At 72.8% G+C, this 454,809-nt stretch carries 395 protein-coding genes, 35 tRNA genes, 1 other RNA gene and 27 pseudogenes (2 of these 458 only partly in view); 294 read left to right on the plus strand and 164 right to left on the minus strand.

From position 1 onward, the window contains the following. The 10 genes and pseudogenes from MRQ36_RS17685 to MRQ36_RS17725 all read right to left on the minus strand — a co-directional run. Positions 1 to 114, minus strand: partial view of an osmoprotectant NAGGN system M42 family peptidase gene (locus MRQ36_RS17685; RefSeq protein ID WP_242796923.1) — the beginning only. Its footprint begins 1,062 nt before the window's first position; only the first 114 of its 1,176 coding nucleotides appear in the window; it begins with the start codon at positions 112 to 114; its stop codon lies off the left edge, out of view. Then, the gene (ngg, locus tag MRQ36_RS17690) at positions 111 to 1,937 is read right to left on the minus strand and encodes an N-acetylglutaminylglutamine synthetase (RefSeq protein ID WP_242796925.1); all 1,827 of its coding nucleotides are present in this window, start codon (positions 1,935 to 1,937) and stop codon (positions 111 to 113) included. Before ngg ends, MRQ36_RS17685 begins: the two co-directional genes overlap by 4 nt. Positions 1,938 to 1,939: 2 nt before the next feature. Next, complete coding sequence (locus MRQ36_RS17695; protein ID WP_242796927.1) at positions 1,940 to 3,724, minus strand: N-acetylglutaminylglutamine amidotransferase; 1,785 nt, start codon at positions 3,722 to 3,724, stop codon at positions 1,940 to 1,942. 233 nt (positions 3,725 to 3,957) lie between these two features. Continuing rightward, a pseudogene (locus MRQ36_RS34465) lies at positions 3,958 to 4,038 on the minus strand (peptide-methionine (S)-S-oxide reductase); the annotation flags it as partial. Positions 4,039 to 4,087: 49 nt separating this feature from the next. Continuing rightward, positions 4,088 to 4,435, minus strand: coding sequence for a YciI family protein (locus MRQ36_RS17700; RefSeq protein WP_216932118.1), 348 nt, complete (start codon positions 4,433 to 4,435; stop codon positions 4,088 to 4,090). Between the two features lie 161 nt (positions 4,436 to 4,596). Beyond that, positions 4,597 to 5,268, minus strand: a complete 672-nt coding sequence (gene msrA / locus MRQ36_RS17705; RefSeq protein ID WP_242796929.1) for a peptide-methionine (S)-S-oxide reductase MsrA — start codon at positions 5,266 to 5,268, stop codon at positions 4,597 to 4,599. Between the two features lie 87 nt (positions 5,269 to 5,355). After that, positions 5,356 to 6,030, minus strand: coding sequence for a hypothetical protein (locus MRQ36_RS17710; RefSeq protein ID WP_242796930.1), 675 nt, complete (start codon positions 6,028 to 6,030; stop codon positions 5,356 to 5,358). 86 nt (positions 6,031 to 6,116) lie between these two features. Continuing rightward, positions 6,117 to 6,530 carry an HIT family protein gene (locus MRQ36_RS17715; protein ID WP_242796931.1) on the minus strand — a complete coding sequence of 138 codons (414 nt, stop codon included), beginning with the start codon at positions 6,528 to 6,530 and terminating at the stop codon, positions 6,117 to 6,119. Positions 6,531 to 6,576: 46 nt separating this feature from the next. Beyond that, the gene (locus MRQ36_RS17720; protein ID WP_242796932.1) at positions 6,577 to 7,269 is read right to left on the minus strand and encodes a nucleotidyl transferase AbiEii/AbiGii toxin family protein; all 693 of its coding nucleotides are present in this window, start codon (positions 7,267 to 7,269) and stop codon (positions 6,577 to 6,579) included. Position 7,270: 1 nt separating this feature from the next. Continuing rightward, entirely contained in the window at positions 7,271 to 7,597 is a 327-nt protein-coding gene (locus tag MRQ36_RS17725; RefSeq protein ID WP_242796934.1) for a hypothetical protein, read from the minus strand. Positions 7,598 to 7,835: 238 nt separating this feature from the next. Between MRQ36_RS17725 and MRQ36_RS17730 the strand changes: the two genes are divergently transcribed. The 6 genes from MRQ36_RS17730 to ilvA all read left to right on the plus strand — a co-directional run bounded on the left by MRQ36_RS17730 (position 7,836) and on the right by ilvA (position 13,778). Beyond that, on the plus strand, positions 7,836 to 8,465 hold the full coding sequence (locus tag MRQ36_RS17730) for a YncE family protein (protein ID WP_242796936.1): 630 nt from the start codon (positions 7,836 to 7,838) through the stop codon (positions 8,463 to 8,465). A 50-nt stretch (positions 8,466 to 8,515) separates the two neighbouring features. Continuing rightward, on the plus strand, positions 8,516 to 8,881 hold the full coding sequence (locus MRQ36_RS17735) for a hypothetical protein (RefSeq protein ID WP_242796938.1): 366 nt from the start codon (positions 8,516 to 8,518) through the stop codon (positions 8,879 to 8,881). 106 nt (positions 8,882 to 8,987) lie between these two features. After that, on the plus strand, positions 8,988 to 10,130 hold the full coding sequence (locus tag MRQ36_RS17740; RefSeq protein ID WP_242796940.1) for a cystathionine gamma-synthase: 1,143 nt from the start codon (positions 8,988 to 8,990) through the stop codon (positions 10,128 to 10,130). Positions 10,131 to 10,147: 17 nt separating this feature from the next. Then, positions 10,148 to 11,560, plus strand: coding sequence for an amidase (locus MRQ36_RS17745; RefSeq protein WP_242796942.1), 1,413 nt, complete (start codon positions 10,148 to 10,150; stop codon positions 11,558 to 11,560). A 41-nt stretch (positions 11,561 to 11,601) separates the two neighbouring features. Beyond that, entirely contained in the window at positions 11,602 to 12,561 is a 960-nt protein-coding gene (locus tag MRQ36_RS17750) for a DUF4328 domain-containing protein (protein WP_242796944.1), read from the plus strand. Beyond that, the gene (gene ilvA / locus MRQ36_RS17755; protein ID WP_242796946.1) at positions 12,558 to 13,778 is read left to right on the plus strand and encodes a threonine ammonia-lyase; all 1,221 of its coding nucleotides are present in this window, start codon (positions 12,558 to 12,560) and stop codon (positions 13,776 to 13,778) included. Before MRQ36_RS17750 ends, ilvA begins: the two co-directional genes overlap by 4 nt. 202 nt (positions 13,779 to 13,980) lie before the next feature. On the opposite strand, the gene greA is transcribed toward ilvA, so the two are convergent. Next, positions 13,981 to 14,481 (minus strand): transcription elongation factor GreA, encoded by a 501-nt coding sequence (gene greA / locus MRQ36_RS17760; RefSeq protein WP_242796948.1) that lies wholly within the window; start codon positions 14,479 to 14,481, stop codon positions 13,981 to 13,983. A 146-nt stretch (positions 14,482 to 14,627) separates the two neighbouring features. After that, the gene (locus tag MRQ36_RS17765; RefSeq protein WP_242796950.1) at positions 14,628 to 15,062 is read right to left on the minus strand and encodes a DUF4307 domain-containing protein; all 435 of its coding nucleotides are present in this window, start codon (positions 15,060 to 15,062) and stop codon (positions 14,628 to 14,630) included. Between the two features lie 212 nt (positions 15,063 to 15,274). On the opposite strand from MRQ36_RS17765, the gene mca reads away from it, so the two are divergent. The 3 genes from mca to MRQ36_RS17780 all read left to right on the plus strand — a co-directional run bounded on the left by mca (position 15,275) and on the right by MRQ36_RS17780 (position 19,208). Then, complete coding sequence (gene mca, locus MRQ36_RS17770; protein ID WP_242796952.1) at positions 15,275 to 16,156, plus strand: mycothiol conjugate amidase Mca; 882 nt, start codon at positions 15,275 to 15,277, stop codon at positions 16,154 to 16,156. A 48-nt stretch (positions 16,157 to 16,204) separates the two neighbouring features. Further along, positions 16,205 to 16,489, plus strand: a complete 285-nt coding sequence (locus MRQ36_RS17775) for a hypothetical protein (RefSeq protein WP_242796954.1) — start codon at positions 16,205 to 16,207, stop codon at positions 16,487 to 16,489. 250 nt (positions 16,490 to 16,739) lie between these two features. Beyond that, on the plus strand, positions 16,740 to 19,208 hold the full coding sequence (locus MRQ36_RS17780; RefSeq protein ID WP_242801194.1) for a bifunctional diguanylate cyclase/phosphodiesterase: 2,469 nt from the start codon (positions 16,740 to 16,742) through the stop codon (positions 19,206 to 19,208). A gap of 88 nt (positions 19,209 to 19,296) precedes the next feature. Here MRQ36_RS17780 and MRQ36_RS17785 read toward each other — a convergent pair whose 3' ends face one another. Then, a complete protein-coding gene (locus MRQ36_RS17785; protein ID WP_242796956.1) occupies positions 19,297 to 20,397 on the minus strand; it encodes a phosphatidylinositol-specific phospholipase C domain-containing protein in 1,101 nt (366 codons plus the stop codon). Between the two features lie 229 nt (positions 20,398 to 20,626). On the opposite strand from MRQ36_RS17785, the gene MRQ36_RS17790 reads away from it, so the two are divergent. The 4 genes from MRQ36_RS17790 (at position 20,627) to purE (ending at position 25,486) form a co-directional block, all read left to right on the plus strand. Then, entirely contained in the window at positions 20,627 to 21,514 is an 888-nt protein-coding gene (locus tag MRQ36_RS17790; protein ID WP_242796958.1) for a hypothetical protein, read from the plus strand. Between the two features lie 86 nt (positions 21,515 to 21,600). Then, positions 21,601 to 23,697, plus strand: coding sequence for a thioredoxin domain-containing protein (locus MRQ36_RS17795; RefSeq protein WP_242796959.1), 2,097 nt, complete (start codon positions 21,601 to 21,603; stop codon positions 23,695 to 23,697). A gap of 83 nt (positions 23,698 to 23,780) precedes the next feature. Then, positions 23,781 to 24,941: a 5-(carboxyamino)imidazole ribonucleotide synthase gene (locus MRQ36_RS17800; RefSeq protein WP_242796960.1), complete on the plus strand. Its 1,161-nt coding sequence runs from the start codon at positions 23,781 to 23,783 to the stop codon at positions 24,939 to 24,941. A 53-nt stretch (positions 24,942 to 24,994) separates the two neighbouring features. Continuing rightward, entirely contained in the window at positions 24,995 to 25,486 is a 492-nt protein-coding gene (purE, locus tag MRQ36_RS17805) for a 5-(carboxyamino)imidazole ribonucleotide mutase (protein WP_242796961.1), read from the plus strand. Between the two features lie 9 nt (positions 25,487 to 25,495). Here the strand turns inward: purE and MRQ36_RS17810 are convergent. Together MRQ36_RS17810 and MRQ36_RS17815 are read right to left on the minus strand one after the other, a co-directional pair. After that, positions 25,496 to 30,386: pseudogene (locus MRQ36_RS17810) on the minus strand (SCO7613 C-terminal domain-containing membrane protein). A 165-nt stretch (positions 30,387 to 30,551) separates the two neighbouring features. After that, a complete protein-coding gene (locus MRQ36_RS17815; protein WP_242796962.1) occupies positions 30,552 to 31,979 on the minus strand; it encodes a UDP-glucose/GDP-mannose dehydrogenase family protein in 1,428 nt (475 codons plus the stop codon). Between the two features lie 247 nt (positions 31,980 to 32,226). Between MRQ36_RS17815 and MRQ36_RS17820 the strand changes: the two genes are divergently transcribed. Continuing rightward, positions 32,227 to 33,390: an acyl-CoA dehydrogenase family protein gene (locus MRQ36_RS17820; protein ID WP_242796963.1), complete on the plus strand. Its 1,164-nt coding sequence runs from the start codon at positions 32,227 to 32,229 to the stop codon at positions 33,388 to 33,390. Between the two features lie 54 nt (positions 33,391 to 33,444). Here MRQ36_RS17820 and MRQ36_RS17825 read toward each other — a convergent pair whose 3' ends face one another. After that, positions 33,445 to 34,107, minus strand: coding sequence for a hypothetical protein (locus MRQ36_RS17825; RefSeq protein WP_242796965.1), 663 nt, complete (start codon positions 34,105 to 34,107; stop codon positions 33,445 to 33,447). Positions 34,108 to 34,130: 23 nt separating this feature from the next. Between MRQ36_RS17825 and MRQ36_RS17830 the strand changes: the two genes are divergently transcribed. Beyond that, the gene (locus MRQ36_RS17830; RefSeq protein ID WP_242796967.1) at positions 34,131 to 34,646 is read left to right on the plus strand and encodes an acyl-CoA thioesterase; all 516 of its coding nucleotides are present in this window, start codon (positions 34,131 to 34,133) and stop codon (positions 34,644 to 34,646) included. A 152-nt stretch (positions 34,647 to 34,798) separates the two neighbouring features. Beyond that, a complete protein-coding gene (locus MRQ36_RS17835; protein ID WP_242796968.1) occupies positions 34,799 to 36,784 on the plus strand; it encodes an acetoacetate--CoA ligase in 1,986 nt (661 codons plus the stop codon). 76 nt (positions 36,785 to 36,860) lie between these two features. Here the strand turns inward: MRQ36_RS17835 and MRQ36_RS17840 are convergent, their stop codons facing one another. Beyond that, positions 36,861 to 37,547 (minus strand): TIGR03089 family protein, encoded by a 687-nt coding sequence (locus MRQ36_RS17840; protein WP_242796970.1) that lies wholly within the window; start codon positions 37,545 to 37,547, stop codon positions 36,861 to 36,863. A 146-nt stretch (positions 37,548 to 37,693) separates the two neighbouring features. Here MRQ36_RS17840 and MRQ36_RS17845 point away from each other — a divergent pair, with 146 nt between their 5' ends. Next, positions 37,694 to 38,839, plus strand: coding sequence for a glycosyltransferase family 1 protein (locus tag MRQ36_RS17845; protein WP_242796972.1), 1,146 nt, complete (start codon positions 37,694 to 37,696; stop codon positions 38,837 to 38,839). Between the two features lie 63 nt (positions 38,840 to 38,902). Further along, positions 38,903 to 39,994 carry a mannose-1-phosphate guanylyltransferase gene (locus MRQ36_RS17850; protein ID WP_242796974.1) on the plus strand — a complete coding sequence of 364 codons (1,092 nt, stop codon included), beginning with the start codon at positions 38,903 to 38,905 and terminating at the stop codon, positions 39,992 to 39,994. Between the two features lie 136 nt (positions 39,995 to 40,130). Here MRQ36_RS17850 and MRQ36_RS17855 read toward each other — a convergent pair whose 3' ends face one another. Then, complete coding sequence (locus tag MRQ36_RS17855) at positions 40,131 to 40,730, minus strand: NUDIX hydrolase (RefSeq protein WP_242796976.1); 600 nt, start codon at positions 40,728 to 40,730, stop codon at positions 40,131 to 40,133. Between the two features lie 39 nt (positions 40,731 to 40,769). Between MRQ36_RS17855 and MRQ36_RS17860 the strand changes: the two genes are divergently transcribed. Both MRQ36_RS17860 and MRQ36_RS17865 read left to right on the plus strand, forming a co-directional pair. Continuing rightward, on the plus strand, positions 40,770 to 41,840 hold the full coding sequence (locus MRQ36_RS17860; RefSeq protein ID WP_242796978.1) for a DUF4185 domain-containing protein: 1,071 nt from the start codon (positions 40,770 to 40,772) through the stop codon (positions 41,838 to 41,840). Between the two features lie 269 nt (positions 41,841 to 42,109). Further along, positions 42,110 to 43,108: a helix-turn-helix transcriptional regulator gene (locus tag MRQ36_RS17865; RefSeq protein ID WP_242796981.1), complete on the plus strand. Its 999-nt coding sequence runs from the start codon at positions 42,110 to 42,112 to the stop codon at positions 43,106 to 43,108. Between the two features lie 13 nt (positions 43,109 to 43,121). Here MRQ36_RS17865 and MRQ36_RS17870 read toward each other — a convergent pair whose 3' ends face one another. Then, positions 43,122 to 44,210 (minus strand): coenzyme F420-0:L-glutamate ligase, encoded by a 1,089-nt coding sequence (locus MRQ36_RS17870; RefSeq protein ID WP_242796983.1) that lies wholly within the window; start codon positions 44,208 to 44,210, stop codon positions 43,122 to 43,124. Further along, positions 44,207 to 45,160 carry a 2-phospho-L-lactate transferase gene (gene cofD, locus MRQ36_RS17875; RefSeq protein ID WP_242796985.1) on the minus strand — a complete coding sequence of 318 codons (954 nt, stop codon included), beginning with the start codon at positions 45,158 to 45,160 and terminating at the stop codon, positions 44,207 to 44,209. The genes MRQ36_RS17870 and cofD overlap by 4 nt, the downstream gene beginning before the upstream one ends. Positions 45,161 to 45,259: 99 nt before the next feature. Here cofD and MRQ36_RS17880 point away from each other — a divergent pair. The 6 genes and pseudogenes from MRQ36_RS17880 to MRQ36_RS17905 all read left to right on the plus strand — a co-directional run. Beyond that, positions 45,260 to 46,235 (plus strand): annotated as a pseudogene (locus MRQ36_RS17880) (hypothetical protein); the annotation flags it as partial. Between the two features lie 307 nt (positions 46,236 to 46,542). Further along, positions 46,543 to 49,080 (plus strand): bifunctional FO biosynthesis protein CofGH, encoded by a 2,538-nt coding sequence (locus MRQ36_RS17885; RefSeq protein WP_242796989.1) that lies wholly within the window; start codon positions 46,543 to 46,545, stop codon positions 49,078 to 49,080. Between the two features lie 194 nt (positions 49,081 to 49,274). Further along, positions 49,275 to 49,526 (plus strand): hypothetical protein, encoded by a 252-nt coding sequence (locus MRQ36_RS17890; RefSeq protein ID WP_242796991.1) that lies wholly within the window; start codon positions 49,275 to 49,277, stop codon positions 49,524 to 49,526. 87 nt (positions 49,527 to 49,613) lie between these two features. After that, positions 49,614 to 51,005, plus strand: coding sequence for a DUF4331 domain-containing protein (locus MRQ36_RS17895; protein WP_242796993.1), 1,392 nt, complete (start codon positions 49,614 to 49,616; stop codon positions 51,003 to 51,005). 10 nt (positions 51,006 to 51,015) lie between these two features. Then, on the plus strand, positions 51,016 to 51,351 hold the full coding sequence (locus tag MRQ36_RS17900) for a phospholipase (protein ID WP_242796995.1): 336 nt from the start codon (positions 51,016 to 51,018) through the stop codon (positions 51,349 to 51,351). A gap of 493 nt (positions 51,352 to 51,844) precedes the next feature. Further along, positions 51,845 to 52,105 (plus strand): WhiB family transcriptional regulator, encoded by a 261-nt coding sequence (locus MRQ36_RS17905; RefSeq protein ID WP_013284161.1) that lies wholly within the window; start codon positions 51,845 to 51,847, stop codon positions 52,103 to 52,105. Between the two features lie 190 nt (positions 52,106 to 52,295). Here the strand turns inward: MRQ36_RS17905 and MRQ36_RS17910 are convergent, their stop codons facing one another. After that, a complete protein-coding gene (locus MRQ36_RS17910) occupies positions 52,296 to 52,745 on the minus strand; it encodes a metallopeptidase family protein (protein ID WP_088963879.1) in 450 nt (149 codons plus the stop codon). 154 nt (positions 52,746 to 52,899) lie between these two features. Between MRQ36_RS17910 and MRQ36_RS17915 the strand changes: the two genes are divergently transcribed. Next, positions 52,900 to 53,271: a DUF3499 domain-containing protein gene (locus MRQ36_RS17915; protein ID WP_242796997.1), complete on the plus strand. Its 372-nt coding sequence runs from the start codon at positions 52,900 to 52,902 to the stop codon at positions 53,269 to 53,271. A gap of 162 nt (positions 53,272 to 53,433) precedes the next feature. Here the strand turns inward: MRQ36_RS17915 and MRQ36_RS17920 are convergent. The 3 genes and pseudogenes from MRQ36_RS17920 to MRQ36_RS17930 all read right to left on the minus strand — a co-directional run bounded on the left by MRQ36_RS17920 (position 53,434) and on the right by MRQ36_RS17930 (position 56,918). After that, positions 53,434 to 54,810, minus strand: a pseudogene (locus tag MRQ36_RS17920) (NAD(P)/FAD-dependent oxidoreductase). Then, positions 54,810 to 55,397 carry a pyridoxamine 5'-phosphate oxidase family protein gene (locus MRQ36_RS17925; protein ID WP_308194974.1) on the minus strand — a complete coding sequence of 196 codons (588 nt, stop codon included), beginning with the start codon at positions 55,395 to 55,397 and terminating at the stop codon, positions 54,810 to 54,812. Before MRQ36_RS17925 ends, MRQ36_RS17920 begins: the two are co-directional and overlap by 1 nt. Before the next feature lie 174 nt (positions 55,398 to 55,571). Then, complete coding sequence (locus MRQ36_RS17930) at positions 55,572 to 56,918, minus strand: aspartate aminotransferase family protein (protein ID WP_242796999.1); 1,347 nt, start codon at positions 56,916 to 56,918, stop codon at positions 55,572 to 55,574. A 363-nt stretch (positions 56,919 to 57,281) separates the two neighbouring features. Between MRQ36_RS17930 and MRQ36_RS17935 the strand changes: the two genes are divergently transcribed. Together MRQ36_RS17935 and MRQ36_RS17940 are read left to right on the plus strand one after the other, a co-directional pair. Beyond that, a complete protein-coding gene (locus tag MRQ36_RS17935; RefSeq protein WP_242797001.1) occupies positions 57,282 to 58,091 on the plus strand; it encodes a helix-turn-helix transcriptional regulator in 810 nt (269 codons plus the stop codon). Then, complete coding sequence (locus MRQ36_RS17940) at positions 58,082 to 58,270, plus strand: DUF397 domain-containing protein (RefSeq protein WP_242797002.1); 189 nt, start codon at positions 58,082 to 58,084, stop codon at positions 58,268 to 58,270. The genes MRQ36_RS17935 and MRQ36_RS17940 overlap by 10 nt, the downstream gene beginning before the upstream one ends. A gap of 45 nt (positions 58,271 to 58,315) precedes the next feature. On the opposite strand, the gene MRQ36_RS17945 is transcribed toward MRQ36_RS17940, so the two are convergent. Beyond that, positions 58,316 to 58,828, minus strand: coding sequence for an Lrp/AsnC family transcriptional regulator (locus tag MRQ36_RS17945; RefSeq protein WP_242797005.1), 513 nt, complete (start codon positions 58,826 to 58,828; stop codon positions 58,316 to 58,318). Between the two features lie 211 nt (positions 58,829 to 59,039). Here MRQ36_RS17945 and MRQ36_RS17950 point away from each other — a divergent pair, with 211 nt between their 5' ends. The 9 genes from MRQ36_RS17950 (at position 59,040) to MRQ36_RS17990 (ending at position 68,195) form a co-directional block, all read left to right on the plus strand. Beyond that, entirely contained in the window at positions 59,040 to 60,224 is a 1,185-nt protein-coding gene (locus MRQ36_RS17950) for a spermidine/putrescine ABC transporter substrate-binding protein (protein ID WP_242797006.1), read from the plus strand. Further along, positions 60,221 to 61,396: an ABC transporter ATP-binding protein gene (locus tag MRQ36_RS17955; protein ID WP_242797008.1), complete on the plus strand. Its 1,176-nt coding sequence runs from the start codon at positions 60,221 to 60,223 to the stop codon at positions 61,394 to 61,396. Before MRQ36_RS17950 ends, MRQ36_RS17955 begins: the two co-directional genes overlap by 4 nt. Beyond that, entirely contained in the window at positions 61,393 to 62,304 is a 912-nt protein-coding gene (locus MRQ36_RS17960; protein ID WP_242797010.1) for an ABC transporter permease, read from the plus strand. Before MRQ36_RS17955 ends, MRQ36_RS17960 begins: the two co-directional genes overlap by 4 nt. After that, positions 62,301 to 63,134: an ABC transporter permease gene (locus MRQ36_RS17965; protein WP_242797012.1), complete on the plus strand. Its 834-nt coding sequence runs from the start codon at positions 62,301 to 62,303 to the stop codon at positions 63,132 to 63,134. The genes MRQ36_RS17960 and MRQ36_RS17965 overlap by 4 nt, the downstream gene beginning before the upstream one ends. Continuing rightward, positions 63,131 to 64,552 (plus strand): FAD-binding oxidoreductase, encoded by a 1,422-nt coding sequence (locus tag MRQ36_RS17970; protein ID WP_242797014.1) that lies wholly within the window; start codon positions 63,131 to 63,133, stop codon positions 64,550 to 64,552. Before MRQ36_RS17965 ends, MRQ36_RS17970 begins: the two co-directional genes overlap by 4 nt. Continuing rightward, positions 64,552 to 65,754: a saccharopine dehydrogenase family protein gene (locus tag MRQ36_RS17975; protein ID WP_242797016.1), complete on the plus strand. Its 1,203-nt coding sequence runs from the start codon at positions 64,552 to 64,554 to the stop codon at positions 65,752 to 65,754. Before MRQ36_RS17970 ends, MRQ36_RS17975 begins: the two co-directional genes overlap by 1 nt. Continuing rightward, positions 65,751 to 66,764, plus strand: a complete 1,014-nt coding sequence (gene speB, locus MRQ36_RS17980) for an agmatinase (RefSeq protein ID WP_242797019.1) — start codon at positions 65,751 to 65,753, stop codon at positions 66,762 to 66,764. Before MRQ36_RS17975 ends, speB begins: the two co-directional genes overlap by 4 nt. Before the next feature lie 92 nt (positions 66,765 to 66,856). Beyond that, a complete protein-coding gene (locus tag MRQ36_RS17985; RefSeq protein ID WP_242797021.1) occupies positions 66,857 to 67,231 on the plus strand; it encodes a hypothetical protein in 375 nt (124 codons plus the stop codon). A gap of 208 nt (positions 67,232 to 67,439) precedes the next feature. After that, complete coding sequence (locus tag MRQ36_RS17990; RefSeq protein WP_242797023.1) at positions 67,440 to 68,195, plus strand: G5 domain-containing protein; 756 nt, start codon at positions 67,440 to 67,442, stop codon at positions 68,193 to 68,195. A gap of 95 nt (positions 68,196 to 68,290) precedes the next feature. On the opposite strand, the gene MRQ36_RS17995 is transcribed toward MRQ36_RS17990, so the two are convergent. Genes MRQ36_RS17995 through MRQ36_RS18005 form a run of 3 tightly spaced genes read right to left on the minus strand, consistent with a single transcriptional unit; the run spans position 68,291 to position 72,433 of the window. Then, a complete protein-coding gene (locus tag MRQ36_RS17995) occupies positions 68,291 to 70,024 on the minus strand; it encodes a glycerol-3-phosphate dehydrogenase/oxidase (protein ID WP_374250363.1) in 1,734 nt (577 codons plus the stop codon). Further along, positions 70,021 to 71,538 (minus strand): glycerol kinase GlpK, encoded by a 1,518-nt coding sequence (glpK, locus tag MRQ36_RS18000; protein ID WP_242797025.1) that lies wholly within the window; start codon positions 71,536 to 71,538, stop codon positions 70,021 to 70,023. The genes MRQ36_RS17995 and glpK (MRQ36_RS18000) overlap by 4 nt, the downstream gene beginning before the upstream one ends. Before the next feature lie 43 nt (positions 71,539 to 71,581). Then, complete coding sequence (locus MRQ36_RS18005) at positions 71,582 to 72,433, minus strand: MIP/aquaporin family protein (RefSeq protein ID WP_242797027.1); 852 nt, start codon at positions 72,431 to 72,433, stop codon at positions 71,582 to 71,584. Positions 72,434 to 72,575: 142 nt separating this feature from the next. On the opposite strand from MRQ36_RS18005, the gene MRQ36_RS18010 reads away from it, so the two are divergent. From MRQ36_RS18010 to MRQ36_RS18020, 3 genes are all read left to right on the plus strand, one after another. Further along, on the plus strand, positions 72,576 to 73,343 hold the full coding sequence (locus MRQ36_RS18010) for an IclR family transcriptional regulator (protein WP_242797029.1): 768 nt from the start codon (positions 72,576 to 72,578) through the stop codon (positions 73,341 to 73,343). Then, on the plus strand, positions 73,343 to 74,857 hold the full coding sequence (glpK, locus tag MRQ36_RS18015) for a glycerol kinase GlpK (protein ID WP_242797031.1): 1,515 nt from the start codon (positions 73,343 to 73,345) through the stop codon (positions 74,855 to 74,857). Before MRQ36_RS18010 ends, glpK (MRQ36_RS18015) begins: the two co-directional genes overlap by 1 nt. A gap of 137 nt (positions 74,858 to 74,994) precedes the next feature. Beyond that, complete coding sequence (locus MRQ36_RS18020) at positions 74,995 to 75,345, plus strand: septal ring lytic transglycosylase RlpA family protein (protein WP_242797033.1); 351 nt, start codon at positions 74,995 to 74,997, stop codon at positions 75,343 to 75,345. A 78-nt stretch (positions 75,346 to 75,423) separates the two neighbouring features. Here the strand turns inward: MRQ36_RS18020 and gabT are convergent, their stop codons facing one another. Next, on the minus strand, positions 75,424 to 76,695 hold the full coding sequence (gabT, locus tag MRQ36_RS18025; protein WP_242797035.1) for a 4-aminobutyrate--2-oxoglutarate transaminase: 1,272 nt from the start codon (positions 76,693 to 76,695) through the stop codon (positions 75,424 to 75,426). A 3-nt stretch (positions 76,696 to 76,698) separates the two neighbouring features. Then, positions 76,699 to 78,135, minus strand: a complete 1,437-nt coding sequence (locus MRQ36_RS18030; protein WP_242797037.1) for a gamma-aminobutyraldehyde dehydrogenase — start codon at positions 78,133 to 78,135, stop codon at positions 76,699 to 76,701. Positions 78,136 to 78,277: 142 nt separating this feature from the next. Between MRQ36_RS18030 and MRQ36_RS18035 the strand changes: the two genes are divergently transcribed. Then, positions 78,278 to 79,717, plus strand: coding sequence for an aldehyde dehydrogenase family protein (locus tag MRQ36_RS18035; protein ID WP_242797039.1), 1,440 nt, complete (start codon positions 78,278 to 78,280; stop codon positions 79,715 to 79,717). A gap of 3 nt (positions 79,718 to 79,720) precedes the next feature. Here the strand turns inward: MRQ36_RS18035 and MRQ36_RS18040 are convergent, their stop codons facing one another. Both MRQ36_RS18040 and MRQ36_RS18045 read right to left on the minus strand, forming a co-directional pair. Continuing rightward, a complete protein-coding gene (locus MRQ36_RS18040; protein WP_242797041.1) occupies positions 79,721 to 80,449 on the minus strand; it encodes a VOC family protein in 729 nt (242 codons plus the stop codon). Between the two features lie 117 nt (positions 80,450 to 80,566). Then, positions 80,567 to 81,799 (minus strand): SUKH-3 domain-containing protein, encoded by a 1,233-nt coding sequence (locus MRQ36_RS18045; RefSeq protein ID WP_242797042.1) that lies wholly within the window; start codon positions 81,797 to 81,799, stop codon positions 80,567 to 80,569. 81 nt (positions 81,800 to 81,880) lie between these two features. Between MRQ36_RS18045 and MRQ36_RS18050 the strand changes: the two genes are divergently transcribed. From MRQ36_RS18050 to ahcY, 13 genes are all read left to right on the plus strand, one after another. Further along, entirely contained in the window at positions 81,881 to 82,303 is a 423-nt protein-coding gene (locus tag MRQ36_RS18050; protein ID WP_242797043.1) for a YbaB/EbfC family nucleoid-associated protein, read from the plus strand. Beyond that, positions 82,300 to 82,656 (plus strand): hypothetical protein, encoded by a 357-nt coding sequence (locus tag MRQ36_RS18055; RefSeq protein ID WP_242797044.1) that lies wholly within the window; start codon positions 82,300 to 82,302, stop codon positions 82,654 to 82,656. The genes MRQ36_RS18050 and MRQ36_RS18055 overlap by 4 nt, the downstream gene beginning before the upstream one ends. Before the next feature lie 18 nt (positions 82,657 to 82,674). Beyond that, positions 82,675 to 87,192, plus strand: a complete 4,518-nt coding sequence (locus MRQ36_RS18060) for a toxin glutamine deamidase domain-containing protein (RefSeq protein WP_242797045.1) — start codon at positions 82,675 to 82,677, stop codon at positions 87,190 to 87,192. After that, a complete protein-coding gene (locus MRQ36_RS18065) occupies positions 87,189 to 87,632 on the plus strand; it encodes a hypothetical protein (protein WP_242797046.1) in 444 nt (147 codons plus the stop codon). Before MRQ36_RS18060 ends, MRQ36_RS18065 begins: the two co-directional genes overlap by 4 nt. A gap of 47 nt (positions 87,633 to 87,679) precedes the next feature. After that, positions 87,680 to 88,267, plus strand: coding sequence for a DinB family protein (locus tag MRQ36_RS18070; RefSeq protein ID WP_242797047.1), 588 nt, complete (start codon positions 87,680 to 87,682; stop codon positions 88,265 to 88,267). Between the two features lie 20 nt (positions 88,268 to 88,287). Further along, positions 88,288 to 88,938, plus strand: a complete 651-nt coding sequence (locus MRQ36_RS18075) for a tetratricopeptide repeat protein (protein ID WP_242797049.1) — start codon at positions 88,288 to 88,290, stop codon at positions 88,936 to 88,938. Between the two features lie 322 nt (positions 88,939 to 89,260). After that, complete coding sequence (nfi, locus tag MRQ36_RS18080) at positions 89,261 to 89,956, plus strand: deoxyribonuclease V (protein WP_242801200.1); 696 nt, start codon at positions 89,261 to 89,263, stop codon at positions 89,954 to 89,956. Positions 89,957 to 90,171: 215 nt separating this feature from the next. Then, a complete protein-coding gene (locus MRQ36_RS18085; protein WP_242801202.1) occupies positions 90,172 to 91,194 on the plus strand; it encodes a hypothetical protein in 1,023 nt (340 codons plus the stop codon). Between the two features lie 93 nt (positions 91,195 to 91,287). Next, the gene (locus MRQ36_RS18090; RefSeq protein ID WP_242797051.1) at positions 91,288 to 91,473 is read left to right on the plus strand and encodes a Trm112 family protein; all 186 of its coding nucleotides are present in this window, start codon (positions 91,288 to 91,290) and stop codon (positions 91,471 to 91,473) included. Then, positions 91,470 to 92,666: an SIS domain-containing protein gene (locus MRQ36_RS18095; RefSeq protein ID WP_242797053.1), complete on the plus strand. Its 1,197-nt coding sequence runs from the start codon at positions 91,470 to 91,472 to the stop codon at positions 92,664 to 92,666. Before MRQ36_RS18090 ends, MRQ36_RS18095 begins: the two co-directional genes overlap by 4 nt. Before the next feature lie 25 nt (positions 92,667 to 92,691). Continuing rightward, on the plus strand, positions 92,692 to 93,693 hold the full coding sequence (locus tag MRQ36_RS18100) for a cation diffusion facilitator family transporter (protein ID WP_242797055.1): 1,002 nt from the start codon (positions 92,692 to 92,694) through the stop codon (positions 93,691 to 93,693). Between the two features lie 2 nt (positions 93,694 to 93,695). After that, the gene (gene manA, locus MRQ36_RS18105; protein ID WP_242797056.1) at positions 93,696 to 94,859 is read left to right on the plus strand and encodes a mannose-6-phosphate isomerase, class I; all 1,164 of its coding nucleotides are present in this window, start codon (positions 93,696 to 93,698) and stop codon (positions 94,857 to 94,859) included. Positions 94,860 to 95,152: 293 nt separating this feature from the next. Beyond that, a complete protein-coding gene (gene ahcY, locus MRQ36_RS18110; RefSeq protein WP_242797057.1) occupies positions 95,153 to 96,652 on the plus strand; it encodes an adenosylhomocysteinase in 1,500 nt (499 codons plus the stop codon). Between the two features lie 104 nt (positions 96,653 to 96,756). Here ahcY and MRQ36_RS18115 read toward each other — a convergent pair whose 3' ends face one another. From MRQ36_RS18115 to MRQ36_RS33955, 3 genes are read right to left on the minus strand one after another with little or no spacing between them, the layout of a single operon-like run. Continuing rightward, positions 96,757 to 96,918, minus strand: coding sequence for a hypothetical protein (locus MRQ36_RS18115; RefSeq protein WP_242797058.1), 162 nt, complete (start codon positions 96,916 to 96,918; stop codon positions 96,757 to 96,759). Further along, positions 96,915 to 97,784 (minus strand): tetratricopeptide repeat protein, encoded by an 870-nt coding sequence (locus MRQ36_RS33950; RefSeq protein WP_242797059.1) that lies wholly within the window; start codon positions 97,782 to 97,784, stop codon positions 96,915 to 96,917. The genes MRQ36_RS18115 and MRQ36_RS33950 overlap by 4 nt, the downstream gene beginning before the upstream one ends. Then, complete coding sequence (locus MRQ36_RS33955) at positions 97,781 to 98,224, minus strand: hypothetical protein (RefSeq protein ID WP_242797060.1); 444 nt, start codon at positions 98,222 to 98,224, stop codon at positions 97,781 to 97,783. The genes MRQ36_RS33950 and MRQ36_RS33955 overlap by 4 nt, the downstream gene beginning before the upstream one ends. 171 nt (positions 98,225 to 98,395) lie before the next feature. On the opposite strand from MRQ36_RS33955, the gene efeU reads away from it, so the two are divergent. The 8 genes and pseudogenes from efeU to hpf all read left to right on the plus strand — a co-directional run bounded on the left by efeU (position 98,396) and on the right by hpf (position 107,996). Beyond that, positions 98,396 to 99,382 carry an iron uptake transporter permease EfeU gene (efeU, locus tag MRQ36_RS18130; RefSeq protein WP_308194879.1) on the plus strand — a complete coding sequence of 329 codons (987 nt, stop codon included), beginning with the start codon at positions 98,396 to 98,398 and terminating at the stop codon, positions 99,380 to 99,382. 30 nt (positions 99,383 to 99,412) lie between these two features. Further along, positions 99,413 to 100,546: an iron uptake system protein EfeO gene (gene efeO / locus MRQ36_RS18135; RefSeq protein ID WP_242797061.1), complete on the plus strand. Its 1,134-nt coding sequence runs from the start codon at positions 99,413 to 99,415 to the stop codon at positions 100,544 to 100,546. 23 nt (positions 100,547 to 100,569) lie between these two features. Then, the gene (gene efeB, locus MRQ36_RS18140) at positions 100,570 to 101,865 is read left to right on the plus strand and encodes an iron uptake transporter deferrochelatase/peroxidase subunit (RefSeq protein WP_308194880.1); all 1,296 of its coding nucleotides are present in this window, start codon (positions 100,570 to 100,572) and stop codon (positions 101,863 to 101,865) included. Positions 101,866 to 102,149: 284 nt separating this feature from the next. After that, complete coding sequence (gene mtrA / locus MRQ36_RS18145; RefSeq protein WP_242797065.1) at positions 102,150 to 102,839, plus strand: MtrAB system response regulator MtrA; 690 nt, start codon at positions 102,150 to 102,152, stop codon at positions 102,837 to 102,839. 91 nt (positions 102,840 to 102,930) lie between these two features. After that, the gene (gene mtrB / locus MRQ36_RS18150) at positions 102,931 to 104,607 is read left to right on the plus strand and encodes an MtrAB system histidine kinase MtrB (protein WP_242801204.1); all 1,677 of its coding nucleotides are present in this window, start codon (positions 102,931 to 102,933) and stop codon (positions 104,605 to 104,607) included. Continuing rightward, positions 104,604 to 106,394, plus strand: coding sequence for an LpqB family beta-propeller domain-containing protein (locus MRQ36_RS18155; protein ID WP_242797067.1), 1,791 nt, complete (start codon positions 104,604 to 104,606; stop codon positions 106,392 to 106,394). The genes mtrB and MRQ36_RS18155 overlap by 4 nt, the downstream gene beginning before the upstream one ends. 11 nt (positions 106,395 to 106,405) lie before the next feature. After that, positions 106,406 to 107,114 (plus strand): annotated as a pseudogene (locus MRQ36_RS18160) (ComF family protein). A 249-nt stretch (positions 107,115 to 107,363) separates the two neighbouring features. Next, entirely contained in the window at positions 107,364 to 107,996 is a 633-nt protein-coding gene (gene hpf, locus MRQ36_RS18165) for a ribosome hibernation-promoting factor, HPF/YfiA family (RefSeq protein WP_242797069.1), read from the plus strand. Between the two features lie 98 nt (positions 107,997 to 108,094). On the opposite strand, the gene MRQ36_RS18170 is transcribed toward hpf, so the two are convergent. Together MRQ36_RS18170 and MRQ36_RS18175 are read right to left on the minus strand one after the other, a co-directional pair. Then, positions 108,095 to 109,216, minus strand: a complete 1,122-nt coding sequence (locus MRQ36_RS18170; protein ID WP_242797071.1) for a GNAT family N-acetyltransferase — start codon at positions 109,214 to 109,216, stop codon at positions 108,095 to 108,097. Then, complete coding sequence (locus MRQ36_RS18175; RefSeq protein ID WP_242797073.1) at positions 109,213 to 110,379, minus strand: GNAT family N-acetyltransferase; 1,167 nt, start codon at positions 110,377 to 110,379, stop codon at positions 109,213 to 109,215. The genes MRQ36_RS18170 and MRQ36_RS18175 overlap by 4 nt, the downstream gene beginning before the upstream one ends. A gap of 160 nt (positions 110,380 to 110,539) precedes the next feature. Between MRQ36_RS18175 and secA the strand changes: the two genes are divergently transcribed. After that, positions 110,540 to 113,461: a preprotein translocase subunit SecA gene (gene secA / locus MRQ36_RS18180; RefSeq protein ID WP_242797075.1), complete on the plus strand. Its 2,922-nt coding sequence runs from the start codon at positions 110,540 to 110,542 to the stop codon at positions 113,459 to 113,461. A 72-nt stretch (positions 113,462 to 113,533) separates the two neighbouring features. Here secA and MRQ36_RS18185 read toward each other — a convergent pair whose 3' ends face one another. Both MRQ36_RS18185 and MRQ36_RS18190 read right to left on the minus strand, forming a co-directional pair. Then, a complete protein-coding gene (locus tag MRQ36_RS18185) occupies positions 113,534 to 114,181 on the minus strand; it encodes an Rv3235 family protein (protein WP_242801206.1) in 648 nt (215 codons plus the stop codon). Between the two features lie 101 nt (positions 114,182 to 114,282). Further along, a complete protein-coding gene (locus tag MRQ36_RS18190; RefSeq protein ID WP_242797077.1) occupies positions 114,283 to 114,510 on the minus strand; it encodes an AlpA family transcriptional regulator in 228 nt (75 codons plus the stop codon). A gap of 196 nt (positions 114,511 to 114,706) precedes the next feature. Between MRQ36_RS18190 and MRQ36_RS18195 the strand changes: the two genes are divergently transcribed. After that, positions 114,707 to 115,216 (plus strand): hypothetical protein, encoded by a 510-nt coding sequence (locus MRQ36_RS18195; RefSeq protein ID WP_242797079.1) that lies wholly within the window; start codon positions 114,707 to 114,709, stop codon positions 115,214 to 115,216. Between the two features lie 43 nt (positions 115,217 to 115,259). Here the strand turns inward: MRQ36_RS18195 and MRQ36_RS18200 are convergent, their stop codons facing one another. Next, positions 115,260 to 116,288, minus strand: coding sequence for a hypothetical protein (locus MRQ36_RS18200; protein WP_242797081.1), 1,029 nt, complete (start codon positions 116,286 to 116,288; stop codon positions 115,260 to 115,262). Positions 116,289 to 117,340: 1,052 nt separating this feature from the next. Between MRQ36_RS18200 and pruA the strand changes: the two genes are divergently transcribed. From pruA to MRQ36_RS33960, 10 genes and pseudogenes are all read left to right on the plus strand, one after another. Continuing rightward, positions 117,341 to 118,969, plus strand: a complete 1,629-nt coding sequence (gene pruA, locus MRQ36_RS18205) for an L-glutamate gamma-semialdehyde dehydrogenase (protein ID WP_242797082.1) — start codon at positions 117,341 to 117,343, stop codon at positions 118,967 to 118,969. 178 nt (positions 118,970 to 119,147) lie between these two features. Beyond that, on the plus strand, positions 119,148 to 119,663 hold the full coding sequence (locus MRQ36_RS18210; RefSeq protein WP_242797084.1) for a PadR family transcriptional regulator: 516 nt from the start codon (positions 119,148 to 119,150) through the stop codon (positions 119,661 to 119,663). 67 nt (positions 119,664 to 119,730) lie between these two features. After that, complete coding sequence (gene prfB, locus MRQ36_RS18215; RefSeq protein ID WP_242797087.1) at positions 119,731 to 120,852, plus strand: peptide chain release factor 2; 1,122 nt, start codon at positions 119,731 to 119,733, stop codon at positions 120,850 to 120,852. 118 nt (positions 120,853 to 120,970) lie between these two features. Continuing rightward, a complete protein-coding gene (gene ftsE, locus MRQ36_RS18220) occupies positions 120,971 to 121,651 on the plus strand; it encodes a cell division ATP-binding protein FtsE (protein ID WP_043962078.1) in 681 nt (226 codons plus the stop codon). 65 nt (positions 121,652 to 121,716) lie between these two features. Next, a complete protein-coding gene (gene ftsX, locus MRQ36_RS18225) occupies positions 121,717 to 122,592 on the plus strand; it encodes a permease-like cell division protein FtsX (RefSeq protein WP_242797089.1) in 876 nt (291 codons plus the stop codon). Positions 122,593 to 122,781: 189 nt separating this feature from the next. Continuing rightward, positions 122,782 to 123,261 (plus strand): SsrA-binding protein SmpB, encoded by a 480-nt coding sequence (smpB, locus tag MRQ36_RS18230; RefSeq protein WP_242797090.1) that lies wholly within the window; start codon positions 122,782 to 122,784, stop codon positions 123,259 to 123,261. Positions 123,262 to 123,365: 104 nt separating this feature from the next. After that, positions 123,366 to 123,741: a transfer-messenger RNA gene (ssrA, locus tag MRQ36_RS18235) on the plus strand. Between the two features lie 83 nt (positions 123,742 to 123,824). Further along, positions 123,825 to 124,487, plus strand: a complete 663-nt coding sequence (locus MRQ36_RS18240) for a hypothetical protein (RefSeq protein ID WP_242797092.1) — start codon at positions 123,825 to 123,827, stop codon at positions 124,485 to 124,487. Between the two features lie 115 nt (positions 124,488 to 124,602). Continuing rightward, positions 124,603 to 125,073, plus strand: coding sequence for a hypothetical protein (locus MRQ36_RS18245; protein WP_242797094.1), 471 nt, complete (start codon positions 124,603 to 124,605; stop codon positions 125,071 to 125,073). A gap of 46 nt (positions 125,074 to 125,119) precedes the next feature. Continuing rightward, a pseudogene (locus tag MRQ36_RS33960) lies at positions 125,120 to 126,095 on the plus strand (hypothetical protein). A 4-nt stretch (positions 126,096 to 126,099) separates the two neighbouring features. Here the strand turns inward: MRQ36_RS33960 and mdlC are convergent. Together mdlC and MRQ36_RS18260 are read right to left on the minus strand one after the other, a co-directional pair. After that, positions 126,100 to 127,695, minus strand: a complete 1,596-nt coding sequence (gene mdlC / locus MRQ36_RS18255; RefSeq protein ID WP_242797098.1) for a benzoylformate decarboxylase — start codon at positions 127,693 to 127,695, stop codon at positions 126,100 to 126,102. Between the two features lie 138 nt (positions 127,696 to 127,833). Beyond that, entirely contained in the window at positions 127,834 to 128,637 is an 804-nt protein-coding gene (locus MRQ36_RS18260) for an S-methyl-5'-thioadenosine phosphorylase (protein ID WP_242797100.1), read from the minus strand. Between the two features lie 143 nt (positions 128,638 to 128,780). Here MRQ36_RS18260 and MRQ36_RS18265 point away from each other — a divergent pair, with 143 nt between their 5' ends. The 3 genes from MRQ36_RS18265 to MRQ36_RS18275 all read left to right on the plus strand — a co-directional run bounded on the left by MRQ36_RS18265 (position 128,781) and on the right by MRQ36_RS18275 (position 132,456). Continuing rightward, entirely contained in the window at positions 128,781 to 129,377 is a 597-nt protein-coding gene (locus tag MRQ36_RS18265; protein WP_374250380.1) for a YqgE/AlgH family protein, read from the plus strand. 91 nt (positions 129,378 to 129,468) lie between these two features. Then, positions 129,469 to 129,541: transfer RNA gene (locus MRQ36_RS18270), tRNA-Ala, on the plus strand. Between the two features lie 335 nt (positions 129,542 to 129,876). Further along, on the plus strand, positions 129,877 to 132,456 hold the full coding sequence (locus MRQ36_RS18275) for a SpoIIE family protein phosphatase (RefSeq protein ID WP_242797102.1): 2,580 nt from the start codon (positions 129,877 to 129,879) through the stop codon (positions 132,454 to 132,456). Positions 132,457 to 132,500: 44 nt separating this feature from the next. Here the strand turns inward: MRQ36_RS18275 and MRQ36_RS33965 are convergent, their stop codons facing one another. Next, on the minus strand, positions 132,501 to 134,162 hold the full coding sequence (locus tag MRQ36_RS33965) for a DUF4153 domain-containing protein (RefSeq protein ID WP_242797104.1): 1,662 nt from the start codon (positions 134,160 to 134,162) through the stop codon (positions 132,501 to 132,503). A gap of 986 nt (positions 134,163 to 135,148) precedes the next feature. Between MRQ36_RS33965 and MRQ36_RS33970 the strand changes: the two are divergent. Both MRQ36_RS33970 and MRQ36_RS33975 read left to right on the plus strand, forming a co-directional pair. Next, positions 135,149 to 135,510: pseudogene (locus MRQ36_RS33970) on the plus strand (lytic polysaccharide monooxygenase); the annotation flags it as partial. Positions 135,511 to 135,709: 199 nt separating this feature from the next. After that, positions 135,710 to 135,880, plus strand: a complete 171-nt coding sequence (locus MRQ36_RS33975) for a hypothetical protein (RefSeq protein ID WP_242801540.1) — start codon at positions 135,710 to 135,712, stop codon at positions 135,878 to 135,880. Positions 135,881 to 135,913: 33 nt separating this feature from the next. On the opposite strand, the gene mgrA is transcribed toward MRQ36_RS33975, so the two are convergent. Beyond that, positions 135,914 to 136,903 carry an L-glyceraldehyde 3-phosphate reductase gene (gene mgrA / locus MRQ36_RS18295; RefSeq protein WP_242797106.1) on the minus strand — a complete coding sequence of 330 codons (990 nt, stop codon included), beginning with the start codon at positions 136,901 to 136,903 and terminating at the stop codon, positions 135,914 to 135,916. A 113-nt stretch (positions 136,904 to 137,016) separates the two neighbouring features. On the opposite strand from mgrA, the gene MRQ36_RS18300 reads away from it, so the two are divergent. The 7 genes and pseudogenes from MRQ36_RS18300 (at position 137,017) to MRQ36_RS18330 (ending at position 144,565) form a co-directional block, all read left to right on the plus strand. After that, positions 137,017 to 137,985, plus strand: a complete 969-nt coding sequence (locus MRQ36_RS18300) for an aldo/keto reductase (protein WP_242797108.1) — start codon at positions 137,017 to 137,019, stop codon at positions 137,983 to 137,985. Between the two features lie 5 nt (positions 137,986 to 137,990). After that, positions 137,991 to 138,488, plus strand: coding sequence for a hemerythrin domain-containing protein (locus MRQ36_RS18305; RefSeq protein WP_242797110.1), 498 nt, complete (start codon positions 137,991 to 137,993; stop codon positions 138,486 to 138,488). Positions 138,489 to 138,559: 71 nt separating this feature from the next. Next, complete coding sequence (locus tag MRQ36_RS18310; RefSeq protein ID WP_374250383.1) at positions 138,560 to 139,843, plus strand: sensor histidine kinase; 1,284 nt, start codon at positions 138,560 to 138,562, stop codon at positions 139,841 to 139,843. Further along, a complete protein-coding gene (locus MRQ36_RS18315) occupies positions 139,840 to 140,490 on the plus strand; it encodes a response regulator transcription factor (RefSeq protein ID WP_242797114.1) in 651 nt (216 codons plus the stop codon). The genes MRQ36_RS18310 and MRQ36_RS18315 overlap by 4 nt, the downstream gene beginning before the upstream one ends. 51 nt (positions 140,491 to 140,541) lie before the next feature. Further along, positions 140,542 to 142,022: pseudogene (locus MRQ36_RS18320) on the plus strand (magnesium chelatase). A gap of 2 nt (positions 142,023 to 142,024) precedes the next feature. Then, positions 142,025 to 143,976 (plus strand): annotated as a pseudogene (locus MRQ36_RS18325) (VWA domain-containing protein). A 112-nt stretch (positions 143,977 to 144,088) separates the two neighbouring features. Next, on the plus strand, positions 144,089 to 144,565 hold the full coding sequence (locus tag MRQ36_RS18330; RefSeq protein ID WP_242797115.1) for a hypothetical protein: 477 nt from the start codon (positions 144,089 to 144,091) through the stop codon (positions 144,563 to 144,565). A gap of 43 nt (positions 144,566 to 144,608) precedes the next feature. On the opposite strand, the gene MRQ36_RS18335 is transcribed toward MRQ36_RS18330, so the two are convergent. Further along, positions 144,609 to 145,592, minus strand: a complete 984-nt coding sequence (locus MRQ36_RS18335; protein ID WP_242797116.1) for a GlxA family transcriptional regulator — start codon at positions 145,590 to 145,592, stop codon at positions 144,609 to 144,611. Between the two features lie 52 nt (positions 145,593 to 145,644). Between MRQ36_RS18335 and MRQ36_RS18340 the strand changes: the two genes are divergently transcribed. Beyond that, positions 145,645 to 146,952 carry an MFS transporter gene (locus MRQ36_RS18340; protein ID WP_242797117.1) on the plus strand — a complete coding sequence of 436 codons (1,308 nt, stop codon included), beginning with the start codon at positions 145,645 to 145,647 and terminating at the stop codon, positions 146,950 to 146,952. Between the two features lie 34 nt (positions 146,953 to 146,986). On the opposite strand, the gene MRQ36_RS18345 is transcribed toward MRQ36_RS18340, so the two are convergent. Next, on the minus strand, positions 146,987 to 147,712 hold the full coding sequence (locus MRQ36_RS18345; RefSeq protein WP_242797118.1) for an RICIN domain-containing protein: 726 nt from the start codon (positions 147,710 to 147,712) through the stop codon (positions 146,987 to 146,989). Between the two features lie 58 nt (positions 147,713 to 147,770). Continuing rightward, complete coding sequence (locus MRQ36_RS18350; RefSeq protein ID WP_242797119.1) at positions 147,771 to 148,055, minus strand: DUF427 domain-containing protein; 285 nt, start codon at positions 148,053 to 148,055, stop codon at positions 147,771 to 147,773. Between the two features lie 130 nt (positions 148,056 to 148,185). Here MRQ36_RS18350 and MRQ36_RS18355 point away from each other — a divergent pair, with 130 nt between their 5' ends. The 4 genes from MRQ36_RS18355 to MRQ36_RS18370 all read left to right on the plus strand — a co-directional run bounded on the left by MRQ36_RS18355 (position 148,186) and on the right by MRQ36_RS18370 (position 152,410). Then, on the plus strand, positions 148,186 to 149,568 hold the full coding sequence (locus tag MRQ36_RS18355) for an FAD-binding oxidoreductase (RefSeq protein ID WP_242797121.1): 1,383 nt from the start codon (positions 148,186 to 148,188) through the stop codon (positions 149,566 to 149,568). Then, on the plus strand, positions 149,565 to 150,908 hold the full coding sequence (locus MRQ36_RS18360) for a class I SAM-dependent methyltransferase (RefSeq protein ID WP_242797123.1): 1,344 nt from the start codon (positions 149,565 to 149,567) through the stop codon (positions 150,906 to 150,908). The genes MRQ36_RS18355 and MRQ36_RS18360 overlap by 4 nt, the downstream gene beginning before the upstream one ends. A gap of 97 nt (positions 150,909 to 151,005) precedes the next feature. Continuing rightward, positions 151,006 to 151,566 carry a helix-turn-helix domain-containing protein gene (locus MRQ36_RS18365; RefSeq protein WP_242797125.1) on the plus strand — a complete coding sequence of 187 codons (561 nt, stop codon included), beginning with the start codon at positions 151,006 to 151,008 and terminating at the stop codon, positions 151,564 to 151,566. Next, the gene (locus MRQ36_RS18370) at positions 151,559 to 152,410 is read left to right on the plus strand and encodes an SRPBCC domain-containing protein (RefSeq protein WP_242797126.1); all 852 of its coding nucleotides are present in this window, start codon (positions 151,559 to 151,561) and stop codon (positions 152,408 to 152,410) included. The genes MRQ36_RS18365 and MRQ36_RS18370 overlap by 8 nt, the downstream gene beginning before the upstream one ends. Before the next feature lie 55 nt (positions 152,411 to 152,465). Here MRQ36_RS18370 and MRQ36_RS18375 read toward each other — a convergent pair whose 3' ends face one another. The 3 genes from MRQ36_RS18375 to MRQ36_RS18385 form a co-directional block, all read right to left on the minus strand. Beyond that, positions 152,466 to 152,840, minus strand: a complete 375-nt coding sequence (locus MRQ36_RS18375) for a VOC family protein (RefSeq protein WP_242797128.1) — start codon at positions 152,838 to 152,840, stop codon at positions 152,466 to 152,468. 214 nt (positions 152,841 to 153,054) lie between these two features. Then, positions 153,055 to 154,257 (minus strand): RNA polymerase sigma factor, encoded by a 1,203-nt coding sequence (locus tag MRQ36_RS18380; RefSeq protein WP_242797130.1) that lies wholly within the window; start codon positions 154,255 to 154,257, stop codon positions 153,055 to 153,057. Then, positions 154,258 to 154,587, minus strand: a complete 330-nt coding sequence (locus tag MRQ36_RS18385) for a YciI family protein (protein ID WP_242797132.1) — start codon at positions 154,585 to 154,587, stop codon at positions 154,258 to 154,260. It lies immediately after the preceding gene. A 123-nt stretch (positions 154,588 to 154,710) separates the two neighbouring features. Between MRQ36_RS18385 and MRQ36_RS18390 the strand changes: the two genes are divergently transcribed. The 14 genes from MRQ36_RS18390 (at position 154,711) to MRQ36_RS18450 (ending at position 169,782) form a co-directional block, all read left to right on the plus strand. After that, on the plus strand, positions 154,711 to 154,944 hold the full coding sequence (locus MRQ36_RS18390) for a zinc-ribbon domain-containing protein (protein ID WP_242797134.1): 234 nt from the start codon (positions 154,711 to 154,713) through the stop codon (positions 154,942 to 154,944). A 2-nt stretch (positions 154,945 to 154,946) separates the two neighbouring features. Further along, the gene (locus MRQ36_RS18395; RefSeq protein ID WP_242797136.1) at positions 154,947 to 155,123 is read left to right on the plus strand and encodes a hypothetical protein; all 177 of its coding nucleotides are present in this window, start codon (positions 154,947 to 154,949) and stop codon (positions 155,121 to 155,123) included. Between the two features lie 101 nt (positions 155,124 to 155,224). Continuing rightward, positions 155,225 to 156,301, plus strand: coding sequence for a hypothetical protein (locus MRQ36_RS18400; protein ID WP_242801210.1), 1,077 nt, complete (start codon positions 155,225 to 155,227; stop codon positions 156,299 to 156,301). Next, entirely contained in the window at positions 156,298 to 157,875 is a 1,578-nt protein-coding gene (locus tag MRQ36_RS18405; protein WP_242797138.1) for a hypothetical protein, read from the plus strand. Before MRQ36_RS18400 ends, MRQ36_RS18405 begins: the two co-directional genes overlap by 4 nt. Positions 157,876 to 157,919: 44 nt before the next feature. Further along, on the plus strand, positions 157,920 to 158,558 hold the full coding sequence (locus MRQ36_RS18410; protein WP_242797140.1) for a class I SAM-dependent methyltransferase: 639 nt from the start codon (positions 157,920 to 157,922) through the stop codon (positions 158,556 to 158,558). A 113-nt stretch (positions 158,559 to 158,671) separates the two neighbouring features. Then, positions 158,672 to 160,231, plus strand: a complete 1,560-nt coding sequence (locus MRQ36_RS18415; RefSeq protein WP_242797142.1) for a glycosyl hydrolase — start codon at positions 158,672 to 158,674, stop codon at positions 160,229 to 160,231. Positions 160,232 to 160,492: 261 nt separating this feature from the next. Next, positions 160,493 to 162,769, plus strand: a complete 2,277-nt coding sequence (locus MRQ36_RS18420; RefSeq protein ID WP_242797144.1) for an EAL domain-containing protein — start codon at positions 160,493 to 160,495, stop codon at positions 162,767 to 162,769. Positions 162,770 to 162,952: 183 nt separating this feature from the next. After that, positions 162,953 to 163,591 carry a hypothetical protein gene (locus tag MRQ36_RS18425; protein WP_242797146.1) on the plus strand — a complete coding sequence of 213 codons (639 nt, stop codon included), beginning with the start codon at positions 162,953 to 162,955 and terminating at the stop codon, positions 163,589 to 163,591. 139 nt (positions 163,592 to 163,730) lie between these two features. Beyond that, the gene (locus tag MRQ36_RS18430) at positions 163,731 to 164,489 is read left to right on the plus strand and encodes a MerR family transcriptional regulator (protein ID WP_242797148.1); all 759 of its coding nucleotides are present in this window, start codon (positions 163,731 to 163,733) and stop codon (positions 164,487 to 164,489) included. 52 nt (positions 164,490 to 164,541) lie between these two features. Then, positions 164,542 to 164,826, plus strand: a complete 285-nt coding sequence (locus tag MRQ36_RS18435) for an antibiotic biosynthesis monooxygenase family protein (protein ID WP_242797150.1) — start codon at positions 164,542 to 164,544, stop codon at positions 164,824 to 164,826. A 1,679-nt stretch (positions 164,827 to 166,505) separates the two neighbouring features. Further along, complete coding sequence (locus MRQ36_RS18440; protein ID WP_242797152.1) at positions 166,506 to 167,426, plus strand: replication-relaxation family protein; 921 nt, start codon at positions 166,506 to 166,508, stop codon at positions 167,424 to 167,426. Between the two features lie 366 nt (positions 167,427 to 167,792). Then, positions 167,793 to 167,948 carry a hypothetical protein gene (locus MRQ36_RS18445; protein WP_242797154.1) on the plus strand — a complete coding sequence of 52 codons (156 nt, stop codon included), beginning with the start codon at positions 167,793 to 167,795 and terminating at the stop codon, positions 167,946 to 167,948. A 135-nt stretch (positions 167,949 to 168,083) separates the two neighbouring features. After that, positions 168,084 to 168,626 carry a helix-turn-helix domain-containing protein gene (locus MRQ36_RS34470; RefSeq protein ID WP_374250392.1) on the plus strand — a complete coding sequence of 181 codons (543 nt, stop codon included), beginning with the start codon at positions 168,084 to 168,086 and terminating at the stop codon, positions 168,624 to 168,626. A 373-nt stretch (positions 168,627 to 168,999) separates the two neighbouring features. After that, positions 169,000 to 169,782: a hypothetical protein gene (locus MRQ36_RS18450; RefSeq protein ID WP_242797157.1), complete on the plus strand. Its 783-nt coding sequence runs from the start codon at positions 169,000 to 169,002 to the stop codon at positions 169,780 to 169,782. On the opposite strand, the gene MRQ36_RS18455 is transcribed toward MRQ36_RS18450, so the two are convergent. Both MRQ36_RS18455 and MRQ36_RS33980 read right to left on the minus strand, forming a co-directional pair. After that, positions 169,730 to 171,247: a GntP family permease gene (locus MRQ36_RS18455; protein WP_242797159.1), complete on the minus strand. Its 1,518-nt coding sequence runs from the start codon at positions 171,245 to 171,247 to the stop codon at positions 169,730 to 169,732. The genes MRQ36_RS18450 and MRQ36_RS18455 overlap by 53 nt on opposite strands. A gap of 46 nt (positions 171,248 to 171,293) precedes the next feature. Beyond that, complete coding sequence (locus MRQ36_RS33980) at positions 171,294 to 172,832, minus strand: gluconokinase (RefSeq protein ID WP_242797161.1); 1,539 nt, start codon at positions 172,830 to 172,832, stop codon at positions 171,294 to 171,296. A gap of 269 nt (positions 172,833 to 173,101) precedes the next feature. Between MRQ36_RS33980 and MRQ36_RS18465 the strand changes: the two are divergent. Continuing rightward, positions 173,102 to 174,258 (plus strand): annotated as a pseudogene (locus MRQ36_RS18465) (hypothetical protein). A 6-nt stretch (positions 174,259 to 174,264) separates the two neighbouring features. Here the strand turns inward: MRQ36_RS18465 and MRQ36_RS18470 are convergent. Together MRQ36_RS18470 and MRQ36_RS18475 are read right to left on the minus strand one after the other, a co-directional pair. Next, complete coding sequence (locus MRQ36_RS18470; RefSeq protein ID WP_242797162.1) at positions 174,265 to 174,696, minus strand: VOC family protein; 432 nt, start codon at positions 174,694 to 174,696, stop codon at positions 174,265 to 174,267. 159 nt (positions 174,697 to 174,855) lie between these two features. Beyond that, a complete protein-coding gene (locus tag MRQ36_RS18475; RefSeq protein WP_242797164.1) occupies positions 174,856 to 175,431 on the minus strand; it encodes a hypothetical protein in 576 nt (191 codons plus the stop codon). A 131-nt stretch (positions 175,432 to 175,562) separates the two neighbouring features. On the opposite strand from MRQ36_RS18475, the gene MRQ36_RS33985 reads away from it, so the two are divergent. The 3 genes and pseudogenes from MRQ36_RS33985 to MRQ36_RS18490 all read left to right on the plus strand — a co-directional run. Next, positions 175,563 to 176,537 (plus strand): phosphotransferase family protein, encoded by a 975-nt coding sequence (locus MRQ36_RS33985; RefSeq protein WP_242797166.1) that lies wholly within the window; start codon positions 175,563 to 175,565, stop codon positions 176,535 to 176,537. Positions 176,538 to 176,810: 273 nt separating this feature from the next. After that, positions 176,811 to 177,488, plus strand: coding sequence for a hypothetical protein (locus MRQ36_RS18485; protein ID WP_242797168.1), 678 nt, complete (start codon positions 176,811 to 176,813; stop codon positions 177,486 to 177,488). A 277-nt stretch (positions 177,489 to 177,765) separates the two neighbouring features. Further along, positions 177,766 to 177,849, plus strand: a pseudogene (locus MRQ36_RS18490) (GntR family transcriptional regulator); the annotation flags it as partial. A 216-nt stretch (positions 177,850 to 178,065) separates the two neighbouring features. Here the strand turns inward: MRQ36_RS18490 and MRQ36_RS18495 are convergent. Both MRQ36_RS18495 and MRQ36_RS18500 read right to left on the minus strand, forming a co-directional pair. Continuing rightward, positions 178,066 to 178,926 (minus strand): AraC family transcriptional regulator, encoded by an 861-nt coding sequence (locus tag MRQ36_RS18495; protein WP_242797170.1) that lies wholly within the window; start codon positions 178,924 to 178,926, stop codon positions 178,066 to 178,068. A 161-nt stretch (positions 178,927 to 179,087) separates the two neighbouring features. Next, positions 179,088 to 180,350, minus strand: coding sequence for an ATP-binding protein (locus MRQ36_RS18500; protein ID WP_242797172.1), 1,263 nt, complete (start codon positions 180,348 to 180,350; stop codon positions 179,088 to 179,090). Between the two features lie 229 nt (positions 180,351 to 180,579). Between MRQ36_RS18500 and MRQ36_RS18505 the strand changes: the two genes are divergently transcribed. Continuing rightward, the gene (locus MRQ36_RS18505) at positions 180,580 to 180,732 is read left to right on the plus strand and encodes a hypothetical protein (protein WP_242797174.1); all 153 of its coding nucleotides are present in this window, start codon (positions 180,580 to 180,582) and stop codon (positions 180,730 to 180,732) included. Positions 180,733 to 180,773: 41 nt separating this feature from the next. Then, positions 180,774 to 181,169: a membrane protein insertion efficiency factor YidD gene (yidD, locus tag MRQ36_RS18510; RefSeq protein WP_242797176.1), complete on the plus strand. Its 396-nt coding sequence runs from the start codon at positions 180,774 to 180,776 to the stop codon at positions 181,167 to 181,169. 4 nt (positions 181,170 to 181,173) lie between these two features. Here the strand turns inward: yidD and MRQ36_RS18515 are convergent, their stop codons facing one another. From MRQ36_RS18515 to MRQ36_RS18535, 5 genes are all read right to left on the minus strand, one after another. Then, positions 181,174 to 181,908: a YqjF family protein gene (locus tag MRQ36_RS18515; RefSeq protein WP_242797177.1), complete on the minus strand. Its 735-nt coding sequence runs from the start codon at positions 181,906 to 181,908 to the stop codon at positions 181,174 to 181,176. A gap of 133 nt (positions 181,909 to 182,041) precedes the next feature. Continuing rightward, entirely contained in the window at positions 182,042 to 184,291 is a 2,250-nt protein-coding gene (locus MRQ36_RS18520; protein WP_242797178.1) for a catalase, read from the minus strand. An 80-nt stretch (positions 184,292 to 184,371) separates the two neighbouring features. Then, positions 184,372 to 185,337: an NAD(P)-dependent alcohol dehydrogenase gene (locus MRQ36_RS18525; protein WP_242797179.1), complete on the minus strand. Its 966-nt coding sequence runs from the start codon at positions 185,335 to 185,337 to the stop codon at positions 184,372 to 184,374. Next, the gene (locus MRQ36_RS18530) at positions 185,334 to 185,540 is read right to left on the minus strand and encodes a helix-turn-helix transcriptional regulator (protein WP_374251151.1); all 207 of its coding nucleotides are present in this window, start codon (positions 185,538 to 185,540) and stop codon (positions 185,334 to 185,336) included. Before MRQ36_RS18530 ends, MRQ36_RS18525 begins: the two co-directional genes overlap by 4 nt. An 11-nt stretch (positions 185,541 to 185,551) precedes the next feature. Then, positions 185,552 to 186,028: a hypothetical protein gene (locus tag MRQ36_RS18535; RefSeq protein ID WP_242797180.1), complete on the minus strand. Its 477-nt coding sequence runs from the start codon at positions 186,026 to 186,028 to the stop codon at positions 185,552 to 185,554. A gap of 80 nt (positions 186,029 to 186,108) precedes the next feature. On the opposite strand from MRQ36_RS18535, the gene MRQ36_RS18540 reads away from it, so the two are divergent. The 4 genes from MRQ36_RS18540 to MRQ36_RS18555 all read left to right on the plus strand — a co-directional run bounded on the left by MRQ36_RS18540 (position 186,109) and on the right by MRQ36_RS18555 (position 190,694). Next, a complete protein-coding gene (locus MRQ36_RS18540) occupies positions 186,109 to 186,633 on the plus strand; it encodes a PadR family transcriptional regulator (RefSeq protein WP_242797181.1) in 525 nt (174 codons plus the stop codon). Further along, positions 186,630 to 187,301: an ABC transporter ATP-binding protein gene (locus MRQ36_RS18545; protein ID WP_242797182.1), complete on the plus strand. Its 672-nt coding sequence runs from the start codon at positions 186,630 to 186,632 to the stop codon at positions 187,299 to 187,301. Before MRQ36_RS18540 ends, MRQ36_RS18545 begins: the two co-directional genes overlap by 4 nt. Then, entirely contained in the window at positions 187,298 to 189,538 is a 2,241-nt protein-coding gene (locus MRQ36_RS18550; protein ID WP_242797184.1) for an FtsX-like permease family protein, read from the plus strand. The genes MRQ36_RS18545 and MRQ36_RS18550 overlap by 4 nt, the downstream gene beginning before the upstream one ends. Positions 189,539 to 189,704: 166 nt before the next feature. Continuing rightward, a complete protein-coding gene (locus MRQ36_RS18555; RefSeq protein ID WP_242797186.1) occupies positions 189,705 to 190,694 on the plus strand; it encodes a hypothetical protein in 990 nt (329 codons plus the stop codon). A gap of 585 nt (positions 190,695 to 191,279) precedes the next feature. Here the strand turns inward: MRQ36_RS18555 and MRQ36_RS18560 are convergent. Continuing rightward, the gene (locus MRQ36_RS18560; RefSeq protein WP_242797188.1) at positions 191,280 to 191,642 is read right to left on the minus strand and encodes a hypothetical protein; all 363 of its coding nucleotides are present in this window, start codon (positions 191,640 to 191,642) and stop codon (positions 191,280 to 191,282) included. Positions 191,643 to 192,002: 360 nt separating this feature from the next. On the opposite strand from MRQ36_RS18560, the gene MRQ36_RS18565 reads away from it, so the two are divergent. The 8 genes and pseudogenes from MRQ36_RS18565 to MRQ36_RS33990 all read left to right on the plus strand — a co-directional run bounded on the left by MRQ36_RS18565 (position 192,003) and on the right by MRQ36_RS33990 (position 208,181). Continuing rightward, entirely contained in the window at positions 192,003 to 192,377 is a 375-nt protein-coding gene (locus tag MRQ36_RS18565) for a hypothetical protein (RefSeq protein ID WP_242797190.1), read from the plus strand. Between the two features lie 657 nt (positions 192,378 to 193,034). Next, positions 193,035 to 198,503: an AAA domain-containing protein gene (locus tag MRQ36_RS18570; RefSeq protein WP_242797192.1), complete on the plus strand. Its 5,469-nt coding sequence runs from the start codon at positions 193,035 to 193,037 to the stop codon at positions 198,501 to 198,503. A gap of 36 nt (positions 198,504 to 198,539) precedes the next feature. Continuing rightward, the gene (locus MRQ36_RS18575) at positions 198,540 to 200,378 is read left to right on the plus strand and encodes a DUF262 domain-containing protein (protein ID WP_278187545.1); all 1,839 of its coding nucleotides are present in this window, start codon (positions 198,540 to 198,542) and stop codon (positions 200,376 to 200,378) included. A gap of 814 nt (positions 200,379 to 201,192) precedes the next feature. Next, on the plus strand, positions 201,193 to 202,014 hold the full coding sequence (locus MRQ36_RS34475) for a hypothetical protein (RefSeq protein ID WP_374251153.1): 822 nt from the start codon (positions 201,193 to 201,195) through the stop codon (positions 202,012 to 202,014). Further along, a pseudogene (locus tag MRQ36_RS34480) lies at positions 201,951 to 202,361 on the plus strand (restriction endonuclease); the annotation flags it as partial. The gene MRQ36_RS34475 and the pseudogene MRQ36_RS34480, both read left to right, overlap by 64 nt. A gap of 251 nt (positions 202,362 to 202,612) precedes the next feature. After that, positions 202,613 to 204,226 (plus strand): ATP-binding protein, encoded by a 1,614-nt coding sequence (locus MRQ36_RS18580; RefSeq protein ID WP_242801215.1) that lies wholly within the window; start codon positions 202,613 to 202,615, stop codon positions 204,224 to 204,226. A gap of 74 nt (positions 204,227 to 204,300) precedes the next feature. Continuing rightward, positions 204,301 to 205,209, plus strand: a complete 909-nt coding sequence (locus MRQ36_RS18585) for a PD-(D/E)XK motif protein (protein WP_242797195.1) — start codon at positions 204,301 to 204,303, stop codon at positions 205,207 to 205,209. Beyond that, positions 205,206 to 208,181, plus strand: a complete 2,976-nt coding sequence (locus tag MRQ36_RS33990; RefSeq protein WP_242797197.1) for a Z1 domain-containing protein — start codon at positions 205,206 to 205,208, stop codon at positions 208,179 to 208,181. The genes MRQ36_RS18585 and MRQ36_RS33990 overlap by 4 nt, the downstream gene beginning before the upstream one ends. A 362-nt stretch (positions 208,182 to 208,543) precedes the next feature. On the opposite strand, the pseudogene MRQ36_RS18595 reads toward MRQ36_RS33990, so the two are convergent. Further along, positions 208,544 to 208,783 (minus strand): annotated as a pseudogene (locus MRQ36_RS18595) (transposase family protein); the annotation flags it as partial. Positions 208,784 to 209,362: 579 nt separating this feature from the next. Continuing rightward, complete coding sequence (locus MRQ36_RS18600) at positions 209,363 to 209,803, minus strand: very short patch repair endonuclease (RefSeq protein WP_242797199.1); 441 nt, start codon at positions 209,801 to 209,803, stop codon at positions 209,363 to 209,365. A 61-nt stretch (positions 209,804 to 209,864) separates the two neighbouring features. On the opposite strand from MRQ36_RS18600, the gene MRQ36_RS18605 reads away from it, so the two are divergent. Then, a complete protein-coding gene (locus MRQ36_RS18605; RefSeq protein ID WP_242801217.1) occupies positions 209,865 to 210,644 on the plus strand; it encodes a transposase family protein in 780 nt (259 codons plus the stop codon). A gap of 122 nt (positions 210,645 to 210,766) precedes the next feature. On the opposite strand, the gene MRQ36_RS18610 is transcribed toward MRQ36_RS18605, so the two are convergent. The 5 genes from MRQ36_RS18610 to MRQ36_RS18635 form a co-directional block, all read right to left on the minus strand. Continuing rightward, entirely contained in the window at positions 210,767 to 211,474 is a 708-nt protein-coding gene (locus MRQ36_RS18610) for a GIY-YIG nuclease family protein (RefSeq protein ID WP_242797200.1), read from the minus strand. Positions 211,475 to 211,532: 58 nt separating this feature from the next. Next, complete coding sequence (locus MRQ36_RS18615; RefSeq protein ID WP_242797201.1) at positions 211,533 to 212,711, minus strand: DNA cytosine methyltransferase; 1,179 nt, start codon at positions 212,709 to 212,711, stop codon at positions 211,533 to 211,535. Positions 212,712 to 212,859: 148 nt separating this feature from the next. Continuing rightward, positions 212,860 to 213,855 carry a DUF4928 family protein gene (locus MRQ36_RS18620; RefSeq protein ID WP_242797202.1) on the minus strand — a complete coding sequence of 332 codons (996 nt, stop codon included), beginning with the start codon at positions 213,853 to 213,855 and terminating at the stop codon, positions 212,860 to 212,862. 420 nt (positions 213,856 to 214,275) lie between these two features. Beyond that, the gene (locus MRQ36_RS18630; protein ID WP_242797203.1) at positions 214,276 to 215,073 is read right to left on the minus strand and encodes an inositol monophosphatase family protein; all 798 of its coding nucleotides are present in this window, start codon (positions 215,071 to 215,073) and stop codon (positions 214,276 to 214,278) included. After that, positions 215,070 to 216,176 (minus strand): DUF5919 domain-containing protein, encoded by a 1,107-nt coding sequence (locus MRQ36_RS18635; RefSeq protein WP_242797204.1) that lies wholly within the window; start codon positions 216,174 to 216,176, stop codon positions 215,070 to 215,072. Before MRQ36_RS18635 ends, MRQ36_RS18630 begins: the two co-directional genes overlap by 4 nt. Positions 216,177 to 216,321: 145 nt before the next feature. Here MRQ36_RS18635 and MRQ36_RS18640 point away from each other — a divergent pair, with 145 nt between their 5' ends. The 3 genes from MRQ36_RS18640 to MRQ36_RS18650 all read left to right on the plus strand — a co-directional run bounded on the left by MRQ36_RS18640 (position 216,322) and on the right by MRQ36_RS18650 (position 218,101). Beyond that, complete coding sequence (locus MRQ36_RS18640; protein ID WP_242797205.1) at positions 216,322 to 216,531, plus strand: hypothetical protein; 210 nt, start codon at positions 216,322 to 216,324, stop codon at positions 216,529 to 216,531. Between the two features lie 173 nt (positions 216,532 to 216,704). Then, complete coding sequence (locus MRQ36_RS18645) at positions 216,705 to 217,844, plus strand: FAD-binding oxidoreductase (RefSeq protein WP_242797207.1); 1,140 nt, start codon at positions 216,705 to 216,707, stop codon at positions 217,842 to 217,844. Further along, positions 217,841 to 218,101 (plus strand): DivIVA domain-containing protein, encoded by a 261-nt coding sequence (locus MRQ36_RS18650; RefSeq protein WP_242797210.1) that lies wholly within the window; start codon positions 217,841 to 217,843, stop codon positions 218,099 to 218,101. Before MRQ36_RS18645 ends, MRQ36_RS18650 begins: the two co-directional genes overlap by 4 nt. A gap of 10 nt (positions 218,102 to 218,111) precedes the next feature. Here MRQ36_RS18650 and MRQ36_RS18655 read toward each other — a convergent pair whose 3' ends face one another. Further along, positions 218,112 to 218,876, minus strand: a complete 765-nt coding sequence (locus MRQ36_RS18655) for an SDR family oxidoreductase (RefSeq protein ID WP_242797212.1) — start codon at positions 218,874 to 218,876, stop codon at positions 218,112 to 218,114. A gap of 100 nt (positions 218,877 to 218,976) precedes the next feature. On the opposite strand from MRQ36_RS18655, the pseudogene MRQ36_RS18660 reads away from it, so the two are divergent. Further along, positions 218,977 to 219,664, plus strand: a pseudogene (locus MRQ36_RS18660) (helix-turn-helix transcriptional regulator). Positions 219,665 to 219,847: 183 nt separating this feature from the next. Then, positions 219,848 to 220,405, plus strand: coding sequence for a class IV adenylate cyclase (locus tag MRQ36_RS18665; protein ID WP_242797214.1), 558 nt, complete (start codon positions 219,848 to 219,850; stop codon positions 220,403 to 220,405). Here MRQ36_RS18665 and tmk read toward each other — a convergent pair. The 4 genes from tmk to MRQ36_RS18685 all read right to left on the minus strand — a co-directional run bounded on the left by tmk (position 220,363) and on the right by MRQ36_RS18685 (position 224,460). After that, entirely contained in the window at positions 220,363 to 221,022 is a 660-nt protein-coding gene (gene tmk / locus MRQ36_RS18670) for a dTMP kinase (RefSeq protein WP_242797216.1), read from the minus strand. The two genes, MRQ36_RS18665 and tmk, sit on opposite strands and share 43 nt — an antisense overlap. After that, positions 221,019 to 222,533 (minus strand): radical SAM protein, encoded by a 1,515-nt coding sequence (locus tag MRQ36_RS18675; protein WP_374250405.1) that lies wholly within the window; start codon positions 222,531 to 222,533, stop codon positions 221,019 to 221,021. Before MRQ36_RS18675 ends, tmk begins: the two co-directional genes overlap by 4 nt. After that, the gene (locus MRQ36_RS18680; RefSeq protein ID WP_242797220.1) at positions 222,466 to 223,110 is read right to left on the minus strand and encodes a hypothetical protein; all 645 of its coding nucleotides are present in this window, start codon (positions 223,108 to 223,110) and stop codon (positions 222,466 to 222,468) included. Before MRQ36_RS18680 ends, MRQ36_RS18675 begins: the two co-directional genes overlap by 68 nt. A 402-nt stretch (positions 223,111 to 223,512) precedes the next feature. Next, complete coding sequence (locus MRQ36_RS18685) at positions 223,513 to 224,460, minus strand: hypothetical protein (RefSeq protein ID WP_242797222.1); 948 nt, start codon at positions 224,458 to 224,460, stop codon at positions 223,513 to 223,515. Positions 224,461 to 224,629: 169 nt separating this feature from the next. On the opposite strand from MRQ36_RS18685, the gene MRQ36_RS18690 reads away from it, so the two are divergent. Together MRQ36_RS18690 and MRQ36_RS18695 are read left to right on the plus strand one after the other, a co-directional pair. Beyond that, complete coding sequence (locus tag MRQ36_RS18690) at positions 224,630 to 225,028, plus strand: hypothetical protein (protein ID WP_242797224.1); 399 nt, start codon at positions 224,630 to 224,632, stop codon at positions 225,026 to 225,028. 35 nt (positions 225,029 to 225,063) lie between these two features. After that, on the plus strand, positions 225,064 to 225,573 hold the full coding sequence (locus MRQ36_RS18695; RefSeq protein WP_278187547.1) for a S1 RNA-binding domain-containing protein: 510 nt from the start codon (positions 225,064 to 225,066) through the stop codon (positions 225,571 to 225,573). 138 nt (positions 225,574 to 225,711) lie between these two features. Here the strand turns inward: MRQ36_RS18695 and MRQ36_RS18700 are convergent, their stop codons facing one another. After that, entirely contained in the window at positions 225,712 to 226,182 is a 471-nt protein-coding gene (locus MRQ36_RS18700) for a macro domain-containing protein (RefSeq protein ID WP_242797227.1), read from the minus strand. Positions 226,183 to 226,316: 134 nt separating this feature from the next. Between MRQ36_RS18700 and MRQ36_RS18705 the strand changes: the two genes are divergently transcribed. Then, a complete protein-coding gene (locus MRQ36_RS18705) occupies positions 226,317 to 227,636 on the plus strand; it encodes an AAA family ATPase (protein ID WP_242797228.1) in 1,320 nt (439 codons plus the stop codon). 296 nt (positions 227,637 to 227,932) lie between these two features. After that, positions 227,933 to 228,955, plus strand: coding sequence for an HNH endonuclease (locus tag MRQ36_RS18710; protein ID WP_242797229.1), 1,023 nt, complete (start codon positions 227,933 to 227,935; stop codon positions 228,953 to 228,955). 594 nt (positions 228,956 to 229,549) lie between these two features. On the opposite strand, the gene MRQ36_RS18715 is transcribed toward MRQ36_RS18710, so the two are convergent. Both MRQ36_RS18715 and MRQ36_RS18720 read right to left on the minus strand, forming a co-directional pair. Continuing rightward, the gene (locus MRQ36_RS18715; protein WP_242797230.1) at positions 229,550 to 229,870 is read right to left on the minus strand and encodes a GYD domain-containing protein; all 321 of its coding nucleotides are present in this window, start codon (positions 229,868 to 229,870) and stop codon (positions 229,550 to 229,552) included. Positions 229,871 to 229,948: 78 nt separating this feature from the next. Beyond that, positions 229,949 to 230,836, minus strand: coding sequence for a cellulose binding domain-containing protein (locus MRQ36_RS18720; protein WP_242797231.1), 888 nt, complete (start codon positions 230,834 to 230,836; stop codon positions 229,949 to 229,951). 195 nt (positions 230,837 to 231,031) lie between these two features. Here MRQ36_RS18720 and MRQ36_RS33370 point away from each other — a divergent pair, with 195 nt between their 5' ends. The 31 genes from MRQ36_RS33370 to MRQ36_RS18870 all read left to right on the plus strand — a co-directional run bounded on the left by MRQ36_RS33370 (position 231,032) and on the right by MRQ36_RS18870 (position 237,489). Further along, on the plus strand, positions 231,032 to 231,163 hold the full coding sequence (locus MRQ36_RS33370; protein ID WP_278189084.1) for a hypothetical protein: 132 nt from the start codon (positions 231,032 to 231,034) through the stop codon (positions 231,161 to 231,163). A gap of 73 nt (positions 231,164 to 231,236) precedes the next feature. After that, positions 231,237 to 231,309: transfer RNA gene (locus MRQ36_RS18725), tRNA-Trp, on the plus strand. Between the two features lie 110 nt (positions 231,310 to 231,419). Beyond that, a tRNA-Pro gene (locus MRQ36_RS18730) sits at positions 231,420 to 231,495 on the plus strand. A 200-nt stretch (positions 231,496 to 231,695) separates the two neighbouring features. Beyond that, positions 231,696 to 231,769 (plus strand) — tRNA-Glu (locus MRQ36_RS18735). A 112-nt stretch (positions 231,770 to 231,881) separates the two neighbouring features. Further along, on the plus strand, positions 231,882 to 233,450 hold the full coding sequence (locus MRQ36_RS18740) for an ISL3 family transposase (protein ID WP_242792175.1): 1,569 nt from the start codon (positions 231,882 to 231,884) through the stop codon (positions 233,448 to 233,450). Positions 233,451 to 233,524: 74 nt separating this feature from the next. Next, positions 233,525 to 233,597 (plus strand) — tRNA-Gly (locus MRQ36_RS18745). A 38-nt stretch (positions 233,598 to 233,635) separates the two neighbouring features. Continuing rightward, a complete protein-coding gene (locus MRQ36_RS18750) occupies positions 233,636 to 234,079 on the plus strand; it encodes an HNH endonuclease (protein WP_242797233.1) in 444 nt (147 codons plus the stop codon). Positions 234,080 to 234,115: 36 nt separating this feature from the next. Then, positions 234,116 to 234,188, plus strand: a tRNA-Gln gene (locus tag MRQ36_RS18755). Between the two features lie 6 nt (positions 234,189 to 234,194). Then, positions 234,195 to 234,273 (plus strand) — tRNA-Leu (locus MRQ36_RS18760). A gap of 1 nt (position 234,274) precedes the next feature. Further along, positions 234,275 to 234,351: transfer RNA gene (locus MRQ36_RS18765), tRNA-Thr, on the plus strand. A gap of 80 nt (positions 234,352 to 234,431) precedes the next feature. Beyond that, positions 234,432 to 234,503: transfer RNA gene (locus MRQ36_RS18770), tRNA-Met, on the plus strand. Positions 234,504 to 234,514: 11 nt separating this feature from the next. Then, positions 234,515 to 234,600, plus strand: a tRNA-Leu gene (locus MRQ36_RS18775). Positions 234,601 to 234,865: 265 nt separating this feature from the next. After that, positions 234,866 to 234,939: transfer RNA gene (locus tag MRQ36_RS18780), tRNA-Asp, on the plus strand. 14 nt (positions 234,940 to 234,953) lie between these two features. Then, positions 234,954 to 235,043, plus strand: a tRNA-Ser gene (locus tag MRQ36_RS18785). A gap of 1 nt (position 235,044) precedes the next feature. Then, positions 235,045 to 235,122: transfer RNA gene (locus MRQ36_RS18790), tRNA-Ile, on the plus strand. Position 235,123: 1 nt separating this feature from the next. Then, positions 235,124 to 235,196, plus strand: a tRNA-Arg gene (locus MRQ36_RS18795). Between the two features lie 5 nt (positions 235,197 to 235,201). Further along, a tRNA-OTHER gene (locus MRQ36_RS18800) sits at positions 235,202 to 235,274 on the plus strand. Between the two features lie 5 nt (positions 235,275 to 235,279). Beyond that, positions 235,280 to 235,353 (plus strand) — tRNA-Pro (locus MRQ36_RS18805). Positions 235,354 to 235,367: 14 nt separating this feature from the next. Continuing rightward, a tRNA-Ser gene (locus MRQ36_RS18810) sits at positions 235,368 to 235,449 on the plus strand. Between the two features lies 1 nt (position 235,450). Further along, a tRNA-Lys gene (locus tag MRQ36_RS18815) sits at positions 235,451 to 235,522 on the plus strand. 9 nt (positions 235,523 to 235,531) lie between these two features. Next, positions 235,532 to 235,603 (plus strand) — tRNA-Arg (locus MRQ36_RS18820). Between the two features lie 6 nt (positions 235,604 to 235,609). Next, positions 235,610 to 235,681 (plus strand) — tRNA-Lys (locus MRQ36_RS18825). Positions 235,682 to 235,683: 2 nt separating this feature from the next. Continuing rightward, positions 235,684 to 235,760: transfer RNA gene (locus MRQ36_RS18830), tRNA-Met, on the plus strand. Between the two features lie 2 nt (positions 235,761 to 235,762). Further along, a tRNA-Val gene (locus MRQ36_RS18835) sits at positions 235,763 to 235,834 on the plus strand. 6 nt (positions 235,835 to 235,840) lie between these two features. Continuing rightward, positions 235,841 to 235,914 (plus strand) — tRNA-Glu (locus MRQ36_RS18840). A gap of 1 nt (position 235,915) precedes the next feature. Next, positions 235,916 to 235,986 (plus strand) — tRNA-Asn (locus MRQ36_RS18845). A 70-nt stretch (positions 235,987 to 236,056) separates the two neighbouring features. Beyond that, positions 236,057 to 236,128 (plus strand) — tRNA-Val (locus MRQ36_RS18850). 20 nt (positions 236,129 to 236,148) lie between these two features. Next, a tRNA-His gene (locus MRQ36_RS18855) sits at positions 236,149 to 236,222 on the plus strand. A 193-nt stretch (positions 236,223 to 236,415) separates the two neighbouring features. Beyond that, positions 236,416 to 236,488 (plus strand) — tRNA-Arg (locus tag MRQ36_RS18860). A gap of 45 nt (positions 236,489 to 236,533) precedes the next feature. Further along, positions 236,534 to 237,361 carry a group I intron-associated PD-(D/E)XK endonuclease gene (locus MRQ36_RS18865; protein WP_242797235.1) on the plus strand — a complete coding sequence of 276 codons (828 nt, stop codon included), beginning with the start codon at positions 236,534 to 236,536 and terminating at the stop codon, positions 237,359 to 237,361. 56 nt (positions 237,362 to 237,417) lie between these two features. Beyond that, positions 237,418 to 237,489: transfer RNA gene (locus tag MRQ36_RS18870), tRNA-Cys, on the plus strand. Positions 237,490 to 238,096: 607 nt separating this feature from the next. On the opposite strand, the gene MRQ36_RS18875 is transcribed toward MRQ36_RS18870, so the two are convergent. The 4 genes from MRQ36_RS18875 to MRQ36_RS18890 form a co-directional block, all read right to left on the minus strand. Beyond that, positions 238,097 to 238,945 carry a glycosyltransferase family 2 protein gene (locus MRQ36_RS18875; RefSeq protein WP_242797237.1) on the minus strand — a complete coding sequence of 283 codons (849 nt, stop codon included), beginning with the start codon at positions 238,943 to 238,945 and terminating at the stop codon, positions 238,097 to 238,099. 25 nt (positions 238,946 to 238,970) lie between these two features. After that, complete coding sequence (locus MRQ36_RS18880; protein WP_242797239.1) at positions 238,971 to 239,519, minus strand: hypothetical protein; 549 nt, start codon at positions 239,517 to 239,519, stop codon at positions 238,971 to 238,973. A 299-nt stretch (positions 239,520 to 239,818) separates the two neighbouring features. Then, complete coding sequence (locus MRQ36_RS18885; RefSeq protein ID WP_278187548.1) at positions 239,819 to 240,385, minus strand: snapalysin family zinc-dependent metalloprotease; 567 nt, start codon at positions 240,383 to 240,385, stop codon at positions 239,819 to 239,821. 127 nt (positions 240,386 to 240,512) lie between these two features. Beyond that, positions 240,513 to 241,262, minus strand: a complete 750-nt coding sequence (locus MRQ36_RS18890; RefSeq protein ID WP_242797241.1) for an SDR family NAD(P)-dependent oxidoreductase — start codon at positions 241,260 to 241,262, stop codon at positions 240,513 to 240,515. Here MRQ36_RS18890 and MRQ36_RS18895 point away from each other — a divergent pair. Further along, positions 241,261 to 242,262 carry a helix-turn-helix transcriptional regulator gene (locus MRQ36_RS18895; RefSeq protein WP_242797242.1) on the plus strand — a complete coding sequence of 334 codons (1,002 nt, stop codon included), beginning with the start codon at positions 241,261 to 241,263 and terminating at the stop codon, positions 242,260 to 242,262. The genes MRQ36_RS18890 and MRQ36_RS18895 overlap by 2 nt on opposite strands. Here MRQ36_RS18895 and MRQ36_RS18900 read toward each other — a convergent pair. Genes MRQ36_RS18900 through MRQ36_RS18910 form a run of 3 tightly spaced genes read right to left on the minus strand, consistent with a single transcriptional unit; the run spans position 242,247 to position 245,355 of the window. Beyond that, the gene (locus MRQ36_RS18900; protein ID WP_242797244.1) at positions 242,247 to 243,101 is read right to left on the minus strand and encodes an aldo/keto reductase; all 855 of its coding nucleotides are present in this window, start codon (positions 243,099 to 243,101) and stop codon (positions 242,247 to 242,249) included. The two genes, MRQ36_RS18895 and MRQ36_RS18900, sit on opposite strands and share 16 nt — an antisense overlap. Positions 243,102 to 243,155: 54 nt before the next feature. Further along, on the minus strand, positions 243,156 to 244,340 hold the full coding sequence (locus tag MRQ36_RS18905) for an endonuclease (protein WP_242797247.1): 1,185 nt from the start codon (positions 244,338 to 244,340) through the stop codon (positions 243,156 to 243,158). A gap of 40 nt (positions 244,341 to 244,380) precedes the next feature. After that, positions 244,381 to 245,355, minus strand: coding sequence for a LysR family transcriptional regulator (locus MRQ36_RS18910; protein ID WP_242797249.1), 975 nt, complete (start codon positions 245,353 to 245,355; stop codon positions 244,381 to 244,383). Positions 245,356 to 245,396: 41 nt separating this feature from the next. Here MRQ36_RS18910 and MRQ36_RS18915 point away from each other — a divergent pair, with 41 nt between their 5' ends. Further along, positions 245,397 to 246,278: a serine hydrolase gene (locus MRQ36_RS18915; protein WP_242797251.1), complete on the plus strand. Its 882-nt coding sequence runs from the start codon at positions 245,397 to 245,399 to the stop codon at positions 246,276 to 246,278. A gap of 153 nt (positions 246,279 to 246,431) precedes the next feature. Further along, entirely contained in the window at positions 246,432 to 247,424 is a 993-nt protein-coding gene (locus MRQ36_RS18920) for an MBL fold metallo-hydrolase (protein ID WP_242797254.1), read from the plus strand. Here the strand turns inward: MRQ36_RS18920 and MRQ36_RS18925 are convergent. From MRQ36_RS18925 to MRQ36_RS18945, 5 genes are all read right to left on the minus strand, one after another. Continuing rightward, positions 247,421 to 247,972 (minus strand): DUF1697 domain-containing protein, encoded by a 552-nt coding sequence (locus tag MRQ36_RS18925; protein ID WP_242797257.1) that lies wholly within the window; start codon positions 247,970 to 247,972, stop codon positions 247,421 to 247,423. The two genes, MRQ36_RS18920 and MRQ36_RS18925, sit on opposite strands and share 4 nt — an antisense overlap. A gap of 79 nt (positions 247,973 to 248,051) precedes the next feature. Then, a complete protein-coding gene (locus MRQ36_RS18930) occupies positions 248,052 to 248,975 on the minus strand; it encodes a hypothetical protein (RefSeq protein ID WP_242797259.1) in 924 nt (307 codons plus the stop codon). Next, on the minus strand, positions 248,972 to 249,949 hold the full coding sequence (locus MRQ36_RS18935; RefSeq protein ID WP_242797261.1) for a hypothetical protein: 978 nt from the start codon (positions 249,947 to 249,949) through the stop codon (positions 248,972 to 248,974). Before MRQ36_RS18935 ends, MRQ36_RS18930 begins: the two co-directional genes overlap by 4 nt. A gap of 310 nt (positions 249,950 to 250,259) precedes the next feature. Next, a complete protein-coding gene (locus MRQ36_RS18940; RefSeq protein ID WP_242797263.1) occupies positions 250,260 to 250,697 on the minus strand; it encodes a Rho termination factor N-terminal domain-containing protein in 438 nt (145 codons plus the stop codon). Then, positions 250,694 to 251,626, minus strand: coding sequence for a ParA family protein (locus MRQ36_RS18945; protein WP_242797265.1), 933 nt, complete (start codon positions 251,624 to 251,626; stop codon positions 250,694 to 250,696). Before MRQ36_RS18945 ends, MRQ36_RS18940 begins: the two co-directional genes overlap by 4 nt. Positions 251,627 to 251,753: 127 nt before the next feature. Here MRQ36_RS18945 and MRQ36_RS18950 point away from each other — a divergent pair, with 127 nt between their 5' ends. From MRQ36_RS18950 to MRQ36_RS18970, 5 genes are read left to right on the plus strand one after another with little or no spacing between them, the layout of a single operon-like run. Beyond that, positions 251,754 to 253,376, plus strand: coding sequence for an AAA family ATPase (locus tag MRQ36_RS18950; RefSeq protein ID WP_242797267.1), 1,623 nt, complete (start codon positions 251,754 to 251,756; stop codon positions 253,374 to 253,376). Between the two features lie 31 nt (positions 253,377 to 253,407). Continuing rightward, positions 253,408 to 253,863 carry a hypothetical protein gene (locus tag MRQ36_RS18955; RefSeq protein ID WP_242797269.1) on the plus strand — a complete coding sequence of 152 codons (456 nt, stop codon included), beginning with the start codon at positions 253,408 to 253,410 and terminating at the stop codon, positions 253,861 to 253,863. Beyond that, positions 253,860 to 254,072: a DUF2997 domain-containing protein gene (locus MRQ36_RS18960; RefSeq protein ID WP_242797271.1), complete on the plus strand. Its 213-nt coding sequence runs from the start codon at positions 253,860 to 253,862 to the stop codon at positions 254,070 to 254,072. Before MRQ36_RS18955 ends, MRQ36_RS18960 begins: the two co-directional genes overlap by 4 nt. Continuing rightward, a complete protein-coding gene (locus MRQ36_RS18965; protein ID WP_242797273.1) occupies positions 254,056 to 255,042 on the plus strand; it encodes a type II secretion system protein GspK in 987 nt (328 codons plus the stop codon). Before MRQ36_RS18960 ends, MRQ36_RS18965 begins: the two co-directional genes overlap by 17 nt. Further along, positions 255,020 to 255,697 (plus strand): 4Fe-4S single cluster domain-containing protein, encoded by a 678-nt coding sequence (locus MRQ36_RS18970; RefSeq protein WP_242797275.1) that lies wholly within the window; start codon positions 255,020 to 255,022, stop codon positions 255,695 to 255,697. Before MRQ36_RS18965 ends, MRQ36_RS18970 begins: the two co-directional genes overlap by 23 nt. Positions 255,698 to 255,710: 13 nt before the next feature. Here the strand turns inward: MRQ36_RS18970 and MRQ36_RS18975 are convergent, their stop codons facing one another. Then, a complete protein-coding gene (locus MRQ36_RS18975; RefSeq protein WP_242797279.1) occupies positions 255,711 to 256,274 on the minus strand; it encodes a heme-binding protein in 564 nt (187 codons plus the stop codon). 132 nt (positions 256,275 to 256,406) lie between these two features. Here MRQ36_RS18975 and MRQ36_RS18980 point away from each other — a divergent pair, with 132 nt between their 5' ends. From MRQ36_RS18980 to MRQ36_RS18995, 4 genes are all read left to right on the plus strand, one after another. Further along, a complete protein-coding gene (locus MRQ36_RS18980) occupies positions 256,407 to 257,831 on the plus strand; it encodes a DUF234 domain-containing protein (protein ID WP_242797281.1) in 1,425 nt (474 codons plus the stop codon). A gap of 87 nt (positions 257,832 to 257,918) precedes the next feature. Then, positions 257,919 to 258,377 (plus strand): hypothetical protein, encoded by a 459-nt coding sequence (locus MRQ36_RS18985; protein ID WP_242797283.1) that lies wholly within the window; start codon positions 257,919 to 257,921, stop codon positions 258,375 to 258,377. A gap of 187 nt (positions 258,378 to 258,564) precedes the next feature. Further along, positions 258,565 to 259,206, plus strand: coding sequence for a DUF6642 family protein (locus MRQ36_RS18990; RefSeq protein WP_242797285.1), 642 nt, complete (start codon positions 258,565 to 258,567; stop codon positions 259,204 to 259,206). Positions 259,207 to 259,265: 59 nt separating this feature from the next. Then, positions 259,266 to 259,730, plus strand: a complete 465-nt coding sequence (locus MRQ36_RS18995) for a PPOX class F420-dependent oxidoreductase (RefSeq protein WP_242797287.1) — start codon at positions 259,266 to 259,268, stop codon at positions 259,728 to 259,730. 3 nt (positions 259,731 to 259,733) lie between these two features. Here the strand turns inward: MRQ36_RS18995 and MRQ36_RS19000 are convergent, their stop codons facing one another. Then, entirely contained in the window at positions 259,734 to 260,375 is a 642-nt protein-coding gene (locus MRQ36_RS19000) for an NAD(P)-dependent oxidoreductase (RefSeq protein ID WP_242797289.1), read from the minus strand. A gap of 71 nt (positions 260,376 to 260,446) precedes the next feature. Then, positions 260,447 to 261,679, minus strand: coding sequence for a serine hydrolase (locus MRQ36_RS19005; protein WP_242797291.1), 1,233 nt, complete (start codon positions 261,677 to 261,679; stop codon positions 260,447 to 260,449). A gap of 65 nt (positions 261,680 to 261,744) precedes the next feature. On the opposite strand from MRQ36_RS19005, the gene MRQ36_RS19010 reads away from it, so the two are divergent. After that, entirely contained in the window at positions 261,745 to 262,338 is a 594-nt protein-coding gene (locus tag MRQ36_RS19010) for a pentapeptide repeat-containing protein (RefSeq protein WP_242797293.1), read from the plus strand. Positions 262,339 to 262,341: 3 nt separating this feature from the next. Here MRQ36_RS19010 and MRQ36_RS19015 read toward each other — a convergent pair whose 3' ends face one another. Beyond that, on the minus strand, positions 262,342 to 265,149 hold the full coding sequence (locus MRQ36_RS19015; protein WP_242797295.1) for a M48 family metallopeptidase: 2,808 nt from the start codon (positions 265,147 to 265,149) through the stop codon (positions 262,342 to 262,344). Positions 265,150 to 265,304: 155 nt separating this feature from the next. Here MRQ36_RS19015 and MRQ36_RS19020 point away from each other — a divergent pair, with 155 nt between their 5' ends. The 5 genes from MRQ36_RS19020 (at position 265,305) to MRQ36_RS19040 (ending at position 269,179) form a co-directional block, all read left to right on the plus strand. Then, positions 265,305 to 265,757, plus strand: coding sequence for a pyridoxamine 5'-phosphate oxidase family protein (locus MRQ36_RS19020; RefSeq protein WP_242797297.1), 453 nt, complete (start codon positions 265,305 to 265,307; stop codon positions 265,755 to 265,757). 205 nt (positions 265,758 to 265,962) lie between these two features. After that, on the plus strand, positions 265,963 to 266,865 hold the full coding sequence (locus MRQ36_RS19025; protein ID WP_242797300.1) for a hypothetical protein: 903 nt from the start codon (positions 265,963 to 265,965) through the stop codon (positions 266,863 to 266,865). Between the two features lie 496 nt (positions 266,866 to 267,361). Beyond that, positions 267,362 to 267,706 carry a DUF1330 domain-containing protein gene (locus MRQ36_RS19030; protein ID WP_242797302.1) on the plus strand — a complete coding sequence of 115 codons (345 nt, stop codon included), beginning with the start codon at positions 267,362 to 267,364 and terminating at the stop codon, positions 267,704 to 267,706. Positions 267,707 to 267,784: 78 nt separating this feature from the next. Further along, the gene (locus MRQ36_RS19035) at positions 267,785 to 268,762 is read left to right on the plus strand and encodes a hypothetical protein (protein WP_242797304.1); all 978 of its coding nucleotides are present in this window, start codon (positions 267,785 to 267,787) and stop codon (positions 268,760 to 268,762) included. A 90-nt stretch (positions 268,763 to 268,852) separates the two neighbouring features. After that, positions 268,853 to 269,179, plus strand: coding sequence for a hypothetical protein (locus tag MRQ36_RS19040; protein ID WP_242797306.1), 327 nt, complete (start codon positions 268,853 to 268,855; stop codon positions 269,177 to 269,179). A 48-nt stretch (positions 269,180 to 269,227) separates the two neighbouring features. Here the strand turns inward: MRQ36_RS19040 and dacB are convergent, their stop codons facing one another. Beyond that, positions 269,228 to 270,811, minus strand: a complete 1,584-nt coding sequence (gene dacB / locus MRQ36_RS19045; RefSeq protein WP_242797308.1) for a D-alanyl-D-alanine carboxypeptidase/D-alanyl-D-alanine-endopeptidase — start codon at positions 270,809 to 270,811, stop codon at positions 269,228 to 269,230. A gap of 75 nt (positions 270,812 to 270,886) precedes the next feature. After that, a complete protein-coding gene (locus MRQ36_RS19050; protein WP_242797310.1) occupies positions 270,887 to 271,603 on the minus strand; it encodes an MIP/aquaporin family protein in 717 nt (238 codons plus the stop codon). 273 nt (positions 271,604 to 271,876) lie between these two features. Between MRQ36_RS19050 and MRQ36_RS19055 the strand changes: the two genes are divergently transcribed. Next, positions 271,877 to 272,158, plus strand: coding sequence for an iron-sulfur cluster biosynthesis family protein (locus MRQ36_RS19055; protein ID WP_242797313.1), 282 nt, complete (start codon positions 271,877 to 271,879; stop codon positions 272,156 to 272,158). Positions 272,159 to 272,160: 2 nt separating this feature from the next. Here the strand turns inward: MRQ36_RS19055 and MRQ36_RS19060 are convergent, their stop codons facing one another. After that, entirely contained in the window at positions 272,161 to 273,264 is a 1,104-nt protein-coding gene (locus MRQ36_RS19060) for a beta family protein (protein ID WP_242797315.1), read from the minus strand. Positions 273,265 to 273,460: 196 nt separating this feature from the next. Between MRQ36_RS19060 and MRQ36_RS19065 the strand changes: the two genes are divergently transcribed. The 3 genes from MRQ36_RS19065 (at position 273,461) to MRQ36_RS19075 (ending at position 277,354) form a co-directional block, all read left to right on the plus strand. Further along, entirely contained in the window at positions 273,461 to 274,840 is a 1,380-nt protein-coding gene (locus MRQ36_RS19065; RefSeq protein WP_242797317.1) for a cellulose binding domain-containing protein, read from the plus strand. 294 nt (positions 274,841 to 275,134) lie between these two features. Beyond that, positions 275,135 to 275,527: a cupin domain-containing protein gene (locus tag MRQ36_RS19070; protein WP_242797319.1), complete on the plus strand. Its 393-nt coding sequence runs from the start codon at positions 275,135 to 275,137 to the stop codon at positions 275,525 to 275,527. Positions 275,528 to 275,569: 42 nt separating this feature from the next. Beyond that, positions 275,570 to 277,354 (plus strand): glycoside hydrolase family 15 protein, encoded by a 1,785-nt coding sequence (locus tag MRQ36_RS19075; protein ID WP_242797321.1) that lies wholly within the window; start codon positions 275,570 to 275,572, stop codon positions 277,352 to 277,354. Positions 277,355 to 277,369: 15 nt separating this feature from the next. Here the strand turns inward: MRQ36_RS19075 and MRQ36_RS19080 are convergent, their stop codons facing one another. Further along, a complete protein-coding gene (locus tag MRQ36_RS19080; protein WP_242797323.1) occupies positions 277,370 to 278,557 on the minus strand; it encodes a threonine synthase in 1,188 nt (395 codons plus the stop codon). 8 nt (positions 278,558 to 278,565) lie between these two features. Then, positions 278,566 to 279,600 carry a DNA polymerase ligase N-terminal domain-containing protein gene (locus MRQ36_RS19085; RefSeq protein ID WP_242797326.1) on the minus strand — a complete coding sequence of 345 codons (1,035 nt, stop codon included), beginning with the start codon at positions 279,598 to 279,600 and terminating at the stop codon, positions 278,566 to 278,568. 159 nt (positions 279,601 to 279,759) lie between these two features. On the opposite strand from MRQ36_RS19085, the gene MRQ36_RS19090 reads away from it, so the two are divergent. Beyond that, on the plus strand, positions 279,760 to 280,545 hold the full coding sequence (locus MRQ36_RS19090; protein WP_242797328.1) for an aldo/keto reductase: 786 nt from the start codon (positions 279,760 to 279,762) through the stop codon (positions 280,543 to 280,545). 57 nt (positions 280,546 to 280,602) lie between these two features. Here MRQ36_RS19090 and MRQ36_RS19095 read toward each other — a convergent pair whose 3' ends face one another. Continuing rightward, complete coding sequence (locus MRQ36_RS19095; RefSeq protein WP_242797330.1) at positions 280,603 to 281,766, minus strand: cellulose binding domain-containing protein; 1,164 nt, start codon at positions 281,764 to 281,766, stop codon at positions 280,603 to 280,605. Positions 281,767 to 282,014: 248 nt separating this feature from the next. On the opposite strand from MRQ36_RS19095, the gene MRQ36_RS19100 reads away from it, so the two are divergent. Continuing rightward, on the plus strand, positions 282,015 to 283,118 hold the full coding sequence (locus MRQ36_RS19100) for an FAD-dependent monooxygenase (protein WP_242797332.1): 1,104 nt from the start codon (positions 282,015 to 282,017) through the stop codon (positions 283,116 to 283,118). Positions 283,119 to 283,257: 139 nt separating this feature from the next. Then, positions 283,258 to 285,015, plus strand: a complete 1,758-nt coding sequence (gene ctaD / locus MRQ36_RS19105; protein WP_242797334.1) for a cytochrome c oxidase subunit I — start codon at positions 283,258 to 283,260, stop codon at positions 285,013 to 285,015. Positions 285,016 to 285,243: 228 nt separating this feature from the next. Here ctaD and MRQ36_RS19110 read toward each other — a convergent pair whose 3' ends face one another. The 5 genes and pseudogenes from MRQ36_RS19110 to MRQ36_RS19130 form a co-directional block, all read right to left on the minus strand. Beyond that, entirely contained in the window at positions 285,244 to 286,491 is a 1,248-nt protein-coding gene (locus MRQ36_RS19110; RefSeq protein ID WP_242797336.1) for an MFS transporter, read from the minus strand. A 41-nt stretch (positions 286,492 to 286,532) separates the two neighbouring features. Then, positions 286,533 to 287,114 (minus strand): isochorismatase family protein, encoded by a 582-nt coding sequence (locus MRQ36_RS19115; protein ID WP_242797338.1) that lies wholly within the window; start codon positions 287,112 to 287,114, stop codon positions 286,533 to 286,535. 15 nt (positions 287,115 to 287,129) lie between these two features. Further along, positions 287,130 to 288,416, minus strand: a complete 1,287-nt coding sequence (locus MRQ36_RS19120) for a nicotinate phosphoribosyltransferase (protein ID WP_242797341.1) — start codon at positions 288,414 to 288,416, stop codon at positions 287,130 to 287,132. A gap of 16 nt (positions 288,417 to 288,432) precedes the next feature. After that, positions 288,433 to 289,158, minus strand: coding sequence for a helix-turn-helix transcriptional regulator (locus tag MRQ36_RS19125; protein WP_308194977.1), 726 nt, complete (start codon positions 289,156 to 289,158; stop codon positions 288,433 to 288,435). Between the two features lie 1,615 nt (positions 289,159 to 290,773). Beyond that, a pseudogene (locus MRQ36_RS19130) lies at positions 290,774 to 291,187 on the minus strand (ATP-binding protein); the annotation flags it as partial. Positions 291,188 to 291,308: 121 nt separating this feature from the next. Here MRQ36_RS19130 and MRQ36_RS19135 point away from each other — a divergent pair. The 9 genes from MRQ36_RS19135 (at position 291,309) to rdgB (ending at position 298,040) form a co-directional block, all read left to right on the plus strand. Then, the gene (locus tag MRQ36_RS19135; protein ID WP_242797344.1) at positions 291,309 to 292,823 is read left to right on the plus strand and encodes a hypothetical protein; all 1,515 of its coding nucleotides are present in this window, start codon (positions 291,309 to 291,311) and stop codon (positions 292,821 to 292,823) included. Positions 292,824 to 292,938: 115 nt separating this feature from the next. After that, the gene (gene clpS, locus MRQ36_RS19140) at positions 292,939 to 293,229 is read left to right on the plus strand and encodes an ATP-dependent Clp protease adapter ClpS (protein WP_242797346.1); all 291 of its coding nucleotides are present in this window, start codon (positions 292,939 to 292,941) and stop codon (positions 293,227 to 293,229) included. Continuing rightward, entirely contained in the window at positions 293,226 to 293,726 is a 501-nt protein-coding gene (locus MRQ36_RS19145) for a DUF2017 domain-containing protein (RefSeq protein WP_242797348.1), read from the plus strand. The genes clpS and MRQ36_RS19145 overlap by 4 nt, the downstream gene beginning before the upstream one ends. Positions 293,727 to 293,781: 55 nt before the next feature. Next, positions 293,782 to 294,270: a Mov34/MPN/PAD-1 family protein gene (locus tag MRQ36_RS19150; protein ID WP_242797350.1), complete on the plus strand. Its 489-nt coding sequence runs from the start codon at positions 293,782 to 293,784 to the stop codon at positions 294,268 to 294,270. 68 nt (positions 294,271 to 294,338) lie between these two features. Next, the gene (locus MRQ36_RS19155) at positions 294,339 to 294,692 is read left to right on the plus strand and encodes a MoaD family protein (protein WP_242801221.1); all 354 of its coding nucleotides are present in this window, start codon (positions 294,339 to 294,341) and stop codon (positions 294,690 to 294,692) included. A gap of 10 nt (positions 294,693 to 294,702) precedes the next feature. Continuing rightward, the gene (locus MRQ36_RS19160) at positions 294,703 to 295,668 is read left to right on the plus strand and encodes a PLP-dependent cysteine synthase family protein (protein ID WP_242797353.1); all 966 of its coding nucleotides are present in this window, start codon (positions 294,703 to 294,705) and stop codon (positions 295,666 to 295,668) included. 225 nt (positions 295,669 to 295,893) lie between these two features. Continuing rightward, positions 295,894 to 296,640 (plus strand): MBL fold metallo-hydrolase, encoded by a 747-nt coding sequence (locus MRQ36_RS19165; protein ID WP_242801223.1) that lies wholly within the window; start codon positions 295,894 to 295,896, stop codon positions 296,638 to 296,640. Between the two features lie 57 nt (positions 296,641 to 296,697). Next, entirely contained in the window at positions 296,698 to 297,426 is a 729-nt protein-coding gene (rph, locus tag MRQ36_RS19170) for a ribonuclease PH (protein WP_242797355.1), read from the plus strand. Further along, on the plus strand, positions 297,423 to 298,040 hold the full coding sequence (gene rdgB / locus MRQ36_RS19175; RefSeq protein ID WP_242797356.1) for an RdgB/HAM1 family non-canonical purine NTP pyrophosphatase: 618 nt from the start codon (positions 297,423 to 297,425) through the stop codon (positions 298,038 to 298,040). The genes rph and rdgB overlap by 4 nt, the downstream gene beginning before the upstream one ends. A gap of 204 nt (positions 298,041 to 298,244) precedes the next feature. Here the strand turns inward: rdgB and hutH are convergent, their stop codons facing one another. Genes hutH through MRQ36_RS19205 form a run of 6 tightly spaced genes read right to left on the minus strand, consistent with a single transcriptional unit; the run spans position 298,245 to position 306,133 of the window. Beyond that, positions 298,245 to 299,780 (minus strand): histidine ammonia-lyase, encoded by a 1,536-nt coding sequence (gene hutH, locus MRQ36_RS19180; protein WP_242797357.1) that lies wholly within the window; start codon positions 299,778 to 299,780, stop codon positions 298,245 to 298,247. Next, on the minus strand, positions 299,777 to 301,042 hold the full coding sequence (gene hutI, locus MRQ36_RS19185) for an imidazolonepropionase (RefSeq protein ID WP_242797358.1): 1,266 nt from the start codon (positions 301,040 to 301,042) through the stop codon (positions 299,777 to 299,779). The genes hutH and hutI overlap by 4 nt, the downstream gene beginning before the upstream one ends. Next, positions 301,039 to 302,394 (minus strand): formimidoylglutamate deiminase, encoded by a 1,356-nt coding sequence (locus tag MRQ36_RS19190; RefSeq protein WP_242797359.1) that lies wholly within the window; start codon positions 302,392 to 302,394, stop codon positions 301,039 to 301,041. Before MRQ36_RS19190 ends, hutI begins: the two co-directional genes overlap by 4 nt. Beyond that, the gene (locus MRQ36_RS19195) at positions 302,385 to 303,605 is read right to left on the minus strand and encodes an allantoate amidohydrolase (protein ID WP_242797361.1); all 1,221 of its coding nucleotides are present in this window, start codon (positions 303,603 to 303,605) and stop codon (positions 302,385 to 302,387) included. The genes MRQ36_RS19190 and MRQ36_RS19195 overlap by 10 nt, the downstream gene beginning before the upstream one ends. Positions 303,606 to 303,616: 11 nt before the next feature. Next, complete coding sequence (gene hutU / locus MRQ36_RS19200) at positions 303,617 to 305,266, minus strand: urocanate hydratase (RefSeq protein WP_242797363.1); 1,650 nt, start codon at positions 305,264 to 305,266, stop codon at positions 303,617 to 303,619. 12 nt (positions 305,267 to 305,278) lie between these two features. Continuing rightward, entirely contained in the window at positions 305,279 to 306,133 is an 855-nt protein-coding gene (locus tag MRQ36_RS19205) for a MurR/RpiR family transcriptional regulator (protein ID WP_242797365.1), read from the minus strand. A gap of 109 nt (positions 306,134 to 306,242) precedes the next feature. Between MRQ36_RS19205 and MRQ36_RS19210 the strand changes: the two genes are divergently transcribed. From MRQ36_RS19210 to MRQ36_RS19225, 4 genes and pseudogenes are all read left to right on the plus strand, one after another. Continuing rightward, positions 306,243 to 308,267, plus strand: a complete 2,025-nt coding sequence (locus tag MRQ36_RS19210) for an acyltransferase family protein (protein WP_242797368.1) — start codon at positions 306,243 to 306,245, stop codon at positions 308,265 to 308,267. Positions 308,268 to 308,359: 92 nt separating this feature from the next. Beyond that, a pseudogene (locus tag MRQ36_RS19215) lies at positions 308,360 to 309,174 on the plus strand (MOSC domain-containing protein). Positions 309,175 to 309,242: 68 nt separating this feature from the next. Then, a complete protein-coding gene (locus MRQ36_RS19220; protein WP_242797371.1) occupies positions 309,243 to 309,560 on the plus strand; it encodes a hypothetical protein in 318 nt (105 codons plus the stop codon). A gap of 54 nt (positions 309,561 to 309,614) precedes the next feature. Then, positions 309,615 to 310,691 carry an expansin EXLX1 family cellulose-binding protein gene (locus tag MRQ36_RS19225; RefSeq protein ID WP_242797374.1) on the plus strand — a complete coding sequence of 359 codons (1,077 nt, stop codon included), beginning with the start codon at positions 309,615 to 309,617 and terminating at the stop codon, positions 310,689 to 310,691. A 476-nt stretch (positions 310,692 to 311,167) separates the two neighbouring features. Here the strand turns inward: MRQ36_RS19225 and MRQ36_RS19230 are convergent, their stop codons facing one another. From MRQ36_RS19230 to bcp, 3 genes are all read right to left on the minus strand, one after another. Then, on the minus strand, positions 311,168 to 311,698 hold the full coding sequence (locus tag MRQ36_RS19230) for a GNAT family N-acetyltransferase (RefSeq protein ID WP_242797376.1): 531 nt from the start codon (positions 311,696 to 311,698) through the stop codon (positions 311,168 to 311,170). Between the two features lie 62 nt (positions 311,699 to 311,760). Continuing rightward, positions 311,761 to 311,847 (minus strand) — tRNA-Leu (locus tag MRQ36_RS19235). 53 nt (positions 311,848 to 311,900) lie between these two features. Next, positions 311,901 to 312,371 carry a thioredoxin-dependent thiol peroxidase gene (bcp, locus tag MRQ36_RS19240; protein WP_242797378.1) on the minus strand — a complete coding sequence of 157 codons (471 nt, stop codon included), beginning with the start codon at positions 312,369 to 312,371 and terminating at the stop codon, positions 311,901 to 311,903. Between the two features lie 161 nt (positions 312,372 to 312,532). Between bcp and MRQ36_RS19245 the strand changes: the two genes are divergently transcribed. The 5 genes and pseudogenes from MRQ36_RS19245 to MRQ36_RS19265 all read left to right on the plus strand — a co-directional run bounded on the left by MRQ36_RS19245 (position 312,533) and on the right by MRQ36_RS19265 (position 316,169). Beyond that, positions 312,533 to 313,252, plus strand: coding sequence for an energy-coupling factor ABC transporter permease (locus MRQ36_RS19245; RefSeq protein ID WP_242797381.1), 720 nt, complete (start codon positions 312,533 to 312,535; stop codon positions 313,250 to 313,252). Next, positions 313,249 to 313,608: pseudogene (locus MRQ36_RS19250) on the plus strand (PDGLE domain-containing protein); the annotation flags it as partial. The gene MRQ36_RS19245 and the pseudogene MRQ36_RS19250, both read left to right, overlap by 4 nt. A 149-nt stretch (positions 313,609 to 313,757) precedes the next feature. Beyond that, complete coding sequence (gene cbiQ, locus MRQ36_RS19255) at positions 313,758 to 314,528, plus strand: cobalt ECF transporter T component CbiQ (protein WP_242797384.1); 771 nt, start codon at positions 313,758 to 313,760, stop codon at positions 314,526 to 314,528. Next, entirely contained in the window at positions 314,525 to 315,298 is a 774-nt protein-coding gene (locus MRQ36_RS19260) for an energy-coupling factor ABC transporter ATP-binding protein (RefSeq protein WP_242797386.1), read from the plus strand. Before cbiQ ends, MRQ36_RS19260 begins: the two co-directional genes overlap by 4 nt. A gap of 67 nt (positions 315,299 to 315,365) precedes the next feature. Continuing rightward, the gene (locus tag MRQ36_RS19265; protein WP_242797389.1) at positions 315,366 to 316,169 is read left to right on the plus strand and encodes a hypothetical protein; all 804 of its coding nucleotides are present in this window, start codon (positions 315,366 to 315,368) and stop codon (positions 316,167 to 316,169) included. A 103-nt stretch (positions 316,170 to 316,272) separates the two neighbouring features. Here MRQ36_RS19265 and MRQ36_RS33375 read toward each other — a convergent pair whose 3' ends face one another. Genes MRQ36_RS33375 through MRQ36_RS19280 form a run of 4 tightly spaced genes read right to left on the minus strand, consistent with a single transcriptional unit; the run spans position 316,273 to position 318,250 of the window. Then, on the minus strand, positions 316,273 to 316,404 hold the full coding sequence (locus MRQ36_RS33375; protein WP_278187550.1) for a hypothetical protein: 132 nt from the start codon (positions 316,402 to 316,404) through the stop codon (positions 316,273 to 316,275). Next, positions 316,401 to 317,123, minus strand: a complete 723-nt coding sequence (locus tag MRQ36_RS19270; RefSeq protein ID WP_242797392.1) for a thioredoxin domain-containing protein — start codon at positions 317,121 to 317,123, stop codon at positions 316,401 to 316,403. The genes MRQ36_RS33375 and MRQ36_RS19270 overlap by 4 nt, the downstream gene beginning before the upstream one ends. Further along, positions 317,116 to 317,634 carry a MauE/DoxX family redox-associated membrane protein gene (locus MRQ36_RS19275; RefSeq protein WP_242797395.1) on the minus strand — a complete coding sequence of 173 codons (519 nt, stop codon included), beginning with the start codon at positions 317,632 to 317,634 and terminating at the stop codon, positions 317,116 to 317,118. Before MRQ36_RS19275 ends, MRQ36_RS19270 begins: the two co-directional genes overlap by 8 nt. A 31-nt stretch (positions 317,635 to 317,665) precedes the next feature. After that, positions 317,666 to 318,250, minus strand: coding sequence for a sigma-70 family RNA polymerase sigma factor (locus MRQ36_RS19280; RefSeq protein ID WP_242797397.1), 585 nt, complete (start codon positions 318,248 to 318,250; stop codon positions 317,666 to 317,668). 107 nt (positions 318,251 to 318,357) lie between these two features. On the opposite strand from MRQ36_RS19280, the gene MRQ36_RS19285 reads away from it, so the two are divergent. The 5 genes from MRQ36_RS19285 to MRQ36_RS19305 all read left to right on the plus strand — a co-directional run bounded on the left by MRQ36_RS19285 (position 318,358) and on the right by MRQ36_RS19305 (position 322,547). Beyond that, the gene (locus MRQ36_RS19285) at positions 318,358 to 319,002 is read left to right on the plus strand and encodes a zf-HC2 domain-containing protein (RefSeq protein ID WP_242797400.1); all 645 of its coding nucleotides are present in this window, start codon (positions 318,358 to 318,360) and stop codon (positions 319,000 to 319,002) included. Between the two features lie 35 nt (positions 319,003 to 319,037). Then, entirely contained in the window at positions 319,038 to 320,717 is a 1,680-nt protein-coding gene (locus MRQ36_RS19290) for a copper resistance CopC/CopD family protein (protein ID WP_374250425.1), read from the plus strand. 18 nt (positions 320,718 to 320,735) lie between these two features. Further along, the gene (locus MRQ36_RS19295; RefSeq protein WP_242797405.1) at positions 320,736 to 321,446 is read left to right on the plus strand and encodes a YcnI family protein; all 711 of its coding nucleotides are present in this window, start codon (positions 320,736 to 320,738) and stop codon (positions 321,444 to 321,446) included. A 181-nt stretch (positions 321,447 to 321,627) separates the two neighbouring features. Then, positions 321,628 to 322,092, plus strand: coding sequence for a hypothetical protein (locus MRQ36_RS19300; RefSeq protein ID WP_242797409.1), 465 nt, complete (start codon positions 321,628 to 321,630; stop codon positions 322,090 to 322,092). 11 nt (positions 322,093 to 322,103) lie between these two features. Beyond that, positions 322,104 to 322,547 (plus strand): hypothetical protein, encoded by a 444-nt coding sequence (locus MRQ36_RS19305; RefSeq protein WP_242797412.1) that lies wholly within the window; start codon positions 322,104 to 322,106, stop codon positions 322,545 to 322,547. A gap of 129 nt (positions 322,548 to 322,676) precedes the next feature. On the opposite strand, the gene MRQ36_RS19310 is transcribed toward MRQ36_RS19305, so the two are convergent. Further along, positions 322,677 to 323,963, minus strand: a complete 1,287-nt coding sequence (locus MRQ36_RS19310) for a glycosyltransferase family 87 protein (RefSeq protein WP_242797415.1) — start codon at positions 323,961 to 323,963, stop codon at positions 322,677 to 322,679. Positions 323,964 to 324,036: 73 nt separating this feature from the next. Here MRQ36_RS19310 and orn point away from each other — a divergent pair, with 73 nt between their 5' ends. Beyond that, positions 324,037 to 324,627, plus strand: coding sequence for an oligoribonuclease (gene orn / locus MRQ36_RS19315; protein ID WP_308194886.1), 591 nt, complete (start codon positions 324,037 to 324,039; stop codon positions 324,625 to 324,627). 103 nt (positions 324,628 to 324,730) lie between these two features. Then, positions 324,731 to 324,806, plus strand: a tRNA-His gene (locus MRQ36_RS19320). A 113-nt stretch (positions 324,807 to 324,919) separates the two neighbouring features. Here the strand turns inward: MRQ36_RS19320 and MRQ36_RS19325 are convergent. Beyond that, on the minus strand, positions 324,920 to 326,239 hold the full coding sequence (locus tag MRQ36_RS19325) for an Ig-like domain-containing protein (protein ID WP_242797419.1): 1,320 nt from the start codon (positions 326,237 to 326,239) through the stop codon (positions 324,920 to 324,922). Between the two features lie 199 nt (positions 326,240 to 326,438). Next, positions 326,439 to 327,713: an Ig-like domain-containing protein gene (locus MRQ36_RS19330; RefSeq protein ID WP_242797422.1), complete on the minus strand. Its 1,275-nt coding sequence runs from the start codon at positions 327,711 to 327,713 to the stop codon at positions 326,439 to 326,441. 186 nt (positions 327,714 to 327,899) lie between these two features. Here MRQ36_RS19330 and MRQ36_RS19335 point away from each other — a divergent pair. From MRQ36_RS19335 to MRQ36_RS19365, 7 genes are all read left to right on the plus strand, one after another. Next, positions 327,900 to 327,975: transfer RNA gene (locus MRQ36_RS19335), tRNA-Lys, on the plus strand. Between the two features lie 199 nt (positions 327,976 to 328,174). Further along, positions 328,175 to 328,250 (plus strand) — tRNA-Lys (locus MRQ36_RS19340). A gap of 150 nt (positions 328,251 to 328,400) precedes the next feature. Beyond that, complete coding sequence (locus MRQ36_RS19345) at positions 328,401 to 331,502, plus strand: VWD domain-containing protein (protein ID WP_242797425.1); 3,102 nt, start codon at positions 328,401 to 328,403, stop codon at positions 331,500 to 331,502. Positions 331,503 to 331,662: 160 nt separating this feature from the next. Further along, on the plus strand, positions 331,663 to 332,415 hold the full coding sequence (locus tag MRQ36_RS19350; RefSeq protein ID WP_242797427.1) for a lytic polysaccharide monooxygenase: 753 nt from the start codon (positions 331,663 to 331,665) through the stop codon (positions 332,413 to 332,415). A gap of 78 nt (positions 332,416 to 332,493) precedes the next feature. After that, the gene (locus MRQ36_RS19355; protein WP_242797428.1) at positions 332,494 to 333,030 is read left to right on the plus strand and encodes a DUF305 domain-containing protein; all 537 of its coding nucleotides are present in this window, start codon (positions 332,494 to 332,496) and stop codon (positions 333,028 to 333,030) included. 104 nt (positions 333,031 to 333,134) lie between these two features. After that, positions 333,135 to 334,076 carry an LPXTG cell wall anchor domain-containing protein gene (locus MRQ36_RS19360; RefSeq protein WP_242797430.1) on the plus strand — a complete coding sequence of 314 codons (942 nt, stop codon included), beginning with the start codon at positions 333,135 to 333,137 and terminating at the stop codon, positions 334,074 to 334,076. A gap of 120 nt (positions 334,077 to 334,196) precedes the next feature. After that, complete coding sequence (locus tag MRQ36_RS19365; RefSeq protein WP_242797432.1) at positions 334,197 to 334,919, plus strand: Clp protease N-terminal domain-containing protein; 723 nt, start codon at positions 334,197 to 334,199, stop codon at positions 334,917 to 334,919. 115 nt (positions 334,920 to 335,034) lie between these two features. Here MRQ36_RS19365 and MRQ36_RS19370 read toward each other — a convergent pair whose 3' ends face one another. The 4 genes from MRQ36_RS19370 to MRQ36_RS19385 form a co-directional block, all read right to left on the minus strand. Then, complete coding sequence (locus tag MRQ36_RS19370; protein WP_242797433.1) at positions 335,035 to 335,553, minus strand: hypothetical protein; 519 nt, start codon at positions 335,551 to 335,553, stop codon at positions 335,035 to 335,037. Positions 335,554 to 335,672: 119 nt separating this feature from the next. Beyond that, positions 335,673 to 335,861: a DNA repair protein gene (locus MRQ36_RS19375; RefSeq protein WP_242797435.1), complete on the minus strand. Its 189-nt coding sequence runs from the start codon at positions 335,859 to 335,861 to the stop codon at positions 335,673 to 335,675. 64 nt (positions 335,862 to 335,925) lie between these two features. After that, positions 335,926 to 336,954 carry a sensor histidine kinase KdpD gene (locus tag MRQ36_RS19380; RefSeq protein WP_242797437.1) on the minus strand — a complete coding sequence of 343 codons (1,029 nt, stop codon included), beginning with the start codon at positions 336,952 to 336,954 and terminating at the stop codon, positions 335,926 to 335,928. Next, the gene (locus MRQ36_RS19385; RefSeq protein WP_242797439.1) at positions 336,947 to 337,642 is read right to left on the minus strand and encodes a response regulator transcription factor; all 696 of its coding nucleotides are present in this window, start codon (positions 337,640 to 337,642) and stop codon (positions 336,947 to 336,949) included. The genes MRQ36_RS19380 and MRQ36_RS19385 overlap by 8 nt, the downstream gene beginning before the upstream one ends. Before the next feature lie 128 nt (positions 337,643 to 337,770). Here MRQ36_RS19385 and MRQ36_RS19390 point away from each other — a divergent pair, with 128 nt between their 5' ends. The 4 genes from MRQ36_RS19390 to MRQ36_RS19405 all read left to right on the plus strand — a co-directional run bounded on the left by MRQ36_RS19390 (position 337,771) and on the right by MRQ36_RS19405 (position 339,957). Beyond that, positions 337,771 to 338,331: a DUF4396 domain-containing protein gene (locus MRQ36_RS19390; protein ID WP_242797440.1), complete on the plus strand. Its 561-nt coding sequence runs from the start codon at positions 337,771 to 337,773 to the stop codon at positions 338,329 to 338,331. A 41-nt stretch (positions 338,332 to 338,372) separates the two neighbouring features. Continuing rightward, positions 338,373 to 339,062, plus strand: coding sequence for a GNAT family N-acetyltransferase (locus MRQ36_RS19395; protein WP_242797442.1), 690 nt, complete (start codon positions 338,373 to 338,375; stop codon positions 339,060 to 339,062). A 9-nt stretch (positions 339,063 to 339,071) separates the two neighbouring features. Beyond that, complete coding sequence (locus tag MRQ36_RS19400) at positions 339,072 to 339,341, plus strand: hypothetical protein (protein WP_278187552.1); 270 nt, start codon at positions 339,072 to 339,074, stop codon at positions 339,339 to 339,341. Between the two features lie 265 nt (positions 339,342 to 339,606). Continuing rightward, positions 339,607 to 339,957, plus strand: coding sequence for an STAS domain-containing protein (locus tag MRQ36_RS19405; protein ID WP_242797443.1), 351 nt, complete (start codon positions 339,607 to 339,609; stop codon positions 339,955 to 339,957). Between the two features lie 7 nt (positions 339,958 to 339,964). Here MRQ36_RS19405 and MRQ36_RS19410 read toward each other — a convergent pair. Further along, a pseudogene (locus MRQ36_RS19410) lies at positions 339,965 to 341,412 on the minus strand (glycoside hydrolase family 3 protein). Between the two features lie 172 nt (positions 341,413 to 341,584). On the opposite strand from MRQ36_RS19410, the gene MRQ36_RS19415 reads away from it, so the two are divergent. Next, positions 341,585 to 342,760, plus strand: a complete 1,176-nt coding sequence (locus MRQ36_RS19415; protein ID WP_242797444.1) for an ROK family transcriptional regulator — start codon at positions 341,585 to 341,587, stop codon at positions 342,758 to 342,760. Positions 342,761 to 342,911: 151 nt separating this feature from the next. Here the strand turns inward: MRQ36_RS19415 and MRQ36_RS19420 are convergent, their stop codons facing one another. Both MRQ36_RS19420 and MRQ36_RS19425 read right to left on the minus strand, forming a co-directional pair. Beyond that, positions 342,912 to 343,922, minus strand: a complete 1,011-nt coding sequence (locus MRQ36_RS19420) for an ABC transporter permease subunit (protein ID WP_242797445.1) — start codon at positions 343,920 to 343,922, stop codon at positions 342,912 to 342,914. Continuing rightward, positions 343,919 to 344,944: an ABC transporter ATP-binding protein gene (locus MRQ36_RS19425; protein ID WP_242797446.1), complete on the minus strand. Its 1,026-nt coding sequence runs from the start codon at positions 344,942 to 344,944 to the stop codon at positions 343,919 to 343,921. Before MRQ36_RS19425 ends, MRQ36_RS19420 begins: the two co-directional genes overlap by 4 nt. 131 nt (positions 344,945 to 345,075) lie before the next feature. On the opposite strand from MRQ36_RS19425, the gene MRQ36_RS19430 reads away from it, so the two are divergent. Next, on the plus strand, positions 345,076 to 345,870 hold the full coding sequence (locus tag MRQ36_RS19430) for an ABC transporter ATP-binding protein (protein ID WP_242797447.1): 795 nt from the start codon (positions 345,076 to 345,078) through the stop codon (positions 345,868 to 345,870). 18 nt (positions 345,871 to 345,888) lie between these two features. Then, positions 345,889 to 346,788, plus strand: a complete 900-nt coding sequence (locus tag MRQ36_RS19435) for a ribokinase (RefSeq protein WP_242797448.1) — start codon at positions 345,889 to 345,891, stop codon at positions 346,786 to 346,788. Between the two features lie 112 nt (positions 346,789 to 346,900). Here the strand turns inward: MRQ36_RS19435 and MRQ36_RS19440 are convergent, their stop codons facing one another. The 5 genes from MRQ36_RS19440 to MRQ36_RS19460 form a co-directional block, all read right to left on the minus strand. Further along, a complete protein-coding gene (locus MRQ36_RS19440) occupies positions 346,901 to 347,167 on the minus strand; it encodes a hypothetical protein (RefSeq protein ID WP_242797449.1) in 267 nt (88 codons plus the stop codon). Positions 347,168 to 347,752: 585 nt separating this feature from the next. Next, a complete protein-coding gene (locus MRQ36_RS19445) occupies positions 347,753 to 348,721 on the minus strand; it encodes a dienelactone hydrolase family protein (protein WP_242797450.1) in 969 nt (322 codons plus the stop codon). Then, positions 348,722 to 349,147, minus strand: a complete 426-nt coding sequence (locus tag MRQ36_RS19450; protein ID WP_242797451.1) for a hypothetical protein — start codon at positions 349,145 to 349,147, stop codon at positions 348,722 to 348,724. It lies immediately after the preceding gene. Continuing rightward, positions 349,147 to 349,626 (minus strand): DUF6232 family protein, encoded by a 480-nt coding sequence (locus tag MRQ36_RS19455; protein WP_242797452.1) that lies wholly within the window; start codon positions 349,624 to 349,626, stop codon positions 349,147 to 349,149. Before MRQ36_RS19455 ends, MRQ36_RS19450 begins: the two co-directional genes overlap by 1 nt. 74 nt (positions 349,627 to 349,700) lie before the next feature. Next, positions 349,701 to 350,231 (minus strand): DUF6232 family protein, encoded by a 531-nt coding sequence (locus MRQ36_RS19460; RefSeq protein ID WP_242797453.1) that lies wholly within the window; start codon positions 350,229 to 350,231, stop codon positions 349,701 to 349,703. Between the two features lie 98 nt (positions 350,232 to 350,329). Here MRQ36_RS19460 and MRQ36_RS19465 point away from each other — a divergent pair, with 98 nt between their 5' ends. From MRQ36_RS19465 to MRQ36_RS19480, 4 genes are all read left to right on the plus strand, one after another. After that, on the plus strand, positions 350,330 to 351,103 hold the full coding sequence (locus tag MRQ36_RS19465) for an enoyl-CoA hydratase-related protein (RefSeq protein ID WP_242797454.1): 774 nt from the start codon (positions 350,330 to 350,332) through the stop codon (positions 351,101 to 351,103). Between the two features lie 119 nt (positions 351,104 to 351,222). Then, positions 351,223 to 352,845: an acetolactate synthase gene (locus MRQ36_RS19470; protein ID WP_242797455.1), complete on the plus strand. Its 1,623-nt coding sequence runs from the start codon at positions 351,223 to 351,225 to the stop codon at positions 352,843 to 352,845. Between the two features lie 152 nt (positions 352,846 to 352,997). After that, positions 352,998 to 353,972 (plus strand): ATP-binding cassette domain-containing protein, encoded by a 975-nt coding sequence (locus MRQ36_RS19475; RefSeq protein WP_242797456.1) that lies wholly within the window; start codon positions 352,998 to 353,000, stop codon positions 353,970 to 353,972. After that, positions 353,969 to 354,778: an ABC transporter permease gene (locus MRQ36_RS19480; RefSeq protein WP_242797457.1), complete on the plus strand. Its 810-nt coding sequence runs from the start codon at positions 353,969 to 353,971 to the stop codon at positions 354,776 to 354,778. The genes MRQ36_RS19475 and MRQ36_RS19480 overlap by 4 nt, the downstream gene beginning before the upstream one ends. A 6-nt stretch (positions 354,779 to 354,784) precedes the next feature. On the opposite strand, the gene MRQ36_RS19485 is transcribed toward MRQ36_RS19480, so the two are convergent. From MRQ36_RS19485 to MRQ36_RS19495, 3 genes are all read right to left on the minus strand, one after another. Beyond that, on the minus strand, positions 354,785 to 355,192 hold the full coding sequence (locus tag MRQ36_RS19485) for a PLD nuclease N-terminal domain-containing protein (protein ID WP_242797459.1): 408 nt from the start codon (positions 355,190 to 355,192) through the stop codon (positions 354,785 to 354,787). A gap of 118 nt (positions 355,193 to 355,310) precedes the next feature. Further along, positions 355,311 to 355,610, minus strand: coding sequence for a DUF202 domain-containing protein (locus tag MRQ36_RS19490; protein WP_242797461.1), 300 nt, complete (start codon positions 355,608 to 355,610; stop codon positions 355,311 to 355,313). Next, entirely contained in the window at positions 355,607 to 355,993 is a 387-nt protein-coding gene (locus tag MRQ36_RS19495) for a DUF202 domain-containing protein (protein ID WP_242797463.1), read from the minus strand. The genes MRQ36_RS19490 and MRQ36_RS19495 overlap by 4 nt, the downstream gene beginning before the upstream one ends. A 41-nt stretch (positions 355,994 to 356,034) precedes the next feature. On the opposite strand from MRQ36_RS19495, the gene MRQ36_RS19500 reads away from it, so the two are divergent. The 4 genes from MRQ36_RS19500 to MRQ36_RS19515 all read left to right on the plus strand — a co-directional run bounded on the left by MRQ36_RS19500 (position 356,035) and on the right by MRQ36_RS19515 (position 359,377). After that, positions 356,035 to 356,832, plus strand: a complete 798-nt coding sequence (locus tag MRQ36_RS19500; protein WP_242797465.1) for a GNAT family N-acetyltransferase — start codon at positions 356,035 to 356,037, stop codon at positions 356,830 to 356,832. 2 nt (positions 356,833 to 356,834) lie between these two features. Beyond that, entirely contained in the window at positions 356,835 to 357,239 is a 405-nt protein-coding gene (locus tag MRQ36_RS19505) for a hypothetical protein (RefSeq protein WP_278187554.1), read from the plus strand. A gap of 387 nt (positions 357,240 to 357,626) precedes the next feature. Next, the gene (locus MRQ36_RS19510) at positions 357,627 to 358,406 is read left to right on the plus strand and encodes an electron transfer flavoprotein subunit beta/FixA family protein (RefSeq protein ID WP_242797469.1); all 780 of its coding nucleotides are present in this window, start codon (positions 357,627 to 357,629) and stop codon (positions 358,404 to 358,406) included. A gap of 11 nt (positions 358,407 to 358,417) precedes the next feature. Next, complete coding sequence (locus MRQ36_RS19515) at positions 358,418 to 359,377, plus strand: electron transfer flavoprotein subunit alpha/FixB family protein (protein ID WP_242797471.1); 960 nt, start codon at positions 358,418 to 358,420, stop codon at positions 359,375 to 359,377. Between the two features lie 184 nt (positions 359,378 to 359,561). Here the strand turns inward: MRQ36_RS19515 and MRQ36_RS19520 are convergent, their stop codons facing one another. Next, positions 359,562 to 360,326, minus strand: coding sequence for an anti-sigma factor (locus MRQ36_RS19520; protein ID WP_242797473.1), 765 nt, complete (start codon positions 360,324 to 360,326; stop codon positions 359,562 to 359,564). Continuing rightward, positions 360,280 to 360,885 (minus strand): RNA polymerase sigma factor, encoded by a 606-nt coding sequence (locus MRQ36_RS19525; protein WP_242797475.1) that lies wholly within the window; start codon positions 360,883 to 360,885, stop codon positions 360,280 to 360,282. Before MRQ36_RS19525 ends, MRQ36_RS19520 begins: the two co-directional genes overlap by 47 nt. Before the next feature lie 240 nt (positions 360,886 to 361,125). Between MRQ36_RS19525 and MRQ36_RS19530 the strand changes: the two genes are divergently transcribed. From MRQ36_RS19530 to MRQ36_RS19560, 7 genes and pseudogenes are all read left to right on the plus strand, one after another. Continuing rightward, positions 361,126 to 361,956, plus strand: a complete 831-nt coding sequence (locus MRQ36_RS19530) for a DUF4397 domain-containing protein (protein WP_242797477.1) — start codon at positions 361,126 to 361,128, stop codon at positions 361,954 to 361,956. Next, positions 361,953 to 362,623: pseudogene (locus MRQ36_RS19535) on the plus strand (class F sortase). The gene MRQ36_RS19530 and the pseudogene MRQ36_RS19535 overlap by 4 nt, the downstream one beginning before the upstream one ends. A gap of 109 nt (positions 362,624 to 362,732) precedes the next feature. Next, entirely contained in the window at positions 362,733 to 363,908 is a 1,176-nt protein-coding gene (locus MRQ36_RS19540; RefSeq protein ID WP_242797478.1) for a cysteine desulfurase family protein, read from the plus strand. A 36-nt stretch (positions 363,909 to 363,944) separates the two neighbouring features. Continuing rightward, positions 363,945 to 365,018: a tRNA 2-thiouridine(34) synthase MnmA gene (gene mnmA, locus MRQ36_RS19545; RefSeq protein WP_242797480.1), complete on the plus strand. Its 1,074-nt coding sequence runs from the start codon at positions 363,945 to 363,947 to the stop codon at positions 365,016 to 365,018. Positions 365,019 to 365,444: 426 nt separating this feature from the next. Then, complete coding sequence (locus MRQ36_RS19550; protein WP_242797482.1) at positions 365,445 to 366,449, plus strand: methionine synthase; 1,005 nt, start codon at positions 365,445 to 365,447, stop codon at positions 366,447 to 366,449. A 35-nt stretch (positions 366,450 to 366,484) separates the two neighbouring features. Beyond that, entirely contained in the window at positions 366,485 to 366,853 is a 369-nt protein-coding gene (locus MRQ36_RS19555; protein ID WP_242797484.1) for a VOC family protein, read from the plus strand. A gap of 64 nt (positions 366,854 to 366,917) precedes the next feature. Continuing rightward, a pseudogene (locus MRQ36_RS19560) lies at positions 366,918 to 367,930 on the plus strand (ADP-ribosylglycohydrolase family protein). Between the two features lie 64 nt (positions 367,931 to 367,994). On the opposite strand, the gene MRQ36_RS19565 reads toward MRQ36_RS19560, so the two are convergent. After that, positions 367,995 to 368,564 (minus strand): type II toxin-antitoxin system PemK/MazF family toxin, encoded by a 570-nt coding sequence (locus MRQ36_RS19565; protein ID WP_242797486.1) that lies wholly within the window; start codon positions 368,562 to 368,564, stop codon positions 367,995 to 367,997. Positions 368,565 to 368,767: 203 nt separating this feature from the next. On the opposite strand from MRQ36_RS19565, the gene ligA reads away from it, so the two are divergent. The 7 genes and pseudogenes from ligA (at position 368,768) to MRQ36_RS19600 (ending at position 381,453) form a co-directional block, all read left to right on the plus strand. Beyond that, positions 368,768 to 370,903 carry an NAD-dependent DNA ligase LigA gene (gene ligA / locus MRQ36_RS19570; protein WP_242797488.1) on the plus strand — a complete coding sequence of 712 codons (2,136 nt, stop codon included), beginning with the start codon at positions 368,768 to 368,770 and terminating at the stop codon, positions 370,901 to 370,903. Positions 370,904 to 371,063: 160 nt separating this feature from the next. After that, a pseudogene (locus MRQ36_RS19575) lies at positions 371,064 to 373,632 on the plus strand (putative bifunctional diguanylate cyclase/phosphodiesterase). A 104-nt stretch (positions 373,633 to 373,736) separates the two neighbouring features. Then, positions 373,737 to 375,374 carry a hypothetical protein gene (locus MRQ36_RS19580; RefSeq protein ID WP_242797489.1) on the plus strand — a complete coding sequence of 546 codons (1,638 nt, stop codon included), beginning with the start codon at positions 373,737 to 373,739 and terminating at the stop codon, positions 375,372 to 375,374. 190 nt (positions 375,375 to 375,564) lie between these two features. After that, complete coding sequence (gene gatC, locus MRQ36_RS19585) at positions 375,565 to 375,870, plus strand: Asp-tRNA(Asn)/Glu-tRNA(Gln) amidotransferase subunit GatC (RefSeq protein ID WP_242797490.1); 306 nt, start codon at positions 375,565 to 375,567, stop codon at positions 375,868 to 375,870. A gap of 76 nt (positions 375,871 to 375,946) precedes the next feature. After that, entirely contained in the window at positions 375,947 to 377,422 is a 1,476-nt protein-coding gene (gene gatA / locus MRQ36_RS19590; protein ID WP_242797491.1) for an Asp-tRNA(Asn)/Glu-tRNA(Gln) amidotransferase subunit GatA, read from the plus strand. Between the two features lie 13 nt (positions 377,423 to 377,435). After that, positions 377,436 to 378,929, plus strand: a complete 1,494-nt coding sequence (gene gatB, locus MRQ36_RS19595; protein WP_242797492.1) for an Asp-tRNA(Asn)/Glu-tRNA(Gln) amidotransferase subunit GatB — start codon at positions 377,436 to 377,438, stop codon at positions 378,927 to 378,929. A 166-nt stretch (positions 378,930 to 379,095) separates the two neighbouring features. Further along, complete coding sequence (locus MRQ36_RS19600) at positions 379,096 to 381,453, plus strand: pyruvate dehydrogenase (RefSeq protein WP_242797493.1); 2,358 nt, start codon at positions 379,096 to 379,098, stop codon at positions 381,451 to 381,453. A gap of 457 nt (positions 381,454 to 381,910) precedes the next feature. Here MRQ36_RS19600 and MRQ36_RS19605 read toward each other — a convergent pair whose 3' ends face one another. The 3 genes from MRQ36_RS19605 to MRQ36_RS19615 all read right to left on the minus strand — a co-directional run bounded on the left by MRQ36_RS19605 (position 381,911) and on the right by MRQ36_RS19615 (position 386,728). After that, a complete protein-coding gene (locus MRQ36_RS19605) occupies positions 381,911 to 383,515 on the minus strand; it encodes a metallophosphoesterase (RefSeq protein WP_242797494.1) in 1,605 nt (534 codons plus the stop codon). A gap of 156 nt (positions 383,516 to 383,671) precedes the next feature. Continuing rightward, positions 383,672 to 384,778 carry a sorbosone dehydrogenase family protein gene (locus MRQ36_RS19610; RefSeq protein ID WP_242801227.1) on the minus strand — a complete coding sequence of 369 codons (1,107 nt, stop codon included), beginning with the start codon at positions 384,776 to 384,778 and terminating at the stop codon, positions 383,672 to 383,674. A gap of 135 nt (positions 384,779 to 384,913) precedes the next feature. Further along, a complete protein-coding gene (locus tag MRQ36_RS19615) occupies positions 384,914 to 386,728 on the minus strand; it encodes a SpoIIE family protein phosphatase (RefSeq protein ID WP_242797496.1) in 1,815 nt (604 codons plus the stop codon). A gap of 161 nt (positions 386,729 to 386,889) precedes the next feature. On the opposite strand from MRQ36_RS19615, the gene MRQ36_RS19620 reads away from it, so the two are divergent. Further along, positions 386,890 to 387,816, plus strand: a complete 927-nt coding sequence (locus tag MRQ36_RS19620; protein WP_242797498.1) for a 2-hydroxyacid dehydrogenase — start codon at positions 386,890 to 386,892, stop codon at positions 387,814 to 387,816. An 8-nt stretch (positions 387,817 to 387,824) separates the two neighbouring features. On the opposite strand, the gene MRQ36_RS19625 is transcribed toward MRQ36_RS19620, so the two are convergent. Continuing rightward, complete coding sequence (locus MRQ36_RS19625) at positions 387,825 to 388,202, minus strand: PH domain-containing protein (protein WP_242797500.1); 378 nt, start codon at positions 388,200 to 388,202, stop codon at positions 387,825 to 387,827. A gap of 308 nt (positions 388,203 to 388,510) precedes the next feature. On the opposite strand from MRQ36_RS19625, the gene MRQ36_RS19630 reads away from it, so the two are divergent. From MRQ36_RS19630 to MRQ36_RS19640, 3 genes are all read left to right on the plus strand, one after another. Next, positions 388,511 to 389,170: a hypothetical protein gene (locus MRQ36_RS19630; RefSeq protein WP_242797502.1), complete on the plus strand. Its 660-nt coding sequence runs from the start codon at positions 388,511 to 388,513 to the stop codon at positions 389,168 to 389,170. Positions 389,171 to 389,255: 85 nt separating this feature from the next. Next, positions 389,256 to 389,468, plus strand: coding sequence for a hypothetical protein (locus tag MRQ36_RS33380; RefSeq protein ID WP_278187555.1), 213 nt, complete (start codon positions 389,256 to 389,258; stop codon positions 389,466 to 389,468). Between the two features lie 210 nt (positions 389,469 to 389,678). Then, positions 389,679 to 390,845 (plus strand): bifunctional diguanylate cyclase/phosphodiesterase, encoded by a 1,167-nt coding sequence (locus tag MRQ36_RS19640; protein WP_242797504.1) that lies wholly within the window; start codon positions 389,679 to 389,681, stop codon positions 390,843 to 390,845. A gap of 28 nt (positions 390,846 to 390,873) precedes the next feature. Here MRQ36_RS19640 and MRQ36_RS19645 read toward each other — a convergent pair whose 3' ends face one another. Further along, on the minus strand, positions 390,874 to 391,893 hold the full coding sequence (locus MRQ36_RS19645; protein WP_242797506.1) for a LacI family DNA-binding transcriptional regulator: 1,020 nt from the start codon (positions 391,891 to 391,893) through the stop codon (positions 390,874 to 390,876). Between the two features lie 381 nt (positions 391,894 to 392,274). Between MRQ36_RS19645 and MRQ36_RS19650 the strand changes: the two genes are divergently transcribed. The 5 genes from MRQ36_RS19650 to MRQ36_RS19670 all read left to right on the plus strand — a co-directional run bounded on the left by MRQ36_RS19650 (position 392,275) and on the right by MRQ36_RS19670 (position 400,076). Beyond that, on the plus strand, positions 392,275 to 393,561 hold the full coding sequence (locus MRQ36_RS19650; RefSeq protein WP_242797508.1) for an ABC transporter substrate-binding protein: 1,287 nt from the start codon (positions 392,275 to 392,277) through the stop codon (positions 393,559 to 393,561). Positions 393,562 to 393,660: 99 nt separating this feature from the next. Further along, entirely contained in the window at positions 393,661 to 394,674 is a 1,014-nt protein-coding gene (locus MRQ36_RS19655; RefSeq protein ID WP_242797510.1) for a carbohydrate ABC transporter permease, read from the plus strand. A 56-nt stretch (positions 394,675 to 394,730) separates the two neighbouring features. Then, positions 394,731 to 395,573 carry a carbohydrate ABC transporter permease gene (locus MRQ36_RS19660; protein WP_374251156.1) on the plus strand — a complete coding sequence of 281 codons (843 nt, stop codon included), beginning with the start codon at positions 394,731 to 394,733 and terminating at the stop codon, positions 395,571 to 395,573. Continuing rightward, positions 395,570 to 398,011 (plus strand): glycoside hydrolase family 2 protein, encoded by a 2,442-nt coding sequence (locus MRQ36_RS19665; RefSeq protein ID WP_242797514.1) that lies wholly within the window; start codon positions 395,570 to 395,572, stop codon positions 398,009 to 398,011. Before MRQ36_RS19660 ends, MRQ36_RS19665 begins: the two co-directional genes overlap by 4 nt. A gap of 79 nt (positions 398,012 to 398,090) precedes the next feature. Continuing rightward, positions 398,091 to 400,076: a cellulase family glycosylhydrolase gene (locus MRQ36_RS19670; RefSeq protein WP_242797516.1), complete on the plus strand. Its 1,986-nt coding sequence runs from the start codon at positions 398,091 to 398,093 to the stop codon at positions 400,074 to 400,076. Between the two features lie 83 nt (positions 400,077 to 400,159). On the opposite strand, the gene ilvD is transcribed toward MRQ36_RS19670, so the two are convergent. Beyond that, the gene (gene ilvD, locus MRQ36_RS19675; RefSeq protein WP_242797517.1) at positions 400,160 to 402,007 is read right to left on the minus strand and encodes a dihydroxy-acid dehydratase; all 1,848 of its coding nucleotides are present in this window, start codon (positions 402,005 to 402,007) and stop codon (positions 400,160 to 400,162) included. A 129-nt stretch (positions 402,008 to 402,136) separates the two neighbouring features. On the opposite strand from ilvD, the gene MRQ36_RS19680 reads away from it, so the two are divergent. From MRQ36_RS19680 to serA, 5 genes are all read left to right on the plus strand, one after another. Continuing rightward, positions 402,137 to 404,533: a putative bifunctional diguanylate cyclase/phosphodiesterase gene (locus MRQ36_RS19680; RefSeq protein WP_374251158.1), complete on the plus strand. Its 2,397-nt coding sequence runs from the start codon at positions 402,137 to 402,139 to the stop codon at positions 404,531 to 404,533. A gap of 241 nt (positions 404,534 to 404,774) precedes the next feature. After that, positions 404,775 to 406,661 (plus strand): acetolactate synthase large subunit, encoded by a 1,887-nt coding sequence (locus MRQ36_RS19685; protein WP_242797518.1) that lies wholly within the window; start codon positions 404,775 to 404,777, stop codon positions 406,659 to 406,661. Then, positions 406,662 to 407,177, plus strand: a complete 516-nt coding sequence (gene ilvN, locus MRQ36_RS19690) for an acetolactate synthase small subunit (RefSeq protein ID WP_242797519.1) — start codon at positions 406,662 to 406,664, stop codon at positions 407,175 to 407,177. Positions 407,178 to 407,271: 94 nt separating this feature from the next. Continuing rightward, positions 407,272 to 408,285 carry a ketol-acid reductoisomerase gene (ilvC, locus tag MRQ36_RS19695; protein ID WP_242797520.1) on the plus strand — a complete coding sequence of 338 codons (1,014 nt, stop codon included), beginning with the start codon at positions 407,272 to 407,274 and terminating at the stop codon, positions 408,283 to 408,285. 265 nt (positions 408,286 to 408,550) lie between these two features. Continuing rightward, positions 408,551 to 410,149, plus strand: coding sequence for a phosphoglycerate dehydrogenase (gene serA, locus MRQ36_RS19700; protein WP_242797521.1), 1,599 nt, complete (start codon positions 408,551 to 408,553; stop codon positions 410,147 to 410,149). Positions 410,150 to 410,236: 87 nt separating this feature from the next. Here serA and MRQ36_RS19705 read toward each other — a convergent pair whose 3' ends face one another. After that, the gene (locus tag MRQ36_RS19705) at positions 410,237 to 410,584 is read right to left on the minus strand and encodes a hypothetical protein (protein ID WP_242797522.1); all 348 of its coding nucleotides are present in this window, start codon (positions 410,582 to 410,584) and stop codon (positions 410,237 to 410,239) included. A 351-nt stretch (positions 410,585 to 410,935) separates the two neighbouring features. Next, positions 410,936 to 411,811 (minus strand): FAD:protein FMN transferase, encoded by an 876-nt coding sequence (locus MRQ36_RS19710; protein ID WP_242797523.1) that lies wholly within the window; start codon positions 411,809 to 411,811, stop codon positions 410,936 to 410,938. Positions 411,812 to 412,033: 222 nt separating this feature from the next. Here MRQ36_RS19710 and MRQ36_RS19715 point away from each other — a divergent pair. After that, positions 412,034 to 413,064: pseudogene (locus tag MRQ36_RS19715) on the plus strand (3-isopropylmalate dehydrogenase). Between the two features lie 217 nt (positions 413,065 to 413,281). After that, positions 413,282 to 414,379, plus strand: a complete 1,098-nt coding sequence (locus MRQ36_RS19720; protein WP_242797525.1) for a branched-chain amino acid aminotransferase — start codon at positions 413,282 to 413,284, stop codon at positions 414,377 to 414,379. Between the two features lie 502 nt (positions 414,380 to 414,881). Here the strand turns inward: MRQ36_RS19720 and MRQ36_RS19725 are convergent. The 4 genes from MRQ36_RS19725 to MRQ36_RS19740 all read right to left on the minus strand — a co-directional run bounded on the left by MRQ36_RS19725 (position 414,882) and on the right by MRQ36_RS19740 (position 417,398). Beyond that, positions 414,882 to 415,622 carry a tyrosine-protein phosphatase gene (locus MRQ36_RS19725; RefSeq protein ID WP_242797526.1) on the minus strand — a complete coding sequence of 247 codons (741 nt, stop codon included), beginning with the start codon at positions 415,620 to 415,622 and terminating at the stop codon, positions 414,882 to 414,884. A gap of 77 nt (positions 415,623 to 415,699) precedes the next feature. After that, complete coding sequence (locus MRQ36_RS19730; RefSeq protein WP_242797527.1) at positions 415,700 to 416,164, minus strand: PRC-barrel domain containing protein; 465 nt, start codon at positions 416,162 to 416,164, stop codon at positions 415,700 to 415,702. A 141-nt stretch (positions 416,165 to 416,305) separates the two neighbouring features. Next, positions 416,306 to 416,836 carry a carboxymuconolactone decarboxylase family protein gene (locus tag MRQ36_RS19735; RefSeq protein ID WP_242797528.1) on the minus strand — a complete coding sequence of 177 codons (531 nt, stop codon included), beginning with the start codon at positions 416,834 to 416,836 and terminating at the stop codon, positions 416,306 to 416,308. A 1-nt stretch (position 416,837) separates the two neighbouring features. Then, entirely contained in the window at positions 416,838 to 417,398 is a 561-nt protein-coding gene (locus MRQ36_RS19740) for a peroxiredoxin (RefSeq protein WP_242797529.1), read from the minus strand. Between the two features lie 373 nt (positions 417,399 to 417,771). Here MRQ36_RS19740 and cimA point away from each other — a divergent pair, with 373 nt between their 5' ends. Further along, complete coding sequence (gene cimA / locus MRQ36_RS19745; RefSeq protein WP_242797530.1) at positions 417,772 to 419,427, plus strand: citramalate synthase; 1,656 nt, start codon at positions 417,772 to 417,774, stop codon at positions 419,425 to 419,427. A gap of 79 nt (positions 419,428 to 419,506) precedes the next feature. Here cimA and MRQ36_RS19750 read toward each other — a convergent pair. After that, positions 419,507 to 420,492 (minus strand): annotated as a pseudogene (locus MRQ36_RS19750) (endonuclease/exonuclease/phosphatase family protein). 369 nt (positions 420,493 to 420,861) lie between these two features. Here MRQ36_RS19750 and MRQ36_RS19755 point away from each other — a divergent pair. From MRQ36_RS19755 to arfB, 7 genes are all read left to right on the plus strand, one after another. Further along, on the plus strand, positions 420,862 to 421,398 hold the full coding sequence (locus tag MRQ36_RS19755; RefSeq protein ID WP_242797531.1) for a hypothetical protein: 537 nt from the start codon (positions 420,862 to 420,864) through the stop codon (positions 421,396 to 421,398). Positions 421,399 to 421,575: 177 nt separating this feature from the next. Then, a complete protein-coding gene (locus tag MRQ36_RS19760) occupies positions 421,576 to 422,625 on the plus strand; it encodes a MoxR family ATPase (protein WP_242797533.1) in 1,050 nt (349 codons plus the stop codon). Next, positions 422,622 to 423,632: a DUF58 domain-containing protein gene (locus MRQ36_RS19765; RefSeq protein ID WP_242797535.1), complete on the plus strand. Its 1,011-nt coding sequence runs from the start codon at positions 422,622 to 422,624 to the stop codon at positions 423,630 to 423,632. Before MRQ36_RS19760 ends, MRQ36_RS19765 begins: the two co-directional genes overlap by 4 nt. Then, the gene (locus MRQ36_RS19770) at positions 423,629 to 424,588 is read left to right on the plus strand and encodes a VWA domain-containing protein (RefSeq protein WP_242797537.1); all 960 of its coding nucleotides are present in this window, start codon (positions 423,629 to 423,631) and stop codon (positions 424,586 to 424,588) included. The genes MRQ36_RS19765 and MRQ36_RS19770 overlap by 4 nt, the downstream gene beginning before the upstream one ends. A 31-nt stretch (positions 424,589 to 424,619) precedes the next feature. Next, on the plus strand, positions 424,620 to 425,480 hold the full coding sequence (locus MRQ36_RS19775; protein ID WP_242797539.1) for a S1C family serine protease: 861 nt from the start codon (positions 424,620 to 424,622) through the stop codon (positions 425,478 to 425,480). A gap of 128 nt (positions 425,481 to 425,608) precedes the next feature. Continuing rightward, positions 425,609 to 425,917, plus strand: coding sequence for a hypothetical protein (locus tag MRQ36_RS19780; protein ID WP_242797541.1), 309 nt, complete (start codon positions 425,609 to 425,611; stop codon positions 425,915 to 425,917). A gap of 9 nt (positions 425,918 to 425,926) precedes the next feature. After that, positions 425,927 to 426,352 carry an alternative ribosome rescue aminoacyl-tRNA hydrolase ArfB gene (gene arfB, locus MRQ36_RS19785; RefSeq protein ID WP_242797543.1) on the plus strand — a complete coding sequence of 142 codons (426 nt, stop codon included), beginning with the start codon at positions 425,927 to 425,929 and terminating at the stop codon, positions 426,350 to 426,352. A 146-nt stretch (positions 426,353 to 426,498) separates the two neighbouring features. Here arfB and MRQ36_RS19790 read toward each other — a convergent pair whose 3' ends face one another. Together MRQ36_RS19790 and MRQ36_RS19795 are read right to left on the minus strand one after the other, a co-directional pair. Next, on the minus strand, positions 426,499 to 427,362 hold the full coding sequence (locus MRQ36_RS19790) for a 3-methyladenine DNA glycosylase (RefSeq protein WP_242797545.1): 864 nt from the start codon (positions 427,360 to 427,362) through the stop codon (positions 426,499 to 426,501). A 34-nt stretch (positions 427,363 to 427,396) separates the two neighbouring features. Beyond that, a pseudogene (locus MRQ36_RS19795) lies at positions 427,397 to 428,753 on the minus strand (hypothetical protein). A 249-nt stretch (positions 428,754 to 429,002) separates the two neighbouring features. Between MRQ36_RS19795 and MRQ36_RS19800 the strand changes: the two are divergent. The 4 genes from MRQ36_RS19800 (at position 429,003) to MRQ36_RS19815 (ending at position 430,628) form a co-directional block, all read left to right on the plus strand. After that, the gene (locus MRQ36_RS19800) at positions 429,003 to 429,806 is read left to right on the plus strand and encodes a fumarylacetoacetate hydrolase family protein (RefSeq protein WP_242797547.1); all 804 of its coding nucleotides are present in this window, start codon (positions 429,003 to 429,005) and stop codon (positions 429,804 to 429,806) included. Between the two features lie 106 nt (positions 429,807 to 429,912). Beyond that, positions 429,913 to 429,984: transfer RNA gene (locus MRQ36_RS19805), tRNA-Gln, on the plus strand. A gap of 131 nt (positions 429,985 to 430,115) precedes the next feature. Next, positions 430,116 to 430,188: transfer RNA gene (locus tag MRQ36_RS19810), tRNA-Glu, on the plus strand. 367 nt (positions 430,189 to 430,555) lie between these two features. After that, positions 430,556 to 430,628 (plus strand) — tRNA-Glu (locus MRQ36_RS19815). Positions 430,629 to 430,914: 286 nt separating this feature from the next. Here MRQ36_RS19815 and MRQ36_RS19820 read toward each other — a convergent pair. After that, entirely contained in the window at positions 430,915 to 431,601 is a 687-nt protein-coding gene (locus MRQ36_RS19820) for an IclR family transcriptional regulator (protein ID WP_013284529.1), read from the minus strand. Positions 431,602 to 431,650: 49 nt separating this feature from the next. Here MRQ36_RS19820 and leuC point away from each other — a divergent pair, with 49 nt between their 5' ends. The 5 genes from leuC (at position 431,651) to MRQ36_RS19845 (ending at position 436,863) form a co-directional block, all read left to right on the plus strand. Continuing rightward, the gene (leuC, locus tag MRQ36_RS19825) at positions 431,651 to 433,093 is read left to right on the plus strand and encodes a 3-isopropylmalate dehydratase large subunit (RefSeq protein ID WP_242797549.1); all 1,443 of its coding nucleotides are present in this window, start codon (positions 431,651 to 431,653) and stop codon (positions 433,091 to 433,093) included. Positions 433,094 to 433,112: 19 nt separating this feature from the next. Continuing rightward, positions 433,113 to 433,700 carry a 3-isopropylmalate dehydratase small subunit gene (leuD, locus tag MRQ36_RS19830; RefSeq protein WP_242797551.1) on the plus strand — a complete coding sequence of 196 codons (588 nt, stop codon included), beginning with the start codon at positions 433,113 to 433,115 and terminating at the stop codon, positions 433,698 to 433,700. Positions 433,701 to 433,873: 173 nt separating this feature from the next. Next, positions 433,874 to 434,614: an HU family DNA-binding protein gene (locus tag MRQ36_RS19835; RefSeq protein WP_308194888.1), complete on the plus strand. Its 741-nt coding sequence runs from the start codon at positions 433,874 to 433,876 to the stop codon at positions 434,612 to 434,614. Between the two features lie 1,283 nt (positions 434,615 to 435,897). Next, positions 435,898 to 436,491, plus strand: a complete 594-nt coding sequence (locus MRQ36_RS19840) for a hypothetical protein (protein WP_242797554.1) — start codon at positions 435,898 to 435,900, stop codon at positions 436,489 to 436,491. Positions 436,492 to 436,653: 162 nt separating this feature from the next. Continuing rightward, positions 436,654 to 436,863: a hypothetical protein gene (locus tag MRQ36_RS19845; RefSeq protein ID WP_242797556.1), complete on the plus strand. Its 210-nt coding sequence runs from the start codon at positions 436,654 to 436,656 to the stop codon at positions 436,861 to 436,863. A 122-nt stretch (positions 436,864 to 436,985) separates the two neighbouring features. On the opposite strand, the pseudogene MRQ36_RS19850 reads toward MRQ36_RS19845, so the two are convergent. The 4 genes and pseudogenes from MRQ36_RS19850 to cofC all read right to left on the minus strand — a co-directional run bounded on the left by MRQ36_RS19850 (position 436,986) and on the right by cofC (position 441,126). Beyond that, positions 436,986 to 437,859: pseudogene (locus MRQ36_RS19850) on the minus strand (NUDIX domain-containing protein). Between the two features lie 46 nt (positions 437,860 to 437,905). Beyond that, the gene (locus tag MRQ36_RS19855; RefSeq protein WP_242797558.1) at positions 437,906 to 440,206 is read right to left on the minus strand and encodes an RNA degradosome polyphosphate kinase; all 2,301 of its coding nucleotides are present in this window, start codon (positions 440,204 to 440,206) and stop codon (positions 437,906 to 437,908) included. Between the two features lie 54 nt (positions 440,207 to 440,260). Continuing rightward, positions 440,261 to 440,458 (minus strand): cold-shock protein, encoded by a 198-nt coding sequence (locus tag MRQ36_RS19860; RefSeq protein ID WP_242797560.1) that lies wholly within the window; start codon positions 440,456 to 440,458, stop codon positions 440,261 to 440,263. Positions 440,459 to 440,481: 23 nt separating this feature from the next. Further along, a complete protein-coding gene (cofC, locus tag MRQ36_RS19865; RefSeq protein WP_242797562.1) occupies positions 440,482 to 441,126 on the minus strand; it encodes a 2-phospho-L-lactate guanylyltransferase in 645 nt (214 codons plus the stop codon). A gap of 116 nt (positions 441,127 to 441,242) precedes the next feature. Here cofC and MRQ36_RS19870 point away from each other — a divergent pair, with 116 nt between their 5' ends. From MRQ36_RS19870 to MRQ36_RS19890, 5 genes and pseudogenes are all read left to right on the plus strand, one after another. Continuing rightward, complete coding sequence (locus MRQ36_RS19870) at positions 441,243 to 441,968, plus strand: 1-acyl-sn-glycerol-3-phosphate acyltransferase (protein WP_242797564.1); 726 nt, start codon at positions 441,243 to 441,245, stop codon at positions 441,966 to 441,968. Beyond that, positions 441,965 to 442,972 carry an NAD(P)H-dependent glycerol-3-phosphate dehydrogenase gene (locus MRQ36_RS19875; RefSeq protein ID WP_242797566.1) on the plus strand — a complete coding sequence of 336 codons (1,008 nt, stop codon included), beginning with the start codon at positions 441,965 to 441,967 and terminating at the stop codon, positions 442,970 to 442,972. Before MRQ36_RS19870 ends, MRQ36_RS19875 begins: the two co-directional genes overlap by 4 nt. A gap of 7 nt (positions 442,973 to 442,979) precedes the next feature. Further along, on the plus strand, positions 442,980 to 444,095 hold the full coding sequence (locus tag MRQ36_RS19880; protein ID WP_242797568.1) for a cystathionine gamma-lyase: 1,116 nt from the start codon (positions 442,980 to 442,982) through the stop codon (positions 444,093 to 444,095). Between the two features lie 186 nt (positions 444,096 to 444,281). After that, positions 444,282 to 445,074, plus strand: a pseudogene (locus tag MRQ36_RS19885) (putative protein N(5)-glutamine methyltransferase). Between the two features lie 207 nt (positions 445,075 to 445,281). Beyond that, positions 445,282 to 446,334: an ROK family protein gene (locus MRQ36_RS19890; RefSeq protein ID WP_242797570.1), complete on the plus strand. Its 1,053-nt coding sequence runs from the start codon at positions 445,282 to 445,284 to the stop codon at positions 446,332 to 446,334. 88 nt (positions 446,335 to 446,422) lie between these two features. Here the strand turns inward: MRQ36_RS19890 and MRQ36_RS19895 are convergent, their stop codons facing one another. Both MRQ36_RS19895 and MRQ36_RS19900 read right to left on the minus strand, forming a co-directional pair. Further along, positions 446,423 to 446,623 carry a DUF397 domain-containing protein gene (locus MRQ36_RS19895; RefSeq protein WP_242797572.1) on the minus strand — a complete coding sequence of 67 codons (201 nt, stop codon included), beginning with the start codon at positions 446,621 to 446,623 and terminating at the stop codon, positions 446,423 to 446,425. 5 nt (positions 446,624 to 446,628) lie between these two features. After that, positions 446,629 to 447,474, minus strand: a complete 846-nt coding sequence (locus MRQ36_RS19900; RefSeq protein WP_242797574.1) for a helix-turn-helix transcriptional regulator — start codon at positions 447,472 to 447,474, stop codon at positions 446,629 to 446,631. A gap of 300 nt (positions 447,475 to 447,774) precedes the next feature. Here MRQ36_RS19900 and MRQ36_RS19905 point away from each other — a divergent pair, with 300 nt between their 5' ends. After that, positions 447,775 to 448,005 (plus strand): hypothetical protein, encoded by a 231-nt coding sequence (locus MRQ36_RS19905; protein ID WP_242797576.1) that lies wholly within the window; start codon positions 447,775 to 447,777, stop codon positions 448,003 to 448,005. 49 nt (positions 448,006 to 448,054) lie between these two features. Here MRQ36_RS19905 and MRQ36_RS19910 read toward each other — a convergent pair whose 3' ends face one another. Then, positions 448,055 to 449,293, minus strand: coding sequence for a 26S protease regulatory subunit (locus tag MRQ36_RS19910; RefSeq protein WP_242797578.1), 1,239 nt, complete (start codon positions 449,291 to 449,293; stop codon positions 448,055 to 448,057). Between the two features lie 209 nt (positions 449,294 to 449,502). Between MRQ36_RS19910 and MRQ36_RS19915 the strand changes: the two genes are divergently transcribed. Then, entirely contained in the window at positions 449,503 to 450,603 is a 1,101-nt protein-coding gene (locus tag MRQ36_RS19915; RefSeq protein ID WP_242797580.1) for a D-alanine--D-alanine ligase family protein, read from the plus strand. Positions 450,604 to 450,724: 121 nt separating this feature from the next. Here the strand turns inward: MRQ36_RS19915 and MRQ36_RS19920 are convergent, their stop codons facing one another. Together MRQ36_RS19920 and MRQ36_RS19925 are read right to left on the minus strand one after the other, a co-directional pair. Next, positions 450,725 to 451,342, minus strand: coding sequence for a DUF3515 family protein (locus MRQ36_RS19920; RefSeq protein ID WP_242801231.1), 618 nt, complete (start codon positions 451,340 to 451,342; stop codon positions 450,725 to 450,727). A gap of 9 nt (positions 451,343 to 451,351) precedes the next feature. Further along, the gene (locus tag MRQ36_RS19925) at positions 451,352 to 451,585 is read right to left on the minus strand and encodes an Lrp/AsnC ligand binding domain-containing protein (RefSeq protein ID WP_013284547.1); all 234 of its coding nucleotides are present in this window, start codon (positions 451,583 to 451,585) and stop codon (positions 451,352 to 451,354) included. Positions 451,586 to 451,749: 164 nt separating this feature from the next. Here MRQ36_RS19925 and MRQ36_RS19930 point away from each other — a divergent pair, with 164 nt between their 5' ends. Both MRQ36_RS19930 and MRQ36_RS19935 read left to right on the plus strand, forming a co-directional pair. Continuing rightward, a complete protein-coding gene (locus tag MRQ36_RS19930; protein ID WP_242797582.1) occupies positions 451,750 to 452,688 on the plus strand; it encodes a thiamine-phosphate kinase in 939 nt (312 codons plus the stop codon). A 66-nt stretch (positions 452,689 to 452,754) separates the two neighbouring features. Continuing rightward, entirely contained in the window at positions 452,755 to 453,222 is a 468-nt protein-coding gene (locus tag MRQ36_RS19935) for a GNAT family N-acetyltransferase (RefSeq protein WP_242797584.1), read from the plus strand. Positions 453,223 to 453,503: 281 nt separating this feature from the next. Here the strand turns inward: MRQ36_RS19935 and rpmB are convergent, their stop codons facing one another. Further along, positions 453,504 to 453,695 (minus strand): 50S ribosomal protein L28, encoded by a 192-nt coding sequence (gene rpmB / locus MRQ36_RS19940; protein WP_088963534.1) that lies wholly within the window; start codon positions 453,693 to 453,695, stop codon positions 453,504 to 453,506. Positions 453,696 to 453,932: 237 nt separating this feature from the next. On the opposite strand from rpmB, the pseudogene MRQ36_RS19945 reads away from it, so the two are divergent. Further along, a pseudogene (locus MRQ36_RS19945) lies at positions 453,933 to 454,809 on the plus strand (DAK2 domain-containing protein) (it continues 748 nt past the right edge of the window).

Consider the following 454,809-nt stretch of genomic DNA (forward strand, 5'->3'; position numbering starts at 1 on the left):
GCCGACGTACTGCTGGATGTGGTCGGTACGCCCCGACGGGCTGGGGATCTCCAGCAGCTCCACCAGCACCTGACGGAGGTAGTCGAGGTCGAGTTCCAGCGGCCGGGGGCTCATGCGGCACCTGCCGCGCCGGCCGGCGACCAGAGCCGCTGCGGTGCCCGGGTGCCGGGGAAGAGCAGGTCCACGAAACGCTCGGCGGTGGGCTGCGGCTCGTGGTTGGCCAGCCCGGGCCGCTCGTTCGCCTCGATGAAGACGTGCTCCGGCCGGTCGGCGGCGGGGACCAGCAGGTCCAGCCCGGTGACCGGGATGTCCAGCGCCCGGCTGGCCGCCACGCACGCCTCGGCGATGACCGGGTGCAGCTCGGCGGTCACGTCGTGGATGGTGCCGCCGGTGTGCAGGTTCGCGGTCCGGCGTACCGCGAGCACCTGGCCCTCGGCGAGCACGTCGTGCATCCGGTGGCCGGCCGCCGCGACCACCTCGCGGGTCATGTCGTCGATCGGGATGCGCGACTCCCCGCCGGTGGCGGCGGCCCGGCGCCGGCTCTGCCGGTCGATCAGCTCGGTGATGTCGTGCACCCCGTCCCCGGTGATCTGGGCGGGGCGGCGGACGGCGGCGGCGACCACCTCGTGGTCGATGACGACCACCCGCAGGTCCTCGCCGGCGCGCAGCTCCTCGATCAGCACCTCCGGGCAGAACCGGCGGGCCAGTTCGACGGCGGCGGTCAGCGCCTCGGGGGTGCGGACGCCGACGGTGATGCCGTTGCCCTGCTCGCCCCGGGCCGGCTTGACCACCACCGACCCGACGTCCGCCAGGAAGACCAGGTCGTCCGGCTCGCCGGTGGCGGTCCGGCCGCGCGGCACCGAGAGGCCGGCCTCCACCAGGATGCGGCGGGTGACCCGCTTGTCGTCGCAGCGGCTCATCGCCACCGCCGAGGTCAGCTCCGACAGCGACTCGCGGGTGTGCACGGTCCGGCCGCCGTTGGTCAGCCGCAGTTCACCCCAGCGCGGGTCGGTGACCTCCACCCGGATGCCGCGCCGCATCGCCTCGTCCGCGATGATCTTCGCGTACGGGTTGAGCTCGTCGTACCCGTCGGGCATGGCCGGCAGGAAGAGCCGCTCGTTGATCGGGTTCTTCCGCTTCACGCAGAGCGTGCCGGTGCGGTGGAAGCCGAGCCGTTCGTAGAGGCGGATCGCGCCGGAGTTCTCGGCCAGCACCGACAGGTCGACGAACGCCCGACCCCGCTCGTCGAGCCGGTCCGCCAGCTCCGACAGCAGCGCCTGTCCGGTGCCGGGCGGGGCGGTGTTGAAGTCGACGGTCAGGCACCAGAGGCTGGCCCCGTTCTCCGGGTCGGCGAAGACCGCCACGTGGTCGACGCCGGTGATGGTGCCGACGATCTCGCCGGTGGCCGCCTCGGCGACCAGGTGCAGGAAGCGGTCGCTGCCGGCGTTGTCGACCAGCACCTCCACCGGGGCGGTCACCATGCCGTTGCGGGCGTAGATGCGGTTCACCGCGTCCGCGTCGTCGGCGTCCCGCAGCGGCCGGATGGTCAGCCCGGGGACCTCGCCGCCCTCGGTGGCGGTCGGGCGCTGGCCGCCCAGCGGCAGCCGGTAGGTCAGCGACGGGTCGATGAACAGCTCGTCCGGCAGCCGGGAGACCAGCACGTGCGGGTCGCGCAGATAGATGCAGATGTCCCGGGCGCCTGCCGCCTCGGAGCGCAGCACGTGCGCGACCTCCGCCTGCTCGGTGAAGGTCTGCCCGAAGACCAGCCGGCCCCAGCCGCAGTCCAGCACCACACCGCCGTCGTCATCGGGGCGGGTGCTGGGCTCGGGGGTGCCCGGGGCGACCGGGTCGCCGCCCGGGCCGACCCGCTCGCGGCGGCGGCCGAGCACCCGTTCCCGATCGGTCCGCGCGGTTCCGGTGGCGAGGGTGTCGGTCACGGTCAGGCGATTCCGTGGCTCTGGAGCCACATTTCCAGGAGTCCCAGTTGCCACAGCTTGTTTCCGTTCAACGGGGTGAGTTCGGCGTTGGGGTCGGCGACCAGCGCGTCGACGTAGTCGGCGCGGAACAGGCCACGTCGGCGGGCCTCGGGCGCGGTGAGCGCGTCCTGCACCCGGTCGAGGAGCTTGCCCTCCAGGTGGGTGAGGCCGGGCACCGGGAAGTAGCCCTTGGGCCGGTCGATGACCTCGTGCGGGAGGACCCGACGGCCGATCTCCTTGAGCACGCCCTTGCCGCCCTGGGCCAGCTTCAGCTCCGGCGGGCAGCTCGCCGCCAGCTCCACGAACTCGTGGTCGAGGAACGGCACCCGGGCCTCCAGCCCGTGCGCCATGGTCATGTTGTCGACCCGCTTCACCGGGTCGTCGGTCAGCATCACCTGGGTGTCGATCCGCAGGCCGGCGTCGACCGCGGTCTGCGCTCCCGGCCGCCCCAGGTGGGCGGCGACGAACTCCCGCGCCGGGTCGCCGTCGGCCAGCCACGCCGGGTCGAGCACCCGCGCCAGCCCGGCCGCGTCCCGGTCGAAGAACGCCTTCGCGTACGTGTCGAGCGCCTGCTCCCGGTCCACCCCGGCCAGCGGCGGGTACCAGTGGTAGCCGCCGAGGATCTCGTCCGCGCCCTGGCCGGACTGGACCACCTTGACGTGCCGGGCGACCTCCTGGCTGAGCAGCCAGAACGCCACGCAGTCGTGGCTGACCATCGGCTCGCTCATGGCAGCCACTGCGGCCTCCAGCGGCGGCAGCAGGTCGCCGGTGGGCACCCTGATCTGGTGGTGGTCGGTGCCGAAGGTCTTCGCCACCAGGTCGGAGTAGACGAACTCGTCGCCCTCCCGGCCGCCGACCGCGTCGAAGCCGATGGAGAAGGTGGAGAGTCCCGACTGCCCCTCCCCGGCGAGCAGCGCGACCACCAGGCTGGAGTCCAGCCCGCCGGAGAGCAGCACGCCGACCGGCACGTCGGCGACCATCCGGCGGCGCACCGCCGTGGTCAGCGACTCCAGCAGGGCGTCCTGCCAGTCCCGCTCGGACCAGTCGGCCCGCTCGGCGGCCCGGCTGAAGGCCGGGTCCCAGTAGACCCGCTCGCGGGTGGAGCCGTCCGCCTCGTAGACCCGGACGGTGGCCGGGGGGAGCTTGGCGACGCCGCGCAGGATGGTCCGCGGCGGCGGCACGATGCTGTGGAAACTCAGGTAGTGGGCGAGCGCCACCGGGTCGATGCTCGTGTCGATCCCGCCGCCGGCCAGCAGCGCCGGCAGGGTGGAGGCGAAGCGGACCACGCCGGGGGTCTCGGCGACGTAGAGCGGCTTGATGCCGAGCCGGTCCCGGGCCAGCACGAGGCGGCCGGTGTCCCGCTCGCTGATCGCCACGGCGAACATGCCGATCAGGTGGTCGACGAAGTCGAGCCCCCACTCGGCGTACGCCTTGACCACGACCTCGCTGTCGCCCGAGGAGAAGAAGCGGTGCCCCTTGGCCTGCAACTCGGCGCGCAGCTCGCGGTAGTTGTAGATGCAGCCGTTGAAGACGCCGGTCAGGCCCGAGGCGGCGTCGACCAGCGGTTGGCCGCTGGCCGCCGACAGGTCGATGATCTTCAGTCGACGGTGCCCGAGCGCCGTCGGGCCCTGTGACCAGACGCCACTGTCGTCCGGTCCCCGGTCACTCATCGTGGCCGCCATCCGCTCCACCGCCGACACGTCGGCGCGTGAGCCGTCACGACGGAACTCCCCAGCCAGTCCGCACATGCCAGGGAATGGTGCCAGAGGATGGCGCAGTTCGCCCGTTGAGATGATGTCACTGGCGTTACGTGATTGCTAAGATGCACGCCGTCATTCCGAGGGCGGACGTGCGGGCTGCCGACGGGCGGATTCCGGCAACGCTCCGTTACCGGTTTCGACCGGCTCCGCTCCGGTGCCCGAAAAGACCCGGGCCTGCGTTGTGACAAACACCGCAGGCCCGGAAACGCACCTCGGACCGATCAACCGGCGGTACGGGCCACGCCCACCGGGCAGCTCAGCCCGTTGGGACCGTGGTTGCAGTAGCCGTTCGGGTTCTTGGACCCTGGCGCAGGGTGTAGTACTTCGCAGCTGGGGCCGCCGACCTCCCAGTCAACTCATCACCCCGAACCGTCGGACCTCCTGGGGCCAGCCGCATGCTTCCGCGATCTTGCCGGCCCACATCCGGGCCGTTTCCTCGTCGGCCACGTCCACCACGGTCAGCCCGCCCAGCCACTCCTTGGTTTCGACGTAGGGCCCGTCGGTGAACATCAATGCGCCGCTCGTGGCGTCGGCACTGAAGACGGGGCCGTCTTCCTCCAGTCCCCCGGCGAACACGTAAGCCCCGGCTGCCTTGATCTCGTCCACGACCGCCGCGGCGAGTGGCCCACGCCCGCGAAACCACTCCTCGGTGTGGTCACCAACCCACTGCTGGTTGAAGTAGATGAGGTACTCGGCCATGTCTGCTCCCTCGTCCCGGGCGGACCCGTCGTCCACCTCCATCTTCGCTACGAACGGTGTCGGGCGGATACGACACTCCGGCCGGAAATTTCCAGACCCCAACACGGAACAAGGCCACCGGGTCGGAACCCAGTGGCCTTGCCAGTTACCGCAATGGGTTGTCAGTGAGCGGCGCTGGACGTGCGGGCCACCCCGACGGGGCAGGTCATGCCGTTGGGGCCGTGGTTGCAATAGCCACCCGGATTTTTCGTGGGCGCCAGGTACTGCTGGTGGTAGTCCTCGGCGAAGTAGTAGTCGCCGAGCGGTGCGATCTCCGTGGTGATCTCACCCTTGCCGGCCTGTGCCACGATCGGCGCGAACGCGTCCCGGGACGCCTGCGCGGCGGCGAGCTGCTCCTCGGTGGTGGTGTAGATCGCCGACCGGTACTGGGTGCCCACGTCGTTGCCCTGACGCATGCCCTGCGTCGGGTCGTGGTTCTCCCAGAAGACCTTGAGCAGGTCCTCGTAGCTGATCTTCGCGGGGTCGTAGACCACCTGGACCACCTCGGCGTGCCCGGTCATCCCGGAGCAGACCTCCTCGTACGTCGGGTTCCGGGTGCTGCCACCCGCGTAACCCGCCGACGTGGTGAGCACGCCCGGGAGGGTCCAGAACAGTCGCTCGGCGCCCCAGAAGCAGCCCATCCCGAAGACGGCGACCTGCGAGCCCTCGGGGAAGGGGCCCTTCAGCGAGGAGGGCAGCACCTCGTGCCGGTCGCTGACCGGCATCGGCAGCGGCCGGCCCGGCAGGGCCTGGTCGGGGGTGGGCAACTCGGCCTTCATGCGGCGAAGGAACACGGTGGGACTCCTCTCGTACCTCTCCCCGCGTGCAACGCCGCCGGGCCCCACTTCCTTACCCGCCCTGCGGCGGATCACCGGACCCGGTCAGGAGTCGGCCACGATGGCGATCATGAGCAGGATGAACAGCGCGAACGGGATGGCGAGGCCGATGATGGTCATCGGTCGCATGAGCAGTCCCGGACCCGGATCCATCGGGCGCTGGTGCGGGTGGACCGGCGTCGGCGCCGGCAGGTTGCGCACCTTGCCGCTGACGATCAGGTTCCAGAGCACCGTGAACGGGGTGACCAGGAACGAGATGTAGCCCCACCAGCCCTGGACCAGGGTCTTGGAGGTCATCTCCCGGAACGTCGCCAACCCGCAGTCGCGGCAGTACGGCCCCGGCATGCTCAGGAACCGCATGATCACCAACATGCCCTGGTGACCCCGGAAGGTGGTCTTCACCGCCGGCACGCTGCCGCAGAACCGGCACTGGAGCTGCGGCCCGAAGCCCGCCTGCGCACCGGGCTGCCCGACGGGATACCCCTGGCCCGGGTGGACCTGCTGGCCCGGATACACGTGCTGGCCCGGATACACGTGCTGGGTCGGGTAGGTGGCCTGTCCGGGGTGGGCCGGGTGGCCGGCGTACCCGGTCTGGCCGGCGTACGCGCCGGGTGCCGGCGGTCCCGGCTGCGGTGCGGGGTGCCCCGAGGGGTAGGTCGGCGGCTGCTGGCCGGGCGGCGGGGGATGGGCGGGGGCGGCCGGATACTGCGGGTAGGACATGACTCACCTGGGGGCTGGGTCCGAACAGGGCGGGTCATGCTACTGCGGGGCGACTCGGGCCCGCTGTCCCTTCGGGCCACCCGCCGTCACGTCAACGCGGCGGCGATCCGGTCGGCGTACCCCCGGGCCTCGTCGTCACCGGAGTAGCGGGTGCGCGGCCAGAAGAAGCCGCGCAGGCCGTCGCCCTTGGTCCGGGGCACCACGTGGGTGTGCAGGTGCGGGACCGACTGCGACACCTTGTTGTTCACCGCCACGAACGTCCCGCCGGCCCCCAGGCCGGTCTCCACCGCCAGCGCGAGCCGCTGGACCAGCGCGAAGTAGCCCGGCAGCGCGGCGGCCGGCAGGTCGGTCAGGGTGACCAGGTGGGCGCGCGGCACGACCAGCACGTGCCCCTTGAACACCGGCCGGGTGTCCAGGAACGCGACCCCGTCCGGCTCGTCCACGACGACGGAGGCCGGCACCTCGCCCGCCACGATCCCGCAGAACACGCACCCGCTCATCCGGGCAGCCTATTACCGGTGCCTCCGGCGTGCCTTCGCGCGGACGTCACGGCTCGTCGAGGTAGCTCTCCCAGTCGTCCTCGGTCACGCCCGACGGCCCGACCTCTCCATTGGCCAGCCTGGTTCTGATGTCGGCTTCCCATCGGGACGCCCAGCCAGCCAGATCCTGCGTGTCCGCATCGGTCAACCCGTACGAAGCGAAGGTTTCCGTATCGAGCTCGTGCATTCCGCCCAGTCGGTCGGCGAGTTCCTCCAGGGAGAAGCCGGCGGTGTGGCGAGCGCCGAGATGCTCCAACTCGCTCCAGTGCATGAGCTGGTTGGCCGCCCGGATGTCTATGTAGTCCCTGTGCGCGGCTCGGTCATGCAGAGCCCTCACCTTGAGTCCGATGGCATCCTCCAGCGCGAGCACCGGTCCGATGCTCAGTGTTGCCGGCGGCCCGATCGCCTCTTTCAGCAGGTCCACTTCGCATGCCACGGCCTCTCCGGTAACCAGCAGTCTGGCCATGCGGCCACCCGCCTCGATGACCTTCGCGGTGAAGCCCGCCTGGATGTAGGCCTCGACGAGGCGCGAAGTCACCGCCGGAAGGGGTAGCGCCGTGGCGGTCGCGAAATCGATGTCCCGGGACGGACGGTTCACCAGATTGTGTGCGGAGAGCGCGTAGCCGCCCGCCAGCACCAGTCCCAGGTCGTCACCCGCGTCGAAGCCGATACGTAACAGGCGCTGGTGCAGGACATCCACGTCAGGCGGCCAGCTCGGGGAGTCGTCGTTCCCAGACCGCGACCAGCCGGCGGGCGGTCAGTCTGCGAATACGTGGCCAGTCCTGACGTAGGAGGTCCGCGTTGACATAGCGGGTGATGTCATAGCGTTGACCGCAGTCGATCAGCGTCCGGTACAACGTCAGCCGCTGGCGAGGATCGGCCACGTCGAATTCTGTCAGGCCCGACCAGGCCAGCCGGAGCGGTAACGTCACTCGCCCCTCATCGGGACCAGCCAGGGACGCCAGGGACTCCGGGATGCGTTCGGCCGCCCCGGCCAGGCGGGACGGCAGGAGGGCGGGCGTGGTCACGGGACCAGTATGGCCCAGCACCCGCCGGCATCGTGGGCACCCCGCGGACGGATCGCCTGTGGTACTCATTTACGTGTCTGGATCAGCACGCACGGGGGCTGTGCTGTCGTGGCGTCAACGGTCGACCGTGCGCGGTCGTGCCCGGGGCGCGCGTGGTCGTGGCCGCCGTCGAGGTGGTCCCGGCCCCTCCCCGCGGCCGCCGCCTCGAGCGACGGTCGCCGTCGCGAAAGGACGATGCGTGCGCATCAACAGACGCTCCCTGCTCGCCGTCACCACCCTGACCGTCGGGCTGCTCGCGGTCGCGCCGACCACCGGCGCCGCCGCCGCGACCGGCCAGCGGGCCGTCGCCCTGCCGCTGGCCGCCGCGGCCGACGTCGTGTCCAGCGGTGACCGGGTCTTCGTCAGCGGCGGGCGCCAGGCCACCGACGTGGTGGTCACCGCCGCCAACGGTGACCTGGTGGGCACCCTCGGCGGCCTGCCCGGCCCCACCGACCTGCTGCTCAGCCCCGACCGGCAGACCCTCTACGTGGCGCTGCCGACCGCCAACGCGATCGCCGCGTTCAACACCGGCACGCTGACCGAGTTCGCCCGTTGGAGCACCGGTGCCGCCGCCTGCCCGTCCTCGCTGGCCCTGACCGGCCGTTACCTCTGGTTCGGGTACGGCTGTGGCTCGTGGGGCGGCAACATCGGTCGGCTCGACCTCGGCCGGCAGCCCGCCGTGCTCGCCACCGGTCTGGCCCCGCAGGACTACTATGACGCGCCGCTGCTGGCCGCCGCCGGGCAGAACCGGTCGGTGCTGCTGGCCGGGCAGCCCGGACTGAGCCCCGCCTCGGTCTACGCGTACGGCATCGGCACCGCGGGGCGCTGACCACGCTGCGGACCAACGAATTCTCCGCGGTCGGCAGCAACCTGCGCGACGTGGCCCTCGACCCCGCGGGCACCACCCTCTACACCGCCGCCGGCGCCCCGTACGCGGTGCAGGCCTTCCCGTTCGCCGACATCACCACCCCCTCGGCGACCTACGCCACCGGCGCCTACCCGAACGCCGTCGAGGTGTCGCGCGACGGCACCCGGATCGCCGCCGGCGCCGACGCCTCGTACGACCCGGACGTCTTCGTCTTCGCCCCCGACGGCACCGAGCAGGCCCGCTACGAACTCGGCGGCACCCTGGTCCCCGGCGCGCTGGCCTGGCAGCCGAACGCGGCCCGGCTCTACGCGGTCACCTCGGACTGGACCGGGGCCACCCCGGCCACCCTGCACGTGCTGACCGTCCCGGCGGTCTGACCACCGGTGCCCGTCCCGGTCGGCTCCGGCCGGGACGGGGCCGGCACGACAGGGTCTAAGCCACTTTCCATACCAGTGGGCGGGACGGCGCACTAGCCTCTCGGGAATGAGTCACGGCTTCGAGACGCTCGCCATCCACGCCGGCCAGGACCCTGAGTCCCGCACCGGCGCGGTGATCCCCCCGATCTACCAGACCAGCACCTATGCCCAGGACGCCGTCGGCGCGCCCCGGCAGGGCTACGAATACAGCCGCTCCGGCAACCCCACCCGCGACGCCCTCCAGGAGTGCCTGGCCGCGCTGGAGGGCGGTCCGGTCGGCCTCGCCTTCGCCAGCGGCCTGGCCGCCGAGGACACCCTGCTGCGGACCGTCTGCAAGCCGGGTGACCACGTGGTGATCCCGGACGACGCGTACGGCGGCACGTACCGGCTCTTCGCCAAGGTCGCCGAGCGGTGGGGGCTGGCGTACACCCCGGCCAAGGTCTCCGACGCGGACGCCGTGCGGGCCGCGATCCGGCCGGGCAGCACGAAGATCGTCTGGGTGGAGACGCCGACGAACCCGCTGCTCGGCATCGCCGACATCGCCGCCCTGGCCGCCGTGGCGCACGACGCCGGTGCGCTGCTGGTGGTCGACAACACCTTCGCCTCGCCCTACCTCCAGCAGCCGATCGCGCACGGTGCCGACGTGGTGGTCCACTCCACCACCAAGTACGTCGGCGGGCACTCCGACGTGGTCGGTGGTGCGCTGATCGCCGCGGACACCGGGCTCGGCGACGAGCTGCGCTACCACCAGAACGCGATGGGCGCGGTCAACGGGCCCTTCGACGCCTGGCTCACCCTGCGCGGCATCAAGACCCTCGGCGTACGGATGGACCGGCACTGCGACAACGCCGAGCGGATCGCCGCCTACCTGGACGGGCACGCCAAGGTGGCCCAGGTCATCTACCCGGGCCTGCCGTCGCACCCGGGGCACGAGGTGGCCGCCAAGCAGATGCGCCGCTTCGGCGGCATGATCTCGTTCCGTGCCGCCGGCGGTGAGGAGCACGCGGTCGAGATCTGCAACCGGGCCCGGCTCTTCGTGCTCGCCGAGTCGTTGGGCGGGGTGGAGTCCCTGATCGAGCACCCGGGTCGGATGACACACGCAAGTGCTGCCGGCTCGCCGCTTGAAGTTCCCGGCGATCTCGTGCGACTGTCTGTCGGCATCGAGACGGTCGACGACCTGCTCGCCGATCTGGAGCAGGCGCTGGGCTGACCGCGGGGCTGGGGAGGGTGGCCGTGCAGGACATCATGCCGACCTGGGTGGGGGCGACCGCGAAACAGATCGCCCGGGGCGTACGCCGGGGCGACGTCTCCGCCACCCAGGTCGTGGCCGACCACCTGGACCACATCGCCCGGGTCGACGCCGACCTCGCCGCGTTCCGCGCGGTACGCGGCGGGGAGGCGATCACCGAGGCGGAGAAGGTCGACGAGCAGGAGGAGCTGGCCAACCTCCCCCTCGCCGGGGTACCGGTCGCGGTCAAGGAGAACACCGCCGTCGCCGGGCTGCCCACCTGGAACGGCTCCGCCGCCGTGCGTACGCCGGTGGCGGAGGCCGACCACGAGGTGGTCCGGCGGCTGCGCGGCGCCGGGGCGGTGATCCTCGGCGTGACCCGGATGCCGGAACTCGGCCTCTGGGCGCTCACCGACGACGAGACCGGGGTGACCCGCAACCCGTGGGACCCGCGGCGTACCCCCGGCGGGTCCTCCGGCGGCGCGGCCGCCGCGGTGGCCGCCGGCCTGGTGCCGATGGCCCACGGCAACGACGGCCTCGGCTCCATCCGCATCCCGGCCGCCTGCTGCGGTCTGGTCGGGCTCAAGCCCGGCCGGGGCGTGGTGCCCTGCCAGCTCGGCGCGGAGGACTGGTTCGGTCTGACCGAGCACGGGGTGCTGACCGGCACCGTCGGGGACGCGGTGGTGGGCTTCTCGGTGCTCGCCGGCCGCCGCCCGGACCGGCTGGAGCCGCCGCCCCGGCTGCGGGTCGGCGTCTCGCTCCGCTCGCCGGTGCGCGGCGTCTCGCCGGACGCGCCGAACCGGGACGCGGTCGCCGCCGCCGGCCGGCTGCTCGCCGCCGCCGGGCACGACACGATCCCGGCCGACCCGGTCTATCCGACCCGGCTGGGCCTGCAGGGCATCGCCACCTGGTTCGCCGCGGCCGCCGCCGACGTGCAGGCCGCCGGGCTGGCCCGACGCGACCTGCAGCGGCGCAGCCGCCGGCACGTCGCGCTGGGGGAGTGGGCGCAACGCCGGGGGTACGTCCGCGAGGCCGACCGGGCCGCCTGGCGCGAGCGGTCGGTGAACTTCTTCGGCGACCACTCGGTCGACCTGCTGCTCACCCCGGCGCTGGCCGGGCCGCCGCCCGAGGCCGCCGGCTGGTCCGGCCGGTCCTGGACGGCGAACATGAAGGCCAACATCCGGTACGCCCCGTACGCCGCGCCGTGGAACATCGCCGGGCTGCCGGCGATCGTGGTGCCGGTCGGCCGGCGTCCCGACGGGCTGCCCGTCGCCGTGCAGCTGGTCGGCCCGCCCGGCTCGGAGCTGCTGCTGCTCGGCGTCGCCGGTCAGTTCGAGCTGCAGGCCCCCTGGCAGCGGCACGCCCCCGGTTACCCCCGGGTCGTCGGAACGGGGTCACCGGCGGCCGCATGATCGTCTAGCGTGTGCGCACCTGCTGCGGACACGAGGACCGAATGCGCTGTCAGACCTGTGGCGACGAGACGTCGCCGCGCCTCAACGAGTGCGCGAACTGCCACACCCCGCTCGGGCAGCCACCGGTGACCCCGGGCATGACGACCTACCGGGTCGGTGGCCTCGGGCTCGCCGCCGCGGTCGCCGTCGGCGTGGCCGCCGTGCTCTATCTGATCGTGGCGCTCGTCCCGGTGGCGGGCGCGGCGATGGCCGGACGGGCGGCCCGCAACCGCAGTGCCGACCTGCTGCTGGGCGCCGTGGGGGTCGAGGTCCTGCTCGCGCTCATCTTCGGCGCGGCCTACGTGACCGCCGCCGTGCTGGTCATCATCTGGACCTGGCGGGCGCGGAAGAACATCGACGCCTTCCCCGGCGCGTTGCCGTCGCTCGGGGCCGGTTGGGCCATCGCCGGCTGGCTGGTGCCGTTCGCCAACCTCGTCGTACCGGCGCGGGTGATGGCCAACATCGCCCGGGACAGCCTCTGGCGGCGGCGGACCCCGGCCCTGGTGGTCGGCTGGTGGCTGGCCTGGCTGGTCTTCAGCCTGGGGGAGCGGCTGGTCAGCCGCATCGACGAGCGCGAGTACGCGCGACTGGTCGATACGCCCCGCACCGACGCCGAGTTCCAGGAGTATGTCGCCTTCTACCAGGGGGCGCTGGGCAGGCACCTGGTGCCGATGCTCGCCTGCCTGATCGCCGCCGTGTCGTTCGTCGTGCTGGTCCGGCGGATCTCCACCGCCCAGCAGCAGCGGATCGACCGCGCCGCCCCGGCCTGGCCGGTCGCCCCGGGCTGGTCCGGGCCGGGCTGGCCGGTCGGGCAGCCGACCCCTCCCCCGCAGCCGGCTCTTCCCCCGCAGCCGGCTCTCACCCCGCAGTCGGTGACCGCGCCGTCGCCGCAGGTACAGGCCGTTCCGACGGTGGCGTCGCCGCCGACCACGGGTGGGTCGGGTGGCACGATCGGGGCATGACGGAACTGGTCGGTCTCGCCGACGTACGGGCCGCGCGGGAACTGCTCGCCGGCGTCACGCGTACCACCCCGCTGGAGCCCTCCCGGCCGTTGAGCGCGGCGCTCGGCGGCCCCACCTGGTTGAAGTGCGAGAACCTGCAGCGCGCCGGGTCGTACAAGGTGCGCGGCGCGTACGTGCGGATCTCCCGGCTCTCCGACGCGGAGCGGGCGCGGGGCGTGGTGGCGGCCAGCGCCGGCAACCACGCCCAGGGCGTGGCGCTCGCCGCGGGCCTGGTCGGCACGCACGCCACCGTCTTCATGCCGGTGAACGCGCCGCTGCCGAAGGTCGCCGCCACCAAGGGGTACGGCGCACAGATCGAACTGGTCGGCAACACCGTCGACGAGTCGCTCGTCGCCGCGCAGACCTTCGCCGAGCGGACCGGGGCGGTGCTGATCCACCCGTTCGACCACCCCGACGTCATCGCCGGCCAGGGCACCGTGGCGCTGGAGATCCTCGAACAGTGCCCCGACGTGAAGACCATCGTCACCGGGGTCGGCGGGGGTGGCCTGATCTCCGGCATTGCGGTGGCCGCCAAGGCGCTGCGCCCCGACGTACGCGTGATCGGGGTGCAGGCGGCCAGCGCCGCCGCCTTCCCACCCTCGCTGCGGGCCGGCGAGCCGGTCCGGCTGCCCGCCTTCGCCACGATCGCCGACGGCATCGCGGTGGGCCGCCCCGGCGAGCTGACCTTCAGCCATGTCCGCAAGCTGGTCGACGAGATCGTCACGGTCGCCGAGGAGGACATCTCCCGGGCGCTGCTGATGCTGCTGGAGCGGGGCAAGCAGGTGGTCGAGCCGGCCGGCGCGGTCGGGGTGGCCGCGCTGCTGTCCGGTGCGGTCGAGGTGGAGGCCCCGGTGGTGGCGGTGCTCTCCGGCGGCAACATCGACCCGCTGCTGATGCTCCGGGTGATCGAGCACGGTCTCGCGGCGGCCGGCCGCTACCTGCGGGTGACGGTGCGCTGCTCGGACCGGCCGGGGCAGCTCGCCTCGCTGCTCAGCGAGATCGCCGAGCACCGGGCCAACGTGGTGGACGTGGAGCACCAGCGGGCCAACCCGCACCTGCGCCTCGGCGAGGTGGAGGTGGCGCTGTCGGTGGAGACCCGGGGCGTGGAGCACTCGGACACGTTGATCAGCGCGCTGCGGGCCAGCGGCTACCAGGTGGTCTTCGCCGGCGAGGGCTGAGCGGGCCGGGCGCTGCCCGCGACGCCCGGTCCGGCGTCCAACCCGGCCGGGACGTCGTGGCGTGGCCGGGTGGGGACGGAAGACGGGTCCGCCCCGACCGGCGGACGGTCGGGGCGGACGATGCAGCAGTCGGGTCCGACCGGCCTGTCAGCCCCGGTCGGGGTCGGGCCCGGGCCTGCCGGCGCGGGTCCGGATCCGGCGGTCAGCCGGAGAAGGGCTCGAACTTGACCACGGTCACCTTGATGTCGGCACCACTCGGGGCCGTGTAGGTGCAGGTCTGGCCCTCCCGGCCACCCAGGATCGCCTTGCCGAGCGCCGACTCGGGGCTGTAGACGGTCAGGTCGGTGGTGGAGGCGATCTCCCGGGAGCCGAGCAGGAAGGTCTCCGTGTCGTCGGCGTCGTCGTCGAAGTAGATCGTCACGACCATGCCGGGCGACACCACGTCGGCGGTGGGGGCCTCGCCGACCTTGGCGGTGCGGAGCAGCTCCTTCAGATAGAGGATGCGCCCCTCGGCCTTGCCCTGCTCCTCGCGGGCGGCGTGGTAGCCGCCGTTCTCCCGCAGGTCGCCCTCCTCGCGTCGGGCATTGATCTCGGCCGCGATGACCGGCCGGTTGGCGATCAGCTCGTCGAGCTCGCCCTGCAGGCGGTCGTACGCGTCCTGGGACAGCCAGGTGGCGGGCGCCTCGTTGTCATTGGTGGACACAGGCGGTCTCCTTGGTTGTGCGGACTGGCTGACAGGTGAACTACCAAGCTACCAGTGCGGGGCATGTCAGGGTGCCGTCGTTAACCCGGGGTGCCGGCTCCCCGACCCGGGGTGATGCGGATCGGCCCAGGTCAGCGCGGTGACGGTCAGGCCGCCGGCCGGCAGCGCAGCACCTCGCCGATGAACGGCCGGGCGGTGGTGGCCAGCCGGTGCGTGGTGGTGACCTGCCGCTCGCCGGGCCGGGCGGTGACGGTGACCTCTTCGTGGCCCACCTCGACGCCGTCGTGCGAGCGGGCCCGCAGCAGGCAGGTCGCCGAGCCGCCCGCCGGCACCCGGACCCGGAAGTCGATCACGACCTGCGAGTCGGTGACGTCCGTGTAGGTGATCACCTGGCCGTCGTACGTGGGGTCGCCGTACTGGTCGTAGAGGCGGGCCGCCATCAGGCCGAGGAGCGCGAGCACCACGGCCACCACCAGCACCAGCAGTGCCGGACGGCGGCGCCCGGGCTCGCGGCGGCGACCGTACCGGCCGGGCGGGAAGACCGGCGCGCCCGGCGGGACTGTGGCGTGCGTCTCGGTCACCGGCGGGTATCTCCTGGCGTTGTTGTCGGCGGCATCGGCAAGAATGGCAGAGTCCATCTTCCCAGCCCGGTGCTGAGCCAAGGATGACAGGTCGGCGATGACGTCGACCAGCCACTCCGGCGGCGTCGCCCGGGTGCGGGGAAGACACCGGCAGGTCAGCCGGCCGGGCCCGGGTCGGGTCCGTCGGCGGGCACAGACGAGGAGCGCCGAAGGTGGCAGAGCAGCTGCGTCTCATGGCCGTGCACGCCCATCCCGACGACGAGTCGAGCAAGGGCGCCGCGACCATGGCGAAATATGTCGCCGAAGGGGTGGACGTCCTGGTCGTGACGTGCACCGGCGGTGAGCGGGGCAGTGTGCTCAACCCCAAGATGGACCGGCCCGACGTGTGGGCCAACATCGGCGAGATCCGCCGGGCCGAGATGGACGCCGCCCGGGCGGTCCTCGGTGTCGACCAGGCCTGGCTCGGCTTCGTCGACTCCGGGCTGCCCGAGGGCGACCCGCTGCCGCCGCTGCCGGAGGGCTGCTTCGCCCTGCAGGACGTCGAGGTCGCGGCCGCCCCGCTGGTGCGGCTGATGCGGCAGTTCCGCCCGCACGTCGTCACCACGTACGACGAGGAGGGCGGCTACCCGCACCCCGACCACATCATGACCCACAAGGTGACCGTCGCCGCCTTCGAGGCCGCCGGTGACCCGGAGCGCCACCCGGAGCTGGGCGAGCCGTGGCAGCCGCTCAAGCTCTACTACGACATCGGGTTCTCCAAGGGCAAGATCATGGCCCTGCACGAGGGAATGCTCGCCGCCGGACTGCCCTCTCCCTACGAGGACTGGATCAAGCGCTGGGAGGGCCGCCCGGACAAGGGCCCCCGGATCACCACCCGGGTCGAGTGTGCCGAATACTTCCCGGTCCGCGACGACGCGCTGCGCGCCCACGCCACCCAGATCGACCCGGACGGCTTCTGGTTCCACGTGCCGATGGAGCTCCAGCGGCGTGCCTGGCCGACCGAGGACTTCCAGCTCGCCCGCTCGCTGGTGGACAGCCCGCTGCCCGAGTCGGACCTCTTCGCCGGGGTGCGCGAGACGTGCCATGCCCGCTGACCGGGCGGAGCGCTACGCTGGTGCCCAGCCGCACTACGGAGGAACACCATGCTGACCACCGTCCAGGTGCTCGCGGAGAACAACTTCGGTGACACCCGCACGGGCGGGCTGGCCGGGCCGATGGGTCTATTCCTCATCCTGCTGCTGGGCACCGCCACCGTCCTGCTGATCCGCAACATGAACTCCCGGCTGCGCCGGTTGCCCGACCGGTTCCCGGCTCAGGGTGGTGCGACGCCGGCCGATCGGGTCGAGGCGTCAGTCGCTGATCCGACAGACGGGACCGGAACGCAGGAATCACGCCCGAACGCTGCCAACGGCCCCCAGCAGCGGTGAAACGGGTGGTCCACGCGTGATTCACGGTGAAGCCGGTCGTCGCCCCCTGTTGCGACCACCGGCTTTGGCTTAGCCTTCCGCCGGGGGACCCAAAAGTCCCCGAGCCGTGCGCGGAAGGGGGGCGCCCGATGAGCGTCGTCGCAGCGACCGCCGACCGTGCCCTGTCGCCGCCGCCCGGGGTGGCTCCGTGACCCCCGCCCGGGACGACCATCCACCCCATCGGCCGGGCCGCCGCAGTACCTCGTTCCGGGTGCGGGTGCTGACCGCCGCCGTCGCGCTCACCGCCGTGGTCTCCGCCGTGGTGGGCCTGACCGTTCCGGCCACGCTCCCCGCCGACGATCCGCTGCCGGCGGTGGCCCGGTTCGGCATCGCCGTGGCCGCCTTCGCGGTCGCCCAGCTGGCCCGGCTCCGGTTCCGTACCGCCACCGGGATGGTGAGCATCACCTGGGGCGAGGCCGCCCTGATCGTCTGCCTCTATCTGGTGCCGGCCGGGTGGCTGCCCGCCGCCGCGCTGCTCGGCACCGGTGCGGCGTGGACCGGCATGTCGCTGCTCACCGACCGACGACCCGTGCCGGAACTCGTCCGGATCACCGGGTCGCTGACCGCGGCCACCGCGCTCGCCGTCGTCGTGGCCCGGGCGCTCGGCCAGCCGCTGCTCGCCGCCCCCACCCCGGAACTCGCCCTCGCCCTGGCCGCCGGCTCGCTGGCGTACCTCTTCGCCACCGCCTGGCTCGGCGCGGCGATCCTCGCGCTGCGGCTCGGGGTTCCGCCCGGACCGCCGCTGCTCGCGGCGCTGCGCGGCAAGCTGCTCATGTTCGTCGGCAACGTGGCCGTCGGCCTGCTGGTGGTCGCGCTCCTCGAGATCGACGCCCGCTGGCTGCTGCTCCTCCCGCCGCCACTGTGGCTGCTCCAGCAGACCTACCGGCACCGGCTCCGCGCCGACCAGGAGCGGCGCACCTGGCGGGCATTCGCGGAGGCCACCGCCGCCCTGAACCAGCTCGACGAGCGGGGCGTGGCCACCGCCGCTGCCGGCGGCGCGCTCACCCTCTTCGGTGCCGAACTGGTCGATGTGGACGTGGCCCGGGGCGACGACCGGTGGTGGCGCTACCGGATCGACGGCGGCGGTCAGGTGCGCGACCGGGAGATCGAGCGGCCGGCCGAGGCGGGCACCGGTGAGCACGAGGTGGTCCGGCCGCTGACGGTGGGCAGCGGCACCGTCGGCGCGCTGCGCGTGCGGTTCCCCCGATCGGCGCCGCCCACCGCCCGGGAGCGGGACGCCGTCGCCGCCTTCTCCGACGCCCTCGCCGCCGCGCTGCACGACGCGGCCACCCACCGTGAGCTGCGGCTGGTGACCGCGCGTTCGTCGTACGAGGCGGTGCACGACCAGCTGACCGGGCTGCTGAACCGGGCCGCGATGCTCGGCAAGGGTGACCGGGCCCTGCGGCAGCTCGCCCACGACCACCCGGTGGCGCTGCTGCTGCTCGACATCAACCAGTTCAAGGAGGTCAACGACACCCTCGGGCACGCTGCCGGCGACCAGCTGCTGCGGCTCACCGCCAACCGGCTGAGCGCGCTGGTCCGCCCCGGTGACCTGCTCGGCCGGCTCGGTGGGGACGAGTTCGCCCTGTTGCTCACCGCGGTCCCGGTGATCGGCGACCGGGCCGCCCCGGCGGCGTACGCGCTGCGCCAGGCCCGGGAGATCGCCGAGCGGCTCGCCGTGCCGACCGAGGTGGCCGGCGTACGGATGTCGATCGAGGTCGCCGTCGGGGTGGTGGTGGCCGACGCCGGCACCGCCGACCTGACGGAGCTGCTGCGCCGGGCCGACATCGCGATGTACCAGGCCAAGGAGGGCGGCGGCAACGTCGCCGCGTACGACAGCTCCCGCGACGCCGCCAGCACCGACCAGCTCGCGCTGCTCGCGGAGCTCCGGGAGGCGCTGGCCACCGACGACCAGCTGGTGCTGGCCCTGCAACCGGCGGTCGACCTGGCCACCGGCGCCCCGACCGGGGTGGAGGCGCTGATCCGCTGGCAGCACCCGCGCCGGGGCTGGCTGGGTCCGTCCGACTTCATCCGCCCGGTGGAGAACAGCGAGCAGCTCGGCGCCTTCACCCGGTACGTGCTGGACAAGGCGCTCGGCGTGGCGGCCGAGTGGGCCCGGGCCGGGCTGGACGTGCCGATCTCGGTGAACCTCTCGGCGCGGAGTCTGCTCGACCCCCGGCTGCCCGGCGAGATCGGCGACGCGCTGCGCCGGCACCAGCTGCCGCCGCACCGGCTCGTCCTGGAGATCACCGAGACGGTGGTGATGAGCGAGCTGGAGATCATCGACGAGGTGCTGGCGACGTTGCGCTCGATGGGCGTGCAGCTCGCCGTCGACGACTTCGGCACCGGCTTCTCCTCGCTGACCTTCCTGACCCGGATCGCGGTGGACGAGCTGAAGGTGGACCGCTCCTTCGTGATCCGGATGGCCGACTCGCCGGAGGCGGCGGCGATCGTCCGGACCACCGTGGGGCTCGCCCACGAGCTGGGGCTGCGGGTGGTGGCCGAGGGCGTGGAGACCGCCGAGCAGCGGACCGCCCTGGCCGAGCTGGGCTGCACCGCCGCCCAGGGCTACCACTTCTTCAAGCCGATGCCGGCGGACAAGATCGGCGCGGTGCTCGGGTCGCTGCTGGACACCGCACAGGGGAACGTCTTCCCGCTGCGCGCCGACGGCGCCTCCTGAAGAACCCGCCCCGTCGCGCCGTTCGGCCCGGAGGCCGCCACGGGCCCGGGTCGCGGCGCTGGCGGCGGCCACGCCCCGCTCTGCTGGTTCAGGGCGGCGGTGGCCTCCGCCAGTGCCGGCCGCCCGGTCCGGCTGCCGCCCAACCGGACCGGACGTCGCGGCGCGGGTCAGCCGCGGGCGCGACCTCGCCGACCACGGCGGGCAGCGCCGCCCAGTCGGCGGAGGCGACGCTGGCGTGCGCCGCCGCGAGCTGGGCGAGCCGGGCCCGGGCGGCGTCCGGGTCGGTCCCCACCGCCGGCGGGACGTTCTGCGCGTCGGTCATCACCAGCAGGTAGTGGTTGGTGTCGTACCAGGCGGTGTCGATGCCGCCGGTGACGTAGGCGGTGGCGTCGCCGTCGAAGAGGACGAACCAGGGACGCAGGGTGGTGTCCGCGTACCGGCTGCGCGGGTCGCCGGCCTGGGCGCGGTGCACGGCGGGGAACGCCTGCGCCCGCGACAGCGTGCCGGCCGCCGCCAGGCCGGCCAGGTAACGGGCGTACTCCACGTCGGTCCAGAGGGTGTCGGTGGGGTTGCCCTCCTCGACCGTGCCGGGGATCAACTCGACGATCACCCGGCCGGCGAGCTGCGCCCGGGTGGGCCACGCGTCGGCCCGGGCGGCGGCGTCGAGGTCGGCGTGGCCGCCGAGCAGGTCGGCGGGGCGGAACACCCGGTCACCGAGGCGGGCGGCGAGCAGCGCGTCGAGCTGTGCCGGCCCCTGCCCGGTACGGCTGCTGAAGCCGGTCTTCAGCTCCAGCTTGAGGATCACCGGGCCGGCGTCGGGATGCGCGCCCAGCCAGAGCCGGAGGTCGTCGAGGCAGTGCTCCAGGTTCTTGTTCCGGGTGCCGGTGTAGAGCTGGGCGGGGCTGGTGGCGGCGACGCAGTTGTTGTCGTTGCCCAGCGGGTTGGAGTGGCTGACCCGCCACTGCCGGGCGAGGACGTCCGGCCAGACGTCCAGCTCGATCAGGCCGGGCCGGGCGTCCAGGGCCTGGGCGAGGTAGGTGTAGGTGCCGCGTTCGTAGGTGTTGTGCGTGCCGACGGCGGTGGCGGCGGAGACCCGGGTGTCGGCCGGAACGGCGGCGGAGGCGCTGCCGGGGACCAGCAGGGACCCGGTGAGGGTGGCGAGGGCGAGCAGGGCGGGGAGTCTGCGCATGGACCGTCTCCTTCGGAGGGGCCGCTGCGGGGGCGGCCCGGCATGCGTCGATTTAAATCCACGAAAGTGAATACGAGAAGGCTGGCCGGCGGCCGGCCCGACGGGATGGGAAGTCGGGACGCCGACACCACCCGGGACGGGGCAACGTGAGCGCGGCGCACGTCCTACCCTCCATTGAGGGCGACTCATCGACGTCGCTCGCACGGTCCATCACGGGGAAGGACACAGCATGAGGTTTTCCTGGCGACGCTCCCTGCTCGCCGCTGCCGTCTCGCTCACGGCGGCCACCGCCGGCCTGACCGTCTCCGCACCGGCCGGGGCCGCTGTGCCGCAGAGCTGGACGTTCAACGTCAGCGGTGACCCGGGCGATCCCCTCACCCAGGGCGGCTCCTGGTCCTACAGCTCGACCGACCCGACCGCCGAGCGCAACCCGCTGGAGGTCGGCGGCGGCCCGGAGGCCGTCACCGCGATCATCGGCGACGACGAGAGCAACGTCTGGTATCTCAGCCTGGCCGCCCCGCAGGGGGTGCCGTTCCGGGCCAGCGACAGCTACACCGACGTCCGTCCGGCGGTGTACGGCTCGACGGCGGCCGCGATGGGCATGTCCAACAACACCCGGCGCTGCGACGACAGCGTCGGCTCGTTCGACATCGCAGACGCCTCCTTCGGCCCGTACGGCTACATCGAGCGGTTCGACGCGACGTTCGAGCTGCGGTGCGGCGGTGCCACCGGATCGGTCCGCGGGTCGGTGCACATCGCCAACCCGCCGCCCGCCCCCGCGCTTGACGTCACCTTCACCGTCGCTCCCAAAGCGACGGTCTCCAGCAGCGGGGTCGCCACCTTCCACGGCACGGCGACCTGCACCCGCGACACGATCGTCTACATCAGCGGCCGGGTGCTCCAGCAGCAGAAGAAGGGCGAGGTCGGCGCCGAGTACTACACCTCGGTAGCGTGCACCCCGGGCCAGCAGGTCTCCTGGTCGGGCGACACCCACGCCTACTCGACCAAGTTCGTCAAGGGGCCGGCGAACGTCACCAGCGAGGCGTATGTCCACGACGACATCTACGACGCCGACGTGACCAAGCGGGACACCTCCGTCATCACCCTCACCCGCTGAGCGGGAGGTGGCCGGCCCGGGCTTCACCCCGGGCCGGCCGCCTCGCTCCCGTCGTGAGGGCGGGCCGCGCCCGATATGGTCGTCGGGTGAACCGACTTGCCGACGCCACCTCGCCCTACCTGCTCCAGCACGCCGACAACCCGGTCGACTGGTGGCCCTGGTGCGACGAGGCGTTTGCCGAGGCCAAGCGGCGGGACGTGCCGGTGCTCATCTCGGTGGGCTACGCCGCCTGCCACTGGTGCCACGTCATGGCGCACGAGTCGTTCGAGAACGAGGCCGTCGGCCGGCTGGTCAACGACGACTTCGTGGCCATCAAGGTCGACCGCGAGGAGCGCCCCGACGTCGACGCGGTCTACATGACCGCCACCCAGGCGATGACCGGTCAGGGCGGCTGGCCGATGACCGTCTTCGCCACTCCGGACGGCACCCCGTTCTTCTGCGGCACCTACTTCCCCCGGGCGAACTTCATCCGGCTGCTCGACTCCGTCGCCACCGCCTGGCGCGACCAGCGCGACGCCGTGCTCCAGCAGGGCGCCGCGGTGGTCGAGGCGATCGGCGGCGCGCAGGCCGTCGGCGGGATCACCGCGCCGCTCACCGCCGAACTGCTCGACGCCGCCGCCGCGCAGCTCGCCACGGAGTACGACCGCAGCAACGGCGGGTTCGGCGGGGCGCCGAAGTTCCCGCCGCACATGAACCTGCTCTTCCTGCTCCGGCACCACCAGCGCACCGGCTCGGCGGAGAGCCTGGAGATCGTCCGGCACACCTGCGAGGCGATGGCCCGCGGTGGCCTCTACGACCAGCTCGCCGGCGGCTTCGCCCGCTATTCGGTGGACGGGCACTGGACCGTGCCGCACTTCGAGAAGATGCTCTACGACAACGCCCTGCTGCTGCGGGTCTACACCCAGCTGTGGCGGCTCACCGGCGACCGGCTGGCCCGCCGGGTGGCCCGGGACACCGCCCGGTTCCTCGCCGACGAGCTGCACAAGCCGGGTGAGGGCTTCGCCTCCGCGCTGGACGCCGACACCCAGGGCGTCGAGGGCCTGACCTACGTCTGGACCCCGGCCCAGCTGGTCGAGACGCTGGGCGAGGAGGACGGCCGCTTCGCCGCCGACCTCTTCGCGGTGACCGAGGAGGGCAGCTTCGCCCCTCATTCCGCCTCCGCGCCGCAAGACGGCACTCCGGACGGAAGGAGGGGCGTCGAGCACGGCACCAGCGTGCTCCGGCTGGCCCGGGACGTCGACGACGCCGACCCGGCCGTACGGGCCCGCTGGCAGAACGTGGTCGGCCGGCTGCTCGCCGCCCGGGACACCCGGCCCCAGCCGGCCCGAGACGACAAGGTGGTGGCCGCCTGGAACGGCCTGGCGATCATCGCCCTCGTCGAGTTCCTCCAGGTCGCGGCCCTCTATGCGAACCCGGACGACGAGGACGCGAACCTGATGGACGGGGTCGCCATCGTCGCCGACGGCGCGCTGCGGGACACCGCCGAGCACCTGGCCACCGCCCACCTGGTCGACGGGCGGCTGCGTCGGGTCTCCCGGGACAAGCAGGTCGGCGAGCCGGCCGGCGTGCTGGAGGACTACGGCTGTGTCGCCGAGGCGTTCTGTGCCCTGCACCAGCTCACCGGCGAGGGGCGCTGGCTGGAGCTGGCCGGTCAGCTCCTGGACACCGCGCTGGCCCGGTTCGCCGCGCCCGACGGCGGCTTCTTCGACACCGCCGACGACGCTGAGCGGCTGGTCACCCGGCCGGCCGACCCGACCGACAACGCCACCCCGTCCGGCCGCTCGGCCGTCGTCGCGGCGCTGGTCGCGTACGCGGCGCTGAGCGGGGAGACGCGCTACCGGGAGGCGGCCGAGGTGACCCTGTCGACCGTGGCGCCGATCGTCGGGCGGCACGCCCGGTTCACCGGCTACGCCGCCACCGTCGGCGAGGCGCTGCTCTCCGGGCCGTACGAGATCGCCGTGGTGACGGACGACCCGGCCGGCGACCCGCTGGTGGCGGCGGCGCACCGGCACGCCCCGCCCGGCGCGGTGGTGGTGGCCGGCCGCGGTGACCAGCCGGGCGTACCCCTGCTCGGTGACCGGCCGATGGTCGACGGGCGGTCCACCGCGTACGTCTGCCGGGGTTTCGTCTGCCAGCGGCCGGTGACGTCCGTCGACGACCTGGTGGCGCAGCTGCGGGGCTGACCGGCGGGCCGCGTCCCGGCGGGTGAGCGCGCGGGCGGCCCTGCCGGTCCGGTCGCCGGGCTTGCGGATAGGCTGGCGGCGCTATGGACGCCCGTACCGGACTCCCTGTCGTCGGCATGGTCGGCGGTGGCCAGTTGGCCCGCATGACCCACCAGGCCGCCATCGCCCTCGGCCAGTCGCTGCACGTCCTGGCCCTCGCCCCGGACGACGGTGCCGCGCTGGTCGCGGCCGACGTCCAGTACGGCGACCACACCGACCTGGCCGCCCTGCGCACCTTCGCCAAGAGCTGCGACGTGGTCACCTTCGACCATGAGCACGTGCCCGGCGAGCACATCCGCACCCTCGCCGCGGAGGGCGTGAAGCTCTTCCCGCCGGCCGAGGCGCTGCTGCACGCGCAGGACAAGCGGGTCATGCGGGAGCGCCTCGGTGCGCTGGGTGCGCCGAACCCGCGCTGGCGGCCGGTGGCCGAACCCGCGGAGCTGGTCGGCTTCGGCGACGAGGTCGGTTGGCCGGTGGTGCTCAAGGCGGCCCGCGGCGGTTACGACGGCCGGGGCGTCTGGATGGTCGAGGATGCCGCGCAGGCCGCCGAGCTGGCCGCGACTCTGCTGGCCGGCGGCACCCCGCTGATCGTGGAGGAGCGGGTGGCGCTGCGCCGGGAACTGGCGGTGCAGGTGGCCCGCTCGCCGTTCGGGCAGGTCGCCGCCTATCCGGTGGTGGAGACCGTGCAGCGGGACGGGATCTGCGTGGAGGTGCTGGCCCCCGCGCCCGGACTGGCGGAGGAGCTGGCCCTGGCCGCCCAGCAGCTCGCCATCGACCTGGCCACCGCGCTCGGTGTGGTCGGCCTGCTGGCCGTGGAGCTGTTCCAGACCGACGCCGGGCTGGTCGTCAACGAGCTGGCCATGCGACCGCACAACTCGGGGCACTGGACCATCGAGGGTGCCCGCACCTCGCAGTTCGAGCAGCACCTGCGGGCGGTGCTCGACTATCCGATGGGGGACACCTCGCTGGCCGCGCCGGTGGTCGTGATGGCGAACGTGCTCGGTGGCGAGCCGGGCGGCATCTCGATCGACGAGCGGCTGCACCACCTCTTCGCCGCCGAGCCGGGCGCCAAGGTCCACCTGTACGGCAAGCAGGTGCGTCCGGGCCGCAAGATCGGGCACGTCACGGTGCTCGGTGACGACCTGGACGACGTACGGGCGCGGGCCGCGCGGGCGGCCCGTTGGCTGCGCGAGGGATGTCAGTGAGCGCGAGGAGTGAGCTTGCGAGCCCCGCAGTCGCGAACGGAAGGGAGACCGGCATGAGCACCGTCGGCATCATCATGGGCAGCGACTCGGACTGGCCGACCATGAAGGCCGCCGCCGAGGCGCTGGACGAGTTCGACGTCCCCTACGAGGTGGGTGTGGTCTCCGCGCACCGCACCCCGACCAAGATGATCGAGTACGGCCGCTCCGCCGCGGACCGCGGCGTCAAGGTGATCATCGCGGGTGCGGGCGGTGCGGCTCACCTGCCCGGCATGGTCGCCTCGGTCACCCCGCTGCCGGTGATCGGCGTGCCGGTGCCGCTGAAGTACCTGGACGGCATGGACTCGCTGCTGTCGATCGTGCAGATGCCCGCCGGGGTGCCGGTGGCCACGGTGTCGATCGGCAACGCCCGCAACGCCGGCCTGCTCGCCGTCCGCATCCTCGCCGCCGCCGATCCGGCGCTGCTCAAGCGGATGACGGACTTCCAGGCGAGCCTGGAGGACCTGGTCGCCGAGAAGGACACCGCCCTCCGCGCCTCCCTCGGCTGACCGTCCGTTTCATCTCATGCCGCGCAGGGCGGTCTGCAACCGTTCCTGGGCGCGGCGGCGGCGCTCGTTGCTCGCCCCCAGCACCAGCAGCACGAAGCCGACCGGGATCAGCACCAGCCAGGGACCGAGGCTGAACAGCGCGTGCACCGCCGCGACCGCGGTGACCGCGGCACCGACGATCACCGGTGCCTGCTGCCGGCTCATCGAGCCGAAGATCAGCACCGCCACCGCGCCGAGCAGCAGCAGCACCTGCCGCAGCATGGTGGAGTCGGTGGCCAGCACGAGCGCCAGGGTGGGCACGAAGCCGGCGAGCAGGGCCGGGCCGTACGCCACCCAGCTCGACAGGTCGGGCCGGTGACGCAGTTCGATCACGCCGACCAGCAGGGCGAGCACGGCGAACGGCAGCGTGTACGCCTCCGGCAGCGCCACGTCGGCGACCCGCATCAGGATCCACCAGGCGCTGATCTCACAGGCCACCACCGACCAGAAGAGGATCTGGCGTTCCATCGGCCGGCGGCCCGGCCGGGTGGCGGCCACCCCGAGCACCGCACCCCAGGCGGCCAGCAGCGCGGCGATGTGCCGGGGCGAGTCGTAGGCCAGGGCGAGGGCGAAGAGGGCGGCGGCGTAGCCGCTCCACTCCACGGTGGCCGCCTCACGCTGGGCCTCCGGGCGGCGCAGCCGCGGCAGGGTGGCGGCGAAGACCTGCAGGACCGCCCCCACGGCCAGCACCCCGAACGCCGACCAGACCGCCGCCAGCCCGAGCACCAGCCCGAGGGTGAGCACGAACAGCTCGGCCATCAGCGAGGCGAAGAGCCAGCCGAGGATGCGGGCCCGCTGGGTGGTGCCCAGCAGCGCGGCGACGATGCCCACGGCGACCGCGCCGCCGAGGGTGAAGAGGGTCAGCTCACGGGTGGCGAGGCTGCCGGCGAGGCCGGCACCGCCGGCCGCCAGCCCGATCACGAAGACCAGCACCCGGGCCACCCGCAGCGACCGGGCCGGCTCGGCCAGGGCCGGGGGCGGGGTCAACGCCAGCCCGAGCATCGAGAGGGTGAAGACGGCCAGCCCGGCCAGCGCGCTCTCCGGCCAGCCGTGGCCCAGCGCCACCGGCGTGATCAGCAGGGTCACCGCGGCACCGGGCAGCACCACCGGCACGGCCCGGGAGCGCCGCCCGCCACTGAAGCCGGTGGCGGCGAGCGCGGCGGTCACGGTGAGCAGCAGCGCGGTCAGCACGTGCGTGGGGTCGACCGCGTCCGGCGGTGGGGTGAGCAGCTCCGGTGGCGGCCCCTGCCAGACCCGGGTGATCGACCGCATCGGCGCCACCAGGGCGAACAGCAGCGGCGGCGCGAGTGAGGCCAGTGCCAGGACGGTGGGCAGCGCCGCCGCGGCGAGCGCTCCCGCGGCGGGGCTGACCCGCCAGCGCAGGTCGTCGGCGTCCTCACGGCGCAGTGCCCCGTCCAGCAGCACGGACCAGCGCCGTACCGGCTGGGCGGACCCGAGCGGGGTGCCGTCGCGGCCCGGACCAGCTCGGCGAGGACGCCGAGCAGGCCGCCGCGGCGGCGTAGACGCCGGACGGCAGCCCGGTGGCGATCGCCGCCACCGCGCTGACCGTGGCGCCACCGACCACCGCCACGCTGGCGTACGGAAGGTATTGCGGCACCTGTCGGCGGACCGCCGCCACCGCGGCGAGGCCGAGGCCGGAGGCGGCGAGCGCGGCGGTGAGGATCACCTGCGGCGGGCGGCCGAACTCGGCGGCCAACGCGGCGACCGCCCCGGGGAGCGTGAGCAGGGCGGCACCCGCCGCCGCGCCACCGACCTGCGCCAGGTGCGGCGGCATCCCCTCGGTCCGGAGGTCCTCCACCAGCGGCGGGGCGAGCACCCGGGCCAGGGTGGCCACCACGATCCCGATCAGCGCGATGCTGCCCAGCGCCAGCGCGGTGGTCCACGGCCGGACCAGCCCGGCACCCGCGGCGTGCAGGGCGACCACCCCGGCCACGGTGACCCGGGACAGGGCCGCCCGCGGGTCGACCGCCGCCACCGCCGCCATCCCGAAGATCGTGGCGACCATGGCACCCACCAGCACCGGCGACCACCACGGCAGGTCGAAGGCGGCGGGGGCGCCGATGGTGGCCAGCACCACGGCGGCACCGGACACGTCGTACTTCCACGGTGCGGGCAGCAGGACGCCGGCGGTGACGGCCAGCAGCACCAGCGCCACCGGTGCCTGCCAGGTGGCGCCGCCGGTCGGGGCGGCCGGCCAGCCGGTGAGGTCACCGGCCCAGATCGGGCCGGGTGTGGCCAGCACGCCGAAGCCGCCGCGCAGCGCGGTCCAGCCGGCGATCAGGCCGATCAGGGTGCCGCCCACGGCGATGCCGAGGATCGGGCCGCGCCGCCACTCCTCGGGCATCGCCCGGGCGGCGACCGCGACCACCAGGACCAGCGCGGCGGCCACCACCAGCTGACCGCCCGGGGTGAGAACGGCGGTGATCCGGACCAGGGTGGCGATCAGCGCCGCGGTGGTCGCGGCGGCGGCCAGGTCGGACCCGTCCAGCGCCGCGTCGGAACGGCGGCCGGCGTCGATCCGTGGGGCCAGCGCGAGCAGCACGGCGGCGAGCAGCAGCAGGGCGCTCACCCAGGCGTCGGCGGCGGTGGCACCCGGTGCCCCGAACCCCGCCGCGCCGACCGCCACCACACCCAGCACCGTGCCGACCGCGTGCGGCACGCTGAGGGTGCCGCTGCGCCACCTGGAGGATGGCGGCGTACCCGAGGGTCACGCAGACGCCGAGGAAGCTCGCGGCCAGGATCGGGACGGTGACCTCGCGCAGGCTCGCCGGGGTGGGCGTCGGGTCGGTCGGCACGGTCGCCGCGACGAACGCGGCGACCGCCCCGGGCAGCGCGAACGCCGCCCCACCGGCCGCCCAGCCGGCGACCGTCTCGGCCGCCGTGGCGGCGAGCCGGACCCGCGGCGCCTGCGAGACCAGGGCGCCGGCGAGGAAGAGGACGGTGAGCACGGCGGCGGTCGGCGCCGGCCGGGCGAGGGCCGCCCCGGCGCCGAGCAGGCCGAGCGCCGCCGCGCTGAGCGCGTGCACCAGCGCGGAGCGTTCGGTACGCGCCGACAGCCCCAGCACGCCGATCGCCACCGAGGTCAGCACCATCGGCCAGCACGCCGTGGCCCAGCCCAACCCGAAGGAGGCCGGTACGGCCAGCGCGGTCAGCGCCGCCCCGACCACCGCGAACTCCCGGCGGATCTCCGGCGGCAGGGCCAGCACGGCGGCGACGGTGAGCAGGAAGGCGCTGGCGGCGAGCTGCCAGGCGGCCGGCCGACCGCGTCGGCCAGTACGCTGTGCCAGCGGTCCAGGTCGGCCGACCAGGCGGGCCGCGCGGCGCGTACCGGGGCGAGGCCGGCGCGCGCCCCGGCCACCACCAGCCCGCTCACGGTCAGCGCGATGGCGGAGGCGACCTGCGGTCCGCGTCGGGCGGCCTCCGGCACGGCCCGGACGGCCAGCCCGACGAGGGTGATCACGGCCGCGATGAGCAGCAGCGACCGCCCCGGGAAGGCGACCGAGGCGATCCGACCCAGCGCCCCGATGACCGCCAGCGTGACGATGCCGGCGCCGACGTCGGGCAGCGGCGGGCGGCGCAGGGCCAGCGTGCCGGCGAGCCCGACCAGGGCGGCCAGCACCAGCACCGTCCCGGCGCCGGTGGCGGCCGGCACGGTGGCGGCCCGCAGCAGCGCGGTCACCGCGTACGCCAGGGCGAGCGCGACGGCCACCGCGTGCAGCAACCAGGTCAGCTCGGCCAGCCACGGCACCGGGCGGGCCCGGCCCGGCGCCGGTGCCTCGGTGGCCGGGCCGAGCACCTCGCCGGACTCCTCCTGGTCGGCCTCCGGCCGGGCGTCGGTGGCCCGCTGCCGGGGCGGGACGGGTGCGGGCGGCGGGGTGGGCAGGTCCCGGCGGGCCGGCGGCTCGACCACCACCGCGGTACGGGCCAGCCCGAGGTCGAGGACGGCGACCGCGGTGAGCACCAACGCCCACCCGGCCGGCCCGGTGATCCGGTCGTACGCCAGCAGCGGTAGCACCGGCTGGGCGGCCACCACGGCGGCGAACCGGGGTGCCCGCAGCCCGGTGAAGCGGGCGTAGCCGAACGACACCACCGTGGTCACCAGGAAGATCGACCCGGCGAAGACCGCGCCGGAGGCGCCGCCGCCACCGATCCGGTCCACCGCCCAGAGGGCGTACCCGGCGAGCGGCACCAGCAGCAGGCCGACCGCGGCGATCGTCTCGGCGGTCGAGGTGAGCCCGCGCCGGGCCAGTACCGGCGGGGCGAGCAGCATGAGCACGGTCGCGACGACCAGGACGGCCAGCCGGGCGAGGGCGTCCATCGAGCTGGTCGCCACCGCCGCGAAGACCACCGCGGCCACGCCGAGCAGCAGCGCGCCGAGGCCGAGCGGGATGTTCTGCACCTCGCGGGAGGACGCCTCCGGCGGGTGCTCGGGGTTGTCGACGTCGATCCACTGCGGGTCGGTGGGCGGTGGTGGCGGCGGATCCTGGGGGCCGGGCGGCGCGGTGCCCTGCCGGGGCACCCGGGGCGGGGCACCGGTGGTGGCGGTGGGCGGGCGGCGACCGGGGCGGCGGCGCAGCACCCGGCGGGGACGGGTGGCCTGCTTGACGCGTTCCTCACCGGCGTGCGCGAGGATGTCCCGCTGGAAGAGGGCGGCCTGCATCTTGGCGGCGATCTGCCGTTGCTCGCGGGCGATCTCGGCGTCGCGTGCCTTCAGCTCCGCGATCGAGCGTTCGATCTCGGCCACGTGCTCGGCCCACTGCGGCTGGTCGGCACCGCAGTGCGGGCAGACGACGGCCGGCTTGATCTCCCGCCCGCACGAGGCGCATCTGAAGGTCTGCACGACACCCCTCCGTCCGGCCGGCCCGCACTGTGGACCTCCACTGTCGAAGCATGCCCTGCCCGGGCGCGGATTTCGACAGTTGCGGGCGCGTCAGGGGCAAACAAAAAGCGACGGCCGGCCATGGAACGTCGTCCACGGCCGGCCGTCGCCGGTGTCGTCGGTGGGTCAGGGGCGGCCGAGGCCCCGGTACTGCCAGCCGGCCTGCGTCCACAGTGTCGCGTCGAGGCAGTTGCGGCCGTCGACCACCCGGCGGCCCCGGGCCAGCTCGCCGAGGGCGACCGGGTCGGCGTTGCGGAAGTCGGCCCACTCGGTGAGCACGCAGACCAGGTCGGCGCCGGTGACGGCGTCGGCCATGCTCTCCTCGTACGCCAGGTCCGGCACCGCCCGGCGGGCGTTCTCCATGCCCTGCGGGTCGTACACGTGCACGTCGGCGCCGGCCTTGCCGAGCAGCGAGGCGACGGCGAGCGCCGGGGCGTCGCGGACGTCGTCGGTGTTCGGCTTGAAGGTCGCGCCGAGCACCGCGATCCGGGTGCCGGAGAGGTCCGGGCCGGCCGGGCCGGAGCGCCGGCCGAGCAGCTCGGCGGCGAGCTGGACCACCCGGGTACGGCGGCGCAGGTTGATCAGGTCCACCTCGTGCAGGAAGCGCAGCGCCTCGCCGGCGCCGAGCTCCTGGGCGCGGGCCTGGAAGGCGCGGATGTCCTTGGGCAGGCAGGCGCCGCCGAAGCCGAGACCGGCCTGCAGGAAGCGGTTGCCGATCCGGGGGTCGTACCCGATGGACCGGGCCAGCTGGGTGACGTCGCCGCCGGCGGCCTCGCAGACCTCGGCCATCGCGTTGATGAAGGAGATCTTGGTGGCGAGGAAGGCGTTCGCGGCGACCTTGACCAGCTCGGCGGTGGCGAAGTCGGTGACCACCATGGGGACCTCGCGGTCCTCGGTGGCGGCCAGGTCGAAGACCCCCTTGTGGGCGGCGTAGAGCATGCCGTTGGCCCACTCGCTCTTGACGCCGACCACGATCCGGTTGGGCCGGAGCACGTCGTCGACGGCGAAGCCCTCCTGGAGGAACTCGGGGCTCCACGCCACCTCGACGGCCAGGTCGGCGGGGGTGTGCTTGTCGACCAGCTGCTCGACCCACTCGGCGGTGCCCACCGGGACGGTGGACTTGCCGACGATCAGCGCCTTGCGGGTGAGGTGCTGGGCCAGGCCGGTCACCGACGCCTCGACGTACGACAGGTCGGCGCCCATCCCGTCGGCGCGCTGCGGGGTGCCGACGCAGATGAAGTGCACGTCGCCGAAGTCGGCGGTCTCGGCGATGTCGGTGCTGAACCGCAGCCGCCCGGCCGCCAGGTTGCGGCGCAGCAGTTCGTCCAGGCCGGGCTCGTGGATCGGCACCTCGCCGGCGTTCAGCTTGGCGATCTTGTCCGCGTCGACGTCGAAGCCGAGCACCTCGTAGCCGAGTTCGGCGTAGCAGATGGCGTACGTCGCGCCGAGGTAGCCGGTGCCGAGGAAGGTCACCCGGGGCCGGGGCGCGCCCGAGGGCGGCGTCACCGCGGCGATGGCCGGCATCGGCTGGGTGTTCGGGTACGGGATCGTCACGCCTGTCTTCTCCGCTCGCACTGGCGGCGCTTCGTTGCGTCGCAATCGGCTGGGGCGCCATGGCCGGGCGCCGAGGGAAACTCTGTCGTCTTCTGAGGGTAGTTGTGCCGTGTCGACGTCTCTCGTGCGCGAGCCTACCCGCCGGTAACGTCCGGCCGGGGCCGGTGGCTATCCTTCAGTCTGCGGCAGTCGGCGGCCTCCGGGCGCCACAGACTGCGCATGATAGCGGTGAAAGGGGATGGCCGACATGGCCGCAGAGCAGTCGTTCGACGTCTACCGGTTGCCCGAGGAGCACGACGCGATCCGGGAAGCGGTCCGTGAGGTCTGTGCGGCGAAGGTCGCCCCGCACGCCGCCGAGGCGGACGAGACCGCGACCTTCCCGAAGGCGTCGTACGACGCGCTGCGGGCCGCCGACTTCCACGCCCCGCACATCCCCGTCGAGTACGGCGGGGCCGGGGCGGACGCGCTGGCCACGGCCATCGTGATCGAGGAGGTGGCGCGGGCCTGCGCCTCGTCCTCGCTGATCCCGGCGGTGAACAAGCTGGGCACCATGCCGCTGATCCTCGCCGGCTCCGAGGAGCTGAAGCAGAAGTACCTGACCAAGGTCGCCTCCGGGGACGGGATGTTCTCGTACTGCCTCTCGGAGCCGGAGGCGGGCAGCGACGCCGCGTCGATGACCACCCGGGCGGTGCGGGACGGCGACCACTGGGTGCTCAACGGCGTGAAGCGGTGGATCACCAACGCCGGCGAGTCGGAGTACTACACGGTGTTCGCTGTGACCGATCCCACTGCCCGGTCGCGCGGCATCTCCGCCTTCGTGGTCGAGAAGTCCGATGCCGGCGTCAGCTTCGGTGCCCCGGAGAAGAAGCTCGGCATCAAGGGCTCGCCGACCCGGGAGGTCTATCTGGACAACGTCCGGATCCCGGCCGACCGCATGATCGGCGCGGAGGGCACCGGCTTCGCCACCGCGATGAAGACCCTGGACCACACCCGGGTCACCATCGCCGCCCAGGCCGTCGGCATCGCCCAGGGCGCGCTCGACTACGCCAAGGGGTACGTCCAGGAACGCAAGCAGTTCGGCAAGGCGGTCGCCGAGTTCCAGGGCATCCAGTTCATGCTCGCCGACATGGGCATGAAGCTCGAGGCGGCCCGGCAGCTCACCTACGCCGCCGCCGGCAAGTCCGAGCGGGGCGACGCCGACCTGACGTACTTCGGCGCGGCCGCGAAGTGCTTCGCCTCGGACGCCGCGATGGAGATCACCACCGACGCGGTGCAGCTGCTCGGCGGCTACGGCTACACCCGCGACTACCCGGTCGAGCGGATGATGCGGGACGCCAAGATCACCCAGATCTACGAGGGCACCAACCAGGTGCAGCGCATCGTCATGGCCCGTCAGCTGCTCAAGGGCTGACCGGGCGGGACGCGTTCGGGCGGGCGGGCCGGGTGCTCCGGCCCGCCCGCGCGGTCATCGGGTCCCGGTGGTGTCGTCGGATCGGGTGGTGGCGCGCGGTGGCGCGGACCACGGCGACTCGCCGCCGGTGCGGCGGGGCAGGGGTTCGGTGGGGGTCTGGTCGGGATAGCCGAGGCTGACCGGGCTGCTGTCCCGCTCGTTCTCCGCGCCCGCCGGGGGCCACTCGGTGAGCGAGAAGGTGTTCTCGATCGGCTTGTCGGACGAGGTCAGCTCCGCCTCGGCCGTGGGCCGTCCGGGCCACCGACGCCAGCGCTGTGCGCTGAACGCCGCCATCAGCAGCAGTACGCCGATCAGGAAGACCGTGCCGTTCTCCACCGGCTGGCGCAGCGGCAGCGGGTCACCGAGCACCTTCCAGGTGTCGGGGATCCGGTCCCGGACCGTGAACGGCGCGACGAACATCCCGACGTACGGGGTGATCAGCAGCAGTCCGGCGACGACCGGACCGAGCGGTGAGACGCGCAGCGTGCCGAGCAGGCCGAGCAGGATGCCGGCGACGCCGAGGTAGACGGCCGGCTCGATCAGGTTGGGTGTGCTGTACGTACCGAGCTCCACCCAGCGGTGCACGGTGCGAGCCGACCCGTCCTGACCGAGGGTGACCAGCACCCAGGTGACGGGCGCCACCACCAACCCGGCGAGGAAGCTCCAGAGATGTCGCATCCGCGCACCGTACCGTTTCCGGCATGACAGATCACCCCTCCGCCCCGCAGGGCAAACCCACCTCGTACTCCCGCGTCACGCTGAGTCGCATCATGACTGCGGTCGATGTCAACCTGTACGGGACCGTGCACGGCGGGGTGCTGATGAAGTTCGTCGACGACGTGGCCGGGGCCGCGGCGGCCCGGCACAGCGGCGGCACCGCGGTCACCGCCTCGATCGACGAGATCGTCTTCTCCGAGCCGGTCCGGGTGGGTGACCTGGTGCACGCGCACGCCCAGGTGAACTGGACCGGGCACACCTCGATGGAGATCGGGGTGCGGGTGGTCGCCGAGCGCTGGGACTCGGCCGAGGACGAGCCGGTCCGGGTGGCCACGGCGTACCTGGTCTTCGTGGGCGTCGACGTGGGCGGCGCGCCGCGGGCGGTCCGGCCGGTGCTGCCGGAGACCGCGGAGGACGAGCGGCGGTTCCGGGAGGCCGAGATCCGCCGCGCCCACCGGCTGGCCCGCCGCCGCGCCATCCAGGCGCACCGGGCCGGCTGAGGAGGCCGACCCACACAGCGGGCGGCCGGGGGGTGTGGGGTGGGCACGCCCCTCCGGCGGCACCCGGTGCGGACAATGGCCTGGCGAGGTAGGGCAAGATGGCGCCACGGCCCATGTCACAGTGTCGTGCGGGCCACAGGGAGGGTGGAGCAGTGGGTGAGGTGCTGTGGACGCCGCCGGCGGACGTGCGCGAGCGGTCCCGGATCGGTGACTACCTGCGCTGGCTGGCCGAGCACCGGGGGCTGGAGTTCGCCGACTACGACGCGCTGTGGCAGTGGTCGGTCACCGACCTCGACGCGTTCTGGCAGTCGATCTGGGACTTCTTCGAGGTCGTCGCGCACACCCCGCCGACCGCCACGCTGACCGGCCGGACCATGCCGGGCACCCGCTGGTTCCCGGGCGCGACGCTCAACTACGCCGAGAACGTGCTGCGGATGCCGGGCCGGGCCGACGACGACCCGGTGGTGATCGCGCACGGGCAGACCCGCCCGCCGGTCACGCTGACCGCCGCGCAGCTGCGCGAGCAGGTCCGCCGGGTGGCGGCCGGCCTGCGCCGGCTCGGCGTCGGCCCCGGTGACCGGGTCGCGGCGTACGCGCCGAACATCCCGGAGACCTTCGTGCTGCTGCTCGCCACCAGCAGCCTGGGTGCGATCTTCTCGTCCTGCGCCCCCGAGTTCGGCACCCGCAGCGTCACCGACCGCTGGCAGCAGATCGAGCCGAAGGTGCTGGTCGCCGTCGACGGCTACCGGTACGGCGACAAGCCGGTGGACCGGCGCGGCGAGGTGGCCGCGATCCGGGCCGCCCTGCCGTCGCTGGCGCACACCGTCGCCGTCGCCTACCTCGACCCGGCCGGATCGGTGCCGGAGGGTGCGATCTCCTGGGACGAGCTGGCGGCGGCGACCGACGAGCCGCTGACCTTCACGCCGGTGGAGTTCGACCACCCGCTCTACGTGCTCTATTCGTCCGGCACCACCGGGCTGCCCAAGCCGATCGTGCACGGGCACGGCGGCATCCTGCTGGAGCATCTGAAGATGCTCGCCCTGCACCACGACCTGGGCCCGGCGGACCGGTTCTTCTGGTTCACCACCACCGGTTGGATGATGTGGAACTTCCTGGTCTCCGGGCCGGCGGTGGGCGCGACGATCGTGCTCTTCGACGGCAACCCGGGCCACCCCGACCTGGGGGCGCTCTGGCGGCTGGCCGCGGAGACCGGCACCACGTACTTCGGCACCTCCGCACCGTTCCTGCTGGCCTGCCGCAAGTCCGGCCTGGTGCCGAAGGAGATCGCCGACCTGTCCGCGCTGCGCGGCGTCGGGTCGACCGGGGCGCCGCTGCCCGCCGAGGGCTTCACCTGGGTGTACGAGAACGTCGGCCGCGACCTCCAGCTCCAGTCGCTCTCCGGCGGCACCGACGTCTGCACCGGTTTCGTCGGCGGCGTGCCGCTGCTGCCGGTGCACGCCGGGGAGATCACCTGCCGGGCGCTGGGCGCGAAGGTGGAGGCCCGCTCGGCCGACGGCACCCCGGTGATCGGGGAGCTGGGCGAGCTGGTGATCACCGAGCCGATGCCGAGCATGCCGGTGGGCTTCTGGAACGACCCCGAGGGTGCCCGCTACCGGGAGGCGTACTTCGAGGTCTATCCCGGCGTGTGGCGGCACGGCGACTGGATCACGATCAACTCCCGGGGCGGCTGCGTCATCACCGGCCGCTCCGACGCCACCCTGAACCGGGGCGGCGTCCGGCTCGGCACCGCCGAGTTCTATTCGGTGGTGGAGGGGCTGGACGAGGTCGTCGACTCCGTCGTGGTGCACCTGGAGGACGACGAGGGCGGCGCCGGCGAGCTGCTGCTCTTCGTGGTCCTCGCCGAGGGCCTGGAACTCGACGACGACCTGCGCAGGAAGATCTGCCGCGAGCTGCGGACGGCCCTCTCCCCGCGGCACGTCCCCGACGAGATCCACCAGGTCCGCGCCGTCCCCCGCACCCTGAGCGCGAAGAAGCTGGAGGTCCCGGTCAAGAAGATCCTCACCGGCACCCCCGTCGACACCGCCGCCGCCAAGGGCGCCCTGGCCAACCCGGAGTCCCTGACCGCGTTCGCCACCTTCGCCCAACGCCGCACCGGCTCCCCGACCCCTTCGGTGTAAGGAGGGGCCCCCTTTTAACGCCTCCGGTATAGAAGGGTTCCCCTCTATACGCCAGGCGTTAATAAGGGGCCCCTCCTTACACCGCCAGGGTGGTCTTTTCGGCGGTGGTGCGGGAGGGGAGGCGGGCGGGGTCGAGGTTGGCGCAGAGGACCAGGGTGGCGCCGGCTGTCAGGGGGGCGAGGAGCCAGTCGACCGGGTCGGGGTGGGCCGACACGTCGATCAGGACCCTTGCCCCGGGGGTGATGCCCAGGTCCGTGGCGCGGGCCTCCGCGCGGGCCAGCAGCGCCGCGTCCGCCTCGCCCGGTCCGGGGTACGGGGTGAAGTGGTCGCCGTGGCCGCGTACCTCGGAGACGTAGTCGGCGAAGCCGGGGGGCACCTGCCGCATCGGCAGGGCGAACGGGTCGAGGGCGAGGGCGTACCGCTCGCCGGCCGACCAGGCCGCCGCCTCGCCGAGCCGGTCGACGGCGGCGAAGAGCACGTCCACGGTTCCCGGGGCGTCGGCCACGGTGAGCTTCGCCGACCAGCAGCCGAGCAGCACCGCGGCGGTCTGCCAGTGCGGCGGGAGCAACACGCCGGCCGTGTCGCCGGGAGCCAGGGCCACCTCGTCGACGAGCAGGTTGCCGGTCTTGGCCACCCAGTTGGCCAGCGTCGCGCCGGAGAGTTCGGTCCGCTCGCCGGTGGCATCGTCGTACCAGGTCAGCAGGGGTCGGGTCGGGTCGGTCGCGATCGCGTCGGCGAAGACCCGGGCAATGTTCTCGGCCATCGGCGCGAACGATACGCCGTCCGCGCCCGTACCCGTCGACGACAAGTCGGCGTACCGTCGGGTCGCAGTCAGCGTCGGAGTGCCGCTCCGGCGTAGGCTTGCCGACAGTGTTGTCTGCCACACCCGAATGCTTGAGGAGTCGCCCCGTGACCGCCGGTCGCCCGCCCCGCGTGCTCATCGACGCCACGAGTGTCCCCGCCGACCGTGGCGGCGTCGGCAGATACGTCGATGGCCTGCTCGGCGCCCTCGGCACCGTCTGCGGCTCCGGGGTGGACCTGGCCGTGGTCAGCCTCCGCACCGACCTGGAGCGCTACACCCGGATGCTGCCCGGGGCCGAGGTCGTCCCCGCCCCGGCGGCCGTCGCGCACCGCCCCGCCCGGCTCGCCTGGGAGCAGACCGGCCTGCCGCTGCTGGCCCAGCAGGTCGGCGCCGAGGTGCTGCACTCGCCCTTCTACACCTGCCCGCTGCGGGCCGGCTGCCCGGTCACGGTCACCGTGCACGACGCGACGTTCTTCACCGAGCCGGAGCACTACGACAAGTCCCGCCGGACGTTCTTCCGCAGCGCCATCAAGACCTCGCTGCGCCGCGCCGACCGGGTGATCGTGCCGAGCAAGGCCACCCGGGACGAGCTGATCCGGCTGCTGGACGCCGACCCGACCCGGATCGACGTGGCCTACCACGGCGTCGACCAGGCCGCCTTCCACGCGCCCAGCGACGAGGAGAAGGCCCGGGTACGCGCCCGCCTCGGCCTCGGCACCGGCAGCTACGTGGCGTTCCTCGGCGCCAAGGAGCCGCGCAAGAACGTACCCAATCTGATCCGTGGCTGGGCCCGCGCGGTGGCCGACCGGACCGACCCGCCGGCCCTGGTCATCGCGGGCGGCCAGGGGCACGACGACGACATCGACCGCGCGGTCGCCGAGGTGCCGTCGCACCTGCGGCTGCTGCGCCCGGGTTACCTGCGCTACGCCGACCTGCCCGGCTTCCTCGGCGGTGCCCTGGTCGCCGCCTACCCGTCCTACGGCGAGGGCTTCGGTCTGCCCATCCTGGAGGCGATGGCCTGCGCGGCGCCGGTGCTCACCACGCCCCGGCTCTCGCTGCCCGAGGTGGGCGGCGACGCGGTCGCCTACACCAGTGAGGACCCGGACCAGATCGCCACCGACCTGGCCGCCCTGCTGGACGACGAGCAGCGTCGGCTCTCCCTGGCCAAGGCCGGTTTCGACCGGGCCAAGGAGTTCACCTGGGAGTCCAGCGCCGAGGTGCACATCGCGGCCTGGAGCCGGGCCCGTTCCTGACCGCCCACCGCCGGTACGGGCGACCCGGAGTCCGTACCGGGGCGGTTCGGGCATGATGTGCTGATGTTCTATGCCGTCATCCCGGCGGGCGGTAGTGGCACAAGGTTGTGGCCACTGTCCCGTGCCGGCCACCCCAAGTTCCTCCACCCGCTGACCGGCACGCCGGCCTCGCTGCTCCAGGCGACCGTGGACCGGCTGGCCCCGTTGACCACCCCCGAACGGACGCTGGTGGTGACCGGGGCCGCGCACGTCGCGGCGGTGGCCCGGCAACTGGCTGGCCTGCCGGAGGAGAACATCCTCGTCGAGCCGTCGCCACGCGACTCGTGCGCCGCCATCGCGCTGGCCGCCGCGGTGATCGCGCAGCGCGACCCGGAGGCGGTGATGGGCTCGTTCGCCGCCGACCACCTGATCGGCGACCCGGAGCGGTGGGCGGAGACGGTGCGCCAGGCGATCCGCGGCGCCGAGCAGGGCCTGCTGATGACGGTGGGGATCACCCCGACCCGCCCGGAGACCGGCTACGGCTACCTGGAGACCGGCGACCCGGTCGGCGACGGCCCGCTGCGCCCGGTCGCCGAGTTCAAGGAGAAGCCGGCCGCCGAGGTGGCCGAGGGGTACGTCCGCTCCGGTCGCCACCTCTGGAACGCCAGCATGTTCGTCTGGCGGGTCGACGTCTTCCTGGCCGAACTGGCCCGGCAGCAGCCGGCGTTGCACGCCGCCATCACCGCGATCGCGGCGGCCTGGGGCACCCCCGAGCAGGACGACGTCCTCGGCACCGTCTGGCCGACCCTGCCGAGGATCTCCGTCGACTACGCGGTGATGGAGGGCGCGGCGACCGCCGGCCGGGTGGCCACCGTCCCGGGCGACTTCGGCTGGAACGACGTCGGCGACTTCCACACCCTCGGCGAGGTGCTGCCCGCCGACGCGGCCGGCAACGTGGTGCTCGGCGCGGACACCAAGCCGGGCGTGCTGCTGCACGACACCACCGGCACCGTGGTGGTGCCGCAGACCGGCCGGCTCGTCGCCACCGTCGGCGTGCACGACCTGATCGTCGTGGACACCCCGGACGCGGTGCTGGTCTGTCCCCGCGACCGCGCCCAGGACGTCAAGAAGATCGTCGACGCGCTGAAGGAGCGTGGCGAGGAGGGGCTGGTCTGAGGGACGCGCCCCTTCGCCGGTCCGGCCCGCCGTCTGACGGGGTGGGCCGGCCGGGTCAGCCCGAAGCGCAGCGCGGCCGGCGGTCAGCCCGAAGCGCCGGTGCGGCCGGCGGTCAGCCCGCGAGGCAATGCGGCGGTCAGCCGGCGGTGCGGCGGGCCAGGGCGGCCAGGGCCGGCGCGACCAGTTGGACGGTCCCGCCGGCCAGCGGCTCGGGCAGCCGCTCCGGCGGGAACCAGCCCAGCGCGTCCGACTCCGCGCTGACCCGCTCGGTCGCGCCGGCCGGGGCGAACACCGCGAACCGCACGTCGTAGTGGAGCGAGCCGCCCTGGCAGGCCACCGGGTGGACGTCCACGTCGATCGGCACCGGGTCGACCACCAGGCCGTCGATGCCGGACTCCTCGGTCGCCTCCCGCAGCGCCGCCCCGGCGAGGGTGCGGTCACCCGGCTCGCAGTGCCCGCCGAGCTGCACCCAGCGGTGGAACTTGCCGTGCAGGCAGAGCAGCACCCGCTCGCCGGTGGGGTCCAGCACCAGGGCGCTGGCGGTGACGTGGCCGGGCCGGTGGGCGCGGCTCATCGCCACCGGCCCCGCCGCCAGCAGCTGCACCGTCCGGTCCCGGGCGGCACCGGCCGCCGGACTCGTCGGCGTCCATCCGGTGAGCAGACGGGTCGCGTCGGCGTGCAGGTCGGCCCAGCACTCGGGCGGGGAGACGGCGGGGGCGGGAACGGTGTCGGGCACCCCGACACTCTACGAGCGGGCCCTCCGTACCCTGTGCCGGTGACCCTGCGACTCGTCGAGTTCGTCGTGGCCGGCAACGAGGCCAGTGACCTGCTGCCGGTCCGTTCCGCGGCGCTGCTGCGCGCGTACCGGGCGCGGCGCGGCTTCTGGACCGTGCTCGACGAGGGGCCGGTGGAACGCTGCCTGGCGCTGCTGCTGGAGCTCCAGGACGGGGAGTGGGTCGCCCACCACGTCGCCGCCGACGCCGGCACCGAGAACGGCCGGACCGAGGACGGCGAGGCCCTCGCCCACCACGACGGCTGGGTGTACGTCTTCGGCTCGCACTTCGGGTCCAAGGGCGGTCCGCTGCGGCCCCGCCGCGCGTTCGTGGCCCGGTTCCGGGAGGACGACGCCGCCACCGGGACGCTGCCGCTGGCGGTGGTCCGTAACCGGTTCCGGCTGCACCGGGCGGTCAACGACGCCCTCGTCGCCGCGCCGGTGACGCTGCTGCCGCCCGGCGACCGGGTCCGGCACCGGTTCATCGTGGAGACCCTGGCCCGGGGCACCGCCCGCGCGAAGAGCTGGGTGAGCCGGCTCGCCGAGGACGACCTGCCGCTCAACGTGGAGGCGGCGTCCTTCACCCCGGCCGGCACGGTGCTGCTCGGGCTCCGGTTCCCGGTCACCGGGGCGGGTGAACCGATCATGGTGGAGCTGGCCGGGGTGCCGGAGATGTTCGCCGCCGGAACCGGGTCGCGGCGCGGTCCCGAGCCGGCGGACCCGGGCTGGCCGCGCGCCGTCGCCGTGTACGCGCTGACCGGGGTGACGCCGCCGGGCGAGCTGACCGGCTTCCGGGCGATCACCCCCACCCCGGACGGCGGGTACGCGGCGGTGATCGGGTCGATCGACGCGCTGGGCAAGGGTTCGGTGCTGCTCGACGACCATCCGGCGGGCGGGAAGGTGACCTCCCGGCACGTCCGGTTCCGGCTCGACGGCGCCGTCGACGGGCGGGTCGGCGGTGAGCTGGTGGCCGACCTGGCCCCGTTCCACCACGTGGAGGGGCTGGCCGAGCTGGCGGGCCGGTTCTTCTACGTCACCGACGAGGACCATCGGGTCGCGCTCTGGATCGGCTGAGTCGGCCGGGGTGGACGACCGGGTGACACCCCTGCGGAGGAGTGAGCCGCAGGCCCTCGTGGTGCCGCCCGGTCGTCGTCTTCCCCCCGACCCCCGGTCACCCGCGGTCCGGCGTCGTTGACGCCTCCCCACCGGGCAAGGGAAGCATGCCCAACCGGCCGGACCGGTGTCGAGGTTTTTCAGTTGACGCTTAAAGATGGAGATTAGTGCCGCCAGGTACAGTGCAGATGGTCGGTGGGCACTCCCTCTGCCCGCCCCGGGAGCGCTCCATGCTGAAGATCTTCTTTTCGGGCGAGGACATCCTCCGGACCAGGGTGGCACCGGCGGCCGATCCGCTCTGGGAGCTGGTCCTCAGCCTGCACCTGCTCCAGGGGCGCAGCAACGATCCCCTGATGGCGAACTGGCGCCGCGTGGTGGCCGGCGGGCTGCGCCGGGACAGCGCCGCCGAACAGCACCGGCTGCTCTTCGCACTGAACCCGCCCCGCGGCTACTTCCCCGACTTCCTCACCCCGTACGAGAGCCGGGACGGTTTCGAGGCCGGGCTGGAGGCCGTCCGGGGCACTCCCGCCACGCTGCTGCACCGCGACGTGACCCTGCTGGCCGGTGGGGCCGTCCTGCCCGCGTCGGCGTCGGCGCTGGCCCGGGGAGAGGCCGAGGTGCTGCGCCACCTCACCGACTCGATGGAGCGCTACCGCGAGCTGGCGCTCGCGCCGTACTGGCCACGGATCCAGGCCGCCGTGGACGCCGACCGGGCCCGCCGGGCCCGCGCGCTGCTCGACGGGGGCGTGGAGGGACTGCTGGCGAGCCTGCGGCCGAGGATGCGCTGGGACGCCGGGGTGCTGGAGGTCGTGGACTACCCGGACACCCGGGAGCTGCACCTGGACGGGCGGGGACTGCTGCTGGTCCCGTCCTTCTTCTGCGCCCGTACCCCGGTGGCGCTGCTCGACCCGACACTGCCGCCGGTGCTGGTCTATCCGGTGGACCGGCTCGGCGGGCTGGTCCCGGAGCTCGGCAACGGCACCGCGCCGGCCCCCGGTGGCCGGGACGCGTTGGCCGCCCTGCTCGGCCGGACCCGGGCCGCCGTGCTGGAGGCGACCGACGACGGCTGCACCACCGGGGAGGTCGCCCGCCGCCTGCACATCTCACCCGCGGCGGCCAGCCAGCACACCACTGTGCTCCGCAACGCCGGGCTGCTGGTCAGCCAGCGGGAACGCAACCGGGTGCTGCACACCCTCACTCCACTGGGCCGGGCCGTCCTCGACGCCTGACCGCCCGGGCCGGTCAGATGGCCAGGGCGGCGCTGGCGGTCGTCCCGGCCGGTGGGGGCAGCAGCGCGGAGGGCACCCCCTCCGCCGCCAGGGCGGTCCGCAGCCGTTGCAGGTCGGCACCGAACCGCACCAGGTCCGGCCGGTCGACCGGCGTCGGCGGGGCACCGAGCACCAGGCCGGCGGCCTGCTCCGGCCACCCCGGCACGGTGGCGACCATGCCGGCGCGTACCTCGTCGTCGGTGACGTGGGTGAAGACCGTGCCGGGCGCGACCACGTCGGCGACCGCGGCGATCGCCCGCGCCACCGCGGCCGGCTCGGCCGGCTGCGGACCGGGACCGTCGGGCAGCGTGGCCGCCGCGCGGAGGCCGGCGGCGGTCGCCTCCGCCGTGCCGAGCGAGAAGAGGTCCAGCGCGGCGTCGCGGACCAGGGCGGCGGCGCCCCGGTCGTCATCGGTACGACCGACGCCCGGATAGCCGCGGACCACCGCGACCGGCACCTGGTCGCACTTGCCCTTGATCAGCTCACCGGCGCCGGCCAGCTCGTCGACCACCGCGATCTCGGTCAGCTGCAGCTCGTTCCCGTACGGGTCGACCTCGCCCCGGTGGTCCCGGATCGCGGACATGCCGGCCACGCCGAGCGCCACATCGGTCAACCCGTTGCGCCACGGGCGGCCCATGGTGTCGCTGATGATCACCGCGACGTCCAGCTCGTACCGGTCGCGCAGCGCGGCGCGCAGCGCCCGAGCCGAGGCGTCCGGATCCTTCGGCAGCAGCACCAGCCGGGTCTTGTCCACGTTCGACGCGTCGATCCCGGCCGAGGCCATCACGAAGCCGTGGTGGGTCTGCACGATCCGGGTCGCACCCCGGGTGGCCACCACCCGGGCGGTCTCGGCGGTCAGCACCTCGTCCCGTACGGCGAGCCGCTCCGGGCCGTCCGCCGGCACGTCGACCAGCCGACCCTCCGCCTTCGACACGATCTTGCTGGTGACCACCAGGACGTCACCGTCGCGCAGCCACGGTGCCGCCCCCGCGATCAGGGCCGCCAGGTCGTCACCCTCGGTCACGTCGCCGATGCCCAGCACCGGCAGGATCTCCAGCCTCACACCAGCTCCCCCGCGGCCCGGACCATCGCCACCGTCGCCGCCTCGTCGGTCATCCGCAGCGGCACCGCGCGCACCGTCACGTCCGGCACCCGGGTGCCCTCGTCCTCCGGGGCCACCAGCCAGCCGTCCAGCAGCCCGCCCGAACGCCGGCCGCCGTACAGCCGGCCCACCCCGGCGGCGCTGCACTCCACGTCGAGCACCGCCAGACAGCGGTCCGCCATGCCCCGCACCGGCGTACCGCCGATGATCGGCGAGATCCCGACCACCGGGGCCGGACCGTCGGCCACCGCCTCGCGCAGACCGGGCACCGCCAGGATCGGCGCGATACTGACCACCGGGTTGCTCGGCGCGAGCAGCACCAGATCGGCGGCGGCGATCGCCTCCAGCACCCCCGGCGCCGGCTTGGCGGTCTCCGCCCCGACGAAGACGAACCGGTGGGTGGGGATGTCGGCGCGGTGGCGTACCCACCACTCCTGGAAGTGGATCGCCCGCTGCGCCGGCTCGCCACCGCCGCTCACCACCACATGGGTCTCCAGGCGGTCGTCGGTGGCCGGCAGCATGGTCAGCCCCGGCTCCCAGCGGGTGGCCAGCGCCCGGGTCACCGCGGAGAGCGGGTAACCGGCGTTGAGCATCGTGGTCCGGACCAGGTGGGTGGCGATGTCCTTGTCGCCGAGGCCGAACCAGCTGGGCTCCGCGCCGTACGCGGCCAGCTCCGACTTGACCGTCCACGTCTCGCCGACCCGGCCCCAGCCCCGCTCCGGATCCGCGCCGCCACCCAGCGTGTACATCACGCTGTCCAGGTCGGGGCAGACCTTGAGGCCGTGCAGCAGCAGGTCGTCGCCGACGTTGACCACGGCGGTCACCTCGGCCCCCACCTCGCGGGCGTACGCCCGCACGCCGAGCAGGAACCGGGCGCCGCCGATTCCGCCGGTCAGAACCACGATGCGCATGTGCTCATCCTTCCCCACCCGCCGCCGTCGATCCGCCGGTGTCCGGGGAGACTAGGCTCACGTCGGCAACTGTCCGTTTTCGTCCCCGAGGGGGAGTTCGTGACCAGCCCCGCCGAGCCCGCGTCCACCGACGCGACCCGGGCCCGCCAGCTGACCAGCCCATTGCGCGAACTGGCCGCGCTCGTCCTGCTCGGCGCGAACGCCGTGTTCCTCTTCGTCGGCCTGATCCGGCTGCTCGCCCCGGTGGACGACTACAGCACCTTCAGCGGGCGGGCGGGCAGCACCTTCTACACCTTCGCCGGCTTCGAGGCCGCCGTCCTGCCGCTGCTGGCCGTGCTGCTCGCGACGCACCTGCAGCCGGTGCTGCCGAAGGCGAAACTGATCACCCAGGTCGCCGTCGGTGAGTACGCCTTCGGCGCCCTGCTCGGCGTACTGACCTTCCTGGTCTGGCTGGTGGCCCGGCTGGCCGAGGCGGAGGTGCTGGACGCCCTGCTCGGCATGCTGACCCGGGTCGGCTGGCTGGCAATCTTCGCGGTCGCCGCGTACGTCGTGGTGAAGATCTGGCGCACGCTCTACTTCACGCCGCGACCGAAGGCGCAGCCCGGCGTCTACGGGCAGCCCCAGGCCGGCTGGCCGCAGCAGGGCGGCTACCCCGCCCCGGGTCAGCAGGGCGGCTACCCCGCCCCGGGTCAGCAGGGCGGTTACCCGGCTCCCGGCCAGGGCGGCCAGCCCGGCTACCCGGCCCCGAACCAGCCCGGCGGCTACCCCTCCGCCGGCCAGTACGGCCAGCCCACCCCGTCGGCGCCGCCGTTCAACACCGCCCCGCCGCACGCCGCCCCCCAGTCCGCCCCGCCGTTCGGCAGCCCCCAGTCCGCGCCACCGTTCCGGTGCCCCGCAGTCCGCGCCGCCGCACGCCGCCCCGCAGTCCGCCCCGCCGTTCGGTGCCCCGCAGTCCGCGCCGCCGTTCGGCCAGCCGCCGTCGGTCGACCCGACCCAGACCATCCCGCGCCAGCCCGCCGACCCGGGCCACCACGGCGCCGACACCGACCGCACCCAGCGCTTCCAGCCGGACGACCCCAACCACCCCGCTGACCCCCGCCCGTCCCTCGCGACGGGGCCGAGTGCGCGCGGTTTCACGGAAAGAGTGGCTTCCCTGGCCGGGGAAGCCACTCTTTCCGTGAAAGAGGAACCCGCAGCGGCTCCCGACGCGAGGGCTTCGCCGCCGGGGGCACGACGGGCGCGGCGCATTGTGCCGCACGCGACAAGCGGTGCCCGGCGGACTATCCGCAGGCTGCCGGACGCGACGACCTCTGCGCGGTGCCGGGCGGGTGGGGGAGTGGGCGTGGGGGTGGGGGTGAGGAGGGGGCGCATAGGCTGGGCGGATGGTTGATCGCTGGCCGGCCCCGACCGCGGCGAGCGTGCAGCGGGCGCTGCGCCGGGCCGCGGCCGGGCGGGCGCTGGACGTCGACGAGGCGGCCGCGCTGCTCACCGCCCGGGGTACCGCGCTGGACGAGCTGCTCCGGATCGCCGGTGAGGTGCGCGACGCCGGGCTCCGGGAGGCCGGTCGTCCCGGGGTGGTGACCTTCTCCAAGAAGGTCTTCGTCCCGCTGACCCGGCTGTGCCGGGACCGCTGCCACTACTGCACCTTCGCCACGGTGCCGCACCGGCTCCCGGCGGCCTTCCTCGACCGGGACGAGGTGCTGGCGATCGCCCGCGAGGGCGCCGCGCAGGGCTGCAAGGAGGCGCTGTTCACCCTGGGTGACCGGCCCGAGGAGCGCTGGCCGGCGGCCCGCGAGTGGCTGGACGCGCGGGGCTACGACTCCACGCTCGACTATCTGCGCGCCTGCGCGGTGGCGGTGCTGGAGGAGACCGGCCTGCTGCCGCACCTGAACCCGGGCGTGCTCTCCTGGTCGGAGTTGCAGCGGCTCAAGCCGGTGGCGCCGAGCATGGGGATGATGCTGGAGACCACCGCCACCCGGCTCTGGTCGGAGCCGGGCGGCCCGCACTTCGGTTCGCCGGACAAGGAGCCGGCGGTCCGGCTCCGGGTGCTCGACGACGCCGGCCGGGTCGGGGTCCCGTTCACCACCGGCATCCTGATCGGGATCGGGGAGACCGGGGCCGAGCGGGTCGACGCGCTCTTCGCGATCCGCCGGCGCATGCGGGAGTACGGCCACCTCCAGGAGGTGATCGTGCAGAACTTCCGCGCCAAGCCGGACACCGCGATGCGCGGCATGCCCGACGCCGAGCTGCACGACCTGGCGGCGACGGTGGCGGTGGCCCGGGTGCTGCTCGGCCCGAGGGCCCGCATCCAGGCCCCGCCGAACCTGATCGCCGGCGAGTACGACCTGCTGCTGCGGGCCGGCATCGACGACTGGGGCGGCGTCTCGCCGGTCACCCCGGATCACGTGAACCCGGAGCGCCCGTGGCCGCAGCTCGACGAGCTGGCCCGGCACACCGCGCGGGCCGGCTTCACCCTCCGCGAGCGGTTGACCGTCTACCCGGAGTACGTCCGGGCCGGTGACCCGTGGCTGGACCCGCGCCTGCTGCCGCACGTGACCGCCCTGGCCGACCCGGTGACCGGGCTGGCCGTCGAGGCGGCCCGTCCGGTGGGCCGGCCGTGGCAGGAGCCGGAGGAGGTGTTCGGCGGTGGTCGTACCGACCTGCACGCCACCATCGACACCACCGGTCGCACCGACGACCGGCGCGGTGACTTCGACAGCGTCTACGGGGACTGGTCCGCCGTCGCCGGCAAGGTGGCCCCGGAGGCGGTCGCGCGTCGCGCGGGCGTACCCCCGGTGGTGGCCGGTGTGGCGGCCGACCTGGCGGCCGGGTTGCGGCTGGCGGCCGACGACCCGGCGGCGCTGCTCGACCCCCGGCACACCGACGCGGCGCTGGCGCTGTTCAACGCGGACGGCCCGGCGTTGGACGAGTTGTGCCGGCGGGCCGACGACGTGCGGCGGGACGCGGTCGGCGACGACGTCACCTACGTGGTGAACCGCAACATCAACTTCAGCAACGTCTGCTACGTCGGCTGCCGGTTCTGTGCCTTCGCGCAGCGGGAGAGCGACGCGGACGCGTTCCGGCTCTCGGTGGAGCAGGTCGCCGACCGGGCCGAGGAGGCGTGGGCGGCCGGCGCGAGCGAGGTCTGCCTGCAGGGTGGCATCGACCCGAAGTTGCCGGTCACCGGCTATGCCGACCTGATCCTGGGGATCAAGGCGCGGGTGCCCGGCATGCACGTGCACGCCTTCTCGCCGATGGAGATCGTCACCGCCGCCGCGAAGGCCGGCGTGCCGGTGCGGGAGTGGCTGACCATGCTGCGCGAGGCGGGCCTGGACACCATCCCGGGCACCGCGGCGGAGATCCTCGACGACGACGTGCGCTGGGTGCTCACCAAGGGCAAACTGCCGGCCGCCGCCTGGGTCGAGGTGGTGACCACGGCCCACGAGCTGGGCATTCGGTCCAGCTCCACGATGATGTACGGCCACGTGGACCATCCCGCCCAGTGGCTGGCCCACTTCCGGGTGCTGGCCGGGGTGCAGGACCGCACCGATGGGTTCACCGAGTTCGTGGCGCTGCCGTTCGTGCACACCAACGCGCCGATCTACCTCGCCGGCATCGCCCGGCCGGGGCCGACCTGGCGGGAGAACCGGGTGGTGCACGCGATGTCCCGGCTGCTGCTGCACGGGCGGATCGACAACATCCAGTGCTCGTGGGTGAAGCTGGGCGACGCCGGCACCGTCGAGATGCTCAACGGCGGCTGCAACGACCTGGGCGGCACGCTGATGGAGGAGACCATCTCGCGGATGGCGGGTTCCGGCAACGGGTCGGCGCGTACCGAGGAGCAGTTGCGGGCGATCGCGGCGGCGGCGGGGCGGCCCGCGCGCAAGCGGACGACCGCGTACGGTCACGCCCGCCCGTAGCGTCGAACCTTTCCCCGCCGCCGGCCGTACCAGTGGATGCCGGCGGCGGTCGCGGCGAGGACCGCCGCCGGTGACCTCCATCGGGGTGCCCGGCGGTGCCGCCACGGCGCGCGGCGCGGGGCTCCCGGCCACCGCGGGCGCTGACGCGCCGGCCCGGAAAGGGTGCCCATGACCAGTGACCAGCGGAAGCGGCCGTGGCCGCGACGACCCGCCGGCAGACGTTGACCGCCGCCGCGAGCGCCACCCTCGGCGCCGCCGCCCTCACCGTGCCGGGCCTGTCGTCCGCGCAGAACACCCCGTCGGCGGGTCGCCGGGAGGAACCGATCGTGGTCCACCTCCGCGACGCGGCCTCCGGGACCATGGACGTCTTCGTCGGCACGTCCCGGGTCCAGGTCCGCGACCGGGCCCTGGCGGACCGGTTGCGGCGCGCCGCCGGTCGGCGCTGACCGCCCGCGCCGTCCGGCACGACCCCCGGCGCAGGCTCTCGGCGCCGGTCCTCAGGTTCCTCTTCCCCGACGAAGGTGTGGTCCGCCATGTCCTCCCACCGTGAAGCCCCGGAGATCAGCAAGGATCCGGTCGCCGACAGCTCCGACCTGTACGCGTTCGTCACGCCCGACCACCCGGACACGGTGACGCTGATCGCCAACTACGTGCCGCTGCAGCTTCCCTCCGGCGGCCCGAACTTCTTCGAGTTCGGTGACGACGTGCGCTACGAGATCCATGTCGACAACGACGGCGACGGTCATCCCGATGTCACCTATCGTTTCGAATTCACCACCGAGATCACCAATCCGAACAGTTTCCTCTACAACACCGGTCCGATCGAGTCGCTGGACAGCAAGAACTGGAATCGCCGCCAGTTCTACCGGTTGACCCGGGTGGCCGACGGCCGGGAGCACGTGCTGGCGCACAAATTGCCCTGCCCGCCGTGCAACGTCGGCCCGCTCTCCACGCCGAAATACCGGGAGCTGGTCCGGCAGGCGACCTACCGGCTCTCCACCGGCGAGAAGGTCTTCGCCGGGCAGCGTGCGGACGGCTTCTTCGTCGACCTCGGCTCGATCTTCGACCTCGGTACGCTGCGCCCCTTCCAGCAGCTCCACGTGGCCGGGAAGAAGATCTTCAAGGCCGAGGGGGAGCCGGTCAACTCGCTGGACCGGATGAACGTGCACAGCATCGCGGTGCAGGTGCCGTTGGGCCGGGTGCGCCGCAAGGCCGCCCGGTACGCCGCCGCCGACCGCGCCTCGGTGATCGGGGTGTGGACGTCCGCCTCGCGGCAGCAGGTGCGGGTGCTCGGCGACCGGGTCGCCGAGGACACCGCCGCCGGCCCGTTCACGCAGGTGTCCCGGCTCGGCAACCCGTTGTTCAACGAGGTCGTGGTGCCGATGTCCAGGAAGGACCTGTGGAACACGCTGCCGCCGTCGGAGGACAAGCGCTTCGCGCAGTTCGTCGAGCAGCCGGAGTTGGCCGCCCTGCTGCCGGCGCTCTATCCGGGTGTGTTCCCCAACCTGGACGCGTTGAACAAGTCCAAGAAGGCGCGCGCCGATCTGGTGGCGATCCTGCTGACCGGCATCCCGGCCGGCCTGATCGACGGCTTCACCAACACCACCGGTGACGTGCAGGCCGACATGCTGCGGCTGAACACGGCGATCCCGCCGAACCGAAAGCCGGACCGGTTCGGGGTGCTCGGTGGCGACCTGGCCGGCTTCCCGAACGGTCGCCGGGTGGGCGACGACGTGGTGAGCATCTCGTTGCGGGCGATCGCCGGGGTGACGGTGCCGCTGGTGGACAAGGCGTTCAAGCCGGACGCGGCCGCCGCGGCGGTGACTCCCGGGTTGAGCGCGGCGGACGTGACCGCGCCGTTCCTCGGCGACTTCCCGTTCCTCGGCACCCCGTACGACGGGTTCGGCAACCCGCCGGCGTCCTGAGGAGGGGATCGTGCCCGAGCACCAGCACAGTTACGGACCGACCGGCAGCGGCAGCGTGCTGCTGGACCTGGGTGGGAACTCCGGTGCCCTGATCATCTACACCGGACCGGACCTGCACGGCCGGGAGATCGAGATCAGCCGGGACGGGGAGCCGCGTACGCACTCGGCGGTCCGCGAGCGGCACGTCCGCGACGGGGTGTTCCACAGTGCCGTCTACCCCGACCTGGAGGCGGGGCTCTATACCGTCTGGTGGGACGACCGGACACCGGCGGGGGCGATCTGTGTCACGGGCGGCGGCATCGCCGAGTTCGCCTGGCCGACCAGCGCGCCGACGGTGGTGGACTGAGTCCTCCGAGTCGCCCGCAGCACCGCGCCCCGTCCACCATGTGGACGGGGCGCCGCTGGTGTTTGCCGGCTCGACGGGCGGCGGCGGCCGAGTCGGGTTAACCTGTGCCCCACCACCATGCTGATCTTGGACGAGGCCGCGCCGGCCGCCCGGGTGCAGCCTGCCGGAGCCTCCCCGGGGGCGGCCGGTGGCCTTCCCGTCCCGGTACGCCACGGCAGAAAACTCGGGCGACTCGCCGGGTAGGGCGTTACTCGTCCGGGGTCTTAATCGATAGGGCAGGTTGCGAGGGTCGGGCGGCTCGATGGTCGTCCGGAACGTGTCGGGAGGGCGACTCCATTATCAAGTTCGGCTTGACGGCGCACGCATTACACGCGTGTAATTTGAATGGGGTTGTTCGCACGGAACGCAACAAATTGGTACCGGACGGACACGCACGCCTTTCGCGTGGGGGGTTGCAGCGGCGATGACGCCGGTGCGCGACAAGGAGGCATCTATGGACGGCCAGCTTGAGGTGGCCGACCTGCTCGGAAACGCGCCGGAGTGGCAGGAGCGGGCGCTGTGCTCGCAGACCGACCCGGAGGCGTTCTTTCCCGAGAAGGGCGGCTCGACCCGCGAGGCGAAGCGCATCTGCTCGCGGTGCGAGGTCAAGACGGAGTGCCTCGAATACGCTCTCGGCCACGACGAGCGGTTCGGGATCTGGGGCGGGCTCTCGGAACGGGAGCGGCGCAAGCTCAAGCGGCGGGTCGCCGCCTGAGAGCAGTGCCGGGCCGGGGCGGTGGGGGCCGCCCGGCTCGGGCGACGGTTCCCGGTTCGCGGCGCCGAGCGGGAGTGGTCGTGACCGACAGCCCGGGCGGCGGGGGCCGCTCCGGGCGCGGCAGTGGGGCCGGTGGCGTGACCGGGGGGTCGCGCCGACCGGGCTCGTGAGGACGGCGCGGAGGCCCCGCTCAGGCCAGCTCGTCCGGGTCGACGCCGAGCAGGTTCGCCACCTGCTCGATGATCACGTCGTGGACCAGGTCCGCAAGGTCCTCGCGGTCCATGGCCCGGAACTCCAGGGGCCGGCGGTAGAGCACGATCCGCGGTGGCACCTCCTGGCGGCCGGGTCGGCCGGGCAGCAGGCGGGCGAGCGGCACCTCGCCGTCCTCCAGCACGTCGGAGTCATAGACGTTCAGGTCCGGCGGGACGTCCTCGACCGCGAACTCCACCCCGGCCAGTTCCTTGGCGAACCGCCGCTCCAGCGTCTCCACGGTGTCCAGCACCAGGTCGTCGAAGACCTCCGCCTTGGTCCGGGCCAGCGGTACGGTCGCCGGCACCAGTCGCCCGCGCAGGCCGCGACCGTGGCGGTCGCGGTGCGTGCGCCGGCCGGAGCCGGGGCGGCGGTGTTCCGGGCTCGTCATGACGCAAAGGGTAGCCCCCGTCCGGGGCCGCCCCTCGGCTGCGCCGCTGGTACGGCGTGCCGGTGCACCGATCGTACGAATTGTGATCACCGATACGGGCGTGTCGCAACGCGAACCAGTGCGCCGGACCCGGTATTGGGGATACCCTGCCGCCGTGAGGTCACCACGGCGCTGCTCCCGTAACGGCTGCCCCCGGCAAGCGGTCGCCACATTGACCTATGTCTACAACGAGTCGACAGCCGTGGTGGGCCCGCTGGCGGCGTTCGCCGAGCCGCACACGTACGACCTCTGTGAGCCGCACGCCCGCAACCTGACCGCGCCGCGCGGCTGGGACGTGGTCCGGCACGAGGGCGAGTTCGAGCCGCCGCCGCCCACCACCGACGACCTGGTGGCCCTGGCCGAGGCCGTCCGCGAGGCCGCCCGCCCCGCGCCCCCGCGCCCCCCGGAGTCCACCGAGGATGCCGCCCAGGCCCCCCACCAGACCGGCCGCCGCGGCCACCTCCGCGTAATCCCCCCCCACCACTAACCCCCCCACGCTCGCGTCCCCACCCGCGCGTCCCCACCCTCCCGCGCTCTCCCGTCCACGTGATCATGGGATTAGCGGCACTAATGGAGATCAAGAACGCCGTCAACCCCATGATCACCCAGGCGAGGGAATGGGGGAGGGGGCGGTGGGTGGGTGGGTGGGTTAGTGGCCCAGGAGGTGGGAGAAGGTGGCGGCGCGGCGGGAGGGGCGGCCGGAACGGAGTTCCGCCCGGTCGGCGGAGAACATCAGCTTGAGGCCGGCGTTGACGGCGAGCCAGCGCAGTGGTTCGGGCTCCCAGCGGGGGGAGCGGTGGTTGACCCAGGGCAGCGCGGTCAGGTCGCTCTCCGCGCCCCGGATCAGGTCGGCGAGGGTACGCCCGGCGAGGTTGCTGGTGCCGACGCCGTCGCCGACGTAGCCGCCGGCCCAGGCCAGCCCGGTGCGCCGGTCCAGCCCGACGGAGGCGGCCCAGTCGCGGGCGACGCCGAGCGGCCCGCCCCAGGTGTGCGTCACCGGCACGTCCGGTCCCAGCACCGGGAAGAGTTCGCCGAGCGCCCGGCGCAGCGCGGCGAAGACCCGTGGTTCCCGGTCGTAGCCGGGGGCGACCCGGGAGCCGAAGTGGTAGGGGGCGCCCCGCCCACCGAAGGCCAGCCGACCGTCGGCGGTGCGCTGGCCGTAGATGATGACGTGCCGGTGGTCGGAGAAGGTCTCCCGCTCGGCCAGCCCGATCCGCGCCCACGTCGACGCGGGCAGCGGCTCGGTGGCGACCATCAGCGAGTAGACGGGGGCGACGGTGCGCCGCTGCCCGGGCAGGGTGGGCGTGAAGCCTTCGGTCGCGCGTACCACCACCGGCGCCCGGACCACCCCGGCGGGCGTCACCGCCACGCCGGGCCGGACCGCCGTCACCGGGGTCCGTTCGAAGACGGTCACCCCCCGGCGTTCGACCGCCCGGGCCAGCCCGCGGACCAGCCGGGCCGGGTGCACCGCGGCGCAGTGCGGGGTGTACGTCCCACCGCGTACCCCGTCGGCGGCTCAGCGGGCGGTGGCCTCGGCGGCGTCGAGCAGCACCAGGTCCTCGTCGGCGAGGCCGTGCTCGCGGGCCTCGGTGACGGCGGCCCGGGCCCGGTCGAGCTGCGCCGCCGAGCGGGCCAGGACGACCGTCCCGCCGGGCTGCCAGTCGCAGTCGATGCCTTCGGCGGCGACCACCCGGCCGACCTCGCGGACGGTCTCCTGCATGGCCCGTTGCATGGCCAGGGCCCGGTCCCGGCCGTGCCGGCGGGCGAGGGCGGGCAGCGAGGTGGGGAAGAGCGCCGAGCACCAGCCGCCGTTGCGTCCGGACGCGCCGTACCCGGCGATCTCCTTCTCGAGTACGACGATCCGCAGCGACGGGTCGGCCCCGGCGAGGTAGTACGCCGTCCAGAGGCCGGTGTAGCCGGCTCCGACGATCACCACGTCGGCGTCGGTGTCCCCGGGCAGCGGCGGGCGCGGGGTCAGCGGCTCGTCCACCGTGGACAGCCAGTACGACAGCTCCTGGTAGCGCATCACCACTCCGGTGGGGGCAGGTCGTGGCGCAGCCGCGGATCGGGCTGCGGCGGGCCGTACGTCTCGACGACCGGCACCACGCCGGCCCAGACCGGCCGGTCGAGGTCGTCGTCGGGGTCGTCCGGCGGGCCGGCGCTGATCTTCACCGAGCACTCGGCCAGCGGCAGGGCGAGCACCAGCGTGGCGGCCAGTTCCTTCGCCGACGGCGGCCGGATCACCGCCCACCGGCCGGGGAGCAGGTGCTCGGAGAGCCGTTCCAGGGCGGCCGGCTTCTCGTCGCCGCCGAGCGCGACGAGGGTGCCGAGCACCATCGCGCACCGGTAGTTCATCGAGGACTCGAAGGCGCTGCGGGCCAGCACCAGGCCGTCGAGGAGGGTCACGGTCAGGCAGGCCGGTGCGCCGGCGGCGAGGTGCCGGAAGAGTCGACTCCCGGTGGAGCCGTGCAGCAGCACCCGGTCGCCGTCCCGCGCGTACGCCACCGGCAGCGCGTACGGCTGGGTGCCGTCGGCGATGGCCAGGTGCCCGACCCGGCCGGCGTCGAGGACGGCGTGCAGGGTGTCCCGGTCGCCGACGGCCAGCTCGGGCAGCCGGCGTACCCGGGTCCGGTCGGTGCCCCGACGACCCGGCCGGGGTCGGCGGAACCGGCGGCGGCCGGGCCGGGCGGCCGTCCGGACCCGGGGCCGGGGCGAGCGGACCGGCGGCGGGGTCGGCCGGGCGGGGCCGGTCCCCGGTGTCCGGGGAGCCGGCCCCTGAGCCGTCGCTCAGAGCCGGGACCATGCCTCGGTCAGCACGGCGCGCAGGATCTGCTCGATCTCGTCGAACTGCTGCTGCTCGGCGATCAGCGGCGGAGCGAGCTGCACCACCGGGTCGCCCCGGTCGTCGGCACGGCAGTAGAGCCCCGCCTGGAAGAGGGCGGTGGAGAGGAAGCCGCGCAGCAGCCGCTCGGACTCGGCGTCGTCGAAGGTCTCCTTCGTGGCCTTGTCCTTGACCAGCTCGATGCCGTAGAAGTAGCCGTCGCCCCGGACGTCGCCGACGATCGGCAGGTCGTTGAGCTTCTCCAGGGTGGCGCGGAAGGCGCCCTCGTTGGCCCGTACGTGGCCGACCAGGTCCTCGCGGGCGAAGACCTCCAGGTTGGCCAGGGCCACCGCGCAGGAGACCGGGTGGCCGCCGAAGGTCACCCCGTGCGCGAACATCCCCGTCTCGGTGAGGAACGGCTCCATCAGCCGCTCGCTGGCGATCATCGCGCCGAGCGGGGCGTAGCCGGAGGTGATGCCCTTGGCGGTGGTGATGATGTCGGGCTGGTAGCCGTAGCGGACCGCGCCGAAGTATTCGCCGAGCCGGCCCCACGAGCAGATCACCTCGTCGCTGACCAGCAGCACGTCGTACGCGTCGCAGATCTCGCGGACCCGCTCGAAGTAGCCGGGCGGCGGCGGGAAGCAGCCGCCGGAGTTCTGCACCGGCTCCAGGAAGACCGCGGCGACGGTGTCCGGCCCCTCCCGTTCGATGGCCCGACCGATCTCCTCGGCGGCCCAGCGGCCGAACGCCTCGGCGGAGTCGCCGTGCTCGGGGGCGCGGTAGAAGTTGGTGTTCGGCACCTTGATGCCACCGGGCACCAGCGGCTCGAAGTCGCTCTTGATGCCGGGCAGGCCGGTGATCGACAGCGCGCCCATCGAGGTGCCGTGGTAGGCGATGTAGCGGCTGACCACCTTGTGCTTGTTGGGCTGGCCGGTGCGCTTGAAGTAGGCCCGGGCCAGCTTCCACGCCGCCTCGACGGCCTCGGAGCCGCCGGTGGTGAAGAAGACCCGGTTCAGGTCGCCGGGGGCGAGCGAGGCGACCTTCTCGGCCAGCTCGACGGCCTTCGGGTGGGCGTACGACCAGAGCGGGAAGTAGGCCAGCTCGCCGGCCTGCTTGGCGGCGGCCTCGGCCAGCTCGGTGCGGCCGTGGCCGGCGTTGACGACGAAGAGCCCGGCGAGCCCGTCGAGGTAGCGGCGGCCCTGGGAGTCCCAGACGTACGCGCCCTCGCCGCGCACGATGGTCGGCACCTCGCCGGCGGAGTAGCTGGCCATCCGGGTGAAGTGCATCCAGAGGTGGTCGGTGGCGTTGGCCATGTCAGCCCCATCGGGTCTCGGGCCGGTCAGGGGTGACACCGGCCGCTCTGCCCACGGTTATCCCACAGCCCCGCCGCGAAATGCAAGTGCGATTCACGCTATCCGCGACGGAATCAGCGTGGTCACGCGTGCCCGGCAACGGAATCCGCATGAGCTTCGGTTCGTGACGACCCCCTTGTCGGCGGCGTGGTGGTGCCCGGGTCGGTGGGGTGCCGCGACGTCGGGGAGCTGGAGTCGATCACCCGGGGTGCGGACGGGGTCGGGGCCTTTGCGGGGCGGTTGCGGTGCACCTGCGGGGCTCGCGGAGAGGTCCTGCCGCAACACGCCGGCAGTCGGGAGACATGGATACGCACCGTGGCTATGGTGCGCCGGAGCGTGTGGTCGGCCGGGCGGGAGGAGTTGCCGGTGAACGAGGTGCTGCGGGTGGCCATGGCGGAGCGCGGCGAGACCGTCGAGTCGCTGGCCCAGCGGGTCGGCGTCGATCCGAAGACGGTCGGCCGGTGGCTGAGTCCGGGCCGGGTGCCGCATCCCCGGACCCGGCTGGCGGTCGCCGGCATCCTCGGCCGGGAGCCCGCCGAGCTCTGGCCCGAGCCCTACCGCCGCCGCGACCTGCCCTGGTTCCGCCCCTGGGCGGAGCTGGAACAGGATGCCGTCTCGATCCGCTCCTACCAGCCGGCGGTGCTGCCCGGCCTCGTGCAGACCGAGGAGTACGCCCGCGCGGTGCTGCGTACCGGCGGTCTGCTTGCCCCTGCTGAGGTCGAGCAGTTCGTCGCCGCCCGGCTGGCGCGGCAGGCCGTCCTGGACCGTGAACCCCCGCCTCAGTTGGTGATCGTGGTCGACGAGGCGGTGCTCTGCCGCACGGTTGGCGACCGGGGAGTGATGGCCCGCCAGTTGGCGCACCTGGCGACCGTCGCCGGCCGGGAACATGTTCAGGTGCGGGTGATCCCGGCCGACGGTCCCTGGCACACCGGCCTGGCCGGCGCGTTCGTGCTGGCCCGGCTGCCGGACGGGACCGAGGTGGCCTATCTGGACAATCAGCTCCGTGGCGAGCTGGTGACCGAGCGCGCCGACATTGCTAGCCTGGGCAGGCGGTGGGAGAGCATGGCCGGCGAGGCGCTGCCCGCCCGCCGGTCGATCGCCCTTATCCGGGAAGCGGTGAAGAGATGGACGTGACCGAGCCGCGCTGGCGCACCGCCACCCGCAGCAGCAACAACGGCGGCGACTGCGTCGAGGTGGCCGACAACCTGCCCGGCCGGGTCCTGGTCCGGGACAGCAAGGACCGCTCCGGCGGCACGCTGCGCTTCACCCCCGACGGCTGGCGTGCCTTCCTCGCCGCCACGAAGGGCCGCTGACCAGGCCGCAGCAGGAACCGCTGGTCAGACGCGAAGGACCGCGGATCAGGCGGTGCCCCAGCTGTAGGTCTGCTTGCGCAGCTTGAGATAGACGAACGCCTCGGTGGCCAGCACGCCGTCGACGGCGCGTACCCGTTGCAGGATCTCCAGCAGGTGGGCGTCGTTGCGGCAGACCACCTCGGCCAGCAGGTCGAACGAGCCGGCCGTGATCACCACGTAGTCGATCTCCTCGAACTCGGCCAGCCGGTCGGCCACCGACTCCAGGTCCCCGTCCGTGCGGAGCCCGATCATGGCCTGCCGGGGGAAGCCGAGCTGGAGCGGGTCGGTGACCGCGACGATCTGCATCACCCCGGCGTCGAGCAGCCGCTGCACCCGCTGCCGGACCGCCGCCTCCGACAGGCCGACCGCCTTGCCGATGGTCGCGTACGGCCGCCGGCCGTCCTCCTGGAGCTGTTCGATGATCTGCTTGGCCACGTCGTCGAGCAGGGCGTGACTGGCACCCTCACGCACAGTGACCCGCCGTGTGCCGTTTCCGCTCTCCAGGTGCCGGTTGCTCATCGTCGCTCCCCATGTCCGGATCCCCACGGGGCCTGAGCGTAGTGCCCCGGCGCAGTCTGGCGTATTTCGTCGCCCATGGCTATTCCCGCAACGGAATCCCTTGTAAGGGCCGTCACTCCATGTCAGGATCAGTCGTCCATCGCCACTGACCCTCCCGCCGGCGCGCCACCCCCGTCCCGCCGCCGACGATGACCCCCCTAGGAGTCGTCACATGCGTAGCCCCTACCGGTCCCTCACCCGGCGTGGTCTGCTCACCGGCACCCTCGGTTCGGCGGCGCTGCTCGCCACGGCGGGTGCGCTCACCGGCTGCGGCACCAAGGGCGCCCAGCAGACCGAGGCCGGCTGCAAGAGCGAGGACCTCTCCGCCACCGAGAAGAAGTTGGCCTTCTCGAGCTGGCCGCAGTACATGGACGTCGACGAGAAGGACGAGTCGAAGCGTCCCACCCTGGACGCCTTCGTCGCCAAGACCGGCATTCAGGTGACCTACACCGAGGACGTCAACGACAACAACGAGTTCTTCGGCAAGGTGCAGAACCAGCTCGCCGCCTGCCAGTCCACCGGCCGCGACATCATGGTGCTCACCGACTGGATGGCCGCCCGGATGATCCGGCTCGGCTGGATCCAGAAGCTGGACAAGGCCAAGATCCCCAACGTCGAGGCCAACCTGCTGGACTCGCTGCGCAAGCGCTCGTTCGACCCGGACGGGCAACTCGCCGTCCCGTGGCAGTCGGGCCTGGCCGGCCTGGCCTACAACGCCAAGGTGGCCAAGGAGATCCGGACCGTCGACGAGCTGCTGACCCGCCCCGATCTCAAGGGCAAGGTGACCGCGCTGTCGGAGATGCGCGACACCATGGGCCTGCTGCTCCAGTCGAACGGCCACGACCCGACGAACTTCACCGCCGCGCAGTTCGACGATGCCCTCAACAAGCTCAAGAAGGCCGTCGACTCCAAGCAGATCCGCAAGTTCACCGGCAACGACTACGCGCCGGACCTGGCCAAGGGTGACATCGCGGCCTGTATCGGCTGGTCGGGTGACGTGGTCCAGCTCGGTTTCGAGGATGACAAGATCAAGTTCGTGGTGCCGGAGTCCGGCGTCATGCTCTGGTCGGACAACATGCTGGTGCCGAACAAGGCCACCCACAAGGCCAACGCCGAAGAGCTGATGAACTACTACTACGACCCGGCGGTGGCGGCCAAGCTCGCGGCGTTCGTCAACTACATCTGCCCGGTCAAGGGCGCCCAGGCCGAGATGGAGAAGATCGACCCCGACCTGGCCGCCAACCCGCTGATCTTCCCCGACGAGGCGATCCTGTCGAAGTCCAAGGTCTTCATGGCCCTGGACGAAAAGCAGGAGAAGGACTTCGAGGCCAAGTTCCAGCAGGTCATCGGGGCATGAGGGCGATGGGCGCGAAGAACCAGGAGCGCGACGCGCCGGCCGGCGACCTGCGCCTGGCCGAGCTGACCAAGAAGTTCGGCGTCTTCACGGCGGTCGACGACCTCAGCCTCACCATCCCGCAGGGCTCGTTCTTCGCCCTGCTCGGCGCCTCCGGCTGCGGCAAGACCACCACCCTGCGGATGATCGCCGGGCTGGAGGAGCCGACCAGCGGTCAGGTGCTGCTCGGCGACCGGGACATCGCCCGGCTGCGGCCGTACAAGCGGCCGGTCAACACGGTGTTCCAGAGCTATGCGCTCTTCCCGCACCTCGACATCGCCGAGAACGTGGCCTTCGGGCTGCGCCGCCGCGGCATCCGGGACGTCGGCGCGCAGGTCGAGCGGATGCTCGCGCTGGTGCAGCTCGACGGGTACGGCCGCCGCCGGCCCGCCCAGCTCTCCGGCGGCCAGCAGCAGCGGGTCGCGCTGGCCCGGGCCCTGATCAACCACCCGCAGGTGCTGCTGCTGGACGAGCCGCTGGGCGCGCTCGACCTCAAGCTGCGCCGGCAGATGCAGATCGAGCTGAAGCGGATCCAGACCGAGGTCGGCATCACCTTCGTGCACGTCACCCACGACCAGGAGGAGGCCATGACCATGGCCGACACCGTCGCGGTGATGAACGCCGGCCGGATCGAGCAGCTCGGCGCGCCGGCCGACATCTACGAATACCCGGCCACCGCGTTCGTGGCCAACTTCCTCGGCCAGTCCAACCTGCTGGCCGGCGAGGCCGACGGCACCACCGGGTCGGACGTGGCGGTCACCGCGCACGGCGCGCGCTTCTCGGTGCCGGCCGACCGGGCCCGCGTCGACCGCGGGCCGGCCTTCCTCGGGGTACGTCCCGAGAAGCTGCACCTGGTCGAGGAGCTCGACGCGGTGCCGGCCGGCCACCAGCACGTCGGTGGGGTGGTGACCGACGCCTCGTACGTCGGGGTGAGCACGCAGTACCTGGTGCGAGCCCCGTGGGGCAGCGAACTGTCCGTCTTCGCGGCCAACAGCGGGCTCGGCGGGCGGCTGCCGGTCGGCGCCCCGGTGATCGCGCACTGGGACCCGCGGCACGCGTTCCTGCTGCCTCGCTCCTCCGGCGAGGACGACCAGACCGCCCCGCTGCTCGACGAGCCGGTGAGTGTGGCGTCATGACCGCGCTGGCCCACGTACCCACCCCGTCGGGGCAGTCGGCGCCACCGCCGCCACCCCGGCGCGGGCGGTACGGGCTGCTGCCGTACCTGCTGCTGGTGCCGGGGGCGGCCTGGCTGTTCATCTTCTTCGCCCTGCCGCTGCTGCAGCTCGCCGCGGCCAGCCTCTACGACCCGAGCGGCTCGCTCTCCACCGGGTACGCGCTGACCTGGGCGTTCGGCAACTATCCGGAGGCGCTGCAGGCGTACTGGCCGCAGTTCGTGCGCTCCTTCGGGTATTCGGCGATCGCGCTGGTGCTCGGCCTGCTGATGGGCTACCCGCTGGCGTACGCCATCGCGCAGAAGGCCGGCCGGTGGAAGAACCTGCTGCTGGTCTGCGTGGTCGCCCCGATGTTCACCAGCTTCCTGGTGCGTACCCTGGCCTGGAAGACCATCCTGTCCGACAACGGCTGGCTGGTCGGGCTGCTGCGGGACGTGCACCTGCTCGGGCCGGACGGTCGGCTGCTGGCCACCCCGATCGCGGTGGTGCTCGGCCTGACGTACAACTTCCTGCCGTTCCTGGTGCTGCCGCTGTACGCGAGCCTGGAGCGGCTGGACTACCGGCTGCTGGAGGCGGCGAGCGACCTGTACGCCAGCTCCTTCCAGGCGTTCCGCAAGGTCACCCTGCCGCTGTCGATGCCCGGCCTGATCGCCGGCACGCTGCTCTTCTTCATCCCGGCCACCGGCGACTACATCAACGCCGAGCTGCTCGGCACGCCGAACGAATACATGATCGGCAACGTCATCGACTCGGCGTTCCTGGTCCGGCTCGACTATCCGCAGGGCGCGGCCCTGTCGTTCCTGCTGATGGCGGCGATCCTCGCGGTGGTCTTCGTCTACCTGCGCCGGGCCGGCACGGAGGAAGTGCTATGAGGATCTCCCGTTGGCTGGCCGACCGGTGGGTCATGCTGGTCGCGCTGCTGGTGCTGGGCTACCTGTCGCTGCCGATCGTGGTGGTGGCCGGGCTGTCGTTCAACCGCCCGTCCAGCCGGCTCTCCTACGACTTCAACGAGTTCACCCTCGACAACTGGACGCACCCCTGCGCCACCTCCGACATGTGCGACGCGGTGGTCCGCAGCGTGCAGATCGGCTTCATCGCTACCGTCGTCTCCACCGTGCTCGGCACGCTGATGGCGTTCGCGCTGGTCCGGCACCGGTTCCGGGGCCGGGCCGGGATCAACGTGCTGATCTTCCTGCCGATGGCCACCCCCGAACTGGTGATGGGCACCTCGCTGCTCGCCCTCTTCGTCGCCGCCGGGGTGCCGCAGGGCTTCTGGACCATCGTCATCGCGCACGTGATGTTCTGCGTGTCGTTCGTGGTGGTGACCGTGAAGGCGCGGCTGGCCGGGATGGACCGGCGGCTGGAGGAGGCCGCGATGGACCTCTACGCCAGCGAGTGGCAGACGTTCCGGCGGATCACCCTGCCGCTTGTGCTGCCGGGCATCGTGGCCGCCGCGCTGCTCGCCTTCTCGCTCAGCTTCGACGACTTCATCATCACCAACTTCAACGCCGGCACCACGGTCACCTTCCCGATGTACGTCTGGGGCGCCGCCCAGCGGGGCATCCCGCCGCAGGTCAACGTCATCGGCACGGCGATGTTCGCGATCGCGTTGCTGCTGGTCGGGGCCAGCTCGCTGCGCGGGCGGCGGGCCCGCCGGGCCGACCTCGCGGTGCGTACCGCGCCGGCGAAGATCCGGTCATGATCCTCCCGCATACCGGCCGGGCGTTGGCCGACGCGGCGCCCGTGCCGTACTGGCTGGACCGGCCGGAACGACCGGACCCGCTGCCGCCGCTGACCGGGGCCGCCGACGCGGACCTGTTGGTGATCGGCGGCGGGTACGCCGGCCTCTGGACCGCCCTGCTGGCCAAGGAGGCCGACCCGGGGCGGGACGTGCTGCTGGTCGAGGCCGGCACCTGCGGCTGGGCGGCGTCCGGACGCAACGGCGGGTTCTGCGCCGCCTCGCTCACCCACGGGCTGGCCAACGGCGTCGACCGGTTCCCCGGCGAGATCGCCGAGCTGGAACGGCTCGGCCGGGAGAACCTGGACGGCATCGCGGCCACGATCGCGGAGCACGGCATCGACTGCGACTTCGAGCGGACCGGTGAGCTGGCGGTGGCGGTCGAGCCGTACCAGCTCGCCGGGCTCGCCGAGGACACCGAACTGGCCCGCCGGTACGGCCACGACGTGCGCCTGCTCGACCGCGACGAGGTGCGCGCCGAGGTGGCCTCGCCGACGTACCTGGGTGGGATGTGGGACGCCGACCGGGTGGCCATGCTGGACCCGGCGAAGCTGGCCTGGGGCCTGCGCCGGGCCTGCCTGGAGTCGGGCGTCCGGATCCACGAGCACACCCGGGTCACCGGGCTGCGCCGCGACGGCGCCGCCCTGCGGGTGACCACGGCCGGCGGCGCCGACGCCGTGCCGGGCGGGGTACGCGCCCGGCAGGTCGCGCTCGCCACCAACGCCTTCCCGCCGCTGCTGCGCCGGCTGCGCGCCTGGCTCGTCCCGGTGTACGACTACGCGCTGATGACCGAGCCGCTGACGCCCGCCCAGCGGGACGCCATCGGCTGGCGCAACCGGCAGGGGCTCGCCGACACCGGCAACCAGTTCCACTACTACCGGATCACCGGCGACGGCCGGATCCTCTTCGGCGGCTACGACGCGGTCTACCACTACGGCAACCGGACCGCCCCGGAGCTGGAACAGCGCCCCGCCACCTTCACCGCCCTCGCCGCGCACTTCTTCACCACGTTCCCGCAGCTCGACGGGCTCCGCTTCAGCCACCGCTGGGGCGGGGTCATCGACACCTGCACCCGGTTCTGCCCGTTCTTCGGCACCGCCTACGACGGGCGGCTCGCCTACACGGCCGGGTTCACCGGGCTCGGCGTCGGGGCGACCCGGTTCGGCGCCCGGGTGATGCTCGACCTGCTCGGCGGCGAACAGACCCCGCTGACCCGGCTCGACCTGGTGCGCAGCAAGCCACTGCCGTTCCCGCCGGAACCGTTCCGGGCCACCGGCATCAACCTCACCCGCTGGTCGCTCGCCCGTGCCGACGCGCACGAGGGGCGGCGCAACCTCTGGCTCCGTACGCTCGATCGTCTTGGTTTGGGGTTCGATTCCTGATGCGTATCCTCCTCGTCGGCGCCGGTGGCGTCGGCTCCGCCGCCGTAGCCATCGCCGCTCGCCGTTCCTTCTTCGAGACCATGGTCGTCGCCGACTACGACCTCGACCGCGCGTCGCGGGCGGTGGCCGACCACGACGCCCGCTTCGTCGCCGCCCGGGTCGACGCCTCCTCGGCGGACGTGGTCGCGGCGCTCTGCCGGGAACACCGGATCACCCACGTGCTCAACGCGGTCGACCCGCGCTTCGTCATGCCGATCTTCGACGGCGCGTTCGCCGCCGGGGCCGACTACCTGGACATGGCGATGTCGCTGTCCCGGCCGCACCCGGACCGCCCCCACGCCGAGACCGGCGTGAAGCTCGGCGACGAGCAGTTCGCCGCCGCCCCGGCCTGGGCGGACGCCGGCCGGCTCGCCCTCTGCGGCATCGGCGTCGAGCCCGGCCTGTCGGACGTCTTCGCCCGCTACGCCGCCGACGAACTCTTCGCCGAGATCGACGAGATCGGGGTACGCGACGGCGCGAACCTCACCGTCGACGGCTACGACTTCGCCCCGTCGTTCTCCATCTGGACCACCATCGAGGAGTGCCTGAACCCGCCGGTGGTCTGGGAGGCCGGCCGGGGCTGGTACACCACGCCGCCGTTCAGCGAGCCGGAGGTGTTCCACTTCCCCGAGGGGATCGGCCCGGTCGAGTGCGTCAACGTGGAGCACGAGGAGGTGCTGCTGATCCCGCGCTGGGTGCCGGCGAAGCGGGTCACCTTCAAGTACGGCCTCGGCGACGAGTTCATCGAGGTGCTGAAGACCCTGCACAAGCTGGGCCTGGACGCTGTTTCTCCGGTCCGGGTGCGCGGGGTCGACGTCTCCCCGCGCGACGTGGTCGCCGCCTGCCTGCCCGACCCGGCCACCCTCGGCGACCGGATGCGTGGCAAGACCTGCGCCGGGACGTGGGTGACCGGCACCGGCAAGGACGGCGACCCGCGCGCCGTCTACCTCTACCACGTGGTCGACAACGAGTGGTCCATGCGGGAGTACGGCCACCAGGCCGTCGTCTGGCAGACCGCGGTCAACCCGGTCGTCGCCCTGGAACTGCTCGCCACCGGCGCCTGGTCCGGCGCGGGTGTGCTCGGCCCGGAGGCGCTGCCCCCGGGACCCTTCCTCGACCTGCTGACCGACTACGGCTCGCCGTGGGGGATGGAGGAGCGGTGACCCGCTACGGCCCGATGTTCGGCCCCGACATCACCTTCCTCGGCGTGCCGCCCTGCACGATCGAGGAGCCGGTCACCTACGCCGACGCCGACGTGGTGATCGTCGGTGCGCCCTTCGACGGCGGCACCTCGCACCGGCCGGGCACCCGGTTCGGGCCGTCCGCCATCCGGCAGGCCTGCTACCTGCCGCACGACGGCTCCCGGCCGTCCCTCGCCTTCCGGGTCGACGCCCTGCGGGACCTCTGCGTCTATGACGCGGGCGACGTGGAGATGTTCTCCGGCGACATCGAACGGTCCCTGGCGTCCCTGGAGCGGGCGGTGCACGCTGTGGCGGCGGCCGGCGCGATCCCGGTCGTGCTCGGCGGCGACCACTCCATCGCCCTGCCCGACGCCACCGGGGTGGCCCGCCACCACGGCCTCGGCCGGGTCTCGCTGGTGCACTTCGACGCGCACGCCGACACCGGGGACATCGAGTTCGGCTCGCTGCACGGGCACGGCCAGCCGATGCGCCGGCTCATCGAGTCCGGCGCGGTACGCGGCGACCGCTTCCTCCAGATCGGACTGCGGGGCTACTGGCCGGGCCCGGAGACCCTGTCCTGGATGGCCGAGCAGCGGATGCGCTCGTACGAGATGACCGAGGTGGTCGCCCGGGGCCTCGACGAGTGCCTGTCGGAGGCGTTCGGGATCGCCACCGACGAGTGCGAGGGCGTCTTTCTCTCCGTCGACGTGGACGTCGTCGACCCCGGCATGGCACCCGGCACCGGCACCCCGGAACCGGGTGGTCTCACCTCCCGGCAGCTCCTCGACGCGGTCCGCCGGGTCTGCTACGAACTGCCGGTGGTCGGCGTCGACGTGGTCGAGGTGGCCCCGCCGTACGACCACGCCGACATCACCGCCTACCTCGGCAACCGGGTGGTGCTGGAGGCGTTGTCGGCGATCGCCCGACGTCGCCGGGACGCGGCCGGCGGACCGCCCTGGGACCCGCGCCAGCCGCTGCTCGACGGCCGCTGACCCGGCGCGGTGAGCGTGGTGGTGGCCGTCGGCCCGGTCGACCGGGCACCGGGCGGCACCCGCCGGACGGATTCATGGCGGACAATGCGGGGATGAGCGAGCAGCCTGCGGTGACCCCGGACCCGCCCCGGCGACCGGGACTCGGCACCGCGGTCGCGGTGCTGGCGGCCTGGTACGCCCTCACCGTGGTCTTCTTCCTGGCCGTCGCGCAGGTCCTGTCGAACGAGCACTCGGGGGCGTGCGTGGGGCTCTGTGTCTCCGACCGGGAGGGGATGCTGATCGCCGGCGTCGTGACCGGTGGTCCCGCGCTGCTGGTGCTGTTCGGTGTCAGCGTGTTCTGGGCCGTGCGGATGCACCGGACGGGCCGGTGGGCGCCGTCGGTGACGGGCACCCGCGCCGCCCTGCCGGCGTTGCTGCTGGTCGGCTGGTCGCTGGTGCTCGCGGTGACGTCCGCCCGGGGGACCTGAGCGTTCCCGCCCGCCCACAAACGACCCGCCCCGTTGGGTCGATCATTGCCTCAGGCAATTGTCCAATCCCGACGGCTGTCCGGCCGGACGACCCGGCCCGATCGCGGAACTTCGGCCCTGACCTGCGGGATCGGTCCGGACGATCGGTTCCGGCGAGGAAAGGTACGGCCGGTTCCGGCAGCACAGCGTCAGCAGCAGACTCGGCAGCGTGACGACTCCACCGCCGCCGTACCCCGGCCAGCCCCATCCCTACGGGCCCGTCCCGCCGCCGAAGCCGCCGGGCTGGTTCCGTCGGCTGAGCCCGGGTGGGCGGACCGGGGTGATCCTCGGCGGCGTGCTCTCCGTCTTCCTGCTCTGCTGCTCGGGCCTGGCCGTGGTCGGCTCGTTCGGCGACGCCCCGCAGCAGCAGTCGGGCCGCCGGGCGGTGGCCGACGAGAACGTGCCGACCGCCGCCGCGCCCATCGTCGTCCCCAGCACCCCGGCGGAGACCACGCCGGTCCAGCCCGCGCCCACCACCGCATCGCCGACGCCGTCGCCGGTCCCGGTGGTGACGACCCGCACCGAGACCGAGACGAAGAAGATCGCGTACGCCGAACGCACCGTCAAGGACTCGTCCCTGACAGAGGGGAAGCGGGTCGTCCGGACCCGGGGTGTCGCCGGGGAACGCACGCTGACCTATCAGGTCACCCTCACCGACGGCGTGCCCACCGGCCGGCGGCTGGTGAAGTCGGTGGTGACGAGGCAGCCGGTCACCCAGGTCGTCGCGGTGGGCACCAGGCGGGCGTCCTCGTCGGGGTCCTCCGGCTGCGACCCCAACTACACCCCCTGCGTGCCGATCGCCAGCGACGTCGACTGCGCGGGCGGCAGCGGCAACGGCCCGGCGTACGTGAGCGGCCCGGTGCGGGTCATCGGCCGGGACATCTACGACCTGGACCGGGACGGCGACGGCACCGCCTGCGACTGACCACCCGCCCGGCAGGTCCCGGCCGGCTCCCGGCCGGTGGCGGATCCCGGCCGGTGGGCCGGGATCCGCCGTGGACGGTCAGCCGTCGGGGGGCCTCAGGCGACGGGCCGCAGGCCGGGTGCCGGCAGGTCGGTCACCCGCACGTCGGGAGCACCGAGCCGGGCCGCGTCGGCGGTCTGGTCGTCCGGCTCCTGTTGCGACTGGCGTTCCGCCGCGACCCGGGCGTGGTAGTGCGCCACCTCCCGCTCGATGGTTTCGGCGTCCCAGCCGAGCACCGGCGCGACCAGCTCGGCCGCGGGCCGCGCCGACACCACCCCCCGGTCCTCCGTCTCGATCGAGATCCGGGTCCGGCGGGTCAGGATGTCCTCCAGGTGCAGGGCACCCTCGGCCCGCGCCGCGTAGTAGATCTCGACCTTCAGGTACGTCTCCGCCCCCGGCATCGGCTCGCCCAGCTCCGGCCGCTCGCGCACCAGGTCGAGCAGCTCGTTGCTCAGCGAGCCGTACCGCCCGAGCAGGTGCTCGATCCGGGCCACGTGCAGCCCGCTGGCGGCGGCCAGGTCGTGGCGCTGGTTGCGCGCCGCCAGGTAGCCGTCCGCGCCGACCAGCGGGAGGCGGTGGGTGCAGGACTCCGGCACCTTCACCGGCAGGCCGTGCACCGCCGCGTCGACCGCGTCCTTCGCCATCACCCGGTACGTCGTGTACTTACCCCCCGCCACCAGCACCAGGCCGGCCACCGGACTCACCACCGCGTGCTCCCGGGAGAGCTGGCTCGTCTCGTCCGACTCCCCGGCCAGCAGCGGGCGCAGCCCGGCGTAGACGCCGACGATGTCGTCGTGGGTGAGCTGGTTGGTCAGCAGCCGGTTGGCCTGGTCGAGCAGATAGTCGATGTCCGACCGGCTGGCGGCGGGATGGGCCCGGTCCAGCGACCAGTCCGTGTCCGTCGTCCCGATGATCCAGTGCGTGTCCCACGGGATGATGAACAGCACGCTCTTCTCGGTGCGGCTGATGATGCCGGTGGAGGCGGTGATCCGGTCCCGGGGCACCACGATGTGCACGCCCTTGGAGGCCCGTACGTGGAACTGGCCCCGGCCACCCACCATCTCCTGGATGTCGTCGGTCCAGACGCCGGCCGCGTTGATGGTCTGCCGGGCCCGGACGTCGAACTCGTCGCCGGTCTCCAGGTCCCGCACCCGCGCGCCGACCACCCGGTTGCCCTCGCGCAGGAAGCCGACGACCTGGGTGCTGGTGGTGCAGAGCGCGCCGTACTCGGCCGCGGTGCGGGCGATCATCATGGTGTGCCGGGCGTCGTCGACCTGCCCGTCGTAGTACTGGACCGCGCCCACCAGGGCGTCCTTGCGCAGCGACGGGAACTGCCGCAGCGCCTGCTTCTTGGTCAGGTGCCGGTGGGCCGGTACGCCGTGCCGGCCGCCCATCGTGTCGTACAGCAGCACACCGCTGCCGACGTACGGCCGCTCCCAGAACCGGTGCTGGAGCGGATAGAGGAACGGCACCGACCGGGCCAGGTGCGGCGCGAGCTGGTTCAGGATCAACGACCGTTCCCGCAGCGCCTCCCGGACCAGGCCGAAGTTGAGCTGCTCCAGATAGCGCAGCCCGCCGTGGATCAACTTGCTGGAGCGGCTGGACGTGCCGGAGGCGAAGTCCCGCGCCTCCACCAGTCCGGTACGCAGGCCGCGGGTCACCGCGTCCAGGGCCGCTCCGGCGCCCACCACGCCGCCGCCGATGACGAGGACGTCGAGTTCCGTCTCCGTCATCTCCCGCAGCGCCCGGGCACGATACGCGGGGTCGAGGTCGATCGCCTTGACGCTCATGACACATCCACCCAATCCAGCGTGCGGGACACGGCCTTCTGCCAGCACCGGTAGCCCTTCTCACGCTGCTCGTCGGTCCACTCCGGCGTCCAGCGCCGGCTCTCGTTCCAGTTCTGCCGCAGCTCGTCGGGGCTCTTCCAGAACCCGACCGCCAGCCCGGCCCCGTACGCCGCGCCGAGCGCGGTGGTCTCCGCCACCACCGGCCGGCTCACCGGCACACCGAGCACGTCCGCCTGGATCTGCATGCACAGGTCGTTGGCGGTCACCCCGCCGTCGACCTTCAGCACCTCCAGCTTCACGCCGGAGTCCTTCTCCATCGCCTCGGCGACGTCCCGGCTCTGGTAGCAGATCGACTCCAGGGTGGCCCGGGCGATGTGCGCGTTGGTGTTGAACCGGGACAGCCCGACGATCGCGCCGCGCGCGTCGGACCGCCAGTACGGCGCGAACAGTCCGGAGAACGCGGGGACGAAGTAGATGCCCCCGCTGTCCGGCACCTGCCGGGCCAGCGACTCGCTCTGCGCCGCGCCCTGGATGATGCCGAGCTGGTCACGCAGCCACTGCACGGCGGAGCCGGTGACGGCGATGGAGCCTTCCAGGGCGTACACGGCGGGTTGGTCGCCGAACTTGTAGCAGACCGTGCTGAGCAGGCCGTTGCGCGACCGGACCAGTTCGGTGCCGGTGTTCAGCAGCAGGAAGTTGCCGGTGCCGTAGGTGTTCTTCGCCTCGCCCGGCCGCAGGCACACCTGACCCACCATGGCCGCCTGCTGGTCACCGAGGACGGCGGCCAGCGGCACCTCGCCGCCCAGCGGCCCGTGGGCGAGGGTGTGGCCGTACAGGTTCGGGTCCGCCGAGGGCCGGATCTCGGGCAGCATCTGCCGGGGTACGCCGAAGAAGCCCAGCAGCTCGTCGTCCCAGTCGAGGGTCTCCAGGTCCATCAGCATGGTGCGGCTGGCGTTCGTCACGTCGGTGACGTGGATGCCGCCGTCGACCCCACCGGTCAGGTTCCACAGCAGCCAGGAGTCGGTGTTGCCGAAGATCGCGTCGCCCTTCTCGGCGGCCTCGCGGACGCCGGGGACGTTCTCCAGGATCCACTGGATCTTGCCGCCGGAGAAGTAGGTGGCCGGCGGGAGACCCGCCTTGGCGCGGATCACGTCACCCCGCCCGTCCGCGTCCAGCGCGGAGGCGATCCGGTCGGTACGGGTGTCCTGCCAGACGATCGCGTTGTAGTACGGCCGCCCGGTGCGCCGGTTCCACACCACGGTGGTCTCGCGCTGGTTGGTGATGCCCAGGGCGGCGAGGTCCGCCGCGCACAGCCCCCGGCCGTTCATCACGGTCTGGAGCACGGCGCTGGTCCGCTCGTAGATCTCCACCGGATTGTGCTCCACCCAGCCGGGCTGGGGCATGATCTGCTGGTGCTCCAGCTGGTGGCGGGCGATCTCGTTGCCCCCGTGGTCGAAGATCATGCAGCGGGTGCTGGTCGTACCCTGGTCGACCGCTGCGACGAAGTCTGCCATTGGTCACGCTCCTGCTCGATGGGGTGGTGTGGGGGTGTGGTCGTCACGGGTGGGCGACGGCGGTGGGCCGGGTACGCGGTTCGTCGGTGGGGATCCGGCCGGGCTCCGACTGCTCCTGTTCCGCCGGCAGGAACCGCTCGATGAGGGCGATGTAGGCACCGGCGCCCAGCACGCCGCCGACCAGCGGACCGATGATCGGCACCCAGAAGTACAACGCACCGTTCTGGTCCTGGAAAGCCGTGCCGTAGCCGGTGAGGAAGGACGCCAGGCGGGGGCCGAAGTCGCGGGCCGGATTGATCGCGTAACCGGCGTTGGTGCCCCACGCCATGCCGATGGCGACCACGATGAGGCCGACGATGAACGGTGCCAGCCAGGCGACCGGGGCGTTGTTGCGCGGGTCGGTCACCGCCATGATCAGGAAGAGCAGGATCGCCGTGCCGACCACCTGGTCCAGCAGCGCGGTGCCCAGGCCGACGTTGAGCGCGCCGTTGCCCGGCAGGGTGGAGAAGATGCCCTGGGTGGCGATGGTGTGTCCCGGGTCCACGGCGGCGATGGCCTCGCTGTAGACCCAGCGCACCAGCAGCGCGGCGACGAACGCGCCGGCGGTCTGGGCGAGGGCGAACGGCAGCACCTTGCGCCACTCGAACCGGCGGAAGACCGCCAGCGCCAGGGTGACCGCCGGGTTGAGGTGGGCGCCGCTGATCCGGGCCGCGGTGTACACGCCGAGCACCACGCCGAGCCCCCAGGCCCAGGCGATGGAGTCGTGGTCGCCGAGCGCGCCCTTGCCGGTGACGACCTGGGCGACGACGCCGACGCCGAAGAGAATGAGGATCATCGTGCCGACGAACTCCGCTACCAGTTCGCCGACGAGTGTGCGCCTCCCGAGAATGCTCATGTCCCGCTCCTGCCTGCTGAGGGTGGTGGCTGGTCTGGCTGGGAGCGTACGAAGGCTGTGACCAGGGCAACAACGAAACCCGTTCGGCATCGTCGAACGCCGTGGCGTTTGACAATGCCGAACGCGGGGTACGGTCGCCCCCATGCCGGGCCCGGTGCAGTCCGTGGAGCGAGCGGCCGCGATCCTGCGGCTGCTGGCCGCCGAGCCCGAACCGCTCACGCTGGCCGAGATCACCGCCTCGCTGGGGCTCGCCAAGCCCACCACGCACGGCCTGCTGCGCACCCTGCGCGAGGTGGGCTTCGTGGAACAGGACGCCGGCAGCGGGCACTATCTGCTCGCGGCGGACTTCCTCCACCTCGGCCTGACCCACCTCGACCCGAACGAACTGCGCTCGCGCGCCCTGAACTGGACCGACGCGCTGGCCGCCCGGACCGGCGAGGCGGCCCGGGTCGCCGCGTACCGCGACGGTGCGGCGGTGATCGTCCACCACGTCTTCGGCCTGCACGACCGGAGCCAGCGGGCCGACACCATTGGCCGGCTCCCGCTGCACGCCTCCGCCCTCGGCAAGGTGCTGCTGGCCTTCGACCCGGGGGCGGCGCGCAGCATCGTCGGCCGGCCGCTGGAGAGCCTGACCTACCGGACGGTGACCGACCGGCCGACGCTGCTGCGTCAGCTCGCTGACATCCGCGACACCGGGTGGGCCGCCGCGGTGGAAGAGGCGGAACCGGAGACCGCGGGGATCGCCGCGCCGATCCGCGACCGGGGTGGCTACGTCGTCGCGGCCGTCGGCATCGCCGGCCCGGTGGACGCCATCTGTGACAGCCGATACCGACCCCGGGTCGGCCTCGCCAACGAGGTCGTCCGGGCCGCCCGGTCGATATCCAGGGAGTTCGGGCACGGGAGAGGCTGATGACCCAGACGTACGTCGCCGCGCTCGACCAGGGCACCACCTCGACCCGGTGTCTCCTCTTCGACCACCAGGGCCGGCTGGTCTCGCTGGCCCAGCAGCAGCACCGGCAGTACTTCCCCCGGCCGGGCTGGGTGGAGCACGACGCCGAGGAGATCTGGCGGATCGTCTGCCGGATCATCCCGCAGGCCCTCGCCGACGTGGACGCCCGCCCCGACCAGGTGGTGGGGCTGGGGGTGACCAACCAGCGGGAGACCACCGTGGTGTGGGACCGCAGCTCCGGCAAACCGGTCGGCCCGGCCATCGTCTGGCAGGACACCCGCACCGCCGGCATGCTCGACGACATCGCCTGCGACCTGTCGGCCGAGGAGATCTACGCCCGGACCGGCCTGCCGCTGGTCTCCTACTTCTCCGGCCCCAAGCTGCGCTGGCTCTTCGACGCCGAGCCCGAGGTGGCCGAGCGCGCCGCCCGGGGCGAACTGCTGATCGGCACCATGGACAGCTGGCTGGTGTGGAACCTGACCGGCGGGGTGGACGGCGGCCTGCACGCCACTGACGTGACCAACGCCAGCCGCACCATGCTGATGGACATCCGCACCCTGGAGTGGGACGACCAACTGCTCGACTGTCTGCGGGTGCCGCGCGTCGCCCTGCCCGAGATCCGGCCCTCGATGACCACCTTCGGCACCACCCGCGCGCCGGTCCCCGGGATCCCGGTGACCGCCGTGATCGGCGACCAGCAGGCGTCGCTGTTCGGGCAGACCGCCTTCGACCCGGGGGACGCCAAGTGCACCTACGGCACCGGCGCGTTCCTGCTGCTCAACACCGGCACGGAACTGGTCCGGTCCCGACACGGGCTGATCAGCACGGTGGCCTACCAGGAGGACGGCCGACCGCCCGTCTATGCCGTGGAGGGCGCGGTCGCGATCGCCGGGGCGCTGGTGGAGTGGTGCCGGGAGAGCCTCGGGCTGATCCGCTCGCCCGCCGAGATCGAGACGCTCGCGCTGACCGTGGCGGACAACGGCGGCTGCTACGTCGTACCGGCCTTCTCGGGGCTGTACGCGCCGCACTGGGAGAGCGACGCGCAGGGGCTGGTCGTCGGGCTCACCTCCTATGTCAACAAGGGGCACCTGGCGCGGGCCGTGCTGGAGGCCACCGCCCTGCAGACCCGGGAGGTGGTCGCGGCGATGAACGCCGACGCCGACGTGCCGCTGCGGGGCCTGGCGGTGGACGGTGGGATGACCGCGAACAACCTGCTGATGCAGACCCTGGCCGACATCCTGGACGTGCCGGTGGTCCGGCCGATGGTGGCCGAGACGGTGTCCCGGGGCGCCGCCTACGCCGCGGGGCTGGTCGCCGGCTACTGGGCGGACCGGGCGGTGCTGCGGTCGTACTGGCACAAGGCCGCCGAGTGGCAGCCGCTGGCCACGCCGCAGGAACGGGAGCGGCAGGTGCGGGCCTGGGACGACGCGGTGCAGCTCGCCATCGCCTGGGGTCACCGCGCCAGCCTCCGGTGACGTGACGGGCCCCGGTTGACGCCCTTGCAGCGGGCGACGGCCGGGGACCACCGGCAACTTTCCTTCCCGAACCGCTGAACCGGGCAGCGCTCCCACGCCGTACCAGGCGACACAGCGTGCGGACGACGGGAGATGCGGTGAAGGTGCAGCGGAAACACGTGCTGGCGGCCGGGGTGGCGGTGGTCGCGACGGCGGTGGTGGCGGTCGGAACCGGCTTCGGCTTCGCCGACACCACCCCGGTCCGGCAGAGCGCCTGCCCGGGCGCGGTCACGTTCTCGGCCGAGGGTGGCGCGCCGGCCGCCACCAGCGACCGGTTCCCGGTCGGCACTCGGCTGCGGGTGACGAACCTGGACAACGGCCGGGTGGCGACGGTATCGGTGACCGGCCCGTCGGGCAGTTGCGTGCTGCTCAACGCCGCCGCCATGGAGTTGGTCCGCGAGCCGGGGAAGAACGTGGTCCGCCGCAACGTGGTCGAGGTGCTGCGCTGAGTGGGGTGGCACACCACGGGCGGGTTCCTGGGGGGAAATGTGGCCCGTGGTGTGCCACGAACAGGTGGCTGACCGGGGTCAGCCGAAGGCGGCGTCCAGGATGTCCAGGCCGCGGGCCAGCTCGTCGTCGGAGATGACGAGCGGAGGCAGGAAGCGCAGCACGTTGCCGTACGTGCCGCAGGTGAGGGTGAGCAGGCCGGCGGCGTGGCAGGCCGCCGAGACCGCCGCCGCGGCGGCCGGGTCCGGGGTCAGGGTGCCCGGCCGGACCAGCTCGACGGCGAGCATCGCGCCCCGGCCGCGTACCTCGGCGATCCGGGGGTCACGGGCGGCGATCGCGCGCAGCCGGTCACCCATCACCTGGCCGATCCGCCGGGCGGCGGCGGCCAGGTCCAGCTCGTGCATGGTCTCGATCGCGGCGAGCGCGGCGGCGCAGGCGATCGGGTTACCGCCGTAGGTGCCGCCGAGGCCGCCGACGTGCACCGCGTCCATCAGCTCCGCCCGGCCGGTCACCGCCGCCAGGGGCAGCCCACCGGCGATGCCCTTGGCCAGGGTGACCAGGTCCGGTTCGACGCCCTCGTGCTGGCAGGCGAACCAGTCGCCGGTCCGGCAGAACCCGGTCTGGATCTCGTCGGCGACGAACACCACCCCGGCCGCCGTCGCCCACTCCCGCAGCGCCGGCAGGAACCCCTCGGCGGGTACGACGAAACCGCCCTCGCCCTGGATCGGCTCGATCAGCAGCGCCGCCACGTTCTCCGCGCCGACCTGCTTCTCGATCATCTCCACCGCCCGGGCGGCGGCCTCCGCCCCGGAGAGCCCGCCGTCGCGCAGCGGGTACGACATCGGCACCCGGTAGACCTCCCCGGCGAAGGGCCCGAACCGGTGCTTGTACGGCATGTTCTTCGCCGTCAACGCCATGGTCAGGTTGGTCCGACCGTGGTATGCGTGGTCGAAGACCACCACCGCCGGCCGCCCGGTCGCGTGCCGGGCGATCTTGACGGCGTTCTCCACCGCCTCCGCGCCGGAGTTGAACAGCGCCGACCGCTTCTCGAAGTTCCCCGGGGTCAGCGCGTTGAGCTGCTCGCACACCGCCACGTACGACTCGTAGGGGGCGACCATGAAGCAGGTGTGGGTGAAGCGCTCGACCTGCGCCTTGACCGCCTCGACCACCCGGGGCGCGGAGTTGCCCACGTTGGTGACCGCGATGCCGGCGGCGAAGTCGATCCACTCCCGTCCCTCGACGTCGACGATCGTGCCGCCGCCCGCGCGCTCCACGTACGCCGAGATGGTGCTCCCGACGCCGCGCGCGACCGCGGCCCCCCGCCGCTTGTGCAGTTCCTCGCTCGACCCCATTCGTCAGCCCTCGATGTTGTGCATGACGTGCTTGATCCGGGTGTAGTCCTCCAGGCTGTAGACCGAGAGGTCCTTGCCGTGGCCGGAGTGCTTGAAGCCGCCGTGCGGCATCTCCGAGACGAACGGGATGTGCGTGTTCACCCAGACGCAGCCGAAGTCCAGCCGGCGGGTCATCCGCATCGCCCGGCCGTGGTCCTTCGTCCAGACCGACGCGGACAGCCCGTAGTCGACGCCGTTCGCCCAGCGCACCGCCTCGTCCTCGTCGGAGAAGCGCTGCACCGTGATGACCGGCCCGAACACCTCGTCCCGGATGATCTCGTCGGCCTGCCGGACGCCGGAGACCACGGTCGGGGAATAGAAGTAGCCGCGGTCGCCGACCTGCGCCCCGCCGGTCTCCACGTTCGCGTGGTCGGGGAGCCGGTCCACGAAGCCGCGTACCCGGGCCAGCTGGTTGGCGTTGTTCAGCGGGCCGTAGAGGACGTCCTCGTCGTCCGGCGCGCCGGTCCTGGTGTTCCGGGCCTGCTCGGCGAGGGCCGCCACGAAGTCGTCGTGGATGCCCGGACCGGCCAGCACCCGGGTCGCGGCCGTGCAGTCCTGGCCGGCGTTGAAGTAGCCGCCCACCGCGATCGCCTCGGCCGCCGCCGCGACGTCCGCGTCGTCGAAGATCACCACCGGGGCCTTGCCGCCCAGCTCCAGGTGGGTGCGCTTCAGGTCGGGGGCGGCGGCGGAGGCCACCTCCATGCCCGCGCGGGTCGAGCCCGTGATCGACACCAGCTGCGGGGTCGGGTGCGACACCAGGGTACGACCGGTGTCCCGGTCGCCGCAGACCACGTTGAACACGCCCGGCGGGAAGAACTCCGACGCGATCTCGGCCAGCAGCAGCGTCGACACCGGCGTGGTGTCCGACGGCTTCAGCACCACCGTGTTGCCGGCCGCGAGCGCCGGGGCGATCTTCCAGACCGCCATCATCAGCGGGTAGTTCCAGGGCGTCACCTGCGCACACACCCCGATCGGCTCCCGCCGCACGTACGACGTGTGGCCCGCCATGTACTCACCGGCGGAACGCCCCTCCAGCAGGCGGGCGGCGCCGGCGAAGAAGCGGAACTGGTCCACCGCCGGCGGCAGCTCCTCGTCGGCGGTGAGCTGCCGGGGCTTGCCGGTGTTGCGTACCTCCGCGTCGACCAGTTCGGCCGCCCGGGACTCCACCGCGTCGGCGAGTTTGAGCAGCGCCTTCTGCCGCTCGCCCGGGGTGGTGTCCCGCCAGCTCTCGAAGGCGGTGGCGGCGGCCCGCATCGCCGCGTCCACGTCCGCCACCCCGGAGACCGGCGCCTGGGCGAACACCTCACCGGTGCACGGGTCGATCAGGTCGGCGTACCCGCCGTCCACCGGGTCGACGTACGCGCCGTCGACGAAGTTGCGCAGCTGCTGCTGGTCGCTCATCAGATGTCTCCGAGGGGTGGCCGAGGGTGAGGTGAGCGGAGGTTATCGCAATCTGACTGCCATCTTGGCTACTGAATTCGCGGCCCACAAGCCCTTGAGCAACTGTTTCCGCGCGGGCTCGACTCGTCTACGCTGCCGAGGTGTGGAGCCCAGAGCCTTCTTCGTCGCCGGTCGCCCCGTTCACGGCGAGGGCGAACTGACCGTCACTCACCCGTACGACGGCCGGACGGTGGGGCGTACCACGCTCGCCACGCCCGACCAGGTCGAGGCCGCCGTCGCGGCAGCGGCCGGCGTGGCGGCCCAGGCCGCGGCCCTGCCCGCGCACGCCCGCGCGGCCGCCCTCGACCACGTCTCCCGGCGGCTCGCCGAACGGGCCGACGAGGTCGCGGCGCTGATCACCGCCGAGAACGGCAAGCCGGTCAAGTGGGCCAACGCCGAGGTGGGACGGGCCGTCTCCACGTTCCGCTGGGCGGCCGAGGAGGCCCGGCGCTTCTCCGGCGAGCTGCAACGCCTCGACACCGACCCGACCGCGACCGGGCGGATCGCCCTGGTCCGCCGGGTGCCGCGCGGCCCGGTGCTCGGGATCGCCCCGTTCAACTTCCCGCTCAACCTGGTGGCGCACAAGGTCGCCCCGGCCATCGCCGTCGGCGCGCCGATCATCGTCAAGCCGGCCCCCGCCACCCCGCTCTCCGCGCTGCTGCTCGGCGAACTCCTCGCCGAGACCGAACTGCCCGAGGGCATGGTCTCGGTGCTGCCGCTACCCAACGAACGCGCCGCCGAGCTCGTCGCCGACCCCCGGCTGCCGGTGGTGTCGTTCACCGGCTCCGGGCCGGTCGGCGCGGCCATCCGCCGGGCCGCCCCGGAGAAGCACGTCACCCTGGAACTCGGCGGCAACGCGGCGGCGGTGATCTGCGAGGACTGGAACACCGACGAGGACCTGACCTTCGCTGCCCACCGGATCGCCACCTTCGCCAACTACCAGGCCGGCCAGTCCTGCATCGCGGTGCAGCGCGTCCTGGTGCACGAGTGGCTCCATGACGGCTTCCTGCCCCGGCTGGTCGCCTCCGTCGAGGCGCTGCGCACCGGCGACCCCACCGACCCGCTGACCGACGTCGGGCCGCTGGTCTCCGAGGATGCCGCCCGGCGCGTCGAGGAGTGGGTGGACGAGGCCGTCGCCGCCGGAGCCACCATCGAGGTGGGCGGCCGGCGGGACGGCGCGACCTATCCACCCACCGTGCTCTCCGGGGTGCCGGCGGACGCGAAGGTCTGCACCGAGGAGGTGTTCGGGCCGGTGCTGGTGGTCGGGCCCGTCGAGAGCGACCAGGCCGCGTTCGCCGCCGTCAACGACTCGGCGTACGGGCTGCAGGCGGGCGTCTTCACCCACCGCCTCGACGTCGCCTTCGCCGCGTCGCGCTCGCTGGAGGTCGGTGGGGTGATCGTCGGTGACGTGCCGTCGTACCGGGCCGACCAGATGCCGTACGGCGGGGTGAAGGGGAGCGGGGTCGGCCGGGAAGGGCTGCGCAGCGCGATGGACGACTACACGGAGGCGCGCGTCATGGTCCTGACCGGAGTGGCGCTGTAACCGTCAGCCCGGGGCGAGCAGGCAGAACTCGTTACCCTCCGGGTCGCGGAGCACCTTCCACGGGACATCCAGGTCGACCGGAGTGGCACCGAGAGCCCGCAGCCTGGCCACCTCGTCCGCCACGTCGTCGCCCGGATAGGGGCGGACGTCGAGGTGGACGCGGTTCCACCCGGTCTTCACGTCGGGGGTGCGGAGGAACTGCAGATACGGGCCGACGCCCTTGGCGGAGCGCAGCACCGCGTTGTCGTCGGTCACCTTGTGCACGGTCCAGTCCGTGGCCTCGCCCCAGAAGCGGGCCATGGCCCGTGGATCCGCGCAGTCGACCACCACCGAGGCGATCGGCCCGGTGTCCCGGACCGGGTCGTGCCAGTCCAGCACGCAGAACTCGTTGCCCTCCGGGTCGGCCAGCACCGTCCACGGGACGTCGCCCTGACCGACGTCGGCGGGGGTCGCGCCGAGCTCCGTCAGCCGCCCGACCAGCTCCGCGTGGTGGGCCGCCGAGGTGGTGGCCAGGTCGACGTGCACGCGGTTCTTCCCCGTCTTGGGTTCCGCGGAGACCACGAGGTCGATGCAGACGGCGACCGGGTCGGGGTAGACGAAGCCGGGCGGTTCGAGGTTGGTCACGCCCGGTTCCTCGCTGGAGACCTCCCAGCCGAGCGCCGCCGCCCAGAAGCTGCCCAGGGCGGAGTCGTTCCGGGCCTTCATGTTGATCTGCACCAGCCGCGTTGCCATGCCGACGATGCTAGGACGTCTCGCGTCGGCCGTGGTGCCCGGGACGTTCGGTGCCTCCCCTCGCGATCGCGCCCGCCGCCGGTCGTCGTTCGCCGGGGCCGGCGCCGAGCGGACGGGTCACCAGGTGCCGTCGTCGCGTACCCGGGCGGGGGCGCGGCCGAGCAGCAGGGTGGTCAGCGCGGCGTCGATGTCCGGGCCGAGGAACCACTCGCCGGCCTGGTCGAGGGCGAAGATCCGCCCGTGCTCGTCCACGGCGATGATGCTGTCCCCGCGCTCGGTGCCGAGCGGAAAGAGCCGTACGCCGAGCACCGCCCCGAAGTCGGCGAGGGTGTCGGCGGTGTGGGCCATCCGACGCGGCCGAACGTCCAACCGCGAGATCCAGACCTGTGCCCCGGGACCTCGACGCCCGCCGACGAGACCGGGGAACGCCGTGACGGTCTCCACGGCCGCCGGGAAGACTTCGTGGGAATGCCGACGACCGCTGACGGCCGTGACCCTTTGAATGGACGCGGCGGCGAGCACCTCGTCGCTGAAGTTGGGTCGCCAGCCGGCGACGACGAGCGCGTTCGCGACCTCCGGCGGGAACCGGCCCGGCTCCGGATCGACCTGGGGCTCCGGGTGCCACGGCTGGGTGTAGGCGAGGTCCGACCACGGCATCGCGTTGACGTGCACCAGGAAGTTGATGCAGGAGTCGCAGGGCAGCTCCGCCCGGCCGCCGAACGGGTCGCCGGGTTCGCGGATCCGGAAGAACTCGATGTCGGCGTCGCCCAGGAACGTCCGGGCCTCCTCCAGCGAGGTGGGCGGCTGACCGGCGGCGGCCCGCTGCTGGTCGTACTCGTGCAGCGCGTCGGAGACGACGATCATCTCGGCGTGCCGGTCACCGCCGCGGACCAGGTGCCCGGGGGGCAACTCGTCCAGATAGGCGCGGACCAGCCGGTGGTGCCGGAGTTCCACTTCGCCCTTCGCGCCGTGCCGGATCCAGGTGCGGCCGTTACGGGTCAGGTGCGCGGCGGCGCCGGGGGTGGGCAGCCGGTCGAGATCGCGGAGCAGTTGGCTGCCGGCGTCCACCGTGCGCGGTGGCGGCGGTCCGGCCGGTCGCCGCTCCAGGAACATCCGCTCGACCACCGGGAAGGGCAGCCGTGGCCAGGTGGACAGATCGCCGGTCTCCTTGTCGACCACGGTCGTCGGCAGGTCACCGGGGAGCGCGCGGGCGTCGGGTGCCACGTCGGAGGTGATGAGGTAGCCCAGCTCGAACTCCTCGACCACCGGCCTGCACGGGAAACCCAGGCGTTCGGAGTCGCGCCGGGCCCACACGGCGGCCAACTGCTCGGCCTGTCGACGCTCGATCACCACCTGACGTTAGCGGACCCCACGGATTTCGTGGCGCCCGGTATGGTCGGCCCTACCGAGGGTGACGGGGAGGAGCCGGCGTTGGCCGACAGTGTGGACCGGGACGCCAACCGCGCGCTGCGGGCGCGGTTCGACGAGGTGTACGGCCAGTACCAGCGACTCCGGTCCGGACTGGACGAACTCCAGGTCAAACTCGCCGAGCTTCGGGTGACCGAGCGCTCCGAGGACGGGCAGGTGACCGCGACCGTGGGCGCCCGGGGCGAGCTGATCGCCGTCGAGGTGACCCCTGGGGTCTTCCAGGAGCGGGACGCCCGGGCGTTGAGCCGGAAGATCACCACGACCGTCCGGCGGGCGTCCGACGCGGCGGTCAGCGCCACCCGGGAGCTGGTCGCCGGATATCTGCCGCCCGGTTCGCCGTCGATGGAGTTCCTGCGCACCAATGACTTCGGCGCACTGCTGGGCCACGCCGACGCCGTGCTCCAGCGTGGAGGGTCGGCGTCGTGACCGACGCGCATCTCTGGCTGGACCCGGACCGGGCCCGGCGCGGGGGAGCGGATCTGACGCTCGCCGGGGAGGCGGTCAGTGCCGCCCGACGGGAGGAGGGCGGCGAGCTCGCGGCCGCCAGCGCGGCTCGACCCTGGGGCCGGGACGACATCGGCGGCGCGTTCGACAAGCAGTACCGCCGCTACGAGGAGACCCTGCTGCGAGCGTGGGAACTGCTCGGCCGTTCGCTGGAGGGCCTGGGCGCCGACGTGGTCCGGTCGGTGGCGACCACCGTGCAGACCGACGAGGCCAATGCCCGCCGGCTCGACGGGATCCCCGGTCCGGGCCCGCTTCCGCACCGGCACCGGCGCTGAGTTCCGGAGGATCCGCGCGTGAGCCTGCTGCCCAGCCCGATCCCGCATCCGCTCGACCACTGCCCCTGGGACGTGCCCGGCTGGATCTACGAGGCGCTCGACTGGGTCGTCGGCGTGGAGTGGCCGGACGGCAACGAATGCGCCGTCTGGGACCTCGCCGACCGCTGGTACGCGGTCGCGGACGTGCTGACCGGCCCCAGGGACGACGCGACCGGGGCGGCATCCGAGGTGCGCAGCGGCTACGGCGGCGTCGGCGCGGTGGCGGCGGCCTTCGACACCGCCTGGCGCCGGGTGGCCGAGGGCGACGACGCACCGCTGCCCGCCCTGTTCGCGATCACCGGGGAGCTGGGCCGGTTGGTCGAGTCCTGCGGTTGCGACATCGAGGGCGCCAAGCTGGAGGTCTGGATCGAGCTGGGCATCCTGGTCGTCGAGCTGCTGTCGGTGGCGGTGGCGACGGTCCTCACCGCCGGTGCCGCCTCGCCCGCCGCCGGGGTGGCGATCACCACCACCCGGATGGTGGTGCAGCAGATCTTCAAGCGGCTCATGGCGCAACTGGCCCGCAAGGCCATCAAGGAAGGGCTGAAGGAGGCCGGCGAGCGGGCCGCGAAGCAGGTCGTGAAGAGCGGCGTCCGGGGGTTGGCCCGGCGGGCCGCCCTCGGCGGCCTGGCCGAGGCCGGCGAGGAGGCAGGGATCAGCCTCGCCACGCAGGCGTACCAGAACTCCACCGGACGCCGGCACGGCCTTGACCTGACCGACGTGGGCACGTCGGCGGTCGGTGGTTTCGCCGGCGGTGCGGTGGCGCCGCTGGCCGGACTCGGTCGGCACGCGGACGGCCGGTTGGGTCGGATCGGCGAGCACTTCGGCCGGGAGATGACCGGCGAGACGATCGCCGAGGGTGCGGCCGGCCTGGCCACCGGCCAGGGTGTGTCGCTGGAGGACCTGGCCCGGGCGGCGGTCTCCGGGGCCAGCGGCTCGGCCACCGGGCAGGCCGACGCCGCCCTGCACCACCGGCTCGACGGGCGGCTGGCCGCCCTCGCCGGTGCTGCCCCGCCGGCGTTGGACCTCACCGCCCTGTCGTCGCCGGTCGCGGGCCCACTGTCGGAGGCGAGCGGGGCCGTCGACCAGGTCCCGGCGCAGCGCACCTCGGACCAGGTGATCGAGCCCGGCGTTGGCGGCGCGGACCGGACGGCGGCTGAGGTCGGCAGCGCCCGGCCGGATGCGACGGACGGTGCGCTCGTCGGTCCACGTTCGCAGGTCCACGGCATCGCCGGCCAGCCGACCGCCGGGTCGTCGGCGTCCGATCTGACGGCCGTCCACCAGGCTTTCGCCGCGCCGCAGACCGCCGACAACTCTTTCGCCGTGCCGGAGTCCGTCCACCAGGCGCTCGCCGGAGCGGAGGCCGGACCACCGGCGGTCGGCCCCGCCGTGGACCGGGGTGTCGGTGCGTCCGTTACCGGCGCGGGCACCTCGTCGGTCGTCGCGCCGGTCAGTCCGACGCTCTCCTCGGTGGCGGTCGAATCCCCGCCGGTCCCGGTGCCCGGCCTGTCGTCCATCGGCTCGGGTCCGACGCTCGATCCGGTCACCTCGCCGGTGACGGCCCAGGCCAGCGCCGCTCCGGCCGTGCTGGGAGGGCCGGCCCTGCCCACGCCGCTCCCGACCACGAGCGGCACCCAGCCGTCGGTCGACGGGCCCGGATCGCCGTCCGGTCCGGCTGTCTCGTCCCGAACGATCCCGGCCGCGCTCGACGGGTCGTCCCGAGTGGTCCCACCGACCGTGCCGGCTGTCTCGTCCCGAGGGGCCTCGCCGGCCGCCCCCGATGTCTCGTCCCGAGCGGTACCGCCGGCCGTGCCGGACGCCGCACACCGGCTGGCCGCACCCGCGACGACAGCACCGAGCCCTGGCCCGACCGCCCCGGCACCCGAGCACACGGGCACCGGATCGGACGGCCGACCGAGGCCGTCGCCCCGCTTTCCGCTGTTGGAGGCGCTGGCACCCGGACCGGCCCGCCCGACGAACGAGCCCTTGCCGGACCCGCCGTACCCCTTCCACCGGCCGCCGCACCGGCCCGGGACGCCGGACCGGCAGGCCGCTCTCACCGCCGACCGGGAAGGACTCGACCGGCGACGCTACCGGGGATATTTCGAGGCCCAGCGCCAGTGGTTCGAGGACAAGCGCCGCCACGATGAGGCGGAGTGGCTTCGCGAGCGAGCTGCCTACCACGAGGAACAGGCCGTCGATTCGGCGGCGCAGGCGGAGCAACTGCGTCGCGAAGGGCGCGACCTGGCGGCGGAACGCTTTCGGCGACAGGCGTTCGAGGCCAGCCAGGAGAGTTACGACCTGCGGGATCGGATGCGGGCCGTGCGCGACGGGGCGATCGCGCCCGCACAGGTGATGGTCGACGACGACGCCGACTTCCACCGGATCAACGACGACGTCGCCGACCTGGCCGTCGGTGGCGTGGAGACCTCCGACCGGTCGGCGTTGACCGGCGACGACGACCCGCCCCCGATCGACCGGTCCCGGCGGTACGGCGTACGCGGCGGACTCCGGCCACCGCTGGCGCTCCATCAGAGGGACCTCGAACGGCAGATGCCCCGCGCCGCCGACGGTGCTGTGCTGCGGACGCCCGACCCGCGCGTGGGCGGCTGGTTCCGGCTGGCGAACGACGGCGGGCCGCAGGCCGACCCGACCCGGGGCATCAACTGCCTCGACTGCACGCTCTCCCTCTACGAGACCTGGATGCACGGTCGGCCCCGGGTCTCCGCCCCGCGTACCTTCGACGGCTATCTCGAAGGGGACGTCCGCCGGCCGGTCAGCGGTGAGCAGGACGGACCGCTGCGGGTCGAGGCCGGCACCGGGGGGCGCTTCCAGGCGCTCTGCGGTCCGGCGGGCGCGACGACCTACGCCGAGCTGCGCCGGAACGTGGAGCGCGGCTACCACGACCTGCACCGGCAGCTGCTCACCGGCGGGCACGGCAGCTATGCCTTCCTGGTCAACAGCTGGGAGGGTGGCGGTTCACACGCCTGGGTGGCGTTGAACCAGAACGGCACCGTCCTCTATCTCGACCCGCAGAGCGGCACCGTCCAGGACCGGCCCCTCTACGGAAACACCGGCCGTCCGGGACGCGGCAACGTCATCGCGGTCGACGCCCTGGTCCTCGGGCCGGACGGTAGGCCGATGCCACTGCCCGGCCGGCCGCGCGGCGCCTTCAGCGTCCTCCCCGACCCGCCACCCCCGCACCCGGACCGTGGTGAGCCGCCGGACTTCAACCGCGTACACCTGCTCGGGGAGCCCGGTCCGGGCGGCCCCGCGCCGTCGACCGAGCCCGAGCACATCCAGCAGGCGCGGTCGGCCCGGTTGGCCCGGTTGGGCGCGCACAGCGACCGGGTGTCGGCGATGCTCACCGTCCGCGACGTCCTCGCCGGAAGCACCGACCTGGACCAGGTCTTCGCCGCCGGTGTGACCCCCGCCGAGCTGGTGCACCACCTCGACCCGGCCACGCTGCGCGGCCTCGCGCCGCAGCTCGACGACGCGGCCGCCCGGGACGTGGCGCGGCTGCTCGGTGACCCCCGCGTCCGGCGGATGCTCGACCAGACCTGGGAGGCGCCGCCGCGCGACGAGCCGCTGCTCGCCGAGGCCCTGGTACGCCAACTGACGCAGCGGCCCGAGCTGGCCCGCATGATCCTCGCGACACCGGAACTGGCCAGCTCGCTGACGGCCAGGCCGCTGACGCTGCACCACCTCGCCAGTCACCAGCAGGCGATCGACGTCCTCGGCGAGGTCCTCGCGGACATCGCCGACCGCGGCCCCGAAGCGGTAGCAGCTGACGGCGGTGCGGTGCAGGCCACGCCACTGACGGTGGATCAGCGCCGCGTCAGCGACTCCTGCCGGATTCCCAGCCTGCAACCGCGTCAGCCGGGATTCGACCTGGCTCGCCGAAACGATCCGTCCTACCGCCGGCAATACCTTGATCATCTTTACGCTCAAGCCGCACTTGCGCAGGTCGACATCTCTTCGCTGGCCGACCGTCTGGCCGAGAATTCAGCCCGTGGCGCGGTCGCGGAGTCAAGGCCGGAGGCCAAGGACAGGCAACGCGCTGAAGACAAGGTGAACAAGTATCGAGGCGATGCTGCTCTCCTGACCGACCTAGCGGCTGCCAAGGTCGCCTTCGACAACCTGTCCGACCTGTACGCGGCTCTCGATGCCATACATCGTGATCCAGATGTGGAGATCGCCTACTTCGAGGACCGTTTCCTGGCGCCGCAGGCCAGTGGCTACCGTGATGTGCTCATGATGCTCCGGATGGAATCTGGGCACATCGCTGAACTGCGGCTTCACCTCAAGGCCATCGACGAGGTCGCGTCTTGGGAGCACGCCCTCTATGAGGTTAGGCGAGATCTGAAGACGATGGCTGATCAAGGGGACCGTAAGATCTCGACCACGGAGCAGGCTATCCGCAACGGCCTACTTCGGCGGGAGCAGTTCCACTTCTGGGAGGCCCTGCGATCGGCGTTGCGCGGAGGGCCGCAAGCATGAGCGACATGCCAGGGCTGGTCCTACCCGCCTACTTCAGCTATTTCTGGTCGCCCGTCAAGATGATGCCTACTCCTGACGGTGGCCTGACGGCGTGGCGCCTGTCGATTGATACCGGTGGGTGGGAAACAGCCAATGATCTCGTGGACGAGATCCTCTTCGCCGTGGGTGGCGAGATCAGCGTGTTGACCGCAGACCAGTTCATCCAGTACACGGAGCACGACCGAGGTCGGTACCTCCGGGGAGACGGCCCGGTTTTCGCGCTCTACGAGACGGTGCGGGCCATCGAGGACGCCGCCGACACTGAACGACGTCGGTTGACCCCTCAGGAACAGGCGCTCGTCCGGGGCATCCGGCGGAAGACGTTCGTGATGTTCGAGGAGGAGTTGCAGCGCGCCGGTGACCCCGGCGCCGATCCCACCATTGCCACCGGTCCGGCGTGACGGCAAATGCGTTGCGGGCGACGGGCCGACTGAACGAGGGTCCCGGCATGGCCGACGCACACACCGCCCGGACGGACGAACAGCCCACGCCGCAGTTCGCCTGGTCCAACATGTTCGTCACGCCGGAGGCCGACCCGCGGTCGGCGGGCGGCTTTTCTGACGAGCGGTCGATGCTCGTCGGATACCTGCGCGACTATCGCCTGACTCTCGAACTCAAGTGTGCGGATCTGACCGCCGAGCAGCTGGCCCGGCGATCCGTGCCGCCGTCGAAGATGTCGCTGCTCGGTCTGGTGCGTCACCTGGCCGAGGTCGAGCGCTTCTGGTTCCGGCGGGTGCTCGCCGGTCAGGACGTACCGAAGCGCTATTCACCGGAGGGCGAGCGGGACGGCGCGTTCGACGACGCGGTGGGTGAGCCGGCGGTGGTCGAGGAGGCGTGGCGTGCCTGGCGGGCCGAGGTCGCGTTCGCGGACGAGTTGGTCGCCGCGACGGCCGATCTCGGCTTCCGGGCGGCGATGTCCGACGGTACGGAGATCTCGCTGCGCGAGCTGCTGCTGCACATGGTCGAGGAGTACGCCCGGCACTGCGGTCACGCCGACCTGCTGCGGGAGCGCATCGACGGACGGGTCGGCCAGTGATCGACGACGGGGGGGCAGGCATGGGTGTGACGGACCGGATCGAGCGGGCCAGGGAGCTCTACGAGAGCGCGGTGTTCGGGGGCGACAGTCAAGCCCTGTCCACCGCCGACCGGATTCTCGACGCCGTGGAGGCGGATCTCCTGCTCGCCCGCGGGCGGGTGCTGCACGCCCGTTTCCTGGCCGACAAGGCGGAGGACCCGCGGGAGCTGGCGCTGTTCGAGCGGGCCGCCGAGTTGTACCGGCAGTTGGGTGATGTGCGCGGCGAGGGCGAGGCGCTGTTCTGGGTGGGCTGTCTCCACCAGGTCATCCGGGAGGACGACGCCGCCGCTGCTGCGGCTTTCGCCCGGGCCCGCGAGCTGGCCACCCGTGCCAGCGATCGGATGACCCTGTCGTACGTGCTGCGGCACCTCGCCTTCCTCGACCGGGCCGCCGGTCAACTGGACGAGGCCAGGCGGCTGATGGAGGAGTCCACCGCCCTGCGCCGGGAGATCGGGTTCCGGCCCGGCGTGGCCGCGAATCTCGTGGCGCTCGGCTACCTGGCGGCTGAAGCGGGTCACCCCGAGCGGGCCCACGACCTGATCGACGAGGCGGCGGCCGTCGCCGAGGAGGTGGGCGCCGACGGCATCCTGGCCTGGGTGGCGGAGGCCCGCAACAATCTCCGACCCGCCTGACGGCGACGGCTACCGCGACAGCGATCCGACGGCGATCCGTTGGCGAGGGCGAGGGCGACGGCCAGTTGGCCGGGCCGACGGGCGACGGCGACGGCGAGGTGCCAAGGCCGATGGCGACGGCGACGGCTAGGTGCCGAGGCCGATGGCGACGGCGATGGCTAGGTGCCGAGGCCGATGGCGACGGCGATCCGGCGGGGACGGCGACGGCCAAGGGAGCGGGCCGACGGTGACCTGACGGAGAGGGCGACGGCGGGGTGGCCGGTGGCCTGACGGAGGAGGACGACGGCGGGTGGCCGCTGACGCATACGGTGGGCCGGTGACGCTGTCCGCTGCCGCCCAGGAATCACCCCGCTTCGTGGTACCCGGGAGCGTGGCGGAGGCGCTGCGCGTACAGGACGAGTTGCGGCCGCTGGTGGACCGGGCCGGGCCGGGACCGACCGCGCCCGCGACGGTGGCCGGCCTCGACGTCGCGTACGCGGAGAGCGGTGACCGGCTCGCGGCGGCCGTCACCGTGCTGGACGCGGCGACCCTCGCGGTGGTCGACGAGGCGGTGAGCGTCGGTCGGCCCGCCTTCGACTACGTGCCGGGGCTCTTCGCGTTCCGCGAGCTGCCGGCGCTGCTGGCCGCCCTGGACCGGCTGACCGTCCACCCCGACCTGCTGGTCTGCGACGGGCACGGGTTGGCCCACCCGCGGCGTTTCGGGCTGGCCTGCCACCTCGGCGTGGTCACCGGGCTGCCGGCGATCGGGGTGGGCAAGACCCTGCTGGTGGGCACCTGGGACGGGCCGGGGCCGCGCCGGGGCGACTCGGCGGCACTGCGGGACGGTGACGAGGTGGTCGGGCGGGTGCTGCGTACCCGGGACGGGGTGAAGCCGGTCTTCGTCAGCGTGGGGCACCGGATGAGTCTGGCGAACGCCGTCGACCGGGTGCTGGCGTTGACCCCGCGCTACCGGCTGCCGGAGACCACCCGTACCGCCGACCGGCTCTGCCGGGCCGCCCTGGCCGCCCGACCCGGCTGAGCCGGAGGCCACACCGCGAAAGGCGATGTGACGGCCTTCCACGCCCGTGAGGCCGCCCTCTCGCCGACGTGGCGGCCGGGTGGTGCGTCGAGGGTGGCCGGACCGGCGGGCGTGTCGCGGCACACATGCGGAGCGCTCAATGCACAGCCGCCCCCCTGACCCGGTAGTAGCCTGACCGCGGACCCCCGCCGGGGGTGGAGACGGGTGAGGTGGAGATGTCGGTTCGGCGGCACGTGGCGCGGCTGGCCGCGGTCGGCGTGATGCTGGGTGGCCTGGTGGCCGCCGGGGCGTCGCCGGCCTCGGCCGACGGTGACCGGGTGGCGGCGCGCGCGGCGGACAGTTTCCCCGCCGACGGCTCGCCGCGTGGCGTGGCGGTCGAGGTGCGCAAGCGCACCGACGGGTGCGTGCTGCTGCGGACCGCGCTCGGGCTCCGCCTCGACGGCGTCCAGCCGAACCAGGTCCAGGTGCAGGTCAACGCGGGTGGCCAGTGGTTCCCGGTCGGTGTGTCCGGGGGTGGCGGCACGGTGCGGACGGCGCAGACCTCCCCGGCCGACCCGCGGCTGTGCAAGGGCAAGAGCATCACCGTCCGTTACCGGGTCGCCTTCCTCGCCGGTGCGCCCGGCGGGCGGCTGACCGTCGTCGGTGAGGCGAGCAGCGCCCTCGGCCGCCTGCTCGGGCGCGACGCCGTCGTGTCCCGGGTGTTGGGCGCGGAGAAGTCGCCGTCGCCGTCCCCGTCCCCGTCCCGAAAGCCCTCACCGACCCCCACCCCGAGCGCGAGCGCGGTGGCCACCGAGCCGCCGACCGCCACCGACACCACGTCCGCCGTCGCCGCCGCGCTCGGCCCGGCCACCGGGTCCGGCGTCGCCGCGGCCGACGAAACCTCCGGAGGTTCTCCCATCATGTGGTTCGGCATCGCGCTGGTGCTCGTCGGCATCGCCCTGATCGTGCTTCTGGTCCGCCGTAACCGGCGGGACAAGGTCGACGACCACGCCGCCGACTACCCGGAGGTCCCGCTGCCCCGCAACCCGGGCGGCACGACCTACCGCTCCGGGACCCCCACCGGCCAGGTGTACGGGCAGCAGCCCGCGCCGCCCACCCCCGGCGTCTACGGGGCCACACCTGCCCCGCGTCCCACCGGGAACGTGTACGGCGCTCCGGGCAGCGCGCAGCCCGGCGGTGAGCCGCCGGCCGCCGCCGGAGGCGACGCCACCACGGTGATGCCCCGCCTGCCCGGCTGAGGCGGAGCGGCGGACGGCGTTCGCCGATAAGATCGCGTGCGCCGGACGGCACCGCCGCCCGGTGAGACCGCATACGTGGAAGGAGCCCACGCCGTGGCCCTCGACCCGCAGTTGCTCGAGATTCTCGCCTGTCCGGACACGCATCACGCCCCGCTCGACTACGACGCCGAGGCGCAGACGCTCACCTGCACCGAGTGCGGCCGGATCTTCGAGGTCCGCGACGACGTGCCGGTGCTCCTGCTGGACGAGGCGCGCGGCGGACCCGCGCAGCAGCGGTGATGGAGGGAACGGCCGGGGTCAGCGGGCACCGGCACGCCGACGAGTCGCTGCTCGACAACCCGGACGCGCTCGCCGAGCACGACCCGGGTGGCATGCTCCGCTTCACCGCCTCGGCGGGTGCCCAGGTGCGGGAGTCGGCGGCGCTGACCGCCGAGGCCAACCTGTCGCTGCTGGAGGACGACGGTCGCCCCCGGGCGGTCGTCATCGCCGGTATCGGCACCGCGGGGCGTACCGGTGACGTGCTGGCCACCATCGCCGGGCCGCGCTGCCCGGTGCCGGTCATCCCGCACCGCAGCGCCGGCGTGCCCGGCTGGGTCGGCGCGGCGGACGTGGTCATCGCGGTCAGCGCCTCCGGTCGCAGCCCCGAGGCGCTGAGCGCCGCCGAGGCGGCGCACCGCCGCGGTGCCCGGCTGGTCGCCGTCGGTGCCCCCGACTCGCAGCTCCAGTCGGTGGCCGAGCGCGCCCGGGCGCCGTTCATCCCGGTGCCCCGGCGGGCCCCGGCCCGGGCCAGCCTCTGGGCGCTCACCGTGCCGGTCCTGCTGGCTGCCCGTACGCTCGGGCTGGTGAAGGTCAACGAGGCGGACCTGGCCGAGACGGCGGCCCGGCTGGACGCGGACGCCGACCGGTGCCGCCCGACCGCCGAGTCCTTCGTCAACCCGGCGAAGTCCCTGGCCCTGGGCCTGGCCGGCTCGATCCCGATCGTCTGGGGATCGTCGCCGCTGGCCACCGTCGCCGCCCGCCGGTTCGGTGACACCCTGTCGGCCAACGCCCGCTACCCGGTGGTCACCGGGGCGCTCGGCGAGGCCGGCCGGGGCCGCGTCGGCCTGCTCGACGGGGTCTTCGGTGGGCTGGCCGAGGGGGAGCGGGACATCTTCGCCGACCCGGACGTCAGTGACAGCGACGCCACCCGGCTGCGGCTGGTGCTGCTGCGCGACGGCGGGCTCAACGCCGAGGACGACACCGACGAGCCGCTCGCGGTGGAGGAGCGCCGGGCCGACGCCGTGCAGACCCTCGCCGAGCGGCGGGGCGTGCGCTGCGACGTGGTCACCGCCGAGGGTGGCTCCGCGCTGGAGCGGCTCGCCTCGCTGATGGCGGTGCCGGACTTCGCCTCGATCTATCTCGCGCTGGCCCACGGCCTGGACCCGATGGCGGTCCCGGCCATCACCGAAATGAAGGAGCTGTCGAACCAGTGACCACGTGCGGCATCGGACGGGGCGCATGAGCGCGAACGGCGGGACCAAGGCGATCGTCGCCGCCCTGCTGGCCAACATCGGCATCGCCGTCACCAAGTTCATCGCGTTCCTGCTCACCGGCTCCTCGTCGATGCTGGCCGAGTCGATCCACTCGGTGGCGGACTCCGGCAACCAGGGGCTGCTGCTGCTCGGCGGTCGGCGGTCCAAGCGGGAGGCCACCCCGCAACACCCCTTCGGGTACGGCCGGGAGCGCTACATCTACGCGTTCATCGTGGCGATCGTGCTGTTCAGCCTCGGTGGCCTGTTCGCGCTCTACGAGGCGTACCACAAGGCGGCCGACCCGCACCCGATCGAGAGCTGGCAGTGGGTGCCGGTGCTGGTGCTGGTCGCCGCGATCGGGATGGAGGGCTTCTCGTTCCGGACCGCGATCCACGAGTCCAACCAGATCCGGGGCAACCAGTCCTGGGTGCGGTTCATCCGTCGGGCGAAGGCGCCGGAGCTGCCGGTGGTGCTGCTGGAGGACTTCGGCGCGCTCATCGGTCTGGTCTTCGCGCTCTTCGGCGTCGGGATGACGCTGCTGACCGGCAACGGCCTGTGGGACGCGGCCGGCACCGCGATGATCGGTGTCCTGCTGGTCGTCATCGCGGGCGTGCTGGCGATCGAGACGAAGAGCCTGCTGCTGGGGGAGGGTGCGGACCCGAAGGAGCTGGCGAAGATCGAGCGGGCCGTGGCCGACGGCCCGGAGGTCGAGCGGATCATCCACATGAAGACGCTCTACCTGGGCCCGGAGGAGCTGCTGGTGGCCGCGAAGATCGCGGTGCCCGCCTGCGACACCGCCGAGAAGCTGGCCAAGGGCATCAACGCCGTGGAGGCCCGCATCCGGACCGCCGTGCCGATCGCCCGGGTGATCTACCTGGAGCCGGACATCTACAGCGCAGCCGCGGAGCGGGCCGGCACCGGGGCCGCCTCGCACACCGCGGTGCCGCAGCCTCAGGCCGACGAAGAGGCCGTGCATCCCGGGAGTTGAGCGTGGAACTGCTGAACGGCCGAATCCGCGACTACGCGTGGGGGTCCCGCTCGGCGATCGCCGAGTTGCAGGGGCGCCCGGTGCCGAGCGACGGCCCGGAGGCCGAGCTGTGGCTGGGCGCCCATCCGGGTGCCCCGGCCACGGTGGACCGGGACGGTACGCCGGTGAGCCTGACCGACCTGCTGATCGCCGAGCCGGCGCACTGGCTGGGCGAGCGGCTGGTGGGCCGGTTCGGCACCCGGCTGCCGTTCCTGTTGAAGGTGTTGGCCGCCGACGCCCCGCTGAGCCTGCAGGCGCATCCCGACGCGGAGCAGGCCCGGGCGGGGCACGCCGCCGACGTGGGGCGCGACGACGGGCGGGTGAACTACGTCGACCCGTACCACAAGCCGGAGCTGCTGGTCGCGCTCTCGCCGTTCGAGGCGCTGTGCGGGTTCCGTGGTCCGGTGGAGTCGGCGGCGGCCATCGAGGCGTTCGGCGTACCCGAGTTGGCGCCGGTGGTGGCCGCGTTGCGGACCGGGCCGGCGGGACTGCGGGAGGCCGTACGCCTGCTGTTGAGCTGGCCGGAGTCGGAGCGTGCCGGGCTGGTGGCGGCCGTGCTCGCGGCGGCGGCCGACGGCCCCGACGCCGCGCTGGCCCGGGCGCTGGCGAAGGACTACCCGGCCGACCCGGGGGTGCTGGTGGCGCTGCTGCTGCACCACGTGTGGCTGGCTCCCGGGGAGGCGATCTGGATGCCGGCCGGCAACCTGCACGCCTATCTGCGGGGCACCGGCGTGGAGATCATGGCGGCCAGCGACAACGTGCTGCGCGGCGGGCTGACCCCGAAACGGGTGGACGTGGCGGAGCTGCTGCGGGTGCTCCGCTTCGAGGTGCTGGACCAGCCGGTCGTCGCGCCGGTCACGGTGGCGCCGGGGGTGGTGAACTGGCCGGTGCCGGTGGACGACTTCGCGCTGCACCGGGTGACGGTGGAGGCGGGCACGCCGGGGGTGCGGCTGGCGCTGCCGGGCCCGCGGGTGGTGCTGTGCCGGGCCGGCGAGCTGGCCGTCGACGACGGGGTGGGCACGGTCACCCTCGGACCGGGCCAGGCGGCGGTGGGGACCGCGGCCGGCGGGCCGCTGGTGCTCGGCGGTGCGGGTGAGGCGTACGTCGCGACGTGCGGCCTGCCCTGACGCCCGCGCCGAACAAGTCCGACTTTCCCGAAATTGCTTGACGCTTCGCTCGCTCAGTGTGACTCTATGAGTACGCAGCGTTGTCGCGACGAAGGTCCGGTGACGTGCGGGGATCCAAACCGGGGGGATGCACGGGGCGGCCGGCAGGTGGGCGGAAAGTCCGTTCACCGCTGACCGCCCCGTGCGCTGTCCAACCGGTACTTCCCTAGGGCTGCTGCGGCCGGGCGGGGTCCGGCCGCCTCCCGCGCGTAAGGTGGAAGGCTGCGCACCTCACCCGTTCGACAGGAGCTTCCATGACCAGCACCCTCCCGGCCGCCCCGAGCGGCGCGTCGTCCGAGGTCCGCCCGAGCACCCTCGCCGAGGGCGACTACAAGGTGGCGGATCTGTCGCTCGCCGAGTTCGGGCGCAAGGAGATCCAGCTCGCCGAGCACGAGATGCCGGGCCTGATGGCGATCCGGCGTGAGTTCGCCGAGGCGCAGCCGCTGGCCGGCGCCCGGATCACCGGCTCGCTGCACATGACCATCCAGACCGCCGTCCTGATCGAGACCCTGGTCGCGCTCGGCGCGCAGGTCCGCTGGGCGTCCTGCAACATCTTCTCCACCCAGGACCACGCCGCCGCCGCGATCGTGGTCGGCCCGGACGGCACCCCCGAGGCCCCGGCCGGCGTCCCGGTCTACGCCTGGAAGGGCGAGAGCCTCGAGGAGTACTGGTGGTGCACCGAGCAGGTGCTCGCCTGGCCCGACGGCCAGGGCCCCAACATGATCCTCGACGACGGCGGTGACGCCACCCTGCTCGTCCACAAGGGCGTCGAGTTCGAGAAGGCCGGGGTCGTCCCGCCGGTCGAGTCCGCCGACTCCGAGGAGTACGCGGTCATCCTCCAGGTGCTGCACCGCAGCCTCGCCGAGGACGGCCAGCGCTGGACCCGGATCGCGGCCGGCATCAAGGGCGTGACCGAGGAGACCACCACCGGTGTGCACCGCCTCTACGAGATGCACCGCGCCGGCACCCTGCTCTTCCCGGCGATCAACGTCAACGACTCGGTGACCAAGAGCAAGTTCGACAACAAGTACGGCTGCCGCCACTCGCTCATCGACGGCATCAACCGGGCCACCGACGTGCTGATCGGCGGCAAGATGGCGGTCGTCCTCGGCTACGGCGACGTGGGCAAGGGCTGCGCCGAGTCGCTGCGCGGCCAGGGCGCCCGGGTCGTGGTGACCGAGGTCGACCCGATCTGCGCCCTCCAGGCGGCGATGGACGGCTACCAGGTCGCCACCCTGGACGACGTGGTCGAGCAGGCGGACATCTTCATCACCGCCACCGGCTGCTTCGACGTCATCACCAACGAGCACATGGCCCGGATGAAGCACCAGGCCATCGTCGGCAACATCGGCCACTTCGACAACGAGATCGACATGGCCGGCCTGGCCAAGCGCTCCGATGTCGAGCGGATCAACATCAAGCCGCAGGTCGACCTCTGGAAGTTCGCCGACGGGCACGCGATCATCGTGCTGTCGGAGGGTCGCCTGCTGAACCTGGGCAACGCCACCGGCCACCCGAGCTTCGTCATGTCGAACTCGTTCGCCAACCAGACGATCGCCCAGATCGAGCTCTTCACCAAGACCGAGGAGTACCCGATCGGCGTCTACGTGCTGCCGAAGCACCTGGACGAGAAGGTCGCCCGGCTGCACCTGGCGGCGCTCGGCGCCAAGCTGAGCACCCTCACCAAGGAGCAGGCCGCCTACCTGGGCGTCGCCCAGGAGGGCCCGTTCAAGCCGGAGCACTACCGGTACTGATCGACCCCTCCGGAACCGGGTCGGCCGCACGCGCGGCCGGCCCGGTTCCGGCTTTCCCGGCCGACCCTCGGGTCCTGCCGGTTCCGAGCGGGAGCCGCGGCGGCTCAGCCCGGCGGGCGGCGGGTCGGTCGGACCCAGGTCCAGACACACCAGGCCAACCAGGCGAGCGAGACCGCGGTGGCCAGCGGGCGCATCCGCAACGCGCTGAGCAGCATGACCAGCGCCAGCACGCCGAGCCAGGGCAGCAGTCCCCGTACGGTCGTCACGACCGCCACCGGCCGCGTACCAGGCGGCGGACCAGGGGCGGGGCGATCCAGGACCAGACGCAGTAGACCAGCCAGGTGATCGCCACGGCGAACGCGACGACGGGCAGCCCGAGCAGGTTGAGCAGGGCGATGCTGCCCACCGCGATCAGCCACAGCCGGATGCCCAGCCGGTAGAGCGGGCGCAGCGGGAGCAGCAGCGGGTGGGCGTACACCCGGGTCTCCCAGGCCGCCTCGGCGTAGTCGGGGTCCTCCGGGTCGTGCGCCACCGCCTGGCGGAAGGACCGGTGGGCGGCCCCGATCCGGCCGCGCTGCGCCGCGAGACCACCGTGCACGGCCAGCGCCGACGGGTGGTCCGGGTGGCGACCGAGGAACTCCCGGGCCAGTCGCTCGGCCGTCCGGTCGTCACCCCGGGCGTACGCGAGCTGCACCCGGCCGGCGTGGACGGCCGGGTCGTCGGGGGCCAGTTCGGCCGCCCGGCCGAGCAGTCGGCCGCCCTTGTCGATCTGCCCGACGGTGACGCAGAGGTCGGCGTACTGGCAGAGCAGCCACGGGTCCTGCGGGTCGAGGGCCAGCGCGTCGAGCAGGGCCCGCTCGGCGGGTGCGAGGGCGCCCTGGTGCCGCAGCGCGGCGCCCAGCCGGCCGAGCAGTTCGCTGTCCGGCCCGACCTCGGCCAGCCCCTGCCGGGCCACGTCGGCCACCTCGTCCCAGCGGTCCAGGGCAGTGAGCGCGGCCGCCCGCAGCCGGTACGCCGGCCGCCCGGTGGCCAGCGGCGTGGGCAGTCGGGCCAGCTCGTGCAGCGCCTGCTCCGGCCGGTTCAGCTCGAGCAGCCCGAACACCCGGGTGAGCTGCTCCTCCGCGGTGGTCACCGCAGCGCCACGATGAGGAGCGCCTCGACGAGGCCGAGCCCCAGCGCCGCCGCGATCCCCGCCCGCACCAGCGAGGCCGGCTCGCCGCCGCGCATCTCCCAGGTGCGGAACGCGCTCTTCTGGGTCAGGTTGGCCACCCCCCAGACCAGCGCGCCGCAGAGCGCCCCGACCAGCCGGGCCGGACCTGAGGCGTGGCCGTCGAAGAGCGCCACCGTGACCAGCGCCCGGGCGACGAGGGCGGCCACCCCGGTGCCGGCGACCGCCAGGATCGGGCCGGTGGACAGCCGGAGCCGGCGGGCGTTCACCAGGGCCAGCACGGTGGCCGGGAGCGCCCCGCCGAAGACGGCGGGATAGACCAGCGACCCGGGCCGCCAGGGTGGCCGGCGGTCCGCGGCGTACGCGGCGGGGGTGATGGTGGGGGTGAAGAGGTCGTCGGCCACGGTCGTCCTGTCTGCGGGGGTGGCCGGATGATGCCACAGGCCGGCGGGTCCCGGTGCCCCACCGGACCGGGGGTGACGTTGTCATGAACGACTTGACGGCGCGCCGGATCGGAGGGAAGGTATGGCTGCCCTAAGTAAACTGAGGCGTACCTAACTGATCACGGAGTTCCGATGTTCGCCACGTACCTGATCGGCCTGCGGGAAGGCCTGGAAGCGACCCTCGTGGTCAGTATCCTGGTCGCCTTCCTGGTGAAGTCGCAGCGGCGGGACCGGCTGCCGCAGGTGTGGGGCGGCGTCGCCCTGGCCGTGGTGCTGTCGGTCTTCTTCGGCTGGCTGATCGAGTACACCTCCACCTCGCTGCTCGCCCGCTCCGAGGACCGTGAACTGTTCGAGGCGGTCACCTCCGTGGCGGCCGTGGTCTTCGTCACCTGGATGATCTTCTGGATGCGCAAGGCCGCCCGGTCCATCGCCGGTGAGCTGCGCGGCAAGCTCAGCGAGGCGCTCGCCGTCGGCTCTCTCGCGGTGGCCGGCATGTCCTTCCTGGCGGTGATCCGGGAGGGGCTGGAGACCGCCCTGATCTTCTACTCCGCCGCCCAGAGCGCGGCCGGCGGTGCCGGCCGGGGCCCGCTGCTGGCGCTGCTCGGCGGGATCGCCACCGCCGTGCTGCTCGGCTTCCTGCTCTACCGCTCCGCGCTGAAGATCAACCTGAGCACCTTCTTCACCTGGACCGGCGCGCTGCTCATCCTGGTCGCCGCCGGCATCCTCAAGTACGGCGTGCACGACTTCCAGGAGGCCGGCGTGCTGCCCGGCCTGAACAACCTGGCGTTCGACATCTCCACCGTGCTCGACCCCAGCACCTGGTACGCGGCGCTGCTCGCCGGCATGTTCAACATCACCGCCACCCCCAGCGTGCTGGAGATGGTCGCCTGGGTCGCCTACGCCGTGCCGGTCCTCGTGCTCTTCCTCCGCAAGCCGGCCACCCCGGCCAAGCCGGCCACCCCGGCCGAGCCCGCCGCCTCGGCCGAGCCGGCCGCCCAGGCCGCGCCGAGTGGGCCCGCCACCGAGGTCACGCCCGCCGCCCCGGCGAAGGCCGAGCCCGCCCCCACCGTCGAGGCGCCGTCCGCCGCGCCGGTGACCGACGCGCGCCAGCGCGCCTGATCCGCCTTCCGCCGAGGAGAGACAGTCCTGATGCGTACCACCCGCTCCGTCGTGCTCGCCGCCACCGGCGTACTGGCCGTCACCGGGGTCACCGCCTGCGGCGGCGACACCGAGGACAAGGCGGCCGGCAAGGCCAACGCGGTCACGGTCAAGGCCACCGACACCGCCTGCGAGGTGGATGTCACCGAGCTCGCGGCCGGCCAGACCAGCTTCTCGGTGACCAACTCGGGCAGCAAGGTCAACGAGTTCTACGTCTATGCCGCCGGCGACCGGGTGATGGGCGAGGTGGAGAACATCGCCCCGGGGCTGACCCGGGAACTCCGCGTCGAACTGCCCGCCGGGACGTACGAGACGGCCTGCAAGCCCGGGATGAGCGGCCGGGGCATCCGGGGTGGCCTGAAGGTCACCGGGACCGCGGCCAGCGTCGCCCCCGACGCCGCCCTGTCCCAGGCCACCGCCAGCTACCAGCGCTACGTCACCAGCCAGACCGCCGCGCTGCTGACCAAGACCGAGGAGTTCGTGGCCGCGGTCAAGGCCGGCGACGTGGCGAAGGCCAAGGCGCTCTATCCGGTCGCCCGCACCTACTGGGAGCGGATCGAGCCGGTCGCGGAGAGCTTCGGCGACCTCGACCCCAAGATCGACGGCCGCGAGGAGGTCATCGAGGAGGGGATGGAGTTCACCGGCTTCCACCGGATCGAGAAGGACCTCTGGACCACCGGCGACATCAGCAAGGACGGCCCGATCGCCGACCGGCTGCTCACCGACGTCAAGGCCATCGTGGCGAAGGCCAACGCGGAGAAGCTCACCCCGCTCCAGCTCGCCAACGGCGCGAAGGCGCTCCTCGACGAGGTCGCCAGCGGCAAGATCACCGGTGAGGAGGAACGCTACTCGCACACCGACCTGTGGGACTTCAACGCCAACCTGGAGGGCTCCAAGGCGGCCATCGCCGCGCTCCGCCCCGCGCTGGAGCAGCGCTCGCCCGACCTGGTCAAGCAGCTCGACACCGAGTTCGCAGGAGTCGAGGCCACCCTCGGCAAGCACCGCGCCGGTGACGGCTGGAAGCTGCACACCGCGCTCAGCAAGGCCGAGTTGAAGGAGCTCTCCGACAGCATCAACGCACTGGCCGAGCCGATCAGCAAGGTCGCCGCGGTCGTCGCCCGATGACCGCCCGAGGAGGAGGTGACCTGATGAGCGAGCAGGACGGCGCCCCCCGTACCGCCACCCTGTCCCGGCGGCGGGCCATCACCCTCGCCGGGGTCGGCGTCGCCGGGGTGGCCGGCGTCGCCGCCGGCACCACCGCACTCGTGCGGAGCGCGGACCACGCGGCGGCGAACGACACCGCCGCCGGTGCGGTGCCGTTCCACGGTGAGCACCAGGCCGGGATCGTCACGCCCGCCCAGGACCGGCTGCACTTCGTCGCGTTCGACGTGATCACCAAGGACCGGGCGAAGCTGGTCGCGCTGCTGCAGGAGTGGACGGCCGCCGCCGCCCGGATGACCACCGGCCGGGACGCCGGGGTGATCGGCGCGGTCGGCGGCATGCCGGAGGCCCCGCCGGACGACACCGGCGAGGCGCTCGGGCTGCCCCCGTCGCAGCTCACCCTCACCGTCGGCTTCGGGCCCACGCTCTTCCGCGACGCGCAGGGCCGGGACCGGTTCGGCATCGCCGACAAGCGCCCCGCCGCGCTGGCCGACCTGCCGCACTTCGCCGGGGACGCGCTCAAGCCCGAGCTCTCCGGCGGGGACATCTGCGTCCAGGCCTGCGCCAACGACCCGCAGGTGGCGGTGCACGCCATCCGCAACCTGGCCCGGATCGGCATGGGCGTGGTCAGCGTCCGTTGGTCGCAGCTCGGCTTCGGGCGTACCTCGTCGACGTCGCGGGACCAGGCCACCCCGCGCAACCTGTTCGGCTTCAAGGACGGCACCGCCAACCTGAAGGCCGAGGACGCCGGGCTGCTGCGCGAGCAGCTCTGGGCCCAGCCCGGGGACGGCCCGGACTGGATGACCGGCGGGTCGTACCTGGTCACCCGGAAGATTCGGATGCAGATCGAGACCTGGGACCGCAGTTCGCTCGCCGAGCAGGAGCAGATCGTCGGGCGGACCAAGGGCAGCGGCGCGCCGCTGGGCAAGCGTGCCGAGTTCGACGAGCCGGACTTCGCCGCCAAGGGCGACGACGGGCAGCCGGTGATCGCCGAGACCTCGCACGTCCGGCTCGCCCACCCCACCCTGAACAACGGGGCCCGGCTGCTGCGCCGGGGCTACAACTTCGTGGACGGCTCGGACGGGCTGGGTCGGCTCGACGCCGGGCTCTTCTTCATCGCCTACCAGCGGGACCCGCGCAAGCAGTTCGTGCCCATCCAGACCCAGCTGTCCCGGCACGACGCGATGAACGAATACCTGCGGCACGTCTCCAGCGGCCTCTTCGCCTGCCCGCCGGGCGTGCGGGACGCCGCCGACCACTGGGGGCGGGCGCTCTTCGGCTGACCGGGTCGGCCGGGCGGCGCCCGGCGTCGGCCGGGCGCGCTGTCCGCGTACCGGATCTCCGGCGGTGGGCAACGGCGCGCGCCGGCGCGGCGGGCCGGTGGTGGCGGCCGACGCCGCGCTCGGGGATCATGGTGGTCACGGCCGGTCCCGCCCGGGGCCGCTGCTGGGTGACACGCCACGCCGGTCGGCCTCGCCGACCCGGTGGTGGCGAAGATCCGACCGCAGTACGGTGCCGTGGTACGCCACACCCTCTTCGACCGAACGGGGATGGAACGATAAACCCCATGAGAGCCCGGGTACTGGTGGTCGACGACGACCCCGCGCTGGCCGAGATGCTCGGCATCGTGCTGCGCAGTGAGGGTTTCGTGCCCTCGTTCGTCGCCGACGGGGAACGGGCACTGGCCGCGTTCCGGGACAGCCGACCCGACATCGTCCTGCTCGACCTGATGCTGCCCGGGATGAGCGGGATCGACGTGGCGCGCGCGATCCGGGCGGAATCGGGCGTGCCGATCGTCATGCTCACCGCCAAGAGCGACACCGTCGACGTGGTGCTCGGCCTGGAGTCCGGGGCCGACGACTACGTGGTCAAGCCGTTCAAGCCCAAGGAGCTGGTGGCCCGGATGCGGGCCCGGCTGCGCCGGGGCGAGGACGTGGCACCGGAGATGCTGACCATCGGCCCCCCGGGCAACCAGATCTCCATCGACGTGCCGGCGCACACCGTCAGCCGGGACGGCGAGGAGGTGAAGCTCACCCCGCTGGAGTTCGACCTGCTGGTCGCGCTGGCCCGCAAGCCGCGCCAGGTGTTCACCCGGGAGGTGCTGCTGGAGCAGGTCTGGGGCTATCGGCACGCCGCCGACACCCGGCTGGTCAACGTGCACGTGCAGCGGCTGCGCGCCAAGATCGAGCCGGATCCGGAGCGACCGGAAATCATCCTGACCGTGCGGGGCGTGGGCTACAAGGCCGGCACCGGATAGCCTGGTCACCACTGTGGTGACCTCCCCGCTCCCCGACTCCCCGACGCCCGCGTCGCGTGTGCTGCACGCCGCGCGGGCGCTCTGGCTCGCGCTGGCCGGCCGGTCCGCCCGGCTCGGCGCCGGCCTGCACCAGACCTGGCGCCGGTCGTTGCAGGTCCGTGTGGTCACCATCACCCTGGTGGCCTCCAGCATGCTGGTCGGCGGCTTCGCCTACCTGATCGCCGACAAGATCACGAACATCCTGCTGGAGAACGCCGAGACCGACGTCCTGGCCCGGCTGCACAGCGGCAGCGAATACGCCGCCAAGCAGTTCAGCCTCTACGGCCAGCCGCAGGAGGCGCAGCTCCAGGACACCATCGACGGCACGGTCAACTATCTGGCCGGCGGTGACCCGCAGCAGACCAGCGGGGTGGTGGTGGCCATCACGGCCGACCGGTTCACCGGCGTGATCACCCCGCGTACCTCGCCGGACGTCCAGGTCCGGCCGCTTATCAGCCCCGAACTGCGGGCGTCCGTCGCCGGTCGCAGCGTCGTCGCCCACCAGATCCGCACCGGCACGCTCGCCGGCAAGCGGACCAAATACCTGGTGTACGGCTCCCCGGTGCCGACCCGGTTCGGCCAGTTGGAGCTCTACTACCTGGTCCCGCTGGCCCGGCAGGACGCCACCGCCGCCGACGCCCGGGCCACCGTGGTGGCCACCGGAGTCGCCCTGGTGCTCCTGCTGGGCTTGCTCGCCGCCCTGGTGACCCGGCTGGTGGTGACCCCGGTACGGGTGGCCGCCCGGACCGCGCAGCGCCTCTCCGCCGGCCTGCTCGACCAGCGGATGGTGGTCAACGGCGAGGACGACCTGGCCCTGCTCGCCGCCTCGTTCAACCAGATGGCGACCAACCTGCAACGGCAGATCCTCCGGCTGGAGGAGATGTCCCGGTTGCAGCGCCGGTTCACCTCCGACGTGTCGCACGAGCTGCGCACCCCGCTGACCACCGTACGGATGGCCGCCGACCTGATCTTCGCCGAGCGGGACGAGTTCGACCCGGCGGTGGCGCGCAGCGCCGAGCTGCTCCAGGCCGAACTCGACCGGTTCGAGGAGCTGCTCACCGACCTGCTGGAGATCAGCCGCTTCGACGCCGGTTTCGCCATGCTGGACTCCGAGCCGACCGACCTGGTGCCGGTGGTGCACCGGGTGGCCGACCGGCTGGCCGGCCTGGCCGAGCGGGTCGGGGTGACCATCGAGCTGGACCTGCCGGCCACCCCGGCGATCGCCGAGGTGGATCCGCGCCGGGTGGAGCGGGTGCTGCGCAACCTGGTCGGCAACGCGGTCGAGCACGGCGAGGCCAAGCCGGTGCTGATCACTCTCGGGATGGACGCCAGCGCGGTGGCGATCACCGTGCGGGACCACGGCGTGGGTCTCAAGCCGGGCGAGGAGAAGCTCGTCTTCAACCGGTTCTGGCGGGCCGACCCGTCCCGGGCCCGGCAGACCGGCGGCACCGGGCTGGGCCTCTCCATCAGCCTGGAGGACGCCCGGCTGCACGGCGGCTGGCTGGAGGCGTGGGGCGCGCCCGGGCAGGGTGCCCAGTTCCGGCTGACCCTGCCGGCCCGGGCCGGTGACCGGCTCACCACCTCCCCGCTGCGGCTGGTGCCCGCCGACGCCGCGCTGCCCTTCGGCGGCCCCCGCACCGGTGGCCTGCTGGCCATCGGGCCGGGCAGCGCCGGTGGGCTGACCGTCGACCCGGCCGGGGACGGCGACCGGGCCGAGGTGCAGTCGTGAGGCGGCGGCTGGTCGCCGCCCTGCTCGGCGGAGTGCTCCTGGTCTCCGGCTGCGGCATCCCGCACGACACCGCCGTCGAGGTGGACGGGCCGGGGCCGGCGGCCGAGTCCGGGTCGTTCAACGGTCGCCCCGCCGAGCCGCCGACGCAGAACGCGAGCAGCGACCCGGAGGAGTTCATCCGCAACTACCTCTCCGCCGCCTCCGGTGAGCCGGACCGGGCTTATTTCCGGGCCAAGCAGTTCATCGCGCCGGAGAGCCGGGACCTGCTGCGGGAGAAGCAGGCCAGCGAGATAACGCTGACCGTGGTCCGGCTCCGGGACCGGCCGGTGATCACCCAGAACAGCGACACCACCACCACGGTGAAGGTCGCCGTGCAGCAGATCGGGGTGCTCCGGGCCGACGGCACCCTGGCGCCCCCGGCGGCGAGCGAGCCGGAGTACCGGTTCCGGCTGCGGGCTGCGACCGCCGCCGACGCGGGAAGCTCCGGCCTGCTCATCACCGAGCTGCCGAACGTGCTGCTGCTCAGCGACAGCGCGCTGAGCCGCTACTACGAGCGGCGCACCATCTACTTCTGGAACTCGGACGAGAGCCGACTCGTCCCGGACCAGCGCTACCTCCCCTCGGCGGTGCCCGACGAGCGGCTGGTCAGCGAGGTCGTGAAGTGGTTGACCCGGGGGCCGTCGGACTGGCTCGCGCTGGGTGTCACCCGGCTGCCCGACAAGACCGACCTGATCAACAACGCCACCGGCTCGGACGGGCGGTGGGAGGTCAACCTGACCATGCCGGGCGCGACCGACGACCGGTTGGCCCGGCTCGCCACCCAGCTCGCCTGGTCCCTGCCGGACCTGGAGGGGCAGCTGGAGCTGAAGATCCAGAACCAGAGCCGGCGTACGGTCGACCTGAAGAAGGAGCGGCTGCTGCGGCCGGTCTATCCGCTCACCCGGAGCCCGGAGCGGTTCGCCGTCTATGACGGGTCGATCCGTCCGCTCTCCTTCGAGGGTGAACCGAGCGGGTCGGTGCCGGTGGTGCCGGCGGCGAACCGGGGCGTGGTCTCGGCGGCGCTGCACCGCTCCGGCGACGAGATCCTGGCGGCGCTGGTGGTGGCCCGGGCCGACCGGCGCCAGCAACTGCGGGTCGGCTACGGGCCGGAGCCGGTCACCGTCTTCAACGGCAGCGGCTGGTACGGGTCCGTCGGCCGTCCGGTGTGGCTGCGGTCGCTGGACCCGCAGCACCCGTACGGGCTGGTGGTGGCCGACGACCGGCTCTTCCGCTTCGACGGCAACGCCGCCATGAGCCCGGTCTCGCTGCCGGTGGCGGGCAAGGTGACGGCCGTCGCCGCCTCGCTGGACGGCCACCGGATAGCGCTGGTCGTCGGTGGCGCGCTCTATGTGGCGGCGGTGAACCTGGACGGTGGGGTGGTCACCGTCGGCCAGCCCCGTCGGCTGGTGACCTCGCTGGCCGGCCTGACCGCGGTCGACTGGATCGGCGAGAACGGGCTGGTCTTCGCCGGCTCGGAGGGGCGCCCGGCGATCTACGAGACCACCGTGGACGGGGCGCTGGAGACGGCCCTCAAGCAGGACATCGGCGCGGCGGTCACGCACCTGACCGCGTACCCGACGAACCCGGTGGTGCAGCAGCCCAAGAGCGCGTTCATGTACGAGGCGAACCGGGTGGCGTACCGCAACCCGCCGTTCGGCACGATCAAACGGGACGAGGTGCTGGAGGTGACGCCGCCGACGGCCGGGGCCCGGGCGTCCAATCCGACGGCACCGCTGTTCCTCTACTGAGGCGGGGGCCGGTGCCGGGCGGATTCTTCGCGGACCTGACCGATCTGGTACTGCCCGCGGACTGCGCGGGGTGCGGGTCGCGGTCGGGGAACCTGCGCCGGGGCTGCTGCCCCCGGTGCGTCGAGGAGCTGGCGGCCCTGCGTCCCGGCCCGACCCGTCCCACACCTGCCCCACCCGACCTGCCGCCCTGCACCGCGCTCGGCCCGTACGCCGGTCCGCTGCGGGAGACGCTGCTGGCGTACAAGGAGCGGGGCCGGCACGGGCTGGCCCGGCCGCTGGGCGCGCTGCTCGCCGAGGTGGTGGTCGCGGCGGTGGGGCAGCGGCGGCCGGTGGCCCTGGTGCCGGTGCCGGACACCGCCCCGGCCGCCCGGGCCCGGTACGGCGACCATCTCGGACGGTTGGCCGGCCACGCGGCCGGGCGACTGCGCAGCCCGGCTGGCCGGTACGGGTGCTGCGGCCGGTACGGGCGCTGCCCTGGCCGGACTCGACGGCGCTGGACAGCGCCGCCCGGGCCGCCGCCGCCGACGCGGCGTTCCGGTTGCGGCGGGGACCGCTGGCCGGGCGGGTCCCCCGGGCCCGGACACCGTCGTGGTGCTGCTCGACGACATCGTCACCACCGGGGTGACCCTGGCGGCGATGAGTCGGGTCTTGCACGCCGCGGGAATGCCGCCATTCGGCGCGGCGGTGCTCGCCGCAACGCAAAAACGGCGCCATTGGTGACGCTTCGTGTTTCCGTTTCACCCCTTGGTGTATGAGCTGTGAAAATTCCTGGGCGTCCTCGACAACCGGGGGTGACTGTCGGGCGTACAGGCGTTAGCGTTTTCGTGTCGGGGGTAGGAGGTTTTCCCACCCACCCCGGCGGTGAGAGGAGGCGTAGCCGTACTGACCCGGTCGACGCCGAGTGGGGAGCTCCCAGGGCGTGCGGACCGGGATACCGGAACGAAGGACCGTCCGAACAAGGGAGGTCACGTGGACATCGTGGTCAAGGGCCGTAACGTCGAAGTGCCGGACCATTACCGGGTGCACGTAGCTGAGAAACTCGCAAAGATCGAACGCTACGACCACAAGCTCATTCGAGTTGACGTCGAGTTGTTCCATGAGCGGAATCCACGCCAGGCCGATCACTGCCAGCGGGTGGAAATCACCTGCGTGACGCGGGGTCCGGTGATCCGGGCCGAGGCCTGCACGAACGACTTCTACAGCGCGCTGGACGCGGCCATCGCCAAACTCGACACCCGGTTCCGCCGGGCCGCCGACCGCCGCCGGGTCCACCGGGGCCGGCACGCGCCGCTCTCCGTCGCCGCCGCCACCGCCGACCTGCCGGTCGCCCTCCCCGCCGCCGTGTCGACCAACGGCGCCGGCTCGGCCACCGCGCTCGCGGAGCGGACCGACGAACCCCTCGACGAGTACGACGACCAGCCCTGGCACATCGCGCGGGAGAAGGTGCACCCCGCCGAGCCGATGACCGTCGACGACGCCCTGTTCCAGATGGAACTGGTCGGCCACGACTTCTACCTGTTCCACGACAAGGAATCCGGCCGGCCGAGCGTGGTCTACCGGCGGCACGCCTACGACTACGGGATCATCTCGCTCGACACCTGAGCGGCGGCGCGGGGCCGGGGCGGCGCAGCCGCCCCGGCCGTGTCCACCTGCAAGGAAGGGCCCCCTGTTAACGCCTGCGGTAGAGCAGGGGCCCCCTGTTAACGCGCCGGACCCGCCGGGCGGTCCGTGGCGAGCACGGCGTGCAGCACCGAGTCGACGCGGGTGCCGTCCGGGCCGGGGAGCCGGCCGCGCAGCAGCCCCTCCCGCCGGAAGCCGGCCTTCTCCAAGACCCGCCGGGAGGCCACGTTCTCCTCCCGGGTGCCGGCCCAGAGCCGGGCCAGCCCGATGTCGAACGCCCAGTCGGTGACGAGCCGTACCGCCCGGCTGGCGAAGCCCCGCCCGCGCGCCTCGGGGAGCAGGCTGTAGCCGAGCATGGCCTGGCCGGTCGACGGCTCGTCGTAGAACAGGGCGCAGCCGCCGGCGAACCCGCCGGTCGTCGCGTCCAGCACCGCGAGGTCGGCAGCGCGGCCGGCCAGCCAGTGGTGCTCCGCCAGGTGACAGCGTCGCTCGGCCCAGTCCCGGGTCGGTGGCGCCGGTGGCACCCGGTTGGCCACCACCTCCGGCAGGGTGTGCAACCGGTACAGGGCGTCCGCGTCGTCCGGGGCGAGCCGGCGCAGGGTCACCACGCCGTCGGTGAGCCGGCCGGCGGGCAGGTCGGGCAGGAGCCGCGCCACCGGGCCGGGCGGGTCGTCGGCGAGGCGGACCCAGACGCTCATGTCGTGCCGCACCCCGTCCTGCGGTGCGCCGGCCGCGCGCCGGTCGCCCTCGTACCGGAAACCGGCGGCCAGGGCGACCCGCTGGCTGGCGCCGTTGTCCAGGAGGGTGAGCAGTTCCAGCCGGCCGGCCCCGGCGGCGAGGGCGGCGTCGGCGAGGGCCCGCGCGGCGGCCGTGGCGACGCCCCGCCCGCGCGCCGCGGGCGTCACCCAGTAGCCGAGCTCCCAGTGGCCGCGCACCGCGCTGAGCAGCGTCAGCCCGATGCCGCCGAGCAGCCGGTCGGACCGGGGGTCGGCGATCGCGTACGCGGCGCCACCGGCGGTCCAGGCGGCCGGCGCGCCCTCGGTGATCCACCACCGCGCGGTCTGCTCGGTGTACGGGTGCGGCATCGCCGGGATGAACCGTCGGGTGACCGGGTCGGCGCAGCCCGCCACCACGTCCCCGGTGTCGCCCGGGCGGAACAGCCGCAGCCGCACCCCGTACGCCTCGACGGTCTCCGGCGTCATGCCAGGTCCCCGGCGACCAGCGCGGCGATCCAGGCGTCGCTCCGGCCCTCCCGGGTGGGTAGGCCGTCCCGGGCGGTGCCCTCGAAGGCGAAGCCGGCCTTCTCGGCGACCCGCCGGGACGCCGTGTTGCCCACCAGCGCCCGCCACTCGATCCGGGCCATGCCCAGCGTGGTGAAGCCCCACGCGGTGAGCGCCCCGAGCGCGGCGGGCATGTAGCCCCGGCCGCGGGCGTGCGGCGCGGTCATGAAGCCGACCATGCCCGTGAGCGGGTCGGCGGGGGAGATCCGCAGGTCGATCGAGCCGACGTAGTCGTCCGCGGCGTCGGCGACGGCGAAGTACGCCCCGGTGCCCCGGGCCCAGGTCGCCTCGGCGATGTCCCGCCGGAAGCCCTCGGCGTGCGCCCGCTGGTAGGGGTGCGGCACGGTGGTCCACCGCAGGGTGTCGGCGTCCCGGCAGGTCGTCACGATCGCGTCGAGGTCCCGCTGCTCCATCGGGCGCAGCCGCAGCTCGATGGCGCCCACGGTGGCGAAGAGGACGGGCTGCGGGCGGCCGAAGACGGCGGCCCGGCGGGCGGCGAGCGTGTCCGGGCCGGCCGGGGCGGGGGCACCCGGGGCGGCCAGTTCGTCCGGCAGGAGCGAGCCGACCCAGGCCTCCGGCCGACCACCGGTGGACGGTTCGGCGAGGCGGAGCTCGCCCTCGATCCGGAAGCCGGCCCGGAGCGCCACCAGCCGGGAGGCGTGGTTGCCGATCTCCGCCTGCCAGATCAGCCGGCGCAGCTTCAGCGTCTCGAACGCCCAGCGGGCGACCGCCCGGGTGGCCCGGACGGCGACGCCCCGGCCGCGCGCCCAGGGGGCGGTCCAGTAGCCCACCTCGGCGGAGTCCCGGACCCGGTCGACGGAGACCAGGCCGCAGGAGGCGAGCAGCTCACCGCTCGCCGCGTCGCAGACCGCGAAGTGGGCCCCGGTGCCCTCGGCCCAGGCCCGGTCGCTGATCCCGGTGACGTACCCGAGGGCATGTTCCGGCAGGTACGGGCGCGGTACGGTGGTCCAGCGCTGGATGTCCGGATCCTGGCAGGCGCGGTGCACCGCGTCGGCGTCCTCCGCCTGCCAGGGTCGCAGCAGCAGGCCGTCCTCGATGATCTCCACAGGCTCCACCCGAGCCATCGTGCCGGATCGTTCGCGGACGGCGTAACCGGATAACCGCCGGTCAGTGCGTGGGCCGCGCGTTATGTCGGTTTCGCTGCGGCGGACCGCCGCCACCAGTGACCATCGACGCACCGGAGCGCCTACGATGGTTCGAGACTGTCTAGGGGAGCGTTGATCCGTGTCGATTCTGGAAAAGGTCCTTCGCGCGGGCGAGGGCCGCATGGTGCGTCGGCTCAAGGCCATCGCCGCCGCCGTCAACTCGATCGAGGACGACTACGTCAACCTCAGCGACGACGAGCTGCGGGGCCTGACCGCCCAGTACAAGGAGCGGCTCGCCGACGGGGAGACCCTCGACGACCTGCTGCCGGAGGCGTTCGCCACGGTGCGCGAGGCGGCGGCCCGGGTGCTCGGCCAGCGGCCCTACGACGTCCAGGTGATGGGCGGCGCGGCGCTGCACTTCGGCAACATCGCCGAGATGAAGACCGGTGAGGGCAAGACCCTGACCTCGGTCATGGCGGTCTACCTCAACGCGCTCTCCGGCAAGGGCGTGCACGTGGTCACGGTGAACGACTACCTGGCCCAGCGCGACGCCGCCTGGATGGGTCGGGTGCACGAGTTCCTCGGCCTGACCGTCGGGGTGGTCCTGCCGAACCGGCCGGCCAGCGAGCACCGCGCGGCGTACGAGTGCGACATCACCTACGGCACCAACAACGAGTTCGGCTTCGACTACCTGCGCGACAACATGGCCTGGTCGCGGGACGAGTTGGTCCAGCGCGGCCACGGCTTCGCCGTGGTCGACGAGGTCGACTCGATCCTCATCGACGAGGCCCGCACCCCGCTGATCATCTCCGGCCCCGCCGAGCACTCCGCCCGGTGGTACCAGGAGTTCGCCGGCGTGGTGGCCCGCCTCCAGCCGGGCACCGACGGCGAGGGCGACTACGAGGTCGACCACGCCAAGCGGACCATCGCCATCACCGAGCGCGGGGTGGCCAAGGTCGAGGACCGGCTCGGCATCGACAACCTCTACGAGTCGGTGAACACCCCGCTGGTCGGCTACCTCAACAACGCGATCAAGGCCAAGGAGCTCTACAAGCGCGACAAGGACTACATCGTCAGCGACGGTGAGGTCCTGATCGTCGACGAGTTCACCGGCCGGATCCTGCACGGTCGCCGCTACAACGAGGGCATGCACCAGGCGATCGAGGCCAAGGAGGGGGTGGAGATCAAGCAGGAGAACCAGACCCTGGCCACCATCACCCTGCAGAACTACTTCCGCCTCTACGAGAAGCTCTCCGGCATGACCGGTACCGCCCAGACCGAGGCGGGCGAGTTCAACAAGGTCTACAAGGTCGGCGTCGTGACCATCCCGACGCACCGGCCGATGGTCCGCCTCGACCGGGCCGACGTCATCTACAAGACCGAGAAGGCCAAGTTCAACGCCGTCATCGAGGACATCGCCGAGCGGCACCAGGCCGGCCAGCCGGTGCTCGTCGGCACCGTCTCGGTGGAGAACTCGGAGATCCTCTCCACGCTGCTGCGCCGCCGCGGCATCCCGCACTCCGTGCTGAACGCCAAGTTCCACGCCAAGGAGGCGGAGATCGTCGCCCAGGCCGGGCGCAAGGGCGCGGTCACCGTCGCCACCAACATGGCCGGCCGGGGTACGGACATCCTGCTCGGTGGCAACGCCGAGTTCCTGGCCGCGAACGAGCTGCGCCAGCGCGGCCTGGACCCGGTCGAGCAGCCGGAGGAGTACGCCAAGGCGATGGAGGAGGTCCTGCCCACCTGGAAGCAGGCCTGCGACGTCGAGGCGGAGGAGGTGGCCGCCGCCGGTGGCCTCTACGTGCTGGGCACCGAGCGGCACGAGTCCCGCCGGATCGACAACCAGCTGCGGGGTCGGGCCGGCCGGCAGGGTGACCCGGGCGAGTCCCGCTTCTACCTCTCCCTCCAGGACGAGCTGATGAAGCGGTTCCGGGCCGGTGCGGTCGAGGCGGTGATGGACCGCTTCAACATTCCCGAGGACGTGCCGATCGAGTCGAAGATGGTCACCCGCCAGATCAAGAGCGCGCAGGCGCAGATCGAGGGCCAGAACGCCGAGATCCGCAAGAACGTCCTCAAGTACGACGAGGTGCTCAACAAGCAGCGCCAGGTCATCTACGCCGAGCGTCTCCGGGTGCTCAACGGCGAGGACCTCTCCGATCAGGTCCGCAACATGATCGACGACGTGGTCGGCGCGTACGTGGTGGGTGCCACCAGCGACGGCTACGCCGAGGACTGGGACCTGGAGCAGCTCTGGGCCAGCCTGAAGCAGCTCTACCCGGTGGGCATCACCATCGACGAGTTGGAGGAGGAGGTCGGCTCCCGGGCCGGCATCGACCAGGACTTCCTGCTCGCCCGCCTCAAGGAGGACGCGCACGCCGCGTACGACCGGCGCGAGGAGACCCTCGGCGAGGAGGCGGTCCGCCAGCTCGAGCGGATGGTGCTGCTCCAGGTCATCGACCGCAAGTGGCGTGAGCACCTCTACGAGATGGACTACCTGCAGGAGGGCATCAACCTGCGGGCGTACGCCCAGCGCGACCCGGTGATCGAGTATCAGCGCGAGGGCTTCGACATGTTCGCCACCATGATGGACGGCATCAAGGAGGAGACGGTCGGCTTCCTCTACAACCTGGAGGTCCAGGTCGAGGAGCCCGAGCCGGAGGCCGAGGAGGTGCAGCTGCTGGAGAAGCCGGTGGAGATCCGCGCCAAGGGCCTCAACCAGCACCCGCAGCAGCAGGGCCTGCAATACTCCGCCCCGACCATCGACGGTGAGGCGGGTGCCGGTGCGGTGGCCGTGGAGCGTCCGGACGAGCAGGCGCCGGCCCTCGGGCTGGGCCGCTCGGAGGCCCCGGAGCGTCCCGCCGCCCCGGCCCGGCCGGCCGCCCCGCGTCGTCCCGCCGCGGCGGGCATGAGCGGCCAGGCGGTCGCCGCGAGCACCGCCCGTCGGGCGGCTCCCGGCCAGGTCGACGGCAGCGCTGAGGGTCCGTCCCGCAACGCGCCCTGCCCGTGCGGCTCCGGCCGTAAGTACAAGCGCTGCCACGGCGCCCCGAACAACGGCGCCTGACCGACACCACCCGCGTACGCGACGGGCCCCGGCCACCCGGCCGGGGCCCGTCCGCGTCTGCCAGCGAGGTGGTCAGAGGACCTGGAGGGTGGTGCAGAGCCAGCTGCCGCGGCGATGTTCGAGCCGGAGCGCCATCGCCCAGCTGGTGCCGCCGGTGGTGCTGACCACCACGGCGGCTTCCACCGCACCGGTGCGGGGTTCGCAGACCCGCAGCCGGCGCAGCTGCACGCTGGGGCGGCCGGCGCGGCGGCGTACCGGGCCGACGCGGCGGGCCGCGCAGGCCAGCTCGGCGGCCACCTCGGTGACGCTCCCCGGGTCGGTGAGCGGCCGGAGCTGCCCCGGCGGCCGGTAGCCGTTCAGGATCTCCAGGCAGGTGCGGGTGAAGCGGTGGGCGGCCCGGGCCGCCTCCGGGGTGGCGGTGGCCCGGGCGGCCGGCGGTGGCGTGGCGGCCGGGTGCCGGCCCGGCCCGGCCGGTGCCGGGCGGAGCTCGGGGTGGCTCCCGGTCGCGCGACCCGGTTCGCGCCGGGCCGGCCGGCCGGGATCGCGCCCGAGCGGGCGGCCGGGATCGCGTCGCCGAGAGTCGAACAGGTCGAGGGTGAGCTGGTCGGCGGTCGGCCGGAACCAGGCGTCGTCCTCGTCCACGAAGGGCGGGTCGATCGGGGGCGCGGGGCGCAGCCGGACCGGGGGACGTGGTGCCGGCGGGCGGCGGGTGTCGACCATCCTCAACCCCTATCCCTTGCGTTTGCCTTCGTTTGCCTCCGACAGCATCCAGTTTCGGGCATCACAGTGCCGACCGTCAATGGCGGTACGGGATCGGGTGGTCACTCGGTGTCGCGGTCGGTGAGCGGGTTGCCGCGCACCCACTCGGCGGTCTCCGCGTACTTCTGCTGGATGTAGTCCTCCAGGCGGGCGCGCTCGACGCGCCACTGCCCCCGGCCGCCGATCTTGATGGCGGGCAGCTCACCGCTGCGCACCATGTGGTAGACCTGCGAGTCCGACACGTTCAGCTCGGCGGCCACGTCGGACAGGAGCAGGAACCTGGGCTCCACGGCGTACTCCCGGGGTTGACGTCGTTTGCTTCAGTTTGCCACCGGCGGCCGACACTGCGGGAGTGCCGGGCGGGGGACACACCGACGCGGAACTTCCGGCGGAGCCGGTGCGAGGTGTATGACGGTGACGGCGTACGGCATGATCGGCGCCCGGGACCGGCGACCGCCGGTCCGGCCTGAGCGCGGGGAGACACCGGTGACCGACGAGCTTGTCCGGGTGTACGTGCCGGCGACCGTCCCGATGCTGGCGCGGCTGCGCGAGCAGGGGCTGACCGCCGCCGAGGCGCACGCGGTCACCCCGAGCCTGCGCGAGTGGTACGCCGAGGGCGACGAGGAGGAGCTGGAGTACGTCGCCTTCACCCGGGCCGCCCAGGACGCGCTGCTGCTGCTCCGGTCCGACCCGTCGGCGCCGAGGCGTCGGGTGGTGGTCTCGGTGGACCTGCCGGCCAGGGCCGTCGGGCGGGTCGACGGGGAGCTCGGGTCGAGCCTGGTCGGGCTCGCCGAGCCGGTGCCCGTACGCGCCGTCGCCGCCATCCACGTCGACGGCGCGGAGGCGGTGGACGAGGTGACCGCCGCGGTGGAGGTGGTGGTCGAGGCGCAGGCCGGTGACCCGGACGCCCAGTTCACCGTCGACGGTGCCGAGGACCACGAGCTGGAGTGGTACGACCCCTCCGAGCTGGACCTGCTGCTCCGCCAGGTCTCCTGATCCGGTCCGCCCGGTCCCGCCGGCTCCGTCGCGTGGCGGTGGGTCAGAGGGCGGCCGTCTCCTCGACCGGCTCCGGCTCGTCGTCGGTGCGCGGGCCGAGCGTCCGGCCGAAGGCGACGAGCGTGGTGAGCGCGCCCACGAAGAGCACCCAGATGCCGTTGTCCACCCGGGAGGTCCCGAGTGACGTCTGGGCGACCGCGTCCGCGTCGCTGAGTGCGGCGGCCAGGTCCAGCAGGCCGCGCCCGCCGACCCGGATGATCACCTCGGTGAGCAGCAGGAGCAGGCCCGGCCCGGCCCCCGCCAGCAGGTACGCCGGCCAGCGCAGTGCCGGCGTGGCCGGCTCCCGGCGGGTGGCCCGGCGGCGGGCCCAGGTCAGATAGCCGAAGGCGACCAGCCCGGCGACCAGCCCGGCGAGCAGGGACTCGGTGCGGGACACCCACTTCGCGGCGGTGAGCACCGACTCCTGGGTGTCGCCCGCGCCGAAGAGGTCGGAGAGCGGGTCCCGAGCCCGGCTGAACGCCACCACGAAGATCAGCGCGGCCAGCGCGGCGGCCGCGACCGCCCCCACCACCCGGCTGGTACGCGCCCCGGCAGCCGCGCCACCGATGATCGCGGCGGCAGCCGTGGTGCCGGCGATGGTGTTGGTGGTCGCGTTGTCCGCGTACGTCAGGTTGATGGCGACGGCCGTGGCCAGGCCGACCAGCAGGCCGGTGCCGACGGCGGCGAGGAACCGGAGGGTGGCCCCGGCGCGGCGCCGGGCGAGCAGGTTGGTGACGGCCAGGGCGACCGCGGCACCGGTGACCAGCGCGGCGGAGATCACGCCGGGCAGCGCGTACGCGGAGAGGCTGATCGCGGTGACCCCGGCGGCGGCCGAGGAGATGGCGGCCCGGGTCGACCAGAGCATCGCGGCGAGCCAGCCGACGGAGAGTAGGGCGAGCAGCGCGGCCCCGGGCGCGTACCCGGGCGCCCCGGTGCCCTCCGCCACCGGCCCGGCCTGCTCGGGCTGCACGGCCGGCGGGGCCTCGGGCTGGTCCGGCTCCGCGGCGGTGGAGCTGCCGGGCTGGTTGCTCATCGTCTCCCCTTCGACGCGGGCGCCGACCCCACCGGCGCGCGGGGCGGGCAGGTCACCGGCCATCCAGGGTACGCGCCGCCCGGCCCCGGTCCCGCGCCCCGCCCGCCGCGTCCGCCCGCCCTCGCAACCGTGGCGCCATCCGCGCGGTCCGGTCCGCAGGCTGGCCCTGGTCCTGCGGCGTGGCTCCGGTCCGCCGGCTGCCCTCGGTCGTTCGGCATGGCTCAGTTCCGCTGGCTGGACCGGTTGACCGGCTGGATTCGGTCGGTCCGGCCCGACACCCTAGGCCTACCCCGGTCGACCTGGCCCGGACCGTCCGGGCCCAACTCGCTGGCTGCGGCCCGGCCGGCCCGGCGTCCCGTGCTCATGCGGCCGGACTGGCATTCGTGCTCGTGTGGCCGGACCGGCGTCCCGTGCTCGCGCGGCCAGGGCCTCCTCCAGCCGCCTACGAACTTGATTACGAAGATGAATCAGCCGGGCCATGGCGGCCGAGTGGTGGAGGAGGAGTTCCCCTTCGTCGACGGGGTGACCCGGGACCGTGGTGCCTCGAGTGGCGGTGGACTCCCCGGGACGGGACGGGACGGGACGGGACGGGACAGCATGGCACGGGACGGGGCGTGGCGGGCGTTGGCGGTGGGGCAGCGGCGGACCGGGCCCGAGGTGATTCATCAATGCCATCAGGTTCGTAGCCACCGGGACGAGCGGGCGGGAAGGCGCGGCACGTCGCGACTCGGGGCCGACGGGCGCCGGGGCGGTCTCCAGGGTGCCGTCGTCGGGGTTACGGATCGTAGGAGCGGAGCGGCATCGGGGGGAGGGTTCGTCGGTCAAGTGGGCCCCCGGCCGTTGGTCCGTTGTGTGCCGGTGCGTACCGGTCAGGCCGCGCCGGCCGGGCGGGGCGGCCGGGGCCGGGTGGGGACGGGGCTGTCGCATGGAAGAATCGGGACAGGTCCCGCCGCCGCGACCGGTCCGCCGCGCGGTGTCCGGCGGCCGGCCGTCCGGTCGGTCCCTGCGGGTCCGGTTTCGCCACCGCTGTCGAGATCGCACAGGAGCCTGTGATGGACGCCGTGTTCTCCGTACCCGAGCCGCGCAACGAGCCGGTCCGCACCTACGAGCCGGGCAGCACCGACCGGGAGCGGCTCCAGCGGCGGTTGGCCGAACTGGCCGCCGAGCGGATCGAGCTGCCGATGACCATCGCCGGCGAGCAGCGGATGGCCGGCGGTGAGTCGATCGACGTGGTCCAGCCGCACAAGCACGCGCACGTCCTCGGGGTCACCGGCCACGCCACCCACGACGACGCCCGCGCCGCAGTCAAGGCCGCCAAGGACGCCGCCCCGATGTGGCGGGCGCTGCCGTTCGAGGAGCGGGCCGCGATCTTCCTGCGCGCCGCCGAGCTGCTCGCCGGTCCCTGGCGGGACACCCTCAACGCGGCCACCATGCTCGGCCAGTCCAAGACGGCCGTGCAGGCGGAGATCGACGCGGCCTGCGAGTTCATCGACTTCCTCCGGTTCAACGTGCACTTCGCCCGGCAGCTGCTGGAGGCGCAGCCGATGTCCTCGCCGGGCGTGTGGAACCGGTTCGACCACCGGCCGCTCGAGGGCTTCGTCTACGCGGTCACCCCGTTCAACTTCACCGCGATCGCCGGCAACCTGCCCTCGGCGCCGGCCCTGCTCGGCAACACGGTGGTCTGGAAGCCGGGCCCCACCCAGCAGTTCGCCGCGCACTTCACCATGCGCCTCTTCGAGGCGGCCGGCCTGCCGCCGGGCGTGATCAACATGGTCACCGGGCGCGGCGAGGAGGTCTCCGACGTCGTGCTGGCCGACCCGGACCTGGCCGGCATCCACTTCACCGGCTCCACCAAGGTCTTCCAGCACCTGTGGAAGACGGTCGGCGAGAACATCGCCGGCTACCGGGGCTACCCGCGGCTGGTCGGCGAGACCGGTGGCAAGGACTTCGTGGTCGCGCACACCAGCGCCGACGTGGACGCGCTGCACACCGCGCTGATCCGGGGCGCCTACGAGTACCAGGGCCAGAAGTGCTCGGCCGCGTCGCGGGCGTACGTGCCGCGGTCGCTCTGGGAGGGTGGGCTGCGCGACCGGCTGGCCGCCACCGCCGACTCGCTGACCTACGGCGACGTCACCGACTTCACCAACTTCGGTGGCGCGGTGATCGACGACAAGGCGTTCGGCCGGCACACCGCCGCGCTGGAGCTGATCTCCGGTGACGACAGCTGCCGGATCCTGGCCGGCGGCACCGCCGACGACTCGGTCGGCTACTTCGTCCGGCCGACCCTCTTCGAGTGCTCGGACCTGGCGCACGAGACGTTCACCACCGAGTACTTCGGGCCGATCCTGGGCGTGCACGTCTTCGACGACGCCCGCTTCGACGACGTGGTCACCCAGGCCGAGTCGATCGCCCCGTACGCGTTGACCGGGTCGATCTTCGCGACGGACCGTCGGGTGGTCGACGCGGTGGCGGAGAAGATGCGGTACGCGGCCGGCAACTTCTACATCAACGACAAGCCGACCGGCGCGGTGGTCGGGCAGCAGCCGTTCGGCGGCGCCCGGGCCAGCGGCACGAACGACAAGGCCGGCTCCTGGCACAACCTGGTCCGCTGGATGTCGCCGCGGACGATCAAGGAGACCTTCGTCCCGCCGACCGACCACGGCTACCCGCACATGGGCTGACGCTGCGTAAGGAGGGGCCCCTTGTTAACGCACGCCTGTTAACAAGGGGCCCCTCCTTGCACCCGGGTGGGGTCCCTGGCGGACTGTCGTCGGCCGACAGTGCACATAGGAAATCCCATTGGGTGTCGAAAACGGCATTTCCTGGACGCCGCGTCGGCAAAGTGGCAGCTTAGAGGGCATGGCGGAATCCGGAGTCAACCCGACGGCGGCGGCCCTGCTCGGCCTGCTGCACGACGGACCGATGACAGGCGGCCAGTTGATGGCCGCCGCTGAGCGGCGGCTGTCGCCGTACTGGTCGATGACCCGCAGTCAGGTCTACCGGGAGCTTCCGGTGCTGGCGGAGAAGGGCCTCGTGCGGCTGGGCAAGCCCGGGCCGCGGATGAGTCAGCCGTACGCGCTCACGGCGGCCGGAAAACGGACCTTCTCCCGCTGGTTGGCCGAGAACCCCGGCCGGGACACCATCCGCAACCCGATCGCGTTGCGGATCGCGTTCGGCAACCTGCACTCGGCGAGCCAGCTGAAGAACCTGTACACCACGGCGAACGAGTACCACACCGAGGCGCTCGCCGCCGTCCGGGAGCAGGTGAAGAACGCCAAGAAGGAGGGCGACGCGTACGACGCCAGCGCGCTGGAGTTCGCCGTCGCCTACCATCGGGCCGCCCTGTCCTGGCTCAAGACCGCCCCGGTCGGCTGAGGCCACCTGCGGCGGGTCGGGCGGCTGAGGTGAACGAACTCCGCCGGGCCAAGTACCCTTGTCTGTCGTGACCGCTGCCGATTACGCCGAACAGCTCAAGGAACTCGACGCCACCCTGCGCAACATCGAGGCCGTGCTCGACCTGGACAAGCTGCGCGAGCAGAAGGCCCGCCTGGAGCAGGAGGCCTCCGCGCCGGACCTGTGGGACGACCAGGCCAAGGCACAGGCGGTGACCTCGCAGCTGTCGTACGTCAACGGCGAGATCAGCAAGCTCGGCACGCTCCGCGCCCGGCTGGACGACGCCGGCGTGCTGCTGGAGCTGGCCGAGGCCGAGTCCGACCCGGGCGTGCTCACCGAGGTCGAGTCGGAGATCACCGGGCTGACCAAGGCCATCCAGGAGCTGGAGGTCCGCACCCTGCTCTCCGGCGAGTACGACTCCCGGGAGGCGCTGGTCGCCATCCGGGCCCAGGCCGGTGGCGTGGACGCGGCGGACTTCGCCGAGATGCTGCTGCGGATGTACCTGCGCTGGGCGGAGCGGCACGGCTACCCGACCGAGGTCTACGAGACCTCGTACGCGGAGGAGGCCGGCCTGAAGTCCGCCACCTTCGCGGTCAAGGTGCCGTACGCCTTCGGCACGCTGAGCGTGGAGTCGGGGACCCACCGGCTGGTCCGGATCAGTCCGTTCGACAACCAGGGCCGCCGGCAGACCAGCTTTGCCGGCGTCGAGGTGCTGCCGGTGGTCGAGCAGACCGACCACATCGACATCCCGGAGAACGAGCTCCGGGTGGACGTCTACCGCTCCTCCGGGCCGGGCGGGCAGAGCGTCAACACCACCGACTCGGCGGTGCGGCTGACCCACGTCCCCACCGGCATCGTGGTCACCTGCCAGAACGAGAAGTCGCAGCTGCAGAACAAGGCGTCGGCGATGCGGGTGCTCCAGGCCCGGCTGCTGGAGCGCAAGCGCCAGGAGGAGGAGGAGAAGCTGAAGGGCTTCAAGTCCGACGGTTCGGGCTCCTGGGGCGAGCAGATGCGCTCGTACGTGCTGCACCCTTATCAGATGGTGAAGGATCTGCGTACCGAGCAGGAGACGGGCAATCCGTCCGCGGTCTTCGACGGCGACCTGGACAGCTTCATCGAGGCCGGCATCCGGTGGCGCAAGCAGCAGCAGATGGCCGGCGACGCTGCGTGATCATGCGGGGGCGGAGCGCGTCATCGATCTCCACGTCAGGCACTAAATAGATGACGCGCCTCGCTCTGCGGGGGCGTGGGGCTTGGCTCCCTAGTTACACCGCGTAGACTCTCGACCCGTGATTCAGCTTGAGCAAGTGACGAAGACGTACCCGAAGGCGTCCCGGCCTTCGCTCGACAACGTGTCCGTCTCGATCGAGAAGGGCGAGTTCGTCTTCTTCATCGGTCCATCCGGCTCCGGCAAGTCCACGATCATCAAGCTGTTGCTGCACGAGGTCACCCCCAACAAGGGGCGGGTCATCGTGAACAGCAAGGACGTCACGTCGATGAGGTCCTGGAAGCGACCCCACTTCCGGCGTTCCATCGGCTGCGTGTTCCAGGACTTCCGGCTGCTGCCGAACCGCACCGCGTACGAGAACGTGGCGTTCGCCCTCGAGGTGATCGGCAAGACCAAGGCGGTCGCCCGCCGGGTCGTGCCGGAGGTGCTGGAGCTGGTCGGGCTCGGTGGCAAGGAGCACCGCTACCCGCACGAGCTCTCCGGTGGTGAGCAGCAGCGGGTCGCCGTGGCCCGGGCGTTCGTCAACCGTCCGCTGATCCTGCTGGCGGACGAGCCCACCGGAAACCTGGACCCGGACACCTCGATCGAGATCATGCGTCTGCTCGACCGGATCAACCGGACCGGCACGACCGTCGTGATGGTCACGCACGACTCCAACATCGTGAACCAGATGCGCCGCCGCGTCGTCGAGATCGAGAGCGGCCGCATCGTGCGCGACCAGGCCCGGGGCGTGTACGGCTGAGCCCGGAGCGCCGCCGTAGACCCTGACGACGAACACCTCATGCCGGAGAGCCGGAGGAATTCCCGATGCGCGTGAAATACGTCCTGTCCGAGGTACTGGTCGGACTGTGGCGCAACGTCACGATGACCATCGCCATGATCATCACGATGGCGGTGTCCCTGTTCATGCTGGGCGGCAGTGGTCTGCTGTACCAGAAGGTCAACGACATGAAGGACCTGTACTACAAGAACATCCAGGTCTCGGTCTTCCTCAAGACCGATGTCAGTGACGCCGACCGGCAGGCCCTCGAGACGAAGCTGAAGAGCGACCCCCTGGTCAAGGAGGTCGACTACGTCGACAAGCAGGAGGCGTACAAGCGCTTCCAGGAGATGTTCCAGGACGCGCCGGACCTGATCAGCGCGGTCAAGGCAGACAGTCTCCCGCCGTCGTTGCGGCTCAAGCTGAACGACCCGGAGAAGTACAAGGACATCTTCAACCAGTACAAGGGTGAGGCCGGCGTCGACGAGATCGTCGACCAGAGCCGGCTGCTGGACAAGGTCTTCGGCGTCCTCACCGGCATCCAGACCTTCGCGCTGGCCCTGGCGATCTTCATGGCGGTCGCCGCGCTGCTCCTGGTGGCCAACACGATCCAGGTGGCCGCCTACAGCAAGCGGCGCGAGGTCGCGGTCATGAAGCTCGTCGGCGCCTCCAACTGGTTCATCCAGGCACCGTTCGTGCTGGAGGCGGTGGTCGCCGGTCTGATCGGCTCGATCCTCGCGTTGATCGCGCTGTCGGTCGGGAAGGTCTTCGCCGCAGGCGGGTCCCTGTCGGCGCTGGAGGGCCTGATCACCCCGATCTCCTGGTCCGACATCTTCCTGATGTTCCCGCTGATGGCGGGGGTCGGCGCGGTGGTCAGCGCAGCCACCGCCTGGACCACGCTCCGCTTCTACCTGCGGGTCTAGTCACCCCGGGCGGCTCTCCGAGGGCCCTCCCACGCCGGAAATAAACGGCGCGGGAGGGCCCTTGTGTATGAGACTTCTCCGGACGGTGCCGGCGACGGTCCGGCGTGCCCGACGGGGGAGCCCGGGTAGCATGATCCCCCGCAGCCGGGTGACCGGTGCGGGGATCAGTGGGGAAAGGGGGTGGCACCGATGCCACGGGAGAAGGGGCGCAAGGTGGTCGCCTCCAACAAGAAGGCGCGCCACGACTACGCCATCCTCGACACGTACGAGGCGGGCATGGCGTTGACCGGCACCGAGGTCAAGTCGCTGCGGGCCGGGCGGGCCTCGCTGGTCGACGCGTTCGCCCAGGAACGCAACGGTGAGCTCTATCTGCACGGCATGCACATCCCGGAGTACACCCAGGGCACCTGGACCAACCACGAGCCCCGGCGGACCCGGAAGCTGCTGCTCAACCGGATGGAGATCGACAAGCTGATCGGCAAGACCCGCGAGGGCGGCCTGACCATGGTGCCGTTGCAGGTCTACTTCTCCGACGGCTGGGCCAAGGTGGAGATCGCCCTGGCCAAGGGCAAGAAGTCGTACGACAAGCGCCAGGACCTGGCCAAGCGGGACGCGGACCGGGAGATCGCCCGGGTCGCCGGCCGGCGCGGCAAGGGCATGGACGACTGATTTGTCCGCTCTGTCCCGTTCGGCGGGTCGACCGGGGCCTCGGGATGAAACCCGTTGCGGCAGGCGTTACGCTTGTCAGTGCCACCGACACGGGTGGCCGTCGAGGGGGTGACTGGTTTCGACTTCGTACGCAGCGACAGGGGAAGCGAGCCGAGGAAGCCGACGTCGTCTCGAGAATCGGTCGTCGGAAACCAATAAGCGCCAAGAACAATCGCGCTGACTTCGCTCTCGCCGCCTGAGGCGAGTAGTGAGTCTGTCGGCCTGGGAGCGCCTTCGACCCAGTTAGCCGGCATCAGCTAGAAGGCTGGCCAACCGGACCCGGTCGCGGGGTCCGTGCGGCGAGATCAATCAGCGACTGGGCCCGTCACACCAACTTGCTCGCGTGAGCGGTGGGGCCGAGTAGAGGCACAGCGAGCTGCGCTCGGAGAAGCCCTGACAAACCGGCGAAGGACCCGGGTTCGATTCCCGGCACCTCCACCACCTGACTGTGCGCCCCGGTCCACCGGACCGGGGCGCACAGTCGTCTGCGTACCCGGTCGCCCCGGCGACGTAGGCTGCCGGCTGTGACCAACGAGAAGCTGCGGCTGTCGATCGGCGCCGGGCCGGGCCAGCGTGCCTTCGCCGCGGTGACGGGCGTGCTCCTGGTCGCCTTCGGTGCCGCCTTCGTGCTGCTGCCGTTGGTGGCGGACCCGCTGCTGCGCCGGCTCACCGGGGCCAGCGACCCGTTCCCGTCGTACGAGGACGCCCGCGACCTGCCGCCGGGGATGCTGCCGCCGGAACTGCAGGACGGTCCCCGGCAGGGGCCGGGCGCGGCCGGGCTGGTCGGGCTCTGCGGGCTCCCGTTCGTGCTGCTCGGGCTCTATCTGCTGCTGCGCATCCTGCGGACCGCCGCCTGGCTGGACGGCACCCGCGCCCGTGTCCGGGGTGCGCTGGTGACCCGTACCGTCGACCTGGCGACCGCCGACGTGAGCGCCGGGGCGGTGCCGTACCGGGCCGGATCCGACGCGGTGGCCCGGGTGCCGACGCTGGTCGCCCGGGACCCGGCCGACGGCCGGCGGGTCACCATCCCGTTGCAGGGCATGGGGTTGGCCACCCTGCCCGGGTACGAGCTGCGGGCCCTCGCCGACGCGATCACCGCCGGACGGCCGGACGACGGTCGGCACGCCGACGCGCACGCGCTGGCCGGTCAACTCCGCGCCATGGCGGCGAATCCCCTGAGGTTCTAGGGTCGGGTGGGGCTCTCGGGGCAGATGGTGCAGATGAGGCGGTGCGGGCCCCTGGACAGCGCCGCGCACCAGGGCCACCATCGCTGTACGCGAAAGTGCAGCGCGGGAGGTGCCCATGGTCACCGGTCCGATCCAGCAGCCGTCCACCGTCCTCGCGACGGGCCGACCGCCCCTCGCGCGCCGACCCCGGCCCACCCTCCTCGGCGACGTGCACGCGCTCGCGCGGGTGCTCGCCGGGCCGGCGGTCGAACCCCGCTGGCGGGAACGGGTGATCGTCCGACTCGATCCCGTCCAGCGGGGCTTCGCCGACCACGTTCGGCTCACCGAGGGGCCCGCCGGCCTCTATGCCGAACTGCTCGGCCAGGCACCGCGGCTGGACCGGGGAGTGCGCCTGCTGACCCGCGAACACGCCGCCATCGCCACCGCCATCGGTGCCCTCCAGCGGGCCGTCGGGGCCACCGGCGTACCGGCCGGTGAGCTGCGCAGCCGGGTCGCGGACCTGCTGCTGGCCCTCGACCGGCACCGGCAGCGCGGCGCCGACCTGCTGTGGGAGGCGTACCAGACGGACCTCGGCGGGGAGACCTGACCGCGCCGACGGGAACCGGGGCGCTGCCTACCCCGTCCAACCGGGTATGCGTCGCATCGTCGCCCTGCTGGGCCTGCCCCTCCTGCTCGCCGCCGGCTGCGCCTCGCCCGGCGCGGCACCGGCCGGGTCCGCCGGCGGCGACCCCGACCCCCGCCGCGCGGCGTTCGACCAGCGGGCCGCCGAAGTGGCCGGGAACTGGCGACCCGACGCCGGGTGGACCACGGGGTACGTCCCGCTCCAGGACGCCACCGTGCTGACCGGGGACCCCGGCTTCACCCCGGAGACCGGGACGGCGTTCCGGGCCGGCTGGTACCGCGACCAGATCGACATTCCCGCCGCGCGCCCCGCCGACGGCACCGTCCGGTTCCCGGCCGGCACGCTCACCGTGCCGCTGATCAGCGCCGCCGAGGCGTACGCCCAGCTCGACCAGGGCGATCCGCCGCCGTGCGACGGGCGGCCGCAGGCACCGGCCGGGGGACCGGGCCGGCCGAAGGTGGGCGGACCGACCGTCGAACCGGGCCCGGAGGGGCCGGTCGCCGGCGCGGGCGACGGACGCCTGCATCCCGCTCACCGTCACCGCCGTGCGGCTCGGCACCGCTGCGGTACGGACCAGCCGCGGCACGGCCGAGGTGCCGGCCTGGCTGTTCACCGTCGAGGAGCTGACCGCACCGGTGGCCCGGCTCGCGGTGGCGCCCAGCGCGGTCACCGCCGTACCCGAACCGCCGGCACCCCCGCGGTCCGCGCCGGACGGCGTGGTGGGCGCGCAGGACCTGGTGGCGCCGGTGGACGGCACCCGGCTGACCTACCGGCTCGGGATCGGCGCCTGCGACACCGGCACCACCCCGCTGGTCGCCGAGCGGGACGACGTGGTCGTGGTCGGCGGGGGCGTGACCCGCGCGACGGGCGTCTGCACCGACCAGCTCAAGCTCGAACCGGTCACGGTCACGCTGACGGCCCCCCTCGGCGCCCGCCCGGTGCTCGACGTGCTCACCGGCGCGCCCCTGCTCACCCGGACGAGCTGAGTCACTAGAGGATGCGGGGCACCTCGGTGCTGATCGGTGCCGGCAGCACCGTCGGCCGGTCCGCGGCGAGCGCCGCGCCCAGCACCTCACCCAGCCGGTCCAGGTCGTCCAGCACCGTGGACCCGCAGCCGTAGCCGTGCGCCAGCGCGGCGATGTCCAGCCCCGGCAGGTCCAGGGCGGGGACGCCGGGAGTGTGCTTCAGCTCGGCGAACGCCTTCAGGATCGCGTACTGCTGGTTGACCGGCACCAGCACGGGCAGCGGCAGCCGCAGCCGCGCGGCGGTCCAGAGCGCCTGCACCGAGTAGTGGAACGAACCGTCACCGATCACCGCCACCACCGGCCGGCCGCGCCCGGTGTCCCGCTCGGCCAGCGCGATGCCCACCGCCGCCGGCAGGCCGAACCCCAGACCGCCGCTGGCCATCGTGACGTACGAGCCCGGCCGGGTGATCCGCAGCCGGCGGCGCAGCACGGCCAGGTTCGACGGCGACTCCTGCACCAGCACCCCGTCCGCCGGCCAGTGCCGCGCCAGGGCGGCGAAGAGCGCGTCGGCGCTCGGCGGATCGGTCGCCTCCGGCGGCTCCGGGTCGGCGCGGGGCGGCGGCGCCGCCCGGTCCGTCGGCGGCAGCAGCGCCACCAGCTCCGCCAGCGCCAGCCCGGCGTCGCCGAGCAGGCTGTCCCCGACCGGCGCCCGCGCCGACTCGTCCGGGTCGTCGGTGACGTGCAGCAGCCGCGCACCCTCGGGCAGGTGGTCACCCGGCACGTGCGGGTAGTAGCGGAACACCGGCGCACCCACCACCAGCACCACGTCGTGGCCGCGCAGCGCCGCCGCGAGCGGCCCGATCGCGTACGGCAGGACGCCCCGGAACTGCGGGTGGTCCTCGGGGAAGACGGCCCGCTCCGGTGCCGGGGCCGCCCAGACCGGGGCGGCCAGCCGCTCGGCCAGCGCCACGGCGGCCGGCCAGGCGTCCGCCCGGTCCACCGCCGCGCCGAACACCAGCACCGGCGACCGGGCCGCCGCCAGCCAGTCGGCGAACCCGCGCAGCCGGTCCGGGTCCGGGGCGAACCGGGTCGCCACCGTGCGCCGCTGCGGGGGCGGGTCGGCGGGCCGGTCCCAGTCGTCCATCGGGAGCGAGAGGAAGACCGGCCCGGCCGGGGGCTGCACCGCCGTCGCGTACGCCCGCAGGAAGGCCGCCGGGACGTCCTGCGCGCGGGTCGGCTCGTGGCTCCACTTCACGTACGGCTGGGGCAGCTCCGCCGCCCGGCGGCTCGCCAGCCGGGGCTCGAGCAGCAGCATCTCCCGGGTCTGCTGGCCGGCGGTGACGATCAGCGGGGTGCGGTTGTGCCAGGCGGTGACCAGGTTGCCCATGCCGTTGCCGGTGCCCGGTGCGGTGTGCAGGTTGACGTGCGCCGGCCGGCAGGTGGCCTGGGCGTAGCCGTCGGCCATCGCCACCGCCGACGCCTCCTGCAGGGCGTGCACGTAGTGGAAGTCGGCCGGGAAGTCCTGGAGGAAGGGCTCCTCGGTCGAGCCCGGGTTGCCGAAGACGGTGGTCAGGCCCAGGTCACGCAGCAGGTCGTAGGTGGTCTCCCGGACCGTTGCCATCACCGACCGCCCCCGTCCCGCGCAGTGCCGGAGACGGTTCGGTGATCAGCCTCCCGACCAGCCGAATCTATCGCCGGGCGGCCGGGTTGTCGGGCGCTTCCCGGGTCGTCACCCCCTCGCTTCCCGGTTCCCGACCCCCTACGGCAGGTCGAAGGGCAGCTTGATCCCGTCTAGCGCGTCGCCGCACGGGCAGTCCCGCTCGGCCGGCAGCGCGCCCACCGCGTCCAGCAGCACCCCGCGCAGCCGGTCGGTGTTCTCGGCGAAGACCGAGAAGACCTCCTCCTGGGTGACCTCGTCACCGCTCTCGACGCCCGCGTCCAGGTCGGTGACCAGCGCGATCGACGTGTAGCAGAGGGCCAGCTCGCGGGCGAGCACCGCCTCCGGGTGACCGGTCATGTTCACCACCGACCCGCCGATCGCGGTGAACCAGCGCGACTCGGCACGGGTGGAGAAGCGTGGCCCCTCGACCACCACCACGGTCCCGCCGTCGACCGCCGGCACGTCCCGGCCGGCCGCCGCGGCCAGCAGCGTACGACGCCCGGTCGGGCAGTACGGGTCGGCGAACGAGACGTGCACCGCGCCCCGGTCGTAGTAGGTCTGGACCCGCCCGCTGGTCCGGTCGATGAGCTGGTCCGGCACCACGAACGTGCCCGGCCCCAGCTCGGGCCGCAGGCCACCGACCGCGCACGGGGCGAGCACCTGGCGCACCCCCAGGGAGCGCAGCGCCCACAGGTTCGCCCGGTACGGGATCAGGTGCGGCGGGTAGCGGTGGTCCCGGCCGTGCCGGGGCAGGAAGGCCACCCGACGTCCACCCAGCTCGGCGATGGTGATCGCGTCCGACGGCGCCCCGTACGGCGTCTCCACCTGGTGTTCGGTGGCGCCGTCGAGCAGGGCGTAGAGCCCCGATCCACCGATCACTGCCAACTCGGCCGTTGGACGCATGGGGCTCTCCTTCGATCCTGTTCGATCATCCGCCCGTCAGACCTTAGCCACCGTGCGGAGCGCAGGCTATGGTGCCAGGCATGGCGTTGACAGCGCGGATGGCCCACGGCGTCGGGTTCCCTGCCCCGGTGCACGGGTGACGAATGTCCGACATGCAGGAGGGACAGGCGATCGGTGGTCGGGCCATGGAGTCGATGACCGGACGGCTGCTGGTCGCGACCCCGACGCTCAAGGACCCCAACTTCGACCGTACGGTCGTGCTGCTGGTCGCCCATGAGCCCGGCGGCGCGCTCGGGGTGGTGCTGAACCGGGCCACCGAGGTGCCGGTGGCCGACGTGCTGGGCGACTGGAGCGACCTGGCCCGCCATCCCGCGGTCCTCTTCGAGGGCGGTCCCGTGCAGCCCGACTCGGCCATCTGCCTGGCCCGGATGCGGCACCCGATCAAGCCGGTGAAGGGCTTCCACCGGGTCTCCGGCGCGGTCGGCACCATCGACCTCTCGGTCGACCCGGAGCGGCTGCGGGACGCCATCGGCGGGATCCGGGTCTTCGCCGGCTATTCCGGCTGGGGCGCGGGGCAGTTGGAGCGGGAGATCGAGGAGGGCTCCTGGTTCGTCCTGGACGCGCTCCCCGGGGACGCCTTCGTCGACCGGCCGGACGATCTGTGGCCGATGGTGCTGCGCCGGCAGGGCGGCATGATGGCCGCCGTCGCCCATTTCCCGCCGGACGTGGCCCTCAATTGAGCCACCCGGCGCAGGGGCCCCCGCGAGATGACCATGCCGGCGGGCGTGTGTATAGTTCTCTCCGTGCCCGGGCGACCGGGGGCGACAGCAAGGGGCCGTGGCGCAGCTGGTAGCGCACCACACTGGCAGTGTGGGGGTCAGGGGTTCGAGTCCCCTCGGCTCCACCCTTCAGACAGGGCGTTCGTCAGAAATGACGGGCGCCCTTCGTCGTACCGGGCTGGCGCGAGAAACGTGCCGCCCGCTCGCCGGAGAGCCGTCGGGCGGCAGGCGGCGGCCCCAGACCGGTGGTGCGGGCCGGGGGTGCGGGATCGCCACGACGAGGGCGGCGCGTGTCGGGCACGTGGCGGTCCGGCTCCGGTTCCGCACGTACGCGTGCCCACCGGTCCTTCCCCGGCTGTGATGTGGCCGACGGGTGGGCCTCTCTGTGGGTCGCCGGCCGCCTGCACCAGCGGTACCGTCCTTACCGGGGCAGCCGGCCTCCGCAGGACGAAGGAGCAGGGTGCGAGGGCGGATCGGGCGAATCTCCACGGACGGGACGGGCGGACTGCTCCCCGCCGATGTGCTGCGGCAGGCGTCGGCCGAGGTGGTCGTGCTGGTCCTCCTCGACGAGGCCGGCGAGCAGCTCGACCTGGTCTCGCAGGCCGGCATGGTGCCCGAGGTAGCGGAGAGCTGGTCCCGGTTCCCACTGGGCGCACCGGTGGCGATCGCCCGGTCGGCGCGGACCGGTGAGCTGGTCGAGGCCGGGTCCTTCCGCGAGCGGCTGATCCGTTTCCCGGCGACCGCCAGCGTGCCGACCGCCGACGTCGAAGGACTGGTCGCCGCTCCGCTCTGGCAACCCCGCCCGGGTCACGAGCCGGTGGTGATCGGCGCGATCAGCATCGGTTACCGGCGCGGTGTGCCGCCGGGCGCGCTGGAGACCGTGGTCCGGCTGGCCGAGCACGCCGCCGAGCAGGTTCGGGTGACCGGCCTGCGGCACGGGTCCCGCCAGCCCGCCCCCGACGGCCCGGTGCCGTTGCCCACCATGTCGGCCGTCGCGCAACTGGCCCGTGGGGCGGGTGCCCAGGGCATCGACCAGGCACTGCTCGAGACCGTGCTGATGCACCTGCCGGTCGGGGTCAGTGTGCTGGACCGGGACATGCGTTTCATGCTGGTCAACCAGCGGGCTGCGGAGATCAACGGCTGCACCCCGGACGAGCACATCGGTCGCCACTTCCGGGAGGTGCTGCCCGACCTGCCCGAGTCGTTCGTCGCCCAGCTGCGCGAGGTGGTGCACACCGGCCGGCCGCTGCTGAACCACGACATCGTCGGTCCGACGCCGGGGCGGCCGGGGCAGCGGCGCTGGCGGGGCAGCTACTACCCGGTCGTCGGTGCGTCGCCCACCGGCCCGGTCGGCATCGCCTCGGTCTTCGAGGAGGTCACCGACGAGGAGACGCTCGACGTCGAACAGTTGACCGCGGGGCGCGCGGCCACCCTGACCGTGCTGGACACCCTGGTCGAGAACGCCCCGGTCGGGGTCGCCCTGCTCGACACCGAGCTGCGCTACCTGAAGATCAATCCGACCCTCGCCGAGTGGAACGGGCGGCCCGTCGCCGACCATCTCGGCCGCCGCCTGCCCGACCTCCTGCCCGAGCTGGGGCCGCTGGTCGAGCCGGTGATGCGGGAGGTCGCCGAGACCGGGGTGGTCCGCGACGTGGAGACCGCCACGGGCGAGCGGACCTGGTCGAGCAGCTTCTTCGGCGTACCGGGGCCGGGGGGCCGGACCGCTGCCGTGGCGATCTTCGTGACCGAGGTGACCCGGCGGCGGCAGGAGGAACAGCGGGCGCGTCAGGTGCAGGCATTCACCGAAGCGCTGTCCCAGGCGGTGTCCGTCGCCGAGGTCGCTATTGCCGTCGGTACCGCGGGTGCCCTCGCCGCCGGGGCCAACGTGGCATCCGTGGCCCTGCTCGACGACCGGGGCCGGCGGCTGCGCTTCGCGCCCACCGGGCATGAGCCCCCGGAGCAGTGGCGCGTCCTGCCCTGCGACGCCGACCATCCGATCGCGGTGGCGTACCGCTCGGACAGGTCCGCCTTCCACCCGGACGTGGGTGCGATGCTCCACCGCTATCCGCAGCTCGCCGAGACACAGGCGCGCACGGCTCATACCGCCTGGGCGATGATGCCGATGCGCGGCCGGGGGACGGCTGCCGGCATGCTCACCTTCGCGTACCGGACGGAGCAGGCGTTCGACGCCGACCAGCGGAACCTCCTGGAGACGCTGGCCGGCCTCGCCGGTCAGGCGCTCGCCCGCGCCCAACTGTACGAACGTGAGCACGCCACCGCCCTGCGCCTGCAACGCAGCCTGCTGCCGTCCCGGTTGCCGGAGGTGCCCGGCGCGGAGTTGGCGGCCGTCTACGTCACCGGTGACGCGGCCGAGGTCGGCGGCGACTTCTATGACGTCTTCGCAGTCGACGGCTCCGCCGGTCGCGAATGGGTGCTGGTGGTCGGTGACGTGGCCGGCCGGGGCGTGGACGCCGCCTCGGTGACCGGCCTCGCGCGGCACACCCTGCGGATCACCGCCGCAGCGGCCGAGCCGGCTGCCGCGCTGCGCCGGCTGCACACCCGACTGTGGGAGGACGCCGACGTCGACCGGTTCCTCACCGTGGCCTGCGGACGGTTGCGGCTGCACGACGATGGGGCGGAGCTGGACCTCGCCTCCGGGGGGCACCCGCCCGCGCTGGTACGCCGTGCCGACGGCAGCGTCGAGGTGGTCAGCGTGCCGGGGATGCTCATCGGAGCCTTCGCCGAGGTGCGGGTCGAGCAGCGGCCGGTGCACCTGGCGGCGGGGGACACCGTGCTGCTGTACACCGACGGCGTCATCGAGGCGCGCGGGCCGGCGGGGCTCTTCGGTCAGGAACGCCTGGTGGAGCTGGTGCGTGGCGCGCTCCACGACGATCCGGAGGGGTTGGTCGCGTACGTCCGCGCCGGGGTCGACGCGTTCCAGCACGGCCCGGCCGCCGACGACATCGCGATCCTCGCCCTCCGGATCTTCCCGGCGTCAGCGCCACCCACGGTGACCGTGAGGGCTGCGGACGGGGCCTGACCGGTGGGCCGGGCGACGTACGCCGCCCCGGCCCACCGGACGGCTCATCTGCGGGTCTTGGGCAGGTCGAACTGGTCGGCCCGGCGGCAGTCCTTCGGGCCGCCGATTGCGCCCCGACCCAGCCGGTCGAGGGTCTGCCGGGCCCGGTACCGGCCCAGGTTCCAGGCGTACCAGGGGTCGGACTCCCGCAGATCCTTGGCGATCCAGCTCAACGTGCAGCGGCGGACCGGATCGGGCAGCCCGCTCAGCGCCGGCGTGGCGTCGGCGGAGAGCGCCCGCAGGTACCAGGCGTCGATCTTGCCGGTCTGCTCGTACCGGACGATGTTGCGTCGCGCGGCGTAGTCCTCGGGGTTGAGCACCGCCAGGCTGAGCAGCATCACCACGGCCAGCCCCACCGTGGTGCCGGGGATCCACCGCCCCCGCCACCGGATGCCGGCCGCCAGGATCATCAGGAAGACCGCGCCGAGCAGCAGCTCGAACGCCATCACGAAGATCCGCTCACCGGTGAAGCTGTAGACCTTCTGGTACGCGTACATCCGGGACAGCGCGGACACCACGATCACCACGCTGAGGACGCTCAGCAGGCCGAGCAGGCCCCGCAGCAGGTTCCGTTCCGCCGGCCGTTCCCGCCGGGCCCAGCGGCTGACCAGGCCCAGCACGGCCAGGGTCAGCAGGGTGACGAAGAGCAGCTGCCAGAAGCCGCTACGCGCGTACTCGGCGTAGCTGAGACCGGCCGTCTTCAGCACGTGCCGTTGCCCGCCGAAGAGCACGGTGAACTGCACCGCCACGAAGCCGGCGAAGAGCGCGCTCAACGCGGCGATGGGCGGCGCCCACTCCACCAGGCCCAGGCTGCGCCGGCTCGGCCGGTCCACGTCGGACAGGTCGGGCGGAGCGACCAGGGTGTAGACGGCGGCGACGGCGATCAGCCCGCCCACCGCGGCCAGGAAGATGCCACGGAACACCGCGCCGATGCTGATCTCCGGCACGATCGCGTCGAGCACCTGCGAGAAGGCGGCGTCGGCCGAGGAGAGCAGCGCGCCGAAGACCACCAGCAGCACCACGGTGGCGAGCACCGACCCGACCACCCGCCCGACCATGCCGCCGTCGGCGGGGGCGCGGACGTGCCGGCGTACCCAGGGCAGGCCCCGGAACGCGGCGAACGGGGTCGCCACCAGGCTGAACAGGATCGACCGGACCAGCCGGCCGCCCACGATGGCCAGGGTGGCGCAGCCGAGCGCGCCGAGGACGCAGAAGGTGACCAGCCACCAGGCGTTGCGGAACGCCAACACGGACAGCAACGCCAGCGCCGCCACCGCCCAGCCGCCGCGGACCAGGCGCTCCCCCCGGGGCAGGTCGGCGGTGTGCCGCCGGACCGCGACGAGCACGCCGACGGTCAGCGCCAGCCAGCCGAGGAACCAGCCGATGCCGGTCCGGCTCAGGGGTACGAAGAACGCGCTGCCCAGCGCCCCGGCGAGGACCGCGGCCGGGGTGGCCCATCCGGTGGCCGGCTTCGGGCCCGGCCAGGCCGCCCCGAGGAACGAGGTGCGGGGCGGCTTGGGCGGGCGCGGTACCCACAGTTGCGGCTGCTGCGGCGGGTGGCCGCCCCACGCCGGGCCCGGGTGCGGGGGCGCCGCGACAGGACCGGGGTACGGTGCCGACGCAGGGTCCGGCCTCCCCGGCGACGGCGTGACGTCCGGTGGGCGCACGTCCGGCCGCGTCGGCTCGGCGGCGGCCGGTGTGGGCGTGGTACCCGTCGACGCTGCCGACGCGACCGGTGCCGGATGGTCCGTCGTGGTCCGGGTGGGGTCCGTCGGCGTGCCGGCCGAGGCATCCGCGGGCCCGGTTCCGGTACGTCCGGCTTCCGTGTCCGGTCCGGCCAACGCCGCGACGACGGTGTCCGGTCCGGCGATCGTGCCCGGGCGGGTGCCGGCGGGAGCAGCTGTTCCGGCCTCGCTCGTGCCGGCGGTGCTGCCGGGGACAGGCCGGTGTTGCCGGCAGCAGCAGCTGTTCCGGCCGGCGTCGTGCTGGCGGCTGCGCCGCCGGGGCGGCTGTTCCGGGGCCGGCGGCCCCCCGGGTGCCGGGGGCCGACTGCGCGGGGACGACCGGCGCGGACGGCGCGTTGCCCTCGGTGACCGGCACCAGCGGGATGAAGATCGCATAACCGCGGGTGCCGGGCGGGACGCTGACCGGGATCGCCCAGGCGGGCTGCCCCTCCGGTCCGGGCCATGCCACGGTGGGCGGGGCACCCTCGACGGCGGGCATGACGAGCAGGTGGGGTGGGGAGTCGGCGGCCGGACCGCTCCCCGTCCCGGCCGCCGCAGCGGTCCGGGGACTATCTGGTGCCGACGGCGGCTCGGACACGACACACTCCTAGATCACGGGGTGTCGTCACTGTAGGGCCTGCCTCCGCCCACCCGCCGCCCCGAAACCCGGTGCGCCGCCCACCGCCCGCTTCCTGCGTCGAACCTTTGCCGGCTGCGGCCCGTACCTCTGCGCGGGAGGTCCATCTCATGGTCGTACGCCGAATGCTCGTCGCCGTCGCGGCCGTTGCCGTGGTTCTGCTCCCGGGTGGCGTGCCGGCCGCCGCGCACGGCGCCTCGACCAACCCGGTGAGCCGGGCGGCGGCCTGCGGCCCGGAGGGCGGGCAGGCGACCACGCCCGCCTGCCGCGCCGCGATCGCGGCCGGCGCGCCGTGCGCGAGTGGGACAACATCCGGGTCGCCCGGGTCGACGGGCGGGACCGGGAGCGGATCCCCGACGGTGAGCTGTGCGGCGGTGGCCTCTCCGCCTACCAGGGGCTGAACCTGGCCCGCGCCGACTGGCCGGCGACCGAGGTGACCGCCGGGGCGAAATTCACCTTCCGCTACCGGACGACCATCCCGCACAGGGGGACGTTCCGGCTCTACGTCACCACCGCCTCCTATGCCCCGACCAGGCGGTTGACCTGGTCCGATCTGGAGTCGAAGCCGTTCCTGACGGCCACCGACCCGCCGATCCGGAACGGCGCGTACCAGATGGCGGGGCGACTGCCGACGGGCGCGACGGGCGGCACCTGATCTATGTCATCTGGCAGAACTCGGACACCCAGGACACCTACTACTCCTGCTCGGACGTGGTCTTCCGGCCCGCCGGGGTGCCGCCGCCGGTGCGCGGGCCCGGGCGTCGGCCGCCCCGACGGCCCGCCGGGGCAGGCCACCGGCCTGGCCGTCCGGTCGGTCCCCGCCGACGCGCCCCAGGCGGTGCCTGCGGCGGCGGTGACCGACCTCGGCGGCGTCCGCTGGCCGCTGCTGGCCGGTGCCGCGACGGTGGTCACGGTGCTGCTGGCGACCGTCGTCGGGATGCGGCTGCGACGTGCCGGCACCGCGCCGGTCGGCCGGCCCTGCGGGGTACGCAACCACCGCGCCGGCCGCCGCCGCATCTGGTGACCCGGGTCGCCGCCCCGCCCGGCCCGACCAGGATCAGCCCAGGTGGCCGTCGATCTCGGTGAGCTCCTCGGCGGTGAACTCGAGATTGTCCAGCGCGGCGACGTTCCCCTCCAGTTGCCCGACGCTGCTCGCGCCGATGATCAGGCTGGTCATCCGGGGGTCGCGCAGCGCCCAGGCCAGCGCGAGCTGGGCCAGCGACTGACCGCGCCGCTCGGCGATCGCGCCGAGCGCCCGGATGGCGGCCATCTTCTCCGCGCTGAGGTCGCTCTCGTTCAGGAAGACGCTGGTGCGGACCCGCGAGTCGTCGGGGATGCCGCCCAGGTAACGGTCGGTGAGCAGGCCCTGCGCGAGCGGGCTGTACGCGATGCAGCCCGCACCGACCTGCTCCAGCGTGTCGAGCAGCCCGTCCGACTCGGTCCACCGGTTGAACATCGAGTACGACGGCTGGTTGATCAGCAGCGGCGTACCGAGGTCGCGCAGGATCGCGGCGGCCCGGGTGGTCTGCTCGGAGGTGTAGTTGGAGATGCCCACGTAGAGGGCCCGGCCGGAGCGGACGATGGCGTCGAGCGCGCCCATCGTCTCCTCCAGCGGGGTGTCCGGGTCGAACCGGTGCGAGTAGAAGACGTCCACGTAGTCGAGGCCCAGCCGGCGCAGCGACTGGTCCAGCGACGAGATCAGGTACTTGCGGGAACCCCACTCGCCGTACGGGCCGGGCCACATGTCGTAGCCGGCCTTGCTGGAGATGATCAGCTCGTCCCGGTACGGCTTCAGGTCGGTGGCGAGCAGCCGACCGAAGTTCTCCTCGGCGGCACCGGGCGGCGGGCCGTAGTTGTTGGCCAGGTCGAAGTGGGTGACACCCAGGTCGAAGGCGCGCCGGACGATGTCCCGTTGCCGGTCGAACGGCCGGTCCGGCCCGAAGTTGTGCCACAGCCCCAGGGAGATGGCCGGCAGCCGCAGCCCGCTGCGTCCGCTGCGCCGGTAGGTCATCGAGTCGTAGCGCTGTTCAGCCGCGAGATAGGTCACGGAGACCGAGCCTAGCCCCGCGCGGGCACGCTCCCGGTGGAGATCCCGCCGTCCGGACGGTGCCCGTCGCGGTTCGGGCGTGCCGTGGTGGTCCGCCGGGTAGCTTCGAGGCCATGCGATTCGTCCCGCTCGACACCCCCAAGCCCATTTCCAAGATCGGTCTCGGCACCTGGCAGTTCGGCTCGCGGGAGTGGGGTTACGGCCCCGACTACGAGCACCGGGCGGCGGAGATCGTCCGGCGCGCGCTCGACCTCGGCGTCACCCTCTTCGACACCGCCGAGCTGTACGGCTTCGGCCGCAGCGAGCGGATCCTCGGTGCGGCGCTCGCTGACGACCGGGCCAAGGTGGTCGTGGCCAGCAAGATCTTCCCGGTGCTCCCGGTCGCCCCGGTGGTGCAGCAGCGCGCGGTCGCCTCCGCCGCCCGGCTCGGCGTCAGCAGCATCGACCTCTATCAGGTGCACCAGCCGAACCCGGTGGTCGCGGACACCACCACGATGCGCGGCATGCGGGCCCTCCAGGATGTCGGGCTGGTCGGCGAGGTCGGCGTCAGCAACTACAACCTGCGCCGGTGGCGGTTCGCCGAGGCCGCGCTGGGCCGCCGGGTGCTCAGCAACCAGGTCCGCTACAGCATGATCGACCGCGGTCCGGAGGAGGACCTGATCCCGTACGCGGAGCAGGCGGGCCGGATCGTCATCGCGTACAGCCCGCTCGCGCAGGGCTTCCTCTCCGGCCGGTACGACGCGACGAACCCGCCGAGCGGGGCGGTGCGCCGGGCCAACCCGTACTTCCTGCCGGTGAACCTGGAGCGGGGCACCGAACTGATCGCCACCCTGCGCGAGGTGGCCGACGCGCACGACGCCACGCCCAGCCAGATCGCGCTGGCCTACCTGCTGCACCACCCGAACGTGGTGGCCATCCCCGGCGCCTCCAGCGTGGAGCAGATGGAGCGCAACGCCGCCGCCGCCGAGATCGACCTGGCCGACGACGAGTACGCCACCCTCGCCGCCGCCGCGCGCCGGTTCCGTCCGGTCACCGGGCTGGCCGCCGTGCCGAAGCTGATCCGCGCCCGGACCGGGAGGTGACCACGATGGACGACATCACCGCGCTGATCCTCGACGACCACGCCGCCTTCCGGCGCGGCTTCGCCCGGCTCGACGATGCCCGGGACGACGCGGAGCTGCTGGCGATCTGGGAGGCGCTCAGCCTGCACCTGGACGTCCACGCCGAGGCGGAGGAGGCGATCCTCTATCCGCACCTGGTGAAGCACGGCGACGACGGCGCCGACGAGACCGAGGACGCGATCGGCGACCACAACAAGATCCGCGACGCGATCGCCGAGTCGAAACGGCACCCGGTCGGCTCGGACGAGTGGTGGGCGGCGGTCTGGACGGCCCGCCGGGAGAACAGCGAGCACCTGGCCGAGGAGGAGGACGAGGCGCTGCCCGACTTCCGCCGGCACGCCGGGGTGGAGCTGCGCGCCGAGCTGGGGGCGCGCTGGCTGCGCTTCTACGGCGAGCACCGCAACGGCCGCAATCTGTCCTTCTCCGACAAGGACCCGGCGGGTTACGTGGCCGACCACCGCTGACGTTCGTCGGCGGCGGGATCTCCCCGGTGTGGGGGAGTCGGGCGGGCCGGGGTCGGCGGGAGAATGGCGGGGTGACGGTTCGGGGGGTGCTGGCGCCGCTGGTGCGGGGAAGTACGTGGCGACGGGCCGTGTTCCTGCTGCTCGGCGGGGTGCTCCTGCTGCCGTACGCGCTGCTGGCGGCGGCCTTCGGGCAGTTGCTGACCAACGAGGACGTCCCCGGGCCGCTGGCCACCGGCCTGCTGCTGGTGGCCGCGGTGCTCGCGGTGGTGCCGGTCTTCCTGGCGGGCAGCCGGGCGCTGGAGGTCGCCGCCGCGCGGGCCCTGCTCGACGTCGACCTGCCGGAGCCGGCGCCCGGTCACCGGCCGGACCGGGAGACCCGGCTGCGGTCCGCCCTCTGGATCGCCCTGCACCTGGTCACCGGGGGGCTGGTGCTCTTCGGGGCGATCAGCGCGTTCCCGATGGCGCTGGTCTTCATCGCGCGGCAGTTCGGCCTGGACACCGGGCCGCCGGAGGCGGTCGGGGTCGGCCCGCTGCTCGACCACGGTCCGCGCTGGACGGCGCTGGTCGGGGTGGTGCTGCTGGTCGCGCTGGGCTACGCGGTCGCCGGGCTGGGCGCGCTGGCCGCCTCCATGGCGCCGGTGCTGCTCGGCCCGTCGCAGGCGGAGCGGATCGCCGCCCTGGAGGCCCGGGCGACCCGGCTCGCCGAACGGAACCGGCTCGCCCGGGAGCTGCACGACTCCGTCGGGCACGCGCTGACCGTGGCCACCCTCCAGGCCGCCGCGGCCCGGGAACTGCTGGACGCGGATCCCGAGTTCGCCCGTCGGGCGCTGCGCGCGATCGAGGAGACCAGCCGGCACGCCATGGACGACCTGGACCACGTGCTGGGGCTGCTCCGGGAGACCGACGGCGGCGGCCGGGCGCGCGCCGGCACCGCACCGCAGCGCACCCTGGACCAGCTCGACCGGCTGGTCGCCGACACCCGGGCCGCCGGCCTGACCGTGGAGTCCCGGGTCAGCGGCCCGCTCGTGGCGCTGCCGGCGGCGGTGTCCCGGGAGGGCTACCGGATCGTGCAGGAGGGGCTCACCAACGCCGCCCGCTACGGTCGTGGCCCGGTGACGCTGCGGGTCGACGTACCCAGGCAGGAGCCGGCGGGGCCCGACGGGCGCGGCCGGTGGTTGGAGATCGAGCTGGTCAACGCGGTGCGCGGCGCGACCGGCCCGGGGCGCGGCGGACGTGGCCTGGACGGCATGCGGGAGCGGGTGCTGCTGCTCGGCGGGCGGATCAGCGCCGGCCCGGAGGGGGACCGCTGGCAGGTCCGGGTGCGGCTGCCGGTGGCCGGGAGGGAGATCGGGTGACCATCGACGTGCTGATCGTCGACGACGACGAGCTGATCCGGCTCGGGCTGCGGGCGATCATCGACGCCCAGCCCGACCTGCGGGTGGTCGGCGAGGGGGCCGACGGCGCGGAGGTGCCGCCGCTGGTGGCGAAGCTGCGCCCCCGGGTGGTGCTGATGGACGTGCGGATGCCGGCCATCGACGGCATCCAGGCCACCCGCCGGCTGCTGGCCACCTCCGCCGACCCGCCCAAGGTGCTGGTCGTCACCACCTTCGCCAACGACGAGTACGTCTATGAGGCGCTGCGCGCCGGCGCGAGCGGCTTCCTGCTGAAGCGGGCCCGGCCGGCCGAGGTGGTGGAGGCGGTCCGGGTGGTGGCGGCCGGCGACTCGCTGCTCTTCCCCGCCGCGATCCGGCAGCTCGTCGGCACGTACGGCGGGCGGGGCGGGGACGGGCTGCGCTCCGCGCGGCTCACCGAGCGGGAGGGGGAGGTGCTGCGGCTGATGGCCACCGGGCTGTCCAACACCGAGATCGCCGCCCGGCTGGTGGTCGGGGTGGAGACGGTGAAGACGCACGTCGGCAACGTGCTGGCCAAGCTGGGTGTCCGGGACCGCACCCAGGCGGTGATCGCCGCGTACGAGTCGGGCTTCGTGGTGCCCACCGGCTGAGTCGACGGCGAAACGGGCGGTTGCCCGGTGGGCCGCGCTAGCGTTGGCCGGGTGACTGCGCCCAACCAGGTTTCCCCGGTCCCGCCCGCCGACCTGCCCGGCACGCTCGGCGAGCTGCGGGCGTCCGGCCACCGCTACCGGACGGTCAAGGCTGAGCTCCGCGACAACCTCCTCGCCCGGATGCGTTCCGGCGAGGACCGCTTCCCCGGCATCGTCGGCTACGACGACTCCGTGCTGCCCGAGGTCGAGCGGGCCCTGCTCGCCGGCCACGACATGGTGCTGCTCGGCGAGCGCGGCCAGGGCAAGACCCGGCTGATCCGCTCGCTCGGCGCGCTGCTCGACGAGTGGACCCCGGTCATTCCCGGCTCGGTGCTCAACGAGCACCCGATGCACCCGCTCACCCCGGCGTCGCTGGCGCTGGTCACCGAGGCCGGCGACGACCTGCCGATCGGCTGGTTGCACCGGTCGATGCGGTACGGCGAGAAGCTCGCCACCCCGGACACCAGCGTCGGTGACCTGATCGGTGACGTCGACCCGATCCGGATCGCCCAGGGGCGTACCCTCGGCGACCCGGAGACCATCCACTTCGGACTGGTGCCGCGCACCAACCGGGGCATCTTCGCCGTCAACGAGCTGCCCGACCTGGCCGAACGCATCCAGGTGGCGCTGCTCAACGTGCTGGAGGAGCGGGACATCCAGGTCCGCGGCTACCAGCTGCGGCTGCCGCTGGACCTGCTCCTGGTGGCCAGCGCCAACCCGGAGGACTACACCAACCGGGGCCGGATCATCACCCCGCTCAAGGACCGCTTCGGTGCGGAGATCCGCACCCACTACCCGGTCGACCTCGACCTGGAGCTGGCGCTGATCCGGCAGGAGGCCGACCTGGTCGCCGAGGTGCCCGAGCACGTGCTGGAGGTGCTGGCCCGGTTCGCCCGCGCGGTCCGCGAGTCGCCGTCGGTGGACCCGCGTTCCGGCGTCTCCGCCCGTTTCGCCATCGCCGCCGCCGAGACGGTCGCCGCCGCCGCGCTGCGCCGCGCCGGCCTGCTCGCCGGCGCGTCGGCGGCCGGCGGCTCGGCGGCCGGTGCCGGCGACTCCGGGGTACGCCCGGAGGCGGCGGTGGCCGGGTCGGCGACGCCGTCTCGGTGACCTCCACGCTGCGCGGCAAGGTGGAGTTCGAGAGCGGCGAGGAGGGGCGGGAGATCGAACTCCTCGCCCACCTGCTGCGTACCGCCACCGCGGAGACGTTCCTGGCCCGGCTGGCCGGCCTGGACCTGTCCGGGTTCACCGGGCTGGTCGCCGAGGGCGCGGTGATCGAGACCGGGGAGCTGGTGCCGGCGGCCGAGCTGCTGCGCCAGGTCGGCCCGGTGCCCGGGCTGGCCAAGGTGCTCGACCGGCTCGGGATGGGCGACGCGCCCACCCCCGACGAGGCCGCCGCCGGGATCGAGTTCGTGCTGGAAGGACTGCACCTGACCCGCCGGCTCGGCAAGGACGTCACCGAGACCGGGCGCACCGTCTACGGCGGCCGGGGCTGACCATGGCCGGCAACCGGTTCCGGTACGGCCAGTGGCGCGGCGGCCCCGACCCGCTCGCCCCGCCGTACGACGTGCGGGCCGCCGTCGACGCGGTCGGGGCGGAGGTGCTGAACGGCGGCAGCCTCCGCGAGGCGCTGCGCGACCTGCTGCGGCGGGGTCCGCAGGGGCGGGCGGCCTCGACGAGCTGGCCGCCCGGGCCCGCCGGATGCGCCGCGAGGCGTTGCGCCGGGGCGACCTGGACGGCGCGGTGACCCGGGCCCGGGCCCTGCTCGACCAGGCGCTGGCCGCCGAGCGGGACGAGCTGCGCGGGCGCGACGGCGACGACGCCCGGTTCGCCGAGGCGGTGCTGGACAACCTGCCCCGCTCCACGGCCCGGGCGGTCGAGGAGCTGTCCGGTTACCAGTGGGCCAGCGACGAGGCCCGGCAGACGTACCAGCGGATCCTCGACGGGCTCCGCGGCGAGGTGCTGGAGCAGCGCTTCGCCGGCCTGCGGGACGCGGCCCGCGCGGCCGGTGACCCGGCGGTGCAGCGGCAGCTCGCCGAGATGATGCGGGACCTCAACGACCTGCTGGCCCGGCACGCCCGCGCCGAGGACACCACGGACGCGTTCGCCGAGTTCATGCGCCGGCACGGCGAGTTCTTCCCCGAGCAGCCGAGGAACGTCGACGAGCTGGTCGACGTGCTGGCCCGCCGGGCGGCGGCCGGGGAGCGGCTGATGCGGTCGCTGTCGGACCGGCAGCGGGAGGAGCTGGCCGGGCTGATGCGCCAGTCGCTGGGCGAGGGGCTGGCCGGTGAGCTGTCCGCGCTCGACGCGCACCTGCGCTCGCTGCGCCCCGACCTGAACTGGCAGCGCGGCGAGCGGGTCCGCGGTGACCAGCCGCTCGGCTACGGGGAGGCGACCGGCGCGCTCGGCGAGATCGCCGAGCTGGACGAGCTGCTGGACGCCCTGGACCCGGACCGGTCCGGGGGCACCCTGGACGACGTCGACGTGGACGCGGTGGCCCGGACTTTGGGCCGGGACGCCGCCGACGACGTACGCCGGTTGCGGGAGCTGGAGCGGGAGCTGCGCCGGCAGGGCTGGGTGAGCCGGGACGCGGACGGGCTGACGCTCAGCCCGAAGGCGCTGCGCCGGCTCGCCGGCACGGCGCTGCGCCGGGTCTTCGCCGACCTGACCGCCGGTCCGCGCGGCCAGCACGACCTGCGCTCGGCGGGTGCCGCCGGCGAGGTCAGCGGGGCGTCCCGGCCCTGGGAGTACGGCGACGAGCAGCCCCTCGACGTGGTGCGCACGCTCACCCGCGCGGTCCGCCGTGCCGGCCCCACCGTGCCGGTGCAGCTCGCGGTCGACGACTTCGAGGTGGTGGAGACCGAGCGGCGGGCGTCGGCGGCGGTGGCGCTCTGCGTGGACCTGTCGTACTCGATGGTGTCGCAGGGGCGCTGGGGGCCGATGAAGCAGACGGCGCTCGCGCTGTCGCACCTGGTGGCGACCCGGTTCCCGCAGGACGCGTTGCAGATCGTCGGCTTCGGTCGGGAGGCGGTGCCGCTGACCCAGCAGGAGCTGGCGGCGGTCGAGCCGGACATGGAGCAGGGCACCAACCTGCAGCACGCGCTGCGGCTGGCCGGCCGGCACCTGCGCCGGCACCCGGGCGCGGAGCCGGTGGTCCTGGTCGTCACCGACGGTGAGCCGACCGCGCACCTGGACCCGGAGGACGGCGAGGCGTACTTCCACTGGCCGCCGCTGCGGGAGACGATCGAGGCGACCGTCCACGAGGTGGACAAGCTGACCCGCTTCGGTGCCACGCTCAACCTCTTCATGCTCGGCGACGACCCCGGCCTGCGCCGCTTCGTGGACGCGGTGGCCCGCCGCTCCAAGGGCCGCGTCTTCACCCCCGACCTCGACGACCTCGGCGAGTACGTCGTCTCGGACTACCTCCGCGCCCGCCACGGCCGCCGCTGACCCCTTCCCCGTCGATCATGAAGTTGTGGTCGTGGACGAATGCTGCCCATCCGGGTGAATCGGGTGCCGTAACTCCATGATCGACGGGGGCGGGCGGGGTTCACTGCGTGGCATGGAGAGCGGGGAGTTGCGGCGGGCGTACGACCGGGTGTTCGCCGAGGTGGACGGGGGCGGGTTCGGGCCGCCGGCCGAGGGGGAGTTGAGCGCGGAGCAGGTGGTGGCGCACCTGGCCGCCAACGACGAGCTGATGAGCGAGGCGACCGAGGCGGTGCTGGCCGGGTCGCCGTTCGCGTACTACGACCTGGAGACGATCCACCGTCCGCAGCTCGACGCGCTGGTGTCGGAGTGCGGTGGGCTGGACGGGCTGGCCGCCCTGCTCCGGGCGACCAGCCAGAAGCTCTGCGCGCTCACCGAGCGGCTCGGCGCGGCGGCGGAGACCCCGGTGGACACGGTGCTGCGCGAGGGCTTCGACCTGGACGTCGACGACTCGCTGCCCTGGGGTCGGGTGCTGGACCTGCACACCCGCGTCCACCTGCCGATGCACCTGGCCCAGCTGCGCGCCCTGCGCCGTCACCCCCACCCGGCCTGACCTCGTACGGTGTCGACCGCACGCCCGGGCGGGTCCGGGCGGATCAGGCGTGGCGGAAGGTGCGGCGGTAGGTGGCGGGGGCGACGCCGACCCGCTGGTGGAAGTGTTGGCGCAGGGCGGCGGTGGTGCCGAAGCCGCAGCGGTGGGCCACCTGGTCGACGGTCAGGTCGGTGGTCTCCAGCAGCAGCCGGGCCTGGTCGGTGCGCTGCCCGAGCAGCCACTGCGCCGGGCTCAGGCCGGTCTCGGCGCGGAAGTGCCGGGTGAAGGTGCGGACGCTCATCCGGGCGTGGGCGGCGAGGTCGCGCAGCGCGATCGGCTCGTGCAGCCGCTGCCGCGCCCACTCCCGGGTGGCGGCGGTGCCGGTCTCCGCGGCCCGGGGCACGGGGCGTTCGATGTACTGGGCCTGCCCGCCGTCCCGCCACGGTGGCACCACGCAGCGGCGGGCCGCCCGGTTGGCGACCTCGCTGCCGTGGTCGGTGCGGACGACGTGCAGGCAGAGGTCGATGCCGGCGGCCACGCCGGCCGAGGTGAGCACGCCGTCGTCGACGAAGAGCACGTCGGGGTCCAGGTCGACGTCCGGGTGCAGGCGACGGAACAGCTTGGCGTACGCCCAGTGGGTGGTGGCGCGGCGGCCGGTGAGCAGCCCGGCGGCGGCCAGCACGAAGGCGCCGGTGCAGATCGACATGATCCGGGTGCCCCGCTCGTGGGCCGCCCGCAGCGTCGCCGTGACGGCCGGGTCGACGGTGCCGTCGAAGCCGGGTGAGCCGGCGTGCACCCCCGGCACGATCACCGTGTCGGCGGTCCCGACGAGTTCCAGGCCGTGGTCGGGGAGCACCCGGTAGCCGCCGGTGCTGCGGATCGGCCGGCCGCCCACGGTGCAGGTGGCGACGGTGTAGAGGGGCTGGAGGTCGGCGGTGCGGGCGGCGCCGAAGACCTGGCTGGGGGTGCCGAGGTCCAGGCCGACCACCTGGTCGACGGCGAGCACCGCGATCCGGTGCGGGACGGTCATGGCCCGATTATTGCGCATGATGGCTTTCCGGCCACTCGTCGGTCCGGCCCGGCGGCCCGAGACTCGGACCGTGACCCGAAACCGTCGCCTCCACCCGGCCTGGACCGTCGCCGCTGTCGCCTTCGTCGCGCTGGTCGGCGCGGCCGGCTTCCGTGCCACGCCGGGCGTCCTGCTGCACCCGCTGCACGCCGAGTTCCGCTGGCCGCTGGCCACCATCTCCGCCGCCGTCTCGGTCAACCTCCTGCTGTACGGGTTGACCGCCCCCTTCGCCGCCGCGCTGATGGACCGCTTCGGCATCCGCCGGGTGGTGGCCGCCGCGCTGGTGCTGGTCTCCCTCGGCAGCGGCCTGACCGTGTTCATGACCGCGAGCTGGCAGCTGATCCTCTGCTGGGGCGTCCTGGTGGGGCTGGGCACCGGCTCGATGGCGCTGGCCTTCGTGGCGACCGTCACCGGCCGCTGGTTCGTGGCCCGGCGCGGCCTGGTGACCGGGGTGCTGACCGCGGGCGGGGCGGCGGGCCAGCTGGTCTTCCTGCCCCTGCTGGCGGTGCTGGTCCGCGACCACGGCTGGCGGGTGGCGGCGCTCGCCGTGGCCGGGGCCGCGCTGGCGGTCGTACCCCTGGTGGGGTGGCTGCTGCGCGAGCACCCGGCGGACCTGGGGTTGCCCGCCTACGGCGCGACCGAGGTGACGCCGGCGCCGCCGCCGGCCGGCGGGGCGGCGGGCCGGGCGCTCGGCGCGCTGGCCGTCGCCGCCCGGACCCGGCCGTTCTGGCTGCTGGCCGGCGGCTTCGCGATCTGCGGCGCGACCACCAACGGCCTGGTCGGCACCCACTTCGTGCCGGCCGCGCACGACCACGGCATGCCGGAGACCACCGCGGCCGGGCTGCTCGCCCTGGTCGGGCTCTTCGACATCGCCGGCAGCGTCCTGTCCGGCTGGCTCACCGACCGGGTGGACAGCCGGCTGCTGCTCGGCGGCTACTACACGCTGCGTGGTGCGTCGCTGCTGGTGCTGCCCGGCCTCTTCGCCGGCACCGCCCGGCCGAGCATGCTGGTCTTCATGGTCTTCTACGGCCTGGACTGGGTGGCCACCGTGCCGCCGACGGTGGCGCTGTGCCGGGAGTACTTCGGGGCGTCAGGGGCGGTGGTCTTCGGCTGGGTCTTCGCCGCCCACCAGTTCGGCGCGGCGATCGCCGCCACCGGTGCCGGGCTGGTCCGCGACCGGCTCGGCGACTACGCCCTGGCCTGGTACGCGGCGGGTGCCCTGTCGATCGGCGCGGCCGGGCTCTCGCTGCTGCTGCTCCGCCGCCGGGGCGGCGTCGCGCCGACGCCGGTCGCGCTGCCGGTCACCGTCGGCCGGCGGGCGTGGAGCTACCGGGGCTGAACGGGCCGGCGCCGAGTCGGCCGGGGCGCACCGGTCAGCCGAGCGCCCACTGCTGCTCGGGCGCGCCCGAGCAGGGCGCCTGTTCGAGCACGGAACCGGGCTCGGTGCCGGCCTCGTGGACCTGGGCGCACTTGCCGCTGTGCCCGGCGACCAGCAGCACCGGCCCGGCCCCGGTCGGGGTGAGCCGCCACTGCTGGTTGGGCTGGCCGTTGCAGGACCACTGCTGCACGGCCACCCCGTCGTCGGCGCGCTGCCCGTCGACGTCCAGGCACTTGCCGCTGGCCGCGTTGGTCAACGTCCACACGTCGGGGGCGACCGGGTTCGCCACCCACTGCTGCTCCGGCCCGCCGGTGCAGGGGGCGAGGGCCGCGTCGGCACCCTCCGGGTCGTCGGCGGTCACCCCGACGCAGAGCCCGGAGGCGGCGGCCCGGAACACCTTCGGGCCGGCCACCGGGGCCGCCGCGGTGGTCGCGGCGGGGGTCGGTGACGGCTCGGCGGGGGTGGTCGGTGCCGCCTCGGTGGTCGCGGGCGTGGCCGGCTCGCTGCTCACCGGGGTGGGCGCGGCCGCCGCCGGCAGCACCGGTTGGTCGCCGCCGCCACCCAGCACCCCGGTGGCGAAGAAGAGCCCCAGCAGTACGCCGGCCACGGCGACGCCCAGCGCGATCCGCAGCAGCGGGTCACCCGCCCGCCCGGGGCGGGCCGCCGGGCGGGCGCCGTACACGGTGCCGGGCGGGTCGGTGCGCGGCTCGGGATCGGGCATGGTGGCATCCTCACCCACCGCGACGGTCGATCGCCAGTCGCCCCGCGCCGGGGGTGGCTCAGTCGACGACCCGGACGTCCTTCCAGAACGCCACCCGGTCGCGTACCTGCTCCGCCTCGGGCTTCGGGTCCGGGTAGTACCAGACGGCGTCCTCGCTGGTCTTCCCGTCGTGGGTCAGGGAGTGGTACGACGCGGTGCCCTTCCAGGGGCAGACGGTGTGCGTCGCGGAGTCGGTGATCAGGTCGGCGCGCAGGGCCGAGCGGGGGAAGTAGTGGTTCCCCTCCACCAGCACGGTGTCGTCGCTCTCGGCGATGACCAGGTCGTTCCAGACGGCTTTCGGCATGCCTCCACGCTATGCCGCGCACGCCCGGCCCCGCCACACCCCGATCCACCGCCGCTGACCCGGCGACACGTCACGGAACGGCCAGCGTGGAGGGCCTGCCGATCGGCTGGTGTCGGCGTAAGGTCAGCTCATGCGTGCTGTCCGTGATCATGAGCGGGCGGTGGACACACTGCGTCGCTCGTACGCCGCGGTGCCCGCCGGGGAGCCCGTGCGGTTGGCCAAACGCACCTCGAACCTGTTCCGCCCGAGATCGGCGCCGAGCGCCCCCGGGTTGGACGTCAGTGGCCTCACCGGGGTGCTCGACGTCGACCCGGCCGCCCGCACGGCGGACGTGCAGGGCATGTGCACCTATGAGGACCTGGTCGACGCGACCCTCCGGCACGGGCTGATGCCGCTGGTGGTGCCGCAGTTGCGCACCATCACGCTGGGCGGCGCGGTGACCGGGCTGGGCATCGAGTCGACGTCGTTCCGCAACGGCCTGCCGCACGAGTCGGTGCGCGAGATGGACATCCTCACCGGGGCGGGTGAACTGCTCACCGTCCGGCCGGAGGGCGAGCACGCCGACCTGTTCCGGGCCTTTCCCAACTCGCTGGGCAGCCTCGGCTACGCCACCCGGCTGCGCATCGAGCTCCAGCCGGTGCGCCGCCACGTGGCGCTGCGCAACATCCGCTTCACCCGGTTGGAGGAGTTGGTCGACGCGATCCGCGACGTGGTCGCCAAGGGGGAGTGGGCGGGCGAGCCGGTCGACGCGATGGACGGGGTGGTGTTCAGCCCCGGCGAGGCCTACCTCGTGCTCGGCGGTTTCAGCGACGAGGCGGAGCGGCCGAGCGACTACACCGGCCAGGACATCTACTACCGCTCGCTGCGCCGGCGCACCCGGGACGTGCTGACCACGTACGACTATCTGTGGCGCTGGGACACCGACTGGTTCTGGTGCTCGGCGGCGTTCGGGGTGCAGCACCCGGTGGTCCGCCGGCTCTGGCCGGCGCGCTGCCGGCGCAGCGACTTCTATCACCGGCTGGTCCGGCTGGAGCACCGGCACCAGGTGGCCGCCCGGATCGACCGGATGCGCGGCCGGCCCGCCCGGGAGCGGGTGGTGCAGGACGTGGAGATCCCGCTCGACGGCACCGCCGACTTCCTGCGCTGGTTCGACAAGCACGTCGGGATGACCCCGGTCTGGCTCTGCCCGTTGCGGCTGCGCGAGCCGGCCGGTCCGGGATCCGCCCGGGCCTGGCCGCTATATCCGCTGCAACCAGGCGAAACGTATGTGAACATCGGCTTCTGGGGAAGCGTGCCGATCGCTGAGGGCGCCGCCGACGGCGACGTCAACCGGACCATCGAGCGCGCGGTGTCGGAGGCGGGCGGACACAAGTCGCTCTATTCCGACGCGTACTACGACCGTGCGGCGTTCGACCGGCTCTACGGCGGCGAGACGTGGCGCGCGGTGAAGGACCGTTACGACCCGGACCACCGGCTCACCGGACTCTATGAAAAGGCGGTAGCGCGGCAATGAGCCTGATCGACCGTGAACAGGGGGCGGCGGACGCCCCGTCCGGCCCGCCGGCGGGAGGCCGGCGTACGGGACCGACCGTGGCGGACGTGGTCCGCGCGGTGACCACCGGCGCGTTGCCGGTCCGGGTGACGGGATACGACGGCAGCGCCGTCGGCCCGGCCGACGCCGGGATCACCCTGTCGATCCGCTCCGAGCGGGGCCTGTCCTATCTGCTCACCGCCCCCGGCGACCTCGGCATGGCCCGCGCGTACGTCAGCGGTGACCTCGGCCTGGACGGCGTGCACCCGGGTGACCCGTACGAGGCGTTGCGGGTGCTCAAGGACGAGATGCCGCTGCGGATGCCGCCGGTGGCCGAGGCGCTGGCCCTGGTGAAAGGGCTCGGCTGGGAGCGGCTGATGCCGCCGCCGCCCCCGCCGCAGGAGGCGCTGCCGCGCTGGAAGCGGGTGATGAACGGGCTGCGCCACTCGCGTACCCGGGACAGCACGGCGATCTCGCACCACTACGACGTCTCGAACGCCTTCTACGAGAAGGTGCTCGGCCCGTCCATGACGTACACCTGCGCGGTCTTCCACTCGCCGGAGGACACCCTGGAGCAGGCGCAGCGCGCCAAGTACGACCTGGTGGCGAACAAGTTGGCGCTGAAGCCGGGGATGCGGCTGCTCGACGTGGGCTGCGGCTGGGGCGGCATGGTCCGGCACGCCGCCCGGGAGTACGGCGTGAAGGCGCTGGGGGTGACCCTGTCGAAGGCGCAGGCGCAGTGGGCGCAGGCGGCCATCGAGCGGGAGGGCCTGGCCGAGCTGGCCGAGGTGCGTCACCTGGACTACCGGGACGCGCCCCGCGAGCGGTTCGACGCGATCTCCTCGATCGGGTTGACCGAGCACATCGGGGTGCGCAACTATCCGGCCTACTTCGGGGCGTTGCGGGAGCGGTTGAAGCCGGGCGGCCGGCTGCTCAACCACTGCATCACCCGGGCCGACAACCGGGCCCCGCACCGCTCCGGCGCGTTCATCGACCGGTACGTCTTCCCGGACGGCGAGCTGGCCGGGCCGGGTCGGCTGATCAGCGAGGTGCACGACGCCGGCCTGGAGGTGCACCACGAGGAGAACCTGCGGCAGCACTACGCGCTGACCCTGGCGGGCTGGTGCCGCAACCTGGTCGAGCACTGGGACTTCTGCGTGGGCGAGGTGGGCCCCGGGACCGCCCGGGTGTGGGGCCTCTACATGGCGGGTTCGCGGATGGCGTTCGAACGCAACGGCATCCAGCTGCACCAGGTGCTCGCCACCCGGAACGGCCCGGACGGGGTGAACGGCTATCCGCTGCGTCCCGACTGGACGCCCTGACCCGCACGGCAAGCCGCACGAAAGGCCGCGCGACCGGCGCGGCCTTTCGTCGATCCCATTGACAAAGAAGTTTTGTACGTACAAACTTGTTTTTGCCATGAGAGACGTCCTGTACCTGGAAGAACGTGCGCAGGCCGAGACCCTGCTCAAGCCGCAGCGGATCGAGGTGCTGCGGCAGCTCGCCGAGCCCCGCACCTGCACCGAGGTCGCCGCCCGGCTGGACCAGACGCCGCAACGCGTCTACTACCACGTCAAGCAGCTGGTCGCCGCCGGTCTGGCCGAGCAGGTGTCGGCGCGCCAGGTGCGCGGCATCAGCGAGGGCATCTACCAGGCCGTCGCCCGGTCGTACTGGCTCTCGCCCCGGCTCGTCGGCCGGCTCGGCGGGGACCGGCGGATGCGCGACGAGTTGAGCCTCGGTCACCTGCTGGACCTCATGGAGGAGGTCCAGGCGGACGTCGCCGCCCTCGACCGCACCGCCCCGGAGCTGCCGTCGATCGGCGTCTCCGGGGAGATCCGGGTGCCCGCCGAGCGGCGGCAGGAGTTCCTGCACGACCTGCAGTCGACGCTGCGGGACCTGTTCACCCGCTACGGGGGCGCCGAGGGGGACGCCTTCAAGCTCGCCGTGGCCTGCTACCCGAAAGGCGACACCGATGAGTGACCTGCTGACCTACCGCGCCCGGCTCGCCGCGCCGGCTGACGCCGTCCGGCGCGCCCTGACCGACCCGGGCGCGCTGCGCGTCTGGTTCGCCGAGCACGCCGAGGTCGAGCTGCCGCACCGGTACGAGTTCTGGGGGCGCTACACGCCCGAGGGTGACGCCCCGCACCAGCGCCTGCTCCACGCCGACGAGCGGATACTGCGGTTCGCCTGGCTGCTCGACGGGGTGGAGACCACCAGCGAGCTGGAGCTGACCCCGGCGGGGGAGAGCACCGAGCTGACCCTGCGGCAGAGCCACTACGTCTTCGCCGAGGCGATGGACGGCAGCAGCATCCGCGGCGTGCTGCAGACCTTCTGGGCGCTGTCGATCGCCAACCTCGCCGCCCACCTGGAGGGCCGGACGCTGCTGCCGCGTACCGACTTCACCTCGGCCGACCTGCGCGGCGAGCTGCTGATCGACGCGCCGGTGGACCGGGTGTGGACCTCGCTGACCGACTCCGAGCAGGCCAGCGCCTGGTTCGGCTACCCGATCGGCATCGAGCCCTGGGTCGGCGGCCGGTACGCCATGGGCGGCTTCGAGGCCGGCTACGCCGCCAAGGTGATCGACCTGGAGCCGGGCCGCCGGATGTCCGTCGACTGGGGACCCGTCGGGGTCAGCAGCTGGGAGCTGGACGGGTCCGACGGGAAGACCCGGCTGACCTTCGTGCAGAGCGGCTTCGACGAGGACAACCCGCCGTACGCGTCGTGGTGCGGGTCGGTGGCCGGCCTGTCCGAGCTGCGCCGCTTCCACGAGATGGCCGACTGGCAGCCGATCTGGCTCGCGGTCGAGATGCCCGCCGGGGCCTGACCCGACCGCCCGGTCCCTGCCGCCGGTGTCGTTCCGCCGGCAGGGACCGTGCCGGTCAGAGGTAGGGCCGGGTGATCAACTCGATGGCGTGTCCCGCCGGGTCCTTGAAATAGACGCCCCGGCCGCCGTGCTCGTCGTTGATCTCACCGGGGCGGCGCATCTGCGGATCGGCCCAGTGCGTGACGCCACCCGCCCGCAGCCGTTCGTAGGCCCGGTCGAACAACTCGTCGTCGATCAGGAAGGCGTAGTGCTGCATCTGGATCTCCACCGGCGGCTCGGCGAACTGCAGCAGCGTGCCGTCGTCGAGCTGGATGTTGGTGAAGGGACCCCAGGACGGCGCCGCCGGAAGCTCCAGCAGCTCACGGAAGAACCGGGCCGATTCCTCGCGGTCCTTCGAGGCGATGATGGTGTGGTTTAAGCTGACTGTCATTCGGCTGACCTCGCTGTGCGAACGGAACAGGGACTCGGGCAGGGGCGAGTCGCTGCGGAGGTCCGCGTGCCGTACGACGGGGACGCCGGGTCGGCGTCCGGTGGCGGATCAGCCGTCCACCGGGTCACCGATCCGTGCGTGGCGGGAAGCCGGTCCGGTGTTCACGGCGCGAGTCTAGCCGGCACCGCGCCGGTCGGGGGTCCCGTGCGGACGGTCAGCCGGACAGGTCGGCGGCCCGGCGGAGCAGGGCCCGACGCTCCGGTTCGGAGCGCACCGCCCCGGCCGCCGCCCGGAACAGGGCCACGCCACGAGCGCGGTCACCGAGGCGGGCGGTCAGCTCGGCCTCGGCAGCCAGCGCCGGGGGATAGTCGTCGAGCGCGCCCCCGCTGCGGGCCTCGGCGAGCAGGGCCAGCCCCGGCCCGGGCCCGTACGCGTAACCGTGGGCGACGGCGCGGTTGAGGCGTACCACCGAGGTCGGGCGGAGCCGGGCCAGCTCGTCGTAGCAGCGGGCGATCACCGGCCAGTCGGTGGCCTCGGCGGTCGGGGCGGTGGCGTGGCAGGCGGCGATCCGGGCCTGGAGGCCGTACGGGCCGTGACCCGCCCGGTCCAGCAGGGTGACGGCCTCGGCGATCGTCGCCCGGTCCCAGCGGGAGCGGTCCTGTTCGTCGAGGGTGAGCAGGTCGCCGTCGCCGTCGCGGCGGGCGGCCCGGCGCGAGTCGTGCAGGAGGAAGAGCGCCAGTAGCCCGGTCACCTCCGGCTGGTCGGGCAGCAGCGTGTCGAGCAGCCGGGCCAGCCGGATCGCCTCGTCGGCGAAGGCGGGTTCGCCGTCGGCGTCGTACCCCCGGGTGAAGAGCAGGTAGAGCACGGCCAGGACGCCCGGCAGCCGCTCGACCAGCGCGGACCCGGTCGGCACCCGGTACGGTACGCCGGCCGCGGCGATCTTCGTCTTGGCGCGGGTGAGCCGGCGGGTCATGGTGGACTCGGCGACCAGGAACACCCGGGCGATGTCGGCGGTCGGCACGCCGGCCACCGTGCGCAGGGTCAGCGCCACCCGGGCCTGGAGGGCGAGCGCCGGATGGCAGCAGGTGAAGATGAGCCGGAGCCGGTCGTCCACCACGTCGCCTCCCGTCGGCGGCGGCTCGGGGTCGGTGAGCAGCGCCAGGTCGCGTAGCTTGCGGCGCTCGACGGCGGCCCGGCGCAGCACGTCCACCGCCCGGTTCCGGGCGGCCGTCATCAGCCAGCCACCCGGATTTCCCGGTACGCCGTCGCGGGGCCACCGTTCCAGCGCGGACGCCAGCGCCTCCTGGGCGCAGTCCTCGGCCAGCGTCCAGTCGCCGGTGACGCGGATCAGGGCGGCCACGATCCGCGGGTACGCCTCGGCACCCGCGTCGGCGACCGCCCCGGCCGCGTCGGTCATTCAGTCCTCCACCAGCGGGCGCAGCTCGATCCGGCCCGCGTACGCCATCGGGTGCGCGCGGGCCACCTCGATCGCCTCGTCCAGGTCGGCGCACTCGATCAGGTCGAAGCCCACGATCACCTCCTTCGTCTCGGCGAACGGCCCGTCGGTGAGCAGCAGCTCGTCGTCGCGTACCCGGACGGTGGTGGCCGCTTCCGGGGGCGCGAACCGGCTGCCGGTCAGCCGCTGGCCCCTGGCGTCCCGCTCGGCCACCCACTGCTCGATGTCCGGGGCGGCGTCCGGGTTCCGGTCCGGCTCGGTGTCCGTGCAGACCAACATCATGTACTTCATTCCGTCACTCCTCCGGTCGTGGTTCCATCCAGCCTGACGAACGGCGGCGGCGCATTCGGACAGCCGGCGGGTAGGGAAAAAATCGCAGGTGTCGTCCGGGCCCCGACGGGGTACTGCCGGGCGATGTTCTTCATCTTCGGGCTCCGGACCAAGGTCACCCAGTCCGGTGTCGTCACGCAGGTCTGCCGCAACTGCGGCAACCGGGCGGCGCAGGTCATCACCCGGCGGGCCACGAAGTTCAGCCTCTTCTTCATCCCGCTGATCCCGGTCCGGACCCGCTGGGCACAGCAGTGCACCTTCTGCGGCGCCCAGTACGACATCTCCCGTGCCGAGGCCGAGCGCCTCCCGGTCGGCTGAACATGGCCCGTTTCCTCTGCTGGCTGATCGGCCGCCAGCCGGTCACCCCGCCACCCGCCCCGGTGCACACGGTCTCCCGCCCGCCCTGCACCCCCGGCCGCCGCCACCGCCGCCGCACCCGCCCCACGGCGGGCGCCGGCTCCCCCCGCTCCCCCTGGAACCGCTCCGCCGGCCACTGACCCGCGCCCGTCGGCCCGGAGGTGAGAAGGGAACCCTTCTCTACCGTAGGCGTTAACAGGGGGCCCCTCCTTTCACAGCTAGGGTGGCGGGCGTGGTTGATGTGGGGGAGCGGCTGGCGGGGATCCGGGGTGGCGTGCCACCTCGGCGGCACAACGCCCGGACCATCGCCGCGCTGACCGGTAATCCCGGCTGCACCCGGCGGGCCGTGCTGGACAGCGCCGGGGTGGACAAGCCGAAGCTGGCCGAGCGGATCGGCTTCCCGGCCCGGTTCGGCCAGTCCCGCTTCGCCATCACCCGGGGCAACGCCTTCGAGGCGCAGGTGAAGGCCGACGGCGGTGCGGAGCTGCTGCGGCTGGTCGCGGAGCGGTTGGGCGTACCGGTGCCGGCGCGGGCGAGCTGGACCGACCTCGGCGGTGCCGACCTGGCGGACCGGCACGACCGGTCCCGCGCGGCGCTGACCGACGGCGGGGACGACGCGGCGCTCTTCGACCACCCGCTGCTCGGGCTGGAGGTGGCCGGCCGGCGGGTGCACCTGGAACCCGACCTGGTGGCCGCCCGGCTGGGCGGGCGCTTCCACGTCGTGGAGATCAAGTCGTTTCCGGTGATCGACGGGCAGGCCGACCCGGCGAAGGTCTCCGCCGCGGCCACCCAGTCGGCCGTCTATGTGCTGGCGCTGCGCGAGCTGCTCGCCGCCGCCGGCCGGGACCCGGAACTCGTCTCCCACGACGTGGTGCTGGTCTGCCCGCGTGACTTCGCCAACGAGCCGGTGGCCAGCCTGGTCGACGTGCGCAAACAGCTGCTGGTGCTGCGCCGCCAACTGGACCGGATGGCCCGGATCGACGACCTGCTCGACCGGGTGCCGGCGGAGTTCACCGCCGACCCGACCGCCGACCCGGCCACCCTGACCGCCGCGTTGCTCACCGTCGAGGCCCGCTACGCGCCGGACTGCCTGGCCGCCTGCGAGCTGGCGTACTTCTGCCGGCACGAGGCGCGCGGCCACACCACGGCGCTGGGCCGTCCGGTGCGGGAGGCGTTGGGCGGGATCGCCGACGTGGCCGAGGTGCTGGCGTTGGCCGGCGGCGAGCGCGCCGGAGAGCCGGAGCAGGGCGAGGCCGCCGCGCTGCTGCGCGCCGCCGCCCGGTTGCGCGCCGAGGCCATGACCGGAGACCCCGCATGAGTACGCTCCGCGCGCTCGCCAAGGCGCAGGCGGTCGCCGCCGGGGTGGCCCAGCCGGTCGCCACGGTCCGGCACCTGTGGCTGTCGGAACGGCCACTCGTGCTGGTCCCGCTCGCGATGGCCGGTGAGGCGAACGCCCCGCTGGCCGTCCTTGCCGGCGCGGCGCCCGACGAGGCGCGGCTGCTGATCGTGCCGCAGCCACGCAACCGGCAGCAGCGTTTCGCGTTCGCCGCCGAGCTGGCCGCGATCGTCCTGCCGTACCTGGACTCGTTCCGGAGCGTCACCGAGGCGGTGCCGGTGGACCGGGGCCGGGACGTCCGGCACCGGTACGTGGACGCGCCGCAGCTGCTGGTGCCGAACCCGGCCGGGATCGGTTTCCTGCGGCTGCTCGGCCGGTCGACCCGGTTCCGCCGCGCCGACGGCGACTATCCGGTGCACCCGTCGGTGCCGCTGCTGGGGCGTTGGCTGACCTTCTTCGCCGAGCGGGCCGAGCATCCGGGTTCGTCGGCGCTGCTGGCGATGACCGAGGCGCTGACCCTGCACTGGGCGACCGGGCAGAGCGCGGTGGAGGACCTGCACCTGCCGGCGCTGCTGGGCTGGCTCGACCCGCCGCCCGGGTTCACCGGCGCGCAGGCGGCGGCCCGGGCGGAGGACCCGTCGGTCTGCCCGCCCGCCGGTCCGGCCACCGACCCGGACTTCGACAACCGTCGGCTCGCCCCGGCCGTCGCCGCGTACGCGGACGCGGAGGACGACCCGGTGGCGCGGGCGGCGGCGTACGCGGAGCTGGAGGGCCTGCTGCGCGACCAGCTCGCGCCCACCTGGGAGCTGATGTGGCGCGGCGTGGGGTTGCTGCGTGCCCTGCCGCCCGGCGCCCGGGTGGCGGGCCGTTGGGACGGCGACCGGGACGCCTTCACCGGCTACGCGGAGCACGTCGACGCCGGTGGCGGCCCGCAGCCCCGCCGCGACGGTGCGGTCGCCGCCGCCGTGCGGCTGCACCGGCTGGAGCGGGCCCTCACCTCGTACGCCGTCCAGCGCGCCTACGACGATCCGCTGGTGATGGCCGAGCACCGGCTGACCGGGGAGGCGTTCGTCGGCGACGTGACGCTGGCCGACCCGAAGCGGGTGGACGACAGCGGCAAGCGTCCGGTGCTGCGCCCCCGCATCCAGGTGGTGACCACGGAACCGGTGGCGGTGCCGGTGGGGGCGACGCTGTATTCACCCACCCGGCCGGCGCAGAAGGCCCGGGTGGTCTTCCTGACCCCCGGCGCGGACGGCAAGACCGAGGTGGTGCTGGAGCTCTCCGGCGGGATGGGGCGCGGCCTGACCGCACCACCCGGCACGGTTCCCGAGGTGGGAGAGCGGCTCTGCTTCACCACCCTGTCGGACGCGTTCATGCCGGCGGGGAACTTCCCCGCGCCGGAGGAGACCCCGTGGACGCACGGCGGGCCGCCGGCCGCCGCCCCGGCACCGGACGCCGCCCTCGGGCCCGACGCCGCTGCGGCGTCGCCGGCCGCGCACGTCGACGTCCCGGTGGGGACCGGCGACGACGGTGATCCGGCGGAGGCGTGGGCCTGAGTCTCGGGCCGGTCCACGGTGGACCGGGCTGGCATCCTGGTCCGATGAGCGGTGACCACGACGGGGTGCGGCGCAGCTATGACACGGTGGCCGAGGAGTACCGGAGCCGGCTGGCCGACGAGCTGATCCACAAGCCGCTGGACCGGGCGTTGCTGGCGGCGTTGGTCGAGGAGGCCGGGTCGGCGGCGACGGTCGCCGATCTGGGCTGCGGCCCGGGGCACGTGACGGCCTGGCTGGCCGGGCGCGGGGTCCGGGCGGTGGGGATCGACCTGTCGCCGGGGATGGTCGCGGTGGCCCGCCGGTCGTGCCCGCAGGCGGAGTTCCGGGCGGGTGACCTGCTCCGGCTGCCCGCCGCGGACGGCGAGTTCGGCGCGGCGGTGGCGCTCTACTCGCTCATCCACCTGCACCCCGACGAGCTGCCCGCGGCCGGTGTCGAGCTGCGCCGGGTGTTGCGTCCCGGTGCGCCGCTGTTGGTCGCGGTCCACCTCGGCGACGAGGTGCGACACCTGGACGAGTGGTGGGGTCACCCGGTGGACGTGGACTTCCACTTCTTCGCGGCGGAGACGGTGGTCGCGGCGCTCACCGACGTGGGTTTCGCGGTCGAGGCCCGTCTGGAGCGGGTCAGTTATCCGCAGGAGGTGGCGACCCGCCGGCTCTACCTGCTCGTGCGTAACGCAGGGTAGTCGCAACAATGTATTTACATGCTTGAAACTTAATCGGTTCAGTAGTTCAGTGGGGGAGTGAACCGCGGCTCCCGGTAAGCCGTACCACCCACCCCCGACCCGAAAAGGTGACCATGCGAAGCAGAAGACTCCGCCTCGCGCTGAGCGCCGCAGCCACCGCCCTGGCCGCCGCCTCCGTCCTGACCGTCATCGGTCCCGCCGACGCGCACACCGTCACGCCGGCCAACACCAACGCCTCCGCCTCGACCAGGAGCGTGCTGAACTGGCTCGGGCACCTGCCCAACCGCAGCAGCAACCGGATCGCCTCCGGCTTCTTCGGCGGCTACAGCAACAGTGGCTTCTCGCTCAGCCAGACCGAGGAGCTCAAGTCCGCAACCGGTCAGTATCCGGCCATCCTCAGCTGCGACTACGGCTCCGGCTGGGCCACCAACAGCGACATCACCGCGCTGGTCGACTACTCCTGCAACTCCAGCCTGAAGTCCTGGTGGTCGAGCGGCGGCCTGGTCACCGTCAGCGTCCACTCGCCCAGCCCGGCCAACGCCAACGGTGGCGGGCTGAACACCGCGATGGGCAACTTCAGCGACCTGCTCAACCCGTCCACCGCCGCCGGGGCCCGCTGGCGGCAGCTCGAGGACAAGATGGCCGCCGGCCTCCAGGACCTGGAGAACGCCGGGGTGCCGGTGCTGTTCCGGCCGTTCCACGAGATGAACGGCGACTGGTTCTGGTGGGGCAACCGCGACCCCAACACCTTCAAGCAGGTGTGGCAGCAGATGTACACCTACTTCACCAGCACCAAGGGCCTGGACAACCTGATCTGGGTCTACTCCGCCGACTTCAGCCGCGGCAACCGCACCGCCTACTACGCGGGCGGCTCCTACGTGGACATCGTCGGCATGGACGCGTACGACGACAACCCGCAGGTCTCCGGCATCCAGTCCGCGTACAACGAGCTGGTCGGGCTGGGCAAGCCGTTCGCCTTCGCCGAGATCGGCCCGGACACCGCCGGCTCGTTCGACTACGGCAAGTGGGTCACCGCGTTCCAGCAGAGCTACCCGAAGACCAGCTACTTCCTGGCCTGGAACGACAGCTGGAGCCCGGCCCGCAACCAGGGCGCGAGCACGCTGTTCAACAACTCCTGGATCGCCAACCGGGGCGAGGTCGACCTCGGCAACGTCACCGAGCCCGGTGGTGGCGGCACCTCCAGCCCGCCCCCGCCGACCGGCGGCACCCTGCTCAACGGCTTCGAGTCCGGCACCGAGGGCTGGACCGGCACAGCAGTCACCGGCGGGCCGTGGCAGGTCAACGAGTGGGCGTCCCAGGGCACGTACTCGCTGAAGTCCGACGTCAACCTGGGCGCCGGGGCCGCCTACCTGAAGAAGACCGCCACCACCAGCCTCAGCGGGAAGACCACCCTGCGGGCCACCGCGCGGGTCGCCCCGTGGGGCAGCTTCGGCACCGGCAGCCAGGCCAAGCTGTACGTCAAGACCGGCACCGGCTGGCAGTGGTTCGACGGCGGGTCCGTCGCCGTCACCTCGTCCGGCGTCAACCTCTCGCTCAACCTGGGCGGGGTGGCCAACCTCGGTGACGTCCGCGAGATCGGCGTGCAGTTCGTCCCCGGCAGCGGGGCCGGCGGCACCTCCGCCGTCTACGTCGACAACGTGACCGTCCAGTAACGACACCGGAGGCCCGGTCCGGCACCGTCCCGCCGGGCCGGGCCTCCGTCGCTCCGTCTCCCGCCGTCCCCGACGAACGCACCCCTGCCCCGGACGCCGTGTCACCGCTCCCACCGGCACGGTGACGGGGGCTGACGGCCTCTGGCGGCGGCACCGGCCGGTGGCTACGCTTGCGCCGTTCGCCGCCCGTGACCGGTCCTCATCGTCGAGGGTGCACGTGAAGAGAGAGAGCCGGAGCGAATAGTTGTGCTGCCCCGAGACGTGAGCCGTGCCGTGGCACCGGCCCGGCCCACGCTGTCCGGCCGCGTCGGGATCGTCGCGGCCGCTCTCGTCGTACTCGGGGAAGGGGTGTGGCTGGCGGCCCGGCTGCCCGGCGCCGCCCTGGTCAGCGACCTCGGCGCGGTCGCCGTGGCGAGCTGGGCGGCGCTGGCCTGCGTCGGCGTGGCCCGCCGGCACCCCACCCCGCTGCGCCGGTTCTGGGGCCTGCTGGCGGCCACCATGACGCTCGCCGCCATCGGCCGGGCACTGTGGACGGCCGAGCGGCTGGGCGGCAATGCGCTGCCGCACACCCCGCTGATCGGCGGCATCTTCACCGCCGGCCTGGTCACCGGCACCGCCGCGCTGCTCTCCTCGCTGGCGGCGCCGCGCAGCGCGGTCGGGCGGGCCCGGACCCTGCTCGACGGGGTGATCGTCGGGCTGGCCCTGATCCCGATCGGCTGGGTGGTGGTCTTCCGCGACATCGCCGCCGCCGACCTCACCGACCCGGTACGCACCTTCGGCCTGCTGTATCCGATGTTCGACCTGATGCAGCTCACCATCCTGGTGGCGGTCGCCGGACCGTCCCGGCCGATGTGGCCGGCGCTGACCGTGATCGGGGCGAGCCTCGCCACCCGCGCCGCCGCCGACGCGGGCTACGTCTCGCTCTTCGCGCACGGCGCCTACGCCCCCGGTCACCCGATCGATGTCTGCTGGCCGCTGAGCTACCTGCTGATCGGGGTCGCCACCCGCTACCCGCCGCCGCCCGGCTGCGACGGCACCGAGGAGATCAGCGAGTCGCCGCTGCCGCCCTGGTGGCGGGTGGCCCTGCCCTACCTGCCGGTCGGCGGCGCGATCGTCGCGGTGGTGCTCGCCCGCCGCCCCACCGGGCAGACCCCGCACCTGATCTTCCTCGGCATGATGACGCTGCTCGGCGTCCTGGCCGTCCGGCAGGGCCTGGCCGCCAACGAGAACCTGCGCCTGGTCGCCCGGCTGCGCCGGCTCGCCTACTCCGACCAGCTCACCGGCCTGCCCAACCGGCTCACCTTCAACCGGCGGCTGCGCCGCGCCCTGCGCGACGACGCCCCGGTCGCCGTGCTGCTGCTCGACCTGGACGGGTTCAAGCAGGTCAACGACCGCTTCGGGCACGCCACCGGCGACCGGCTGCTGACCGGCATCGCGGAACGGATGCGGGACGCCGTCGGCGGGGACGGCATGATCGCGCGCCTCGGTGGGGACGAGTTCGCGGTGCTCGTCGACGGCGGCCGGCCGGTGCCCCCCGACCGGCTCGCCGACCGGCTCCTCGCCGCCCTGCAACCGCTGCCCGGCGAGGAGGACCTGGGCGTGCACCCGTCGGCCAGCATCGGCATCGCCGAGTACGGCCCGCAGCACACCTCCCACACCGACCTGCTGCGCGACGCCGACATCGCGATGTACGCGGCGAAGGCGGCCGGCAAGTCCGCGTACCGGACGTGCACCGGGGCGCTGCGCGAGGCGGCGGTGTCCCGCGCCGAACTCATCGCCGACCTGCGCCGCGCCGTCGACGAGCGGCAACTGCACCTGGAGTTCCAGCCCATCGTGGACCTGGCCGGCGGGGCGGTACGCAGCGCGGAGGCGCTGGTCCGGTGGCGGCACCCCCGGCTCGGGGTGCTGACCCCGGCGAAGTTCCTGCCCCTGGCCGAGGAGACCGGGCTGATCCTGCCGATCGACCGGTGGGTGATCCACGAGGCGTGCCGGGCCGCCGCCCGGTGGCGGGAACGCGGCTCCGACGCCACCGTGGCGGTCAACATCGCCGCCGCGCACCTGCGCCGGCCGGACCTGGTCGCCATGGTCACCGACGCCACCGCGGCAGCCGGGCTGCCGCCGCACGCGCTCACCCTGGAGCTGACCGAGTCGGCGCTGATCGAGGGGAGCGACGCGGTGCTGGACCGGCTGCGCCGGCTCCGCGAACTGGGCGTCGGGATCGCCATCGACGACTTCGGCACCGGCTACTCCTCGCTGAGCTACCTGCACCGGATCCCGGCCACCGAGCTGAAGATCGACCGGTCCTTCGTCACCCGGCTCGACGCCGACGACACCCGGGCGTACGCGACGGTGGAGATGGTCACCCGGCTCGCCGACGCGTTCGACCTGACCGTGGTGGCCGAGGGGGTGGAGACCGGCGGGCAGCACGCGGCGGTGACCGCGATCGGCTGCGTGCACGGCCAGGGCTGGCGGTACGGCCGCCCGGCCGCCCTGCCCGAGTTGCTGGCCGCGCTCACGCCCGCCGACCTGCCCCACTGACCGGTCCCGCTGCCTGGCTCTGCCGGCCGGCCCCGCTGCCCGGTCGTGCTGACCGGCCCGGTCGACGGAGGTCGAAGGTCCCGACCGGGACGGGGGGTTCGGCCCTGCCTGCGGTGCCCCGCCGACCGCCACGATGAGACGGTCACGCCAGAAGCGAGCCACCATCCCCCAGGAGAGCCCCCCATGAAGCGACGGACCTTGGACCTGCTGTTCAGCATCGGTGGGCTGGGCCTCGCGGTCCTGCTCCTCGTCGTCGGCATCGTCCTGACCACGAACGCCAACTTCGCCAACACGTACGTGCACGACCAGCTCAGCGCCCAGCACATCAGCTTCAAGCCGGCCGACAAGCTGACCGACGAGGAGAAGAAGGTCGCCTGCCTGCGCGAGTACGCCGGCCAGAAGATGACCACCGGCAAGCAGGCCGAGTGCTACGCCAACGAGTTCATCGGCCTGCACCTCAAGGCCATCGGCGGCGGCAAGACGTACGCCGACCTGGGCGAGCCGCAGACCGCGCTCAAGGAGCAGGTGGCCCAGGCCGAGCAGGCCAAGGCCGCCAACCTGCCCGACCTGCAGAAGCAGCTCGCCGAGGTGACCGCCCAGCGGGAGACCGTCTTCAAGGGCGAGACGCTGCGCGGCCTGCTGCTCACCTCGTACGGCTTCAGCGAGTTCGGCCGCAAGGCGGCGCAGGGCGCGCTGGCGATGTACCTCGGTGCCGCGCTGCTCCTGCTGCTCTCGATCGCCGGCCTGGTGCACGCCTTCCGCACCCCGGCCAGCGAGGCGTTCGCCGCCCCGGAGCGGACGAAGCAGAAGGTCACCACCTGACCCTGCTGCGACACCGACCGCCCCGCTCGCCCGAACCCCCTCGGGCGAGCGGGGCGGTGTCGTGCGCGCCGCCGGGCACAATCGGCTTGACCCTCACGCAGCGGCAGGCGGGAGCCTCGGTCGTGGAAGGGAGGGGACCATGGCGTACACGGTGGGTCAGGTGGCGCGGGCGGCCCGGGTGACGGTCCGGACGCTGCACCACTACGACGAGATCGGGCTGTTGTCGCCCAGGGGTCGCACCGCGGCGGGCTACCGCCGCTACGACGACGCGGACCTGGAGCGGCTGCAGCTCATCCGGGCGTACCGGGAGCTGGGGTTCCCGTTGGAGGAGATCGCCGAGATCCTCGACGACCCGGACGGCGACCCGCTGCCGCACCTGCGGCGGCAGCACGAGCTGCTGACCGGGCGGATCGGGAAGCTCCGGGAGATGGTCGCGGCGATCGAGTTCGCGATGGAGGCGAAGAAGTTGAACATCCCACTCACCCCGCAGGAGCGGTTCGAGGTGTTCGGGGAGCACGACCCGGAGCAGTACGCCGAGGAGGTGGAGCAGCGCTGGGGCGACACCGAGGCGTACCGGCAGTCGGCCGAGCGGACGGCGCGCTATTCGAAGGAGGACTGGCAGCGCAACAAGGCCGAGAACGACGACTGGGGACGGCGACTCACCGCCCTCATGGACTCGGGTGCCCCGGCCGACGGCGCGGAGGCGATGGCGCTGGCCGAGGAGCACCGTCAGCTCATCACCCGCTGGTTCTACGACTGCCCGTACGAGCTCCACACCTGCCTGGCCGACATGTACGTGGCGGACGAGCGGTTCACCGCGTACTTCGAGAAGCTCCGGCCGGGAATGGCGGCGTACGTGAGCGAGGCGATCCACGCCAACGCGATCACCCGGGCGTGAGCCACCTTCGGTGGCAGGATGGGCCGGACGGCCCAGCCACCGGAGGTGACCCGTGCTCATCGTCGCCGGCAGTCTCTATGTCGACCCCGCCGGGCGGGACGCCTACCTGGCCTCCTGCGTGGAGGCCGTACGGGCGGCCCGCTCGGCGCCCGGCTGCATCGACTTCGCGGTCAGCGCGGACCTGGTGGAGCCGGGCCGGATCAACGTGTATGAGCGGTGGGAGTCCGAGGAGCAGTTGCTGGCCTTCCGGGGTTCCGGCCCGTCCGAGGAGCAGGCGACGGCGATCCTCGGCGCCGAGGTGCACCGATACCTGATCTCCGGCGTCGAGGCCCCCTGACCGCAGGATCCTGGACCTCCCCGGCCGGGTCTGGATCAACCAGCCCGCGCTGGAACCAGGGTCCGCTGAACATCCGCTGGCCTCGATTCGTTGACACCTCTCGTGTCAGCGTCGGTGTCCGTGACGGTGGCGCGTCTGTAAATGTCAGAGGCGCTGTCACGCGTCGTGTCGGCGGTGCCAGGCCGTGTGGCATGCCTGGGCCGCTGCGGACATGTCATTCGTCTGCGGTGGCGTAGTCCGGCCGGGGACATGCGCCCTGTTGGTCGAATGTGGTTTTCCTTCGGACACGTCCGCGCTGCAGGGGCATGGCCGTGGCCCGTGGGTGCTGGCTGTCTGTCTCTGCGGCTGGCATGTCAGCGCGGCAGACCGCCGGCACGACGGGGTGACCGTCGCGTGTCGCTGGGACCGGTGACACGGGCGCGAGAGTGTCCTAGTCCTGCTCATCGGCCCTGCCGGACATCGCTAACGACAATCAGTCGGCCGTATTCCGGACACCGGCGGGAGTCCGGGGCAAGGGCCTCGAGCCATTGTTGAGGTGCCTTATGGCCACCGGTGGCGGGGCCGTGCTTGCCGCGCTGGCCAACCGGATGTCAATCGACGGCGGTGGAGGGAACCCGGTGTGGTTTGCGTGTGTCCGAAGTTTCGGGCGGCGACCTGTCATGGCGAAGGCGACGACATAGCCGACATGTGTCGTTCCGCCACCGCCCGGGGCGTCACCGGCCGGTGTCCGCCACGTCGTCGTGTCCATCGACAAACATCGGTGACATTGCCGAGTGGCGGAACTTGTTCGGTTGTGCCGGCGGTGGACGTGCTCCGTGGTGCGTCGGAGTGCGGTGCCTTCGGGCAGTGGTACGGCCCAGGCGGGATGTCCGACGCATCCTGGCACGGCAGCTGTCAGCCAGGCCGGTTTGTGTGAGTGTGGCCTTGGCCATGCACGAGGCCGGAGACTGGAATCCGACCTGGGCTGTGACTCTTTGTGACCGGCTGTGAGTGCCTGTTGGTGTCCGTGAGGGCCTGTGAGCATCTGTGGGTGCCTGCCTCCGGGTGAGTTGCCGTCCGGTGGCTCGTTGGCCCGGCCGGTGTGGAGGCGTGTCGTTCTTTCAGCTCTGGCTGACGACAAAAGATCGCCTGAGCCTTCGCGTCGGTCAGCGCGGCGCAGCGCTGTGAGTGGTTGTGAGTTCGGGGGGCGTTCGCCAGGGCACACACACGACGGTTTGTAGGTGTGGGACGAAACGGCGTCCGATCAGCCGTCGATCTTGATGGCGGCCGAGGCCCTCGACGCATCAGTTGGATTCGTTCGATAGGCGGAGGTCTGCCGAGGTCGGACGCTCGCTGCAGGCGGTGGTTTGTCGCGTGTCGCGGGTGTGAGGGGACGTCGTGGCTGCCCGTTGGTGGACGACCGGAGTCAGTGTGTGCCGGCGTGTGACCGTCAACGCCCCCGGGACGGTGACGGGCGTCGTCTCCGGCTGGCCTGATGCCAGGTCGAGTCGCCGATGAACCGTGCCTGGGTCCGTGCTGGCGTCAGTGTCTGCCGACGTTTCTGGGTCGCCCTTCAACCTGACCCAGAAACGGACTCCTCGCGCTCCTGTCACTGCGGCTCATGCCGTCGGTGGCTGAGTCCGTCCCAGCTCAGAGAGACCTTCCGGTCTCTCCCTCACCCCTGCAGGAGACGCACACCCATGTCCGACCAGGTGCTTCGTGCCCAGTCCATCCTGACTGTCCGTGACCATGTCCTGCTCGGCTGGCTGGCCGATCACGGTGTGCTGACCACGCCGCAGATCGCCCACGCCCTGTTCCCGTCGTTGGACTTCGCGCAGCGCCGCCTGCACCGGCTACGAGGCGTCGGTGCAGTCGACCGGTTCCGGCCCCTCAAGACCGACGGCGGCTCCTACCCCTACCACTATGTCCTGGACCAGCTCGGCGCCGAGATCATCGCCGCGCACCGCGACCAGCCGCCACCGCGCCCCAGCCAGACCCGGGCTCGGCGCCGCCGCTGGACCGTTGCCCGCGTCCTGGCACACCGGTTGGGGGTCAACCAGTTCTTCATCGATCTCGCCGGTCACGCCCGCGTCCATCCCGACCACGAACTGAGCCGGTGGTGGTCGGAATCGCGGTGCCGCGAGCCGGGTGCCTTCGCCGGACCGGATGCCCCGGTCGAGCTGCATGCGTATCCCGCGCCCATTCATCCCGACGGCCACGGCATCTGGAAGGCCGGAGACCATCAGGTGCCGTTCTTTCTCGAGTACGACACCGGCACGGAACCACTGACCGAACTCGTCCGCAAAGTCGACGCCTACCACCGCATGGCCGGCCTCGGTGGTCCCCGCTGGCCCGTGCTGTTCTGGCTGCACTCCATGGCACGCGCCCACCACCTCCACCAGCGTCTTGCCCGGGAAACCCTGCGCGTTCCCGTCGCCACCGCGGGACGGGACCACGCCGCGCAGGCTGCCGTCGGTCCCGCCGGGCCGCTGTGGTGGCTCCACGGCCATCAAGGCCCCCTCGCCCTGGCTGACCTTGCCGACGCGCTGCCCTACCTTCACCACCTTGAGCATCAGCCCGACGGGTTCGGTCGACCCTTCGTCCCACACCGCCGACCCTAGCCACCGGACGGCTGAGGGACCACACCGCTAATTCCCTGACCGACCCTTCTCGGCCGGTGCGCCGAGCCGGCCGAGGAGGGACTAAGGGTCAGCCGGCACGGATGGTGCTTCTTCTGTCCGCGCCGTCGAGCCACCGCCCGAGCCGCAACCGCCTTCCGCTTTCTCACGCTCACGACCGGCTGACTCCCTCACCAGGCGTGTCCGGCCTGGCCCGTCAGGGACGGCGGGCGGGGTCGGACGACTTGACCTTTCGGCAGAGTCGAGGGTCGATCGTGTCCGCCAGTCCGTGCACCTGTCGCTGACGGACGTGAACCACTGACGGAAGGACCCCGAACCGTGCCTTGGGAACGTCTCAGTCTGCTCAACGTGACTCCCGACGACCTGGCCGATCCGCTTCTGTGGAGACCCGCTCTCGGCGTCACCGCCGCACATCGGCCGGACAACCACGGCATCTGCGGCGACCTGCGATGCACCGGCCAGAGCGGCATGTGCGCTGCCGCCCGCGCGCCCGCCGAATCGTGAATCTCGCGCCACACCGCCCGTGCCCCGACCCCTGGCATGCTGGGAACACTGAACCGGGGGCTTGATCAGGAATCGGAGTCCTGACTCGTGACCACTGTTTGCCCTGCCCCTGCTGGGGGTGCCGCCGCCGTAAAGGTGGCTCTGCTGGAATCCAAGGACCTTCGCCCCAATGAACGGCTTGTGCTGGTGGCTATCGCTGCGCACACCAACCGGGAAGGGTTGGCCTGGCCGTCTGTCTCCACGATCGCTGACTACGCGGGCGTCTCTGTCCGGACAGTGCAGCGGGCCCTGGCGAAGCTGGTCCAGCTTGGTCGCCTTGTCGTGCGCCAGACCGCCACCATCGCCACCCGGGTTTACCGCCTGGTGAGGGGACAGCCGTCCGGGGGTGACAATCAGCCTGGCGGGGTGACGAATGAGGGCCCCGGGGGTGACAGCCAGGGTGTCACCCGAAGTGGTGAAGACCAATCGAAGATGAAGCGCGCTGGCGCGCGTGACTGGCGTAGCTGGGTCAAAACCAAGATCCCCAGCCCGAACCTCCAGGGACCCCGGTGCAGGCCCGTGGAGCGTCGTGGGGCTGCTTTGCCGGTCGCTAACAGGGCGGAGCAGTGCCCTAGCCACCGCGGTAGCCCTCGGGGCAACTGTGGCCCATGCCGGTCTGAGGCTTTGGCGGGTGCCTGATGAACGGCGCCGCCGGTTATGCCCGGGGCCCGGTCCTGATCGGCGGATTGGCGGTGATGCTTGAGCCCTTCGCCGTCGCTCGCCGCTTGGTGAACCAGCACGGCCACCAGGTTGCCGCCGAGGAAATCGGAGCGGGGCTGTCCCGGTAGCAGCGGCTCGCTACCGTGCTTGTCGGCCGCCGCCGGGGTGGCCGGATGCGAGCGGGGGCTCCCGGATGATCCGGTCGGTGCGACACCTGGCCATGGCGTGTCTCGGTTTGACGCTGCTAGGTGGCTGTACCGGGCCGGCCACCCGGGCGGCGTCGTCCCGATCGGCGCCGCCGTCGAGCCCCACTCCTTCCGCGAGCCGGACACGGCCACTCGGGCCCACGCCGTTGACCAGGGCGGTCGCCCGGCTCAAGGCCGAGCCCCGTACCGCCGCCACCGTCATCATCGCCCTGACCTGCGACGGCCGGCACCGGATCGAGTTGCGGGGCGGCGGTGAGGCGGCCGCCGGCCGGGCCATGCGGGTGAGCTACCGGCAGAACGACGCGGTCGGCGAGCCGGTGCCCGGTGGCGAGGTGCTCATCGTCGACGGGACCAGTTGGCAGCGCTGGGACGGGGTGGGTCCGAGGTCGGGTGGCGGGTACTGGCCGCTCGACGCCCCGGAACCGCTGCGCCAGCCCGATTCGCGCACCCTGATCCCCGGCCAGTGGTACGGGCCGGCGGCGCTGCCGTTGGTGGACCCGCTGCTGCTGATCGAGGACGCGCCGACCGTTCCGGTCTCGTCCAGGTCACCCGTGCCGGGGGCGGACGGCGCTGTCACCGCGTACACCTTTCACCGGGATCTGCGCGGCGGCCCGGTCGGGCCGCGGCTGGCCGGCTGGGCGCGGGCGACGGGCACCACCGCCGTGGACGTCACCCTCTGGGCCGATGCGACCGGCCGGCCCCGGCGGTACGCGGTGACCGGGCGGGGTGACTGCGCGACCACGGCGGACATCGTCTACCGGGCCGCCGACCCGAAGGTGCACCTCCTGCCGCCGCGGCCGGACCAGCTCCGTCCGAGCGCCCGGGCGGCCACCCCGCCGCCGGCCGACAGCGGGCCGACGGCGGGAGACACCCCTGTTACAGCACCAGATCCAGCAGGAGGACCCCGGCGAACCCGACGACCGAGATGATCGTCTCCATCACCGACCAGCTCTTGATGGTCTGCCCGACGGTCAGCCCGAAGTACTCCTTGACCAGCCAGAAGCCGGCGTCGTTGACGTGTGAGAAGAAGAGCGAGCCGCAGCCGACGGCGAGGGCCAGCAGTGCCACCTCCGGTCCCTGGAGGGTGGCCGCGAGGGGCGCGACGATGCCGGCGGCGGTGATGGTGGCGACGGTGGCCGAGCCGGTCGCCACCCGGATGCCGACGGCGACCAGCCAGCCCAGCAGCAGCGGGGACAGGTTGGCGTTCTTGGCGGCGTCGGCCACCAGGTTGCCGACGCCGGCGTCGACGAGCACCTGCTTGAATCCGCCGCCGGCGGCGACGATCAGCAGGATGCCGGCGATCGCCGGGAGTGAACCGCCGAGGAAGCCGGAGACCTGGCTGCGGCTGAAGCCGGTGCGGTAACCGAGGAAGATCATCGCGAAGATGACGCCGGCGAGCAGGGCGACGATCGGCGTACCGACGATGTCGAGCGCCTTGCGGCCGCCGGTGCCCTCGGCGAGGGTCAGTTCCCCGATCGCGCGCAGCAGCATCAGCACCACCGGCAGCAGCACGGTGACCACCGCCGCCCACAGCGCGGGCCCGCGCCGGGAGCGGACGTCCGGGGCCTCGTCGATCGGCTCGCCGGGGCGACCGGCACCGGGGTTGACCAGGTCGTCCTCGGTGACCAGGTCACCGTCGGCGTCGACCGGCCCCCGGCCGGGGGTGGTGGGCCGCCGGTCCCCGGTGACCGAGACCGGCCGCCGGGTCGGCAGCAGCGCCTCGGGCGCGGTGGCCGGCACGTAGCGGGCGATGAAGTTGCCGAACACCGGACCGGCGATGATCACCGTCGGGATGGCGACCAGCAGGCCCAGCGCGAGGGTCTGGCCGAGGTTCGCGCCGAGCGCGTCGATCGCGACCAGCGGGCCCGGGTGCGGCGGCACCAGGCCGTGCAGCACCGACAGACCGGCCAGCGCCGGAATGCCGATCTTCATCAGGGGTACGTCGACCCGCCGGGACACCAGCAGCACGATCGGGACCAGCAGCACCACGCCGACCTCGAAGAAGAGCGGCAGCCCGATCAGCGCGGCGACCCCGGCCATCGCCCAGGGCAGGGCGCCGCCGGAGACCCGGGTGACCACCCGTTCGACGATGCCGTCCGCGCCGCCGGACTCGGCGAGCAGACCACCGATCATCGCACCGAGGGCGATCAGCAGACCCACGCCGCCGACGGTGGAGCCGACGCCGCCGCTGAACGAGGTGACGATCTTGTCGGGGGTCACGCCGGCGACCACGCCGAGCACGGCCGCGCCGAGGATCAGGGCGAGGAACGGGTGCACCTTGCCCCAGGCGATGAGGAGCACCACCGCGGCGATGCCCAGCAGGGCCGCGATGACCAGTTGGGTGTTGCCGGCGTTCGTCAGTGGTTCCGCCGGTGCGGCGAGCAGTGTGACCACGGCTATCACGACCTTCGGTAGTCGTCCGGGCGAGTGGGCCGGGCGATCACATGGGTGGGGCGGTGGGTGGTGGTTCCGGCGGCAGGCTCGGCGCCAGCCGCCGCAGTGACGCGAACGTGGGTACGAGGGCGTCGTACAGCTCGGAGAAGAGCGGGAGCAGGGCGGCGTAGACGGCTGCCGAGGCGGGGTCGGGGCGTACCGTCTCGTCGATCTCGACCAGGTCGGCGGCGACATCGATGGAGGTGATCAGGCCGAGGGCCTGCATGCCGAGCAGGGCCGCGCCGAAGCTGGACCCCTCGTGGCCGGCGGGGAAGCGGACCGGCATGCCGAGCGCGTCGGCGAGGATCTGCCGCCACAGCGGGCTGCGGGCGAAGCCGCCGCTGGCGCGTACCTCGCGGACCTCGTTGCCGGCCGCGCGGACCGAGGCCAGCACCAGGGCGAGCTGCTGGCAGACCCCCTCCAGCGCGGCCCGGACCAGGTGCTCGCGGCGGTGGCCGTGGGTCAACCCGACGTACGCGCCGCGCGGCAGCGCGCTCCAGTGCGGTGCGCGTTCGCTGAGCAGATACGGCAGCATGATCAGCCCACCCGAGCCGACGGGTGCCCGGGCGGCCAGTTCCAGCAGTTCCTCCTCGGCGTGCTCGCCGAGTTCGGGGGCGAGCGCGTCGCCGGCCCACTGGAGCACGATGCCGCCGTTGTTGATGGCGCCGCCGACCACCCAGCGGTCCTCGGTGAGCGCATAGCAGAAGACGCCGCCCAGCGGGTCGACGGCGGGGCGTTCCACGGCCACCCGCATCGCCCCGGAGGTGCCGATCGAGCAGGCCACCACGCCGGGTTTCACCGCGCCGAGCCCCAGGTTGGCCAGCGGCCCGTCGCCGGCACCCACCACCAGCGGGGTGTCGGCGGGCAGCCCGGTCGCCTCGGCCGCGGCGGCGGTCAGCCCCGGCAGCACGGTGGTCGTGGGCACCAGCTGCGGCAGCTGCTCCTCGGTGACGCCGGCGACGCGGAGCGCCCCGGCGTCCCAGGTCAGCGTGTGGATGTTCATGAGGCCGGTGGCGGAGGCGACGGAGTGGTCGGTGACCAGCGTCTCGGTCAGTCGCAGCAGCACGTAGTCCTTGATGCCGACCCAGTGCGCGACCCGTTCGAAGAGCTTCGGTTCCTGCTCGGCGAACCAGACCAGCTTCGGCAGCGGTGCCATCGGGTGCACCGGGGTGCCGGTACGCCGGTGCAGCGCCAGCCCGGACGGTACGGCCCGCATCCGTTCGGCCTGTGCGCTGGCCCGGGAGTCGGCCCAGGTCACCGACCGGGTGAGCGGCACGCCGTCGGGGTCCAGCCCGATCAGACTGTGCATGGCGGTGCTGAACGACAGTCCGGCGATGGGTGCGGCCAGTTCGGTGACCACCGCGCGGACGCACTCCAGCACCGCGTCGAGGATCAGTTCCGGGTCCTGCTCGGCATACCCGGGGTGCGGCTCGTCCAGCGGGTAGCCGGCGGAGTGGCTGGCGAGTTGCCGCCCGTCGGTGTCGTACGCGACCGCCTTGGTGCTGGTGGTGCCGATGTCGACGCCCACCACGACGGTCGGGTCCACGGCTCCGCCTCCTCGCGCACCGGTGGCGGTGGCTCCGGTGCCACCGCGCTGCGGCTGACGTTACCGACGGCCGGGGGTGCCCGCACGGTGAAGCGGGGCGGTCGAGATCGTCGGCCGGCGAGCCGGAATCGACGCAGGCTTTTCCGACTATCGTTCGGGTCAATCAGCCGATCGGTCAGATTGGCGACTTAAGCGTGTCTTATGGCCCTTACGCCCCAGTTGACGTGATTGACACCCCGGATGGTGGCTCGCGCGGCGGAGGAGTCGGCGTGGCGAAGACTGATTCGACGGGTTCCACGTGGCGGTACCGGTGGGCGCACCGGCAGAACGAGCGGCGGCAACGGTCCTTCCGCGACGCCGAGCAGGCGTGGCGGCGCCGCGAGGACGAGCTGCGGCGGCTGCGTACCCTCGCCGGGTCCTTCCGGGGCTCCGCCGACGCGGGCGCCGGACTGCCGATGGAGCTGGCCCCCGGCGAGCTGGTCTTCTGGGCGCTGCCGGCGGCGCAGCTGGTCGAGGTGCGGCACACCGCCGTGCTGCCCGCCCCCGAGCTGACCGTCGACCCGGAGCCGGCGGCGGTGCGCCCGCGCCGCCCGGAGGGTGTCCGGGTCACCGACGCGGGGCTCGCGGTGCTCACCAACCGTCGGCTGGTCCTGCTCGGTGGGCGCGGCCGGCGCGACTGGGCGTACGGGAGGATGACCGGGCTGGCCCACGACCCGGCGGCGCCGGTGACCCTGATTCAGGTGCTGGACCGGCGCCGCGCCTCGGGTCTGCTGCTGCCGACCGGTGCGGTCGCCGACTTCCGGTTCAAGCTCACCCTGGCCTTCGCCGACGCGATCGAGCAGCGCGCCGCGGTGGTCGGCCAGCTCGACGAGCTGATCGCCGAGCACGGGCAGACCCGGCCGTTCCGGCCGGAGATCGCCACCCCGGCGCAGGCCCGGCGGCTGGCGCTGGTGCCCGGCGGCCGGCGTACCGTCGCCGTGGGGGCGGCCCTCGCGTTGATCGTGCCGGCGATGCTCTTCGAGTCGGACCCGCCGGTCCGGCCCGGCTCCGACGTCGCCTCCGCCGCGACCCCGGCCGCCACCGCCACGCCCCGGCCGGCGGCCGGGTCGGCGCCCCGGCCGTCCGGAAGCCCGGCAGGCGCCCCGCCGCCGCACCGACCGCGTCACCGTCCCGCGTCGCCGCACCGCAGCCGGGCGTCGCGGGACGCTGCGGCGCCCCGGTCAACCCCTTCGGGTACGACTACTGCGGCGGCACCCGGATCCGCCGGCCCGCCGACCGGGTCTGCGCCTTCTTCGCCTGCGCGCCGGGTTTCTGGGCCGGCCGGGGCTATCTGGTGCAGTGCCGGGACGGGCACGTCAGCCTGACCGGCGGCCGGCCCGAGGTCTGCGCCGCCCAGCGCGGCGTGCTTCGCACCGTGTGGGGCTGACCCGGCTCAGCCGCCGAGTTCGGGGACGGTGAGGGTGCCGTCCGTGGCGAGGGGGAAACCCGGGTTCCAGGCGATCTCCCACAGGTGACCGTCCGGGTCGGTGAAGCAGCCCGCGTAGCCGCCGTAGAACGTCTCTCGGGCCGGTCGGGTGACCGTCGCGCCCGCGTCGGCCGCCCGGTGCAGGATCTCGTCGACCTCCGCCCGGCTGCGGACGTTCTGCGCCAGGCTCAGGCCGCCGAAGCCGTCGCCGCCGGAGTCGGTCAGGCCGGCGTCGTCGGCCAGTTTGTCGCGTCCCCAGAGCACCAGCGCGAGGCCGCCGGCCTGGAAGAAGACGGTCTCCTCAACCTCCTGCCCGCGCCAGCCGAGCCGCTCGTAGAAGGCGCGGGCCCGCCCCACGTCGGCCACGCCGAGGGTGACCAGGCTGATCCGTTGCTCCATGGCCGGACCGTACCGCCCCCGGCCGACAGGACGTCCCTGCCTGGGGCGACGACCCGCCGGCCGGTCACCGCCGGGTCGTGCGGGAGAGCGGCGGTCCGGGTGGGCAGCAGCCCGGCAGTGCGAGCGGGCGGTAGGGCCGGGCGGGAGCAGCCCGGCGGTTCAGCGGGTGGGACGGCCGAGCGGGAGCAGGCCGGCGAGGACGAGCGCGGCGCCGATCGGCAGCAGGTCCAGCTCGACGGCGATCGCGGCGAAGCCGACGAAGACCGCCCCGGGCGACCACGCCGGCAGCAGTCGGGGCTGGACGAGGGCGGCCCGGACCAGCAGGACGAGCAGGCCCACCTCGAACAGTGCCGGCCCGCCGACCAGCACCACATCGGACGGTGGCACGGCGTCGGCGAAGCCGGCGAAGATGTCGCCGAGGATCACCCGGACGAACGCCGCCGCGCCGACCAGCCCGGTGACGGTGGCCGCCTCGGTGAGCGCCCGCTGTCGGGGTGAGGCGGCGAGCAGCAGGCCCCGCAGTCCCAGGATGACCGCGCCGAAGAGCACCACGCCGAGCAGGAAGAGGCTGTGCCCGGTCAGCCAGGCCCAGCCCTGCTTGTCGCGCGCGCCGTCCCAGCTGTCGATCAGGCGCAGGATGCCGTAGCCGAGCAGGAGCAGGGACGCGGTCACGGCCGCCGGCCGTAACCAGGGGTACGCGGCGCGGGCGGCGACCCGGGAATCGGTGGTGATCATTGGGTCAGCCTGGCAGTGGCGGTACGTCGGGACATCGGGGGTGAACCCGTAGCGCCCCCGGAGTGTCGTCCCCGGTGCCGCCTCGGGGTTAACCGCTCGCCCGCCGACCGCCGTGGCGCTACCGTCCCCGGGTGTCCCGTACCGTGACCCTCGCCCTGGTCGACGCCGAGGGTGTGCCGCTGGGCAGTCTGCCCCCGTACGACGTGCCGGAGCCCTGGTGGCAGGAGGTCGGCTCGGTGGTCACCGAGGCCCGGCGGCGGCACGACCTCGACGTGGTGGTGCTGCGGCTGCTCTCGGCGGACCCGCCGAAGCCACCCGGCGGCCACCTCACCTACCTCGCGCAGGTCACCGAGTCGCCGGTCGTGCCCCTGAGCCCGCCGACGTTCGACGTGTCGAAGGAGCCGCTGCGCGCCGCCTGGGCTCGGCCGGGCGGCCCGGCGCGCAGCCTCGCCTGGGCCACTGAGGAGCTGCGCCGGCTCGGCCGGCCGGTGACCGGTGTCGCGCAGCAGCGCGCCTGGAACCTGTCGGCGATCTGGCGGCTCGACGGCGAGTGGGGCAGTGCCTGGCTGAAGCAGGTGCCGCCCTTCTTCCGTCACGAGGCGGTGGTGCTGCGCCGGCTCGCCGGCTCCGGCTCCACCCCCACCCTGCTCGCCGCCGACGACTCGGGCCGGATGCTGCTGGACCACGTGCCCGGCGAGGACCGGTACGCGGCCGACGTCGACGAACGCGCCGCGATCGCCGTCGACCACCACGCCCTCCAGGTGCGTGCCGCCGCCGACGTCGCGGGGCTGGTCGCGGCCGGCGTACCCGATCGGCGGGTGCCGGCGCTGGCCGGCTGGATCCGGACGATGCTCGCCCCGCACGACGTATCCGTCGTGGCCGGTCTCCTGGCCGATCTGGACGACCGCCTCGACGAGGTACGCCGCTGCGGCCTGCCGGACACCCTCGTCCACGGCGACCTGCACCCGGGCAACGTCCGCGGCGAAGGCGGGCGGCGGGTCGTCATCGACTGGGGGGACTCGTTCGTCGGCCATCCCGCCTTCGACCTGCTGCAACTCACCGACACCCTCGACCCGGCGGCGGCCGGCCGGCGGCCGGCCGGCTGACGGCGGAGTGGACCGCGCGGTGGCGGGCCGACGCGCCCGGCTGCGACCCCGAGCGGGCGGTGGCGCTGCTCCGGCCGGTCGCCCCACTGCGGACGGCCGCCGTGTACGCGATGTTCCTCGCCGGAATCGAGCCGAGCGAACACCCCTTCCACGTCCATGACGTGCCGGCCTGCCTGCGACAAGCGGCGGCGCTTGTATCAACCAATTGACACAACGATCGCGGTCGGCGATGCTCCTTGTGTCAAACGACTGATACAAGCCGGGAGTGGCGACATGGCGATCGCGCTGGCCCTCGGACCCGTACTCGGGTTCCTGATCGTGGCCGTGCTGGCCCGACCTTCGGCGGAGGCCACCGCCGCGCCCGCCGCCGTCCGGCGGACCGTCCTGCGCTGGCGGTGGGCCGGGCTGCTGCTCGGCCTGCTCGTCGCCGCCGTCGCCTGGGACCGGGACCCGCTGGGCCGGGGCGTGCTGCTCGCCGCGCCGCTGCTCGCGCTCTGCGTGCTCGCCGGCGTGGTCGTCGGGGAGACCCGCGCGGTCCGCCCCGCTGGCATCACCCGCCGGGCCGCCCTGGAGACCCGCCAGGTCCGCGACTACCTGCCGCGCGTTCCCGGGTGGACGGTCGCCGCCGCCGGCACCACCCTCACCGCCCTGCTGGCCGCGACCACCACCGCCGCCTCCGCCGACGACCTGGGCCGCGCCGGCCGCTCCCTGGCGTACGACTGCGGCCGGTTCGCCGGCTGCACGGCCCTTGGGCCGGCTCGTTCTACAGCCTGCCGCTGGCCGTCGTGGTCGGCGTCGGAGCGCTGCTCGCCGCACTGGCGCTGCACCGGGTGGTCGGCCGGCCCCGCCCGCAGGACGCCGCCGGTGACCTCGTACCCGACGACGCCGAGCGGCGGCGCTCCGCAGCGGCCGTCACCGGCGCCACCGGCCTGCTGGTCACCGTCCCGCTGATCGGTGTCTCCCTGGTCACCGCCCTCGGCCTGCTGGCCAGCCCGTGCCGGCCGACGTGGTGGACGGCGACCGCCTGGCTGCTGCTCCTGCTGATCCCCGGCTGGCTCGCGCTGCTCGGCTGGAGCGGGGCCGCCCTGCTGACCGCCGGCACTCGGCCGGCCCGACCCGTCCCGGCGGCGGCGTGAGCACGCCTCCGACCCTCCAGGTCAGCGCCGACGACCCGACCCCGCCCTACGAGCAGCTGCGTCGGCAGCTCACCGAACTCATCGACGCCGGGGTGCTCACGCCCGGGGACCGGCTGCCCCCGCTGCGGCAGCTCGCCGGTGACCTCGGCCTCGCCGTCGGCACCGTCGCCCGGACCTACCGAGAGCTGGAAGCCGGCGGGCTGGTCCGGTCCCGCCGAGGCGGCGGCACCCGGGTCGCCGAGCGGGCCGCCCCGAGCCCGCCGACGAGCGCCGCCGCGTGCTGGACCGGCACGCCGCCGCCTACCTGCGGCAGGCGCTGCTGCTCGGGGCGGACCGGGAGACGACCCTCGACGCCGTCCGGCGGGCCTGGGCCGCCCAGGGGTGAGCCCTGGTCAGGCCCGCCGCACCGGGATCCACAGCTCGGCGTCGGCCCGCTGCCCGTCCGCCGACACCCGCACCTTGGAGATCTCCGGGCCGGGCCGGCTCTCGTACGGGTTGGACGGGAACCACTGGGTGAACACGTCCCGCCACAGGTACTGCACCGCCTGCGGGAACTCGCCCGAGGTGGCGAAGACCGCCCAGTCGCCGGCCGCGACCGGCAGGGCGTCCAGATCCTCGGGTACGTCGGCGCCGGTCACCGCGCCCAGCCAGTAGTCCAGCTCGGAGCCCTCCGCCCGGTCCCCGGTCAGGTTGTCGCTGACGTTCACGACGCCCTGCGGCTCCTGGTCCGACAGCGCCTCGATCCGGCGGGTGGTCTCCGGTTCGATACCGCGGACGAAGGCGACGATGGCCGGGTTCATCCCCTCGTGGACCAGCGGGACACGGGCCTTCCGCCCGACCAGGTGAAAACTGTCCTTCGTGACGATCCGGTACTCCATGGTGGTACTCCCTTCGACGACGAGTCGGAAGGACATCCGGGGCTGGGCGCGCAGCGTGGCCCCCGTACGCCGGGCGTCGCTCGGACCGATGCCGTGCACGGCGCGGAACGCCCGGGCGAACGCCTCGTTGGAGCCGTAACCCCAGCGGACCGCGATGTCGAGCAGCGACCGCTCGCCGGCCAGCACCTCCGCGCCCGCGACCGTGAGCCGCCGCCGCCGGACGTACTCCGACAGCGGCACGCCGGCCAGCGCGGAGAACAGCCGCCGGAAATGGTGTTCCGACGTGACCGCGATCCGGGCCAGCTCGGCCACCTCGATCTCCTCGTCGAGGTGCCGCTCGATGTAGCCCATGGCCTGGTTGAGCCGCTCCAGCACCCGATGCTCCTTCCGTCTTTCGTCATCGACGCTAGGCGTCACCGGAAGCTCCGACCCGACCAGGGAGGACCCGCTCCGATCGGACGGTGGAGACGGCCATCTGTCCGAGGAGGCGGGCGAGGTGTCCGGTGACCCCGCTGAGGAGCGACCAGCGAGCGAGGTCAGTCCGCGGTCGAGGCGGAAACCTGCCACAGCGCGCTGACCGGCATCGCGCGGAGTCTGTCGCCGAACGGCAGCGTGGAGGTTCCGGTGTAGAGGACGATGCCGGCGATGAAGTCGTCGCCGAGGCGGTCGGCGAGGCGGCGTAGCCCGCGGAAGTCGTCTGGTCCGACAGTGGTGGCTGCTTTGACTTCGATCCCGACCACATGGCCGGATCTGTTCTCGAGCACCGCGTCGACCTCGTACCTGCTCTGGTCGCGGTAGTGAGACAGGTCGGCGGGCTGCTCGGACCAGGTGAGCTGGCGGGAGAGTTCGGACAGGACAAATGATTCGAGTAGTGGACCGAACGGTGCGCCCGGCCGGAGCAGTGCCCGGGCGTCGGTCGCGGTCTCGTTGGCGGCGATGCCCGAGTCGACGAAGATGAGTTTCGGCGCGGCGGTGGTGCGGGTGCCGAGGTTGCGGGACCAGCCAGGTATCCGCTTGACCAGGAAGATCTCCTCCAGTGCTTGGAGGTAGCGGGCGATCGTCGGCCGGCTCAGTCCGAGGGCGGATTCGAGGGAGTTGGCGGCGATGATGGTCGCAGATCTGGCCGCGAGCAGGCGTACCAGCTTGCGTAGCTCGCCCTTGTGCTGGATGTCGGACAGTTGCCGGACGTCGCGGTCGATGAGCGCCTGGACGTAGGCGTCGAGGAATCGTTGGCGACGGCGTGGGTCGGTTCGGGTGGTCGCCTCGGGTAGACCGCCGCGCACGATTCGGGCCGCGTAGTCGGCGCGGGTCACGTCCGACTCGTGTCGCAGGTCCGGGCCGAGCGCAAAGATGGCATCGACGAATCCGTCCGGCGCTGCGTCGAGTTCGCCTTGGGACAACGGCCAGAGCTCGACGGTTTCCATCCGCCCGGGCAGCGCGTCCGGGGCAGCCACCATGCCGAAGAGGCGAGACGAGCCGGTGAGCAGGTACCGGCCAGGGCGGGGATCCTCGTCGACGGCAGCCTTGATGGCCAGCAGGAGTTCCGGAGCGCGCTGAATCTCGTCGATGACCAGGAGCTCGGAGGAGTCCACGAAACCGACCGGGTCGGCTATCGCCGCCGCTCGGTCCTGTGCCCGGTCGAGGTCGCGGCGCTCGGCGAGACGATCACCGGCGACGATGCGGACCAGCGTGCTCTTGCCTGCCTGGCGTGCTCCGCTGATCAGCACGACGCGGGTGTCGGCCAGAGCGGCGTCGACCTGCGCGGCGGCCCGACGGGGAATCAGCTGCGATGTCGGCACGACACCAGGATAGCTGCTCGGTTTCGATCTGCGAGGGCCGTAGCGTTCGATCTGCGTCGGGAACGCATTCGAAATGCGGGCTTGCGGTGTTCGATTTGCGGGACTGTGAGGCGGCCTGAGCTACGGGCGGTGCGTGCCCGCGAGGCCGCCTCGACACCTGACGCAGGCTTCGCCGCCCGACATCAGCCGTCGTGGATTACCACGCCTGAGCTCACGGCGAGAGTTTCCCATGCGAGAACGAGCCGCCCGACACGCCGATCCCGGCCCGCCGACCACCGACCACCGACAGGACAACGGTCAATTCTGGCCGGTGCCGCTGGGAGGGCGGGCCCTCGAGATGCGGCTGGATGTCCGCTTCTCGCCCAACGCCGACGCCGCCTGAGCGGACCCCGCAGCGTCAGGCACTGGCGCGGGTGTCGCACCATGTTCGGCGTGATCAACCTCTGGGGGAAGCGGCACCATAAGAAGAAGCGCCGCTCCAACGACTGCGACGCGTGCGACGGGATCGAGTTCTGCGACTGCGACATCCCCTGCTGCGACTTCGGGCTCTTCTCGTTCCTGTTGACCCTCGGCTCGGTGGCGGCGGGCGCGACCCGGGCGCCGGTGGTGGACCGGGCCGGCCGGGCGGCGATTCTCGGCTACCGGCGCTGGCTGTCGCACCGCTGGCCGGGCCAGTGCCGCTACACCCCCACGTGCAGCGCGTACGGGCTGGCGGCGGTGGAACGGTACGGCCTGGCGACCGGCGGGCGGATGGCCGCCGACCGGCTGCGCCGCTGCAAGCCGGGCGTGCCGCGCGGCACCCACGACCCGGTGCGCTGACCGGTCAGCGCAGGGCCGTCGGGGGACCGAAGACGACCGGTACGCCGGGGGAGTGCAGCACGCTCACCGGCGGTCCGGCCATCGGCGGCAGCCCGGCGGCGGTGACCAGCTCGTCGTCCAGGTGCAGCAGTTCGGCGCGGTGCAGCGGCCATTGGGGGTGCCAGTTCGGCAGGTGCAGGGTGCGCCCGTGCGCCCGGGTGTGCAGCCCCCAGCGGGCGGTGACGAAGTGGTCCAGCGGGGTGGGGTCGGTGACGGGTTCGCCGACCCGGACCACCATCCGGCTGGTTGCGCCGGCCGGGCCGGGCCAGCGGCGCCGGCAGCGGTAGGTGAGCCGGTCGCCGTCGCGGTCCAGCCGCATCTTCGACCATTTGTACGGCAGCCGCAGCGCGACCTGCGCCACCAGCACCGGCACCAGCCGGGACGCGTCGAGCGAGCGGAACACCACCGCCCGCCGGCCGGTGCCGTCAACCGAGTAGAGCCGGACATTGGTCTCCCAGAAGGTGCCGAAGTACGGCACGCCCTGCCCCCGGCCGAGGCCCAGCCCGACCATCCGGAAGCCGATCAGCCCGACGTACGTCTGCCCGTCGACGGTGTCGGGGCGGGTGCCGGCGGGCAGCAGCGGCGCGACGAGCTCCGGCGCGACCGCCCAGTGCAGGAACGTCAGGTCGTGCCAGCGTTGCCGCAGCAGTGCCCACCGGATGGCCCGGGTGGGCGCGGCGTCGACCGGCTCGATGTCCACCCGCCCATCGTGCCAGCCGGTCGGCACCGGCCACATCCACTCGGCCCCGTGGAGAACCGGACCAGGTCACTGCTGACCCACGGACACACCGCGGGGTGGACCTCCCGAAGGAGGCCCACCCCGCGTCACGTCGTCAGGCGATCGAGGCCGGGAACCGTTCCCACACCCGGTGCGCCGCCATCAGCCGCTGCACGCCGGCGAGGACGTCGTCGGCCGAATCGTCGGTGACGACGCCGGGCGTGCCGTCGACACCGCTCTGCCGCAGCACGTCGACGCCGCCGTCCCACGCGCCGATCGCCTTGGCGTGCCGCCAGCACTCCTGGACCAGCAGCAGCACCCGCGGGTCCACGGTCGCCGGGCCGGGCGCGCCGGCCTTGGCGTCGCGGGCGGGCAGCGCGTCGGGTGCCGGCGCGGGTGCGCCGGCCAGCAGCAGCGCGTCGAACTCGACGGACCGGGCGGTGGCGAAGGTGCGCTGCACCGGCAGGCCGCCGATCATGCCGCCGTGTGGGGCGATCAGCAGCGGCACCATGCCGGCGTCGAAGACCGTGCGGCGCAGCGTACCGAGGCCGTCGAGGTCGCTGCGCTCGTCGACGACGATGCCGATCGTGCGGCCGTCGGCCGGCCACTCGCGGCCGACCTGGGACAGGGCGGGGCTCGGCGTGACGTCGGGCAGCGGCCGGGTGGGCTGCGGCGCGGGCAGGCCGAGCCCGGTGGCGACCTGCGCGCAGAGCACCGGGTCGATGTCGGCGAGGCACTGGAGCTGCCGTTCCTTGATCGCCTGGTGGTAGCACTTGCCGAGCTCGAAGGTGTAGGCGCGGACGATGTGTTCCTTCTCGACCGGCGACATGCTCGCCCAGAAGAGCCGGGCCTGGCTGAAGTGGTCGTCGAAGGAGGCCGGGTTGGCGCGTACCTTCGGCGCCTCGGTCACGGTGACCGGCACGTCCACGAACGGGTGGTCGCCCTCGCCGGCCGGGAAGGGGTTGCCGCCGTCCAGCGAGTTCGGCCGGTACGGCGCGACCCCGGCGTGCACGGCGTCCTGGTGGAAGCCGTCGCGGAGCATGTCGTTGACCGGGGCGTGCGGGCGGTTGATCGGGATCTGCGTGAAGTTCGGCCCGGCCAGCCGGGTGAGCTGGGTGTCCAGGTAGGAGAAGAGCCGGCCCTGCAGCAGCGGGTCGTTGGTGACGTCGATGCCCGGCGGCAGGTGGCCGAGGTGGAAGGCGACCTGCTCGGTCTCGGCGAAGAAGTTCGTCGGCGTGCGGTTGAGGACCATCCGCCCGACCGGCTGCACGGGGGCCAGTTCCTCCGGCACGAGCTTCGTCGGGTCGAGCAGGTCGATGCCGGCGAACGTCTCGTCGGGGGTGTCGGGGAAGACCTGGAGGCCGAGTTCCCACTCGGGGTACGCGCCGGCCTCGATCGCGTCGTACAGGTCCCGGCGGTGGAAGTCCGGGTCGATGCCGCCCAGCAGCTGCGCCTCCTCCCAGACCAGGGAGTGCACGCCGAGCAGCGGCTTCCAGTGGAACTTGACCAGCACGGTCTCCCCGGCGGCGTTGACCAGCCGGAAGGTGTGGACGCCGAAGCCCTCCATGGTCCGGTAGGAGCGCGGGATGCCCCGGTCGGACATGTTCCAGATGGTGTGGTGCTGCGCCTCGGTGTGCAGCGAGACGAAGTCCCAGAAGGTGTCGTGGGCGCTCTGCGCCTGCGGGATCTCCCGGTCGGGGTGCGGCTTGGCGGCGTGGATGATGTCGGGGAACTTGATGGCGTCCTGGATGAAGAAGACCGGCATGTTGTTGCCGACCAGGTCGAAGGTGCCCTCGTCGGTGTAGAACTTGGTGGCGAAGCCGCGGGTGTCGCGGACCGTGTCGGCGGAGCCACGGGAGCCGAGCACGGTGGAGAAGCGGACGAAGACGTCGGTCTCCTTCCCCTTCCTGAGGAACCCGGCGGTGGTCAGCTCGTCGACGTTGCCGTACCCGGTGAAGACGCCGTGTGCCCCGGCGCCGCGCGCGTGCACGACGCGCTCGGGGATGCGCTCGTGGTCGAAGTGGGTGATCTTCTCGCGGAAGTGGTGGTCCTGGAGCAGGATCGGGCCGCGCGGCCCGGCCTTCAGCGAGTGGTCGGTGTCGCGCAGGCGGGTGCCGTTCGCGGTGGTGAGGAACTTGCCCTGCTGCGCGTTGGCGCTGGTCGGCGCCCCGGTCTTCGCGCCCGTCGGGGTACGGGTCTCCGGTGCCCCCTGCTCCGGCTTGGGCGGCAGCGGGTCGTGCGGGGTGGTGGGCTCGGCGAGGGGTGGTGGGGCACTGCCCGGCGCGCCGGGCACATCGGGGCTCAGCACGTCGGCGACTTTCTCGACGACGTCCTTCACCACTCTGGCGGGCTTGCTGGCATCCATGGACGGACTCCTCGGTGCAGGGGCGGACGACGGACCGGCATTTCGCCCCTACCCTCCCATCGAGGTAGCAAACACCCTGGTCAGATGGTGAGCGCCACCTTGCCGGTGGCGTGGCCGCGCTCGACGTGCCGGATCGCGTCGGCCGCCCCGGCGAGGGGGAAGGTCCGGTCCAGCACCGGCCGCAGCCGCCCCGCCTCGATGTGTCCGGTGAGCGTGGTCAGGTTGGCGGTGCTCTCCTTCGCCACCAGCGGCACGAGTCGCGGCCCGACGAACGGCGACACCGCCAGCGCGCGGAGCTGCCGGTCGAAGCCGCGCAGCCAGGTGCCCTCGCCGGTCTCCCCGCCGACCAGGACCAGCGTTCCCTTCGGCGTGAGCACCTCGCGCAGCCGGGACAGCGACCGGTTGCCGCCGGTGTCGATGACCACGTCGTAGCGCTGGTCGGGCAGGTCGGTGCGGGTGTAGTCGACCACCTCGTCCGCGCCGAGGTGGCGGACCAGGTCGAGCTTCCCGCGCCCGCACAGGCCGGTGACGTGCGCGCCGGCCGCGTGGGCGAGCTGGACGGCGTACGTGCCGACGCCGCCACCGGCACCGATGACGAGGACCCGCATGCCGGGGCGGATGCGGCCGGCGTCCCGGACGGCGGTGAGCGCGGTCTGCCCGGAGACGGGGACGGCGGCGGCCTCGACGTAGGTGAGGTTGCCCGGCTTGGGGGCGAGCCGGTCGGCGCGGGCGATCGCGTACGTGGCGAAGGTGCCGACGCCCGTGCCGTAGACGGCGTCGCCGGGGGCGAAGGCGTCGACGCCGGGGCCGACGGCGGTGACCACGCCGGCCAGGTCCATCCCGGGCACCCGGTGGCGGGGGCGGCGCAGCCCGTAGCCGAGGCGTACCGGGTAGGGCAGGCCGGTCATCAGGTGCCAGACGCCGGGGTCCACGCCCGCCGCGCGGACCTGCACGAGCACCTGCCCGGGGCCGGCGGTGGGCGGGTCGACGTCGGCGAGGCGGAGCACGTCGGCCGGGCCGTACCGGTCCTGGACGATGGCCTTCACGATTCCTCCTGCGGGTACTGGAACACGTCGGTGAGGGGGACGCCGAAGACGGCGGCGATCTGGAACGCCAGCTCCAGGGAGGGGGAGTAGCGGCCCTGCTCGATGGCGATGACGGTCTGCCGGGTGACGCCGATCCGGCGGGCCAGTTCGGCCTGGGTCATCTCGTCGTGCGCGAAGCGCAGGGCCCGGATGGTGTTGGTGATCCGGGTCGGCCTCACCACGACTGGAAGCCCCGCCGGTAGGCAACGATCTTGGCGGCGGAGCCGACCACGGCCGACAGCACGAAGCAGAGATAGATGACGTTGGCGATCCAGAACTGGTCCCAGTCGGCGACGGCCATCGCCAGGGCGGCCACCCCGCCGACGACCACGAAGGACTGCCCGATGTGCTCGCCGATCCGGTGGATCTCCCGGTCCCGTTGGTCCTTCTGGTTGGCCCCCTCGGGCGAGACGATCGAGACCGCGATGTTCAGCACGATGGACGCCACGATCGACGCGCCGACCGTGGTCAGCAGCGGGCCCGCGTAGGAGACGTCCGCGAGCGGGTCGCCGTCCGCCCGCCCGAGCACCACCATCGCGTACGCGGCCCAGCCGGCGACCGCCACCAGCGCCAGGATCCAGGCGCGTTTCTCCTCGAAGGCCACCACGATCTCCTCAGGTAAAGAATCTTTGACATCACGAGTGTCAAGCATGCTCGACACGATGTCAATAATCCTTTACTTGCACCCTCGGTATATGTACGCGGTGTATACCCCCGGTGTATGGTGGCCGCATGAGCGTACCCATGACCCTGCTCGGCCTGCTCGAACGCGAGCCCAGCCACGGCTACGACCTGAAGCGCGACTACGACGCCTTCTTCAACCGGGGCAAACCGCTCCCGTTCGGCCAGGTCTACGCGACCCTCGGCCGGCTCGCCCGGGACGGCAAGATCGTGGTCGGCGAGGTCGAGCCGGGCGTCGGCCCCGAACGCAAGCGCTACGTCATCACCGACCAGGGCGCGACCGAGTTCGAGTCGTGGCTGACCGAGCCGGTCGAGGCCGAACCCAACCTGCAGACCGTGCTGTTCAGCAAGGTCGTGCTGGCCCTCATGCTCGACCGTCCCGCCGAGGAATACCTGGACGCCCAGCGGGCCACCCACCTGGCCCGGATGAAAGAACTCACCGACGTCAAGCGCGGCGGCAACCTGGTCGACGTCATGCTCGCCGACCACGGCCTGTTCCACCTGGAGGCCGACCTGCACTGGATCGACACCACCATCGCCCGGCTCGACGCGCTACGAAAGGTGGTGAGGGGATGACGGCCGTCGAGGCGCGCGACGTCTTCCTGTCCTTCGGCGAGACCCCGGCCCTGCGCGGTGCCAGCGTCTCGGTGGACCCGGGCGAGATCGTCGCCATCATGGGCCCCAGCGGCTCCGGCAAGTCCACCCTGCTGCACTGCCTGGCCGGCATCCTGGTGCCCGACACGGGTGAGATCCACGTCGACGGCCGCCGGATCGACAGCCTGGGCGAGCAGCAGCGCAGCATGCTGCGCCGGGACCGGTTCGGTTTCGTGTTCCAGTTCGGTCAGCTCGTGCCCGAGCTGACCGCCGAGGAGAACGTCGCGCTGCCGCTGCTGCTCTCCGGCGTCAAACGGACCGCCGCGCTCACCCGGGCGCGGCCCTGGTTCGCGCGGCTCGGCCTGGACGGCCTGGAACGCCGCCGCTCCGGCGAACTCTCCGGCGGGCAGGCGCAACGCGTCGCGCTGGCCCGCGGCCTGGTGGCCGGGCCGGCGGTGCTCTTCGCCGACGAGCCGACCGGCGCGCTCGACACACTGACCGGCGAGCAGGTGATGGACCTGCTGGTCACCGCCGCCCGCGAGCAGGGCACCACGGTCGTCCTGGTCACCCACGAGGCCCGCATCGCCGCGTACGCCGACCGGCAGGTCATCGTGCGCGACGGCAAGGTGAACGCGCTGGTGCGGTCATGATCCGCTTCGGCCTGCGGCTGGCCCTGGCCGGCGGCCGGGAAGCCGCCGCCCGGCTCGTCATCATCGCCGCCGCCGTGGCGCTCGGGGTGGGCATGCTGCTGACCACCCTCGCCGGCATGAACGCCGTCGACGCGCAGAACCAGCGGTACGCCTGGCTCAACACCGCCGTCGCCCCGGCCGCCACCGACCCGACCGCCGACCCGATGTGGTTCCTGATCCGGAAGGACTACTTCCACGGCCGGACCATCGGCCGGATCGAGGTCGCCGCGCTCGGCCCGCACGCGCCCGTCCCGCCGGGCCTGCCGCGGCTGCCCGGACCGGGCGAGTTCTACGTCTCGCCCGCGCTGGGCGACCTGCTGCGGACCACCCCGGCCGCGCAGCTCGGCGACCGCTTCCCCGGACACCGGATCGGCACGATGGGACCGGCCGCGCTGCCCTCACCCGACTCACTGCTGATCCTGATCGGCCGCACCCCGGCCGACCTGGAGCCGCTCGGCGCCCGACGCGTCAACCAGATCATGACCACCTCACCCAGCGACTGCAGCCACGGCTGCTACGTCGGGATCAACTCCGACGGCATGACCCTCGTGCTCTCCGTCGTCGCCGCCGCGCTGCTCTTCCCGGTACTCATCTTCATCGGTACGGCCACCCGACTGGCCGCCACCCGACGCGAGCAACGCTTCGCCGCGATGCGCCTGATCGGTGCCACCCCCCGACAGATCTCCGTCATCTCCGCGGTCGAGTCGACCGTCGCGGCCGTGGCCGGCACCGCCGTCGGATTCGGCCTCTTCCTCGCGCTCCGGCCGGCACTCGCCGGGCTCCCGTTGACCGGCGAACGGTTCTTCACCGCCGATCTGTCGCTCACCCTCGTCGACGCCCTGGCGGTCGCGGCCGGCATCCCGCTCGGCGCCGTCGTCGCCGCCTGGCTGGCGCTGCGCCGGGTGCAGATCTCCCCGCTGGGCGTGACCCGGCGGGTCACCCCGCCACCGCCCGGCGCCTGGCGGCTCATCCCGTTGCTGGCCGGGGTCGCCGAGTTGGCGTACTTCATCGGGCGGCGTCCCCAGACGACCAACGGGCAGATCACCGCGTACCTTTCGGGGTTCGTCCTGATCCTGACCGGCCTGGTGCTTGCCGGGCCGTGGCTGACCATGCTCGGTGCCCGCCTGCTCGCCGGGCGGGCCCGGCGGCCCGCCACCCTCATCGCCGGGCGGCGCCTCGCGGACAACCCCAAAGGGGCGTTCCGGGCGGTCAGCGGCCTGATCGTGGCGCTCTTCGTCACCAGCGTCGCCACCGGGGTCATCACCACCTACGTCGCGAACCGGGGCGAGCCCCGCACCGATTCGGTGGCCGCCACCTCCCTGCCGACGTGGTTCCCACCCGAGGAGGGGCCCGCGCCGACCGCCGACCGCATCCCCGCCCTGTCGACCATCCCCGGGGTACGCAGCGTGACCCTGGTCCACGCCAACCCGGTCGACACGCCACCCCCGATGAGGTTCGAGGCGGGCGCCGCCGCCTACCGGAGCTGGTGGCCCGGCATCATCACCTGCGCCGAGCTGGAACGCCTGGCCGTGTTCGGCAGCTGCCCCGCCGGCGCGCAGGTCGTGGCCGTGGCCGACGACCTCATCGGTGAACGCGCCTGGGACCTGACCAACGACAGCTACGTCTGGCCCGCCGCCGACGCCAGCCCCGCGCAGGTCGACCGGCAGCCGATCCGGTCGGTGGTCGTCGACACCACCAGCCGCGCCGCCTTCGAACAGGCCCGCACCATGCTGATCACCGCCTTCCCGGCGACTCCCTTCCCGTCCAGCATCGCCGAGTGGGAGTCGGACAACGCGCGGCAGCTGGTCCAGTTCCAGCAGCTCGCCAACGTCATCATGCTGGCCAGTCTGCCGATCGCCGGCTGCAGCCTGGCGGTGAGCGTGGCCGGCGGGCTCAGCGACCGGAAGCGCCCGTTCAGCATGCTGCGCCTCACCGGCGCGCAGCTGGGGACCCTGCGCCGGGTGGTGGCGCTGGAGACCGTGGTGCCGCTGCTGACCGTCTCGGCGGTGGCCACCGGGATCGGCTTCCTCGCCGCGCACCTGTTCCTGCGGGCACAGCTGCACTACACGCTGCTGCCGCCGGAAGGGTCGTTCTATCTGATGGTCGTAGGTGGGCTGGTGGTGTCGCTGGGCATCGTCGCCTCGACGCTGCCGCTGCTGCGCCGGATCACCGGCCCGGAAGCCGCCCGCAACGACTGAGCCGGCCCGCGGTGGACCTGCGCGCGCAGGTCCACCGCTGCGCGCCCTCGCCCGGGACCAAGGTCCCGCCGATCGATGACCACGCCCCCTGCCCAACCCACCTTCGCGCGGCGCATCCTCACAGATGGAGCCGACCATCCGGCCGGCGGCAGCGTCGGGAGGCGTCATGACCGCGCAGCTCACCACCCGCCCGGCGACCCGCGTCCCGGACCGGCACCGGACGCTCGCCGCGACCCTCGCCGCCCTGGCGCTGGCCATGGCGACCACCTCGCTCGTCGGCCCGCTCGGCCTGGACCTGCTGCACTACCGCACCTCACCGACCACCCTGCACCAGCTGCTCGGCAGCGACGCCGCCGCGCTGTTCGTGGTGGTCCCGCTGACCCTGGCCGCCGCCGTGCTCGCGCTGCGCCGGCACCCGCTCGCGCCGCCGCTGGCGGTGGGCCTCTCGGCGTACGCGATCTACACGTACGCGCAGGTGGTCATCGGGCAGGAATACCTGCGGCTGCCGGGGAACGTGGAACGCTTCTTCCCGCTGCTGCTGGCGGTGTTCCTGCTCGCCGAGGCGGTGCTGGTGCTCGGCTGGCGTTCCCTTCCGTCGGCGCTGCCGGCGCCGTCACCGCGGCTGGCCCGGGTCGTCGGGGTGACCCTGCTGACGGTGGCGGCGTTCCTGGTGTTCGGGCTGCACCTGCGGTCGATGGTGACGGCCTGGACGGACCCGTCGTCGCTGACCGAGTACGCGTCGAGCCCGACGCCGTTCTGGCTGGTCAAGCTGATGGACCTCGGGGTGGTCGCGCCGGCCGCCGTGCTGGTGGGGGTGGGGCTGCTGCGGCAGAGCCCGTGGGCTCTGCATGGGGCTTATGCGTTGCTGACCGGGTGGACGTGTCTGGCGGTGTCGGTGACGGCGATGGGCTTGGTCATGGTGGTCAGCGGGGATCCGGACGGGTCGGTGGTGCTGGCTGGTGGGTTCGGGGTGGTGGCGGTGGCGATGGGGCTGCTGACGGTGGCGTTCTACCGGCCGTTGGTGCGCCGTCCGCAGGCGCCGGCCACGCCGATGTGCTGGTGTGCGCCGGATGTGCCGCGTGACCTCTTGCCTGCACCGGCCACGACGGGAAGGGCTGCTACGCGGCGTGTGAGTGAGGTGCTGGTCCGCCGTTGATCCCGCAGACGGCCCGTCTCGCCGGTCGGCCGTAGCTTGTTACACCAGGAGAGGCATGGTCGGACCGGCTGAGCGAGGACCGGTCGGCCGTGAACATCTACGGCAAGCAGCTCACGGTGCGTTGCCTGGCTTGTTAGAACGGCGTACCGAGTTGCTCGATGGCAGTGCGTGCCCACTCTTCGGCTCCGGCAGCACTGCCTGCGGCGACGCCGGCAGCTACTGGGGCGAGGATGCCCTTGAGGGCGGTGACTGCACGGCAGAGCTTGCCACGAGCCGGTGCCTCCTGTGCGACTTCATCAAGGACCTCACGGGCGGCGGCATGAGCCTCAGCCAAGTCTTCCCCTGGCAGGCCCATGGCGCTCATGTGCTTCAAGACGCGAGAAACGGCCTGTGCGATGGACTCGAATCCCGGGGCAACCTGGTCGCTGCGGCTTTGAGTCTAATGCCGGCGGACAGGTCTAGGAGCCGGCGCAACTCACCAGGCTGGCCTCCAGCGGCATGCCACACGGCTCCATGTCCTCCTCCGTCATCTGGTGGCTCCTTTATAGGGGGAGATCCATGCCGGCCAGGGGTCTAGGGGAGGGCTCAGCGCCTGGCCAGTTCGTCTCTGACGGCGTTCACTGCGTGGTCGCGGAGGGATTCAGCCAAGCTCAGTGCAACCTCCGGCGTCTCTTCGCATACGTAGTAGTCATCCCCGGGCACCACTCCGCTTGAGGTGATTGGCAAGGGGGCGGAGTACCGGTCCTCCATCCAGAGCCCGTAGACCACCTCCGGCGCGTGCCCCGCCACCTTCTGCAAAGCGGCCTCATGGATCGACAGCGCTGCCAGGAGCTCGGACGTGGATGCCTGGGTAAGGCGCCGGCCCCGGACCTTCGCCAGTTCCTCGCCCATCGACCAGGCCGCCCAGAGCGGCTTAGCCACGGAGATCACGATGGGCTGTTCGGTCATGTCTTGTCCCTTTCGGACGGTCAGGCTTGATGCGGCCAGCGTATGACCAGCCGGAGGCAGGGCGGTCAGGAGGACTCCTCTCCTGGCCCGGTACTTCACGCACTCACCTCCAGAGGAGGCGGTAAGTGCGAGTGCAAAGTGTTCAAGGAGTGCATAAGTTCGTGTAAGTGTTTTTCCAGCTCAGAGCTGACTTTCGGGCAAGTGCCCGGTGAGCGGTCAAGTGCTGCACTTACGGGGCACTTATCTCTGGCCGCCGACTCCTGGTTGTCCGCGTACTCAGCCCACCACCCAGCGGGAGCGTGCGCTGGTCCGGCGTTGATGCCGCCGTCACATCGGTGGGTGGTATCTCGTCAGGCCAGCATGAGAAGCGTTGTTCGGGTGGTCGCTGGTCTGCTCGGTATCGGGTCGCTGGTGGTGGGGGTCTGGGCGCTGGTCGCGCCCGGCTCGTTCAGCGCGGCGGTCAACTTTCCGCCGAGTGAGCATTTCGTGCACGACGTGGGAGCGTTCCAGCTCGGCATCGGGGCGACGCTGCTGCTGGCGCTGATCTGGTCGGACGGGCTGGCGGTTGCGCTGGGTGGCTACCTGGTGGCCGCAGTCGCGCACACCGTCTCGCACGCGATCGACGGGGAGATCGGTGGCTCGGTGGTCCAGACGGGACTGGTGTTGCTGACGGCAGTGCTCGCCTTGGCGGCGCTGCTGCTGCGGGGACGGCCCAGTTGGAGCCGGCGTCGATAGTGATGACGTGACCTCGTCGATCTTCACCGGTCACCGCTCGCTCGGTACCGCTGAGGTCCCTGAGATAGGGGATCAGGCTCTCCTCAGCAGGCCAGCAGACTGCAGGCGGTCGTAGGCTGCGCTGAATGGGCGGCGGTGCAGAGCCTCGCCTTGGGCCGCTTTGCATCCTCACGCGCTCGATCAGCTCATCGAGCCCACGTCAGTCCCAAATGTCAGGAGGGGTGCGAAGCCGGCACCATACCCAACCACCCTTAGGCCGGACACCCTGCCGAACGTCATGTCGGTCATGCCGTTGGCCAGAGGTGCCCGGGAATATCCCTACTGGACAGCATTTGGATGTCGGATCCCGGACACACCGCCCATACATCGTTGGAGCAGTCTCTATCGATCTGATGGAAGAACCTGCTGGAACGTGCGGCTGACGTCACCGTCCCGGCTTGAAGTTGTGGCGATCGGGGGATCCCGTCGACAGGACTCGTGCAGGTAGGGTGCGAGGACCGCCAGTGGGGAGGTGGGGAGTGACGCGCGTCGGGCTCGAGTGCGAGCAATCGTCGTCGGATTCAGGCAGCTGGACTTTCTCCCGGGCACGATCTGATGCCGACCCATGAGGTCTGTTGGCCGTCAGGTTCCACCTGCTCCAAGCGCCGAAGGTGATCCATGTTCTCCCGCTCCACGTCCTCGGTCGAATCGCCTGCGCTGATCCTCGACCGGGCCACCTCGTTGGTCGACTATCTGATGGCCGTGCGAGCGCAGATGGAGAAACCCGCCCGGACCGTTCCTACCGGGGGCGCCTTCTGGCAGCATGCGTTCCCGACCCATCCAGCCTGCGAGGTGGGCGTCTCCGCCGACGGCACCAGCTGGCTGCGGGTGGGACTGCCCGCACCGGCCCGGTCCCTGCGGACACCCACGCAGTTCGCGGCCCACCTGAACGGTCCAGTGTCGTACGACGCGGAGCCTCGACTGGTCGGCCCGGAGGCGGAGACCGAGCCTCTGCAAGCCGGCTTCGAGGCGTGGCGGGAGCAGGAGTGGCGGCCGTGGGCCAGGCAGGCCCGGCGGATCGAGGACGTACGCCGGCTGCACCGCAGCCTGTTCGACCTGAAGCACCGTGTCGACATGAACGCCGCCACCGACGAACTCGTCTGGGGTCACGGCGTCATCCGGGCCAAGGTGGCAGGCCACCGGGTCCACTATCCGCTGGTCGTCACCCCGGTGGCGATCGAGTTCGACGCCGACCGGTCCCTGGTCACGGCGGTGCCGCAGGGTGCGGCCCGGTTGCAGACCGACCCGCTGAGCGGGCTCGACGAGCGCTACCTCGCTCAACTGCTCGCCCTGGCCGGATCCGGCGGCCAGCTCGACCTCGACGTGTGGGACGAGTTCACCCGGCGGGAGTTCCTCGAACGTGCACTACGCCGCCTCGGCCAGGACCCGGTCGTCCGGGACGCCGACCAGCCCGCTCCCGCCGGGCCGCATGTGCACGACACCGGCGTGCTGTTCATTCGTCCTCGGCAGCGGATGCTTCGCCGCTTTCTGGAGCAGCTGCGCGCCCGGCTGCTCGCCGGCGACGACAGCAGCATCGGTGCGCTGGCCGCGATCCTCGCGCATGAACCCAGCAAGCTGCTGATGCCGCAGGACCAGCCGGAACGCTGGGCGCCGCTGGGCGAGCGCCTGCTCATGCCGCTACCCACCAACGAGGCGCAGGAATCGATCGCCCGTCGCCTCGCCCAGCACCGCAACGTCGCCGTGCAGGGCCCGCCCGGCACTGGCAAGACGCACACCATCCGCAACCTCATCTGCCATCTGATGGCGCACGGCAAACGGGTGTTGGTGGTCGCGCAGAAGGAGGACCCGCTGCGGGTCCTGCGCGACGGCCTGCCGCAGGAGATCCAGTCGCTCTGCCTGGCCGTGCTGGGCCGCTCCACGGACCAGCTCGTGCAGCTCCAACTGGCCGCTCGGGAACTGTCCGACCGCGGCGCCACCCTGGACCGCAGGGGTGAACAGCAGCGGGTGGACCGGCTGCGCCGCCAGCTCGAAAAAACCGAACGCGACCTGGGTCAGGCCCTCGGCGGCCTGCGCACGATGGCCGAGAACGAGGCCGCCCACCACGAGATCGACGGCATCCGGCTCTCCCCGAGCGACGTCGGCGTCTGGCTGCGAGAACGGGCCGACCGCTACGGTGACATCCCCGACGACCTGCCACCGCATCTCGCCCCGCCACTGAGCGGCGACGAGTTCACCGAGCTACTCGACATCGCTCGGCGTACGACCAAGCAGGATCGGCTGCAAGCACTGCGAGACCTGCCGACGGCGGCTGACCTGCCATCGGCGGCGGCGGTCCTGGCCAACCGGGGACGGCTGGAGGAGGCGACCCGAGAGCTGAATCAGCTCGCCGCCGCCGGCGTGGCCCTGCCGCAGGTCCGCGCCTTCGGCCCACAGCCCCTGGACGACCTCGCCGCGCAGCTGCGCGAATCGCTGACATTGCTGGCTGCGCGGGAAAACTCCTGGACCGACCGGCTCGGCACCCTGCTTCAGGCCGACCCTCACTGGCACCAGCTCTGGTACGACCATGTCCAGGCCTGCCAGCGGGCCCTCGGCGAGCTGACCGCCGCGACCCGGGTCATCGCCGGCCACCAGGTGACCGTGCCCGATACGCAGCTGGCCGAGCCGCGTCGGCTGCTCGCCCAGCTTGGTGATCTGCGGCAACGCTTCGCCGCAGGCAAGGCTGTCAGCCGGCTCTTCCAGGCCACCCTGGCCAAGCTCGCCGCCGAATGCCTCATCGACGGTGAAATCCTGCGCACCTGCAACGACGTCGACATCGTCGTCGCCTACGTCGGCCGGCAGCGGCTGCGCCAAGAGCTGACCACCCGCTGGCAGGAGTGGACCCAGCCGCTCGAGCTTCCCGTCCCGGCCGGTGTCCACCCCGAGACGTGGGCCGGCCGGCTGCTCGCCCAGGCCGAATCCGCCCTCGACTGGGACCGCCGCCGCTGGCCGGCGCTGCACGCCACGCTGCGCGGGCTGCTCCCCACCATCGCGGCCACCGTAGACACCCGGCGGCTGACCGCCATCACCGATCTTGTCGCCCGCAGCGCGACCGTATTCGCCCGAGATCAGCTGGTCACCGCCGAGCGTGAACTGGCCGCTGCGATCGAGGCTGGCATGTCGGGTACGGAGGCCAGCGAGCTCTGGCGGCTACTCGACGTGAGCCGTCGGAGGGCCGACCTCGACGGCTGGGACGCCTGTCTGGACGAGGTGCGCAGGCTCGCCGCCCTGCGCCCCGACGCCGAGCGCTTCCGCGACCTGTCGGCCCGGCTCCGCGACGCTGCACCCGGCTGGACTGCGACCATCGACGACGGCACCGCGCCCGCGCTCGCCGGCAGCGGCGCCGACTGCCTGCACCGCTGGCAGTGGCGGCAGGCGCAGACCTGGTTCGACACCGTCGTCGGCAGCGTCGACCCGGTCGCCCTCGGCCGGCGCATCGAGCAGACGCGGGAACGGATCCGCCGCCTCACCCAGGAACTCGTCGTCGCATCGTCCTGGCTGGAGGTCTCCAAGGCCCTCGACGACCGCCGCCGGGCCGCGCTCGCCGACTGGACCACCGCGCTGCGTAAGATCGGAAAGGGTACGGGGAAGAACGCCGCCCAGTGGCAGGCGCACGCCCAACGGGCGATGAGCGCGGCTGTGGACGCCGTACCGGTCTGGGTCATGTCGGTGGACCGGGCCATCGAGCAGTTCGCCGGCGGTGCCCAGTTCGACGTGGTGATCGTTGACGAGGCGTCCCAGGCGGACATGTTCTCGCTGCCCATCCTCAGCCTCGCCGAACGTGCCGTCGTCGTCGGCGACGACCAGCAGATCGGCCCCCAGCTGTCGTTCGTCGGCACCGTCAACGGTCTGATCAACTCGCACCTGGTCGATGTGCCGTCGGCGGAACACTTCGACCCGGAGAGCAGCCTCTACGACCACGCGGTCCGCCGCTCACCCGAGCGCATTCTCCTCACCGAGCACTTCCGCTCCGTACCGGCGATCATCGGTTTCTCCAGCCAGACCTACTACGGCGGCGAGATCGAGCCGCTGCGCACGGACCGCCCGGCCGGCATCGGCGACCCGGTGATCGCCGTGCACGTGCCCGAGGGCATCCGGCAGGACCTGACCGCCTACGGCAACGTCAACGTCGCCGAGGCCGACGCCCTGGTCGACCGGGTCGCGGCAATCGTCGCCAATCCTGCTTACGCGGGTCGGACCATCGGCGTGGTCAGCCTGCTCAGCACCAGCGGTCAGGCCCTCTATCTGCTCACCCGGATCCGCGAGGCGGTCGGCGAGGAGGAGATGGAACGCCGGCGGCTGCGCGTCGGCGACTCGTACACCTTCCAGGGTGACGAACGCGACATCGTGCTGCTGTCCCTGGTGGTGTCCCCGCATCAGGGGCCGGTGTCGGCGTTCACCAAGCGCGACCACCACCGGCGGGTCAACGTTGCCGCCTCCCGGGCCCGGGACCAGCTCTGGGTCTTCCACTCGGTGCAACCCGCCGACCTGCGCGAGGACGATGCCCGCGGACTGCTGCTGACCTACTGCCAGAACGTCACCGCCGCCGACGAGGCGTACGACCACCTGGAGAAGCGCTGCGACAGCGACTTCGAACGCGAGGTGCTGCGCCGTGTCCTGCGTCGCGGCTACCGACCGCTGCCGCAGTTCCGCATCGGCAGCTACCGGATCGACTTCGTGCTGCCTGCCCCGGACGGCCGCCGCCTCGCCATTGAGTGCGACGGAGACGCCTACCACGGGCCGGAGCGGTGGGAGAGCGACATGCGCCGGCAGGCGGTGCTGGAGCGGGTCGGCAACTGCGTGTTCGTGCGGATCCGGGGGAGTGTGTTCAGCCGGGACCCGGAGGCGGCGCTGGAGCCGCTGTGGCAGCGGATCGAGGAGTTGGGCATCGGGGTGGCCGCTCCTCAAGTGATCGCCGCCGAGGTCGTGGCGCCCACGCCACCTGCTGCGGCGTCGGAGCCAGGGGCCGTCGAGCCGTTCGTCGAGGCCGAGCCGCCGGTGCCCGTCGTGGTCGAGGTCGTCCAGCAGCCGCCCGTCGTGGTCGAGGCGGTCCCGCAGCCGTCCGCGCCGGCCCCGGTACCGCCGCGCCAGGCGGAGGAGGACCGGGCGGTGGTCGTACCGTCGGCGAAGCCGGAACCGGCGACGGCCGCGCGGCCGGCCGACGAGCTGGCAGACGACGGTAGGGTGCCCGTGCCCGTCGGCTACCGCAACGTCGCCTGGCTGCGGCCCTACGAGGCGGTGGCCGCGATGGACAGCTATCAGCACTGCCGCGACGTGCCGATCCGGCACGAGGGCAAGGTGCTCGGTTGGGCCCGCTACTACGACAGCGCGTCCCCGGAGGCCCGCAAGTATCGGGCGAACGTCCGCGTCGAGCGGGCCCACCCGACGGGCGCGCGGCTGGTCTGCTGGGTACGTCCGCACGAGGCGAAGACCGTCATCGGCGCAGCCTCGATGAAGCGGGACATGCCCGTGGAGGACAGCCGAGGCCGGCACGCTGGCCTGGTGCAGTACTTCCCCGCGGCCAGCTCCGCCGCCGTCCGGTTCCGCAGCGTCACCCGACTGCTGCGCCTCACCGGCGGCGACGCCCCCGCCAGCCCCGCGCCCGGCGCTGCAGCGCCAGCCGCCCCTGGACCCGCTGTCACCGGGCCCACCGGCGCGGTCCCGGCGGCTCGGGAGGCGACAAACGGCCGGGCGTTGGAGGAGTCGCTGCGGCGGGCGATGGCGCGCGCCTACGACCGGGCGGAGGAGCTGCCGGACGAGGCGGAAAGCGAGACGGCGGACCGGCGGGCGTTGGAGGCCGCGTTTCACGACGCGATGGTGCGCACCTACGAGCGGGCCCGCGACGAGGCGCACTACCACGCGGCGCTGCTGCTGCGGTTGGTGACGGACAAGGGTGGGCTGGCCACCGCCCGGCAGTTGCTGCACCACCCGGTGGTCTCGGACGGGTTCACCGCGCTGTGGGAGCGCGGACGGGTGGACCTGACCGCGGAGGCGGTGGTGATTCGGCCGCGCTTCCGGGCGCTGTTCACCGAGGAAGAGCTGGCGATCGCCAGCAGTCGAGTGGTGGACGCGTCCGCGCAACTGCCGTAAGTCAGATCGGCACCGTATGAGCAGGGGAGAGAGTGCATGAAGGCGGATACCGTCCAGCTTGTTCACATCTTCGGGACCGACCGACGGCATGTGATCCCCGTATTCCAGCGCCCGTACGTCTGGGAGCAGGAACGCAACTGGGTGCCGCTGTGGTCGGACGTCCAGGCGGCGGCGGAGGAGGTGGAGAAGGAGATTAGCGGCCTGCCGGATCCCTTTGCGGGTTCCCCGCGTACACACTTCCTCGGTGCGATCGTGCTAGAGCGGATGCCGCCGGCGCCGGGCCGGATCACGGCAATGAACGTGATCGACGGGCAGCAGCGGTTGACCACCCTCCAGGTGCTGCTTGCCTCCTGCTGGGTCGCGGCTCGGGAACAGTCCGCCGACAAGGCCGAAGGGCTGTTGAGGCTGCTGCTCAACAACACCGAACAACTCGTCCACCCGGACCACCCGTACGAGCGATACAAGGTGTGGCCGTCGCTGTCGGATCGAGTCGCGTTCAAGGCGCTCTTCGCTGCGGCGCTCCCCGCCTACAAGACCGACGAGCACCGGCTCATCGCCGCCCGCCGCTACTTCGACGGCGAGCTGAGCATCTGGTTCGCCGCAGCCGAGGACCCGGTCCGGCGTGCCGACGCGCTGGTCATCGCGCTGCGGGAGCGCCTGGGTCTGGTGGAGATCCAGTTGGAGGCGCACGACGACGCCCAGGTCATCTTCGAGACCCTCAACGATCGCGGCACCCGGCTGCGCGCCTCCGACCTGGTGAAGAACACCCTGTTCCGGGTGGCCGAGCAGCAGGGCCAGGACGTGACCGAGCTGCACCAGGAGCACTGGCTGCCGTTCGAGACGGCGTGGTGGGGCGAGGCCGTTACCACCGGCCGGATCAAGCGGGCGCGCATCGACCTGCTGCTGTCGTACTGGCTGTCCATCCGAACCGGGCAGGAAGTGCCGGTGGATCGCCTCTTCGCCGACTTCCGCCGCTGGCTGGCGGACAAGAAGCCGTCTGCCGCGTCGGTCCTCGCTGACCTGGCACACCACGGGCGGGCTATGCGGCGGATGGAGAGCCTGCCCGGCACCGACCCGACCGGTCGACTGCTGCAGGTGCTCGACCTGCTGAACACCACCACGCCGATGCCGCTCCTGCTGCACCTGCAGGCCCGAGACGGGGTCAGCGAGGCCCAGCGGGCCATCGCCGCGACCGCGATCGAGTCCTTCCTCGTCCGCAGATTCGTCTGCGGCCTGACCACCAAGGACTACAACCGGCTGTTCCTGTTGATGTTGCAGGGCCTCCGAGAGGCCGACGACGCGGTCGCGGGCGAGGTGCTGCGCGACCAACTCGCTGAGCAGACCGCCGACTCGCGGTATTGGCCGGACGACAGCGAACTCAAGGCTGCGGCGCTGGGTCGAAACCTCTACCGGCAGCTCCGCGGCCCGCGGCTGCGAGTGCTACTGGGCGGGCTGGAGGCGCAGCTGCGGGGCGAGAAGTCGGAGCTGACCTTCACTCCCGCTCAGGCGGACAAGTTGAGCGTCGAGCACCTCCTGCCGCAGCAGTGGACGCAGCACTACCCGTTGCCTGCCGACTGCCCGGTGGAACAGGCCAAGGAGCACCGCGAGGGCTTCATCCACAGGCTCGGCAACCTCACCCTGACCACGACGAAACTCAACTCGTCGATCAGCAACGGGCCGTGGTCGCAAAAGCGGATGGAGCTCAACAAGCACGCGGTGCTGCTGCTCACCTCGGCCAGCGTCCTTCAGGTGCCGAGCGGAGTGCCCGCCGACATCATCCCGAACTGGTCGGCACAGTGGACCGAGGACCACATCCTGATCCGCACAACGGTCCTGGCCGACCTTGCCTGCGCCGCCTGGCCTCGGGCGAGCTGACCAGTTGGCGGCGCTGCCTGCCGTCGCCCGGCGGTAATCAGCCGCCGTTCGGTCAGGGCTGTTGGCTAATCGACGGTTCCGACGGCGGACAGTGTCGTCCAACAATCTGAAAATCCCCATTTCTCGTAGCTCGTGCGGGGGGTGGGACTCGCTAGACTTCGGGGGTGGCGATGGTGGGACGAAGAGGCATTGGCGATTTCTACGCCGACGCCGCAGGCCGCGTCGCGGAAGTAGCCGGGTACGAATGGGAAAACGACGATCGTCCCGACCGCACTCCCAACGTATGGCTCGACCAGCTGGTCTCGTCGCCCGCTGCGCAACGCAACGGCGCGGTGCTGGGCCGGGCGACGAAGAGCGGGTCAGGCCAGCGAAAAACGTCGAATGGCGCGACGGCTAAGGCGAAGAGGGCCGCCACTTCCCGTCATTGCGAAAATGTTCCAGAGCGTGCAGACGGCAGACCTTTTCGAGCTAGACCGTACGCCCGTTGCTGTGGCTGGACGATTGCTGGCTGCGGCATGACGGGCACCTCCCTCCGAACCGCGACCACCCGTTCTCTTTGGAGCTTCGGCGGCCTAAACGCCAACGTTTTTTGTGATCACTCGTACGTGACGGGGCACCTTAGCGCTGAAAACTCGATCCGGCGAGCCGATCACCGGGCGAATTCGCTGGTAAGGGGTGCGAGCGGGACGATCAAACCAGCTTTAAAGCGACGTTTTTCGGTGCGATTCGCCCGCATCGGTCACCCATCGGCTGACGCCACCCACGCTATCCCCGCGGGCAAATCGTACGGTGGCCTGCCATGACAGTATCGCCGATGGTCGTGCCCTTTCATTCCTTACAGGACGCGGATCTCATCGTTGACGCGGTGTATAAAGGTGGACTAAGGGGATCCGTTGCCGATGATCCCTTAGGTCGTCTACTCCCGGTCGGGAACCAGGGCGGATTCCGATATGCAGGCTCACCGCTTCGAGGTTCCGTACGGCTAGTCGTGCTTTACACGTCCGGAGTTGAGCCCGACTGGCCGGACGTACTCGACGAACAAACGGGAGAGTTCACCTACTTCGGTGACAACCGGCACCACGGCCGCGAGCTACATGGCACGCCTCGCCGTGGGAATATCCTTCTGCGAGACGTCTTTGCCGCTTGTCACGGCGACTCCGTTTCCAGACAACGAGTACCGCCGTTCCTCCTGTTCGCTAAAGCAGCTACTGGTGGTCGCGACGTGCTTTTTCGCGGTCTCTTGGCACCAGGAGAACCGACGCTATCGGCCGATGATGATCTCCAGGCTATATGGCGGGGTGCACAGGGAATGCGGTTCCAAAACTATCAGACACGCTTCACCGTACTCGACGCCGGGATAGTCCCGAGAGCCTGGTTGATGGACCTCGTGGCGGGCAGTCCCCTGTCCGATAACTGTCCAGGCGTGTGGCGCGAGTGGGTGCATGGAAGATCGTATAGGCCCATGAAAGCGCCCGCGACTAGAGTTGTCCGCAGTCGAGCCGATCAGGCCCCTAAAATTGGGCCCGATCGGCAAATTCTGGCTGAGATTCATAGCTATTTAGCTCACATGACTTTGAGTACTGTGCTGTTGAACTCTGGCGCATGGTTGCACCGGCGACGGGTTCGGTTGACGTGACTCGAGCTAGCCAAGATGGGGGTCGCGACGCAATAGGAGTCTACAAGATTGGGCCGGCGGCGGATCGCATTTCGGTCGACTTCGCTTTAGAAGCCAAGTGTTACGGCTCGGCCAACTCCGTCGGGGTGACTGAAATGTCGCGCCTGATCTCAAGAATCCGTCATAGGAACTTCGGAGTATTCGTCACGACATCATATTTCAACGAGCAAGTGTACAAGGAGGTGAGGCTCGACCAGTATCCTATTGTAATGATTTGCGGTAGAGATATTGTCGAAATCCTTCGTAGTCACGGATATGCGAGCCTCGAGGCCGTGAAAGACTGGCTGGTGACTCGATTTCCAAGATGATCGACACATCTCGGAACGTTTTGCGGACCGCCGGCGTCCCGCTAAGGATAAGAGGCCGGGATCCCCGTAAGCGCCGTGGCTCCTCCGGCGCATGGATTTGCCGGCGGACGCGAATCGCGCAACCATCCGTGCGCGTAATGAACGGACGGGCCGGTCAGGAAACTTTAGCAACAGGCGTGACGAGCATCCTTTGTGAAGTAGGCTTCCAGGCACTCTGGTAATGATGGAATAGAATCGGCCGATTGGCCGATGTGCGCCGCCGGGTCGATCGGGTAAATTCAAGGTCATCTGCAATGTTGGGGCTGGGCGAAATGCGTTTGCAAGCAGGGTGGACGGGGTCTGAGTTGTCGACGTGGCGGGAAGAAATTCCAACGAGTGGTTCGGTAAGTTTGCCCCCTGACCCGCATGCGCTTGACGGCCTGGGACGCAACCACCGCATCGAGACGGCTTTAGCGGATCTTGTCGACAACGCTATTGACGCGGCTGCGAGCGATGTGGTTATCAGGTTCGTGCAGCGTGGTGGACGTCTATGCTCGCTCTATGTCGCTGACAACGGCCACGGCATCTCCTCCGAGCTTATTGACTCCGCTATGACCGTTGGTGGGCGTCGTGAATACAAAACGGGAAGTCTTGGAAAGTTCGGTCTCGGGATGAAGGCTGCCTCGTTCAGCCAGGCTCGAAACCTGACGGTCTTTAGCCGTTCCAGCCGCGGTGAAATCAATGGTCGTCACTGGTCTTTAGATGACCTTTCGGACTTTCGATGCGACATTGTGCCGACCGACTTTGTCAATGACGAGTTGGATCAGGACTGGGGCTTCAAGGCGGTCGGCGCAGGCGGTCGTACCGTCATCCGTTGGGATGGCGTCGCCGGATTCACCGTGACGGACGACCCAAACCGCGTGCAAGCGTTCTTGACCGCGACGATATCCAAGGTCCTCGACCACCTTGGACTAGTGCTTCACCGATTTCTGGCCCGGGGATCGCTGCGCATAGCGGTCGACGTCGCCGACACAGACCGCTCCGTAGTCGGTGCCCAGTTCGAGGCCGAGCCGATAAACCCGTTCGCTTACCACCACACCGGCCATCCGGATTACCCCAAGACCCTATTGGCGGAACACCACGGCTACCGGCTTGCATTCACCTGCCACGTCTGGCCCGGCCGCTCGAAGTCCCCAAACTTTCGTCTGCCAGGCGGTGCCGTTGAACGACAGGGCCTGTACTTCTACCGAGCCGATCGGCTGTTGCAGGCCGGCGGGTGGGACGGTCTCACCGCAGTCGACCCCCGGCTGCAGCTCGCCCGAGTCGCGATCGACATCAACGACGACGTCGCCGGCCTCTTCTCGATGAACCCCGAGAAGTCACGGGTGACGGTCGGACCTGACTTCGCCTACCTTGCCGAGGCCGCTCGCGACGCAGACGGCGCTCGCATGGCTTCATACCTGCAGGACGCTGAAGCCGCGTACAAACGATCTCGGGAACGCAGCCGAGACCGGCGCAAGATGCTCCCTCCCGGCAAAGGATTCGACCCCCTGATCAGACGGGCGATCGGCGACGAGGTCCCGTTCATCCCCGGCGAGGACCCGATCGACATCAGGTGGCGCCGGTTCCAGAGCCTCGAGCTGTTCACCGTGGATCGCGAGAACCGCACCTTGTGGCTGAATGACCACTATCGCCCAGCCGTGGTGGGAACCGGGCGCGGCGGCCTGAATGATGCTCCGCTCGTGAAGGCGCTGCTCTACCTTCTACTGGAAGACGTGTTCGAGGGCGAGTACCTCGGCGCCAAGGACAAGGACAACATCGCCATGTGGCAGGAGATCCTCACCAGCGCCGCCCGGTCCCAGCATGTCCGCGGCGCAGCCTCATGACCACTGTAAGCCAGCACCTTAGCGTCGCTAGTTTCCGCGAGTACCTCGCTGCCGGCGTCCCGATGGCGCATCGAATGGGCAAGGAACCTCCACTGACCCTCACCATCGATCCGGAGCGTCCCTCAATCACCCTGCAGGGGCCGATTGGCGACCGCGAGGCCGCTCCACGATCGCGCTTGGAACATCTCAGCGTGCGGCCATCCCCCCGCGATCCTGGCTTGCTGCAGGTCGTGATCACAGACCCCTCACTTTTCGTGGACGCCTATCCCGTTCTCTGCGCAATAGCCGATCGAGCCCAACTGGATGGCAATGGGTTCGGAGTCGCCGTCACGGACACCCTTCGGTTGCTCATCCGTTTAACGGAACGCAACCGGTCAATTTCTCGGGATCGGGAGGTGGGCCTCGTAGGAGAACTGCTGACGCTGATTGGAGCCTGCAAACGGCTCGGGCCGCAGGCTGCTGTGTCGGCCTGGCGCGGGCCGCACGGTGAAGAACACGACTTCGCCATCGAGGACCTCGACGTCGAGGTCAAGACAACCGCCTCGGAGCGCCGCGCGCACTGGATCGGCTCGCTTACACAGTTGCAAGCGACACCACCGGCACCGCTGTGGCTGGTCTCCCATCAGCTCACCGAAGCCGGCCGGGGACAGGGATGGACGTTGGGCGAGCTGGTCGCTGCTGCCCGAGGCGCTGCAGCCGGCCCGACCGCGAGCATGGAACTCGACGCCAAACTCGCCGCAGCAGGTTGGGCTGAACCGTTCGATGAGCTGTGCGTCACGCGCTGGCGGCGACGAAGCCCTTCACGCGCCTTCCTCGTGGCCGAAGACTTTCCCAGGCTTACGGCGCATCAACTCGCCGACACGGGATTCGACTACAGCCACGTCACCGACGTCAGATACCGCATCGACTTGACCCAGCATGAAGCAGGCGCGATGGTCCCTGAGCCGCTCGCCGACATCATCGCCACCGAGGTGAACTCGTGACCGAACCTTTCGCGACCAGCTACCGAGAAGCGCTCAAGGCGATGGATCTGCGTGGGCCCCGCCGTCTGCATGCGCTGGCTGCGGCCCTAACAGAGGATTTGTCGATCGAAACCGACGACGACAGCCTCTGCGCCTACCTTGCTGCCGTCGGCCCCAACGACAGCCTCCGCAAAGACCTCGCCGTGCGCCTCGCGACCTGGGACGCCGCCGACGGCAGCAACTGGATTGACGGTACCGAGCACAACACCCCGGAGCGGCGGGCGCGTGTCGTCTCGCTGCTCGGCCTCGGCGAAAAGGCAGCTGCGGTACTCCTCGACGTGGTACCCATCGCGGCGACCGGGGACACCGTCATCGACGGCGAGTGGACACCTTGGTACACCGACAGCGTCCGCCGCGACCGTGACTTCTACTGGGACCACTACCGCAACCACCTACTGCACGCACGCGGCTTTGACCCCAAAGCAGTCGCCGCGCTCGATGCCTCGACGACCAAGGTCGTGGAGCGCCTCGCCGACCCCGCCGGCCCCAAACGCCACCAGGCGAAGGGCCTCGTCGTCGGCTACGTGCAGAGCGGCAAGACCGCGAACTTCACCGGGGTCATCGCCAAGGCCATCGACGCCGGCTACCGGCTCATTATCGTGCTCAGCGGAAGCGCCAACCTGCTACGAACCCAGACACAGCGACGACTCGACATGGAACTCGTCGGCCGCGAGAACCTGCTCCGCGGCATCAGTGAGCACGACACCGAAGCGTTCGACTACCACGCCGACCGAGACTGGCGCGACGGCAAATTCGTTCGGCACGGCGTGCTGCCTTCTGACGCTGGCCAGCCCGACATCGTACGCCTCACTACGCGAGACTTCGACTACCGGAGCCTTCAACAGGGCATCAGCGCCCTTGACTTCGAACGGCCCGAGCGGACGCGGCCGCTGTACGACGAAGTCAATCTCAGAGGTAGCCACGCCCGCCTGGTGGTCGTAAAGAAGAACAACCTCGTGCTGACCAAGCTGGTCAAGGACCTCCGCAAGATCACCACACGTCTCGCCGAGATCCCGGCGTTGATCATCGACGACGAGTCCGATCAAGCGTCGCCCAACACCAGCAATCCCAAGAAGTGGGAGAAAGACCAGAAAGAGCGGACCAGCATCAACCAGCGCCTCAGCGAGCTGCTGACGCTGCTCCCGCGCGCCCAGTACGTCGGCTACACCGCGACGCCGTTCGCCAACGTCTTCGTCGACCCCAGCGACACGGAAGACATCTTCCCAAGCAACTTCATCATCTCCCTAGACCGGCCACCGGGATACATGGGAGCCGCGGACTTCCATGACCTCGACAACAACTTCGACGACACTGAACCCAACTTCGCAAACTCCAAGGAAAAGGCGCACGTACGTCCGCTACCGGACGACCCAGACGACGAGTCCCACCTGCGGCAAGCCATCGATGCCTTCGTGCTGACGGGAGCACTCAAGCTCTACCGGCAGGAGCGAGGTGAGGGATCCTACCGGCACCACACAATGCTGGTCCACCACGCCATGCAACGCGCGGTTCACAGCGACAAAGCAACGGAAGTGCGCAAACTGTGGGAAACCGGTGGCTACTTCGCGCCGGCTAGCGCTGACCGGCTACGCAAGCTGTACGACACAGACATCCGCCAGGTCAGCCAAGCGCTCGCGCAGGGAGATAGCATCCCTAATACCTATGAAGAGCTGACGCCCTACATTGCTCGGACGGTCCGCAACATCAGCGAGGGCGGGGACCCGGTCATCGTCGTCAACAGCGAGAAGAGCCTCGAGAACGAACAGATCGACTTTGATCAGCGCGGAGTCTGGAAGATTCTCGTCGGCGGGAATAGCCTCGCTCGTGGCTTTACCGTCGAAGGCCTGACCATCTCTTACTACCGGCGACTCACCAAACAGCAAGACACCCTTATGCAGATGGGCCGCTGGTTCGGCTTCCGACCGCACTACCGCGACCTCGTCCGCCTCTACATCACCCCGTCCCTGCACGCAGCCTTTGAAGCCAGCTGCCGCGACGAGGAACACTTCCGAACCGAGCTCCGCCGCTACGCCACACCCGTCGACGGCAAGTCCCAGCTCACCCCCGCCCAGGTGCCACCTCTAGTCGCGCAACACCTCGACTGGCTTAAGCCGACAGCAGCCAACAAGATGTACAACGCTGACCTCGCCGAACGCCGATCGCCAGGCATCGCCGTGGAGCCACGACGGTGGCCGTCCGACCCCAAGCTCATCGATTCCAACACCCGAGCGTTCCAGCCACTTCTCGACGCCGCGCAGACCTACGCCCACCTCTACGGCGAGCTGGCCAATGGTGCCAAGCCTGGTAGCGGCGAGCCGGAGAGCGCACCCGAAAGCTGGAACTACCACGCCTGGATCGGCAGAGTCAGTCATCCGATTCTGCTGAGCGTCATGCAATCGCTTCGCCTCGCAACCGACGACGCGCTGAGACCCGATCTGCGGTGGCTCAGCTCGCTCACCCCGGAGCAAATCAGTGGCTGGGTCGTCATCCTGCCGCAGCATAAGGGCCAAACGGCCAACCGGCGAATCCTGGGGCACCACCCAATCAGCGTCCACACCAGGACCCGGCAGAAGCCCGATTATTACGGCGGAATCAGCAAACTCGAACACCGCGGGCCCGGAGAAGTCATCAAACGCGTGCCATCAGAAGACGACAAGGCCGTCAACAACGCGGAGATCGGCGAGGAACAAGCGAGGCGGCATGTTGAGCCCCGATCAGGTTCGCTTCTAATTTATCCGGTTGTTGATCGGGCGAAGGAAAGTGAAGGCTCCCTCCCCGGCCAGACAAACGATGAACTACACCCCCGCCAAGTGACCATGGCGTTCCGTTTGGTTGCGCCCGAATCGGCCGTCGGCGGCGACAAGCGTCTTGTCCTGTTCGAGACCAAGGTGACGTCGCGGCGGAATGCTGCCATTGTGGACAAGCATGTGTAGTGGGCGTGACACAAGGACGCGTCTGCGCCGTGACGCTGGAACTTGCAGTCCCGGCGGCCTCGCCGTCGTGGAGGCTGTCCTCGTCCTGCAAGTCGTCGAAGACGCCAGCTAGCCTCGCCAAATCCGACTGCGGAAGGCTCAGCCGGAGCGAGCGTCGGCCAAGAGGCCTGACAACCTAGGAGCCAGAACGTTGCGAGATAACCGCGACCTGTCGATGTGCGGCGCGCCGTCCGGGTCTTGGAGAACGTTGAGCGGGCTGCAAGGAGTGACCCCGACTATTGCGCCTTCGAGCGCGCATTTTGGATACATTGCCCGTACTCTGCACACGTCCGGCCTGCTACCGCCTTCACAATGAGCCATTTTCATCCTGAGAAGCTTGGGTGCTCCGCGTGGTGGAGAACGTGGACGGCCTGCACGATCGAGGTCGCGCGGTGTGGGCTACAGCGGGTTCTGTCAGGATCTTCCAGGTCTTGAGGGTGGCGCGGCGCGTTCGCCGATGGCGCGGATCCGGGTGTGAGCCCGGTTGACCTTCTTCTGCCAGGCGGCGATTTCCGGCCGGTATCGAGGCTTCTGAAGGGCATCCGCACGTTGCCGCGGGCACCAACGGAAACCCGGATCCTGTCCTTGATTACTGTAGGCACTTGATCGGGCTCGTAGCTGGCTGGCGGCGGGTAGACCTTGAGATTCGCCTTGAAGTTGACCACGGCGAGGAGTAAATGATGGAACTCGCGGGCCAAATCCGGTTCAGGTGCCGTATGGACGCGCTGGGCAAGTCTCTTATTATCGGCCCAAAGCCCAACGGGCCGTCCTTAAGCTTTTCGAGGCGGCCGATCTCGGCCAGGGTAAGCAAGCGCACGCCTCGGATCTTGCCCCATCGGCGGTGCCTACTGGCACCCCCAACCGGTGCGCGAGTGGGTACCAGCGCTGCCGACCCGCAGCAACCGCGGGGTGCCCAGGTGAAGCGGCAGGCAAACCAGGAGGCCGCGGGGCGACCCGCAGCGGACGATGTGAGGGCGCACCTAGCAGCAGGGAAATACCCCCTCCGCGGCAACTTGAGGACGGCGCGAGGGCTGCCCGTCAAGGCGAGAAGCAACCCATAGGCGGTTGGCGGTAGCTAGGCTAAACGGGCTTCGCCCTTCCCTAGGTGTTGCGGAGCGACTGGAAGGCCCTGCCATTGATGCTCATGCTTCATGCGTAGTGAATCCTCGGCGGGCGCGCACCGACTCGGCGATCCGAAGCGCCGCCCCATCTAGGTCCTCGTGCTCCCATACGACGATCAGTAGCCAACCGGCATCCTCGAGGGCTTGGCGGGTCCGTCGGTCGCGGTCCATGTTTCTGGCGAGCTTCTCACGCCAGTATTTGTTGTTTGCCGTCGGCTGTCGGTGGTGCTGTGGGCAGCCGTGCCAGAAGCAGCCGTAGACCTCGACGGCGACGCGGGCTGGGCGGAAGACGATGTCGATCTTGCGGCGCAGATTCGGAAGCGGGTGGGCGCAGACGCGGTAGCGAAGGCCTTTGGCGTGCAGCGCGCGGCGCAGCGCCACTTCTGGGGTGGTGTCGCGGCTGCGGTTGCCCTGCATGGCGCGTCGAGTCGCCGGGCTGGAGGCCCACGACTGCTCTGGCATGTCGTTCACCCTAAAGGACGTCTCGTAACTCGGTGACCGGTCCATGATGGATCATGCCGGGGTGCAGGTGATCTCGGCGGCCAGCCAGGAGTGGATCTTCCCGTTCACCGGGCTGCAGCCTGCCCAGTTCCGCAGGCTGGTCCGGCTGGTTGCCGAGCGTGGCGGGGACGCGATCGCTGATGGTCGGCCGGGCCGGCAGTGGTCGCTCGACCTCGCCGACCGGGTACTGCTGGTGGCCGCGTACTGGCGCACGAACTTGACGATGCGGCAGATCGGCCCGCTGTTCGGGGTGTCGCACTCCGCCGCTCACCGGGTCATCGACACCCTCGGCCCGCTGCTGGCGCTCACCCCGGGACACCGTCGTTGGGTCGACCAGATCACGATCGTCGACGGCACCCTCATCCCGACCCGCGACCGTCGCCTGGCCGCGCCGAGCAAGAACTACCGCTACTCGACGAACCTGCAGGTCGCCATCGACGCCCACACCCGCCTCGTCGTCGCCCTCGGCGACCCGCAGCCCGGCAACCGCAACGACACCATCGTCTACCGCACCTCCGGCATCGACCAGAAACTGGCCGGGCGGCCGGTCATGGCCGACGGCGCCTACCGCGGCAACCCCGAGGTGATCATCCCGTACCGCAAACCCTCCGACGGCAGCGAGCTACCCGCGTGGAAGACAGACCTGAACAAGCAGCACCGCACGGTCCGCGCCCAGGTCGAACACGCTCTGGCCCGCATGAAGAGCTTCAAGATCCTGCGCGACTATCGACGTGCCGCCAGCACATTGACCGACACCGCCGCCGGCATCGCCCACCTGCACAACATCATCCTGCTCGGGTGACACCAACGCCGGTCCCGGGCAACGCCTTCAACGAGTTACGAGACGTCCTTTAGTCAGGACGAGTTTTGAATACCGCCCGGTGCTCGCCGCGCCCAAGGACCCGTCGTCTCGGTCCGCTGCCTTTACCTGTCGAAGAGGTGAGGCGTGTCGTCGTGCTCGAATAACACGCTGCCGACGAGACCGGTGACGTCGATGGCTGAGGGGTCGGGCGTAGGTCGTCCTTCGGCGTAGGCCAGCCGGACGGCGGCGATGTAGGCCAGCCGGACGCCTTGGACAACTAACACCCGTCGCAGACCGTCGGAGACCTCACCCCGCTCGTAGGCGACCGCGGCGAGCCGGGAGATCGTCTCGGCGCGGCGGGCGATGCGGACATCCGGATGCCCCCGCTCACGGCGGGTGGCGTCGCTGATGAGCGGGAACCGCCCGGAGGCGGGCAGGTCGACGGTCGGGGAGACTGGCGGGATCTTCTCGTTGAGGATCGCCTTGAAGCGGCTCTCCCGGATCGCTTTCAGGTACGCGGTGTACTCGACCGCGTTGAGCCTCTGCTGGGCTGGCGCGTATTCCGGGTGTCGTTTACCCGCGACGTCTTCGAACTCCCACAGCGGCCACAATTCCATTTCGGCGACCTCGAAGACGTCGAGGATGCGCATGGCCACCGCGTCGGTGCGCTGGTTGGTCAGGTGCCGTCGTACCCGCACGCGCAACCGCTCGTTGGTTTGCCCCACGTAGATGGGCTCACCGTCGTAATCGTAGAACGCGTAGCAGCCCCAGCGGGCGTCTGCCCAGTGCCGGCCATGCTCGTCCCGTGCGTTGAGCGCCGCGTCCAGCATTCCCCGGAAGTCGCGGACCGCCGGGGCCGGCAGAGAGTTGCGGGCCGGCCGAGGAATGCTAGGCACCCACCACCGCCAGGCGCGGCGACTCCGCGGAGCGGAGCTCGCCGAGCGCGAGCGGCATCAGGTACTCGCGGGCGAGCCACGACACTACTGGCACGCACACCGCGTCGCCGAAGCCGAACAGGGCCTGATTTGTGCGCAGCCCGTCGAGGCGGTAGTCGGCGGCGCCCATCAGCTTGGCGTACTCCCGGGGGGTCATCCACCGTACCCGGACCTTGCCCTGCCCGGCCTCGACCAAGGCTTGCTTCGACGATCCACCTCGCGCTGTGCGCAGGCAGCCGGAGATGTCGTCGGGACGGATCTCCCAGGTCGGCTTCCCGCTGCGGGTGCGCCGGTACGCGGTCCGGCGAGAGATTCCGCGACCCTTGCGCAAGGTTTCCAGTCGCTCGGCCTGGATGGGTGACAGGGAGCTGACGAAGGCTGCTTGACGCTGGTCGTCCCACCAGAGTTCGCTGCTGGGCGGGAGCTTGTCCGCGAGCTCGGTCAAGCCGGTGGTCGTCGGCGGTGGAGGCGCGGGCAGCAAGGCGCGGTGGGTGCGCAGGGTCGGGTCGCCGAATGGCGCCTGTAGCCAGTCCGGCCGCAGTTCGCTGTTGGGGACGGGCTCATCAGCTGGGGGTTCGAGCGCGGCGACGAGGAACAGCCGTGGGCGTGACTGCGGCACGAAGCGGCGGGCGTCGAGTGTGAGGACATCCACCGAGTAGTCGAGATCGTTGAGGGCGCGGATCGCGGCGGCCAGGTCCTCCCCGCCGTGGCTGGTCGCTAGGCCTACGACGTTCTCCAAGGCCACGACGGGCGGCCGTCGGTCGCCCATCTCCCTCAGCACTCGCACGAAATGCCAGAAGGTTCCTGATTCACTTCCGGCGAGGCCGCGTCGCGCCCCGGCCAGGGACAGGTCGGTGCAGGGGAACGAGGCCCAGGCAAGGCTCAGCCCGTCGGCCATCTGCGGGCCTTTGACGTCTGCGATGTCACCGCGCTTGTAGTCGTGCGCGCCTTCGGGGTCGTTGAAGTGGCGGGCGTACATCTCCTTTTTGTCTGGTTCGATATCGTTTGACCAGATGACCTTGAAGCCGGCGTCCTCCAGGCCCAGGCGGACGAGGCCTATGCCAGCGAAGAACTCCGCAGCGGTGGGCTTGGCAGTGCCGACATCGGAAGGGATCAACGCTAGCTGGGTCACGGGCCTAACATTACAAACCGAACGTTGATCCACCAGACAGCGGGCCGCGGCGGGTCGCGCCGCAGGGCCCACGCCCCGGCGGCAGCAGACCATCTGGCGCAGTGAAGATCAGGGCCGACGCCGGCCACGCCGATCTGCCCGGTGACGGCTAGAGGTTCTCGGGCAGCTCTATCAAGAGCGATGGGTCGCTCTCCACCCCGGCGACGCGTCGGTTGTAGGTCTCCAGCAGCAGTCGCAAGCCCGACCGAATGTCCTGCTCGCGAAAGCCAGCCATCTCCTCGACGTTGGTGCCCACGAAGTCTTCCACAGACTGCACAGCCACGTAGTCGCCGAGTCGCGCCAGATCCGCCAGCTGCGCGGCGGCGGCGAGCCTGGTCTCGGGCACGAGCACTCGGGACCGGAATCCAGCCTTCCGGTTCGACTTGCACCGGCCCTCGAACAGGGGCTGACCCGGACTCATCGTCACATGGAACGCCGTGTCGCCCACCAGGAAGTCGCCCGGGCGAGAGGTCTGAACATCAGCGGTTGTGTAGCTGTCGTTGCTGATCTCCAGCTCAGGGAACCGTAGGGCGAGCTTTGCGCCCACGAGGTGCTGCGCCACCGCGCCCGCGGTGTTGCCGCCTCGCTCCTGCGCCGACTTCAGAAGCACGGAGACAACCAGCTTCATCGGCGTCGTCGGCGAAAACTCCGCCTTGATCCGCTGCTTGCCGAAGTACTCAACCTTGATCTGGTCGACGAACCAAGCCTGCAGCGTTCGCGCGACGGCGGCTAGCTCGTCGGGAGGCAGCCGGCGGAGGTCGTCCGAACGGGGGTGTTTGTCCAGCAGTTCGACGATCTCGACGGCGACTTCCTTGGTCATGCGAGAGGTGCGCCCGCCTTCTTTCAGGAAGTCCCGATCCTCGCCGTGCCGGCTCAAGATGTTCTTCGCGGTTGCCCCGCTGGCTCCCTTGACCTGTGAGTCGGCCAGGTAGTCGGATCGTTGCAGAGGGTATTTGGCCCCGACGTATTCCGTCACGTACAGGCCGGCGCAGAACACGTTGGCGTTGATGCCCCCCTTTTTGCCGCGCTTGGTCTCACGCCAGTCCTCGAGCGAAGCGATCAAGTCCTCCGCGATCCGCTTGGCGGTCGCCTGACCTGCGTCCATGATACACCCCCACCGTGCCGGCAACTTGAGCATCTTACGAAGGGCGGGGACTTGTTATGAGCCCTCGCTGCGGCAGGCCTTCGCCCAAGGTCAAGTTAGGGGCGCAAGCCCGATATTTGGCGAGGATCCCAGCATTCAGAGGTGTGGATGCTATCGGGCTGCGTAGAGGCCCCGACAGCTGGCGCTCCGGGGGTGACGGCGGTCCCGCGGCGGGAGGCGGCGGAGGTCGACGTCGATTGTTCGAGGCTGTCGAGGCCGCGGCCCGGGACGGTGGTGGCGAGGCCGGCGAGGGTGAGTGGGCCGGGGTGGCCGGGGAGGTGCCAGACCGGCTGGTCCGTGGTGGCGTCGTCGCGGCTGGCGGTGGCGACGGGCACGGGCACCAGCGTGGTGGTGAGGTGTTGGTGGAGGTGGTGGGTGCCGTTAACTCTCCGTTGAGGCAGACCTCTTGTACACGGCGAGCACCGTCTGGGCGAGCGGCGGCGCGACCGCAAGGGTGGCAGTTGATCGGACGTCATGAGTCGTGCCGTCGTGGTCGAAGACAACCGCGCCGGCTTCACGGGCGATGACGACTCCTGCGGCCATGTCCCAGGCATGGTTGGACAGCGTCAATGCCGCGTCCAGTTTGCCTTCGGCGAGCCACGCCAGGTCGAGAGCCGCGCTGCCGGTCATGCGTACCCGCTGTGCCTCGGCAGCGAGCTGAGCGGTCAGGGCGAGTCGCAGGCGATTCCTGACCTCAGCGTCTAGTCCTACGGCGTAGTCGCCGATGGCAACGATCGCGTCCTTTAGCCTGCTGGTGCTGCTCGCCCTGATCTGCCGGCCGTTGGCGTAGGCGCCGTTGGCCTTCGCTGCGCTGTAGCGCGCTCCGAGGAAGGGCAGCTCGATCACGCCCAGAACGGCTTCGTCCTGATGCACGAGGGCGAGGGAGACGGCACACAGCGGCAGGCCGCGTACGAAGTTGGCCGTGCCGTCGATCGGGTCGAGGACCCAGCGTAGCTCGATCGCCCCGGTCGGTCCGTCCTCCTCCCCGAGGAATCCGATCTCAGGTGTCTCGGCCTGTAGAAACGCGCGTGTCTGGCGTTCGATGGTGTAGTCGAGCTCCGAGGCGAGGTCGCGATCGCCCTTCGCGGTGAGCGTGCCCGGCGGCTGATGCAGCATCGCCTCCGCTGCTTTCCTGACCGCCTCCGTCGCTATGGGCAACAGGTCCGCGTATTCGCTCACACCGCCCGCCCGCGCTGCCACTGTGACTCGAAGACCTGCTCGAACACCGGGTACAGCCCACCGCCCGGATCGCTCTGACCGATGACGAAAGCGGGAGAGTCGACACCGCGGCTGTCCGTCAGGTACGGCTGCACCACGCAGAGATCGTCCACCAGCACGATGTTGAAGCGAGGCGTCTCGTCGTACGTCGCCAGGTTCAGGCTGTCCCGCAGGTTGGCAGGCAGCCGGTCCCGCACCCGCAGCAGAGTTTCGATGTTGAGCTTCGTCAGCGCCGAGAGCTGTCCGATCGGAAAGCCCTCCTCCGCCTCACGAGCCTGGATCGCCGAGCCGGCCGGGTCGAGGAAGAGACAACGAACCTGGGGACCGGCCGTCAGGAGAGCCTGCCAGCTACGGTCCGCGTAGTCCTGGCAGAGCATGTTGAGGGAAAGACCGAGCGCCCGGATGTTCCTGGCTCCGTCGAAGAGCTGATCCGCCGACAGGCGCGCGGAGAGTTGAGACCGGCTGGGGTAGACCGCCGTCAGACCGGCCATCCCCTGAGGGCATGCCGGGCGATCGTCCAGAGCATCGAGGGCGAGCATCACGTCGCCGGGTGGGGTTTCGCTCGTCTCCCATCGCAGCACCATTTCGGCGGTAGGACGCCAGCCGAGCGACACTGCCAGCGCCTCGGCGAACTCGTCGGGCGTGTGACCGGCGGAGGCGCGAGCCGCTGCCACTCGTTGGCGTGCCATCAGTCCCAGGTTTGACCGTCCGGGATCGGGCACTGTTCGTGGCTCGTTGGCGCTGAGCGCGGCGATGAAGCGGTCGCGGGCCTCGTGGGCTGTCTTGGTCAGGGCGGTGTCGAGCGCCGCCTGCATCTCTGGTCGCGGGCAGACCCGGTCCTGGCCCGCCTCCCACTTCGACACGGTCCGCTCGGCGACGCCGAGGTGCGACGAGAAGTCCCGGATGCTCATCCGAAGCGCCTGGCGTAGGGCGCGTGTCTCCCGGCCGGTCCACCGGTGCACGGTCGTCATCGTGCCGCCTTCGGTCACGTCGAGATCGGTTCCCGGGCAGCCTACCGCCAGTCGGTGCAGCGCAGTTACCGGTGAGGTGCAGTGCGTAGTCATGTTACGGGCGCAGCTCCTTGACCAGGGTGGATGCATGGCCCGGGGCGGGTGCTGGGCTCCGGCCGGCCGTTTCCCCGTCGGCATCGGCCGTCCCCGCCCGCCCCGGCGCCACTCCACCACCCTGGCATTCCGGAGGTGCCCACCCATGCCCGTCGTACTCGAAGACTTTCCCGTCCTCACCCCGGTCACCGACGAGGACCTGGCCCTCGCCGCCCGCGCGGTCCGCGTCCACGTGCCCGAGGCGTGGCCGCAGGGCCCGCTCTGCCGGAGTGAGCGGGTGCCGTTCCCGTGCCGGCTGGCCCGTTGGGCTCGCGCCACGCTCGAGGCGGCGGGCCTGACCGAGGAGCAGGTGTGAGCGCGAGGAACGCAGCGAAGCGGAGTCCCGCAGTCGCGAACGAAGGCGGGCTCCGGTGAGCGCGAGGAACGCAGCGAAGCGGAGTCCCGCAGTCGCGAACGAAGGCGGGCTCCGGTGAGCGCGAGGAACGCCGCGAAGCGGAGTCCCGCGGTCGCGAGCGAAGGCGGGCTCCGGTGAGCGGGGACCGTGAGTCGGCGGCCCGGTGGCTGAGTCTGGTCGCGGCCGACGCGCAGTTGTCCGCGTACCTGATCGGGGTGGACTGGGAGCGGCTGAAGGCGCAGGTGGCGCGTACCGGTGAGGTCCCGTGCCTGGGGTGGTCGGAGGCCGAGCAGCGGCGCGCGGAGAGTTACCTGCGGTGGGGTGGTTTCTGGGCGAAGGTGGAGGAGCGCTGCCCGGGGTTGCTGCCGGAGCGGGAGGCCCCGCTGGTCGAGGCGGCGCTGCGCCGGCTCGCCGCGACCGGCGACGGCCCGGAGCGGTCGGCGCTGCTGACCGTGCTGGGCCGCGCGCACCGCCACTACCGTCTGCGGCCGGACCACCAGGCGGTCATCGACCAGGTGTTGGGCCGCGCCACCAGATGGCGGGAGGTCGAGGAGGCCGCGGCGTGGGTGGGCGACGGCCCGGCCTGGTGGCCGGCCGAGGTGGTCGACCACGACCGGGTCGCCGGCGGCATCGCCGTCCTCACGGTACGTCCCTGGCGGCGGCTGCCGTTCCGGCCCGGTCAGGCGGTGCCGGTGTGCACGCCGCGCCGGCCCGGCCGGTGGCGGTGGCTCTGCCCGGCGAACGCGCCGCGCCCCGACGGCACCGTCGAGCTGCACGTCCGCGCGGTCCCCGCCGGGTCCGTCTCCACCACCCTGGTGCATGAGGTACGCCCCGGCGAGTTGCTGCACCTCGGCCCACCCACCGACACCGGCCTGCACCTGACCGGCGATGACCTGCTGCTGGTCGCCGGCGGCACCGGGCTGGCCCCGCTACGTGCCCTGGTGGAGCAGGTCGCCGCCGCCCCCGCCGGCCGCCGGGTGACGCTGGTCGTCGGCGTTCGCACCTTCGCCGACCTGTACGACCCGATCACCCTCGACAAGCTCCAGCACGCCCACGACTGGCTGACGATCGTGCCCGCGTTCTCCCACGACATCTTCGCCGAACCCGCCGAGCAGGGCGACGCCCTCACCATCGCCCTCCAGCATCACCGCCCCGACCAGCAGGTGTACGTCTGCGGGCCGCCCGCGATGCTGGCCGGTGCCCGGCTGCGGCTGCTCGCCGCCGGCATCCCCGCCGACCGCATCCACCTGCCCGACCGGATCCCCTGGCGATGACCGTCTACCGCAGCCGCAACGCCCTGACCGGCCCGCTCACCCCCGACCGGATCACCGAGCTGCAGCTGCCGGTGGCCCGGCGCGGCTACCGGGTGGAGGACGTGGATGCCCTGCTGCACCGGCTCACCTTCGAACTGGCCGAGCGGACCCGTCAGCTCGTCGACCAGCGCGCCGAGAACCGGCGGATCAACCGCGCGCTGCGGAGCTGGCAGAGCGAGCAGGCGCGGGCCCGGCACGCCGCAGCTCGTGCCGAGTGACGTCCCGCGCCTACCTGCCGTGCGGGTCGGCCTGGTTGAGCATCGCCACCACCTGGTCGTAGTCGCCGCGCGCCTCCCCGTACCGGAGGAACTTCACCCGCTCGACCTGGATCTCCCGCGCGTCGGGCTGCGACTCGATCAGCCCGACGACCTCCGCCACAAAGTCGTCCAGCGGCATCGCGAACTCGCTCTCCTCCTGCCCGGGCAGCAGTCCGGTACGCACCGCCGGCGGCACCAGCTCCACGACCCGTACGCCGGTGTCGGCGAGCTGGAGCCGCAGCGACTCGCTGAGCAGGTGGATCGCCGCCTTGGAGGCGTTGTAGCTGGGTGTGGCCTTCAGCGGGGCGAAGGCGAGCCCGGAGGAGACCGTCATGATCGTGGCGGCCGGCCGGGACCGCAGGTGCTCGACGAAGGCGGCGATCAGCCGGATCGGGCCGAGCACATTGGTCGTCACCACCGCCTCGGCGTCGGCGAGGAACGTCTCCGGCTGGTGCCAGTCCTCCACCCGCATGATCCCGGCCATGGCGACCAGCACGTTGAGATCCGGGTGCCGCGCCAGCACCTCCCCGGCCGCGGCCCTGATGCTCGCGGCGTCCGCCGTGTCGATCGTGACCGTGTCGAGGCCCGGGTGCGCGGCGGCGAGACTCTCCAGCAGCTCCGTACGCCGGCCACCGATGATCACCGTGTTGCCCCTGGCCCGCAGTTCGAGCGCGAGAGCGAGGCCGATCCCGCTCGTCGCGCCGGGAATGAAGATCGTGTTACCCGAGATGTCCATGCCCCGAGCCTGGCCGACCGTCCGGGACGCCGGCCAGGGACCGGTTGTCGGGGGATCGCCGATCCCTGGATGGTCCGCCGGGCCGGCGGATACTGGGCGGATGAACCGCGCCGCCCTCGCCGACTTCCTGCGCCGCCGCCGGGAGGCGTTGCAGCCGGCCGATGTCGGGCTGCCCCCGGGGGCGCGCCGCCGGGCACCCGGCCTGCGGCGGGAGGAGGTGGCCTCCCTCGCCGCCATGTCGACCGACTACTACACCCGCCTCGAACAGCGGCGCGGCCCGCAGCCCAGCCCGCAGCTGCTCGCCGCGCTCGCCCGCGCTGGCCGCGGCGCTGCTCGGCGACCGGTCCCACTTCACCGGCCTCGCCCGCAGCGAGATCTACCGCTGGTTCACCGACCCGGCCGAACGGCTGCGCTACCCGCAGGACGACCGCGAGCGGCAGAGCCGCGCCCAGGTCGCCAACCTGCGCGCCGCATACGCGTCGATGGGCCCGCAGTCCCGCGCCGGTGAGCTGCTGCGCGCCCTGCGCAGCCGCAGTCCCGAGTTCGACGAGCTGTGGCAGCGACACGAGGTCGCGCAGCGCTTCGCCGACCACAAGACGCTCCTGCACCCCGAACTCGGCCCCATCGAGGTCGACTGCCAGGTGCTCTTCACCGAGGACCAGTCCCAGGCCCTGCTGGTGCTCACCGCGCCACCGCGCAGCGAGGCGGAGGAGAAGCTGCGACTGCTCGTCGTACTCGGGCACGAACGCTTCCCCACCGACACGGCTGCCCCACCCGCCCTCGGCTGACCGGGCCGACCGTCACCACGCGCCCCCAGCCGGAAGGCAGACGTCGAGCGGGAGCCCGGCGGCAACCAAGAGGCGACGCCGAAAGGCTCGATGCGGCCGGTTCGCCGGAGTGGCATCCAGTGACGGGACCGATCGCTGTGTTTGGCTTGCCCGGTCCGACAGCCGTCACCGACCGGAGAAGCGATGACCGACAGCGCCCGGGAGATCGAAGTCAAGTACCGCGTCGAAGATCCGGAGTCGCTGCTCCACGAACTTCACGCCCGAGGCGCGACCTTCTCCGCGCCGGTACGCCAGGACGACCAGGCGTACGCGGCGAACGGCTGGAAGTACGGGCAGAGCAAGCTGGGGGCGACGTTCGCCCGGCTCCGGACGGAGGACGGCCGGCACGTCTTCTGCGTGAAGAAGCCGCTGGCCAACGAACTGGCCTGCCAGGAACACGAGACCGAGGTCCTGCGCCGCGACGAGATGCACGAGGCGATCCTCGCCATGGGCTTCTACCCGACGGTACGGATCGCGAAGACCCGCCGCACCGCCCGGCTCGGCCCGATGTTGCTCTGCCTTGACGAGGTGGACGGCCTGGGCGCGTTCTTCGAGATCGAGACGATGATCGGTGGTGACCGGCCGGCCGAACAGGTGCAGCAGGAGCTGGACCGGTTCGCCCGCTCGCTGGGCGTGGTGTTGCACCGCAGCACCGAAACCTACGACTCGCTTGTGCGATCCGCGCTCGCTGTCGGGGCCTGAATCCGGGCGGGCTCGGTATCCAGCGCGCGGACCTGGGCGAACAGCATGCGGGCCACCTCGTCCGGCTGCTGTTCGCCCACGTCGTGCCGGTGCACGACGAAACCGGCCCCGGCCAGTTCCTCGGCGACCTGCACGTACAGGTCCCGTTCCTCGGCGCCCGCTGCGGGGCCGCCACGATGGAAGCGACTGTGGATGCCGCGCTCGGCGGCCCTTGCCCGCGACCGGGTCGGGTCGCCGGTCAGGATGATGGTCAGATCCGGGCGGTCCACATACCGGTTGAGCGACCAGAGGTAGTCCGGATCCACCCCGTCGAGCCGCTGCAACACCAGCGACGTGGGCAGGTAGCGGTCACAGATGACCATCTTGCCGGCGGCGAGCGCCGGTCGGACCTCGGTCTCCAGGTGGTGGTACCGATCTGCGGTCACCAGGCACGCGAGGGTGAGACCCCGGTAGTCATCGGTGCCGTACCGAGCGGCACTACCGAGGGCGGTGTGGGTGGGCTCCTTCGTCGCGTGGACCGGCCTACCCGCGTCGGCGAGCAGCCGGGCCAGCAGCGCCGCGACGGTGGTCTTGCCGACCCCGCTCGGCCCGTCCACGACCACGAACCGGCCGCTCACGACCTCACCAACCGATCGTGCTGGGTACGCGCCAACTCCACGAGTCTGCGCCTGAGATAAGGCAGCTCGACCTCCCCGAATTGCAGGTTCACCGAAAAGTTGAACTCGTCGCGTCCCCGCATCGCCTCGTCCAGTCCGTCGTCGGTCAGATCGATCGCGCTGTAGTCGAGAAGCTGCTTCGGGTCGTAGCGACCGGTCGCGGTGAGTCGATGCCACTCAGGGGTGCCCGGGTAGGGACGGAACTCGAAGACGCTCGCCCGGAACGTGCCCGGAGCGTTGTCGGTGAGGTCCCACAGCTCGTGTACGTGCCGGACCGTGGCGTCCAGGTCGGCCCGGGTCTCGGTGGGCAGGCCGAGGATGAAGTAGCCCTTGACGTTGATCCCGACCCGGGTGAGGCGTTCCACCACCTGCCGGGTCAGCTCGGGTCGGATCCGCTTGCCGATGTGGTCGAGGACGCGTTCACTGCCCGACTCGATGCCCAGTGCCACCTCCCGGCAGCCGTTCTCGGCCAAGGTGTCCAGGAGCGTGTCGTCGACTCGGGCGAGGATGTTGATCCGGCCGGTCGCGTCCCAGACGTAGCGGCTGCCGATGGAGGCGCTGGTGAACGCTGCCATGCACCGGCGGATGAAGCGCTCGTAGCCGAGGAAGAGATCGTCGACGAAGCGGAAGGCCGTCACTCCGTAGCGGTGGTGCAGATCGTCCATCTCGGCAATGAGGTTGTCCGGCTCGCGCGTCCGGATGGTCACATCCGGGTTCGCGCTCACCGCGGCGCCGCAGAAGGAGCAGTCGTAGGGGCAGCCTCGGGCGCCCACCATGGCTGCCTCCAGCGGCCCTGCAGCGGGCTGGTAGGGGTCGGCGGCGAAGTACCGGCGATCGACGAACGGCATGGCGTTGATGTCCGGTGCAAGGTGACCGGCCGATCCCGGTACACCACCGGTCACCGGCGTACCCAACACCGGATCCCGCCACATGACGCCGGGCAGCAGCACGCGACGGTGGCCATCCTCGAGCAACTCGGCGACCCGACTCTCCGCCTCTCCCACCACCAAGGCCTCAAGTCGACTGAAGCGGGGATCGTCGAGGATCATCTGAGGCAGAGCCTTCGCCTGATGCCCGCCCGCCATCACCTGGATGCCAGGGACCAGCCCGGCCGCGATCCGCGCGCTCAGCTCATAGGTGGGCGCCAGGAGGTTGAAGCCCGCCCAGCGCGGCTCCGCGGCATTGACGATGCGCCGGATCTGCTCGACACCGAGCCCCAGCGACTCGCCGTCGAGCATCCCGACGTTGAACCCCCGCTCGGCCGCGTACGTCGCGATGTAGCCCATGCCGAGTACGGGCAGGGTGAAGTCGTTGACTCGTGGACGCAGCGTGTAGTCGCGCAGTGGGGCGTTGATCAGCAGCAGGTCCAGCGGGGCGTTCGGTCGTGCCCCGAGGATGCACGACTCAGACGGCTCCGGTGTGGTGGCATCCGAAGGCGAGGGTGAGCAGGGTGTAGGTGCCGAGCTGGTCACCGGTCACTCGCCGCCACGCGCGGGCGAAAGCGGGCTCGTCTGTTGGCCACGAACCCGTCGGGTCGGCACGTCGGGCCCAGGTGCGGACGGCCAGGTCACCGTAGGGGTAGAGCGTCCAGTCGTTGCTCCAGTCGGCGACAGCTGCGCCGGCGCTCCAGGGGCCGATGCCGGGAACCGTCTGGAGTTCCTTGACCAGGACCCGAGGATCGAGAGTGGCCCAGTTCGTTCCCTCTGCGAGGAAGGCTCGAGCAGCACGGCGCAATGGCTTGGCCTTGAAAGCCATGCCACTCTCAGTGAAGTCGGCATCGCTTAGAGTTAACACACGTTCGGCGGATGGGAAAGCGTGAATGTCTGTCCCGTCGGATAGTGCGACGCGCGGCCCGAAGCGATCGCTGAACTCGCGGTACAGCTTTCGCGCCTGCCCGGCCCGGATCACCTGACGGACGACCGCCGTCGCGAGCGCGTCCCACAAGCTGGGGTTCCGCACCCGCGCCACCGCCCCGAGGGCACCGAGGCAGGCGTTGAGCCTGCCGGCCGGTCCCTCGGAAACCTGCGGCGGCGCGAAGACGTCGATCACAGGTGCCAGCTGCTCATTCCGGCCGCCGCTCCAGGTCAACGTCCCGTCATGGGCTTGGAGCAACCATGTGTCCCCGTCCCCGGCAAGCGCCAGGCGTACGTGACGAGAGCCGGCGGATCGCCAGGCGGGATGGTCGGTCATGAGAAATTCGAAGCTCAAGCCGCCCCCTGAATGATCGATCCGGGCAATCCGCCGATTGTTCCACCCGCATCCGTCTCGCACCCGGCGACCCGCCCACCTCCGGTATGGACGCGGCGCGGTTCCCGCGCTGGCCTCGAACGTGGAGCGGAGCGGTCGCCATGACCGGGCCGTTCGCCGGGGCTCAGAGCATCGCTCTGCGGTCGGCCCTTGGACGCGCACGCCCCGGCCGCCGGGGAGTCACCCGGCGGCCGGTCGTCGGCGCTACTCCACGGCGGTGACCATGACGGTGGCCGTGTTGTCCAACGGGTCGGCGTCGGTCAGCTCCTCGAGCGGAAAGAACATCGCCCCCACCTGGAACGTAGCGAGGCCCCGCTCACCGGCCGGCGTCCCCGCGTCGGCGACCACGACCAGGTCGAAGCTGCGCTCCTCACCCGGCATGAACCGCTTGCCGGGCACATAGAGCCGGGTCTCGGTGCTGGCCGGACCGCTGTCCGGCTCAGTGGCCCAGACCCGCACGCCGGGCAACTTCAGCCCGTCGACCCAGAGCCGGTCGTGCGCCGCGTCGCCCGCCCAGCGGACCGTGATCGGCACCCGCCCCACCCAGCGGCCGTCCGCCGCCCGGGTGAGCGTGGCGTCGTGCGCCGTGATCGACGCCCTGATCTCGGTGTCCTGGACATAGGGGCGGGTCGGGCGAAGCTTCCCGGCCGTCGAGCGGAGCACCGTGCCGAAGCTGTCGCTGCCCGCCGGCTCCTCCTGCGCGGAGACCGTCGCCGTGACCGTGCCGGTGCCGGCCCGCATAGCGTACGGGCGGGTGGCGGTGAGCACCTCGAACGACAGCACGGCCTGCCGCCGCTCCCCGGGCCGCAGATAGAGCGGCGGGGCGCACTCATGAGTGCGCCGGCGGTCGACCAGGGTATCGAAGGTGACGCAGGGCGCGTCCGGCCCGGCGTCCCGGAAGGAACCAGCGACCGGCTCCAGGATCTCCAGGGCGAAACTGTCCGCGGTGCCGCCGAGGTTGGTGACGGTCACCGGCAGCGCGCCCCGGTAGCCCCGCTCGGTCGGCTCCAGGACCAGGCGGCCCGCCTGCACGTCCGCCCGCGCCCCGGTGGTGGCGGCAGCGGCCGGGCCGGCCGAGGCCACTCCGCCGGCCAGGGTCAGTCCCGCGCCCACCAGCACGGCTGTCAGTCTGCGGCCGATTCTCTTCTGCATGACGGTGTCCTCCCGTGTGCGTCGCGGCGGCGATCCGCCGCGTCACTCACCCAGACACGACCCGGGTGGCGCGGAGTTGCCGGTCCATTGCGGGGCGGTGCTGTCGCGAGTCGGACAACGCATACGAGCCGGGACACCGGATCATCACGTAGATCGGTAGCGTCGGGGCATGCCCGACACCACCCTCGAGGACCAGCTGGCCGGATTCAGCCCCGCCCTCCCGTACACCAGGGAGAACCTGGCCGACGCACCGAACACGCCGGGTGTGCATGTGGTGCTCGAACGCGGCGCGGTCATCTACGTCGGCCGTACCCGGCATCTGCGGGATCGGATGCGGCAACACCTGACCGGCAACCGGACGTCGTCGGTGCTGCACGACCAGGTCGGCACCCGGCTCGACAAGCGCGGGCCGGAGGCGACCGCCGACGACATCGCCGCCTGGCTCGGTGCCTGTGACATCCGCTGGCTGGAGACGGGTGACCTTGAGGCGACGAAGGACGCGCTGGTCGTGGCGTTGCAGCCGCGCTTCAACCGCCAGATACCCGGCCAATCGCGGGCGGCCAGGTAATCCGCTGCGAAGACTCGGTTGAAGGGGTTGGGCTTATGGGGCAGAGGGATGATGAGAGCGCGCGGCTGAGACTGGAAACGCTTGAGCGTGGTCAGGTTGCCATTGGCGTGGTCGTCGAGATCAAAGACTTCGGGGTCTTCGTAGACATCGGCGGTGTCATCGGCATGGTGAACTGCGCGGAGCTGACCTGGAAGCACTTCGATCACCCCACCAATGTTGTGGGCCTGGGGGACCGGCTTGCTGTGATGGTGCTTGACGCTGACCTCGACCGCGAGCAGGTGTCGCTGTCGCTCAAGGCATTGCAGCCCGACCTCATGGCCGAGTTCGCTCGGACGCGTCTCGGAGCAGTCCTGCGGGGTGAGGTGACCCGTATCGTGCCGTTCGGTGTCTTCGTTGCCGTGGGGGACGGCATCCACGGGCTGGTCCATGAGTCTGCCCTCGACCGCACCCCTGAGTTGGGTGACAAGTTGTCGGTGAAGGTCGTCGACATCAACCTTGTCCACCGGCGGGTCCGTCTTTTGCCGAGCGGGCACGAACCGTCTTGAGACGACAGGCGCCGATGTTGGGCCGTCTGCGGTGGGCGTGGGCGGCCGAGTGGCGGCGGGCGGATCGCCAGAGAGAAGCACCAGCTCAGGGAGCTTGCGGTACTCATGATCGCTGACGCCCTGTAAAGCCACCACAAGTCACGCCGGTGGGCTGCCTGCCAGGGGAGGGAACAACAGCACGCGGATATCGGGAAACTCGGCGAATGTCTGCTCGATGAGCGGCCCGACCTCGTCCCAGGCGAGGCCGCCGTTGCCGCATCCGAGCGCGGGCACCGCCACCGAGGAGATGCTCCTCTCCCGTACCACCCGGACAAGGTCCGTGAGACCGGCCCGGATGTCGGGCATCCGCGACGCGGATCTCCAATGCCCCTTCGTGGGAAAGTTGATCACATGGCGGCGGGGACCGAGCCGGGCGGAGTCGAAAACGTGCATCCGACCCAGCCGAACCTCGTTCGCTGCGCAGGCAGCCCGGTAGGCCGTGTAGTTCGCAGGGTAGGCGCGCTTGAACTCGAGCGCGATCCCCTTACCCATCACACCCACCGTGTTCACCGCATTGACCAACGCCTCGGCATCGGCCCTCAGTAGGTTGCCATGGCTGATGACGATCATTTCTGCACCCGCCTTCGTCGGCACCCGTAGTACCAGTCGGGTCTGACACAGACGTTCCCGCACCAGCGGTGGGACCTGCCCGGACCGGATCGGCTGTCAGTAGGCTGCCCAGTGCCGGCGAGGAGGGGAAAGCGATGCTCGGGCTCGAAGTGCCGCCCGCCGTCGAGGCGGAACGGGTCATCACGGCCGTCCTGGCCGACCTGCGCTCCGGCAACCACCGGGGCGTCGTGGTCGACTCCCCGCCCGGCGCCGGCAAGTCCACCCTCGTGGTCCGGGCCGCCGTCGAACTGGCCGCCGCCGGCGAACCGCTGATCATCGTCGCGCAGACCAACGAGCAGGTCGACGACCTGGTCGACCGGCTCGCCCGCAAGGCCCCCACGCTGACCATCGGCCGGCTCTCCGCCGCCGACTACCGCCCCTCCGACCGGGTCAAGGACCACGAGACGGTCCGGGTCGCCGCGAAGGTCACCGACCTCGGCGGTCCGGCCGTCATCATCGGTACGGCCGCCAAGTGGGCCACCGTCACCGAGGGCCGCTGGCCGTGGGCGATCGTCGACGAGGCGTACCAGATGCGCTCGGACGCCCTGCTGCGCGTGGCCGGCAGGTTCGAACGGGCCCTGTTCGTCGGTGACCCGGGACAGCTCGACCCGTTCTCCACCGTCGAGACCGTCCGCTGGACGGGCCTGACCTGGGATCCGATGCAGGCAGCGGTGGCGGTGCTGCTGCGCCACAACCCCGACCTGCCCGTACACCGGTTGCCGGTGTCGTGGCGGCTGCCCGCCACGGCCGCGCCCGTGGTCGCCGCGGCCTTCTACCCGTTCACCGGGTTCCGCGCCGGCACCGGGCTCGCCGACCGGGCACTGACCCTCACCGAGCCGGGCACCGGTGACCCGCTCGACGCCGCCGTCGACGTCGCCGCGCGCTCCGGCTGGGCGCTGCACGAGCTGCCCGCCCGGCACACCGTGCGTACCGATGGCGAGGCCGCCGCGGCCTGCGCGGAGCTGGCGCTGCGGGTGCTGCGGCGCGGCGCGGTCGCCTTCTCCGAGCAGGCCCCCGACGGCACGCCGGTCACCGCGGACCGGATCGCCGTCGGCGCCGCGCACCGCGACCAGGTCGCCGCCATCCGGGCCCGCCTCGGCGCGGCCGGCGGGGACATCACCGTCGACACCGCCAACCGGCTCCAGGGCCGGGAGTACGACGTGACGATCGTGCTGCACCCGCTCTCCGGCCGCCGCGACGCCACCGCGTTCCACCTGGAGTCGGGGCGGCTCTGCGTGCTCGCGTCCCGGCACCGGCACGCCTGCCTGGTGGTGGCCCGCGCGGGCATCCCGGAACTGCTGGACGCGCACCCGTCGACCGAGCGGGTGCACCTGGACGTGCCGGTGAAGTTCCCGGACGGCTGGGTCGCCAACCAGACGATGCTCGCCCACCTCGCTTCGCTTTCTGTTGGCTGAGGAACGTTTGTCGGTCTCAATGGGCTCCGATGACAAGTGTTTGGCCAGGTCAGGATAGCTATCCTCCTGATAAGACTGAGGGCGAGCGCGTGCTGAAGCGACTGATCCGGTAGCAGCAACGCGAGTTGGGCTGAGGCAGCGCTCTGTACAGGACGTCGCCACACTGGTATGCCATCAATATGCCTTCCCTCAACCCCTCAGTCTTGCCTGAATCTCATGTTCGCCTGCTCCGATGGTTTTCGGAAAGGGCGGGCACAATAGGAGGATATCCGCAACGGTTAGATGATGGTGCCTTCTTGGCCACAAAACCAAAGGGCATCTACAAGCCTGCTGGATGGTCTTACGCCTTGTCGGTACGAATCAACATCGACAGCCCTTATCGCGACGGTGAGATATTCCGTCGCGGCGATGGAACTTGGTGCTTTGCTTATCACCAAGAGAATGCTGACCCGAGGCGTCGGGACGAAGAGTATACGAATAAGGCGCTTATGGAGAACATTCAGCACGGGATGCCTGTGGGGGTGCTCAAGCAGTATGGTGATAGAAAGGCGAAGCCACCTCGATATGCGGTGCTGGGGCTGGCGGTGCCGGTTGCGTGGCATGAGGGCTATTTCTTCTTCGAGGGGCTGAGCGCTGAGGGCCTTTGGCGCATTGGCGATACGGTTTCTGACGTGCTGGTCTGCACTGCCGCCGAGGGCGCTCCGCTCTTGCAGAATGCTGAGCAGCCGCCTAATGACGACTACGACGCCCGACTTCGTGCAGTTCGTCAGATTGTGGCTCGCAGAGGGCAGGCTGGGTTCAGGAGCCGGCTGCTGAAGGCGTATCGGGGATGTTGCTCGGTAACCGGGGCCAATGCCGAGGCGGTTCTGGAAGCTGCTCATCTTCGACCCTATCGGGGTGAGGATTCGAACGTCCTATCAAATGGTCTCTTGCTAAGGTCAGATGTGCATACATTGTTGGACCTCCGGTTGCTTGCGGTGGAGCCAGTTAACCGGCGTGTCAGGTTATCGAGACGTCTCGGCGGTACGATCTACTCCGGGTTGGAGGGAGCTCGGCTCGCTGAGCCCGTCGTGCCGGAGCAGCGTCCCGCGTTAGAGGTCCTGGAGGATGTTTGGCGTCAGTTTCAAGAGGTTGAGGATCAGCCGATCTCGAAGTTGCTGGCTCGACCTGGACGTGATCCTCTAAAATTTGACAAACCCGAGCCGTCTCCAGCCTCCTCCGAATCGGCTGACCTGGTCAGTTACGACCTCTGCTGGTTGGTAGACGGTCCCTCAGTATCGGCATCCGACGAGTGGATTTTGAGCGGCAAAAATAGGTGAAATCGATCGAGTGGAAACGATCAAATCAGCCGGTTCTCAGACTGGCGAAGGTCGGGACAGGTGGCCCCTTGCTGCTAGACCGACGGCGACGATCGGCAGCGCCTCAACGAGCCGATCCAGCTAGGTGTTGTTTCGTGAAGCTGATCCATAACCCTGGTTTGATCGATGATCTTGCGATAGGTCGTGGTGAGCTGATCGAATGAGCAACCAGCGGTGTGGTCGCGCCGGCTGCTGGTCAAATGGGGGCAGATGGTGAGTGCGCACGAATGCCCGTGGCAGGACCTGCCGACTGTCCGCGCCTTCAAGCAGGCGGAGTCCGGCCGGCTAACCATCGCCTCGCCGAGGTGTCAGCTCCTCCTCGCAGGGATGACTGAGGGCCGCGGTACCGGCACGTCCAGTTCACCGCACCGCAGGGACAGGCCGACTTTCGCCGCCGGCTGATGGGTGCGTACGACGGCAAATGCACGATCGGCGGTTGTCACGTGCCGGCGGTGCTCCAAGCGGCCCATCATCGATTGCTACGACGGGCTGTCCCCGCGAGCGGTGGGAAGTCGAGTGGCTAACCGGCGGCGCTGCGCGGTGGCGCGGGTCGGGTCAGTCGCCCGGGGGTGTGTAGGCGGTCCGTTCCCGGGTGGCGGCGTCCACCTCGGCGGGGCTCAGCAGCGGGGTGACCTGCACCCGCAAGCCACCGGCCGCGCCGATGGCGATGGCCAGGGCGGCGGCCGTGCGGTGGTCGGGCAGGTCGCACACCACGTATGTGTCCTCCTCGGCGAAGGCGAAGTAGATCGACTCCACCCGGCCGCCGGCGTCCTCGACGAGGGCACGGACCACGTCGGCGCGCTTCGTGCCGCCGTCGCGGACCAGCCCACCGAGCCCGTCGACCGTGTAGGTCGACTTCAGCAGGAATGCGGCCATCTCACCCGGTCCCCTCTTTCGCCCCCTTGCTCGTGGCTGCGCATACCCGCTGGTGGCGGGGCTAGGCCCGGTGCCTTGTCAGGACCACTGGTCGCCGTACTCGCGGACGCCGTCGACGTCGAGAGTGACGTGGTCGTTCTCCGTCCACGCGCCGGTGGCGGCCCGCCAGCTCGGGTCGTCGCGCTCGTCGATCGGCACCCAGTTGCTCTTGTGCAGGCGCAGCTGGATCGGGCCGGAGCCGGCACCGGGGGCGAGAGTGCCGGTGGTGAAGGTGAGTTCCAGCCAGCCGGGAACCGGGGTGCCGGGGATCGGGTAGACCGTCGGCGTGGGACCCGGGTTCGGCCCGGGCGGCGGCGCGGGGACCGGGAAGAACTGAAGGGTACGCCGGATGCTGCCGCAGCCCAGCGCCGCCCAGTCGCACTCGGCGACCAGCGACGGACTGCCGTCCTCGAGGCGTACGTGGTAGCGGACCCGGACGGTGGTCAGATCCAGGGGCGCGGTGCCGGTGTTGGTGACCCGCAGGACGAACCGGGCCTGGTTGTCGGTGGGGGACCAGTCCTGGTTGAGATAGTCGACCTTCGCCCTCCCGTACGCGGTGCGGACCGTGGCGACCGGGGAGTGCTCGGACCAGCCGCTGTTGCCGTACGCCTGCACGGCGATGCGGTAGGTGGTGCCCGGACCGAGGCCGGTCAGGGTGACGCCGGGGCGGTCGCTGCTGCCCAGGCCGCGGTAGGTGTAGGGGCCGGTCGGCGACCCCAGGTCGTAGGTGATCGGGTCCTGGACGCCCCCGTCACGCCAGGCGGACGGGGTCCAGTAGAGCACCAGCTCGTGCGGCTCGTTGCTGACCACCACGGGTGCGCCGGGGGTGGTCAGGGCCGGGCCGTCGTCGGCGCGGGCCACGCCGACGACGGCCAGGCTCAGCAGGACGGTGGCGACGGTGCTCAGGGTGACACGTCGGGCACGCATGGCGCTGATGGTAGGGATGCGCAGTCACCCGTATCAATCACTCGTCCACGCCTCGGGACCTACTGGTTGCGGCGGCTGAACGGTGCACGCCTCAACGAGGTACGCGAGTGCGGCTCCCGAATATCCATTGCCAAGCGTGGACATCGGCCCTACCTTGAAATGGCAAGGTCAACCGGACCAAACCAAGGAGTTCCCGTGTTGCAGTACGCCTACACCGAATCCACGCGGTGCACGCCGCGCGGCGGTGTCGTGCTGCCCTCGATCGGGCGAGCCCACGACCTCTGCGCGAGCGAGCAGAACTGGAAGCCGGGGTGGCGGCGCGAATAGCGCCAGCGAAAGCTGCGAAGCCGCCCACCCCGCCAGGGACAGGGCGGCTTTTTCGTTACCCGAACAACTTCACAGGGGCGTAGCTCAACTGGTAGAGCATCGGCCTCCAAAACCGAAGGTTGCAGGTTCGAGTCCTGCCGCCCCTGCTTTTCGTCCCGACTGCGGTCGGCGGCGTAGTTGATTCTCAACTCCACAGTGGATGGCATAGCAAGACCCCCGGCCGGCGCCCGTACGGGCCGGCCGGGGGGCAACACCTCCGGGACGAGGGAGACGGCTGACCCGCTCGCTTTGGGAGCGAGAGACACGGGGTTCGACACCCCGGTCCCGGACCACGGGGTGGTAGCTCAACTGGCAGAGCAGCGGTCCGGCAGGCCGCAGGTTAGGGGTTCGAGTCCCCTCTTCTCCACGTACCGATGCCCTCCTGGTGTAACCGGTAGCGCACGGGAGTGAAGACCCCGAGGACTCGGTTCGGGTCCGGGGGAGGGCACGTTGGCGGGTTCGTGGACGCGACCACCATCCCCGCCGGCTCCATGGGCCGTTGGAGTAAGCTGGCAGCTCACCTGGTTCTCAGCCAGGAGGTTACGGGTTCGAGCCCCGTACGGCCTACGTACGAAATGCCATGCGGTCGTGGTGAACTCGGTGTCGGCTCCGCCTGAAAACTGGCTCTGGCACACATTTTGTGAGTCGCGCTCGTCGGTAGTTCGGGTTGGGTGCCGGGATGGAGATCATTCCGGCGTTGCTGCCGCACCTGACGGGCCTGCGGTTGGACGCGGTGGTGGTCCGGGGTGTCGGGGTCAGGATCGATGCGGCGACACAGACTGTGCGGGCGCGGTGTGGCACCTGCAGCACCTGGTCGACCACTGTGCATGGCCGCTATGTGCGGAGGCTGGCGGATGTCAGGTTGGGTGGTCACGAGGTGCTGGTCGCGTTGACGGTCCGCCGATTCACCTGCGTGAACGGCGAATGCGGGCGGCGGACGTTCGTTGAGCAGGTGCCCGGGCTGACTCGTCGGCATGCCCGTCACACCGTCGTGGCGGCCGGTGACCTGGAGGCCGTCGCGGTGGCGTTGGGCGGTCGCCCGGGCAGCAGGCTGGCGCATCGGTTGGCGGTGTCGGTCTCCCGGTCAACGTTGATCCGGATGATCCGCCGGATGCCCGACCCGCCGCCGGTGACACCGACGGTGCTGGGCGTGGACGACTTCGCCCGCCGTCGTGGGCACCGCTATGCGACCGTGCTGCTCGACATGCACACCCGCCGACCGATCGACGTCCTGCCCGACCGCACCGCCGACACCCTCGCCGCCTGGCTGCACGAACATCCCGGTGTTCAGATCATCTGCCGCGATCGAGGCGGCAGCTACGCAGACGGCGCCCGCAAGGGAGCACCTGATGCGATCCAGGTCGCCGACCGGTGGCACCTGCTAAAGAACCTCAGCGACACCGTCGAGAAAGTCATCCGCGGGCACCGCCGATGCCTACGCACCCACACCGAACCAACATCTGCCCTGGCCGCGCCGGCCGACGAGCCGGGCGAGACGGGGCGTCGGGCGGCGAACACGCGCCAACGCCACGCGGCCGTGCACGCTCTGCGAGCCGAGGGGCTGTCGATCAGCGCGACCGCCCGCCGCCTCGACATGAACGTCAGAACCGCCCGCAAGTACGCCCACGCCTCCACCGCCGAGGCGTTGATCGGCCCGAACGCCAGCAGCAGACCCAGCGTCCTCGCCCCGTTCCACTCCTACCTGCAGCAACGCCTCACCGACGGCGTCCATCAGACCGCTGACCTGCACGCCGAGATCCTGGCCCGCGGCTACCACGGCAGCCTGCGGGTGCTGCGCGACTGGCTCACCATCAACCGCAACCGACCCGCCCCTGCGACCGCAGTCCGGGTGCCGTCGGCCCGGCGGATCACCGCCTGGATCATGCGACCCGGCCACAAACTCACCGACGACGAACACGCCGCTCTCGCCGACGCCCGCCGCCGCTGCCCGGACCTCGACACCGTCGCCGACCTCGCCCGCGGGTTTGCCGCCCTGGTCCGCCACCAAGGCACCGGGCAGCACCTCGACGCTTGGATCAACCGCGCCCGCCGCGCCGGATACCCCGAGATCCGCGGCTTCGCCGCCGGTCTTGTCAGCGACCGCGACGCCGTCGTCGCCGGCCTCGCCCAGCCATGGAGTTCAGGTCCGGTCGAGGGCCAGGTCAACCGCATCAAGACGATCAAGCGACAGATGTATGGCCGGGCGAACCTCGACCTCCTCCGCAAACGCGTCCTGACCAACTCGTGAGCCGCCATCAAGATCAATCACAGAATCTGCGCCAGAGCCCCGTTTGAGGCGGCGTTGACAGTCGGTGGCTCCACGCGGTTGTAGCGCAGCTGGTAGCGCATCACCTTGCCAAGGTGAGGGTCACGGGTTCGAATCCCGTCAACCGCTCTCAACGATCACCGGCCACAGTCAGAAGGGAGGGCCCGGTGGACGCCGTTCTCGTCCTCAACGCCGACCTGGGACCGCTGCACCGGGTCCCGATCAAACACGCGATCCGGATGCTCATGCGCCAGGTCGCCGAGATTCACGAGGCCGAGCCGGACCGGCACCTCGGCATCTTCCCGATGCCCCGCGTGCTGCGGCTCGTCCGGTACGTCGTCACCCGGTGGCGCTACACCCACGGACCCGCCTGGTCCAAGGGCGGCGTGCTGCGCCGCGACGGCCACCGGTGCGGCTACTGCCTCGGCCCGGCCACCACCGTCGACCACATCCTGCCCCGCTCGCGCGGCGGCCGGAACACCTACCAGAACACCATCAGCGCGTGCTACTCGTGCAACCAGCGCAAGGCCGACCGGACGCCCGCCGAGGCGGGCATGGAGCTGCTGCTCCAGCCGACCGTCCCCACCTGGTCCGGCACGCTGCAGCGCTGACCCCGGCCGGCGAGACCGCGGCTCGCCGGCCACCATTCCGAGATGGTGCAACTGGCAGCACGTCCGCCTCTGGAGCGGAAGGTTGGAGGTTCGAGCCCTCCTCTCGGAGCGCAATGCCCTCGTAGTCCAACTGGCAGGAGACGCGGTCGTGAGGCGGCCGACAGTGGCGGGTTCGAATCCCTCCGAGGGCACCACGCCGACGTAGCTCAGCAGGCCAGAGCGTCCGCCTTGTAAGCGAAGAGTCACCGGTTCGAGCCCGGTCGTCGGCTCCAGGTCAGCGCAGCACGACAGGCGGTGCGCGCCCCTCGTAAGGGCGAGGTAGGCGGTTCGAGGCCGCCCGCTGGCTCTCCTTGCCGATGTAGCTCAGGTGGCAGAGCGGCCGGCTCATAACCGGCAGGCCCCGGTTCGACGCCGGGCATCGGCACGCAACATCACGCGCTCGTGGTGGAACTATCAGGTAGACACGTCGGCCTCAGGAGCCGATGCCGAAAGGCATGGGGGTTCGATTCCCCCCGAGCGCACGCGAGGTCGAAGGCGGAGCGGAGCCGCCGCCCCGGGGCACCCGGGGAGAAGTCGGTTCGACTCCGGCCGGCCGAGCCATGGGGTTGTAGCTCAGGTGGTAGAGCCTGCTGTCGCAATGCAGAGGTCAGGGGTTCGACTCCCCTCTTCTCCACTGCCCAGTCCGGCTAGCTCGTGGCCGCAGGGCCGCTGATGCGCGACAGGCGGTCCGAATGCGAGATCGAGCCCCTGCGGGGAAGCCGAGCCGGCTGGGAGGTCGCGCGCCAAGGTGTCGTAGCTCAATTGGCCAGAGCACCGCCCTGTCGAGGCGGGGGTTGCGGGTTCGAGTCCCGTCGGCGCCGCGCAGCAAGATCATGGAGAGGTGGCCGAGTCCGGTCGATGGCAGCGCGTTGCTAGCGCGTAGCGGGTAACACCGCCGGGGGTTCGAATCCCTCCCTCTCCGCCATGTCGTCGTGGCCAAGTTGGTGAAGGCACTGCGCTGATAGCGCAGAGATGCGGTGGTTCGAGACCACCCCACGACACCATGCCCCCGTAGCTCAGTGGATAGAGCACGAGATTACGGATCTCGGTGTCGCTGGTTCGATTCCAGTCGGGGGCTCTCATCGGGATATGGCCCAGCTTGGTAGGGCGCGCGTCTGGGGGCGCGAGGTCGCCGGTTCAAATCCGGCTATCCCGACTCACCGGGTACTAGCTCAGCTTGGGAGAGCGCGCCGTTCGGGACGGCGAGGCCGGGGGTTCAAGTCCCTCGTACCCGACTCGTAGTGAGGCCAGCCGAGGGCAGGCGACGGCCGCGGTCTCGAAAACAGTTGGGGTGAAAGCCCGTGTCGGTTCGATCCCGACCCTCACCGCCAAGCCTCCGTAGCTCAGAGGAAGAGCAACCGACTCTTAATCGGTGGGCCGGGATATCGTAATTCCCCGGAGGCACAATTTACGCCCCGCTAGCTCAGGGGATAGAGCAGCAGTTTCCTAAACTGCGTGTCGCTGGTTCGATTCCAGCGCGGGGAACATATCGGGCCGCTAGCTCAATGGTAGAGCTGCCGACTTTTAATCGGAGTGTCCGGGGTTCGATTCCCTGGCGGCCCACTTGCGGGGTAGAGGAGTTCGGTCGTCCTCGCCGGTCTCATAAGCCGGAGATCACCTGGTTCAAATCCGGTCCCCGCTCCCGCCGTGGTAGCTCAGCGGGAGAGCAACGTCTCGACAAGGCGTAGGCCGCTGGTTCGATCCCAGCTCACGGCACACCGACGCGCGTTCGGTTATGGGTAGGCCCTCGCCCTTTCAAGGCGATGAAGCGGGTTCGAGCCCCGCACGCGCGACCATTCCGGTGTCGTACAACGGCAGTACGGCCGACTGTTAATCGGCGAATAGTGGTTCGATTCCACTCACCGGAGCGATGACGGGCCGGGTGCGGGTGTGAGCCCTCCCGGCGGAGAGTGGTCCACCGGACCGCCCGGCGTCCCCGCCCGTGTAGCTCAGCGGTAGAGCACCGGTTCCACACACCGGGTTGCCCAGGTTCGATCCCTGGTGCGGGCACTGGCCTTCGGGCCGCGAGTGTGGCTGTAGCTCAATGGCAGAGCGCCGGGTTGTGGTCCCGGTGGTGGCGGTTCGACTCCGCCCAGTCACCCCAACGAGAACGGTCCCCCACCCGCAGGTGAGGGACCGCTTCACCCAATCCTGGGCGGCAACTGGTAGGGCTGCACCCCGGGGGTAGCAGCCCACGTCGCCCGGTCAAGCGCGTCGTGGGCGGCGGCACGCCCACCCGGCTGTAAACCGGACGCTCGTACGAGCAGACCTGGGTCGGCACCAGGGACGCGCACCAAGCCCTCGTAGCTCAGGGGATAGAGCACGCCGCTCCGGACGGCGAGGCCGCAGGTTCGATTCCTGCCGAGGGCACAACTCAAACCGGACTCATACCGAGTGGGTTGGTATGATCGAGATATGGGTGTGTTCGATAGCGATGCGGCGCTCCGGGAGGCATTCCACGGGGCCAAGTCGCGGAAGCAGATCCTCGAACGGTTGGGGGTCACGGCGGCGACGTCCAACTACGAGCGCCTGAGCCGCGCTGCGGAACGGCTCAACGTCGACCTCCCGCCGCTCGGGAAGCACGGCAAGCAACGTCCCCCGAGCGGCGCCCTCGCTGACCAGGCGCGGTTGCGGGAACTCGTCGCGCGAGACCTGACCCTTGTGGAGATCCTGGCCGCTGTCGGCCTCGCCGTGACGCCCGCAAACCGGCACCGGCTCGCCGGCAAGCTCGCAGACATGGGTCTGACCGCCAAGCCGCCCGCCCGCGGCGTCCACAACTCGGCGGGCAACCTGACGCGCTTGACCGGCATCGCGCTGGACCGATTGACCAGGGCTGAGAAGCACACCAACGCGACCGGCGACATGGCCGAGTTGGCGGTGGCAGCGTGTCTGCGCAGGCTCGGAGCCACGGTCTCGTTCCCGTTCGGGTACGCCTGCCGCTACGACCTGATCGCCGACTTCGCCGGGAGCCTGTTCCGAGTACAGGTCAAGGCGGGAAGTGTGTCGAGGGGGTGCGTCACGGCCAACACGAAGAGTTCCAACACCAACCGGCCGAGTCGACGCTACGAGCAGTGCGACGTGGACGTGATCGCCGTGTACTGCCCCGCGCTTGCCTCGGTGTACTGGGTGCCGGTCACTGACCTCGGCGGGGCTTCCATCCTGTACCTACGGCTGGACGAGGCCGCCAACGGCCAGCGCGCGAACATCAAGTCGGCCTTCGACTACTACATCGGCCAGGTCTAGGGGCACCCGGCCGGACCGGGCGGTCGCAGGTTCGATTCCTGCCGGGGGCACGTCACGGTCGGATGCCCGAGGGGCTAGGGCCTCGCCTGCAAAGCGAGTGAACGTCGGTTCGAGTCCGACCGCGATCTCTGCGCCGAGAGGTTCAATCCGGGTCACGGCCTCGACTGCCATCCACTGCGGATAGCGAGCTGGATGCCATCCCGATAGGCTATTCACCTGCGGTTTGGCATTTCTCGAACAGTCGCTGCGAGCGGCCCAACATGGGCCTGTCGAAGACGCTTCCCCGAGATCAGGGGTTGAGCCCGGGTCGAAGTTCAACGCGACCCGCATTCGCCCGGTCGCTCGGCCGTGAGCGACCCGGCCTGGCTGACCGACTTTCGCGCTGGCTGCGCGCCGACGGGAACCTGCGCACCGCGCCGCTCGTCGCCGCAGCCGAGTTCACGCCGGGGCGCCGGGGGATGCCGGACCTGGACCAACTCGTCGCCACCGTGGTTGACGGGCGGCGTCCGTACCGGCTCCCGCGCGGCCGGCATGACCTGGGAGGCCCGGGACGCAGCGAAGCCGGTACGGACGTTGGCCATTCCTGACCTGGCTGCGTATGTAGAGCAGGCACAGCAGCTTCTCTCCCCTGATCCGGTGAGGACGGTCCTTGGCCGGGTGCTCGCGCAGGTCAGGCTGGCCAGGGGTGTCCCCACGAGAGGTAGCCGAGGCTGCTACTCGACCACTCCTTGCGAACTACCGGTTGCGGCGCAGCTTCGGGGCGATCCGCATCAGCGCGGCCCCGGCCGCCACCATGGCGAACCCGGCCAGCAGGATCCAGAGCGTGCTGGCACCGGTGAGGGCGAGGCTGCCGGAGGTGGCGGCGCCGGCGCCGTCGCCGGCCGGGAGCCGGCCGCTGAGCCGGGCCGCCGAGACCTCCCGCAGGGTGCCGGCCCGGAACACGGCCGCCGTGCCGGTCACCACCAGGCACTTGCCGTTGAGTCGGGACACGTCCCGGGCGTACCGGGCGTACTCGTTGCGTTGCAGGTGTCCGACGAAGCCGCTGCCGTCGCTGCCCCGGAACACGCCGCCGACCGCCCCGAGCCGCCGGTCGGCGCTCAGCCGCGCCACCGCGTGGTTGAGGAAGTCGGGGTCCAGCACCGAGTCGGCGTCGACCACCATCACGAAGTCGTCGGGCGCGAGCCGGGGCAGCAGGTCGGCGAGCACCTGGTTGAGCGCGCCCGCCTTCTTGTGCCGGTTGCCGTTGGTCGTGAAGATCTCCGCCCCGGCCCGGGCCGCCAGCTCGGCGGTGTCGTCCCGGCAGTTGTCCGCGACGACCACCACCCGGTCGGGCCGGTACGTCTGCCGCAGCAGCGCGGTGACGGTCTCGGTGATGCCCTGCGCCTCGTTGTGCGCGGGCACCAGGACGATCAACTGTCCGGGTGGCCGGGCGACGCCCCGCGCGACGACCGTCCCGCTGCCCCGGCGGGCCTGGCGCGGGATCCGGTGACGAGCGGACTCGTCGGTGGTGTCCCGGCCGTGGGTCACCTCGGATCGGCGAAGCCGGTCGGTCAGCTCCGGACACCGAACAGCTGATGTCGTCATCCGAAAGGGTGACCTGCACTCGCGGTCATCGCCTCACCAGCAGCTCGTACACGAACGTGGCGGCCTGGTAGCCGATGTAGTTGCCGTAGATCAGCAGGAGGAACCCCGAGGCCGTCGCGGGGGCGCGCAGCCGCCGCGACGCCCGCAGCGCCCGGGCCAGCTCCGGGACCAGGAATGCGGAACGCACCCAGCAGAGCGCGACGGTGAGCAGGGTGGTCACGGTGACGGCGTCGCTGATGGTGGCCAGCAGGTCCGGGAAGCCGTAGCGGGCGGGGCTCCGGCCGGCCTCGACGAAGAGGTATTCGCCCATCCGGAAGCCGAGTGCGATGCCGAGGATCGCCCCCACGGCGGAGAACTCCCCGACGTGGACCAGGAAGCTCCTGGTCGACGGCAGGGTCACCGGCAGCATGAGGGCCGTGATCAGCTGGGTCAGCGTGGAGACCGCCAGGCCCACCACGATCGCCGCGGCCAGCGCGACACCCGGTCGCCAGGCCCCCGGGATCGATGCCGGATCGTCGATGTACCCGGCGGCGAGCCGGCCGCCCAGGATGACCAGGAGGACGAGGGCGGCCATCACGAGCGCGGTCGGATTCGACCGGAACGGGGAGGCGCGCTCGGCCGGCGGCTCCGGCGGAGGCGGCGGGCCTGTCGGGGGCGGCGGCTGCTGCACACGAGCCGCGGAGGCGGGACCCTTACGGCGGTTGCGTCTCGATCGTGCCACCGGGCCAGGGTATTGACGACCGGCAACCTGTCGTGGCGGCCGACGATCACCGCGCCGACCGTCGCCACGTCGCCGACATGGCGGGCCGGGGCAGTGGGGGGCGTGGTCCGGCCGGGGTCGGCGGTGGCTGCCGACCCCGGCCGGGTGTCACGTCAGCGCTGGGCGCCGACCGTCGCGGGTGCCGGCCAGCTGCCGGTGAAGACCTGCGGCGTCGCCGTGGTGCGGGCCGCGAAGCCGAAGTTCCGGTCGACCTGGGCGGCCTCGGTGCTGCTCGGGTACGGGTTGGTGCAGCTGGTGCCGGCGCTGCCGCCGGACATCAGGATCGCGCAGTTGCCGTTGTAGTTGTCCGGCAGGCCGAGGATGTGCCCGATCTCGTGGGTCATGATCCGCAGCGGCGAGTACTGCTGGGCCTGGTAGTAGTCGATGACCACCCGGCCGTTGCCGAGGCTCGTGCGCTGGGCGTACGAGCCTCCGCCGTAGGTGTAGTAGATCATCAGGTTGGAGCCGCACTGGGCCATGTTGATGTTGTTGGTGTAGTTGTTCCAGATCGAGGCGGCCTGGTTCGCGTAGGTGGCGAAGGGGCCGGCCTGGCTGGTGTTGTAGCAGACGTTGCGGACGGCTGCGGAGGCCGGTGCCGAGTCGACGGCGACGGCGCCGAGGGCTGCCAGCGTGGTGGCGGCCAGGGTGGCGAGGATCCGGGACAGCTTGGGCAGACGCATGGCTCACACTCCGGGGGTCGGGGACGAGTGGGAACCAGGCCAGCCTATTGATAGACGGATATAAATATCAAGGGTGTAACTGGAAACAGCATTCACGACTTCCAGATTGACCTTACTGAATGTCAGGTCACCAGGGGAGCACCCCGTAGCCGCCCCCGGCATCCATCTGGAACCCCCAGAGCAACCCGCTCGGCCCGTCCGCCGGCAGCGTCGCCAGGTGCACGCTCACCTCCGCGCCCTGCTCGGCGGTGCGGAAGCCCGAGTTCCCGTTGAAGTCGGTGGCGCAGTAGCCGGGGTTCGCCGCGTTGACCTTGATCCGGGTGTCCCGCAGCTCCTTGGCGTACATCGCGGTGACCATGTTCAGCGCCGTCTTCGACGTCGGGTACGGGACCGAGGTCAGCGCGAACAGGGCACCGGCCGGGTCGGTCATCACCGCGATCGAACCGACCTCGCTGGAGACGTTCACGATCCGGGCCGCCGGCGCCCGGCGCAGCAGCGGCAGCAGCGCGTTCGTCACCGCCACCACCCCGAACACGTTCGTCTCGAACACCTCGCGCAAGGTCGCCAGGGTCGTCTCGCTCGGCAGCGCCGTACCGTCGGCCCGGAGGATGCCGGCGTTGTTGACCAGCACGTCCAGGTGGCCGTACTCCTGCTCGACCAGCTCGGCCACGGCGGCGGCCGACGCCTCGTCGGTCACGTCCAGCGGCACGGCCCGCGCGTCGGCCCCGCCGTCGCGCAGCGCCCGCTCGGCCGCCCGGCCGCGCGCCGCGTCCCGCGCGCCGACCAGCACGGTCATCCCCCGCGCGCCGAGCTGTCGGGCGGTGGCCAGGCCGATTCCCCTGTTGGCCCCGGTGATCAGGGCGATCGTCGTCGTCATGCCGTCGACCCTGCCGCCGCCCGCCGGCGGCCGGGAGGGACCGGTGGAGGCTGGGACCGGCGGTACCACCCTCGCCGGCCGTCGCTGCGGCAAGCTGGAGGGCGTGACGAGCAGCGGGGTACGGCGCGAGGAACTGGCGGACTTCCTGCGCAGCCGCCGCGCCCGGCTGCGCCCCGCCGAGGTCGGCCTCCCTGACGGGGTACGCCGGCGCACGCCCGGCCTGCGCCGCCAGGAGGTCGCCCAGCTCGCCGGCATGTCCGTCGACTACTACATCCGGCTGGAACAGGGGCGCGGGCCGCACCCGTCCCGGCAGGTGCTCGCCGCCCTCGCCCGGGCGTTGCTGCTCGGCCGGGACGAGCGGACCTACCTGTTCCGGATCGCCGGGGACGTGCCACCGGAGACGACCGGGCCGAGCCGGGAGGTGCCGACCGGGCTGCGGCACCTGATGGACGCGATGACCGAGACGCCCGCCTACCTGGTCGACGCCAGCTACGAGGTGCTGGCCTGGAACCGGCTGGCCGCCCGGTTCGTGGGGGAGCTGTCGGCGGTGCCGGCCCGGGACCGCAACATGGTCCGCTGGATGTTCGGCCGGCTGGTGCCGGAGTCCTACTGGGCGGACTCCGAGGTTCGCCGGTTCGCCCGCACCACGGTCGCCGACCTGCGGGCCGCGTACGGGCGCTGGCCGGCCGACCCGACCCTCGCCGGGCTGGTCACCGAGCTGCTCGGCACCTCGCCCCGGTTCGCCGAGCTGTGGGCCGAGCACGAGGTGGGCGAGCGGCGGCCCACCGTCAAACGGATCGACCACCCCGAGCTGGGGGCGTTGGAGTTCGAATGTCGGGTGCTGCACGTGCCGGAGACCGACCAGCGGCTCATCGTGTACGTGCCCGCACCGGGTTCACCCACCGAGGCGACGTTCCGCCGGATCGCCGTGTCCGACGACGGCGGGGCCCCGGCGCACCGGGACCCCGCCGTCGGTTCGCCGGCTCAGCTGGGTACGTAGTCGAAGGTGTCCGGGTTCGGGCCCTGCCGGCCGGCCTCGCCCTTGTTCAGCCCGGTGATCCGTTCCAGCTGCGTGTCGTCCAGGGTGAAGTCGAAGATCCGGAAGTTCTCCTCGATCCGCTTCGGGGTGGTCGACTTCGGGAAGACGATGTCGCCGCGCTGCACGTGCCAGCGCAGCGTCACCTGGGCGGGGGTCTTCCCGACCTGCTCGGCGATGTCCACCAGGGTCGGGTCGTCGAGCACCTTGCCCTGGGCGATCGGCGACCACGCCTCGGTGAGGATGTTGTGCGCCTTGCCGTACGCGCGCACCTCCTCGTTGCCGAAGTAGGGGTGCGCCTCGATCTGGTTCACCGCCGGCACCACGTCCGCCTCGGCGGCCAGCCGCTGAAGGTGCGCGACCTGGAAGTTGGACACGCCGATGGACCGGATCCGGCCGTCGCGCTGCAACTCCTCCAGCACCTTCCAGGTGGAGACGAAGTCGCCGTCGTAGAGGGTCGGCAGCGGCCAGTGGATCAGGAACAGGTCGAGGTAGTCGAACTTCAGCTCGCGCAGCGTCGACTCGAACGCCTTGCGGGCGTCGTCGGGGCGGTGGAAGCCGTTGTTCAGCTTGCTGGTGACGAAGACGTCGCCCCGGTCCAGCCCGGAGGCGCGGACGGCCTGCCCGACCTCGGCCTCGTTGCCGTACATCTCGGCGGTGTCGATGTGCCGGTAGCCGATCTCCAGGGCCCGGCCGACCGCCTCGGCGGTGTCCTTCGGCTCGATCTGGAAGACGCCGAAGCCGAGCTGCGGGATGGTGTTGCCGTCGTTGAGCGCAATGTCGGGAATGGTGTTCGCAGTCATGCCGTCTAGTACCCGGCCGGGCCGTTTCCTCACGGCCCGGCCGGGTGATCTGCGTCAGCCCCAGATGGCGGTGGCCCACTCCGGGTGGTCGACGAACGGGTTCCGGTTGCCTTGCCAGCGCTCGTAGATGCGCTGGTTGCGCCGCTGTTCGAAGGCGTCCGGCGGGTCCGCCTTGTTCCACGCCAGCAGCATCGACCGACGACCCAGGTAGGGCGCGGTGCCGTTGCTCACCGAGTCGTTCATCTCCAGGTCCGGCCAGCCGTCGTCGCCCTCGTACCGGATCGCCATGTACATGATCATGCGGGCGACGTCGCCCTTGACCGCGTTGCGCGGCTCGAACGAGTCGGCGTCGGTGTAGCAGCCGGGCGCCTCGGCGACGGCGCTGCCGCCCGCGTCGAAGTCCTTGTTGCCGCGCAGCGAGTTGACCGACACGTCGGCCGGGCGCAGGTGGTGCACGTCGGTGCCGGGTCCGGTGGCGGTGCCGAAGTCGCCGTGCGACTTGGCCCAGACGTGCTCCCGGTTCCAGTCGTCCACGCCGCTGCCGTTGCTGGTCTTGCTCTGCGACCGGCCGGTGTAGAGCAGGATGACGTTGTTGGCGTTGGCCGGGTCCTGGTCGGTGTCCTTCAGCGCCTCCCACACCTGGTCGTAGGTGAGCTTCGTCTGCACCTTGATGATCGCGTGCAGCGAGCTGCGCAGCGCCGTACCGGACTTGCCGATCGCGCTCGCGTAGTAGGTCGAGTCGTACGGGCCGCTGGTCGAGGTGGGGCCCGGGGTGGGGGAGGTGGTCGGCGACGGGGTGGTGCCGCCGAGGCTCATCGCGGTGGGGTTCTTGAGCCCGCCGTGACTGAAGTACGCGGTCAGCGTCCCCGTGGCGGTGACCTGCGTGCCGCGCAGCGACGGGTTGCTGAGCAGCCCGAACGTGGTCCGCCAGGCGGTGGTGACCTGGACGTAGAGCATCCGGCTCGTGCTGGTCTCGGTGGCCGTGTCGGCGATCGCGATCGCGGTGTCGGCGGTGTAGTTGGACGTGATCACCGTGGTCGAGGCGGTCGGCTGGCCGATGACGTACCCGGTGACGGTGGCGCTGCGGCCGTCCTGGGCGGCCAGCGCCTGCGCGACGGTCAACGTGGTCGCCGCCGACGCCGAGGTGGCCACCACCACCGGGGTCCCGATGGCGACCGCCAACACGAACGCCGCGATCAGCCGCCCGGGTCGCGAGCGGGTGACGCTCTTCATATTCATGACTGGCGATGTTAGCGGTGCCGGGGTGAACTCCGGGAGATCACGAGGGCAACTTTCCCCGGCCGGCTTCGAACAGCACCGGCCACGGCCGGGCGGCCGGCGCGACCGCCGCTGCGCCGGGCGGTGGCTCCGCCGGGGCCAGCACCTCCGCCGCGAGCTGCCCGAACATCGGCGCGGCCGGGTGCGGCGACCGGTCCGGCCAGGCCGCCGAGGTGCGCTTCACCAGCGGCGCCCCGACGAGCGGCCGCCACGCGATGCGCGGCTCCCGCCGGGCCAGCGCCTCCGGTTCCACCGCCACCGCCCCACCGGCCAGCACCAGTCCGAACAGGAACTCCGGGTTGCGGGCGTACCGGACCCGGCCGGGCGCGAAGCCGTGCCGCCGGCACACCGCCAGCAGGTGGTCGTGCCAACCGGGCGCGGTCGCCGGCGGTGCGGTGATCAGGTCCAGCCCGGCCAGCGCCGCCAGGTCGACCTGCCGGGTCCGCGCCAACGGCGCTGCCCGCGGCAGCAGCACCCCCAGGGGTACGTCGACCGCCGGGCCGAACCGTAGCCCCGCCTCGTCGACCGGGTGGTGCAGCAGCCCCGTGTCGAGGCGCCCCTCGGCGAGCATCCGCAGCTGCTCGGCGCTGGTCAGCTCGTGCAGGTCCACGTCCAGCCCGGGCGCGCGGGCGGCCAGCGCGTCGAGCAGCGCCCGCAGGGTCACCGCGGGCGTCTCCGGCGGCACCCCGGCCCGCAGCACGCCCAGCGCGCCCCGGCGTACCTGGTCGGTCATGTTGCGCAGTCGCTGCTCGGCGGCGAGCAGTTCGTCGGCCTCGCCGAGCAGGAGCTGACCGGCGGTGGTGAGCCGGACCTGCCGCCGGGACCGGTCGAACAGCTCGACCCGAAGTTCGCGTTCCAGCCGCTGGATCGACTGGCTCAACGGTGGCTGCGCCATCCCCAGCGTCTCCGCGGCCCGCCCGAAGTGCAGCTCCCGGGCGACCACCACGAAGTGCCGCAGGTGTCGCAGCAGGTCCACGTCCGGACCCTACGCCAGGCCCGGCGGGATACCGTGCTGCGGTGGTGGAGGAGCGGATCGGGGAGATCTTCCGGCGGGCCGGGATCAGCGGCAGCCTGCACGTGACCGACGTGGACGCCCCCGCGCGCGAGGTGGCGGTACGCGCCGACGAGTCGGTGGTGATCGCGTCGGTGTTCAAGATCCTGCTGGTGCTGGAGTTCGCCCGGCAGGTCGTCGCCGGTCAGCTCGACCCGGTGGAGCGGGTGCTGGTGCGGGCCGAGGACCGGTTGGGCGGGTGGGGCATCGCCGGCTGCTCCGACGACGTCGAGGTGTCGCTGCGCGACCTCGCGTACTTCGCCATGTCGGTCACCGACAACACCGCCGCCGACCTGCTGCTGCGCCGGGTCGGCGCGGACGTGCTGCCGATGCTCGCGGCGGAGCTGGAGCTGCCGCGTACCCGGATCGTCGGTGGTCCCCGGCAGTTGGTCGAGACGATGCTCGCCGACGTGGGGGCCCGCACCGAGGCGGAGTTCGCCCGGATCTTCCCCACCCTGTCCGACGAGCGGATCCGCGCGATGCGGGTGCTGGACCCGGCGCACACCACGTCGAGCACCGCCCGGGAGCTGACCCGGCTGGTGGCGTTGATCTGGCGGGACGAGGCCGGGCCGGCGGCCGCCTGCGCGATGGTGCGGGAGCTGATGGCCCGGCAGATCTTCTGGACCCGGCTCGCCGCCGGCTTCCCGCCCGGCGTCCGGGTCGCCGGGAAGACCGGCACCCTGCCCGGGCTGCACCTGGAGGCCGGGGCCGCCGAATACCCCGACGGCCGCCGGTACGCCATCGCGGTCGTGGCCCGCATCGACGGGCTGAGCACCCGCCGGATCGACGTGGACCTGGCCATGGGGGAGGCGGCCCGGACCGCCGTGGAGGCCCTGCGGGGCGACTGATTCCGCCCCGGGTGTCGCCCCTTCCCACCCCTGCTGACCTGCGCCGATATCGCTCCAGATATCGATGCCACGACCGCTGCGTCTTGGACGCCGGTGGCCCGTCGGTGGTGGGGTGGACGGACCGATCACCGATCCGTACGGGGAGGACGCACCATGTCCGAGCACCACACGTCCGGCTACCACCGCCGCCGCTTCCTGCGCGACGCCGCCGTGGGCACCGCCGCCGTCTCGGCCGGCGCCCTGGGCGTCACCGCACCGGCCCAGGCCACGCCGGCGGGCACCGCGCCGCTCGGTGCCCGTCGCGGCCGTCGCGCCGGTGCGGTCAGTTTCCGTTGGTGGGGTACGTCCGGCTGGCGCGTCGACATCGGCGACCGGACCGTCCTGGTCGACCCCTACCTGAGCCGCTTCGACACCGGCCTGTTCCGGGGCGCCTTCGACCCGGCCACCCCGTTGACCGTGGACACCGCCGTGGTCGACGGGCACGTGGACCGGGCGGAGAACGTGCTGGTCACGCACACCCACTGGGACCACTTCGCCGACGTGCCGCACATCGCCACCCGGACCGGCGCGCGGGTCTTCGGCACCCTCACCGCCTATCACCTCGGGCTGGCGTCCGGGGTGCCCGCGGGGCAGCTCAGCCCGGTGCGGGGCGGCGAGGTGCTCGACTTCGGCGACTACACCGTGGCGGTGGTCAGCTCCCTGCACAGCCGGAACGCCGCCTACTCGGTGGCGTTCCCCGGCGTCCGGGTCACCACTCCGCCGACGCCCGCCACCATCGGTGACCTGCCCGAGGGCGACACGTTGGCGTACCAGATCCGGGTGGCCGACGGCCCGGCGGTCTTCTTCATGGGGGCCAGCGACCTCAACGAGCGCAACCTGGCCGGCCTCGCCCCGGACGTGGCGATGGTCGCCTCGGCCGCGACCACCTCGACCGCCGACTACGTGCCCCGCCTGATGGCGGCGCTGGACCACCCGAAGGTCGTGGTGCCGGTGCACTGGGACAACTTCGAGACCCCGCTGACCAACCCGCCGACCGTCGCGCCGAGCGACCGCAAGCGCCTCGACGACCTGATCGCCGCGGTCCGCAGGGCCTCCCCGCGCAGCCGCGTCCTGGTGCCCGAGTACGACACCGCCTACCACTTCTAACCGGCGGTCAGGTCCCGGAGGGCGCAGACCGACTTCCAGTTACGGGTGGTCGCCACCACGCCGAGCTTCTTCTCCAGGTGGGTGTTGGTGAACTTCGTCCGCCCGTACCCACCGTCGGGGAAGTGCAGGTGTATCTCCCGGCCGTCCACGGTGTACTCGACGTTCTCCCCGGTCGGCGCGGTCAGCTCGGCGACCCGCGCCGCCGGGGGTGGGGCCGACAGGAAGGCCACCAGCAGCCGCGTCGGGTCGTCCTGCTGTTTCGCGTACGGGCTGGCCGTGGTGACCGCCGCCAGTTCGGCGCCGCTGCGGACCAGCACCGGCACGCGCAGGCCCAACTCGTCGGCGAGCACCCGCTCGATGCCCCGGGCCAGCTCCACCGGGTCGGTCACCGGGCTGCCGAAGACCACGTTGCCGCTCTGCAGGTAGGTCCGGACGTCGGTGTGCCCGAGGTCGGCGACGAGCCGCCGCAGGTCGGCCATCGCGAGCCGGGTGCTGCCGACGTTGACGCCGCGCAGCAGGGCGGCGTACCGGGTGGTGTCCTCGGCCATCCGGGCCTCCTCGGGTCACTGGTCCTCGCCGCCAGCCTAGGGCCCCGACCGGCCCGGACGCGGGTGGCGCGGGGCGCCGTCAGGCGTCGTACCGGAAGTGTGCCGGCGGCCCGCCCTCCGGGCAGGCCCGGCGGGGCGTCTGCGCACACGCGATCCAGTGGTCGCCGCCCGGGGGTACCTGGTAGGTCCGCAGTCCGGGTGCTGCGGTCGTGACGAAGTTCCGACCCCGGTCGGTCACCTCGACCCGCTTCCGTTTCCCGGCGACCACCAGGTCGAGTTCGAGAGTCCACTCCACCGTGCCGGTGGTGAACGCGGTCAGGTCGAACACCTCGGTCTCGCCCTTGGCGAGGGTGAACCCGAACAGTGGCCGGCGCCCCTCGATCAGGGTGCGGTAGCGGGCGGCCGGCTGGGGAGCGTCCAGGTCCATCTCGATGTCCCGTGGTTCGGCGGCCCCCTGCTGGCCGCCGCAGCGCAGTTGCACACCGGCCGGTTCCGGAGTTTGGCTGCGCCGGATCACGCGGGCACGCAGGTTGTCGATCAGCACCCCCTGGTCGCCGGCGCCCTGCACGACGACGCGCACCCGGCTCACCTTGTGATCGACCGCGCCGAGGGCGCGCGCCCAGTCGATCAGCGTCGCGCAGCCCACCGGTGGATCACCGGAGGGCCGGGCGTCCTTCGGCAGCACCATGGCGAACTCAGCGGTGCCCCAGGTGTCCACGGTGGCCGGATTCGCCACGACGTGTACCGCGACGACCTGCGGGTCCAGCTGGTCGATCCACCGGGGCACATAGATGGCCGCGACGGCGCCGAGAAGGGCGGCTACCGCAGTGCTCAGCACGGACCGCCAGGCCCGATGCAACGATCCCAGCACCCGGCGCAGTCGCGGTACGGGCTGGTCGCCGTCCGGTTTGTCCTGGTCCGCTGCCGGGCGCCCGCCCCGGACCGCCTTCTTCCGGTCCGGACCGCTGGTGGCGCGCCGCCGTTTCGTTCTGCCGCCGCTCACGACCCGGATCCCTGCCACGAACCCGCCAGCTTGCCGTCCGGGACCGACCACACGTGGCCGTACTCCGGACCGGCCAGCAGCCAGCCGCCGTCCTCGGTGAACTCCAACTCGGTGGGGTTCACGGCCGGTGTGGCTCCAGGAGCCACCGCCGGCACCTTCCAGTGTCCCAGCTCCTGGGGAGGGCCCGGATCCCAGAGCACCACTTCGTCGTTCAGGGTCAGGAAGGCCACGTGCCGGGCCTGCCGGTCCACCGTGCTGGTCAGGGTGCTACCGCAGGCGCAGAGCCGCCACTGGAATGTCTGCTCGTCCGGCAGCCAGACCAGGAAACCCTCCTGGCCGGCGATCACCACCCGCTTTCCGCCATCGACCACGGCCAGCCCCGCTACGTACAAGATCACACCCGGATCGCTCGGGACCTCGATGCGCGATGGAAGCGGCGAGACGATCTCACGGCGACCGTGCAGATCGTGGAGCCAGTAGCGGCTGTTGTCCCGTTCGTCGAACAGTTCGACCACCAGATGGCCGCTGTCGGCCGAGAAGCGCAACCTGCCGGGGCGCGGCTGGGGTTCGCCGTCCGGCCGCTTCACCTCCTCGGGCAGAGGCAGCGCCCTGGGCTCCTTCGTGGTGAATTCGTAGAGGACCACCGAGTCCGGTAGTCCGACCGCGAGGTATCGCCCGTCGGGAGAGAAGTCCATGCTGATCCGGGCGCCTTCGGCGCCGGTGCCGAACCGGTCGAACTCCTCTCCGGCGGCGGTGGAGATGATCACCCAGTCGCCGGCCAGCCGGGCCTGATACCTACCGTCCCGGGTGAGCTGGGCGCCGGCGAGACTCCGACGGGCCAGGTCGAACTCAGGACCGGGCGGCCCCGCGCTGCTGACCGTCGGCTCGACGATCTGATCGGTGCCGTCCAGTCGGGTCGGCTCCGGTTCGGCGGTGCAACCGGCGAGCAGCAGACCCACCAGTCCGGCGAACACGGCCCGCGTCGGCCAGGCTCTCGCCGCCGCCCGGCAAGCCGACGGTGCCGCGCGCGGGGGAGGACGCCGACCCGCCGGTGTGCCGGCCCGCCCGGACCGCCGGAGCGGTCGGCGCGGGCCGCGCATGGCCGCCGCTTGCCACAGCACCAGTGCGCCTCCAGTGATCCACTATGGCCACTCGTATCGCTCAGGCATTCTATCCTTCGGTGGCAATTGGTCCGTATGGCGGAATACTGACATTTCGCTGCTCGATGGCGTTGACAGTCCACCATCAGGCGCAGGGGCCGCTCAGTGGGTCGCGCGGTGACGGTCAGCGTTGCCGGATGGCGGTGGAGTTGAGCCGGTAGCCGATGGTGCGGTCGACGATCCGGTCGATCAGATCGGCCTTGCGCAGTCCACCGATGCCCCGCAGTCCGGCGTGCGTCGCCAGCGCCCGCAGTTCCCGCGCCGTCCACGACGCCAGGTACGCCGTACCCTCGTCGCGCCGCGACATGACGGTCAGCGCCGCGTGCGCGACGGCCGGGTCCACAACGGACGCCGTCGGGACCGGGGACGCCGCCGGGACCGGGGGAGCGGCCTGGGCCGGGGACGGCGGTCCGGCCAGGGTGGGCGGTCCGGCCGGGGGTGGTGGGGTGGGGAGGAGGGCGAGTCGGGCGCGGCCGGCGGCCAGCTCGGTGACCTCGGCGGCGGTCAGGCCGGTGAGGAACTCGGCGACCCGGGCCAGTACGGCGAGCGACGGATCGGTCATGCCGCTGCCCCCGCCGGCTGGAGGTGGGCGAGGAACTCCGTGGTGATCTGTTGCAGCTCGTCGCGGACCGCCGGAGCGGTGACCCGGTCCCGCAGTACCACCGGCACCCCGCGCGGGGTGTTCGCGGCGAAGAGCGTGACGTTCTCCCGCAGCGCGGTCGGGAAGACCGGTACGCCGAGCGCCCGCACCTGGTCCATGTAGCCCTGGTGCGCGGCGATCGGTCGCTGCGCCATCAGCTGGATCATGGTGAACACCACGCCCGCGATGTCCGGGGCCACCTTGTGGTGCCGGCGGATGGTGGCGAACCGCCGCGCGTCGGCGTTGTAGCGGTCGACCAGCTCCCGGACGTTGCCGTGCAGGTAGTCGATGCCGAGGGTGGACAGGTAGTCGGCCTTCGCCGGGATGAGCAGGTGGTCACTGGCGATGATCGCCGACTGGGTGACCACGTTGAAGTTCGGCGGACAGTCGATCAGCACCAGGTCGTACGGATGCAGCGCCTCGTCGTGCAGGCCCTCGGCGAGCGAGCCGCGCACCCGGAACAGCTCGGCGTCGTACTCGTCGCCGTCCGCCACACCCCGGGCCAGCGCCAGGTCGATGTCGACGAGCTGGAGGTGCGAGGCGATGAGGTCGAGCCGGCCGGCGCCCTTCAGGCGGGCGTTCACCGGGCCCGGGGAGACCACCAGTTCACCGAGGGTGACGCCCGGGCTGTCCCCGCGCAGCCCGTCGTACCAGCGCTTGACCGTCCGGCCGTCGCGCAGCCGGTCCCGCCAGTCGTCCGGGTCGTAGAAGCTGAAGGTCAGGCTGGCCTGCGGATCCAGGTCGACCAGCAGCACCTTCATCCCCCGGTTGGCCAACTCGGCCCCGAGGTTGGCGGTCATGGTGGTCTTACCCACCCCGCCCTTGTAGTTGATCACCGAAACGACGTACACCGGTGGCACACCTCCCCAGACGGGGAACGGTAACGCCTCGGCGACGACCGGCGACAGACCGCCGTACCGGACGGCCGGTGCTAAAGTCTGCGCGGCTCGGGGTGCTGCGCGGGGGGAGGCAACCACCATGGCCACGTTCCGTGACACGCTGTCCCAGCTCCTCAAGGCCCGGATCCCGGTGCTGCTCGTCGAGTCGTACGAGGAGCAGCGGGTGATCGCCGAGATCGCCGCGGTGGCCCACGACGCCGCCCGGGTGCGGACCCCGCGCCGGCTCTGGACCTGGTCGGCCACCCGCGGCCTGCTCTCCCCGGACGGCGCCACCCGCCAGGGCACCACCGACCCGGCCGCCGCCCTCGACGCGGCCCTGCGGCTCGACGAACCCGCCGTCGTCGTCCTCACCGACCTGCACCCTGCCCTCGGTGGCAGCGGCCGGCCCGCCGAACCCGGCGTGGTACGCCGGCTGCGCGACCTGGCCGTCGCCTACCGCACCGGTCCCGTGCCGCGCACCCTCGTGCTGGTCTCCCCGGTGCCGCACCTGCCGGTCGAGCTGGCCAAGGACGTCACCGTGGTGGACTTCCCGCTCCCCACCGAGCCGGAGATCCGCGCCGTCCTCGACGGCATGATCGCCGCGAACGCGACCAGCGGCCGGATCCGCATCGACCTCGACGAGGCCGGCCGGGAACGGCTCGCCAAGGCCGCCCTCGGCCTCACCCTGCACGAGGCGGAGAACGCCTTCGCCCGCGCCATGGTGGACGACGGTGTGCTCGACGCCCGCGACCTGGGCGTGGTGCACGAGGAGAAACGGCAGGCCGTGCGCCGCTCCGGGCTGCTGGAGTTCGTGGAGGAGAGCGTCGCCCTCACCGACGTCGGCGGCCTGGAGAACCTGAAGCGCTGGCTGGCCCGACGGGACGGCTCCTGGCTCGCCGAAGCCGCCCGGTACGGCCTGCCGGCACCCCGCGGGGTGCTCATCACCGGCGTGCCGGGCTGCGGCAAGTCGATGACCGCGAAGGCCGTCGCCGCCGCCTGGCACCTGCCGCTGCTCCGGCTCGACATCGGCAAGGTCTTCGCCGGCCTGGTCGGCTCCAGCGAACAGAACATGCGCGCCGCCATCCGCACCGCCGAGGCCGTCGCGCCCTGCGTGCTCTGGCTCGACGAGATCGAGAAGGGCTTCGCCGGCGGCCCCGGCGACTCCGGCACCTCCGCCCGGGTGTTCGGCTCCTTCCTCACCTGGATGCAGGAGAAGACCCGACCGGTCTTCGTCATCGCCACCGCCAACGACTTCGCCGGCCTGCCGCCGGAACTGCTCCGCAAGGGACGCTTCGACGAGATCTTCTTCGTCGACCTGCCGACCCGCGCCGAGCGCGCGGCGATCTGGGCGCTGCACGTCGGCCGGCGGCTGCGGCACCCGGCGGTGGCCGGGGCGCTCACCGTCGACCACGCCCTGCTCACCGAGCTGGCCGAGCTGAGCGACGGCTACTCCGGCGCCGAGATCGAACAGGCCGTCGTCGGCGCGCTCTACGACGCGTACGCGGAGCGCCGGCCGCTGCGCCGCGACGACCTGTTGCGCGCACTGGTCAACATGGTCCCGTTGAGCGTCACCCAGGCCGAGAAGCTGGACGCCGTACGCGGCTGGGCGCAGAACCGGGCCGTCGCGGCGACCGCCGCCGAGGACTGGGACCTCGACCCGCCGACCGCCGCCGGTCCGGGCCGTCCGGGCGGCCCGCACGGCGGGCGGGCCGTGGAGTTCTGATGTCCGCCACCGAACCGAGGGGAGTGCTCCGGTGAGCATCTCGCTGATACTCGTGCCGCTCGCGGTGGCCACCGTCGCCGCCGCGCACGCCGCCACCGCCGACCGCGACGACGAGGGCCGGACCATCTGCCAGGTGCAGACCCGGATGCGGGACGAGACGCTGCTCGCCGGCGCGCTGCGCGACACCGGCGCCGCCGTCGCCGCCGACCAGGCCGCGATCACCGCCGACTGGCAGGGGGTACGCGCCGAGTTCCGGCGCGGAACCGACGGCGTCTGGACCGCGCACCTCACCGGCGACGTCGACGAGGAGCGGGCGGTGGCGATCGTCCGGTCGGTCGACGCGGCGTACGGGCGGCAGGTGCAGCGGGCGGTGCTCGACCGGCTGCGCGCCCAGGCCCCCGCCGCCGGGCTGCGACTGGAGTCCGAGCAGGTCACCGAGGACGCCTCGGTACGCCTGGTCTTCGCCGTCGACGGTCGGTCGGCATGAGCGACCGCCCCCGGGTCGAGGTGACCGTGCACCCGGACGGTTCGGTGACCGCGCAGACCCACGACGTGCTCGGTGAGCGCTGCCTGGACTACGTGGCGGTGCTGGAGGACCTGCTCGCGGCGCGGGCGGTCGACAGCGCGTACACCGCCGACCTGACCCGGACCGCGGTCACCGGGTGGCAGGAGGAGCGCGATGTCGACCGGGCCTGACGGGGGTTGGCCGCCGTTCCCGTCCGGCCCGCCCCCGGGTGCCTACGGCCCGGGTGCTGCCGCCACCCCGGTCGCCGTCACCGCCAACCGGGCGGCCAGCTGGAAGTGGCGGCTGCTGCACAGCTGGTGGCTGCTGATACCCGCGCTGGGCCTCGGCTGCCTGGGCGGCATCGGTCTGATCTACGTCGGGGTACGGGCCCGCCGGCCGGCCTGGTGGATCGCGGGCATCGGCTACCTGGTGCTGGGCTGGGCCGCCTTCGTGACCATCGGCGAGGCCGAGAAGCGCACCGTGCTCATCAACGTGGCGACCGCGGCGTGCCTGGTGATCTGGCTCGCCGGCCTCGTGCACGCGCTGGTGATCAACCCGGCCTGGCTGCGCTGGCGGGCCGGCTACCGGCCCTGGTACCAGCAGCCGCCCGGCTGGGCCGGCCCACCGCCGGTCGCGCCGTACCAGGGCTGGCCGCCTCCGCCGGCCGCGACCGGCTGGGGCGGTCACCCGGCCCCGGGCAGCCCGGTCGGGTCCGCCTTCCCGCCGGTCTCCGCGCCGCCGGGCCAGCCGGCCGTCCCGGCCTACCCTCCGGTCGTCGGTCCGCCGGGCGACCCGACCGCCGCAGGCTTCCCACCGGCGGACCCCACGGCGGCGGTACCGCAGCAGCCGTGGGCAGCGCCGACGCCGCCCGGCTCGCCGGTGGCACCAGTACCGGTGTCGCCGGCCGGTTCCACGCTGGATGTGAACACCGCCGGGGCGGAGCAGTTCGCCGCGCTGCCCGGCTTCGACGCCGCCCGGGTGCACCGGGTGCTCGCCGAGCGCGACGCCCGACGGGGCTATGGCAGCGTCGCCGAGTTCGTCGCCGCGGCGCACCTCGCCCCGCACGAGTACGCCCGGCTGCGGGACGTGCTGGTCTGCGTGCCGCCGGCCGGTCCCGCCACACCTCCGGGGCAGGCGCATGGACGCGTACTCGATCTCTGAGGCCGGCCCGGTCCGGCGGGCGGCGTCCGGGCCGGAGGTCGTCGTGCTGGCCCGGTTCCTCGCCGCGACGCGGGCCGAGGGGCCGGGCAACCGGACGGCCGTCTGGGTACAGGGCTGCGCGATCCGCTGCCCGGGCTGCTTCAATCCGCAGCTGTGGGGTTTCCGGGGCGGCGAGCGGACCACCCCGGCCGAGCTGGTACGGCGGGTGCTCGACGCGGACACCGACGGGCTGACCCTGCTCGGCGGGGAACCCTTCGACCAGGCCGCCGCGCTGGCCGAGGTGGCCGCCGGGGTACGCCGGGCCGGCCGCTCGGTGATGACCTTCACCGGCTACACCCGGGACGGGCTGCGCCGCGCGGTCGACAGCGGCCGGGAGGACGTGGCGGCGCTGCTGACCGAGACGGACCTGCTGGTCGCCGGCCCGTTCCGGGCCGACCTGATCGACACCGAGCGACCCTGGGTGGGCTCCACCAACCAGGAGTTCGCGCTGCTCACCGACCGGTTCCCGGACCTGCTCGACGACCTGCCGCGCACGCCGGACCGGGTCGAGGTCGTCGTCGACCCGACCGGCCGGGTCGCCGTCAACGGCTGGGCCGAGCTGGACGCGCTGGACGACCTGCTCGCGTCGGCGCAGCTGCGGACGGAGCGCCCCTGACCGACCGGCCCTCCTACTCGGTGACCGGGAGCACGACCTCGTTGCGGCGCAGGAACCAGGGCTTCCACGGCGGGTCGAATCTCGCGTACCGGACGGCGCCGGTGGGGCTGAGGCCGGCGGCGGTGACCGCGTGGCCCAGCGCGGTGGCCCGCCGCTCGAACGCCTCCGTGGTCCACCGCCCGGAGAACCGGGCCGCGGCGGCGAGTTCCTCGGGAATCTCCCGGACGGTGATCCGCGGGTCCTCCGGCTCGGGGAGCGTCGCCGCGGAGAAGCCCGCCGGCATCACGAACCGCACCAGCCAACTGCCGGGTCGGTCGCCCTCCTCCTGGAGCACCGGGGCGGTCATCGCGATCTTCTGCGACCCGGTGGCCTCCTGCACCACCGGCGCGGTCATGCCGATCCGCCGGCGGGCCCGGTTCGCCCCGCCGATGTAGCCGGCCAACGGCCGGAACGCCTCGTTGCCGGCCCGGTCGAAGGGGCCCTCGACGCGGAACTCCGCGACCAGGTGGGACGGGTACCGGCGCAGCTCGAAGCCCGGATGCCGGGACACCACCCGGTACGGCTGCTGCTCGGTCATGGTCCGCTCCCGCCTCGCGGTCTCGCCGGTCACGCTACCGGCCGGCACGTCCCCCGGCAGCGGAACGCAGCTGGGTCGGGAGAGACCACCAGATTTGATACCATCTTTTCTGGATGTATCAGGGGTGATTGCATGGATGGCTTCGTCGGACGGACGCGGGAACTCGACCTCCTGAACGGGATGTTGGGGCGGGTCACCCGGGGCGGGCGTGCTGGACGCCCGGGGCGGGCACTGCTGATGCGGGGGCGACGCCGGGTCGGCAAGTCCCGGCTGGTCGAGGAGTTCGTGGAACGGGCCGACGTGCCACACCTGTTCTTCACCGCCTCGGCGCAACCCACCGTCGCCGCCGACCTCGAGCTCTTCGTCTCGGCTGCGGCCGGCTCGACGCTGCCCGGTGCCGCGCTGTTCGCCGGGCAGGCGCCGCAGAGCTGGGACGCCGCGCTCGCTCTGCTCGCCGCCGCACTGCCCAGCGATCGGCCGAGCGTGGTGGTGCTCGACGAGATGCCCTATCTGATCGCCACCGACCCCGGGTTCGAGGGCACCTTGCAGAAGATCTTCGACCGGGAGCTGTCCCGACGGCCGGTTCTGCTCATCTGCATCGGGTCCGACCTCGCGATGATGGAGGCGCTGAACGACTACGGCAGACCGTTCCACCAGCGGGCAACCGAGATGGTCGTACCGCCCTTGAGCCCCCACGACGTGGGCGAGATGCTCGACCTGCCAGCTGCCGAGGCCTTCGACGCCTACCTCGTCACCGGCGGCCTGCCGCTGATCCTCGATGAATGGTCGCTCGGTGGCTCGCTGCACGACTATCTCGCGAGCGCCGTCACCGACCCCACGTCCGCGCTGCTGGTGAGCGGGGAACGGGCGCTCGCCGCCGAGTTCCCGCCGCAGTCCCAGGCGGCGCTGGTCCTCCGGGCCATCGGGTCCGGGGAACGCACCTTCTCGTCCATCGCCCGCGCTGCCGGTGGCATGTCGCAGGCGTCACTCATCCGTGCCCTGCGGTTGCTGGCCGACAAGCGGATCGTCGACGTCGTGCTTCCTCTCTCCACGCAGCCGTCCAGGGAGACGAGATACCTCATCGCCGATCCGTACCTGCGGTTCTGGCTCTCGTTTCTCGGCCCGTGGCTGCCCGAGATCGAGCGGGGGCGCGGCGACCTGACCCTCGCCCGGATCACCTCCTCCTGGACCGCGTGGCGGGGGCGGGCCATCGAACCGGTGGTACGTGAGTCACTGCGGCGGCTGCCCGCCGGTCTGCTGCCCGAGGAGGCGGCGGTGATCGGCGGCTACTGGACGCGGACCAACGATCCCGAGATCGACCTGGTGGGCGCCGACCGGGCCCCGGTGGCCCGGAGCATCACCTTCGTCGGGTCGATCAAGTGGCTGGAGCACGGTCCGTTCGACACTCACGACCTGGGTCGGCTGCTGCTGCACCGCTCCCGGCTCCCCGGTGCGGACGAGCGGACCGGGCTGGTTGCCGTGTCCCGCAGCGGGCGGGCCGTCGAGGGCGTCACCCTGCTGACCCCGGAGGACCTGCTGACCGCCTGGGGTGATTGAACTCCTGCCGGCCGGGGCCCGTACCACTGGGCGAGGATGTGGTGCGGCGGGTCAGCCGCACCGCTGCCGAGCTGCGGGAGGCCTGCCGTGCGAGTTGGTGAGCAGTCGACGGATCCCATCGATCAGATTCTGGGCGAGGTGCCGGTCCCGGCCACCCTCACCCCCGAGGACGTCCGGCTCGCGGTCCGGGCGGTGGTGGTGCACGCCGCAGAGGAATGGCCCGCCGGACCGAAGTGCCGCAACGACGGCGCCGCATACCCTTGCCGGCTGCACCGGTGGGGCCGGCGCGTGTTGACGGCCCACGGCCTCAACGAACGCCAGATCGACGCGCTGGTGCAGCACGGCAACCCGTTCGTGCACGTACCCTTCCCGTTCGTGCTGACCGGGTCGGGGGCCAGGCGGCCCACGACCCCGGTCACCCCGTCCCCGCGCGGCCAGGCCGGCCGGGTCGCCGCACCTGTAGTGCGGCCCGCGATCCGGCCCGGCGGGACCGGCCGGCCGGTGGCACCCCCCGCCACCCGGCCGCGCTGGCCCCGGGCGAGCTGACGACCCTGTCGCGGCGCGTCCCGGGGCGAACCGGCGGCGGTCCGGCGCGGGAACCCCCCACTCCCACGCCGGGCCGCCGTCGGCGAAGGTGACGCGAAACGCCGTACGGGGACACCCAGGGTCATACCGCCTCGTCGCACCGGCCGGGTAACGTCTCCGCCGGGCTCTGCTGACGGGGGAGGTGGGCGTGGCGCGCGGTGGTGTCTTCTGCATCGAGGGACAGTGGCACCGGGACCTCAACGAGCGGGGTTCCGTGCTCCCCACCCTGGAACTGCTCGAACGGCTGGGCCGGATCCGGTTCATCCACAAGGACGCGGCCACCCGCGACGAGCTCTTCTACTTCCTGGACCGCTGGCTGCTCAAGCAGTACGCCGACTACCGGGTCGGCTTCTTCGCCATGCACGGCGAACCGAGCCGGCTCTGCCTCACCGACTGGGACTCCGTCGACCTGACCGACGTCGCCGAACGGATGGCCGGCCGCTGCGACGGTCGACGGCTCTATTTCGGCAGTTGTTCGGTGCTGCGCGCCTCCGACGCCACGCTGCGCGACTTCCTCGACGTGACCGGCGCGGCGCTGATCTGCGGCTTCACCCGGGAGGTCGACTGGGTCGAGTCCGCCGCCTTCGAGACCGTGCTGCTCGACGTGCTCGCCAACGGCCAGCGGCACAACGCCGCCGAGCTGCGGATGGGCTCGGCGCACTGGGCGCCGCTCGCGTCGTACCTCGGCTTCCGGGTGATCTATGCCAACGGCCGGGCGTGGCGGCCGGCGACCCGGCCCCGGGTGCCGGCGCAGACCGCGCCGCGCCGCGCCGCCGGCCGTCCCCGCTGACGCCGCACGCCCCGGGCCGGACCCGGCGGTCCGCCCGGCGGCCTGGTAGAACCAGGGACATGGCACGCAGCATCGCGAGCAACACCCGGGTCGACCGGGCCGCCCTGATCGACTTCCTCCGCCCCCGGCACAAGGTCATCCTGATCACCACCCGGTCCGACGGCCGGCCGCAGTCCTCGCCGGTCTCCTGCGGGGTGGACGCCGAGGGCCGGCTGGTGATCTCCACCTATCCGGAACGGGCGAAGGTGACGAACATCCGGCGCGACCCCCGGGTCTCCGCCTGCGTGCTCTCCGACGACTGGAACGGGCCGTGGGTGCAGGTCGACGGCACCGCCGAGGTGCTCGACCTGCCCGAGGCGCTGGAGCCGCTGGTCGACTACTTCCGCAGCATCTCCGGTGAACACCCCGACTGGGACGAGTACCGGGCGGCGATGGTGCAGCAGGGCAAGTCGCTGATCCGGGTCACCGTCGATGCCTGGGGCCCGATCGCCACCGGCGGCTTCCCGGCCCGGCTCGCCGACTGAGGGTCAGTACGCGGCGGTGAACCGGGCGTTCGGGAAGCGCGGACTCTCGATCTCGTCCACGATCGCCACCGCCAGGTCCTCGTAGGTGAGCACCGACCGGCCCTGCGCGTCCGTCACCGGCTGGTCGGTGCCGGTGCGGTAGTGGCCGGTCCGCTCGCCCGGGTGGAACTCCAGCGGCGGCGGCGAGACGTACGTCCAGGTCACCCCGTCGGCCGAGGAGCGGTAGACGGCCAGTGCGTCGGCCTGACCCTCCGCCGAGTCCCGGTACTCCGCCGGGAAGTCCGGCTCGTCCAGGAACGGAGTGCCCTTCGCGGTCAGCAGCGTCGCACCGCCCCCCACGTGGATCACCCGGGGCGGGTCGGGCAGCTCCCGCAGGGTGTCCACCAGCGTCCGGGCCGCGTCCCCCCACAGCTCCCGCTCGCCGCCCCCGATCGCCACCACGAACACGTCGGCGTCCTCGGCCAGCTCCCGTACGCTCCGCGCGGAGGTCGCGTCGCCGGTGACCGTACGCACGCCCGGCGGCAGATAGCTGGTCGCCTCGGGACGGCGTACCGCCGCGGTGACCCGGTGCCCCCGCTCGAGGGCCTCGGCGGTGATCCGCGACCCGGCGGTCCCGCCCGCGCCGAACACGACGATGTTGCTCATGCCCCCAGGCTAGGGATCCGACCGCCCGACGGGTGCCGTTCCGCCGATCCGGGCGGCACCGCCGGTCCGGGTCAGTCGACCAGCGCGGAATAGACGAGCTGACGCAGCTGCGCGCGCAGCGGATAGGTGCTCGACGGCATGAGCTGGGTGAACAGCAGCGCCGTGACCTCCTCCACCGGGTCCACCCAGAAGGCCGTGCTGGCCAGGCCACCCCAGTAGTACTCGCCGACGCTGCTCGGCACCCGGGACGGCACCGGGTCCTGCACCACCGCGAAGCCGAGACCGAAGCCGATCCCGTCGAGGATCGTCTCGGAGAACCCGTCGGGGGCGAACGAGGCCAGGTCACGGCCGCCGGGCAGGTGGTTGCGGGTCATGAAACGCACCGTGCGCGGCCCGAGCAGGCGGACCCCGTCCAGTTCGCCGCCGCGCAGCAGGAACTGGGTGAACCGGTGGTAGTCGGCGGCCGTGGAGACCAGCCCGCCACCGCCGGAGAGGCAGTCGGGCTCGGTAAGCGCGTACCGGCCGATCTCGTCGGCGCGGACCGCCTGCCCGGTCGCCGGGTGCGGCGTGTAGAGGGCGGCGAGCCGCTTCGCGTCCGGCTCCTCGACCCACCAGCGGGTGTCGGCCATGCCGAGCGGCCGGAGGATCCGCTCGGTGAAGAAGGCGTCCAGGCGCTGCCCGGACACCACCTCGACCAGCCGGCCCAGCACGTCGGTGGACACGCCGTAGTTCCAGCTCGTGCCGGGCTGGAACAGCAGCGGCAGCCGGGCCATGCCCCGGGACGCCTCGGCCAGGTCCGCGCCGGCCGGCACCCCCAGGTCGAAGCCCGCCCGCCGGTAGAGGCCGTCGACCACCGAGGTCTGGGCGAAGCCGTACGTCAGGCCGGCGGTGTGGGTGAGCAGGTGCCAGACCCGCACCGGCTCGACCGCCGGCACCGTGTACGGCTTGAGCACCGACCCCTTGTCATAGACCCGGACGTCGGCGAACTCCGGCAGCCAGCGGCTGATCGGGTCGGTCAGCTCGAACCGGCCCTCCTCCCAGAGCATCATCGCGGCGACCGAGGTGATCGGCTTGGTCATCGAGTAGATGCGCCAGAGGGTGTCCGACTCGACGGGGCTGCCCGCCTCCCGGTCCCGCAGGCCGTAGGTGGCCGAGTGGGCGACCTCGCCCCGGCGGGTGACCACGATCTGCCAGCCGGCGAGCCGGCCGTCGTCGACGTACGCGCCGAAGTGCTCGTCGATCCGCGCCAGTCGGGCGGGGTCGAAGCCGATACGGTCCGGGTCGGTGCTCACTGCCAGGCTCACCCCGCCGACGCTACTAGCCGGTACGGCAGCCGGGAAGTGTCGGCCGGCACCACTAGTCTGGGCCGATGCCGGAGCCCACCGAGGACGTCACCTACCGTGACCAGGACTGGTACGCCGAAGAGCTGGTCGACCGGCACTTCGTCCGCTGTGAGTTCTTCCACGTCGACCTCACCGAGGCGGTCAGCCGGGGTGCGGTCTTCACCGAGTGCGTCTTCGGCAACGTCGCCTTCAACGCGTCCCGGCACACCGACTCGGCCTTCACCCGCTGCACGTTCAGGCGGTGCAACTTCTTCGAGGCCGAGTTCACCGGCTGCAAGCTGGTCGGCAGCAGCTTCGACCAGTGCGACCTGCGACCGCTGCGGGTCGACGGCGGCGACTGGTCCTTCGTCGCGCTGCCCGGCGCCGACCTGCGCGGCGTACGGATCAGCGACGTCCGCCTGCGGGAGGCCGACCTGACCCGGGTCAACCTCACCGACGCCACGGTCACCGGGGTCGACCTCTCCGGCGCGCAGCTCGACGGCGCCCGGCTGGCCGGGGCGGACCTGCGGGGCAGCGACCTCACCGGGCTCGACCCGACGGCGGTGCAGCGGGCCGGCGCGGTCATCGACGCCGAGCAGGCGGTCGTGCTGGCCCGGGCGCTCGGTTTCGACATCCGCTGACGCTCAGGGCTCGGTCTGCTCGTCCTCGGGGGCGACGGTGTCGACGACGAGGTCGGTGTCGTCGAGCAGTTCGATGACCTGCTGCCACAGCGCCGCCCGCGCCATGCAGATCCACGCGTGGTCCTCCGGGCTGAGTTCGACGTCGTCGACGTCCAGTTGGCGCAGCAACTGGTCACTGCGGTGGGCGGTCACTTTCGCGGCCCTGGCCAGCTGGACCAACCTGGCCAGGCAGCGGTCGATCCGCTGCACCTGCCGCTCGACGGCCGCGTCGACCAGATGGGGCAGGCCGATCTCGTCGTCGGTCAGCTTCTCCACCTCGTCCAGGAGGAGGTCGTCGTAGACCGACACCGGCGGCGGGAAGCGGTGGTCGGTGGTCCGTTGCAGATCCACCGTCCGGGTGACGAGCCGGGAGAACTCGGCCCGGTCCGCCCAGTACCGCGCCCCGTCGAGCGCGATCCGCCCCAGCACCTCCCAGGTGTGGTCGTCCAGCCGCAGCCACAGCACCAGATCGTGCAGGTAACGCGGCGGATGACGGTCGAGCCGTCGGCGGTGCCAGTGCCGTTCCAGCAGGCGCGCCCCCTCGCAGAGCAGGTTCTTCGCGTACGCGACGACCCGGACCTCCGAGACGTCCTCCGGCCGCAACGGCACCGGCTTCAGCGGCTGATACGCGTCCTGCTGGAAGAACCGGAACTCGGCGCGGTTGCGCAGCCGGGCCAGGTCGGGGTCGCTGGTGGCGATCCAGGTCCGCAGCCGGGAGGCGGTGCCCGCCTGGGTGTCGGACTGGACGGTGATCCGGCCGGCCCGCCCGCTCTCGGTGCACATCAACGCTTGCCGCAGGTTCTCCACGGCCCGGTAAGTCAACGTCTCCGCCGCGCGGTTCACCGGTGCCGACGTGCCGGCGGGTGCCCGGTCGTCGGGTGGGCCGGTGCCGGCCTTCACCGGATAGCCCTGCAGGGCGAAGGCATACAGGCAGCCGGCATGGTAATAGTCCAGGTAGCTCAGGCGGGTGAGGGGATTCCGCCGGCGCTGCACGGCGAAGATCGCGTCGCCGAGCAACATCGCGGAAGCGGGCCAACCGATGCCGAGCGCCCGGTCGGCCTTGCGGCGGCGCCACCAGATCCACCAGTCGCTCAGGCAGCCGACGGCCGGCAGTTCGAGTCGGCTCCGCTCGGGCGCGTCCTGCGGGCCGCCGTGCCGGGCGTCGTGGAGGGCGCGCATCAACCGCAGTGGGGCCCAGACGTCCCGCATGAGCCGGACGAGCCGGCGGTCGAAGCCCGCGGCGGCACCCGGTACGAAGCGGGCGATCGTCAGGTCCTCGTAGAGCCGGTGGAACTCCTGCCAGGCGGCCAGGTGCAGCACCACCGGCGCGGACGAGCGGTGCCGGAGCATCTGCCGGACCAGCTGCTTGGCCTCGTCCCGGGTGCCGGCGTGGGTGCAGGTCAGCACGGCGGGCCAGTAGCGTTCGGCCAGCGCGGCGCAGAGGCGCTCCCGGTTCTGCCGGCTCTGCCAGTGGTAGGGGGTGTTGGCGTAGGCCTCCGTGCCGGGGTTGCGCGGGAACCACTGGGCCATCACCCGTTCGGCGTACCCGAGCGTCCGGGCGTACTGGAAGCGCAGCTTGATCCATTCCGGGTGGCGCCGGAGCTGCCCGACCGTCGTGCCGGTGAAACGCCAGGGAGGGCGCAGCCGACGCCGCTTGCGGCTCCACAGCGCGCCGGTGTAGCGCGCCTCCAACTGCCCGACGGCCAGCGCGCCCTGGTAGGTCTGTAACGCGTCGAGGAAGAGCCCCAGGTCCTCCTGGACGCTGCCGACCATCAGCCGGATGTCGAGGTTGAACGGGTCCAGTCGCAGCGCCTCGCGGTACCACCACAGGGCGTCGTCCAGTTTCAGGTCGTCGTGTCGCTTCTTCGCCTCGTTGTACGCCTCGAACAGCTCCGCCGGCATGTCCCGGCCCCGCCACTTGCGCCACGGCGGGGTCTTCGCGAGCCGGGTGACCGGGACCAGCTTGGCCATCGCCCAGTAGGCCGCCCGGCAGGTGGCGTCCTCCCAGCTGTGACCCCAGCAGGTGGTGGTGGCGCTGCCGGTCCGGCCGAGGAACGAGGTGACCGTGACGGAGAGCCCGTGCCGGGGCTCCACGTTCCGGCACTGGAGGGTCCCGCTGATCTGGTAGGCCTGTTTCGGCCAGAGGGCGGCCAGCACCCGGGGCAGGAAGGAGGCGGCGTTGGTCAGGTCGCCCTGCTCCTTGGCGAGCACGTCGAAGAATCCCTGCGGAGGCGGGTCGGCGGGTCCCGAGTACGGCGGGTAGACGCTGGTCTCCGCGAGCTGGCGACAGAACCGGCTGCGCAGGTAGACCCCCCGCCCCTTGTCCGTGTCGGCCGCGTTCTCGAAGGTCCGCACGTTGACTGGGCCGGGCCGGTAGACGTACCAGTGCTGGCGCCAGTGGCGCCACAGGAAGAAGGTGCAGCCGGCCAGGATGAGCACTCCCAACTGTGCCCACCGGCGCGGGGCCGGTCCCCCGAGGACCGTGTTCGCCAGGCCGTGCAGCACCCACTGGAGGACGGCCCAGAGCCGGCGCCACCACACGGCCGGCTCTTCCCCCGCCGGCAGACCGGTCGCCCGGCCGAACGCGCCCAGCGCGACGAGCAGCAGGGCCGAGCTGAGCAGCGCCAGGATGAGCGACGGGGCCGGGTGCGGGACCGGCAACTGGGAGGGCGCCGTACGCGAGGTCGAGGTGAGCCGGTGCGGGTTGCGGACGTCCCACGACAGCGGCCGGTCGAACGTGCACGCCGTCTGCCGCCGCTTCCCGTCCCACATCTGGCTGTCGCCCCTCGCGTACCCGCTCCGGCCTGCGGTTTCAGGCTAGGCAGATCGTCCGGGACGGGTTGGCGAAACGGGGATCCGGACCGGTTCCGGTGGGGGAGCGGGAAAGACGTCGTACCCTGTCAGGTTTTCCTGCCAGGCTGGCGGTCATGGCATGGTGGTCCGACCTGGTCGAGTCCGAACCCGAGTTCGCGGCGCGCGTCCGCGACCGGTTCACGGTACGCAAGCACGGCACGATGGCGACCCTGCGCCGGGACGGCTCGCCCCGGATCAGCGGTACGGAGTTCGACTTCACCGCCGACGGTCAGCTCCGGCTGGGCAGCATGGCCGGCGCCTTGAAGGCGCTGGACCTGCGGCGCGACCCCCGGGTGGCGCTGCACTGCCCGACGGAGGACACCCCGGAGGACGACCCGACGTCCTGGGGCGGGGACGCGAAGATCGCCGGGGTGGCGCACGAGGAGCCGCCGGCCGAGGACGGGTCGCACCGGTTCCGGGTCGAGCTGACCGAGGTGGTGCTGACCCGGGTGGGCGACCCGCCGGACCACCTGGTGATCCTCAGTTGGCACCCGGAGCGCGGTCTGCGGCGGCGTGAGCGCCGCTGAGACCCGCCCCGACCAGGGCGGATCACCGTTCGGACAGGGTCGGCCAACCGATCGTGCCGAACGGGGCCCTCCTGGAGTTTGGTAACGAACTGGAAACGCCGCGCCGCCGACATATGGTGTACCGGTCGTCCCGATGGAAACGTGAAGCGGGTCACGGTCCGTCCACTCCCGACAGCGGGGCGTGGACGAGGAGGCGGGAGGTTCGGTGGCGGAGCAGGATCGTGCTCGGGTCGACGAGCCCGCACCGGCCCCGAACGGGCCGACCCGTTCGGCCCTGCGCCGGCTCGCCCGCGCCCGGCAACGGCGTCGGCTGGCCGTGGAGGCGCTGATCGCGGTCGTCGCCCTGACCGCCGTGGTCGCCTACCTCGGCACCGAGCAGCACGCCGCGCCCCGCGAGGAGAGCGCCGTCCTCCCGGGCCCGCCGAGCACCGTGGGCCGGCCCAGCCCGGGACCGGGCGCGAACGCGTCACCGGGCGACGACCTGGTCACCCCCGGGCTGCGTCCCCGGCAGCGACCGCCGTCGCCCTCGCCGTCGCCGACCGCCGTCCCCTCGACGCCGGCCGTCGAACCACTGCTCACGGTGACCCGCGCCGACGTTCCCGCGCTGGTGGACCTCACCGCGGCCGGCACCGTCGACTGGGTCCACTGGGGACTGCTCGGCGCCACCACGCCGGTCCGCAAGCGGACCGGGTCGGGGGAGATCCGCGACGAGGGCGGCCGGGGCGCGCGGGAGAGCTTCAGCACCAACCCCGAGGCGTACGCCTGGCGGGACGGCGCGCCCGTCGGGGCGGCCAGCGGCACCACGGCCGGGGTGCAGACCTGCGGGAAGGGCAACGGCTTCGTGCTCTCCGTCGCCGCCGACGGCGCCCCGCGCACGGTCCGGCTCTATGTCGGGCTGTGGGCGGCCCGGGCCCGCCTCGACGTGCGGCTCTCCACCGGCGGCCCGACCAGCAGCATGCGGCTGGAGGACCCGCACACCCAGCACACCGCCGAGTTCACCGTCCGGTTCCGCGCGCCGAAGGGGGCGAAGCTCCAGGTGAGCTGGACCGTGGAGGAGTCCTTCGGCGACTGCGGCACCGTCGGCCTGCAGGCCGCCGCGCTGCGCTGACCCGAGCCCCGTGCCGCTCATCCTCTGCCTCCCGCTGGCGTTCTGCCTCCTGCTGGCGTCCTGCGTCCCGCCGGCTTCTTGCGTTCCGTCGGTGTCCTGCGTCCCGCTGGCTTCCTGCGTCTCGCCCGGCGACCGAGGCAGGGCCGGACCAGCCTGCCGGCCCGGCCCTCCTTCACCCGCTACAGCTTTGATGACGAATACGAATCACCGGACCGGCCGCAGGGCTCGGCGCCGGTGGCAACGGCACCGATTCATTTACGTCATAAAACTCGTAGCGACTCCAAAAGGGTGCCCGCGGGGTCCGTGAGGCTGCTGGGCCGGGCCGACGGATGTGGGCGAGAACGCGGGGAGGGCCCGGAGTGGGCGTTCGGCCGCCGCCGACAACGGATCGGACCCGCACCTACCCCCGAGGTGATCGACCCGGTGGCGGGACGGCGGCAGAATCGCGAGCAAGTCCTGCGACCGAGGAATCGGCGCACGTCATCGGGGAGGAACCATGTCCGCGTTCGCGCTCGCCCACCTGCGTACCCCGCAGGTCAACGACGACATCGTCGAATACCTGGAGAAGATCCAGGCGACCCTCGACCCGTACGCGGGTCGGTTCCGGGTGCACGGCCCGGATCCGGAGGTGATCGAGGGGGAGTGGCCGGGCACCGTCGTGATCATCGAGTTCCCGGACGTCGAGCGGGCCCGCGCCTGGTACGCCTCCCCGGCGTACCAGGAGATCCTGCCCTTGCGGCTGCGGCACATCGAGGGCTCGGCGATCATCGTCGAGGGGGTCGGTCCGGACTACGATCCGGCCACCCGGGTCCGCCGGCCCGAGGTCGCCGGGGAGCGGTGAGCCGCTCCCACGTCGCGGGGAGCCGCGCCACTCCCGGGCGGGAGTGACCGGGCGCCCGGCGGCGGCAGGCTGGACGACATGTCGCTCACCCTGCCGTCGCCCGCCCCGGCGCGGACCCGGCCGCTCCTGCTGCCGTACGCCGTGGTCGTCTGGGCCCTGCTCTACGGCGCCCTGCGGCTGACCTGGACGGTGGCCGGTGCGCCCGGCTTCGGGCCGCTGCACACCGACCTGGTGGTCGTGACCGGCCGGTGGTCGGTGGCGGTCTGCGCGGCTGCCGGGCTCGCGGCCGGCGCGCTGGCCCGGGCGCGCACCTGGCGGCCGGGCCTCGCGGTCGCCGCATGGGCGGTCTGCGCGCTGCTCGTGCTCTCCTGCGCGCTGCTCCTGCTGGACGTGGTCGGTCTCCTGATCGGCCAGCTGAGCCCGGCGTTCACCCTGGCCGGCCTCCTCAGCCGGGTCGGTGCGCTCACCGGCGCGGCACTGCTGCACGCCACCGTGCTGGACCATCGGCGGCGGCACCGTGGCGACTGTGGACGCTGCGGCCGGACCGGTCGTCCGGGGCGCTGGTCGGCGGCGCCGGTGCCGGGCTGGGCCCGGATCGCGGCATGGACGGCGGTGGCCGGCTGCCTGGTGCGGCTGGCCGCCCAGGTGGCCGTGGGCTTCGGGGACCTGCCGCTGGCCCAGGGGGCTTCGGCCGTGCTCTTCGAGGTGGGCTTCCTGCTGGCGGGGGTGCTGCTACCGCTGGCCCTGGTCCACCGGTGGGGGCGGGTGTGGCCGCGCTGGGTGCCGCTGCTGGCCGGCCGGACCGTCCCGCGCGGGCTGCTGCTCGTCCCGGCGGCGGTCTTCTCCGTCGGTCTGGTCGGCTATTTCGGCGTCGGCATCGGCCAACTCGCCGTCGAGACCGGCACCGGCACCTTCGACCCGGGGGACGGGCGATACCCGCTGGCGTTCTTCTGGGTCGCCATGCCCGGATACTGGCTGTGGGGGTGGGGCCTCGGCGTCGCCGCGGTCGGCCACCACCTGCGGACCCGCCGCCCGTGCCGGCACTGTGCCCGGTGAGGGCGGGGACAGTTTGTCCGTCACGCGCCGTCGGGGCCGACGTACCGTCCGGTAGTCCGAATCACACCATCCTCTGTGGAGGCCCCACCGATGAGCAGCAGTGCCCGCCTAGTCCGCCCCGCCGTGCAGCCGGGGGCGGGTGAGGAGTCCGACGACACGCTGCGCGACATCCCGCTGCCGCCGTACGTGACCGGCGAGGACGCCCAGTTCGCGGTGCGCGCCGTGGTGGTGCACGCGCCCCGGCGCTGGTCCGGCGGGACGATCTGCCGCAACGACGCCAGCCCGCACCCGTGCCGGCTGCACCGCTGGGGTCGGCGGGTGCTCACCCTGCGCGGGCTGCCGCCCGCGGCGATCGATGCGCTGATCGAGCAGGGCGACCCGGCCGCGGCCCCGCCGCCGCACCGGCCCGGCGCCTGACCGAACGCGCGGGTCCCCACCCACCCCCTGGGTGGGGACCCGCGCCCGTCAGCAGCGCACCGGCTTCACCCAGGAACACTCCAGACCCTCCGGCACCCGCGGTGCCTCGGGCGCCGTCGGCACCGTCAGCCGCGCCGTGGTCGTCCCCTTCTCGGTGTACGACGCCAGCGCGATCGCGATCTGGTCCTCGAGGCTCTTCACCGACGAGGTCAGGTAGTTGTTCAGCACGACCGAGAAGGCCAGCAGGTGGCCGTCGGCGTCGGTGACGTAGCCGGAGAGGCTGGACGCGCCGGTCAGGCTGCCCGTCTTGGCGTGCACGTTGTTCGCCGCCGGGGTGCCGCGCATCCGGCTGCGCAGCGTCCCGCCGACGAACCGGTCGGCGTTGCCGGCGACCGGCAGCGCGGCGTACCAGGTGTCGAACCAGGGTTCGGCGCGGACGGCGGCGAGCAGCGCGACGAACTCGGTCGGCGGGATCAGGTTGCGCCGGGACAGCCCGGAGCCGTCCCGCTGGCGCAGGTTGCCGGTGTCCACGCCGTTGTCCCCGACGTACTCGCCGATCGCGGTGAGCCCCGCCGACCAGCTGCCCGAGCCGGAGAGGATCCGGCCCAGCTCCTTCGTCAGCACCTCCGCGTGCCCGTTGTTGGACAGCTTGAGGAACGGCACCATCAGCTCGGCGAGGGTCATCGAGTCGTGCCGGGCGACGGGCTTCGCCTCGGCCGGGGTGGGCTGGCCGAGGACGGTCCGGCCGAGCACCCGTACGCCGTGCCGGCGCAGCGCCGCCCGGAAGATGTCGGCGGCGTAGCCGGTCGGCTCCCAGACCGTCATCCAGTCGCTCTCGGGCTGCTGGCCGACCGCGATCTGGCCGGTCACCACGATGGTGTTCCCGCCGTGCTCCCGCTCGAACGAGATCGTCGTCTCCCCGCCGGCGACCGTCTCGGCCCGGTTCTCGATCCGCAGCCAGCCGTTGGGCGGGGTCATCGTCACCACCGGCGGCGCACCGGCCGCCGCGGCGGGGGCGGCGTTCACGATCACCGTGCCGGCGTCGTAGTCGGTGTCCGGGGCGACGGTCAGCGCGGAGACCTGCGCGGCGTAGTAGTAGGACTCGTCGTCCCAGGTCCAGTCGGGGCCCAGCCGGGTGTCGTCGTAGCGGGTGTCGTCGGCGACCAGGTTCCCGGTCACCACCCGTACGCCGTCCGCCGCCACCTGGGCGGCCAGCGCGTCGTAGTCGGCGGCGAGCATCGTGGGGTCGCCGCCGCCGCGCAGGTAGAGGTCCCCGGAGAGCAGGCCGGCCCGCCGGACCCCGTCGGTGGCGACGTCGGTGGTGAACCGGTGGCCGGGGCCGAGCAGCTCCAGCGCCGCGGTGGAGGTGAGCAGCTTGGCGTTGGAGGCGGGCACCAGCCTGCGGTCGCCGTTGCGGTCGTAGAGGGTCTCGCCGGTGGCGGTGTCGACCACGACCACGCCGGCCTGTGCCCCGTCGAGCCGGGAGTCGGCGAGGACCGTGTCGATGGTGGCGTTCAGCCGGGTCCGGGCGGGGGTGGGGGACTCGGCTGTGGCGTCGGGGGCGCCGGCGGTGGCCGCGGTGGCGGCCAACGCCAGCACCGCGAGCGCCCCGGTAAAGAGACGACGATGCATGCGTAGATGCTGCCATGGAGGTTTCCTGCGGAGAACCCTCAAAGACGAAACTTATTGCCAGATGTCCGGGTCGGCTCAGGGGCGGTGCGACGCCGGCTCCTCGGGCTCCGCCCGGTAGCGCGGGTTGCGGCTGGTCACCAGCGGGGCCACCAGCGCCGCCAGCGCCCCACCGAGCAGCGGGAACACGATGAACACCCAGAGTTGGCGCAGCGCGGTCCCGCCCTCGAAGACGGCCGGGCCGAACGACCGGGCCGGATTGATCGAGGTGCCGTCCAGGGTGACGCCGACCAGGTGCGCGGCGGCGTTCGCCAGCCCGATCGGCACCCCGGCGAAGGCGGCGTACTCGGCGCGGCTCGTCACCACCAGCACCACCAGGACGAACAGGAACGTCAGCACCGTCTCCAGCACCGCCGCGCCACCGGCGTTGATGTGCGCCCCGTAGCCGTTGGTGCCCAATGCGCCGGACTGGTCCACCACGTCACCCCACCGGGTGAGCCCCCAGAGGATGAACGCGGCGACGGTCGCCCCGAGGAACTGGACGACCCAGTAGGCGACCGCGCCGAGCAGCGAGATCTTGCCGGAGAGCAGCACACCCAGCGTCACCGCCGGGTTGACGTGGCTGCCGGAGAGCGGCCCGATCGCGTACACCAGGGCGAGCATCACGAAACCGAAGGCGAGCGCGACCACCACCACGCCACCCTGCACCCGCGCGGCGATCACGCTACCCACGCCGAAGAAGACCAGCAGCAGGGTGCCGAGGAACTCGGCGAGGTAGCGCCTGGCGTCGTCCATGTCGTCGAGCATATGGACCCGCCGCGCCGGCGGGCGGCGAAATGCCTGCTCAGCGCCCTGCTTCCCGGTGCCCGGCCGGGCCGGTTCCTCCGGTGTCGACTCACTCGGTTCTATTTGACGGATGCCCGCCGAGGGGGCACGGTGGGTGGTGAGGGGTGCATCAGCCGCCCCGGTTTGCGCGGCGAAGACCGATTTCGCCTTCCCAGGGTTCCGGGCCCGGCCGACACGGCTGCGCCGACCCGCCCACGACCCGTACGCACCGAGGAGTTCCCCATGCTGACCATGACCGACAACGCCGTCCTGGTGATCCGTGACCTCGCCGCCCAGCAGGACGTGGCGCAGGACGGTGGGCTGCGCATCGCCGCCGACACCGACGCCGGCTCGCTCTCCATCGAACTGGTGCCGCAGCCGGTCCAGGGCGACCAGGTGGTGGACAACCAGGGCGCCCGGATCTTCCTCGACGCCGACGCCGCCGAACTGCTCAACGACACCTCGGTCGACGCCAGCGTGGACGACGAGGGCGTCGTCCAGTTCGGCTTCACCGAGAAGGAGTGAGCTCAGCCGGCCCGCCGGGTCTCGCCGCCGCGCTGCGGACGCCCCGAGCGTCCGCGTTCCGGTGTGTCGTGACCGGCGTGCCACGGCCCGGGACGCTCGTCCCGGGTGGGCCGCGACAGCGCCCCGAGCACGTGCGCCAGGTGGTGCGACGTGCTCCACGCCGTCCAGTTCGTCGGTGAGCCGGCACCGGCACCGCGCCGCGCCCGGCGCAGGATCTCGTGGTCGCCCCAGGAGAACGCCGCCCCCGTCGTCGGCCAGTACGGGGCGGCGACCACCGTCCGGCACAGGTCCGCGACCCGCTCGTCGCCCCGGCCGCCGCGCCGCGACCAGCGGTGGATCCACCAGGCCCCGTCGACCGTGTAGCGCAGCGTCGGCAACCGGTCGGCCGGGGCGTCCGCGTCCGGCAGCGCGCAGCTCACCCCGTAGTCGCCGTAGCCGACGTCGAGGTCGGTCAGGCGCCGCCAGAGCTGCCAGTCGTAGCGGTCCAGGCGGACCGGCTCGTCGACCGGCAGCCGGCTCACCGTCGGCGGCATCCCACCGGCCGCGACCGCCACCGAGCGCCAGGCGTGCCGGCGGCCCCACTCGACCAGCCGCCGGACCCGGGGCTCGGCCACCCGCACGTCCGCCGGGCAGCACACGTCGCCCGCGTCGACGAGCAGGTCGCACTGCTCCGGCACCAGGCGGGCCAGCCGCCACACCCGCTCCGCCGCCGTGGTGATGGCGTCCGCCCCGGCCCGGTCCTGCCCGGTCCGCAGCCGCACCACCGCCCGCCGCGCGTACGCCCGGGCCGCCACGCCGTGCGCCACCAGCCGCCGGTCGCTCTCCGCGAGCCCGATCACCGGCACCAGGGGCACGCCCCAGCGGACCAGCTCGCTCTCCGGGACGTCCGGCAGTGCGGTCACGTCGACGGCGGGCAGCAGCCCGGACGGCAGCCGGCCGAGCAGGTCCACCGTGCCCGTGTCGAGCGCGCGGATATCGATGACCGGAGCGAGCAGCGGAGCGGACATCTCGTCGAGATGGGCCAGCGCCTCCAGCTCACCCCGGCGACCGACCAGAACAGGGCGGTAGACCGGTTCCGCCGCCCGACCCCCGTGGGCGGGCACCATACTTCAATCTAACGACACATTCGCATTACTCACAGCGTTTCCGCCGACCGCGCTTCGTGGTGGTCGTTGACAGCGATCGACGCCGGGTGATGGCATGGGCACGCGGGCACCGCCGGGCATGTTGGGCACATGACCACCCTCCTCGGTCGACCCTGCCCGGAAACGCTCGGTCGACCCCCGCCCGGAAGGCTTTCCCATGTCGACCCCGCGCCTCCGCGCCCCGCTCTTCGCCGCCCTGGCCGCCGCTGCCGCCGCGCTGCTGCTCGCCGGCCAGCTGCCCGCCCAGGCGGTCGGCGATCCACCCGCACCGGTCACCGGCAACGCCACCCACTTCGACGGGCTCGGCTCCCCGTACGGCGGCTGCGGCCTGCCGGAGAACCAACTGGACTCACCCGACTTCGTCGCGCTGAACGTCTACGACCTGCCCGGCGACTACTCGTCCTACCCGGCCCGGCCGCTGCCACCGTCCCAGGCGGACAAGATCGGGCTGTGGAACAACGGCCTCAACTGCGGCCGGTACGTCAAGGTCGCCATCGGCGACTACTGCACCGGGATCAACGACGGCGCGGCCGGACAGCCGTTCTGCCGCAACGGCTCCTGGGTGGCCGACGGCTACAACGGGGCCACCCTCACCATGCTGGTCGCCGACAGCTGCGGCGACGGCAACGCCTGGTGCCGGGACGACCCGTACCACCTGGACCTGGCGACGTCGTCGCTGAACCGCTTCGCGCGCAACGGGACGCCGGTCGGCGACCTGTACCCGGCGCACTGGAACAACCGGCACGTCTCCTGGTCGTTCGTGCCCGCGCCGAACTACTCCGGCGACATCCGGATCGGCTTCCTGCAGGGCGCACAGAAGTACTGGCCGGCGATCGCCGTGTCGCACCTGGCCAACGGCATCCACGGGATCGACTACCTGGCCGACGGCGTGTGGCGGTCCGCCACCATGAACAGCGACATGGGCCAGTCGTACGTCCTCGGGGCCACCACCTCCGGCGGCACCGACTTCCAGATCCGGGTCCGCGACGCCGCCGACACGCTGATCAACAACGGCCGGGTCTACCGGTTCTCGCTGCCGGCCTCCTGCGGCGGCACCTGCTCCGCCGCGTACACCCCGGTCAGCTTCACCACCTCGGACGGCACCGGCCCGACGGCCTCCCCGACGGTCAGCCCCACCGTGGCGCCCACCCCGAGCGGGACGGTGTCCCCGAGCCCGACCGTGTCGCCGAGCCCGACGGTGAGCCCGAGCCCGACTACCGGCACGCCGGGGCCCGGCGCGGGCTGCGCGGCCGGCTGGCGGGTCACCGGGTCGTGGACGGGCGGCTTCCAGGCCGAGGTGACCGTCCGCAACACCGGTACCGCGCCGATCACCGACTGGACCAGCTCGTTCGGCTTTCCCGGCGGGCAGCGGCTCGCCAGTGCCTGGAACGCCACCGCGAGCCAGGCCGGCCAGCAGGTGACCGCGACCAACGCGAGCTGGAACGGCAGCCTGCCGGCGGGCGGCAGCACCAGCTGGGGGTTGGTGGTGACCGGCGACAACCAGGCGCCGGTGGCTCTCAGCTGCACCGCCCGATGATCCGGACGGTCCGGGCCGCCACCAGCGGCCCGGACCGTCGACCGTGGCACTTCCCGCACGGACGAGCGCGCGGCGCCGTCAGACCGAGGTCGTGACGTCGCCGCGCTCTGGCCGTCTCCCACCACCGCAGCCGTACGGCGGTACGACAGCGGGGACCTGGCTCGACCGGCCATCCGCACCGGTCCTGGCGTTTCGGATGCCCCTCCCGACGGGATCCAAACACCGGGAGCGGGCGGAATTCCACCATCTGCGCCTCCCGGCGTGACGGCCGGTCCGGGCGGGTATGTGCGCGCCATGGAACATTTCACGATCGCGACCGTCGCCGAGAAGAGCCCGGACTTCCGCCGCGTGCTGTGGACCGGCGGGCACAGCCAGCTGGTGATCATGACGATCCCGCCCGGCGGTGAGATCGGCGAGGAGGTGCACGAAGGGATCGACCAGATCCTGACCTTCGTCAGCGGCACCGGCGAGGCGCGGGTGGCCGGCGAGAAGAAGGAGGTCGTCGCGGGCGACCTGGTGGTCGTACCGGCCGGCACCAAGCACAACTTCGTCAACACCGGCCCCAACCCGCTGGTCCTCTACACCGTCTACGGCCCGCCCGAGCACGCCGACCAGGCCGTGCACCGCACCAAGGAGGAGGCCGACGCGGCCGAGGAGGCCGGGGCGGACGAGCCTCCGACCGCCTGATTCGACCGGCCTGAACGCGACCGGTCCGGGTAACCGGGGCGGGTGGACCAGCCGGCGATCTCCGACTACGGATTTCTCTCCGACTGCCGCTCCGGTGCCCTGGTCGGCCGCGACGGCTCGATCGACTGGTGGTGCCCGGACCGCTTCGACTCCGCGTCGGTCTTCGGCCGCCTGCTCGACCCGCGCGCCGGGCACTGGCGGCTCGCCCCGCTGGCCGAGAGCCGGGTGGAGCGCGCCTACCGGCCGGACACGCTGGTGCTGCGTACCGTGCACCACACGCCGGAGGGCAGTGTCGCGGTCACCGACGCGCTCGCCGCCGAGCTGGGCGCGCGGGGCCACGAGCTGGGGATGAACTCGCCGGCCGTGCTGGTGCGGGTGGTCGAGGGGCTCAGCGGTCGGGTGCGGATGCACCTCGACTTCGCTCCCCGCCCCGAGTACGGGCTGCTCACGCCGTATCTGCACGAGCAGCCGGACGGCATGGTGGTGGCGACCGCCGGCCCGGTGGCGCTGCACCTGCGCGGGACCGGCCGGATGTTGCGGGTCGACGGGGACCGGGTGACGGACACCTTCGAGGTCGCCGCCGGCCAGACCGTCGGCTTCGACCTCGCGTACGCCCAGGTCTACGGCGGGCCGCCGGCCCGGCTGGAACCGGTGCACGCGCTCGCCGAGACCGTCCGGGCCTGGGAGGGCTACCGGGAGACCCACCGGTACGACGGCTGCTATCCCGACCAGGTCCGGCACAGCGCGGTCGTGCTGACCGGCCTGACGTACGCCCGCAGCGGCGCGGTGGCCGCCGCGCTGACCACCTCCCTGCCGGAACGGGTGGGCGGCGACCGCAACTACGACTACCGCTACTCCTGGCTGCGCGACTTCGCGATGACCATGCGGGCGCTCTGGGTGGCGGCCTGCCCCGACGAGGCGTCCCGACTGTTCGCCTGGGCGGCCCGCTCGATCGGCCGGATCGGCGCGGAGCCCGTCCCGGTGTTGTTCGGCCTGGAGGGGGAGCGGGACCTCTCCGAGCACGAGTGCGCCCACCTGCGCGGCTACGCGGGCAGCCGGCCGGTGCGGATCGGCAACGACGCGTGGCGGCAGCGGCAGCTCGACGTGCCCGGCGAGGTCATCTCGGCAGTGTGGCGGCTGCACGACTACCTGGGCTCGACGTTCGACGTGGAGCTGCGCGAGATGGTGGTCGGCCTGGCCGAGCAGGTCGCCGCGACCTGGCACCTGCCGGACCGGGGGATGTGGGAGACCCGGGACGCCGAACGGCACTACCTGTCGTCCAAGGTGCTCTGCTGGGTGGCGCTGGACCGGGCCGTGGAGCTGGCGCCCCGCCTCGGCGAGCGGGCCGATCCACGGCGCTGGGCGGCGATCCGGGACGAGATCCGGACGACCGTGCTGCGCGAGGGGTGGAACGAGCGGATCGGGGCGTACACCGGGGCCTTCGGGTCGGCGGAGCTGGACGCCTCGGCGCTCATCCTGCCGGTGATGCGGTTCCTGCCCGCCACCGACCCGCGGATGCGCTCCACCATCGACGTGGTGGAGCGCGAGCTGGGCACCGACAGCGGTCTGGTCCGGCGCTGGAACACCGATCCGGCGGGCTTCGTGCTCTGCTCGTTCTGGCTGGTGGAGTGCCTGGTGCTGGCGGGGGAGGAGAGCCGGGCCCGGGCGCTGTTCGACCAGGTGCTGGGGCACGCGAACGACCTGGGTCTCTTCGCCGAGCAGATCGACCTGGGCACCGGCGCGCAACTGGGCAACACGCCGCAGGCGCTGTCCCACATCGGCCTGATCAACGCGGCCTGGCGGTTGACCGAGCCGGGCACCGACTGACCGGGTGCCCGCCCGTCACACCAGGGGTACGCCGGAGACGTCCACCGTCTCCGGATACTTCAGCCCCGCACCGGTGTTCAGCACCACCACCCGCTCGCCGGCCCGGATCCAGCCACCGGCGCGCAGGTGCCGGGCGGCGGTCAGGCAGGCCGCCCCCTCGGGGCAGAGCAGCAGCCCCTCCCGGGCGGCGAAGTCCCGCAGGTCCGCCAGGATCTCCGCGTCGTCCACGGCCAGCGCGGTGCCGCTGCTCTCCCGCAGCGCGGCCAGCATCAGCTCGTCGCCCAGCGGCGCCGGCACGGTGATGCCGAAGGCGACGGTCCGCGCGTCCGGCCACGGGGTGGCCCGCGCCTCACCGGCGGCGAACGCCCGGACGATCGGCGCGCAGCCGGTGGACTGCACCGCGACGAGGCGCGGCAGCTTGTCCTCCACCCAACCCAGCTCGCGCAGCTCGTGCAGGGCCTTGTGGATGCCGATCAGCCCGACCCCGCCACCGGTCGGATAGATGATCACGTCGGGCACCTGCCAGCCGAGCTGCTCGACGATCTCGTACCCCATGGTCTTCTTGCCCTCCAGGCGGTACGGCTCGCGCAGCGTGCCGGCGTCGAAGATCCGCCCGCCCGACCCGCCGACCAGCGTGGCGATCCACCGGCCGGCGTCGCTGATCAGCCCGTCCACCAGCCGCAGGTCCGCCCCGGCGGCCACGCACTCCCGGCGGCAGATGGTCGGCGCGTCCAGCGGCATCGCGATGGTCGCACGCATCCCGGCGCGGGCCGCGTACGTCGCCCAGGCCGAGCCGGCGTTGCCGTTGGTCGGCATGGCGATGTGCGCCACGCCCAGCTCGCGGGCCCGGCTCACCCCCACCGCCGCGCCGCGTGCCTTGAACGACCCGGTCGGCGTCAGCCCCTCGTCCTTGACGATCAGGTCGGGGATGCCGATCTCCGCCCCGTACGCCGGGGCGCGCAGCAGCGGTGTCCAGCCCTCGCCCAACGTGGTGACGAAGCGCGGGTCGGCGACCGGCAGCAGCTCCCGGTAGCGCCACAGGTCGGCCGGGCGGAGCCCGAACTGCTCCGGGGTCACCGACGCGGCCACCGCAGCCAGGTCGTAGCGGGCCAGCAGCGGCGAGCCGCAGTCGCAGAGGTTCTGCAGCTTCTCCGCCGGGTGCTCGGTGCCGCAGCGCGGACACTCCAGGTGCGTCAGGTGCACGATGCTCCTCAGCTCGTGTCGATGCTCAGCCAGCGCCGGCTGCGCCGACCCGGCTCGTAGGGGGAGTCGAGCCGTTTCGCCACCACGCCGGGGAGCCCCTGCTGCGCGGCCGTGGCCAGGGCGTCCGCGCCGACACCCGGGAACCACGGCGGAGTCTGCCAGTGCCGACCGCCGAGGGCCAGCCCGTCGAGCAGTTCCCGGCGCTGCGCGTACGGCACGTCGAGGCTGGTCACGCCCTCCAGCCAGAGCAGGTCGACGGCGAGGAACTGGCCGTCCCGCCCGCTGGGCGGCTTCACCCGTCCGGCCGGGTCGATCCGCACCAGCACGCCGTCCAGCACGACCTCCGTCGGCGCCAGCTCCGCTGCCAGGTCCCGCAGCCACGGGTACGCCCCGGTGACGTCCTCGCCGGTCTCCGACAGCAGCCGCAGCCGGCCCCCGGAGACGTACGCCATCGCCCGGACGCCGTCCCAGCGCAGCTCGTACCCCCAGGCGTCGGCGTCCGTCGGCAGCCGCTCCACCCGGGTGGCGTGCATCGGGGGGATCAGCTCGGGCATCGGCGTCCAGCCTTCCGGGGCCGGGTCGGTGCGGCGGACCATCCAGTCCCGACCACGCCCCCCGGTGGCGAAGAGGACGTAGCGCCCCTTCGTCCGCTCCCCGTCGAGCACCACGATCACCTCGTCGTCACGCCACTTCTCGGTGGTGTAGGTGCCGGTGTCGTGGATGGTCATCCGGCCGCCGCCGTACTCGCCGGCCGGGATCTCGCCGTGGAAGGTCAGGTATTCCATCGGGTGATCCTCGGTGTGCACGGCGAGGTGGTTGCGGCCCGGATCCCGGGGCAGGCCGCGCGGCACCGCCCAGGAGGCCAGCACCCCCTCGTGCTCCAGCCGCAGGTCCCAGTGCAGGCTGCGGGCGTGGTGCTGCTGGATGACGAACCGGGCCCGGCCGCGACCGGACCGCTTCGCCGCGGGCGTCCGCTCCGGCACCGGCTCGGGGGTACGCCTCGCGTCCCGTTTGCGCCGGTACTCCTCCAGCCGGTCCGCCATCCCCGCATTCTGCGGCACCCCGACCCGCCCCGCCGGGTGCCACCCGGGCGGTTCGTCCCGTTCCTCGCCGGGGCGGCCGGTTCCGCCCCGGTCGCCGCCGCCCGTGCCGCTGCGCGGGTCGCCGGCATGCCGGGCGTGATCACGGGTAGAACAGCCGTCATGAGCAGCCCTGAACAGCCCAACGTCCCCCTCTCCGGCGATGTCCGGATGCCGCTGCTCGGCTTCGGCACCTGGCAGGCCACCGGCGAGGCCGGGTACGACGCCGTGCTCGCCGCCCTCGACGCCGGCTACCGCCATCTGGACACCGCAACCATGTACGGCAACGAGAAGGAGGTGGGCCGGGCCCTCAAGGAGAGCGGCCTGCGCCGCGAGGACGTCTTCGTCACCACGAAACTGCCGCCGGACCGGGTGGGCCGGGAGCGGGAGACGCTGGAGGCGAGCCTGGCCGCGCTGGACACCGACCACGTCGACCTGTGGCTGATCCACTGGCCGCCGTCGGCGGCGGGCGACAGCATCCCGATGTGGCGCGAACTGCTCGCCGCCCGGGACGAGAACCTGACCCGCGCGGTCGGGGTGAGCAACTACAGCATCAGCCAGCTCGACGAGCTGACCCAGGCCACCGAGGAGACCCCGGCGGTCAACCAGATCCGCTGGAGCCCCTCCCTGTACGACCGGCAGACCCACGCCGCGCACCGCGACCGGGGCGTGGTGCTGGAGGGCTACAGCCCGTTCAAGACCAGTGACCTGTCCGACCCGGTGCTGGTCCGGATCGCCGCCGCGCACGACGTCTCCCCGGCGCAGGTGGTGCTCCGCTGGCACATCGACCACGAGATCGTGGTGATCCCGAAGTCCGTCACGCCGGAGCGGATCCGGGCCAACGCCGACGTCTTCGGCTTCTCGCTCACCGCCGAGGAGATGCGCGACATCGACGCCCTGGGCGGCTGAGCCGGACAGGGAGAAGGGCGCGGTCCGCAGCGGACCGCGCCCTTTCCGGTGTTCAGGTCAGGCCTTGGTGCAGGTGACCCCGTTGAGGGTGAAGCTGCTGGGCGCGGAGAAGGCGCCGTTGAGCGTGGCCTGGTAGCCGAAGTTGGTCGACGCCCCCGGCGACAGGGTGCCGTTGTAGCTGACGTTCTTCGCGGTGATCGCGGAGCCGCTCTGGGTGACGGTGGCGTTCCACGCGTTGGTGACGGTCTGGCCGGACGGCAGGTTGTAGTTCATGGTCCAGCCGTTGATGGTGCCGGAGCCGGTGTTGGTGATGGTCACCTCGGCGGTGAAGCCGTTGTTCCAGACGTTCGTGGGGGTGTACTTCACCGCGCAGGTCGAGCTGGTCGGCGGGGTCGTGGTCGGCGGCGGCGAGGACGGCGGAGTGGTCGTCGGCGGCGTGGTGGTGGGCGGGGTGGTGCTGCCGCCGGTGTTCACGCTCTGCGAGAACGAGTTCACCGCGAGGCCGACGCCGCCCTGCCACGGCTCGAAGCCGGCCTGGATGCTGGTCAGGTACCAGTCGCTGGTGATCGCGCCGCGGTTCTTCGTGTCGTTGATGAAGTCCATGACGTCGAAGCTCATGCTGGGGATCGCCGACGGCGCCACGTACGAGATGACGTTGTTCTGGCCGTTGCTGCCCCGCCAGACCTCCCAGGTCCGGCCGGCCAGGTTGGTGTTGCCGACGGGGGAGCCGATCGGCTGGATCGAGCCCTGCCGGTTGAGCCAGATCATGATCTCCATCTGGTTCACCCCGTCCTTCTTGGGCGTGGGGTCGAGCCAGATGTCGTACGAGGCGTCGAAGATGGCGCCGCTGACGTAGTTGTAGCTGATGCTGCTCGGCGCGCTGCTGATGTTCTTCACCTGCACCGGCAGGTTGGTGCCGGGCGAGCAGTTGGTGTAGTGGCAGCCCGCGAAGATCGAGGGGTAGGAGACGGGTGCGCCGTTGGTCGGCGACGAGCCGTCCGCCCGGGTGATCGAGAAGCCGGTCGAGGTGACGTTGATGCACTGCTGGGCGGTCGTGCCCCAGCGGTTGTTCTGCACGACGTACTTGTTGCCGATGACGGTCGAGCCGTACTGGTCGCAGATCTGCGTGTCGGCGGAGGCGCTGCCGCCGAGAACGACGGCGACGATCGAGCCGGCGGCCAGCAGGCCGGCGGCCGCGATGGCCCTCAGTGGACGCTTCATGATGCTCCTTGGCTTCGGCGCGGGGGCGCCGGGGACGTGACGGGGGATACGGCCGGGAGCGCTCCCAGGTTCATCCGACACATTTACATGCCTGAAACAGTTGCGCAACTGTACCGGTTAAGTTGATCTCCAAGTTCTACCCTCCGTGACCACGACACGCCGACCGATGGGGTCTACCGTGCGCCGATTGCGGCGAGTAGTGTCTTGCCTCCAACGCGTGCCGACCCCCTCCGGAGGCGTACACCACGATGGGTGGTTCCCCCCTGCGCATCCTCGTCGTCGGCGCGGGCATCGCCGGTCTCGCCGTGGCCCGGGCACTGCGGCTGGCGGGGTTCCGGCCGGACGTCACCGAGAAGCTGCCCCCCACCGAACTGGTCGACACCGGTCTCTACCTGCCCGGCAACGCCGCCCGGGCGCTGCGCCGGCTCGACCTGGACGGCCCGGTACGCCCCCTCGGCCAGGTGATCCACCGGCAGCGCTTCCTCGACGCCACCGGCGCGCCGCTCTGCGAGGTCGACCTCGACGCCCTCTGGGCCGGGGTCGGGGAGTGCCGCGCGCTGCCCCGCGCGGACCTGCACCGGGTGCTGCTCACCGGAGCCGGCGGCGCCGTCCGGCACGGCGCCGAGGTGAGCCGCGTCGAACCGCTGCCGGCCGGCGTCGCGGTCGGCTTCACCGACGGCACCTGCGCCGAGTACGACCTGGTCATCGGCGCCGACGGCCCGCCCGCGGTGCGTACCCTGGCCGCGCTCGGCGGCCCGCCCCGACCCGCCGGTCAGGTGGTCTACCGGGCGGTGCTGCGCCACGGCCCCCGGGTCACCGACTGGACGGCCCTGCTCGGCCAGCGGGCCGGCTTCCTGCTGGTGCCGATCGGCGCCGGCCGGCTCTACTGCTATGCCGACGAGGCCGGCACCGTCCCGCCCGCCGACCCGCTCGCCCGGCTGCGCGAACTCTTCGGCGACTACGGCGGCCCGGTCCCCGAGGCGCTCGCCGCACTGGAGCGGGTGCACGTCGGGACCACCGAGGAGGTCGAGCTGGGGCGCTGGTTCCACGGGCGGGTGCTGCTCGTCGGTGACGCGGCCCACGCCACCGCCCCCACCCTCTCCCAGGGGGCCGCCATGGCGCTGGAGGACGCCGTCGTGCTCGCCGAGTCGCTGACCGCCGCCGGCAGCGTCGAGGCCGCGCTGCTGGCGTACGAGAGTCGCCGCCGGCCGCGTACCCGATGGGTGCGGGACCGGACCCGGGACCGCAACCGGACCCGGGACGTGCCGCCGGCGCTGCGCGACCCGTTGCTGCGCGGACGCGGCGGACGGATCTTCGGCGAGCACTACCGGTTGCTCGTCGACCCGCTCTGACCCACCGGACCGCGGACGGCGGATCGTAGCCGCCCACCCCACTCAGCACCCCCACCTACCGGGGACTATCCTCCTTGCGGATGACGGCTCGCAGATTCAGCGCGCGCCGAGCGGGACAACCGAGAACCGGAGGCCACTCGTGACCACCGTCGCACCCAAGCCGGTCGTGACCCGGCCCTGGCCGGTCCGAGAGCCGGTCAAGGGGTCGGCCATCGCGCGGCTGCTGCGCACCACGGACGCGAAGCAGATCGGGATCATGTACATGGTCACCGCGTTCGTGTTCTTCATGATCGGTGGCCTGATGGCCCTGATCATGCGGGCCGAGCTGGCGCGGCCGGGCCTGCAGTTCCTGTCGCCCGAGCAGTACAACCAGCTCTTCACCATGCACGGCACGATCATGCTGCTGTTCTTCGCGACGCCGATTGTGTTCGCCTTCGCGAACTACGTGGTGCCGCTGCAGATCGGCGCGCCCGACGTGTCGTTCCCCCGGCTGAACTCCTTCGCCTACTGGCTGTACCTCTTCGGCGGCACCATGGCCACCGCCGGCTTCATCGCCCCCGGCGGCGCGGCCGACTTCGGCTGGACGGCGTACACGCCGCTGAGCACCGCCGAGCACTCGCCGGGCGTCGGCGCCAACATGTGGGTGGTCGGCCTGGCCATCTCCGGTCTGGGCACCATCCTCGGCGCGGTCAACATGATCACCACGATCATGACCCTGCGCGCCCCCGGCATGACCATGTTCCGGATGCCGATCTTCACCTGGAACATCCTGGTCACCAGCCTGCTGGCGATCCTGGTCTTCCCGCTGCTCGCCGCCGCGCTCTTCGCGCTCGCCGCGGACCGCCTGATCGGCGCCCACGTGTACGACCCCGCCACCGGCGGACCGATGCTGTGGCAGCACCTGTTCTGGTTCTTCGGGCACCCCGAGGTCTACATCATCGCGCTGCCGTTCTTCGGCATCATCACCGAGGTCATCCCGGTCTTCTCCCGGAAGCCGGTCTTCGGCTACAAGGGCCTCGTCGCCGCGACCATCTCCATCGCCGCGCTGTCGATGAGCGTCTGGGCGCACCACATGTTCGCCACCGGCCAGGTGCTGCTGCCGTTCTTCAGCTTCCTCAGCTATCTGATCGCCGTGCCGACCGGCATGAAGTTCTTCAACTGGATCGGCACCATGTGGCGGGGCCAGATCACCTTCGAGACGCCGATGCTCTTCGCCATCGGCTTCCTGGTGACCTTCCTCTTCGGTGGCCTCACCGGCGTGCTGCTCGCCAGCCCGCCGATCGACTTCCACGTGCACGACTCCTACTTCGTGGTGGCGCACTTCCACTACGTGCTCTTCGGCACGATCGTCTTCGCGGTCTTCGCCGGCATCTACTTCTGGTTCCCGAAGATGTTCGGCCGGATGCTCGACGAGCGGCTCGGCAAGGTGCACTTCTGGCTCACCACGATCGGCTTCCACACCACCTTCCTGGTGCAGCACTGGCTGGGCAACGAGGGCATGCCCCGCCGGTACGCCGACTACCTGCCCAGCGACGGCTTCACCACGCTGAACACCATCTCCACGATCGGTGCCTTCATCACCGGTATCTCGACCCTGCCGTTCATCTGGAACTGCTGGAAGTCGTACAAGACCGGTCCGGTGGTCGAGGTCGACGACCCGTGGGGTCACGGCAACTCGCTCGAGTGGGCCACCAGCTGCCCGCCGCCGCTGCGGAACTTCGACCGGATGCCGCGGATCCGCTCCGAGCGGCCCGCGTTCGACCTGAAGTTCCCGGAGCTGGCCGCCGGGCAGAGCCTGGCCGGCCCGCCGGAGGGCGGCGCCAAGCCGCTGACCAGCGAGTCCAACGGTGGCGCCAGCTACCAGGAGGACACCGCCGGCAACCTCGACCAGCGCTGACACTCGGCTCCACCGCGCCACGGGCGCCGCACCCCACCGGGTGCGGCGCCCGTCGCCGTTCCGGCCCACCGCACCCCGCGCCCCCTCGCCCTCCCGTGCGCTGCTGCCGCCCCCGTGCGGCGCTCGCCGCCCCGCGGCGTGCATCCAGGGGCACCCCGGACACCCCGGGGCGTGCCGGGTCGCCGGACGCGGTGCGGGCGGGACGGGCCGCCGCTGCGCGCGGGTGGGTCAGAGTGAGGCCGGGGCGGGGGTCAGGTCCGGGGCGGGTGCGTCGGTGGGCGGCGCGGACCGGCGGTGGCGCAGCTCGACGGGGAGCACCGCCAGGGTGACCAGCGCGCCGATCGCCCCGGTCACCACGAACCCCCAGAGCGGCAGCGAGGCGTCGATCACCGCCCCGGCGAGCGGGGCGCCCACCGCGATGCCGACGGTCACCGCCGAGCCGTGCAGCCCCATCGCCTCACCGCGTACGCCGGCCGGGGCGAGCCGGCTCACCGCGTCGGAGGTGGCGGCGATGCTCGGGGCGCAGAGCGCGCCAGCCGGTACGAGCGTCAGGCAGAGCAGCCACCAGTGCGCCCCGCCCAGCCCCACCGGGATGGTGCAGAGGCTCAACGCGGCCACCAGCACCAGCGGGGAGAAGGAGCGGCTGACGGCTCCGTACGCGAAGCCGCCGACCAGCGACGCGACCGCCCACATGGCCAGTACGACGCCGGTCCAGCCGACCTCGCCGCTGGCCCGCAGCACGGCGACCACCGCCACGTCGGTGCCGCCGAGCACCAGGGTGGCCGCCAGGCTGACCGCCAGCACGGCGAGCAGCCGTGGCGTCAACCACTCGCGGCGGGGCACCCTCCGCTGCGGGCCGACCGGCTCGCCGGCGCTGCGGATGGGCGGGTCGAGCAGCCAGAAGCCCACCCCGGCGGCGACCATCCCGGCGCCGACCGCCCAGAGCGTGGTACGCGGGGAGACGGCGGTGGCGAGCGCCACGGCCAGCGCCGGGCCCACCATGAACGACAGCTCCACCGACATCGAGTCCAGCGCGTACGCCGGGCGACGCCGCTCGGCCGGGACCAGCGCGGCCACCGACTGGCGGACCACCGAGAAGACCGGCAGGGCGAGCAGCCCGGCGAGGAAGGCCGCCGGCAGCAGCACCGGGTAGGAGAGCGTCGGGGCGCTGAACCAGAAGACACCCTCGGCGACGGTGGTCAGGGCCAGCACCGGTCGCAGCCCTCGCCGGTCCACCAGCCGCCCGAGCAGCGGGGAGCCCAGCGCCGCGCCGACCGTCGACGCGGCCCCGACCAGGCCGGCCGCGCCGTAGCCCCGGCCGAGGTCGAGGACCACGTGGAAGGTGAGCACCACCCCGGCCGCGGTCAACGGGATGCGCGCCAGCACCGACACCAGCAGCAACGACCGGAGACCGGGCAGGGCGAGCGCCTCCCGGTAAGGCTTCATGTTCATGACGGTCCGTACCTCCGGCGCCATCTTCGACGCCGGGTACGACAGCCGGCAAACCAGTTACCGGGTCATGCGGTACGGATCACCGGCTCGCCGACCGTGCCGACCCCGGCGCCCTCGAACGCCCGCAGCGCCACGTCGAGCGTGGCCGGTGCCACGGCGGCGGTCAGGTCGAGCAGCACGGTGGTGTCGAAGCCCTCCCGGGCGGCGTCCAGCGCGGTCGCCCGGACGCAGTGGTCGGTGGCGATGCCGACCACGTCGACCCGGTCCACCCCGCGCCGGCGCAACCAGTCGGCCAGGCCCTCACCGTCGTCGGCGTGCCCCTCGAAGCCCGAGTACGCGGCGGCGTGCTCGCCCTTGTGGAAGATCGCCTCCACCCGTCCGGTCGCCAGGTCGGGGTGGAACTCGGAGCCCGGGGTGCCGACCACGCAGTGCCGGGGCCACGAGTCGACGTAGTCCGGCGGGTCGCCGAAGTGGGCGCCCGGGTCGACGTGGTAGTCCTTCGTCGCCACCACGTGGTCCCACCGCTGCGGCTCGACGGCCAGCAGCCGGGAGATGCCGGCGGCCACCCCCGCCCCACCGGCCACCGCGAGGGAGCCACCCTCGCAGAAGTCGTTCTGCACGTCCACAATGATCAACGCGTTGCTCATCCGGCTGGCTCCTCGTCAGCTCGCGGGTACGACGGTCACCGGGACGGCCGGGTCACCACCGGAGAGCTTCAGGCCCTCCCACGGGATGGAGATCAGGCACTCCCGCAGGTGCTCCCGGGACTCGTCCAGGGTCGGCAGCTCCACCGGCTCGCCGTCGACGACGAACGAGCGCTGGAGCAGGCGGTCGTTGGGCTGCCGGTCCGGTACGCCCTGCGGCACGATGACCTCCTCGGTCGCGGTGCCGGTCGGCTTGTGCCGGCGGACCGCCACCTTCCGGCCGCCGATGGTGGCCTTGTGCTCGGAGCGCTTGACCACCGGCCGCCCCTCGACCTCGACCAGCTTGTAGACCAGGCCGGCGGTGGGGGCGCCCGAGCCGGTGACCACGGCGGTGCCGGCGCCGTACATGTCCACCGGCTCGGCGGCGAGCGAGGCGATGGCGTACTCGTCGAGGTCGCCGGAGACGATGATCTTCGTCTCGGTGGCGCCCAGCGAGTCGAGCAGCTCCCGGGACTGCTGGGCGATGACCGCCAGGTCGCCGGAGTCGATCCGGACCGCCCGCAGCTCCGGCCCGGCCACCTCGATGGCGTTGCGGATGCCCTGGCTGATGTCGTACGTGTCGACCAGCAGGGTGGTGTCCTTGCCGAGGGTGGCGACCTGCGAGGCGAACGCCGTCTTCTCGTCGTCGTGCAGCAGGGTGAACGCGTGCGCGGCCGTGCCGGCGGTGGGGATGCCGTAGCGCTGCCCGGCGGCCAGGTTGGAGGTGAACCGGAACCCGGCCAGGTAGGCCGCCCGGGCGGCGGCCACCGCGGCCTCCTCGTGGGCCCGCCGGGAACCCATCTCGATCAGGGCCCGCCCGCGGGCCGCGGTCACCATCCGGGCGGCCGCCGCGGCGACCGCGCAGTCGTGGTTGAGCACCGACAGGGCCAGCGTCTCCAGCACCACGCACTCGGCGAAGCCGCCGGAGACGGTGAGGATCGGGGAGCCGGGGAAGAAGAGCTCACCCTCGGCGTACCCCTCGATGTCGCCGGTGAAGCGGTAGTTGGTCAGCCACTCGGCGGCCGCGGCGTCGACCACCCCGGTACGGCGCAGGAACTCGACCTCCTCGGCGTCGAACCGGAAGTCGCGGATCATGTCGACCAGCCGCCCGGTGCCGGCGACCACGCCGTAGCGGCGGCCGGCGGGCAGCCGCCGGCTGAACACCTCGAAGACGCAGCGCCGGTCGGCGGTGCCGTCCCGCAGGGCGGCACTGACCATGGTCAGCTCGTAGTGGTCGGTCAGCAGCGCGGGGCGAAGGGTGCTCACCGCCCCAGCCTAGAGTTCAGGCCGGATCCCCGCCGTCGTGGCCCGGCATCGACCGCAGGGCGGCCCGCAGTTCGGCCCGCCCCGCCACGCCGAGCTTGCTGTAGACCCGTTGCAGGTGGTTCTCCACGGTGCGGCTGGACAGGAAGAGCCGTTCCGCGATCGCCCGGCTGGTCACCCCGTCGGCGGCGAGCCGGGCCACCTGCCACTCCCGGTCGGTGAGCGCCGGCTGCAGCAGACGCAGCGCCGGGGTGGAGATGCCGTCCGCCGCGCCGAGCAGGACGGCGAGGCGTTCCCGCGCGGCACCCGAGGCGGCGGAGCGGGCCCGGGTCAGCCGGTGCAGCGCCAGCGCGGTGGCCTCGGCGGCGTACACGGTCAGCTCCCGGGCGGTGAACCCGTCGGCGGCCGCGAGCAGTTCGGTGGCGGAGCCGGCCGCGGCGGCCCGGGCGTACCGGGCGAGCAGCGGGGGCAGCACCCCGTCCACCTGCTCGGAGAGTTCGGTCAACCGCTGCGCCACCGTACGTCGGGTGCCGTCGGTGCAGGTCGGCCCGACCGGCGCGCTGGCCTGGTCGAGCCGGACCAGGTCGAGCAGGACCAGCACCTCGTGGCCGGCGAGCCCGTCGGCGCGCAGCCGGTCGGCGAGGGCGCCGAGGTGCTTGGCAGGCGCCGGCAGGTCGCCCCCGACGGCGAGGACCGCGCCCCGCGCCTGCTCCAACCAGGGATAGAGGATCGCCATCCCGGGCATGGGTGCGGTCCGCCTCGGCCATCGCCGCCGCGGCGTGCGCCGCGTCGCCGCGCAGGGCCGCCGCCTGGGCCCGCTCGGCGTGCGCCAACCCGGCGTAGACCCGGCTGGTGGCGAGCACCGCACAGGCACCCAGGCTGGTCTTCAGCGCGGTGTCGCTCTGCCCGCGCAGCCGGGCCGCGTACGCCTGGAGGATGGCCAGGTAGCCGGTGCCGAGCCGGAAGTCACCCGCACCGGCGAGGTCGGCGAACTCGTCGGCCACGATCGCGTCGATGCCGGCCAGGTCCCCGGCGAGCGCCAGCCGGGTGCCGCGGGCCAGTTCCATCGCGAGCTGGAGGTAGGGCATGTCGCCCCGCCAGCGGGTCATCTCGGCCTGGACCCGGGCGATCGCGGTGGCGCTGCGCCGGAACCGGCCCTGGGCCGCCTGGAGGTGGGCGAGGGTGCAGCGGGCCAGCTCCCGGGCGGCGACCGGGGCGGCGGGCCGGTCCAGCACCGCCTGGGCCAGGCGTACCGCGGGGTCGGTGTCCAGGCGGTGCAGCCGCATGATCGCCTCGAACGCCCGGACCCGGGTCCGGTGGGCCGGGTCGGCCAGCTCGTCGGCGCGCGCGGCGATCTCCTCCACGGTGGCCTCGCGGCTGAGTCCCCAGTAGCTGACCATGCCCCGCACGGTCAGCCAACGGCTGCGCCGGCCGTCGCAGACGATCTCCCCGGCGACCGAGTCGAGCACCCGGATCGCCTCGTCCGGCCGGTCGCCGAACATCAGGATGGTGGCGAGCAGTTCTGCGGCGTCGAACCCGCCGTCGGCGTCCAGCGCCGCGCGGGCCAGCCGGGTCGCCAGGGGTACGTCGTAGCGGCCGAAGGCCTGCGCCGCGGCGTCGAGGAGCAGGGCCGGATCCTGGGCGGTGCCGGAGTCGAGCCGCCAGACGGCCACCCGGAGCAGGTCGTCCCGGCGGCGCTTGCCGACCTCTTCCAGCAGACCGGCCAGGTTCGCCTGGAGCCGGCGGGTCCGGCTCACCGGGCACTGCCGGCGCATCACCTCGCCGTAGAGCGGGTGGGCCAGCCGCACGTCGAGCCGCCGGTCGTCGTGCACCAGGCTGATCAGGCCGCGCTCCTCGGCCGTTTCCACGTCGGCCGGGTCGACCGCCCGCTCCAGCAGGTGCAGGCCGAGCGGTTCGCCGAACGCGACCAGCTCGACCACCGAACGGACGCCGTCGGTGAGCTGGCCGATCCGGGTGCCGATCAGGTCGGTCAGGCTCGGTGCCAGCTCCAGCCGACCGGTCCACTTCCAGATCCCGTACGTGCGGGTCAGCTCGCCGCCGCCGGCCGCGGCCAGGACCAGCTCGCGCAGCAGCAGCGGATTGCCCGCGGAGAGCCGGAACAGCCGCTCGGCGGACCCGGCGTCGACCGGGCCGCCCAGGATGGCGGCGAGCAGACCGGTGGTCTCGGCTGCGCCGAGCGGGCCGAGCTCGACCAGTTCGACCAGGTCGTCGGTCCAGAGTGCCCGGATCGGCAGCGGGATCTGTTCGCCGTCGCGCAGCGTCCCGACGACGATGGTGTTGTCGGCCCGGGCGAGCAGGTGCACCAGCGCGGCCGAGGGCGGGTCGAGCAGGTGCGCGTCGTCGACGGCCAGCACGACGGGCCGCCCGGCGGCCTGTTCCTGCAGCACGTCCACGGCCCAGCGCAGGATGCCGGCGGGGGAGAGCCCCTGGGGCTGGTCGGCGGGGAGCACCTGGACCAGCCCGCCGAACGGGAGGGCGGCGGTGGCGGCGCTGGCCGAGGCGGACCAGATCGCGTAGCGGTCGGTCGGGAGGGCGGCGACGCCCTCCCGCAGCAGCCGGCTCTTGCCGACTCCCGCGCTGCCGCTGAAGATCAGCCCGCGTCCCCGGGGGCCGCCGACCGCCGACAGCAGCCGGCTGAGCTCGTCCGTTCGGCCGACGAAGTCCCACCGACTCATCCGAGCAGCATATCGACGGAATTCCGTCCGCAGGGGCTCCGTCACGCTCTGAAGTTGAGTAGTCTGGCCATTACTCATGAGTATCGACGGTGTTCAGCGAGCACGTGTGTCGCCCGTACTCTTCCCGCATCCGCACCCCGACACCGGATGAATACGCCGCGATCGGACCGCAACCGATCGCCTGACCGGGAGGCCGCTGATGAAGCCGGGTCCTCTCCCCGCGGTCGACGTGCCCGCCCCGAACGGGGCGGCCGACCCGCCGCGCCCCGCACCGCTGCCCGACCCGTCCGAGGTCGCCCCGCCGGGACCGGAGGAACCGCTGGCCGTCGTGGCCGCCGGTCCGGCCGGCGCGGGTCGGCGCCAGGTGCTCGCCGCCCTGCTCGGGACCGAACCCGGGATGCTCGCCGTGCCCGCCGGCAGCTGCCTGGTGCTCCACCACGCCCGGGTGCCGACCCGGGCCGCGTACGTCCCGGGCTACCGCCAACCACACGCCTACGGCGCCGACCCGACGGCGGCCGGCCCGGCGCTGGCCCGCCCGCCCCGCCGGGTGGAGCTGGGCCTGCCCGACCCGCTGCTGCGCCACTTCGCTGTCGTGGACACGCCGGACACCGGCTCGCTCGGGGTGGCCGGCGCCTGGGTCCTGCTCGACGCGGTCGGGCGGGCCGGCGCGCTGCTCTTCGTGATCTCCGCGGACCAGGCCTTCACGGCCGCCGAGCTGCAGCTGCTGGCCGAGGTCTCGCGTACCCGGTGGAGGTCGTCTTCGCGGTCACCCCGGGCGCGGTCGGCTGGTCGACCGGCTCCGACGGCGCGGCCACGCCGGCGAACGCCCGTCCGGTCGACCCCGTCGAGGTCTGCGTGGCGGCCCACCGCGCCGCGTTGCTCGCCGCCGTGCCCGGCCTCGCCGCCGCCCGCTGGCACCCGATGCACCCGGCGGGGCACGCCGCTGCGCCGGGCACTGGTCGGCTGGGCCGCCGACGAAGGGCTGCGCCGGGCCAGCGCGGAGCCGCCTGAGCCGGCCGGTACGCAGGGCCGGGTGACGGTCGTGGCGGGGCTCGACCCGGGTGATCTGACCGAGCGGCTCGACCGGCAGGCGCGCTCCTGCGCCCAGCGGATCCGTCAGGACCTCGCCCTCGAACTGGCCAACATCCACCTGCGGGTGGTGCAGGAGATCGTCTTCGGGGTCGGCTGCTCCGGCCTGCCGCAGCTGCTCGACCGGGAGATGACGGCCCTGTCCCTGCTGGCCACGACGCAGTGCGACGAGGCCGCCCGGGGCCTGGTCGACGGGGCCGCCGCCCGGGTCTTCGGTGGGCCGCTGTCCGCAGGCGTACGCCGCCGGATCACCCGCGCGGTGCGCTGGGGCCTCGGTGACCACCCGGGCGGCCGGGAGCTGGACCGGGTGCTCCTGGTCACCAGCACCGCCGGGGTGGCCGGACTGGCCGGCGCCGGGGCGCTGGAGGCGCTGGACTGCTTCCCCGGCGCGGAGCGCGACGAGCTGCTGCCCCCGGTCGGGGTGGCGCTCTCCGGCGGCTGCTGGCAGCACTGGCGCAGCCCCGGCAACGACGATCCGAACGGGGCGCGCTCCTGGGCGCAGCGGGCGCTGCGCGAGGTGGAGCTCGAACTCTGCCGCGAGGTGTCCCGCCGGTTCGAGGTGATCCGTCTCTCGTTGGGCACGGTGCTGACCGATGCTGTCGACCACGGCATCCTGCTCGCCTGAGGGCGGCGCGGCCGTCGGCCGTACCGGGCCGTTTCCGTCGGCCCGGGCGGCCGATCCGCGCCGACCCGGCGTTCCGGTTCATCGGTTCCCCGGATCCGGTGGCACGATGGGGGGCATGGCGGCTCCACAGGTTGCACCGGTCGAGACGCCGGACACCGACGAGGTGCCGGTCTCGGACCGGCCGTGGGTGACGATCGTCTGGGACGACCCGGTGAACCTCATGACGTACGTGACCTGGGTCTTCCAGAAGCTCTTCGGTTACAGCAAGGAGAAGGCGGAGCAGTTGATGCTCGACGTGCACCACAAGGGGCGGGCGGTGGTCTCCAGCGGCGCCCGGGAGCGGATGGAGCACGACGCGTCGCAGCTGCACGCGTACGGGCTGTGGGCCACGGTGGACCGGTCATGAGCATGTTCCGTCGCCACGGCGACCGGTACGTCGCCACCTTCGCCGTCGACGAGGTCCGGGTGCTGCGCAAGGTCGCCTCCGAGGTGGTCGGCCTGCTCACCGACGGGTTCGACCACACCGACCCGGTGGTGGGCCGGCTCTTCCCCGAGGTCTACCCGGACGACTCGGCGAGCACCGCCGAGTTCCGCCGGTACACCGAGGGCGACCTGAAGACCGCGAAGATCGACCAGGCCGGCGCGATCCTGGCCGCCCTGCCCGACGAGGCCGGTGGGGAGGTACGCCTGGACGCGGAGGCGGCCGAGGCGTGGCTGCGGGCGCTCAACGACGCCCGGCTGGCGATGGGCGTCCGCCTGGAGATCAAGGACGGCACGGACCTGGGCGAGGAGCTCGACGACGCGGTCGCCGAGGACCCGACCTCCTCCCGGGTGTTCCAACTGTCGGTCTACGCCTATCTCGGCTATCTGCAGGAGTCCCTGCTCAACGCCCTGATCGACTGATCCGTGACGGTTGCCACCTCGCCGGTGGAGACCGGCAGGCGCTAGGCTGGGCGGCGTGCTGAGCATCGACCGGTCGATCATCGACGCGATCGTCGCCCACGCGCGCCGCGACCACCCGGACGAGGCGTGCGGCGTGGTCGCCGGTCCCGTCGGCAGCGACACCCCGACCCGGCACATCCCGATGGAGAATTCGGCCCGCTCCATGACGTTCTACGAGTTCGACTCGATGGAGCACCTGCGGGTGTGGCGGGAGATGGACGACCGCGACGAGGAACCCGTCGTCATCTACCACTCGCACACCGCGACCGAGGCCTACCCGTCCCGGACTGACGTCTCCTTCGCCGGTGAGCCGGGCGCGCACTACCTGCTCGTCTCGACCCGTGAGCCCGACTCGGAGGAGATCCGCTCCTTCCGGATCGTCGACGGCGTGGTCACCGAGGAGCCGGTCCGCATCGTGGATGCCGCCGTGGACCCGCACGCCGTCCAGTCCTACATGTTCGGGCAGAGCCCGGCGACGGTCGACTACGAGTGTTCCGGCAGCTGACCGTTCAGCACCGGCACCTCCACCTGCGTCCCGTCACCCGGCACGACCCGAACAAGGAGCACGACATCATGGCCATCGAGGTTCGCATCCCCACCATCCTGCGCAGCTACACCGGCGGCGCGAAGGTCGTCGAGGGCGCCGGGGACACCCTGGGCGACCTGCTCGCCGACCTGGACTCCCGGCACGCCGGCCTGCGCGGCCGGCTGGTCACCGACACCGGCACACTGCACCGCTTCGTCAACGTCTACGTCAACGACGAGGACGTCCGCTTCCTCGGCGCGCTCGACGCCAAGCTCAACGACGGCGACAGCGTGACCATCCTGCCGGCCGTGGCCGGCGGCGCGTTCGGTTTCGCGGCGGCAGCGGCGATCAGCCAGCACCGTGCGGCAGCCGGGCAGCGCGCGGCCGTCGCCGCCCGCTGAGGGCGGCGTCGTGACGCGGTACGACAGCCTGCTCGACGCCTCCGGCGGCACGCCCCTGGTGGGGCTGCCCCGGCTCTCGCCGACGGTGCCCGACGGGGCGCCGCCGGTGCGGCTGTGGGCGAAACTGGAGGATCGGAACCCGACCGGCAGCATCAAGGACCGGGCGGCCCTGTTCATGGTGCGCGCGGCGGAGGAGGCCGGCCGGCTCCGCCCGGGTGACACCATCCTGGAGCCGACCAGCGGCAACACCGGCATCTCCCTGGCGATGGTGGCCAAGCTGCGCGGCTACCGCCTGGTCTGCGTGATGCCGGAGAACGTCTCCACCGAGCGGGTCCAGCTGCTCCGGATGTACGGCGCGGAGATCATCTTCTCGCCGGCCGCCGGCGGCTCCAACCAGGCCGTCGCCACCGCGAAGCAGATCTCCGCCGAGCACCCCGACTGGGTGATGCTCTACCAGTACGGCAACGACGCGAACGCCCGGGCGCACTACGAGACGACCGGGCCGGAGCTGCTGCACGACCTGCCCACGATCACCCACTTCGTGGCCGGACTGGGCACCACCGGCACCCTGATGGGCACCGGCCGCTTCCTGCGGGAGAAGGTCGACGGGATCCAGATCGTCGCCGCCGAGCCGCGCTACGGCGAGCTGGTCTACGGGCTGCGCAACATCGACGAGGGATACGTCCCGGAGCTCTACGACGCCACGGTGCTCTCCCGGCGCTTCTCGGTGGGCACCCGGGACGCGGTGCTGCGTACCCGGCAGCTCGTCGAGGTGGAGGGCATCTTCGCCGGGTTCTCCACCGGGGCGATCCTGCACGCCGCGCTGGCGGTGGCGCACGAGGCGGTGCGGGACGGTCGCCGGGCCGACGTCGCGTTCGTGGTCTGCGACGGCGGCTGGAAATACCTCTCCACCGGCGCGTACGGCGGCACCCTCGCGGACGCCGAGGAAGCCCTGGAAGGGCAGCTCTGGGCCTGACGGGGCAGCGTGGGACGGGTCGGCGGACGGCCGGTCGGTCCCACGCCGCTCCCGGCCCGTCACCGGACGTGTGCGGGTGTCACGTTGATGACATCTTCCGGCAGATGATTCTTGCCGCGCAGCGCGTCAGCGTAGGCTGCGCAGCGTGGCGTACGCGTCGGTAGAGATCATCGGCGAGGTGGGTGCCGGCGTGTCGACTACTTTGTGTGACAGCGGGACGACATGATGCGACTGACCGTGCTGGGCTGCGCGGGCAGCTTCCCCGGCCCCGAGTCCCCCTGTTCCGCCTACCTCGTCGAGGCGGAGGGCTTCCGCCTCCTGGTCGACTTCGGCTCCGGCTCGCTGTCGACGCTCCAGCGGTACGTGGGGCTGCACGCCCCCGACGCGATCCTCCTCACCCACCTGCACTGCGACCACATGCTCGACGCGGTGTCCTACGTGGTGGTGCGCCGGTACGCCCCGGACGGGCCGTACCCGCCCCTGCCGGTGTACGCCCCCGCCGGTGCGCCGGACCGGTTGGCGGCGGCGTACGGGCAGGAGGACAGCACCGTCGACGACGTCTACCAGTTCTACGCCCTGCAACCGGGCACCTTCCCGATCGGACCGTTCGCGGTCACCGTGGACCGGGTGAACCATCCGATCGAGACGTACGGGGTGCGGCTGGAGCACGACGGGCGGGCGCTCTGCTACTCGTCCGACACCGCGCCCTGCGACGCGTTGCTGCGGCTGGCCCAGGGCGCCGACCTCTTCCTCTGCGAGGCCAGCTATCTCGACGGGGTGGAGAACCCGCCCGATCTGCACCTGACCGGCCGGGAGGCCGGCGAGGTGGCGACCAAGGCGGGCGTGGGCCGGCTGCTGCTGACCCATCTGGTCGCGGCCTGGGGCAGTGAGGCGCACACCGTCGCCTCGGCCGCGGCGGCCTACGACGGTCCGCTCGAGGTGGCCCGCCCGGGTGCCTCCTACGACGTCTGAGCGGCACGGGTGCACCGGGGGGCGGGTCCGACCACGGCACCGCATAGGGTGCAGGGCATGGCGCGACCTGACGGGCGACTGCCCGACCAACTCCGACCGGTGACCCTGACCCGGGGCTGGAGCACCCACCCGGAGGGCTCGGTCCTCGTCGAGTTCGGCGACACCCGGGTGCTCTGCACCGCCAGCGTGACGGAGGGGGTGCCCCGCTGGCGCAAGGGCTCCGGGCTGGGCTGGGTGACCGCCGAGTACGCGATGCTGCCCCGCGCCACGAACACCCGCTCCGACCGGGAGAGCGTCAAGGGCCGGGTCGGTGGGCGTACCCATGAGATCTCCCGCCTGATCGGGCGGAGCCTGCGGGCCGCCATCGACCTGAAGGCGCTCGGCGAGAACTCGATCGTGCTCGACTGCGACGTGCTCCAGGCCGACGGCGGCACCCGCACCGCGGCGATCACCGGCGCGTACGTGGCGCTGCACGACGCGGTGACCTGGCTGGCCGGGCGGAAGTCCCTCGCCGGCAAGGTGGAGAACGTGATGCACCGGTCGGTCGCCGCGGTCAGCGTCGGCATCATCGCCGGTGAGCCACGGCTGGACCTCTGCTACACCGAGGACGTGGCCGCCGAGGTGGACATGAACGTGGTCTGCACCGGGACCGGTGACTTCGTCGAGGTGCAGGGGACGGGCGAGGACGGCGTCTTCTCCCGTCAGCAGCTCGACGCCCTGCTCGACCTCGGCGTGCTGGGCTGCCTGGAACTCGCGGACGCCCAGCGGAAGGCACTCGCCTCATGAACAAGGTCCTGCTCGCCACCCGGAACCGGAAGAAGCTCGTCGAGCTGCAGCGGATCCTCGACGGCGCGCTCGGCGCGCACCGGATCGCCCTGGTCGGCCTCGACGACGTCGAGGAATACCCGGAGCTGCCGGAGACCGGGCTGACCTTCGGTGAGAACGCGCTGATCAAGGCGCGGGAGGGCTGCCGGCGTACCGGCCTGCCCACCATCGCCGACGACTCGGGCATCGCGGTCGACGCGCTCAACGGCATGCCGGGTGTGTTCAGCGCCCGCTGGGCCGGCCGGCACGGCGACGACCGGGCCAACCTCCAGTTGGTGCTGGACCAGGTTGCCGACGTACCCGACGAGCACCGGGGCGCGGCCTTCGTCTGCACGGTCGCGCTGGTGCTGCCCGGCGGCAAGGAGCACCTGGTCGACGGCCGGCAGTCGGGGCGGCTGCTGCGAGCGCCGCGCGGCGAGGGCGGCTTCGGCTACGACCCGATCTTTCTCGGCGACGGTCAGGACCGCACGAACGCGGAGCTGACCCCGCAGGAGAAGGACGCCATCAGCCACCGCGGCAAGGCCCTGCGAGACCTCGCCAAGCTCGTCGCCAAGGTCCTCCCGCCAACCCTCTGACCCCCGCCTGCCCGCGCCCATAACGCCCGCGCCCCGCCGCGTCCGCGCCCCCTTGCGCTGCGCGCATCCAGGTGCCCGCAGTTTCTGGGAAAGAGGGCTCATTCCGCGTGGAATGGCCACTCTTTCCCAGAAACTGCGGTTACGTGCGGGGGCGGCACCGCGCCGCGGGTGCGGCGTGGAGGTCGCGAGTGGGGGCGGGGCGGGTCAGGTGAGGGGGCCGATCTCGCGTTCGATGGCGGCGCGCAGGTCGGGGCCGCGTACCGCGTCCCGGGCGGCCTCCATCAGGGGGGCGAGGAAGACGTCCGGGCCGGGTTCACCGGCCACCTCGCCGAGCGCCGCCAGCGCGGCCCGACCGGCCGGCGACGGCTCCAGCGGGGCGCGGAGCTGGAGGCCGCGTACCCCGGCCAGCAGTTCCACCGCGAGCACACTGGTCAGGTTGTCCAGCACGGTACGCAGCTTCTTGGTCGCCGCCCAGCCCATCGAGACGTGGTCCTCCTGCATGCCGCTGGTGGGCAGCGAGTCGACCGAGGCGGGGGCGGCGAGCCGCCGGTTCTCGGCGACGATCCCGGCCGCCGTGTACTGGGCGATCATCAGCCCCGAGTTGACCCCGGCGTCGGGGGAGAGAAATGCGGGCAGGTCCCGGTTGCGGGCCACGTCGAGCAGCCGGTCGACCCGGCGCTCCGCGATGGCCCCCACCTCGGCGGCGGCGATGGCCAGGTAGTCGGCGGCGAAGCCGAGCGGCGCGCCGTGGAAGTTGCCGGTCGACTCGACCCGCCCGTCGGGCAGCACCACCGGGTTGTCCACCACCGAGCGCAGCTCCCGCCCGGCGACCGTCTCGACGAAGTCGAGGGTGTCCCGGGCCGCGCCGGCCACCTGCGGGGCGCAGCGCATCGAGTACGCGTCCTGCACGGCGTGCGCCAGGTCGTCGCGGTGCGAGTCCATCACCCGGGAGTCCTGGAGCAGCCGGTGGATGTTCGCCGCCGAGGCGGCCTGCCCGGGGTGCGGCCGGATGGCGTGCAGCTCGGGCAGGAACGGCCGCTCCGAGCCGAGCATCGCCTCGATGGCGAGGGCGGCGGTGACGTCGGCCATGGCGAAGAGGTGCCGGGCGTCGCGGATGGCCAGCAGCAGCATGCCGAGCATGCCGTCGGTGCCGTTGATCAGCGCCAGCCCCTCCTTGGCGGCCAGCTCGATCGGGGCCAGCCCGACCCGGCGCAGCGCCTCGGCGGCGTCGAGCCGTTCCCCGGCCGGCCCGAGCACCCAGCCCTCGCCGAGCAGCACCAGCGCGCAGTGCGCCAGGGGCGCCAGGTCGCCGGAGGCGCCGAGCGAGCCGTGCTCCGGCACCCACGGGGTGACCTCGTGGTTGAGCAGGTCCACCAGCGCCTCCGCGATCAGCGGACGGACGCCGGAGCGGCCCAGCGCGAGGGAGCGGACCCGCAGCAGCATCATCGCCCGGACCACCTCGCGGGGCATCGGCGTACCCACGCCGGCGGCGTGCGAGCGGATCAGCGCGTGCTGCAGCTCGGCCCGCCGTTCCGGGGCGACGAAGGTGTTGGCGAGCGCCCCGAAGCCGGTGGAGACGCCGTAGACGGGGCGGCCGGCGGCCTCGATGCCGTCCACGATGGCGCGGCTGGTCGCCATCGCGTCCACGGTGGACGGATCGAGGACGACCTTGGCGGTGCCACGCGCCACGGCGAGCACGTCGGCGGGGGAGACCCCGGTGGGCTGGATGGTCACGGTCATTGCGGCACTCCGTTGTGCAGAACCTGGCGGATCAGGGGAACCCCCGGCCGGTAGGCCAGGTGCAGGTGGGAAGGGGCGTCGAGGATCATCAGGTCGGCCCGGCCGCCGGGCCGCAGCCGGCCGACGTCGGTGCGGCGCAGCGCCGCCGCCCCGCCGGCCGTCGCCGCCCACACCGCCTCCGCCGGGGTCATCCGCATCTCGCGTACGGCGAGCGCGACGCAGAACGCCATCGACGACGTGTACGACGACCCGGGGTTGCAGTCCGTGGCGAGCGCGACGGTCACGCCCGCGTCGAGCAGCCGCCGCGCGTCGGGGTACGGCGACCGGGTGGAGAACTCCGCCCCGGGCAGCAGCGTGGCCACGGTGACGGTGTGCAGGCCGTCCGGGCACATGCAGTCGATCCGGCGGGAGGCCAGCGCGTCGATGTCGGCGTCGGTCAGGTGGGTGCAGTGGTCGACGCTGGCCGCGCCCAGCTCCACCCCCAGTTGCACGCCCGGCCCGGGGCCGAGCTGGTTGGCGTGCACCCGCACGCCCAGCCCGACGGCCTGCCCGCAGGCGAGGATCGCCCGGGCGTGGTCCACGTCGAACGCGCCCCGCTCGCAGAACACGTCGATCCACCGGGCGTACGGGGCGGCGGCGGCGAGCATCGGGCCGCAGACCATGCCCACGTAGTCGTCGGGGCGGTTCGCGTACTCGGCGGGGACGACGTGCGCGCCCAGGAAGGTGGTGTCCTCGGTGAACTCGGCGGCGATCCGCAGCGAGCGGGCCTCGTCGGGAACGGTGAGGCCGTACCCGCTCTTGATCTCGATCGTGGTGGTGCCCTGCCGCAGGGCCTCGGCGCGCAGCCGGCCCACGGTGGCCCGCAGCTCGTCGTCGGAGGCGGCACGGGTGGCGCCGACGGTGGTGCGGATGCCGCCGCCGGTGTAGGGCTCGCCGGCCATCCGGGCGGCGAACTCGGCGGCCCGGTCCCCGGCGAAGACCAGGTGGGCGTGGCTGTCCACGAAGCCGGGCAGCACCGCCGCGCCCCCGGCGTCGATCCGCCGGTCGGCGGCGGGCGCGTCCCGGGCCGGCCCGATCCAGGCCACCTGCCCGTCCTCGACCAGCACGGCGGCGTCCCGGCGGATCCCCAGCGGACCGCTCTCGCCGCCGACGTCGTTGGTGACCAGTTCGCCGATGTTGTCGACGAGCAGGCTGCCGGTGCTGCGGGGCAGCCGCCGGACCGGGTCGCCGGGACCCACCGGCCGGCCCGGGAAGCCGCTCATGAGGTCACCTCCGCGATGGCGTCCCGCAGTTCGACCGGTACGTCCACGGTCAGGTGCCGGCCCTCGGCGACCACCGTCCGTCCGTCGACCACCACCGTGGTCACGTCGGCGGCGGTGGCCGCGAAGAACGCGCCGACCGGTGGCACCCCGGCGGTACGAGCGCTGTCCAGCCGTACGGTGACCAGGTCGGCCCGGTCGCCGACCGCCAGCCGGCCGGCGTCCCCCCAGCCCAGCGCGGCGTGCCCGGCGACGGTGGCGGCGGTGAGCAGCTCGGCGGCGGTGAAGTGCCCGCGCCGGCGGGTCCGCAGTCGCTCGTCCAGCTCGACCGCGCGGGCCTCCTCGAAGAGGTCGACCACGGCGTGGCTGTCGCTGCCCAGGCTGAGCGGGCTGCCCGCCTCGGCCAGCCGGCGGGCCGGTCCGATCCCGTCGGCGAGGTCCCGTTCGGTGGTGGGGCAGAGGCAGATCCCGGTCCGGCTCCCCCCGAGCAGCGTGACGTCGGCGCTGGTGGGATGGGTGGCGTGCACGGCGGTGGTGTGCGGGCCGAGCACCCCGTGCTCGGCGAGCAGCCGGGTCGGGGTGACGCCGTGCACGGCCCGGCAGGCGTCGTTCTCGGCGGGCTGCTCCGACAGGTGCACGTGCAGCGGCACCCCGGCGCGGTCGGCCAGGTTGGCGACGGTCGCCAACTGCTCCGCCGGCACCGCCCGGACGGAGTGGATGGCCGTACCGACGCGGGCGTGCTCGTTCTCCGGGCGGAACGCGGCGACCCGCTCCGCCCAGCGCAGCGCGTCCCCGTCGCCGAACCGCCGCTGCGGCCCCGCGAGCGGCGCACCGTCCACGGTGGCGGTCAGATAGCAGGCGTCCAGCAGGGTGAGCCGGATGCCGGCGTGCGCCGCCGCCTCCACCAGCGCTGCCGACATCGCGTTCGGGTCGTCGTACGGGGTGCCGTCGCGGCCGTGGTGCAGGTAGTGGAACTCGCCGACGCAGGTGATCCCGGCGAGCGCCATCTCCGCGTACGCGGCCCGGGCCAGCGCCAGGTACGAGTCCGGGTCGAGCCGGGTGGCGACGGCGTACATGGTGTCCCGCCAGGTCCAGAAGTCACCCCGACCGGCGTGGGTACGCCCGCGCAGCGCCCGGTGGAAGGCGTGCGAGTGCGCGTTGGCCAGCCCCGGCAGGGTCAACCCGGGCAGCCGGGTCGCGTCGCCGAGCACCTCCACCCCGGCCGCCGGCCGGCTCCCGGCGGTCAACGGCGTGACCGCGGTGATCCGGCCGCCGTCCGCCTCGATCAGCACGTCGGGCGTGGGCTCGGCGTGGTCGGGCAGCCAGGCGTACTCGGCGAGCCATCTCAACGGCATGCCAGCTCCTCCAGCACCCGGGCCAGGGCGGTCACCCCGGCCGCGCAGTCGACGTCGGTGGCGGACTCGGCCGGGGAGTGCGACACCCCGGTCGGGTTGCGGACGAAGAGCATCGCGGTGGGCAGGTGCGCGGCCAGCACCCCCGCGTCGTGCCCGGCCCCGGTGGGCAGCACCGGCGCGGCCAGCAGCGTGGCCAGCCGGTCGGCCAGCCCACCGTCGAACGCCACGAGCGGGGTCGCCGACTCCTCGGTGCAGGTCAGCGTCGTGCCGTCCCGCCTCGCCCGCTCGGTCGCCTTGGCCTGCACCGCCTCCACCAGGCCGTGCAGCGTCGCCGGCTCGGCCGCCCGGGCGTCCAGCCAGCCGGTCACCTTCGCCGGGATGGCGTTGGTGGCGTTCGGCTCGACCGCGACCCGGGCCACGGTGGCGTGCGCGTCGCGCAGCCGGGCCTCCTTGTTCGCGGCGAGCACCGTGAACGCGTACGTGAGCATCGGGTCGCGGCGGTCGGCCATCCGGGTCGTACCCGCGTGGTTGCCCTCGCCGTGGAAGTCGAAGCGCCAGCGGCCGTGCGGCCAGATCGCGCTGGCCACCGCGACCGGCGCGTGCCGCTCGACCAGCGCGCGGCCCTGCTCGACGTGCAGCTCCACGAAGGCCGCGAAGCGGCCGAGCAGGGTCCGGTCGGCGCCCGCCGGCCGGTCGCCCAGCGCCTCGGCGAAGGTCACCCCGGCCGCGTCGCGCAGCCCGGCCGCGCGGTCGACCGCGATCTCCCCGGTGAGCAGCCGCGACCCCAGGCAGGGTACGCCGAACCGCGCCCCCTCCTCCTCCACGAACGCGGCCACCGCCACCGGCCGGTCCGGCGTGACGCCCGCCGCCCGCAACTCGTCCACGGCGAGGAACGCGCTGACGATGCCGAGCGGCCCGTCGTACGCCCCGCCGTGCGGCACCGAGTCGAAGTGGCTGCCGGTGAGCACCGCCTGCCCGGCCTGCGGGTCGCCCCACCAGGCGAAGAGGTTGCCGTTGCCGTCCTGGAGCACCGGCATGCCGCGCTCGTCGGCCTGCTCGCGGAACCAGGCGCGCAGGGTCAGCTCCGGTTCGGTCAGCGCGTACCGCAGGTAGCCGCCGCTGTCGGCGTCCCGCCCGACGGGCGCGATCTCGTCCCACAGCTTGCGGAACCTGTTAGGAAGGGGCCCTTCCTCTACCAAATCCGTTAACAAGGGGCCCTTCCTTACGCCTCGGCCATGGGGATGCGGACGCCGGTGCGCTCGGCGACCTCGCGGGCGGTGTCGTAGCCGGCGTCGACGTGGCGGATGACGCCCATCGCGGGGTCGTTGGTGAGCACCCGTTCGATCTTCTGGCCGGCCAGGGCGGTGCCGTCGGCGACGCAGACCTGCCCGGCGTGGATCGACCGGCCGATGCCCACGCCACCGCCGTGGTGGATGGACACCCAGGACGCGCCGCTGGCCGTGTTGACCAGCGCGTTGAGCAGCGGCCAGTCGGCGATCGCGTCGGAGCCGTCGGCCATCGCCTCGGTCTCCCGGTAGGGGCTGGCCACGCTGCCGCAGTCCAGGTGGTCGCGGCCGATCACCACGGGGGCACTCAGCTCGCCCGACGCCACCATCTCGTTGAACCGGACGCCCGCCTTGTCGCGCTCGCCGTAGCCGAGCCAGCAGATCCGCGCCGGCAGGCCCTGGAAGGCGACCCGCTCGCCGGCCAGCCGGATCCACCGGGCCAGGGACTCGTTCTCCGGGAAGAGGTCGAGGATGGCCCGGTCGGTGGCGGCGATGTCCTTCGGGTCGCCGGAGAGCGCCGCCCACCGGAACGGTCCCTTGCCCTCGCAGAACAGCGGCCGGATGTACGCCGGCACGAAGCCGGGGAAGTCGAAGGCCCGCTCGAAGCCGCCGAGCTTCGCCTCGCCCCGGATCGAGTTGCCGTAGTCGAAGACCTCCGCGCCCGCGTCGAGGAAGCCCACCATCGCCTCGACGTGCTTCGCCATCGACGCCCGCGCCCGGTCGGTGAACTCGGCCGGCTTCGCCTGCGCGTAGTCCCGGGCGTCGGCCAGTTCCACCCCCTCCGGCAGGTACGACAGCGGATCGTGCGCGCTGGTCTGGTCGGTGACCACGTCGATCTCGACGCCCCGGCGCAGCAGCTCCGGAAAGACGGTGGCCGCGTTGCCGACCACGCCGACGCTCAGCGCCCGGCGGTCCCGCTTCGCGGCCAGCACCCGGTCGACGGCGTCGTCCAGCGAGCCGGCCACCTCGTCGAGGTAGCGGTCGTGCACCCGGCGGTCCAGCCGGGTCCGGTCCACGTCCACGACCAGGCAGGCGCCGCCGTTCATGGTGACCGCGAGGGGCTGCGCCCCGCCCATCCCGCCGCAGCCGGCGGTCAGCGTCAGCGTCCCGGCGAGCGTCCCGCCGAACCGCTTCGCGGCGACGGCGGCGAAGGTCTCGTACGTGCCCTGGAGGATGCCCTGGGTGCCGATGTAGATCCACGAACCGGCGGTCATCTGCCCGTACATGGTCAGGCCGAGCTGTTCGAGGCGGCGGAACTCCGGCCAGGTGGCCCAGTCGCCGACCAGGTTCGAGTTGGCCAGCAGCACCCGGGGTGCCCACTCGTGGGTCCGCATCACGCCCACCGGGCGGCCGGACTGCACCAGCATCGTCTCGTCGTCGCGCAGCTCGGTCAGCGTCCGCACCAGCGCGTGGTACGACGGCCAGTCGCGCGCGGCCTTCCCGGTGCCGCCGTAGACGACCAGGTCGTCGGGGCGCTCGGCAACCTCGGGGTCGAGGTTGTTCATCAGCATCCGCAGGGCGGCCTCCTGCGGCCACCCCTTGGCGGTGCGCGCGGTGCCGCGGGCGGCGCGGACGGGCTGGTGCATCTCGTACTCCTCTCAGCCGAGGAACAACTGGCGGCGGGCGGCGGACGACTCGAACGCCTCGAGTCGGGCCTGGGTCTCGGCGGGGGTGGCGTCGCAGATCGCCTGGAGCACCACCATGGCCAGGGTCATCGGGGCGGTGTGCAGGTCGAAGACCAGATCGGTGCCGACGGCGGCGGGGAGCACCACGTCGGCGTGCTCGGTCGCGGGGCTGACCGGGGAGTCGGTGATCGCGACGACGGTCAGGCCGGTGTCGCGGGCCTCCCGCAACGCGTCCAGGGTCTCCCGCGGATAGCGGGGCAGCACGAAGGCCAGCAGCGCGGTCGCCCCGGCCGCGGCGGCCTGTTCGAGCCGGTCGGCCAGCAGGCTGCCGCCGTCGTCGAGCACCCGCACGTCCGGGTGCACCTTCGCGGCGAAGTACGCGAAGTAGGCCGCGAGCGGCGCGGCGGCGCGCAGCCCGAGCACCGGCAGCGGCCGGCTCGCGGCGAGCAGCCGCCCCACCCCGCTGATCCGCTCCCGGTCGGCGAGCTGCCCGGCCAGCCGGTCGAGGTTGCCCGCCTCGGTGCGGACGGCCCGCTGGAGCTCGTTGTCGGCGTCGGCCGGTCCGGCCGCCCCGGTGCCGGTCAGCTCGCGCAGCCGGCGGCGCAGGGCCGGGTAGCCGTCGTGGCCGAGCGCCATCGCGAACCGGGTCACCGACGGCTGGCTGACCCCGGCCAGCTCGGCCACCTCGGCCGCCGACAGGTAGGCCGCCGCCCCGGCGTGCTGCACCAGGCAGTGCGCGATCCGCCGCTGGGTGGGGGTGAGCCGGACCCCGTGGAAGAGGTCGAGCACGCGTTCGGTCGGCGCCGCGACGACACCGCTTTCATTCATGCCGCGACTCTATGCATGAAGAATTTCAAAGACAACCCGTCTCGTACACTGACGTGCCCCCACCCGACCGACCCATCGTCCCTGCCGTTTCGCTGCCCGGAGTTCCGACATGCCCCCTGGTGCGGCCCAGGTACGTCCGCACGCCGTCCCCGCCACCGGCCGCTTCCGGTCGGACATCGAGGGCCTTCGGGCCGTCGCGGTCCTGCTGGTCGTGCTCTGGCACGCGGGCGTGCCCCTGCTCCCCGGCGGATTCGTCGGGGTGGACGTCTTCTTCGTCATCTCCGGTTACCTGATCACCACCGCGATGGCGGCGGAGGTGACCACCCACGGTCGGCTGTCGCTGAGCCGGTTCTGGGGCAGACGGGCCAAGCGGCTGCTGCCCAGCTCCGCGCTCGTCCTGTTCGCCGCCCTCGTCCTCGGCTACCTGTTCCTGCCGGACATCCGGTGGCGCAGCACCGCGTCGGACGTGGTGAGCAGCGCCGTCTACATGATCAACTGGCGGCTCGCCGCGCAGTCCGTGGACTACCTCGCCGCCGAGCAGGCACCCAGCATCGTGCAGCACTACTGGTCGCTCGCCGTCGAGGAGCAGTTCTATCTGGTGTGGCCGGTACTGCTGGCGGTGGTCGCCCGGCTGTCCCGCCGGCGCGGCGGCGCGACGTTCGGCCGGCTCGCCGCGGCGACCGTGGGGGTCGTCTGGCTCGCCTCGCTCGCCTGGTCCGTGCTGCTGGTGCAGACCGAACCCGGTCGGGCCTACTTCGTCACCACCACCCGGATCTGGGAACTCGCCGTCGGCGCGCTGCTGGCGCTCTGGCCGTTCCGGCGGCTGAGTGGTGCGCTCGCCCCGGCCGCCGGCTGGCTCGGCCTCGCCGCCGTCGCGGGTTCGGCCGTGGCGATCGACGCCTCGACGCCCTTCCCGGGCCTGGCGGCGCTGCCGGCGACCATCGGCACCGCCCTCGTCATCGCCGCCGGTCCGGCCGGCCGGTACGGGCCGGTCGCACTGCTGCGCCTCCGGCCGCTGCAGTTCCTCGGCGGCATCTCCTACACCCTCTACCTCTGGCACTGGCCGCTGCTCGTGGCGCTCACCGCGCAACTGGAGACGCCGGGCCTGGCGGCCCGGTTGGCCGTGGTCGCGTTCGCCGCCGTCCTCGCGTACCTCACCAGCCGGTTCGTGGAGCGGCCGATCTGGCGTTCCCGCGCGCTCTCGGTACGGCCCCGCGCGGCGCTCGCGGTCGGGGTGGCCTGCACGGCGTTCTCGATCTGCGCGGGCCTGACCTTCCCCGCCGTCGCGGTCACCCCGACCGGCGGCGCGGGGGGCAGCCGGGGCGGCCCGGCGTTCGTCCCCGACCTCTCGTCGGCCCGCTCCGACCTGCCGTCGGTCTATGCCGACGGCTGCCACGGCAACCAGGCCGACACCACCGTCCGGACCTGCACGTACGGCCCCGCCACCGGCACGCTGACCGTGGCGCTGATCGGTGACTCGCACGCCGCGCAGTGGGTGCCCGCCCTCCAGGCCGTCGCGGAACGGCGCAACTGGAAGCTGGTGACCCACACCAAGTCCAGCTGCCCCGTCCTCGACGTCGAGGTGGCGGTGGCGGCGGGCGCGTCCAGACGCCCCTACGACAGTTGCGTGACCTGGAACCGGGGCCTGGGGCCGGCTCTGGCCGCCGACCGGCCGGACCTGATCGTCACCAGCAGCTACAGCTACGAGGCGATCCGGGCCGGCCGCCCGCTGACCGGCGGGGCGAACGACACCGCCCTGGTCGCCTCGATGCGGCGTACCTGGACCGGGCTGGCCCGGCTGGCCCCGGTGGTGGTGCTCAGGGACACCCCCGCCCCCGGGCGCGACGTCGCGGACTGCGTCTCCGCCCACCGCGAGCAGCTCACCCGGTGCGCCGTCCCGCGCGACGAGGCGTTGGCCGGGATCGGCCCGCTCCAGGTCGCCGCGGCGCAGGGGCTGCCCGGCGTGAGCCTGGTCGACCTCACCGACGTCATCTGCCCGACGGAGCGGTGCGCGCCGGTCATCGACGGGGTGCTCGTCTACCGCGACGCCCACCACCTCACCGCCACCTACGCCCGTACCCTGGCTCCCCGGCTGGCCGAACGGTTGCCGGCGCTGCCGGCCGGAGCGGGATGACGATCGAGGGGGCACCCCGGCCGGTGTCTCCTCGCGTACCGTGAAACCTCCGCCGGGCACCGGGACCCGGGCGACGTGATCGGGGTGGCCAGGTGAAACTCGCGTCCGTGCACACGTACCCGGTCAAGGGCTGCCACCGCCTGGACCACGACGGCGCCCGGCTCGAGCCGTGGGGCCTGGCCGGGGACCGGCGCTGGATGGTGCTCGACGAGCACGGCGTCGGCGTCACCCAGCGGGAGGCGACCGAGCTGGTCACCCTCCGGGCCGTCCCCCGCGACGGCGGTCTGCTGCTGCGCGCCCCCGGCCGTCCCGACCTGGACGTGCCGGAGCCGACCGCCGTCGAGCCCGTCCCGGTGCGGGTCTTCCGCAGTCGGCTGCCGGTCGCCGCGCTGCCCGCCGGTCCGGCCGCCGACGACTGGCTGGGCACGCTGCTCGGCCGCCCGGTGCGGCTCGTCTGGCTCCGCGACCCGACCCGGCACGTGCCCCCGGTGAGCGGGTCCACGACACCGGCGACCGGGTCAGCTTCGCCGACGAGTACCCGCTGCTGCTGACCAACGCCGCCTCCCTCGACGCGCTCAACGGCTGGCTCGTCGAGGCCGGCGAGGCGCCGGTGGAGATGACCCGCTTCCGCCCCAACCTGGTGGTCGACGGCGCCGCCGCGTGGCAGGAGGACGGGTGGGCCGGCCGCCGGCTCCGCGTCGGCGGCGTGGTCCTGCGGGCCGCCGGGCCGTGCGACCGCTGCGTGGTCACCACCACCGACCAGGAGACCGGGGTACGCGGCAAGGAGCCGCTGCGCACCCTGGCCCGGCACCGCAACATCGACCAGAAGCTCCTGTTCGGACTGCACCTCGTTCCCGAGGGGCCGGGAGCGGTGGCCGTCGGCGACCCGGTCACACTGCTCGACTGACGGGTCTTGTCCCTGGTCAGCCGGGAGGAAGATGATGGGGGGAGCGGTCCGTCGACAGAGGAGTCGAGATGCCGGTGATCCATCAACCCCGGGTGGCCTGGGACGCGGCCAGGCTGGTCGTCGACGCGGTGCGGGACGAGGACGTCTTCCGCTGGTTCAGTGCCGCCGTCGGTGACCTGCTCGGCCCCACCGTCGAGGACGCGCTGGAGGTCACCCGGCACCGCCTGCTCTGGGCCGAGCACCAGGCCTCGATCGAAGCCGGCAGGTGGCGGGTACGCCTCGAGGACGCCCTGCGCGACCGACCCGAGGTCGCCGGGGAACTGCACTCGCTCACCGTCATCGCGGCCGGCCTGCTGCGTACCCGGTCCGCCGCACCCGCGTCTTAGCTTTCCCTTAGCCGGCTTGTCCGGTGCCGCCCCGGTCCGGCACGATCGACCGTCGTGACCGACGGTAGCGCTCCCAGCGGCCCGCTCCCCACTCCGCCCGGCTCCGGCCCGCCGGAGCGTTCCCGGCCGGGTCGACGGCGGGCCGGCACCCGCCGTGGCCGCTGGCTGACCGGTGGCGGGCTGGCGGCGCTGGCCGCGCTCACCGGCCTGGTCCTCGCCGTCCGCACCGGCGCCGAACCCGCCTGCGCGGCTCCCCCGGCCCTCGGTGCGCCGATCGCCGCCCCCGCCCTGGCCGCTGCCCCCGTCCTGGCGGCGCCGCCGCTCGGTGGCACCGTCCACCGGGGAAAGGCGACCTTCTACGACTCGAAGGGCGCCGGCGGCAACTGCTCCCGCCCCGCCGCGCCCGCCAACCGGCTGTATGTCGCGCTGGGCCCCGGTGAGTACGCCGCCGGTGCCGCCTGCGGCGGTTTCCTCGACGTCACCGGCCCGAAGGGCACCGTGCGGGTCCTCGTCATGGACCAGTGCCCGGAGTGCGAACCCGGCCACCTTGACCTGTCGGCGGAGGCGTTCGCCCGCATCGCCGACCCGGTCCAGGGCGTCGTCCCGGTCAGCTACCGGGCCGTGGTGAACCCGCTGCTGCCCGGACCGCTCACCTTCCGGATGAAGGAGGGCTCGTCCCAGTGGTGGTTCGCCGTACTGGTCGGGGACCACGGCAACCCGCTGCGCTCCGTCGAGGTGCGCCAGGGCGGGAACTGGCGCACCGCCGCCCGGCAGGACTACAACTACTGGCTGATCGACTCCGGCGCCGGCCCGGGCCCGTACGCGATCCGGGTCACCGACGCCTACGGCCACCGGGTGACGGCCACCGGCATCCGGATGGCCCCCGGACAGGTCCAGCGCAGCACCGTGCGGATGTACGGCAGCGCCGCCCCGGCCGTCTCCCGGTCGGTGCCGTCCGCCCGGTCGGTGGCGCCCGCACGCTCCCCGTCGGCATCCGCCAGCGCCTCCCCATCCGCCCGCCCGAGTACCCCGGCCAGCCCACCGTCCACCTCGACCGACCCCGATCGGGCCGTCGACGCCGCAGCCGTGCCCTCGCTGCCCGGCCTGGCGCGTGCCGGCTGCGGCGAGTGAGTTCCGGTGCCGTCTCTGGGGCTGACCACGAGGGACCCGGGAGCGCGCTGAGCACACTACGAGTCTGATTACATCAATGAATCACCCACGGTGGGCGTATGTGCCCTGGTTCCGATCCTCGGCTGCGTCCGGTTCCGAGGTCTGGGCGACCGCACCCGCGATTCATCTATGACATCAAACTCGTAGCGTCTCGACAGCGGGCACCTCGGCGTCTGGACGCCGCCGTCACGCGGCTCGCCGCGTCGCTCGGGTCTCCCTCGCCGTCTACGGGTGCCGTCGCTGTCCGCCTTGATGCGTCTGTGGCCAGACCGCCGGTCCGTTGTCGCCCTGCCCAGTCGGCCCCCGCCCCGCCCGCTGCGTCCGCCCGCACACGGCGCGCCCACCCCGGCGGGCTACCCGCCCACCCGCTCGGTTCGGTCGGGGCGGGGGCCGCTCCGGAGGAGACGGTCGGCTGGTGACGGGCGGTTCCAGGGGCGTCAGGCGGGTGGCGTGCTCAGGTCGAGCCACATGAAGATCTCGTCCCGGTCGTCACCGGGGGCGACCCGCAGCGCACCCGGCAGCCGACCCACCTCGCGGTAGCCCAGCCGTTCGTAGAACGACTCCAGGCCCAGTCCGCTGCGGACGGTCACGTGCAGCGCCGCCAGGCCCAGTTCACCCGCGATCCGCTCGGCCTCGCGCATCAGCGTGGCGCCGTGGCCGTGCCCCTGGGTGTCCGGGTGCACCATGACGCGCTTGAGCACCCGGTAGTGCGACTTCAGCCGGAACCGGTTGTCCGTGATGATCAGGACAGCCACGGGTCGATCGTCGGCGTAGCCGACCAGCAGCCGGTCGGGCCCGTCCGCGATCTCGGCAAAGGTGGCCTCGGCGACCGGTCGTACCTCGGCTGCCGTCACGGGGGCGACGAAGCCGACCGCGCCGCCGGCGTTGGTGACGTCCACCCAGAGCGCGATGATTCGTTCGCGCAGGTCGGTGGTGAGTTCGGGGTCGAGGACGAAACGCAGGCTCACGACCCCATCCTCGGCGAACGGGCCGGCCGGTGCCGGGACCCGTGATCCTCGTGACAGGCCGTTGGTGCGGGAGAGGGGAGTCGAACCCCCACGTCCTTTCGGACAATAGGACCTAAACCTATCGCGCCTGCCTATTACGCCACTCCCGCGGACCCGCTGAGTCTAGAACGTGGCCGCCACGGTGTGGGGAGCCCGGCCTCGCTCAGTCCAGGCCGAGGTCGCGGCGCAGCTTGGCGACGTGACCGGTGGCCCGGACGTTGTAGAACGCGTGCTCGATCTTGCCGTCCGGGTCGATGACGAAGGTGGAGCGGATCACCCCGGTGACCGTCCTGCCATACATCTGCTTCTCGCCGTAGGCGCCGTAGGCGGTGAGCACCGCCTTGTCGGCGTCCGCGACCAGCGGGAAGGTGATCGCGTCGCGCTCGCGGAACTTGGCGAGCTTCGCCGGCTTGTCCGGAGAGACGCCGACGACCTCGTAGCCCGCGGCCTGGAGGGAGGCGAGCGAGTCGCGGAAGTCGCACGCCTGCTTGGTGCAGCCGGGCGTCATGGCGGCCGGGTAGGCGTAGAGGATGACCCGGCGGCCCCGCAGGTCGGCCAGGGAGAGCGTGCCACCGTCGTCGGTGGGGAGGGTGAACTCCGGCGCGGCGTCGCCGGGGTTGAGGCGGTCGGTCATGGCGCAGACGATACCGCCGCCGTACGGGTCGGCGGCGCCGCCGACGCGCCACCGGTCGTGATCATTACCATGGCTTGTTGCAATAGATTGGCAACAACGGTTGGTCGCAAATAAGCTGAGCCGGCAGGCGTGGACCCACCCGCCGCGCCCCGGGAGGCCACATGAGAACCCTGGCGATGCACATCTCGAACGGGATCATCGACGGCCCCGTCGCCGCGGTCTTCGCCGCCTTCGCGCTCGCCGCGCTCACCCTCTGCGTGCTGCGCGGCCGCCGCGACCTGGACGACCGGCTCGCCCCGATGGCCGGCCTGGTGGCCGCGTTCATCTTCGCGGTGCAGATGCTCAACTTCCCGATCTTCACCGCCGGCGTCAGCGGCCACCTGCTCGGTGGGGCGCTCGCCGCGATGCTGGTCGGCCCCTGGGTCGGCGCGCTCTGCGTGGCCGTGGTCCTCGTCGTGCAGGCGCTGGTCTTCGGCGACGGCGGGGTGGCCATGCTCGGCCTCAACATCACCAACATGGCGCTGCTCGGCACCGCCGCCGCGTACCTGCTGATCGCGGTGCTGCTGCGGGTGCTGCCGCGCACCCGGGCCGGGCTGGCGGTCACCGCGTTCGTCTCCGCCCTGGTCAGCGTCGTCGTCGCCAGCCAGGGTTTCGTCCTGGAGTACTGGCTCGGCGGCACCACCGACCTCGGCGGCAACCTGGCCGGCCTGGCCGGCACGATGGCCGGCGTGCACCTGCTCATCGGCATCGGCGAGGGCCTGATCACCGCCACCACGGTGCTCACCGTCGCCAAGGTCCGTCCCGACCTGGTGTACGCGCTGCGCGCCCGCCGCCCGGTCGCGCCGGCCGCCGCCGTCCCGGTCGCCGGAGGGGTCCGATGAGAAAGCGTTCCCGAGGGTTCCTCGTCGGCGGCCTGCTCGTCGCGCTGCTGCTCGCCGGCGTGGTCAGCAACTACGCCTCGTCGCACCCGGACGGGCTCGACTCCTCCCTGCTCAAGGGCTGCACCGTCGACGCACAGGGGGAGATCACCGGCGGCAGCTGCCCCGCGCAGCAGGCGAAGCACCACGAGCTCTCCGACAGCCCGCTGGCCGACTACGGCATCCGGGGCATCGACAACCGGTTCCTCTCCACCGGCCTCTCCGGTGTGCTCGGCGTGCTGCTCACCTTCGCCCTCGGCGGCGGCCTCTTCTGGCTGGCCCGCCGCCGCGGCACCCCCGCCGCCGAGGACGGGCCCGCACGGGGCGACCGCGCCGCCGGGGACGACCGTGCCGCCGAGGGTGGGGACGCCGCCCGGGACGACGACCGCGCGTCCGCCGCCGTGGCGGCCGCGCCTCCGCCGGCGCGGACGGCCGCACCGGCCCGACCGGCTGACGGGGGTACGCCACGATGGGTGCCGGACACGCGCACGTCCTCTACCGGGAGTCCAGCTCGCCGGTCCACCGCCTCCCGCCCGAGGTCAAGATCGCCGCGATGGTGGTCTTCACCGTCGCCGTGGTCGCCACGCCGCGGGAGGCGTACTGGGCCTTCGGCGGGTACGCCCTGCTGGTCGCCGTCGTGGCCGCGCTGGCCCGGGTCGGTCCCGGTTGGCTGCTCGGCCGGGCCCTGATCGAGTTGCCGTTCGTGCTCTTCGCGTTCGCGCTGCCGTTCCTCGGGGCGGGGGAGCGGGTCGAGGTGGCCGGGCTGCACCTCTCCGTCGACGGGCTGCTCGGCGGCTGGAACATCCTCGCCAAGGGCACGCTCGGCGTACTCGCGTCGCTCCTGCTGGCCGCGACCACCACGACCCGGGACCTGATCGTCGGCCTGGACCGGCTGCGCTGCCCGCAGGTCCTCACCCAGATCGCCACCTTCATGCTGCGTTACCTGGAGGTGCTGGTCGGCGAGGCCCGGCGGATGCGGGTGGCCCGGGTGTCCCGGGGCGACGACCCCCGGTTCCTGTGGCAGCTGCGCGGCTTCGCCGCCGGGGTGGGTTCGCTCTTCCTGCGCGCGTTCGAGCGGGGCGAGCGGGTCTATCTGGCGATGGTGTCCCGGGGCTACTCGGGGCGGATGCCGGCGGTGTGGCAGGGCGCGGGCGCGGCCACCGCCGGACAGTGGGCGACCGCGGCGACCGTGCCGCTGCTGGCCGCCACCATCGCCGCCACCGCCGTCGTGCTGACATGATCGGATCCGTGCAGAACCCTCCCTCCCTGGACGTGCGCGGCGTCCGGTACGCGTACCCGGACGGTCACGTCGCCCTGCACGGGGTGGACCTGACCGTGCCGCGCGGCGAGCGGGTGGCGCTGCTCGGGCCGAACGGCGCCGGCAAGACCACGCTGGTGCTGCACCTCAACGGCATCCTCACCGCCACCGAGGGCACGGTCACCGTCGGTGGCCTGCCGGTCAGTCGGGACCGGGCGACCCTCGCCGAGATCCGCCGCCGGGTCGGCATCGTCTTCCAGGACCCCGACGACCAGCTCTTCCTGCCCACCGTCGCCGAGGACGTGGCGTTCGGCCCGGCCAACCTGGGGCTGCGCGGCGCGGAGCTGACCGCCCGGGTGGACGAGGCCCTCGCCGCCGTGGGCATGACCGAGCACCGGGACCGCGCCCCGCACCACCTCTCCTTCGGGCAGCGCCGCCGGGTGGCGGTGGCCACCGTGCTCGCCATGCACCCGGAGATCCTGGTGCTGGACGAGCCCTCGTCCAACCTGGACCCGGCGGCCCGGCGGGAGCTGGCGGAGATCCTGCGTGGCCTGCCGGTGACCCTGCTGATGGTCACCCACGACCTGCCGTACGCGGCGGAGCTGTGCGACCGGTCGGTGATCCTCGACGCGGGCCGGATCGTCGCGGACGCCCCGACCGTGGAGATCCTCACCGACCCGGCCCTGCTGGCCGCGCACCGGCTGGAACTGCCGTACGGCTTCGACCCCCGCGCGGTCGCCCGCTCTGCCTGACGGCCCCGACGGCTCAGCGGGGCGTCGGCACCGGCCGCGCCGGGCGCGGTGCGCTGCGGGCGGCGGCGTGCAGGCGCAGCACCCCGGCGGCGACCGCGCCGGTCCGGTGGCCAGCACCAGGGTCACCAGGATCCGGGCGGTGGTGGGCGGCCACGCCACCGGCACCACCGACCGGGACAGCACGGCGACGTTGGCGAAACCGCCGAAGGTCGCCAGGCAGGCGCCGGCCAGGGCGAGCGCGAAGTCGGCGGCCTCCCGGCGGGCCAGTGCGTACCCGCCGGCGGCGATCGCGCCGAGCCCGGTGAGCAGCGCCCACACCTGGCCGCCGACCAGCCCGACCAGCACCCCGCCGAGCCCGTCCGCGCCGGCGTCCAGTTCCCGGCCGACGGTGAACGCCACGGCGGCCGCCCCGCCGACGGCGAGCAGCCCGCCCACCGCGCGCAGGGCCCGGGTGCCGACCACCGTGCCGGCGTGGGCCAGCCCGGCCGCCCCGAGCACCAGGAAGCCGAAGGCGGCGGCCACCCACCACGGGTACGCGTCCGGCGGCGGCACCCAGTCCAGGGTGCCCCGGACCTCCACGGTCCGGGTATCGACCCGGACCGGCACCACCCAGTCGCGGATCCGCTGTTCCCGGCCGGGGTCGGCGCTCACTCCGGCCGGCGGGGACGCCTCCAGCCAGCGGGTCCGCTGGTCGTGCCAGCGCACCGAGCGGCCCTGGTCGATCCGCTGCCAGACCGGGGCGGCGGCCGGGTTGGCCTCGGGCGGGAGACTGCTGTCGCCGGCCAGCGTCCGGTTGAGGTACGTGGCCGGGGAGCGGCTGTTCTCGTACACCCCGCCGGGTCCGACCCGCAGGTACGGCTCGCCGGAGTAGCCGAGCACCTCGACGTCCCGCCCGGTCCGGTTGGTCAGCTCCAGCCGCGCGCCGGCCTCGACGACCCGCACGGTCAGCCCGGGCAGGGCGGGGCTGAGCCCGGTCAGCGCGACCCGGTAGTCGGTGCCGTCGGGGCGTCCGCGCCGTGCGCGGCGGCCGGCGTGGCCAGCGCGAGCAGGGCGGCGAGCGCGGCGGTGACGACCAGTGCCGCCCGGCGCAGCGGTACGGGGATCACTTGCCGGCCGCCTCCACGGCCGCCGTGACGCCCGCGGGGCTGCGGTCCTCGACGTCCTTGCCGTTGACCTTGATGGTGGGGGTGCCGGTGACGCCGGCCTTGCTCGCGTCGTCGGTGACGTGCTCGGTCCACCCCTTGTACGTGCCGTCCTTGACGCATGCGCCGAAGTCGTCCTTGTTCAGCCCGACGCCGGCCCCGATGTCGATCAGCTCGTCGTTGCTCAGCCCCGCGCTGCCCTCCGCCGGCTGCTTCGCGAAGAGCGCGTCGGTGAACTCCGTGAACTTGCCGCCCTTGGCGGCGCAGCCGGAGGCGGCCGACGCCCGGGTGGAGTATTCGGTGGTGGAGAAGCGGTTCAGGTAGGCGACCGGGTGGAAGACCACCTTCGCCTTGCCGGCGGCGACCAGCTGCTTGATCGTCGGGCCGGTGGTCTGCTGGAACTGCCGGCAGGCCGGGCAGAGGTAGTCCTCGTACAGGTCGATGGTGACCGGGGCGTCGCCGTTGCCGACCACGATGCCGGTGCCGGGGTCGTTGGCGCCGGGCGGGGCGGTCCAGCTGTCGGACTTCTGGCTGCGCAGGACCGACCAGCCGATCAGCCCGGCGATCACCAGCACGGCCACCGCCGCGACGGACGTCCACAGGGCCCGCTTGCGCCGCTTCTCGCGGGCGATCTGCTCGCGGACCACCCGCGCCGCGTCCCGTTGCCCCTTGCGACTACTCATCCTCGTCCTCCACGGGTGGTTCGCCCGTCAACCAGCCGTCCACCGAGAACGGGGTGCGGGGCCAGATCAGCAGAAATCCGGCGAGCGCCAGGAAACCCAGGTCCCGGAGGATCTCCGGGAGATAGCTCGGGGCCTGCCCGGCGGCGAGCTGCCCGCCGCTGCCGAAGCAGCCGCAGTCGATGGCCAGGCCGCGGCTCCAGGCCGAGGCGATGCCGGTGACGAAGACCACCAGCAGCGCCGCGGAGACCCCGGCGGCCAGCCGGGTGGCCAGCCCGAGGAGCAGGAGTACGCCGAGCGCCAGCTCCACGAAGGGCAGCGCGGCACCGATCGCGGTGGCCACCTCGTACGGCAGGATCCGGTAGGCGTTGACGGCCCGGCCGGAGCCGGCCAGGTCACCGACCTTGGCGCCGCCGGCGATCAGCCAGACGGTGGCCAGCCCGAGTCGGGCGGCGGTGCCGAGCCAGGGCCGTACGGCGGGCCAGCGGCGGGTGCTCGGTGCGGTCACGGTCATTGGTCGTCCTGTTTCCGAGGAAAGTTCCGCATCAGCCGGCGATCGCATCGCCGACCGCCTCGACCAGGTCGCAGCGCGCCCGGGCGACCCGGGAGCGGATGGTGCCCACCGGCACCCCCTCCACCGCAGCGGTCTCCGCGTACGACAGGCCGAGCAGTTGGGTGAGGACGAACGCGGCCCGCCGGTCGGCCGGGAGCCGGCGGACCAGGTCGGCGGCGCCCAGGTGCCCGGCCGGGTCTGGGTGCGGCCGGTCGGTCCAGGCGTGCGCGGCGAGCCGTTCGTCGAGTCGCCGGCGGCGGACCACCGTACGCAGGTGGTCGGCGCAGGCCCGGCGGGCGATGCCGAGCAGCCAGGTCCGGGCGCTGGAGCGGCCCTCGAACGACGGCAGCGACCGGAACGCCCGCAGGTAGGTGTCCTGGGTGAGGTCGTCGGCGCTCTCCGGGTCGACCAGCGCCGCGGCGAACCGCCACACCTCGGCCTGGGTGGCCCGGACGAAGGCGGCCTGGGCGACCGGGTCCCCGTCCCGGGCGGCCAACGCCCAGCGGGTCGCCGACTCCCGCGCAGCCTCGCCCACCGGGTCCGTGGCGGCGGCGGTGTCGCGCGGGGCGGGGATCACGACAGCCAAGGTTACGCGGCGGCCATCCACCGCACAGGGTCCTTCGGCCCGTTGATGGTCCGCGCCACGTCGGGAACTTTTCCGGCCCTGCGCTCGACTACCCCCTCATGACATGCGACGACGTACGCGCGGCGCTGTCGGCGCGGCTCGACGGGGAGGACCCCGGGGTGTCGTCGACGGCACTGGACACGCACACCGACACCTGCCCCGGCTGCCGCTCCTGGCTGGCGCGCGCCGAGCGGGTGACCCGGCTCACCCGGTTGCAGGCGGTGGCCGTACCCGACCTGACCGCGCCGGTGCTGGCCGCGGTCGCCGCCGAGCAGGGCGCGGCCCGACAGGCCGCGACGGCGACCGCCCGGGCCCGGCGGCAGGTGCTGCGGGTCGCCGTGGCGGTGGCCGCGGTCGCCCAGCTCGCCGTGGCGCTGCCGATCCTGCTGGCCGGGCTGGGTGTCGACGCGGACCCGCACACCAGCCGCGAGATGGCCTCGTTCGACGCGGCGCTGGCCGTCGGGTTCGCGCTGGCCGCCTGGCGGCCGGAGCGGGCCCGGGCCTTCCTGCCGGTGGCGCTGGTGCTGGCGGTCTGCCTGGCCGGCACCAGCGCGGTGGACATCGCCAACTCGACCACCGCCATGGTGCACGAGGTCGGTCACCTGGCAGCCGTGGTGCAGGCCGGGCTGCTCTGGGCGTTGGGCCGGACGAGCGGCGACCCGGACCGTCGGCTGCCCGTCGTGCTCGCGGCGGGACGCGGGTGACTCCGGGTGGTCGTCGGCACGCCCGGTCGGCGAGCATGGCGGGCATGACTGCTGCCGTATCCCGCCGGCACGACCGTCGATGGCTCGCCCGGGTGGGCGCCGCCGCCGGTCTGCTGCTCACCGTCGTCGCCCTGCTGCTCGCCCCGGCCACCCCGGCCAGCGCCCATGCCGTGCTGGTCAGCAGCAGCCCGGCGGCCTCGGCGGTGGTGCCGAGCGGGCCCGCCGAGGTGGTGCTGACCTTCAGCGAGGGGGTCCGCAAGGTGCCCGGCAAGGTCCGGGTGATCGCCCCGGACGGCTCCCGCGCGGACCGGGGCGAGCCGTCGTTCCGGGGTGCGGTGGTGACCATCCCGGTGGACCCGGCCGGCGCCCGCGGCACCTACCTGGTCAGCTACCGGGTGATCTCCGCCGACAGCCACCCGGTCTCCGGCGCGTTCACCTACTCGGTGGGTGCCCCGTCGCCGCCCCCGGCCGACTCCGGCAGCGACAACCGCGCCGACCCGGTGGTGGGCAACGCGGTCAAGGTGGCGAAATACCTCGGCTACGCCGGCCTGCTGCTGCTGGTCGGCCCGGCGCTGGTGCTCGCCGCGCTCTGGCCCCGGCGGCTGTCCCGCCGGGGACCGGCCCGGCTGGCCTGGGCCGGGCTGGGGCTGCTGACCGTGGCCACCGTCGCCGACCTGTGGTTGCAGGTGCCGTACACCGCCGGGGGCGGGCTCTTCGACGTGACCGGCGCCGGCCTCGGTGACGTGCTGGGCAGCACCTTCGGCACCGCGCACCTGGTCCGGCTGGGGCTGCTGGCGGCGGCGGCGTTCCTGCTCCGGCCGCTCTTCGCCGGCCCGGTCGGCCGCACCGACGGGATCATCCTGGCCATCCTCGGCGGGGCCGCGCTCTTCACCTGGCCGCTGGCCGGGCACCCGGCCGCCTCGCCCGCGCCGGCGGTCTCCGTGCTGGTGGACGCGGTGCACCTGGGCAGCATGGCGGTCTGGCTGGGCGGCCTGGTGATGCTCGCCGGGTTCCTGCTGCCCCGGGCCGACGAGCGGGAACTGGGGGCGATCCTGCCGATCTGGTCCCGCTGGGCGGCGCTCGCCGTCGCCGCGCTGCTGCTCGCCGGCACCGTGCAAGGGCTGATCGAGGTGGCCACCCCGAAGGCCCTGGTCGACACCACGTACGGGCGGCTGCTGCTTGCCAAGATCGTGCTCTTCGCGGCGGTGATCGGGGTGGCCGCGTACTCCCGGGCGCTGGTGCGGCGGCGGACCGCGCAGGGGCGTCCCGACCGGATGCGGCGGGCGGTCTGGGTGGAGCTGGCGATCACCGCGGTGGTGCTGGGCGTCTCGGCGACCCTGGTGCAGACCACCCCGGCCCGCACCGCCGAAACCGGTGCGGCCGGTACGCCCGCCGGCTACTTCTCCACCACGCTCGCCAGCCCGGTCGCCTCGATCCAGGTGGAGCTGGACCCGGCCGCGAAGGGCAACAACTCCGTACACCTCTACGCGTACACCAAGGACAACCGGCCGCAGCCGGTGCAGGAGTGGAAGGGGACCGCCGCCCTCCCGTCGGCCGGGATCGAGCCGATCACGATCCCGCTGCTGCCGTTGACCGACAACCACGCCACCGGGGAGATCAACCTGCCCGCCTCGGGGGAGTGGCAGTTCCGCTTCACCGTCCGGACGTCCGACATCGACCAGGCAACGGTGACCGTCACCGTGCCGATCAGTTAACGGAAGGCTCTTCGACACATGATCCGTCTCCGGCGTACCGCAACCGCCGCCGCGCTCGCGCTCACCACCGTGGCCACCGCCGTGTTCGGCCTGGCCGGGCCCGCCTCGGCGCACGTCACGGTGAACCCGAAGGAGGCGACCCAGGGCGGGTACGGCCGGTTCGCCTTCCGGGTGCCGAACGAGAGCGACCAGGCCTCGACGGTCAAGGTGGAGGTGGTGCTGCCGGAGAACGCCCCGGTCGGTTCGGTCTCCACGATGCCGGTGCCGGGCTGGACGGTGGCGGTGGAGAAGCGCAAGGTGGACCCGCCGGTCGAGGTGCACGGCAGCCAGATCACCGAGGCGGTCGCCAAGCTGACCTGGACGGCCGCCGCGAACGGCGGCGTCAAGCCGGGCGAGTTCCAGGAGTTCCCGGTCTCGATGGGGCCGCTGCCGCAGGTGGACCGGATGGTCTTCAAGGTGCTCCAGACGTACTCCGACAAGAACGTGTCCCGGTGGATCGAGGAGCCGACGCCCGGCAGCCCGGAGCCGGAGAACCCGGCGCCGGTGCTCACCCTGACCGCCGCCTCGCCCTCGGCGGCCCCGAGCGCCGCCGCCGCTGCGACCGGCGACGACTCGGCGGGTGGGGGAACGGCGTGGGGGATCGCCGGCCTGGTGGCGGGCCTGGCCGGCCTGGTCCTCGGCGGCCTGGCCCTCCTGCGCACCCGCCGGGAGCCCGCGCCGAAGGCCTGAGCGGCGTACGCGGCCGGCGGGCCCACCGGATGATCCGGTGGGCCCGCCGGCCTTTCTGCGGCGTTTCTGGCGCTTACCGTGGATATCCGATTTTTGCGTGGTTCGCGTCGGTAAGGTCGTCCGGGTAGTCGGCTACCGAGGGGGAACGACGCGAATGCGGTTCGTGCGGACGATCGCCGGAATGCTCCTGTTGACCATCGGGATTCCCGCGCTGCTGGCCGGCGGCGTCCTCTGGACGGTGGCCCGGCACGCCGACCCCGACGGCGGCTTCGGCGCCCGCGTCGAGACCGTCCGCACCCCCGGTCGCGCCGTGCTGGTGACCGACGTGGACGAGCTGCTCCGCGCCGAGGCCCCGTTCGTCCGGGCCGGGCAGGCCCGGCTCCGGATCACCGCCGGTACGCCCGACGGTCCGGCCTTCGTCGGGCTGGCCCCCACCGACCAGGTGCGGCGCTGGCTCGACCCGGTCCCGCACGCCACCGTCCGCCGGGTCGCCCTGGCCCGCGGGCCGCTCCCGGTCCGCCTCGACCAGGCCGGCCCGACCGCCGTCACCGCGCCGGCCGCCGTCCCCGGCGACCAGACCTTCTGGGTACGCGACGGGCTCGGCGCGGTGGGAGGAGCCCCGCCGACCTGGCCGGCCGGCGGCTGAGCCTGGTGGTGATGCGTCCCGACGGCGGGGCCGACCTGACCCTGGCGCTGCGGGCCGAGGTGCGGGCCGGCTGGTTCCCCGGCGTCGCCTGGGCGCTGCTGGCCGGCGGGGTGCTGCTGGTGGTGCTCGGGGTTGGCCTGTTGCTGCGTCCGGTGCGGCCCCGTGAGGTGGTCTTCGTGGTCGAACCCGATCAGGTGCCGGTGCTCGCCGGCCGGCTCGGCGTGACCTCGCTGAGCGGGCTGGGCGCGCAGCGGTCGGTCGCGACGGAGCGGCAGTTGGCCTCCGTCGGCGCCGCCCCGGCCGCCATCGGACCCGTCCCCGCCCGGCGTCCCGCGACCCTGGCCGACCTGCCCGACGCCTGGTCCTGGCCGCCGCAGGCGATGGAACGCACCATCGGCCCGCTGCCGGTGGACGGCGCGGGCCGGACCGCCGGCGACGGGGAGGCGGCCGACTGAGGGGGCCGGAACGGCGGGTGGCCCTCCGCGCTGCCGACGCGGAGGGCCACCGTCACCGGGGGATCGGTGCTACCTGGGAGACACTTGAGGTAGTTGGGACCAGATTAGCGCCGAACGAGGCTCAGCGGGTCAACTGTCCATTTGGTGCAAGTTTCCGGGCGTGGTCGGCTCTCCCGGCGTGGCCGCCGCCGGCCGGGCCGGCAGCGCCACCAGCAGCACCAGGCTGAGCAGCACGTACGCGTTCCGGACCACGAACTCCCCGAGGTCGTCCGTCCGCGCCGGGGCTACCCCCCAGTCCTGGAACGTCACCACCCCGTAGATGATCACGAACGCGGTGCCGGCGGCCAGGGCCCACAGCCACCGTCGACGGCGGGCCCCCTCGCGGGTGCCGGCGCCGGTGCCCAGCGCCGCGTCCACCAGCACCACCACCGCCGGGATGAACCAGTACAGGTGGTGCGTCCAGGTGATCGGGCTGACCAGCCCACCGACCAGCCCGGTCAGGGTGAGACCCGCCAGCGCGTCTCCGGCCCGGGCGGCCCGGGCGGCCCGCCACAACCCGTACCCGGTCACCACGGCCACCAGCAGCAGCCAGGGCAACTGGCTCGGCTTCTCCGGCGCGGTGATCCGGCTGAGCAGGCCGAACAGCGACTGGTTGCCGGTGTAGTCGGTTCGCCCCACCCGGCCGGTCGCCCACAGCTCGTGGGTCCAGAACCGCCACGAGTCGGCCGGCGCGACCGCCGCCGCCAGCAGGGTCGCCAGCGCGGCCGTCGCCGACGCCACGGCCGCGGCCCGCCACCGCCGGGTGGCCAGCAGGTAGACGATGAAGATGCCCGGGAAGAGCTTCAGGGCCGTCGCGAGCCCGACGCCCACCCCGGCCCACCGCCGCCCACCGGGTACGGCGAAGAGCAGGTCGGCCAGGATCAGCACGACCAGCAGCATGTTGATCTGGCCGAAGGTGATCGTCTCGCGGGTGCTCTCCACCGCGAACGCGAGCAGCACCGCCACCGTGACGGTGAACAGCCGGGGCAGGTCGTGCCGGGCGATCACCGGTAGCACCAGCCACCGGGTCGTCACCACCACGCCGAGCACGGTCAGCCCGGTGAAGATCGCCACGGTGGCGCCCAGCGGCAGCAGCGCGAACGGCCGCAGCAGCAGGGCGCTGAACGGCGGATAGGTGAAGTAGAGCTCGCCCTGCACCCGGTCCGGCTGCACGTAGTCGTAGAGCGGGTGCCCGGCCGCCCACCAGTCCATCGCCCGCATGTAGATCTTCAGGTCGAAGAAGTCGTGCACCAGCCCCGGCAGGTAGAGCGCCGGCAGCATCGCGGCCAACGCCAGCACCGTGACCACCCGCCGTGCCGTACGGCCACTCCGGTCGTCCTCGGTGACGGCGGGTGGCGCTACGGATTCGGCTGGCACGCAGAAACCCTAGCGGTCCGCTCCGGCCACCGTGCCGAGGCGCGAGCAGGTGGGCTGCGCGTAGTCTGGTCCGGTGGCTGATCTTCTCGTCTGGATCGACTGTGAGATGACCGGGTTGGACCTCGGGCGCGACGCGCTGATCGAGGTCGCCGCGCTCGTCACCGATCCCGATCTCAACGTGCTCGGTGAGGGCGTCGACGTGGTCATCCACGCCGACGAGGCGGCGCTGGCGGGGATGCCGGAGATCGTCCGGACCATGCACGCCAAGTCCGGACTGACCGAGGAGGTCCGACGCTCCACGGTGACGCTGGCCGAGGCGGAGGACATGGTCCTCGACTACGTGACCAGCCACGTCAAGGACGCGCGCAGCGCGCCGCTGTGCGGCAACTCGATCGCCACCGACCGCGGCTTCATCGCCCGCGACATGCCGCGCCTCGACGCCCACCTGCACTACCGCATGATCGACGTCTCCTCGATCAAGGAGCTCTGCCGCCGCTGGTACCCGCGGGTGTACTTCGGGCAGCCGCAGAAGGGGCTCGCGCACCGGGCCCTGGCGGACATCCGGGAGAGCATCCGCGAGCTGGAGTACTACCGGCGTACCGTCTTCGTCCCGCTCCCCGGGCCGGACGTGGAGAGCGCCAAGGCTATCGCCGCGCAGCTCTGACCGGCCCCGGCCGCCCGGTGGGGAACCCGCTGGACGGGCCCCCACGGGGTGTGGCTATTATTGGTCCGCGCCCCGCCCGGGTCGAACCGGCGCGGAGAGCATGGTGGCTGTAGCTCAGTTGGCAGAGCACCGGGTTGTGGTCCCGGTTGTCGTGGGTTCAATTCCCATCAGTCACCCCAGTCGACGGAAGCCCCCTCCTCCGGGAGGGGGCTTCCGTCGTTCCCGGGTACGGCGGGGACACACGACAGAGCCCCCTCCGGCGTCCGGAGGGGGCTCTCGTCGTCCAGCGAGGTCAGGCGGTCGGCGTGGGGCTCGCCTCGTCGGTCGGCGTGTCACCCGTGCCGGGGTCGGCGCTCGGGCTGGCGTCCTGGGCCGGCTGGTACGGCAGGGCGCTGCCCTTGACGTACTCGTCCCAGCTCATGTTCCAGTCGGTCCAGCCGTTGCCGTTCTGGAGCTTGCGCTCGGTGCCGGCGACGGTGATCGGGTCGCCGACCCGGGTGTTGGCGAAGAGCCACGCGCCGTCGGCCATCGACACGTTGACGCAGCCGTGCGACACGTTCGCCTTGCCCTGCACCCCCTCGGACCAGGGCGCGGCGTGGATGAACTCGCCACCCCAGGTGAGCCGCTGGGCAAAGTCGATCTTCGTCCGGTAGCCCTCCTCGGGACCGAGCTCCTCCATCGTGTCGAAGACCGTCTTGCGCAGCTTCTCGATCACCACCATCGTGCCGCTCGACGACGGGGTGGTCTTCTTGCCCAGGCTCACCAGGATCGTCTTGACCACCTTGCCGTCCTTGGTGACCGTCATCTTCTTGGTGCGGTTGTCGACGGTCATCACGAACGAGGAGCCGATCTTCACGTCCACGGTGAGGTCGGAGCGGCCGTACCAGCCGTCACCGAGCGGCAGGCCGCCGGCCTGCACCCGATAGGAGACGACGGAGTTGGCCTGCCAGAACTCCTTCGGGCGGTACCGCACCTCGGTGGGGCTCACCCAGTGCCAGATGCCCTCCTGGGCCGGCTTGGCGGTCACCGACATCCGACGCTGGACGTCGTCCCGGTAGTCCTGCGGGATGGCCCGGCTGAACTTGACGATCAGCGGCATGCCCACCCCGACGACCTGGTTGTCGGCGAGGAAGCTGCTGATCCGGACCTGCTTGCCGGGGCGGGCCATGGTGGTGAAGTGGCTGGTCGCCGTCGCCGGCTTGCCGTCGTCGCCGGTCGCCGTCACGGTCGCGGTGTACGTCTCGCCGTACTCCAGGGCGCCAGCGGGAAGCCAGCTCTTGCCGTCCTCGGCGAGCGTGCCCTCGACGGCCTTGCCGGCCGCGTCCTTGAGCTCGACGGTGGCGTCCTTGGCGTCCTTGGTGGTGAAGGTGATGCCGGTCGACGCCGGCACGTCCTTCGCGTCGGCGGCCGGCGCGGTGATGGTGGCGGCGGCCTTCGGCCCGCTCGCCTCGTTCTCCCCACCGCCCTGCCAGCTCGACGGTTTGTCGCCGCCGCCGGTGCACGCGGAGGTGAACGCCAGCGTGGCGGCGAGCAGGCCCGCCGCCACCAGGCGCCGACGCCCGTCCCGGCGGGCGGTGTGGCGCCGGATCAGCTCGTCCTGGCCAGTACGCATGATTCCCTCACAGTCGTGATCCCCAACCCCATCGTCCCCTACTGACGCGCGCGGGGCGGTGTCGGTTGCCGGGAGTGAAGCGGAACACCTCGTCCATGATGACCGGATCCGCTACGCTGCGACACTCCGCGAGTACGGTTCGCATCGTCCCGGTCGCCGACCGTGGCCCGGCGCACCGGGCCACGGTCGGTCACGACGCCTAGAAGGCCGGTCCGGCGCCGCCGTCCGGCACCGGCAGGGCGCTGCCCTTGACGAACTCCGACCAGCTCATGCTCCACGCCGTCCAGCCGTTGCCCGGCACCAGCTTGCGCTCGGTGCCGGAGACCGTGATCGGGTCACCGATCAGCGTCTTCTGGAAGAGCCAGCGGGCGTTCACCGCGGAGACATTGACGCAGCCGTGCGAGACGTTCCGCTTGCCCTGCGCCCCCTCCGACCAGGGCGCGGAGTGGATGTACTCACCGCCCCAGGTGAGCCGCTGGGCGAAGTCGATCTTCGTGACGTATTGATTCGCCGGATCCGGCTCGTCCCGGGTGTCGAAGACCGTCGACTCCTTCTTCTCCATCACCACCATGGTGCCGCTGGAGGAGGGGGTGCTCTTCTTGCCCAAACTCACCGGCAGGGTCCGGGTCAGCGTGCCGCCCTCGTAGACGCTCATCTTCTTGCTGGCGTTGTCGACCTTCATCACGAAGGAACGCCCGATCTTCGCGGTCGCCGTCCGGTCGACGTTGCCGTAGCGGCCGTTGCTCAACGGCATCCCGGCCAGCCCCAGCCGCACGGTGATCGTGGTGCCCGGCTGCCAGAACTCCGGCGCCCGGTAGTAGGCCTGGGTGCCGTTGTAGAGCCAGTGCCAGGCACCCGGCTGCGGCGGATCGGTCCGGACGAACATCCGCTTCTGCACCGCCGCCCGGTCCTTCTCCGGGATGCCGGGGGAGAACTCGGCGACCACCGGCATGCCCACCCCGTAGGTCTTGCCGTCGAAGAGGTAGAGGCCCGAGCCGATCATCGAGGTCGGCTTCGCCATCGTGGTGAAGGTGCTGGTGCCCTCATGGGTCTGCCCGTCCGTACCGGTCCCGGTGACGGTGGCCGTGTAACGGGTGCCGTACTTCAACGGGCTGGACGGCACCCAGGACGAGCCGTCCCGGCGCAGCCGCCCCTCCACCTTGTCGCCGCCGGCGGCCGTCAGCACCACCTCGGAGACCTTGCCGCCGCCCGGGATCTTCGCACTGATCTCGGTGCTGACCGGTCGCTTGGCGGCCCCGTTCGCGGGGCTCACCTGCAGCGTCGCGCCGGCCGCGGCCACCGGGGCCGACGTGGCCGGTGCGGCGGACGTCCCCGGGGTCGCCGACGCTGCCGTCGGCCCACTGCCGTTGACGAACTCCGCCTTCTTCTGGTCGTCACCGCACCCGGTCAGTGCCAGTGACGCGGTCAGGACCAGGACGCCCACCATCGCCCCGGTCCGCGCGAACCTGCCCATCCCCACCTCTGTTCTCGCGTGCCTGGCGCACATCGTGCCGCATCACTGCCATCACCTTGCGTCCCTCGGGCGGCCGGCCGAGAGGTTTAGGGGTTTCTGCCCGTTAAGCTCGACCGAAGGGTGGAGTGGGGATCGGGTTGGAATCCCGCTCGGCGGGCGTGCTAATGTTCTCCCCGTTGTCAGCGAGCGCCGCTAGCTCAACTGGCAGAGCAGCGGACTCTTAATCCGCGGGTTCGGGGTTCGAGTCCCTGGCGGCGCACCACCACGAAGGCCCTGGTTCCGGTATCACCGGCCCGGGGCCTTTGTCGTTCCCGGGGTCGCACCCGAGGCCCGCGCCGGGCGAGCCGCCGGGCCGGCGGGCGCGACCACCAACCACGCCCGTCAGGGGTACGCCGGGCGGAGGCCGACCCCGGTGCAGGGCCGGTCGGGGTGGTGCTAACGTTTCACCCCGTTGCCGGCGAGCGCCGCTAGCTCAACTGGCAGAGCAGCGGACTCTTAATCCGCGGGTTCGGGGTTCGAGTCCCTGGCGGCGCACCAACGATCAAGGCCCTGGCCCTCGGCCAGGGCCTTTGTCGTCGCCGATGGACCTCCCGTGACGTCGCCGACGTGGTGCTGCCGCACAGGTGGTGGGGACCGGTGCCCGACAGTCGGCGGGAATGGCGGCGTGGCTGTCCTACAGTCCGGCGCATGACGCTCATCGCTCGACTCGCGGGCGGCCTCGCCGTACTCGTGACTGCCCTGGTGGCGGGGCCCGCCGCGGCCTCCGCCGCGCCGGCCGACGGCGGCCTCGGCCTGGAGTTGCGCCCCACCCGACCGGGGTACGCGACGGGTGACGCGGTCCGGTTGACGTTCACCGTCACCAACTCCACCGGCGCGGCCTGCGGGCTGGCGACGGCCCCCGACGGCACCGTCCAGGTGACCTCCGTCCGCCGGGACGGGCGCGACCTGGCGCCGTTCCTCGGCCGCAGCTTCCACGACGACGGCATCGGCGCCGCCGCCACCGCCGGCCTGACGACCGTGCCGCCGGGTGGGACCGCGACGGTCTCCCTGACCGGGGTACGGGTGCACCCGGGAACCGGGGCCGGTGACGTCGTGCTGCGCTCGGTGGCCGCCAATCCCGACGGCACCGGACTGGACACCCTGTGGCCGGTCGGCGCACCCGGGCGGTACGAGGTGACCGCCGGGTACGCGGCACTGCCGGTGACCGGCGCCACGAACCTCTGCGCGGGCGCGACATTCCTGCGGACCGTCACCTTCACCGTCGGTGGCGGTGCCGGCGGACCGGGGGTCGACCGGCGCTGGCTGCTCGGCGGGGCACTGCTGCTGCTCGCCGTCGGCGCGCTGGTGATCCTGGTGCTGATCGTCTTCCTGGCGCGCCGTCGCCGTCGCCGGCACGTGGCCACCGCCGTCGCCCTGCTGCTGATCGGCGTCGGCATCGTCGTCGGGGGTGGCCGGCCGGCGCGCGCCGACTACGAGGTGGACCCGAACTCCGGCGTGCCGGTCAGCGGCGTCGACTTCCAGAAGGCGGTGGACGCCTGCCTCGCCGGGTTCGCCGCGCCCGGTGGCGACCCGGCGGGCATCCTGCCCCGGCTCAGGGACAAGAAGACACCCCGGGTGCGGATCATCCCCACCACCGGCGAGTCGGGCGCCTTCGAGACCCCGACCAGCCCGGAGGGCAAGGGCTCGTCCACGGTGACCTGGAACCCGACGTCGGTCGACCCGTACGGCGACGGGGTGCCCCGGGATCCCTGCGCGGCGCTCTACCACGAGCTCAACCACGCCGACGACATCTCCCGCGACGCGGTGCCGGCGGGCGAGTGCGGCAGCACCGGGATCAAGTCCGCCGAGGTGAAGGCGACCCTCGCGGAGAACCGCTACCGCGCGGCCAAGGGGCTGTCGCCGCGCGTCGAGTACAAGGGCAAGCCGCTGCCGAAGAGCATGGACGAGTGCAAGAAGCCCAAGAAGAAGGAGCCGCCGGCCAAAGGACCGAAGAAGCTCTGCGAGGACGGCGGTCCCGGGTGCGGCGGCACCAACGGCGACCCGCACCTGGTGACCTTCGACCGCCACTACTACGACTTCCAGGCGGTCGGCGAGTTCGTCCTGGTCGACTCGACCGCCGGTGACCCGCTCGGCGTGCAGGTGCGGCAGAGCCCGATGGGGGACTCGCGGACGGTGTCGGTCAACTCCGCCGTCGCCTTCCGGCTCGGCGCGCACCGGGTCACCCTCACGCTGGTCCACGGCACCACCGAGGTACGCGTCGACGGCGCACCCGTCACCGCGCCACCGGCCGAGCTCGCCGTGCCCGGCGGCGGGACGCTCGGCCGCCGGCCCTCCGACACCGGTGCGGCGGACGGCTACGACCTGCGCTGGCCGGACGGCTCCGCCGCCGCGGTCGACCAGATCGGCCCGTACGGCTATCGGTTGCTGATGACGCTGGCGGCCGGCCGGGCCGGGAAGGTGCACGGCCTGCTCGGCGACTTCGACGGCGACCCGAGCAACGACGTCGCCACCCCGTCGGGCGCCGCGCTGACCCAACCGGTGCCCTTCGAGAAGCTCTACCCGGCGTACGCGGACGGTTGGCGGGTCACCGGGGAAGGTTCCCTGTTCAGCTATGCCGACGGCGAGGACACCGGGACCTTCACCGACCGTGGGTTCCCCGACCGGGCGACGACCGCCGCCGACCTCGCCCCGGACCGGCGGGCCCGGGCCGAGCAGGTGTGCCGGTGGGCGGGGTTGACCGACGCCTGGCAGTTCGCCGAGTGCGTCTTCGACGTGGGCGTGACCGGACGGTCGGAGTTCGCGGTCAGCGGGGCCGCCACCGAGCAGGTCGCCCCGCCGGTCGCCGCGCCGATCGTGGCACCGCCGATCGCCACCGCCACGCTGACGGCCGGCGAGGGCCGGCTGGCCTTCCCCGGCCGGCGCGGCGAGGCCGTGTTCGTCGACGTCTCCGCTCCCGGGCTGCCCGACCGGTGTTCCCCGTACCGGCTGGTGGACCCGGCCGGGAGGGAGCTGGCCAGCGGCTGCAACATCAACGGTGTCGGCCACATCGACCGGGTCGAGTTCACCGTGGACGGCACGTACGCGGTGCTGGTCGACGCCGCCGCCGCCGACGGTCGGGGTCGGGCCACCGTACGCGTCTACGCCGCCCGGGACGTCGCCGGCGCCGTCGCGCCGAACGGCCCGGCGGTGACGGCGACCCTCACGCAGCCCGGCGCGCTGGCCCGGTACCGGTTCACCGGCACCGCGGGCCAGCGGATCTATCTGGACGTGCCGGAGAGCAGCCTGCCCGACCAGTGCTCCCCGCTGGAGCTGCGCGACCCGGGCGGCCGGACGCTGAGCAGCGGCTGCGTGATCAACGGCTCGGGCGAGGTCGACGGCACCCTGCTGCCCGCCGACGGCACCTACACGGTGCTGGTGGACCCGGTGGACCGGACCGTCGGCGCCGTCACGTTGCGGCTGGTCGCCACCCGGGACCGGACCGGCGACATCGACGTCGACGGGCCGCCGGTCGTCGCCACCGTGGACCGGCCCGGCGCGGTCACCGCGTACCGGTTCACGGCCACCGCCGGCACCTCGGTGACCCTGGTCGCCACCGCCGCGACCCTGCCCGACCAGTGCTCACCGCTGGAGCTGCGCGCCCCCGACGGCCGGACGTTGAGCAGCGGCTGCGTGGTCAACGGGTCGGGCGGCGTCGAGCCGACCGTCCTGCCGGCGACCGGCACGTACACCGTCGTGGTGGACCCGTCCGGGGCCGCGACCGGATCGGTCGCCCTCGCCCTGCGGCGCTGACCGGACTGTGGAGGACGGCCCCTTGTCGGCGCTCGGCGCCGACAAGGGGCCGCCGTGCTTCAGGTCCTGCCACAGATATTGATAAGAGCCTTTACTGTTAACAAAGTTCAAAGTACCTTCATGGCACGTTCCCCCCGTGCCGACCGAAGGAGTGGCCGTCATGCGTCGAAGAATCACCGTCCCGCTGCTCACCACCGGCGTCGTCGCCGCGACCCTGGCCGTCGCCGCGCCCGCCCAGGCCCACGGTTACGTCTCCGGACCGCCCAGCCGGCAGGCGCTCTGCGCCCAGGGCCGGGTGCCGGACTGCGGCCAGATCCAGTACGAGCCGCAGAGCGTCGAGGGCCCGAAGGGTCTGCGCGGCTGCAACGCCGGGATCAGCCAGTTCGCCGTGCTGAACGACGACAGCCGTGGCTGGCCCGCCACCTCCGTCGGCAGCTCGGTCACCTTCACCTGGGTCAACACCGCCCGACACGCCACCGCCAACTGGGAGTACTGGATCGGCAACACCCGGGTCGCGGTCGTCGACGGTGGTGGACGCCAGCCGGACGCCACCGTCTCGCACACGGTCAACCTCGGTGGCTTCTCGGGCCGGCAGAAGGTCCTCGCCATCTGGAACATCGCCGACACCGCCAACGCCTTCTATTCCTGCGTGGACCTCCAGATCGGCGGGGGCGGCAACCCGACCCCCACCCCGTCACCGACTCCGACCGCCCCGTCGCCCACGCCCACGCCGAGCCCGACGGTGAGCCCGACCGGGTCGCCCGCCCCGAGCGGCACCTGGACCGCCGGCAAGACGTACCAGGTGGGGGACCGGGTCACCTACAACGGGCTGACGTACCGGTGCCTCCAGGCGCACACCGCGCTCCCCGGCTGGGAGCCGCCGAACGTGCCGGCGCTGTGGTCCCAGGCATGACCGCCGCGGGCGCGGCCCCGGTGGGCCGCGCCCGGCGTCGCCCGGCTGCCCGGCCGGCCGGCGCGTCGGCTGCTCGCCGTGGTCGTGCTGGTGGCGCAGCTCGCCACCGCCGGCTGCGTCGCCGCCGCCGACCCGCCAGCCCGCCCACCGCTCCCCGTCGCCTCGGCCAGCAGCGTCGACGTGCTGTTCCTGACCATGATGGTGGCGCACACCGGGCAGACGCTGGAGCTCACCCGGCTCGGCCTCACCCGCGCCACCGACCCGGAACTGCGCCGGTTGCTCGCCGCGATCGAGGTGACCGAGACCGACGAACTCGCCACCATGCGGGGCTGGCTGCGCGACGCCGGGCCCGAGGCGGTGGCCGCCGCCGCCCGGCACGACCACTCCGGACACAGCGACGCCGTCGCCGGGCTGGCCTGGCTCCGCGCGGCCCCCGCCGGGCAGGTGGACGCGGTGCTGGCCGACGTGCTCGGCGCGCACCAGCGGACGGCGGCCGGCCTGGCCCGGGCGCAGGTCACCGCCGGCACCAGCGACCGGGTACGCGAGCTGGCCGGGCGCATCGAGCGGTCCCGGACGGCCGAGGTCGCGCTGCTGGCCAAGCTCGCGGCCCACTGACGGCGGCGGGCCGGCCGCCCGGGCCGGCCCGCCGACGACGGGACCCCGTAGCCGGAGAGTGACCGGTAGGGTCTCCGGGTCGACCGACCAACGGGGGATCCACAGTGAACGTTCACCTTCCCGCCCGGCTCGCGCTGGGCGTATCGCTTCTCACCGCGGGCCTGGTGGCCACGCCCGCGCCGGTGCACGCCGCCGCGCCGGGCGTGGACACCGCCACGCTCGCCGCCGTCACCGAGCAGGACCCGGCCACCGGCCGGAACGTGAAGTACCCGGTCAAGCCGGGCGAGGTCGTACCGGCGTCGCTGGGCGTGACCAACCTCGGCGACGCGCCGGTCAAGGGTCTCGTCGTCCAGGTGCGGGCCGTCGACGACCTCGACCTGGTCACCACGTACGGCAACTGCTGGTACGCGGTGGACAGCAACCTCGACATCGCCTGGTGCGAGTTCGACGACGAACTCGCCGCGCACGCCACGCTGGCCCCGTCCGGGGACCTCATCGTGACCAAGGCGGACGCGCGGGCCGACAAGGTCGTCGTGGTCGTCTACCGCTGGTTCAGCAAGGCGTGGGCCGACGAGCGGGGCGGCGTGCAGAAGCTCGCGCAGAGCGACGCCGACCTGGGCAGCACCGCCGTACGCGGCACCGGGGCCGCGCTGCCGCTGACCGCCCGGGAGCTGCCGCTGCCGAGCGAGCCCCGGCCGACCAACTTCGTGTACGCCACGCTCGTCACCCCGCCGACCACCACGGCGAGCCCGTCGGCCAGCACCAGCCCGTCGACCACGGCCAGTCCGTCGGCCAGTGCCAGCCCGTCGGCCACGGGGAGCCCGTCGGCCAGCACCAGCCCGAGCGGCGTACCCACCTCCACGGCACCGGCCGGCACGCCCGGTGGGAGCCCGGCGGCTCCCGGTGCGGGCGGCGGTGACGGCGGCGGGCTGCCGGTGACCGGCTCGAACACCGTCGGCGCGGTGGCGGCCGGGGTGGCACTGCTGCTGCTCGGCGGCGTCGGCTACCTGGTCGCCCGGCGGCGGCGGACCCGTTTCGTCGCCTGACCCGCGTTTGCGGAACGCCCCGGTCCGTTCGCGGGCCGGGGCGTTCGGCATGCCGTGGCAAGGGTGGCACACCGTCAACCGTTGGTTGACGAATTCGAATCGTCAACCTACGGTTGACGCATGACGAATCCTCTCCCGATCGCCAACGTCCGGCTCGACGAGCTGATCGAGGGCATCAAGAAGGTGCACACCGACACGCTGGACCAACTCGCCAACGCGGTCCTGGTCGCCGACCACCTGGGCGACGTCGCCGACCACCTGATCGGCCACTTCGTGGACCAGGCCCGCCGCTCCGGCGCCTCCTGGACCGAGATCGGCCGGAGCATGGGGGTGACCAAGCAGGCCGCCCAGAAGCGCTCCGCCGCCAAGGCCGAGACCGCCGCCGCGCTCGACCCCAATGCCGGGTTCAGCCGCTTCACCCCGCGCGCCCGCAACGTGGTGATCGCCTCGCAGGACGAGGCGCGGGCGGCCGGTAGCCCCGAGATCCGCCCCGAACACCTCGCCCTCGGTCTGCTCGCCGAGCCCGAGGCGATCGCCGCGCGGGTCATCGTCGCCCAGGGCGTACCGCTGGAGCGGTTCCGGCAGGTCGTCACCGCGAGGCTGGCCCCGGCGGCCGACCAGGTCCCCGACCTGATCCCCTACGACGCGCGCGGCAAGAAGGTCCTGGAACTCACCTTCCGGGAGGCGCTGCGGCTCGGCCACAACTACATCGGCACCGAGCACCTCCTGCTCGCCCTGCTGGAGGAGGAGGGTGGCCACGGCGTGCTGGCCGACCTGGGGCTGGCGAAGGAAGGGGTCGAGGAGGCGATCGCCGCGGTCCTCGCGGAGGTCACCGGGCGGTGAGCCCCGGTGCGGGGGAGCGGAATCCCCCGCACCGGGGAGCACCCGCGCGCTCCCGACCGGCAGAGTTCCTGGTGGGCACGGGTGCGCGGCACGGGGGCGCGCACCCGTGCCGCGGTCAGTCGGCGGTGGGGAAGCCGTAGCGGAGGGCGTGCTCGGGGTCGGTCGGGTCGATCTGGCGGACGCCGGCGTCGGCGAGCCGCTTGTTCACCTCGTCCAGGTGCTCCCGCACCAGCCGGGACTCCTCCTCGGTGACCCGGCCGCGGTGCGGCTTCCCGGCGTGTTCCAGGGTGCCGTAGTCGATCTTCTCGGCGCTCTTGCGGGCCTTCGGCGGCTTCACCCGCTCGGCGGTACGCAGCAGCTGGGCCATCGGCACGTCGGTGGCCATCGCGTCGAACTCGCTGGCGGTCAGCACCACCCGGCGCGGCTCGCCGTGACCGTGCTTGTCGTGGATCTCCACCACCGCCACGTCCAGGGCGGCGTCGTCGATGCTCTCGATCTCGACCGGCGTCGCGTCCAACTGCACGGGGCCGGCGACCAGGTCCGGGTGCTCCAGCACGACGACGCGGACCACCTCGTCGTCCTGCTGCAGAACCGTGCCGCTGAAGTCGGAGACGTGGATCGTCTTCTTGCCCATGCGCGGAGCATCTCCTGTGGTAGGCCGATTTTTCGGACCAGGAGACGCTACCCGACACGTGTGCGAACGGTCCGGCTGGAGCGCCCGGGTGTGTCGTCGCTTTCGTCCGCGTACTCCGGTCAACGGGCGGTCAGGCCGCGCCGGGTGGAGGCGCCGGCGGGCAGCGCGTTCAGCTCGGCCCAGGAGAGCGCCGTCGTTCTCCGGGACTCCCGGTACGGCGGCTGCCCCGGGAACCGGCCGGCGGCCTCGGCCGCGCGCCAGCTCCGCTCGGTGTCCTGCTGGTACCGGTCATTCGGCTGATTAGGCATGACCATTACCGTCCCAGAGAAAGTTGTACATGTATGAAAATAGGTGTGACGTGCGATCGATGTCTCAGGTTCCCGCCGCCGGCAACCTGACCACGAACCGGCAGCCATCGGCGACGTTCTCCACGTCTACCCGCCCGCCGTGTGCCTCAACCAGTCCGCGCACGATCGCCAGTCCCAGACCGCCCGATCCCGCCGCGTCGCCGTTGCCGGGGCGGGGTGTCCGCGCCGGCTCGCCCCGGAACGCCACGTCGAACACGCGCGGCAGGTCGGACTCCGGGATGCCGCCGCAGCTGTCGGCCACCGCCAGCCACGCGGTGTCCGAGTCCCGGCCGGCGTCGACCCGTACGGTGCCGTCCTCCGGGGTGTAGCGCACCGCGTTGAGCAGCAGGTTGCCGACCACCCGGGACAGCTCCGGCTCGCTGGCGGCCACCGTCGGCCAACCCGACTCGGCGGCCACCAGCCGGATCCGGCGGGCGGCGGCCAGCGGGGCGGTGCCGGCCAGGGCGTCGGAGACCACGTCGCCCAGCGGCACCGCCGACAGGGACAGTCGCAGCGCTCCGGCGTTGATCCGGGACAGCTCGAACAGGTCGTCGACCAGCCGGGTCATCCGGTCGGTCTCCACCCGGATCCGGCGGTGGTACTCCTCGACCGTCTCCGGGTCCCGGACCACCCGGTCCTCCAGCGCCTCCGCCATCGCCCGCAGGCCCGCCAGTGGCGTACGCAGGTCGTGCGAGACCCAGGCGACCAGGTCGCGGCGGCCCTTCTCGATCCGCCGCTCCCGCTCCCGCGCCTGGTCCGCCCAGACCGCCGCGGCGGCCAGCCGGCGGCCGAAGAGCAAGCCCACCGCGAGGGTCACCACCGCCGCGGCGGAGACGGTGGTCAGCACCACCTCCAGGTCGTGCGGGGAGAGGAACATCGCCTCCGCGATCACCGCCACCCCGGCCACCACCGCCGAGACGGTCATGGTGAGCAGCACGAAGATGTGCACGGTGATCGACCGGCCGCGCAGCAGTCGCAGCGCCGCCGCGCCCACCAGCCCGACGCCGCAGGCCGCGGCGAGCGCCGTACCGAAGATCAGGGCCAGGTCACGCATCGGTCGGCTCGTAGCGGTAGCCGACGCCCCAGACGGTGACGATCCGGCGGGGGTTCGCCGGGTCGTCCTCGACCTTCTCCCGCAGGCGGCGCACGTGGACGGTCACCGTGGACTGGTCGCCGAAGCTCCAGCCCCAGACCCGGTCCAGCAGTTCCGCCCGGCGGAACGCCCGCGCCGGATGGCGCATCAGGTGGGCCAGCAGGTCGAACTCGCGCAGCGTCAGGGTCAGCTCCCGGCCGTGCAGCCGGGCCACCCGGGGGCCGGTCTCCACCACCAGGCCGCCGTCGGTCAGCACCTGCGCCGTCACGCCGGCCGGCTCGCCGCCGGTCCGGCGCAGCACCGACTGCACCCGCAGCACCAGCTCGCGCGGGGAGAACGGCTTGCTCAGGTAGTCGTCCGCGCCCAGCTGCAGGCCGAGGATCCGGTCGGCCTCGTCGCCGCGTGCGGTGAGCATGACGATGGGTACGCCGTCCGGCCGCTGCCGCAGCCGCCGGCAGACCTCCAGCCCGTCGAGCACCGGCAGCATCAGATCCAGTACGACCAGCTGGGGTGGTTGCCGGGCGACGGCGGCGAGGGCGGCGGCGCCGTCGCCCACGTGGTCCACCCGGTAGCCGGCGTGTTCCAGGTAGCGGCACACCACGTCGCTGACCGTCCGGTCGTCGTCGACGACCAGCACCCGTTGCGTCACGGCGTACCTCCCTCGGTGGGGGCCAGCGTAACGACGCAAGGTCGGGGCGAGGTGTTGCGAGGCCCTTACGTCCGGGAGTGACGGACATCGCTTCGCAGGTTACCCCCGGGGGGTATATGGTCCACGACATGCAGAACTCGAACCTGACCCGGCTGGCGATCGCGGCGACCCTGCACTGCCTCACCGGCTGCGCCATCGGCGAGGTGCTGGGCATGGTCATCGGCACCGCGCTCGGCTGGTCCGGCCTCGCCACGATCCTGCTCGCGGTGGCGCTGGCCTTCCTCTTCGGCTACGCCCTGACCGTCCGCCCGGTGCTCCGCTCGGGCCTGCCGCTGCGTACGGCGATCGGCGTGGCGCTCGCCGCCGACACGGTGAGCATCGCGGTGATGGAGGTCGTCGACAACGCCGTCATGCTGGCCGTGCCCGGCGCGATGGACGCCCGGCTGACCGACCGGCTCTTCTGGGTCAGCCTGCTGGTCGCCCTCGCGGTGGCGTTCGTGGTCACCGTGCCGGTCAACCGGGCGCTGATCGGCCGGGGCCGGGGCCACGCCGTGGTGCACAGCTACCACCACGGGGCCGGCCGCCAGGCGGACCACCACGGCACGGCCGGCCACGACCCGGCGGACCACCCCGGCGCCACCGGACACGACCCGGCCCCGGCCGACCACGACCACCACGCCGGGCGGTAAGCCCGAGCCGGACCGGGCCCGGCGGGCGTACGGTGATCACGATGATGGGTGAGAAGGTGACCACGGCGCTCGACCGGCGGATGTCCCTGCACCTGGCGAGCTGGCTGGGGCAGTGGCCGGCCGGCGCGGGGCTGCACGTGGTCGGCTCGCACCGGCGCGCCTGCCCGGCCTGGGACGGTCGGCTCCGCCTCGCCATCGCGGTCGCCGCCCCGGAGTGCACCGTGCTGTCCGTGCCGCCCGACCGGGTCGCGGCGGTGCGGGCCCGGGCCGCCGACCGGTCCGTCGAGCGGCTGCTGCCCGAGCTGCCGGCGCTGGTCGGGCAGCCGGACTGGCCCACCCACCAGGGCGTCTACCGGTGGTGCGTCGCCCCGGCCCGGCTGGCCGACGCGGGGGAGTGGATCCCGCCGACCACGCCCGGACTGCCACCGTGGCTGCGGCTGTTCGACCGGCCGGTGCTGGTGGTCCGGGACGGCGACGGGCGCTACCTGGCCGGCGTGGGCGTGAAGCGCCACGACGCGTACGGGCACGAGATGGCGGTCGGCACGGCCCCGGAGGCCCGGGGGCGGGGGCTCGCCCGACGGCTGGTCGCCCAGGCGGCCCGCCGGGTGCTCGACGAGGGGGCGGTACCCACCTACCGGCACGATTTCGGGAACGTCGCGTCGGCCCGGGTCGCCGAGGCGGCCGGCTTCCCGGACCGTGGCTGGCGGTCGTACGGGGTGGACCCGCCCTGAGCCGGCCCGGTGCACGGGGTCGGGCTGATCGTCGGGATCGACCGGTTCATGTCGGAGGCGCGGGCGCTGACCAACTTCGCCGGCAACGCCGTCGCCACCGTGCTCGTCGGCACCTGGACCGGTCAGTTCGACCGGGAGCGGGCCGTGGCGGTGCTGCGCGGCGACGACCCGTTCGACGAGGCCACGATGCTCGACGAGGAGCACCGGCCCGAGATGCCGGCGGACGGCACGGAGACCGACGCGCGGGCCGCCGACCCGGTGGCACCCGCCGCGCGCTGACCGGCGGCGCGGACCGTGGATCCCGGGCCGGATCCACGGTCCGCAACCTGTCCCCTCCCAGGTCCGTCACCGGTGACGCTAGGTGCCGCCGGCCCGGTCGACAAGGATTCCCCGGCCGGTCGGGACTGTCCGCTAGCGGACTTGAGCTGGGAAGACGTGCCGACCAGCCGGTCTATCGGCGGGACCGCGCCCGCGCTGCGTCGGTGCGGCCGGGTAGGGTCCCCCTCGGTAATGGGCGGGGGCCGGTAGCGGGCAGAGGTGGGTCATGCAGATCGGCACGCAGAGCACCGAGCCCGGACACGTCACCCTGGCCGTGCACGGCGAGATCGACATGGCCAGTGCCGCGGAGCTGGACCAGGCCCTGGACGCCGTGCTCCGCCGAGCCGGCGTGGTGGAGATCGTCGTCGATCTCACCGAGGTCTCCTACCCGGACTCCACCGGCGTCGGCGCGCTGTTGCGCGGGGTCGCCGAGGCGGTCGGCCGGGCCACCCTCCGGGTCCCAACGCCCGGCCCGTGGTGGCCCGGGTGCTGCGGATCACCGCCGTGGACGGCCTTGCTCGGCCTCCCCGACGACGGCCGGCCGACCAGCCGGCCGGGCCGGCGCGGCCTCGGCTGACCCCGGTTCAGCCGGCCAGGCCCAGCACCTGCGCCGCCGCGCGGCCGTTGGCGTGGCTGGCGCTGTACGTGCTGACGAAGGCCCGGACGCCGGCCGGCCGCCAGCCGCCCGGCCAGCCCATCTCGACCACGGTCACCGTGGGCGGCGGCCAACGCGTCGACCAGCGCCGGGCCGCCCGGCAGCCGGCAGGTGCCGGCCGACCAGCACGATCGGGCGTACCCCGGCGAGCCGGCGCAGCTCGGCGGCGTCGGTCTCGCCGGCCACCACCCGGACCACCTCGGCGTCGGCGAGGTGCGGTCCGAGCCCCCACGGCACCCGGCCCTCGGCGATGGTGGAGGCGGCGTGCACCTGGACCACCAGCGGCGTGACCAGCCCGGCGAGGTCGCCCTCGACCCGGACCGCACGTCGCGCGGCGGCGTAGCCGAGACCGTCGACGGCGGGGGTAGGGGATCCGGCGACGCTCGACCAGCCGGCGAGGTCGGCGGCGCGGCCGGCGGCCTCCTCGACCCGGGCCCGGTCCAGCCGACCGTCGCCGAGCGCGCCGACGATCTCGGCGGCGACCCGTTCGACCAGCTCGGCGTCCACCTGCGCGCCGATGCAGAGCAGGTCCGCCCCGGCGGCCAGGGCGCGGACGGCGGCCGGCCCGACCCCACCGGCGGCGAGCGCGGCGCCCTTCATCTCCAGGGCGTCGGTGATCACGGTGCCGGTGAAGCCGTACTCGGCGCGCAGCAGGTCGACCAGGACCGCGCGACTGAAGGTGGCGGGACCGTCGCCGGTCAGCGCCGGCACCCGGATGTGCGCGGTCATGATCGCCCGGACCCCGGCATCGACCACGGCGGCGAAGGGCGGCAGGTCGCGCTCGCGCAGCACGGCCGGGGACACGTCGACGGTGGGCAGCTCGTGGTGGGAGTCGGCGACGGTCGCGCCGTGGCCGGGGAAGTGTTTGGCGCAGGCGGCGACCCCGGTGGCCTGGAGGCCGGCGACGGCGGCGGCCGAGTGCACGGCCACCCGCTGCGGGTCGGCGCCGAACGAACGGGTGCCGATGACCGGGTTCTCGTCGGCGGTGTTGACGTCGACGGTGGGGGCCAGGTCGACCGTGATGCCGAGGACGGCCAGTTCCGCGCCGATCGCGGCGTAGACCTCGCGGGTCAGCGCCGGGTCGTCGACCGCGCCGAGTGCGGCGTTGCCGGGGTACGGGCTGCCGGTGGCGTGCGCCAGCCGGGTGACGTCGCCGCCCTCCTCGTCGATCGCCACGATGGCGTCGGGGCGGCCGGCGCGCAGCGCGGCGGTGCTCGCCGCCACCTGGGCGGGGTCGTGCACGTTGGTGCCGAAGAGGGTGTGCCCGGCGAGCCCGTCGGCGAGCAGCCGGACCGCCCAGTCGGGCGGGACCGGCCCCGGGTACGCGGCGAGCAGCGTGCCCAGCGCGAGTCGGCGCAGTCCTGGATCCAGCCCCACGTGTTCTCTCCTTCTCCGACGGCACGAGTGTCGCACCGGAGACGACCGTCCCGGGCGGTGTCGCTGACGGGTCGTCCGAGGCTCCGGTTCCGGGTGGCCGATACGCTTACGGACACCCGTTCTACAGGACGTTTAGTAAGAAACAAAGTTTACTGAAAATAGAGGACGTGGCATGAGTGCGACCCGGCTGCCCGGCACCCCCCGCCTGTTGCGGGCGCTCAACGACCGCGCGGCGCTGGAGCTGCTCCTCGAACAGGGTCCCCTCACCCGGGCCCGGCTCGGCGAGCTGACCGGGCTGTCCAAGGTCACCGCCAGCCAGCTGGTCGAGCGGCTGGAGGAGCGTGGCCTGGTCACCCGGGTCGGCGAGCAGGCCGGCGGGCGGGGCCCGAACGCCCAGCTCTACGCCGTCCGGCCGGGCAGCGCCCACGTGGTCGGGGTGGACGTCGGTGCCGACCGGGTGGTGGCGGCCTGCGCCGACATCACCGGCGCGGTCATCGGCCGGGTGGAACAGTCCACGAAGGACACCGACGACCCGGTGGGGGTGGTGCACAACGCGGTGGTCCAGGCCGCGAGCAGCGCCGGCGCGGAGCTGTCGAGCGTACGGCGGATCGTGCTGGGCACCCCCGGCCTGGTCGACCCGGGCACCGGCGACATCACCTTCGCGTTCAACCTGCCGCGCTGGCACAGCGGCCTGCTCGCCGCGCTCCGCGACGACCTGCACACCCCGGTGGTCTTCGAGAACGACGTCAACCTCGCCGCGGTCGCCGAGGCGCAGTCCGGCGCCGCCCGGGGTCTCGCCGACTTCGTGCTGGTCTGGGTGGGGGCCGGCGTGGGTCTGGCGATCATGCTCGGCGGCCGGCTGCACCACGGCAGCACCGGCGCGGCCGGCGAGATCGGCTACCTGCCGGTGCCCGGGGCGCCCATCCCGCGGGACGTCGCCAAGCGGGCCAAGCCGGCCTTCCAGCAGCTCGCCGGCGGCGACGCGGTACGGGTGGTCGCCGGGGAGCACGGCTTCGCCGCCGACACCGCCGCCGACGCGGCACGCCGCCGTCGCGGCCGGCGCCGACGGCGATCCGCTGCTGGACGAACTCGCCCGCGCCGGCTGGCGCTCGGGGTGGCCAGCACCTGCGTGGTGCTGGACCCGCCGCTGGTGGTGCTCGCCGGTGAGGTGGGTCAGGCGGGCGGGGCGGCGCTGGCCGAGCGGGTGCAGCAGGAGGTCGCCGCGATCACGCTGGTCCGGCCGCGGGTGGTGCCGACGGGGCTGACCGAGGAGCCGATCCTGCGCGGCGCGCTGCGTACCGCGCTGGACGCCGTCCGGGACGAGGTCTTCGGCTCGACGGTCGGCTGACCGGCTGCGGAGCCCGTCGACCGTCGTCGTCCTCGTCGCCGCCATGTGAAGGAATTCTTCACGAGCTGGATCAGGCTTGCAAGGAGTTGCCGGGAAACGCGTACGGCCCCCGTCGCCGCCGGAGTGCGGGACGGGGGCCGTACGCCGAGCCTCAGATCAGGTCGCGGCGGCGGAACGTGCTGAACGCCGCCACCAGCAGCACCGCCGTCAGGCCCAGCAGCACCGCCAGACTCGGCGCCCAGGTCACCGTGTAGAAGCCGTCGCAGAAGCCGCTCCCCTCGCCCTGGCAGGCGTGGTAGTTGAGGAACCGGGCCTGTCCGTTCACCCAGGCGGCGATGTAGGTGGAGAGCATCCAGGCGTCCGGCCGGGCCGCGTCGAGGATCTGGAACACCAGCCGCGCACCCAGCTCCCACACCACCAGATAGGCGGCGACCGTGCCCAGCGCCGCCGACGTGTGCCGGCCCAGGGTGGCGATCGCGAAGCCCAGCGCGCCCGCCAGCAGCACCAGCACCAGCCCTCGCCCGTACGTGCCGCCCAGCGACTGCCAGAACTCGCCGTCCAACCGCCCCGGCAGCCCCGCCCCCTGCGCGATCAGCCAGAACACCGACAGGTACGCCGCCGACGCCACCGCGGCGAACACCAGCAGGCCGCCGAGCAGGGTGCCCAGTTTCGCCCCGAGCACCGCCATCCGCTGCGGTCGCCACAGCAGCAGGTTGACCACGCCGCCGGAGTTCAGGTCGGCGCCGATGTAGGAGGCGCCCACCAGGAACCCGAAGAGCACCAGGAAGGCGATGAGGAAGTACAGCAGCGGCCGGGCCTGGTTGGCGAAGACGAGGACCCCGCTGAGGTAGTCCGACACCACCGGGAGCTGCTCCATCCGGGCCGGGTCGATCTCGGCGCAGTCGGCCGGCAGGTAGTCGCCCTCCTCCGGCGCGGCGGTGCCGGCCTTCACCCGGAGACACCGGTCGTGCGCCGCCTCCATGTTGGCGACCTGTTCGTTGACCGCGGCGCGGGCCCGGTCCAGCTCCTCGGTCGACGGCCGGTGCGACCCGGCCAGCGTGGTCGCCGCGGTCACCGCGAAGGCGACCAGCAGCAGCACCACCATCAGCTGCACGAAGCGACGCGCGGTCAGCCGCTCCAGCTCGGCACGGACCAGGTTCACCCCTGCACCTCCCGCATCTCGTCGGCGCGTACGTCCAGGTCGATGACCGCGTCCCCGGGTGCGGCGTCCGGCCGGACCGAGTCGTCCACCTGCCGGGGGATCGCCGGATGCGGCGTGGTGCCGGTCAGCTCGAGGAAGACGCTCTCCAGGTCGGGCCGGAGCGGGACCAGCTCGCGCACCCAGAGCCCCTGCTCGCCCAGCGTGCGGGTGATCAGCTCCGGCTCGTCCACCCCGCCGACCACCAGCTGGTCGGGGTGCTCGGTGACCGCCAGGCCACCGGCGCGCAGCAGCTCCGCCGCCCGGTCGGGCTCGGCCACCCGGACCGCGAACTCGTGCTGGTCGAACCCGGCCAGCACCTCGTCCACCCGGCCGGCGGCCACCCGGCGACCGCGCGAGATGATCGTGACGTGGTCGCAGATCAGCTGGATCTCGGCCAGGATGTGACTGGACAGCAGCACCGTGACGCCGGCGGCGGCCAGCGACCGCATCAGGTCGCGCATCTCCCGGATGCCGGCCGGGTCGAGCCCGTTCGCCGGCTCGTCGAGGATCAGCAGCTCCGGGTCCTTCAGCAGCGCCGACGCCACCGCCAGCCGCTGCTTCATGCCCAGCGAATAGCCCTTGACCCGCTCGTCGCCCCGGTCGCGCAGCCCGACCTGCTCCAGCACCTCGTCCACCCGGGCGGTGGGTACGCCGCCGGCCCGGGCGAGCAGCCGGAGCGTGCGGTGGGCGGTGAAGTTGCCGAAGAACTGCGGGCTCTCCACGATCGCGCCGACCCGCCCGGCCACCGCCGGCAGCTGCTCCGGCGAGCTGGCCCCGAACACGCTCATCCGGCCGGCGTCGGCCCGGACCAGCCCGAGCAGGGCGCGCAGCGTGGTCGTCTTGCCCGAGCCGTTCGGCCCGAGGAAACCGTGGATCTGCCCGGCGTCGACCCGCAGGTCGAAACCGTCGACGGCGACCCGGTGCCCCTGCCGCACGCTGTGGAACGTCTTGCGCAGGCCGTCGATCTCGATCACCGCGCTCATCGGCGCGGCTCCTGGCAGCGGTCGGGCATGAACCGTCCTCCGGGGTTGGTGACCAACGACACGGCGCCCCACCCTATGGCCACCGGGCCGCCCATGGGGGGCACCGCGGCGGTGCGTGGTTGGATGGTCGGGTGAACGTGGACCCGGATCTGGTGGTCAGCCTCGACGGTGTCGGCGTACGCCGCTCCGGCACCGCGCTGCTGCACGACGTGGACTGGCGGGTGGAGCTGGACGAGCGCTGGGTGGTGCTCGGGCCCAACGGCGCCGGCAAGACGACCCTGCTCAACCTGGCGGCCGGCCGGCTGCACCCGACGGTCGGCGCCGCGCACGTGCTCGGCGAGCGGATCGGTCGGACCGACGTCAACGAGCTGCGGACCCGCATCGGTCTCTCCACCGCCGCGCTGGCCGAGCGGGTGCCCGCCGAGGAGCGGGTCACCGACGTGGTGGTCACCGCCGCCTGGTCGGTGGTCGGCCGCTGGCGGGAGAGCTACGACCGCAGCGACACCAACCGGGCCCGGGCGCTGCTCGGCCAGCTCGGCATCGGGCACCTCGCCGAGCGGGCGTACGGGACGCTGTCGGAGGGGGAGCGCAAGCGGGTGCAGATCGCCCGTGCGCTGATGACCGACCCCGAGCTGCTGCTGCTCGACGAGCCGGCCGCCGGGCTCGACCTGGGCGGTCGCGAGGACCTGGTGGCCCGGCTGGCCGAGCTGGCGTACGACCCGGACGCGCCGGCGCTGGTGCTGGTGACCCACCACGTCGAGGAGATCCCGCCCGGCTTCACCCACGCGCTGCTGCTGCGCGAGGGGGGCGTGGTGGCGCAGGGCCTGCTCGCCGAGACGCTCACCGGTGACAACCTGTCGAAGACCTTCGGCCTGCCGCTGGTGGTCGAGCGGCACGGCGAGCGGTACACCGCGCGCGCCGCCTGAGCGACAGGAGTGACGAACATGCGCCAGACCCGGGTGGCCGTGGTGGGCAGCGCCAACATGGACCTGGTGGGGACGGCACCGGCCCTGCCCCGGCCGGGCGAGACGGTGCTCGGCAGCGACTTCGTCATGCTGCCCGGCGGCAAGGGCGCCAACCAGGCCATCGCGGCGGTCCGCGCGGGCGCGTCCTGCGTCTTCCTCGGCGCGATCGGCTCCGACGCCTTCGGGGTCACCCTGAAGGCCCGGATCACCGCCGCCGGGGTGGACACCGGCCAGCTCCGGGTGGTCTACGGCGCGTCCGGGGTGGCCCTGGTCATGGTCGGGGCCGAGGGGGAGAACGCGATCCTGGTGACCCCGGGCGCGAACAGCGCGTTCACCGGGCTCACCGAGGGCGAGCTGCACGCCGTACGCGAGGCGGACGTGCTGGTCGCGCAGGTGGAGGTGCCGCTCGAGACGGTGACCGAGGCGGCCGTCGCCGCCCACGCCGCGGGCACCCGGGTGGTGCTCAACGCCGCCCCCGCCCGCACTTTGCCGGCGGAGCTGCTCGCCGCGGTGGACCTGCTGGTGGTCAACGAGACCGAGGCCGTGACGCTCACCGGCCAGGGGCGGGACGACCCGCGCGCGCTGCTCGCCCTGGTGCCCCGGGCGGTGCTCACCCTCGGTGGGCACGGCGCCTGGTACGTCGACCGGGACGGTGCGACGGTGCACGTGCCGCCGGTCAAGGTGGACGTGGTCGACTCCACCGCCGCCGGGGACGCCTTCACCGCCGCCCTCGCCGTGGCCTGGGGCGAGGGGCGGGAACTGCTCGACGCGGTGCACTGGGCGGCGGCGGCCGGCGCGGCCTGCGTACGCCGGCTCGGTGCCTCGGTGGCGCTGCCCCGCCGCGTCGAGATCGACGAGCTGTACGCCCCGCCGGCCTGACCTGCCGCACGCGTGACCTGCCGGCGGCCGGACCTGCCGGCGGCCCGTGCCGCGGCCTGACCTACGGACGGTCGTGCCACGGCCTGACCTGCCGGTTCCGGCGCGGCCGGCCTCAGTCGTCGGTCAGCTTCTCGCCCCGGCGGCGCAGCATGCCCAGCCCGGGGATGCCGGCGACGGCCAGCTTGAGGTCGCGGGTGACGTCGAGCAGGTCGTGCAGGTCCGGGCCGACCCGGTCGAGGGTGGCCAGGATCGGCAGGATGTCCGAGGTCAGGTGCTCCTTGAGCTTGGGCAGCTCGTCGACGAGCCGGATGGCTGCGGTCACCTCCTCCGGGCTGAGCTGCTCGATGAAGCGGGCCGCCATCGGCGCGGCCCGGCGCAACGCCGGCTCGTACGCGGCCAGCAGTTCGGCGGCGGTGCCGGCCCGCCCGGGCGGCGGCGTCCACGGTGCCGGCGGCCCGGCCGGCCACCGCGCCCGCCTCGCCGACCAGTGCCCCGGCCGCCCCGGCCACCTGTTCCGCCTCGCCGACCACCACGGCGGCAGCGGCCGAGACCCGTTCGGCCTCGCCGACCACCACGGCCGCTGCCGTGGCCACCTCGGTGGCGGTCCCGATGGCAGTGGTCGCGGCGGCGCTGATCACGGCGACCTCGCGGACCGCCGCGTCGGCGTCGTCGAGCACCCGGTCGGTGCGGTCGAGGGTGCCCTCAATCCGGTCCACCACCCCGTTGATCCGGTGCAGCAGCGCCTCCACCCCGTCGAGCACCGCGAACGCACGGGCCGGTACGGCGGCGAACGACGCGGCCGAGCCGAACGCCTGGTCCAGGGCGGAGCGGGTGAGGCCGACGACGGCGCCGGGCCGGGGGAGGGGAATCGCCATGCCCCCAGTGTGCGTCGCGCCGGCCAGCCGCGCCCGGCGGCGGAGGGCGGTCCCCGTCACGTCCCCCGCCCGTCCACCGCCGGGAGCCCTCAGCGCACGCCCTCGAAGGTGACCTGCGGGTCGTTCTGGGCGGGCGGACCCCACACCGCGTCGTCGTACGTGGTGTCGCCGGCCAGGTGACGCAGGAACCACTCGGTGAGCAGCCGCCGGCTCAGCGTGAGCTGGGTGGCCCGGCTGATCGAGCCGCTGTCGCAGAAGAGCGACCCGCTGTCCATGAAGCCGCAGTGGAAGCCGCCGGTGATGATCCGCAGCTGCTTGGCCGGTGGCTTCGCCGTGTAGATGGGTCGCTGGTGGTCGGCCACCCCGGCGATGGTGTCCCGGTCGCCGCCGATCAGCCGGACCGGGATGGTGAGCGTCGCGGCGGCCGTCTTCGCGGACGGGTTGGTCTCGGCGGCGGCCAGGTTCGCCACCGTGACGACCTTCGGGTTGCGGGCGGCGGCGAGGATGCTGGCGCCGCCGCCCATCGAGTGCCCGGACAGGCCCAGCCGGTCGACGCTGACGTGCCCGGCGAACCGCGATCCGCTCGTGGTGTCCTGGGCGACGGCCCAGGTCAGGGCGGCGTTGAGGTCGTCGGCGAAGGCGCTGTGGTCGGGCGAGAAGCCGCCCTGGCTGGTCGGGGCGACGACGATGAAGCCCCAGGTGGCCAGGTGCGAAATGGTCGAGTAGTACTTCGACACACCCTGCAGGAAGCCGTGGCCGAAGGCGATGACCGGGAACCGGCCGGTCGCCACCGGTTGGCCGCTGCCGGCGGTGGTGGCCGGGTAGTAGATCCGGGCCGAGAAGGAACGGCCGGCGGCGCTGACGGTGGTGTCGACGTAACCGGCGGCGTGGGCACCGGGGGCGGACGGGTCGGCGGCGACGGCGGTGGCCGGCCGCCGGCGGCACCGGCCGGGGCGGCACCGGCGGGGGCCGGCAGCACCAGGCTGAGCGCCACCGCTGCCGTGAGGGCCAACTTCCTCATCATGACGGTCTCCCCAGATCGACGGAGGTCTGTCCAATCAGGAGAGCAGAGCGGGCAGGTCCTGCCCACGTCCCGGTTCCGCCATAACCGGGGTTGCGACCGGCCGCGGGCCACCCGGACCGCCCACCAGATCAGCGGGGCCTGCAACGGCAGCCGGCCGTAGGCGACGGCTCGCTCCGCGGCGCTCCGCCGCCGCCAGTCGTGGGCCATCTGCACGTTGGCCGGCAGGACGGCGGCGAAGAGGGCGGCCGCGGCCAGGCCGCCGGTCCGGCGGGTCGTCGTGCGCCACCGCCGCCGCCACCGCCAGCTCCGCGACCCCGCTGGCGTACGTCCAGAAGCGGGCCGGACCGGCAAGCGCGCGCGGCACGATCGGGTCGTAGAAGCCGGGCCGCGCGAAGTGCGTGACCCCGGCGACGGCGAGCAGCCCGGCCAGTGCGGCGGCCTCGCCGCGACGAGTGGTCATCAATGGTCCCCCTGCTGTTCGACGGCGCGCTGCACGGCCCGGTAGATCTGCCCGAACCGTAACGCGTCGGGGGTGCGCAGCAGCATCACCTCCTGCCCGCGGTGCTGCACCCACAGCTCGTGCACCCGGTTGCCGCGCTCGTAGGAGCGGTCCAGCCAGCTCAGCGGAACCTCCAGGAACGGGGTGAGGGCCAGGCCGGCCACGACGAAGGCGGCCAGGATGATCAGCGCCAGCTTCCAGTTGCCCCGGTCCTGCGCGGCCCAGGCCAGCGACACGACGCAGATCAGCGCGACCAGCGGCGGCAGGGAGAGCAGCAGGACCAGCACGCCGCGTCCCAGGACCCGCCCCCGGACCGCCAGGGTGGTCGCCCCCCGGGCATGCCAGACGTACGCCACGTCGGCGAGCGCGATGACGTGCCCACCTGCCCGGATGGACTCGGAGGTGACCTGTACCGCGTCGTCCCGGTAATAGAGGGTCATCATTAACCCTAACCACCCGCCGGCAACCGCCGACCACCTCGGCGCGCGGCGCCGGCGTCGGACGGGGAGGACGGCTACCGCCTGCCGGGCGGCCTCGGGTCGCTGCCGGACGGGCCGACGCCCCGCGCTGCCCGGCCGGTCGGGGCCGGTGCGGGGACGGACTCCATGGCCCGCTGCACCGCCCGGTAGATCTGACCGAAGCGCAGCGCGTCGCCGGTGGCGAGCAGTCGTACCGGCTGGCCGCGCCAGCGGGCCCACATCTCCAACTGCCGGCTGCCCCGGGCGTACGAGCGGTCGAGGTGCTCGAAGAGGAAATCGGCGAGCGGACCGACCCCGAGCCCGATCAGCACCGACGCCCCGACGATGGCGACCGTGACGGTCGGGGAGCGGTGCAGCAGGACCGCCAGCCCGACCCCGAGCAGCGCGGCGACCAGGGGGCCGGCGAGCGCGGCGGCGAGCGCCCCCCGACCGGCGAGCACCCGCCAGGAGCGGCTGCCCCGTCGGTGCCACACCATGCCGATCTCGGCGAGCGGAAAGGCCCGCCCGTCGACCCGTACGGCGGTGGAGGTGACCTGCACCGACCTGTCGTCGTAATACGTGATCATCGGATGACTCCCGGTGGCGGGGCGGACACCAGCCTACTTACCCCAACGACCCGGGTCGTAAGGTTGGCACGCGACTTCGACGAGGAAGTGAGGGCAGCGTGGGCGAGTTCGTTCGGCTGGAGACCAAGGACGGCATCGGCACCATCCGGCTGGAGCGGCCGCCGATGAACGCGCTCAACACCCAGGTGCAGGAGGAGTTGCGCGCCGCCGCGACCGCCGCCACCGCCGACCCCCAGGTCCGCGCGGTCATCGTGTACGGCGGGGAGAAGGTCTTCGCCGCCGGCGCGGACATCAAGGAGATGGCCGACATGTCCTACGTGGACATGGCGGAGCGGGCCGCCGACCTCTCCAGCGCGCTCGGCGCGATCGCCCGGATCCCCAAGCCGGTGGTCGCCGCGATCACCGGGTACGCCCTCGGCGGCGGCTGCGAGCTGGCGCTGGCCTGCGACTGGCGGATCGTGGCCGAGGACGCCAAGCTGGGCCAGCCGGAGATCAAGCTCGGCATCATCCCCGGCGCCGGCGGCACCCAGCGGCTGGCCCGCCTGGTCGGCCCGGCCCGCGCCAAGGACCTGATCATGACGGGCCGGATGGTCGACGCGCAGGAGGCGCTGCGGATCGGCCTGGCGGACCAGGTGGTCCCGGCCGCCGAGGTCTACGAGGCCGCCGTCGCGTACGTGAAGCCGTTCCTGACCGGTCCGGTGCAGGCGCTGCGGGCGGCGAAGCTGGCCGTGGACGGCGGCCTGGACATGGACCTGAACTCCGGTCTCGCCTGGGAGAGCCAGCTCTTCGCGGCGCTCTTCGCCACCGACGACCGCCGGGAGGGCATGGCCGCGTTCGTGGCGAAGCGCAAGCCCGACTTCACCGGCCGCTGAGCCGGCTGCTGAGCCGTCCGGGTCGGCGGCGCGCACCCGCCGCCGACCCGAGAACGGTTCACATCCCCGCTACCGGCCAGTAGCGTGGGACACCGGTCAGCTGACGAAGGGGAGCGGCGATGACGGAACGGGTCGAGGGCCACGGCGGGGAACTGGCGCTGGCGGCGCTGCGCGCGCACGGCGTACGGGAGATGTTCACCCTCTCCGGCGGGCACGTCTTCCCGCTCTACGACGCCGCACACAAGACCGGCTTCCCGATCTACGACGTGCGGCACGAGCAGTCGGCGGTCTTCGCCGCCGAGGCGGTCGCCAAGCTCCAGCGCCGCCCCGGCCTGGCCGTGCTCACCGCCGGACCCGGCGTCACCAACGGCGTCTCCGGGCTGACCAGCGCCTTCTTCAACGCCTCGCCGGTGCTGGTGCTCGGCGGTCGCGCCCCGCAGTTCCGCTGGGGCTCCGGCAGCCTCCAGGAGATGGACCACCTGCCGCTGGTCGCCCCGGTCACCAAGCACGCCGAGACGGTCTTCAGCGCCGACGACATCCCGCGCGCCGTGACCGCCGCCCTCACCGCCGCGCTCACCCCGCACCGCGGCCCGGCCTTCCTCGACTTCCCGCTGGAGGCGGTCTTCTCCGTCGGGGACGCGGAGCTGCCGGCGGTGTCGCCGATCGCGCCGATCGAGGCCGACCCGGACGAGGTCGCCCGGGCCGCCGGCCTGATCGCGGGCGCGAGCCGGCCGGTGATCATCGCCGGCTCCGACGTGTACGCCGCCGACGCGGTCGACGCCCTGCGGGCCGCCGCCGAGGCGTTGCAGGTGCCGGTCTTCACCAACGGCATGGGCCGCGGCGCGCTGCCGCCCAGTCACCCGCTCGCCTTCGCCAAGGCCCGCCGGGTCGCGCTCTCCGGCGCCGACGTGGTCGTGGTCGTGGGCACCCCGCTGGACTTCCGGCTCGGCTTCGGCGACTTCGGCGACGCGCAGGTGGTGCACGTCGTGGACGCGCCCGGCCAGCGCGCCGGGCACGTGCAGCCGGCCGCCGCGCCCGCCGGCGACCTGCGGCTCATCCTCACCGCGTTCGCCGAGCACCCCGGCGACCGGGCCGACCACGCCGACTGGATCGCCCAGCTGCGGGTCGCCGAGGACGCCGCCAAGGCCCGCGACGCCGAGGCGATGGCCGCCGAGACCGACCCGATCCGGCCGGCCCGGGTCTACGGCGAGCTGCGCAAGGTCCTCGCCCCCGACGCCATCACCATCGGCGACGGCGGCGACTTCGTCTCGTACGCCGGGAAGTACCTGGAGCCGGCGCAGCCCGGCACCTGGCTCGACCCCGGCCCGTACGGCTGCCTCGGCACCGGGACGGGTTACGCCATGGGGGCCCGGGTCAGCCACCCGGACCGGCAGATCTGCGTGCTGATGGGCGACGGCGCCGCCGGCTTCAGCCTGATGGACGTCGAGTCCCTGGCCCGGCAGCGGCTCCCCGTCGTCATCGTGGTCGGCAACAACGGCATCTGGGGGCTGGAGAAGCACCCGATGCGCGCCATGTACGGCTACGACGTGGCCGCCGACCTCCAGCCCGGCCTGCGCTACGACAAGGTCGTCGAGGCGCTCGGCGGGGCGGGGGAGACGGTGGAGAAGGCCGCCGACCTCGGCCCGGCCCTGACCCGTGCCTTCGACGCCGGCGTACCTTACCTGGTCAACGTGCTGACCGATCCGGCCGACGCGTACCCCCGGTCGTCCAACCTGGCCTGAGCACGACCCTCCGACCGCCGTCGCCGGGTGACCGGCGGCGGCGGTCGCGTCTTTCTGTTCCCCGCTAAATCGGCGGAATCTCGGCGGGCGTCACCGTAACGTCAGACCCCTCGCGCATCGTTGGGCCACCAGCGACACAGACGGGAGTTCCGATGACCTACGCGATCCGCGCCGAGGGACTGGTACGCCGCTTCGGCGCCACCACCGCCCTCGCCGGAGTCGACCTGGCCGTCCCCGCGGGGACGGTGTTCGGTCTGCTCGGCCCGAACGGGGCGGGCAAGACCACCGCGGTACGGGTGCTCGCCACCCTGCTCGCCGCCGACGAGGGGCACGCCACCGTCGGCGGGTACGACGTCCGCCGCGACGCCCACCGGGTGCGCCAGCTGATCGGCCTGACCGGCCAGTACGCCTCGGTCGACGAGTCGCTCACCGGCACCGAGAACCTGCTGCTGATCGGCCGGCTGCTCGGCCTGGGCCGACGCGACGCCCGGGCCCGGGCCGGGCAGCTGCTCGCCGACTTCCAGCTCACCGACGCCGCCGACCGGGCGGCGAAGACCTATTCGGGTGGCATGCGCCGCCGCCTCGACCTCGCCGCCAGCCTGGTCGGCCGGCCGCAGGTGCTCTTCCTCGACGAGCCGACCACCGGGCTGGACCCGCGCAGCCGCAACGAGCTGTGGGACATCGTCCGGGGCCTGGTCACCGACGGGGTGACCGTGCTGCTGACCACGCAATATCTGGAAGAGGCCGACCAGCTCGCCGGTGAGATCGCGGTCGTCGACCACGGCCGGGTGATCGCCCAGGGCACCCCGGAGGAGCTGAAGGCGCGCACCGGCGGCCAGGTCCTCGCCGTCCGCCCGACCGACCCGGCCGACCTGTCGACCGTCGTGGCGATCGCCACCGAGATCACCGGCACCGCTCCCGAGGTCGTCCAGACCACCGTCTCCGTGCCGGTCACCGACCCGGGCACCATGCCCGCCGTGGTCCGCCGGTTGGACGCCGCCGAGGTCACCGTCGCCGAGCTGGCGCTGCGCGGCTCCAGCCTGGACGAGGTCTTCCTCTCGCTGACCGGTCACCGGGCCGAGCAGGACAGCCCCGCCGACGCCGACCTGGAGAGGATCCCGGCATGACCGCCGCCACCGTCACCGCCCCGCTGGCCTCGGCCCGCCGGCCGGGTCTCGCCGCCGGCGTGCGGCACACCCTCACCCTGGCCTGGCGCAGCCTGGTGCAGATCAAGCACAACCCGATGGAACTGCTCGACCTGAGCATCCAGCCGGTGATGTTCGTGCTGCTCTTCACGTACGTCTTCGGTGGGGCGATCTCGGGCAGCCCCGGCGACTACCTGAAGTTCGCGCTGCCCGGGATCATCGTGCAGAACGCCTTCTTCGCCACCATGACCACCGGGTTCGGGCTGAACAACGACCTGACCAAGGGGGTCTTCGACCGGTTGCAGGCGCTGCCCATCGCCCGGTGGGCGCCGCTGGCCGGCCGGATCCTCGCCGACACGGTCAAGCAGGCATGGTCGGTGTCCCTGCTGATCGGCGTGGGCGCGATCCTCGGGTTCCGGCTCAGCAACGGGCTGGTCGGCCTGGTGGGCGCGTTCGCGCTGCTGCTGGCCTTCTCGCTGGCCTTCTCGTGGCTCTCGGTGCTGGTCGGGGTGCTGGTCAGCGAACCGGAGAAGGTGCAGATCTTCGGGTTCATGGTGATCTTCCCGCTCACCTTCACCAGCAACGCCTTCGTCCCGACCGACACCATGCCGTCCTGGCTCCAGCGGTGGGTGGAGGTCAACCCGGTGACCATCCTGGCCGACGCGCTGCGCGGCATGCTGATCGGCGGTCCGGTGGCCGGGCCGACCGTCAGGTCGCTGCTCTGGGCCGCGGTCATCCTCGCCGTCTTCGCCCCGCTGGCGGTACGCGGCCTCCGACGTCGGGTGTGAGCGGGTTCAGACCTCCGGCCGGTCCTGCTCGCCGTCCCGGCGGCGCAGCTCGTCCTCGCGGCGGCGCAGGTCCTCCTCCCAGCGGCTGAAGAGTTCCCGGTCCTGTTGCCGGGACCGCTCGGCGAGGGAGCTGAGGAATTCGGGGTCGTCGTCCGGGGCGACCTGGCGGCGGCGGTCGGGCTCGGCGAAACCGTTCCCGACCGGCCGGGCGGTGCGGGGGCGGTCGCCGGCCGGCTCCCGGCCGGCGACGAACCAGGCGATCGACCCGACCAGCGGGAAGATCAGGATGATCAGCACCCAGGCGATCCGGGGCAGCGCCCGGATCTGGCCCTCCTCGGCGGAGAGGCAGCTGATCAGGGCGCAGATGCCGAGCACGACCTCGGCCAGGAAGAGAAGCCCGTACAGGCGAACCATGCCGGCCATCATGGACCACCGGGGCGGTCCGGCGCAGCCCGCGGCCGACCGGTCGAGGCATCCGGCCCGGCACCGGCCGGTCCGGTCAGCGCGCCCGGACCAGCACCGGCCGGTCCGGTCAGGGCGTGCGGACCAGCACCACCAGCACCCCGAGCAGGGCCATCCCGGCGGCGGCCAGCGCGGTCAGCGGAAAGGACCAGCGCCGGATCCGGCGGGCCCCGGCGCCGGTGGCCCGGTGCCAGTCCGCCAGGAGCACGCCGAGCCAGATCAGCACGGCCGTCCCGGCCAGCAGCGCGCCGGTCGTGGAGCCGGTGGCGGCGAGCCGGACCAGCAGCGCGACGACGGCGGTGAACGACAGCAGGGTGCGCCGCCAGGCCAGCCGGGTCCGCTGGGGCTGGAGCCCCGGGTCGCCGGTCACCCGATCGCCCGGGCCAGCACGGCGACCACCAGCAGCAGCGCGCCGACCGCCACGGCGAGGGCCAGCACCGCGGGGAAGCGGGAGGCGGGCAGTTCCTCGCCGAGCCGGATGGCCCGTTCGGTACGCGCCCAGTGGTCCACGGCCCGTACCGCCACCGCGCCGCCGAGCAGCAGCAGCGCGACGGCGATCACCTCCCGCAGGTGGGCCAGCGGCAACGGCGGCAGGAACTGGGCGGCGGCCAGCCCGCCGGCGATGAACGCCAGCCCGGTACGCAGCCAGGCCAGGAAGGTCCGCTCGTTGGCCAGGGAGAACCGGTAGTCCGGGGTGGTGCCCACGGAGCGCAGCTCGCGCGGGTCGAACCACCGCCTGATCGTCTCCCACACGAGGTCGATTATCCGCTTTGCCCCCGGCCTAGCCTGAGGGGATGACGGATCTTGACGCGCGGACCCTGCGCGAGGCCTACGACACCCAGATCCGTCCGGAGATCCCTGACCCGCTGCCGGCCGGCGTCACCGTGGAACGGGACGGCCCGCTGGTCCGGATCCTCGGCCTGGACCAGCGCGGGTTCCTCACCTACCGCACCCTCGACGGGCTGGCCGGCGCGGAGCTGGACGCGCTGATCGCCCGGCAGGTGGACGTCTTCCGGCAGCGCGGCGAGGCGGTGGAGTGGAAACTCAACGGCCACGACGAGCCGGCCGACCTGGCCGACCGGCTGCGCGCCGCCGGGTTCGTCCCGGAGGACCAGGAGACCGTCGTGGTCGGCCCGGTCGCGGCCCTGGCCGCCACCGTCCCGCTCCCGCCCGAGGGGGTACGCCTGCGTGAGGTCACCGGCCGGGAGGACCTGGAGCGGATCGCCGCGATGGAGGAGGAGGTCTGGCACGACGACCGCAGCCACCTGGTGACCGGGTTGGCGAAGGAGATCGAGGCCGACCCGCAGTCGATCACGATCGTGGTGGCCGAGGCCGGCGACACGGTGGTCAGCGCCGGTTGGGTCCGCTACCTGCCGAACACCGGGTTCGCCACGCTGTGGGGCGGCTCGACCCTGCCGCAGTGGCGGCGCAGGGGTGTCTACCGGGCGCTGGTGGCGTACCGGGCGCGGCTGGCCCAGCAGCGCGGGAAGAGTCTCCTCCAGGTGGACTGCTCGGAGGACAGCCGGCCGATCCTGGAGCGGCTCGGGCTCGTAGCGGTCACCACGACCACCCCGTACGTCTACACTCCGTGATCATGGAACGGTTGACGGCGGAGGAACAGCTGACCCTCAGGACGGGGGCGTTCGGCGCCGTCTTCCTGGTCTCGAACGCCGATCCCGGGATGCTCGCCATGGTGCGGGAGAGCATCGCCGCGTCGGGGGCCCTCGGCGAGGCGAGCGGGGTGGTGAAGCAGGCCCTGACCACCGGCCCGCTGCCGCAGCTGCCCCGGGACTCCGCGCTGGAGGTCGAGTCGGTGGTGCTGCCGGCGCTGGGTCGGGCGGTGGAGATCCTGCGGGCGAAGTCCCCGGGTGACCTCGACGCGTACCGGTCGGTGGTGCTGGCCGCCGCGGACCGGGTGGCCGAGGCGCACCGCGGGGTGACGCCGGCGGAGGCGGCGGCGATCGGGCGGATCAGGGCCGCGCTGGCCGAGCCGGCGTGACCCGCCCGGCCGACCAGAGCGCCCGCACGACGGCCCGTACGCACCGGTCCCGCACCCGCCCGCAGGCGCAGCGGTAGGTGTCCGGCAGCATCCGGCGGCAGGCCCGGCCGGCCGCGTCCGCCGCACCCCTCGTCCGCTCCGGCATCGACCGGTCAAGTATTTCCGGCATGTCCCTCACCTCCCGATTTCGGAGTTTACCCGGCACCGCCGGTCGTGGTGAGCTGTGTCACGGTGAGGCTCCGGGAAGGCAATGCTACTTGCGGGTAACATTGCGCCGTGGGCAAGTGCACAGCGCCCCGCGGTTGACCGAGCGTTCAGTCACGCGGGAGGCTGCGCCCGAGACCGGGCGAGCAATCGCAACACCAACAGGAGGGTCGTCGAAGCGCGATGAACATCGTCGTACTCGTCAAGCAGGTGCCCGATTCGGGCGCGGACCGCAACCTGCGTTCTGACGACAACACCGTCGACCGCGGTTCGGCGAACAACGTCATCAACGAGATGGACGAGTACGCCATCGAAGAGGCGTTGAAGATCAAGGAGGCGCACGGCGGCGAGGTCACCATCCTGACCATGGGTCCGGACCGGGCGACCGAGTCGATCCGCAAGGCGCTCTCCATGGGCCCCGACAAGGCCGTGCACGTGCTGGACGACGCCCTGCACGGGTCCTGCGCCGTGGCCACCTCGAAGGTGCTCGCCGCCGCGCTCGGGCAGCTCAACGCCGACCTGGTGATCTGCGGCGCCGAGTCGACCGACGGCCGCGTCCAGGTCATGCCGCACATGATCGCCGAGCGGCTGGGCGTCGCCGCCCTCACCGGCGCGCGCAAGCTCACCGTCGACGGCGGCACGCTGACCGTCGAGCGGCAGACCGAGGAGGGCTACGAGGTGGTCACCGCCTCGACCCCGGCCGTGGTCTCCGTCTGGGACACCATCAACGAGCCGCGCTACCCGTCCTTCAAGGGCATCATGGCCGCCAAGAAGAAGCCGGTGCAGACGCTCTCCCTGGGTGACCTCGGTGTCGCCCCGGCCGAGGTGGGCTTCGACGGCGCGACCAGCGCCGTGCTGGAGCACACCAAGCGCCCGCCGCGCTCCGGCGGCGCCAAGATCACTGACGAGGGCGAGGGCGGCGTCAAGCTGGTCGAGTTCCTCGCCACCGAGAAGTTCGTGTGAGGGGTCCGGACATGTCTGAGGTTCTCGTCGTCGTCGAAGCCACCAAGGAATTCGGCGTCAAGAAGGTCACCCTCGAGATGCTCACCCTCGCCCGCGAGCTGGGCACCCCGAGCGCGGTCGTGCTCGGCGGCGCCGGCGCCGCCGAGGCGCTGAGCGCCAAGCTCGGCGAGTACGGCGCGGAGAAGATCTACGCCGCCGAGGGTGACGAGATCGACGGCTACCTGGTGGCCCCCAAGGCCACCGTGCTGGCCGAACTGGTCAACCGGGTGCAGCCGGCCGCCGTGCTGCTCGCCTCCGCCCAGGAGGGCAAGGAGATCGCCGCCCGACTGGCCGTCAAGCTGGACAACGGCATCCTGACCGACGTGGTCGGCCTCGACGCCGACGGCACCGCGACCCAGGTCGCCTTCGCCGGCTCCACCATCGTCAAGTCCAAGGTCACCAAGGGCCTGCCGCTGGTCACCGTCCGGCCGAACTCGGTCAACCCGACCCCGGCGCCGGCCACCCCGGCCGTCGAGCAGCTCACCGTGTCGGTCACCGACGCCGACAAGCTGGCCAAGGTCGTCGAGCGGGTCGCCGAGCAGAAGGGCTCCCGCCCCGAGCTCACCGAGGCCGGCATCGTCGTCTCCGGCGGTCGCGGCGTCGGCAACGCCGACAACTTCAAGCTGGTCGAGGAGCTGGCCGACCTGCTCGGCGGCGCCGTCGGCGCGTCCCGCGCGGCGGTCGACTCGGGCTACTACCCGCACCAGTTCCAGGTGGGTCAGACCGGCAAGACGGTCTCCCCGCAGCTCTACGTCGCGCTGGGCATCTCCGGCGCGATCCAGCACCGGGCCGGCATGCAGACCTCGAAGACGATCGTCGCCGTGAACAAGGACGGCGAGGCCCCGATCTTCGAGCTGGCCGACTTCGGCGTGGTCGGCGACCTCTTCAAGATCGTCCCCCAGGCCGCCGAAGAAATCCGCAAGCGCAAGTAACACCTCCGCCCGGAGCGCCGCTGTCGGCGGCGCTCCGGCCCCGGACCCGCGACAGATACAGAGAAAGAGTGGCCATCCGACGAGGAATGGCCACTCTTTCTCTGTATCTGCGTGCCGCAGTCCCTTCCCGGTGCGGTGGGAAGGGAGCTGATCGGCGGGCCGGGGAGCTGAGCCGGCCCGCCGATCAGCCCGTCAGGGTGCCCCTCAGCAAACTGTCGCCGGAGTGGGCGGGCTGGTTGTCGTACTGCTCGGCGGAGACGTCGACCACCGAGTACGTCCGGATGTCCACGTTGGGCGGTATCGGGAGCAACTCGTCTCCCGAGTCCCGGTTCAGCGTACCGACCGGGAACATCTTCATGGTCCCGGGATCGATCAGCCAGACCTGGTAGTACCCGGAACCTTCGGGAGATTCGCGACGTGCAGGTGCAACTGGTTGTCGCCCAGCACCCGCGCGTCGCCGTTGGCGTCCTTCGGCGTCGACCCGTACGCCGACAGCGGCGCGCTGGCCAGCACCGCCGGCGACGGCGCGGGCTTGTCGGTGCCGGTCGACCGCAGCACGGCGACCGTGCCGACCACCGACCGCGGCGGCGGCCGCCGCGGTGACCGCCGTGACCGCCCAGCGCGACCAGCGACCCCGCTGCCGGGGCCGGGCCGGGACCGCCACCTGCGTCGGCGACCCGTCCGGGGCCTGCTGTCCCCGCCGCTCGGTCAGCGACGGCAACTCCTCGGCGGCCCGGATCTCCGCCATGATGCCCTGCCAGACGTGCTCCGGCGGCTCGGGCAGGTCGCCGAGACCCTGGGTCTCCGCGCCGATCCCGGCCACGTGCTGGAGGTTCTCCAGCTCCGTCCGGCAGTGGTCGCAGCCCTCGAGGTGGGCGGCCTCACCGTCCTCCGCCCCGCTCTCACCGAGCGCCAGAAAGACCAGCCGGTCGTGATCCAGGTGCTGCACCGTCCACCTCCCATCTGCGTTTCAGGCTCGCCATGCCGCGTCGGATGTGGCTCTTGACCGTACCGAGCGGCACTCCGGTCACGGTCGATATCTGCTGGTGCGTCAGGTCGTCGTAGAAGGCCAGCTCCAGCATCCGCCGCTGCTCGTCGGGGAGCCGGGCCAGCTCGTCGGCGACCACCAGCCGGTCGACCACGGTGTCCGGGTCCGGACCGGTGGAGACCGGCTCGGGCAGCTGCTTGACCGTCTCGACCACCCGGGTCTCCCGGGCCGCCGCGCGGAGCCGGTCGATCACCTTGCGCCGACCGATGCCGAGCAGCCAGCCGATCAACGAGCCCTTGCCCGGGTCGAAGGTGTCCCGCCCGAGCCAGGCCGCGACGAACGTCGCCTGGGTCACGTCCTCCGCGTCGCTGCGGTTGGCCAGGGTGCTGGTGGCCAGGTGGAGCACGGCCCGGCCGAAGCGGTCGTACGCCTCCCGCAGGGCGGTCTCGTCACCCGCCCGGAACCGCTGGGCCAGGTCGTCCTCGGGTGGTGGCTCGGGTTCCTGTCGTACCGCCGTCACCGGGCGGTTCGCCTTCCGTGGGGCATGCCCGACTGTAACTCCCACAGCCCCCGCCCCACTTCCCGGTGCCTCCGTGTCCCATCCGTCTCACCTCCTATTCGTCGCCGGGGGGCCGCGCGGATGCGCCGCGGACGAAGAAAAAGAAATTGGATCCGGCTGCATCCGGGGGTCCGGGCGGTGGCGTATCCCGTTCTGCAAGCCAGGCCTGACGAATCAGCACCAATCACCAGGAGGCAGACAATGCAGCTCTCGATCTTCCGTCGGGTCGCCGCGGGCGGCGCGGTGGCCGCCCTCACCTTCGCCGGCGTCGGCGCCGCCACCATGAGCCCCGCGTACGCCGCCTCGTCGAAGGTCTCCGTCGTGCACGGCATCCCGGACACCCCGGTCGACGTCTACGTCAACGGCAAGAAGACGCTGGACAACTTCAAGCCGGGCGACGTGGCCGGCCCGCTGAGCCTGCCGGCCGGTGACTACGACATCGCGCTGACCAAGCCGGGCGAGGCGGTCGACAAGGCCATCCTCAAGGTCGACGACGCCAAGGTGCCGGGTGGCGCCAACATCAGCCTCGCCGCCCACCTGAGCGCCGACGGCAAGCCCGAGATCACCCCGTTCGTGAACGACACCTCCAAGGTGGGCGCGGGCAAGGCCCGGCTGATCGTCCGGCACACCGCCGCCGCCCCGGCGGTCGACGTGCGGGCCGGTGGCAAGCCGGTCTTCGAGGGGCTGACCAACCCGAAGGAGGCCAAGGCGGACGTCGACGCGGGCACCGTCAAGGCCGACGTGGTGCTGGCCGGTACGGACACCGTGGCGATCGGCCCGGCCGACCTGAACCTCAAGGAGGGCACCGCCACGATCGTCTACGCCATCGGTTCCGCCAAGGACAAGAACCTGAAGCTGGTCGCCCAGACCATCACCGGCCTGCACTCGGCGCCGGGTGGCGTGCCCAGCGGCAGCGGCGGCCAGGCCGGCACCGGCGTGGACACCTGGTGGTACGTGCTGGCCGGCGCCGGCGTACTCCTGCTGGTCGGTGGCGGGGCGCGGGTGGCCACCGCCCGGACCGGCCGCAAGTGACGGTGCGCAACCGCGGGGCGCTGGCGGCCATGGCCGCCGGCGTCGCCGCGCTCACCATCGCCACCGTGGTGGCGTGCAGGTCGCAGCCGGCGGAGAACGTCGGCGCCGACGAGCGGCGGCCCTGGCCAGCGCGACGCCGAGCGCGGCACCGACGAGCGCCGCCGCCGGGGACGGCTCCGTGCCGGTGAACGCCGGCACCCTCCCGGCGGACGGGGCGACGGTGCCGCCGGTGAAGCTGGTCATCCCGCCGATCGACGTGGTCGCCACCGTCAACCCGGTCGGCGTCAACCGGCGTACCGGGGAGTTCGAGGTGCCGCCGAGCGTCGACCGGATCGGCTGGTACCGCTACGGGCCGGGGCTGGAGGCGACCAGCGGCTCGGTGGTGATCGCCGGGCACGTGGACAGCGCCGACCAGGGCAAGGGGGCCTTCTTCCGGCTCCGTGAGCTGGATCGCGACGACACCCTCACGGTCACCGGTGCGGACGGCAAGCAGCGGACGTACCGGGTGGTGGCCCGCGAGGAGTACCAGAAGACGAAGATCCCGCTGGACCGGTACTTCGCCCGGGACGGTGAACCGCGGCTGACCCTGATCACCTGCGGTGGCCCGTTCGACCCGAAGACCCGGCACTACCGGGACAACATCGTGGTCACGGCGGTGCCCGCCTGAGGCGGACCCGGTCGGGGCGGCGAGGAGCACCTCCCCGCCCCGACCGTCCGGCCCGCACCGGCCCTCCGGCCTCCGGCGGGCCGTGGCTCGGCCGTTACGCTGAACGGCGATGGCATACCTGGATCACGCGGCGACGACCCCCATGCTCGACGAGGCACTGGAGGCGTACGTCGCGACCGCCCGTGAGGTCGGGAACGCGTCGTCGCTGCACGCGGCGGGCCGGCGTGCCCGGCGGCGGGTGGAGGAGTCCCGCGAGCGGGTGGCCGCCGTGCTCGGCGCCCGCCCCTCCGAGGTGATCTTCACCGGGGGTGGCACGGAGAGCGACAACCTCGCGGTCAAGGGCATCTTCTGGGCCCGCCGGACCGCCCGCGCCGAGCGGATCCGGGTGGTCTCCAGCTCGGTCGAGCACCACGCGGTGCTGGACGCGGTGGACTGGCTGGCCGGGCACGAGGGCGCGGAGGTCGGCTGGCTGCCGGTCGACGCCACGGGTCGGCTCGACCCGGAGCAGCTCCGCGCCGAGCTGGCCGCGCACGCCGACCGGGTCGCCGTGGTCACCGCGATGTGGGCCAACAACGAGGTCGGCACGGTGCAGCCGGTCGCCGAGCTGGCCGCGGTCGCCGCCGAGCACGGTGTGCCGTTCCACACCGACGCGGTGCAGGCGGTCGGCCAGGTGCCGGTCGACTTCGCCGCCAGCGGCGTCGCCGCGCTCACCGTGACCGGGCACAAGCTCGGCGGACCGACCGGGGTGGGCGCGCTGCTGCTCGGCCGGGAGACCGCCGCCACCCCGCTGCTGCACGGCGGCGGCCAGGAGCGCGACGTCCGCTCCGGCACCCTGGACACCGCCGGCATCGTCGCCTTCGCGGTGGCGGTCGAGACCGCCGTCAAGGGCCAGCAGGAGTACGCGGCCCGCGTCGCCGCCCTCCGCGACGAACTGGTCGAACGGGTCCGGCAGGCGGTCCCCGAAGTGATCTTCAACGGCGATCCGGTCGACCGGCTCCCCGGCAACGCGCACTTCTCCTTCCCCGGCTGCGAGGGCGACGCGCTGCTGCTCCTGCTCGACGCGCAGGGCATCGCCTGCTCCACCGGCTCGGCCTGCTCCGCCGGGGTGGCCCAGCCGAGTCACGTCCTGCTGGCGTTGGGCGCCGACCACGACCGGGCCCGCTCGTCGCTGCGCTTCACGCTCGGCCACACCAGCACCCGTGCGGACGTCGACGCCCTGATCGCCGCCCTCCCCGCCGCCGTCGACCGGGCCCGCCGCGCCGCCGCCCTCCGTGCCCCCCGCTGACCGGGCTACGCTCGGTGCGATGAAGGGAGTGGGCCGGTGAGGGTTCTGGCGGCGATGTCGGGCGGAGTGGACTCCGCCGTGGCGGCGGCGCGGGCGGTGGAGGCGGGGCACGACGTGACCGGGGTGCACCTGGCGTTGGCCCGTAACCCGCAGACCTACCGGACCGGCGCGCGCGGGTGCTGCACCCTGGAGGACTCCCGGGACGCCCGGCGGGCCGCCGACGTGATCGGCATCCCGTTCTACGTCTGGGACATGGCCGAACGGTTCCACTCCGACGTGGTGGACGACTTCGTCGCCGAGTACGCGGCCGGTCGTACCCCGAATCCCTGCCTGCGCTGCAACGAGAAGATCAAGTTCGCCGCGGTGCTGGACCGGGCCGTGGCCCTGGGCTTCGACGCGGTGGTCACCGGCCACCACGCCCGGCTGGGCGCCGACGGCCTGCTGCGACGCAGCGTCGACGAGGCGAAGGACCAGTCGTACGTCCTCGCGGTGCTGACCCGCGCGCAGCTCGACCGGTCGGTCTTCCCGCTCGGGGACTCGACCAAGGCGGAGGTCCGCGCGGAGGCGGCCCGGCGCGGCCTGGCCGTGGCCGACAAGCCGGACTCGCACGACATCTGCTTCATCGCCGACGGCGACACCCGCGGCTTTCTCGCCCAGCGGCTCGGCGAGGCCCCCGGCGACGTGGTCGACGCGCTCACCGGCGCGGTGGTCGGCAGCCACGCCGGCGCGTACGCCTACACCGTCGGCCAGCGGCGCGGCCTGCACCTGGACCGGCCGGCTCCGGACGGTCGCCCCCGCTACGTGCTCTCCATCACGCCGAAGACCAACACGGTGACCGTCGGCCCCGCCGAGGCGCTGGAGGTGTCGCAGGTACGGGCCACCCGCCCGGTCTGGACGGGCGGCGAGCGGCCCGACGCGCCGGTCGAGTGCGAGGTGCAGCTGCGGGCGCACGGTGACGTGGTGCCGGCCACCGTGGCGGTGGACGCCGACGGGCTGCACGCGGAGCTGCGTCGCCCGGTCCGTGGGGTCGCCGCCGGCCAGGCGATCGTGGCCTACCGCCCCGATCCCGCCGGCGACATCGTCCTCGGCTCCGCCACCATCGCCGGCTGACCCCGCCGCCGCTCGTACCCACGGCTGCCAACTGCCCGCGCGTCTGCCTGGCGGTCACCGTCCTGCTGCACGTGTCGTGCTGGCCGTGCCGTGCGGTCGCCGTGCCCGCGCCCGCGGCGGGTGGCTTGCGGTCGCCGCCGGCTCGCCCACCGTGGCGCGCTCGTGGGACGAGGGGGTACCCCGCGGCACGCTACAAGTTTGATGTCGTCAATGAATCGGTGCCGGAACGGGCGATGTGTGCGTCCCTTCGATCAGGAGCGGGCGACGGCGGCCCTTGCCGGTCCGGTGCAAGGGAGGGGCCTCCGATTCATTTGCGCCATCAAACTCGTAGCGTCGTGAAGGCAGCCCGTTCCGCGACGCGACGCCGTGCTGCGCCCGTACCCGGCCCTGCCGGGCGGCGACCGGCGCGGCGGATAGTCTTCGGCCGTGACTGAACAGGCGTGGCCCTGGCCGGCCGGGACGGCGACCGGCATCGGTTCCCTCCCCGGCACCGACATCGCCGAGGCGCAGCGGGTGGTGCTGGGCGAGCTGCCGGGCCTGCCGCACCTGCCCGAGCTGCCCGCACGCGGTCCGGGCGCGGACCTGATCGGGCGGACGGGCGGCCTGCTGGTCGAGCTTCCGGTCGAGCTGTACGCGGCCCGCTGGCGGATCGCCCCGCGCCCCGGCCGGGACCTGCGCCGGGCCCGTGACCTGATGGAACGCGACCTCGACCAGCTCGCCGAGCAGGCCGAGGGGTACGCCGGGCCGGTCAAGGTCCAGGCGGCCGGCCCGTTCACCCTGGCCGCCTCGGTGGAGCTGCCGATCGGCGGTCGGCTGCTGCGCGACCCGGGCGCGGTCCGGGACCTCACCGGCTCCCTGGCCGAGGGGCTGCGCGGCCACGTCGCGGCGGTGTCCCGGCGGCTGCCCGGGGCAGCCGTGCTGCTCCAGCTCGACGAGCCGTCCCTGCCGGCGGTGCTGACCGGCCGGGTGCCCACCGAGAGCGGCTTCGGCACCCACCGGCCGGTGGAGCCGGAGGTGGCTCGCACGCTGCTGCGCGCCGTGATCGACGCCGCCGGGGTGCCGACCGTGGTGCACTGCTGCGCCCCCGACGTGCCGCTGGAGCTGATCCGCATCGCCGGGGCGGTCGGCGTCGCGCTCGACCTCGGCCTGCTCACCGAGCTGGACCCGCTCGGCGAGGCCCTCGACGCCGGGTTCGGGCTGCTGGCCGGCGCCGCACCGGCGCTGCCGCCGGCGGCCGGTCGCGCGCCGACCTCGGCCCAGGTCGCCGACCGGGTACGCACCCTCTGGGACCGCCTCGGCTTTCCCCGCCGTCGCCTCGCCGAGCAGGTGGTGGTCACCCCGGCCTGTGGCCTGGCCGGTGCCACCCCGGCGTACGCCCGGGCGGTGCTGGCCGCCTGCCGCGACGCCGGGCGGCGGCTCGTCGAGGAGTGACGTTTGCTGTCGTACCCGCGGGGCAGGATGCGGTCATGATTGGACAGTTGCGGTCAGTGGTGGTCGACTGCCCGGACCCGCGCGCCCTGGCCGGTTTCTATGCCGAGCTGCTGGGCCTGCCGCTGGTCGAGGAGCAGTCCGACGGCGACGACTGGGTGGTGCTCGGCGGGCCACCCGGACACCAACCCCGGATCGCCTTCCAGAAGGCGCCCGACCTGCGTCCGCCGGCCTGGCCCGACCCGGAGCGGCCGCAGCAGTTCCACCTCGACGTCACCGTCGACGACATCGGGACCGCCGAGCGGGCCGCGCTGGCCCTGGGTGCCCGGCGACTGCCCGGCGAGGGCGAGGGCTTCCGGGTCTACGCCGACCCGGCCGGCCACCCGTTCTGCCTCTGCTGGGACTGACCGGCCCCGGCGCGCGGCCGAGCTGACCGGCCCCGGCGGCGGGCGGAGCTTGCCGGCAGGGGGCATGATCGCCACCGTGATCGACTCTCCGCCCCGCCGCGCCGCCGGCTCGCTCTTCGGCCTCGCCTACGGCGACGCCCTGGGCAAGCCCACCGAGTTCCTCACCGTCGCCGAGATCGTCCGCCGGTACGGCCCGGCCGGTCCCCGGGAGCTGGTCGGCGATCCGGCGCCGGTCACCGACGACACCCAGATGGCCCTCGCCGTGGCGTGGGCGCTGCACGACGCGCCCGCGTACGCGCCGGAGGTGGTCGAGCCGTTGCTGCGGCAGCGCTTCGTCGCCTGGTCGGTCAGCCCGGACAACAACCGCGCGCCGGGGATGACCTGTCTGCGGGCCTGTGCCGAGCTGGCCGTGGGCACCCGGTGGCAGGCGGCGACCGTGGCCGGGTCGAAGGGCTGCGGCGCCAACATGCGGGTCACCCCGGTCGGGCTGCTCGACGTCGACCTGGACACCCTGGCCGGGCTGGCGCAGCTCCAGGCCGGCCTGACCCACGGTCACCCGACCGGGCTGGCGGCCAGCGAACTCACCGCGTACGCGGTCCGCCTGCTGCGCGACGGCGCCGCGCTGGCGGAGCTGCCCGGCCTGCTCACCGCGCGGGCCCACGACCAGCGGCGGGTCTACCGGGGTGACTGGCTCGGTGACCTCTGGCAGCGCCCCGGGGTGGCGACGGCCGAGGAGTTCATCGCCCGGGGCTGGGACGAGTGCCGGCACGCCCTCGACCGGCTCGACGCCGCGCTGGCCCGCGGCGACGACGGCGGCGACCCGTGCCGGCACACCGGCGAGGCTGGATCGCCGAGGAGGCCCTGGCGACCGCGCTGCTCTGTGCGTTGTGGCACGCCGACGACCCGGTCGGCGCGCTGGCCCAGGGCGCCACCACCGCCGGTGACTCCGACTCCATCGCGGCGCTCGCCGGCGCCTTCGTCGGCGCGGCCCGGGGCATGCCCGCCTGGCCCGCCGACTGGGCGACCCGCATCGAGTACGCCGACCGGCTCACCGCCCTCGCGGCGGCCACCGGCTGACCCGACGCCGATCCCGATGCCGGGCCGGCGACCTGCCGGAGTCGGAGCCCGGCCGCGCCGGCGGTCAGACCGCCAGGTGGGGCAGCTTGCGGACCTGCCGCCAAAGGGTGGGGTCGCAGCTGCCGGCGCGATCGGCGAAGGCGGCCTCGGGCACGTGGATCGGCTCGCTGACGTCGAGGAAGCTGTCGTGGTCGGCGTCGGCGTCCCAGCTGCGGGTGGGGATCCGTACGTGGTCGTCCCGGTCGGACTTGTCCTGACTGGTGATCTTCAGGACGTCGGCGCCCCGGCCGTCGGCGCGCAGCACCAGGCAGGGGCGGACCTTCGAGCCGGTGCCGTCGGCGTACGGCACGTCGGCCCACCAGATCTCGCCGGGTTGCGGCGCGCCGGCCGGTCGACGGTCCGCCCCACGGGCCGGGGCGGGGCGCTGCTCCGGCCCGCCGGGTCCCGCCGCGTTCCGGTCGAAGCCGGTGCGTCCCGGTCTCCCGCCGCGTCCGGTCGGGTCCCCGTCGTCCGGTCGCCGGTGCCGTCGCCGGGCCCGGGCGCCGGTCGGCCACCCGACGACGCCACTCGCTCCACAGCCAGCCGGCCGCGACGGCGGCCACGATCGCCACCGCCAGAGCACCCAGTCCGGCATCCGTACCTGCCTCTCGCCCGTGGCGGGCACACCGCGCCGCCGTGCGGCGATCGCCGCACGGCCCCGGCCGGTCCGCCCGCCGGCGCGGCGGGTGCCGCCGGGCCTGCTCAGGCCGGGTGCCCGGACGGGTGTCCCACCCGACCGCTACGGTGCGGGGGTAGCACGATCACGGGAGGTCGACAGCGGTGTCCGAAGGCGGCAGGGTGTCCGAAGAAGCGATTCCCCAGCAGGTCAGCCCCGCGCAGGAGGCGGCGGCGGGCGCCGAGCCGACCCCGGAGGTGCGGGAGCGGCACGCCACGCTGAGCCAGGAGCTCACCGAGCACCAGTACCGCTACTACGTCCTCGACGCGCCGACCGTCTCCGACGCCGAGTTCGACCGGCAGCTGCGCGAGCTGGCGGCACTGGAGGCCGAGTTCCCGGCACTGCGCACCCCCGACTCACCGACCCAGCGGGTCGGTGGCACCTTCTCCACCGACTTCACCCCGGTCACCCACGCCGAGCGGATGCTCTCCCTCGACAACGCCTTCGCCGACGAGGAGCTCGCGGCCTGGGCCGAGCGGGTCGAGCGGGACGCCGGCGGCCCGGTTCCCTATCTCTGCGAGCTCAAGGTCGACGGCCTGGCCATCAACCTGACCTACGAGAAGGGCCGGCTGGTCCGGGCGGCCACCCGGGGTGACGGGCGCACCGGCGAGGACGTCACCGCCAACGTCCGCAGCATCTCCGACGTGCCGGCCCGGCTGACCCCGTCGGCCGACTTCCCCGACCTGCCGGAGCTGCTGGAGGTCCGGGGCGAGATCTACTTCCCGGTCGCCGCCTTCGCCGACCTCAACGCGGGTCTGGTGGAGCAGGGCAAGGCCCCGTTCGCCAACCCGCGCAACGCCGCCGCCGGGAGTTTGCGGCAGAAGGACCCCCGGGTCACCGCCTCCCGCCCGCTGCGCCTGGTGGTGCACGGCATCGGCGCCCGCAAGGGATTCCGGCCGACCGCGCAGTCCGAGTCGTACGCGGCGCTGAAGGCGTGGGGGCTGCCGACCAGTGACCGGGTGCGGGTGGTGCCCGACCTGGCCGGCGTCGCGGAATACATCGCCTACTACGGCAAGCACCGGCACGACGTCGAGCACGAGATCGACGGTGTGGTGGTCAAGGTCGACCCGGTCTCCATCCAGGGCCGGCTCGGCTCCACCAGCCGCGCCCCGCGTTGGGCGATCGCCTTCAAGTATCCGCCCGAGGAGGTGACCACCAAGCTGCTCGACATCGACGTGAACGTCGGGCGGACCGGCCGGGTCACCCCGTTCGCGGTGCTGGAGCCGGTCCGGGTGGCCGGGTCCACGGTCGCCCTGGCGACCCTGCACAACGCCCGCGAGGTCGAGCGCAAGGGCGTGCTGATCGGCGACACGGTGGTGCTGCGCAAGGCCGGCGACGTGATCCCCGAGGTGCTCGGCCCGGTGGTCGACCTGCGTCCCGCCGACGCCCGGCCCTTCGTCATGCCCACCACCTGCCCGGCCTGCGGCACCCCGCTCGCGCCCGCCAAGGAGGGCGACGTCGACATCCGCTGCCCCAACGCGCGCGGCTGCCCCGGCCAGATCCGGGAACGGGTCTACCACCTGGCCAGCCGCAAGGTGCTCGACATCGAGGTGCTCGGCGAGAAGGGCGCGGCGGCGCTGCTGGACGCGCAGATCATCACCAACGAGGGCGACCTGTTCCGGCTCACCGCCGACCAGCTCACCGCCGCGCCGTTCTTCGTCAACAAGGACGGCACCCTGGGCAGCAACGCCACCAAGCTGCTGGAGAGCCTGGCCGTGGCGAAGGAACGCGACCTGTGGCGGGTCCTCGTCGCGCTCTCCATCCGGCACGTCGGCCCGACCGCCGCCCAGGCCCTCGCCCGGCACTTCCGCTCGATCGAGGCGATCGACGTGGCCGGCGAGGAGGAGCTCTCCTCGGTGGACGGTGTCGGCCCGACCATCGCCGCGAGCATCAAGGAGTGGTTCGCCGTCGACTGGCACCGCGAGGTGGTGCGCAAGTGGGCCGAGGCGGGCGTACGGATGGCGGAGGCGGCGGTCGACGAGGGGCCGCGCCCCCTGGAAGGGCTCACCCTCGTGGTGACCGGCACGCTGGCCGGGTTCAGCCGTGACCAGGCGTCCGAGGCGATCCAGTCCCTGGGCGGCAAGGTGAGCGGTTCCGTCTCCAAGAAGACCAGCTTCGTGGTGGTGGGGGACAACCCCGGTTCCAAGGCCGACAAGGCGGCCACCCTCAAGGTCCCGGTGCTCGATGAGGACGGGTTCCGGGTGCTGCTGGAATCCGGCCCGGACGCGGCCCGGGAGGTGGCCCGCGTCGAGGGCTGACCCGCCGAGGTGACGCCGGATCGGTCCTGGCGGTGTATACCAACTTAATTACGACTACGACCGATTCGTGGCTGTCGTGTCGGGGAAATCGGGACCAAGGGCGTTTCATTGGTGCACGGCGTGTCACCGGTGCACGCCACGGCCGTCCCCGGGAGGTGCGATGGAGGCCGCCGACCCGCGAAACTCCGTCCCGCCCGGACGGGTGGCGCCCTTCTTCGGCTTCGTCGCGGCCGTCGCCGTCGTGGCCCTCGCCGTCTCGGTGGGGCCGCTGGTCGGGCTGCCCGCGCGGCTGCCCGAACTGCCGGCCGCGTTCTGGACCATGGCGGTGCTCGCCGTCGCCTGCGACGCGCGTCCGTTCGTCCCGCCCGGCCGGCGGCAGACCTCCGCGGTCTTCCCGTCGACCTGCTTCACCTTCGCCATCCTGCTCGGCTGGGGGCTCGGCCCGGCCGTGGCGGTGCAGGCGGTGGCGGTCGCCGTGTCCGGGTGGCGGATGGGATACGCCCCCTGGCGCACCGGCTTCAACGCCGCCCAGTACGCCTGCGCCCTCGGCGCCGGATACGCCTTCAGCCGGTTCGGTCCGGGCGGCATCTTCGACGGCGGCCGGCTGCACTGGACCGACGTGGCGGCGGTCGGTGGCGCCACCGCCGCCTGGTTCGCGGTCAACTACGGGCTGGTGACCACAGCCGTCCGGCTGCGCTTCGGCGACCGCTGGTGGCCGAGCCTGCGCCACGGCCTGCCCTACGAGCTGCTCTCCACCGGCTCGCTGCTGCTGCTCGCCCCGGTGCTGATCGCCGCCGCCCGGGCCGGCGCGGCGCTGATCCCGCTGGTGCTGGTGCCGCTCTTCGCCGTCTACCGGATGGCCCGGCTCTCCACCGAGCACGAGCAGCTCGCCGCCCTCGACCCGCTCACCGGCCTGCCCAACCGCAAGGCGCTGCTGGCGGAGGTGGCCGAGCAGGTGCACCTGCACGCCGAGCGGACCGCCCGCGGCGGGCCGGACGGGCACCTGGCGCTGCTGCTGCTCGACCTGGACCGGTTCAAGCACGTCAACGACGCCCTCGGGCACGCGGTGGGGGACCGGCTGCTGGTGGAGGTGAGCGCCCGGCTCACCGACGCGGCGGGCGGCGACCTGGTGGCCCGGCTCGGCGGCGACGAGTTCGCCCTCCTGGTGCCCCGGCTGACCGGCACCGAGCAGGCCCGCGAGGTGGCCGAACGGGTCGTCGCCGCACTGGCCGAGCCGGTGAGCCTGGACGGCCTGCCGCTGGACGTGGGCGGTTCGATCGGCATCGCGCTCTATCCCGAGCACGGCGAGGACTTCGCCACCCTGATGCGCCACGCCGACGTGGCGATGTACGACGCGAAGCACCGCAACGACACCATCGCCGTGTACGCCGCCGAGTCCGACCACAACTCGGCCGAGCGGTTGAGTCTCCTGGCCGATCTGCGGCGCGTACTCGAATCGCCGGTGCACCGCGCCGGCGCCTCGAGCCCGCCGGCCGAACGGCGGGGCGGGGACGGTGCCGCTCTGGCGCCGACCGGCGGGCTGGCCGACGGGGTCGGCGCGGTCGGTCCCGGCTCGCGGTGCCGACCGGCGATCTCGGCGCGGGCGGGGACGTGTCCGGCCGGTGGCGGTGGCGGCGTCGCCGGGAGCGGATGGAGCTGCGGCCCGACGACGAGCTGATCAACCGGATCGTCACCGGGGCCGATCCGATCAGCGCCGCGCCGGGCGTACCGCCACCAACGGTGTGCGTTCCGCCAGTCCGGTCCCGGCTCCGGGTGGCCGGGACGGGCCGGCCCCGGCCGACGTCGCGGACGAGCTGGTCGCTGCGACGCCGGACCCCGACCGGGCCGGTCACCGGGTCGCCGACAGCGGGGTCGCCGACAGCCGGGTCGGCGGCGGCCGGGTCGGAGTGGACGGCGTGACCGGCGGGTCGGGCCGGGAGGGCGGTGACGACCCGGGCGAGATCACCATGTACTACCAGCCGCAGATCGCCATCGCGACCGGTGAGGTCGTCGGCGTCGAGGCGCTGCTGCGCTGGCGGCACCCCCGGCGCGGGATGGTCGACCCGGGTGAGCTGATCCAGGTCGCCGAGCAGAGCGCGGTGATGCGGCTGCTCACCCGGCGGGTGGTGGACGACGTGGTGGAGCAGCTGGCCACCTGGTCGGCGGCCGGGATCACGCTGCGCGCCGCGCTGAACGTCAGCGTTCGTGACCTGCACACCGGCGAGGTCGCCGACCAGATCGCCGACCGGCTCACCCGGTACGGCGTCCGCCCGGAGCGGCTCCAGGTGGAGATCACCGAGGGGGCCCTGATGGCCGACCCCCGGCGGGTGCTGGCCACCATCTCCCAGCTGCACCGGATCGGCGTGGGCATCGCGCTGGACGACTTCGGCACCGGCTACTCGTCGTTGCAGCACCTGCGCAGGCTGCCGCTGTCGGAGATGAAGGTGGACCGGTCGTTCGTACTCGGGATGGCCGACGACCCCGACGACGCGGCGATCGTCCGGTCGATGATCGAGCTGGCCGGCGCGCTCGGGCTGCGGGTGGTGGCCGAGGGCGTGGAGGACGAGCGGACCTGGCGGCTGCTCCACGCGGCCGGCTGCGACGTGGCGCAGGGTTGGTTCCACGCCCGTCCCATGCCGGCCGAGGAACTGGTCGGCTGGCTGGCCCGGTACCGGCCGGTGCGGCCCGGCGGACCCGGCGTGGAGGTGCCGCGCCGGCCCGGCCGCTGACCTGACCGGCCGGGCCGGCGTCTTCGCCGAATGACGCCCGCAGCGCACCGGAGGCGGGAGATCCTGCAGGGAGGCGGGGGACACCGGCGAGGTGAGGAGAGGCCGTGCGATCGGAGCGCAGGCGGGTCGCCGCGCTGCTGGCGCTCTCCGCCCTGGTGCCGGTGACCGAGGCCGCCGTGATCGCCGCGATCGGCTTCCAGGCCGTCCGTGGACTGTCGCCCCAGTCGAGCGCCGTCTGGCCCTACGGCGCCTACCACGACATGCGCTGGCTGCTGGTCTACCACAGGTCGATCCCCGGCTTCCTGCTGGAACTGCTGGCGATCACGGTCCTGCGCGGGGTGTACTCCGCGGCGCTGGTCGGATTCTCCTGGCCGGCGCAGCAGCCCCGCCCGTCGTGGCGCTGGCTCGTCCGGCGCAACGTCGAGGTCGCGGCGTTGGCCGCGGTGGTCGTCTCGCCGTGGGCCGCGTTCTCGGTGGCGTTCGCGACGGTGACGCTCTCCTGGTTCCTGGCCGCCTCGCTGGTGCCCATGCTGATCCTGTCCCCGTTCCTGATCCGGGCGGGGGCGGTGGACCACTGGTGGCGGGGACTGCCGTCGGCGGAACTGGTCGGCTGGTCGGCGCTGAACGTCGTGCTGCTCACCGCCGCCGGGGCGGTGGCGGCGAGCGTGCCCGGCTGGTGGCCGGTGCCGGTGGTCGCCGTCGCGGGCGTGGCGAACGGGCTGCTGCGCCGACGGACCGTGCACGGGGCCTTGCTGCCCCGCCGGGTGCGGTGGGCGCGGGTGCCGGTGGCGCCGCTGGCGGTCGTCCTCACCGTGGTCCTGGTGGTGCTGGTGCAGGGCGTGGTCGGCGTCGCCGGGCGGGGTACCCGGGGCGAGTGGCGGCCACCCGTCGTGACCCGGCCGCTGCCGCCGCAGGTCCGGCACGCGGTCATCGCGCTCGCCGGGCACGACTCGAGCTTCGACGGGCAACCGCCCGTGGACCCGAGGGTCGAGCGCTTCTCCTACCGGGGCCTGGACGCCCGGGGCCGTCCGATGCCATACCTGCCCCGGGACACCCACCGGTCGCTGCAGTCGAGTGCCGCCCTGCTCGCCGCCCAGGTCGACGAGGTGCACCGCCGCACCGGCCGGCCGGTGGCGCTGCTCGGGCAGAGCGAGGGCGCGATGGTGGTGCGGACCTTCCTCGAACACTTCCCGGGCTCCCCGGTGGAGGCCGCACTGCTGTTCAGCCCGCTGGTCCGGCCCGGGCGGTCCTACTACCCGCCGCCGCAGGCCCGCAGCGGCTGGGGGGTGGTCAGCGGCTGGGAGCTGCGGGCGATCGTCTGGCTGGCGAACCTGGTACGGACGCAGGACCAGTACGCCGACGAGCCGTTCATCCGGTCGATCGTCGACAACGCGCCGTTCTATCGGAACCGGGCGCTCTGTCCCGTGCCCGGGGTGCGGATGGTCGCCTTCCTGCCGACGACGAGCGCCGCCGAGGCCCCACCCGGCCAGTACGCGGGCATTCCCGTGGTCCAGATACCCGGGTTCCACGGCAGCCTGCTCGGCCGGCCGGAGGTCCAGGACCAGATCGCCGACTTCCTGACCGGGGCGAACCTGCACGCGGTACGCCCGGAGTACAGGCTGATCCAGCTCGTGGCCGCCCCCTGGCAGTTGCCGCCGCTGAAGATCTCCCTCAACCCCGTCTGGGGGGACGACGTGCAGAACGATCCGGCGTTCAGCGGCCGGGTCTGCCCGCCCCGGTGACCCGCCGCGGCGACGAGGCCCGCCGTCGCCGCGGGAGCCGCCGACGCCGGGTTCCTCACCGGGTGGGGGGAGTCGGAGGCGTCGACGGGACCGCAGGACAATAGACTCGCTCCGGTCACCGCGCGTCATCTCCCCGACGGCGCGGTCGGCGCACGCAGACGTCTCAGGACAGCCACGAAGGGGGCACCCGATGGCCGCCATCTCCCGCGAGGAGGTCGCGCACCTGGCGCGACTGTCGCGGCTCGCCGTCACGGAGGAGGAGCTGGACACCTTCGCCGGCCAGCTCGACGTGATCCTCCAGTCGGTCGCGCAGGTCGGTGAGGTCGCCGCGGCGGACATCCCGCCGACCTCCCACTCGGTGCCGCTGACGAACGTCCTGCGGGACGACGTCGTGGTGCCGGGCCTGACCCCGCAGGAGGCGCTGTCCGGTGCGCCCGACGCCGACCAGCAGCGGTTCCGCGTGCCGCGGATCCTGGACGAGGATGTGGCCTCATGAGCGAGCGCAGCGAGCGAATCATCAGACTCAGTGTGTTGGTGCCTCATGGCGGCACGGAGCGAAGCGGAGTGCCGGCATGAGCGACCTGATCAAGCTCAGCGCGAGCGAGATCGCCGGCCTGGTGAGCAGCGGTGAGACGAGCGCCGTCGAGGTGACGCAGGCGCACCTGGACCGGATCGCCGCCGTCGACGAGCGGGTGCACGCCTTCCTGCACGTGGACACCGAGGGCGCCCTCGCAGCCGCCCGCGCCGTGGACGAGCGCCGGGCCGCCGGCGAGGAGCTGGGCCCGCTCGCGGGCGTGCCGGTCGCGGTCAAGGACGTGCTCGCCACGAAGGGCGTACCGACCACCGTCGGGTCGAAGATCCTGGAGGGCTGGCGCCCGCCGTACGACGCGACGATCGTGTCTCGGCTGCGCGAGGCCGGCACGGTGATGCTCGGCAAGACCAACATGGACGAGTTCGCGATGGGCTCCTCCACCGAATACTCCGCGTACGGGCCGACCCGCAACCCGTGGGACACCGACCGAATCCCGGGCGGCTCGGGTGGCGGCAGCGCGGCGGCCCTGGCCGCGTACGAGGCACCGCTGTCGATCGGCTCGGACACCGGCGGCTCGATCCGCCAGCCGGGTGCGGTCACCGGCACCGTCGGCGCGAAGCCCACCTACGGCGGCACCTCCCGGTACGGCCTGGTGGCGTTCTCCTCGTCGCTGGACACCCCCGGCCCGTGTGCCCGTACGGTGCTCGACGCCGCGCTGCTGCACCAGGTGATCGGCGGCCACGACCCGCGCGACTCCACCTCCATCCCCCAGCCGGTGCCGGACGTGGTGGCGGCGGCGCGGCGCGGCGCGAGCGGCGACCTGACCGGCGTGAAGCTCGGCATCGTCACCGAGTTCACCGGCGAGGGGGCGGAGCCGGGCGTGATGGCCGCGTTCCGCGAGAACGTGGACACCCTGGCCAAGCTGGGCGCCGAGATCGTCGAGATCTCCTGCCCGCACTTCAAGTACGCGCTGCCGGCCTACTACCTGATCGCGCCGAGCGAGTGCTCCTCCAACCTGGCCCGGTTCGACGGGGTCCGGTTCGGCCTGCGGGTCGGCGACGACGGGAACCGGTCGCTGGAGGAGGTCATGTCGCTGACCCGGGAGGCCGGCTTCGGTCCCGAGGTCAAGCGGCGGATCATGCTCGGCACGTACGCGCTGTCGTCGGGCTACTACGACGCCTACTACGGGCAGGCGCAGAAGGTCCGTACGCTGATCACCCGGGACTTCACCTCGGCGTTCGAGCAGGTGGACGCGTTGATCTCGCCGACCACCCCGTTCGTGGCGTTCCCGCTCGGGGCGCGCACCTCGGACCCCTACCAGATGTACCTGGCCGACCTGTTCACCATCCCGACCAACCTGTACGGCGGTCCGGCGATCTCGGTGCCCGCCGGGCTCTCCGAGGGCCTGCCGGTCGGTCTGCAGGTGATGGCCCCGACGATGGCGGACGACCGGATGTACCGGGTCGCCGCCGCGCTGGAGTCCGTGGTCGGCACGTTCACCCCACCGGCGCTGTGAGGCAGGAGCTCAGATGACCACGACACTGCCCGCGTACGACGAGGTCGTCGCGCGCTACGAACCGGTGATCGGCCTGGAGACCCACGTCGAGCTGGGCACGAACACCAAGATGTTCTGCGGCTGCCCGACCGACTTCGGCGGCGAGCCGAACACCCGGGTCTGCCCGGTCTGCCTGGGCCTGCCCGGCTCGCTGCCGGTGGCCAACAAGGCGGCCATCGAGGCGACCATCCGGATCGGCCTGGCGCTGAATTGTTCCATCGCCGAGTGGTGCCGGTTCGCCCGGAAGAACTACTTCTATCCGGACATGCCGAAGGACTTCCAGATCAGCCAGTACGACGAGCCGCTCTGCTTCGACGGCTACCTGGACGTCGAGGTGAACGGCGAGCTGGTGCGGATCGGCATCGAGCGGGTGCACCTGGAGGAGGACACCGGCAAGACGCTGCACGTCGGTGGCGCCACCGGCCGCATCCACGGCGCGACCGAGTCGCTGGTCGACTACAACCGGGCCGGCATCCCGCTCGTCGAGATCGTCACCAAGCCGGTCCCCGGCACGGGCGCGCTGGCCCCTGAGGTGGCCAAGGCGTACGTGACCGAGCTGCGGGACGTGCTCCGCTCGCTGGGCGTCTCCGACGTCCGGATGGAGGAGGGCTCGCTGCGCTGCGACGTCAACACCTCGCTGAACCTGCCGGGCGAGGAGTGGGGTACCCGCACCGAGACGAAGAACGTCAACTCGCTGCGCTCGGTGGAACGCGCGGTCCGCTCGGAGATCCTGCGCCAGGCGTCGGTGCTCGACGCGGGTGGCCGGATCGTCCAGGAGACCCGGCACTTCCACGAGGACACCGGTGACACCACGTCGGGCCGGTCCAAGGAGACCGCCACCGACTACCGGTACTTCCCGGAGCCTGACCTGGTGCCGCTCGCCCCGGACACCGCCTGGGTGGCCGAGCTGAAGGCCGCCCTGCCGGAGCTGCCCCGGCTGCACCGCCGCCGCTTGCAGGAGCAGTGGGGGCTGTCCGACCTGGACATGCAGTCGGTGCTCAACGCGGGCGCGGTCGAGCTGATCGAGCGGACCGTGGCGGCGGGCACCACCCCGGCCGCCGCCCGCAAGTGGTGGCTGGGCGAGCTGTCCCGCCGGGCCAACGAGACCGGCGTGGAGCTGGCCGACGTCGGGGCCACCCCGGAGCAGGTCGCCGAGCTGCAGGGCCTGGTCGACGCCGGCAAGCTCAACGACAAGCTGGCCCGTACCGTCCTGGAGGGCGTGGTGGCCGGCGAGGGTTCGCCGACCGAGATCATGACCAGCCGGGGCCTGGAGGTGGTCTCCGACACCGGGGCGCTCACCGCCGCCGTGGACGAGGCGATCGCCGCCAACCCGGGCATCGCCGACAAGATCCGCAGCGGCAAGGTCGCCGCCGCCGGCGCCCTGGTCGGCGCGGTCATGAAGACCACCCGAGGCCAGGCCGACGCCAAGACGGTCCGCGACCTGATCCTCTCCCGCCTCGGCGCCTGAAGATGCAAGGAGGGGCCCCCTGTTAACGCCTGGCGATTGCAGGGGGCCCCTCCTAACACCCGAGGGGCTTCGTCGTGACCCGGCGGCGCTCCCTGCCCGGCAAGCGCGCGCGACCCGCGCCACCCCCTCGCGAGGGCGTCAACGGCGACGCCCGGATGGAGTCACCGTGAACCAGCACGACCTCGACGTCCTCGACGAGATCCAGCGGCGGGTGTTGTGGCTCGCCACCCGGATCGTGGACGCGGCCAACCACGACCGGAACGCCGGCGACGGGGTGAAGGTGGGCGGCCACCAGGCGTCCAGCGCCTCCCTGGTCACCGCGATGACGGCGCTCTGGTTCGCCCACCTGGACGCCGAGGACCGGGTCGCGGTGAAGCCGCACGCCTCGCCGGTGTTCCACGCCATTCAATACCTGCTCGGCAACCTGGACCGGTCGTACCTGCCGAGGCTGCGGGCGCGGGGCGGGCTCCAGTCGTACCCGTCGCGGACCAAGGACCCCGACGAGGTGGACTTCTCCACCGGCTCGGTCGGCCTGGGCGCGGCGGCGCCGCTCTTCGCCGCAGTGACCCGGCGTTACGTCGACGCGCACTTCGGTGCGCGGCCGCACTCCCGCTTCGTGGCGCTGATCGGCGACGCGGAGCTGGACGAGGGGAACATCTGGGAGGCCGTCGCCGACCCGGCGACCACCGGCCTGGGCAACGTGATGTGGCTGGTCGACTTCAACCGCCAGTCCCTGGACCGGGTGGTGCCGGGCATCCGGATCAACCAGTGGCGCGGCCAGTTCGAGGCCGCCGGCTGGCACGTCGTGGAGGTCAAGTACGGCCGCAAGCTCGCCGAGGCGTACGCCCGGCCGGGCGGCGAGGCGCTGCGCGACTGGATCGACCGGATGCCGAACGAGCAGTACCAGTCGCTCTTCGGGCTGGCCGGGCCGGCGCTGCGCAAGCAGTTCCTCGACGGCGCCCCGGCGGGCATCGCCGAGCTGATCGCGGACACCTCCGACGACGAGCTGGGACCGCTCGTCACCGACCTGGGCGGGCACGACCTTCAGGCGATGCTCGACGCGTACGCCCAGTGCGACGCGGTCACCGACCGGCCCAGCGTGGTCTTCGCGTACACGGTGAAGGGCTGGGGCCTGCCGATCGCCGGCAACCCGCGCAACCACTCGGCGCTGCTGGGCACCGAGCAGGTCGACGCGCTGCGTACCGCCAACGGGTTGACCGCAGACACCGAGTGGGACCGCCTCGACCCCGCGTCGGAGGCCGGCATCCGGGCCGGCGAACGCCGGGAGGCACTCGCCCGCGCGCCCCGCGAGCGCGCGCTCGGGGTCACCGTCCCGGAGACCACGAAGGTACGCGTCAACAAGCCGATCTCCACCCAGGAGGTCTTCGGCCGGGTGCTGGTGGACCTGGCCCGGGACCCGGCCGTCGCGCCCTACCTGGTGACCACCGCGCCGGACGTGGCCACCTCCACCAACCTCGCCGGGTTCATCAACAAGACCGGCGTCTTCGCCCCCACCGAGCAGCGCTCCTGGACCGAGGACCGGATGCTGCGCTGGACGGAGAGCCCGTCGGGTCAGCACATCGAGCTGGGCATCAGTGAGATGAACCTGTTCCTGCTGCTCGGCCAGCTCGGCCTGTCGTGGGACCTGTCGGGGCAGCCGCTGCTGCCGGTCGGCACGGTCTACGACCCGTTCGTGCTGCGCGGCCTGGACGCCTTCCTCTACGGCACCTATTCCGGCTCGCGCTTCGTGGTGGCCGGCACGCCGTCCGGCATCACCCTCGCCCCGGAGGGCGGCGCCCACCAGTCCACCATCACCGCCTCCGTCGGCCTGGAGCTGCCCGGCGTCACCTTCTGCGAGCCCGCGTACGCCGGGGCCCTGGACTGGCTGCTCTGCGACGCGCTCGGCCAGATCGCGCAGGGCGGGGCGCCGGCCGCGACCGCCGCGCCGGCCGAGGACGGGGCGTACTACTTCCGGCTCAGCACCCGGCCGGTCGACCAGGCGCCCTTCGAGGCGGCCCGGGCCCGGATCGGCGACGCCGTGCTGCGCCGGCAGGTGGTCGCCGGGGCGTACCGGCTGGTGGACGCGCACCAGGCGTACCCGGAGCTGGCCGACGCCCCGGTCGTGCAGCTCGCCGCCTCCGGCGCCGTGCTGCCGGAGGTCCTCGCCGCCGCCGCGGAGCTGGCGGAGGAGGGCGTCGCGGCGCACGTGGTCGACGTGACCAGCCTGGACCGGCTCTACCGGGCCTGGCAGCGCACCCTGCGGCAGGGCGTGCGGACCGCGACCGTGCCGAGCGTGCCCGGCGCGCTGCGGTCGGCCTTCGCGGACCGGGTGCCCGTGGTGACCGTGCACGACGCCGCCTCGCACGCGATGGCCTGGCTCGGCTCGGCCGTCGGTGCCCCGGCGGTGCCGCTCGGGGTGGACGAGTTCGGCCAGTCCGGCAGCGTCCAGGAGCTGTACGAGCTGCACGACCTGCTCCCCGGCAGCATCGTCAACGCCGCCCTGGCCGCCCTCTCCCTGCGCTGACGCCGGGCGGTCCACGACCGGCGGCGCGCTGGACACCGACACCCGCAACGACCGGCGGCGCGTGGACGGCGCGCCGCCGGTCGGCAGTCCGCAGCCGGTGCGACGTCCCCGGGCGTTCGTCACGCTGGGTACGGTTCGGCTGGTTACCCCGAGTAGTCAGTCCTCGGGAGGTGGGCGTCCCACCTTCCGAGCCTTTGCTCTGCAGCCCCATACGCATCAGGTCGCTGACCTGCTGCTCCAGGTTTTCGCCGCTCTGCAGCCATCCGCGCAGCGGTCACCCAACGTCGCTGCTGCGCCGGTGGCTGCAGAGCAAAGGCAACCAGCCGGCACCCCGAACACAGGGATTCGGTCACCTTAAGTAGTCAGAGTGGCGCTCGACGCGGATGGACCTCGCCGCCAGCCCGCCGCGTCCGCCGGCCCGTCCGCCGGCCCACCCTTCCGCCGGCCCGCCTACCGGTCAGCCGGTCGTCGTCGGGCCGGCGGTCGGCGACTCCTGCGGGCCGCCCCGGGTCGGGGTGGGGGTCACCGGCACCTGGGCGCCCTTGGCCGGGTCCCGGATCACGTGCCGCTCCAGGTTCACCTGCGCCTGCCCGGTGCCGCCGACGGTGATGTCGTCGTACGCCTGGAGCAGTTTCTGCTGGTCGAAGTAGAGCACCGTCATCGACAGCGGGGTGGGCTTCTCGCCCTCCAGCCCGCGCAGCCCGGCCCCACCGGTGGAGCCCTCCACCATCAGCTGGGTGGGCTGCTTGTCCGGCACCTGCGGCAGCTTCGACACCTGCCGGGCGTGGGTGTGCCCGGCGAGCACCAGCGGACAGGTCCCGGAGAGCGGCCCCGCCGAGGCCGGGTCGTGCACCAGGGCGATGTTCACCGGGGCCGGCGAGTTGCGGACCGTGGTGGCGAGCTGCTCACCCGCGCCGATCACCTGGTCGGCGACCACCTTGGTGAGCCCGCTGCCGGCCGGTGAGGTCTCCTTGTCCGGGGTGAACCGGGGGTCGGGGATCCCGGCGACGGTCAACCCGGCCACCGTGGTGGTCGTGTTGTTCAGCACGATCGCGTTGGGCTGCTGGGCCACCGCCGCCGCAGTCCGCGCCGAGTCGTGGTTGCCGCGGATGTAGACGTACGGCTTCTTGAGCAGGCCGATCGAGCCGACGAAGGACGCCTCCGGCTCGCTGCCCCAGTCGGTGATGTCGCCGGTGTCGATCACCACGTCGATGCCGAACTGCTCCACCACGGTCCGGATCAGCTGCCAGCCGGTCGGGTTGAGGTGCATGTCGGAGACGTGCAGCACTCGCGTGGTGCCGGGGGCCGGCTCGTAGACCGGCAGCGCGGAGACGGTGGTGTAGAGCTGGCTGACGTTGCCGACCAGCCGCTGGAGCTGCTCGGCGTACTTGGTGTAGTCGTTGGCGATCCGGCGGGCGTCGCCGACGATGGCCGGCGCGTTGACCAGCAGCCCCTCGTAGCGGGGTTCCTCGATGGCCTGCGGGCGGATGGTCGCCGCGGCCAGCCCGAGGCTGCCGGCGGTCACCGCCAGCGACAGACCGCCGGCCCAGGCCGTCCGCCGGACGTCCCGGAACACCAGCGCGGCCAGCAGCAGGGCGGCCAGCACCGCGCCGGCGAGGGTACGCAGCCCGAGGCGCAGCACGCCGGCCCGGACGTCCTGCACGGCGGACTGGCTGGCCCGGCTGATGCTCGCCGGGTCGTCGATCAGCGCCTCGGTACGCCCCTGATCCAGCGAACCGAGCTGCACGGTCAGCCGCGTCGGCCCGTCGTGGCTGTTCAGCAGCAGCGCGCCCAGCGGCGGGACGTTGACGGTGGTGCCACCCTCCAGGGCCGGGGTCAGGCTGAGCTGGGCCCGGAACGGTCCGATGTCGGTGCCGACGTGCCCCCCGGCGTACGTGCCGATGACCGCCCCGGTGAGGGCGACCGCCAGGACGGCCAGCGCCACGCCGAGCCGGCGCAGTCGGCCGCGGACCACCGGCCGCCCGCGCAGCGACCAGCGCCGGGTACGCCCGGTCGCCGGTGTGTCACCGGTGCGCGGCTGCTCGTTCTCCTGACCGTCCATGCTGAGATTCTGACCTGCCCGTAGAAGGATCTTGACAAACCTGCGGTAAGGCGACCCGATTCACCGGGTCTCGGCCCGAGGCGGCGGTTCCCCGGAGGCGCCGGTTCCGCCCGAGGCGGCCCTGCGTCTTCCGCCCGAGGCGGCCCTGCGTCCCGGTCAGCTGCGTCCCGCGCCGCCGCCCGCGAAGACCAGCCGCAGGATCCGGTCGTCCTCCGGCGACGGCTGCCCCCGACCGTCACGGTTGGAGGTGGTGACCCAGAGCGAGCCGTCCGGGGCGGCAGCCACCGCGCGCAGCCGGCCGTACTTGCGGGTGAGCAGTTCGCGGGGCTGACCGAGCACGGTGCCGGTGTCGGTGAGCTCGACCAGCCAGAGCCGCTGGCCGCGCAGGCAGGCGGTGACCAGCAGCCGCTGCGCCGACGCCAGGCCGGAGCAGGAGGCATCCGTCGTGCGCCACTGCACGATCGGGTCGACGTAGCGCTTGTCGCCGGCGCGCCCCTCGACCTGGGGCCAGCCGTGGTTGGCGCCGGGGGTGATCAGGTTGATCTCGTCCCAGGTGTTCTGGCCGAACTCCACCGCGTACATCCGCTTGGCGGCGTCCCAGGCCATGCCCTGCACGTTGCGGTGGCCGAGCGACCAGACCGGCGAGCCGGCGACCGGGTTGCCGGGGGCCGGCTTCCCGTCCCGGGTCACCCGCAGGATCTTGCCGCCGAGGCTCTTCGGGTCCTGCGCGGCCGCCTGCCGGCCGGCGTCGCCGGTGCTGACGTAGAGCTGACCGTCCGGACCGAAGGCGAGCCCGCCGCCGTCGTGGTTGGCTGCGGCCGGGATGCCGGTGAGGATCGGGGTGGGGCGACCGCCCGACTCCAGCCGGGCGACCCGGTTGTCCTGCTTCGTCGTGTAGTAGACGAAGACCGTGCGGTCGGTGGCGTACGCGGGGGAGACCGCGATGCCGAGCAGGCCGCCCTCGCCGCCGGCGGCCACGTCGGGGATCGTCTGCACCACGGTGACGGTGAGCCCTTCCGGCCCGGACTCGGGGCCGACCTTGAGGATCCGGCCGCTGTCCCGCTCGGTGACCAGCGCGCCCCCGTCGGGCAGGAAGGCGATCGCCCACGGCACCCGGAGCCCCTTGGCCAGCACCGTGGCCACCACCTGCTGGTCCGCGCCGCCCGGCGCGGCGGTCGCCGACGGGGTCGGCAGGTTCGGCGGCTCACCGGCCGGGTCCGGCGCCGGCTCGCCGAACGCACAGCCGGCGGTGCCGAGCAGCAGCGCCGCGCACGACGCGGCGAGCGTCGCCGGAGGCGGCCGGTGCGAGGGTACGGGGACGGGCGCTCACCCGGCCCAGCGTAGCCGGCACGGGGCCGCCCGTCCGGGCGCGACGGATCCGAGCGGTGCCGGCCGGGGTCAGCGCGCCCGCAACGCGAGCAGGGCGACGTCGTCCTCGCGGGCGTGCGCGGCGGCGAGCAGCCGGTCGCAGAGCTCGCCGAGCGGCAGCGTCGCCGTGCCGGCGAGCCGGTCGAGCAGCTCGGCGGTGCCCTCGTCGATGGTGCGGTCGCGGCGCTCGGTCAGCCCGTCGGTGTAGAGCAGCAGCGTGTCACCCTTGGCCAGGGTCAGCTCGCGGCTGGCCCGGCTGATCGGGCGGGACAGGCCGAGCAGCGGCTCGCGGTGCGCGTCGAGCACCTCCACCCCGTCGTCGGCGCGGATCACCAGCGGCGGCGGGTGGCCGGCGTTGCACCAGCCGACCGTGAGCCCACCGGTGGCGTTCCGGCGGATCCGGGTCAGCACGGCGGTGGCCACGGTCCCGATCCGCAGCCCGCGGATCGCGTCGTCCAGGTGGGTGAGCAGGTCACCGGCCGCGTCGGTCCGCCCGTACGCGTTGCCCCGGACGAGGTTGCGCAGCTGGCCCATGGTGGCCGCCGCCTCGATGTCGTGACCGGCCACGTCACCGATCGCGGCGATCAGGTCGCCGTCGGGCTGGACGAAGGCGTCGTACCAGTCGCCGCCGACCTCGACCCGGTCGGCGGCGGGCAGGTAACGGGCGGCCAGCTCGACCTCGGTGCTCTCCGGCAACAGCGGCAGCATGCTGTGCTGGAGCACCTCGGCGACGTGCCGCTGCTCGCTGTACATCCAGCTGTTGCCGACCGCCTGGCCGGCGCGGCGACCGATGTCCAGCACGGTGTGCAGGTCACCGTCGTCGAACGCGCGCCGCCGGCCGCCGTTGACCAGGGTGATGCAGCCGATGGTGATGCCCCGGCCGCCGGCCGCCGTGATCGGCACGCTGAGGTGGGAGGCGAACCCGAGTCGCTCGGCCAGCGGCGGCATCTCGGGGTGAGTGGTGCCGCGCACCACGTCGTCGAGGCCGCCGGGGTCGCCCAGCACCGGCCGGCCGGTCCGCAGCACCGCCCGGGTGATCGACTCGGGGCCGAGGCCGGTGAGCATCAGCTCGGCGAAGCGGGCCATCTCGGGGCCCAGCGCCGGGTCGCGGTGCACCGCGGAGACCGTACGGGGGGTGCCGGCCGGGTCGACCAGGGTGATCAGGCACCAGTCGGCCAGCAGCGGCACCATGGCGTGGCCGAGCCGGTCGACCGCGGTGGCGATGTCCAGCGTGCCGGCCAGGGTCTCGCTCATCCCGGCCAGCATGGCGAGCCGGTCGTGTGCCTCCTCGGCCCGTCGCCGGGCCTCCTCGGCGCCCTCCAGCGCGATCCGCAGCCGCAGCTCCGACGAGCAGGCGGCGGCCAGGTCCGCGAGGGTACGCAGCTGCTCGGCCGTCCAGGCCCGGGGCTTGCTGTCGATCGCGCAGAGCGAGCCGAGGACCCGGCCGTCCAGGTCGGTGAGGGGAATGCCGGCGTACGCGATGACGCCCAGGTCCTCGATGGCGAGGTTGCGGCGGACCTGCGGGTAGAGCCGGGCGTCCGGCAGCACCATCGGCACCTCGATGTCGACGACGTGCTGGCAGAAGGAGTGGCTCAACGGGGTCTGCCGGCGGGCCGCCCACGGCTCCGGCAGGCCGACCGCGCCGGGGAAGAACTGCCGGTCGGCGGTGACCAGGCTGACCAGCGCGACGGGCACCTCGAGCAGGTCGCTGACCAGGCGGGCGAAGCGGTCGAAGGCCTCGTCGGGTGCGGCGTCCAGCCGGGTCTCGGCGAGTGCCCGCAGCCGCTCGGGGTCCGCCAGCGCCGCGAACCGCGCAGCGGGACGTTCCGGCGTTCCTTCGGTCATCGACCACCCTGTCTGCACCGCGGAACGCCGGCCGACGCCCCGATCATCCGTTATACCCGGCCGCCGGCGCGATCGCCCTGCCGGAGCCGCCGTCGTCCTGGTCACGTCGAGTGGTACGCCGTCCCGGCGGCACCGACGGCCGGCGGCTAGGGTCGGCGGTCGTGAAGGTATGGATTCCGCACCCCGCCGGCCGGTCCCTCCTCGGCGAGCTGCCGCCGGGCGTGACCGTGGAGCTGCTGGCGGACCCGGCGCGGCTGCCCTCGTCGCCGGCGGACGTACGGTTCTGGGTGCCGCCGTTCCTCGCCGGGCCCGGCACCACCGGGCTGCTGACCGAGCTGCCCGACCTCCGGGTGGTGCAGCTGCTCTCCGCCGGGGCGGACGCCTGGGCCGGCCGGGTCCCGGCGGGCGTGACCCTCTGCGACGCGCGCGGCGTGCACGACTCGTCCACCGCCGAGTGGGTGGTCACGGCGATCCTGGCCCAGTTGCGCGGCTTCGGTCCGCTCGCCCGCGCCCAGGGCCGGGGCGAGTGGGCGTTCGACGAGGTGGCCCCGACGGACGAGCTGGCCGGCAAACGGGTGCTGATCGTCGGCGCGGGGTCGATCGGCGCGGCGCTGCGGGCCCGGCTGGCCCCGTTCGAGGTGACCTTCACGCTGGTGGCCCGGACGCCCCGCCCGGCGCAGGGTGTGCACGGCGTGGCCGAGCTGCCCGCCCTGCTGCCGGAGGCGGACGTGGTGGTGCTGCTGGTGCCGCTGACCGAGCAGACCCGGGGGCTGGTCGACGCGGCGTTCCTGGCCGCGATGCCGGACGGGGCGCTGCTGGTGAACGCCGCCCGTGGCCCGGTGGTGGACACCTCCGCCCTGGTCGCCGAGCTGACCACCGGACGACTGCGCGCCGCCCTGGACGTCACCGACCCGGAGCCGTTGCCCGCCGGCCATCCCCTGTGGGGACTGGAGAACGTGTTGCTCACCCCGCACGTCGCCGGCTCGGTACGCGGCCTGCTGCCGCGCGCCTACCGCCTGGTGGGGGAGCAGCTGCGCCGGTTCGTCGCGGGTGAGCCGCTGACCAACACGGTGGTGGACGGCTACTGACCCGGCCGTCAGCGGTTCGGGTCCGGCAGTTCCTGGCCGGTCGCGGCGACCAGCCGGGGCAGGTCGGCGGCCCGGACGGCGGGCAGGAGCACCTGCTGGCCGTCGTCCAGTCGGGCGGCCACCCGGCCGCGCGGGTCGGTGACCAGCTCGGCGACCCGGTCCCAGGCGATCCGGCGTTGCCCGGCGACGGCCCGCAGGCGCAGCTCGCGCGGGTCGGCGTCGGTGCCGGCGCGCCACGCCCAGACGGCGACGGCGAGCGGGAGCAGCAGCACCCAGGACAGCCACCAGCGGGCGGTGGCCAGCGGCAGCGCGCCGATGAACGCGACGATCGCCGCGACCAGGATCGCCTGGTTGTGCCGGAAACTGACGGTGTCGGCGGGAGTCACGACCCGATGATCGCACCTCGGCCGGTCCGCGTACCGGTCGGGCGGTGGACCGGTGACCGGCGCGACCTATGTGATCGGGGTCACTCAGTCTGAGCCGTAACCACCTCGGGGATGGGTCGTTTGGAGGCGTGGTAGCGCCGGGTCTCCCCGCCCGTCGCTGCGTCCGTGTCCGTTCCGCTCCCGACCGTTCGACCCCGCACGTCGTTCCGCAACCGCCCCGCCCCGTGCCCCTCACGAAGGCGACCGCCGTGCCCGTCGCGTACCCCTCCGGCCCTCCGCGCCGCCGCCCGCTCCTACCCGAGCTCGTCGTGCTCGCGATCGGGGCCCTTTTCGTCCTCGCCGGCCTCGCCGGTCTCGTCCCGCCACCCGCCGCCCTGGCGCTCGCCGTCGCCGCCGGCTGTGCCGTCGCCTGCGTCCGACTCTCCTGGCTGGCCGGCGCCCCACCGACGGTGCTCGTTCCGCGCGCCGCTACCGCCCCACCCGCAGCGCCGGGTCCACGCGCCGCGCCCGGTCCGCGCACAGTGCCCGCTCCGCGCGCCGCGCCCGGTACGCCCCGGCGGAGAGCGCTGCCCCGCCGGGTGGTCGCGCTCCTCGACGCCGCCGTGCTGGCGGTCGGGCTCACCGTCGCCGTGCTGCCGCTGACCGGCCCGGCGCAGCGGGTGCCGGTCGTCCTCGCCGGGCTGGCCGTGGCCGGCCCGCTCTACGCGGCCGGGCTGCTCGGCCTGCCCGGCCGGTCCCGGCTGCCGGCCCGGACCGGCTGCGCCGCGTCGTCGACGTCGTCGGCCTCGGCGTCAGCCTGGTCTTCGCCGGCTGGGTGCTGGTGCCGCCCGGCGTGGCTCCGGTGGCGGCCCGGCTGGCCACCGTCGCCGGTGGGGCGGGGCTCGCGGTGCTGGTGGTGGGCGCCCTCGCCGACCGGCGACGCCGCCCCGGCACGGCGCTCTGCCGCTGCGGCGCGGCGGCTGCCCTGACCGGCCTGGCCGTCCTGGTGGTGCTGCTGGCCTACCGGGCCCCGGACCGGGCCACCCTGGCCGTCGTGCCGCCGCTGCTCGGGGGGTGCTGCTCACCGCCGTGGGCGCCCGCCGCACGGCGGCCGGCGATCCGCCCCGCCCCGACGCTCCGGCGGCGGCCTGGCCCCGGGTGACCGCCCCGGCCGGGGTGGCCGCGCTCGCCGCCGCCGGACACCTCGCGACGGTCGGTGAGTTCACCACCCCCGCCGTCGCGCTCGGGCTGGCGGTGATCCCGCCGATGGTGCTCAGGAGCTGCTGACCGTCGTCGACCAGCGACGCCGGGCGGAGCGGCTCGCCGACCGTGAGGCCCGGCTGCGGGACCTCGTGCGGGACGCGGACGAGCGCGACCGGCTGGCCCGTACGGTGCACCGGCTCGCCGTCACCGACCAGCTGACCGGGCTGGCCAACCGGGCCGAGCTGCTGCGGGAGCTGGCCCGATGGGGGCCGGGGCGCCGCCGGTGCGCTGCTCGTGGTCGACGTGGACGGGCTGAGCGGGGTCAACGACGAACACGGGCACCCGGCCGGCGACCGGGTGCTGGTCGAGGTCGCCCGCCGGCTCCGCGCCGGCTGCGGGCCCGGCGACCTGGCCGTACGGCTGGCCGGCAGCGAGTTCGCGGTGCTCGCCGCCACCGGACCGGTGCTGGCGTACGGGCTGGGTGCCCGGCTGCTGGCCGCGCTGACCGAGCCGTGTCCGGTGCCGGGCGGGACGGTCGTGCTGCGGGCCAGCATCGGGCTCGCCGAGACCGGCGCCGGTGCCCCGGAGGACGTGCTGCGCCAGGCCGACCTGGCCCGCCGCCGGGCGGTGCAACTGGGTCGGGACCGGGTCGAGTGGTACGACGCCTATCTGGAGGAGCAACTGGTCCGCCGGCTCGACCTGGAGCGGGAGCTGCCCGGCGCGGTGGCCCGGGGCGAGCTGGACCTGGTCTACCAGCCGGTGCTCGCGCTCGCCGACCGGCTGCCGGTGGGCACCGAGGCGCTGCTGCGCTGGCGCAGCCCCGCGCTGGGCACCGTGCTGCCGGCGGAGCTGCTGCCGGTGGCGGAGGATCTGGGCCTGGTGGGCGAGGTGGGCCGCTGGGTGCTGGACCGGGCCTGCCGGCAGCTCGCCGACTGGTCGGAGGGGGGCCGCCGGCTCTGGATGTCGGTGAACGTCACGCCCCGCGAGCTGACCGCGCCGGACTTCGTGCCGTCCACCGCGACCGCCCTGGCCGCGTACGGGGTGCCGGCGGACCTGTTGGTGGTGGAGTTGGCCGAGCCGGCGGTGGCCGCCGACCTGCCGACCGTGGTGGCCCGGCTGGCCGGGCTGCGGTCGCTGGGCGTCCGCACCGCGCTGGACGACTTCCGGGCCGAGCACGCCTCCCTCGCCCAGCTCCGTCGGCTCCCGATCGACCTGTTGAAGGTCGGTCCGCACCTGGTCGGGGCGACCGGTGACGGGCACCGTCCGCTGATCGACGTGGTGGTGAACCTCGGTGACCGGCTGGGGCTGGACGTGGTGGTCGAGGGCTTGGAGTCCGATGCGCAGGTCGCCGGGGCGCGCCGCGCCGGTTGCCGTTACGGCCAGGGTTTCGCGCTGGCCCGCCCGGCGACCGCCGAGCGGGTGGAGGCCTGGTTCGAGGAGTTTCCGTCGGCTTCCCACTGACGGTTCGTTCAGTATTTGCTGAACCGGTTCATCTCACCCGGGGCGGTGCGGTGCTGCCGCGCGGCGTGAGGTGCGCCGTCTCGTCCTGCAGGCCGGTCACCGGCTCCCCGGCGATCACCGCCAGCAGCTGCCGGGCGGCGTGCGCGCCGTACGCCGGGATGTCCCGGCCCAGCGCGGTCAGCGGCGGGTGCACCAGCTGGCAGAGCGGAGAGTCGTCCCAGGCGACGATGGAGAGGTCGCCGGGGACGGCGAGCCCCATCTCCTGCGCCACGGAGAGCCCGGCGATCGCCATCACGTCGTTGTCGTAGATGACCGCGGTCGGCCGCTGCGCGGAGCTGAGCAGCCGGCGGGTGGCCCGCGCGCCCTCCTCGCCGGTGTAGTCGGACCAGACGGTCGTCGCCTCGTCCAGGCCGAGCCGCCGGCACACGTCGGTGAACGCGTCGCTGCGGATCTCGGTGTGCAGCAGCGAGGGCAGGCCGCCCACCCGGGCGATCCGCCGGTGGCCGAGCGCGACCAGGTATTCCACGGTCTCCACCAGGGCGGCGGCGTCGTCGGACCAGACGCTGGCCAGCGTGCCGGTGTGGCCCGGGCCGCCGATCACCACGGCGGGCAGTTGCAGCTCCTCCAGGGCGGGCACCCGTCGGTCGTCGGTCCGTAGGTCGCAGAGGAAGACGCCGTCGACCCGCCGCTCGGCCCACCAGCGCCGGTAGACCGCGATCTCGGCGTCCTGGTCGGCCACCACCTGGAGGGTGAGCGCGTACGAACGGGCGGAGAGTTCGGCCTCCACGCCGCTGATCAGCTCCATGAAGAACGGCTCGATGCCCAGTATCCGGGCGGGCCGGCACAGCGCCAGGCCGACCGCCTTGGCGGTGGCGCCGGAGAGCGCCCGGGCGGCGCTGCTGGGGCTGAAGCCGATCTCGGCGGCGATCGCCAGGATCCGTTGCCGGGTCGCGTCCGAGACGCCGGGCTGCCCGTTCAGCGCGTACGACACGGCGCCCTTGGAGACCCCGGCCCGCCGGGCGACATCGGCGATGGTCGGCCGCTTCACCGGCGCTCCTCCACTGTCCGGCCCCTCGGGGCGGGTCGTCGTCCGCCGGGGTGTCCGGCGGTCGTCACGCTACTGCACCGGGCCCGGCCGGCGGGTGGGCGCGCCGGGCCTCCGGGCTGAACCGTGCAGCCCGGCACTTGCGCGGTTAAGCGTACGGCCTCACCCACCGGTCTCCGCCACCCCGGAGGGGCACGAAATTGCGCCGGAGAGCGCTTCACCACGCATGAGCGCGCTCCCACGAACACGGGAAGGTTACGGCACGGCCACGGCGTTAACCGCCCGTTGACAGTGCTAAGACGGGACCGTACGGTGGCCTCACTTATCCGGTTCAGTCAACGTCTCTCGATCTCGGGAGCGTTCCCATATGGCGCGGAGGATGACATGAGACGGTCCTGGTTCCACTGGGCCCGGGCGACGGCGATCGGTGCCGTCAGCCTGGTCATGGTCGCTGCGTGCAGCGGCAACAGCGGCAACGGCGGCAGCTCCGACTCGGCCGGTGGGCCGGTCACGTTGAAAATCAACTTCTGGGGTGACTTCGGCCTCCAGGACCTCAAGACCAAGTACGAGGCCGAGCACCCGAACGTCAAGATCCAGCTGAACTCGGGCGAGTACAACGCCCAGCACGAGGACCTGCAGAAGAAGCTGATCGCCGGCTCCGGCGCCCCGGACATCGCGGCGATCGACGAGGGCTTCATGGTCCAGTTCCGCGGTCAGTCCGACAAGTTCGTCAACCTGCTCGACAAGGGCGCCGGCAAGTACGAGAGCAAGTACCTGCCCTGGAAGTGGAAGCAGTCGCTCACCCAGGACGGCAAGACCCAGATCGGTCTCGGCACCGACGTCGGTGGCCTGGCCATGTGCTATCGGAGCGACCTGTTCAAGGCCGCCGGGCTGCCCACCGAGCGCGACCAGGTCTCCGCGCTCTGGCCCACCTGGGACAAGTTCATCGAGGTCGGCCAGCAGTACACCAGCAAGACCAACAAGAAGTTCATCGACTCGGGCACCAACCTGTTCAACCCGATCCTCGGGCAGCAGCCGGTCGGCTTCTACAACGAGCAGGACCAGCTCCAGATGGACGGCGGCCCGAAGGTCGCCTTCGACTACACCGTCAAGGCCGTCCAGGCCGGTCTCTCGGCCAACCTGGCCAGCTTCCAGGCCGACTGGGACAAGGGCTTCACCAGCGGCTCCTTCGCCGTGCTGGCCTGCCCGGCGTGGATGCTCGGCCACATCAAGGACACCGCCCCCGGCACCCAGGGCAAGTGGGACATCGCCGCGGTCCCCGGTGGCGGCGGCAACTGGGGCGGCTCGTTCCTGACCATCCCCAAGCAGGGCAAGCACGTCGACGAGGCGTACAAGCTGCTGGAGTGGCTGGTCCAGCCCGAGCAGCAGATCGAGATCTTCAAGAAGGTCGGTAACCTGCCGTCGCAGCCGGCGCTCTACGCCGACCCGGCGATCGCCGACTTCAAGAACCCGTTCTTCAACAACGCGCCGGTCGGGCAGATCTTCCCGAAGATGGCGCAGGGCCTCACCCCGCAGTACCTGGGCAAGAAGAACGGCCCGACCCGGGTGGCGGTCGAGAACGTCATCATCCGCGTACAGAACAAGACCCTGAAGCCGGACGCCGCGTGGGCGGAGGCGGTCAAGGAGGCCGACAAGGCCAGCAAGTCCTGACGCACCGGTGACCGGTGGCGGGGTGGGCCCGGCCCGCCCCGCCACCGCCCGGGCGTCGCCGAGTTCCCACCCGTCACCTCACCGGCCCTGGAGTGTCCTATGTCCACCACCCGTGCCGCACCCGCGCCGTCGAGCCACCGAGCCGCGCCGGAGCGCGGCCGCTCCGGGGGCGACGACCGGCGGCTCACCTGGCGCAACCGGCTGTACCGCTTCGACATGCGCTACATGCCGTACCTGATGATCGCCCCGTTCTTCCTGATCTTCCTCGTCTTCGGGCTGTTCCCGCTGCTGTTCAACGGCGTGGTATCGCTGCGCAACTACCGGCTCGACGACCCGACGCTGCCGTACTGGGCCGGCGTGGAGAACTTCAGCAAGCTCTTCGGTGACGAGGACTTCTGGAACGCCCTCTACAACACCTTCGGCATCTTCCTGCTCTCCACGGTGCCGCAGCTGCTGCTCGCGCTGGTGGTCGCCTCGCTGCTCAACCGCAAGCTGCGGGCGCAGACCTGGTGGCGGGTGAGCATCCTGCTGCCGTACGTGACCCCGATCGTCGCGTCGACGATGGTGTTCAGCGTCTTCTTCTCCCGCGACTTCGGCATGGCGAACTGGGTGCTCGGCCTCCTCGGCCTGGGCGGCGGGGACACCCCGATCGACTGGCGGGCCGACAAGCCGCACTCCTGGATCGCCATCGCCACCATGGTCAACTGGAAGTGGATCGGCTACAACGCGCTGCTCTATCTGGCCGCGATGCAGTCCATCTCCAAGGACGTCTACGAGGCCGCCGCGATCGACGGCGCCGGCCCCTGGAAGCAGCTCTGGCGGATCACCGTGCCGTTGATCCAGCCGATCATCGTCTTCACCGTGGTGCTCTCCACCATCGGTGGCCTCCAGCTCTTCACCGAGCCGATGCTCTTCGACCTCAACTCCCAGGCCGCCACCGGCGGACCGAACGGCGAGTGGCAGACCATCGGCCAGCTCATCTACAAGGTCGGCTGGAAGGACCTCAACCTCGGCTACGCCGCCGCGATGTCCTGGGCCCTGTTCGTGATCACCCTGCTCATCGCCGGCCTCAACACCCTGCTGACGAACCGACTGGCCGGAGGGCGCAAATGACCGCCGTGGCACCCCCGCGTCCCGCCGTCGCGGGCAAGCGGAAGCGGCCGACCCTGATGGGACGGGCACCGCAGGACACCCCCGCCGGCCTCTGGACCTATCTGCTGCTGTCGGTGACGTTCCTCTTCGCCGCGTTCCCGCTGTACTGGATGTTCGTCATCGCCACCAGCAACGACGAGGCGCTGGCGAAGCTGCCGCCCGCGGTGATCCCCGGCAACCAGTTCATGGTCAACGTCAACGAGGTCTTCTCCCTCCAGGACGTCTACTTCGCCGCCTCCCTGGTCAACAGCCTCATCGTCTCCACCGTGGTGACCGCCTCGGTGCTGTTCTTCTGCTCGCTGGCCGGCTTCGCCTTCGCCAAGCTGCGGTTCAAGGGCAGCCGGGTGCTGATGCTCATCGTGGTGCTCACCCTCACCGTGCCGAACCAGCTCGGCGTGGTGGCGCTCTACATCGTGATGAGCAAGCTCGGCTGGAACGGCACCCTGCTCGCGGTCATCGCCCCCGGCCTGGTCACCGCGTTCGGCGTGTTCTACATGCGCCAGTTCATCGTCAACACCGTCCCGGACGAGCTGGTCGAGTCGGCCCGGATGGACGGGGCCTCCACCATGCGGGTGTACGCCAACATCGTGCTGCCGGCGATCCGCCCGGCCCTCGCGGTGCTCGGCCTGCTCACCTTCGTGGCCACCTGGAACGACTTCCAGTGGCCGCTGATCACGTTGAGCGGCACCGACTTCCCGACCTCGATGGTGGCGGTCTCCGACCTGGCCAGCGGCAACTACGTGATCTACCGGCGGGTACTGGCGGGCGCGTTCATCGCCACCGTGCCGCTGCTGGTGATGCTGTTCATCGGTGGACGTCAGATCGTCCGCGGAATCATGGAAGGCGCGGTGAAGTCGTGAGCCAGCACGCGTTGCACGAGGGTTGGGTGCTGCGGGCCGTCCCCGGCCCGCAGGTGCCGCCGGAGATCGCCGACCAGGCGGTGCCGGCCACAGTGCCCGGCTGCGTGCACACCGACCTGCTCGCCGCCGGCCTGATCCCCGACCCCTACCTGGACGACAACGAGACCCGGCTGGCCTGGATCGGGCGCACCGACTGGGTCTACGAGACCACGTTCGCCTGGCAGCCCGGCGACGACGACCGGGTCGACCTGGTCTGCGCCGGCCTCGACACGGTCGCCACGGTCACCCTCAACGGCACCGAGGTCGGCCGGACCGAGAACCAGCACCGCGGCTACCGCTTCGACGTGGGCGCGCTGCTGCGGCCCGGCGCGAACACGCTGACCGTCCGCTTCGACTCGGCGTACCGCTATGCGGAGGCGCACCGGGACCGGCTGGGCGACCGGCCGAACGCCTACCCGGAGCCGTTCCACTTCATCCGCAAGACGGCCTGCAACTTCGGCTGGGACTGGGGTCCGACCGTGGTGACCGCCGGCATCTGGCAGGAGATCGGGCTGCACGCCTGGTCCACCGCCCGGCTGGCCACGGTCCGCCCGGTGGTCACCGTCGACGGCGACACCGGGACGGTGGAGCTGCACGTCGAGGTGGAGCGGGCGGCCGACGCGCCGGTCACCGTGCGGGCCGCCGTCGCGGGCGCTACCGGCGAGGTCACCGTGCCGGCGGGGGAGCGCACGGCCGTGCTGACCGTCACCGTCCGCGACCCCGAGCTGTGGTGGCCCCGGGGGTACGGCGAGCAGGCCCTGCACCAGCTCGACGTGACCCTCTGCGCGGCGGACGGCCGTACCCTGGACGCCTGGTCCCGCCGGATCGGCTTCCGCTCGGTACGCCTCGACACCACCCCCGACGCGCACGGCACCCCGTTCGTCCTGCACGTCAACGACGTGCCGGTCTTCGTCAAGGGCATCAACTGGATCCCCGACGACGCCTTCCCCAACCGGGTCACCCGGAAGCGGCTGGCGCAGCGGTTCCGCCAGGCCGCCGACGCCAACATCAACCTGCTCCGGATCTGGGGCGGCGGCCGGTACGAGTCGGACGACTTCTATGAGCTGGCCGACGAGGCGGGTCTGCTGGTGCAGCAGGACTTCCTCTTCGCCTGCGCCGCGTACCCGGAGGAGGAGCCGTTCCGCTCCGAGATCGAGGCGGAGGCGCGCGAGCAGGTCACCCGGCTGGCCGCGTACCCGTCGCTGGTGCTCTGGACCGGCAACAACGAGAACATCTGGGGCTGGCACGACTGGGACTGGCAGGAGCCGCTCGCCGGCCGCACCTGGGGGCGCGGCTACTACCTGGAGCTGCTGCCGGCGATCGTCGGCGAGCTGGACCCGGCCCGGCCGTACTGGCCGGGCAGCCCCTGGTCCGGCAGCGAGGACGTGCACCCGAACGACCCGGCGCACGGCACCATGCACATCTGGGACGTCTGGAACGACGACGACTACACGAAGTACCGCGAGTACGTGCCGCGCTTCGTCGCCGAGTTCGGCTACCAGGCGCCCCCCACGTACGCGACGCTCCGCCGGTCGATCTCCGACGAGCCGCTGGCGCACGACTCGCCCGGCATGGCGCACCACCAGAAGGCGATCGACGGGGACCTGAAGCTCCAGCGAGGGCTGGACGCGCACCTGCCGGTGCCCGCCGACTTCGACGACTGGCACTACCTGACCCAGCTCAACCAGGCCCGCGCCATCCAGCTCGGGGTGGAGCACTTCCGGTCCCACCGGCCGGTCTGCATGGGGACCATCGTCTGGCAGCTCAACGACTGCTGGCCGGTCACCTCCTGGGCGGCGGTCGACGGGGACGGCCGCCGCAAGCCCCTCTGGTACGCGCTGCGCCGCGCGTACGCCGACCGGCTGCTGACCGTGCAGCCGCGCGACGGCGGGCTGGCCGTGGTGGCGGTCAACGAGACCGGCGAGGCGTGGACCGGGCCGGCCACGGTCACCCGGGTCACGCTGACCGGGGAGCCGAGGGCGAAGACCTCGGTGGAGCTTTCCGTCCCGGCGTACTCCTCGGTGGTGCTGCCGCTGCCGGCGGAGCTGGCGCGGCCGGACGAGGCCCGGCGGGAGCTGCTGGTCGCCGAGGCCGGCGACACGGCGGAGCGGGCGCTCTGGTTCTTCGCCGAGGACCGCGAGATCGACTGGCCGGCGGCCGACCTGGACGCGTCGGTGGAGACCGGGGACGGCGGCCAGCGGGTCCGGGTGACCGCCCGGAGCGTGCTGCGCGACCTGGCCCTCTTCCCGGACCGGCTGGACCCGTCGGCGCAGGTCGACCAGGCCCTGGTCACCCTCCTGCCGGGTGAGTCGGTCACCTTCGCCGTGCACGCCGACCGCCCGCTGGACCCGACCGCCCTCACCACCCGCCCCGTCCTGCGCTGCGTCAACGACATCTGAAAGGAGGGGCCCCTTCTTAACGCCTGGTGCATAGGAAGGGGCCCCTGCTAACACGTTCCTTCACTCCGAGAGGAAGTCGATGAAGAGAAGGCTGGCCGGCGTACTGCTGGCCCTGGCCGGGCTGATCGCGGCGACCGGCGTGTCGGCCGCGCCCGTCGCGGCGGCCGCCGACCGCACCGGCGGCGGCTTCGTGGTGCGCAAGGGTGACCAGCTCTTCCTGGACGGCAGGCCGTTCCGGTTCGCCGGCACCAACAACTACTACCTGGAGTACAAGTCGCACCGGATGGTCGACGACGTCTTCGCCGACGCGAAGGCCGCCCGGTTCACCGTGCTGCGGCACTGGGGCTTCCTCGACATCGGCAACGCCGACGACACCAACTCGGTCTCCGGCAAGTCCGACGGGGTGTACCTCCAGTACTGGGACGGCACGAAGCCCGCCTACAACGACGGTCCGGACGGATTGCAGCGCCTCGACTACGTGCTCTACGCCGCCCGCCGGGCCGGCATCAAGGTGGTCGTCCCGCTCACCAACAACTGGCGTGACTTCGGCGGCATGGACCAGTACGTCCGCTGGCGCGGCGGCACCCACCACGACGACTTCTACACCGACCCGGTGATCCGCGGCTGGTACCGGGACTGGATCTCGCACGTCCTGAACCGGGTCAACCCGCTGACCGGCGTCGCCTACCGCAACGATCCGACGGTCATGGCGTGGGAGCTGGCGAACGAGCCGCGCTGCAAGGGCTCCGGGGTCTATCCCACCTCGCCGACCTGCACCACCGACACGCTCACCCGCTGGGCCGACGAGATGAGCCGGCACGTCAAGGCCGTCGACCGGCACCACCTGGTCGGCGTCGGCGACGAGGGCTTCTTCTGCGACGACCCGGCCGCGCCGGAGTGGACGGTCAACTGCGGCGAGGGCGTCGACTCGGTCGCCCTGGCGAAGCTGCCGGCCGTCGACCTGATGGGCTACCACCTCTATCCCGACGCGTGGAGCAAGGACGCCGACTGGGGCACCGCGTGGATCGAGCGGCACAGCCGGGAGGCCGAGGCGGTCGGCAAGCCGGTCGTGCTCGGTGAGTTCGGCCTCGCCGACAAGGCCACCCGCAATCCGGTCTACCAGCAGTGGACCGACGCGGTGATCCGCAGCGGCGGCACCGGCTTCCTCTACTGGATCCTCTCCGGCGTCCAGGACGACGGCACCCCCTACCCGGACTACGACGGCTACACCGTCTACTGCCCCAGCCCGGTCTGCACCACGCTGGCCAACGCGGGCGACGCCATCCGGCGCGGCCCCCGGCCGCGCCCGCCGGTCGCCGACCACGACACCGCGACCACCCAGGCCGGCACGCCGGTCACCCTCACCCCGACGAGCAACGACATCGCGTACGCCGGTCCGGTCCGGCCGTCCACCATCGACCTCGACCCGATCGCGTACGGCCAGCAGCGGGTCGCCCCGGTCGTCGGCGGCTCGTTCGCGCTGACCGCCTCCGGTGCGGTGGTCTTCACCCCGGCCGACGGGTTCCAGGGCAAGGCGGCCGGGCGGTACACCGTCCGGGATGCCGCCGGCCGGGTGTCCAACCCCGCCGACCTGACCGTCACCGTCAAGCCCGCGCCGGGTGACCCGATCCGGCTCGCCTCCTGGGAGACCGGGGTGGAGGGCTGGGCGCCGGGCAGCTGGCAGACCGACGCCGGCACGGTCGCGCAGACGTCGGACTTCGCGACCGAGGGCAGCCACGGCCTGGAGGTGGCGGCCACCGGCGGCGGCTGGTTCGGGGTGACCCTGCCGGCCCCGGTCGACCTGTCGGCGAAGGCGACCCTGAAGTACGACCTGCGGACCTCGGCGACCGCCGGTACCTCGACGGCGATCGCTCTGCAGACCGGCTCCGGCTTCGCCTGGTGCCAGTCGACGTTCGGCTGGGTGGGGCAGGGGACCAGCACCACGGTCGAGGTGGACCTGCTCAACCAGCTGTCCTGCGACGCGGCGGCCCTCGCCGACGTACGCGGGGTGCTGATCTGGGTCAGCCCCGGCACGCACGACCTGGACAACCTCCGCGCCGAGTGACCCGGCCGGCCGAAAGCAATGTCGGCGACGTGGCGGTTTCCCGGACCCGGGCTGCCGCCACGTCGCCGATCTGGCGTCGGCCCCTACTCCGGGACGCGGCGGTAGGCGCCGTCGCTGGCCGAGGTGGCCATCGAGGCGTACGCGCGCAGCGCCGCCGACACCGGGCGCTGCCGGTCGGCCGGGGTGTAGGGGCGGTCGCGCTTCTCCTCGGCGACCCGGCGCGCCTGCAGCTCGTCGGCGGGCACGTTCAGCTCGATGGAGCGGTTCGGGATGTCGATGACGATCTCGTCGCCGTCGGTGACCAGGGCGATCAGCCCGCCCGAGGCGGCCTCGGGGGAGACGTGCCCGATGGAGAGGCCGGAGGTGCCGCCGGAGAAGCGGCCGTCGGTGAGCAGCGCGCAGGCCCGGCCCAGCCCCCGGCCCTTGAGGAAGGAGGTGGGATAGAGCATCTCCTGCATGCCGGGGCCGCCCTTCGGGCCCTCGTACCGGATGACCACCACGTCCCCGGCGACCACCTGCTTGGCCAGGATGGCCGTCACCGCGTCGTCCTGCGACTCGTAGACCTTCGCCGGGCCACGGAAGGTCAGGCACTCCTCGGGCACGCCGGCGGTCTTCACCACGCAGCCGTCCGGGGCCAGGTTGCCGTGCAGGATGGCCAGCCCGCCGTCCGCGCTGTAGGCGTGGGCGAGGTCCCGCACGCACCCGCCGGTCGCGTCGGTGTCCAGCGTGGACCAGCGGTTCTCGGTGGAGAAGGGCTGGGTGGTACGCACCCCGCCGGGGGCGGCGTGGAACAGTTCGATCGCCTCGGGCCGGGCGGAGCCGCCGCGCACGTCCCAGTCGGCGAGCCACTCGCCGAGCGAGGGGGAGTGCACGGCGTGCACGTCCCGGTGGAGCAGGCCGGCGCGGTCCAGTTCGCCGAGGATGGCCGGGATGCCACCGGCCCGGTGCACGTCCTCCATGTGGTACTGCGGCGAGTTCGGCGCGACCTTGGCCAGGCAGGGCACCCGGCGGGAGATCGCGTCGATGTCGGCGACGGAGAAGTCCAGCTCGGCCTCCCGGGCGGCGGCGAGCAGGTGCAGGATCGTGTTGGTCGAGCCGCCCATCGCCACGTCCAGGGCGACCGCGTTCTCGAACGCGGCCCGGCTGGCGACCGCGCGGGGCAGCACCGAGGCGTCATTGCCGTCGTACCAGCGCTTGGCGATCTCCACGACGGTGCGGCCGGCCTCGACGAAGAGCGACCGGCGCGCGGCGTGGGTCGCGAGGGTCGAGCCGTTGCCCGGCAGGGCCAGGCCGATCGCCTCGGTGAGGCAGTTCATCGAGTTGGCGGTGAACATGCCCGAGCAGGAGCCGCAGGTGGGGCAGGCGGAGCGCTCGATCTCGCCGAGCTGGTCGTCGGTGACGGCCTCGTTGGAGGAGGCGATCATCGCGTCGATCAGGTCGATCTTGGAGTGCACGATCCCCTCGATGGCCACCGTCTTGCCGGCCTCCATCGGCCCGCCGGAGACGAACACGGTGGGGATGTTCAGCCGCAGCGCGGCCAGCAGCATGCCCGGGGTGATCTTGTCGCAGTTGGAGATGCAGACCAGGGCGTCCGCGCAGTGCGCGTTGACCATGTATTCGACCGCGTCGGCGATCAGCTCTCGGCTGGGCAGCGAATAGAGCATGCCGCCGTGGCCCATCGCGATGCCGTCGTCGACCGCGATGGTGTTGAACTCGCGGCCCACGCCGCCGGCCTCGGCCACCGCGTCGGCGACCAGGCCGCCCATGTCCTTGAGGTGTACGTGACCGGGGACGAACTGGGTGAAACTGTTGGCGATGGCGACGATCGGCTTGCCGAAGTCGTCGTCGGTCATCCCGGTGGCCCGCCAGAGGGCCCGGGCACCGGCCATCGTCCGACCGTGGGTGGAGGTCTTCGACCGCAGCTCAGGCATGGCTACCAGTCTGACACCGTCACCGGCGGCGCTCCCGGCCGTGCGTGCCGTGTCCCAACAGATGCACACCCGGTCCCCCACCGCAGGGGTGGATCCGGCACAGTTGAGGGCGTGCACTTCCCCCCGGGCATGGTCGCCGCCGCACTGCTGAGCGCGCTCGCCGCCGCCGGCGCAACCGCACTGCTCGCCGCGTCCGCCCGTCGGCGCAGCGGCCCGCACCGGCAGGCCCACCTGCTGCTCGCCACGGGTGCCGGGATCACCCTGCTCAGCCTCCTCGTCGGGGCCGCCGTGACGGTGTTCGACACCGGGCACTGGGCCCAGCACCAGGGGCAGCGGATGGGCTGGGCGGGTCTGGTCTCGGTCGGCACGGCGCTCGGCGGGGCGGCGCTCGGTGCGGCCGTGCTCCGGTTGCCCGGGGCCGCCGCCACCGCGTCGGCCACCGTCCGGCTGCTGCTCGACGCTCTGATCATCGCCAGCTCGCTCTGGTTCGTCGGTTGGGTGGTCTTCTCGGAGCCGACCCGGCTGCTCGGCGCGGCCACGCCGGTGGCCTGCGTACCGATCCTGCTGGCCACGGTGAGCGCGGCGCTCGCCGCCGGACTGGCGCTGATCGTGGTGCTGCGGGCCGCCGGCCCCCGGGGCCGGGTCGCCCTGCTCGGGGCCGGCATCACCGCGACCACCGTCGGCGGGCTCGGTCTCTCCGCCGGGCTCTGCCAGTCCGGCGGGGGGCTGGCGCTGACCGGCGCCGCCCTGCTGGCCGCCGGGCTGCTGGGCGTCGCGCTGGCCGTGCACCGGGTCGACCCGCTCGGCCCGGTGGACGTCGACCTGATCCGCCGCGACGGCGAGTACGCCTTCGTGCCGATGGCCGCGATGGCCGCCTCGGCCATGTACCACCTCTTCCAGGGCGGCCGGTTCGACGCGTTCGGCATCATCGCCGGCAGCATGGAGGGGTTCGCCCTGGTGGCCCGGCAACACCTGACCCTCAGCGACGTGCGCGGCTACGCCGGCCGGCTGGCCGAGCGCGAGGCGCACTTCCGGGAGTTGGCGCACACCGACCCGCTGACCGGCCTGGCCAACCGGCGGGGGCTGCTGCGCGCGCTGCAACGCTGCGCCGAGGCGGACGTGCCGTGCGTGCTGCTCGGGCTCGACCTGGACGGCTTCAAGAACGTCAACGACATGCGCGGGCACGACGTCGGCGACGCGGTGCTGGCCGAGGTGGGCGTGCGGCTGCGCGGCAACCTGCGTCCCGGTGACCTGGCCGCCCGGCTGGGCGGTGACGAGTTCGCGGTGCTGATGCACGGCCGGCCGGCCGACGCGGACACCGTCGCCGAACGGCTGCTCGGGGTGCTCGGGCGTCCGTACGAGGAGCCGGACGGGCCGGTCTTCCTCTCGGTCAGCATCGGCGTGGCCGGGCGTTCCGGCCAGGAGGACGTGGAGCTGCTGCTGCGCAACGCCGACCTGGCGCTGCGCTATGCCAAGCAGCGCGGCAAGAACCGGATCGAACGCTACGACGCGACCTACGACCAGCTGCTGCGCCGGCGTACCCGGCTGGAGCACGAGTTGCGCGGCGCGATCGACCGGGACGAGCTGCGGTTGGCGTTCCAGCCGGTCGCCTCGCTGCCCTCGGTACGCCCGGTCGGTGCCGAGGCGCTGCTGCGCTGGCGTCACCCCGAGCTGGGCAACGTCCGCCCGGACGAGTTCATCCCGCTGGCCGAGGAGTGCGGGATGATCGCCCCGCTCGGCGCCTGGGTGCTGCACCAGGCCTGCTACCAGCTCTCCCGCTGGCTCGCCGACGGCCACGACGTCTGGGTGTCGGTGAACGTCTCGCCGCGCGAGCTGCACGCCCCGGAGTACGTGGTCCAGGTCGCCGAGGCGCTGCGCGCGCACCACGTGCCCCCGCAGCGGCTGGTGCTGGAGGTCACCGAGCACGCCGTCGCCACCGACCTGGACGAGCTGATCCGGCGGCTGACCGCGCTGCGGCTCACCGGGGTCCGGATCGCGCTGGACGACTTCGGCGCCGGCTACTCCTCCCTGGGGCAGCTGCGCCGGCTGCCGATCGACATCCTCAAGATCGACCACAGTCTGGTGGCCGAGCACGAGCCGGTCCGGCCGGTCGGGCAGGACGGCCCGGCCTTCGCCCCGATGGTCGACATCGTCATGCGGCTGGGCCACCAGCTCGGCCTGGAGGTGATCGCCGAGGGGGTGACCAACCCGACCGAGCTGGCCGCGGTGGTCGCCGCCGGCTGCCGGTTCGGGCAGGGTGCGCTCTTCGGCTGGGGGGTGCCGGCCGAGCACCTGGAGGCGATGCTGGAGGCGGCCACCTCGCCGGGTGCCCGCCCGGCGGTGCTGCCGCCGGCACCGCCGGCCGTCCCGGTCCGCCCGGCCCCGTCGCCGCTGCTGCCCCGGCTGCGTTCGCACCCGCCCGCGGTGGTCCCGCCGGTGCCCGCCCAGCGGCCCCCGGTGGAGGGATCCGCGCAGGTGGAGACCGCTGCGAACGACGGCTCCGACCCGACACGCCCACGTTCGTGAACCAAAATGTGGGATCAGTTGACTCATCGCTTGAGATGCGTCAGGCTTGGCCCATGTCGTCGAACCGGTCGCTGCGAGTACTTACCTGAGCGCACTCTCCCCTCGTGAGAGTGCGCTGGCCCCGTGCATCTGCACGAGGGCCGTTTTTGTTGCCGTCGGACTCCACCTCGGGGCGGGCCCCGCCCGCGTCGCACCTTCCTGAACGAGCCTCACCCACTCCAGCCGAAGGCCTGAACCCGCCATGACGAGACCCACGCCAGAGACCCTCGCCCACTCCGCCCGCCGCGCCCGCCCGGCCACCGAGCCGGCGGGTGACGCCGATCACGCTCCCGCACCCCGCGGCGGCGCCGTCCCCGCCGCCCCGGCGGTACGGCAGTCGGCCCCGGCGCAGACCTCCGGCGCCGGTTCGCTGGTGCGGTCGCTCGAGGCGCTCGGCGTCGACGTGGTCTTCGGCATCCCGGGCGGCGCGATCCTGCCGGCGTACGACCCGCTGTACGACTCCACGGTCCGGCACATCCTGGTCCGGCACGAGCAGGGCGCGGGACACGCCGCCACCGGCTACGCGCAGGCCACCGGCAAGGTCGGCGTCTGCATCGCCACCTCCGGCCCGGGCGCGACCAACCTGGTCACGCCGATCGCCGACGCGTACATGGACTCGGTGCCGATGGTGGCGATCACCGGGCAGGTGGCCCGCCCCTCGATCGGCACCGACGCCTTCCAGGAGGCGGACATCCAGGGCATCACCCTGCCGATCACCAAGCACAACTTCCTGGTGCAGACCCCGGAGGAGATCCCGCAGGTCCTCGCGGAGGCGTTCCACCTGGCCTCGACCGGCCGGCCCGGCCCGGTCCTGGTGGACATCCCGAAGGACGTCCTCCAGGCGCAGACCACCTTCGCCTGGCCGCCCACCCTCGACCTGCCCGGCTACCGGCCGACCCTGCACCCGCACGGCAAGCAGATCCGGGAGGCCGCCCGGCTGATGACCAGCGCCCGCCGCCCGGTGCTCTACGTCGGCGGCGGCGTGCTCAAGGCCGGCGCGACCGACTCGCTGCGGCGGCTGGCCGAGCTGACCGGCATCCCGGTGGTCACCACGCTGATGGCGCTCGGCGCGTTCCCCGACTCGCACCGTCAGCACCTGGGCATGCCCGGCATGCACGGCACCGTGGCCGCCGTCTACGGCCTGCAGAAGTCCGACCTGATCGTGGCGCTCGGCGCGCGCTTCGACGACCGGGTCACCGGCCGGCTCGACTCGTTCGCGCCGGACGCCACGGTGGTGCACGCCGACATCGACCCGGCCGAGATCGGCAAGAACCGGCACGCGGACGTGCCGATCGTCGGCGACGCCCGGCACGTGATCGACGAGCTGATCGCGGCGGTCACCACCGAGCGGGCGGCCCATCCCGCCGCCGACCTCGGCGACTGGTGGACCCAGCTCGACGACCTGCGGGACCGTTACCCGCTGGGCTACGAGGAGCCGGCCGACGGCACCCTCTCCCCGCAGTACGTGATCAAGCGGCTGGGCGAGATCGCCGGACCGGACACGATCTTCGTGGCCGGGGTGGGGCAGCACCAGATGTGGGCCAGCCAGTTCATCTCGTACGAGAAGCCGTACACCTGGTTGAACTCCGGCGGCCTCGGCACCATGGGGTACGCGGTGCCGGCGGCGATGGGCGCCAAGGTCGGCAAGCCCGACACGGTGGTGTGGGCGGTGGACGGCGACGGCTGCTTCCAGATGACCAATCAGGAGCTGGCCACCTGCGCGCTGGAGGGCATCCCGGTCAAGATCGCCGTGATCAACAACGGCAACCTGGGCATGGTCCGGCAGTGGCAGACGCTCTTCTACAACGAGCGCTACTCCAACACCGAGCTGGGCACCCACAAGCACCGCATCCCGGACTTCGTGAAGCTCGCCGAGGCGCTCGGCTGCGTCGGCCTGCGCTGCGAGAACGCCGCCGACGTGGACTCCACGATCGAGGCCGCGATGGCGATCAACGACGCCCCCGTCGTGATCGACTTCACCGTCGGCAAGGACGCCATGGTGTGGCCGATGGTGGCCGCCGGCACCAGCAACGACGAGATCATGTTCGCCCGGGGCGTCCGCCCCGCCTTCGACGAGGACGAGCTCTAAATGACTCTGCACACGCTCTCCGTGCTCGTGGAGAACAAGCCCGGTGTCCTGGCCCGGGTCTCCGGGCTGTTCTCCCGGCGCGGGTTCAACATCGACAGCCTCGCCGTGGGCGAGACCGAGAACCCGGACGTCTCCCGCATCACCATCGTGGTGAACGCCGAGTCGTCGCCGCTGGAGCAGGTCACCAAGCAGCTCAACAAGCTGGTCAACGTACTCAAGATCGTGGAGCTGGACCCGCAGGTCTCGGTGGCCCGCGAGCTGCTCCTGGTCAAGGTCCGCGCGGACCGTGCCGCCCGGGCGCAGGTGCTGGAGACGGTCGGCCTGTTCCGGGCCCGGGTGGTCGACGTCGCACCGGACACGCTGACCATCGAGGCCACCGGCACCCCCGACAAGCTCGACGCGCTGCTGCGCGACCTCGAGCCCTTCGGCATCAAGGAGATGGTCCAGTCCGGCACCGTGGCGATCGGGCGCGGCTCGCGCTCCATCACCGCCGGGCCGTCGCTCCGCGCCGCCTGAACCCACCCCATCGCGCCGACGCCGCCGCGCCGCCGGGAAGCACACGCACAAGTCCACGACGGGCCGCTCGGACCGCCGTACGAAAGGGAAGTCAATGAGCGTTGAGGTGTACTACGACGACGACGCCGACCTGGGCCTGATCCAGGGCCGCAAGGTCGCGGTGATCGGGTACGGCAGCCAGGGTCACGCCCACGCGCTGTCGCTGCGCGACTCCGGCGTCGACGTGGTGATCGGCCTGCCGACCGGGTCGAAGAGCCGGCCCAAGGCCGAGGAGCAGGGCCTGCGCGTGCTCTCGCCGGCCGAGGCGGCGGCCGAGGCCGACGTCATCATGATCCTGGCGCCGGACACCGCGCAGCGGACGCTCTACGCCGACGCGATCGCCCCGAACCTGGCCCCCGGCAAGGCGCTCTTCTTCGGCCACGGCTTCAACATCCGGTACGACCTGATCCAGCCGCCGGCCGACGTGGACGTGGCGATGGTCGCCCCGAAGGGCCCCGGCCACCTGGTCCGCCGCCAGTACGTCGACGGCAAGGGCGTGCCCTGCCTGGTCGCCGTCGAGCAGGACGCCACCGGCGGCGCGTTCGCCCTGGCCCTGTCGTACGCGAAGGCGATCGGCGGCACCCGGGCCGGCGCGATCAGGACCACCTTCACCGAGGAGACCGAGACCGACCTCTTCGGCGAGCAGGCGGTCCTCTGCGGTGGCGCGGCGGCCCTGGTGCAGACCGGGTTCGAGGTGCTCACCGAGGCCGGCTACGCCCCCGAGGTGGCCTACTTCGAGTGCCTGCACGAGCTGAAGCTCATCGTCGACCTGATGTACGAGGGCGGCATCGCCAAGATGCGCTACAGCATCTCCGACACCGCCGAGTACGGCGACCTGTCCCGCGGCCCCCGGGTCATCGACTCGCGGGTCAAGGAGGAGATGCGCAAGATCCTCGGCGAGATCCAGTCCGGCGAGTTCGCCCGCGAGTGGGTGGCCGAGGACGAGGCCGGCCGGCCGAACTTCGCCAAGTGGCGGGCCGAGGGCGCGGCGCACCCGATCGAGGAGACCGGGCAGAAGCTGCGCTCCATGATGAGCTGGGTCGACCGGCCGATCACCGAGACGGCCTGACGCTGCTCCGGCACGGTGACGCGTCCGACGCTCTCCCCGGCGTCGGACGCGTCACCGTCGTGCGTTCCATCCCTGTTCAACCCCGGGACATGTCGGGTTTGTGAGGGCGCTCACCCCCTCGTCCCGGACACGCCGGCCGGCCCACGACCTACGATCCCTGTTAGGTGCGTAGCCGGCACCTGACGGCCATGGCACGGCTCACCGCAGGGCGCAGCGCGGCGTCCACCGCCGCAGCCGACCGCTCTGACGACATCTACGAGGACCGATGACTCCTGTCGTACTGATCGCCGAAGAACTCGCTCCCGCCGCCATCGAGGTGCTCGCGCACGACTTCGACGTCCGCCACGTCGACGGCACGGACCGCCCGGCCCTGCTCTCCGCGCTCTCCGAGGCCGACGCGGTCATCGTGCGCAGCGCCACGCAGATCGACGCCGAGGCGATCGCCGCCGCGCCGCGGCTGAAGGTGGTCGCCCGGGCCGGTGTCGGCCTGGACAACGTCGAGGTGCCGGCCGCCACCGCGCGGGGCGTCATGGTCGTCAACGCCCCCACCTCCAACATCGTCTCCGCCGCCGAGCAGGCCGTCGCGCTGCTGCTCGCCGTCGCGCGGAACACCGCCGCCGCCAGCGCCGCGCTGAAGGCGGGGGAGTGGAAGCGGTCCAAGTACACCGGCGTCGAGCTCCAGGGCAAGACCGTCGGCGTGGTCGGGCTCGGCCGCATCGGCGTGCTCTTCGCGTCTCGCATCGCCGCGTTCGGCACCCGGCTGATCGCGTACGACCCGTACATCCAGCCGGCCCGCGCCGCGCAGCTCGGGGTCCGCCTGGTCGGGCTGGAGGAGCTGCTGCGGGAGGCCGACTTCATCTCCATCCACCTGCCGAAGACCCCGGAGACCGTGGGCCTGATCGGCGAGAAGGAACTGGCGATCGTCAAGCCGGGCGTGCGGATCGTCAACGCCGCCCGCGGTGGGCTGGTCGACGAGCAGGCGCTGGCCGACGCGATCGCCGAGGGCCGGGTCGCCGGCGCCGGCGTCGACGTGTACGCCAAGGAGCCGTGCACCTCCTCGCCGCTGTTCGCCTTCGACAACGTGGTGGCCACCCCGCACCTGGGCGCCTCCACCAACGAGGCGCAGGACAAGGCCGGTCTGGCCGTGGCGAAGAGCGTCAAGCTGGCGCTGCAGGGCGAGTTCGTGCCGGACGCGGTCAACGTGCAGGCCGGCGGCGTCGTCGCCGAGGACGTCCGCCCGCTGCTGCCGCTGGCCGAGAAGCTGGGCCGGGCCTTCACCGCGGTGGCCGGCGGGGTCGCCGCCAACGTCACCGTCGAGGTACGCGGCGAGATCGTCGACCACGACGTCTCGGTGCTCAAGCTCGCCGCCACCAAGGGGCTGTTCAGCTCGGTGGTCGAGGAGCAGGTCACCTACGTCAACGCGCCGCACCTGGCGGCCGAGCGGGGCGTCGAGGTGACTCTCTCCACCCAGGGCGAGACGGTCGACCACCCCAACCTGGTGACGGTCCGCGGCGCGCTGCCGGACGGTCGTACGGTCAGTGTCTCCGGCACGGTCACCCACACCGGCGCCCGGGACGTCATCAAGCTGACCGAGGTGGACGGCTTCGACGTGGAGATCGGCGCGGAGGGCATCCTGCTCTTCCTGCGCTACGTCGACCGGCCGGGTGTGGTCGGCACCGTCGGCACCCTGCTCGGCGAGGCCGGCATCAACATCGCCGCCATGCAGGTGGCCCGGCGGGAGGCCGGTGGCGAGACGCTGATGACCCTCACCGTCGACCAGGCGCTCGGCGCCGACCTGCTCACCTCGGCGGCCGACTCGATCGGTGCCGTGGCGGCCAGCGCCGCCGACCTGCGCGACGAGTAGTCCACCCAGGACACCCGAGGGGTCCGGCCGTACGGCCGGACCCCTCGTCGTGCCAAGTCCTCGTGGTGCGCGGTCGCGGGGCGGTCCTCAGGGGCCGACCCGGGCGGGGGGCGGATAGACCGAGCCGTCCTGGACGTCGAAGAGCATCAGGTCGTGCTCGCCGGCCAGCCGCTCGATGTCGAGCAGCACCTGGTCCTCGCAGGTCGGGAAGAGGTTCATCTCGACGTGGTCGCCGGCCGCGTGCAGCGGCGTCACCTCCCACGGGCCGCCGGGCCGGGCGGGATAGGACGCGGTGATCGCCCGGTAGAAGGCGACCACCCGTGGATCGGGGTGGCGATCGCTGTGCCACCCCTGGCGGCACCGTTGCACCGCTGCCCGCACCTCCGCGGGCGTGGCCCCGTCCGGCAGGGCCCACACGCTCAGATCGAAACTCACGGCGGACAGCGTGCCATCCCGAGTGCGCCCCGTCACCCCTGCCCCGCCGCAGGCCAGTGGCGAAAGCGCCGGAACCGCCGCCGCGAAGGTCCGCTGTGGAGACTCTTGCGTCGAGTTGCGTCGATTCGCTAGCGTACCGGTGCGGTCACTGGCTGAGGTGAGGCGTCGGCCCGTCTTCGGGTGACGAGGTGAGACGTCCTGCCGGGCCGGCCCGCACCCCTCGATTGCGCGAGCCACGCGCACTCGTCGCTGACCGGCCCCCACGGTCGTTGCCGAGACCGTGGGGGCCGATCGCGGTCCGCCCGGAGTCGACGGCCGTGATGCGAAACCGGCCGCCGGAAGGGCGTCGGCTCAGCGCCGCCGGTGGGCGAAGAGCGCGCGATAGTCCGAGCCGCTGCGGAACCAGGCGAGCCCGGCCGGGCCGGCGGCGTACAGCGCGGTGGCGTAGGCGTCGGCGACGGCCAGGTCCGGGCCGATGACGGTGGCGGCGACGAGCTGCTCGGCCGGCTCGCCGGTGTGCGGGTCCACCACGTGCCCCTGCCGCCCGGTCACCCCGGAGGTGCCCACCGCGCCGGCCGTCATCTCCAGCACCATCGGGGGGCGCCGCGCGTCGGTCGGGTGGTGCACCGCGACCCGCCACGGGCCGCCGTGCGCCGCGTGTCCGCGTACGGTGAGGTCGGCTCCGGTGAGCACGGCGTAGTCGTGGATGCCGGCGGCGCGCAACCGGGCCGCGGCCCGCTCCACCGCCCAGCCGCCGAGCAGACCGCCCGGGTCGAAGCCGCCGGGCACCGCCCAGGCGTCGAACCACCCGTCGGTGGCGGCCCGCATCGCCGCGCAGCGGTCCACCAGGTCGGCCAGGGGCGGGTACGACTCGGGGGCGATCTCGCCGCGCCGCAGCCGGGAGACGAGGCTGTCGGGGCGGGCCGGCCCGTAGGTGAGGTCGACGGCGCGCAGTTCGGCGACGGCGTCCCGCAGCGCCTCCCCGACGGCCCGCCGGCCGAACCACTCGGGCGCGTTGAGCAGCAGCGAGTATTCCGCCGTCGAGGTGCGGACGGTGTGCTGGGCGCTGATCCGGTCGCCGGCGGTGCCGCCGGCCCGGTCCAGCCGGTGGCTGCGGCTGCCGAGCCGCAGGTCGGGGCGGCGGCTGCGGAAGGCGGTCTGGTCGACCCACCGGGTCCGGGGCTGCTCGTCGGTCCACCGGGACCGGGGCTGCTCGTCGATCCGCATCACACCTGCTCCTTCGCTGACGGTGCCGCAGCGCCGCGGCGATGCCCGTCACGGGCCCCCGCGACCCGTTCACCGCAGAGCCTAGGCAGCGCAGATGACCGCACCATGAATGCCACCTGGGAGCCTCCTGAGCATCTTCGTTTCCCGAATGGTGGAAGACGCGTACCGGGAGGCGGGACGGCGACGTACCGTTGCGCTGACCGACGAGGTGAGGAGCGCCAGGTGGCACGGATCGCGGTGGTGGCCGGGGACGGCATCGGACCCGAGGTGGTCGCGCAGGCCCGCAAGGTCCTCGACGCCGTGCTCCCCGGGACCGAGGCCACGGAGTACGACCTCGGCGCGGCCCGCTACCACCGTACCGGCGAGGTGCTGCCCGACTCCGTCCTCGACGAGTTGGCCGGGCACGACGCCATCCTGCTCGGCGCGGTCGGCGACCCGACCGTACCGCCGGGCGTGCTGGAGCGAGGTCTGCTGCTCAAGCTCCGGTTCGTCTTCGACCAGTACGTCAACCTCCGCCCGTCCCGGCTCTGGCCCGGGGTGACCGGCCCGCTGGCCACCGTGAAGCCGGGCGAGGTCGACCTCGTGGTGGTCCGCGAGGGCACCGAGGGCCTCTACGCCGGCGCCGGCGGTGCGCTGCACCGGGACACCCCGGCCGAGGTCGCCACCGAGGAGAGCCTGAACACCCGGCACGGCGTCGAGCGGGTCATCCGGGACGCGTTCGCCCGGGCCCGGCGGCGCGAGCGGCGCAAGGTGACCCTGGTGCACAAGACCAACGTGCTCACCCACGCCGGGTCGCTGTGGGCCCGCGCCTTCGACGCGGTCGCCGCCGAGCACCCCGACGTGACGACGGAGTACCAGCACGTCGACGCCGCCGCGATGTTCCTGGTCACGCAACCCCAGCGGTACGACGTGGTGGTCACCGACAACCTCTTCGGCGACATCCTCACCGACATTGCCGCCGCGGTCACCGGTGGCATCGGCCTGGCCGCCAGCGGTTGCATCAACCCCGAGGGGCGCTACCCGTCGATGTTCGAGCCGGTGCACGGCTCCGCGCCGGACATCGCCGGCAAGGGCGTCGCCGACCCGGTCGCCGCGGTGCTCTCCGCCGCGCTCCTGCTCGACCAGCTCGGGCACGCCGACGCCGCCGCCCGGGTCACCGCCGCGGTCGCCACCGAGCTGGCCGCCCGCACCCCGGCGCGCCGCTGCGCACCGACGAGGTCGGCGACCGGCTCGCCGGGTACGCCGTAGCCTGACCGGGCCCTCCACCGGCCCGGACCGGGCCGCCAGACCCGCTCCGGGCGACCCCGTGCGGTCGTCCCGCGCCGGAGCGTGCGCGGGACCGGCCTCCCATTCGGAGTGCTCGATCCACCGGGGCGGAGCTATCCGCTGAACGACCGTTCGGGGTAAGTTTCTGGCACCAGATCCGGTGTGCGGCCCCGCACGCCGGCAACCCGCAGGGAGGTCAGCGCGATGAGCGGTGGTGACAAGCTCGATTTCGAGATCCGTCCGAATCCCGCGCCGGTATCCGCCGCCGACCGGGCCGCCCTGCTGGCCAACCCGGGCTTCGGTCGGGTCTTCACCGACCACATGGTGACCATCCGCTACGCCGAGGGCAAAGGCTGGTACGACGCCCGGGTCGAGGCGCGCGCGCCGATCCCGATGGACCCGGCCAGCGCGGTGCTGCACTACGCGCAGGAGATCTTCGAGGGACTGAAGGCGTACCGGACCGACGACGGGTCGGTCACCATGTTCCGGCCGGAGGCGAACGCCGCCCGGTTCATCGCCTCCGCCCAGCGACTGGCCATGCCGGAGCTGCCGGCGGAGACCTTCGTGGAGTCGCTGCGCCGGCTGGTCGAGATCGACCGGGACTGGATCCCCGAGGGTCCGGACGCCAGCCTCTACCTGCGCCCGTTCATGTTCGCCAGCGAGGTCTTCCTCGGCGTCCGGCCGGCCAACGAATACCTCTACTGCGTGATCGCCTCGCCGGCCGGGGCGTACTTCTCCGGCGGGGTCAAGCCGGTCACCGTCTGGGTCTCCCCGGACTACACGCGGGCCGCTCCCGGTGGCACCGGCGCGGCCAAGTGCGGCGGCAACTACGCCACCTCCCTGGCCCCTCAGGCCGAGGCGATCGAGGCGGGCTGCGACCAGGTGGTCTTCCTGGACGCGGTGGAGCGCCGCTTCGTCGACGAGCTGGGCGGCATGAACGTCTTCTTCGTCTATGACGACAACACCCTGGTCACCCCGCCGCTCACCGGCACCATCCTGCCCGGCATCACCCGCGACGCGCTCCTGTTGCTGGCCGCCGAGGCCGGATACCGGGTCGAGGAACGGCCGGTCAGCTTCGCCGACTGGCAGGCCGACGCGGCCAGCGGGCGGCTGCGCGAGGTCTTCGCCTGCGGCACCGCCGCGGTGATCACCCCGATCGGCTGCGTGCGCTTCCCCGACGGGGAGTTCCTCATCGGTGGCGGTGAGCCGGGCCGGTCGACCACCGCGCTGCGGCAGCAGTTGGTGGACATCCAGCGCGGCCGGGCCGCCGACCCGCACGGCTGGGTCCAGCGGGTGCTCTGACCCGTCCCGCCGTCGGCCCCGCGTCGCCCCCGGCTCGGCCGAACCCCGGTCCGGCCCCGCCTGGCCCAGCCCTTGGCCCGGCTGCCCTTGGCCCGGCCGGGACTGGTCCGGGACCTCAGTCCGGCCAGCCCTGGCCCCGCGAGCTCGGCCCGGCCGGCACGCTCCTGGCGCCAGTTGCTCCTGGCGGACGGCTTCGGCCGGCACCGTTTGAGGACGGTGCCGGCCGAGGTGCGGTCGGCGGTCGCTACAAGTTTGATGACGTAAACGAATCACCCGGTTCGCCGCCTGCCGGCATCCGCCTCGGCGGTCTCAGCGGCAACACCCTCGGCGGCGATTCATTTACGTCATCAAAGCTGTAGGGAGACGTTGACAGCATCCACCAGCCCGCGCCGCCGTGCGTGTGCGGGGCGAGGTGTCGCCACAAGCCGGCTGGCAGGCTCGCCCTCACGCGGGCCCGCGCCCGCACCGCATGGCCCAGTTCCCGGTCCCGGTCGGTGCCGGGTCAGTCGAGCAGGTGGTCGCGGAGGGCGGTGAGCTGTGCGTCGGTGACCCCGGCGTGGCGCAGGTAGTCCTCCACCGAGCCGTGGCCGGCGCGCAGTTCGGTGAGGAAGAGCGTCATCGCCTCGGCGGGGGAGGCGAGGAAGGGCGCCGGCGGCTCCTCGGCGTCCGGGAAGGTGGCGGCGACCCAGGCGCTGAACCGCGCCGACGCCTCGGTGCTGAGGGCGTAGTCGGCGGCGATGTCCTCGTCGGCGACGCCCAGCACGGCCAGGGTCAGCGCGCAGACGATGCCGGTGCGGTCCTTGCCGGCGACGCAGTGCACCACGACCGGGGCGTTGGCGCTGTCGGCGATCAGGCCGACCGCCTCGGCCAGCCCGGCGGTGCCGGTCTCGGCGAGGGCGGCGTACCGGTCGGCGAGATAGCGGGCGAGGTCCTGTCCGTCATCGTACGGGACCTGGGCCCAGTCGTGGTGCTCGGGGTGGATGTGCCGGTAGGTGAGCCCGTCGTACTCGGGCACCCGGCCGTCGCGTTCCACCTCGGACGGTCGGCGTAGGTCGATGACGGTGCGGACGCCGAGCGCGGCGAACGCTTCCCGGTCGGGCCCGTCGATCCGGTGCGGTGAGTCGGAGCGGTAGAGCCGTCCCCATCGGACGGATCGCCCGTCGTGGGCGGGATAGCCACCCACGTCGCGGAAGTTGAACAGGCTGTCGAAGGGGATCCGGCGGGTCACTTCGGTCGCGTCCACCCTGACACGGTAACGGCCGGTGCGGCGTCGCCGCACCGGCCGTCGTACCCCGGGTCGGCCGGACCGGGGTGGACTCGTCAGACCCGGGCCGGGCCGTCCGGCGGCAACGACGACCAGCGCTCGCCGTAGTAGCCGCCCAGCCGGTCCCGGTAGGCCGGGTCGGTGTGGCTCGTCTCGTCGTACTCCGGGGCGGCCTTGATCTGGTCCTTCTCCCGGTCGACGTGGACGGTGCGTGCGTCGTGGTCGACGTGGCTGACGGTGCCGGCCGGCAGCATGACCTTCTTGCCGAAGATCCACGGGCCGGTGTCCACCACCAGGTAGCTGTCGTCGACCTCGTGACTGGCGCTGTCGATCTTGCCGATGCCGCCGTCCGTGGCCTCGACCTTGTAGCCGGTGAGGTCCGCGCTGGCGACCCCGGCCTCGTCCCGGTAGCGCCACGGGTCGAAGGCGCCCGCCGGCGCGCCCCCGGCGACGGCACCGCGGCCGTCGTCGAGGATCGGGTCGGTGCTGCCGTGCGTGCTGTGCGGGTCCAGCCCGTCCATGGGTGACTCCTGTCCCGACCGTCGTAGTCGTCGCAGTGAAGACTGACAGCCAGAACTTCTACCCACGGTGTCGGCGTTCACGCCTGAGAACGCCGCGGGGCCGGCGCCGCGATCCGGCGCCGGCCCCCACAGTCGTACGGGTCAGGCGAGCGCGGCCTCGGCGTCGAGCGCCACGGCGGCGGCGTGCACGACGGCGGCGATCCGCAGCGCCTCGTGCACCTGCTCCCGGGTGAACCCGGTGCCGCGCAGGGTCTTCTCGTGCGACTCCAGGCACACCCCGCAGCCGGTGATCGCCGAGACGGCGAGGCTCCAGAGTTCGAAGTCGCCCTTGTCGACTCCCGGCCGGGCGATGATCTGCATCCGCAGCCGGGCCGGCATGCTGGCGTACTGCTCGTCGCCGATGAGGTGCTTGGCCCGGTAGTAGATGTTGTTCATCGCCATGATCGTGGCGGCGCCCTTGGCCGCCTCGACCGCCTCCGGGGTGAGGTGACCGGCCGCCTCGGCGGCGATCTCCCGCAGCACCACCGGGTTACGGGCCGCGACCGCGCAGGCCAGGGCGGTACCCCAGGCCTGCTCGGGCTTGAGCGTCGAGGTGGCGACGGTGGAGCCGAGGTTGAGCTTGATGTCCTTCGCGTATTCCGGCAGGGCGGCCTTGACCGCGTCCAGACCCATCTCAGGCACCGGCGCCGGCGAGCAGCGCGTTGGCGTCCAGGGTCTGGCCGCCCTTGTTCCAGTTGCACGGGCACAGCTCGTCGGTCTGCAGCGCGTCGAGCACCCGCAGCACCTCGGAGACGTTCCGGCCGACGGACCCGGCGGTCACCATGGCGAACTGGATCTCGTTGTCCGGGTCGACGATGAAGGTGGCCCGCTGGGCGACGCCGTCCTCGCCGAGCACGCCGCAGTCGGCGGTCAGCTCCCGCTTGATGTCGCTGAGCATCGGGAAGGGCAGGTCACGCAGGTCGGGGTGGTCCTTGCGCCAGGCGTAGTGGACGAACTCGTTGTCCACCGACACGCCCAGCACCTGGGCGTCCCGGTCGGCGAACTCGCCGTTGAGCCGGCCGAACTCGGCGATCTCCGTCGGGCAGATGAAGGTGAAGTCCTTCGGCCAGAAGAAGACCACCCGCCACTTGCCCTCGTAGGACTTGTGGTTGATCGTCTCGAACGCCTTGTCGGCGTCGAGCGACACGCAGGCGGTGAGTTCGTACTCGGGGAAGCGGTCACCGACAGTGAGCACAGGTCCTCCTTGACAGCGGCTCGTCAGCGGCGCGAGGCCGTTAACTGGATCGGTTCCAGATACTTCCGCAGCGCGGTTCTCGGCTGGTGGCGGCCGGTGGACTTGTGAAGTCGATCACCGACGGTGGGTGTCGCCGGGGCGGTCGGCCGGTGACCGGGCAACGACGACGCTGCGTCACCGTCCCGGCATGTGGATTCCGCCTCCCAAAACCGGGGGCGGGGTGGCAGAGTACCGATCGTGACCAGCACCGTCCTGATTATTGGCAGCTAGCGCGCCGGCCTTCCCTCTCGCCGAGCGCGCAGACCTCCCGCATCCCGCGGGGGGTCTTTTTGTTGCCCCCGCAGCTCCCCGCAGGTTCGAGAAGAGGATCCAGATGACCTTCCAGGTGTACGACACGACGCTGCGCGACGGTGCCCAGCGCGAGGGGCTCACCTACTCGGTGGTCGACAAGCTCGCCGTGGCGCGGCTGCTCGACGAGTTCGGCGTCGGCTTCATCGAGGGTGGCTGGCCGGGCGCGGTACCGAAGGACACCGAGTTCTTCCGCCGGGCGCGTACCGAACTCCAGCTGCGGCACGCGATCCTGGTCGCCTTCGGCGCCACCCGGAAGGCCGGCGTGGCCGTCGCCGCCGACCCGCAGGTGCGCGGGCTGCTCGACGCCCAGACCCCGGCCGTCGCCCTGGTCGCCAAGGCCGACCTCCGGCACGTCGAGCGGGCGCTGCGCACCACCGGCGCGGAGAACCTGGCGATGGTCCACGACACGGTGGCCCACCTGGTGGCCGAGGGCCGCCGGGTCTTCGTCGACGGCGAGCACTTCTTCGACGGCTACCGGCACGACCCGGCGTACACCGCCTCCGTGGTGGAGACCGCCCTCGCCGCCGGCGCGGAGCGGTTCGTGCTCTGCGACACCAACGGCGGCATGCTGCCCTCGCAGATCACCGCCGCCATCGCCGACGTCACCGCCCGGACCGGCGTGGCGCCGGAGCTGCTCGGCATGCACGCCCAGAACGACACCGCCTGCGCGGTGGCCAACACCATCGCCGCCGTCGAGGCCGGCGTCCGGCACGTCCAGGGCACCGCCAACGGGTACGGCGAGCGCCCCGGCAACGCCGACATCTTCGCCGTCGTCGCCAACCTCCAGCTCAAGCTCGGGTTGCCCGTCCTACCGGACGGTTGCCTGGCACAGATGGTGCGGGTCTCGCACGCCATCGCCGAGATCGCCAACATCGCCCCCGACACCCACCAGGCGTACGCCGGGGCGGCGGCCTTCGCCCACAAGGCGGGGCTGCACGCGAGCGCGATCAAGGTCGACCCGTTGCTCTACAACCACGTGGACCCGTCGGTAGTGGGCAACGACATGCGGATCCTGGTGACCGAGATGGCCGGCCGGGCCAGCATCGAGCTAAAGAGCCGCGAGCTGGGTCTGGACTTGGCCGGCCATCCGGAGGCGCTCGCCACGGTCACCAGGCGGGTCAAGGAGCTGGAGGCCGGTGGCTGGTCCTTCGAGGCGGCCGACGCCTCCTTCGAGCTGCTGGTCCGCGCCGAGCTGCCGGACCGCGCGGCGGCCCGACCGTTCGCCCTGGAGTCCTACCGGGTGATCGTCGAGCACCGGGAGGACGGCGCGGTGGTCTCCGAGGCCACCGTCAAGATCCGGGTACGCGGCGAGCGGGTGATCGCCACCGCCGAGGGGAACGGCCCGGTCAACGCCCTCGACGAGGCGCTGCGCACGGCGCTGACCCGGCACTACCCGGAGCTGCGCGACTTCGAGCTGGCCGACTACAAGGTCCGCATCCTGGAGGGCAGCCACGGCACCGGCGCGGTGACCCGGGTGCTGGTCGAGACGGCCGGCTCCGGCCGTGACTGGACCACCGTCGGCGTCCACCCCAACGTGGTCGAGGCGTCCTGGCACGCCCTCGTCGACGCCCTCACCTACGGCCTCGACCGCGCCCGGCGCCCCCTCCGCGCCGATCAAGGAGTTGTGGCGGGTGACGAAAGCTCCGATCCGGGCAGATCGGGCGCCATGACTCCATGATCGACGCTCGGGCGGCGGGGGCGGCGGCGGGGGCGGCGGGGGCGGCGGGGGCGGCGGGGGCGGCGGGGGCGGGGGGCGGTCAGGCGGGCGGGAGGCGCAGCTCGGCGAGGACGGCGCGGTGGTCGCTGCCGGGAAGGGGTGCACCTCGACCGAGTGGACGGCGATGCGGCGGTCGGCCAGCACGTGGTCGATGGTGACCGGCGGGATCGGGTCGCCGTCGTACGGGCCCCAGGTGCCGGTCAGCCCGGCGCCGGCCGCGTCGGCGGCGTCCACGTACCCGGTGCGGATCAGGTCACGCAGCGGGGCGTGGTCCAGGGTGGCGTTGAAGTCCCCGGCGAGCACGCTCAGCTGCCCGTCGGGGGTGGCGTGCGGCTGCGCCCGCAGGTCGGTCCACCACTCGTCGACGACCTCGACGGCGTACGGGGCGGCCGGGTGCGCCGACTCCACCCGCAGCGGCGGCGCGCCGGGCACGGCGAGGGTCCCGTACGCCTGGGTGAAGGCGAACCCCTGGTTGCGCCGTAGCCCCGGCGCGCTGATCGGGAAGCGGGCGTAGAGGCCGGAGCCGGTGGTGCCGACCTCCGGGTTGAGCTGCCGGTAGGGCAGCAGGCCGGCCAGCCCGAGCCGGTCCAGCTCGGCCGCGATCCCCGGGGTGAACTCCTGCACGGTGAGCACGTCCACCCGCCGGGCGCGGACCAGCTCGACGAGGGTGCCCGGATCGGCCTCGCCCTTCAGCAGGTTGGCGGTGAGCAGCCGCAGCACCGGCCCGGTGTCCGCCGGTTGGTCGGCGGCGAGGGCCCGGGGGAGCACCGCGCCGATCAGCACGAGCGCGGTGCCGGCCGCGACCGCCGCCGGCCAGCGGCGCCGCAGGGCGAGCGCCAGCAGCAGCGGCAGCAGCGTCCAGACCGCGACGTACGGGGTGAAGGCGACCGCCTGCACGAGCGGTCCCCGTTCCAGCCCCGCCAGCCGGACGACCGCCCACCCCACGCCGGGCGCGACGAGCAGCCAGCAGAGCCAGGTCCGCACCCGGGTGCGCCGCGCCGGAGCTGGTCGGTCGTCGTCCGTGATCACGGTCGCCACCGTAGCGGCTCCGCCTCGCCGCCGTTGCCTCCGGCGGCCCGCCCGGCCACCGTCCGTGAATTGTCACGCTTTCATGTTTCGCAATTTACCGCCGGGCCTGAAACAATCTGAAACGCCGTGCCACGGCATTGACCTCGCGCTTTGGCCGGTGCTACTTTCCACCTGGTCACAGACCCGGAGCGCATCGGCGTAATGCCTGCTCAGGCCGGGTGAGGAAAGTTCTGAGACAGGAATTTTCCGCAGCCGGTGAGTGGTCGTTCCGGCGGCTTGTCCGCGGTGCTGAAAAGCTCGGAACAAACTGGCTCGTCATTTCGCGGGTCGGTCATGTCGACACGGTCAACAAAAGGGGGACCTGTCATGGCAAAATTCATTTCCCGTAGGGCGGTCGCGGTCACGTTCGGCGCGCTCGTGCTGACGCTGGCCGGTGGCGGGATCGCCGCCGCCCAGACCACCACGGCGGCCCGGCCCGCCGCCCAGACCGGCCAGCCGGGCGTCGGTTCCGGTGCCGCCGCACGATCCGGCCAGCCGCCGGTGACCCCGGCCCGGGCGGCGGCGGCCAAGGCGGCGCTGAAGAAGGGGGTCAGCCCGTCCTTCATCAACGGCGCCACGTCCTTCGGCGTCGTCAGCAGCGCCGGCACCCTGCTGCGTTCGCGGGACGCCGTCTCCGCGACCAAGTTCGGCGCCGGTCAGTACGAGGTCATCTTCAACCGCAGCCTGACCCGCGCCGCCTACGTGGCCACCGTCGGCACCACCCAGGACTGCTGCATCCCGCCGGCCGGCGAGATCTCGGTCGCGCCGCGGCTGTCCACCCCGAACGGCGTCTTCGTGCAGACGTACGACTCTGCCGGCAACCCGGCGGACCTGCCGTTCCACCTGGCCGTGTTCACCCCCTGATCCCTGCCCGACGAAAGGCGCCGGTCCCGGCGACGGGGCCGGCGCCTTCCTGTCGTCCCGCGATCGCCGGTTGCCTCCGGGGCCCGCGCGACGCTCGTCCCGGTTAGGGGCGCTACGGCCCCGACTGGGGCCGGGAGTCCGACGTTTGCCCGCCCACCGGCCCGGGAAGCAAGCACCGTGACGGACATCTCGGACACCCTGGTCACCGTGCCCAGTCCGGCCGACGCCGAGGCGAGCGGCGCCGCGCTGGAACAGACGCTCTTCGAGGTCAAACGGGTGATCGTCGGGCAGGACCGGCTCGTCGACCGCCTGCTCACCGCCCTGATCGCCGACGGGCACTGCCTGCTCGAGGGCGTGCCCGGCGTCGCGAAGACGCTCGCCGCGCAGACCCTCGCCACGGTTGTCGGCGGCACCTTCTCCCGGATCCAGTTCACCCCCGACCTGGTCCCCTCCGACATCGTCGGCACCCGCATCTACCGCGCCTCCACCGAGACCTTCGACGTCGAGCTGGGCCCGATCATGGCCAACATGGTGCTCGCCGACGAGATCAACCGGGCCCCGGCCAAGGTGCAGTCGGCGCTGCTGGAGGCGATGGCCGAGCGGCAGGTCTCCATCGGTGGCCGCAGCTGGCCGGTCCCGGACCCGTTCCTGGTGCTGGCCACCCAGAACCCGATCGAGTCGGAGGGCGTCTACCAGCTCCCCGAGGCGCAACGCGACCGGTTCCTCATGAAGATCGTGGTCGACTACCCGAGCGACGCCGACGAGCTGGCCATCCTCTACCGGATGAGCGCCGACCGGCCCAGCCCCCGCCAGGTGCTCGACCCGCCCCGACTGCGGGACCTCCAACGCCGGGCGGGCCACGTCTTCGTCCACCACGCCGTCGCCGAGTACGTCGTCCGGCTCATCCTCGCCACCCGGGACCCCGGCCGGTTCGGGCTGGCCGAGCTGGCGCCGCTGCTGGCGTACGGGGCGAGCCCGCGGGCCACCCTCGGCCTGGTCGCCGCCGCCCGCGCCCGGGCGCTGCTGCGGGGCCGGGAGTACGTGCTGCCCGAGGACGTCCGGGAACTCGCGGTGGACGTGCTGGCGCACCGGCTGGTGCTCTCCTTCGACGCGGTGGCCGACGGCATCTCCGCCGAGGCGCTGGTGCGTCGGCTGGTCGAGGCGGTGCCGCCGCCCCGGATCGCCGCCGGCCACCCCGAGGCGGCGCCCGACCTGGCGGCGGCATGAGACGGGCGGCCCCGACGCTCCCGGCCGACGCGCCCGGCCTGGCCGACCTCACCCCCGACCAGCGGCTGCGCCGGTTGGAGCTGACGGTGACCCGGCGGCTGAACGGCATGCTGCACGGGCAGCACCACGGCCTCCTGCCCGGACCGGGCAGTGAGATCGCCGGCAGCCGCGAGTACCGGCCCGGCGAGGACGAGGTGCGCCGGATGGACTGGGCGGTCACCGCCCGCACCACCGTCCCGCACGTCCGGGAGGTCGACGCCGACCGGGAGCTGACCACCTGGCTGCTGGTGGACACCAGCCCGAGCATGGAGTACGGCACCGCCACACTGGACAAACGCGAACTCGCGGTGGCCGCCGTGGCGGCGGTCGGCTTCCTCACCGCCGGGGTCGGCAACCGGCTCGGCGGGCAGCTGCTCGGCCCGAGCGGGCTGCGCCGGTTCCCGGCCCGCAGCGGGCGTACCCACCTGCTGGGGCTGTTGCGGGCCCTGCTCACCGCGCCCCGCACCGGCGGGTACGACCACCCGGACACCGCCCCACTGGCACCGCCCACGCTCACCGACGGCATCGACGGCGTGCAGCGGATGGCCACCCGGCGCGGCCTGGTCGTGCTGGTCTCCGACTTCCTCGACGGGCTGCCGGACGACCCGGCGGGCACCGCGCCGTGGGAGGCCGGGCTGCGCCGGCTCGCCGCCCGCCACCAGGTCCTCGCCGTCGAGGTGACCGACCCGCGTGAGCTGGAACTGCCGGACGTCGGCCTGATCACCCTGGTCGACCCGGAGACCGGCCGGCGACGCGAGGTGTGGACCGGCGACCGGGCCCTGCGGGAGCGCTACGCGGCGGCGGCCACCGCCCAGCGCGACCAGGTGCGCCGCGCGTTGCGCCGGTCCGGGGCCGCCCACCTGGGCCTGCGTACCGACCGGGACTGGAGCGCGGACATCGTCCGGCACGTGCACGCCCAACGCCGGCTGGCCGCCGCGCCGGCCGCCGCCCGGGGAGGTGTCGGATGACCTGGGAGTCACCCGCCCGACTGTGGCTGTTGCTTGGCGTGGCCGCCCTGGTCGTCGGCTATCTGGCGATGCAGCGCCGGCAGAGCCGGTACGCCGTCCGCTTCACCAACCTGCGGTTGCTGGACCGGGTCGCCCCGCGCCGCCCGGCCTGGCGGCGGCACGTCCCGGCCGGACTCTTCCTGGCCATGCTCGCCCTGCTGGTGGTCGGCTTCGCCCGGCCCAGCGCCGAGGTGCGGGTGCCCCGGGAACGGGCCACCGTGATGGTCGCCGTCGACGTCTCCACCTCGATGCTCGCCGGGGACGTCGACCCGGACCGGCTGACCGCCGCCAAGCACGCCGCCCGCCGGTTCGCCGACGGGCTGCCGGACGAGTTCAACGTCGGCCTGGTCGCCTTCGCCGGCAGCGCGGCGGTGGTGGTGCCGCCGTCGACCGACCGGGAGGCGTTGCACGAGGGCATCGAGCGGCTCGACGAGGGCATCACCGGCGTGCAGGGCACCGCCATCGGCGAGGCGATCAGCACCTCGCTGGGCGCGGTGAAGAGCCTGGACAGCACGGCGGCCAAGAACCCGCCGCCGGCCCGGATCATCATCCTCTCGGACGGGGCGAACACCTCCGGGATGGACCCGATGGAGGCGGCGGCGCAGGCCGTCGCCGTGAAGGTCCCGGTGCACACCATCTCGTTCGGCACCCCGTCCGGCACCGTCGACCGGGGCGGGCGGGCGATCCAGGTGCCGGTGGACGGGCAGACCCTCAAGGCGGTCGCCGAGGAGACCGGCGGCGGCTTCCACTCGGCGTCCACCAGCGCGGAGTTGCGCGCCGTCTACGAGGACATCGGCTCCTCGGTCGGCTACCGCAAGGAACGGCAGGACATCTCGGCCCGCTTCATCGGCCTGGGACTGGTGCTCGCGATGGGCGCGGCGGCCGGCTCCCTGCGCTGGTTCTCCCGGCTGCCCTGACCCGCAGCACCCACCCGAGAAGGAGCCACGTATGGCAGTGCAGACCGGACTGGGCGAGCCGCGCGGTCCCTGGTTCATCTCGCCCGAGCTGGACCCGGACGGACGCGGGCGGTGGGACGTACCCGGATCGGAGCGGGCCGCCGGGCCACGCGGCTGGCGCGGCCGGCTGCTGGCCGCCGCCGCGGTGGTGGCCCTCTCCACCCTCTCCGGCGCGGCGGCCGGCAGTTGGGTCGCCGGGCGGGACGGGCCCGGGCCGGCCGCGGCGTCGGCCGCGCCGGTCCCGGCGGAGCTGGTGACCGCGGCCGGGAAGACCGTGCCCGGCGTGGTGTCGGTGCTGGTCGGCGGCGCGTCCGGGGCGTCCGCCAGCGGCTCCGGGTTCGCCATCGACAACGAGCAGCACATCGTCACCAACGACCACATCCTGGCCCGGGGCGGTGCGGGACCGGTGACCGTGGAGATGCCGGACGGCCGGCGGTTCACCGCCGAGGTGGTGGGCCGGGAGCCGGCCAGCGACCTGGCGGTGCTCAAGGTGCCCGCCACGGCGGGGCTGGCGGCGCTGCCGCTGGCCAAGCCGAACTCGACCCGGGTGGGTGAGCCGGTGCTCGCGGTCGGCTCGCCGCTGGGGCTCTCCGGCACGGTCACCGCCGGCATCGTCAGCGCGCTCAACCGGCAGGTCCGGATCGGCTCGGGGCGGCACACCGCGGTCCAGACGGATGCCTCCATCAACCCCGGCAACTCGGGCGGACCGCTGGTCAACGCGCGCGGCGAGGTGGTCGGGGTGAACACCGCCATCGCCACCATCGACGGCAGCGGCTCGATCGGGATCGGGTTCGCCATCCCCATCGACCAGGTCCAGCAGACCGCCGACACCATCATCGGCCGGGGCGGCTGACCGGCCCCGCGGCCCTGACCTGTGGAAAGTCGCCGCGCTGTCAACGTCCGAACGGGAAAAGTGTCGGATATCCGGCGTGGGACCATCGGGCCATGGAAATATTACGCTGAGTATGGATACTGGCGTGGGTGGAGCAAGCTGTCATCGCGGCCCTCCTGGTGGTGGGCCTGATCATCGGATGCGGGGTCGGCGCGGCGTACGCCCGCGCACGGCGCGGCTGGACCGACTACACGGCGGCCAAGAAGACCGTTCCGGGTGCCCGGCGCACCGCCTGGCTGGCGATCCGGGCCGTGGTCACCAAGCTGGGCGTGATCGCCCTGCTGCTGGTCGGCGCGGCGGCCTACGCGGCGGCCGGCTCCGACGAGGAGCGGGCCGGCCCCGCGCCGACGCCCACGCCCACGGTGACCGCCACCCCGGTCCACCGGGTCGGGCGCTAGCCTCGTGGGGTGGACGACGGACTGCGGGTCAGCGAGCGGGTGCTGGTCCCCGGGGCGGAGCTGCGGGAACGCTTCTCCCGCTCGTCCGGCCCGGGTGGCCAGGGCGTCAACACCACCGACTCGCGCGTCGAGCTGAGCTTCGACCTGGCCCGTTCGCCCAGCGTGCCGGAGGCACTGCGCGCCCGCGCGCTGGAACGGCTGGCCGGCCGGCTGGTCGACGGGGTGCTCACCATCGCCGCCAGCGAACACCGGGCGCAGCTGGCCAACCGGGAGGCCGCCCGGGAGCGGATGACCGCGCTGCTGCGCGAGGCGTTCGCCCCACCGCCCCGGTCACGCCGCCCCACCCGCCCGTCCCGGGGCGCCAAGGAACGCCGGCTGGCCGAGAAGAAGCGGCAGTCCCAGCGCAAACGCGACCGCCGGGTCGACGGCGACTGAAGCCGGGGCGACCACCGGGCCCGCGCCGCGCAGCCTGACGCCGACCTCGACCAGCACCACCCCGCCGGCCGGCGCGACGCGTGCCGGGAGCAGGCGGGGCTGCCTTGCCGCCGGCGGACGCACGTCCTCGGCCCGCTACCGGGCGGTCAGTCGATCGCGGCGAGCAGGCGGGCCCGCAACGGCGCGGCCCGCTCGGCGAAGCCGCGCTGCGCGGCGGCGTACTCGGCCCGACCCTCCGGGGTCTCCACCCGCACCGGCGGGTAGCCCAGGTCGGCCAGGTCGTAGGGGCTGGCCCGCATGTCCAGCGTGCGGATCTCCCGGGCCAGCGCGAAACAGTCGGCGACCAGCTCCGACGGCACCAGCGGCGAGAGCTTGTACGCCCACTTGTAGAGATCCATGTTGGCGTGCAGACAGCCCGGCTGCTCCAGCTCGTGCTGACTCTCCCTCGTCGGGGCGAGCAGGTTCAGCGGCCGGGCCGGCGCGGTGAAGAAGCGGAACGCGTCGAAGTGGCTGCACCGCACCCCGCGCTCCTGCACCACCGCCGCCGTCTCGTCCGGGCTCAGCCGCAGCGGCCAGGCGTTGTGGCGTACCTCCTGCTGGGTCTGGCGGTAGACCATCGCCCACTCGTGCATCCCGAAGCAGCCGAGGTGGGCGGGGCGGCCGGCGGTCGCGGCGAGCAGCCGGCGGATCCAGTCGAGCGACTCGGCGCGCCGCGCGCGTACGCGATCGGTGTCGACGGTGAGACCGGCGGGGCCGGCGCGGTAGTCGCGGCCGAACTCCGCCGGGTCGGCGTCGCGCAGCGCGACGCCGGCACCCGGATGCCAGCGGCGCAGCTGGGCCGGGCGGTGCGAGTAGTAGGTGAAGAGGAAGTCCTCCACCGGGTGCTTCGCCCCGGTGCGGCGGCGGGCCAGGTGCGGGTCGAGCCAGGCGTCCACCCGCTGCTCGTGGGCCCGCCGCCGGGCCTGCCAGTCGGCCCGGTCGAGGGCGGCGGGGGCGAGGGCGGCGGTCACGGACCCCAGGGTACGACCGCCGCCCGCCGACCGGTCAGGGCACGTCCACCCGCACCCCGGCGGAGAAGACCCCGCTGCGCAGCTCCAACTGTCTGGGTGGGGTGCTGCCCGTGCTGAAGACCAGCGGGAGCACCACCCGGGTGCCTGCGGCGACCGGCTGGGCGAAGACGTCCCGACCCAGGTTCGCCAGCCGGGTGGCGTCCTCGTCGGTGCTGACCCAGTTGCCACCCGGCAGGTACGCCCGCTGCAGCTGGCCGTGCCAGGTCTGCTCCTCCGGCGTGAGGTTCCGCACGCCCACGGTGGCCTGGCACTGCCGGCCGCCGGCCGCCCCGGTCGTGCCCGTAGCTCCGGTCGTGCCCGTCGCTCCGGTCGTGCCCGACGCGGTGTCGCAGGCGACCCGGTAGACGGTGAACTCGAACGCCGACTCGCGCAGCGGCACGCCGAGCCCGCCGGTCACGCTCTGCCCCTGCCACGCGCCGCTGGTCGGCTGCTTCGCGGTGTCGATCGCGGCGACCCGCTGGGTGGCCGTCCAGGCCGCCGCGCCCACCACCCCGGCGAGCACCGCCGCCGCCACCGGGACCACCAGCCAGACCGACGGGGTACGGCGCCGTACGCCGGGCGCCGGCATCGCCGGGCGCGGATAGACCGTCCCACCTCCCGGCGGGACGCCGGCCCCACCGGCCATGGTCGTCGTGCCGGGCCGCGCCGGGCCACCGGAACCACGGCGCTGCCGCCACCACCACAGCACGCCGCCACCGACCACCAGGAGGGCGGCGAGGGCCGCGAAGAGCACCGGTGGGCGACGCCACACCGGGGTGGCCGTCTCCTGCGCCACGGGTACGGCCGCCGCCTGCCAGGTCGCGGTGCCGCAGTCGTACGGGCGGGTGCCGTCGGTGCCGTACGCGCAGGCGGGCGCGGTGGCCGGTCGGTCCGCCGGGGCACGCAGCGCGGTGTGCAGCGTGGTGCTGCTGTGCGCCGGCAGCTTCAGCCGCCAGGTCACCTCGCCCGCGGTGGCGGCACCGGCGGGGCGGCTGGTCCGGCCACCGGCGGTGACCGTGGTGGCCGACGACCCGGGCGGAGTTCCTGCCGGACCATGGTGTCCACCGGCGTGTCCCCGGTGTTGCGGACGTTGATCCGGTAGGCCGGCGCCGGGGTGCCGGCCGGGGCCACCGCCACGGTCACCGGCGACGGTGCCGGACGCAGCGGCGGCGGGCTGCTCGTCGGCACCGCCGGTGGGGCGGCCGGCATGCCGGACGGCGCGGCCGGCGCGGTCCCGGCGGCTGCCGGGTGCACGGACGCCGTCGGGCTGCCGGGTGCGCGGACGCCGCCTCGGGCGCCGGACCGGGCAGCGCCGGCACGGCGGCGAGGACGCCCAGGCAGTTCACGAGCACCGCGAGGGCCCTGTGGTGTCGTCTCGATGCAGGCATACGAACGCACCTCCGGACCCGAAGCTATGGGGCCGGCCCCGCCGTGCGGGTACGAAGTCCGCATTCCCGCCCCCGCCATGTCGCGACGGCCTATGCTGCGCCCCACCTCGCGGTGGAGTGTCTCGCGGTGGCGTGTGCTGTGCTCCGCCTCGCGGATGTGCCGCGCGTCGCCGGGTGCCGTGGGTGACCCGGGGTCGGGGATAGATTGGCCGGGTGCGTATCGCTCGTTTTGCTCATGCCAAGGGAATGTCGTTCGGGGTCGTCGAGGGCGAGCCGGAGGCCGGGCCGCAGGGCCTGACCATCGCCGAGATCGAGGGCCACCCGTTCGGACAGATCCAGTTCTCCGGTGCCCGCTGGGCGCTCTCCGACGTGCGGCTGCTCTCCCCGATCCTGCCCAGCAAGGTGGTCTGCGTCGGGCGCAACTATGCCGAGCACGCCGCCGAGCACGGCAGCGAGGTGCCCAAGGAGCCGCTGCTCTTCCTCAAGCCCTCCACCTCGGTGATCGGCCCCCGGGACGCGATCCGGCTGCCGATCTTCTCCAAGCAGGTGGAGCACGAGGCCGAGCTGGCCGTGGTGATCGGCGCGCCGGGCGCGCGCCGGGCCGACCGGGCCGCCGCCGAGCGGGCCATCTTCGGCTACACCTGCGCCAACGACGTGACCGCCCGGGACCTCCAGCGCTCCGACGGCCAGTGGACCCGGGCCAAGGGCTTCGACTCGTTCTGCCCGATCGGCCCGTGGATCACCACCGGCCTGGACGTCTCCGACCTGGAGATCCGCTGTGAGGTGGGTCGCAACCCGGAGGAGATGGAGGTACGCCAGCTCGGCCGGACGAAGGACATGGTCTTCGACGTCGCGGGCCTGGTGTCGTACATCTCCCACGTGATGACGCTGCTCCCCGGCGACGTGGTGCTGACCGGCACGCCGGCGGGGGTTAGCCCGCTGACGGAGGGGGATACGGTCACCGTGCGGATCGAGGGGATCGGCGAACTCAGCAACCCGGTGGTTCCGGTCTCCTGACCCGTACGACGCCCCGTTTTCGCTGGTCAGAGGCGGTTCGGGGGGTTGGATTTGGCCTGTCGGCACCGGGAGGGTAAAGTTCATTCCCGGCGCCGCAAGGGGCCAATGGGGTATGGGGTAATTGGCAGCCCGACTGATTCTGGTTCAGTTAGTCTAGGTTCGAGTCCTGGTACCCCAGCGCAACTGCGGGTTCGTGAGAACCCCGGACGCTGGATTCTGACGAGTCCCACTCCGTCCCCTCGGGGGCGAGGGGTGAGCTCTGATAGAGTGCAGCTTCCTCACCACCAGAGTGAGGAAGCACAAAGTTCTGGCCCCGTCGTCTAGCGGCCCAGGACGCCGCCCTCTCAAGGCGGTAGCGCCGGTTCGAATCCGGTCGGGGCTACAGCGCTGACAGCCCGTTCCACCTCGGTGGGACGGGCTTCTTCGTGTCCCGGCGCCGCTGTTCCGCTACCGCTTGTCCCCGTGCCGCTGTTCCGGTCTCACGGGGCCGGTCTCACGGGTCCGGTGTCCGGTGTCCAGGTCCCGGCCCGGCCAGCCGTCCCAGCCCAGCCCAGCCCGGTGTCCGGTGTCCCGGCCCGGTGCCAGGTGGTTCGGTCCGGCGGTGTCCGGTGGTTCGGTCCCGGCCCGTGTCGGTGCGGCCCTGGGCGGGTGGGCCCGCGGTTGCGGGGACCCCGTCGTGGGCGGGGCGTACCGTGCCGCTAGACTACTGCGGCACCGCTCGTCAGGGCGGTGAAGCAGGAAAAGTGCCTGGCCCCGTCGTCTAGCGGCCCAGGACGCCGCCCTCTCAAGGCGGTAGCGCCGGTTCGAATCCGGTCGGGGCTACAGCTCGAACGGCCCGTCTCGCCCCGCGAGACGGGCCGTTCGCCTTCCTACGCGCTCCGCGCCCCACGCGCTCCGCGCGTGACAGCCATGGCGTTCCACTCACGCCCCGTTGGCGCGTTACCGCCCGGCCCCCCGCTGAGCCCCGCCCCACCCGCCCCGCAGCGGGCCGAGCGGGCGACGAGCAAGAGGTTTGCGTCGTCGGAAGGCGGATCCACGACGCAAACCTCTTGATCAACGCGGCCGGGGCGGGTGGCGGGGGTCAGCAGGGAAGGAGGGAAGGAGGGGGTCAGAGGCCGGAGAGGCGTTGGCCGGCGCGGACGACGGCCATGGCGTGACGTTCGCCGGGGCGGCGGCCGAGGCGCTCGATCGGGCCGGAGATGCTGATCGCGGCGATGACCCGACCGGTGCGGTCCCGGATCGGCGCCGAGACGCTCGCCACACCGGCCTCGCGCTCGGCGACGCTCTGCGCCCAGCCTCGGCGGCGTACCTCGGCGAGGGTGCGGCCGGTGAACTTGGAGCGGGGCAGCAGCGGCATCACCGCCTCGGGCGGCTCCCAGGCGAGCAGGATCTGCGCGGCGGAGCCCGCCGTCATCGGCAGCACCGAGCCCACCGGCACGGTGTCCCGCAGGCCGCTGGCCCGCTCGGCGGCGGCCACGCAGATCCGTTCGTCGGCCCGGCGCAGGTAGAGCTGGGCGCTCTCCCCGGTGGCGTCGCGCAGCGCCGCGAGCAGCGGCTCGGCCGCGGTCAGCAGCACGTCCGGCGCGGCGTTGGCCAGCTCACCGAGCCGGGGCCCGGGGCGCCAGCGCCCCTGGGTGTCCCGGACCAGCATCCGGTGTATCTCCAGCGCCTGTGCCAGCCGGTGCGCGGTGGCCCGGGGCAGCTTGGTGCGTTCAACGAGTTCGGCCAGGCTGGCGCCGTCGACACAGGCGGCCAGGATGACCACCGCCTTGTCGAGAACGCCGACACCGCTCATACTGTGTCCCACAAGCCGAAATTTACCTCCCAGAATTTAGGATGTCCAGATGGTGGGAGTCACTCAACCGAGGACCCTGGCCGAGAAGGTCTGGGACGCACACGTGGTCCGGTCCGCCGAGGGGGAGCCGGATCTGCTCTTCATCGACCTGCACCTGCTGCACGAGGTCACCAGCCCGCAGGCCTTCGACGGCCTCCGGCTGGCCGGCCGCCGGGTCCGTCGTACCGACCTGACGATCGCGACCGAGGACCACAACACCCCGACCGGGTACGCCGACCCCGCGTTCCGCTCCCGGCGCGGCGACCTGCTCACCATCGCGGACCCCACCTCCCGCACCCAGATCGAGACGCTGCGCCGCAACTGCGCCGAGTTCGGCGTACGGCTGCACCCGCTGGGCGACGAGAACCAGGGCATCGTGCACGTCATCGGCCCGCAGCTCGGCCTCACCCAGCCCGGCATGACCATCGTCTGCGGCGACTCGCACACCGCCACCCACGGCGCGTTCGGCGCCCTCGCGTTCGGCATCGGCACCAGCGAGGTCGAGCACGTGCTGGCCACCCAGACCCTGCCGCAGACCCGCCCGCGGACCATGGCGGTGAACGTGGTCGGCGAGCTGGCCCCGGGCGTCACCGCCAAGGACCTGGTGCTCGCCCTGATCGCCCAGGTGGGCACCGGCGGCGGGCGCGGCCACATCGTGGAGTACCGGGGCGAGGCGATCCGGAACCTCTCCATGGAGGGGCGGATGACCATCGCCAACATGTCCATCGAGTGGGGCGCCAAGGCCGGCATGATCGCGCCGGACGAGACCACCTTCGCGTACCTGAAGGGGCGGCCGAACGCGCCGCAGGGCGCCGACTGGGACGCGGCGCTGGAGTACTGGCGGACGCTGCCCACCGACGACGGCGCGACCTTCGACGCCGAGGTGACCCTGGAGGCGAGCCGGATCACCCCCTTCGTCACCTGGGGCACCAACCCCGGCCAGGGTGCCCCGCTGGACGCGGCGGTGCCGGACCCGGAGGAGTTCGTGACCGAGGCCGAGCAGACCGCCGCCCGGCGCGCCCTGGAGTACATGGACCTCACCCCCGGTACGCCGCTGCGGGACCTCGCCGTCGACGTGGTCTTCGTCGGCTCCTGCACCAACGGCCGGCTGGAGGACCTGCGGGCCGCCGCCGACGTGCTGCGCGGCCACCGGGTCGCCGACGGCGTACGGATGCTGGTGGTGCCCGGATCCGCCCAGGTGCGCGAGGCGGCCGAGGCGGAGGGGCTGGACAAGGTCTTCGCCGACGCGGGCGCCGAGTGGCGCTTCGCCGGCTGCTCCATGTGTCTGGGCATGAACCCGGACACGTTGCAGCCCGGTCAGCGCTCGGCCTCCACCTCCAACCGCAACTTCGAGGGCCGCCAGGGCCGGGGTGGGCGTACCCACCTGGTGTCCCCGCCGGTCGCCGCCGCCACCGCCGTGGCCGGCCGGCTGGCCGCCCCCGCCGACCTGTAGAAGGGCAGAGCTGCTCCCGATGGACAAGTTCACCGTTCACACCGGCACCGCGGTGCCGCTGCGCCGTTCCAACGTGGACACCGATCAGATCATCCCCGCCGTGTACCTCAAGCGGGTGACCCGGACCGGTTTCGCGGACGGGCTCTTCAACGCGTGGCGGGAGGACCCGTCATTCGTGCTCAACGATCCCGTTCATTCCGGTGCGTCGATTCTCGTGGCAGGCCCGGAGTTCGGCACCGGCTCGTCCCGGGAGCACGCCGTCTGGGCGCTGCGCGACTGGGGCTTCCGCGCGGTGATCTCGCCCCGCTTCGGTGACATCTTCCGGGGCAACGCCCTCAAGGAAGGGTTGCTCCCGGTCGAGCTGGAATTGAAAGCGGTCGAGGAGATCTGGGACCGGATCGAGGCCGACCCGACCACTGCGGTGACCGTCGACCTGGCCGCCCGCGAGGTTCGGGTCGGGGAGTCGACCTGGGCGTTCCCGCTCGACGACCACAGCCGCTGGCGGTTGATGGAAGGCTTGGATGACATTGGACTCACCCTCCGGCACGAGGCCGAGATCAGTGCCTTCGAGGTGACCCGACCGTCGTTCCTGCCTTCCGTCGCATAGCCGTACGCCCGAGGCGTACATCGGTTTTCGCCCCCACCGGCCCGGCCGGTGGGGGCGAATCCGTTACGACACAAGGGCTTTTTTCGACCGAATGTTTGTGTCCAGGCAGCACAGGGCATACCGTGCGCGCAGAATGGCTCGCGTCGAGTCAGTTGCACAATCGGGAGGAAGTCGTGAACAAGGCCGAGCTCATCGAGGCGCTCGCCGTTCGCCTGGGGGACCGGAAGACGGCGACGGCCGCGCTCGACGCGGTCCTCGCTGAGGTCCAGGCGGCGGTCACCAAGGGCGAGAAGGTGGCGATCACCGGATTCGGAGCGTTCGAAAAGCGTGTCCGGGGTGCCCGAACAGCCCGTAACCCGCGGACCGGCGAGGCGGTGAAGGTCAAGAAGACCTCCGTCCCGACGTTCCGCCCGGGTGCCGGATTCAAGGAGATGGTGGCCAGCGGCAAACCGCCGAAGGTCGCGGCAGCCGCGAAGAAGACCACCGCGGCCGCCACCGGTGCCAAGGCCACCGGCGCCAAGGCGACCGGCACGAAGGCCACCGGCGCCAAGGCGACGGGGGCGAAGGCGACCGGTGCCAAGGCCACTGGTGCCAAGGCGACCGGCGCGAAGGCGACCGGCGCGAAGGCGACCGGCGCGAAGGCCACGGCGGCGAAGAAGACCACCGCCGCGGCGAGCAAGAAGGCCGCACCCGCCAAGGCCACCAAGACCACGGCCGCCACCAAGAAGGCGGCTCCGGCCAAGAAGAGCGCGGCGGCCACCAAGACCACGGCGGCGAAGAAGACCACCGCCGCCACGAAGAGCGCCGCGGCGAAGAAGACCACCGCGGCCAAGAGCACCACGACGAAGAGCACGGCGGCCAAGAAGGCGCCGGCGAAGAAGGCCCCGGCCAAGAAGGCAGCCACCAAGCGCTGAGGCGTCCCGGCCCTCGAAGGGCGTCCACCCGCGTGGGGTGGGCGCCCTTCGTCGCGTACGGCCGCCGGCCCGCTGGTCCGCCGGGACGGACGGTTGACCGGCGAGCCGGGCCGCGCGCAGAATCGCCGTGCCGACCCACCCCTCGGGTCGGGGAGGAGAGGGCGCCCGTGCGCCACCGTCACCTGTCCACGGCAACCCTCGCCGTGGGCGTCGTGCTCCTGGTGGACGTGCTGCGGGTCTGGCTGCCGTCGATCATCACCATCTTCGGGCAGGCCGCCTCGACGCCGGCCGAGCTGATGGGGGCGTTCGCGCTCGGCTGGTTCCTGCTCGCCCTCGCCGTCCCGCCCGTCGTACACCGGCTCGGTGCCCGCCCGGTCGGCCTGGCCGCGGCGGTGGTCCTGGCCGGGGCGCGGTTGTCCCTCACCGCCGCACCCGGCGGCCGGGCCCAGTTTCATTGCCTGCGCCGGCCTGCTGGCCGGCTTGGCCTGGCTCGCCGCCACCGCCGCCGGTACCGACCGCCTCGGTACCGGGGCTGGGCGGCGGGCTGTTCGCCGCCGCCGGGGCCGCCCTGTTCGGCACCGAGGACCTGGTCCGGTGCGGCGGCGCAGCGTCGCCTGACGCTGAGTGCCCTGCTGGTGGTGGTCTTCCTGGTCGGTCGCGGCGCTCGCGCCCACGCCGACCGGGTCTCGCCTCGCCGGTCCTGCCGACCGGCTCCTTGCCCCGCCGGGCCTGGTGGGCGCAGCGGACGGCCCGGTCCGGTCCGCGACTGCCGACGCCGGTGCGCCGCGACGTGTCGGTGCGCCTGTTCCCGCCGCCGTGCCGGTGGGTGGCGGTGGGGTCTGCGCGTGGCTGTCGGCCGGTCCGGCCCTGCTGCTGGCCGGGCAGGTGGCGCTCGCCCCGGCGGTGTGGGACGCCGCGCTGTCCTACCGCACGGCTCGCTCCGCGCTGCCGGGGCTGGGTCTACCCCGGAGGGCGCTGTCGGTGCTGCTGGCGCTCGCCGTCGGACTGTTCCTGCTGGGCCTCTCCGGGCCGGCCGGCGGTCGGGCCGCCCGGTTGCTCTGGCCGGCCGCGCTGGTGGCCGGTGCGGTCCTCTTCGCCACCGACCGCCCGGCCTGGCTGGTACCGGCCTTCGTGCCCACTGCCGCCGGTCTCGGCGGCTGCCTGCGCCTGACCGGACACCCCGGCCGGCGGAGCACCCGGCACAGCCTGGCGGCCGGCCGCAGCGTCGGGGCGCAGCCCGCAGGTCGCGTTCGCTGCGGCGGGGCTACGCGGCCGTCGGCGGGATGCTCCTCTTCGCGGTCGGTGCGGTGGCCTACTACGCCGCCTACGACCTCGGCTATCCCAACGGGTGGGTGCCGGTGGGAGCGGCCCTGTTCGTCGCCCTGGCGGCCGTCCGAGGGGCGGAGAACGTCGCCCTGCCGGCCGTCGGGGGGCCGGAGAAGGCTGTGCCGGCACCCGCCCGGGACTGGCTGGTCGTGTCGGTGGTGCTGGTGACCGGCGCGACCGGGTGGCTGCACCGGCCGGCCGTGCCGCCGCCCGGCGACGGGCCGCCGCCGAGCGTGCGGGTGGTGGCGTACAACATCCGGATGGGCTTCGGGCTGGACGGGCGGCTCGACCTGGCCGGCCTGCATCGCGCGCTCACCCGCACCAGGCCGGACGTGGTGGTGCTCAGCGAGGTGGACCGGGGCTGGCTGCTCAACGGCGGCCACGACACGCTCGCCCTGCTGGCTGGGCGGCGGCTGCGCATGCGGTACGTCTTCGCCTCGCCGCCGACCCGGTCTGGGGCGACGCGGTGCTCAGCCGCTGGCCCGTCCGGCACCGGTCGGACCTGGCCGTTGCCGCGCTCGGCAGCCCACCGGGCGCAGGCCTCGGCGTGACGCTCGACCTCGGCGGCGGTACGCGGCTCGCGGTGGTCGCCACCCACCTGCAACCACCGCCGGGCCGGGGACCGGCATCCAGGCCCGCGAGGTCGCCGCCTTCGGCCTGGTACGCGGCCGGCGCTCCGCTGGTGCTGGCCGGCGACCTGAACACCGAACCGGGTGACCCGGCGTTCGGCGAGTTCACCGCCGCCGGGCTGGCCGACGCGCTGGTGGCGGCCCGCCCGTTGCCGGACCAGCCCCGCCGACCGGCCCCGCGAGCAGATCGACCACGTCCTCGTCTCACCCGGCGTCACCGCCACCGACGCCACGGCCCCGCCCGGCACCGCCAGCGACCACCTCCCGGTCGCGGTCACCCTCACCCTGCCCTGAACCACCCGCCCGCCCCGCCGCCCCGGCCGACATTGCGGCACGGTCCGACAGCGCCGCGGCCGAAATTGCCGCCGGCCCGACGTCGACCGGGGTTCCTGCGCCACCCGGCGCCGGCCGGCCGATCAGAGGCGGTCGGCGGCCAGGAGACGGTCGGTGGTGAAGGCGAGGAGCCAGCCGCCGCCCTTGGGGGTGGTGAAGTCCTCGTCGGCGCGGCCGGTGAGGCGTTCCAGCGCGCCGGGGAGCACCTTGCCCTGGCTGCACACGGCGACCGGTGCGCCGGCGGCGGCCAGCTCGGCGAGGCGGGCGGCGGCGGCCAGCGCGCACTCCTCCGGCTGCTGGCCGGGCTTCGGCTCGTCGAAGTCGCCGACCACCTCGATCGGGAGGTCCAGCAGGGCGGCGGCCGGGTCGTGGTCTGCACGCAGCGGCGGGCCGAGGCGGAGAGCAGGCGTACCGGGCGGACCAGGGCCACCAGCGGGGCCAGGGCGGAAGTCGTCATGTCCGGCCGGCGGCGTCCAGCGGGCGGCCGGTGTCCGGACTGACCAGGCCGGCGTGCGCGTGCCGGACCACCGCCAGCACGGCGGTCACCTCGGGCAGGGCGGCGAAGGCGCGCAGCACCTCGGCGTCGTGCGGATAGCTGACCAGGCGTACGGCGTCGTCGACGGGGAGCCAGCGGACGTCGTCGACCTCGGTGCCGGGCTGGAAGCCGCCCGCGCCCACCGCCCGCATCGACCAGTAGTCGACGGTCTTCGGGCGGCCCTCGCTGCGGTAGTGGACGGTGGGCAGGCGGACCTGCGGCACCGCCCGTACGTCGCTCTCCTCGGCGATCTCGCGGACCGCCGCGAGCAGCGGATGCTCACCCCGTTCGAGCTTGCCCTTCGGCAGCGACCAGTCGCCGTAGCGGGGGCGGTGCACGAGGCAGACCTCGACCCCCCGGGCCCCCGGCCGCCAGGCCACCCCGCCCGCCGCCCGGATGCCCACCGGCTCGTCGTCCGTCATCCGCCCACCGTAAGCCCGGCCACCCCGCCCGGACCCGTCACGCCGGTCAACCCGCCGTCCCGCCGACCCGGCGCAGCAGCAGCTCCTGCAGGTCGGTCAGCGGCACCCCGTCGGCACCGGTACGCCGGGTCCAGCTGCCGTCCCCGGCCAGCTCGAACGCGTCTACCTCGGGGCTCATCGCGGTGGTCAGCACGTGGTCCAGCTCGGCGCGGGCCACCGGGTCGCTCACCTGCACCAGCGCCTCCACCCGTCGGTCCAGGTTGCGGTGCATCAGGTCGGCCGAGCCCATCCAGAACTCGGCGTCGCCGTTGTTGCCGAACCGGAAGATCCGCGAGTGCTCCAGGAACCGGCCGAGGATCGAACGGACCCGGATGTTCTCCGACAGGCCCGGCACCCCGGGCCGCAGCGTGCACATGCCCCGGATCAACAGGTCGACGTGCACGCCGGCCCGCGACGCACGGTAGAGCGCGTCGGTGACCTCCTCGTCGACCAGCGAGTTCACCTTGAACTGGACGAGGCCGGGCATGCCCAGCCGGACGTGCGCGATCTCCCGTTCGATCCGTTCGACCAGGCCGCTGCGGATGCCCTGCGGGGCCACCAGCAGCCGCCGGTACGCGGTCTGCCGGCTGTAGCCGGTGAGCACGTTGAACAGGTCGGTCAGGTCGGCGCCGATCTCCGGGTCGGCGGTGAGCATGCCGAAGTCCTCATAGAGCCGGGCGGTCTTCGGGTGGTAGTTGCCGGTGCCGATGTGGCAGTAGCGGCGGATCTGGTTGCCCTCCTGGCGTACCACCAGGGCGGTCTTGCAGTGCGTCTTCAGGCCGACCAGGCCGTACACGACGTGGCAGCCGGCGCGTTCCAGGGTGCGGGCCCAGCCGATGTTGGCCACCTCGTCGAAGCGGGCCTTCACCTCCACCAGCACCACCACCTGCTTGCCGGCGGCGGCGGCGTCGACCAGCGCGTCGACGATCGGGGAGTCGCCGCTGGTGCGGTAGAGCGTCTGCTTGATGGCCAGCACGTCCGGGTCGGCGGCGGCCTGCTCGATGAAGCGCTGCACGCTGGTCGCGAACGAGTGGTACGGGTGGTGCACCAGCACGTCCCCGTCCCGCAGGGTGGCGAAGACGCTGCGCGGCACCTCACCCTCGGCGAGCCGGGGATGGGTGGCCGGCACGAACGGCGGGTCCTTCAGGTCGGGGCGGTCCGCCTCGCCGTACACCTGCCAGAGCGCGGAGAGGTCGAGCAGGCCGCGCACCCGCAGCACGTCCTGGTCGTCCATGTCGAGCTCGCGGACCAGCAGCTCCAGCATGTGGTCGGAGATGGAGGCGGCGACCTCCAGGCGTACCGGCGGGCCGAACCGGCGGCGGGCCAGCTCCCGTTCGAGGGCCTGGAGCAGGTCCTCGTCGCGGTCCTCGTCGACCTCGACCTCGGCGTTGCGGGTGACCCGGAACAGGTGGCACTCGACCACCTGCATGCCGGAGAAGAGTTGGCCGAGGTGCACCGAGATGAGGTCCTCGACGGGCAGGAACCGGACGCCGGGGGAGTCCCGCGCCACCCGGACGAAACGCGGCACGTTGTTGGGCACCTTGACCCGGGCGAAGAGCTCCGAGCCGCCGTCCGGGTCGCGGACCGCGACGGCCAGGTTGAGCGACCGCCCCGAGATGTACGGGAAGGGGTGCGCCGGGTCCACCGCGAGCGGGGTGAGCACGGGGAAGATGTGTTCCCGGAACCAGGTGCGCAGCCGTTCCCGTTCCGGGTCGTCGAGTTCGCTCCAGCGCAGGATCCGGATGTCCTCGGCGGCCAGCTTCGGCAGCACGTCGTCGACGAAGCAGGTGGCGTGCCGGGAGACCAGCTCGGCGGTCCGTTCGGAGATCAGCTCCAGTTGGGTGCGCAGCGGCAGCCGGTCCCCGCCGCGTACCGGCAGCCCGGCGGAGAGGCGGCGCTTCAGCCCGGCGACCCGCACCATGTAGAACTCGTCGAGGTTGCTGGCGAAGATGGCGAGGAACTTGGCCCGCTCCAGCAGCGGGGTGCGCTGGTCCTCGGCCAGGGCCAGCACCCGGGAGTTGAAGTCGAGCCAGGAGAGCTCCCGGTTGAGGAACCGGTCCTCGGGCAGCGGCTCCGCCGCCGACTCCGCCGGCTCGGCCTCCGCCGGGCGGCCCGGGCTCTCCACCGGGTCGAGGACCTCCTCCAGGCCGGCGGACGCCGCCGCCAGGTCCGGCGCGGCGGCAGCACTCTCCTCCGGGGGACGAACCGGACGGAACCGGCCGTCGGTGCCCCGGGTCCGGGCGCCGTTGCGGGGCGGAGCCGGGTCGAGGCGCGGCGGGGTCTCGGGGTGCTCGCGAGGGGTGCTCACCACCTCATGATTCCCCGATCCGGGTGAACGGAAAATGAACTCGGGGCAGGTTGTTCACGCCATCGTCGGCAATGTCACCCGGACGACCTCGCCGGTGCCGTCCCGGTCCACCCGGAGCCGCTGGCCGAGCCGGAGCAGCCGCAGTCCGGAGGCGTCGAACGCGCGGGCCGGGAAGGCCAGTTCGGTGCCGTCGTCGAGGAGCAGCACGCCGCTGCGGGTCGACGCGTCGAAGGTCGCCACGGTGCCCTGCATGCCAGCACCGTACACCGGGTGGGTCAGCCGGCGGTGCGGGCGGCGCGGGTGGTGACCAGCGCGGCGGTGCGCGGGCCGAGGCCGAGCAGAGCGGCGTCGGCGAGGTCGGCGGCGGTGTCCACGTCCCGGCGCAGGGTCGGCCAGGCGTCGTCCAGCGACAGCGCCCCGCTCGCCGCGTGGGCGGCGGCCGAGCCCACCCCGAACCGGGGCTCCAGGGGCACCCCGGCCGGCGTCGTGAGCAGCACGGTGCCGCTGCCCGGGGCGTCGGCCACGAACCGGCGTACCCCGGGGCCGGCGGCGGCGGTCCGCAGCGCCGCGGCCAGCTCGACCGGGCGCAGCGCCGGCAGGTCGGCGGTGAGCGCGGCGACCGGGACGTGCGGCCCGGCGACCGCGGCGCCGTGCCGGAAGGCCGCGTTGAGCCCGGCGTCCGGGGCGTCCGGCACGGTCCGCGCGCCGGCCGCGCGCAGCTGGGCGCCCATCCGGGGGTCGTCGGTCACCACCAGGACCTCGGCCACCGCCGGGCAGGCCCGCACCGCGCGGACCGTGTCGGCCGCCAGGGCCAGCGCCAGCTCCGCGTGGGGTACGCCGGGCAGCGCGCCCCGCAGGCGGCTCTTGGCCACCTCGAGGCGCTTCACCGGCACCACCACGGTCCACCTCGGCTCGGGCACGCGACAATCCTGCCAGTCTCCGCGGCGGTACCCGCACTGGCCGTACCCAAGGCGAGCAGGCATGATTTCGTCGCGGGACGTGGGCGCGCGGGCTCGGGGCAGCACGAGGAGGCAGGGTGACACGGCGGAAGCTGGGGTTCTGGCCACGGTTCGCCGTGGTGCTGGTCAAGCCGGTGTTGACCGTCTGGACCCGGCGCACCTGGCGGGGTGCGGAACGGCTGGCCGGCCCCGGCGGGATCATCATCGTGCCCAACCACATCTCGCACGCCGACCCGCTGGTCGCCGCGCACTTCATCCACGACGCCGGGCGCTGGCCCCAGTTCCTGGGCAAGGCGAGCGTGTTCCGGGTCCCGGTGATCGGCTGGATCATCGGCAAGTGCAAGCAGATCCCGGTGGAACGCAACACGGTCGACGCGGTCAAGTCGCTGGACAAGCTGGTCGCCGCGCTGGACGCCGGCGGCGCTGTGGTGATCTACCCGGAGGGGACCATCACCCGGCAGCCGGAGCTGTGGCCGATGAAGGGCAAGACCGGGGCGGCCCGGCTGGCGCTGGCCACCGGTGCGCCGGTGATCCCGGTGGCGATGTGGGGGCCGGAGCGGATGTTCGACCCGCGGACCAACCGGTTCGACGTGCGGCCCCGGATCCCGGTGACCGTCGTCGCCGGCGAGCCGGTCGACCTCACCGCCTGGGCGGGCGCCAGCCCGAACCGGGCGGTGCTGGAGGAGATGACCGAGACCATCATGCTGCGGCTGCGCGACCTGGTCGCGGAGATCAGGGGCGGCACCCCGCCGCCGCTGTGGGAACGTCCCGCCCGTACGCGTACTCCCGAGGTGACCGAATGAGCGGGCACGTGGCCGTGCTGGGGGCCGGGTCCTGGGGGACCGCCTTCGCCAAGATCCTCGCCGACGCCGGCCGGGACGTGACCGTCCTGGCCCGCCGGGCGGCGGTCGCCGAGGCGATCCGGACCGGGCGGCACAACCCGGACTACCTGCCGGACGTGCGGCTGCCCGAGCGGGTCACCGCCACCGGTGACGCCGAGGAGGCGATCGCCGGGGCCGAGGTGGTGGTGCTCTCCGTGCCCTCGCAGACCCTGCGCGGCAACCTGGCCGAGTGGACCCGCCACCTGGACCCGGACGCCACGCTGGTGTCGCTGATGAAGGGCATCGAGCTGGGCACCACCAAGCGGATGAGCCAGGTGATCATGGAGACCGCCGGGGTGCCCGCCGACCGGGTGGTGGTCGTCTCCGGGCCCAACCTGGCCCCCGAGATCGCCGCCGAGCAGCCCGCCGCCACCGTGGTCGCCGGCTCCGACAGCCGCCGGACGGCCCTGGTGCAGGCGTCGATCCGGACCCCGTACTTCCGCCCGTACACCAACGACGACGTGATCGGCTGCGAGCTCGGCGGAGCGGTGAAGAACGTGATCGCCCTGTCGTACGGCATCGCCACCGCGATGGGCTTCGGCGACAACACCCGGGCCATGCTGATGACCCGGGGGCTGGCCGAGACCGCCCGGCTCGGCGTGGCGCTCGGCGCCGACCCGATCACCTTCGCCGGCCTGGCCGGCATGGGCGACCTGGTCGCCTCCTGCTCGTCGCCGCTGGCCCGCAACCGCACCTTCGGCGAGCACCTGGGCCGGGGCGAGAGCCTGGAGCAGGCGCAGGCCGCCACCCGGCAGACCGCCGAGGGTGTGAAGAGCTGCCTGGCGATCCGTGACCTGGCCCGGGCGCACGGCGTGGAGATGCCGATCACCGAGCAGATCGAGCGGATCTGCCACGAGGGGATGGACCCGCGGCTCGCCGTGGACGCCTTGATGAGCCGGACCGCCAAGCCCGAGTCGTACGAGTGAGGCGACGATGACCGAACCCGGGGACGGCACCCGCTGCGTGCACGCCGGACTGCCCGCGCCGACACCGGGGGAGCCGTTCCTGCCGGGGCCGGTCTTCGCCGCGCCCTACCACCTGGACCCGTGGCAGGGCCCGTCGGCGACACCCAACGGGTACGGGCGGCCGGACAACCCGACCCGCCGGCTGCTGGAGGCGGCCATCGGTGAGCTGGAGGGCGGTGACTGCCGGGTCTTCGCCAGCGGTCAGGCGGCCATCACCGGGCTGCTGCTGGCACTGCTGCGCCCCGGGGACACCGTGCTGCTGCCCGCCGACGGATACTTCCCGGTCCGGGCCTTCGCCACCGACACCCTGGCCGCCCTCGGCGTGCAGGTCGGCTTCGTGCCGACCGCCGGGCCGTACCCGTCGTTCGACGGCGTCCGGCTGGTGCTGCTGGAGACCCCGGCGAACCCGGGCCTGGACGTGGCCGACGTGCCGGCGCTCGCCGCGCGGGCGCACGCCGCCGGCGCCCTCGTCGCGGTCGACAACACCACCGCCACCCCGCTCGGGCAGCGGCCCCTGGACCTCGGCGCGGACGTGGTGGTCGCCTCCGGCACCAAGGCGCTGACCGGGCACTCCGACCTGCTGCTCGGCTATCTGGCCACCCGCTCGGCGGAACTGCTGGACCCGGTGACCGCGTGGCGGACCACCACCGGTGCCGTCCCGGGCGCGTTCGACGCCTGGCTGGCCCACCGCTCGCTGGCGACCATGGACCTGCGGCTGGCCCGGCAGTCGGCCAACGCGGCGGCCGTCGTCCGACTGCTCGACGGGCGGGCCGACGTGACCGGGCTGCGCTGGCCGGGGCTGCCGGGCGACCCGGCGTACCCGGTGGCCTCGGTCCAGATGCGACGGATGCCCGGCGTGCTCTCGTTCGACCTGGGGGACGCCGACCGGGTGGCCCGGTTCCTCGACGCCGCCCGGCTGGTCGCCGCCGCCACCTCGTTCGGCGGCCTGCACACCACCGCGGACCGGCGGGCCCAGTGGGGCGACGACACCGCCCCCGGGTTCGTCCGGCTCTCCTGCGGCATCGAGGACCCGGCCGACCTGGTGGCCGACATCGCCGCCGCACTCGACGCCAGCCGGGCCTGACGGGCGGCGGACGGGGTGGCCGCTGCGCTATCGTGAGCGCGGCCCTGAGCCGCCCGGCCCGTACGGGCCCCGACCGGAGGAGGTGAGACCGATCCGACAGACAGGACCGGCGCTCCCCTCCGCGTCCGCGTCGCCGGGAAACTAGGCGACGCCGGGAGCGCCGACGAGCGTTCCCGGAGGTTTCCCATGGCACCGTCCCCTTTTTCGCCCGACCGTCCCGCCCTGGTGCACCGGCTGCGCGCCGCCGGCTGCGTCTATGCCGAGGACGAGGCGGACCTGCTGATCGCCGCCGCCGACTCGGCCGAGGCACTGACCCACCTGGTGGACCGGCGGGTCGCCGGCCTGCCGCTGGAACACCTGCTGGGCTGGGCCGAGTTCTGCGGCCTGCGGGTCGCCGTCGACCCGGGCGTCTTCGTGCCCCGGGGGCGGACCGCCCTGCTGGTCGGCCGCCGCCGCCGCGGTCGCCGGTCCCGCGCCCGCCGTGCTGGACCTCTGCTGCGGCTGCGGCGCCGCCGCGCTGGTGCTGCACGGGCGGCTGGCGCCCTGCTGGCTGGCTGCCGCCGACATCGACCCGGTTGCGGTGGCCTGCGCCCGCCGCAACCTCGCCCCGCTGGGCGTGCCGGTGTTCTGCGGCGACCTGTTCGCGGCCGTACCGGCGCAGTGGCGGGGCGAGCTCGACGTGGTGGTGGCGAACGCCCCGTACGTGCCGACGGAGGCGGTCGCGCTGATGCCCGCCGAGGCCCGCCTGCACGAGGCCCCGGTGGCGCTCGACGGGGGCGCGGACGGGCTGACCGTGCTGCGCCGGGTCGCCGCCCAGGCGGCCGGCTGGCCGGCCCCGGGCGGTCACCTGGTGGTGGAGATCAGCGACGGTCAGGTCGATGCCCTCTGCGGGGCGTTCGCCGCCCGTGGCCTGGAGCCGACGGTGCTGCGCGACGACGAGGTCGACGCCACCGCGGTCACCGCCCGCCGCCCCGCCTGACCGTCCCCGCCGCTGTCCCGGCCGTCCGCGGCGCTGTCCCGGCCGACCGTCCACGCCGCCCGCCGGCCGGCCAGCACGCCGTTCCGGCCCTCCGCACCTTTGCACCGGGCCGTCCGTGCCGGCCGGCCCGGTGCGCGCGAGGCGTGGCGGGACGGTGGACGTGGAACTAGCCTCAGGACGGGACCGGTCGGCGGGAGGCGGTGGCGGATGGGCAGCGCGGGTGTGCCGGTGGTGGTGGGCCTCGACAACGGGGGGACCAGCAACAACGCCACCGTCCTGACGGTCGACGGCCGGTTCCTGGTGGACGGCCTGGTGGAGATCCCCAGCGAGGTGCGGGCCGGCCCGGAGGCGGCGATCGAGGCGCTGGCCCGCGCGCTGGACGGCGTCCTCGCGCTGACCGGTGTGCCGCGTGAGCTGGTCCGCGCGGTCGGGCTGGACACCCCCGGCCCGGCGAGCGCCACCGGGGTCATCTCGTCGCGCGGCTCCACCAACTTCGCCCAGCCGGCCTGGCGCGGCTACGACGTGCGCGGCGCGCTGGAACGGCGGCTCGGCCTGCCGGTGATCTACCACAACGACGGCAACGCCGCCGCGCTCTACGCGCACCACGTGCACTTCGGCGCGGACGCCATGCGCCGTTCCTCGGTCTCCGCCATCGTCGGCACGGGCCTGGGCGGCGGGGTGGTCGAGGACGGCCGGGTGGTGACCGGCGCGGCCGGGATGGCCGGTGAGTTCGGGCACGTGCACATCCCGCTGGACGCGCTGCTGGCGCCGGGCCAGGCGGTGCCGACCTGCGCGTGCGGCTTCGCCGGGGACGCGGAGAGCGTCGCCTCGCTGACCGCCATCGAGCACAACCTGCTGCCGTACTGGCTGGGCCGGCACCCCGGGCATCCGCTGGCCGCCGAGGAGCCGGGCCGGGCGGCGAAGCTGGTCCGCGGGTACGGCGAGCGCGGCGACGGCCTCGCCCGGGAGCTCTTCACCCAGCAGGCGATGGCGTTGGGCCGGCTCTTCACGATCGCCGCCAACTTCACCGACCCGCACGCGTACTTCGTCGGCGGCGGGGTGGTGGAGGCGGCGCCGGAGTTCCGGGACTGGTTCCTCGCCACCGTGCGGGAACACACCGTCCTCCGCGACGAGCAGGCCGCGGTCGCCGCCTTCGCCCTGGTGCCGGAGCGGGACATGGCCGGGGCGCGTGGGGTGGCCATCGCCGCGTTGGAGACCCTGCGGGCCGGCGCTCCGGCCGGCCCGCTCGTCACCGGCTGACCACCAACGCGACCGCCACCACGCGCCGGCACCCTGGGCCGGGCGGCGCGACCTCGCCGGGCGGCGGCGCAGGGTGGCGTCGGGCCGGTCAGCGGCGGGGTGGGGCGCCGGCGAAGGTGGTCCAGGCGGCCGGGGTGAAGCGCAGCGTCGGGCCGGCCGGGTCCTTGGAGTCGCGGACCGCGACCGCCCCGGGCAGCACCGCCATCTCGACGCAGGCGCCCTCGTCGCCGCTGTGGCTGCTCTTGCGCCAGGCGACCGGATCCGGCTGCGGGCTGGTCGTGGAGGTCATCGGTTCTACCGTCCCTTCAGAAGTTGGACCAGCTGGTCCCGGCTGTCCGCCGGGCTCAGCGCGACGGTCCGCAGATGCTCCATGATCTTGGTGCAGGTACGCAGGTCGCCCGGCCGGTCGAGGACCATCTGCCCGGCCACCGTCTCCACCGAGGCGATGATCGGGTCCTCCGGGTCGGCGAACTCCAGGATGTGCAGCGACCCCCGGGTGCCCCGGTGGTAGCCGGCCGCGAGCGGGATCACCTGGACGGTGATGTTCGGCAGCTCACCCATCTTGAGCAGGTGTCGTAGCTGCCCCTCCATCACGGTGCGGTCGCCCACCGGGCGCAGCAGCGCGCCCTCGTCGATGATCGCGTCCAGGATCGGTGGCTCGTCCGAGGTGAGCCGCTGCTGGCGGTCCAGCCGCAGGTGGACCCGCTGCTCGACCTGGTCGTCGCTGAGGGTGTGCGGGCCGCCGCGCATGACGCCCCGGATGTAGTCCGCGGTCTGCAGCAGGCCGGGCACCACCGACGGTTCGAAGTTCGCGATGCCGGTCGCCTCCGCCTCCAGCGCGATGAAGTCGATGGTGCGCCGGTCCAGCAGGTAGGAGTACGAGACCCACCAACCGGGTTTGCGGGCGTCCTTGGCCAGCTGCACCGCCGCCGCCACCTCGTCGGCGCCCACCCCGTAGAGGGTGAGCAGGGCGCGGACGGTGGCCGGGTTGACCAGGGTCTGCGCGTTCTCGTAGCGGGACAGGGTGCTGCGGGTGCTGTTGATCTCGTCGGCCGCCGCCTCCAGGGTCAGGCCGGCGGCTTCCCGGTGGGTACGCAGGGCGATGCCGAGCCGTCGGGCCCGGGCCGTCTTCGGAGCCATGAATCGATGGTCGCACATCGATGGGAACATCGGCGTGAGAGAACGTCGATGAGAGTTGCATTCACGCGTGTCCACCTGTCAATCTGTGACCAGGTCCTCACCGCCGGTTGTCGTGGCGACGGTGGTGGTGGGCGACCGGAGGGGATGGGGCGCGCGGCGATCGGGTTTTTCTCCCCCACGACCCGATCGCCGCGTGCCCCGCCATCGCCGAGCGACGGAAGGGGTGGGCATGACGTCGACCGGAGGCCGTTCCCGGAAGGTCGGGTCCGTCGCCGCACCACCGGCCGGAGGTGGCCGGCGGTGACCCGGTTCCTCGTGGTGCTCACCGATGTCCGGCCCGTCGAGGCGCTGGGCCGCAACGAACGGACCAGCCCCGAGCGGCGTCGTCAGGTCGTCGGGGCGACCAGCCGGGAGGCAGCCGACCGGATCGCCGGCGCGTTCATGGCGCTGGGCATGGTCCGCGCCGGCCGGCAACGGGTGAAGGTCATCGCCGTCGGCCGGCGACCCAAGGATCCGGAGGCGATCCACTGAGCCCGTCGCCGACGGTCGGCGCGCTCCCCGCCGACCGTCGGCGACGACGTCAGAGCAGCTTGCGCCGCTTCAGATAGGCCACCAGGTCGTCGTAGACGCCGCCCTCGTTGGCGAACATGGCCACGTTGCGGGCGGTGGAGAGCCAGGGCCGGGTGGAGGGGCGGACCTCCTTCAGCGCCCGCTCCAGGTCCCGCTGCTCGATCATCCGGACCTCGCCGGTACGGACCGAGTCGGCCATCGCGAACTCGGCGGCCGTCTCGCAGAGATGGGCCAGGTCGGCGCCGGAATAGTCGTCCGTCCGCGCGACCACCTTGCGCAGGTCGATGTTGGCGATCGGGCGCTGCCGCAGGTGGTACTCCAGGATCGCCGCGCGGGCCTCGGCGTCCGGCGGCAGCACCAGCACCACCCGGTCCAGCCGGCCCGGCCGGCGCAGCGCCGGGTCCACGTCCCACGGCGTGTTCGTCGCGGCGAGCACGAAGACCCCCTCGTTGCTGCCCTCCATGCCGTCCAGCTCGGCCAGGAGCTGGTTGCCGAGCGTCCGCATCGAACTGGAACCGACCTGGGAACGCTTGTGGCCCAGCGCGTCGACCTCGTCGAGGAAGAGCACGCAGGGCGCGTTGCGGCGGGCCGCCTCGAACAACTCGTGCAGGTTCCGCTCCGAGTTGCCGATCCACATGTCCAGCACGTCCACGATGGACAGGGAGAGGAACTTCGCGCCCATCTCGCCGGCCACCGCTCGGGCCAGGAAGGTCTTGCCGCAGCCGGGCGGACCGTAGAGCATCAGCCCGCCGCGCAGGCTCTTGCCGTACATCCGGCGCAGCTCGGGGTTGCGCAGCGGACCGAGGAAGGCCAGCTCCAGCCGCTCCTTCACGGCCGTCATGCCACCCACGTCGGCCAGCCGGACGGAGGACGACTCCACGTCGTACACCCGGTCGGCCTCGCCGGTCACCGGCTCCGGTTCGTCGCCGGCCCGGGCGAAGCGCGGCGGCACGACGTCGGCCAGCTCGCGCTCGTAGGCGGCCAGCGGGTCGTCGGTCGTCGGCCCGGCCGGCGCCGGTCGCGCCGGTGCCGGTGCCTCGGGTACGGGCGCACCCAGCGCCCGCTGCATCAGGGCCTGCGCCTGCGCGTTGCCCGGGTCCCGGGCGAGCGCCTGCCCGATCTGGGCGATCGCCTCCCCGCCCCGGTCGGCGTCCAGCAGCAGCCCGGCCAGGTGCAGGCGCAGCGGCAGGTCGTCCGGGCGGGCGTCGAGGGCGGCCAGCAGGCTGTCGACGAGCGGATCGGGGCTCATAGGACGAGCAGCGTAGTAGCTGCCGGCGCGGCGCTGGTGCCCCCGGAAGTCGGTTACTCCCTGTATATGGTGCGTTGACCGGTTGCGCCGGCCGGAGCGGTCTCCCCGGGTATCGGCATCGGCCGCCCGCCACGCACAGTAAGGTCAACCGGGTGAGCGCCACCGGCGAGCACGGCCAGCCGCAGTCGCGAACGAAGAGGTGACCTCCAGTGACCACCCCAGGCAAGACCCGTGTCGCGATCGTCTTCGGCGGCCGTAGTCCCGAACACGGCATCTCCTGCGTCAGCGCGGGCAGCGTGCTCGGCGCCCTGGACCCGGACGAGTTCGAAGTGGTGCCGGTCGGCATCACCCGGACCGGCCAGTGGGTGCTGACCAGCGGCGACCCGGCCCAGCTCGCGATCCGGGCGCGGAAACTGCCGGAGATCACCGCGAGCGCCGGCACCGAGGTGCTGCTGCGCGCCGAGCCGACCTCGGGCGGCCTGATGGTGCTCGACCCGACCGAGGCCCCCCGGGCGCTGGCCGACGTGGACGTCGTCTTCCCGGTGCTGCACGGCGCCTACGGCGAGGACGGCACCATCCAGGGGATGCTGGAGATGGCCGACATCCCGTACGTGGGGGCGAACGTGTTCGCCTCGGCGGCGGCGATGGACAAGGAGTTCACCAAGAAGCTCTGCGCCGTCGAGGGCATCCCGGTCGGCCCGTACGCGGTGCTGCGCAACGGGATGACGCTGAGCGAGGAGGAGAAGGAGCGGCTCGGGCTGCCCGTCTTCGTCAAGCCGTCCCGGGCGGGGTCCTCCTTCGGCATCACCAAGGTCGACGACTGGTCCCAGCTCGACGCGGCCGTCGCCACGGCGCGCGAGATCGACACCAAGGTGCTGGTGGAGGCCGCGGTCGTCGGCCGGGAGATCGAGTGCGGCGTGCTGGAGGGTGAGGCCGGCGGGGCTCCCGAGGCCTCCGTGCTGGCCGAGGTGCGGGTGATCTCCGGCCACGACTGGTACGACTTCGAGGCCAAGTACATCGACGACGCCTGCGAGTACGACATCCCGGCGAACCTGCCCGAGGCGGTCACCCGCCGGGTGCGCGAGTACGCCACCCGGGCGTTCACCGCGCTGGACTGCTCCGGCCTGGCCCGGGTCGACTTCTTCGTCACCCCGGAGAACGAGGTCTACCTCAACGAGATCAACACCATGCCCGGCTTCACCCCGACGTCGATGTTCCCCCGCATGTGGGCCGCCAGCGGCCTGGAGTATCCCAAGCTCGTCAACCGTCTCATCCGCACCGCCCTGCACCGCGACACCGGCCCCCGCTGACCCCGCCGCTGTCCGGCAACCGCCCGAATACACGGAAAGAGTGGCCGTTCCCGCTCGGGAGGCCACTCTTTCCGTGAAACTGCGCGCCGAGGCACGGCCTGCGGCGGGTGAGGGGTGGGGGTCAGGGGGTGCAGCCGGCGGGGGCGGTCTTCGCCGAGGGGACGGCGGAGACGATCGCGTCGGCGATCGGGGCGACCCACTGAAGAGGTTGGGCGTAGTCGCGGGGTATCCGGACCCGGACGGGGGTCTCCCGGTCGACCGTGGTGAGCACGGTGGCGTCGGCCTCCTCGACGGGATGCCAGCAGACCTTGTTGACCGTCCACACCTCGTCGGTCTTCGCGAAGACCGGTGGGCTGCCGCCGCAGGCGACGGTCAGCGCCGGATCACCGTACGCGGCGTTCTGCTCGGGACCGGACGTGACCGGGCGCTGCCGCAGGTCACGCACGCTGTCGGGAAGCTGCGACACCAGCGCCCGGCAGACGACGGCCGGCCGTTCGGCGAGCGTCGGCGCGGGCAGCTCCACCGGGGCGGTCGACTGCGGCCGGGCGGCGGTCGCCGACGGGCTCGGCGCGGCGGCGGGGGAGTCCGGGGAGAGCTTCGCGAAGGTGATCCCGGCCACGGCCACGGTGATCGGCAGGGCGACCAGGGTGGCGATCAGCGCCGCGCGGCGGGTCGCCCGGTCCCGGCGGGGGGCCTGGTCGGCCGGTCGGGACTCCTCGGGAGCGGGGGAGGAAGTGATCTCGTCCACTTACAGGCGCACCACCGAACACGTGAGGGTGCGGGTGATGCCGGGCACCATCTGCACCTTGCTGACGATGAGTTTCCCGAGCTCGTCCACCGTGTTCGCCTCGGTGAGCACGACCACGTCGTACGGCCCGGTGACGGCGTCGACGCGCACCACGCCGGCCAGGTCCGCGATCAGACCGGCCACGTCACGCGCCCGCCCGACCTCCGTCTGGATGAGGATGTACGCCTGAACCACGACTCGACCTCCGTCCGTCGCCGCCTGGGGCGGCCCGAAGGGTGAAACTACCTTACGGAGCAGGGCTGATCCCTATCGGTCGTCGGTCGGACGCGGTGAGCGAGCACACCCCGACCCGGGCAGGGGCGGGCGACGAGGATGAACGAGCGCGACGAGAGGACACGATGACGGTCGCGGGTGTCGGGGAGTTCGGACTGATCGACCGGGTGACCGCCCGGCTGACGTACGGGGAGAGTTGCCTGCTCGGCCCCGGCGACGACGGCGCGGTCGTCGCGGCGCCGGACCGGCGGGTGGTGGCCTCCACCGACGTGCTGGTCGAGGGGCGGCACTTCCGCCGGGACTGGTCCGGCGCGCGGGACGTCGGGCACCGGGCGGCGGCGGCGAACCTGGCCGACATCGCCGCGATGGGCGCCACCCCGACCGCCCTGCTGGTCGCCCTCTGCATGCCGGCCGAACTGGAGACCGGCTGGGCGGAGGAACTGGCCGACGGGCTCGGCGCGGAGGCCGCCACGGTGGGCGCGAGCGTGGTCGGCGGGGACATGTCGGCCAGTCCCACCCTGACCATCGCCGTCACCGCCCTCGGTGACCTGGCGGGCCGGGCCCCGGTGGTCCGGTCCGGCGCGCGCCCCGGCGACGTGGTGGCCGTGGCCGGGCGTACCGGCTGGGCGGCGGCCGGCTGCACCGTGCTGTCCCGGGGCTTCCGTACGCCCCGGCTGCTGGTCGAGGCGTTCCGCCGCCCCGAGGTGCCGTACGCCGAAGGCCCGCACGCCGCCCGGCTCGGGGCCACCTCGATGATCGACGTGTCGGACGGGCTGCTGGCCGACCTGGGGCACGTGGCGAAGGCCAGCGGGGTCGCGATCGACGTGCGCCGGGACGCCTTCGAGGTGCCCCGGCAGATGCGGGACGCCGCGCAGGCGCTCGGCGTCGACCCGTACACCTGGATCCTGGGCGGTGGCGACGACCACGCGCTGGCCGCGACCTTCCCGGAGTCGGTGGCGCTGCCCGCGCAATGGCGGCCGGTCGGCCGGGTGGCCGACGGCGCCGGGGTGACCGTCGACGGCGCGGCCTACGACGGGCCGGCCGGCTGGGACCACTTCCGCTGAGTGACGTACGACCGACCGGGCCCGCCGGCACCGGTCCGGGACCGGCCACGGTCGTACGCTTCTGCGGTGAGTGAGATCGAGATCCTTCCCCGGCCGTTCGACGCGCCGGAGTCGCAGGCGCTGATCCGGGCGGCCCTGGCCGACCTGGGCCGACGGTACGGCGGCAGCGGCGACGAGACGCCGGTCGACGCGACCGAGTTCGAGCCGCCGGCCGGCACGTTCCTGGTGGCCTACCTCGGCGGGGAGCCGGTCGGCTGCGGCGGCTGGCGCAGCCACGGCGACGACGGCGAGACGGCCGAGCTGAAGCGGATGTACACCAGCCCGGCGGCCCGGGGCCGGGGCGTGGCCCGCGCGGTGCTGGCCGCGGTCGAGCAGTCGGCCCGGGACGCCGGCCGTAAGCGGATCGTCCTGGAGTGCGGCGACCGGCAGCCCGAGGCGATCGCCATGTACACCGCGGCCGGCTACGAGCGGATCCCCAACTTCGGCTTCTACGCCGACGAGCCCGGCTGCCTGTCGTTCGGCCGCCCCCTCTGACCCGCCCCGCCCGCGCCCGCACGTCGTGCCCCGTGCGCGCCGCCCGCCAAGATCGTGCTCGATCCAGGAAACAGTGGCCTCGTGCGATGCGGGAGGCCACTGTTTCCATGTTCGGGCGCGGGGCGCGGGGCGCGGCGACGCCGGCAGCGCCGGGTGCGCCCCGGCGCAGGCGGGCCGGGTCTTCGACCGGAGGTGGTGGAACGTTCGCCGGACACGACAGCACCGGCGGACCGTGACGGTCCGCCGGTGCCGGCAGTCTTCGAGGTGGAGGCGCTACCGCGTCAGGCGCGGGTGACCTTGCCGGCCTTGATGCACGAGGTGCAGACCTGCATCTTCTTGGTGTTGCCGCCACCGGCCGGGGTACGCACCGACTGGATGTTCGGGTTCCAGCGGCGGTTGGTCCGCCGGTGCGAGTGGGACACGTTGTGGCCGAAGCCCGGTCCCTTGCCACAGACGTCGCACACGCTAGCCACGGGATACTCCTGGGATTGATACGTTCATGAGGTCGCCAGCAGGCGCTGCCCGGGCAACCTGGTCAGGTTACCCGATGACCCACCGGTCCGCCCAACCGGCCTGGTCGACCCGGCTGCGGCCCGGCCCAGCGTACCGGTGCCGGCGGGGCGCGGGCGGCGGGCCCCGGGCCGTCGGACACGCCGACGGGGGCCGGTCGGCCCGGGCGGGTGTCGGTGTGCGCCAGTAGGCTTCCCGACGTGCTGGAGACCCTCGACGCCGCCGCGGTGCGCCGCTGGTGCGCGAACGGGCTGGCCGCGCTGCAGCGGCACCAGGGCGAGATCGACGACCTCAACGTCTATCCGGTGCCCGACGGCGACACCGGCACCAACCTGGTGCTCACCCTCACCTCCGCCCAGCAGGCGCTCGCGATGGACCTGGGCACCCTCCCCGACGACGGGCACACCCCGCACGGGCACGCACTGCGGCTGATGGCCCGGGGTGCGCTGCTCGGCGCGCGGGGCAACTCCGGGGTGATCCTGTCGCAGATCCTGCGCGGTTTCGCCGACGCGCTCGCCGCCGCCCCGGAGGTGCGCGGCCGGCAGCTCGCCACCGCGCTGGGTGACGCGACCACCGCCGCGTACGCCGCGGTCGCCCGGCCGGTGGAGGGCACCCTGCTCAGCGCGTCGTCTCGGCCGCCGCCCGCGCCGCCGAGCAGGCGGACACCGACGACCTGCGCGCGGTGGCCCGGGCGGCGGCGGGCGGGCGGCCCGCGCGCTGGCGCGTACCCCCGAGCAGTTGCCCGCGCTGGCCCGCGCCGGCGTGGTCGACGCCGGCGGGCGCGGCCTCTGCCTGTTGCTCGACGCGCTGGTCGAGGTGGTCACCGGGGAGCGCGTGCCCGAGCCGGCAGCCCGCGCCGCCCGCGGTCCGACCGCCGGCCACCGCCGTCCGGGGAGACCGGCTCCGACGCGTACGCCTACGAGGTGCAGTACCTGCTCGACGCCACCGACGAGGCGGTGGCCCGGCTGCGCGGCGAGCTGGACGCGCTGGGCGACTCGCTGGTGGTGGTCGGCGACGGCGGCCCCGGCGTCGCCACCTGGAACGTGCACGTGCACGTCAACGACGTAGGCGCGGCCA

Source organism: Micromonospora sp. R77 (assembly GCF_022747945.1).
Classification (GTDB): Bacteria; Actinomycetota; Actinomycetes; order Mycobacteriales; family Micromonosporaceae; genus Micromonospora.

Coding starts and splice junctions, on each gene's coding strand:
- MRQ36_RS17695 (WP_242796927.1), bottom strand. CDS start 3,724: ATGTGCGGACTGGCTGGGGAGTTCCGTCGTGACGGCTCACGCGCCGAC.
- MRQ36_RS17700 (WP_216932118.1), bottom strand. CDS start 4,435: ATGGCCGAGTACCTCATCTACTTCAACCAGCAGTGGGTTGGTGACCAC.
- MRQ36_RS17710 (WP_242796930.1), bottom strand. CDS start 6,030: ATGTCCTACCCGCAGTATCCGGCCGCCCCCGCCCATCCCCCGCCGCCC.
- MRQ36_RS17715 (WP_242796931.1), bottom strand. CDS start 6,530: ATGAGCGGGTGCGTGTTCTGCGGGATCGTGGCGGGCGAGGTGCCGGCC.
- MRQ36_RS17740 (WP_242796940.1), top strand. CDS start 8,988: ATGAGTCACGGCTTCGAGACGCTCGCCATCCACGCCGGCCAGGACCCT.
- MRQ36_RS17750 (WP_242796944.1), top strand. CDS start 11,602: ATGCGCTGTCAGACCTGTGGCGACGAGACGTCGCCGCGCCTCAACGAG.
- ilvA (WP_242796946.1), top strand. CDS start 12,558: ATGACGGAACTGGTCGGTCTCGCCGACGTACGGGCCGCGCGGGAACTG.
- MRQ36_RS17775 (WP_242796954.1), top strand. CDS start 16,205: ATGCTGACCACCGTCCAGGTGCTCGCGGAGAACAACTTCGGTGACACC.
- MRQ36_RS17785 (WP_242796956.1), bottom strand. CDS start 20,397: ATGCGCAGACTCCCCGCCCTGCTCGCCCTCGCCACCCTCACCGGGTCC.
- MRQ36_RS17790 (WP_242796958.1), top strand. CDS start 20,627: ATGAGGTTTTCCTGGCGACGCTCCCTGCTCGCCGCTGCCGTCTCGCTC.
- MRQ36_RS17800 (WP_242796960.1), top strand. CDS start 23,781: ATGGACGCCCGTACCGGACTCCCTGTCGTCGGCATGGTCGGCGGTGGC.
- purE (WP_242796961.1), top strand. CDS start 24,995: ATGAGCACCGTCGGCATCATCATGGGCAGCGACTCGGACTGGCCGACC.
- MRQ36_RS17820 (WP_242796963.1), top strand. CDS start 32,227: ATGGCCGCAGAGCAGTCGTTCGACGTCTACCGGTTGCCCGAGGAGCAC.
- MRQ36_RS17825 (WP_242796965.1), bottom strand. CDS start 34,107: ATGCGACATCTCTGGAGCTTCCTCGCCGGGTTGGTGGTGGCGCCCGTC.
- MRQ36_RS17830 (WP_242796967.1), top strand. CDS start 34,131: ATGACAGATCACCCCTCCGCCCCGCAGGGCAAACCCACCTCGTACTCC.
- MRQ36_RS17840 (WP_242796970.1), bottom strand. CDS start 37,547: ATGGCCGAGAACATTGCCCGGGTCTTCGCCGACGCGATCGCGACCGAC.
- MRQ36_RS17850 (WP_242796974.1), top strand. CDS start 38,903: ATGTTCTATGCCGTCATCCCGGCGGGCGGTAGTGGCACAAGGTTGTGG.
- MRQ36_RS17865 (WP_242796981.1), top strand. CDS start 42,110: ATGCTGAAGATCTTCTTTTCGGGCGAGGACATCCTCCGGACCAGGGTG.
- cofD (WP_242796985.1), bottom strand. CDS start 45,160: ATGCGCATCGTGGTTCTGACCGGCGGAATCGGCGGCGCCCGGTTCCTG.
- MRQ36_RS17885 (WP_242796989.1), top strand. CDS start 46,543: ATGGTTGATCGCTGGCCGGCCCCGACCGCGGCGAGCGTGCAGCGGGCG.
- MRQ36_RS17895 (WP_242796993.1), top strand. CDS start 49,614: ATGTCCTCCCACCGTGAAGCCCCGGAGATCAGCAAGGATCCGGTCGCC.
- MRQ36_RS17905 (WP_013284161.1), top strand. CDS start 51,845: ATGGACGGCCAGCTTGAGGTGGCCGACCTGCTCGGAAACGCGCCGGAG.
- MRQ36_RS17910 (WP_088963879.1), bottom strand. CDS start 52,745: ATGACGAGCCCGGAACACCGCCGCCCCGGCTCCGGCCGGCGCACGCAC.
- MRQ36_RS17930 (WP_242796999.1), bottom strand. CDS start 56,918: ATGGCCAACGCCACCGACCACCTCTGGATGCACTTCACCCGGATGGCC.
- MRQ36_RS17940 (WP_242797002.1), top strand. CDS start 58,082: ATGGACGTGACCGAGCCGCGCTGGCGCACCGCCACCCGCAGCAGCAAC.
- MRQ36_RS17945 (WP_242797005.1), bottom strand. CDS start 58,828: ATGAGCAACCGGCACCTGGAGAGCGGAAACGGCACACGGCGGGTCACT.
- MRQ36_RS17950 (WP_242797006.1), top strand. CDS start 59,040: ATGCGTAGCCCCTACCGGTCCCTCACCCGGCGTGGTCTGCTCACCGGC.
- MRQ36_RS17955 (WP_242797008.1), top strand. CDS start 60,221: ATGAGGGCGATGGGCGCGAAGAACCAGGAGCGCGACGCGCCGGCCGGC.
- MRQ36_RS17960 (WP_242797010.1), top strand. CDS start 61,393: ATGACCGCGCTGGCCCACGTACCCACCCCGTCGGGGCAGTCGGCGCCA.
- MRQ36_RS17965 (WP_242797012.1), top strand. CDS start 62,301: ATGAGGATCTCCCGTTGGCTGGCCGACCGGTGGGTCATGCTGGTCGCG.
- MRQ36_RS17970 (WP_242797014.1), top strand. CDS start 63,131: ATGATCCTCCCGCATACCGGCCGGGCGTTGGCCGACGCGGCGCCCGTG.
- MRQ36_RS17975 (WP_242797016.1), top strand. CDS start 64,552: ATGCGTATCCTCCTCGTCGGCGCCGGTGGCGTCGGCTCCGCCGCCGTA.
- MRQ36_RS17985 (WP_242797021.1), top strand. CDS start 66,857: ATGAGCGAGCAGCCTGCGGTGACCCCGGACCCGCCCCGGCGACCGGGA.
- MRQ36_RS17995 (WP_374250363.1), bottom strand. CDS start 70,024: ATGAGCGTCAAGGCGATCGACCTCGACCCCGCGTATCGTGCCCGGGCG.
- glpK (WP_242797025.1), bottom strand. CDS start 71,538: ATGGCAGACTTCGTCGCAGCGGTCGACCAGGGTACGACCAGCACCCGC.
- MRQ36_RS18005 (WP_242797027.1), bottom strand. CDS start 72,433: ATGAGCATTCTCGGGAGGCGCACACTCGTCGGCGAACTGGTAGCGGAG.
- MRQ36_RS18010 (WP_242797029.1), top strand. CDS start 72,576: ATGCCGGGCCCGGTGCAGTCCGTGGAGCGAGCGGCCGCGATCCTGCGG.
- glpK (WP_242797031.1), top strand. CDS start 73,343: ATGACCCAGACGTACGTCGCCGCGCTCGACCAGGGCACCACCTCGACC.
- gabT (WP_242797035.1), bottom strand. CDS start 76,695: ATGGGGTCGAGCGAGGAACTGCACAAGCGGCGGGGGGCCGCGGTCGCG.
- MRQ36_RS18030 (WP_242797037.1), bottom strand. CDS start 78,135: ATGAGCGACCAGCAGCAGCTGCGCAACTTCGTCGACGGCGCGTACGTC.
- MRQ36_RS18040 (WP_242797041.1), bottom strand. CDS start 80,449: ATGGCAACGCGGCTGGTGCAGATCAACATGAAGGCCCGGAACGACTCC.
- MRQ36_RS18065 (WP_242797046.1), top strand. CDS start 87,189: ATGAGCGACATGCCAGGGCTGGTCCTACCCGCCTACTTCAGCTATTTC.
- MRQ36_RS18070 (WP_242797047.1), top strand. CDS start 87,680: ATGGCCGACGCACACACCGCCCGGACGGACGAACAGCCCACGCCGCAG.
- MRQ36_RS18075 (WP_242797049.1), top strand. CDS start 88,288: ATGGGTGTGACGGACCGGATCGAGCGGGCCAGGGAGCTCTACGAGAGC.
- MRQ36_RS18085 (WP_242801202.1), top strand. CDS start 90,172: ATGTCGGTTCGGCGGCACGTGGCGCGGCTGGCCGCGGTCGGCGTGATG.
- MRQ36_RS18100 (WP_242797055.1), top strand. CDS start 92,692: ATGAGCGCGAACGGCGGGACCAAGGCGATCGTCGCCGCCCTGCTGGCC.
- ahcY (WP_242797057.1), top strand. CDS start 95,153: ATGACCAGCACCCTCCCGGCCGCCCCGAGCGGCGCGTCGTCCGAGGTC.
- efeU (WP_308194879.1), top strand. CDS start 98,396: ATGTTCGCCACGTACCTGATCGGCCTGCGGGAAGGCCTGGAAGCGACC.
- efeO (WP_242797061.1), top strand. CDS start 99,413: ATGCGTACCACCCGCTCCGTCGTGCTCGCCGCCACCGGCGTACTGGCC.
- efeB (WP_308194880.1), top strand. CDS start 100,570: ATGAGCGAGCAGGACGGCGCCCCCCGTACCGCCACCCTGTCCCGGCGG.
- mtrA (WP_242797065.1), top strand. CDS start 102,150: ATGAGAGCCCGGGTACTGGTGGTCGACGACGACCCCGCGCTGGCCGAG.
- MRQ36_RS18170 (WP_242797071.1), bottom strand. CDS start 109,216: ATGACGCCGGAGACCGTCGAGGCGTACGGGGTGCGGCTGCGGCTGTTC.
- MRQ36_RS18175 (WP_242797073.1), bottom strand. CDS start 110,379: ATGGCTCGGGTGGAGCCTGTGGAGATCATCGAGGACGGCCTGCTGCTG.
- MRQ36_RS18185 (WP_242801206.1), bottom strand. CDS start 114,181: ATGGTCGACACCCGCCGCCCGCCGGCACCACGTCCCCCGGTCCGGCTG.
- MRQ36_RS18200 (WP_242797081.1), bottom strand. CDS start 116,288: ATGAGCAACCAGCCCGGCAGCTCCACCGCCGCGGAGCCGGACCAGCCC.
- pruA (WP_242797082.1), top strand. CDS start 117,341: ATGGACGCCGTGTTCTCCGTACCCGAGCCGCGCAACGAGCCGGTCCGC.
- MRQ36_RS18210 (WP_242797084.1), top strand. CDS start 119,148: ATGGCGGAATCCGGAGTCAACCCGACGGCGGCGGCCCTGCTCGGCCTG.
- ftsX (WP_242797089.1), top strand. CDS start 121,717: ATGCGCGTGAAATACGTCCTGTCCGAGGTACTGGTCGGACTGTGGCGC.
- smpB (WP_242797090.1), top strand. CDS start 122,782: ATGCCACGGGAGAAGGGGCGCAAGGTGGTCGCCTCCAACAAGAAGGCG.
- MRQ36_RS18245 (WP_242797094.1), top strand. CDS start 124,603: ATGGTCACCGGTCCGATCCAGCAGCCGTCCACCGTCCTCGCGACGGGC.
- mdlC (WP_242797098.1), bottom strand. CDS start 127,695: ATGGCAACGGTCCGGGAGACCACCTACGACCTGCTGCGTGACCTGGGC.
- MRQ36_RS18260 (WP_242797100.1), bottom strand. CDS start 128,637: ATGCGTCCAACGGCCGAGTTGGCAGTGATCGGTGGATCGGGGCTCTAC.
- MRQ36_RS18265 (WP_374250380.1), top strand. CDS start 128,781: ATGTCCGACATGCAGGAGGGACAGGCGATCGGTGGTCGGGCCATGGAG.
- MRQ36_RS18300 (WP_242797108.1), top strand. CDS start 137,017: ATGCGATTCGTCCCGCTCGACACCCCCAAGCCCATTTCCAAGATCGGT.
- MRQ36_RS18305 (WP_242797110.1), top strand. CDS start 137,991: ATGGACGACATCACCGCGCTGATCCTCGACGACCACGCCGCCTTCCGG.
- MRQ36_RS18330 (WP_242797115.1), top strand. CDS start 144,089: ATGGAGAGCGGGGAGTTGCGGCGGGCGTACGACCGGGTGTTCGCCGAG.
- MRQ36_RS18335 (WP_242797116.1), bottom strand. CDS start 145,592: ATGCGCAATAATCGGGCCATGACCGTCCCGCACCGGATCGCGGTGCTC.
- MRQ36_RS18345 (WP_242797118.1), bottom strand. CDS start 147,712: ATGCCCGATCCCGAGCCGCGCACCGACCCGCCCGGCACCGTGTACGGC.
- MRQ36_RS18350 (WP_242797119.1), bottom strand. CDS start 148,055: ATGCCGAAAGCCGTCTGGAACGACCTGGTCATCGCCGAGAGCGACGAC.
- MRQ36_RS18355 (WP_242797121.1), top strand. CDS start 148,186: ATGCGTGCTGTCCGTGATCATGAGCGGGCGGTGGACACACTGCGTCGC.
- MRQ36_RS18360 (WP_242797123.1), top strand. CDS start 149,565: ATGAGCCTGATCGACCGTGAACAGGGGGCGGCGGACGCCCCGTCCGGC.
- MRQ36_RS18365 (WP_242797125.1), top strand. CDS start 151,006: ATGAGAGACGTCCTGTACCTGGAAGAACGTGCGCAGGCCGAGACCCTG.
- MRQ36_RS18370 (WP_242797126.1), top strand. CDS start 151,559: ATGAGTGACCTGCTGACCTACCGCGCCCGGCTCGCCGCGCCGGCTGAC.
- MRQ36_RS18375 (WP_242797128.1), bottom strand. CDS start 152,840: ATGACAGTCAGCTTAAACCACACCATCATCGCCTCGAAGGACCGCGAG.
- MRQ36_RS18380 (WP_242797130.1), bottom strand. CDS start 154,257: ATGACCGACGCGGCCGGGGCGGTCGCCGACGCGGGTGCCGAGGCGTAC.
- MRQ36_RS18385 (WP_242797132.1), bottom strand. CDS start 154,587: ATGAAGTACATGATGTTGGTCTGCACGGACACCGAGCCGGACCGGAAC.
- MRQ36_RS18390 (WP_242797134.1), top strand. CDS start 154,711: ATGTTCTTCATCTTCGGGCTCCGGACCAAGGTCACCCAGTCCGGTGTC.
- MRQ36_RS18395 (WP_242797136.1), top strand. CDS start 154,947: ATGGCCCGTTTCCTCTGCTGGCTGATCGGCCGCCAGCCGGTCACCCCG.
- MRQ36_RS18405 (WP_242797138.1), top strand. CDS start 156,298: ATGAGTACGCTCCGCGCGCTCGCCAAGGCGCAGGCGGTCGCCGCCGGG.
- MRQ36_RS18410 (WP_242797140.1), top strand. CDS start 157,920: ATGAGCGGTGACCACGACGGGGTGCGGCGCAGCTATGACACGGTGGCC.
- MRQ36_RS18415 (WP_242797142.1), top strand. CDS start 158,672: ATGCGAAGCAGAAGACTCCGCCTCGCGCTGAGCGCCGCAGCCACCGCC.
- MRQ36_RS18425 (WP_242797146.1), top strand. CDS start 162,953: ATGAAGCGACGGACCTTGGACCTGCTGTTCAGCATCGGTGGGCTGGGC.
- MRQ36_RS18430 (WP_242797148.1), top strand. CDS start 163,731: ATGGCGTACACGGTGGGTCAGGTGGCGCGGGCGGCCCGGGTGACGGTC.
- MRQ36_RS18440 (WP_242797152.1), top strand. CDS start 166,506: ATGTCCGACCAGGTGCTTCGTGCCCAGTCCATCCTGACTGTCCGTGAC.
- MRQ36_RS18470 (WP_242797162.1), bottom strand. CDS start 174,696: ATGGAGCAACGGATCAGCCTGGTCACCCTCGGCGTGGCCGACGTGGGG.
- MRQ36_RS18475 (WP_242797164.1), bottom strand. CDS start 175,431: ATGATCACCACCGATTCCCGGGTCGCCGCCCGCGCCGCGTACCCCTGG.
- MRQ36_RS18485 (WP_242797168.1), top strand. CDS start 176,811: ATGGCGATCGCGCTGGCCCTCGGACCCGTACTCGGGTTCCTGATCGTG.
- MRQ36_RS18505 (WP_242797174.1), top strand. CDS start 180,580: ATGCGAGAACGAGCCGCCCGACACGCCGATCCCGGCCCGCCGACCACC.
- yidD (WP_242797176.1), top strand. CDS start 180,774: ATGTTCGGCGTGATCAACCTCTGGGGGAAGCGGCACCATAAGAAGAAG.
- MRQ36_RS18520 (WP_242797178.1), bottom strand. CDS start 184,291: ATGGATGCCAGCAAGCCCGCCAGAGTGGTGAAGGACGTCGTCGAGAAA.
- MRQ36_RS18535 (WP_242797180.1), bottom strand. CDS start 186,028: ATGCTTGACACTCGTGATGTCAAAGATTCTTTACCTGAGGAGATCGTG.
- MRQ36_RS18540 (WP_242797181.1), top strand. CDS start 186,109: ATGAGCGTACCCATGACCCTGCTCGGCCTGCTCGAACGCGAGCCCAGC.
- MRQ36_RS18545 (WP_242797182.1), top strand. CDS start 186,630: ATGACGGCCGTCGAGGCGCGCGACGTCTTCCTGTCCTTCGGCGAGACC.
- MRQ36_RS18550 (WP_242797184.1), top strand. CDS start 187,298: ATGATCCGCTTCGGCCTGCGGCTGGCCCTGGCCGGCGGCCGGGAAGCC.
- MRQ36_RS18555 (WP_242797186.1), top strand. CDS start 189,705: ATGACCGCGCAGCTCACCACCCGCCCGGCGACCCGCGTCCCGGACCGG.
- MRQ36_RS18560 (WP_242797188.1), bottom strand. CDS start 191,642: ATGACCGAACAGCCCATCGTGATCTCCGTGGCTAAGCCGCTCTGGGCG.
- MRQ36_RS18565 (WP_242797190.1), top strand. CDS start 192,003: ATGAGAAGCGTTGTTCGGGTGGTCGCTGGTCTGCTCGGTATCGGGTCG.
- MRQ36_RS18570 (WP_242797192.1), top strand. CDS start 193,035: ATGTTCTCCCGCTCCACGTCCTCGGTCGAATCGCCTGCGCTGATCCTC.
- MRQ36_RS18575 (WP_278187545.1), top strand. CDS start 198,540: ATGAAGGCGGATACCGTCCAGCTTGTTCACATCTTCGGGACCGACCGA.
- MRQ36_RS34475 (WP_374251153.1), top strand. CDS start 201,193: ATGGTCGTGCCCTTTCATTCCTTACAGGACGCGGATCTCATCGTTGAC.
- MRQ36_RS18585 (WP_242797195.1), top strand. CDS start 204,301: ATGGGCAAGGAACCTCCACTGACCCTCACCATCGATCCGGAGCGTCCC.
- MRQ36_RS18600 (WP_242797199.1), bottom strand. CDS start 209,803: ATGCCAGAGCAGTCGTGGGCCTCCAGCCCGGCGACTCGACGCGCCATG.
- MRQ36_RS18610 (WP_242797200.1), bottom strand. CDS start 211,474: ATGCTGGACGCGGCGCTCAACGCACGGGACGAGCATGGCCGGCACTGG.
- MRQ36_RS18620 (WP_242797202.1), bottom strand. CDS start 213,855: ATGGACGCAGGTCAGGCGACCGCCAAGCGGATCGCGGAGGACTTGATC.
- MRQ36_RS18635 (WP_242797204.1), bottom strand. CDS start 216,176: ATGACTACGCACTGCACCTCACCGGTAACTGCGCTGCACCGACTGGCG.
- MRQ36_RS18640 (WP_242797205.1), top strand. CDS start 216,322: ATGCCCGTCGTACTCGAAGACTTTCCCGTCCTCACCCCGGTCACCGAC.
- MRQ36_RS18650 (WP_242797210.1), top strand. CDS start 217,841: ATGACCGTCTACCGCAGCCGCAACGCCCTGACCGGCCCGCTCACCCCC.
- MRQ36_RS18655 (WP_242797212.1), bottom strand. CDS start 218,876: ATGGACATCTCGGGTAACACGATCTTCATTCCCGGCGCGACGAGCGGG.
- MRQ36_RS18665 (WP_242797214.1), top strand. CDS start 219,848: ATGACCGACAGCGCCCGGGAGATCGAAGTCAAGTACCGCGTCGAAGAT.
- MRQ36_RS18685 (WP_242797222.1), bottom strand. CDS start 224,460: ATGCAGAAGAGAATCGGCCGCAGACTGACAGCCGTGCTGGTGGGCGCG.
- MRQ36_RS18690 (WP_242797224.1), top strand. CDS start 224,630: ATGCCCGACACCACCCTCGAGGACCAGCTGGCCGGATTCAGCCCCGCC.
- MRQ36_RS18695 (WP_278187547.1), top strand. CDS start 225,064: ATGGGGCAGAGGGATGATGAGAGCGCGCGGCTGAGACTGGAAACGCTT.
- MRQ36_RS18700 (WP_242797227.1), bottom strand. CDS start 226,182: ATGATCGTCATCAGCCATGGCAACCTACTGAGGGCCGATGCCGAGGCG.
- MRQ36_RS18705 (WP_242797228.1), top strand. CDS start 226,317: ATGCTCGGGCTCGAAGTGCCGCCCGCCGTCGAGGCGGAACGGGTCATC.
- MRQ36_RS18715 (WP_242797230.1), bottom strand. CDS start 229,870: ATGGCCGCATTCCTGCTGAAGTCGACCTACACGGTCGACGGGCTCGGT.
- MRQ36_RS18720 (WP_242797231.1), bottom strand. CDS start 230,836: ATGCGTGCCCGACGTGTCACCCTGAGCACCGTCGCCACCGTCCTGCTG.
- MRQ36_RS18740 (WP_242792175.1), top strand. CDS start 231,882: ATGGAGATCATTCCGGCGTTGCTGCCGCACCTGACGGGCCTGCGGTTG.
- MRQ36_RS18865 (WP_242797235.1), top strand. CDS start 236,534: ATGGGTGTGTTCGATAGCGATGCGGCGCTCCGGGAGGCATTCCACGGG.
- MRQ36_RS18875 (WP_242797237.1), bottom strand. CDS start 238,945: ATGACGACATCAGCTGTTCGGTGTCCGGAGCTGACCGACCGGCTTCGC.
- MRQ36_RS18880 (WP_242797239.1), bottom strand. CDS start 239,519: ATGGCCGCCCTCGTCCTCCTGGTCATCCTGGGCGGCCGGCTCGCCGCC.
- MRQ36_RS18885 (WP_278187548.1), bottom strand. CDS start 240,385: ATGCGTCTGCCCAAGCTGTCCCGGATCCTCGCCACCCTGGCCGCCACC.
- MRQ36_RS18895 (WP_242797242.1), top strand. CDS start 241,261: ATGCCGTCGACCCTGCCGCCGCCCGCCGGCGGCCGGGAGGGACCGGTG.
- MRQ36_RS18890 (WP_242797241.1), bottom strand. CDS start 241,262: ATGACGACGACGATCGCCCTGATCACCGGGGCCAACAGGGGAATCGGC.
- MRQ36_RS18900 (WP_242797244.1), bottom strand. CDS start 243,101: ATGACTGCGAACACCATTCCCGACATTGCGCTCAACGACGGCAACACC.
- MRQ36_RS18905 (WP_242797247.1), bottom strand. CDS start 244,340: ATGAATATGAAGAGCGTCACCCGCTCGCGACCCGGGCGGCTGATCGCG.
- MRQ36_RS18920 (WP_242797254.1), top strand. CDS start 246,432: ATGTCCGAGCACCACACGTCCGGCTACCACCGCCGCCGCTTCCTGCGC.
- MRQ36_RS18925 (WP_242797257.1), bottom strand. CDS start 247,972: ATGGCCGAGGACACCACCCGGTACGCCGCCCTGCTGCGCGGCGTCAAC.
- MRQ36_RS18940 (WP_242797263.1), bottom strand. CDS start 250,697: ATGACCGATCCGTCGCTCGCCGTACTGGCCCGGGTCGCCGAGTTCCTC.
- MRQ36_RS18950 (WP_242797267.1), top strand. CDS start 251,754: ATGGCCACGTTCCGTGACACGCTGTCCCAGCTCCTCAAGGCCCGGATC.
- MRQ36_RS18960 (WP_242797271.1), top strand. CDS start 253,860: ATGAGCGACCGCCCCCGGGTCGAGGTGACCGTGCACCCGGACGGTTCG.
- MRQ36_RS18965 (WP_242797273.1), top strand. CDS start 254,056: ATGTCGACCGGGCCTGACGGGGGTTGGCCGCCGTTCCCGTCCGGCCCG.
- MRQ36_RS18970 (WP_242797275.1), top strand. CDS start 255,020: ATGGACGCGTACTCGATCTCTGAGGCCGGCCCGGTCCGGCGGGCGGCG.
- MRQ36_RS18975 (WP_242797279.1), bottom strand. CDS start 256,274: ATGACCGAGCAGCAGCCGTACCGGGTGGTGTCCCGGCATCCGGGCTTC.
- MRQ36_RS18980 (WP_242797281.1), top strand. CDS start 256,407: ATGGATGGCTTCGTCGGACGGACGCGGGAACTCGACCTCCTGAACGGG.
- MRQ36_RS18995 (WP_242797287.1), top strand. CDS start 259,266: ATGGCACGCAGCATCGCGAGCAACACCCGGGTCGACCGGGCCGCCCTG.
- MRQ36_RS19000 (WP_242797289.1), bottom strand. CDS start 260,375: ATGAGCAACATCGTCGTGTTCGGCGCGGGCGGGACCGCCGGGTCGCGG.
- MRQ36_RS19010 (WP_242797293.1), top strand. CDS start 261,745: ATGCCGGAGCCCACCGAGGACGTCACCTACCGTGACCAGGACTGGTAC.
- MRQ36_RS19015 (WP_242797295.1), bottom strand. CDS start 265,149: ATGTGGGACGGGAAGCGGCGGCAGACGGCGTGCACGTTCGACCGGCCG.
- MRQ36_RS19020 (WP_242797297.1), top strand. CDS start 265,305: ATGGCATGGTGGTCCGACCTGGTCGAGTCCGAACCCGAGTTCGCGGCG.
- MRQ36_RS19030 (WP_242797302.1), top strand. CDS start 267,362: ATGTCCGCGTTCGCGCTCGCCCACCTGCGTACCCCGCAGGTCAACGAC.
- MRQ36_RS19035 (WP_242797304.1), top strand. CDS start 267,785: ATGTCGCTCACCCTGCCGTCGCCCGCCCCGGCGCGGACCCGGCCGCTC.
- MRQ36_RS19040 (WP_242797306.1), top strand. CDS start 268,853: ATGAGCAGCAGTGCCCGCCTAGTCCGCCCCGCCGTGCAGCCGGGGGCG.
- dacB (WP_242797308.1), bottom strand. CDS start 270,811: ATGCATCGTCGTCTCTTTACCGGGGCGCTCGCGGTGCTGGCGTTGGCC.
- MRQ36_RS19050 (WP_242797310.1), bottom strand. CDS start 271,603: ATGGACGACGCCAGGCGCTACCTCGCCGAGTTCCTCGGCACCCTGCTG.
- MRQ36_RS19055 (WP_242797313.1), top strand. CDS start 271,877: ATGCTGACCATGACCGACAACGCCGTCCTGGTGATCCGTGACCTCGCC.
- MRQ36_RS19060 (WP_242797315.1), bottom strand. CDS start 273,264: ATGGTGCCCGCCCACGGGGGTCGGGCGGCGGAACCGGTCTACCGCCCT.
- MRQ36_RS19065 (WP_242797317.1), top strand. CDS start 273,461: ATGTCGACCCCGCGCCTCCGCGCCCCGCTCTTCGCCGCCCTGGCCGCC.
- MRQ36_RS19070 (WP_242797319.1), top strand. CDS start 275,135: ATGGAACATTTCACGATCGCGACCGTCGCCGAGAAGAGCCCGGACTTC.
- MRQ36_RS19085 (WP_242797326.1), bottom strand. CDS start 279,600: ATGGCGGACCGGCTGGAGGAGTACCGGCGCAAACGGGACGCGAGGCGT.
- MRQ36_RS19090 (WP_242797328.1), top strand. CDS start 279,760: ATGAGCAGCCCTGAACAGCCCAACGTCCCCCTCTCCGGCGATGTCCGG.
- MRQ36_RS19095 (WP_242797330.1), bottom strand. CDS start 281,766: ATGAAGCGTCCACTGAGGGCCATCGCGGCCGCCGGCCTGCTGGCCGCC.
- MRQ36_RS19100 (WP_242797332.1), top strand. CDS start 282,015: ATGGGTGGTTCCCCCCTGCGCATCCTCGTCGTCGGCGCGGGCATCGCC.
- MRQ36_RS19110 (WP_242797336.1), bottom strand. CDS start 286,491: ATGGCGCCGGAGGTACGGACCGTCATGAACATGAAGCCTTACCGGGAG.
- MRQ36_RS19115 (WP_242797338.1), bottom strand. CDS start 287,114: ATGAGCAACGCGTTGATCATTGTGGACGTGCAGAACGACTTCTGCGAG.
- MRQ36_RS19125 (WP_308194977.1), bottom strand. CDS start 289,158: ATGCCCGGGATGGCGATCCTCTATCCCTGGTTGGAGCAGGCGCGGGGC.
- MRQ36_RS19135 (WP_242797344.1), top strand. CDS start 291,309: ATGAAGCCGGGTCCTCTCCCCGCGGTCGACGTGCCCGCCCCGAACGGG.
- clpS (WP_242797346.1), top strand. CDS start 292,939: ATGGCGGCTCCACAGGTTGCACCGGTCGAGACGCCGGACACCGACGAG.
- MRQ36_RS19145 (WP_242797348.1), top strand. CDS start 293,226: ATGAGCATGTTCCGTCGCCACGGCGACCGGTACGTCGCCACCTTCGCC.
- MRQ36_RS19155 (WP_242801221.1), top strand. CDS start 294,339: ATGGCCATCGAGGTTCGCATCCCCACCATCCTGCGCAGCTACACCGGC.
- MRQ36_RS19165 (WP_242801223.1), top strand. CDS start 295,894: ATGCGACTGACCGTGCTGGGCTGCGCGGGCAGCTTCCCCGGCCCCGAG.
- rph (WP_242797355.1), top strand. CDS start 296,698: ATGGCGCGACCTGACGGGCGACTGCCCGACCAACTCCGACCGGTGACC.
- rdgB (WP_242797356.1), top strand. CDS start 297,423: ATGAACAAGGTCCTGCTCGCCACCCGGAACCGGAAGAAGCTCGTCGAG.
- hutH (WP_242797357.1), bottom strand. CDS start 299,780: ATGACCGTGACCATCCAGCCCACCGGGGTCTCCCCCGCCGACGTGCTC.
- hutI (WP_242797358.1), bottom strand. CDS start 301,042: ATGAGCGGCTTCCCGGGCCGGCCGGTGGGTCCCGGCGACCCGGTCCGG.
- MRQ36_RS19190 (WP_242797359.1), bottom strand. CDS start 302,394: ATGCCGTTGAGATGGCTCGCCGAGTACGCCTGGCTGCCCGACCACGCC.
- hutU (WP_242797363.1), bottom strand. CDS start 305,266: ATGCACCAGCCCGTCCGCGCCGCCCGCGGCACCGCGCGCACCGCCAAG.
- MRQ36_RS19205 (WP_242797365.1), bottom strand. CDS start 306,133: ATGAATGAAAGCGGTGTCGTCGCGGCGCCGACCGAACGCGTGCTCGAC.
- MRQ36_RS19210 (WP_242797368.1), top strand. CDS start 306,243: ATGCCCCCTGGTGCGGCCCAGGTACGTCCGCACGCCGTCCCCGCCACC.
- MRQ36_RS19220 (WP_242797371.1), top strand. CDS start 309,243: ATGCCGGTGATCCATCAACCCCGGGTGGCCTGGGACGCGGCCAGGCTG.
- bcp (WP_242797378.1), bottom strand. CDS start 312,371: ATGACCGACCGCCTCAACCCCGGCGACGCCGCGCCGGAGTTCACCCTC.
- MRQ36_RS19245 (WP_242797381.1), top strand. CDS start 312,533: ATGAGAACCCTGGCGATGCACATCTCGAACGGGATCATCGACGGCCCC.
- cbiQ (WP_242797384.1), top strand. CDS start 313,758: ATGGGTGCCGGACACGCGCACGTCCTCTACCGGGAGTCCAGCTCGCCG.
- MRQ36_RS19260 (WP_242797386.1), top strand. CDS start 314,525: ATGATCGGATCCGTGCAGAACCCTCCCTCCCTGGACGTGCGCGGCGTC.
- MRQ36_RS19270 (WP_242797392.1), bottom strand. CDS start 317,123: ATGAGTAGTCGCAAGGGGCAACGGGACGCGGCGCGGGTGGTCCGCGAG.
- MRQ36_RS19275 (WP_242797395.1), bottom strand. CDS start 317,634: ATGACCGTGACCGCACCGAGCACCCGCCGCTGGCCCGCCGTACGGCCC.
- MRQ36_RS19285 (WP_242797400.1), top strand. CDS start 318,358: ATGACATGCGACGACGTACGCGCGGCGCTGTCGGCGCGGCTCGACGGG.
- MRQ36_RS19290 (WP_374250425.1), top strand. CDS start 319,038: ATGGCGGGCATGACTGCTGCCGTATCCCGCCGGCACGACCGTCGATGG.
- MRQ36_RS19295 (WP_242797405.1), top strand. CDS start 320,736: ATGATCCGTCTCCGGCGTACCGCAACCGCCGCCGCGCTCGCGCTCACC.
- MRQ36_RS19300 (WP_242797409.1), top strand. CDS start 321,628: ATGCTCCTGTTGACCATCGGGATTCCCGCGCTGCTGGCCGGCGGCGTC.
- MRQ36_RS19305 (WP_242797412.1), top strand. CDS start 322,104: ATGCGTCCCGACGGCGGGGCCGACCTGACCCTGGCGCTGCGGGCCGAG.
- MRQ36_RS19325 (WP_242797419.1), bottom strand. CDS start 326,239: ATGCGTACTGGCCAGGACGAGCTGATCCGGCGCCACACCGCCCGCCGG.
- MRQ36_RS19330 (WP_242797422.1), bottom strand. CDS start 327,713: ATGGGCAGGTTCGCGCGGACCGGGGCGATGGTGGGCGTCCTGGTCCTG.
- MRQ36_RS19345 (WP_242797425.1), top strand. CDS start 328,401: ATGACGCTCATCGCTCGACTCGCGGGCGGCCTCGCCGTACTCGTGACT.
- MRQ36_RS19350 (WP_242797427.1), top strand. CDS start 331,663: ATGCGTCGAAGAATCACCGTCCCGCTGCTCACCACCGGCGTCGTCGCC.
- MRQ36_RS19365 (WP_242797432.1), top strand. CDS start 334,197: ATGACGAATCCTCTCCCGATCGCCAACGTCCGGCTCGACGAGCTGATC.
- MRQ36_RS19370 (WP_242797433.1), bottom strand. CDS start 335,553: ATGGGCAAGAAGACGATCCACGTCTCCGACTTCAGCGGCACGGTTCTG.
- MRQ36_RS19375 (WP_242797435.1), bottom strand. CDS start 335,861: ATGCCTAATCAGCCGAATGACCGGTACCAGCAGGACACCGAGCGGAGC.
- MRQ36_RS19380 (WP_242797437.1), bottom strand. CDS start 336,954: ATGCGTGACCTGGCCCTGATCTTCGGTACGGCGCTCGCCGCGGCCTGC.
- MRQ36_RS19390 (WP_242797440.1), top strand. CDS start 337,771: ATGCAGAACTCGAACCTGACCCGGCTGGCGATCGCGGCGACCCTGCAC.
- MRQ36_RS19395 (WP_242797442.1), top strand. CDS start 338,373: ATGATGGGTGAGAAGGTGACCACGGCGCTCGACCGGCGGATGTCCCTG.
- MRQ36_RS19405 (WP_242797443.1), top strand. CDS start 339,607: ATGCAGATCGGCACGCAGAGCACCGAGCCCGGACACGTCACCCTGGCC.
- MRQ36_RS19415 (WP_242797444.1), top strand. CDS start 341,585: ATGAGTGCGACCCGGCTGCCCGGCACCCCCCGCCTGTTGCGGGCGCTC.
- MRQ36_RS19425 (WP_242797446.1), bottom strand. CDS start 344,944: ATGAGCGCGGTGATCGAGATCGACGGCCTGCGCAAGACGTTCCACAGC.
- MRQ36_RS19435 (WP_242797448.1), top strand. CDS start 345,889: ATGCGCCAGACCCGGGTGGCCGTGGTGGGCAGCGCCAACATGGACCTG.
- MRQ36_RS19450 (WP_242797451.1), bottom strand. CDS start 349,147: ATGACCACTCGTCGCGGCGAGGCCGCCGCACTGGCCGGGCTGCTCGCC.
- MRQ36_RS19455 (WP_242797452.1), bottom strand. CDS start 349,626: ATGACCCTCTATTACCGGGACGACGCGGTACAGGTCACCTCCGAGTCC.
- MRQ36_RS19460 (WP_242797453.1), bottom strand. CDS start 350,231: ATGATCACGTATTACGACGACAGGTCGGTGCAGGTCACCTCCACCGCC.
- MRQ36_RS19470 (WP_242797455.1), top strand. CDS start 351,223: ATGACGGAACGGGTCGAGGGCCACGGCGGGGAACTGGCGCTGGCGGCG.
- MRQ36_RS19475 (WP_242797456.1), top strand. CDS start 352,998: ATGACCTACGCGATCCGCGCCGAGGGACTGGTACGCCGCTTCGGCGCC.
- MRQ36_RS19480 (WP_242797457.1), top strand. CDS start 353,969: ATGACCGCCGCCACCGTCACCGCCCCGCTGGCCTCGGCCCGCCGGCCG.
- MRQ36_RS19485 (WP_242797459.1), bottom strand. CDS start 355,192: ATGGTTCGCCTGTACGGGCTTCTCTTCCTGGCCGAGGTCGTGCTCGGC.
- MRQ36_RS19500 (WP_242797465.1), top strand. CDS start 356,035: ATGACGGATCTTGACGCGCGGACCCTGCGCGAGGCCTACGACACCCAG.
- MRQ36_RS19505 (WP_278187554.1), top strand. CDS start 356,835: ATGGAACGGTTGACGGCGGAGGAACAGCTGACCCTCAGGACGGGGGCG.
- MRQ36_RS19510 (WP_242797469.1), top strand. CDS start 357,627: ATGAACATCGTCGTACTCGTCAAGCAGGTGCCCGATTCGGGCGCGGAC.
- MRQ36_RS19515 (WP_242797471.1), top strand. CDS start 358,418: ATGTCTGAGGTTCTCGTCGTCGTCGAAGCCACCAAGGAATTCGGCGTC.
- MRQ36_RS19530 (WP_242797477.1), top strand. CDS start 361,126: ATGCAGCTCTCGATCTTCCGTCGGGTCGCCGCGGGCGGCGCGGTGGCC.
- MRQ36_RS19540 (WP_242797478.1), top strand. CDS start 362,733: ATGGCATACCTGGATCACGCGGCGACGACCCCCATGCTCGACGAGGCA.
- MRQ36_RS19555 (WP_242797484.1), top strand. CDS start 366,485: ATGATTGGACAGTTGCGGTCAGTGGTGGTCGACTGCCCGGACCCGCGC.
- MRQ36_RS19565 (WP_242797486.1), bottom strand. CDS start 368,564: ATGCCGGACTGGGTGCTCTGGCGGTGGCGATCGTGGCCGCCGTCGCGG.
- gatC (WP_242797490.1), top strand. CDS start 375,565: ATGGCCGCCATCTCCCGCGAGGAGGTCGCGCACCTGGCGCGACTGTCG.
- gatA (WP_242797491.1), top strand. CDS start 375,947: ATGAGCGACCTGATCAAGCTCAGCGCGAGCGAGATCGCCGGCCTGGTG.
- gatB (WP_242797492.1), top strand. CDS start 377,436: ATGACCACGACACTGCCCGCGTACGACGAGGTCGTCGCGCGCTACGAA.
- MRQ36_RS19605 (WP_242797494.1), bottom strand. CDS start 383,515: ATGGACGGTCAGGAGAACGAGCAGCCGCGCACCGGTGACACACCGGCG.
- MRQ36_RS19615 (WP_242797496.1), bottom strand. CDS start 386,728: ATGACCGAAGGAACGCCGGAACGTCCCGCTGCGCGGTTCGCGGCGCTG.
- MRQ36_RS19650 (WP_242797508.1), top strand. CDS start 392,275: ATGAGACGGTCCTGGTTCCACTGGGCCCGGGCGACGGCGATCGGTGCC.
- MRQ36_RS19655 (WP_242797510.1), top strand. CDS start 393,661: ATGTCCACCACCCGTGCCGCACCCGCGCCGTCGAGCCACCGAGCCGCG.
- MRQ36_RS19660 (WP_374251156.1), top strand. CDS start 394,731: ATGGGACGGGCACCGCAGGACACCCCCGCCGGCCTCTGGACCTATCTG.
- MRQ36_RS19670 (WP_242797516.1), top strand. CDS start 398,091: ATGAAGAGAAGGCTGGCCGGCGTACTGCTGGCCCTGGCCGGGCTGATC.
- ilvD (WP_242797517.1), bottom strand. CDS start 402,007: ATGCCTGAGCTGCGGTCGAAGACCTCCACCCACGGTCGGACGATGGCC.
- MRQ36_RS19680 (WP_374251158.1), top strand. CDS start 402,137: ATGGTCGCCGCCGCACTGCTGAGCGCGCTCGCCGCCGCCGGCGCAACC.
- MRQ36_RS19685 (WP_242797518.1), top strand. CDS start 404,775: ATGACGAGACCCACGCCAGAGACCCTCGCCCACTCCGCCCGCCGCGCC.
- ilvN (WP_242797519.1), top strand. CDS start 406,662: ATGACTCTGCACACGCTCTCCGTGCTCGTGGAGAACAAGCCCGGTGTC.
- ilvC (WP_242797520.1), top strand. CDS start 407,272: ATGAGCGTTGAGGTGTACTACGACGACGACGCCGACCTGGGCCTGATC.
- serA (WP_242797521.1), top strand. CDS start 408,551: ATGACTCCTGTCGTACTGATCGCCGAAGAACTCGCTCCCGCCGCCATC.
- MRQ36_RS19710 (WP_242797523.1), bottom strand. CDS start 411,811: ATGCGGATCGACGAGCAGCCCCGGTCCCGGTGGACCGACGAGCAGCCC.
- MRQ36_RS19720 (WP_242797525.1), top strand. CDS start 413,282: ATGAGCGGTGGTGACAAGCTCGATTTCGAGATCCGTCCGAATCCCGCG.
- MRQ36_RS19730 (WP_242797527.1), bottom strand. CDS start 416,164: ATGGACGGGCTGGACCCGCACAGCACGCACGGCAGCACCGACCCGATC.
- MRQ36_RS19735 (WP_242797528.1), bottom strand. CDS start 416,836: ATGGGTCTGGACGCGGTCAAGGCCGCCCTGCCGGAATACGCGAAGGAC.
- cimA (WP_242797530.1), top strand. CDS start 417,772: ATGACCTTCCAGGTGTACGACACGACGCTGCGCGACGGTGCCCAGCGC.
- MRQ36_RS19755 (WP_242797531.1), top strand. CDS start 420,862: ATGGCAAAATTCATTTCCCGTAGGGCGGTCGCGGTCACGTTCGGCGCG.
- MRQ36_RS19765 (WP_242797535.1), top strand. CDS start 422,622: ATGAGACGGGCGGCCCCGACGCTCCCGGCCGACGCGCCCGGCCTGGCC.
- MRQ36_RS19770 (WP_242797537.1), top strand. CDS start 423,629: ATGACCTGGGAGTCACCCGCCCGACTGTGGCTGTTGCTTGGCGTGGCC.
- MRQ36_RS19775 (WP_242797539.1), top strand. CDS start 424,620: ATGGCAGTGCAGACCGGACTGGGCGAGCCGCGCGGTCCCTGGTTCATC.
- MRQ36_RS19820 (WP_013284529.1), bottom strand. CDS start 431,601: ATGAGCGGTGTCGGCGTTCTCGACAAGGCGGTGGTCATCCTGGCCGCC.
- leuC (WP_242797549.1), top strand. CDS start 431,651: ATGGTGGGAGTCACTCAACCGAGGACCCTGGCCGAGAAGGTCTGGGAC.
- leuD (WP_242797551.1), top strand. CDS start 433,113: ATGGACAAGTTCACCGTTCACACCGGCACCGCGGTGCCGCTGCGCCGT.
- MRQ36_RS19840 (WP_242797554.1), top strand. CDS start 435,898: ATGCTCCTCTTCGCGGTCGGTGCGGTGGCCTACTACGCCGCCTACGAC.
- MRQ36_RS19860 (WP_242797560.1), bottom strand. CDS start 440,458: ATGCAGGGCACCGTGGCGACCTTCGACGCGTCGACCCGCAGCGGCGTG.
- MRQ36_RS19875 (WP_242797566.1), top strand. CDS start 441,965: ATGAGCGGGCACGTGGCCGTGCTGGGGGCCGGGTCCTGGGGGACCGCC.
- MRQ36_RS19880 (WP_242797568.1), top strand. CDS start 442,980: ATGACCGAACCCGGGGACGGCACCCGCTGCGTGCACGCCGGACTGCCC.
- MRQ36_RS19890 (WP_242797570.1), top strand. CDS start 445,282: ATGGGCAGCGCGGGTGTGCCGGTGGTGGTGGGCCTCGACAACGGGGGG.
- MRQ36_RS19895 (WP_242797572.1), bottom strand. CDS start 446,623: ATGACCTCCACGACCAGCCCGCAGCCGGATCCGGTCGCCTGGCGCAAG.
- MRQ36_RS19900 (WP_242797574.1), bottom strand. CDS start 447,474: ATGGCTCCGAAGACGGCCCGGGCCCGACGGCTCGGCATCGCCCTGCGT.
- MRQ36_RS19910 (WP_242797578.1), bottom strand. CDS start 449,293: ATGAGCCCCGATCCGCTCGTCGACAGCCTGCTGGCCGCCCTCGACGCC.
- MRQ36_RS19930 (WP_242797582.1), top strand. CDS start 451,750: ATGACGGTCGCGGGTGTCGGGGAGTTCGGACTGATCGACCGGGTGACC.